A 330,434-nucleotide genomic window follows, 5' to 3' on the forward strand; every position below is an offset into this window, starting at 1 on the left:
TGAGGACCTGCTGCATCTAAGCTTTGGTGTCCGCATCGATCAACCGGGCATCTTGGTCAATGACATGCAAACAGAGCATGGTGTCAATGTCAAAGCCATGCCATTGACCACACGATACTACTTATCCGATGCGAAATTCCTGGTGGCTTTAGGTGCTGATTCTGCGCTTCTGGAAAGTCTGGACCAGGCTCTGCGTCATCCCCGGTGGCCCTTATATTTGGGTCGACGGGCTTGCCCGCCGGATTACCCGGTTTCGCTTGGGTTGGTTCAGGAGGACCGTGTAGATCAGGCTCTGCGCACTCATCCCTGGATGGCTGCTTCCTGGTACAAGAGACGCCATCAGGGCTGCCGACTGGAGGTGATCTGTGATGCGGACTGCGCCAAGGACGAAGACAACGGGATTGTCTCTTCTCAGGCAGATGTTCCGCTGAGTTTCGGTGCAGCTCGCAGATACGCGGTCAGAACGGTTAGCCGATACAGAATTCCCAATCCTGATGGTTCTGGTCCTGATAAGCAGTGGACTAAAGCCGTTCCGGATCATGATCCAATGTCGTTTTTTTAGGAGGCAGGCATGTATATATCCAGAATGCCGTTGAACACTGCGCGGTATGCAGCCAAGCAACTGATTGCCTCGCCTTATCGGCTTCATGCCGCTGTGGAGAAGTCCTTCCCGCCGGGTGCCGTACGCAGTGGCGATGGGGGACGTATCTTGTGGAGATTGGATTTCTCCCGTGCAGGAGACTCGACCTGGCTGTATGTGGTGAGTCCCGAGCGTCCTGACTTCACCCATATTGTCGAGCAGGCCGGTTGGCCAACCCATGCTGAGTGGGAGGTGAAGGATTACGAGCCTTTGATCACTCATATGGCCAAGGGACAAGAGTGGGCCTTCAGACTTCGGGCCAACCCCGCCAGACAGGTCTATGAGGATAAAGGGCGGCGGTCCAATCATGCAGTAGTCGGCAAGGTGATGGGGCATGTCACTGTGGATTATCAGCTATCTTGGCTGGAGACGCACAGTGAACGCAACGGGTTTGCCCTCCTGGGCAGCTCGGATGAGAGTCATGGGCCGTCCTGCCTTGTTTCCCAGCGCCGCAAGGAGCAGTTCGCTCACGGGAGCAGCAAGGTCACCTTGGTTACAGCCCAGTTTGATGGACAGCTCCGTGTAACCGATGCGCAAGCTTTTCAGCGTTGCCTACGGCAGGGCATCGGCAGAGCCAAGAGTTTCGGCTGCGGATTGCTGACGGTGGCTCCGATCCGATGACTGGGGATCATCAGTCTATGGGGTCTGCCGGGAGAACCGAAATTCCCGGCAGTCCCCCTCCTGAATTGAATGACCTGGTGCGGGCCGAGGATAGGCTCTCATTCGCTTATTTCGAGCACTGTGTTGTCACTCGCGAGGACAATGCCATCGCGGTCACCAGGGATACCGGGACTATACGGCTGCCCGCCGCCAATCTAGGTGTGCTCATGCTGGGTCCCGGCACTACCGTCAGTCATCAGGCCATGGTGGTTATCGGTGACAACGGTGCCAGCGTGGTATGGGTGGGGGAGCGCGGTGTGAGGATGTATGCCTTCGGCCGTCCTCTGACGCATTCGGCTGCCCTTTTGCAAAGGCAGGCGGCTCTGGTCTCCAACACCCGCAAGCGTTTGGCTGTGGCGAGGGCCATGTACCAGATGCGCTTCCTCAATGAAGATGTCAGTTCTTGTACTATGCAGCAGCTGCGTGGGCGTGAGGGTGCCCGAGTTCGACAGGTCTACCGTCACTGGTCTGAACTGACTGGTGTCTCGTGGGACAAGCGAACCTATGATCATGAGGATTTCGATGCAGGCAACGAGATCAACAAGGCCCTGTCGGCTGCTCATACCTGCTTGTACGGAATCGCTCACTCTGTGATCGTAGCCCTTGGGTGTTCACCAGGCTTGGGATTCGTCCATGTGGGCCATGAGCGCTCCTTTGTCTATGATGTGGCCGATCTGTATAAGGCCGAGATATCGATTCCTGTAGCTTTCAAGACTGCTGCAAAGCAGCCCGACGACATCGGGTCGGCTACCCGGCATGCCATGCGTGATGCTGTCTATGACCTCTCGCTCATGCGACGGATGGCTCGCGATATTCCCCGACTGCTTGGAGCACCTGTTTCTTCCTCTTCTGATGTAGAGGGTGGGATCTTGGCGCTCTGGGATGAGAAGGTCGGTGCGGTTCCTGCTGGGAGATCCTATGCAGATGAAGAGGAGGGGATGGGCTGATGGTAGTCGTCGTTTTGACAGCATGCCCAGTGGGCCTGCGCGGGGATTTGACTCGATGGCTTCTAGAGATAGCATCTGGGGTTTTCGTCGGCCACATCACCGCTAGGGTTCGGGACCGGCTCTGGGAACGCATCACAGGGCAGATCCGAACCGGCAAGGCCATTATGGTCTATTCCGCCCGCAATGAGCAGCATCTGAGTTTCAAAGTGCATCGCTCAGATTGGAACCCGGTAGACTGTGAAGGATTGACTCTTATGGAGAGGCCTACGGATGGCGGAGATGGCAGATCTGCGGGTGGTGGAAACCGATACCGCCGGACTGGTTGGAGCAATGCCAGCAAGTACAGACGTGCGGCGAGGTTCCGGCGCTCGCAATCCGGCTGAGCCCAAGCGGGTCTGCACTTTTCAGATGGGTTTTGCCGATGAGTGCCGAGTACTGATTATTAAGCCAGTGCATTGATAAGGAGTTTGGTGTATATGGTCTGAATTGTAATGGCTGAGACGGGGAATAGAGGGGGGGGCTGGAAATGCAAACTCATTAAAAATCAGAAATCTTGGTTATTGTATTGTTGGGATTGCAAGGATTTCTAAGTGTGTTCCCCGCATCCGCGGGGATGATCCCCCCTCCTACCCGGGACGCACCTCCGCCAGCTCGTGTTCCCCGCATCCGCGGGGATGATCCCCAGCAGGTGTGCTCGGGCACGTTCCCCTCGCGGTGTTCCCCGCATCCGCGGGGATGATCCTTCGAGTCGAAGGTGTCATACTTCATTGTTTCTGTGTTCCCCGCATCCGCGGGGATGATCCCTCTGTCAAAGACCATGACCTGGCGGGGCGGCAGTGTTCCCCGCATCCGCGGGGATGATCCGGATTACCATGCAGTTAATCACCAAAGACATAGGTGTTCCCCGCATCCGCGGGGATGATCCCTACAATAATAGCACTACCGCCGGAATGGCGATGTGTTCCCCGCATCCGCGGGGATGATCCGGGCACATGGTGTTTTCCAGATTTTCGGCTATGGTGTTCCCCGCATCCGCGGGGATGATCCCCGAAAACCCGGCCTCCGCTGCAAACTGCTTCTGTGTTCCCCGCATCCGCGGGGATGATCCCCTATATCAAAGCCTATGACCGGGTTCCGCGATGTGTTCCCCGCATCCGCGGGGATGATCCCCATTATGAGTGATTGGCTGTGGTCCCCGACCAGGTGTTCCCCGCATCCGCGGGGATGATCCAGGAGCAGGAGATGGCTGTAAAACATAGAGCTGGTGTTCCCCGCATCCGCGGGGATGATCCCTGGCGGCAGGCCGCCATGTGGCAGTACACGGCGTGTTCCCCGCATCCGCGGGGATGATCCGTCGGCAAGCGTTTATTGTGGGCGCGAGAAGCCGTGTTCCCCGCATCCGCGGGGATGATCCCCGTTCGCCTTTGACCATGCTTTTGACCTGCGGGTGTTCCCCGCATCCGCGGGGATGATCCTAATGTCATTTCAATGAACCGTTCATCGATCCCGTGTTCCCCGCATCCGCGGGGATGATCCCGACAGAATCGTCTTCTTGCGTTTCCAGTCATAGTGTTCCCCGCATCCGCGGGGATGATCCGCCATGGCGAATCAGTTCAACGCGCTGAACAGCGTGTTCCCCGCATCCGCGGGGATGATCCCCAAAAGCCATAGGCGTATCATCAGTGGTCGGTGTGTTCCCCGCATCCGCGGGGATGATCCTATCAAAATTATCGCCAAAGAACTTATCGTCACGTGTTCCCCGCATCCGCGGGGATGATCCCTGTGGTTGACTTGGCACTAGACCGGCCACCACGTGTTCCCCGCATCCGCGGGGATGATCCGGCGGGTTAAGAAACACGGTCTCGCCGCCCCAGGTGTTCCCCGCATCCGCGGGGATGATCCTCGAGGGTCATCCCGTCCCCAGGACCGGACCATGTGTTCCCCGCATCCGCGGGGATGATCCTAGTGCGCAACGCGACGATGCAAATAAACATCAGTGTTCCCCGCATCCGCGGGGATGATCCCATCATTTACGTCGGCGAAACGCTGGCGTGGTAGTGTTCCCCGCATCCGCGGGGATGATCCCCAGGATGATACCAGTGATCAGCCCGACCCGCAGTGTTCCCCGCATCCGCGGGGATGATCCTGATTACGACACGGCATGGTACGGTTCGCCAATGTGTTCCCCGCATCCGCGGGGATGATCCTCCACGAATAGTCACGGATGGCAAGTATGAATTGTGTTCCCCGCATCCGCGGGGATGATCCGGTCATACAGTTTCCCGTCAGCCATGACAAACGGTGTTCCCCGCATCCGCGGGGATGATCCTCCCCCGGCAAAGCCATGACATATCCGCCTATGGTGTTCCCCGCATCCGCGGGGATGATCCTTCGTAGGCACCGACCATCCATCATTTTTGAAGGTGTTCCCCGCATCCGCGGGGATGATCCCTGAAAATAATATTGAACCAAATACTGCAATTGGTGTTCCCCGCATCCGCGGGGATGATCCTGAGCTGGGACGAAATCCAAGCAATTACGGATGGTGTTCCCCGCATCCGCGGGGATGATCCTGCATCTCATCATCGTAGTCGTCCTCATCATCCGTGTTCCCCGCATCCGCGGGGATGATCCTCCATTCCAGCACATCATGCCTGTCAGGCCATGGTGTTCCCCGCATCCGCGGGGATGATCCTACCACTATGGATATAAGCGGGCCGTTTAGTACGTGTTCCCCGCATCCGCGGGGATGATCCTCATCTAAGTCCATCCAGAGCATGGCTGACCATGTGTTCCCCGCATCCGCGGGGATGATCCTCTGGAATGCAGGCTATTCGGGTGCAAGTTTGGGTGTTCCCCGCATCCGCGGGGATGATCCCGCCTTGGTGACCACTGATTGAGCCACGCCAGCGTGTTCCCCGCATCCGCGGGGATGATCCTGTTCCATCTCATTTTCCTTTCTGTCCACCATGGTGTTCCCCGCATCCGCGGGGATGATCCTGCCAGTGTCTGCCGCAGTAGTCTTTCCGGTTTGTGTTCCCCGCATCCGCGGGGATGATCCCGTATCAAAGACATGTTTGACCGGATAGGCGCGGTGTTCCCCACATCCGCGGGGATGATCCCTGTACGGCACCGTTGCAAACCACGAAGGCATGGTGTTCCCCGCATCCGCGGGGATGATCCTGTGGTGAGCGTGTCGCGATACGTGAAAGGCTGGTGTTCCCCGCATCCGCGGGGATGATCCTATGGGGATAGAGTACTATGACCGCGACGCGGCGTGTTCCCCGCATCCGCGGGGATGATCCCCGTGAGGCACCAGCAGGTGGGGGCCATCCTTGGTGTTCCCCGCATCCGCGGGGATGATCCTAATAGCACTTGTGCCGGTGTAGCACAAGTGCTGTGTTCCCCGCATCCGCGGGGATGATCCTGACTATCCGACGGTGCATAAACCACATCATCGGTGTTCCCCGCATCCGCGGGGATGATCCGGGGCGAGGGTGGATCCTCCCACCCCCATCGCGGTGTTCCCCGCATCCGCGGGGATGATCCTAACGCCTTTATCGGTCACCAGATAAGAATGCAGTGTTCCCCGCATCCGCGGGGATGATCCGCCACGAAACGCAACAAGGAAGGCAAGGACGAGGTGTTCCCCGCATCCGCGGGGATGATCCCTACGCTCCTATATTTACCGTCAAAACCATCATGTGTTCCCCGCATCCGCGGGGATGATCCTATGCTCAGGACGCATCAAGAGATTGCCGACTCGTGTTCCCCGCATCCGCGGGGATGATCCTCTTCCCCTCCGCCGCGATCTTCGTTCCACAGAGTGTTCCCCGCATCCGCGGGGATGATCCCAGGCCCAAAACGAACAATTCGGCAACAATCAGGTGTTCCCCGCATCCGCGGGGATGATCCCGGGTCAGCCAACAGAGCCGACGACATGGCCTAGTGTTCCCCGCATCCGCGGGGATGATCCCTTTCATACGTTGCCATAGACTCATTTTGCTCAGTGTTCCCCGCATCCGCGGGGATGATCCCCACGTATCACCTCAGATACAATCCCGGCGTAGGTGTTCCCCGCATCCGCGGGGATGATCCTGGCGCGCATACCCTCCTCCATGGCCTCGGCCTGTGTTCCCCGCATCCGCGGGGATGATCCCAACTACTATAATCCAACAAAATTCAAACCAGTGTGTTCCCCGCATCCGCGGGGATGATCCTTCGGACTGCCGATCGATCTGCCTATCGCGTTCGTGTTCCCCGCATCCGCGGGGATGATCCCTCCATCAACAATGGCGCACTGAACGAAAGCAAGTGTTCCCCGCATCCGCGGGGATGATCCAGGACAGAGGAGAAAAGGAAAACAACAACGAATGTGTTCCCCGCATCCGCGGGGATGATCCTGAGTTGGTGAGGTTTTGGTCTTGGGCGAGCTGGTGTTCCCCGCATCCGCGGGGATGATCCCCATTGGGCACCGTCAACGGAAAACTGCAAACAGTGTTCCCCGCATCCGCGGGGATGATCCGCCTGGTGGCTCACACACGCGCGAGAGGTCATCGTGTTCCCCGCATCCGCGGGGATGATCCTTCACCTGATCCAGTGTGGCGAATTTTGAATCAGTGTTCCCCGCATCCGCGGGGATGATCCTCGCTAGTACCCTCTAGATACGCTTTAGCAAGAGTGTTCCCCGCATCCGCGGGGATGATCCGCGTTTCACCGGTGAACAGATGAACGCCATCATGTGTTCCCCGCATCCGCGGGGATGATCCAGGAATCAAAAATGGAAGTGCATGAGATTGTCAGTGATCCCCGCATCCGCGGGGATGATCCCACCCGTGGATACATCGGCAAGGGCGTGATGCCGTGTTCCCCGCATCCGCGGGGATGATCCTGTCGCCCGCCAGATCCTCGCACCCTATGGTCAGTGTTCCCCGCATCCGCGGGGATGATCCTACACGATTCACGCCACAAAGGACGTTAAACGTGTGTTCCCCGCATCCGCGGGGATGATCCTCAAGGTACACCCCGCCTGATCCGATCCCATTAGTGTTCCCCGCATCCGCGGGGATGATCCCGACCCTGACCCTCGCAAGCATGACAGCGGGCGGTGTTCCCCGCATCCGCGGGGATGATCCGGAAGCGATCTCGCTTTCGCCTTTTGTCCCGGCGTGTTCCCCGCATCCGCGGGGATGATCCGTGGTCATCGGCGTCTTTGCCGGTCTGGGCAAGGTGTTCCCCGCATCCGCGGGGATGATCCGGCTGGGCTTTCCTCCAGGCAGGCCGCACGGAGGTGTTCCCCGCATCCGCGGGGATGATCCTTCAACACGTTCATGACCATGCTGGCAGACGAGGTGTTCCCCGCATCCGCGGGGATGATCCCTTCGCAACCATCGGGGCGCTCGTGGTCACCCCGTGTTCCCCGCATCCGCGGGGATGATCCCTAGGGTCATACATGCGCCCATAGGGGTTGACGAGTGTTCCCCGCATCCGCGGGGATGATCCTATCCAAGACCTCGGATATTGCCACTACGTCTGGTGTTCCCCGCATCCGCGGGGATGATCCTTGTTTGAACACATCCATGATCGCGTTGTTTCCGTGTTCCCCGCATCCGCGGGGATGATCCAGCAACCCCAAGCAGTATTTGTCGCCGGATTCCGTGTTCCCCGCATCCGCGGGGATGATCCCCACATCTCACTGGCTTTGTTGGGATACTGAGTGTGTTCCCCGCATCCGCGGGGATGATCCCTTGGCGGGTGCCATTATCTGTAATCCCGCACGGTGTTCCCCGCATCCGCGGGGATGATCCTCGCTTGGATGTCGCCCCAACTCATGCTTGTTCGTGTTCCCCGCATCCGCGGGGATGATCCGTAGGTGCCGGTGGAGGGGTCAATCTCGCCGGCGTGTTCCCCGCATCCGCGGGGATGATCCGCATCATGTGTCGGTAACATCTTTGGACAATGGTGTGTTCCCCGCATCCGCGGGGATGATCCGCCGGAGACAAACCCCGCCCCATTGGCCGAGTGGTGTTCCCCGCATCCGCGGGGATGATCCCATTTCGCGGATACGCTCTGTATATTCCGCCACGTGTTCCCCGCATCCGCGGGGATGATCCGTCGGTCGTCACCACCATCAATGATGAGCTCAAGTGTTCCCCGCATCCGCGGGGATGATCCTTCTACCGCGACGATCTCAATACTTTTTTCACGGTGTTCCCCGCATCCGCGGGGATGATCCCCAGAACCGATAGGCCCCGTGGTACACGGTCGGGTGTTCCCCGCATCCGCGGGGATGATCCACGCCACGTGTAGGCGGGCATCCGGTACAACTGGTGTTCCCCGCATCCGCGGGGATGATCCCTCCTCCCCAGTGGTCCAGGAGACAAGCCCAGGGTGTTCCCCGCATCCGCGGGGATGATCCGCGCACAGCTTTGTGCGGATATTGCAAAAAGATGTGTTCCCCGCATCCGCGGGGATGATCCTGCAGCAGATCCAGGTTTGCCGTGGCGCTGACCGTGTTCCCCGCATCCGCGGGGATGATTCTCTTGCGCAAAAGTCTACGCGCACGAGCCTGTGGTGTTCCCCGCATCCGCGGGGATGATCCCACGCTGATAATCAGCTGCTAAATCTCTGGTATGTGTTCCCCGCATCCGCGGGGATGATCCTACACCAGCACCCGGCAGACGCATACACCAACGGTGTTCCCCGCATCCGCGGGGATGATCCTAGGGTCTACTATCGGCCTGTGCCAATCGCTGTGTGTTCCCCGCATCCGCGGGGATGATCCGCGCCCGCTGCTGGTCGCCGGTCAGCACCAGCTGTGTTCCCCGCATCCGCGGGGATGATCCTTGAAAACTCTGCCACACGTCCAGCATGATATGGTGTTCCCCGCATCCGCGGGGATGATCCTGGACCGATGCCGGGGACATTGTGGGGCCACAGGTGTTCCCCGCATCCGCGGGGATGATCCTCACAAGATCGCCGCGCATTACGCCTTGCGAGAGTGTTCCCCGCATCCGCGGGGATGATCCTCCGTGGTCCGGCAGGCCAGCGAGTACACCCAGGTGTTCCCCGCATCCGCGGGGATGATCCTGCTTCCAGCACCTTGGCGGGGATGAGCATGATGTGTTCCCCGCATCCGCGGGGATGATCCTGAGCATAATGCCGCGAGCGCGGACATGGGCGGGTGTTCCCCGCATCCGCGGGGATGATCCTGTTGCTTGCTTTATAGATTGTCTTTGCGTAAAGTGTTCCCCGCATCCGCGGGGATGATCCCAACTGGGATTCGAACGCCAAAGCCGGCATCCCGTGTTCCCCGCATCCGCGGGGATGATCCCCGGATATTTGCCTACCAGTATCTCGCTCTCAGGTGTTCCCCGCATCCGCGGGGATGATCCCCACTCGGGCAGGGTGCCCAGGAGCGCCCCCTGGTGTTCCCCGCATCCGCGGGGATGATCCTTCCTGGAGACTCAAAAGTTCGACACTACTCAGGTGTTCCCCGCATCCGCGGGGATGATCCCCATGTTCGCCGGCGGCCCCTACCCGGCCGGACGTGTTCCCCGCATCCGCGGGGATGATCCCTTCACCACGAGTGCCATATCTCCAAGGTGACGGTGTTCCCCGCATCCGCGGGGATTATCCGGCTGTCGAGGGGATGCGGATCAGGATGTCGCCGTGTTCCCCGCATCCGCGGGGATGATCCAGATGGAAGAACAACCTCGAATACCCTCCCAAAGTGTTCCCCGCATCCGCGGGGATGATCCCCGATACGACAAAAATAGGATCTACATGCGGGCGTGTTCCCCGCATCCGCGGGGATGATCCGCACCACGGTGTCGTAAAAGTAGGTGCCGGTGGGTGTTCCCCGCATCCGCGGGGATGATCCCTCGGCCTCAAGGTCCGGCACGTCCACGAAAGGGTGTTCCCCGCATCCGCGGGGATGATCCCTCTGGCCGTATCCCAGCCATCAAGGTAGGCAGGTGTTCCCCCCGCATCCGCGGGGATGATGCATGTGTTCCACGCGGCCCCAGGGCATGATCAAGGTGTTCCCCGCATCCGCGGGGATGATCCTGACTTACGACAAGCAGTGGAATGAGCCAACAAGTGTTCCCCGCATCCGCGGGGATGATCCGATACGATGCCCTGTTTTGCTATATTGCGCTAGTGTTCCCCGCATCCGCGGGGATGATCCGCTATGAGGATAAGCTGATCCATCTAGCCAACTGTGTTCCCCGCATCCGCGGGGATGATCCCAGGGTGGACATGTGGCTGAAACGCGGGAAACTGTGTTCCCCGCATCCGCGGGGATGATCCTAATGTTTGCAACAGTTACGGATTCCCTCAAAAGTGTTCCCCGCATCCGCGGGGATGATCCCGACAGGACCCTGCGGTGGGTCAAGGACCGGCGGTGTTCCCCGCATCCGCAGGGATGATCCCCGATCACCGGATTGCGTGACAACTGGTAGGTAGTGTTCTCCGCATTCGCGGGGATGACCCTAAAGGACATCTAATGGATGCCTTCAGGTTCACCATTATGAGAGGAGACGACCAGAAAATGCATAAGGCTTTAATAAGCGAAATGGCATCCAGGGATTGTGCCTGCACCCGTCATGACAGCATTCCTGAGGATCTGATTGACGGCTATCCGCCGAGACACGCATAATCGAGAAAATGGGTGAAACTAAGCTCCTGGTCTGGAATTCGCTGGATGATGCGGACAAGAGAATGATCCAATCGGATTGCGTATACTACGGTACAGGCTGCGGCGGCGAAACAGAGGTGGGTTTCTACGACGTTATCGGCATAATGCGATTCGACTGGTTCATTCACGTGCTCCCACATGCTGTTTCAATCAGCAAAAGAATCGCTATAGGAGCGTCGGCGGAGAATCCATAACAACATTGTGGTTTGAACATGAGTATGATTTAAACTTGAGCGTTTGATTCTCTGAGGATGATCCGGCCGTCTATTCGATCAAGAACGAGAATACCGTGTGCTCCCCGCATTCGCGGGGATAATCCCATTGGCGGTGTGGCTGGCGTGGCAGTAGGAACGTGCTCTCAGCATCCGCGGGAATGATTCTGCAAGACATCGGATGGATGCCCTGTAGATTCACAAAGATGAGAGGAGATGAATGGCTACGGATGAGAATTTCATGAGAAAAATGGCATCCAAGGAAAAGGCCTGTACCACTTATGACCATATTCCCCAGAAGAGGATCGATGACTATGCATCAGAGCATCCTATTACTGACGACATGGATGATGTAGAGCGCAGGGTCTGGGATTCGCTGGATGATGAGGACAGGCGGATGATCCAGTCGGATCGTACATACTATGGGACAAACTATGGAGCTGGTTTCGGCGGCGATACCAAGGTGAGTTTCTACGATGTCCTCGGCATCAGGCAGTTCGATTGATGCATCCCCGGGTTCGCATATGCTGTTTCAATCAGTAAAGGGATTGCTGTAGGAGCGCCGGAGAGAAGTCATAACAACTTTATGGCTCGAACATGGGTATGGTTTGACGATGAGTGTTTGATTCTCTGGGGATGATTCGGCCGTTTGCTCGGCCAAGAACGAGAATGCTGTGTGCTCCCCGCATCCGCTGGGATTATTCTATAGGACATCCGATGGATGCCCTATAAGTTCGCAAAGATGGGAGAAGACGAATGGCTCTGGATGAAAAGTTCATGAGAAAAATGGCATCCAAGGATAAGGCCTGTACCACTCATGACAATATTCCCCAGGATCTGATCGACGGTTATGCATCAAGGCATCCCATCACCGAGAAAATGGACGAAATCGAGCGCCGGGTCTGGGATTCGCTGGATGATGAGGACAGGCGGATGATCCAGTCGGATCGCGTATACTACGGTACGAACTATGGTACAGGCTGCGGTCCCGGTGACGAGTATGTGACTTTCCGTGATGTCATTGGCATAAGGCAGTTCGATTGATGCATCCCCGGGCTCCCATAAGCTGTTTCAGTCAGTAAAGGAATCGCTGTAGGGGCGCCGGGGTGAATCCATGACCGCTTCATAGCTCAAACATGAGTGTTTGATTCTCCTCCGGCCGTGGTAATCGCATCAGTGTGCCCTATTGAAGGTTCTGTCTGCATTTCAAGGCATCCATTACCGCTTTGCAGATGACTGGCAGGGTGTTTGAACACGGATTGTCATGGTTTTAAGATGCGTATGATCGACTGGTCAGAAGACACAGCCCGGGTACTCCTCGGATACCTGCTGGATGATTCTGGGTCTGCAGCATTTTCGGTCGCAGAGATCAGGTGTCCCCCCCCCCCCCCCGTCTGCGGGGATGGACTATATCGCTTGCAGTATGGTTCTATTTATCCGCTACCACCTGGATGCCGAGTATTTTGCGAATTGTGCTTCTCGCTCCTGGGCGCGGGTGTGCCGCCCGGTATAAGCTTGTAGGCGATGTGTCCACGAGCAGCGGACTTGGAGGTGTGGTCGCCGATGGAGCAATTCGACGATGCGGATGGTGCGGAATCCGGCGGAAGCGATTCAGCTGGTTCCGCAGCCGTACCATCGCACGCGGATGAAGCGACTGCGGTGAACAAGGTTTCGGCCCATCCTGAGGCGACTATTCCGGATTCTGAATACTCGTTGGCTGAGATCGAGCAGCGACGTGCCCGCCCGGTCCGCTGGGTTGTCTTCGCGCTGGCGGTCCTCCTGGCCATCGTCATTCCTTATGGGTACGGGCGCTCGCTGGCCATCAACCATACCCAGGGCGTGCTCCACTATGCTTCGGTCCTGGATCCGCGAGGCATAGCCCTGATAGCCTGGACGGTGACCGTGCTGACCTTTATGGGCATAGGCATGTCCATCATCGAGTCGTCCTCCTGGTTCTGGCGGGTGGTCTTCGTGCTGGGCCTGGCCGCCGAGCAGCTGATCGCCGGCCTCTGCCTGCTCAAGATGAACTTCTGGTACAGCACCTTCGTCGTCTACCAGCATCAGGCCATCCTGGCCAACGCGGCCAACCTGGGCATCATCGCCGCCGGCCTGGGCGTGGCGGTCTTTGCGGTCGTCTTCGTGGCCATCCTGGTCTGTGTACGCAAGGATTCCCCCTGGAACACGCTGACCCACAGCTGGTCAGCCCTCTCCCTATTCTTCATCATCGAGCTGGCGGCCATCGCCATCGTCCTCTTCGGAGGCCTGATCACCGCGGCATGACCGCATCGACAAGCATGTCGGAGGATAGATCTGTTCCTCCTCCCATTCCCGCATCCGGTCCCATCGCTGTGTATAATGGACTTTTGGCGTGTTTCGCCCGCGGATCGAGAGCGCTTCAGCATAGGGCTGGTGCACCGCGTAACGGAAGAATGCAAGAGGAGGAGCCGTGGCTCTTACGAGTGAGCAGAAGCAGGCAATCGTCAAGGAATACGCGACCCACGAGGGCGACACTGGTTCCCCCGAGGTCCAGGTGGCTCTGCTGAGCAAGCGCATTACCGACCTGACCGAGCACCTCAAGCAGCACCAGCACGACCATCATTCGCGTCGCGGTCTGCTGCTCATGGTCGGCCATCGTCGCCGGTTGCTGGATTACCTCAAGAAGGTGGACATCAACCGCTACCGTTCCCTGGTGGAGCGTCTTGGACTGCGCCACTGATATGCATGCTTTCGCCCGGGCCTAGCGCTCGGGCGCTTTTGCATGACTGAACCAGGTACCGTCGACCCCGGGATGGGGTTGCAGAAGATGGTGCCGAATTCAAATGCAAGGCTGGTCCGCAAGGAATGAAGATAACCGGACATGGGGTTCGGCAGGACCAGACCGAAGTAGCAGGATCTCCGGCAGCCAATTGATGCCGAGCATCCTGACATCAGGTAGTAAACAAGCAGTAAACAAAAGGAGGAACCCTATGGAGGGTCCCGAAATCACGGCTGTAGAAGCCACGATCGATAACGGATCATATGGCAAGCGCACTGTGCGCTTCGAGACGGGTCGTCTCGCCCAGCAGGCGGATGGGGCAGTAGCCGCCTATCTTGATGACGATTCCATGGTGCTGTCCACCACCACCGCTGGATCCAGCCCCAAGGAGAACTACGACTTCTTCCCGCTGACCGTCGATGTGGAAGAGAAGATGTATGCCGCAGGTAAGATTCCTGGCTCCTTCTTCCGTCGCGAGGGTCGGCCCTCCAACGAGGCCATCCTGGCCTGCCGGTTGATTGACCGTCCCCTGCGTCCCCTCTTCCCGCACACCCTGCGCAACGAGGTCCAGGTTGTGGAGACCATCCTGGCAGTAAACCCCGAGGATGCCTACGACGTACTGGCCCTGAACGCGGCCTCCGCTTCCACCCTGATTTCAGGTCTGCCCTTCGAGGGCCCGGTCTCGGGTCTGCGTCTGGCCCTGATTGATGGCCAGTGGGTGGCCTTCCCCCGTTGGAGCGAGCGCGAGCGCGCCGTCTTCGAGCTGGTTGTGGCCGGTCGTGTGGTCGAGGGCGGGGACGTCGCCATCGCCATGATTGAGGCAGGTGCCGGAAAGAACGCCTGGAGCTTGATCTATGACGAGGGCCAGATCAAGCCCGATGAAGAGGTTGTCGCCCAGGGTCTTGAGGCCGCCAAGCCCTTCATCAAGGTTCTGTGCGAGGCCCAGAGCGAGCTCAAGGCCAAGGCCGCCAAGCCCACCAAGGACTTCCAGCTCTTCCCCGAGTACACCGACGAGCTCTATGAGCGCATCGACCAGGTGGCTCATGCCGACCTGGACCAGGCCCTGTCCATCGCGGAGAAGCTGCCCCGTCAGGATCGCATCCACGAGATCAAGGAGAAGGTCCGCGAGGCTCTGTCCGACGAGTTCACCGACATGGACGAGACCGAGAAGGACAAGGAGCTGGGCAACGCCTTCAAGGAGCTTCAGCGCCAGATCGTCCGCCGCCGCATCCTGACCCAGGACTACCGCATCGACGGTCGTGGCCTGCGCGACATCCGCACCCTGTCCGCCGAGGTGGACGTGGTGCCCCGCGTGCATGGCTCCGCTCTCTTCCAGCGCGGCGAGACCCAGGTGCTGGGCGTCACCACCCTGAACATGCTGAAGATGGAGCAGACCATCGACGCCCTGTCCGGCCCCACAACCAAGCGCTACATGCACAACTACGAGATGCCCCCCTATTCGACCGGCGAGACCGGCCGCGTGGGTTCGCCCAAGCGTCGCGAAGTGGGCCATGGCAACCTGGCCGAGCGCGCTCTGATCCCGGTGCTGCCCAGCCGCGAGGAGTTCCCCTACGCCATCCGTCAGGTCTCCGAGGCCATCGGCTCCAACGGGTCCACCTCCATGGGCTCCGTCTGCGCCTCCACCCTGTCCCTGCTGGCTGCCGGCGTGCCCCTGAAAGCCCCTGTAGCGGGCATCGCCATGGGCCTGGTCACGGGTGAGGTCGACGGTCGGCCCACCTACAAGACCCTGACTGATATTTTGGGTGCCGAGGATGCCTTCGGTGACATGGACTTCAAGGTCGCTGGCACATCCGAGTTCATCACTTCCCTGCAGCTGGACACCAAGCTGGACGGCATCCCCGCCGACATCCTGGCAGCCGCCCTGCAGCAGGCCAAGGAAGCACGGGCCACCATCCTGGACGTGATCAACGAGTGCATCGACGGGCCTGCCGAGATGAGCCCCTATGCGCCACGCATCATCACCACCCAGGTTCCGGTCGACAAGATCGGCGAGGTCATCGGCCCCAAGGGCAAGATGATCAACCAAATCCAGGAGGACACCGGTGCCGACGTCTCCATCGAGGACGACGGCACGGTCTACATCGCCTCCGAGGGCGGCGAGGCTGCAGCCAAGGCCAAGGAGGTCATCGACCAGATCGCCAACCCGCACGTGCCCGAGGCGGGGGAGACCTTCAACGGCAAGGTGGTCAAGATCACCAGCTTCGGCGCTTTCGTCAACCTGACACCGGGCACCGACGGACTGCTGCACATCTCGCAGATCCGCAACCTGGCCAACGGCGAGCGCATCGACTCCGTGGAGGACGTCCTCAAGGAGGGCGACACCGTCGAGGTCATCGTCCAGGGTGTGGACGACCGTGGCAAGATCTCCCTGGCCATTCCCGGCTTCGAGGACCAGGAGTCCGCAGGAGGCCGTGATCGCGGTGGCCGCACAGACCGTCGTGACCGTGGCGGTGATCGTCGTGAGCGCAGTGGTCGTGGCGACCGTGATCATCGTGATCGCCGCAGCCGTTCCTCCGACCGTGAGGATCGGTATGAGGCTCCGCGCCGCTCTCGTTCAGAGCATGAGGATCGCTACTACGACGATGAGGACCAGGAGAATCGTCCCCGGCACCGTCGTCAGAGCCGCGACCGTGACTATGAGGATGGCGGAGACTGGTTCGAGGACGAGGACCGTGGCTCCCGTCGTGACCGTCGTCGGGTCTCCCGCGATGATGACGAGGATCGTGGCGGCCGGGGCCGTGGCGAGCGTCGCGGCCGTGGCAGCCGTGCCGAGCGTGATGACCGCGGTGATCGTGGTGGCCGTCATGAGCGTCGCTCCTCCGGACGTGGCGGCTATCGTGGTCGCAGGGAGAACCCGCGCTATGCGGCCGACGAGCACTACGACGAGTACCGGGCCGACCGGGAGGAGCGTTCCGAGCGTCCCCGTCGTCGCGTGCGCAGGGACTTCGACCCCTTCGACAGTGAGGACTGATTCCCGCTGATGCCGGATGTTGATTGATTCGGTGTCTTCCGACAGGACCCCGTTCTAATGGGCGGGGTCCTGTTTTGTCTGCAGACCCTTCCGTGAGAGAATTGGGGACATGTCCGTATCACTGATCGTGCTTATTGTCATTGTCCTGCTGGTCGTGTTGCTGGTCATTTGGGGCATCGGGGCTTACAACGGTTTGGTCAATCTGCGCAACCGGGTGGCCAATGGCTGGGCCCAGATTGACGTCCAGCTCAAGCAGCGTGCCGACCTGGTGCCCAATCTGGTCCAGACGGTCAAGGGCTACGCTTCACACGAGTCCACCGTCCTGGAGGAGGTGACCAAGGCCCGCGCCGACGTGGCTCAGGCCCAGACGGCTGGCGGGGACCAGATGCAGGCCCGTGCCGATGCCGAGCAGCGGCTGGGTCGATCCCTGGTCACCCTGATGGCTCGGGCGGAGGCCTACCCTGAGCTCAAGGCCAACCAGAACTTCCTGGACTTGCAGCGCCAGCTCAAGGACCTGGAGGACAAGATCGCCTACGCCAGGCAGTTCTACAATGATGTGGTCCAGAAGTTCAACACCCGCATCGAGACGGTCCCCTCAAACATCATCGCATCCCTCTTCCACTTCCGTCAGGCCCAGTACTTCCAGGCCGACGAGGGCAGCCGCCAGGCGCCCGTTGTGGACTTCGGACAGTGAACGCCCCAGCGGCCTCCTCCGGGAAGGCGGGCTCGAAACATCCCTCCTCGGGTCATCCCTCCTGGAGCACCTCCCGTTTCTTCCGAGCCCTGGCGCTGGCCCTGGTGGCAGGCTTGGTGACGTGCTTAGTCACCGCCCTGCTGGTCTTCAATAGGAATCGGCCCGACCTGGTGTACGATTCAGTCGATTACGATGTCCAGGTCCTGGATAATGGCGATTTGCGTATCAGTCAGACCCTGACCGTCACCATGAATTCCCGCGAGGATGACAACGGCGACGAACGCCCTTGGCGGGAGCTCTACCAGCGCTATCAGATCAAGCCTGACCGCCTGACCGGCATAAGCGACGTAAGCGTGACTGACCTGACTAATGGCTCCACATATAGGCAGGCTGACCCGCCGAAGGATCCTGATAACCTCGATCAAGTTCCCGATTGGGACAAGACCATGGCTGGCACCTGGTATATGGGCACCGTCTCGGATGCGGGGCTGGAATCCTACAATCCGGGCGATGCGGGTCAGGGTTCTGCCTGCGGCGATCAAGGAAACCAGTGCCAGGTGGAGCTGGGCTGGAACATTCCACAGACTGCCAAGGATTCAGGTCGGCGCTTCCGCATCGACATGACCTTCCACGGGGTCACCACTGCCCATTCTGATGTGGCCGAATTCCAATGGGAGCCCGTGGGCGACACCAACCAGATTCCCGTTGAGCATGTGAGCGCCAATGTCAAGCTGCCCAAGCAGATAGGAACGGAGAAGGACAAGGACGCCAAGGCTTGGCTGCACTTCGCTGGCAGGGGTTCCTACGAGGTGGTGGATGACAGCCGTGTCCGATTCTCCGCAGACCGCATCGAGCCAGGCCAGCATCTGGATTTGGTGGTGCTCTTCGATGCGGGGAGGATTTCCTCGGTGGTCAGGACCGACTCCCAGCCGGCACGTGACCGCATCGTTCAGCAGGAGCGCCAGCAGTATGAGCGCTGGCATACCGAGCAGACCAGACGGGCGCGAATCGGACTCTTGACGGGCGTCTTGGCACTCTTGGCTGCTATCGCGCTGATTGCGGTCATGCTCTGGCAGGCTTTCCACAATTATAGAGACTCCCAGTACCGAGGCGATATCATTTACTACCGGCAGCCTCCGGATCTGTCGCCCGCAGTGGCCGCCGTTATTAACGATGTGATGCTGACCCGAGAAACCCCCACTGGCAGGCAATTGTCAGCAACCATCCTCTCCCTGGCCTCCAAACGGGCCATCGCTCTGATTCCCGTCAAGTATAAGGACCGGACGAATTCCGGCGAAGGACCCGTGACCAAGGTGATGCGCTCACTGCTCAAGGGCAAACAGCAGTCCATGGAGGTGGTCATCAATCCGGTCTGCAGTCAGGATCGAGCATCCCTGGCCCTGTCCTACAGTGAGGAAGCCTGCCTGACCATGCTGGAAGGTGCCTCCGATATCATGGGTGCCGAGGATAAACGCTTCGACCTGTATGAGATGGTTGCTCTCTTCTCCAGCACTGAAGCCGGTCCTGGCAAGGTCTACATGGAGGCTTTCGACAAGGCCATCAAGTATGAGACCAACGATGCCGACCTGCTCGCCTATCGTCATGGTCTGGGGGTCTTGGCCTTCCTGGCCGTACTCTTGGCTGCCTTCATTCTGTTGGCCGGATTCCTGCCGGGCACCGTACTGGTACGTGCGCCCTTGGCCGTGCTTCTGGTGGCTGTGGCAGCATTCTCCATGCGCTATGGCTGTTCGCAGGTGCTGAGCAGGAATGGGCAGCCCATGGCCGGCCAGGTGTCGGGGCTTCGTCGCTACCTGCTGGACTTCAGCGATTTTAGCCACCGGGGCGTGGAGGATCTGGTGCTCTGGGATCGTTACCTGGTTTACGCTGCGGCCTTCGGCATAAGCGACCGGGTTGTCACTCAGCTGGCACAGGCCAGCCCTGAACTGACCGACTCCGAGTGGCTGAATGACAATGCGCGCGGCAGCCTGCTCTACTGGACCTTCCTGCCCTACAGCCAGAATGTTACGGCGGCTTCCTCCCTGGGCGGCCCTGAAGCATTGGCTGCCAATTCAGCGCTCGGCCAGGGTGGCGTGATTGATCTGGGTACTCAATTGACCCAGGGACTCGACCAGATCGGCGGCCTGATTGGCATGGCCAGCGGCGACAGCTCTGGCAGTGCTGTTGGTGGGTTTGGCGACGGTGGTGGTTCTTTCGGCGGTTCCGGTGGTGGGTCCGGTGGTGGTTCCTTCGGCGGCCGCTGAGACCGGGCCGTCAGCTAAGCTCGATGGGAAGCCGGCGGCGTCGAAGCCGGCCTCAATCTACAAGACGGGAGTACATGCATGGCATTGTCGATGCGGGCCTTGGGGCCCTTTACTACGACAGCGGTCGGACTGGGTTGCATGGGATTGTCCATTGAGGGCAAGCCGGACCAGGCAACGGCCATCGACATCATCCATCAGGCCCTGGATGCCGGCTGCCGGCATCTGGATACCGCCTGGTCATACTACGAATCGGGCGGCCCTGAGCAGACCAATGAACGACTGGTTCGCCAGGCTTTGGAATCCTGGAAGGGACCCCGTCAGGATGTGCTGGTGGCCACCAAGGTGGGACACTACCGCAACTTCACCGATGGTCGGCCAACCTGGGCTGTGGACGGTCGACCGGAGAGCCTGATCCGGCACGCCAAGGAGTCTGCTCAGGCCTTGGGCGTGGACACCATCGACCTGCTCTACCTGCACCGGCCCGATCCCCAGGTGCCCTATCAGGAGTCCCTGGAGGCCATGGCCGAGCTGGTCAAGCAGGGCGTGGCCCGGACACTGGGCGTCTCCAACGTAGACATTGACCGGATGGACCTGGCTCGCAGGATTCTGGGCAATGACCTCGTAGCCGTGCAGAACCAGTTCTCGCCCACCTTCACCAGCTCCCGCCAGGAGTTGGACCATGCAGCCGAATTGGATCTGGCCTTTGTCTGCTGGAGCCCCCTGGGAGGCTTCCGAGCGCCCAAGGATGAAACTCGTTATGATGCCTTCCGGCATGTGGCCCAGGAGCACGGCGTCTCCCACCAGCGCGTGGTCCTGGCCTGGGAGCTGTCCCAGAACCGCAACGTCTTCGTGGTTCCCGGGGCTCACAGGGCGGCCACCATTCTGGACTCCCTGCAGGCGGCCGATATGGAGCTGAGCGAGGAGGAGTTGAAGCGTCTGAACCAGGCGGCGGCTGCATGAGTCTCGAGACTCAGTCAAGCGAGCAGGACTCGCAGAGCGTTCAGGGTGAAGCTTGGAATCGGGAACGGACCCTGTTGGACAGCAGCCCCCTATCGGCGCTGGATGATCAAGGTCGTCCAATCCCCGTCACCATTCCCATAGCCTTGGCGCCAGGGATCAAGGTGGTCTACACCACCAGACTGGGCGGGGTCTCCTCAGGCGATTACGCCCAGCTGAATCTAGGCGGCAAGGGTGGCGATGATCCGCAGGCGGTTGCCGCCAACCGTAAGGCCCTGGGCCACCAGCTGGACCGTCCCATAGCCCTGGTGGACCAGGTTCACTCAGCCCGGGTCTGGGATGCCGACCAGGGTCAGCCCCAGGGGCGTTGCGAGGCCGATGCCCAGGTGACCACCCGTCGTGACTTGGCTTTGGGCATCTTCGCCGCTGATTGCCTTCCTGTGCTTCTGGCCGACCCTCAGGCCGGCGTGATGGGGGCGGCCCACTGCGGCCGTCGTGGTCTGGTGGCCGGCGTCATTCCGTCAACAGTCCAGGCCATGGCCGACAAGGGTGCTGACCCATCCAGGATCGTGGCAACCCTGGGACCTCGGATCTGCGAGGATTGCTATCAGGTGGGCTCGGACCTGGCCGATGATTTCGAGAAGCGTTTCCCTGGCGCATCCGGACCATGCAGGTTCGGCGGAATCGCCATCGACATCGCCACTGCTGCCAGGATGGAACTGAAGGCGGCAGGAGTGACCAATATCGTAGACTCCGCCCCCCGGGTCGGTGCCGCCACCAGTTACCTGCGTCAGGACCCGGACCTGATAGAGCTGTGCAGCCAGGACAGTGAGGGTCCCTCCTTGTCGAAGTGTCTTGAGGATCTGCGCCGCCCCCTGTGCACACTGGAGAATCCGCTCTGGTACTCCCACCGCCGGGCCTCGCTGGCCAGCAAGGCGGGGGAGGGGCGCATGCTGGCGCTTATCCTGGCCGACGACTGATGTTGTGAGATTGATTGCAGCCTGCTCCTGGCAGCCGGAGCAGGTCTCGGGTGCAGATGTTCGGTGCAGATAGCGCCGGGTCCGCACCTTTCTCTGTTTCCGTATGAGTACCGTTGAGTCTATGAGTGAGAGCAGAGCATCAGCAGCCCCGTCCGGGGTCGGTCAGGTCAACGCAGAGCCGGAGGAGCAGATTCAGCCGGTGGTGGCAGTGATTCTGGCGGCCGGGCTGGGCGTTCGGTTCGACGAGAGCAACCCCAAGCAGCTGGTGCAGGTGGGCGGCAAACCGATCATCACCTGGTCAATTGACGCCTTCCAGTCCAATGCCCGGGTCACGGACATCCTGGTCGTGGTCAACGATCGGGTTCGGGAGTCTGTCGAGGCCATCGTGGGCGCTGACACCTACGACAAGGTCCGCATGGTCATCCAGGGCGGCGTCGAGCGGATGGACAGCACCGAGGCGGCCCTGCAGACCCTGGCTGATGCGGAGATTCCCCAGGATGCCAAGCTGCTCATCCACGATGCGGTGCGGCCCTTCGTCAGCCAGGAGTCAATCGACGGCTGCATCGATGCCTTGGATACATTCGACGCCGCAACCGTGGCCGTGGCCTCGACCGACACCATGCTGATGGCCGGGGACCTGGGCGAGCGCAAGGTTGTGCGCCAGGTGCCCGACCGTGACAACATGTTCAGGGCTCAGACCCCGCAGGCCTTCCGTTTCAGCACCCTCCGTAAGGCCTACGATCTGGCCGCTGCGGATCCGGACTTCCATCCCACGGATGACACACGTGTCGTGGTGGACCACATGCCTGAGGAGCCGGTGGCCATCGTGGCCGGCAGCGTGACCAACATGAAGATCACCCTGCCCTCGGACGTGCCCATGGCTGAATGGATAGCGGGCTCCCTGGCCGGGTGAAGCCCTGTGTACCATGGGGCACATGGAGCAGATCAAGGTCATCGTCGCCGGATACGACCATTACCAGGGTGTTGACGTCAACCCCTCCTATCAGGTCTCACAGGCTCTGGCCGAGCATGGTATGGAGGGTATGCGCCCTCTCGGCCCCACCGAGGAGGATCCCTTGGAGGGCGTGGACCTGGCTATTTCCGCCGTCACCATGCCTGTCAGCTTCGCCAAGGCCTGGCCCATACTGCATGAGGCCATAGAGCGGGTGCACCCCGATATCATCATCGCCACAGGGCTCAAGCGTCGGGCTCGTGGCATCGCCATGGAGCGCTGTGCCGTCAACCTCAAGGAGGACGACGCAGACGACCGTGACGACTTAGGGGAGCAGGAGTATCAGGACGCTGCCCGCGAGATCAATCGCCAGCCCATCGATCCCCAGGGTCCGGCCGCCTACTGGACCCGTCTGCCGCTGAGGGCCATCCTGCACGACTTCGGCACCTGCGGCATTCCCGCCACGCTGAGCTCGGACGCGGGTACCTATGTCTGCAACGCACTCTTCTACAATCTGCTGGCATGGGCTGCAGGACACAAGGATGTCCTGGCCGGGTTCGTCAGTCTCCCCCTGGTCAACGATAGCGGCGGACAGGAGCGTGGCCTGCCCCTGAATCAGCAGATACAGGCTGTGCGCGAGGTGGTCAATGAGACCATTCGCTACTACCGCAGGCCCTCCTCCAGCCCTATTCTTATTGCCTGAGCCCCGTATGTAAGGTCAATGTGTCGGCAGCTCGTCAGACGGCGAATTTCGGCCTGTCATGGGGTAGAGTCGAGGTAAATCCACCGGACCGAAGACATCCTTGTCACGGGCCGGCATGTCCTGGTGGCGAAGAGGAGTGTTTCCATGGCCGAAGATCAGTTTCCCGTTGTCCTGCGAGGCTATGACAAGGAGCGGGTCGACCAGGCTCTGGCGGCCTCGCGGAGCAATCTGGCCCGGTTGCGTCAGCAGATCAAGGCCGACGATGATCGCATTCTGAAGCTGGAGGCGGAACTCCAGGAGGCCAAGTCGCGCAAGGTCGAGCAGCCGCGCAACTCCTTCGCCTCCCTTGGAGCCAACGCCCAGCAGCTGCTTGCCTCGGCCGAGCAGACCAGTACCGAGCTGCTCAACCGCGCCAAGCAGGATGCGGCATCAACCAAGACCTCCGCCCAGGAGAAGGCAACAACCCTGGTCAACGAGGCCCGGCTTGAAGCCAAGCACATCGTGGATGAGGCCAACGCCAAGGCCAAGTCCATCGTCGAGGCCGCCAATGACGAAGCCAGGACCGTCACCACCACCGCCAAGCAGCAGAGCGAACAGAGCAAGTCCGCGGCCGACAAGGTCGTGGCGGAACGTCGTCAGGCCCTGGATCTGGAGCTGCAGAACTCCCGCGAGGAGCATGAGAAGCGACTGGCCACCAGCAAGGCCACTCAGGACAAGGAGCTGTCCGAGCAGAAGGCCAAGGCCGCCAAGGAGATTGCCGACAAGCGGCGCAAGAGCGACGAGGAGATCGCCAAGCTCAAGAAGGATGCCAACGATCAGATTCAGAAGGCCCTGGCCGAGGCCAACAAGAAGCTGGCCGACGTGCGTGAGCAGGTCTCCAAGAGCCTGAATGACGCCCGCAGGCAGGCTTCGGAGATCACTGACAAGGCCAAGTCTGAGGCCCAGCAGATTGTGGACGAGTCCAAGGTCACCAGTGCTGAGACCATGGCCAAGGTCAACGCCGAGGCAGAGCAGGTCCGCTCCGATATAGCAGCCCAGCAGGAGGATGCCACCAAGAAGGTGGGCGAACTGCTCAAGAGCCTGGAGGAGCGGCGGGTCAAGACCGAGAAGGAGACCCAGGAGCTCATTGAGCAGGCCAAGGCCACCCGCAAGGATGCCGATTCGTTCGCCTCATTCAAGCGTGAGGAGTCCGAGCGCAAGGCCAGCCAGCTGCTGGAAGAGGCCAAGCAGCGCGCACAGGCCGAGGTCGAGGCTCAACGCAAGGCCGCCCAAGCTGAGTTGGACGGGCTCAGGGATCACATCACCAAGCTGCAGCACCGGGAAGCCACCATTACCGCTCGGGTCGATGAGTTGCGGAACATCTTCTCAAAGTCCTTCGGCAACTTCGACGGCTTCCACGACGAGAGTGTGGTCAATGAGCAGGACGAGGGGCAGGCCCCCAGCGTGCCCGTGGTCAATGCTGTGCCTGCCGCTGATCCGCTGCCGACTCCAGCCCCGAAGACTGAAAGCGAGGATGAGAGCGTCGGCCATTCCCTTGCCGACCCCCAGGAAGAAGCCCCTAAGACATCGGACGATCCGGTCCTGGCGAGTCAACCAGCCGATGACCTGGCAACTGATGACGTGGCAGCTGATTCCGCCAGCAATTCCGAAGAGGAGGCCAGCGAAGCTGCGACTATCCGGTCCTCAGCCAATATGCCGACTCAAGTCCTGCCCTCCCCGGCGCCGAGCGTCCTGCCCGATGCATCCGGCCAGGCCGATGATGCGCCGGCCCAGGCCAAGGACGGACAGGAGGAGAAGGCGGTCACTGACCAGGAGACTACGGTCATTCCGCCCGTCAACGATGACATGACCCCGACCGGTCGGGACTGATCGGCGAACGTCGATTATTCGTCAGGGCCGGGTCGCAGACATGGTCTGCGACCCGGCCTCTGTTTTGTTCGGGAGTCGTCTGAACATATGCTGAAACAGGCATGGGCGTCAATCTCAATCCGGGCCCTTGCTGAGGCCTAGAGTCAATGGTGAAGGGGTGCAGGCCAGGGGTCGTAGGGTTGGGAGGGCATCATGCGGCAAGCACATCACGCATCATCAGATTCGAGCGCCACAGATCCAATCGAGGCGGATGCGGGCAGACAGGGAGGATTGAGCCCATCTCCAGGGCCCTTACGTTCATGGAGCGCCCAGGTGCGTCGTGGGGTGGACCTGCAATCCCTCTACGCTCTGGTGTACCTGGTGGTGGCCAACCTGATCGCAGGTGTCCTGAATCTACCCTCGGTGGCCGCGGCCCTGGGCATTGCCCGTCAGCCAGGGCTGGGCGATCTGCTGGGAGATCTGGTCATGCTGGTCTTTCTCTTTGGCACCCGCGGCCAGGATCTGCTCGGCCGCGGCTCCAACCCGGTACGGTACAAGGCTCAGACCAATCCCGGCCCGGCCGTGCTGATCGGGGCCATCCTACTGATCATGCTGGCCAGCAGCATTGAGACCGGCTTCACCTGGGTGGTCAACCAGGGATCCCAGACACTGGGGTTGGTCTACCATTCCACCACCTCCCAGATCGCAGCGGGCCAGCATGGGTTCCTGTCGCCCCTGGACACGGCAATCCTGGTCCCTGTCGTCGAGGAGTTCCTGCTGCGCGGCGTGGTCATGGGCAGGCTCAGACCCTTTGGACGGACCTTCGCCATCGTCACCTCCTCCTTCATCTTCGCCTGCCTGCACGGGGACATCACCCAGAGTCTGTTCACCTTCCTGCTGGGTCTGGTTCTGGGTTTCATCGCCATGGAATACTCCATCCTCTGGTCCATGGCTCTGCATGTCTTCAACAACCTGGTCCTGGCTGACGCCATGATGTGGTTGACCCAGACGGTGCCGGCCCGCACCGGTATGATGATCAATCGGGCAATGACCCTTCTGGGCCTGGTTGGGGGGCTGGTCGTCCTCTGGCTGATTCGGGGACAGCTGGCAGACCACCTGCGCGCCGATCGCTCACCCTCCGGCACCTATAAGGGCTGGATCTCCCTTGGGTTGGCCGTGCTGGTGGTCCTGGCTGTGGTCAATGCGGCCCAGCGCTTCTCTCTGGCTTGATGACAGGCACAGTTGTCCACATCCTCCGCCAGACGAACCCCCGATGACTGATTCCCGCTATGCTGGATGCAGGGATGCAGATACATCCGCATGAAAGGAAACAAGGACAGACCGTATGACATCAGCACTGACACCACTGGATCAGACCCGTTTGGAGGACTTGTGCACCGCCTTCGATGAGCGCGAGGCCAACCACGCCGCCATGAACGCCGTCACCCAGGTAGGCATTGACGAAGTGGCCCACAACTATGATCGCTCCCGCCTGCTCCAGCACCGATTTTCGGTCAGCATCGACAATGGCACGGTCACATCGCAGGCGCATTCCGGCCGCTGCTGGCTCTTCAGCTCATTGAACGTGGCACGCTTCGTGGCCCGCAAGGCTCTGAACATTGATGACGAAAGCACCGCCAACCCCATGGGTGACTTCGAGCTGTCCCAGAACTACGCCATGTACTACGACAAGCTTGAGCGCGTCAACTACTTCCTGCGCGACGTAGCGGCTCTGGTACGTGCCGGTGAGCCTGTCGACTCCCAGCTCATGCGCTTCCTGATGGGCGATGTCATGGGCGATGGTGGCCAGTGGATCATGGCCATGAACATCTATAAGAAGTACGGCGCCGTGCCCAAGCAGTTCTATCCTGAGACGGCCTCATCCCAGGACACCAGCCAGATGAACACTCAGCTGCGTCGTCTGCTCCATCAGGCCACGGCTCACATGGTGGCCGACCCGGACGGGATTGACGAGATCATCGATAGGACCCTGGATGCCGGCCACCGTATGCTGACCATTCATCTGGGTACCCCGCCCACCAGCTTCGACTGGGAGTGGACCGACAAGGATGGCGTCTTCCACCGGGATGGGCGGATCACCCCGCAGGAGTTCTGGAAGCGCTACGTGAATGCCGGACTTGAGGACTACGTCTGCCTGGTCGACGACCCGCGCCCCGAGCACCCCAAGGGCCGCAAGATCGGCATCGAGCACCTGGGCAACGTGGCTGGCGGCGATTCCACCGAGTACCTGAACGTTCCGGTGAAGGTCATGAAGGACTGCGCCCGTCGTCTGATGAGCGAACAGGGCCTGCCGGTATGGTTCGGCGCCGACTGCCATCCCATGATGGACCGCAAGGCCGGTCAGTGGGCCACTGACCTGTTTGAGTATGGCCGGGTCTACGGGGTGGACTTCGACATGGATAAGGAGCAGCGGGTGCGCTTCGGCGACTCGGCCCAGAACCACGCCATGGCATTCGTTGGCGTGGACGTGGCCGATGACGGCCGGACCACCAACCGCTGGCGGGTAGAGAACTCCTGGGGCGGGGACATCGCCAACAATGGCTACTTCACCATGAGCGACGAATGGTTCAGCCAGTATGTCTACGAGGTGGCTGTACCCAAGTCCATGCTGTCCGAGGAGTATCGCCGGGCCTTTGACCAGGAGGCCATCATGCTGCCCGCCTGGGATCCCATGGGTGCCTTGGCCTGAGCAACAGCACTAATTCATCCACTTTTACCCAACAAACTGTTCGTTCCCGTGGTCTATAAGGGTCGCGGGAAAGGACTGTCCACATTGGCCCGGATGTGGGCGGTTATAAGAAATGCGGGCATGATTGTCGAAGTACGACAGAGAGGAGAGCGACCGTGGCATTCGTCAAGGAACCGGATATCATCCCGGAAGAGGAGCGGCAGTATTTTGCCGATACGGCCGTCTTTCCCGAAACAGTGGATGTCAACATTCGTCAGCTGGATCCAATCCCGGCTCCCAGGGTCTTTCTGCGCTCGCGGCCCCTTGATCCGGAACGGGTGAATCTGGTCCGGGACTCTCGTCAGGCCATCCGGGATGTTTTGCATGGGCGGGACGACCGGCTCCTGGTCATCACCGGCCCCTGCTCCATCCACGATCCGGAGGCTGCTCTGGAATACGCCCGTCGCCTGTCGGCCGTCAATGAGCGGTTGAAGGATCGTCTGCTGATTGTCATGCGGGTCTATTTCGAAAAACCCCGGACCACGGTCGGTTGGAAGGGCCTGATCAACGACCCCGACCTGGATGGGACGTTCAACATTCGCAAGGGGATTCGCCTGGCCCGACAGGTGCTTTGGCAGGTCCTGGGTCAGGGGATTCCGGCGGCCACAGAATGGCTGGATCCCATCACCCCACAGTATCTTTCTGATGCGGTCAGCTGGGGGGCCATCGGTGCCCGGAACACGGAGAGCCAGGTCCACAGGGAGCTGGCCAGCGGCATGTCCATGCCCATGGGCTTCAAGAACTCGACCGATGGCAGCATAGAAGCTGCGGTCGATTCCTGCCTGGCTGCGGCATCCGAACATCACTTCCTATCCATCAACCTTGACGGTCATGTCATTGCTGCCGAGACCAGGGGCAACCCTGACTGCCACATAATTCTGCGCGGTTCCAGCCATGGTCCCAACTACGATCCGGAATCCGTCCGATCCGCCCTGGAGTCCATACATCAGGCGCCGTTGGGCCCTGGTGCCTGCCGAGGTCTGATCGTGGATGCAGCCCACGGCAACTGTGGCAAGGACCCCGTACGTGAGGCCCAGGTGGTCGAGGACCTGGCAGACCGTCTCGCCAAGGGCGAGCAGGGCCTGTCAGGCATCATGATGGAGAGCTTTCTTGAGGGCGGTCACCAGAAACCGGCTCCACTGGATCAGCTGGTGTTCGGCAAATCCGTCACTGATGCCTGCATCTCCTGGGACAGGACCGAGGATCTGTTGCAGATTCTGGCGGATGCCGTGCAATCCCGTCGGGAAAGGATGAGGGCATGAGTCGGATGAAGGATGAGCCGCAGGAGCCTCTGCCCCGACCCAGCAAGGCCTACGAGGTTGAACTGGTGCACAAGGCGCTTGCGGCCGGTGTCAACCCCCTGCAGACCGGGAATGTGCCCAGGTGGGAGGACGAGGTAGGCATAGGGCGGATCGTCAACAGGCGGGTCTTTGAGCTTGACCGCCTGCCTTCGCCCGCGCAGATGCTGACCCGGTACCCCTTGGATGGATCGGCCAAGGACCTGGTCATCCGCTCCCGGCAGGAGATAGTGGACTGTCTGCATGGGCGGGACGACCGGTTGCTGGTCATTGTGGGCCCCTGCTCCATCCACGACCCCGATGCCGCACTGGACTACGCTCGCCGTCTGTCGGCCGTCAATGAGCGGTTGAAGGATCGCCTGTTGATCGTCATGCGGGTCTATTTTGAGAAGCCCCGGACCACGGTAGGTTGGAAGGGTCTGATCAACGACCCCGACCTGGATGGCAGCCACAACATCCAGAAGGGCCTGGTCCTGGCACGGCGGATTCTTCTGGGTGTGCTGGAGACCGGGCTTCCGGCGGCCACGGAATTTCTGGAACCTACATCGCCCCAGTACATTTCTGATGCGGTCAGCTGGGGGGCCATCGGTGCCCGGAACACGGAGAGCCAGGTCCATCGCCAGCTGGCCAGCGGCATGTCCATGCCCATCGGCTTCAAGAACGCCACGGATGGCAGCGTGGATGTGGCCATCGACTCCTGCTATGCGGCCTCTCAGCGCCACACCTTCTTCGGAATAGACCACGAGGGTCAGGCCGCAGCCGTCGCGACCATGGGCAACCCCGACTGCCATCTGGTTCTTCGCGGCTCCAAGTCCGGCCCCAACTACGATCAGGATTCGGTGCGGGCGGCCCTTGCCGTGCTGCGCCAGCGCATGCCCAAGGACAGCGCGGCTGCCCACGGACTGATCATCGATGCCTCCCACGGCAATTCCGGCAAGGACGAGCGGCGCCAGATCCAGGTTGTCCATGAGTTGGCCCAGCGGATAGGCGACGGCGAGGAGGGCTTTACCGGGCTGATGATGGAGAGTTTCATACGTGGAGGCAATCAGAAGCCGGCCCCGCTGGACCAACTGGTTTACGGGTGTTCGATCACTGACCGCTGCATCTCCTGGCCTGATACTCAGGATCTGTTGGGGGAGCTGGCTGAGGCAGTGGACCGTCGCCGTCGCACGGCTCGTTGACTTACGAGCCGCAGTAGGCTGGTCGGGCCGCATCAGCTGGTGAAGTCATGGATAAGGAGTCAGGCATGAGTGAAACAGGCGATTCCCTGGAGGGCCAAGATCAAGGACCGGTTGCCGTCATAGGTGCCATGGATGAGGAGGTGGCCCTGATCGGCCAAGGCCTGAAGCAGGCGGATCAGGATTCCCATGCCGGCGATGCCGGATTAAAGGTCATATCCGGTACTCTTGATGGGCCGCACGGCCCGGTTGGGCTGGCTGCCACTGTTGGCGGCATGGGCACCGTCAACATCGCCGCCACCACACAGTATCTGATCGATGCCTTCCATCCCAGGGCCGTCATCTTCTCCGGCATCGCCGGCAACCTGAACAAGGACCTGCATATCAACGATGTGGTCCTTGGAGGTACCCTGCGCTATCTGGACACGGATATGCGATTGGTGGCTCAGTCGGCCCCCGGCACCGAGGAGTTTCATTCGGACCCTCACCTGCTGGATCTGGCGAGCCGGACTCTGGACTCCATGGGGATCAAGCACATCGTCGGCACCATTGCGACGGGTAATTACTTTGTGGACAGCCCGGAGAAGATTGCCCAAGTCAAGGAGCAGACCGGGGCCGATGCGGTCGAGATGGAAGGGGCGGCTGTCTGCCACGTGGCTGCCCGCAACAAGGTGCCGGCCCTGGTCATCCGCGCTCTGAGCGACAATGCCGACACCGACTATGAGGTCTTCCGGGAGTTCGACATCTCCGAATATGCCGATACGGCCGCCAGGCTGGTCCTGGATATCGTGCGTGAGCTTTAATTGCTAACCGGCAAGAGATCACCGCTCGAGCGTCTTTTGCCTGTTGAAGGCTGTTGACCCTGGGTTGACGGCCTTCTCTTGTTATTGCGGCCACTCTGGTCCTGACCGGTTCATGGACCAGCCGGAGGTCGGTTGTACCATGCAGGCCCTGAGCAGACGCTGCCTACTCGTCAGCCGTATCGGCCACCGATCCTCTGTCAATGAGCTCCGGCTCTATGTAGAGGTGCTCGATGCGCTGGTCCGGGTCTTGTATCCGCCGCACTTGGAGGCGTAGGGCGGCGGTCGCCAGGTCCTGGGCTGAGGATCGCAGGACCGTCAGGCGCTTGGTGTAGCCGTCGATGGTGATCATGGATAGATCGTTGGGAATGTGGCACCCCCTTCTTTCCAGAGCCTGGACCAGAGCGATGGACAGGTAGTCTGGATGAACCAGGACAGCCGTGGTGTGTGTCTCCAGAATCGTCTGGACGATCTGCTCGACATCCTCGGCCGCATATGGCTGCTTGTCCTTGAGCAGGAAGGTCTGTTCAAGCCCGCCTCCTTCTTTCATCATCAGCTGCCAGCCCAGCTCGATATCGCCTGCGGTGGGGGTGCTGCCCAGAGCCAGTCCCACCCGGTGGTGGCCATGCTGACGGAAATGCTGCAGTCCTCGGCGGACTCCGGCTGGATGGTCGGTATGAACCGAGTCGAAGAATCCGGGCAGCCACTGTGGCGGATGGCGTTCCAGAATGGTTACAGGCAGTTGGCACTCGGTCAGCCACTGCCAGGTTTCCGGTGCGACATCCGGTTCAATGCTGGGGGCCATGATCAGTCCAAGCATCTGTGGATCAGTAGCCAGATCATCCAGAATATCTATCTCGGGAAAGGTCTCATAGGAGGTTTCCTTGGCAACGATCTCCAGGCCGAATTTTTCGGCCGCCATACGTCTGATGGCATCGGTCACTGAGGGCCAGATGAAGCTGGGCTCGGGCAGAGCTACCCCGATCCGGCTTCTACGAACGACAGTTGCCCTATCCCGACTGGAAGCTTCATCCATGGCGAGGCTTGACACGCCGGCATTGGTTTTGCCGTTGGTGCCTCTGGCGCTGCTGGTTCGATCTGGATTGCCCTTTCTTCCGGCTTTCTTTTTCGAAGTGACATTCGTTCTCACTGATGGCTTTGGTATATCAGTCAAGGCAGGGTCAGAGGTGTAGGAGGAAGTGACTGTGAACGATTCGGCAGATTGGCCTTGGAAATCCAAGGATTTGACGGCCAGGGCACCCCCGCGCACACGTCTTACGAGACCAGCTCTGGCCAGATTGTTCAAATCCCTTCGGACGGTTATTTCTGTGGTGCCCATCATCCGTGCCAGGTAGGGCACTCTGACTACGCTCTCTCTGAGAAGTGCGTTGAGGATCAGCTCTCGTCTCTGAGCTGGGAGCCATCCTGCTGCCGGGGGATTGGGGAAGGACGCGTCAGCCGGATCCTGTCTTTTGCTTCCTGCCTCTGATTCTCTCTGATCCATGCTCTGGCCTCGATGCTTTACTCTGATGCTGATGAGGGCAGTCGCGACGGCCAACATCCCTAGCTTTTCTAACTTTCCTAGTGTATACCAGGGTTGTGGCCCAAGAGTGATGGAAACAGACTGCAACAAACTCTTCAGGTCATTTTCAGACCAGTTATTCTGGATTTATTCGCTCGGAGTTATCATGGGCAGGTAAGCCAGCAAGGGTTTACCTGGGGTCTGTGATAAGTCTGCAGTGAGAGAGGGGTCGGCCTTATCCGGCCTCTTCCGCGGCATTGTCGCCGAAGGAAAGGGATGACCATGAACGTGAAAACTGTAACCAAGGCTCTGGCGGTGACGGCTGCGGGCGTCATGCTGCTGGCTGGCTGTGGAGGTGGCGGCTCAAGCAAGCAGGCCTCCTCAGGAAGTGACGGATTCGACAGCAAGGCCAACACGACCATCACCTTCGCTGGATGGTCTTTGGACATGACCCCCGAGTTCAAGACTCTGGCTGACGGCTTCCATAAAGCCCACCCCAACGTGACCGTCAACGTCAAGCAATACTCAGCTGATGACTATGACAAGCAGTTGACGGCGGACATCTCCTCAGGCGCCCAGCCCGATGTCTTCCCCATCAAGAACATGATCAAGTATGTCACCTATGCAGACTCGCAGGGACTGGCGGATATCTCCGACATCGCCAAGAGCTACCAGGGCAACAAGCATATTGATCTGAACGGCTATAACCACGACGGCAAGTACTTCGCCCTGCCCTACCGCAGTGATACCTGGGTGCTCTTCTATAACAAGGACATGTTCAAGAAGGCCGGGGTAGAAGAGCCGAACGCCAAGTGGACCTGGGATGATTACACCAAGGCTGCCAAGGAACTCCAGGAGAAGCTGCCTGCAGCAGGTTACGATGCCAACAGCGTCTACCCCATGTATATGCATAACTGGCAGTCCGTGGTGCAGTCCTTCGCTCTGGCACAGTCCGGCAAGTCGGCCGCCAGCACTTTCCTTAAGGCCGACTTCTCCTACATGGAGCCCTATTACAAGAGGGCCTTGGAGTGGCAGAAGGACAAGTATACGATCGACTGGAACACTTCGTTCACCAACAAGGTTCAGTATCAGGCGCAGTTCGGCACCCAGAAGGCCGCTATGATGCCCATGGGCACCTGGTACGCCGCCACTCTTCTGAGCCAGCAGCAGTCCGGTGAAGCCCAGAAGTTCAGCTGGGGCATGGCTCCGGCTCCCCAGAACCCCAGCACGAAGCTGCCCAAGACACCGATCACTTTCGGCAGCCCCACCAGCCTGGCGGTATCTTCCAAGTCTTCCGGTCAGAAACTGGCTGCCGCCAAGGAGTTCGTCAAGTGGGCCACCGGGCAAGGCGGTGCTCTTGAGCTGGCCAAGCTCTCCACCACCCCCGCCTATATCGATGACAAGGTGACCGATACCTTCTTCTCTCCTGAGGGCATGGCCTCCGACCAGGCCTCCAAGGATGCATGGAGCAAGCACGACATGAAGATGGAAGCGCCCGTGGACAAGGCCACGGACACCGTCAACTCCATCCTCAAGGACACCCACTCTTCGATTATGACGGGCGCCAAGTCTCCATCCGATGGGCTCAAGGAAGCAACCCAAAACGTTAAGGATCAAGGCGTACTGGACGAATAGTCCCAGGTGACGCAAGGGAGGCTTCAGGATGCACATGTGTCCTGAAGCCTCCCACTGAGCCAGTTGGAGTAAAAGTGGCGAGGGGCTTCCCAAACCCATGACACGTGATGGCAGTAAGGAGAGGCACAGATGTCAGAAGAAATCGGTGTGATCGACGACCGGCAGGCGGCCGCTGATCACAAAACGGGTTCTCATGGGCCCGGCGGCGGGCGGCGAGCCCCGATGGTTAAGCAGGGCAAGTTCAATGCCAAGGCGATTTCACGAAGGAACCTGCGCAATGGTCTGATATTCATATCGCCGAATTTCATAGGTTTTATCTGCCTGACCCTCCTGCCTACCCTGACGCTCTTTTATATAGCTTTTACCAAGTGGTCGGCTTTCGGCAACCCCGTCTTGAACGGCGTGAAGAACTGGGTCAGGCTATCCCACGACAAGATCTTCATGACCTCGGTGTGGAACACCATCTACTATTCGATAGTCCACATCCCCCTGACTCTGGTTCTGGCCTTCGCTCTGGCCGTCCTGCTCAATTCCAAGCTGCGCGGACGTGCCTTCTTCAGAACGGTGGCCTTCTTCCCCTACATCACCTCCATAGTGGCTGCGGCCCAGGTTTGGGGCATGCTCTTCGACCCCAAGTCCGGTCCTATAAACTCCTTCCTGCGGCTTTTCATCAGCAATCCCCCCGGGTGGCTGGGCTCGACGGCCTGGGCCATGCCCGCTGTGATCGTCGTGGGTACCTGGCGTGAGGTCGGCTACTATATGATTCTGCTCCTGGCAGGTCTGCAGACCATCCCCTCCGAGCTCTATGAGGCCGCTGAGCTTGATGGCGCAAACGGATGGCAGCGTTTCTGGCATGTGACCGTCCCCATGATGCGCCCCACACTCTTCTTCGTCATGGTCACCCTGACCATCGGATCCTTCAAGATTCTTGATCTGACACTGGTCATGACCGATGGCGGCCCCGGCACCAGCACCCTGGTTCTGGCGCAGTACATCTACCGTGTGGCCTTCGAACGTGGCGACTTCGGCTATGCTTCGACCGTCTCCCTGGTTCTTCTGGCCATCTGCATGGTGGTCACGCTGTTCCAGTTCTGGTACAACAATCTGAAGGAGGACTGAGATCATGTCCACCAACACAGTCTCCGCAGCTGTTTCCTCACCCGCCGGTGAGGAGCTTCCCTGGAACAAGAAGCCAGTCTCTCCGGCCAAGATTGTAGGCACAGTCATCGGGTATCTGGCCATGATCGTCGTCTCCGCCTTCGTGCTCCTGCCCTTCTTCTGGATGTTCCTCTCCTCCCTCAAACCCAACAATGAGGTCTACGCCATCCCCATCAAGTGGTTCCCATCGGTCTGGCACTGGGAGAACTATATTGCCATCTGGACCAAGTCCGATATGACGACCTGGTTGCTCAACACCATCTTCTTCGCTGTGATCGTGACCCTCCTGCAGGTCTTTACCGGATCCTTCGCAGCCTATGGCTTCTCGAAGATCCCCTTCAGGGGGCGCACCACCCTCTTCCTGATTTATATCGCCACCATGGCCGTGCCCTGGCAGGCCTACATGATTCCGCAGTTCAAGCTGGTCTCCGCCGTCGGTCTCTCCGATACGCGATGGTCCATCATCCTTCTGCAAGCCTTTGGAGCCTTTGGCGTCTTTATGATGAAACAGTTCTATGACACCATACCTGAGGATTTGTCTGAGGCGGGCCGATTGGATGGGCTCAGTGAGTTCGGCATCTACTGGCGCATCATGCTTCCCCTGTCGGGACCGTCACTTGCAGCCTTGGCAATCATTACCTTCACTAATACGTGGAACGACTACATGGGTCCGTTGATCTACTTGCGTTCCCAGAAGCTCTACACGATCCAGTTGGGCCTCAAGCTCTTCATTTCCCAGTACAATGCTGATTTTGCCATGATCATGACCGGCTCGGTTCTTTCGGTCCTGCCCATCCTGATCGTCTTCCTCATCGGTCAGAAGCAATTCATCGCCGGCATTGCGACATCCGGTATGAAAGGCTGAGTTTTGGCTGGAAGTGATGGCGACCAGGGGCGTCCCACCAAGGGCTACGCCATGCGGGCCCTCTTGGGGATCACCAACTCCATTGCTGTGGTGCTGGGTGCTGGGTGTTGCTCCCTGCTGGGGATGCTGCCCTTGGCTGCTGTATTGATCTTTCTGAGAGATCCGCAGTACTTCCCGACCTATCTGCTGGCAGCCGTGCTGTCCGCACCTGGTCTGGCGGCACTCTTTGCCATATATCGCGATCATCCAGGCCTGTCGTCGGCCTCTGCCCGGGCCAGGCGGCAGGCCATGGATTCCATGACGGAGCGTGGGGGGTCCCTGCCGGGTTGGATAGCGAAACCCTATGTGGATTCAGGGACGGTCTATGGATTCTTCCGTGCATACTGGCGGGCCTACAAGGTTCTGGCCCTAAGGTCATGGGCGACCTGGCTGCCTCTGGGGCTCATTGCCTTCGCGCTGATTTATGATCTGCAGATCATGTCACAGCTCCCGTGGGGCCAGATTATGTTCTTCCCAATCCTGGTATGCCTGCTTCTCCTGGTGCAGACCGCCTTGGTCTCTCTGGTGCTATTGGTGGAATATCCTCGGGCGCGCATCCGCAAAGTCTTGGTCAATGGCCTCCTCCTGTCGGTGCGCCGCTGGTACATGTTGGTTCTGTCGCTGGCGGTCCTGGCCGGATATGTCTGGGGGCTGATGCGCTCGCCCATCCTGGTGGCCCTTCTGGCCACTGGTCTGATCTGGTATCTGGTCTGGGCAGCTGTGCGGTGGCAGGCTGATCCCTTCTTCCGCCAGATGGCCCGTGAGAGCGAGGATCCAGGCGTCCAGGTCATGTATGGACTGCCGGATGCTGGACCCAAGGGCTCTTCCTTCACTGCGATTCAGGACTACCGGCAATAGCGGTTCAAGAAGAAAAGTTGTATTTAAGGACAGGCTCAAGGAGGATTTGCTGGAATGGGCTGTGAGCCTTTGCAGGTGTTGATCGAGGATCGGGATTGTCCTGTGGACATCGAACCGGGAACCAGGCCCACGGTCAGGTGGAGGCTGGATCCCTTGCCGTCCTGGGCGGATAGGGTCCGTTTGGCCAGGGTGCGAGTCTTCGAACAGCCGAAGGGAAGGATACTTGTAGACACCGGCAACCAACCTGCGGACGAGCTCAATGGCAGCCGTCTGCCTGGACCTGATATGGATCCTTCGCGACGGTATTGGCTGACCGTTCTTCTGCTGGACGCACAGGGCCGTCGGTTGATAGGGTCTGAACCCATCACCTTTGGCACGGGTCCTGGCCTGGCCTGGCACGCTCAAGCCATTTGGTCCGCAGAGGATGAAAGGAACCCCTCAGGTTCTCAGGGCAATGCCAAAGGCTGGGCGCTGATGCGTGGTGTGGTCCGGCTGCCCCCTGGGCCGATACTCTGGGCGAGTCTGTATGCGACCGCTGACAGCACTGTGCCCGCGCGTCAATTTGTCTATCGGCTATGGCTCAACGGGCGATTTCTAGGCTGTGGTCCGGTGTTCCCCCTGGATGGAGAGGATCGCTACAGGGGCTATGAGGTCACCGGCCTCTTGCATCCGGGGGCGGAGAATATTCTGGGCGTGGTGGCCTATGCCATGGAAGGCCGACGCTTCCAGGCACAGTTGGATCTGGGTCGCCCTGATGGCAGGGTGGAGCACTATGGCACGGATGCCGAATGGAAGGCTATCAGCGGCGCTGAGGCCTTTCCTGACAGCGCCTCCATCGGTACAACCTACTATCAGGCTCCGGCCGAGGACATCGATCTGTCCAGATACCCCTGGGGTTTTTCCAACACGGGCTTTGACGACTCTGCCTGGCCCAAGGTACGGATTCGGCATCCATTCTCCAAGTGCCTGGCAGCTCCTGCAGACGGCACCAGACTAACCCGGGTGGAAGTTCATCGGGTTCTGGAGGCCACCCCTGGCCATCTTCTGCTGGACTTCGGCTCCGTGCGGTTGGGCGGCATCGGTCTGCGGGTGGATCTGTCGCAACATTTGGACTTGACCGTCCGCTACGGGGAGGTTCTGGACGGCCAGGGAGGCGTTCGTTACCGTCTTGCCACCTCCAACGTCTATCAGGATCACTGGCGGCTGCAGGTTGGCAGCAACCGGGCCCAGACCTGGGGGATTCGGGTCTTTCGATATCTGGAGCTGATATGGCCTGCGGGATCCGACCCTGATGGGCTGTTGGCGAGCCTGACTGAAGGAAGCCTGTGGGCGGAGTGCCTTGAGGCTCCCGTATATGACGAGCATGCCAGTTTTCATTGCGACAGGCCTCTGCTCGATGAGGTCTGGCAGCTGGGGCGTAACACCATCAGGGGACTCAACGCTGACATCTACGTCGATTCCTGGACCAGGGAGCGGGCTCCCTATGAGGCTGATGCCTGGATCCAGCAGCGGGCTCATATGGTGCTGGATGATGCGCCCGCCCTGGGCCGTTACAGCCTGGACTATCTGATCGCCAACAGAACCTGGCCCACCGAGTGGCCCCTCTACAGCATTTTGGCCGTGCATGATGCCTGGATGCACACAGGGGATCTGACACAGGCGGCGGCCCAGTACGAACGACTGATGGGACTGCTGCCGGACAAGTACCTGGACCAGGACAGCGGGCTGATCGTCAAGGACCCTGGCACTTCCAGCCGGATGGATGGAGACCTGGTCGACTGGCCGCCCGTTGAACGCGATGGATATGTCTTCGGTCGTGTCAACACGGTCATCAACGCACTGGCCAGTGCCGCCTATAAAGCCATGGCTCGTCTGTCGCGGGCTTTGGGCCATCGTAGCCGAGCCGCCCGTCTGGCAGAGGTGTCCCGAAAAATGCAGGAGGCGCTGGATGAGCGTCTCTACGATCCAGCGGTCGGCGCCTACCGGGATGGTCTGCTAGACGGTCCCGACGGCCCGGCCATCGATCACTGTGCCATGCATGCTTCGGCCTTTGTTTTGGCTTTTGCGCCCCCTTCGGATCCCGCTCGTCTGGAGACGGTCGGTGCCTATCTGCGTCGTAGGGGGATGGCCTGCAGCGCCTACGCAGCCGCCGTGCTTTTGGATGGACTTTATCGATCAGGCCTAGGGGCTGATGCTCTGGCCCTGCTCTCGGCAGGGGAGGGCATGCGCACCTGGAAGCATATGCTGGACCAGGGTGCCGGAGGCACCATGGAGGCCTGGGACCCATCGATCAAATCCAACACCACCTATTCGCACCCCTGGGGGGCCTCGCCTGTCTGGCTGATTTCCAGCGGGCTGATGGGGTTGCGGCCTTTGAAGCCCGGGTACCGTGAATTTGTAGCCGCTCCTCAGCCTGGAGGTTTGGGCCGGGCCGAGCTGACCATGCCCGTGCCCACGGGGGACATCCATATGTCATATAGGTTCAAGGGGAGTGCGGATGCCAGGCCCGGGTATGTTCTCCTGCCGGACATCGATCTGGAATTGACGGTGCCCCAAGGCTGCCGGGGTCGCTTGGTTCTTCCTCCCCTGCTCGGCCTCGGACCAGGGGGTCAGGTCGAGGCCTTACTGGACGGGTCGCCGATCATGCTGAAGGCCTTGGATGCCGAGAGCCGGGTGGCCGGCGTTCGTTGCAGAGCAGGATCCCTGGTTACGGATGCGCTGCCCTGTGGCAATCACCATCTGATGGTGCCGCATCTATAGACTTGACGGTCCTTGTTGATCTGTGTACTATTAGCGCTTGCATACCAAAGACCGTTGGTCGGGACCCTTGGGTCTCCTAAGTTCGGTTGATCGAGCCAGCACAGGTTGAGTTTCAAATCGGTCCTCGTGACCTGTTTTTGCTCTGCCTGTCGGCAGGGCTTTCTTTTTGCCTGTCATGCTCGGTGGTCCGGCTCCCTCCAGAGGTCTGTCTAGGAAGGAACGCCATGAAAAGGCCCGAAAAGGAAGAGGCTGTCGCCAGGCTGACGGACAAGTTCCGTGACGCCGATGCCATCATCCTCACCGAGTACCGCGGGCTCAGTGTTCCGCAGGTCGCCGATCTGCGAAACAAGCTAGGCCGCGATACTTCCTACAACGTGGCGAAGAACACGTTAGCCCGGATTGCGGCCAAAGAGGCTGGAATCGAGGGTCTCGATGAGATGCTTGCCGGCCCCTGCGCCATCACCTTCGTCAAGGGTGATTACGTCAATGCCGCCAAGACGCTACGTGATTTCGCCAAGGACAATCCGGCACTGATCGTCAAGGGCGGCTTCATTGATGGAGCTGTCGCTGACGCAGATGCCATGGAGAAAATCGCGGATCTGGAATCCCGCGATGTCCTGCTCTCCCGGATGGCCGGCGCGCTCAAGGGCACCATGTCCAAGGCCGCCAACCTGTTCGTCGCTGTGCCTACCAAGGCCGTGCGCACGTTCGACGCCCTGCGCGAGAAGCAGGAAAAGGCCGCCTGAGTCCACGGCCATTGGCCCGGATCCATACGGCAAATACAAGAAGATGTTCGGTGATCGGTCTACCAGTCAATGCCGGTCGCCACAAATGAAAGGAAGCCATTATGGCCAAGCTCTCCGCTGACGAGCTCATCGACGCGTTCAAGGAAATGACTCTGGTCGAGCTGTCCGACTTCGTCAAGAAGTTCGAGGACGAGTTCGACGTCGAGGCCTCCGCCCCTGTGGCCGTGGCCGCTGCCGCCCCCGGCGCCGCTGCTCCGGCTGAGGAGGAGAAGACCGAGTTCGATGTCGTGCTCTCCGCCATCGGCGACAAGAAGATCCAGGTCATCAAGGCCGTCAAGGCCATCACCAACCTGGGCCTGGCCGATGCCAAGGCTCTGGTTGACGGTGCCCCCAAGACCGTCCTGGAAGGCGCCAAGAAGGAAGATGCCGACAAGGCCAAGGCCCAGCTGGAAGAGGCCGGCGCCACCGTCGAGCTCAAGTAGTCATCGGCTCTTCTGAGCCTTTGCATCTTGAAAAGCCCCGCACTGCCACTGATGGTGCGGGGCTTTTCCTGTAACCCAGCCAACCTGCGCGCAGGGGTGACTATGCTTGCCTGAGCCGATCTGCATAGGTGTAATCGGTATATACAGACAGGTCTGCGCCTGCCGCTGTGATTGCAGCTTCGGCAACTTTGGAGCAGAGGGTTGACCGTTCAATCGTGATGATCGAAGTTGATCGAAACAGTTTGTTCATGATTGTAATCGCTGCTATGCTAAGGCCCTGTCCTATCGACCGTGACGCCGATGCCCAGATATGACAACGAGAGAGTAATCATGACCATCACCTTCACCAACCAGTTCTGGACAGTGACCTCCGGAGACCTGACCGATCGCCGCCGGCCCCTGCAAGCCCCTCCGATGGGGCAGAGGCCCAAGGATGCCAAGCCCATCGTCATCGACCCCTGCCAACGGCATCAGCCCTGGCTCGGGGCTGGAGCCGCCATCACCGATGCCGCGGCTTCGCTGATCTGGGGCAGCCAATCCGCCCAGCAAAGGCATGCCCTGCTGGATGACATGTTCAATCCTGATAAGGGCGGCTTTTCGGTCATCCGCATCCCGCTGGGCTCCTGCGAGCCGTCTTCCCAGCCCTACTACACCTACGACGACATTCCCTATGGTGAGCATGACAAGGATCTGACCAGGTTCTCCCTGGGCGAGGGCGAGCCGGGCGCTCCGGACGCCACCAAGGACTACAAGTACATCATCCCCGTTGTCCAGGAGATTCTGTCCATCAATCCTGCGGTAAAGATCATCGCCTCGCCTTGGAGCGCCCCGGCTTGGATGAAGAACACCGGCCACCTGTGCATGGGCGGCCACCTGCGTTTCGATGAGTGGACCGGCAACGGCTATGATCCGCTTGAGGATTCCATAGAGGGCGTCTATGCCCGGTACTTCGCCCGCTACATCGACGAGATGGAAGCCATAGGCATCCCTATCTGGGCGGTCACCGTGCAGAACGAACCCTCCAACGCCGCCCCTTGGCCGGCCATGACCTGGACCCTGGCCCAGCAGGCCGACTTCGCCCACCGATTCCTGCGTCCTGCGCTGGACCGTCGGCACCCCCAGGTGCGCATCTTCATCAACGACGACTCGGCACATTGCCTGACCGGACCGGTCGATAAGGATGTCACCGCCGAGCAGGCCCGTTCCATCAGCGGCTTGACCCTGCACACCTATGACAACGACTATCCGCAACTGGACTATGCCAACCGGGTCTATCCGCAGTGGATCTATGGCATGACCGAACGTCGCTGCATGTTGGACCAGACCCCCGAGGATGCCGCTCACATCATGTCCGGGGTCATCGGCAACTGGCTGGTCCGCCATGGCTCTTCCTTTATCACCCTGTGGAACATGGCCCTGGACGAGCGTGGGCTGCCCAACCAGATCGGTGCCGACGGCAGACGCGGTGTGGTCACCATCGATCATGGCAGCGGCAAGGTTCGCAGAAACCTGGAGTATTTCATGCTCCGCAGCTTCGGCCAGGACGTGGAACCCGGCTCGGTAGTGATTGACTCCAGCAACTACACTCCGGACGGCTGGAGCGGCTCTTTGGGCTCCGTGGCCTTCCTGGCACCGGACGGATCCATCGCCGCCCATATCTACAACCCCACGGGCGAGCCTATCAAGGCGGCTGTCACCATCAACGGCTGGGGGGACCGCTGGCAGAATGTGACCGTGCCAGCCTGGGGGACCGTGACCATGCACGCGACGACGGGCGAGCGGATCAATGATTCGGCCGTACCCGAGGATGAGGACTTTGCTTTGCAACTGCCTGCGTACACCGTGGATGACAAGGCTCCCGGACAGGACTAAGGACCGGAATGGCGATGCCGGGAAAGAGCCCGGCGGAAGGAGACATACGAACATGAAGGAGATTTGGACCGCAACGGCAGGGGACCTGTCCCAGCGGCGAGAACCTATAGCGACCCCGGAGACGACAACTGGGCCCGGCGCGGCCGTCCCCATCGTCATTGATCCAACCAGACGCTATCAGTACTGGGAGGGGGCCGGCGCTGCTCTGACGGACTCCAGTGCCTACCTGTTCATGACGGCCATGGATGCTGACCAACGTCATCGGATTCTGACTGAGCTCTTCGATCCGGCTCAGGCGGGCCTATCCACCTTGAGGATCTCCATCGGGTCATGCGATTTCTCCAGCCAGCGTTACTACTCCTATGATGAACTGCCCGAGGGCGTGATGTCGGATTCGGATATGACCTACTTCTCCATTGGGCAGGGGAAGCCGGGCTCGCCCGAGGCCACCAAGGACATGAAGTACGTGGTCCCCGTCCTTCAGGAGATCATGGCCATCAACCCGGGCGTACGGATTATGGCTTCGCCCTGGAGCGCGCCTGCCTGGATGAAGGACAGCGGTCAGCTGGAGGGTGCTGGGCGTCTACGGTTGGGGCAATACTGTGGCAACGGCTACCGCCCGCGGGATACGGTAGACGCTGCCTATGCCCGCTATTTCATCCGGTTTATCCAGGCCTACCAGGAGCTTGGCATTCCCATTGCGTCCGTCACCATGCAGAACGAGCCCTCCAACAATCCTTCCTGGCCTATGACGACCTGGACCCCCGAAGAGCTGGTGCGCTGGGGGGTGGACTACCTGCGTCCGGCACTCGATCGCAGCTTCCCTGAGGTGGAGATCTTCTTCGGCGATGACGGCCTGAGATTCTTCAGCCGTCCGGTCAGCGTCTATATGACCCCTGCCGAGGCCCAGAGCTTCGCCGGGACGGCCATGCATACATATTCCGGCCTGCCCAAATGGGTCGTGAACGCCACCAGGCAGTTCCCCGGATGGCGTTCGGTCATGAGTGAGCGGCGCTGCATGCTGGACGAGCAGGTGGACGAGGCCAGCCATGTCATGTTCGGGGAGATAGGCATCGGACTTGTCCGTCAGGGCGTGGGCATGATCGACCTGTGGAATCTGGCCCTGGATGAGCGGGGTCTGCCCAGCTGGGCGCGAACCATGGGTCGGCGCGGGGTCATCACCATCGATTCCCAAACTGGCGGAGTCAAGCGCAACCTGGAATATTTCATGCTCCGTAATTTCGGACAGGATGTGCCGGTCGGCGCTCGCAGGGTGGCCTCCACCAGCCATACCGGTGACGGTCGGACCGGCGGTCTGGGATCGGTCGCCTTCATCCGCGACGACGGCGAGCTCAGCGTTATCCTCTATAATCCGACCGAAGAACCCATCCGTGCGGCCCTGACCGTCAATGGCTGGGGCGCAAGCTGGCGACCGGTAAGCGTACCTGCTTTCGGGACGGTCTCCTGCCATATGTCAGGCTCCGATCGCCTCAACTGCAGCACGGTGCCCGAGGATGACCAATTCGTCGTCCATATGACTCCGCACCCAGCTGACGACCATTACGAGGGGGAGGACGACCAGGCCTGATCCGATGACGGCGGCCGCTGATTGACTCTGATGGTTTTCAGGAGCAAGGGCGGCCGCCGTTTTATGTCGTTCACTTCGATGCCAAAGCCCTGCCTGCAGGGAGGGCCCACTGCGCCGGCATGTCTGTGGGTCTTTCATGTGTCCTTTATCAGTTAATTCGGCACGCAATCAATCCTATCTCTGGGTTTCATGACAGAATAGGCGGTAGTACCGAGTGAAGGCGGCTGCAGATTTGGGAGGTCGAAAACGTGAGTGACGATCGGCGACCGGGGCAGGTGTGGATAATCAAGTTCAATGGGGCGGAAGAGACCCGGCTCAAGCCTGGCGAGACCGTAGAGATCGGTCGTAAGCCTCTGCGTCCGCTGCCCGATGACGGTCGGCGTCGTCTGGAGGTGCCCGATCAGACTAAATCCATGTCCAAAAGGCATGCCATTTTCGCCGTCGATCAGGACGGTCTGGCCACCCTGCGCGACATGGGTTCCACCAACGGGTCTTATCTGATCCAGTCCGACGGATCGCTGGTCAGGCTGCCTGTGGATGCCGACTTCCCGCTGTCCAGCAGCTCAGCTCGTTTCCAATTCGGTGATGTTCCCGTCGACTTCGTGCGCATCAGCAATCCCGAAGAGGATAAGACCGATCCTTCGACCCGGGTGCCTGACCTCTTCTCATACTCCACACAGCCCCGGGGCATGGTGGAGCCTGATGCAGCTGAAATGTCGGTCGACGACATTCTGGATATGCGTGCCGGCGAGCCTACTGGCATCTTCAAGGCCGATGGGGTCCGCAACCGGGTCACTGCCCTTCACGATATGGCCCTGGGTGCTGCCAAGACAGCCGATTCTTCCCAAGAGGCCGACAGTGCTTCACGGAATCGTCCCAGGTCTGCCCCAGGCGCTCGCGACTCGCAGGACAATTCGGTGCAGCCTTTCCCCGATGGAGCCGCGTCCTTGGATTCGCGAGGCTCGCAGGCCCGGTATCCTGAAGATTCCGATTCAGCCGAGCATGGCCGGGCTGATAGGGAGCCGACCGATGCCGGCTCAGCGGATGGTCAGGAATCGGACCGCCGCAGGATCTATGCCGACCAGTCGGATGACAAGGCATTCGAAGACCGCCGGGGTGACCGGCGTGGAGGTGCTGACTTCCAGGCCCAGGACGCTCGTGGCGAAGCCCGTCGGCCTCTGCCATGGCAGGAGCACGAATCCGAGCAGGGTCTGCCGCTGGTCGGCACCCAGGAGGAGGAGAGCCAGCCTGTCGACCGTGACCTTTTCGCAGATGCCCGCCGTTCCCGTTCCGCTGAATCCGCTTCTGGTCAGGACCGTTACGACCAGGATGCCCGTGATGCTCATGACGAACGTGGACATCGTGATGATCGTGCGGCTTCCGGCCACAGTGGCTATGCAAATGGCCAGACTCAGCAAGGTCGGAGGGACGAAGCGAATACGGCCCAGGAGTTCACCCCGCTGGGAGCTGTAGAGCTGGCCCGCCTGTCCAAGAAGGAATCGGATCAGGTCCGGCGTCCCAAGTCAGTGGATAATTCGGATGACGACCAGCGTTATCAGCCCGCCTTTGAGCCCGGATCCGTCTTCGAGCGGGTTTCCAAGGGTGACTATGACCGTGGCCAGGAGGCCATCGTGGTGGACGGGATGAGTTCCGATGATGCCAAACGCACCGGGGACTTCGCCCTTCAGTTCGCCATGGCCAAGCATCGGCAGCTGCTGCCTTTCCTGGCGATGAACCCGGCCCTCTATGATGATTTGTACGCCTGGTTGGAGGCTCAGGGCGACCAGGACATCGACGCGGCCCTGCGCAACAATGACGGGTATCACGAATATCTGAACGCCGTGCGGAAGTGAGTGGACGGATGAGCGAGACGGTAATGAGCACCGGGGGATCGGAAGAGGACAAACGGGCTGAAGATGCACAGGCATCAACGGCTGGCTCCTCCTCCGACCGTGCGGCTGAAGAGGTCAAGGCCCCGTTGACTCCCCTGGAGCGAATTCGGGGATGGCGCCAGGATTACCAGAACCAGGTGGGCTTGACCCCCTTGGAGAATGTGTCGCAACTGGCGGCTCAGATGGACCTGACGCATGCGCATCCTTCAGGCATTGCCCAGCTCTTCGCCAGCGGCCAGGTCCATCTGGATGCGCTCTTCCGGGACCGTGGCATGCTGCGCGCGGCCCACCGGCGCATGGAGCGGGTTCTGGACGATCAGGCCGCCAAGGAGCATGCCAGCGGTTTCGCCCAGCTCTCCATGGTGGTGGGGGTGGCTGCCTGGCAGGGGCGTGACATGCCTGTACTGCTCTATCCCGTGCGTATCGACGAGAGCACGCAGGGAGCATCCAGAGCCTCCATCAGGTTCACTGGCAAGGTGGATCTTAATCCTGCGTTGATTTCGACCATGCGCGAGCGGGGCATCACCCTGGATCCGGACCGCCTGTTTTCCGCCTCCCACTACCAGGGCGGCACCCCCGAAACTTCTTCGCTGTTCAAGGACATGACGGCCCTGATCACGCCGCATATCAGCGACTTCACTATCGAACGAAAAATCGTTCTGGGATGCTTCATCGAGCCATCGGCCCAGCTGCTGGGTGAAAGCCTTCGGATCCTGGATCGGATGACAGCCGGGTCCACCGGCAACGACCTGCTGGATGTCTTGACTGGCGACCAGGCAGCCTCCGAGCGGCTCAAGGGCGGGCCTGTGCCCGACTACAGCCCCTTCGATGCTGACCCTCACAGCGAGTTTGAGGCCGGGGATGTGGACAACCGGGTCCGTTATGCCGCCCAGCTGGTGGCGACCGGGCACAGCGTGCTTGTGGATGAGCAGACCGGCCGTCACAGCGCCGACGATGCCTTGGCCATTGCTTCGCGCTGCGTCACTGCTGGAAGAACCGTGCTCTATGTGCCCTGCGTAGTGGAGGAGAAGCGGCGCTTCCAGCATCGTCTGGATGCTGCCGGGATGGCTGACATGGCCCTTGACCTGACTGACGATCAGCTGGGTCGGGTCCTGGATCAGCGGCTGATTGATGCGGTGGGGTTCAAACCCGGCAAGGCCAGTGAGCACTTCGACCAGGTGGCAGACGAGCTTGTGGGTGTCCGTTCCCGGCTGACCCGCTACCTGGGCGATTTGCATGGGGTGGACTCCAGCTGGGGGGTTTCGGCCTATCAGACCATTCAGAATCTGGCCAACATTGCCAATATGCCCACGCATCCCGCCACCCGCGTCCGTCTGGGCGCGGCCACGGCCCACAACCTGCAGCCCGAGCTGGATGCCTGGGCGGACAAGCTGGAGAGGGCCGCCGAGCTGGGCGAATTCGTCATCGGCCCCAAGGACACCCCTTGGTACGGCGCAACCCTGGTCAGCGAGAACGAGGCTGTGGATGCATACTCCCGCGTGGTTCGTCTTCTGCAAAGGCTTCTGCCAGATACCCGAGAGCAGGTCAAATCCACTGTAGAGACCTGCGGATTTCCCGTGCCGGCCACCGTCAAGGATTGGGGGCGGCAGGTGGTGGTCCTTAAGAATCTGCGCCGGGTCCTGGATGTCTTCCAGCCTTCCATCTTCGAACGCGACATCCCCGCCATGATTGAGGCCACCAAGTCCAAGGCCGATCGCAAGGCCAATGGCACCAATCTGGGATTCTGGGAACGTCGACGTCTGGTCAAGGAGGCCAAGAGCCTGCTCAGACCCGGTGCCCAGGTCGAGGATTTGCATGAGTCGCTGGTGGTGGTCTCCAAGCAGGCCGAGCAATGGCGGACCTTCGTCCCCCATGGCGGCTGGCCGGTCCTTCCGCCCAAGCTGGACGTCATCATTGACACTCAGGAATCCCTGATTCGTGACATGACAGCTCTGGACACCGTGCTGGACTCGACTCCGGCTGGCGGTGATTTGGAGACCATGGACTTCAACAAGGTGGAGGAGCGGCTCAAGGCCCTCTTTGACGACCATACAGCCCTGGATACCCTGCCTGAGCGATGCGCCCTGGAGGGCGAATTCCGCAAGGCGGGGCTGCAGGACCTGGTTCAGGACCTGCGCAACCGCCAGGTTGAAGGCAAGGCTGTACGGGCCGAACTGCAGCTGGCCTGGTGGACCACGGTCTTCGACGACATCATGCGCTCCTCGCAGATCATCTCCAATCAGGACGGTTCCGCCCTGTCCAATGCAGCCGACCGCTTCAGCCAGGTGGATGCCCAGCATGTGGCCAGCGTAGGGCCCATGGTTGCCCAGGAGAGCGAAAAGCGCCTGTCCGAGCTGCTCTTCTCACGCACCCAGGAGGCCAATCAGCTGCATACCATGCTGGCCGGCAGCCCCGGCGCCTCCCTTACGGTCTTCCAACAGGCTCACCCTGGCATACTGTCAGCGGCCAAGCCCATCATTATCGCGACTCCGGCCACGCTGGCGACCAGGACCAATCCGACACAGCTGGCCGATACGGTCATCATTGATGCCGGGGCCCATATGCCTTCCATCCAGGTGCTTACCGTGCTGGCTCGGGCCCGGCAGGTGGCGGTCATAGCCCACCGGCCCACCATTACCTCGGATGGCCTCTTGCAGCTGGTTGACCATCTGGTACCGGTCACCGTCAAGGCTCGTCCCTCGCGTCGTTCCATTCGGCTGGACGCCTTCCTGAAAGACCATGGCTACGGGGATCTGTCGGCACCTGTGCCCGACTGCCGGCAGCCTGGAAGAGTGACCCTGACCAGGGTGGAGGGCGCTGGCGTCCCAGTCATGGCCACCGGCCTGGTCGAGTCCAGCCAACAGGAGGTTGCTGCCGTTGTCGACATGCTTAAACGCAAGGCTGGCTCCTTCTCCCTGGTGCCGAACAGCTATCTGCTGACTGTGGTCACCTTGTCGGCTACCCACCGCTCCCGGTTGGGCGCAGAACTCAAGTCGGCGGCAGCCAAGGACAGGGTCTTCGCCAAGTTCCTGCGGCATGTACGCATCGTCGGCATTGACGAGGTCTGCGGTGCTCGGGCCACGGACGTGATCCTGACTCTGGGCTTTGCCAAGACCACCCATGGCCGTCTCTTACAGCAATTCGGCGATTTGGAGGGCGAAGGGGGCAAGGGCATGCTGTTGGATGCTCTGGTCCTGCCTGATCGGAATCTGGACATCGTCGCGGCGTTCTCCGCTGATGATCTGGAGGACGACCGCATTCACCAGCCCGGACCGCGTCTGCTCAAGGAGCTGTTGACCTGGGTTGAGCATCCCGACGCGGAACCGGCCCGGCCTGGGCAGGCCGGGCAGTCCACTAATGTGCTCTTCCGGGATCTGGCCCAGCGGCTGCGGACCCGGGGGCTGGATGTAGCTCTGGATTACGGGTACGACCAGGCGCCCCGAATTCCGCTGGTGGTGGGGCTCAAGAACAAGCCCTATGCTTTGGCCGTGCTGACAGATGACGCCGAGTTCATGCACACTCAGTCCACTCGGGAACGTCACCGGTTCACCACCGAGGACCTGCAGTATCTTGGTTGGTCGGTCATGACCGTCTGGAGTGTTTCGGCCTTTGTCAACCCCGACAAGGAAGCCGACAGGATCGTCGCCATCCTTGCCGATATCTACCAACAGGCGCGTTGATGGCGGATAATCAGCTAGATCGGGGAAACCAGGCTGGTGAGTCTGCAGCTCCGCATCGGCGTCGCCATCGTCGGGTTGTTCGTCCAGGCACAGAACGGTTCGATGTTGATGGCACCGAGGAGGATCCCCAGGACCGTGTCTGTGCGCAGGATCGTCTTGATGGGGATGATCGGCGGATCCTGGGCGAGTTGCCGCCTCACTGGGGGCTCTTCCCCAATGAGCGCGGCGATTGACGGCCGGTCCTAGTCCTGGCTCTTGGGCAGTTCGGTTCCAGCCTTTTGACTGTCTGCGCTCGTTGACTGGTGAATGTCGTCGGCGATCTGACGGAGCAGCTGAAGGGTCTGGTCCTGGGGGCTGGGTGCGTTGGGCTGATCCTTGATCCCCGAGGCTGCCCGGCTCAGCTGCCGCAGTTTGTTGATGGGCATGATGATGCAGAAGTAGACGGCGATCGCGATCAAGAGGAAGTTGAGCAGGGCCGTCAGAATGGCGCCGAAGGAGATGGTGGCGTTCCGGTAGTTGATGGTCAGGAGCCCTGACAGGTCCGGTTTGCCGAAGATCATGGCGATCAGGGGGCTGATCAGATTGTTGACGATGGCGTTGACCACGCTGGTCACCGCCGAACCCATAACCACACCTACGGCCATATCCACCATGGAACCGCGGGAGATGAACTGCTTGAACTCGCCCAGGACGCCCTTGTTGCTGATTTGCGAGATTTTGTGGACTGCTTCGGCGGTATCCTTGGCCGCCACCTGATTGATTGAGGCCATTGTCCATCCTTCCGTAGCTGATGTGAGGCATAGAGAGCCCATGCCTGCTTCTTACTCCATTATCGCGGGCCCAGGATGGTTTCGGTTTTCCGACATGATTGGAGGGTGTCGGTACAGAGACTCTGTCTGGGCGGATCGCAATGACGGGTGTAGATGGATCCAGCGATAACAAAAGCAGAGCCTGACTGGCATCCAGGGCGAAGACGGCCTGGGACGATTGTCGGACTTGGTCACCCTCCCGACCTTCCAGGCCGGATCGATCTTTGGCGATGGTCTGTGCCGACTGTAGAGCCAGTGCCTGCTCGGCTATCATGCAGCGCCCGCCGCCTGAGGCCGGCCCAGAGGCCGGTGGCAGGGAACCCGTCTGGGCAGGATGCGGACCGGCACCAGCTGGGCAGTCTCCGGAAGCAAGCAGGCTCGCCTGGTCGCCGGCCTGCAGGTCTCCCGGGTCGTCGGCCAGGCGGACGGTCACCGGAGTGGTCCCGGGTGGTTGTGCCGGTCTGCTGCTGATCATGGCCGTTGTCAGCGGTTGCCCTGTATGGATGCTTATCATCAGTCGACGCCCATGTACTTGCCCAAATGAGGAGATCAGGCCAGGCAACCGTTCTCTGCCATGCAGAATCCGAGTTTCAACCATGCCAGGCTCGATGGCTGATCCGCGTGCAATAGGCCGCGCTGCGACCAGTACAGACAGGCGGCCCTGGGCCTGGAGCAGGATCTGTAGGGTGCAGAAGACCGCCAGCCCCAATGCCAGGGCGGCCCCTGTGCGCCGCAGCCTGAAGAGCCGACGTCGGCGGGTCAGGAATCCCGTGGTGGCTGAGGGCTTGTCCTTATTGCTGAAGATGGAAAAATCGACCATGCCCCCAGCCTGCCAGAATCCTGGCCGACGTATGGGTCCGCATGGTCGATGTGGTCGAATGTGCCTCTCGGTCTACTTGCTGCTTGTGGAGCTTGAAGAGGAGGAAGATGAGGCTCCGTCGGTCCGGTAGAAACCATGGCCCTTGAACTCGATGGGCACTGCGGAGAAGACCTTGCGGACCTGTTGCTGCCCGCACTTGGGGCAGATGGTGATGGGTTCGTCGCTGAAGGACTGCTCCTTGGTAAAGTCGTATCCACAGTTCTTGCAACGATAATGATAGGTGGGCACCGTTCTTTCCCTCCGCTGATGGTCGGTTCGCGCGACGATTGGTTCAACACCCAATATCCTAGTGGTGGCTTCGACCAGAAGAATCGGCACCGGGCCCCTCGTCAGTCTTGTTCATCACCATTATGGTCCGCTCCGGGCATTCGTGACAGACCTGTGGCTGTGGGCGTGAAACCTTCGGGTGTCAGGACCGCATCCACAGGAAGATCATGGTCCAGATGGGGCAGAGGGTCTTCCACGAATTCGCCGGGCCAGCAGATGCCCACCACTGGAGTCTGTTCTGCACGCAGGGCAAGGGCCCGGTCATACCAGCCGCCGCCCCTACCCAGACGAATGCCGTCATGGTCGATGGCCAGCGCCGGCACCATGATCAGATCAGCCTGATTCAAGGCCTGCGCCGGCAAGGCCGGCATATCGGGTTCGTCAGGCCGCCAGCCGGGAATCCGCCTCATGCCTTGCAGATCCTGCTCTGATCGTAGGCGCCCCCAACCGACCTGGGTGCCCGTACCCAGCATGGGAATGAGCACCTGGCAGCCCCGGCCCAGCAGGAGATCCAGGCTGGAATCCATGGCTATCTCCCCCCGAATGGAGGCAAAGGCAGCCACGGTCAGGGTCTGTTCGCTTCGGAAGCGTTCGACCTTGGCAAGTACCTGGTCGGCCAGCAGATCAGCCAGCTTGCGGCCCGCATCCTGGCATTGAGCCCGGTCGATACGCCGTCGGGCCTCAAGCAGTAGGCCGCGCCGATTCTGCTTATCCATATCGATGCGATCCTGCTCGTTCATGTCCTCAGTTCTACCAGCAGGGGCTCTCCTTGGTGGACGCATGTCTGCCTCGGCTGCCGTTCGGTGAGAATATGGAGTCATGTCGGTTCTGCATACCTTCCGCCAGGTCTGGCAGGGTTCCCGAGCCCGTTCGGACCATGCTCTGAATCTGCCTGATCGTCTGACTCCGCCCCCAGGCCATGGGGACTTTCTACTGAGGCCCATTCGTGAGGGTGACCAGGCAGCCTGGAACGCGGTCCGATGGAGGAATCGTGATTGGCTGGCTCCATGGGAATCAGGGGATCCCCGCCACGGGCCTGGCATGACATATGCCCAGTGGATGCAGGAGTTGGAGCGTTCCCGGCAGGACGGCACTTCAGCGGTCTTCCTGATGGAGTTTCATCAGAGCATCGTGGGGCAGATTTCCCTGGGCGCCATCCGCTACGGGTCCATGTGCACGGCGGTAGCGGGTTACTGGGTGGACCAGGATTGGATCGGCCACGGATTTGCGCCCCTGGCCCTGGCCATGTTGGCGAATTGGGCCTTCAGGGACAGGAGGGGGCCTCATCTGCACCGTCTGGAGGTGGCGATTCTGCCTGAAAACCAGCGTTCCCTGCGTGTCGTCCAAAAGCTGGGCATGGAGCCGGAAGGGCTGCGCCATAGCTACATGTACGTAAACGGACGGTGGCGGGACCATCTGACCTTTGCTTGGATCAGCGACCAATTCGATCCCAATCTGCTGGCTCGTCTATGAACCCCTGGGTGGATATGGTCGACACGCTGGGTTTGACTTGCCGCTTGGGGCATACCGTCAACTAACGTAGTACTTATGGCTTATGGATCACTCAGCAGCATCGTGGTTTTGGTGATTGCGGTGATTCTGGTGCTGGGTTGGCTGCCGTTTCGCACCATCAAGGGCATGAAGCGGGCCTCGGAGCATCGCCAGGACAGGCTTTCCACCTCCCTGCACATGGTGGGTCGGGAAGACGGGATGAGGTTCTGCGACAGGCAGTCGAGGACGGTGAAAGGGTTGGTCATGCAGCAAGGGCAGCAGGATGGCAACCGGCGGAGTCAGGCCCAGCGCATCAAGCAGATCAGACAGTTGCGTCGCGCGGCCATACGCCGTCGTCGCATTCTGGTCCTTGTCCTCTTGGTCGTCACCCTGCTGGTGGCTGGGCTCTCTTTCGCTTTGGATTATAGCCCATGGTTCACTCTGATTCCTCTGGCCCTGGTGATAGTGGTGCTTGCTGCCGGCGCACATGCTTCAGCCCAGGCTCGGGCCTGGGAGCGCAATTTGGCCCAGCGGCGTGCCCGGCAACGTCGTCAGCAGGCGGCCAGTCTGACCAGGAGCAAGACCTCCGGCAAGCCTGGGCAGGCCAAGAATGAGGGCCGCACGGAAACGGCCACGGATGTGCTTGACAAGAGTGAGATTCGTCGAACGCTGGCCCAGGCCAAGGCTGATCAGCAGGCAGCCCTCAAGGCCAGGCAGCACAATTCGACCAAGCCTGCAAAGTCGACAGCCAGCAGCAAGGCTAAGGGTCCGGCCGGGTCCGTCAAGCCGCCCGAAAAGACCGCTGCGCAGACCGGGCATACGTCCAGCGGTCCGTCCGACGCCAAGAAGACCTCTGAAAGGACCCCAGCCAAACAAGCAGCCTCTGGGCCGACGGCTTCCAAACCGGCAACCCCCCAATCTTCAAAGGCCCAGAAGACCGCCTCCAAGCCTGCAGCGCCCAAGTCTTCAGTGGACAAGTCCTCGGCTTCCGAGTCTGTAGCTCGGTCGACTTCGCCAGGATCGGTGTCTGTCCAATCCGCCGCCCATTCAGGCAAATCTGGATCGGTCTCTGCCTCTGCCGGCAAAGAGCACCCGTCTTCATCGTCCCCTTCTAAGGCCCAGGACGACGCAACCAATGAGCTCAAGCGCATCAACCCCTCTCCAGCCTTGGACGCCTTCGGCATGGCGGCGGGCCAGGATCTGATCTCCTTCTCCCTGGGATCGGCCCGTGGCGATGAAGCGGACAAGGACGGCAAGAATAACGAAGACGAGGGTCCCCACAGCCTGGAGATCAAATCCACGCGGCAGGTTTCCGTGGCCCGTCCCCCCGAAAAGAAGCAACCGGATCAGAAGCAGGCTCAGAAGAAGGCTGATGGCCGGCCCGACGACTTTCACAAGCGGGAGATGCAGGCTCAGGTCGAGGTGCCCGATCGCAGCGAGGACTCCCTGTCCATCGGCGTGGAGGCCATTTTGGCCCGGCGTCGTCCGGCGGCCAAGTCCTGAGGACAACTCGGCAATTCATCTTTCACCACCAGCGTTAGCACTCAAGTTGGCAGAGTGCTAATTTCGCGCTACTATGACTTGTAGCGCAAAGGAATGCGTGGTGAGTGTTCGTCAGCCTCTCATCGACGTTCCGGCGTGGGTTCATTGGCTGTTCTCACAAGATGTAGGAGGTCCACAGTGTCGATTTCACTCACACCGTTGGAAGACAAGATCGTCATCAAGCAGGCTGAGGCGGAGACCAAGACCGCTTCCGGGCTGGTCATCCCTGATACCGCCAAGGAGAAGCCCCAGCAGGGCGAGGTGCTGGCGGCAGGCCCCGGCCGTCGTGACGACAAGGGCGAGCGCATCCCCATGGATGTCAAGGTGGGCGACAAGGTTCTGTACTCCAAGTACGGCGGCACCGAGGTCAACTACGGCGGCGAGGACTATCTGATTGTGTCCGCGCGCGACGTTCTGGCCATCCTCAAGTAAAGAGGCGGTGATTAGTGGCCCCTGGTCCTGTGGAAGGACCGGGGGCCACTTTCGTCTTGTCAGGACCGTGCAGCGGAACAGATACCGCAGGGACACATGGCGGCCACTAGCATGGTGCCCATGTACTATCGTCATCGCGCCAGTATTGATTCCCTTCCCGGATACCGACAGGGCAGCCCGGCACCAGCCGTTCCCGGTTTGACCAGCTACAAGATCTCCAGCAACGAGAACCCATACCCGCCCCTGCCGGGCGTGCTTCAAACCGTTTCCGAACAGGCCCTGGGCCATCTGAACCGCTATCCGGACATGCGTGGCACCCGTCTGGTGGAGCGGCTGGCCAGGCTTCACGGCGTGGATCCAGCATGCATTCAGCTGGGATGCGGATCCACTGAGGTCATCACCCAGCTGGTTGACCTGGTGGCCGGTCACGGCGACCAGGTGGTCTACCCCTGGCGCAGTTTCGAGGCCTATCCCATCATCATCACCATGGCCGGCGCCACCGGGGTGCCCGTGCCCCTGGATAGGCGGGGGCGGCATGACATCGAGGCCATGATCGCAGCGGTCAACGAGCACACCAGATTGGTCATTGTCAACAACCCCAACAATCCGACCGCGACCAACGTCGACCGCGATCAGGCCGAACGTCTGCTTCAAGCCCTGCCTTCAGAGCTACCGGTGCTCTTTGACGAGGCCTATATACAGTTCAACGACGACCCTGATCGAGCCGACGGATTGTCGTTCATGCGCGAGCATCCCAATGTGATAGTGGCACGGACCTTCTCCAAGGCCTATGGACTTGCTGGTCTGCGAATCGGATACGCTGTGGCTGCCGAACCGATCATTGCCGGCATGAACAAGGTCGCCCTGCCCTTCGGAGTCACCGATGTGGCCCAGAGCGCGGCAATGGCAAGCCTGGACGCACAGGATCGTCTGGCCGAACGGGTCCAGGCACTCAAGCAGGAACGGACCAGAATCCTGGCTGGTTTGAAGGGGCAGGGGTGGAAGATTCCTGAACCTCGGGCCAACTACTACTGGCTTCCTTTGGGACCGGCCGCCGCGCGGGCTGATCGGCGTTTCCGCGACGCAGGCCTGTCGGTCAGAACCTTCCCAGGCGAGGGCATCCGCATCACTGTGGGGGAGCGGGAGGCCAACGACCGGGTCCTGGAAGTTTGCGCTGATCTGCGTCGACAGGGTTTACCGCAGGATTCCATTTCTGACTGAAGGTCGTGCACTGGCGCGAGCGTAAACCTAAATCATTGCCGTCTCCATCCTTGTATGGAATGTCACAGCAAAGGCAATTCTGCTCCTGCGAACTTGTGTCGTCTTGGATAAACCTATATATTGTGGTTGGCTGGCCAAATCAATCCAATATATAGTGTTTACCAAGGAGCAGCAGTCACTATGTCCTCAGCAGATGTGGATCGGCACGATCCCCCGGATGGCGCCTCCAAGCTGGTGTACTTCTCCAGCGTCTCCAACAACACCCACCGCTTTGTGCAGCGGCTGGGCGTGGAGGAGCCCATCCGCATTCCTCTGTACGAGCGGCGCCAGCCCATGCCCGTTATGGATGCGCCCTACCTTCTGCTGGTGCCCACCTATGGCGGTGGGTCAGCCAAGGGAGCCGTGCCCAAGCAGGTCATCCACTTCCTGAACAATCCGGTCAACCGCGGACTGATCCGCGGAGTCGTCACCTCGGGCAACCGGAACTTCGGCAGCGCATATTGCGCGGCCGGCCCGTTGATAGCCCGCCGATGCGGCGTCCCTGAGCTCTATCGCTTTGAGCTGCTAGGCACCTCGGAGGATGTTCAGGCGGTCAGGGCCATCCTGGCCGGAATGGGAGTGCAGCTCCAGCAGCAGTCGACTGATTCACGAAAGGCGGTTTTGTCATGAGCCAGCAGGAAAACACCGAAGAGAGCACCAATTCCGAGGCCGGCGTCTATGCCGACGACGAGATGATGCGCAAGTCCATCACCCCACCCCAGTACCGGGTCACCCCTGAGGCCAGGATTCGCCCGGTCAACTGGAACAACATCACCGACGAGAAGGATCTGGAGGTCTGGAACCGACTGGTCTCCAACTTCTGGCTGCCCGAGAAGGTGCCCCTGTCCAACGACATCCCATCCTGGAACACCCTGACCGATCATGAGCGCCAGACCACGGTCCGTGTCTTCACCGGACTGACCATGCTGGATACCACCCAGGCCACCATCGGTGAGCTGGTGCAGATCGATCACGCCCGCACCGAGCAGGAGCAGGCCATCTATACCAACATCGCTTTCATGCAGTCGGTTCATGCCCGCTCCTACTCCTCGGTCTTCTCCACCCTCTGCTCCAGCGAGGAGATCGACAAGGCCTACCGCTGGGCCGTGGCCAACGACGTCCTCCAGGAGCGCGTCCACACGGTCCTGCACGAGTATGTCAGTGAGGATCCCCTGAAGCGCAAGGTGGCCTCCACCATGCTCTCCTCGCTCATGCTCTATGCCGGTTTCTACCTGCCCCTCTACTTCTCCAGCCATGCCAAGCTGATGAACACGGCCGACATGATCCGGCTGATCCTACGCGACAAGGCCATCCATGGCTATTACTCGGGTTACAAGTATCAGCGTGGTCTGGAGGAGAGGACCAAGGCCGACCAGGCCATGCTGGAGAAGTTCACCAACGATCTGCTGGACAAGCTCTACGACCTTGAGATGGTCTACTCGGGGCAGATCTATCAGGGCTTCCCCTTCGTCGAGGACGTCTTCGCCTTCGTTCGTTACAATGCCAACAAGGCGCTGATGAACCTGGGCTATCCGGCCCGGTTCGCGGCCGACCAGACCGATGTCAGTTCGGAGATCCTGGCGGCCCTGTCACCATCGGCCAACGAGAACCATGATTTCTTCTCGGGTTCGGGCTCCTCCTACGTCATGGGGCACTCCGAGTCCACGGACGACGACGACTGGGACTTCTAGGGGGAGTTGGAACCGGTGTGATATTGGGCACATAAAACCCTATATATGCTCACCGTTTTCAATATCGATAGCACATATAGTAGTTCAGGCTCGCGCTGGGCGGGTTCTGATCGGTCCGTCTTCAGGACGGGCATCACCGTCAAGACAGGCTCTGGATGGCCTGATCAGGAGGAAGCATGGAGCAACAGCAGACCGCCGGAACTGATTCGGAGCTCAGCGCTCCCGAGTTCGCCGCCCAGGGTCAGCGCCTGGGGGCCGTGGTCTACTTCTCGTCGGCCTCGCGCAACACCGCCCGGTTCATCGCCAACTGCCATTTGGATGACGAGGGGATTGACGTCTTCCGCATCCCTCTGAGGCCCAAGGATCCGCCCCTCAACATTCGACAGCCCTACATCCTGATCGTCCCCACCTATGGGGGAGGATCGGCCAAGAAGGCTGTCATGCCGCAGATCAAGCGCTTCCTGAACGATCCGGCCAACCGGGCCGGCATCCGCGGGGTCATCGCCTCGGGCAACACCAACTTTGGGGAGGCCTTCTGCATGGCGGGGGACATCATCTCCCGCAAGTGCAATGTGCCCTTCCTCTATTATTTCGAGCTCATGGGCACCAAGGAGGACCAGGAGAAGGTCCGCCGCGGGGTTGTGGATTTCTTCCGCAACCACCCCGAGTCCTGAACCAATTTCATTACACACATCATCACCGCAATACTCATGAAAGGACACCCGATGGGAGCAAACGAGGACACGTCCCTGGCCCTGGACAGGACCGCATCCGAGGATGAGGAGACCTTCGATCCGGCTCACGACTACCATGCCCTGAATGCCATGCTGAACCTGTACGACAAGGACGGCAGGATTCAGTTCGACAAGGACCGCGAGGCCGAGCGCCAGTACATGGACCGGCACGTGGGGCCCAACACCATGGCCTTCCCCTCCACCGCCGAGAGGATCACCTACCTCCTGGATCACGAGTACTACGACCGGAAGGTCTTCGAGCGCTACACACCTGAGTTCCTGGACAGGATCTATCAGCATGCGGCCGAGAGCGGCTTCGAATTCGAGACCTTCCTGGGCGCCTTCAAGTTCTACACCTCCTATGCGCTGAAGACCTTCGACGGCAAGCGCTACCTGGAGGACTTCCCCCAGCGCTGTGTGGCCGTGGCCCTGGAGCTGGCCGACGGGGACGAGCAGGCCGCCATGAAGTACACGGACGAGATCATCTCCGGACGCTTCCAGCCGGCCACCCCCACCTTCCTGAACCTGGGCAAGGCTCAGCGCGGCGAACCGGTCTCCTGCTTCCTGGTGCGCATCGAAGACAACATGGAGTCCATCTCCCGCGGCGTCAACGCTGCCCTGCAGCTGTCCAAGAGGGGCGGCGGCGTGGCCCTGCTGCTGAGCAACCTGCGCGAGATGGGCGCGCCCATCAAGCACATCGAGAACCAGTCCAGTGGCGTGGTCCCGGTCATGAAGCTCCTGGAGGATTCCTTCTCCTACGCCAACCAGCTGGGTGCCCGCCAGGGTGCGGGCGCCGTCTACCTGTCGGCCCACCACCCTGACATCATGCGCTTCCTGGACACCAAGCGGGAGAACGCGGATGAGAAGATCCGCATCAAGTCCCTGGCCCTGGGCGTGGTCATCCCCGACATCACCTTCGAGCTGGCCAAGCGCAAGGAGCCCATGGCCCTCTTTTCGCCCTACGACGTGGAGCGGGTCTATGGCAAGCCCTTCGCCGACATCTCCATCACGGAGCACTATGAGGAGATGGTCAAGGACAAGCGGATCCACAAGAAGTACATCGACGCCCGCGACTTCTTCATGACCCTGGCCGAGATCCAGTTCGAGTCCGGCTACCCTTACATCCTCTTCGAGGACACGGTCAACAAGGCCAACCCCATCGACGGCCGGATCACCATGTCCAACCTCTGCTCGGAGATCCTGCAGGTCCAGGAGCCCAGCACCTATTCCGAGAACCTGAACTATGAGCATATCGGTCGGGACATCTCATGCAACCTGGGATCCCTCAACATCGCCAAGGCCATGGACGGCGGCCTGGCCGACACGGTCGAAACCTCGGTCCGTGCCCTGACCTCCGTCTCTGACCACACCAACATCGAGGCCGTCCCCTCCATCAAGCGGGGCAACGACGAGGGTCACGCCATCGGCCTGGGTCAGATGAACCTCCATGGATTCCTGGCCCGTGAGGGCATTCACTACGGATCCGAGGAGGGGCTGGACTTCACCGATATGTACTTCATGACCGTGGCCTACCACGCCTACAGGGCCTCCCATGCCCTGGCCGTGGAGCGGGGGAAGGCCTTCGCCTCCTTCGCCAAGTCCGACTATGCCAAGCCGGCAGGGCAGGGGAACTATTTCGACAAGTACACCGAGGGCAGCCGTTCCCTGGAGCCCAGGACCCAGCGAATCAAGGACCTCTTCGACCAGTACAAGGTCCACATTCCCACGGTGGAGGACTGGAAGGAACTCCAGGCGGCCATCCTCAAGGACGGCATCTACAACCAGAACCTCCAGGCCGTCCCGCCGACCGGGTCAATCTCCTACATCAACCACTCCACCAGCTCCATCCACCCGATTGCCTCCAAAATCGAGATCCGCAAGGAGGGCAAGATCGGGCGCGTCTACTACCCGGCTCCCTACATGACCAACGAGAACCTGGACTACTTCGAGGACGCCTACGAGATCGGCTGGAAGAAGATTGTGGACACCTATGCCGAGGCCACCCAGCATGTGGATCAGGGACTCTCTCTGACCCTCTTCTTCCCCGACACGGCCACCACCCGCGATCTGAACAAGGCTCAGATCTATGCCTGGCGCAAGGGAATCAAGACCCTCTACTACATCAGGATCCGCCAGCAGGCACTGGAGGGCACCGAGGTCGAGGGCTGCGTCAGCTGCATGCTCTGAGACACATGTCCTAAGGCATATGCAATCCCTGGTCGGTGCCGTCTTCGGGGGCGGCGCCGGCCCTTTGGTATCCACGTCCACAGGCCGGGTCCGCCCATGCGGTAGACTGGCGGTCCTGTCATGATCCGCTTCGCAGTGTCGAACACCTATCCAACAAGGAGCAATCAACCATGGTCCCACCCATTTCCATTCCCCGGCAGCCGCTGAAGCTGATCGACCGGGTCTCCGCCATCAACTGGAACCGTCTGGAGGACGAGAAGGACCTGGAGGTCTGGGACCGTCTGACCGGTAACTTCTGGCTGCCCGAGAAGGTTCCCGTCAGCAATGATCTGCCCTCCTGGCAGGCCATGAGCGAGGAGGAGCACACCCTGACCATGCGGGTCTTCACCGGTCTGACCCTTCTGGACACCATCCAGGGGACCGTGGGCGCCGTCAGCCTGATCCCGGATGCGCTGACCCCCCATGAGGAGGCGGTCTATACCAATATCGCCTTCATGGAGTCGGTCCACGCCAAGTCCTACTCCTCCATCTTCTCCACCCTGGCCTCCACGCCTCAGATCGACGCCGCCTTTGAGTGGAGCGAGCATAACGAGTTCCTCCAGCGCAAGGCCCAGATCGTCCTGGACTACTATGAGGGCGACAACCCCCTGAAGCGCAAGGTGGCCTCCACCCTGCTGGAGTCCTTCCTTTTCTACTCGGGCTTCTATCTGCCCATGTACTTCTCCAGCCATGCCAAGCTGACCAACACAGCCGATCTGATCCGCCTGATCATCCGGGACGAGGCCGTGCACGGCTACTACATCGGCTACAAGTACCAGAAGGGGTTGGCCAAGGTCTCCGACTCCGAGCGTCAGGCCATGAGCGACTACACCTACGAGCTCCTGGGAGACCTGTACGACAACGAGGTGGAATACACCGAGAGCCTGTACTCCGGGGTGGGCCTGGTTGAGGATGTCACCAAGTTCCTGCGCTACAACGGCAACAAGGCGCTGATGAACCTGGGTTATCCGGCCCTCTTCCCTTCGGACAGCACCGACGTGAATCCCGCCATCATCGCCTCGCTGAGCCCCAATGCCGACGAGAACCACGACTTCTTCTCCGGCTCAGGCTCCTCCTATGTCATGGGAAAGGCCGTGGAGACGGACGACGACGACTGGGATTTCTGAGCTGCCCGTCCCGTTCCGACGCGGAAGACACGACGTTGGAGAGGGACTTGCGGAAAATGGAAAAACATGTCATTATAGGCAAGTTGCCGTACGGAGCTCCGGTTCTAGTGCGGCATGGCGGATTTCCCAAGCGGTCAAAGGGAGCTGACTGTAAATCAGCCGCGTAATGCTTCAGAGGTTCGAATCCTCTATCCGCCACGCCTCGGTAGCTCAGTGGCAGAGCACTTCCTTGGTAAGGAAGAGGTCGTGAGTCCGATTCTCACCCGAGGCTCTCTGGCGGGGTAGCTCAGCTGGCTAGAGCGTACGACTCATAATCGTAAGGTCAAGAGTTCGAGTCTCTTCCTCGCTACTGTGGCCGACATACGTCGGTCGTGCAACGACTATAGAGGTGAACCATGGCAAAAGCCGCAGATATCCGTCCTGGCATTACGCTGGCGTGCACCGTGTGCAAGGAGCGTAATTACATTACGACCAAGAACCGTCGTAACACTCCTGACCGTCTGGAGCTCAAGAAGTTCTGCCCCCGTTGCGGCAAGCATACCCTGCACCGGGAGACCCGCTGAGTTCTTCCCGTCTTTTGGCTTCATCGGAACCCGACCGTTCGGCCGGGTTCTTTTTTATTCAAAGATTGCTCCGGTAGGCGATCGCGAATGCCTGATCCAGGTCGGCGATCAGATCGCCCGGGTTCTCCAGCCCTACGGAGATTCGAATCAGATCGTCGCCTACCCCTGCGCTGAGGCGGTAGTGGCCTGGAACCTCCCTGTGGGTGATTCTGGCCGGATCCACAATCAGGGTGCGGCAGTCGCCGATGTTGGGCATATAGCTCATGAGACGCACCGAGTCCACGATGCGCTTGACCTGCTCGTAGCCTCCCTGGACTTTGAAGGAGAGGATTGTGCCGACTCCCCTGGGCAGCAGGGTCGAGGCCAGGCGGTCCTGCTGGTCTGCATCGCCCTGGTGCCGACCCTCGGGAATGCCCGAATAGTTTACCTGTTCCACCTGGGGGATGGTCAGCAGGTGGCGGGCCAGGGTTGCTGCGGTCTTCACCTCGGTGTCGACCCGCTGGGCCAGGGTCTCAAGGCCGGTCAGCTGCAGGTAGGCTGTAAAGGGGCTCATGACCGCCCCGAAGGTATGCAGGTACTTGGTATGGACCCTGTGAAGGAAGGCCATCCTGCCGAAGGCATCCAGAAAGCTGATCATGGACCCGTGCCGCTCGTCGCTGATGATCAGTTCGGGCTGGCTCATTTGCGGGAAGCGGCCGTTGTCCCAGTCAAACCGTCCGGCATCCACGATGACCCCGCCCAGGGCGTTGCCGTGGCCGCTGATCCCCTTGGTGGTCGAATGGACGACGATGTCGGCGCCGAAGTCGATCGGGTTGAGCAGGTATGGCGTGGGCACCGTATTGTCGATGATCAGTGCCAGCCCATGCCGGTGGGCCAGATCGGCCAGACCGGGGATGTCTGCGATTGCTGTGGACGGGTTGGCCACGGATTCGGCGAAAATGGCCCTGGTGTTGTCCTGGATCAGGGACTCCACCGCGTCAAGGTCGTTGATGTCATCCACAAAATCCGTTTCAATGCCGAAGTTTGGAAAGAAGGTCTTCATGGCATCCACCGAGGTTCCATAAAGATCGACAGGAGAGATCAGCCGTCCGCCACCTTCGGCTGCACACATGAGGGCTGACGACACGGCTGCCATCCCTGAGGCCATGGCCACGGCCCCCTTGCCACCCTCCAGGCTTGCCAGGCGGTCCTCCAGGACCTTGACCGTGGGGTTGGCCAGGCGGGAGTATGAGAATCCTTGAATTTCGCCGGCGGCCAGGGCGTCTCCCCGGTCTGCGGTGACCATGTCAAAGGCTGCCGACTGGTAGATGGGGACGCTGGCCGCGCCTGGACCCAGGCCTTGACAGTCATAGCCCTCATGGACGGCTTTTGTTGCGAATCCTTCGCTCATGTGGTGTGTTCCTCTGATTGTGGTCTAGACGCTCGCGTGCTTCAGGGATCATCAAACCCGTTTTTAGATACTTCGACAACAGCGCCTCTATAGGCATTCCTTATAGGAGGTTATTCAGCCTCAGCCGTCCTTATGGGTAAGCATCGGTTGACAGGGGGTAAAACCAGAGAGCCGACCAATGTGTGTCCATATTTTGCTTTTGTCTGCCATGCGCAGGCCAAGGACATACGGCGTGTCTGCCTTAATTCACCTGATTGAGCCAATGGATTGAGAAAGCGAATCAGGGCAACAGATCCGATGACAGGCGGGGAAGCGGGGCTCCGGGCCAACCCAGTCACCTGCGATGATACAGTGAAAGACATGCCAGAAGCAGTCACTGTCAACACCTCAACCCCGACCTTTGCCGATATCACCACTGTGGGTGTGGGCGGGAGCATGGCCGCTTTCGTTCAGCCCCGGAGCCGTGTGGGCATGATCGAGGCTGTGGAGGGTGCGGATTCCAAGGGGCTGCCCCTCTGCTTGATCGGCGGGGGTTCCAACCTGCTTGCCTCAGACCAGGACTTTCCTGGCGTGGTTGTCCGTGATACCCGTCAGGACATCAGCGTTCCCGACGAGGTGGCCCCGCCTGAGGGCGGCCTTCCCGTCGTTCATATCAACGCCACGGCCGGGACCAACTGGGATGACCTGGTCTCCTACTGCGTGCGCATGCATCTGATCGGGGTGGAGGGTCTATCCGGCATCCCAGGTACTGTCGGGGCTTCGGTGGTCCAGAACATCGGCGCCTACGGCCAGGAGGTCGGACATCTGGTCGACTCGGTTGAGGTATGGGATCGCCAGGACAAAGTCACCGCTTATCTGCAGGCCTCGGATTTGGATTTCGGATACAGGACCTCCCTGCTCAAGCAGACCATGTACCAGGCGCCGGCTGTTCCCGACGCACGGTTCTTCCCCACACCGCGCTACGTGGTTCTTTCGGTCACCCTGATCCTGCGACACGGATCGGAAGCTCGGGTGGGTTCGGTCCAGCTGGCCAAGGCCCTGGGCGTGGAGCCCGGAGCAATCCTTCCGCTGGAGCGGATTCGGCAGGCGGTCCTGACCGTCAGAGCCGGCAAGGGGATGCTGGAGGATCCCTACAGGTACCTGACCAAGTGGATGGGATCATGCCGTCGAACCTCCGACCTGGAAGAGGCTCTGGGGGCGGTCCAGGATGACCTTCACGGCCCCAGGGGCGAACGGGCGCTGCTTGACCGCCACAGCTGCGGGAGTTTCTTCACCAATCCGATCATCAGTCGTGAGGCCGCGGATGCCCTCCCGGCGGATGCCCCTCGTTACCCTGTCGGAGACTCGGCCTTGGTCAAGACCTCGGCAGCCTGGCTGATCGATCGTTCAGGTTTCCACAAGGGATTCGCCTTGGAACAGGGGTCGGCTGCCGCCCTGTCCGACGTGCACACACTGGCCTTGACCAACCGGGGAGGTGCCGGCTCAGACGACATGGTGGCACTGGCCCGTGCCATCCAGAAAGGCGTGGATTCCACCTTCGGCATCCACCTGATTCCCGAACCTGTCACCCCGGGTATTGATTTGGCCTGGTAGCCCCTGCTTCACACTCCGTTTCTTCCGACCCTCAGATCGACGCAAAGATCTGAGGGTCTTTTTTAAAAAAACGAGCGTCCAACAAAAATGCCGGGACAAGCAACAGCTGGCAACATATTCCTCCGCCACCGCTCCATCACATAGCTTGAAAACATCAATGGACGAATCGGACCGTCACCTGCGTTGTCGCTGGTTGAGACAGACCTGTCGGATCCATCGGTCCTGGTCATGGAAGGAATGGTATGGCGGTTTCCCACGACATAACGGTCAGCGGCGTCCGTCCCGGCAAGGTCCTCCTGGTCGGCGAGGGTATGGGACTCTTCGCTGCAGGCGAGGAGGGGCCCTGTAGCGAGGTTGGATCTTTCAGCGCCTCGGTGGCAGGTGCGGAGCTCAACGTGGCCATTGGCCTGGAACGATTGGGCCAGCATCCGGTCTATATGACTCGCATAGGCCAGGATCCGATAGGCGAACGGATTCTGTACTTCATGCGGCAGAACGACCTGGACACCTCCTTGGTCGGCAAGGATGCCACTCGTTCCACTGGCTTTATGATGAAGTCCAAGGTAGAGCAGGGAGACCCCAAGACTTATTACTTTCGAAAGGGATCGGCGGCTTCGGCCCTGGGTCCGGCCGACGTCAAGGCCATCGACTGCAGCGGAATCTCGCTGATGCATATGACCGGAATCCTTCCGGCGCTTTCGGAAAGTGCCCTGGAAGCCAGCAAAGCGCTGGTTGAGCTGTCACGGGCCAATCAGATTTTCGTTTCCTTTGATCCCAACGAACGTCCGGCTCTCTGGAAGAGCGACAAGCAAATGAAGCAGACGCTCCTGTCCTTGAGCGCCAAGGCTGATCTGGTCCTTCCAGGCATTTCCGAGGGCAGACATCTGTTCGGGCTGGACAATGTCCACGATATCGGCCAGGCCTTCATTGACAATGGCGCCCGTTATGCGGTGGTCAAGGACGGGCCCGATGGAGCCTACGCGACGGACGGTCACGATGGTGTCTACGTTCCTGGTTTCAAGGTTGATGCGGTTGTGGACACAGTAGGTGCCGGCGACGGTTTCGCAGCCGGTGTCTTGTCGGCCCTGCTTGAAGGCCGACGCATGTCCGAAGCGTTGGAGCGCGGGTGTGCCGTTGGCGCCATGCAGACCCAGGTGGTATCCGACAACGAAGGCTTGCCCGACAAGGCCCGGTTAAATGACTTTATTGCCGGGCACCAGCGGGCGACGGTCAGGCAGGTTGGCTGAGCCGGTTTATCCGGGCGACGATCAGAAGCCCTCCATGGACAGGCGATGGATTCGATTCAACAAGTTCAATTCCACAAGAGAAGGAAGCAGGCATGAGCGAGTTTGACAAGAAGGACGTACCGGAGGACCGGATCGGATTGATCGATCTGATAAGAACAATCAAAGTGGTCCCCCTGGTGACCCTGCATTCACCCGAGGAAGCGGTTCCTCTGGCCAGGGCCCTGGCTTCCGGTGGAGTGCCCATTGCAGAGGTCACTTTCCGATCGGCTGCCGCCCTGGACGGGATGCGGGCTATTCACGATCAGGTGCCCGAGGTGACCCTGGTGGCAGGAACCGTGCACACGGTTGACCAGGCACGCCAGGCAGTGGAGGCAGGTTGCAAGGGTATCGTCTCCCCGGCTTTCAGCGATGCTGTGGTCGACTGGTGCCTGGGCTCCCGGATACCGGTCTTGCCCGGAACGGCGACTCCCAGCGACATTGAGAAAGCCTATGATCTTGGCCTGCGTTTCACTAAGTTCTTCCCAGCCGAGGCTTACGGCGGCATCAAGACCTTGAAGGCGCTCTCTGGTCCCTTTGCCGAGATGAACTTCTTGCCCACCGGGGGAGTCGGGTTCGGGAACGCCCGGGAATACATGGACCTGCCCAACGTCTTTGCTGTGGGCGGGAGTTTCCCCGTACCATCCCAGGCCCAGCGCCAAGGCGACTGGAAGGCCGTTGCTGATGCCTGTGCTCAGGCCAGGCAGGTGGTGCAAGGCTGAGTGTCTGGGTCCCGGGCTGGTCATCGGTCGCCAAGTTCGATGGTCTGACCGGATCTCCCGTATGGGCGGGATGCAAGCGGACGGAAAGGAAACATTGTGGAAAGACTACAGGAAGCAGTGGCCGTGCATCTGGGGCTGACTGGTACACAGGCAGCTCAACGACCCATCAAGATCATCCAGTTCGGTGAGGGAAATTTCCTCAGAGCATTCGTTGATTGGATAGTCCAGCAGCTCAACAACAAGGGCTTGTTCGGGGGGAACGTAGCAGTTGTCCAACCCCTTGAAAACGGCAGGGTTCATTTCTTGGAGGACCAGGAGCGGCTCTATACAGTCATTCTGGAAGGTCTCAAGGATGGTAAGCCCGTCCGCAGCCATGAGCTGATTGACTCTATCGGCAAGACGGTCGACCCCTACCGGGACTGGGATGGGTTTCTGGCTCTGGCCGATGATCCCGATACGAAGATCATCATCTCCAATACCACCGAAGCAGGCATTGCCGTCAACGATGGGGATAAGGTCACGGACCAGCCACCAGCGGGATATCCGGCGAAGTTGGCTCATCTGCTCAAGCGTCGGTTCGACAGGTCCATGCCAGGCTACCTGATTATGCCCTGCGAGCTCATCGCTGACAATGGTCCGGCCCTGCATCGTGCTCTGATAAATGTCGCTGAACGGTTCGGGTGGGGTAAGGACTTCATCGAATGGCTTGATCGGGAGAACACTTTCGTATCCACTCTCGTGGATCGGATAGTCCCCGGCTACCCGCGTGAAGATGCCCAGGAGCTTTGGGAGATGCTGGGCTACGAGGATCAGAACATGGTCAAGGCCGAACCCTTCCTGCTTTGGGTCGTAGCCGGTGACCAGACCGCCCAGCGCAAGGTTGATGAGCTGCTTCCCGCGCGGAAGGCAGGAATCGACCTGGTGACCTGCGATGCTGTACAGCCCTACCGTGAGCGCAAGGTTTATCTGCTCAACGGTCCTCATACCACCATGGCCCAGGTGGCTCGGCTGGCCGGATTCAAGACCGTAGGGCAGGTCATGGGCGATAAGACCATGCGCTCTTTCATTACCCGCGAGATGGAGGAGGAGATCATTCCCGTCCAGACCCTGCCCAAGGAGGAGCTGGAGAACTTCGCTGCTGCGGTTCGCGAGCGGTTCGACAACCCCTTTGTCCAGCATTCTTTGGACTCCATAGGGTTGAACTCGGTCTCCAAATTCGTCTCCCGCCTTCTCCCGCTGGTCACGGCCAACGTAGAGCAGGGGCGTCGGCTTCCCGAACGCATCATCCTGGCGCTGTCCTGCCTCTTGTGGACTTATGGCGGCAAGGCCGGTGATGCTGTGAAGATTCAGGATGATCAAAAGGTCATTGATGCCTTCCACGAGGCTGCCGGTCAGGAGGATTTTGTCAGTCGGATTCTTTCCGATGCTTCCATTTGGGGCCATGACCTGACCAGGATTGCTGGACTAGTGGAAGCTGTACAGAAGAACCTGGACGATTTGGCCGACCAGGGTGTCCAGCCCCTGATTGACCGATTGGCATGAGCCAACGGTGCAAACGAGGGGTCAGTTGCTTCGAGGCAATTTGATTCCCGCGTTTGCAGGTATGTCGGCTTTCCCAGGTTGAAGGAAACTTCCCACAGGGCGTGGTCCTGACGGGAACACTGAACAAGTGTCTGATGCCGGCTCGGGTTTGCGATTGACCCGGACTGGCATCAGACACTTCCTTATTGTTAAGGGTTTCTTCTGCTCCACATTCAGATCTGCTTCGCCGTCGGGCCAGACATGTCTTGACGGATGAGACCAAGCAATAAGTTACTGGAATGGTGGCAGTGAGAAAATAAGGGGCCCCTTGCCGAACAGCATGACAAGGGGGCCCTTGCTTGATTTTGCCCCATCAACGGTTGTAGCGGTAAGCGTCCCAGACTCCAAGCAGATACTGGATGCCCATGGCGCGGTCATAAAGGCCGTAGCCTGGCCGCGGTCTACCGGCCTCCGTGTTCTCGCTCCACAAATGCCGTCCGTGGTCGGGGCGGATGTAGCCCTGGTAATCGGCCTCGGCGTAAGCCTTCATGATGCCGACGGTGTCCACGTTCCCCTCGCTGGCCCGGTGACCCACCTCGTAGAAAGAGCCCTGCTCGTCGGTGAACCGGATGTTGCGCACGTGGCTGAAGTAGATCCTGTCCATGAAGGTCTTGACTGCATCCACGGCATCGTTACCCCGTCTGGATGAGAAGGATCCCAGGCACAGGCACAGTCCGTTGCAGGGGCTGGGATTCAGATCCAGCACTCGTTGGATCCCCTCCTTGCTGGAGACCACGCGCGGCCAGCCGAACAGGTCGAAGGCAGGGTCGTCGGGGTGGACGGCCAGCTTGACCCCGTAGCGCTCGCAGGTGGGGATCACAGCATCCAGGAAGTACTTGTAGTTGGCGTACATCTGCTCGTGGTCCATTCCCTGATAGGCCTCCATCAGTTCAGGCAGATGGGCGAGCCGTTCAGGTTCCCAGCCGGGAACAGTCAGGGATCCGGCCCCCTTCAGGGTTTCGTCGATGATGCCTTGTGGGCTGAGCTGATCCACCTGGTGCTGGTTGTAGTAGAGGGCGGTGGACCCGTCTGGGCAAGGGTGGAACATCTCCGTGCGCAGCCAGTCGAAGACCGGCATGAAGTTGTAGGTGACGACTTTGACCCCGGCCTTGCCCAGGTTGGCTACAGTCTCGATGTAGGCGTCGATGGCCTGGTCCCGGCTGATTCCGAGGACCGTCGAACCGGTCTTGATGGACTCATGAACGTTGACAGACTCAACCACGTCGGCGTTGAAGGTCTTGGTTATGCCTGCCGCCCGATCCCTGGCGGACAACTCGGTGATTGTGGCCATGGCATCTTCAATTTCGTCCGGCTGCCAAACCTCGCCCGCCTGTTTATGGTGCAGGGACCAGACGATGGTCTCCACCCCAGGAATCTGACGAATATCGTCCAGGCTGATGGTGTCGTTGCCCTGGCCATACCAGCGGAATCCCATGTGCATGATGTTTTTCTCCTTACATCCGGATCGGGCGGACCCGGTCATTGTGTGCCTTGTTCAGTCAGCGGACTGCCGATGTTACCAGGCGCTTGCAGCCTTGTGAAGGGTGCTCGCTACAGCGCCATTGCCCTGGCACATGGCGGTCAGGAAGGTCTCGATTTTGTCGGCCAGCGGGGTGGCGTTCAGATCGGTTCCGAAAATGGAGGTATCGGCCAGGATGGACTTGATGGTCGTCGCCAGAGTCTCCTTCCTGGCTGACCCATCGAGTGGGATGTCGACCAGAATACTTTGAAGCTCCTCCAGGCGCGGGTCCGGGCTCAGCTTGACCGGCCGTCCGGCATCGTCGGTTCCGTTGCCTTCCGAACCGATCAGCAGCCGCAGCCAGGCGGCGATGATCAGCGGGATGGCTTCCAGATCGGCTGTGTCAAGGTCCTTGGCTCGGATGTACTTGCTGATGGTGATTCCGTATCTGACCGGAATCTTCTGGGAGGTGTCGGCGCAGATGCGTGCCGGTGTATCGGGCAGGCCGGGATTGGGGACCCTGATCTCGATGACTTGGCGGAGGAATTCCTTGGGGGAGAAGATACCCGGGTCCTCGACCACAGGCAGTCCTTCCACATACCCCAGGCGGGTGACCAAGGCCTTGAGGTCCGGGTCGGCGATGGTCTTTGACATGGTCGGATACCCCAGAAGCATCCCGAAGACGGCCAGGGCCGTGTGCAGGGGGTTCAGGCAGGTGGTGACCTTCATTTGATCGGCGGCGTTGACCGTATCCTTGTCGGCCATGTAGACCCCTGCTTTCTCCAGAGGCGGGCGGCCTGCAGGGAAGTCGTCCTCAACTACCCAATACCAGGTTTCCTCGGTGTTGGTATAGGGGGCCATGGCGGTTCCGCCCCTGGTCCGGAAGGGTTCCGCGTCGGCGATGCCCAGAGCCTTGAGGCGACGACCCACCTCCTTGTCGGGGTTGGGAGTGATTCTGTCGATCATGGTCAGCGGGAAGGTGATCTTGTTCTTGTCTCTGAGGTAGTCGCCGAAGCCTTTTTCGGCCAGGCCCCTTCCTATCCACTCGTCAGCCATCTGTCTGACGGCTTGGCCGAACCGCTCCCCGTTTCGTGAGAAGTTGTCGGTGCTGACCAGGGCCAGTGGAAGGGCACCGGCCTGGTAGCGCTCCAGCAGGAGGGCCGTGATGACTGCGATGGCGCTCTTGGCTTTATCAGGTCCGCCCTCGAATTCAGGAGCGATCCACGGCAGCGGCCGACCTTGGGAGTCGACCAGGGCATAGCCTTTTTCGGTGATGGTCGTGGTGACCATCTGCAGGCTGGGGTTGCGGAAGACAAGCCTCAGATCATGCAAGGGCTTCGGATCCTCGCCCAGCGGGTAGGCGCCCGCAACGGAGGCGACCAGGGAGGTTTTCATGGAGCCGTCCGCTTTCAGGATGACCTGAAGATAGCGGTCGTCGAAGGGGGTGTAGGCCTGATCGACAATGGCGGGGTCGAAGGATTCGGCCACCAATATGCCTCGGTCGGTGGCGCCTGAATCCAGAAGTTTTTGGGTAATGGGGGCGTGAACCGCCCTGAAGAGATTGCCGGCCCCGAAGTGGACCCAGGTAGGCGAGCGCTTGGTGGCCTGGCGCATGGCTTCGATGTCGTAGGTTGGCAAAGTCACGCCGGCCTTCTGCCAGGCTGCGGACTCATTATGTATATCGTCACTAAGGTGAAGCATCAGTGCCTTCCTTTATCAAAAAAACATATCGCGGAGACCAGGCGTAAACGCTTGCCCATCCTGCTTCCGAACCTATCAAGTTGGTGCCTGTCTGCTTTCGTAGTTGCAGTTTGTTTCTCATCAGACTGCTGTCGGCTGCCATAGAACCGGGAAGTCACTTATACTTGGATGCCAGGAAGTGCTCGGCGCCGTTGGCGTGTATTTCATGCGATATGGGGCAGACGAAGGAAGGCTGATACGTATAAATGAAGACCGGAGCAGATTCGGGTAGCGATTCCTCCACGGACAACCGCCGTATCACCATATATGATGTGGCTCGCCAGGCCGGAGTGTCCCCTTCAACGGTCTCGCGTACCTTCTCGCGCCCGGATCGGGTCAGTATTTCGACGGCTCGAATGGTTCAGAAGGTCGCTGATGCACTGGGCTATCACAGCGATATCGTCGACAGCCGGTCAGGTTCGCAGGGCAGGGGGCTGGTTGCGGTCGTTGTGCCCGACTTGGGCAATCAGTTTTTCACCGGCGTCATTCGCAGCATTCAGGACGAGTGTGAGCGCTTCCGCTTTGAAACCCTGATTCTTGATACCCGCGAGTCCATCACCCGGGAGCGCAGGATCGTCGATACGGTCGCTCCCGTGGTCTCGGGAATCATCCTGGTCTCCCCAAGGATGCCCGATGCCATGATCCGAAAGTGCGCCCAGCTGCGTCCCTTGGTCAGCGTCAACCGTGACGTTCGCGGTGTATCCAGCATTAGCATCGACGTGGCCAAGGGGGCCTGCCAAGCGGTCGACTACCTGTACTCATTGGGTTACCGGAGTCTCACCTATTTGGATGGTCCCGCGGCCTCATGGTCAGGAGGTATCCGGTGGCGGCATATCTTCAATGAATGCGACACCAAGGGGATGAGCGTCAAGCGTTCGCTGCCTTGCGCCCCTACCTTTTACGGAGGCTATTCCTTCGCAGAGAAGTATATGGACGACCCTACAGGTGCGGTCATCGCCCATAATGATCTGATGGCAATCGGCCTGATTGTGGCCCTCAGAAGGCTTGGTTGCGAGTGCCCTCGTGATATCTCTGTCATCGGGTTCGACAACGACACCATGTCCATGGTGAGCAGTCCGCCTCTGACCACCATTCATATGTCCCTTTCAGTCCTTGGGCGGGGGGCTGCCGACCTCCTTATGCAGCGCCTTTCCGGAGCCAACCTGTCTGTAGCCCCGACGGTTCCGGCCCGTCTGGTCATCAGGCAGAGCACGGGTGCCAGGTCGAGCAAGCCTTTGGGCCGGAACGGGGCAGAGAAGGAATCCCGGTCATGAGCGGTCATAACCGTTCCAGGCGTGTCACGATCAGAGAGGTGGCTGACAAGGCAGGAGTCTCCCCCTCCACGGTATCAAGAGCATTCGCTCGGCCTGATAGGGTCAGTGCGGCCACAACCAAGCGGATATTCGCTGCAGCCGACGCACTGGGGTACTATACGGAGCCGGTCGATACGGTTCCGTCCAGGACGCTGCGGGGCATGATCGCCATCATCGTTCCTGACATCGCCAACCAGTTCTTCTCCGACATCATCCGTTCTGTACAACACGAGTTCAATCTGGCTGGATTTGCCCTTATCGTCGCTGAATCCGAGGAAAGTGCCAGCAGAGAGCGGCAGGCCTTCAACAGGATTGCCGCCTATGTGGACGGGGTAATTCTGACCTCATCGAGAATGCCTGATGCCATGATCCGCAAGTGCGCCCAGACCAGGCCCATCGTCGTGGTCAACCGGACTGTGCGTGGGGTGCCCAGTGTGGCCATAGATATCGGCACTGGTATCCGTCAGGCCGCGCAACTGCTGGTTTCCATGGGTTTTTCACGGGTGACCTATCTCGATGGACCTTCCGCATCATGGTCTGTGGGAGTCAGGTGGAATCACACTTACGAAGAATTCCACAAGCGTGGAGTGGCTGTTCGACGAATTTGGCCGGGTCTTCCCACCTTCGTCGGGGGTTATGCCTTGGCGAAGCAGTATCTGAATGATCCCACAGGTGCCGTCATTGCCCACAATGACCTGATGGCCTTGGGTTTCATGGCTGCCATGCGTCGTCAGGGTATTCGCTGTCCGGACGACTATGTGATCATCGGATTCGACAACGACACTATGGCACAGGTAAGTGATCCGCCATTGTCCAGCGTGGGTAACACCCCGCCGAAACTGGGAAAGACAGCAGCAGGCATCCTTCTGGATCGGCTGAATGGCCGAACTAATCCGGCGCAGAGCATCACGATTCCCTCACGCCTGATCGTCAGGGAGAGCACGGGTAAGGCTACGTCGGATTCCTGACCAGGAAAGGTTCCGGCAAATCATGGCAACATCAAGACCGTCCCTTTTCAGGCGTGCATAGGCTGACTAATAGCATATGTGAGTTCCGATCGTGTGACTGTTCCGCCTGTCCGTTGGTCTGTGCAGGAGGATTTTGAGCATCGCGGAAATTCGAATGCCGAACTTGCTGTTTTCGACTAAGGAGTTTGTGGTGGCTTTTCTGGATGACGATTTTCTTCTCGGGACGCAGTTGTCTCGGGAGTTGTTCCATGATGTGGCTGAGAATCTTCCTCTGGTGGATTATCATTGCCATCTGCACGCCAAGGAGATTTATGAGGATCCCAACTTCGATAATATTGTCGATGCCTGGCTGACGGATGGCCACAATTATGGAGACCATTATAAATGGCGGCTGGAGAGGGCCAATGGCGTTCCGGAGCGGCTGATCACAGGGGACGGTGACCCTTGGGACAAATTTATGGCTTATGCCCAGACCATGGAACAGGCTGTGGGTAGCCCGGTCTATCTGTGGACGCACATGGAGCTGCAGAGGTACTTCGGCATCTCCGAACCCCTGACCACCAAGACCGCAAAGTCCATCTTTGACCAGACGAATGAAGAGCTGGCCACCCCGGACTTCTCGAGAAGAGCGCTTCTGCGTCGCATGAACGTCAAGATCGTCTGCACCACGGATTCCCCTGAGGATAATCTGGAGTATCACGATCGATTCGCCAAGGAGGGGGAGCCCTTTAGGATGGTTCCCGCCTTCCGTCCGGATGCGGCCCTGAATCCGACCGCCAAAGGGTATGGCGATTGGATCGGCACAATGGAGTCGGTTTGCGGCAAGCCGATCAATGACTTCAGCGGACTGGTCGACGCTCTGCGTGATCGGGTGGATTACTTCCACCGGCATGGTTCCAGACTCTCCGACCATGCTGTCGATGTGGTGGAGTTCGCTCCGGCGACTGCTGAGGACCTGGATGCCATTTTCAGCAAGGCCAAGGCCGGACTAGGCCTGGACAGGCATGAACAGGCCCAATATCGTGCGGCCATCCTTCTTGAGCTGATGCGAATCTACAAGGATAAGGGCTGGACCATGCAGCTGCACCTTCAGGCCAGCCGCAACAACAACTCGACGGCTTTCCAGAAGCTTGGAGCCGACACGGGTTACGATTCCATGGCTGACAACTCGGTTGCCGCCCCCCTTGCCGCCCTTCTTGACCAGGCGCAGAGTTCGAACATCTTGCCCAGAACCATCGTCTATTCCCTCAATCCCAACGACTACATGGCCATAGCCACTGATTTGGGCTGCTTCGGAGGCGATGACAGGGGCCAGCTTCAGTTGGGCAACGCCTGGTGGTTCAACGACACCGTCACCGGGATGCGTCGGCAGCTCGAAGTTCTGGCTGAAACCTCGCTCCTGGGCAATGCGGTAGGGATGACCACGGACTCCCGCAGCTTCCTGTCCTTCCCCAGGCATGAGCTCTTCCGCAGGGTGCTCTGCGGGCTCTTGGGCGACTGGGCCGCCCAGGGCATCATACCTGATGACAAGGAGTATCTGGCTCCTCTGGTGCGTGCGGTCTCCTATGAGAACGCTCTGGCCCTTTTCGAGGGCTAAGGCCCGAGCAGCCGGCAGGGTAGTCTTGCGCTATACGATTCCTGTCCGTCCCTGGTTCATGCGATTTGGTGGCGGACAGGTCGATTCGCGGACAACCAGCGTGTTGGGCAGGATGGCTCTCGGATCTACGGCCTTGCCTGACCTGGTATCCAGGATCATCTTCGCCGCCCTGGCTGCCATCTCGGTCAAAGGCTGATGGATGGTGGTCAGAGCGGGGCCCATGAACGCCGCAGTCTGTATGTCGTCAAAGCCGACGACTGAGAGTTCATCGGGGATGCTGATTCCCAGGTGCTTGGCTGCCTTGTAGACTCCCATGGCCAGGAAGTCGCTTTGGGCGAAGATGGCGGTGGGACGATCGTCGAGGTTCAATAGCTCCATGGCGAATCGTTCACCGTCGGCCACGCTGAATTGGCCCTGGCGTATCAATCTTGGATCGGATTCCAAACCAGCCTCGTGCAGGGCGGTTCGGTAGCCGTCAAGGCGTGCTATGGAGCACATGACCCCATCTGGTCCTGTGATGGTGCCAATGCGTTGATGACCCAGCTCGATCAAATGGCGTGTGGCGAACAGACCGCCCGACCAGTTGTCTGATTGAACTGACATGGTCCCCAGGACGGGGTTTCCCCATGGGTCGACGAAGACCGCCGGTATGCGGCGGGATGCGAATCGTCTGGACAGGTCAGCTGATGGATTGGAAAAGATCAGGATGGCTCCCAGAGGCCTGCGGGCCAGGACCTCGTCCAGCCAGGTTGTGGACAGAAGGCGAGGATCGCCTATCTCGCTCAGAACCAGCCGAATTCCGCGGCTGGAGGTTACCTCGGCAGCCCCGTCCAGGAGGTTCAGGGTCCATGGATTGTCTAGATGCTGCAGGGCCAATTCAATTAGGTTGGAAGAGGTCCCGATTCTGTCAGACTTGAAGTACCCGAGCTGATCAATGGCTTCCTCAACCCGTTCGCGAGTCTTGTCGGCCACATCGCTCTTCCCGTTTATCACCTTGGACACAGTGGCGATAGAGACTCCGGCCAGACCTGCGACATCGGCTAAGGTTGGATTCTTGCCATTTTGGGACGACGATTTCGGGCTCACAGTTCCCCCTAGCATCATGGATTGAACAGAAACAGTATAACGAAAAGTTTCGGTCATTTTCGGACTAGAATGTGATGAAAATGTGAATTTATCGGTAATGATTTTTCCGTGCTTAACCTGGGAATAAAGACGATAAAGCGGTCATTGCAGGCATTGTCCTCAATAGTTAGACGATTTGACTGTGAGGGATGTCACAACTACTATCGAAAATAGCGAAAATGATATTCGCAAAATCAATGAAGATTATCGAAAGGCAGCTGGTATGAGCTGGAGAACAAAAGGGAAGCAAGCCTTGAGCGTTTGTGCCGGGCTGGCTATGATCATCGGTCTATCGGCTTGCGGAGGCAGCGGTAATTCCTCCTCGTCAAAAGTCGCCAAGGAAAACAGTGGCATGACGATGAGCGATGTGAACAAGGCGCTCAAGTCCGACAAGAAGGTGACACTGAACTTCTGGACATGGCGTTACGACATCGAGCAGGCCAATATCGACGCCTTTCAGGCTAAGTACCCTAATATCAAGATCAACGTGACGCAAACCGGTGCTTCGTCAGATCACTACACGAAGTTTCAGAACATATTGAAGTCAGGCAAGGATGTTCCTGACATCGTCCAGCTGGAGTATGACTACCTGCCCCAGTTCGCAGTGACGAATTCCCTTCTGAACTTCGCGGACAAGAGCATTGAGTCCGACATGGGCAAACTTTACAATGACGCAGCCTGGAAAAATGTCCATGTAGCCGACGGACTGTATGGCACCCCGTTGGATCAGGGGCCCGAGGTCATGTTTGTTCGTCATGACGTTCTGGATCAGTTCGGTCTGAAGGTGCCTACCACCTGGAAGGAATTCGAAGAAGAAGGCATCGCCCTGCATAAGGCCGATCCCAACAGGTACATGAGCTTCATAGACACCACCGATGTTCGCTACATGGCTTCCATCATCCGTCAGTCCGGCGCCAAGCCATGGACCGTCAAGGGCGTTCAGGATGTGACGCTTGACATGACCAATTCCAAGGTCAAGGAGGCCGTCGATTTCATTCAAAAGCTGATCGATGAGGATGTGCTTGAGCCGGTGGCCAATAAGAGCGACCAGTACAACCGCGGATTCGCCCAGGGCCGATGGGGCATCCAGTTCGATGGTTGCTGGAAGGGCACCTCCTTCGTCCAGCAGCAGCCCTCTCTCAAGGGGAAGTTTGAAGTGGCCCTCCCGCCGGCATGGGGTGATGGATCCACTGGTCTGAAGACCGGCGAAATAGGCGGATCGCTGCTTTCCGTGACCTCAAAGTGTGCCAAGGAGAAGCAGGCCGCAGCCGTCGCCTTCATCAACTGGATGGGTTCGGATAAGCAGTCCATCGATCTTTTCCAGAAGACGGGAAGCTTCTTCAACGCGGCCAAATCCTTCCAGACGGACAAGGATGCCGCCAATGTGCCCAACGACTACTTTGGCGGTCAGAAGGTCAATGCGGTCTACTTCAAGTCGGCTGATGCCCTCAATGCCGACTGGTCGGTTCTTCCCTTCAACTCACAGTACGCCACGGACTTCAAGGATATTGTCGTGCCGCAAATGAAGAAGGGCGGAGACCTGTTCGGCTCCTTCTCCAAGTGGCAGTCTTCCCTGAAGACCTATGCCGATGGGCAGGGCTTCAAGATCACCGCCAAGTAGCAGTGGATATAGCCCCGCAGGCCGGCTTGGCCTCGGGGCTTCCATTTTGAACTTTCAAGAAAGGAAAGCGCCATGAGCGCAGCGAGTGTATCCGCGGGACCCGGGTCTCGGGTGAAATCGCGCAAGGAACGGCTCCAGCACATTGGAATGTTGTGGTGCCTGCCTTACGTGATCGTCTTCCTCGGCGGAACGATAATCCCGATGGTCTATGCCTTTTATCTGGGTCTGTTCAAGCAGCAGATGATAGGCGGCGAGCAGTTCACAGGCTTCGCCAATTACATCAGGGCCCTGAAGGACCCCCTGCTTTGGGACGGTTTCAAGCGGGTTGCCGTATTTGCGATCATTGAAGTGCCGCTCATGACCTTCCTTGCCCTCCTGGCGGCCTTGATGCTGGATTCCCAGAGGATTCGGCATGTGGCCATCCCGCGCATCCTGCTCTTCCTGCCCTATGCGGTTCCCAATGTCATCGCCGCTCTGATGTGGAGCTACATCTACGGCACCGACTATGGCCTGATTGGACAGTTCTTCAGACTCTTCAACGGGCACGCGCCCAATATGATGTCCAAGGAGCTGATGATCTTCGCCATGATCAACATCAGCATCTGGGTATCCATGGGGTACAACACCTTGATTTATTATTCGTCCTTGAAGGCTCTGCCCGAGGAGCTCTACGAATCGGCCAGAGTGGACGGAGCGTCCGAGTTCAGAATCGCCTGGTCCGTCAAGATTCCGCAGATCCGTTCCTCGGTGGTCATGACCCTGCTCTTCAACATCATCTATGCGCTGCAGCTGTTCAACACCCCCAGCATGATGCAGACCATTGCGCCTGAGGTCGTGACCAGCTACTACACGCCCAACCTGTACACCTATTCCCTGGCTTTCAGCGGCAATGATCTGAATTACGCGGCTGCAGTCTCTCTGGTCGTCGGTCTGTTCACCATGATCATCATCACCGTTGTCAAGACCCTGGGCAACCGCTGGGAGGAGAGGTAAACCATGTCCAGTACACAAACCGAATCCCGACCCAGGCCCGCCCAAAGGCGGTCTGCATCACTGAGCAGGCGGGATGCTAAATTAGCGCGGAAGGATCATGCCATAAGGCTGCGGAAGGCCTCCGGTGGCAATGGCGTCCCGGTCCGTCTGACCCCAGCGCAAAAGGTCATGGATATCCTCCTGCACCTGATCATGCTGATCATGGTCATTTACTGTCTGATCCCCTTGATCTGGCTGGTCTTCTCCTCGACCAAGACCAATGAGGGACTCTACAGCTCCCCCGGGCTTTGGTTCTCTGACCAAAACGCCTTCTTCCAGAATATCCATGACGTGTTCGTTTTCCAGGATGGAACTTACGGCCGTTGGCTGATCAACACCCTGGTCTATGCAATCGTAGCCGGCTTGGGAGCCACGCTCTTCGCCACTTTCGCCGGGTATGCCATTGCCACCATGAAGTTCCACGGCCGTAAAGCCCTGCTTTGGGTCACGCTGATTTTCATGTCGATACCTTCTACGGTCATCACGGTTCCCCTCTTCCTCCTGTACTCGAAGATAGGCATGACCAATACACCGTGGGCCGTCATCATTCCTCAGCTGTCCAACCCCTTTGGTCTGTACTTGATGATCATCTATGCTCAGACTTCCATCCCCATATCCCTGGTGGAGGCCGCGAGGATCGATGGCGCCAACACCTGGACCATATTCTGGAAGATTGCCATGCCTCTGCTTGCCCCCGGTTTTGTTACCACACTCCTCTTCGCCCTGGTCAGTGTTTGGAACAACTATTTCCTGCCTCTGATCATGCTCTCCGATGTCAAGGACTACCCACTGACTGTGGGCCTGAACGTCTGGATGAAGATGGGGGGCGACGCCACCTACCATGTGGTGCCCAACAATATGATTCTGACAGGGTCACTGATAGCCATCGTGCCGTTGATCATCGCCTTCCTCTTCCTGCAGCGGTACTGGCAATCCGGTCTTTCGGCCGGCGCGGTCAAGCAGTGAGGAATGTTATGAGCAGTCTGACCAATCCCATCATCCCGGGATTCCATCCCGACCCATCCGCCCTTCAAGTGGGGAAGGACTATTACATAGCCAATTCCACCTTCGAATGGTGGCCTGGGGTCGACATATATCACTCGACAGACTTGGTGAACTGGCAGTGGGTGTGCTCGCCCCTGACCCGGACCAGCCAGGTCGACCTGATGGGGGATCCGAATGCGGGGGCTATCTGGGCGCCTCATCTCTCCTATGCCAAGGGATTGTACTGGCTGGTCTTCACCGATGTGAAGACCGGGACCATATATAAGGATACGCTGAACTACATTGTCACTGCCCCTTCCATTACCGGACCCTGGTCCGATCCGGTCTTTGTAACGGCTTCCGGCTTCGACCCCTCCCTCTTCCATGATGAGGATGGGCGTTCGTGGTTCGTCAATATGCTCTATGACTGGCGAATGGACCATGAGCGTTTCGCCGGCGTGGTCATTCAGGAGTTTGATACCGACGCCAAGCGTCTGGTCGGACCTCGCCGCCACATCTTTCGGGGCACGAGTCTGGGGGTCTGTGAGGGACCGCAGATCTATCGTCGACACGGCTACTACTATCTGGTATGCGCAGCTGGTGGAACCGAGTGGAATCATGCAGCCACGGTGGTGCGTTCACGCAAACTGACAGGACCTTGGGAGGAATCCCCCCATACGCCTCTGATCACTTCCAGGGACGATCCGGACGGGCCCATCCAGAAGGCAGGGCACTGCAGTCTTTTGGAATACAAGGGTCAATGGTACATAGCCTATCTCTGCTCGCGTCCTCTGGGCCGCAGGGGTGATTGCGTTCTGGGCAGGGAGACCAGCCTGGATCCCATCGTCTGGGATGAGGACGACTGGCCGCTCCTGGCGAATGGCGGTCATAATCCTTCTCTTCATGTGGAAGTCAAGGGGAGCACGGCCAAACAGGTTGTGGATTATTCCGAATCCGTCCGATTTACGCCGACCAGCGGCCTGCCTGCCTCCTTCAAGACCCTTCGTGGCCCTCTGCGCCCTGAGCTCGATTATTCCCTTAAGGAGCGTCCGGGTTGGCTGCGGCTCCATGGCGGTCAGAGCCTGTCCAGCCTGCACAGGCAGACCCTGCTGGCCCGTCGCTGGCAGACCTTCGACTTTGATGCCTTTACCTGGATGGAGTTCGAACCTGCCAACTTCCAGCAGACCGCCGGCCTGGTCCTCTTCTACGACACTGCCAACTGGATGTACGCTTACGTCACTGCACAGGAGGAGGAGCGTGACTGCCCGGTGGTCCGTGTCCTCATCAACGAAGGGAATCACTTTGGGTTCGGGAGCGACTTGCTGCCTCTTCAGCCTGGTGTGGGTGTGGGCCTTGCAGTGAAAGTCCGGGGATCGAGGGCCCGCTTCTATTTCGGTCAGGACCCGGACGACTTCCAGGGTGAACGCAAGAAGCTCCAGCCTTTGGGGGACACCCTGCCAGCCAACCATCTCAGTGATGACCACGTAGGAGCGCTCCGGGGGAAGACCGTCTTCTCCGGAGCCATGGTCGGCATCTGTGCCCAGGATATGGATGCCCATTGTTCATATGCCGACTTCAAAGGTTTTGGCTATAAGGAGGTGTCAAGGGATCGATAAGAGCTGCAGCATTCAATAGGCCCACCTGGGCGCAAGGGGATCCATGCCGCAAGACTTTTCGAGCTGAACGGCGGACCAGGTCTGCCGGAAATGCATGTTCACAACGTTTGTGGGCCTTTGTGCTTCTCGTGCAGTGACAGCGCCCCAGGGGCCAATAACGGTTTTCAAGGAGGAAAACTGATGATTCGAAGACGATATTCCGCCGTCTGGGCTGCTATAGCTGCAGTGACCATGTTGGCGGGTATGGGCTCCATGGGAGTCACCGGCGTTCAAACCGCTTGGGCGGACGAAACTGGTCCCATCGCGGTTGAGACGCCATCGGCTCTGGCCCAGGCTCCTGCATCGCTGACCGACCAATCGGTGGTGCTGACCTGGAGCAAGCCAGCTGGGTATGACAAGATCATCGGGTATCGGGTTTACCGTGACGGCAAGGAGGTGGGAACCACCCCCATGACCTACTTCAAGGTCCTGGGTCTGCAGCCAGAGCACGGCTACGACTTCACGGTCCGAGCGGTTGGCGCTGACGGTACGCTGTCGTACCAGTCAACCAAGCTTCACCTGACCACAACGGCTACTCCCAAGCGCTACAATGTGCGTGATTTCGGTGCCTCGGGCGACGGCAGCACGAAGGATACGGCAGCGATACAAAAGACCATTGACGCCTGCAAGGAGAAGAACTGCCAGGTGTATCTGCCTGCCGGCACCTACCTTTCCGGGGCGCTGAACCTGCACAGCGACATGAGCTTCTTTGTTGACGCCGGCGCCCAGCTCAAGCCCAGCAGGGAACTGGCTGACTATCCGTTCACCTCGGCACGACATGACATAGAGGACGTGATGGGCCGCAACCCCGCCTATTCCAGTCTCCTCAACGCCGGTGAGATGGACAGCAAGGCAGGAGTGACCACCAGGAACATCAAAATCATGGGTCCGGGAACCATCGGCGATGAGGCCAATGGCCTGCTCCTGCGCAAGGCCTACGACGACTTCACCCACAACGGCGACGGCGGGGATCTTGATATACCTTCAGACATCTACCAGCCAGGCCAGCATGTGGGCGGCGGCAGCCTGATCAGCATGAAGAACGTGGGTGGCGTCTATCTGGATGGCATTCATATCCGCAACGGGATGATGTGGACCGTGGTCCCCGTCTACAGCAAGGACATTACGGCGTATGGCCTCCAGTTGGTCACCTCGGTCCATAATGGCGACGGTTTCGATCCGAACTCCTCGTCAAACGTCTGGATCCTTGGCACATCGTTCTCTACCGGCGATGATTGCAGCGCCATCAAGTCCGGGAAGGATGCCGAAGGCATTGCCATAGCCCGCCCCTCTGAAAACATCTATTTCCGTGGTGACGTTTTCAACTCCGGTCATGGCGGTGTGACCATCGGCAGCGAGATGTCGGGAGGGGTCCGCAACGTCTTCGTGGAGGATTCGACCATCGTCCCGGTCGATCTTACTTCGGGCGCGGTCAATCCCGGCATCAGAGTAAAGGTCAGCCCCAAGCGGGGCGGGTACGTGCGCAACATCCAGGTGCGTGACAGTGTGATCAACAAGATCAGCGTCATCACCAACTATGACCGGACTTCGGTCGATGACCTGGATTCGCAGACCCCATTGCCGCAGACCGAGAATTTCAAGTTCTCCCATATCACGGCGCCTAACTGGGACAAGCCTGCAGGCAAGGACAACATCATCGATATCAGTGGCTCCAACTTCGGCCACGGCCTGGTCAAGTACCTCAAGGACATTCGCTTCGACGATTGCCGATTCCACGGCGCCTCCCTGGACACAACCCAGAATGTGTCCTTTGTCAAGACCAGCCTGACCGATGGTCTCTCGGCTTCCCGCTCCGTCAACGTCACCCGCGACGGTAAGGTCTACAAGGACGACGGGTTCCCGGTCCATGACGATTTCGAGGCCGAGGGCGCCTCCTTGCCCAAGGGCTGGAAGACCAAGGATTCCCAGACCGGTGGCGGTGCGTTTGTGCGCCACGATGGCGGAAGGGGATACCTCCTCCTGGACGACAAGGGTCCTGGCTATGAGACCATTGAGCGCACCTTCAGCCAGCAACAGGGGTTGGTCAAATCCTCCCTCTCATTCATGTTCCCAGGTGATCCCGCCACGGCCTCCAATGCCGTTTTCACCTACAAGGACAGCAATGGCAAGTCTGCGGCTTCTTTCGTCTTCCGGCAGTCCAAGTTGGTTCTGACTGGAAAATCAGGTGATCGGACCCTCACCAATGAGTTGGAGGCTGGTACCTGGTACACCCTTGAGGTTCGCATGGACACCGATGCCAAGAAGATCGACGCCTCTGTCGCCGGACAGGGTTCGGTCACCCAGGTGCCGCTGAGCGACACCAAGGCCGCCGGGGTGGCTGCGCTTGAAGTGCACATGGCCAATTCCAACACCCAAGAGGTCTCCATGGCCTTGGATGATCTGGTCGTCGAGTCCGATGCCGCCGCAGGTGCTGGTCTTCAAGGCATAGAGCTGACGGCTCCGGCCGGCGTCATCGATCGCAGGGGCGGATCCCTCCAGATTGCTGCACGACTGATCGGCCCCGGCCGTTCTAATGCCGTGACCTGGCAGGTTCTTCGTCCTGATCTGGGACAGACCAGTGCTGGCGTGATTGATCAGAACGGTCTCCTCCAAGCCAAGTCCAACGGCACTGTGCTCGTTACGGCTACAGCCACGGATGGCTCCGGCATTCAAGGCATCCTGCCGATACTGATGACCAATCAGCAGGTACAAACCGGATACGTCCCGATTGAAGTGATGACCACGGTGGGCGTGGCTCCGGTCATGCCGACGACCATCTATCGCACATTGGACGACGGAAGCGCCATACCCGCCAAGGCTACATGGGAGGCTATCAGCGCTGACTCCTACAACCGCGAGGGTGACTTCCAGGTTGCCGGGAATTCCGGGGGCGACAAGATCACGGCCTCGGTTCATGTTTCCAAGGTAGCGATAGCTTCGATCGACGACAGCATCGTCAAAACCACCCCTGGCAGGTTGGTGATGCCCATTGCGGTCAAGGTCGTCCTCAATGACGGAAGCAGAAGGATTCTGCCGGTCAACTGGGATAAGGTCGAGCCCTCTCGCTACGCCAGCCAGAATATCGATGGCTTCGATGTGCAGGGGACCGTCCCCGGCACAGAGGTCAAAGCCGTGGCCAGGGTCTTGGTCCTTCCGGACAACAAGGAGGGGGTCATCCCCATCGTGGTTTCGGCTGATGGGCATGGTGACTTCCGGACCGTTGGGCAGGCTCTGGCTTCGATTCCGGAGAGGAACGCCCAGCGGAGGGTGATTTTCATCAAGCATGGGACCTATCGGGAGAAGCTGCTTATTGACCGTCCCTATGTGACCATCCAAGGCCAGGATCCGGATGGCACCGTCCTGACTTATGATGACAAACCCACGGATCTGGGTCCTGACGGCAATCCTCTTGGCACTTATGGCGACTATGCCGTCAAGATCACCGGCGGGGATTTCGTGGCCAGGGACATCACCATACAGACGCTGGCTGGTTCTACTGTCGGCCAGGCAGTCGCCCTGGATGTGAACGCGGATCATGCCTCCTTCGACAATTGCCGGATCCTGGGTTACCAGGACACCCTGTACTTGCAGAACCGTACGGATGAGACCGCCAGCAGCAATCCTCCGGATCAGCCGACTGTGCAGACCAACAGAATGTACTTCAGGAATTCGACTATTGCGGGGTCGGTGGATTTCGTTTTCGGATCAGCCATCGCGGTTTTCGATCATTGCGATTTGCATTCCGTTCTGAACGGATACGTGACTGCCGCCAGCACGCCGAAGGAGCAGAAGTACGGCTTTGTCTTCCTGAATAGCAAGCTGACTGCCGAGAACCCCTACAGCGGTTCCCTCAAAACCTATCTGGGCCGTCCTTGGAGACCATATGCAAGCGTGGCCTTCATCGACACCAGTATGGCGCGGCACATCCTGTCCGAAGGGTGGAACGATTGGGGGAGTGCATCCAACCAGTCCACGGCGAGGTTCTCCGAGTATGGGTCCACCTATGAGAACGACGCCAAGCCAAGTCGCGTCCCATGGGCGAAAACCCTATCGGAGCAAGAGGCCTCCGACTATACGATCCAGCGGGTCTTCGCGCGTTCAGCAGGCATCAATGCAGCCGACGACTGGGATCCCACGAGGATAGTCTCGCCTACGCCATCACCGGCCACGCCGATCACTGTGGATGCTCAGGGTTCCACTGACCAAGGCGTTACGCTGAATGCGACCCTGGTGCCTTATGCACAGAGCGAGGATGGGACCAGGCTCTCCTTCAAGGCCAAGGATCAGCCTCGGCACGGTCTGCTTACCATGCGTGGGGACGGTACCTTCTCCTATACTCCTCAGCCAGGATTCAGCGGGGGCGATCAGTTTACCTTCCAGGCCTTCAACAGGGACGTTGCTTCCAACGTATCCACCTTTGCGATCACGGTCAGGCCGGGTTCGGATTCCGGTTCTGCGGGAATGAGTGGTGGAGACAATGCCGGCGGGACAGGGACGGTCAAGCCCGGGCCCGCCCATCCGGTCGGGAAGACGGACAAGGGAGGAAAGAACCGATTCTCAACAGGGCCGAAGGATCCAGGTTCGGCTCTTTCCCGGACCGGTACGGATGTGACCCGGCTCGTCCTGGCTTCTGTTGCAGGAATCCTCATGGGGCTGGCCGCCCTGATTGGGATTAACCGGCATCCAAGGTCGGAACGCTAGTCGAATATGGCCCCGGACCCCGCTTCGGAGGAGGGGGACCGGGGCCTTTTTCTGCGCAAAGGTTGGCAACAAAGTGACCGGTATCTTAGAAGGTTCGTTAGCTTGAGAGCATGAGTGAGGCAAAGAGGCAATGCATGATTCCAGAGGGCGGCTCCACAGGATTCGTCTCCACATGCGGCGACGGCAAAGCCACTGGTTTGAAGCATGACTATATCAAGGATATACCGGCGCGGACCGGTCAGGACACAATCCTGCTTAATCCTACGGATATGGTGGCTGTCGCTGCCAGGAATCTGAAGCCCGGCGAAAGGGTCCTGGTCGAGGGGCATGGCGAGGTGACGGTGCTTGACCAAATTCCCCGTGGACACAAACTTGCGCTTCAGGACATTGCCAAGGGTGAGGACGTCATCAAGTATGGCTATGCCATAGGCCATGCCAAGGAGGCTATCAGAACGGGGCAATGGGTCCATACACACAATCTGGCCACCAACCTGGGCGCCGACCTGACCTACCGTTATCAGCCGGTTACCGACACGGTCAAACCGGGCAGCCCGACCGGGACTTTCCAAGGATACCGGCGCGCGACGGGCAAGGTAGGCATCCGCAACGACCTCTATATCGTCCCAACCGTAGGTTGCATCAACAGTCTGTGCAACGCCATGGCACGGTCTTTCTCAGCCCGCCATCCCGGCAACGGATCCTTTGACTCGGTGATCGTGGCGCGTCATCCTTATGGATGCTCCCAACTCGGCGGCGATCTGGTCTACACCAGGCGTTGTCTTCAGGACATCGCCACACATCCCAACGCCGGGGGTGTGCTCCTCGTCGGTCTGGGGTGTGAGAACAATCAGATGGAGGACATGCTGAGCACCTTGGGGGAGTATGACGCGAACCGGGTTCGTTGGATCATATGCCAGGAGGTGGAGGACGAGCTGGATGAGGCCGATGCCCTCCTGGACAAGATTAACGAGGCGGCCAAAAGTGATCACCGTGAAGAGGTGCCCCTGTCCGAACTCAAGGTCAGCGTCAAGTGCGGCGGGTCCGATGGAATGTCAGGCATCACGGCCAACCCGTTGGTCGGTCGGTTCGCTGAATGGGTGGTTACCCAGGGCGGTTCCGTGGTCCTGGCCGAGGTTCCTGAAATGTTCGGGGCCGAGCAGGTCCTGATGAGCCAGGCACGCGACGAGCAGGTCTTCCATGATGTCGTCGACCTTATCAACAATTTCAAGGGATTCTTCCGCAAATACGGCGAAGTCATATCCGACAACCCCTCTCCAGGCAACAAGGAGGGCGGAATAACCACTCTGGAGGATAAATCCCTGGGATGCATCCGCAAAGGCGGTCGTTGCGAGGTCGAGGATGTGCTCAACTATGGCGACCATATCTCCAGGCCCGGGCTCTCACTGTTGCAGACGCCAGGCAACGACCTTGTCTCCAGTACGGGAATGGCCGCGGCCGGAGCGCAGGTGGTCCTCTTCACTACTGGACGGGGCACTCCCTTCGGAACCTTCGTGCCTACTGTGAAAGTAGCGACCAACACGCCTTTGGCCACCAAGAAGCATCGTTGGATTGACTTCGACGCCGGCCGTCTTCTGGATGAGCCAGGTGATCGGGTTTTCAATGATTTCCGTGAGAAGGTCCTTGCAGTGGTCAACGGTGAGCAGACCTGCAATGAGCGTAACGGCATGCAGGACATCGCCATATTCAAGGATGGCCCGACTGAATAAAGTACGGGTTGTATCCAGTGGACACCCCGGTCGGAACGGCTGGGGTGCCTTGTTGTCTACTTGTCTATTGGCGGATTGCTGCGCCTTGCTCGAGTCGCCGATTCCGGAAGGCCTGCCAGAGGGTAATATCCCGAAATGAGCAAAGTCCGGAGTTGTGCGCCCCCATCTCCTATAGTGATGGGCCGGAGGAGTTTGCGGCACAATAAGTCACGATTGGGAGCAGGATGGAATTATTCAGGAAGAAATCCGTTGAACAGACCCTGGCGGAGACCGGGGAGGAAGGCAGGTCGCTCAAGCGGACGCTGACCACCTGGGACCTGGCCATCATGGCCGTCGCAGTGGCCGTGGGCGCTGGCATCTTCTCGGTGGGGGCCCAGGCGGCGGCCTTCCATGCGGGTCCGGCCGTCATCATCTCCTTCGTCATCGCAGGCATCGTCTGCGCGGCAGCCGTCATGTGCTACGCGGAGTTCGCCTCCATGATCCCGGTTTCAGGCTCGGCCTACACCTTCACCTACAACACCATGGGCGAACTGGTGGCTTGGATCATCGGCTGGGACCTGATTCTGGAGATGCTCATGGCCGCTTCGGTCATCTCCAAGTACTGGGGCGTCTACCTGAACGACTTCATCCATCTAATGGGGGGCACCTCGTTCAGCTCCAGCTTCCATGTGGGCGGCATGGATGTGGACCTGGCCCCGCTGGTGGTCGTCACCCTCTTCACGGTCCTTCTGGTCCTGGGCACCAAGCTCTCGGCCCGGTTCGACGGCGCCTTGACCGTCCTCAAAATCGGCATCGTGGTCTTCGTCATTGTGGTGGGCTTCTTCTACGTCAAGGTGGACAACTATCGGCCCTTCATCCCGCCTTCTGAGCCGGCCTCGGCCGTTCCGGGGGCCAGTGTGCCAGGAATCATGGGTCAGCCCCTCTGGCAGTGGGTTTCCGGCATGCAGCCCACAATCTACGGTGTCCCCGGCATCCTCTCAGGCGCAGCCTTGGTCTTCTTCGCCTTCGTGGGCTTCGATATCGTCGCCACCACCTCCGAGGAGGCCAAGGAGCCCCATAAGACCATTCCCCGTGGAATCGGCCTGGGCATGCTCATCGTCATCACCCTGTACATCCTGGTCGCCATCGTCACCACCGGCATGGTCTCCTACAAGGATCTGGCCAAGGCCAAGAACCCTTCCCTGGCAACCGGCTTCGAGATGGTGGGCGCTCCCTGGGCTGCCAAGATCATCTCCTTCGGCATCGTGGTGGGGCTGACCACAGTGGTCATGGTGCTCCTGCTGGGGCTGACCCGCATCGTCTTCGCCATGAGCCGCGACGGGCTTCTTCCCCGTGCCCTTTCCCGCACTGGCCGCCATGGCACGCCTGCACGCATCCAGATCCTGGGCGGCATCGTGGTGGCCGTGGTGGCCTCCTGCTTCCCCATCGACGTCTTGTCCGACATGGTCAACATCGGCACGCTCTCGGCCTTCCTGTTGGTGGCCATCTCCCTGCCCATCATGCGCAAGCGCCGGCCTGACCTGCCCCGGTCATTCAAGATGCCCGGCAACCCCTGGGTGCCCATTCTGATCGCTCTGGCTTGCCTCTGGCTCATGCTCAACCTGACCGTGCTGACCTGGATCCGGTTCGTGGTCTGGTTGGCTGCGGGCCTGGCCATCTACTTCGGCTACTCCTATCGGCACTCCCTGCTCGGCCGCCATCAGCTCAGCGGGAAGATATCCAAGGCCACCCAGGCCGGTCTTCACTGACCTGGAGCGTCGGCGCTGGAGTGTAGAGTGAATATTCGCATACTCAGGAGGTAACCTATGACCTACGTCATCGCTCAGCCCTGCGTGGATGTCAAGGACAAGGCCTGCGTGGACGAATGCCCGGTGGACTGCATCTATGAGGGCGTCCGTTCGCTCTACATCAACCCCAACGAGTGCGTGGACTGCGGCGCCTGCGAGCCGGTCTGCCCGGTGGAGGCCATCTTCTACGAGGACGACCTGCCCGAGGAGTGGACCTGGTATAAGGATGCGGCGACTGATTTCTTCGCCCAGGTGGGGGATGCCGGCGGCGCTGCTGCGGTCGGTCCCTACGATCACGATCCGGAGGGTGTGGCAGCCCTGCCACCCAACAAGTAGTTGAAATGAGGCTGACGAGCCGCGGATGGGAGTCATCCCGCCGCGGCTTATTTATACGAGGAAGGCGGGCCATGGGTTTTCACTCTTTTGAATCCCCCTATGACTGGTCAAGGATTGACCCTTACCGTCGGCGTGCGGAGCAATGCACCGGTGGTCTGGTGGACCTGTCGGTGGGTTCGCCGGTGGATTCTGTGCCCAGGTCGGTCAAGGAGGCCTTGGCGGCGGCTGCGGATGACGGCCAGGCACGGGGATATCCAAAAACCGCCGGTGACGCCCCCCTGAGGCAGGCCGCGGCCGACTGGTTCCGACATCGCCGCAGAGTCGATCTGGATGCCCTGGGGGCGGATCTGGTGCCCACGGTGGGGTCCAAGGAGGCGGTGGCGCTCATGGCCTCACTCCTGCATCTGGGACCGGGGGACCGGGTGGTGCAGCCGACGGTATCCTATCCCACCTATGCCATCGGAACCCAGCTGGCCGGGGCCCAGGTGACGACCGTGGACGATCCTGTTGATACGGATTCATGGGTGAATCTGCCAGGCGTTCGAGCAATATGGATCAATTCGCCGGGCAACCCCAGCGGTCGAATCATCGGCCGGGCCGGATTGGCTAAGATTGTACGGGCGGCCCGTTCTATAGGGGTCACGGTCCTGAGTGACGAGTGCTATGCCCTGCTGGACTGGTCAGGGCCCGCCCAGACTGGGCGAGATGCGCAGATTCCCGCCTCGCCCTGCATACTGGAGTCTGAAGTCTGTGGCGGCGATGCCAGTGGGATACTCTGTCTGTACTCGATGAGCAAGCAGTCCAACATGGCCGGATACAGGGCAGCCCTGGTGGCCGGCGATGCTCGTCTGGTGGAGGCCATGACCGCCTACCGCAAGCAGATGGGACTGATTGTGCCAGGTCCGGTGCAGCGGGCCATGCGGGCCGCCTTGGAGGACGGTGAGGCTGTGATGGCCCAGCGTGGCGTCTACGCCAGTCGTCTGCATGCCCTGGCTGAAGCTCTCAGATCTTACGGATACGATGCCGTCATGCCTCAAGGAGGCCTTTATATCTGGGCGCAAGCCCGTTCGGGCGACTGTTGGGCCGATATGGCGGACCTGTCCCGTCTTGGTATTCTGGCCAGTCCAGGGGAGTTCTATGGGGACGGCCACTATCTGCGATTCTCGTCAACCATCACTGACGAGCAGCTGGAGCTGGCCTTAGGACGTCTGCGTAGCGCCGCTTAGAGGCCCATGCTGACTGAGCCCTTGCCATAGCGGCTCCTGATGGAGTCCATGGTGGCCTCTGCCTGATCCAGGCGCTGAGACTCGCTGCCGGTGTGACGTTTGCTCTCGTGGATGATGTCGTCCAGGGATGGCTGGATGGGAGTGTCCTCCACCCGGCTCAGACCGGATGCGCTGACACCGGCCAGACGAATCAGCCTGGGCAGGGGGGTATCCATGGGCACGCCATCGGGCAGCCCCAACATGGCCTTGAGCAGACCGACCGCTTGCGGATAGATCCGGTTGGCTGAGTTGACCGGGGTTTCCAGGGTGCGGGCCTTGGTCATATAGCGCAGATCATCGAAGCGCAGTTTGACGGTGATGGTCCGGGCGATCAGGTCGTGTGATCGCAGTCCGGTGGCCACCTCGTTGCTGCAGACGCGCAGGAGGTCGCAGACCTGTTTCATGCTGGTGGTGTCGTGCAGAAAGGTGCGTTCCGCGCCCAGGGACTTCTCTGGCGCTCGCGGCTGGACCGGATCGTCGTCCAATCCGTGGGAGGCCTGTGCCAGCTTCCGGGCTGTAACTGTTGAACCTGTGGCCCGGGTCAGATCCCGTTCGCTCATGGTGGCCAGGTCGGCTACATCCTTGATGGCCCAGGCGTTCAGCCGCTTCTCCAGGGCCGGTCCTATGCCGGGAATGCCGCGCAGGGGCATCAGCTGGACGAACTCGGCCTGGCGGGCCTTGGGAATCAGCAGCATGCCATCGGGTTTGGCGTTGGTGGAGGCCATCTTGGCCACAAGCTTGTTGGTGGCGATGCCCACCGAGCAGGTCACGTGGAATTGGCGGGCCACGCTGGCTCGGATCCACCGGGCGATGGCTGTGGGCATGCCCCAGCGCATGAGCGCCCCGGACACGTCCATGTAGCACTCGTCTACCGAGACCTGCTCGATCTGATTGGTGATTCGTGAGAAAACCGTATCAAATATCCGTCTTGAGATACTCCGGTAATAGGTCATGTCAACCGGAAGGAAGACCCCTTGGGGGCACAGTCGTCTGGCACGCGCCAGGGGCATGGCCGAGTTGATGCCGAAGGTTCTGGCCTCGTAGCTGGCTGCGGAGACCACCGAACGTCGTCCGGTGCCGATGATGACCGGACGGCCTTGCAATTGCGGGTGTCGAGCGACTTCGCAGGAGGCGTAGAAGGCATCCATGTCAATGTGCAGTACCGTGCAGCCGGTCTCGTCATGTCCCCAGTCCTTCTTGGCGGCTGCAAGCCTTGGTGCGGTACTCATAGCTCCATGATAGGAGGAGGTCCCGGAGGAACATGCGATAAATTATTCTCAAACGTAAATTCTTGGAAAAGATTCACTTTTATGGTTTTAATCCATGAAAATAAACCAATCCGTGCCCTGCTCGCCGCTTTCAGCCGCCCCGGCGAGTCAGGTCGGTCAATCATGGTATTCTATTGTTCTGTTCTCGAAACTCTGGGGCTAAGGTCCTGGCTCGGGAGCCTGCATGGAGACGTGCCTGAGTGGCCGAAAGGGGCACCCTGCTAAGGTGTTGACTGCGCAAGCGGTCCAGGAGTTCGAATCTCCTCGTCTCCGCCTGATGACCGGTGATCGCTTATTATGCACGATTGCCGGTCTTAGTCATTCTCAAAGGTCTTTCTTGTTCTGTGCTCTTTTCTGTAATTTCTATATCTTTGCCCAGGTCACGGTCTGGCAGGGTCATGGTCCGCACGGCGGAGGACCGGCGATACTTGGCATGAGTCTGTCTGGCAGGTAGACTGCAGCCGGGCAATGGCTGTATGGCTCGTCCTGGCCATCATGAAGCAGATGAAGCCCTGTCCTCAGACAGAGGAATCAGTCTGCGGCCTTCGCCGAGGGCACTGGGCTGGGCCCGGCCCTGCAGAAGGTCGGCCAGCCGTCCATCAAAGGACGGTACCGCTGCGGGTTCCAGGTCGTAGGTCAAGCGCACCCGGTCAGTGAAGTCTTCGGTCTCCACGTGGCCCCCGGAGTTGCGGATCAGACGGCAGAGGGAGTCGTACTCCGGGTAGTCCGCAGTGATCGTGAACCGTTGCGTCGGGAGCACGCGTGCCGATCTCGCCGCCTCGAGCGCCAGGGATGCTGCTGAGGAATAGGCTCGGATCAACCCCCCTGATCCTAGAAGGATCCCCCCGAAGTATCGGGTAACGGTCAGGACGCAGTCGGTCAGCCCCTGCCGACGCATGACCTCAAGTATGGGCTTGCCGGCCGTTCCGGAGGGCTCTCCGTCATCGCTCATGCGCTCGCTGGTGCGGCCCTCGGGCCCCCAGATTGCGCAGTGGCAGACGTGTCGGGCCTTGGGGTGCTGTAATCGGACCTCCTGGACGAATGCCATGGCCGCCTCCTGGTCCTCTATATGGCAGGCCTGGCCAATGAACTCGGACTTCCGCTCGGTCAGAGAGCCTGTGGCCGGTTTCTGCGGCCTATCCAGTATGGTGAGCAAATCGGCTTGCCTCCTATGCCTATCGTCTCCTCGGTTCCTGCGCTATCTCCATGCTAGAGGGGGTTCCGGGCCGAGTCTGTTATCAGGGAGACGACCTAAGCTGGCCGCATGACCAATCCCCAGGACCAACCGGAAACCGAATCCCCGTCAGCCGGCAAGCCCCACGAGGCCCTGACCGTTTTCTATGAAAGGCTCAGGCACTCCACCGATACGGACGAGCTGCACGAATTCGCCCGGAGCCCTCTGCCCGACAGGTCCGAGCAGGCCGCCTTCTCCCGCTTCACGGCACTGCTGGAGGCCGTGGCCGGCAACGAGCACACGCCGGTGGAGGACAGGATCTACCTGGCGCAGACCATGCCCTTCCCCAACATTCTGGTCAAGCTCTCCCAGGATTCCAGCCCGGAGGTCCGTCGGGCCGTTGCCGCCAACAAGGATGACAAGAACTGGCTGGCCGGTCTGCTCACCAAGGACGAGGATGCCGGAGTCAGGGCTGCTGCGTTGACCAATCCCATGACCTCCTGGAAGATGCGCCTGGAGGGTGCCCAGGACGAGCGCACTGATGCTGATACTTTGGACTTTCTGGGAGCCCTCGGCACTCGCGATGAGCAGAATGCCCCGCATGTGCTGGCCGCCATGGTCCGCCGGGCCGTGGCTCTGAATCCCAACACCAGGCAGGCCACCCTCGATGCCCTTCGCCAGGATCCGGACGGGCAGGTGGCACGGGCGGCAGCCACCCGCTGAGACCGGGACGACGCGAATTTTGACGAACGGCACTCAGGCGTTACAATAATGGATTGTTGTGTTTCCCTAAGGGGTCCTCAAAGCGCTTTTCCCACTCGCCGTCTAGGACTTTAAGGGAGCCCACGGAATACATGGCTTTCGGCCAGCATGGCAGCATGCGGCGCAGAGAGCCCGAAACACAATGCAAGGAAAAGGTTGAATCGTGAAGACTTTCACCCCGAAACCAGCCGATCTGACACATGACTGGTATATCGTCGACGCCTCCGGTGTGGTGCTGGGGCGTCTGGCAGCCCAGGTGGCCGATCTGCTGCGCGGCAAGAACAAGCCCACCTATGCGCCCTACGCCGACTCCGGCAACAACGTCATCGTCATCAACGCGTCCAAGATGGTGCTGACGGGCAACAAGAGCGACAAGGTGCTCTACACCCACTCCGGCCGTCCCGGCGGTCTGCGTCGCGACTCCTATGGGCAGTTGATGGAGCACAACCCCGAGCGCATCATCATGACGGCGGTCAAGGGCATGCTGCCCAAGAACAAGCTGGCCAAGGTCCAGCTGACCAGGCTGCGGGTCTTCGCAGGCGAGGAGCATCCTCACACCTCACAGCAGCCCATTGAGTACAAGATCCATCAGGTCGCCCAGCAGGCCAAGTAGGACCAGAGGAGATAATCACCATGGCTGACAACAACAACAGCTCCGCGGTTCTCGAGGCCGAGGAGACCAGCGCTTCTTACACTTCCGAGACCAACGCCGGCGCAGGCACCGGCACCTCCGCAATCGAGCCGGGCTACGGCACCGGCCGCCGCAAGGAGGCAGTCGCCCGCGTCCGTCTGATTCCGGGCTCCGGCAAGTGGAGCATCAACGGGCACACCCTGGAGGAGTACTTCCCCAGCAAGCTGCATCAGCGCGAGGTCAACTCGCCTATCGTGCTGCTCAAGCTCGAGAACAAGTTCGACGTGGTTGTGCGCGTAGAGGGCGGCGGCGTGACCGGCCAGGCCGGCGCAGTTCGTCTGGGCGTCGCACGCGCCCTGAACGCCATCGACCGGGACGCCAACCGCCCTGCCCTGAAGAAGGCCGGGTTCCTGACCCGCGACGCCCGCGTGGTGGAGCGCAAGAAGGCCGGTCTGCACAAGGCCCGTCGAGCTCCGCAGTTCTCCAAGCGCTGACGTTCGCAGTTTCTTCCATCCCCGAGGTTCTCACGGACCTTGGGGATTTTTCATGCCTGGATTCACGCCTGGACGGCCCAGTCTGAAGCGAACGCCAAAGCGCACGTTGCAGTGCGGAAAATGAGCAGAAAAACAACGGATTCCCACACGACACGCTTCAAGCGAACGTTCGCTCATCCTGGGGCTCAATGGTGCCCCCACCGGTCTATATTGTGACTTTCGTCACGTTATGACGGATGCCTTTCGTGGACCGGCATCCGCGGAACATGAGGAGGGCCAATACCTTGGCTGGAACGCAGAAGCAGAAGCATGAGCAACAAATGAAGGATCCGGCAGCAGGCAGGGAAGGTGGCCGGGTCGACAGCAGTGAGCTGGCCAGCAGGGAGGTGGATGCTCTGGTCGTCCGCGCGCAGTCGGCTTTACGCGCCTTTGAGGAGCTCAACCAGGAACAGGTGGATCGGATTGTGGCCAAGGCCTCGATCGCGGCCCTGAACAAGCATCTGTCCCTGGCACAGATGGCCGTGGAGGAGACCGGGCGTGGTCTGGTGGAGGACAAGGCCACCAAGAACATCTTCGCCTGCGAGCATGTGACCAACTACCTGGCCAGGCAACGCACCGTGGGCATCATCGGCGAAAACGACGTGGACGGCATCATCGAAGTGGCCGAGCCGGTGGGTGTAGTGGCTGGCGTGACTCCGGTTACCAACCCCACCTCGACTGCCATTTTCAAGTCGTTGCTGGCCCTGAAGACCCGCTGCCCCATCATCTTCGGATTCCACCCCTACGCCCAGTGCTGTTCGGTGGAGGCGGCCCGGATCGTCCGCGATGCCGCCCTCGAGGCAGGCGCTCCTCAGAATTGCATCCAGTGGATCGAGCATCCCTCAGTCGAGGCCACCGGCGCGCTCATGCGGCATCCCGGCGTGGCCACCATTCTGGCCACCGGAGGCACCGGCATGGTCAAGGCCGCCTACTCTTCGGGCAAGCCTGCCCTGGGCGTAGGAGCCGGCAATGCCCCTGCCTATGTGGACCGCAGGGTCAACGTCCCCAGGGCCGTCAACGACCTGATTCTGTCCAAGCATTTTGACTATGGCATGATCTGCGCCACAGAGCAGGCCATCATCACCCATCAGGATGTGTATGACCGGGTGATCCAGGAGATGAAGCGGCGCAAGGCCTACTTCGTCAACCCTGAGGAGAAGACCATGCTGGAGGAGTACATGTTCGGCGTGCGGGCCCATGCCGGTGCCGATGCGCCTGCTCCCAGGCTCAACTCCGAGGTTCCGGGCAAGTCCCCCCAGTTCATCGCCCGTCAGGCCGGCTTCGAGATACCCGAGGATGCGACCATCCTGGCTGCCCAATGCGACCAGGTCGGCCCCGTGGAGCCCCTGACCTTGGAGAAGCTGGCTCCGGTTCAGGCTGTACTCAAGGCCAGCAACAAGGAGGAGGGCTTCACTCTCTGCGAGCAGATGCTACGCTACGGCGCCGGGCACACGGCAGCCATTCACACCGATGACGAGAGGCTGGTGCGTGAGTACGGTCAGCGCATGCACGCCTGCCGGATCGTCTGGAACCAGCCCAGCTCCCTGGGTGGCATCGGCGACATCTACAATGCCATCGCCCCCTCCTTGACCCTGGGCTGCGGCTCCTATGGCGGCAACTCGGTCTCGGGCAACGTCCAGGCGGTCAATCTGATCAACATCAAGCGGATTGCGCGGAGGAACAACAACATGCAGTGGTTCAAGGTGCCCCCCAAGACCTACTTCGAGCCCAACTCCGTCCGCTATTTGCGCGACATGTTCGGCATCCGACGTGCCGTCATCGTCTGTGACAAGGTCATGGAGCAGCTGGGGATCGTGGACAAGATCATCGATCAGCTGCGGGCCCGGTCCGAGCCGGTCACCTTCCGGATCATTGACTACGTAGAGCCGGAGCCCAGCGTCGAGACGGTGGAGCGCGGTGCGGCCATGATGCGCGATGAGTTCCGTCCCGACACGATTATCGCCGTGGGCGGTGGCAGTCCCATGGACGCGGCCAAGATCATGTGGCTGCTCTATGAGCACCCGGAGATCTCCTTTGCCGATGTCCGGGAAAAGTTCTTCGACATCCGCAAGCGGGCCTTCAAAATTCCGCCCTTGGGCACCAAGGCCAGGTTGGTCTGCATTCCCACCTCCTCGGGCACGGGTTCGGAGGTCACCCCATTCGCGGTCATCACCGACCATAAGACCGGATACAAGTACCCCGTCACCGACTACGCCCTGACTCCCAGCGTGGCCATCGTGGATCCGGTTCTGGCCCGTACCCAGCCCAAGAGCCTGGCCTGCGACTCGGGCTTCGATGCCCTGACCCACTGCATGGAGGCCTTCGTCTCGGTCTATGCCAATGACTACACCGACGCCATGGCCCTGCATGCGGCCAAGCTGATCTGGGACAACCTGGAGCCTGCCGTAGATACCGCCGGCGGCGAGGCCAAGGTGCGCGCCCAGGAGAAGATGCATAATGCGGCGACCATGGCTGGCATGGCCTTCGGTTCGGCCTTCCTGGGCATGTGCCACGGCATGGCGCATACCATCGGAGCCCTCTGCCATGTGGCCCATGGGCGCGCCAACTCCATCCTCCTGCCCTATGTGATCCGTTACAACGGACGGATCCCGGACGAGCCGACCAGCTGGCCCAAGTACAGCGAGTATGTGGCCCCGGAGCGCTACAGGCAGATGGCACACGTACTGGGCATCGAATCCGCAACTCCCGAGGAAGGCGTGGAGCTCTTGGCCCGTGCTGTGGAATCCTACCGGGACGAGCGCCTGGGCATGGATGCCTCCTTCCAGGCTGCCGGAGTGGACGAGGACTTCTACTGGAAGTCCCTGGATCAGATCGGCATGCGCGCCTATGAGGATCAGTGCACGCCCGCCAACCCCCGTATTCCGTTGATTGAGGACATGAAGGACATCGCTGTGGCCGCCTACTATGGGGTCAGCCAGGAGGAGGGCCACCGGATGAGGGTCGCCCGCCAAGGTGAGGATATGGTCCAGGAGGCCTCCCAGCGGGCTTGACAGTCCATAATTGAGCCGGGGGTTCTCCTGGAAGAGGCGCGACACGCCCGGATTCTTCTAGGGGAACCCTCGTGCTTTAATAAGAAAGTTGCCTGTTTTGGGCTCGCATTTTGTCAATCACAATAGCGGGTGCAGCGAGGACTCCCATCCCCACGGGATTCTCCACGGCTGCGCATGGATCCGGCTGAGGCCTGTCGGGAGGAATGTCTCCTGTGGCCGTCGTTCCGTGCCCTTGAAACAGACTGGGTAATCAGTTCATAGATCGCTAGAAAGGGCGGACGGCAATGGCGGGACAGAAAATCCGCATCAGGCTAAAGTCCTATGACCATGAGGTCATCGACCAATCGGCGAAGAAGATCGTCGAGACGGTGACGAACGCGGGCGCAACTGTGGTTGGCCCCGTTCCGCTGCCGACTGAGAAGAACGTGTATGTCGTCATCCGTTCTCCTCATAAGTACAAGGACTCCCGCGAGCACTTCGAGATGCGCACCCACAAGCGCCTGATCGACATCGTGGATCCCACGCCCAAGGCTGTGGATTCGCTGATGCACATCGATCTGCCGGCGGACGTCAACATTGAAATCAAGCTGTAGGGGAGGAGGAAACCGCATGGCTGAAGAGCAGAGGAACCGCAAGGCTCTCCTGGGCCGCAAGCTGGGCATGTCCCAGGTCTGGGACGAGAACGGCTTCTTCGTCCCGGTGACCCTGGTGGACGTGTCCACCAACGTGGTGACCGCGGTCAAGAACCAGGAGAAGGACGGCTACCAGGCCATCCAGATCGGCTACGGGCAGATTGATCCCACCAAGGTGACCAAGCCGCTGGCCGGTCACTTCGCCAAGGCCGGAGTGACCCCGCGTCGTCACCTGGTTGAAGTCCGCACCGCCGATGCCGGCAGCTATCAGCCCGGCCAGGAACTGGGCCTGGATCTGTTGCCCGAGGGCAGCGAGGTCGATGTGACCGGCACCACCAAGGGCAAGGGCTTTGCCGGCACCATCAAGCGCTGGGGCTTCAAGTCCTACCGTCGCACCCACGGCTCGCACAAGAACGAGCGTCGTCCGGGTTCAGTGGGCGCCTGCGCCACTCCCAGCCGCATCCTCAAGGGCAAGCGTATGGCCGGCCGCATGGGTCATGACACTTCGACCGTCCAGAATCTGACCATCGTCTCCGCAGATGCCGAGAAGGGCGTCATCGCCATCAAGGGTGCCCTGCCCGGGCCCCGCGGTGCCATCGTCCTGGTTCGTTCGGCAGTGAAGGGAGCCTGAAACCATGGCTAAGTTGACTCTGAACATCACCGACGCCCAGGGCAAGAACACCGGGACCGTGGACGCACCCGAGCAGATCTTCGGCATTGCCGAGGAGGATGTCCGCTCGCACGTGCCGCTGATTCACCAGGTGGTCGTCGCCCAGCTGGCTGCAGCCCGCCAGGGCACGCATTCGGTCAAGACCCGGTCCACCGTCTCCGGCGGCGGCCGCAAGCCTTGGAAGCAGAAGGGCACTGGTCGTGCTCGTCAGGGCTCCATCCGCGCTCCCCAGTGGACCGGTGGCGCCATTGTCCACGGCCCGCAGCCGCGTGACTACTCCCAGCGCACCCCCAAGAAGATGAAGGCCGCAGCCCTGCGCTATGTCCTGTCCGACCGGGTCAACGCAGGACGTGTGCACGTGGTCGACTTCGGCATTGGTGAGACCCCGTCCACCAAGGCCGCCAAGGCAGCCTTGCTGCCCCTGGTCGACAACAGATTCACCACCGTCGTGCTGTCCCGTGAGAACATCAACGAGTGGCTCTCCGTCAGGAACCTGCCCACCGTCCATGTCCTCTTCGCCGATCAGCTCAACACCTACGATGTGGTCACGGCGGAGGATGTCGTCTTCAGCAAGGATGGCTTCGATGCCTTCCTGGCCGTCAAGGGCGGCGCCAAGTCCGAGACCGTCAAGGAGGCCTGATTTTCATGGCAGCTATTCACAAGCCAGCGCACGACATCATTCTGCGCCCGGTCGTCTCCGAGAAGAGCTACGCCAACTCGGACCGCGGCCAGTACACATTCGTGGTGGACCCTGATGCCAACAAGGTCGCCATCAAGCAGGCCATCGAGCAGATCTTCAACGTGAAGGTCACATCGGTCAACACCCTCAATCGGCAGGGCAAGCGGACCCGAACCCGTACGGGCTGGGGTCGTCGCGCCGCCGAGAAGCGCGCCATCGTCAAGGTGGCCGAGGGCCAGTCGATCGATGTCTTCGGTACCAACAACTGAAGGCTAGCCGAGAAAAGTTAAGGAAGAACTAGATTATGGCTATCCGTACATACAAGCCGACGACCGCGGGCCGTCGCAACGCCTCGGTTTCGGACTTTGCCGAAATCACGCGCTCCAAGCCCGAGAAGTCGCTGGTTCGCAAGCTGAGCAAGACAGGCGGACGCAACTCCTATGGTCGCGTCACCAGCCGCCACCGCGGCGGTGGGCACAAGCGCCAGTACCGCCTCATCGACTTCCGTCGCTGGGACAAGGACGGCGTACCCGCCAAGGTTGCAGAGATCGAATACGATCCCAACCGCTCGGCCCGCATTGCCCTTCTGCACTTTGCAGATGGAGAGAAGCGCTACATCATCGCACCGCAGGGAATCAAGCAGGGTGACGTCATCGAGACCGGTCCACAGGCCGACATCAAGCCCGGTAACAACCTGCCTCTGCGCAATATCCCGACCGGCACCATCGTTCATGCCATTGAGCTGCGGCCCCTGGGCGGCGCCAAGATCGCCCGCTCGGCCGGTGCTGCGGTCCAGCTGGTGGCCAAGGACGGAGCCTACGCCCAGCTGCGTATGCCCTCCGGCGAAATTCGTAACGTCGACTCCCGTTGCCGCGCAACGGTGGGCGAGGTCGGAAACAACGACCATGCCAACGTTCAGCTCGGCAAGGCAGGACGCGCCCGCTGGATGGGCCGCAGGCCCATCACCCGTGGTGAATCCATGAACCCGGTCGACCACCCGCATGGTGGACGCACTCGTGGCGGCAAGCCGCCGGTGTCTCCCTGGGGCAAGGGCGAGGTCCGCACCCGCAGGCCCAAGAAGGCCTCCAACAAGATGATCGTGCGTCGTCGTCCAAATGGTAAGAACCGCAAGTAAGGGAGTGTCGGAAAGATGACTCGTAGCATCAAGAAGGGCCCATTCGTCGACGCCCACTTGCAGAAGAAAGTCGACGAGCAGAACGAAAAGGGCACCAAGAACGTCATCAAGACCTGGTCCCGTCGTTCCATGATCACCCCGGACTTCATCGGGCACACTTTCGCTGTGCACGATGGTCGCAAGCATGTCCCGGTCTTCGTCACCGAGGCCATGGTCGGCCACAAGCTCGGCGAGTTCGCCCCCACCCGGACCTTCAGGGGTCACGTGAAGGACGACAAGAAAGCACGCCGCTGAGGCGAGGGAGAGTAGAGACACATGGAAGCTAAGGCAATTGCACGTCACGTTCGCGTGACGCCTCGCAAGGCTCGCCGCGTCGTCGACCTCATCCGAGGCAAGCAGGCGACCGAGGCCGTGACCATTCTGAAGTTCGCCCCCCAGGACGCGGCCGTTCCGGTCCGCAAGTGCCTGGAGAGCGCCATCGCCAACGCGCGTGTCAAGGCGGACAAGGCCAACCAGCCCTTCCGCGAGAACGAGTTGGTGGTTCGGGAGACCTACGTGGACGAGGGCACCACCCTGAAGCGGTTCCGCGCCCGCGCCCAGGGTCGTGCGGCCCGCATCAACAAGCGGACCAGCCACATCACCGTCGTGGTGGCCGACAAGGAAGGAGCCCGATAATGGGGCAAAAGATCAACCCGTTTGGGTACCGACTCGGCATCACCGAGGAGCACCGCAGCAAGTGGTACTCCGACTCCAACAAGGCGGGGGAGCGTTACAGCGACTTCGTTCTTGAGGATGACAAGATCCGCAAGGAGATGAACAAGGACCTGGAGCGCGCAGGCGTCTCCAAGATCGTCATCGAGCGGACCCGCGACCGTGTGCGCGTCGACATCCACACCGCCCGGCCGGGTATCGTCATCGGCCGTCGTGGGGCCGAGGCCGAGCGCGTGCGTGCCAAGCTGGAGAAAATCACCGGCAAGCAGGTCCAGCTGAACATCTTCGAGGTCAAGAACGCCTCCATCGATGCACAGCTGGTGGCTCAGGGCATCGCCGAGCAGCTGACCAACCGCGTCACCTTCCGCCGGGCCATGCGCAAGGCTCAGCAGGATGCCATGAGGGCCGGTGCCAAGGGCATCAGGATCAAGCTGTCCGGCCGTCTGGGCGGAGCCGAGATGAGCCGTTCGGAGTTCTATCGCGAGGGTCGTGTGCCCCTGCAGACTCTGCGCGCCCTGATCGATTACGGCTTCTTCGAGGCCAGGACCACCTACGGCCGCATCGGCGTCAAGGTCTGGATTTACAAGGGCGATATGACCGAGCGTCAGTTCGAGGAGCAGCAGGCTCAGCAGAACAACCGTCCCGGTCGGCGCGGCGATCGTCGTCCCCGTCGTGGCGTCCGTCCCTCCGAGGGGCGTACCCGTCGCGAGCAGGATGCAGCCAAGCAGAACAGCGGTGTGGCCGTGCCGCCGGCGGCGGCTCAGGAAGAGACCGCCTCGGCACCCGTCGCAACCGAAGCAAAGGAGTGAGCCGTGCTTATCCCAAAGAGGACTAAATACCGCAAGCAGCATCGTCCGGGTCGTTCGGGCATGTCCAAGGGCGGCAACGAGATCGCTTTTGGCGATTACGGCATCCAGGCCCTGGCTCCGGCTTACCTGACCAACAGGCAGATCGAGGCGGCCCGTATCGCCATGACCCGGTACATCAAGCGCGGCGGCCGCGTCTGGATCACGGTCTTCCCGGATCGCCCCCTGACCAAGCACGCCCTGGGATCCCGAATGGGTTCCGGCAAGGGTGCGCCCGAGTTCTGGGTGGCCAATGTCCGTCCAGGCCGGGTGCTCTTCGAGATTGGCGGCGTGAGCGAGGATGTGGCCCGTGAGGCCCTTCGCCGCGCCACTGACAAGCTTCCCATGAAGTGCCGGATTATTGCACGTGAAGGCGGTGACATCTGATGTCAGTCGGAACAGCCGAGTATTCCATCAAGAATCTGAATGAAAAGACCAATGCGGAGATCGAGGATTTCCTGAAGAAGTCCAAGGAAGAGCTGTTCAACCTGCGCTTCCAGTCGGCCACCGGTCAGCTGGAGAACACCTCCCGCCTCAAGGCCGTCAAGCACGACATCGCCAGGATGTACACAGTCCTGCGTGAGCGCGAGCTGGGCATCAGCCAGGAGCCCGCCGAAGCAAAGGCCGAAAGCAAAGCTGAGGAGAAGTAAGCATGGCTGACAAGCAGGAGCGCAACTTCCGCAAGGTTCGCAGCGGCTACGTCGTGTCCGACAAGATGGACAAGACCATCACCGTAGAGCTGGAGCAGCGTTCGACCCACCCCCTGTACGGCAAGGTCGTCCGTAGCAACCGCAAGGTCAAGGCCCATGATGAGAAGAACGAGGCCCATGTGGGCGACTTCGTGAGTATCATGGAGACCCGTCCTCTGAGCAAGACCAAGCGCTGGCGTCTCGACTCCATCGTCGAGCGCGCAAAGTAACAAGTTCGGCCAGGCTCCGCATTTCATCCCGCCCCTGTGCGGGGTATCTGCGGAGAACCAGCGCGGCTAAGGAGAATCAATGATTCAGCAGGAATCGCGGCTTCAGGTCGCCGACAACACGGGTGCCAAGGAGATCCTGGCCATCCGCGTGCTCGGCGGGTCGAAGCGACGCTATGCCGGCATTGGCGACGTGATTGTCGCCACCGTCAAGGATGCCATTCCCGGCGGGTCGGTCAAGAAGGGCGAGGTCGTCAAGGCGGTCGTCGTCCGTACGGTCAAGGAGCATCGTCGTCATGACGGCTCCTACATCAAGTTCGACGAGAACGCGGCGGTCATCCTCGGCACCGGTCGTGAGCCCCGTGGCACTCGTATCTTCGGACCGGTCGGTCGTGAGTTGCGCGACAAGCGCTTCATGAAGATCGTGTCCCTGGCACCGGAGGTGATCTGAAGTGGTAGCCAAGATCAAGACAGGCGACCAGGTCAAGGTCATCCGCGGCAAGGATCGCGGCAAGGAGGGCAAGGTTCTGCGGATTCTGCCCAATGACCGCCTGATCGTCGAGGGTATTCAGATCGTCAAGAAGCATGTGCGGGCCACCCAACAGGGTCAGGAGTCGGGCATCGTCCCGACCGAGGCGCCCATCCATCGCTCCAACGTGATGGTCATCGACCCGGAGACCAAGAAGCCGACCCGCATCGGCGTGAACATCAAGGAGGAGGCGCGTGACGGCAAGGTCAAGGTCGTGCGCACCCGCTTCGCCAAGAAGTCAGGCAAGGAGCTGTCATGAGCGATACCACCGTTGAAGCACCGGCAGTCCCTCGTTTGCTGCAGCAGTACCGTGACAGCATTGTGCCCGAGCTGGAGAAGGAGTTCAAGTTCTCCAACCCCATGCAGGTGCCCAGGATCGAGAAGGTCGTGGTCTCCATGGGCGTGGGTGCCGCGGCACGCGACTCCAAGCTGATCGAGGGCGCGGTCAAGGATCTGACGGCCATCACCGGCCAGAAGCCCAAGATCACCAAGGCCAAGAAGTCCGTGGCGCAGTTCCACCTGCGTGAGGGACAGGCCATCGGCGCCTTCGCCACCTTACGCGGCGTGCGCATGTGGGAGTTCCTGGATCGTCTCCTGACCCTGGCCCTGCCCCGCATCCGCGACTTCCGCGGCATCAGTGACCGCCAGTTCGACGGCCAGGGCAACTACAACTTCGGTCTCACGGAGCAGTCCATGTTCCACGAGATCGATCCTGATCAGATCGATCACCAGCGTGGTATGGATATCACCGTGGTGACCTCCACCAAGAACGATCAGGAGGCCCGGGCACTGCTCAAGCAGCTGGGCTTCCCCTTCAAGGAGAACTGAAATGGCAAAAACCGCTCTGAGAAATAAGGCGGCACGCAAGCCGAAGTTCAAGGTGCGTGGCTACACGCGCTGCCAGGTCTGCGGTCGTCCTCATTCCGTCTATCGCAAGTTCGGCCTGTGCCGCATCTGCCTTCGCGAGAAGGCCCATCGCGGCGAGCTGCCGGGTGTGACGAAGTCCAGTTGGTAAAGATCGACGCTGAAGGTCCGCGGCCCCGGCAGATTGCTGCCCGGTGGCGGAAACCACGGCGAGGAAGGGCATAAGCCCACATGACAATGACAGATCCCATCGCAGACATGCTGACACGTCTGCGTAATGCGAGTGCGGCCAAGCATGAAACAGTCGACATGCCGTACTCCAAGTTCAAGGCGAACATCGCGCAGATCCTCAAACGCGAAGGCTTCATCGCCGATTACCGAGCCAAGGAGGCCCGCGTCGGGCAGGATCTGGAGATCACGCTCAAGTACGGTCCCGATGGCCGTCAGTCCATTCAGGGAATCAAGCGCGTCTCCAAGCCCGGTCTGCGCCGGTACGCCAAGTCGGATTCCCTGCCTATGCCCCTGGGCGGGCTGGGAATCGCCATCATCTCGACCAGCTCGGGACTGATGACCCAGAAGGAATGCCTCGACAGGGGCATCGGCGGCGAGATCGTCGCCTACGTATGGTGAGAAAGGAGAGCTGAACATGGCATCGCATATTGGTAAGCTCCCCATCGCCGTTCCGGCAGGTGTGGAGGTGGCCTTCAAGGGCCAGGAATTCACCGCCAAGGGTCCCAAGGGCTCCGACGGATACACGCTGCCCGAGGGCATCACCGGCAAGGTCGAGGGCAATGAGATCATCATGACCCCCGCCGACGAGGACCGCACCACCAAGGCCAAGCACGGACTTAGCCGCTCCATCGTGGCTTCCATGGTCGAAGGCGTCTCCAAGGGCTACAGCAAGCACCTGCAGATCGTCGGCACCGGGTACCGCGTGGTCGCCAAGGGCAAGTCCCTGGAGTTCTCGCTGGGCTACTCGCACACCATCACCGTCGACCCCCCGGAGGGCATCACCTTCGAGACGCCGAACGCCAACGAAGTGGTCGTCTCCGGCATCGACAAGCAGGCTGTCGGCCAGGCTGCGGCCAACATCCGCGCCCTGCGTGCTCCCGAGCCTTACAAGGGCAAGGGCATCAAGTACGCCGACGAGCACATCCTGCGCAAGGCTGGAAAGGCTGGTAAGTGATATGACGGTCTCGATACTAGGCAAAGGCAAGAAGATCGCACGTCTGCGCCGCCATGCCCGTCTGCGCAAGCACGTCTCCGGCACGGCAGAGCGTCCTCGTCTGGTGGTCACTCGGACCAACCGCAACATGATCGCCCAGATCGTCGACGACACCAGGGGTGTCACCCTGGTCAGCGAGTCGACCATGGCTTCGGACTACGGCTCCTTCAAGGGCACCAAGACCGAGGCCGCCCGCAAGGTGGGCGAGCAGATTGCGGCCAAGGCCAAGAAGGCCGGCATCACCACTGTGGTCTTCGACCGTGGTGGCAACAAGTACCACGGAAGGGTCGCAGCGGTTGCGGAAGGCGCCCGTGAGGGAGGTTTGGCACTGTGAGCGACAACGAAACGACAAAGGAAACAACCCAGGTGACTGAAGATTCCACAAACGCTCAGTCCAGCCAGGGTGGCAGAAGAGACCGGAACGACCGGAACGATGATCGCCGCGGCGGTCGTCGGGGCGGTTCCCGTGATGGTCGCAGGGATGGCCGTCGGGGCCGTCGCGATCACGATGACCGTGACGACATGCTCGACAGGGTCGTGACCATCAACCGCGTCTCCAAGGTCCACAAGGGAGGCCGAACCTTCAGCTTCGCGGCACTGGTGGTCGTGGGCGACGGCAAGGGCACCGTGGGTGTTGGCTACGGCAAGTCCCGCGAGGTTCCCGCAGCCATCTCCAAGGGTCAGCTGGATGCCAAGAAGCACATGTTCACCGTCCCCCGCATTCGCGGCACCGTCACCCACCCGGTGATCGGCCACGATGCGGCCGGCACTGTTCTCCTGCGGCCTGCAGCCCCCGGAACCGGCGTTATCGCCGGTGGTCCGGTTCGCGCCGTCCTGGAGTGCGCCGGCATCACCGACATCCTGAGCAAGTCCATGGGATCGGCCACGGCCGTCAACATGGTGCGGGCCACTGTAGCTGCCCTGAAGCAGCTGGAGGAGCCCGAGGAGATCGCGGCACGCCGTGGTCTGCCCCTGGAGGAGGTCGCCCCCGACTCCCTCCTGCGCGCACGTGCCGCCGGTATCGCCGACGAGCGCAAGGAGCGCGAAGAGGCCAAGGCCAAGGCTGACGAGCAGTCGAAGGCAGGTGAGTGATGACCAAGCAGATCAAGATCACCCTGGTCAAGGGCGTGGCTCATGCCACCGACCGCCAGAAGGAGAACGTCAGGTCTCTGGGCCTTCACAAGATCGGCCAGTCCGTCCTGCGTGAGGACACCCCCGTCTACCGGGGGATGGCCGACAAGGTCCGTCACCTGGTGAACGTAGAGGAGGCAGACTGATTATGGCCAGCGACAAGCAAGAGCCCACGATCCTGCAGATGCATGACCTGCGTCCGGCTCCGGGCGCCAAGCGGGACCGCATCCGTGTGGGTCGCGGCGAGGGATCCAAGGGCAAGACCTCCGGTCGGGGCACCAAGGGCACCAAGGCCCGCTACCAGGTCCGTCCGGGCTTTGAAGGCGGCCAGCTGCCCCTGTACATGCGGCTGCCCAAGCTGCGCGGGTTCAGGAGCCCCTTCAAGAAGGAGTACCAGGTGGTCAACCTGGGTGCTCTGGAAGGACTCTTCCCCAAGGGCGGTGAGGTTACCGTCGAGGATCTGGTCAACAAGGGAGCGGTCCGCAAGGGCCACCCTGTCAAGGTCCTGGGTGATGGTGACGTCAAGGAAGCTTTCACCCTCAAGGGCGTCAAGGCCTCGGCCTCGGCCAGAAGCAAGATTGAAGCCGCAGGCGGGTCTGTCTCCGAGGACTGATACTCAATAGGGGGACAGACCGCAAGGCAGACGATTCCGGCCCTCCCCGCTCCAAGCGGGCGGGGGCCGGAACTCGTTTCCGGCCTGGATGCCGTCGGGTTTGACGGAGCCATCGGCTAAGCTGGTCGGAGCAAGAAGGTGCGATGCACCGGGACCAACGCGTGGGCGCGTAGGGAGGGAACTTAGGTGAGGACGTTAATCCAGGCCTTCAGGACCAAGGAGTTGAGGAAGAAAATCTTCTTCGTTCTTGGCATCATCATCATCTATCGCATCGGGTCGTTCATACCTACCCCAGGCGTGGATTATCCCGCCGTGCAGAAGTGCATAACCACGGCCGGCAATGAGGACTTCATCGGCCTGGTGAACCTGTTTTCGGGCGGGGCTCTGCTGCAGCTGTCCATCTTCGCACTGGGCATCATGCCCTACATCACTGCATCAATCGTGGTGCAGTTGCTGCGCGTGGTCATTCCTCGCTTCGAGGCTCTGCACAAGGAAGGCCAGTCAGGCGAGGCCAAACTGACCGAGTACACCAGGTATCTGACCATCGGCCTGGCGGTGCTGCAGTCCACGACCATTCTGGTTACGGCCAACAAGGGTGCGCTCTTCGGCGGTGCCTGTCAACAGCAGGTCATCCCTGACAGTTCCTGGTGGAATATGGGGGTCATGGTTCTGATTATGACCGGCGGCACTGGTCTGATCATGTGGATGGCCGAGCTGATTACCGACAAGGGGATTGGTAACGGCATGTCCGTCCTGATTTTCATCTCCATCTGCTCCGGCTTCCTGCCCCAGCTCTGGAACATCGGTTGGGGAACCAACGGCAAGGACGGCGACTGGGTTAAGTTTGGCATTGTCGTGACTGTCCTGCTGGTTATTCTGATTCTGGTCGACTACGTGGAACTGGCTCAACGTCGTATTCCCGTCCAGTACACCCGCAGGATGATTGGCCGCAAGATGTACGGCGGCTCTTCCACCTACCTGCCGCTCAAGATCAACATGTCAGGCGTGATTCCTCCCATCTTCGCCTCCTCTATTCTGGCCATTCCCACCCTTATCGCTCAGTTCGGCAATTCCGATCAGAACTGGGTGAAGTGGATTGATGCCAACATGGCCAACACGACCTCGGTCTGGTACATCGTGCTCTACTCGGTCATGATTGTCTTCTTCTGCTTCTTCTACACTTCCATCACCTTCAATCCCGATGAGACGGCCGACAACATGAAGGAGTATGGCGGCTTCATCCCGGGTATCAGGGCCGGACGGGCCACCAGCCGGTACCTGTCATACGTGATGAATCGACTGAACACAGTGGGTGCCATCTACCTGCTCTTTGTGGCTCTTATTCCTACGGTGCTGATCATGTTGCTGAAGATCAACTCCAAGCTGCCCTTCGGCGGCACCACCATTCTGATCATCGCCGGCGTCGGCCTGGACACCCTGCGCCAGGCCAGGGCTCAGACCGAGCAGTTCCAGTACACCGGCTTCCTGCTGGAGGGTGAACACAAGGAGGGCTGACCTTTCGGTCAGAAACCTGCAAGCGGTGTCAAACCATAACAGATGAAGGTCCGACCCCGGCCCTTGGTGGCATGGGGCCGGACCCTGTCATATTCGGAAGACCGTTTGCATGGGTTTGGTGGGTGGAACCTTTATTGGGTCAGGCAGCCGCTAGCATACGTAAATGAGGGTTCTGCCCGGCCAAGACAGTTACGGCCGTCCGTGGCCGGAGAGCTAGGAACAATGGAATATCGAACAAAGGATAGGGAATGGTACAGCGACTGTTGATCATGGGACCTCAAGGTGTTGGCAAGGGCACGCAGGCGGCTTTGCTCAGCAGGCATTACGGGATTCCTGCCATCTCCACCGGCGACATTTTCCGCTACAACCTGAAGAACGGAACCGAGTTGGGCAGGCAGGCCAAGGCTTACACCGACAAAGGTGAACTGGTTCCAGACGAGCTGACCAACAAGATCGTCAAGGACCGCCTTGGCATGGACGACGCCGCCCAGGGCTGGATTCTGGACGGCTACCCCCGTTCGGCCTCCCAGGTCGAGGCGCTGGACAAGATGCTCCAGGAGCTTGGCACTCCGCTGACGGCAGTGGTGGCCCTGGATGCCGACCATGACGTGCTCATGCAGCGCATCGCCAAGCGGGCCAGGGAGGAGGGGCGGGCCGACGATACCCCCGAGGCCATCGCAAAGCGTTTGGATATCTACGCCAAGGAGACTGCCCCCCTGCTGGACACCTATAAGTCCCGTGGCCTTCTGGTCGCAGTGGATGGCCAGGGCGAGGTCGACCAGATCTTCAAGGAGATCATCACCAAGTTGGACGAACGCTGATTCATAGCCTGTCAGGCGAGAGGCCTTCGCCGATTCAATCAACCGTAAGTATGCCTTGTTCAGAACCCGCAGGCAAGACTCGCTGGTAAGACTGACTGAAGCATGGAAGCTGCATGACCCCAAGGGATTCCAAGGGGCGTGACAGCTTCTTTTTGTGGAGGGCGGAAATCACCGCGCGTCCGCCCAACCCTGGCGCACAGGATGATAGCCTAGGTTGATTCAGCCCCTCTTACGAGGGTATTGCATGTCGGTGATTGGCCGTAAAAGATAGAGAAACCAGTACAGAAACAGAAGAGGTCCATTTGAAGGGGTCTACGGCATCCGTGGTCAGATCGGATAAACTGGAACCAGCGCGCCCGAAGCACACCATCCGTACCATTCTGCGCTCACTGCGCGAATACCGGAAGGCCAGCTTTCTGGCTCCGGCCTACGTCTTTCTTGAGAGTGTTCTTGAGATTGTGATCCCGACCATCATGGCCTCCCTGATCGACCAGGGGGTCTCGGGGAGATCCATGCCGGCCATCTTCAAGTTCGGTTTGATACTGTTGGCCTGCTCGGCCGTCTCCCTGTTCTCCGGGTTCATGTCCGGGCGGTATGCGGCCATCGCCTCTTCCGGCTTGGCCAGGAATGTCCGCAGCGATCTGTTCGCCAAGGTGCAATCCTTCAGCTTCACCAACATCGACCGCTTCTCCACAGGATCCATCATCACCAGGCTGACCACCGATGTGACCAATCTGCAGAACGCCTATCAGATGGTCATCAGGGTCGGGGTCAGGGCGCCGATCATGGTCATCGTGGCCTGGCTTTTTTCTTACAGGATCTCCAGGCCCATATCTCTGGTCTTCCTGATCGCCATCCCTATCCTGGGCTTCGGGCTGATCGGCCTGTCCCTGCTGGTTCACCCCATCTTCGAGCGGGTCTTCCACACCTACGACCACCTCAACAACGTGGTGGACGAGAACCTTCAGGGCATCAGAGTGGTCAAGTCATACAACCGTGAGGATTACGAGGAGCGCAAATTCAACGGTATTTCTTTGGCCATCTACCGGGCCTTCTGCAAGGCCGAGCGGATCATGAGTCTGAACCCGGCACTCTTGAACTTCTGCATCTATGCCTCTCTGTTGGTCATATCCTGGATGGGAGCCTCCCAGATCGTGGCCTCCGGGAACAATGCTGCCCTGGGGTTGACCACGGGCGATCTGACTGCACTGGTCACCTATGCCATCCAGATCATGATGGCCATGAACATGGTCTCCATGATCGTGGTCATGGTCGTCATCTCCCAGGCTTCGGCGGAGCGCATATGCCAGGTGTTGGACGAGGTCAGCACCGTGCATGATCCCGCCGAGCCGGTCACGAAGGTGGCCGACGGATCCATCAGCTTCCAGGATGTGACCTTCCGCTACTCGGACCGGTCCGAACGTCCTGTTCTGAGCCACATCAATCTGGACGTTCCCTCGGGCTCCACACTGGGCATCGTGGGCGGCACCGGTTCCTCCAAATCCAGCCTGGTCCAGCTCATTCCCCGCCTCTATGACGTGACCGAGGGGTCCCTTCAGGTGGGTGGGGTGGACGTGCGCCAGTACGACCTGACGGTCCTGCGCGACCAGGTGGCCATGGTGCTCCAGAAGAATGTCCTCTTCACCGGGACCATCGCCGAGAACCTACGCTGGGGCAATCCTGATGCTTCGGACGAAGAGCTGGTGCGCGCCTGCACCCTGGCCCAGGCTGACGGTTTCGTGCGGGAGTTTCCCGATGGCTATCAGACCTACTTGGACGAGGGTGGCACCAACCTCTCTGGTGGCCAGCGACAGCGTCTGTGCATCGCACGGGCCCTTCTGAAGAAGCCCGACATCCTGATACTGGATGACTCAACCAGCGCCGTGGACACCAAGACCGACCAGCTGATCCGTCACGCCTTCAGCCAGGAGATTCCCGACACCACCAAGATCATCATCTCCCAGCGCCTGGCCTCTGTGGAGGACGCTGACATGATCGTGGTCCTTGAGGAGGGCAAAATCCTGGACAAGGGCACCCACCGGGAGCTCCTGCGAACATGTCAGGAGTACCGCTCCATCTACGAATCACAGACCAGGAACCAGAGCGAGGGGGACAAGGACCATGAGTGACGGATCATTCAAGAATCGCAAGCCCCGCTTGGACAAGGCCGCGCCGGGAACGACCCGTCGCATTCTGAGCTACCTGTTGACCTACCGCTGGCAGCTGGCGGTGATCGTGGTATGCATCATCATCAGCGCCGGGGCCCAGGCGGCATCGGCCTTCTTCCTCCAGCCGCTGATCGACCACTACATCCTGCCGCTGGTCGGGGCCGCCGACCCTGATTGGGGACCGCTGATGAGGACCCTGATCCTGATGGGCTGCCTCTATGCGGTGGGAACCTTCTGCTCCTGGTTCTGGAATTGGCTGATCGTCAAGGTGGAACAGGGTACCTTGAAGACCATCCGCGACCAGATGTTCGCCCACCAGCAGGAGTTGCCCATCGGTTTCTTCGACACCCATGAGCACGGCGACACCATGAGCCGCTACACCAACGACACGGATACCCTTCGCCAGGCCATCTCCCAGTCCTTCCCGCAGATGGTCTCCTCGGTCCTGTCCGCCCTGGCAGCCCTGATCTCCATGCTCTGGCTCTCCATTCCCTTCACCGTCCTGACCCTGGTCTTCGCGGCGGTCCTGATTGTGGTGGTCCGGGTTCTGGTCACCCGAAGCGGCCGTTACTTCGTTCACCAGCAGCGCTATCTGGGCCAGGTGAACGCCTTCGTTGAAGAGGCCGTCAACGGGCAGAAGGTCATCAAGGTCTTCAACCACGAGGATGCCACCGCCAGGGTCTTCGAGGCCAGGAATGAGGAGCTCTTCCAGGCCTCGGCCAAGGCCAACACCTACGGCAACGTCACCATGCCGGTCGTAGGCAACATGGGCTACCTGCTCTATGTCATCCTGGCCATCGTCGGCGGGCTGGCCGGCATTGCGGGCATGGGCAACGTAGGACTGACCGGGGCAGGGCCGCTGACCCTGGGAACCATCGTCTCCCTCCTGACCCTTTCCCGCTCCTTCATCAACCCAATCGGGCAGGTCTCCATGCAATTCAACATGGTCATGATGGCCCTGGCAGGTGCCTCCCGGATCTTCGACCTGATGGACCAGCCCGTCGAGTCCGACCAGGGTACGGTCAGATTGGTCAGCGTCGAACTGGCCTCGGACGGCCGGACCATGACCCCTGTCGACCACGAAACCGGGCACTGGGCCTGGAAGCGCGAGGCCGATGACGACGGCAGGCGCTCGCTGGAGGCCGCCATGAAGCTTCCAGGCGACGCCCGGGACGTGGCCCTGAAGGCTAAGGATCAGGCAATCACCTCTCCCGACGGGCGATACACCCTCCTCCAGGGGGATGTGCGATTCACCGACGTCAGCTTCGGGTACGACCCGAGCAAGCCCGTCCTGCACGACATCACCTGGTTCGCCAAGCCCGGGCAGAAGGTGGCGCTGGTCGGTGCCACTGGTGCCGGCAAGACCACGATCACCAACCTGATCAACCGCTTCTACGACATCCAGCAGGGCCAGATCCTCTATGACGGAATCGACGTGAGGAACATCCGCAAGCCTGACCTCCGCCGCTCCCTGGGCATCGTCCTTCAGGACGTCAACCTCTTCACAGGCACCGTCCTGGACAACATCCGCTACGGGCGCCTGGATGCCACTGACGAGGAGTGCATCGAAGCAGCGAAGATGACCAACGCCGACAGCTTCATCCGCATGCTTCCCCAGGGCTACCAGACCGTTCTTGAGGGGGATGGAAGCGGACTGTCCCAGGGTCAGCGTCAGCTGATCTCCATTGCCAGGGCGGCGGTGGCGGATCCTCCGGCCATGATCCTGGATGAAGCCACTTCCTCAATCGATACCAGGACCGAGGAGGTGGTCCAGCAGGGCATGGACGCACTGATGCGCGGCCGGACGGTCTTCGTCATCGCCCACCGGCTCTCTACGGTTCGCAACTCCGATGTGATTATGGTCCTGGACCACGGGAGGATCATCGAGCGCGGCAATCACGATGAGCTGATAGCCAGGCATGGCGAGTACTACCAGCTCTACACCGGAGCCCTGGAACTGGAGTAGGGCTCTCCGGGATTGTCGAAGGTCGAAGGAAGGTACCGAAAGGTATGATCCGGGATTAAGTGAACGTCAGCCTAGGAGGTCGGTCCTTGATGGGCCGACCTCCTTTCATGTGTATGCATCCGCCCATTTCGGCATTCGCCCCGAGCCAGAGGTCACTGGTCAGTCATATCAATTTAGTAGCAATTTTTTAATACTTTCAAACAATTTATGCTGTTCCAAGGGCCGATTCCGATTCTAGACTGAGAGCAAATATATACAGTTTTGCTGAGCAGACAAGGGGCTGATGACCATGGGCGTCACAGTGAAGGTCACAGAGCTTGCGATTCCCACCTACGGGATTGGAAAACCGGACAAGAATCCGCAATTTATTGAAAACCGAGTCTACCAGGGCTCTTCCGGACGGGTCTATCCCTACCCGGTCATCGAGACCATCTCGGACGAATGCAAGGATCAGGACTACAAGGCGGTCATCCTGGAGAATGAATACCTCGAGGTGACCGTCCTGCCCGAACTGGGCGGACGCATCCAGTATGCCCGGGACAAGACCAACGACTATGACTTCGTCTACCGCAACCGGGTCATCAAACCTGCCCTGGTAGGCCTGACCGGTCCCTGGATCTCGGGGGGCATCGAGTTCAACTGGCCGCAGCACCACCGGCCCAGCACCTTCCTTCCGGTGGACTGTACGCTGAAGGACCTGCCGGACGGTGGCAAGGCGGTGGTCTGCCACGATACCGACCGCATTTACGGCACCCAGGTCATCACCACCATCGCCCTGCATCCCGGGGTCAGCGTCATCGAAATCTCCGCCCGGCTCTACAACGGCACGCCCCTGCCTCAATCCTTCCTCTGGTGGGCCAATCCGGCAGTGGCGGTCAACGAACATACCAGGACCGTCATGCCACCCGATGTCACTGCGGTCATGGACCACGGCAAGCGCGATGTCTCCCGCTATCCCATCGCCACGGGTACCTACTACAAACACGACTACTCCCAGGGAGTGGATATCAGCCGCTACAAGAACGTGCCGGTGCCGACCTCATATATGGCGGCTCATTCGGACTATGACTTCGTCGGCGGCTACGATTTCTCCCGGCAGGCGGGCATTCTGCATGTGGCTGACCATCACATCTCCCCGGGCAAGAAGCAGTGGACCTGGGGTTGCGGGGACTTCGGCCACGCCTGGGACCGCAATCTGACCGATGCCGACGGCCCCTACGTGGAGCTGATGACCGGGGTCTTCACCGACAACCAGCCTGACTTCACCTGGCTCAAACCCTACGAGGGCAAGACCTTCACCCAGTACTTCATGCCCTACAAGCAGGTGGGGCTGGTCAAGAATGCCAGTGTGGATGCGGCCCTCAACCTGGAAGTTGGCCCCGAGCAGACCTTCGGGGCTGCCGGCGAGCGTGAGGGGATCGAGGCTCAGGGGCTGAAGGCTGGGCAAGGGCGAATCACCGTCTACGCCACACGGCTTCAAAAGGAAGCGCGGATCCGGGTCTGTGCCGATGACGGGGCCATCCTTTACCAGTGGCAGGGCACCCTTGGCCCGGACAATCAGGTCAGGGCCGAATTCGAGACCGGTGATCGTCCGGCCACAGCACTGACAGCCCGAGTGGAGGATGCGCAAGGGCGGCTCCTGGTAAGCTATCGTCCGCAGCCACCCGCCGGAGGCAGGATTCCCGAGCCGGCACAGGCTGCCGATCGGCCTGAGCGTATAGGCACCAACGAGGAACTGTTGCTGACCGGTCTGCACCTGGAGCAGTACCGCCATGCCACCTACCGGCCTGATCCTTACTACCTGGAGGGGCTCAAGCGTGACCCGGGCGATGCGCGCATCAACAACGCCTACGGCCGACTTCTGCTTCGACGCGGCGACTTCGCCGGAGCCGAGCAGCACTTCCGCAGAGCCATCAAGCGGTTGACCTGGCGCAACAGCCAACCCTATGATTCCGAGGCTCATTACAATCTGGGTCTCGCCTTGAGCTATCAAGGACGAACGGATCAGGCCTATGACGCCTTCTACAAGGCCACCTGGGACGATGCCCAAAAGGAACGGGGCTTCTTCTGCCTGGCCTGCATCGCGACCTGTCGCGGCCAGCTGGAACAGGCATTGGACTTTGTCCAGCGCGCTTTGACCCGCAACACCGACAACATCCGGGCTCGCGGACTCAAGGCCTATCTGCTGCGCCGGCTGGGCAGGCAGGATCAGGCGGACCAAGTGGTCAGCGAGAACCTGGTTCTGGATCGGTTCGACTTCGTATCCGGCTACGAGCGGGTCTTGGCAGGCGGTGATCCGGACGAGCTGTCCGGACTGATGCGTGGGGATTACCTCAATCTGCTGCGGACTGCCCGTGACTACGCTGCCTTCGGCGCCTATGAGGAGGCGCTGCAACTACTGGGCCAAGCCGATCAGCACCAGCCCATGATCCGGTATTATCAAGGCTGGTATCTGTACCTGCTGGGTCGAGAAGATCAGGCCCTTCAGGCCTTCCAGGCCGCCGAGGCTGCGCCTTCGGACTACTGCTTCCCCAATTCCCTGGATGATATAGCCCCCCTGCGCATGGCCATGACTCTGGTCGATGGTCCCAAGGCAGCCTATTATCTGGGCTGCCTCTACTACGACAAGTCTCTGACGGACCGGGCCATCAAGCTTTGGGAGCATTCCAGGCGATTGGATCCCGACTTCGCCACTGTTCACCGCAACCTGGCCATCGCCTACGGCAACAAGCGACACGATTGGCAAGCCGCCGAGCGGGAGATCGAGACCGCCTGCCGGTTGGATCCCGAAGATGCCAGGGTCTTTCTGGAGCGGGATCAGCTTCATCGGCTGATGGGCTGGAGCTTTGCCCGTCGACTGACTGAATTTGAGAAGCATCCAGAGGTTGTGTCATGCAGGGACGATCTCTATATCGAATACCTGAGCCTGCTGAACCAGACCGGCAGCTACGAACAGGCCTATCGGCTGATGAGCAGCCGACGCTTCCACCCTTGGGAGGGCGGCGAAGGCAAGATCACCGCCCAATACCGAATCTCCCTGAAGCTGATGGCCAAGGATGCCATGGCGGCCCAGGACTGGGGCCGTGCCGCAGATCTGCTGGAGCGAGCCATGAGCTATCCGGAGAACCTGGGCGAAGGCAAGCTGGAAGGTCAGAAGGACAACGATCTTCACTACTACCTTGGGCTGGTCAGACGAGCGGCAGGTGACAAGGAGTCTGCGGATCAGGAGTTCCGTCAGGCCTGCCTGGGCTCCGGGCAGGTGGGAGAGTCGCTCTACTACAACGACCAACCCGCCGAGATGGTCCTCTTCCAAGGACTGGCCCATCAGGCCCTTGGCGAGCAGGGTCCGGCAAATGCCTGCTTCTACCGGCTGCTGGACTTCGGCGAGCAGCATTTGGATGACCATGCGGAAAAAGATTACTTCGCAGTCTCCCTGCCTGACTTCCTGACCTTCGATGCGGACTATACCCGCATGAACCGGGTTCACTGCCTCTACCTGATGGCTCTGGCACGCATCGGCACAGGGCAGATCGCCCAGGCTCGGGAGTACCTGAAGCAGGTGCTGGAACTGGACGCCGGCCATATTCAGGCCGGGTTGTTCACTGACGAGTTGGACCACAGAACACTTCTTACCGGGAGGAAAGCATGATTGAGGTTGCATTGACTGGAGCCTGGCGGGTTCAGTCCCCGTCCCAGCTGCAGGGAACCGTCCTGTTGCCAGGTACGCTGGACACCAACGGACTCGGACATGATGATCAGGAGCTGTCCGCTACCTATGGCAGCGGCAAGCCCGGCCCAATCGGCTCTCGGCTGACCAGGCGGCATACCTTTGAAGGAACGGTCAGACTATCCCGACGGATTAGATGGTCTCCGCAGCCTGGGCAGAGGGTCTTCCTCGAGGTGGAGCGCGCTCGCCGCCTGGAGGTCAGGGTCGGTGAACGTCTGGCTGAACCCTACCGTCCTCAGACCTTGAATACCCCGCATGTCTTCGAGCTGACTGGACTACTGACGGGCGATGACCTGTTGCAGGTGGATTCCGACAACGCCTACCGAGGCATGCCCCACGACGCAATCCTGGATTCCTCGACCGCCACTGATCACACCCAGACCAACTGGAACGGGCTTCTGGGAAACATCGGCCTGCGTGTGGAGGAGGACACCTTCCTGGATGGCATTCGTGCCTACCCCCATGGCGATGTGCTGATCGTAAAGGCTGACGTGGATTCGCGCCAAGGATTCCATGGTCGCTTGAGGGTTTCTTCAGACGCGCTGGCCCAACCTCTGGAGGTCGCTGCAGATCTGGAGCCTGGGCGGCGAACTCTGACCTGGCCAGATCTGCCGCTTGATGCCCATGCGGATCGCTGGGACGAATACCAGGGCTGTCTGCACGAAATAACAGTTGAACTCCTGACACCGGACGGATCCAGGGTGCTCTCTCGGGTCAGCACGGATTTCGGCATCCGCGACTTCGCAGCCGATGAGCAGGGGAGACTGACTCTGAACGGCAGGGCCTTCTTTCTGCGTGGCGAGGCCAATTGCGCTGAGTTTCCGCAGACCGGTTTCCCGCCCATGGACGTGGGCTCCTGGATTCGCATTCTGGAGGCCTACCGGTCATACGGAGTGAATGTGGTCCGCTTCCATTCGCACTGCCCGCCCGAGGCGGCCTTCATCGCAGCAGACCGGATGGGGATGATGATGCAGCCCGAGCTCTCCCACTGGGACTGCCATCATGCCTTCCAGGAGGATGTCAGTTATCGCTACTATCGCACCGAACTTGAGCAGACACTGCTCTTCCTGGCCAACCATCCCTCCTTCGTCATGCTTACCCTGGGCAACGAGCTGTGGGCTGATGCGACCGGCCACGAGCGCATGGCTCAGCTGATTGAGGATGCACGAGGCATTGACGACACCCGGCTCTATGCCAACTCCTCCAACCCGCACTATGGTCAGCTTGGCAGCGACGACTGCAACGAGATTTATACCTCCGAGTTCTACAAGGGCCACGACCTGCGCTGCTGCTTCGCCGACATGCGTGGGTCCACCAACGCAGTTCATCCGGGCACTGCCCACAATTTCGAGGATTCCATGCAGGCAGTGCGCAAAGAGTGCAAGGTGCCGGTCTACGGCTTCGAGGTCGGCCAGTATGAGGTGCTGCCGGACTTCCGAGAGATCGAGGAGTTCACCGGGGTCACCCGTCCTGACAATTACGCAATGATCCGTGACAGGGTCCGTGAATCTGGCCTGGATCAGAGCACCTGGCTGGACTGGGTGGCCGCCACAGGAGAACTGTCGCGGATCTGCTACCGGGAGGAGGTGGAGTCCGTCCTGCGGACACCCTCCATGTCGGGGCTTTCGTTGCTGGGTCTTCAGGATTTTCCCGGGCAGGGCACGGCTCTGGTGGGCATGATGGATGCCCATCTGCACCCCAAGCGTTTTCCTTTCGCCCGCCCTGAACGCTTCCGGTCCTTCTTCACGGACCAGTTGCCGTTGGCTGTCATGGGCCGCTATGCCTATACCAGCCGGGAGGAGCTCTCAGGGGCGGTCAAGGTGGCCAACTACGGCCGGCGCGCGCTGCAGGGTGATCTACGGCTGCGGTTGCAGGGCCAGGGGGTTGATCTGGAGCATGTCTTCCCCAAGGTCACCTGCCCGGTGGGCAAGCTGACTGATCTGGGAGCCTTCGAACTGCCCCTGAATGGCATTCGAGGCAGCCAACGCTGCCGTCTGAGTCTGGAGATTGACGGCGTGACCAACGTCTATCCGATCTGGGTCTACCAGGACAGCCGGCCTGGCCGACCGGACGGCTTGTACGAGACCAGGAGGTTCGACCAGCAGGCACGTCGGGTCCTTGATCAGGGGGGCACGGTCTATCTGAGTCCCGACTCCACGGCCCAGTCCCTGCCCAGATCCGTTCAGGCCCACTTCTCCACGGACTTCTGGTCAGTAGGGACGTTCAAGGACCAGAGCGGTACCATGGGGCAGTTCATCCAGGCTGATCACCCTATTTTCGCTGATTTCCCGACTGAATCGCACACTGACTGGCAGTGGTGGCCCATGGCCACCCAGCGGGCCATCATCCTGCCTGAGCGCTACCAGTCCATCATCACCGAGATGGACAGCTACGCCTACCTGCGACCCATGACACAGCTGCTGGAATGCCGTTGCGGGAAAGGCCGGCTTCTGCTCTCCTCCATGGGCTTGCAGAATCTGACCGAATATCCGGAGGCCCGGGCCCTTCAGGCCAGCATCTACCGGTATCTGGGCTCCGAGGATTTCAACCCGGGCCAGAGGATTGAGCCCGAGGTCATCGGGCAGCTGGTCGCCTGAGTCCTGTTTTCTGCTGAAGCGCAATAAGGGGTCCGACCTGCAGAGGATGCAGGTCGGACCCCTTATTTATCTATCTAGAGCCTATTTCAGAGGATGCCCTGGGCCACCATGGCATCGGCCACCTTGGTGAATCCGGCCACGTTGGCGCCCAGCATCAGGTCGCCCTCATGCCCGTATTCCTTGGAGGCCTGGTAGGACTTCTGGAAGATCCCGGTCATAATGTCCTTGAGTCGCTGGTCCACCTCGTCGAAGGTCCACTGCAGGCGCAGCGAGTTCTGGCTCATCTCCAGACCGGAGACCGCCACGCCGCCGGCATTGGCGGCTTTGGCGGGCCCGTAGAGCACCTTGTTGTCCTGGTAGACCTGGATGGCCTCGGGGGTGGAGGGCATGTTGGCGCCCTCGCAGACCACGGTGCATCCGTTGGCGACCAGGGTCTTTGCGGATTCCCCATCGATTTCGTTCTGCGTTGCGCAGGGCAGGGCGATGTCGCAGGGCACAGTCCAGACGCCCTTGCAGCCCTCGTGGTACTCAGCGGAATCCACACGGTCCGCATACTCGCGAATTCTGCCGCGGTGACCCAGCTTGATGTCCTTGACGACGTCCAGGTCAATTCCGTTGGGATCGTAGACGTATCCGTTGGAGTCGGATGCCGTCACCACCTTGGCACCCAGCTGTTGGGCCTTTTCGGTGGCGAAGATGGCCACATTGCCTGAACCGGAGATGACGACGGTCTTGCCCTGGAAGGAGTCCTTGCGCAGCGTCTGCAGGGCCTCCTGGGTGTAGTAGCACAGTCCGTAACCTGTGGCCTCGGTCCTGGCCAGGGAGCCGCCGAAGGTCAGGTCCTTGCCTGTCAGCACGCCCGAGTACTCGTCGCGAATTCTCTTGTACTGGCCGAACAGGTAGCCGATTTCGCGCGATCCAACATTGATGTCGCCGGCAGGCACGTCGGTGAACTGTCCGATGTGGCGCTGCAACTCAGTCATGAAGGCCTGGCAGAAGCGCATGACCTCGGCATCCGAGCGGCCCTTGGGGTCGAAGTCGGATCCTCCCTTGGCACCGCCCATGGGCAGTCCGGTCAGCGAATTCTTCAGGATCTGCTCGAAGCCCAGGAACTTGATGACCGACTCGGTCACGGTCGGGTGGAAGCGCAGGCCGCCCTTGTAGGGGCCGATGGCTGAATTGAATTGGATCCTGTAGCCGCGGTTGACCTGAACATGGCCTTGGTCGTCGGTCCAGGCCACTCGGAACTTGACTGCACGCTCGGGCTCGACCAGGCGCTCCAGCACGCCGTTGGCCTCATACTCGGGATGCCGCTCCACCACGGGTTCCAGGCTGGAGAAAACCTCGCGAACAGCCTGCAGAAATTCCGGCTGGTCGCCGTCGCGCTTCTCAACCTGCTGGTAGACGCGCTTGATGTATTCGTTGGTGAGCATCTGAGCTCCTTTGACTAGGAATGGCCGGTCCGTCCGGTCCACATGGGATTGGGTCCGCCCTCAAGAGCCTACGGGGGCTGGCGGAATCTTATCCTATGGTAAATGCCTCAAAGTCGCGTCACAAGAATTTTGGCCCGTAACGTCTGACATGTGGTCATTCAAGGCCCGAAGAGTGAGAGGACAAGGACGAAAAACAGGACTGTTTACAAAAGTTGAGTCACCAAGACTCAACTTTTATTCCTTGGGTGAACATCGGGCATGGAAACCGGGGTCCGCGGTTTGGACAAAGTGAAGGGCAGGGAGCCCGGGAGGACAGGTCAGGATGTCCACCTGGGGTTTCGGTCCGCAGAAACTATGACTTAGAGAATCAGGAGATGTGATTATGGCTATGTTTCCCGCATTGATGAACAATTCGATCTTCGGCGACTTCTTCGATGATCCCTTCTTCAACAACTGGCGTGACGGGCGTCGGCAGGGCCAGGGCCCCAAGAACGCGCTGAACAGCCCCTTGATGAATACGGATGTGCGTGAGAAGGACGGGCAGTACCAGCTCTCCATCGACATGCCGGGCTTCGACAAGCAGGACATCGGCCTGCGTCTGGAGGACGGCTACCTGATTGTCTCTGCCCAGAAGAACAGTGACCAGGGCGACAAGGACGATCAGGGACGGTGGATCCGGCGTGAGCGCTACACCGGATCCTGCTCCCGCAGCTTCTATGTGGGCGACAAGGTCCGCCAGGAGGACATACATGCCCACTATGCCAACGGCACCCTGGAGGTGACCCTGCCCAAGACCAGCATCGAACCGGCTGACAATACGCAGAACATCGCCATCGAGGACTGAGGGATTCGGATCCTTACCGGACTGCCTGAACGACTGCTATACTGATTGAGCGACAGCCGTTCAGACGGCCCTTTTGTCGTGTCAACACGCTATTGCCCAATTTTGGGTCCATCAATGCTATACTTGCCATTTGGCGTGTCTTTCGATGCGCTGTGTAACCGGCCGAGGATCGGATAGAAGGCTTATGGCAAAAGATGGTGTGATCGAGGTGGAAGGGCGTGTGGTCGAGGCCCTCCCGAATGCGATGTTCCGCGTCGAGCTCGAGAACAAGCACCTGGTGCTGGCCACCATTTCCGGCAAGATGCGTAAGAACTACATCCGCATTCTGCCCCAGGATCGGGTGGTGCTCGAAATGAGTCCCTATGATCTGAACCGCGGACGGATTACGTACCGGTACAAGTAACTAAGGTACACAAGCAAAGGAAAACCATGAAGGTCAGCCCTAGTGTGAAGAGAATCTGCGAGAACTGCCGCGTGATTCGTCGTCACGGCCGCGTCATGGTGATCTGCAAAAACCCACGCCACAAGCAGCGCCAGGGCTGAGCGGATTCCCAGCGGCAACGAACACCAAAGGCGCTGAGTCACAGCCGATAGGCTGAACCCCGGGTGCGCAGGCCCGGGCCGGGAGACCGGAAGACTCGGTGCACGACCTGCGTAGAGCAAAAAGGAATCGCAATGGCACGTCTTGCCGGAGTCGACATCCCCAACGAGAAGCGCATAGAGATAGCCCTCACCTACATCTTCGGTGTGGGGCGTACTCGCGCCAAGGAAACACTTGCCGCGACCGGAGTGAATCCGGACACCCGCGTCAAGGATCTCACGGACGAGCAGCTCATTACGCTGCGTGATTACCTCGAGGGAAACTACAAGATCGAGGGTGATCTGCGTCGTGAGATCGACGCTGATATTCGCCGTAAGATCCAAATCAATTGCTATCAGGGCCAGCGCCACCGCCGGGGCCTGCCTGTGCGCGGCCAGCGGACCAAGACCAACGCCCGCACCCGCAAGGGACCCAAGCGCACCGTCGCCGGAAAGAAGAAGGCGACCAAGTAAGGCCGAATGCGAAGCGGGGATGAGGGTCCCCGATGGTTCGCACTAGCAATCAGTTATTCGTTATTCGTGACAAGGAAACGAGGATCAATGGCAGCAGCAAAGCAGGCCGCGCGCAAGCCTCGTCGTCGGGATCGCAAGTCGGTTCCGGTCGGGCAGGCGCATATCAAGTCAACATTCAACAACACCATCATCTCCATCACCGATCCTTCCGGTGCTGTAGTGGCCTGGGCTTCGGGCGGCGACGTAGGCTTCAAGGGCTCCCGCAAGTCCACTCCCTACGCAGCGGGCATGGCCGCGGAATCAGCAGCCCGCAAGGCCATGGAGCATGGGGTCAAGAAGGTGGATGTCTTTGTCAAGGGTCCGGGTTCGGGCCGTGAGACCGCCATCCGCTCCCTGCAGTCCGCAGGCCTGGAGGTCGGTTCAATCTCCGATGTGACCCCACAGGCACACAATGGCGTTCGTCCTCCCAAGCGCCGTCGCGTCTGAGCACTAGAAAACCCATGAATCCACCCGCGAAGACCGGTGAGTGCACCACCGGTCGGAGCTGAAAGGATAGCAACAGTGCTTATTGCACAGCGTCCGACTCTTACTGAAGAAGTCGTCAATGCCCAGCGCTCCCGTTTCACCATCGAGCCCTTGGAACCCGGATTCGGGTACACCCTGGGCAACTCCCTGCGCCGTACCCTGCTGAGCTCCATACCCGGTGCGGCTGTGACCTCGGTCCGCATCTCAGGTGCCCTGCACGAGTTCACCACGCTGCCTGGTGTGGAGGAGGACGTCACTGAGATCCTGCTCAACATCAAAGGCATCGTGCTGACCAGTGAATACGACGAGCCTGTGGTCATGTATTTGCGCAAGAGCGGCAAGGGCGAGGCCACCGCCGGGGACATCACCCCGCCGGCCGGCGTCACCGTAGCCAATCCCGATCTGCATATCGCGACCCTGGCCGAGGATGGCGAGCTGGAGATCGAGTTTACGGTGGAGCGCGGTCGTGGATATGTCCAGGCCCAGCTCAACAAGCAGGACAACGATGAGATTGGCCGTATCCCGGTCGATTCCATCTATTCTCCTGTGCTCAAGGTCAGCTACAAGGTCGAGGCCACCCGTGTCGAGCAGCGCACGGATTTCGACAAGCTGATCCTGGATGTGGAGACCAAGCCGGCTATTTCGCCGCGTGACGCGGTGGCGTCCGCTGGGTCGACCCTGGTCGAGCTCTTCGGTCTCTGCCGCGAGCTCAACACTCAGGCTGAGGGCGTGGAGGTCGGGCCCGAGCCTGTGGTGGAAGAGGCCGATCCGCAGATGTCCGTGCCGATTGAGGACCTGAACCTGACGCAGCGTTCCTACAACTGCCTCAAGCGCGAGGGAATCCATACCATCGGTGAGCTGGTCTCGCATACCGAGCAGGATCTGCTGGACATCCGCAACTTCGGCATGAAGTCCATCGACGAGGTCAAGGAGAAGCTTGAGGGCATGGGGCTGTCGCTGAAGGCCTCCCCACTGGGCTTCGACACCAATAATCTCGAGGGAGGCACCTTCTTCTCGCCTGACGACGAGTGAAGGATTGCAGCCTTCGTATGAGCGGGCGAGGGGGAAGGGTTCCGTCGCCTGCTGACAGCAATTCCGGGAAGTCGGATGTTCGGGCGTATGCCCACCTGTCCTCCCGGGCCGTAAGGAGATAATCCAATGCCAAAACCTAGCAAGGGCCCACGTCTGGCCTCCAGCCCGGCGCACGAGCGGCTGATGCTGGCCAACATGGCCACCAGCCTCTTTGCAAACGGCCGTATTACGACCACCCTGCCCAAGGCCAAGCGCCTGCGTCCGCTGGCCGAGCGGCTGATCACCTTCGCCAAGCGCGGGGATCTGTCCGCCCGCCGTCGCGTCATGCGCGTCATCCGTGACAAGTCCGTGGTCCACATCCTGTTCACGCAGATCGCCGAACAGATGCAGCAGCGTGAGGGCGGCTACACCCGCATCACCAAGATTGCTCCCCGCCGAGGGGACAACTCCCCGCAGGCGGTGATCGAGCTGGTCACCGAGCCCCTGTCGGCCAGGAAGGCAGTCGTCAAGGAGGCCGAATCCGCAGCCAAGGTGGCCGCCAAGGATGACAACGCTGAGATGGCTGCAGCCACCGATGCCGCTGTCGCAGAAGGTGCTGCCAAGGATGCCGTCGATCAGGCCGTGGAGGCCAATGAGTCCGATCAGGACGTGGCCCAGGCTGACGAGGCCGCTGAGGATCTGGAGCAGACAGCTGACAAGGCGGATCAGGCGGAAGCCCAGGCAGAGGAAAATGCCGATGTGGCTGAAGATGCCGAGAAGGCCGCTGAGTAATCGGTCTTTGTTCTGGTGACGGGGTCGGGGAGCATGGCTCTCCGGCCCCGTTTGTCATTGGTGCCAGGGAGGTCTTGATGGAGGATCAGGAAGGGGAAATGCCCCTTGTCAGGCTGCGCATGGATCTGGCCTACGACGGTGGCGGCTTCCATGGCTGGGCCCGGCAGCCTGGGCTTCGTACAGTCCAGGGCTGCGTCGAACAGGCCCTGTCTGTGATCACTGGAGCCCGCAGACCGGATGGCCAGGTTTCCCACAGCTGCGTCGCCTGGGAGCCCAGGCTGGTCGTGGCTGGCAGGACCGACACTGGGGTCCACGCATCTCACCAGGTAGCACACTTGGACATTCCCGTTGCTGTACTCGAGTCCTGCAGGGGGCATATGGGTGTCGATGGTGTATCTGCCCTTGAACGCCGTCTTCGACACCTGCTGCCCGCTGACATCGTGTTGCTCGGGCTCAGATCCGCTCCGTCGGGTTTCGATGCCCGTTTCTCTGCCTTGGAACGCACCTACCTGTATCGGGTCAGCCAGGGGGATAAGCCAGGGGATCCGCGTATGCGGGGCTATGTGTTGGACCTGGAGGGAAGCCTGGATTTGGAAGCTATGAACGAGGCTGCAGCGGAATGCGTCGGTCTGCATGACTTCGGATCCTTTGCCAGGCCAAATCCTGGTGGCACGACCATCCGCAAGGTCCTGGCAGCACATTGGGACCTGGTTCCCAACGTGAATCTGTACGAGACTGCCCAGGGGCGGGCTGCCGTCGGATGCCTTCCGACCTTCATGGAGTCCGGGTTGACCGTCTTTCGGATTGTAGCCGATGCATTTGCCCATAACATGGTCCGCTCGTTGGTCGCGGCCTGCATTCAGGTGGGCCAGGGACGCCGGTCCGTCCAATGGTTTGCCGACAAGGTTGCCCACCCCCTGCGCGAAGGCTCCACCGGTCCCATAGATGCTCGGGGCCTGACCCTGGAGCATGTGGCCTACCCGCCTGATGACCAGCTTGCTGAACGGGCGCAGGCCATCCGAGCCCGCCGTACACTGTGACCGCCTGGTTGTTCACGGCGACCGCTGACTCCGCCACGCCGTTTGCCAGGTAGGGACTCTGTGGCATAATAGAAAAGTTGTTGTTCGGCAATGTCGGGCAACGACCATGGTTGAGTGTCCGAGCGGTCTAAGGAGCACGCCTCGAAAGCGTGTGAGGGCAACTCCCTCCGCGAGTTCGAATCTCGCCTCAACCGCCACTTATTGGCCCCGGCCCGACGGTTGGGGCCTTCTGTATTTAAGTACTATTGCCGGATTGTCAAGTTGCAGTGGCTCACTCGTGGAGTCGGGTTTCCTGATTGCTGCTGATATACAGTCCATAGGGAATCAGTTTTGCTGGATAACTGCGAGAATGGCACTCGATCAATTTGATGATTGTCAGGCAGGACCGGTCTTCCGTGTGCCTTCATTGGCTGTTCGTCTCAGTTCTCGATGCTGAGTAGATAAATACCGTCCAATGCAGAAGGCGATGCGATGACCAGCACCGGGTCGCCTCCTACATTGCACGGGTTCATACCCCCCTGCGTTCCTGTGGAATACACCTGTGGAACACGTTCTATATTAGCACCGCCTGAACCCCTGACGCCACCTGCCAGGTTTCGTGAAATCTGAAGTAAGTAATGACTAATTCGTTTGCTTGATAATCAGTTTTGACCCTTGGCCAGGTTTTCGAGCGTGCACGGGCAGGGATAGCCCACATATACGAATGGGAAAACTGACGAGTGCGATCAGTGTAACCTGCTGGCGGCTGGTCCGTATTGGAAGTCAACGTTTTGGTGCCTGCAGCAGGGCTGACGATGTGGCCGGGTAGCCGAGGTTCATGGCCATGGACAAGTGGGCCACAATCATGTCGACCAGGGCAGATGTCGCCTCCTGGCGACTTTTTCCGTTCTGACTGGCATCAGTTCGTATCGTGCCTGAGAACCCGTTCAGTTTTCTTCCGACGGACAAAAGGGTCCGCGCCGTATCGATCTCGATCAGGGCAGGGGTAGAGGTCTGTATTCCATTGGCGGGGTCCGTGCACTCATCCGGGTGCGCCAGCAGATCAGTGGTGGGATAGACCCCCTGCCGGGGATCATGTTTGGCGTGACCGACCAGAATCTGCGCGGCTGCAGTGTGCGCATCGGCTAGGGTCAGCATCCACGCGGCATCCGTTGTACGGGCTGCGAGGACCGAGAGTTCGAATCCGGAACGGTCTTCACCTATGATGGCTTGATCGGCCAATTCAACCGGCAGTGCCTTCGCCAGCGGGTCCAACCGCTGTGCTGTCTGGACCAGCCTTAGCGTGGCTGTTTGACGATTGGTCTGCCCGCCTTGGGAAGCCGTCAAAGCCTGGGCCGCGTGTACCGTGGCTTCATCCAGTCTGGCAGGGCATTCGCGGGCCGCTTGGATCCAGTCCTGAGCCCGGCTGTCTGCCTGATCCTTTCGAAGCCGTTCCGACTGCCGGGCTCGCGTCCATGCCTGTTCGCAGGCTGTAGGTCGAAGATCGTCAGGGTCGTGCTGACTGACGTGCACGGCCGAGGGCGCGCATCCCGAAATGGTTGCGGCCAGCAGAAGTACTGCGATACCGGCTCTCATCAGTCGGGCCGGAATCGTCGGCCGACGACTCGCCCACCCGTGGTATTCAGGAACCGGCTGTGTCTGCATGAAAGGCTAGAATAGTAGGCATTGCAGACTAAAAGAAGCGCAGTCTGAATAACTTCATAGGAGGTCTTGACATGGAACTGGACCTGGCTGAGATTCATCAGCTGGCACACGAACAAGGGATTGATGCCGAGACCTTGGATCAAGCACTGAGCGAGGCCCTTCTCCTGGCTTACCAGAAGTCGCCTCACGCAGCCAAGCACGCACGGGTGGAGCTGGACGAACGTGCTGGGACTTTTACCATCTGGGCACAGGACGAGATCGCTCGCGAGCCCACGCCTGAAGAGCCTGAACCAGGATATGATCTGGGCGAGGAATACGACGACACGCCAAAGGACTTCGATCGGCTGGCGGCTTCCACGGCACGCCAGGTGATTCGCCAGCTCTTCCGTCAGGCCGATGACGAGCGTGTCTTTGGGGCTTTCTCAGGTCAGAAGGGCCATCTGATCACTGGGGTCGTGCAGCAGGATGCCAGCGATCCTGGCAATGTGCATGTGGCAGTAGATAATGTCGAGGCCATTCTGCCCCGCCGCGAGCAGGTGCCTGGAGAGCATTACCGGCACGGCCAGCGGATCCGGGTCTACGTGGTCAATGTCTCCCGTGGACTCAAGGGGCCGGAAATTATTGTGTCGCGTTCCCATCCCGAGCTGGTTCGCCGCCTTTTTGAGCGTGAGGTACCGGAGCTGGTCTCCGGCGCGGTCTCCATCATGGCCATTGCTCGTGAGGCAGGTGCCAGAACTAAGATTGCGGTCCGTGCCAACACCAAGGGGGTCAATCCCAAGGGTGCGCTGATTGGGCCGGCAGGCGCTCGCGTGCGTGCTGTCATGGAGAATCTGGGGCCTGAGAAGATCGACATTGTGGATTGGTCCAAGGATCCTGCCGAATTCGTAGCTGCGGCCCTGTCCCCGGCTGTGGTTCGTCAGGTGCAAATCGTCAGCGAGCCCAACCGTACGGCCATTGCCTTCATCAAGGACGCACAGCTCTCCCTGGCCATTGGCAAAGAGGGTCAGAACGCCCGTCTGGCCGCCAAGCTGACTGGCTGGAAGATTGGCATTGAGTCAGAGGAGGCTCACCAGCAAAAATTGCGCGAGCTGCAGGCACAATCTGCTTCGGCTGCTGGTGAAGACGCCTGAGAGCAAACATCCGACGACGCGAGTATGCTGGACGCGGTATCCCGAGTCCGGTGGTTCACGCCGTCGGCCCCGGCACAGAGACGAGGTAACACGATCATGGTCGCACGATGAGACAGGATATGTTCGCCGTCATAAAAGAGTGATCGCGCCGGTCATACGCGCGGTCCGGTAAGGAGAAAGTAAGTGCCCAAAGCACGCGTGTATGAGCTGGCCAAGGAATTTGGCGTAGACAGCAAGACTGTTCTGGCGAAGTTGAAGGACATGGGCGAATTCGTCAAGTCCGCATCCTCCACTGTGGAGGCCCCTGTGGTTCGTCGACTCAAGAACGCTTTCCCTCAGAAGGGACAGGGCGACGCAGGCCAGGCCGCTGCGCGAAATGCCCGCCCCGGCAGCCCTAATCATGGAAGCGGCCAGGGTCAGCATGGCCGCTCGCAGTCCAGTGGCACCCAGCAGCAATCCACACCTGGGCCAAAGCCCGGACAGAACCGTCGGCCCTCGGCTGGTGGTGACGCCTCACGGAGCCAGCAGCGTCCCGGCGGACACTTCCCCAAGCCCGGTGCCCCCCAGGGCAACCGCAACGAGCATGAGCAGCGCAACCAGTCCCGTGGGCCCAAGCCTTCAGCCATGGGCAGGCCCGGCCCCCAGGGCTCGCGCAACAGCGGTCGTCCCGGTGGCTCCAACGCTGCAGCAGCACGTCATGGAGCGCGGCCGGGAGCATCCACGCCTCGTCCGGGTAACAATCCTTTCAGCCGCAAGCAGGGGATGAAGGCCCCTATGCCTTCAGACATTCCCAGGCCGCATCCCATGGCCAGACCTACCGTCAACGACTCACGCAGGGGCCGGGGCGGATTCCGCAATGGCCGTGGCGGACGCACCGGACAGGGCGCACGTCCAGGGCAGTGGGGCCATAGTCGTCCAGGTCAGCAGACACATCAGGGCGGTAGCGGTCGTTTCGGAGCCGCTTCGTCGGCACCTTCAGGCGGCTTCCGCGGCGGTTCAGGTCGCGGTGGTCGCGGTCGCGGCGGTGCAGCTGGAGCTTTCGGTCGCCAGGGAGGCAAGTCCTCCAAGGCCCGCAAGAATCGGATGGCCAAGAGGCATGAATTCCAGGAGATGAAGGCACCTGTCATCGGCGGTGTGCGCATCCCCGCGGGCAATGGACGTACCGTCAAGCTCCGTCAGGGCGCCACCCTGGCCGACCTGGCCGACAAGATCAACGTCAACCCCGCTGCCTTGGTCACGGTGCTCTTCCACCTGGGCGAGATGGCCACGGCCACTCAGTCCCTGGATGAGGCAACCTTCCAAATCCTGGGCGACGAGATTGGATGGAAGATCCGCATCGTCTCCGCTGAGGAGGAGGACAAGGAGCTCCTTCAGCAGTTCGACATCAACCTGGACGAAGAACGTGAGGACCAGGATGATGAGAACCTGCAGCCCAGGCCTCCGGTGGTCACCGTCATGGGCCACGTCGATCACGGCAAGACCCGTCTGTTGGACACCATCCGCAAGACCAACACGACCACCCAGGAGGCCGGCGGCATCACCCAGCGCATCGGGGCCTACCAGGCCACGGTCACCCTGGACGGGGAGGATCGCAAGATCACCTTCCTGGACACCCCTGGCCATGAGGCCTTTACGGCCATGCGTGCGCGTGGTGCCGAGCTGACTGATGTGGCCATCCTGGTGGTGGCCGCGGACGACGGCGTCATGCCGCAGACCGTGGAGGCCATCAACCACGCCCAGGCTGCCCATGTGCCCATCGTGGTGGCTGTCAACAAGATCGATGTCGAGGGAGCCAATCCCCAGAAGGTACGCGGTCAGTTGACCGAGTTCGGTCTGGTATCCGAAGAGTACGGCGGCGACACCATGTTCGTCGACATCTCCGCCAAGCTGGGCACCAACGTGGACAAGCTCCTGGAGGCCGTCCTGCTGACTGCCGATGCCGACCTTGACCTTCGGGCCAACCCCGACATGGACGCTCGTGGCGCGACGGTCGAGGCCCGTCTCGACAAGGGTCGCGGAGCCGTGGCCACTGTGCTGGTCCAGCAGGGGACACTGCATGTAGGCGATGCCATCGTGGCCGGATCGGCCTATGGCCGTGTGCGCGCCATGCTGGACGAGAACGGTCGGCAGATGGATGCTGCGGGTCCTTCCACACCCGTCCAGGTGCTTGGTCTTACCTCAGTGCCTACCGCCGGCGACCTCTTCCTGGTTGCGCCCGACGACCGCACCGCTCGTCAGATCGCCGAGAAGCGTGAGGCCTCGGCCCGCGCCGCACAGCTGGCCAAGCGCCGCAAGGTTGTCTCTCTGGAGAGCCTGAAGGAGCAGTTCGCCAAGTCCGAGGTGGACATGCTCAACATCGTCATCAAGGGCGACTCCTCCGGTTCGGTGGAGGCTCTGGAAGACTCCCTGATGAAGATCGAGGTCTCCGACGAGGTCGGGATCCAGGTCATCCACCGGGGCGTGGGCGCCATCACCCAGAACGACGTCAACCTGGCCACGGTCGACAAGGCCGTCATCATCGGCTTCAACGTCCGGCCCAACCGGCAGGTCCAGGATTTGGCGGACCGCGAGGGGGTGGAGATCAAGTACTACTCGGTCATCTACAACGCCATCGAGGACATCGAGGCGGCGCTCAAGGGCATGCTCAAGCCGGAGTACGAAGAGGTCACCACCTCCCACTCCGAGATTCGTGAGATCTTCCGCTCCTCCAAGTTCGGCAACATCGCGGGCGTCATGGTCCAGGACGGCACCGTCAAGCGGGGCACCAAGGCTCGCATCGCCCGCAACGGGGTGGTCACCATCAACGATCTGGAGATCTCCTCCCTGCGCCGGTTCAAGGACGACGTCAACGAGGTGTCCGAAGGCTACGAGGCTGGCATCAACCTGGGCTCCTTCAACGACATCGAGGTGGGCGACATCATCGAGACCTACGAGATGCAGGAAGTGGAACGCAAGTAGAGCCTGTCGACCTGCCGACCGTATGTCGGAAGGCCCGTGGCGATCCGCCCCGGTCTGGGTACTCCCTGGCCGGGGCGGATCGCCATGAATGCGAAGATTAGTCATAGACGGTTCGAGAAAGGAATCATGATGGGTGAAAATCCCCGCGCTGTACGCATAGCCGCCCTGATACAGCGGGTTGTGGCCTCTGCGCTGGAGTCCCAGATGCACGACAAGCGCTTGGCAGGGGTCACCGTCACTGAGGTTCGGGTCACCAACGACCTGCAGATAGCCAAGATCTACTGGACCCAGTTGGGGCGGTCCGGTCACGAGGCCGGGGAGCGCAAACGTGCCCAGCAAGCCCTGCGGCAGGCCTCTGGCAGGCTGCGCACGCTGGTCGGTGCTCGGGCTGGTCTGCGACTGACGCCTACCTTGCGCTTCATCTACGATGAGGTGCCTGCCGAGGCGACCGAGATTGAGGATGTGCTGACCGCGGCCCGTCATCGGGACGAGGCCATGGCCAAAGCCCGGGTCAATGCCAGCTACGCCGGCGACCCCGACCCGTACAGGCATGACGACGAAAAAGAGACCGATGGGTCGGACTCCGTCCCTGGCGAACCTGCGGCAGAGGATGCGGATGAAGCCGACCGCTGAAGGCATTGGTAGGGCAAGGGCTTCCGAGTCGCTGGATGGTATGGAGTTTGGCACCGGTGAACCAATCTCGGGCATCATCCTTGTCGACAAGCCGAGCGGTGTGACCAGCCATGACGTGGTGGCTGCCGTCCGCTCTGTCCTCGGCATGCGTCGCGTGGGCCATGCCGGGACCCTGGATCCCATGGCCACTGGCCTGCTGGTCGTAGGGTTCGGCCAGGCCACGCGGTTGTTGACGGTCATCGTCGGCCATGACAAGGCCTACCGGGCCACCATACGTCTGGGACTGGGTACCACCACGGACGATGCTGACGGGGATTTGCTGCCGGTGCGTCCTGGAGCCGCGCAGAATGTGGACAATCTGACAGCCCAGGGTCTGCAGGATTTGATTGATCGCTGCTTCACCGGCTGGATAGACCAGGTGCCTGATGCCTTCTCCGCCATCAAGGTCCAGGGCAGACGGGCCTATGACCTGGCTCGCGCAGGTCAGGAGGTCAAGCTGGAACCCAGACGTATTCGAATTGCATCCTTCCGTCTGCTCGATTTTCGTCGTGTGGAATTGCCCGACCAAGGCACCAGGGTGGTCGATGTGGATGTGGAAGTGATCTGCTCCAGCGGCACCTACATCCGGGCCCTGGCTCGCGACCTGGGCGAGCGGCTGGACCTGGGCGGCCACCTGACCGCCCTGAGAAGAATCCGGGTAGGTCCATTCGACCTGGAGGATTCCGCCCTCAAGTCCAAGGTTGTGGGCGGTCAGGTGATCCCCCACACCTACCGGGACCGACAAGGTCGGACGGTTATTCGCAGCCGTATGGTCCCGGACCATGACCGGCAGGGGATGTTGGATGGCTCTCTGAGTCTTGAGCAGGCGGCACGCATGAGCATGCCTGTCCTCAACCTGGATACCGACCAGGCCGCCAGAGTGGCCAATGGCGGATTCTTGCATCAGCCTGTCGCCGGGCCCACGGCAGCACTGGCCGGACCTGTGGGCAAGCAGCGTCTGGCTGCTATCCTGGTGCCCGGTTCACGAGGTGGGGCCAAGCCGGATGTGGTCTTCCACACCGAGACATGAAGGGCGCAGGTTCGTGTTCAGCCCCAGGGTCTTGCCAGGGTGCGACGGTGGGAATACAGTGCTTAAGGAATTTTCGGCGCCCGGGTCCGGGGGCCGCAATGACTAAATGATGGGAAGCGGATGAAGGTCAGCCAGGTCAGCCCGGATGAGTCGGGCATTGTCAGGTGGCCGGGAACCTTGGGGGCCCGGTCCAGCGTGGTCACCATCGGTGTCTTCGATGGCATGCATCGGGGTCATCAGGCCCTCCTGCGCCGGGTGGTCGATCTCGCGGCCAAGGCACAGGACCGGCCCATGGCTCTGGTCTTCGATCCCAGCCCCAAACTGGTCCATAGCTATGCCGACAGCCATGACATGACTGAACCGTCCCCGGACCTGATTCGCCACGACCCTGATCAGATCATGCCGCTGGAGGAGCGCCTGCGGATCATGGCCCAGCTGGGGCTGGATCAGGTTGTGGTGGTGCGATATACGCTGGCTTTTGCGGCCAAGTCCTATCGGTTCTTCCTCAAGCAGCTTACCGAACAGCTGGCCATGCGAACGCTGGTCCTGGGCCGTGATGCGCGGATGGGCGCAGGGCGAATCGGCGATATTAAAGCCATTGCTGATTTGGCGGACACAGGACTATTCAACTTGGAAGTCGTGGACGACCAGGGACCCGGCGACTGCACTCTGCCTGATGCCGACGGCCTGGAGCGACGCCGGGTACGTGCTTGGAGCAGCTCCCACCTTCGGCAGTTGATCCTGGATGGCGATGTGGATGCGGCAATGGATATTCTGGGTCGGCCTCACATGGTTCAAGGCACAGTGGTCCATGGGGAGCAGCGGGGTCGCCGCTTGGGATTTCCGACTGCCAATCTTGCTCCTGACAGCCAGGGGATGATGCCTGCGGATGGAGTCTATGCAGGCTGGCTGGTTGACCTGGGTCTGCCTACGGATCCTATGGCGACGCAGGAGGGCCGGGAGGGCCGGTTGGTCCAGGGGTCGCCCTGGCGGATGCCTGCCGCCATCTCCATCGGCACCAAGGAGACTTTCCTGATCCCGGGACAACAGACTCCAAGAATCCTGGAGGCCAATGCCGTCCGGCCGGATTGGGTGGATCTGTACGGCCACAGGGTCCGCGTGGAGTTTCTCAGCCGTCTGCGCGGTCAGAAGCGGTATGCGGGCGAGGAGCCCCTCAAACGACAGCTGTCCCTGGATGCCGATCGCACCCTGGAACTGACCAAGGCCGCAGGAAGAGTATTTTCCACCAACCGGAGACCGTAGGAACTTGGGAACTCACAGCCCTCGGAAGTGGCTGAAGAACTCCCTGGTGCGCGGATTCTCAGACTCGTCCATGACTTCTTGCGGGGTTCCGTTCTCGGCGATGACACCGTCCAGCAGCAGGACAACCCGGTTGGCCGCATGATGGGCGAAACCCATCTCGTGGGTGGCCATGAGAATGGTGGTGCCACCGGCGGTCAGCTCCGAGACCATGGCCAGGACCTCGCCCACCAGCATGGGGTCCAGGGCTGAGGTGATCTCATCCAGCAGGAGCAGTTCCGGGTCGGTCATCAGGGCTCGGACGATGGCCACCCGCTGCTGCTGGCCGCCGGAGAGCTGGTCCGGGTAGGCTCCGGCTTTCTTCCTCATGCCGATTCGATCCAGCAGTTCCAGGGCACGCTCCCTGGCCTGGTCCTTGGGCATGCCGTGGACCTTGATGGCTCCCAGTGTCACGTTTTTCAGGACGTTCATATGGGGGAAGAGGTTGAACTGCTGGAATACCACGCCGATTCTGGCCCGGCAGGCATCCTGGTTGATCCTGGGATCGGTGATGTCGGTGCCGCCCAGCCAGATCCTGCCGTCGTTGACGGTCTCCAGAAGGTTGATGCACTTCATCAGGGTGGACTTGCCCGATCCTGAGGGACCCAGCAGGGCCACGGTCTCATGAGGCATGATGGTCATGGAGATGCCACGTAGGACCTTGTTGCCCCCAGGGTAGGTCTTTCGCACATCCTCCAGACGGAGCACCGGCTGGTCCTTATCGGTGCCTGCCTGTTCGCTCATACCATGCCTCCGCTCTGTTCGCGCTTGCGCAGACGGTTGGAATACCAGTCGTTGAGAAGAATGAAGGGGACCGAGGTGGCGATGAAGAGCACCGAGGCCACCACGTACGGGGTGAAGTTGTAGGAGGTGGCCACGATGATCTGGGCCGCCCTGACCGCGTCGACGGCTCCCAGGACCGAGATCAGCCCCACGTCCTTCTGCATGGAGATGAAGTCATTCATCAATGCCGGAGCCACCTTGCGCAGGGCCTGGGGGATGACCACCAGACGCATGGTCTGCCCCGAGGTCAGGCCCAGTGAGCGAGCCGACGCCCTCTGGGAGGGACCGACGTCCTGAAAGCCGGCCCTCAGCACCTCGGCGATGTAGGCCGAATAGGAGAGGATGACCGCAACGGTGCCCAGCAGGGCTGCCGGAATCCGGTTGAAGATGGCCAGTCCGGGAATGCCGAAGCCGATCAGGTAGAGGACCACGATCATGGGGATGCCCCTCATGATCGTGGTGTAGACCTGGGCCAGCACCCGCAGGGGAAAGAGCAGCGGGTTTCGGCTGGTGCGGATCATAGCCAACAGGGTGCCCAGGATGGCCACGCCGATGACTGCAAAGAAGAGGACCTCCAGATTGAGCCAGAGCCCCTGGAGGACCTTGGGAAAGGCTTGGGCGAAGTAGGCGCCGGAGAAAAACGACTGCTTGACTCGGGGCCAGCCAGGTGAGGCGTGCAGCCCCAGGGCGATCAGCAGGGCCAGTACGAGCGTGCTGGCGATGCTGACCGCCACGGAGCGCAGATTCTGTCGACGGCCGTAGCGTTCCCGTTCCCGTTGGATATCGCTGACCGCGTCCTGTGCCGAGGTGGCCATGAACGACAAGGTTTCCTTTCTTCTCTCAGCCCAGGGTGGGCAGGGAGGTGTAGACGTGCAGCCACTGCTTCTGCAGCTTGTCCAAGGTCCCATCCTTCTTCAGGGCGGTGACAGCCTTGGAGGCGGCCGGTGTCAACTTGGAGCCCTTGGGCAGGACTATGCCCATGCCCTCCGGGTCCTGCGAGCCCTTGATCTGCCCGAGGATTTTGGCGTTCTTGACCTGCCCGGAATCGACCATGGTCACGGCCGAGGGGGTGTCCACGACAAGCGCGTCGATCTGATTGGCATCCAAGGCCTGGGATGAGGCCACGTCGTCGTTGAAGGTGTCGATGTCAGGCTTGACCAGCTTGTGGGCCATCTCGTATGAGGTGGAGCCGACCATGGCTCCTATCTTGGCATCCTTGATCTGAGCAAGGGAGGTGGCGGAGGCGTATGGAGAGTTGTTCCTGACCACCAGCGACTGGGTGGAGTTGTAGTAGCTGGGTGTGAAGTCCACAGCCTGACGGCGTTCCGGGGTGATGGAGAACTGCTGGATGTTCAGGTCGTAATCCTTGCTGCCCGGCGCGATGGCGGCGTCAAAGGTGGTCCGGGTCCAGGTGACGTGCGCCTTGTCGAATCCCATTTTCTCTGCTACTGCATAGGCCACGGCTGCCTCGTAGCCCTTGCCGGATTCGGGCTTGTTGTCCTGCACGTAGGGGGCGTAGGCCGGGTCTCCGGTGGCAATGGTCAGGGTGCCAGGTTTGATGGTCTGCTGGGTGATGTCCTGCTTGTCTACTGACTGCCCGCTGTTGCTCGATGAGGAGCCACAGGCTGCGCCGGCCATGAGCGTGACTGTCGTGAGTGCGGCGGCCGTCAGCCTGCGTATGGTTTTCCTGGTGAAGATGGTCATGCTGATCTGCTCCTCGCGATGATTAGGGGTGTCGGTCTTCCGGCGACTCCATCCTAGTCCGGCAGGTTAACGAGTCGGCAGGTGAACGCCATATTGTGCAATAGGTGACGGGCAGCCAATGGGCTTAAACCAGTCCCAGAGCCTCCAGGGCCTCGGCCAGATAGGCTACTTCAACCACTTCCAGGCCCGGAATGGGCTTTCGGCCTCCTGAATGTCGGTCGGGTGGGACCAGCGCCCGGGTGAATCCCAGGCGGGCGGCCTCCTGCAACCGGTGGTTGAGCTGAGGCACCGGCCTGACCTGCCCTGTCAGCGATATCTCGCCCATGGCACAGGTTGTGCGCAGGATGGGCCGGGACTTGGCTGCACTGGCCAGGGCGGCCACGATGGCCAGATCGCATCCGGGCTCCTTGGCCAACCCACCGGCGATAGTGGACACGTACAGGTCCCTTGTCAGCAAATTGACCCGGCCGTGGCGGTAGAGCACTGCAGCCAGCATGGCCAGGCGGTTGGCGTCGATCCCGTTGGTATTGCGTCTGGGCGTGGGCAGGACTGAGGAGGTGACCAATGCTTGGATCTCGATGGGCAGACTGCGGTGGCCGTCCAAGGTGAAGGTCACGCAGGTGCCCTCCACCTCCTGCCCGGCCGTGGACAGGAAGAGCCCTGTGGGATCGCTGACCTCTTCGATGCCCTGCTCGCCCATGTCGAAGCAGCCCACCTCGTCGGTGGGGCCGAACCGGTTCTTGACCGCTCTCAGCAGACGCAGGGCGGTCTGGGAGTCGCCTTCGAACTGGCAGACCACATCGACCAGATGCTCCAGGGTCCGCGGCCCGGCGATGGAGCCGTCCTTGGTTACATGGCCAACCAGGAGGATGGGGATGTCGTGTGACTTGGCCATGTCGATTAGGCTGATGGCCACCTCGCGCACCTGCGTTGAGCCCCCGGCGATGCCGTCGACCTGGCTGGAGACGATGGTCTGAGCCGAGTCCACAATGGCCAGTGTCGGCTTCTCGCGCTCAATCAGCCCCAGCACCGTAGCCAGATCGGTCGTGGAAGCCAGCAGCAGTGAATCCTTGAGCGCTCCCACCCGACTGGCCCGCATCCGCACCTGGGCCTGGGACTCCTCGCCGGATATGTAGAGCACTTTGCCCCTCTCATCGCCCCTGTCGGCCACACGGCCAGCGGTCTCCAGCAGGAGGGTGGACTTGCCGATGCCCGGCTCACCGGCCAAGAGAATGACCGACCCGGGTACGATACCCCCGCCCAGAACTCGGTCGAACTCCTCGAATCCCGTGGGAATCCGCTTTACCTGGTCCGTGTCTACCCGGGTAATGGGTCGGGCCAGGCCGGTCCTCGGAGGAGCCGGTGCTGTATGGCTGCCGCCGGAGGAGGACAGACCACCGCCTGCACCTACGACACTGGCTTCGTGAAATTCCTCGATGGTTCCCCACTGGCCGCATTCCGGGCAGCGTCCGAACCACTTGCCGCCGGTCCAGCCGCACTCCGTGCACACGTATTGCGTCGTCGTCTTGGCCATACCTGCACGCTATCGGGATTCAGGGACGAGAAGCTGGGCTTTTACGTCATCTTCGCAGTGCCGACACCCTGCCCATGAGAGAATGGAGGCATGGCTGACAATCCTACTGCACCACTGTCCTCTTCCCCTGGCCCCTCCGCGCGCGCCAAGCAGCGCAGTCGACGGATTGGTCTGGTCATCGCACTGGCGGCGGTGGTGGTCCTGGTGCTCCTATCGGCCTTCGTCTGGCCTCACTGGGCCGTGCGCAGCCAAGAGCCCGTCACTCAGGCTTCGGCCTCCGCCTCCTCACAGCCCTCGCAAGCCAGCAGCCCCAAGGCCACGGCGGTGCCCCTGCCTGGTTCGGCTTCCGAGCTGCTCAAGGCCATGCCCGATACGGTTGGCGAGTTCGCCCGTGTCAAAGCGGATTCTGACAGCGAGTGGAGCACCCGTACACCTATTGAGGAGTACAACCTGATCTACTCATCCGGCAAGTCCGGCGGCGATGTGTCACTCCACCTGGCTCAATGGTCCAGGAGCGAGGATGCCAAGGCGCTCTATGACAGCCAGTCCACGGGCATGTCCGGCAAGGAGCTGGCCTCTGGCAATGTTCGCAGCGGCGGCACGGTGACCGGATCCTACCTGGAGAAGAAGGATGGCGACGACGAGCACAAGGCTATTGTCATCTGGCAGAATGATACGGTGGTCTTCCGCGCCCAGGGCCAACGGACTGCGCTGGAGGCTTTTTACAAGGCCTTTCCGCTCTAGTCGTCCCGCAAGCGGTGTAAGATAAGCAAGTTGGACACTTCCAGGTAACTAAGGATCGGAGGCTCGGATGGGTTCTGTCATCAAGAAGCGCCGCAAGCGGATGAGCAAGAAGAAGCACCGCAAACTGCTGCGCAAGACTCGTCACCAGCGCAAGTAGCTTTATGACTTATGGCCCTTAAGGGTCAACGAAGCCCCCCGCGTCGAATGGACGCGGGGGGCTTCATGTATATCATCGCCGGTCATCGTGGCCAGCCGGATGCTTCCAACCAGCATGGGGGATGGTTGCTGACGCTCACTTGTTGGCGTTGGTCATGACCCGGGGTCCGTTGGGGTCGCCCACGATGACTGTGTCGACCATGTTGAGGAAGAGGCCGTGCTCCACGACACCCACGGTGGTGATCAGGTCCTGGGCCAGATCCCGCGGGTGCTCGATCCGATCCAGATGCAGATCGATGATGTGGTTGTGCTCGTCGGTCAGAACCGGCTGCCCCTGGCCATCCAGCCGCAGTACTGGGTTGTAGCCGCGCTCCTTGAAGCGATCCAGGACGTGGCGCTCGCCGAAGGGGATGACCTCCACTGGCAGGGGGAAGCGGCCGATGGTGTCGACCACCTTTGACTCGTCCACAATCCAGACGATCTTTCGAGAATTGACGGCCACGATCTTCTCCCAGAGCAGGGCTGCGCCGCCGCCCTTGATGCCGTTGAAGTCCTTGTCGACCTCGTCGGCCCCGTCGATGGTGACATCAATGTGATCCACCTGGTCGATGTCGACGATGTGGATTCCGTAGCCTTCAGCCTGCTCCTTGGTCCGCCGGGAGGTGGTCACGCCGGTGAACTCCAGGCCCTCCTCCTTGACGCGCCGTCCCAGTTCATCCACGAAGAACCGGACCGTGGATCCGGTGCCCAGTCCAGCGGTCATGCCGTTCTCGACCAGCTTGGCTGCTTCGATGCCGGCGGCCTTCTTCAGTCTGTCCTGCTCGGTCTTGTCCATACACGCTCCTTCATGCCCGCATGCACTCAATGACTGATGTCTGCGGGTCTTGTTGATTCAGGTTCACTCCAGTGTAGACGATGGCCCCTGACGGTCCATGAGGCGTTCAGTCTCTTACCTCGATGGCGTGCAGACGGAAAGGTGCTTCATGGATGGTCACGTAGCCGTCAGGGTCGATGTCAGCGTCCAGATCGATGCTGCCGACGATATGCAGGTCCTGTCCAGTGAACATGCTGCTGCCGGACGGAGGTGGCGTGATACGGATGCGGCCGCTGGCTCTCAGCCCACGAGCGCCGGAATCCTTGGTCTCGAGGTCAGGCGTATCGGCGTCCGTGGTGTCCTTGGAATCCGTTGAGGGTTCGTCTTCCTGGCCATCGGCTACGTCGGGATCGGGTATGCCATCGTCTGCGTCGGCTGTTGCTTCCACAGATTTGGCCTGCTCGGCATCCACCGCTTCGGACTCGACGGCGGTTTCGGCCAGCTCTTTCTGCTCTTCCTGATCCAGGCGTACCTTCTTGCGGCCCAGCTCGTCCAGGACTTGGGGTCCTCCGTCCAGCTCATCCTCGACTGTGGGCGGAACCTGGGTGCCCTTGGCATAGGTTGAGGCCAGCAGCGAGCGCCAGCCCTCGATGGGCAGACAGCCTTCCCGGTCGCCCTTGCCTGCAGCTGTGGCATAGCCGCGGGCCAGAGTGTCAACTTTCTCATTGAAGGTGTCGCCGGCATGGCCCTTGACCCATACAAACCTGACCGATCCCTGCCGCGCCTGGATCTCCTGGTCGATGGCTTCGATCAGGGGGCGGTTCTTGACCGGCTTGCCCTGGGAGTTCTTCCAACCTTTCTTCTTCCATCCGGGCACCCAGGTTGTGGAGCAGTTGATGGCGTATTGGGAGTCGGTTTCGATGACCAGCGGGCGCTCGCCTGGGTGGGCGCGCAGGGCCTGCAGCACAGCGCATAGTTCGCCGATTTGATTGGTGCCGTTGCTTGCGCCGCCTGCATCCGCGTCACCGCCCTGATGGTCGGCCCAGGCCCAGCCCATGGGACCGTTGGGATTGCTCAGTGCGCTGCCGTCGGTGGAGACGACCAGATTCTTGTCATTGGTCATGGTTCCAGTTTAAGCAAGAAAATTGAGAACCCCCGCGCCGGTTATGACTGGTGCAGGGGTGGGGATGCGACCCTGTCTGCAGTTCAGCCCAGGGCCTTGGCGACTACATGGTCGGCGTCGTCCAGAACCTGGTCCAGGGCTTCAGGGGAAACGAAGGATTCCGCATAGACCTTGTAAATGTTCTCAGTGCCGGAGGGGCGGGCGGCAAACCAGTTGTTCTTGGTGGTCACCTTGATGCCTCCGATTTTGGCCCCATTGCCCGGGGCCTCGGTCAGCTTGGCAGTGATGGGCTCGCCCGCCAGGGTGGAAGCCGTCACATCGTCGCCGTTCAGCCGGGTGAACTTCTGTTTCTGCTCCAACGTTGTGGGGGTGTCCACCCGCTTGTACCAGCTTTGGCCAAAGCGCTCCACCTGCTCCTGGTGGAGCTGGGCCGGATTCTTTCCGGTCCTGGCGGTGATTTCGGCAGCCAGGAGGTCGGGGATCAGCCCGTCCTTGTCAGTTGTCCAGACACGGCCGTCCCGGCGCAGGAAGCTCATCCCGGAGCTCTCCTCGCCACCGAAGGCCACCTCGCCCTTGAAGAGGGGGTCGACGAACCACTTGAAGCCCACAGGCACCTCGATCAGCCTGGCTCGGATGGAGGCAGCCACGCGGTCGATCAGGGAGGAGGAGACCAGGGTTTTGCCGATGCCGGCGCCTTCGGGCCATCCGGGGCGGTTGCCGGAGAAGAGGTATTCCACGCATACGGCGATGTAGTGGTTGGGGTTCATGACACCGGTCCCTGGGCAGACGATGCCATGCCTGTCAGCATCCGGATCGGTGCCGCCTACCAGGTCGTAGGAGTCCCAGGCTCCGGCGTTGAGGCGATCCACCAGACCCTTCATGGCATAGGGGGAGCTGGGGTCCATTCGGATCTTCCCATCGTGGTCGATGGTCATGAACCGCCAGGTCGGATCCACCTCCGGGTTGACGACACCAATGTTCAGGCCGTACTTTTCATTGATCAGCGGCCAGTAGTTGACCGAGGCCCCGCCCAGCGGGTCGATGCCCAGGCGGACCCCTGAGGATCTGATCAGATCAAAGTCGATGACATTGCCCAGGTCGGCCACGTAGTGTTCCCGGTAGTCGAAGCGCTCAACCAGGTCGGATTTGATGGCATCCTCGAAGGGAATCCGCTTGACCCGCCTGTAGTCGCCCAGAAGCTCGTTGGCCCGTTGTGCTATGGCGTTGGTGGTTTCGGCCGGAGCAGGACCGCCTGTGGGCGGGTCATACTTGAATCCACCGTCTGTGGGCGGATTGTGGGAGGGAGTGACCACGATTCCGTCGGCCAGGTCCTTGCCGGAGAAGCGCTGGGTGCCGTCGGCCGCCCGGTTGTGTGTCAGGATGGCCTGGGAGACGGTGGGGGTGGGGGTGTAGTCATCATTGGCATCGATGCGCACCCGGACCCCGTTTGCGGTCAGGACCTCGATGGCCGTCTTCCAGGCGGGCAGGGAGAGGGCGTGGGTGTCGCGGCCCAGGTAGAGCGGTCCGGTGACCCCGTCCTTGGCCCGCTGTTCGGCTATGGCCTGGCTGATGGCCACGATGTGGGCCTCGTTGAAGGATGTGGTCAGGGCGGAGCCGCGATGCCCGGAGGTGCCGAAGGACACCCGCTGGGAGGGAATGGAAGGGTCGGGGACGAGATCGTAGTACCTGCCGATCAGATCGTCGACGTTGATCAGATCTTCTGGGCTGGCAGGCTGGCCCGCATTCTGTGCTGTCATGGCTCCCATCATGCCACCCCGGCATGAGAAAGCGGACAGGCAGGGGGGACAGGCTCCTTCGGTCTCAGTCGGCGGACTGGGGCACCCGCACGTTCAGGGCCTGGTGTTCCACGCTGAGTGCGATGTGGCAGGTCTCGCCCAGAATGTCGCCGTCCACCTGGGCCAGGGCGGGCTTCTCCAGGCGGATCTCCGCCTTTGTCCCCTGCAGCTGGACGATGGTGGAGTTGGTCGACAGGGGGCTCTGGCTGGACTTGCGGGTGATGGTCTGATGCATGACATCCCCGAAGAGGTTGGCCCAGCCGATCAGGCCGGCGGAGGTGTCGATGATCTCGAAGTCCAGGAGGCCGTCATCGTAGGAGGCGTCGGGCATCAGGGAGAACCCCGGAATCTCCCCGCAGTTGCCGGCCATGAAAGTACGGAAGGTCACTGAGGTGTTGGTCTGCGTGACCTGGTCGGGCCGGGTGATGGCGATGTCGGCGGTGTACTTGGGTGCGAACAGATGCTTGGCGCCGCTGATGAAATAAGCCAGCCAGCTGACGGTCTTCTTCAGGTTGGGGTCGGTGTCGTCAATCATCAGAGCATCGAAGCCGATGCCGGCGATGATCAGGAAGGCGTGACCATGGCCTTGGTCCTGATCGTCTGCGTCAAGCAAGGCCATGCGGCCCACATCCACCTGGGTGGATCCGTGCGAGGTGGCCACGGCCAGGGCGGCATCCAGATCGCCTACGGGAATGCCCATGTTCCGCGCGAAGAGGTTTCCGGTCCCGATGGGGATGATGCCCATGACATGGTCGCTGGAAGCCATGGCGCTGGCTACGGTGCGCACTGTCCCATCCCCGCCCACGGCAACTACTACATTGGCCCCACGCTCCAGTGCCATGCGGGCACAGGCCCTCCCGTCCCGATCCAGCTGGGTTTCGATGAAGCTGAACTCGCGAATGCCCTTGTCCCGGCAGTATTGCTGGATGCGCTCGCGGGCGGCGGCTGCCTGGGGCTTGGAGGGGTTGATGACGAAAGCGTAGCTGAGCTGGTCCTCGTCGCGGGCCATGATCTGCATGGCGAACCTATGCCGTCTTTGGGCGCGGACGATCAGCACCACCGCAGCGACGACAATGGCCGCCGCTGCCAGGATGGCGAGGATGACGACCGCTGGAATTGGCATGACTCTATTTTGCGCGCCGTGCCGACCCGAATCCCCCAGGTGTGTCCGACGTGAACGAACCCTCTACAGCAATCACGCTGACAGTATGAGCGGATTGAGTAGTGAAAACCGTAAAGTTAAGATGGCACTCGGTCCATGTGGTCCCTTCGGTCTGGAGTTGCAACGGCTTCGTGCGCTGGAAGTCCGGGAAAACCCGGGGGTATGGGAAGAGGAGGCGGGCATGGATAAGTACAAGAGTGTGTTCGACATCATAGGCCCCATCATGATTGGCCCCTCCAGCTCGCACACGGCCGGGGCGGTGGCCATTGGACGGGTTGGCCACATCCTTGCAGGAGGTGTTCCGAGCCGTGCTGATATCCATTATTATGATTCTTTCGCTCGCACGCACAGCGGCCACGGCACCGACTATGCCATCATCAGCGGCCTGCTGGGTTTTGCGCCGGATGATCCCCGGGTGCCTGATGCCATCGGCATCGCCCGCAGACAGGGCATGGATTTGACCTTCCACGAGGAGGACGAACCAAGTCCCATCGACCACCCGAACACCGCCATCCTGGACCTGCAGGGCCCAGCCGGTCGGGTGATGTATGCGGCTTGTTCCATCGGGGGCGGGACCATTGAAGTGCGGCGTATCAACTTGGATGGCTGCCTGATCACTCCTCCGGGGCTTCTGCCCATCCTGTTGGTGGAACTGGACGAATCCGAAAACGACGCCGGTCGGCGATTGGAGCGCATACGCGATCTGCTTCGGGAAGAGGGCGTGACCAAGCAGACCAGGTATGAACCCGAGGGGCCGGCCGGCATGGCGGTGTACGAGTTCGATCTGGACAATCCGCTTTCCGCGCAGCGGCAGAAGCAGATTACGGGTCACTCGTCCCGGATGATTTATATCGACTAGGAGGCATGGCGCATGTTCACTTCGATCGCTGAACTCGTGAGTATGGCCGAAGAGCGCGGCTCGTCGATATCTGAAGTGGCCATTGACGAGGAGGTGCGACGTTCCCACCAGACCCGTGAGCAGATATGGGCAAGAATGGCCAAGAACCTGCAGGTCATGCAGGCTGCCGTGGCCCGGGGCTCCCAGGGTGACGGCGTGTTCTCCAAGACTGGGCTGAGCGGTGGTCAGGCGGCTCAGCTGGAGCATTACCGGAAGACACGAACCAGCCTGAGCGGCGATGCCATGCTGCAGGCTGTCGAGGCCGCCATGGCTACCAATGAGGTCAACGCGGCCATGGGCATCATCTGCGCTACTCCTACGGCCGGTTCCTCGGGCACCCTGCCCGGAGTGCTCACCGTGCTTAAGAACCGGTTAGGGCTGGATGACGATGGATTGATCCGCTGCCTGTTCACGGCAGGGGCTTTCGGACTGGTTACGGCCAACAAGGCGATGATCTCCGGAGCTACAGGCGGCTGCCAGGCCGAGGTGGGCAGCGCATCCGGCATGGCTGCCGCTGCAGCGGTTGAAGGCGCAGGAGGTGATCCTGATGCAAGTGCCCAGGCCTTCGCCATAGCCATGAGCAATCTGCTGGGTCTTGTCTGCGATCCCGTGGCCGGCCTGGTGGAGGTGCCTTGCGTAAACCGCAACGCCATCGGCACTGCCAATGCTTTGATTGCTGCTGATATCGCCTTATCGGGTGGCGTCAGCAGGATTCCGCCTGATGAGGTCATCGCAGCCATGAAGTCCATCGGCGAGAGCATGCCCTCATCATTGAGAGAGACCGGCATTGGCGGGCTTGCGGGCACTCCCACCGGCAAAAGGTTCCGCAAGACCGTTTTCGGCAAGTGACGCGGGGCAGGCGCATATAGGGAACGGATGGTTCCCGCCCCGCTGAAGTCGTGGCTGCTCTTCCTGGCTGGCCGGCGGCGGGCAGGCCGGCTGCGGCAGAGGCCATAAGGCTCGGGAAGAGTTGTGCGGGGCCGGTTTCCGTGTCCCCCGAAAGTCATAGAATTCAGATATGTTAGATATAAGGTTCATTCAGGAACATCCGGATGTTGTCCGTGAATCACAGCGCAAACGTGGCGAATCAGTCGAACTCGTCGACGAGGTGCTGAAGGCGGACAGCGAGCGCAGGGCTGCGCTCCAGGATTACGAAAGCCGCAGGGCCGAGCAGAAGACCCTCGGCAAGCGTATGGGTTCGGCCTCTCCTGATGAGAAGGCCGACCTTCTGGCCCGGACCAAGAGCCTGTCGGACAAGGTGAACGCCTGCAAGGCAGCCTCCGACGAGGCCAACGCCAGGTACACCGATCTTATGTGGAAGTTCAGCAACGTAGTGGAGCCCGAGGCGCCCGAGGGAGGCGAGGACGACTACGTGGTGGTCAAGAAGGTCGGCACCCCGCGCGACTTCGCCAAGGAGGGTTTCGAGCCTAAGAACCACCTGGACCTGGGCGTTGGCGTGGCTGGCATCGACATGCGTAGGGGCGTCAAGGTCTCCGGATCCCGCTTCTACTTCCTGCGCGGGGATGTGGCCCGGCTTGAGATCGCTATGCTGACCATGGCCGTGGACCAGGCCATGGAGCACGGTTTCATTCCCACCATTACGCCCACCTTGGTCCGCCCTGAGGTCATGGCTGGCACCGGCTTCCTGAATGCCCATGCCGACGAGATCTATCGCCTGCGTGAGCCCGACGACCAGTATCTGGTGGGCACCTCCGAGGTCTCCCTGGCAGGCATGCACGAGGACGAGATTCTGGATCTGAGCAAGGGTCCGCTGCGTTACTGCGGCTGGTCCAGCTGCTACCGGCGGGAGGCTGGCTCCGCCGGCAAGGACACCATGGGCATCATCCGTGTCCACCAGTTCGACAAGGTGGAGATGTTCGTCTACTGCAAGCAGGAGGACTCCCGCGACCAACACCAGCAGCTGCTGGCCATGGAACAGGAGATGCTGGCCAAGGTGGACGTGCCCTACCGGATCATCGACACCGCCGCAGGAGACCTGGGATCCTCGGCTGCGCGCAAGTTCGACTGCGAGGCCTGGGTACCCACCCAGGGTCGCTACCGCGAGCTGACGTCAACCTCCAATTGCACCGAGTACCAGGCCCGCCGCCTCAACGAGCGCGAGCGGCTGGAGGACGGCTCCACCCGTCCTGTCAGCACCCTGAACGGGACCCTGGCCACCACCCGTTGGCTGGTCGCCATCCTGGAGAACCACCAGAATGCCGACGGCTCCATCGTCATCCCTGAGGCCATGCGCTCCTATGTGGGCGGCAAGGAGGTCATCGAGCCCAAGACCTGGGAGGCCTGAGCCGCCTCTGCCGAGATTGGTCGACATTCCGCTGGTGGTTGGACCAACCTTGATGTCGTAAGATGAGTGGCGTGCCTGATCGGCACGTCTTATGGACAGGTGTCTGAGCGGCCGAAAGAGACGGTCTTGAAAACCGTTGTGGCGCAAGCCACCGCGGGTTCGAATCCCGCCCTGTCCGCCTGGTTGATGCCCCGGAACCCAATCCGGGGCATTCCTGTATTCACTGGAACTCACGTTTGCAGTCCTAAATTCCGGCCTGAAGTCAGCGGCTGCACAGCGGTTTGGGCCGGAAGTTGGTGTCTACAATGATGAATGGTAGCCATGCTTAATCATGCGAGCCGACCCTTGGGAGCCGACTCTGCAAGGGAAAGGTCGGGTCGTGGATCAATTCATCGCCATTGTCTCTCTGATCGGGGATTGGTTGCTTTTCACATTCCCACTCTTCCAGGGACTGATGGAGCTGCAGGAATATCAGGAACTTCTGGACGACTTTGATCAGCTGAGCAAGAACTGGGATGAGGTCTCGCCTTGGTGGTGGCTGGTGCCCATCGTCAAGATTCAGCTGGAGCGCAAACGCGGACATGAGATTCTCCGTCAGGCTACCAGGACCAGATCGGAACGTCGACGGGCGCTGAGCTTCCTCGACCAGGCGACCGCCTGGTACTTCGTGTCGGTTGCAGGCTGGCTGAAGATGGTTTCCTCCTCATATGAGCTGCTCGAGACATACGAAGCCAAAGAGAACATATGGCTGCTGGTTCTTCTGGTCGTCCTGCTGACCTCCGGCGGCCTCTTCAATGCCTACTACCGCATAGACAGGAAGCGGATAGGCCAGAAGGAGAAGGAGCTGAAGCCCGACTCGGAAGTGGCCAACGACTGACGAGACGCCCATGAATTCAGGAGACAGCGGCACTCAACCTGCGGCAAGAGCGGATCGTGGCGTTACAGGCGATATGGGCCAGAAGTCAATAGGCTCAGGGGACAGGATGGTGCCTGTGCCTGTGCAAGAGCTGCTGGACGGTTTGAGAAGCGATTGGCGCGTCGTTCAGCATCCGCCCTTGGATACCATCGATCAGGGTATGGAGCTGGGCATTGCTGATCTGCTGGGGCTCTCTGTGGAGAACTTGTCCAAATTCCTGCTTCTGGAGGATGCTGGAGGTCTGCTGATGCTCCCGGTAGTCAGGGGTATCACGCGGCCGGATCTGCGCCAGGTGCGGGAAGTGGTCGGATGCCGGAGGCTGCACATGGCCTCGGCCGCCACCCTGCGCCAGTGTCTGGATACGGTGCCGGGGCGGGTCTCGCTGCTGGATCTTGTGGATCGTCGGGGCCAGGTGGATACCGTCGTTCTGGACGGTAATCTGACCGCCACGGATGAACAGACCGCTTTGCCGCTGGGCTCCGACGAAGTGTCCGTCTGCCTGCCTGGCTCCTGCCTGCCGGATCTTGCTCGGAAGCTGGCATCCCAGGTCTTCATACTGCCAGAGAGTTGAAGCCGTAGGTTCAGCCATTGCTCCTGGTCCCTGCCCAGAGAGATGCTGGAAACCGTTGTGCGCAAAGGAGGGAAGGAGCAGGCCGGTGAGGCTGAATCTATCTTGGAGAGGACCGTCGGCAGATGAGATGGATCAGTCCCATCATTTCGATCCGCTGCAGGTGACCAGGCCGAGCCGTACCAGCCGGTGGCTGGTGGCGTTCAGGGCCGCCTGTTGTGGACTGCTGGTGGGAGTGCTGGTGGTGTTTTACAGGCAGGGCATCGGCTATGGCACCAGGTTCGCGCGATGGGCCTACGCACAGATGCGTGACCAGCCCCTGCTGATCCTTCCTTGGTTGCTGGCCGCCCTGCTGGTAGGCCTGGCCCTGGCCTGGATGATCGGCCGGGTTCCCATGGCCTCCGGCTCCGGTATTCCCCAGGTCGAAGGAGTGGTCATCCACGGCATGCGCATGCCTGCCCTTCCTGTGCTGGGCGTACGATTCCTGGGCGGTCTGGCCTGCGGCATGTTCGGCCTGTCCCTGGGGCGCGAGGGACCCTCGGTACAGATTGGCGCGGCTGGTTCCCAGCTGGTTTCCCGAGGATTGCGCCGGGGCCGTGTGGAGGAGACCTGCCTGGTGACCTCCGGTGCGGCTGCCGGTCTGTCTGCAGCATTCAATGCGCCGCTTTCAGGGATGGTCTTCGCCCTGGAGGAGATCCACCGGTCCTTCTCTCCCATGATTCTTCTTTCGGCGGCCATGGCCTGCCTGAGTGCTGATTTCATCGCCAAGAACCGCTTCGGCCTGCGTCCGGTCCTGGACTTCACCGCTATGCCACAGCTGACCATCGGCCAGTATCTGCTGATGATCCCCCTTGGGCTGGTGGCAGGTCTGGTGGGAGCTGCCATGAACCGCCTGCTGCTGGGTGCTCAGAGTCTTTACAGCCACCTGCCCTCGAAGCTGGGACCGGTGGTCTCCCTCATACTGGCCCTGCCCGTCGGATTGCTGCTGCCTGCCGTCCTGGGTGGCGGCGAGGACCTGATCGGCAAGGCGGAAGGCGTTCGCGAGCTGGCCTGGTCAGTGGCCGTCAACCTGCTGGTCCTGCTTCTGGTCAAGATGCTCTTTACGGCCAGTTCTTTTGGCAGCGGCGCCCCCGGTGGTATCTTCATGCCCATCCTGGCGGTTGGCACGCTGACCGGGTCCCTGTGCGGTATGGGTGCAGCCGCCTTTGGAATGCCGGTTCGTATTATTCCGGTCTGTGCGGTCTGCGCCATGGCAGGCACCCTGACAGCCTCGGTCAAGGCTCCCATAACCTCCATCCTGCTGACGGTGGAGATGTCCGGCTCCCTGGTTCATATGCTCCCCGTGGCCTTATGCGCCTTCACGGCCCTGATGGTGTCTGACCTGCTGGGTGTCGAACCTATATATGAGGCTTTGCTGGAGCGTTATCGACGTGGACGTGCTCCCGATGCCCAGGTTCCTGAAAGGGTCACTGTGGAGTTCCCTATAGAGCACGGCAGTCCGGCGGCCGGTCGTCTGCTGGGACAGGTTCCATGGCCCCACGGATGCGCCGTAATCGGTCTTCGCCGGGGCGAGCATAGGCTAATTCCCGCTGGTGATCTTCGGCTGCTTGCTGGGGATGGTGTCATCCTGCTCTGTCCTGGTGATCGTCTGGATCAGGCCCGCCAGGTCATGGAAGGCCTCTGTCGCTGACGGGTCTTCTTTAAAGGATGGTCAAGCACCGTCCGTGGACTGCCACGGCCTGGGTGTTGCTGATGGCCACCATGGGTCCATCGTCGCCGTAGCGGTCCAGAATTTTCCTGGTCACCTCGGCGAATGGTTCGGAATCGAGGTGGGGGAGGAGACGGAAGTCCACCAGGCCCAGCCCGACGGTGGAGTCCAGATCAGGGGCGGCAGAGCGTGGATCCATGGCATCCAGGAAGCCTATATCGGGACCGGTCACCACAGCGCCGGCCGATTCACCGATGTAAGGTTTGCCCTGATCCACCTGCTGTTTGATCAGATCAGCAGCGCCTGAGCGACGCAGTTCCTGTAGTAGGAAGAAAGTATTGCCGCCGGACAGATAGATCAGGTCGTCATCCTCCAGGCTCTGGCGTATGGTCTCCGCATCCGCGGTCGAGACTTCCAGGTTGTCAATCCGGCAACCCATGTCGGTGAAAGCCTGGCGAGCATCCTGGACATAACCATCCGAACGCTGTGGAAGATTGGCCGTTGGGATGAAAGCCACCGTATGATTCTTGGGCGAGTCTTCGAGGAAGGCGGGCAGCCTGTCAGCGGTAGCGGAGAATGATGATGTGAGCAGCAGCCGACGCATGACGGCTCCTTTCGTGCCGGGCGGGACTTCCGCCCTGGGCAGGTAGCAAAACGTAAAATCCTACCAATACTGGCCCCAATATATCCATGCAATGGCCTCCACCTAGTGATTGACCACATATCGACTGGAATCTGCCGCAGGCCCTGTAGGTCCAGATGTTTATTCTGGGGGCATGGCAAAGCAACATCAGGAGTTCCTGCAGGAATCGGGCCAAGACATCTTGAGTGACATGTCTGGTTATGATTTCTCCGGCAATGAGAGGTTCAGCGATGACCGTCCCGATCCCGCAGCTCCCGGCGGCAGCATTCTCTTCGCTCTGCCTGGGGCTCTGGTGGATTGGGACCCGCGTAGAGCCCTGGTCGGGCAGTACCCTGACGGGGTGGTCGATACGGTGCTGGACCCGGAGGACCCTTGGAGTTTCGCCTGTGTCAGCAGGCAGATCAATCTGGGCGTGGATCCGCAGCAGGCACTGGCCGACTATGAAACCACTCACGGGCCTGCGGTCGCCTGGGTAATTCGCGTTTGTTTGGAAAACTACACTCTGGCCGTGAAGGGCCTGCTTCCCGGAGCATCAGATCTGCTGGGGGATCTGCGGCGAGCTGGCCTGACCCTTTGGGGTCTGGCGGCAACGACCAGTCAGCTTGTTAAAGCGGTATCCGAGACCCTTTCGCCGCTCTCTGCACTGAAAGGTGTCCTGATTTCATCCCAGGAGCATCTGGACCTCTCCGACCCGCTCTTCTATCGTCTGGCCCTACGTCGCTTCGCCATCAGCCCAGGGCATACGATCTTCGTTGATGCGGATCCTGAGCATGTTGCCATGGCTGACCGACTAGGCATGGAGGGAATAGTTGCCCATGACATCAGCAGTCTGCGTCGGCTTCTTCGTCAGCGCGGTATCGCCTGCTGAGCGGACGTTCAGACGATACGGCGGTCTGCGGCCCAGCGGGTCAGTTCGGTTCGGTTGGATAACTGGAGTTTGCGCAGGACGTTGGAGACATGGCTCTCAACCGTCTTGATGGAGATGAAAAGCTCGGAGGCCACCTCGCGATAGGTGTAGCCGCGGGCAATCAGGCGCATGACTTCCTGCTCGCGCGCGGAGAGTCGATCCAGTTCGTCGTCTTCTGCCAGTCCGGCATCCGCTGCCTCGTCCTCCTGGAAGGCGGAGAGCACGAATCCAGCCAGCTTGGGGGAGAAGACAGCGTACCCTTCGTGAACCTGGCGGATTGAGGAGACCAGGTCCTTGGCGGAGATGGTCTTGGTCACGTAACCACGGGCTCCGGCGCGGATGACCGAGCCCACGTCCCTGGGCGAGTCGGATACGGAAAGGGCCAGAAAGACCGACTGCGGGGAGAGGGGATGGGAGCGGCTCAGGATTTCGGCGCCCCCGCCGCCCTGGCCACCGGGCACGTGCACATCCAGTAGAACCACATCGGGCCGTGTCTGCCTGACCATAAGGATGGAGGATTCCACGTCTGCCGCCTGGCCCACGACATGAAAATGCGGCTGCAGGGTGGTGATGACGCCGGTGCGGAACATCTCATGGTCGTCGACGACGGCTACACGGATGCTTGCGGGCCCATTTCCGGCTTGATGGGGCTCTGCTGCAGTCGTGGTCATGGACGTGGTTCAGCCTGCCTTTCCCGACGCGGGTCCTCAAGTGCAGGTGGGATTGGACCGGCATGCGTCTGTGAATGAATGGTTCACCATGCATCCTATCATTGTGGGCTATCAGTCCCTTTTTCGGCCTGACCAACCGTGCCCTCCTGATGCTGGCTGGCCTCGGACAGCGGCATATGCATTCTGACCTCGGTGCCCCAGCCGGGACGGGAGACGATTTCAACCCTGCCGCCACGCCGACGAATCCGTCCGATGATGGACTCTCGGATTCCCAGACGGTCAGCTGGTATCGCATCCATATCGAAGCCCGATCCGTGGTCGCGCACGTAGACCTCAACCTGATTCCTGCGGGCCTCGCAATAGACGGAGATGGGTTCTCCGCCGTGGGTGACGGCATTTACCAGGGCCTGCCGGGCCGCGTTGAGCAGGGCATCGGTCTGGGCGCAGGGCATGGCGTCGCCTACGGTGACCACCTCGATCGGCTTGCCGGATTCGTCCTCCACCTGTGCGGCTATCTGGCTCAGCCCTGTGCTGACTGACCGGTCTGAGGGGGTGCGTTCCTGATAGAGCCAGTTGCGCAGATCGCGCTCCTGAGATCGGGCCAGAGAGAAGACGGTATGCGGATCGTCGGCATGCAGCTGGATCAGAGCCAGGGTCTGCAGGACTCCATCATGCAGGTGAGCTGCCATATCGGCCCGCTCCTCCTCGCGTTCCTTCATGGCTCGTTCATCGCCCAGCTGGCTGAGGATCGAGCCGACCCAGGGCACGACCACCGCGGTCACGCCTACAAGAAGCAGGCCGGCCAGGACTATCAGGGTCAGGGCCCAAGGCAATTCCTGGGTGGACAGCAGGAAGATCACCGCAGCCGACAGGATCAGGGCCAGGCTTCCGATCAGGGCCGGCAGGTGGTAGCCGGTTCCTTGGTTCTCCGGCCTCAGCCAGGCCAGGACAAGTCCAGCGCAGAAAAGCAGGCAGGGGACGACAAAGGCGGGGCGCATACCGCTGCTGAGCAGAATGACCGCGGTCAGCAGGAGGATGATGCCCAGGCCTGCCAGCAGTCTGGTTACCCGCCCGGGAGTGATGCTGTGATCCTCCTTCTGACCTGGTTGCCCAGTAAGGATGCTGGGCGCCAGCGGGGCTGACCGCGGATCATGCGGTTGGACTCCCTGGGTGGGATCGCCCTGGGGAAGTGTCAACCAAAGAAAGCAGTAGACCACGCAGGTGATCATTTTGGGAGCCAGGAGAACCATGACCAGGCGTATCCAGAAGACGGGGATACCAAGGTGCAAACTGACGCCCTTGCAGACTCCGCACAGGATCCTGCCCTTGTGCGGCCTCATCAGGGGCATGCGCGCAGGGTGCAGAGGAGGCGGTTCCTTCAGCGTTTGTTCTTCCTGCATGGTTGCGTTCATGCTTCCATTATCGTTTTCGGACGGTGCCGATAAGGCAGTAAGGGGAAGAAATCAGGGTTGAATCAGGGTGTTCCCCCATAAGATTTGCGCTCGCTGGGTGTTGTAATGAAGACATGAGTAGCGACATGAACGGCAATGGCCCTGATAACGGCTGGCGGTGGAAGTCCGACAAGTTCTTCCGCGCCTGCAGGGAGTCCTATCTGATCCGCGACCAGGGATGGATCGGCGGCGTCTGCGTAGCCTTGGCCCGTCGGCTGGGCTGGAGCATAACCCTGGTCAGAGCGCTGATGATTTTGGCGGTCTTTCTCTTCGGCGCCGGTGCTGCCTTCTACGGTTTTGCCTGGTTCGTCTTGCCGGACCGGCGTGGGGTCATCATTGCCCAGGAGCTGATTCACGGGATTTGGCACGCTTCCATGGTGGGCATCATCATTTACTGGCTGCTGGCAATCCTGATTCCTGGAGTCGGAATCTTTTCCCTGGGAGTCGGAATCTTTTCCCTGGCTTTGGGTGCGTTGATCCTGTATCTGCTCATCCGGTGGAGCCGCAACAAGGCCCTGGAGTATCAAAGAGGGTACTGGGCTGGGCCGGATGCCGGCAGGCCGGTTTCGGGCGATCCGTGGGTGATGGGACCGCAGTATTCGGAACGGCCGAGTGGTGCAGGTTCGCAGCGGTATTCGAATCAGCCTGAGTACCCTAGCTTTTCGGGGTATGAGGGATACCAGGATTACACAGGGACGCGAAGCAATGCACAGACAGCAAGTGATGCGAGCTCGGAAGGATGCAAGGATCAGCCAGAGCATTCCGATTCGTATGGAACTTCGGAGCAACAAGGGGAGGTAACCTCTCCTGGACCCATCTCTGAGACAGAGGATTCGGCAAACGCCGGCAGCGATTCTAATAATACGCAAGATGGGGGCAATCCCAGCGCTGGTGCAGCTCCCGGAGGTTGGACGGGGGCAGAAGGCCCTGCAGAACCTGCTGGGAACATGAATCAGTCGTATGGATTCAGTGCCTGGCCGGGCTATGGCACAGCCGGGTCATTCCCGACGGGGCCGGGAATGGCCCGTCAGGGTCCGTCGGTTCCGCCCCGGCTGAGGCGTCGTCCCGCCGGACCTGTGCTGGTCAGTCTTCTGTCGGGACTGATCCTGGTCTCCGGAGCAGGGGTCTGGTGGATGGCCACGAACCCCTATCGCGGATTGAATGCGACCTTGGCCTACGCTCTAATCTGGGCTGGAGGCGTCACGCTGACACTTGGCGTGGTCATACTGATTCTGGGCTTGATGGGCCGCAGGTCAGGAGGATTGACTCCCATTGCCTTGATGGCCAGCCTGGTTGTTCTGATTCTGGCCACCGGTTCGGCCATACCAGGCATTGAGCAAACCCAGAACCGCAGGATCTTGGCCGACTACGCCACAGTTCAGGTTAACGGCAACAACTATGGGCGCTCGTTGGGGGCGAGCAGTGCGGACATGAGGCGTTATCGCCGCGGCACCGCGCTGGTCGGAGACCCGCAGGATCAGGGAAGTGCCGTCATTGACCTGACTGGTTATGAGCGGGAACACGGCACCCATCGTGTTCAGATTATGGATGATGCGGTGAGCACAGTCTCAGGCTGCCCGACGGGCACCGTCCGCCTGGCTGTGGCCTATGCTGACGTTCGCCTGCTCATTCCTAAGGGATGCAGTTTGTCCTACAGGGAGCACGCCGACCTCTACAGGGTCTTGGGATCAGGCGCGGCTGACTGGATAACCGAGACGGAACAGGGAAACCGGATGTGGTGGGGCAATACGTCGTCATCAGCTGCACGACGCAATTGGGAGGAAGCCCTGCGAGCATCCAAGGAGGATCAGTGGCATATGCCCGACGATCCCGAATTGATCGTCGAAGCCAATCTCATGGACGGTGCACGGGTCACCGTGCAAGCCCAGGGGAGCGCTACCCAGCCGAAGCGGGCGCAGCTCTACAGCGGCTCGATCAATGAATATTGGGATTATAGCTACAATCCATGGCAGTTTGGGGAGGATCAGGAAGATGACTGATATGCAGCAACCAGAAGGAGGCCAGCCGCTGGATCGTCAGGAGCGCGCCACCAAGGTCATGCCGGTTGAATCACAGGCACCCCCGATATACCAGGTTCGGATGCAGCCTCCGGAGCCGGTCCGTCCTAGCGGCCCCAGCCTGCCTACCATCATTTTTGGCGCCCTGGTTGGACTTTTGGCTCTGACCATGTTGGCTCTTGGATTGGTCTTTCTGCGTTACGGTACGGATCTGACCATAGTCATACCCTGGCAGCGGATTATTCCATTGATTTTTGCCGGCCTGGGCCTGGTGCTGATTGGCGCGTCTGTGTTAGCCTGGCTGGCATCGGCAAGGCGCACCCGATCTGTCTCAAAAGACCAAGGTATTCCAGAAGATCAGGCTGCCAAGGATGGCCAGGGACCCCAGCAGGGTCAGGGTCAGGGTCAGCCAGTGGCCAGCACCGGCAACAGCCGGCTTGCCGTCGGATTGGCTGAAGATACAGGTCAGGGTGCTCGCCAGGAGCAGGATGAGTACCAGACACAGGATGGACAACATGAACCAGCATGATGCCATCATCGAGGACAGATGCATAAGGCCAAACGCCCGGCGGACCACAGTAAAGGCATAGGCCAGCAGGGCAGTCATAAGTCCTGCGGCTAGCAGGCCTAGCGACCAGAGCCGTCCGGTCAGGCCTTTGCTGAAACCCGACTGTCGGTGGTTTTTGCCTCGAGCCCGCAGATGTGAGCTCAAGGCTCCAATCAGGGCAGATGCAAGGGCGGCAGCCAGCAGAATGGGGCCACTGGCCATCAAAGTAAGCAGGGCGGTCAGCGAAGGCATCAACCCTGTATTCGTGTGCTTGGGCACCTGATTGAGCTGATGGGGCTGGCTGCCGGCAATCATAGGAGTCGACCATTGATCGGCTTTGGTGCCCAGTGCCACGGCGTTGATCCAGTCTTCCAGATTATGGGTGTATCTGGGTTCCAGGGGCAACCCGGCCTTGGCCAGCCGACTGCCGGTGCGGATCTGATGGTTGGTGGGGTAGTAGCGCAGGGTCACGTTGTCGTTGCCGTTCGCGTGTGTTCTGCTGATGATCTCGCGCGCACCCTGCTCGACCGGCATGGAGACATCCATGGTGCCGAAGTTGATCATGACCGGCATCCGCAATTGGTCCAGATAGGGCAGGGAGGGGAAGTCGGCGTACTCCAGGCCCAGCAGGGAAAGATCCATGCCCATGAGCCGGGGTATCACGTTCCGGATTCCCTTGGGTGCACCAATCAGGTCCAAATAGCTGGTGGCCGCCATGGCCATCTGCCGTCGTCCCGGGTAGACGGGAGGTGAAGTCAGGATGGAGAAGGCGATGCTGGGGTCCTTGGCGGTCATGATGGACGATATCCAGGTGCCCTCGGACTCGGCGTACAAGCCCACCTTGGTTGGATCCACGCCCGGCCAGGCGCGGAGACGATCAAGGGATTGTCCATAGTCGGCGGCCATGGCCTGATAGTCGCGGTGGAAGGTGGTGTAGGTGTCCAAACGCTTGTCGGGCACCAGGGTGGTGATGCCGGCCGAGGCCATGGCTGAAGCCAGGTCTCCATACACTTCGGAGGATTTGCCTGTTCCGGCGCCATGGATGAATAGGCAGGCTGGTCCGGTGCCCTTGCGGTCGCTGGGCTCTCTTACGATGGCCTGAATACGGACTCCACCCTCCAGAGTGATGCTGATTTTTCGCTCCTTGACCGGGTGGGTGCCCTCAGGAGTGGTGGGGCCCAGGCTTGAAGCGACGGCAGTGGAGCGGGTCGAGACCTGCAGATGGTCGTGGTAGGGTTCCACCTGCCAGTCCGGCGTCATGGCTTGGTTCACAAGGAGCATGACCAGCAGGATGACCACAAAGGAGGCGGCGGTAAAACCCGCCCGTTTCAGCTTTTGCACCCGTCAACTCTACCCGACCGCGTGACTGGTTGGTCAGATGAACCTCATGATTGTGGTTCAGGTGGTCGGTTCTGGGCCTGCTCGGCTTCGTCCAGGGTCTCAAAGCCGTTAAGCTGCACCGTGGCCAGGATGGTTTCCTCGGTCAGGTTGCCACCCCGCGCCTCGATCTGGTCCACCATGGACTGGTAAAGATCCAGCGTCCGGGCCGAATAGGTGCCGAGTTCGCCACGCAGATAAGTCTCGAAGGAGGTTGCCTCCGGCGTGTCCTCGCTGGTTCGCAGGACCCGCATCTCCTGACCTAGACGGGGGTAGCGCTCGCGGAAGTCCTTGGCCCAGGCCACTTGCCGGTCGATGATGCGCTCCTGCTGCTCCTGGCGATCCAGGCCCAGCCTGGGCAGGTAGGGGGCGATGCTGCTGTGGTACTGGTCCGGGGCTGTGGACTCCATCATCCGCCCGTACTTCTCGGTCAGCAGGTTGCGTCCCACCTTGTCGGCCTGATCCAGGTCATCTGCATAACTGGTCAACAGGGGATGTGGCCAGGTCAGAAACTGGCTCAGGCGCATCTGGTGGAACATGGGCCAGTTGCCCTGACAGTTTGCCGGACCGCCTTCGTTGTTGACCTGCTGGAACTGCTCCCATTCGTGGCGGACGATCCGCTCGCGCAAGGATTCCTCATCCTGACATTGCTCGTCGTTTGCCATCTTTGGCTCCTTTCAGATGCTGTGCAGAACCGGCTCGTCGCTGGAGATGTGGGCCTCGACGTAGGGGCGCTGCCACTCCAGGAAGGTCTCAGGGCTGTTGGTCAAGCCCTCCGCTTGCAACTCTTCTACGATTCTGGCGCAGATTGACTCTACAAGTTTGGTGATGCGTTCAGCGGCTGGTCGGGCTCCCTTGCCGCCTTCGCCAAAGCCTTGCCCTCCATAGCAGGCAGCCGAGGCCAGGCGCAGGATGTCCTCCAGTTGTTCGGTCAGGTCAGCCAGCCTGGTAGCCATTCGTCCGCTCAGTCGCCGTAAGGCCGCGAATGTCCACTTGTAATAGGGCAGATAACCGACTGTCAGTGGATTGTTGATCAGGAAGATCAGTGAGGCACTGGCTTTGACGAATTCATTGATTGACAGCATGGCTGCAGCCCCGTCGCCCCGCTGCAGACTTCGCGGCAGGTTGTACTGGCCCGCCTGGGCGATCATGCCCAGCCGACGGGAGATCAGGCAGAAGCGCACATCATCGGGCATGGCCTTGAACCCCTGCCGGGTGGCCAGCATCCGTCCCAGAGGATCCGCGAAAATCCTGCCATTGGTGGCCGCAGCCAGCGTAGCCTCATCCAAAAGCAGCCACTCGTGGGGGTGGTCTTCCGGGGGCGCCTGCCGGTAGCCGGTCAGGGATTCGAAGAAGGCGCCGATCTCGAAGACGCCCACGCGGCGGTTGTCCCCCTTTGCTCTGACGCTGTCGGTTCGCGAGCCGAACCCCATGAATTCGGTGGGCAGGGCCTCGTAGTCCTTCTGCAGCTGGTCGCCGATGGCCTGGTAGTCTTCGCTGGTCAGCCACAGGCAGAAGCCCGGGCCGAAATCGTGATCCCGGGAGATGGCGTCGTCGAAGCCGTAGCAGTCCGAGCCATGGCCCATCAATCCCGCGGCGATTCGACCGCGATACTGGGGGTAGCGCTCCTCAAGCATGGGTCGGCCCACTTGCTCCCAATAGGCCTTGGCCAGGTCCAGCCCTTGAATATCCGGGCGGGGGTTTTGCTGATCGCTGTCATTGTTCTGGTTCCTGGCCGGAGGCTGGTTTGAACCGGTCTTCGACCGGCTCGATACTGCTTGCTTAGCCTGGTCGGATTGATCCTTGTCACCGTTTTTATCAGCAGCGGCCTGGGCCTGGTCCAGATTGGCCTTGGTGATCTGGTAGTAGTCGCTGCCCTTACCGTATCGATCCTCGATGATGGCCAAGGCCTTGCGATAGGTGTCTGCCGACTGACTGAAGCGACCGGTCATGTAGCAGACTTGAGCAAAGCCGGCCAGGGCTGAGGCATAGTGTGCACTGTTTTCCAGGTGGCCGGTTCGATAGATATCCAGGGCTGTGCGAGCCTGGTCCCAGGCCTCTTGCAGAGCCTGCGGACTGTCACTGCGCTGCATGAGCAGAAGGGCCAGATTGGTGTGGGTGGTGGCCAGATCCAGATCCTGGGAAGGATCAGTGCTGGAATTCTCCAGGATGTCCATGGCTTGGCGCAGCTCCTGCTCGGCCTGGCCGGGTCGGTCGGTTTCGCTGTAGAGCATCGACAGGTTGTTGTGCAGGGCCGCCAGGCGTCGATCCTTGGGCCCAAGGGTCTTGGCTGCGGAGGCAAGCGCCTGCCGGTAGAGGTCCTCAGCCTGGTCGTACTTCTTGGCCGCCCGCAGACCTGTGGCTGCATTGATCAGGGTGGTCGTCCAGGCCTCGGACCCCTCGATGCGCATGCGCGAGGCCAGTTCGATGGCGCGCTGGATCATCCACATATTCTCCTGGTGGCGGCCCTGGGACCGGTAGAAGCCCATGGTTTCGTTCAGCACGGTCAGCAGTCCGGCGTCGTCGCCCGCATTCTCCGCATCCACCAGCGCCTGCTGCAGGTAGGGTTCGGCCTGATCACGGGCCTTGCCGGCGTTGAAGATGGCATCCAGTCCGTCCAGAAAGGCTTGGGTACCGAAGCTGCCGTCCGGTTGCATGTAGGACTGTTGAGGCTCTTTCTGCTTGCTGTCCTGCCAACCGACCTCGTCCATGTGGCCTCCGCTCGTCATCAATGATGGAATCGTGATGCACGCGATCATACGATGCGTCGATTATTCATATACATTCTACGGCTTGAACTTCTGCGGGGAACTGCGGGTCCGGGTCGGTTTGCTCACAGTCAGTGACATCGGTTATCCGTGGACGAAGAGTAATCGGTTTCGTAATCTAGCGGGATAAGTAATGACGTCAAAGGAGGAAACGACGGTTTGTCCAAATGGTGTCGCGATTTTCTGAATATCCATAAAATGCTGCAATGACAATGAAAAATCAAGTGCTAAGTCTGTCGTGATTGGCATTTTTGCCAAGCGGCTGCTTGCGTGATCGTTGTAAATGGTATAAGACTTTGAGTAACCGGTTACGTAGTCGTTGTCGTACAAGGAGGTATTGCAGCACCATGAATCTCGATACAGTTGTGCAGGCACTGGACCACGGTTTCAATTGGTTCATAGGCCTGGGCGGCGCGGCCATGATGTTCTTCATCATCACCCTGTTGTCGCTGGCTTTCGGCGTCAAGCTGTCCAAGGCGTTTGAGGGCGGTTTGAGAATGGCCATGGCCCTGACCGGCATGAGTGCGGTCATTGGACTGTTGACCAACACCTTCAGCCCGGCTCTCAAGGCTTTTGTGCGTTATACCGGCCTTCAGCTGTCGGTCACGGATCTGGGCTGGGCGCCCATCGCCGTCATTACCTGGAGCTCCTTGTACACGCTCTATTTCGCTCTTATCTGCATCGTGACCAATCTGGTCATGCTGGCCTTGAAGCTCACCAACACCCTGAACGTCGATCTGTTCAACATTTGGAATGTATCCATACTCGGCCTTCTCATCAACTGGAGCGCTGGCGGAAACTTCTTCCTCATGTCCGTCTTCGTTGTTTTCATCTACGCCTTGATGCTCTTCAATGCTGATGCCATGAAGCCCACCATTGATGATCTGCTCGGTTACGATCAGGACAACATCACTACTACGGCTCACCCTGCGCTGCTTGTCACCCCAGTGGTTGTCCTACTCGATCGTCTGATCAGCAAAGTCCTGCCTTTCATCGATCGATTCGACTTCGATGCCGAGACTCTGAACAAGAAGATCGGATTCCTGGGAAGCAAGGGGGCCATAGGCGCATATTTGGGTGTATTCGTGGGTCTTCTGGGTCGCCAGGATGCCGCCCATATCTGCGCACTGGCATTCTCCTCCGGTGTCTGCTTGGAACTTTTCGGAGTCGTAGGGGACTGGTTTGCTCCCGCTATTGGTCCCCTATCTCAGGGGGTCACCTCTTTCATGGAGCGTCGCATGAAGGGGCGCAAGCTGTATATCGCCATTGATTGGCCCATCCTGGCCTCCCGGGCTGAGCTCTGGGCCGTGGCCAACATCCTGGCGCCCATTCTGTTGCTGATCGCCATGATTCTTCCTGGCAATTCAGTGCTCCCCCTTGGAGGGATCATCCTCACCGTACTGGCGCCGTCGCTCCTCATAGGAGCCAGGGGCAAAGTGGTGAGAATGACCCTGATAGGAACCATTATGATTCCCCTCTTCCTTTGGGCCGCAAGCCTGATATCGCCCTTCCTGACCCAGACTTCGAAGGCTATGGGCGTCTTTCCGGCCGGGCTGGGCAAGAACGAGATGTTTTCGGCCGTGGATTCAGACCCGCTCGAGAAGATGCTGGCCATGCTGATCGGCAATGCGGTTCGAACCCTCGACTTGAAAACCATCGGCTTGGCTCTGCTGGCCTTGTTGGCTTATATCGGGCTTTTCGCCTGGTATGTCAGAAGGCTTCGCAGGGAGTCGGTAGCAGGAATCAGCGTCGGTTCGGTTGCTGTTGACCAGCTCGATGCCGCCCCTGGGGCTGGTTCGGTTTCCGCACAAGGTGGAGTTGCCGCAGACCTTGAGTCTTCATCATCTTCTTCTCTACCCCCTGTCGGCAAGCGCACGGACGCGCCGGACAGAGCTGGAGTCGGGGGTGATGCCTCCGGTCTATAGAAGTTTGGAAACCTCGCTGAAATCATGTCTCCGGTTTAACCTGAAGTAACCGGTTAGGCCCAGGGAATCTATCCCATGCAGGGCCCTCCATCGCAAAGATATAAGGATCGACTGATGGTGACGATTAGGGATATTGCGGAGCTGAGCGGTGTTTCCACAGCAACCGTGTCGCGCATTCTCAACAAGAAAGGAGGGGCCAGCGATGCGACGGTAAGCAAGGTCAACGCCATAGTCAAAAAGCTTGGATATCAGCCGAACTTCGTGGCAAGGACCCTGTCCGAGCAGTCATCGGATTTGGTCGCTCTCTTGGTTCCCGACCTGGGCAATCCCTACTTTGCCGATTTATCAGGGAGGATAGAACAGGCCGCAGACCGGCGAGGACTCCATATATATCTATGCAACAGCAAGGACAAACGCGATAAGGTCGATTATTATCTGCGGTTTATGGAGGGCATCCGAGTCCGCGGGGCCATCATCAGCTCCTTGTTCGTTGATGAAGAAGACCTGACCAAGCTCAATAACCAGGGTATCTTCACTCTCACGATGGATCGGGCATGCTTCTCCCATCCGTATTCGGCCTTATATGTGGACCACCGAGCGGGAGGGTACAAGGCCACCAGGTATCTGATCCAACAGGGTTCCTGCAGTCGTCTCATGTTCATATCAGGACCTGAGCAGGAAAAAAGCTCTGAGGATCGGTATGCCGGGTACCTGAAGGCAATTACCGAGGCAGGGGCGAAGCCGGTTGTCAAACTGACAACTTCCTTCTCCCTGGTCGGGGGATACCAGGCAGCAAAGGGTTTCCTTGAAGATCACCCAGGGTCCGTGGATGGCATCTTTTGCTCTGATGACATTATGGCCATCGGAGCCATGAGAGCCTGTGCCGACTTGGGTATCCGGATACCTCAAGATATGCGGGTCTTTGGCTATGACGACATCGAACTGGCTGAATATTCCGTGCCGCGTCTTAGCACGGTCAATCAGCTTCCCGAGGACATAGGCGAGCAGATCGTGGATCTGTTCGAAAGCACCGTGTCCACTAAGGGGAAGCCGCAGAAACGTTCAATCGAACCGCACCTTGTCATTCGCGACAGCTCACAGACAAGGGGCGCGTAAATAGGAGATGTAATGTTGGAAATAGGACCATCGCTCATGTGCGCCGATTTGGGCAATCTGGAACGTGATGTCAGAGAGCTTGATGCGGCGGGCGTTGATTTCTACCATATCGATGTGATGGACGGATCATTCGTTCCGAACTTCACCCTTGGTCCCGACTTCGTGCACAAGGTGCGGGCCATTACCAAAAAGCCGCTGGATCTGCACATGATGGTGGAGCGTCCCGAACGATACGTTGACATGTTCGCTCTGGCCGGGGCTTCCAGGATCGCCATTCATGCAGAGTCCACCAGAAACCTGCAGGGGACTCTGACGGCAATTCATCAGGCAGGCCTCAAGGCCGGCGTGGCCATCAGCCCGGCTACGCCGCTGGACGTATTGGACTACGTATACGACGTCACGGATTATGTGATTCTGATGACGGTCAATCCCGGTTTCGCAGGGCAGCGATTCATTGAACCCATGTATGGCAAAATCAGTGATTTGGCCGATCGGATCCGTAGTCGCGGCATGAATATCCACATTGAGGTGGACGGGAATATTGGCCGCCAAACCATTCCTGAATGTGCGCGCAGAGGGGCCACTAGATTCATCGGAGGCACCAGCGCCATATTCCGTCAAGGTCACAGCCTGGTTGAGAATGTCCGTGCCACGCGCGAACTCTTCAAGGAGGCAGTGGGACCGCAAGAGGCCTGACATCCTTTTCTTGTTCTTGACTGGTTACTGATGAGCTGATTATTGCGCATCTGCAAGCTTGCCGGCTGAGTCCAAACTACTTGTAAAACACATCACACGCTAAGACCGAGAGCCGCTGCGTGAGGCGAAGCCTTGCCTGGTAGCGGCAAATTCATACCAATTTTGAGGAGATCATCATGCATTATGACGTCATAGTTCTGGGCAGCATCAACCTGGATGTCAAGGCCCTGGTGACTAGCTATCCAAGACATGGGGATACCGCCACTGCAAAGAGCATCACCATGCTTCCGGGAGGGAAAGGTTCGAATCAGGCCGTCGCTGCAGCCAAGTTGGGTGGCAAGGTGGCTATGCTGGGCGCCGTCGGTGAGGACGGCGCTGGCAAGCAGATGCTTGACAATTTAAGCGATTGGGGAGTCGATACCCAGTTCGTCATGCGCAATGGCAATGAGGGGACTGGAACATTCATCGTTCAGGTAGATCAGACTTCCGAAAACACCATGGTGGGGACGTTTGGCGCCAATGACACCATCACGGCCGCAGAAGTGGATACAGCCTTGGATCAGATGGAGGCTCCGGTTCTGCTTATGCAGCTGGAGACCAGTCGCGAGTCCGTTCTGGCTGCTTTGAAGGCCGGCAGACGCAAGGGCATGTACATCATCCTTGATCCAGCTCCGGCTGACGGTTTCTTCCCCGAGGCGCTCGCCTATGCTGATTGTGTCACGCCCAACCAGCAGGAGACAGAGCGGATCACCGGTATACATGTGACCGACAAGGTGGAGGCGGTTAAGGCTGCCAAAACCATAGCTGGCATGGGGCCGAAGACCGTCATCGTCAAGCTGGGGGCTGATGGAAGCGTGGTTTTGCACGAGGGGGAGATCTACGAAATCGACTCAGTCAAGGTCCACGCACTGGACTCCGTCTGTGCTGGTGATGTGTTTGCCGGTGCCCTTGCCGTCAATTATGCCCAGCACGGTGATTTCCTGAAGGCAGTGAATTTCGCCAACAAGGCGGCTGCCATCAAGGTCAGTCGTGTTGGTAACCATCAGGTTTTCCCCACCTTGGCCGATATGAGCTGACATAGGTCAAGCACTGCATGATGCAACTCGATGATTACATGAAGTAACAGGAGGATGAGAATAAGGAGGAGAGGCCGACAGATATTGCCGGCCTCTTATCGCATTTGTCGGGGTAGGGGGATTTGAACCCCCGGCCTCTTCGTCCCGAACGAAGCGCGCTACCAAGCTGCGCTATACCCCGTGACAACGTTCTATATAGTACACGTACCGTCGGCCAAACGCCATCGTCTGCGCGGCGCGAAGCCCCGATCGCTTGCTGGTCAGCGGTGCCTGGGGCCAAGTACCGGCTCATGCGTAAAATAGCGATTTATGAATGACTCATCGGAAGAAACCCCTCGTCTGACGACGGTCGAGCGTGCTCAGGCACTGCTTGATCAGGATATGGCCATCACGGAGAAGATCGATCAGGGCGCCCAGTTGGACGACGCCATTGATTCCGGCAACCTGACGGACGGCGCTGAAGGCCATCCCGAACAGGTGCGCATGCGTGTGGCCAAGAGGGCGCTCATGCTCAAGGAAGGCGTCGAGCCTTACCCGGTCCATCTGGATGTGACCGACCGCATCGAGGATGTGCGCCGTAAGTATCAGGACCGCCTTGAGCCTGGCCAGGAGACCGAGGATGTGGTTGGCATCGCCGGCAGGGTCCTCTTCCTGCGCAACGGCGGCGGCCTCTGCTTCGTCCAACTGGCGGCGGGCGATGGCACCCGCATCCAGGGCATGATCTCAAAGCGTGAGATTGGCGCTGATTCTCTGAAGCGGTTCAAGCAGCTGGTCGACTTGGGCGACCACCTCTACCTGCGCGGCCGCGTGGTCGCCTCCAAGACCGGTGAGCTCTCAATCTTCGCCACTGAGTGGAACATCGCGGCCAAGGCCCTGCAGCCGCTGCCGGCCCTTCACAAGGAGCTGACCGAGGAGCAGCGCACCCGCAAGCCCTACCTGGCAATGATTGCCGATGAGGATGTGCGGGCCATGGTCCGTCGTCGTTCCAAGGCCGTCTCCTCGCTGAGGCGTACCTTCGAAGACCACGACTTCATGGAGGTCGAGACCCCCATGCTCCAAACTGTGCATGGCGGCGCTGCGGCACGGCCATTCACCACGCATATGAACGCCTTCGACATCGACCTCTACCTGCGCATTGCGCCTGAGCTCTTCCTCAAGCGTTGCCTGGTCGGCGGCATTGAGCGTGTCTTCGAGATCAACCGCGACTTCCGCAATGAGGGCGTGGATGCCACCCATGCCCCGGAGTTCACCATGCTGGAGGCCTATCAGGCCTATGGCACCTACGACACCATCGGGGAGCTGACCAAGGAGCTGATTCAGAAAGCGGCACTGGCCACGTCGGGATCGCTGAAGGTGACCCTGCAGGATGGCAGCCAGTACGACTTCGGTGGTGATTGGCGTCAGATCAGCATGTATGAGTCCCTTTCCGAGTCCCTGGGTGAGGAGATCACCCCGCAGACCAGTGCGGACCATCTGCGGACCATCGCTGACAGGCTGGGCCTGGAGGAGGAGCCTGCCGAAAACCACGGCAAGCTGGTCGAACACCTCTGGGAGCACTTCTGGCAGGACAAGCTGTATGAGCCGACCTTCGTGCGTGATTTCCCGGTCGAGACCTCGCCCCTTGTCAAGGCCCACCGCACCAAGCCGGGCGTGGTCGAGAAGTGGGACCTCTACGTTCGCGGGTTCGAGTTGGCCACGGGCTACTCCGAGCTCAACGACCCGGTGGTCCAGCGGCAGCGGTTCGTCGAGCAGGCCAAGATGGCCAGCCGTGGCGATGTCGAGGCCATGGACATTGACGAGGACTTCCTGGAGGCCTTGGGCGTAGGAATGCCTCCCGCTGGCGGCATGGGCATGGGCATCGATCGCCTGCTGATCGCCCTCACCGGTGCGTCCATCCGTGAGACCATCACCTTCCCCCTGGTTAAGCCGCTGATCTGAGATGGTCTGAGATGATAACAAGGGAGGGACGGTCATGAATATCAGGCTTTGGATGGATGGCATGCGTCCCCGGACGCTGCCTGCCTCGGTGGCGCCTGTCTGCGTGGGCGCTTCAGCTGCACTCTTGAAGCGGTCACGGCTGCTGGAACAGTGCACTAGCTCCTGCTCGCCCACGCCTGTCGACCCTGACCTGAAGGCGACCACGCCGGGACGGCTGGCCCTGATCGTGGTCTTGCTGGTCTTGCTCGCCCTGTCTATGCAGATCGCAGCCAACTTCGCCAATGACTATGCCGATGGTGTTCGCGGAACTGACTCAGGCCGAGGCGGCGAGGAAGCCACCTCCGGCAGGCCCAGACGTCTGGTCGCCGCCGGTGTGCCGCCCAGGAAGGTGCTGTACGCCACCATGATTTCGGCGGCCTTCACCTGCCTGATGGGTCTGGTTGTCATGGCATTGACCGGTCACTGGTGGATGATCCTGGTCGGGATCTGCTGCCTGATCGCCGGCTGGTGTTACGTGGGCGGCCCGCATCCGTACGGCTACCACGGGCTGGGCGAGGTCAGCGTCTTCATCTTCTTCGGTCTGGTGGCCACCCTGGGAACCGAGTACTTTCTCATTAACAGGGTCGATGCTGCTGGCATCCTGGGTGCCTGCGTCTGCGGGCTCAACGCCGTGGGCCTGCTCATGCTCAACAATTATCGGGACCTGGACGACGACCGCCTTGCCGGCAAACACACATATGCGGTTCTGGTGGGGGCGCGGGCAGCAGCCATCTCCATCTACCTGGTCTACATCCTGAGCCTGGTTCTGAGTCTGATTCAGTTCGTTCCGGCTGTCATGCGACATGGCCTGCCGGGCTTTCCTCTTGTGCTGATCCTGCTGCCAGTGGCCGCTGTCTTCCTGCTGATCTGTCGAACCTTTGCCCGTGGCCAGGTGCCCAAGGCCTTTGGCATGGCAGGCAAGGGCACCCTGGTCTCTGCCCTGTGCTGGTCGGCTGGTCTGCTCCTGCAGCTGTGAAAATCTTGATACTCTCATAAGAGAGCAGACCGGCCTTCAAGCGATTTGGTGGATAATCAGGCAATCATGTTCATCACACTTCGGGAATACAAGGACGCACTGCGACCCTCGGCCTTGCTCTGCTCGCCCACGCCGGTTCTGATCGGCACGGCGGCGGCCCTCCGGCAGCTGCTCAGCCAAGGGTCGGGGCCGGATGCGCGCTTCTGGCTGATTGCTCTCTTATGCTGTCTGACGGCTGTATTCATCCACAGTACCTGCAATCTGGCCAATGACTACTTTGACGGGATCAGGGGTACCGATGAGGGACGGAGCAGCCTGTCGAGTGCGGGCTCTGACGGCTCGGTGCCTGACCTGCCCAGAAGAGGAGTGGCCGGAGGTGTGGAGCCTCGCAAGGTCCTGCTGTCCGCCTATCTCAACATCCTTATGGCCTGCCTGTCCGGTCTGATCCTGTGCGGGGTGACTGGCCACTGGTGGATGATCATGGTCGGTGTCTTCTGCCTGCTGGGAGCCTGGTTCTACACGGGAGGCAAACACCCTTACGGTTATAGGGCCATGGGCGAGCTGAGCATTATGATCTTCTTCGGCCTGGTGGGCGTGCTGGCCACCCAGTACCTGGAGACCGGCGGTGTCGACCGTCACGGGTTCATCGGCGCCCTGGTTGGCGGTCTTATCTGCATTCCCGTTCTGGAGATCAACAACTATCGCGACATTGATGCGGACCCGTTGGCCGGCAAGTACACGCTGTCTTCCTTTATCGGAGCCAGAGGCACCTTGATTCTGATGGGGTCCTGCTATGCCCTGGCCGTGATTCTGGGCGTCGTCGAGTCGTGGTCCCTTTCAAATGGTTCCCTTGCAGTCGCCTGGCCTCGTCTGCTCTGCCTGCTGCCTATTCTGGCGATGGCCGTTGCGACCACAGTGGCCAGTAGTCGAAACCGCTTCAGCAGGGCCTTTGCGCTGTCGGGTTATACCGATTTGCTGACAGGGTTCTGCTGGCTGGGTGTCTGTCTGCTTTAAGGGACTGCTTCAAGGCGCGGTAGGTCCGCCAAACAGTCCCTCTTAGGTCTTAGAATTTTCACTATGACCTACAAACTAGTATTGCTCAGGCACGGCCAGAGCGCATGGAACAACACCAATCAGTTCACCGGCTGGGTGGACGTCCCGCTGACCGAGCAGGGCGAGCAGGAGGCCCGCAAGGGCGGCAAGCTGCTCAAGGATAAGGGTGTTCTGCCCGACATCGTCTTCACATCCCTGCTGCGCCGCGCCATCAACACCGCCAACATCGCCTTGGACGAGGCCGACCGTCTCTGGATCCCCGTCAAGCGCGACTGGAGGCTGAACGAGCGTCACTACGGAGCCTTGCAGGGCAAGAACAAGACCGAGATCCGCGAGAAGTACGGCGACGAGAAGTTCATGCTCTGGCGTCGTTCCTATGCCACCCCGCCGCCCGAGATCGACCCTGACGACGAATACTCGCAGTCCCATGATCCTCGATATGCAGGAGCGCCCGTGCCCCGTGCCGAGGCACTGGCCAACGTGGTCAAGCGCGTGACCCCCTACTGGGAGAGCGACATTGTCCCGGAGCTCAAGACCGGCAAGACCGTCCTGATTGCCGCCCATGGCAACTCTCTGAGGGCCATCGTCAAGATGCTCGACAACCTGACTGAGGATGAGATCGCCAAGGTCAACATCCCCACGGCCATTCCCCTGGTCTATGAGCTTGACGAGAACTTCAAGCCCGTCAAGCCTCGCGGCGAGTACCTGGATCCGGAGGCAGCCGCAGCCGGTGCTGCTGCTGTGGCGGCCCAGGGCCAGAAGTGAGATTCTTCAGAGAGACCTATATGATGATGTGAATCGGACTTTGGATGTAGATTATCCAAGCTGATTGGGCGGTGTCTTTTCCCTATGTGGAAGGCACCGCCTTTCGTATTTATTCCTGGCGGTTGGGAAGTGAAAAACGGCCCGCCGCCCGACAGACTGTCAGGTGGCAGGCCGCCTCTTTTCTGTCCGCTCAGTCCAGATCGAGGTCGAGATCCTTTGGATCCTTGGAGGGGTCGAAGCCCGAGACGATGTAGACCACGCGCCGGGCCGCCGAAACGCCATGGTCTCCCAGACGCTCCATGAACCGTGCCACCAGGACCAGGTCGATCAGCTGCTGTCTGGTTCCTTTCCAGTCGTCTGATAGGGCGTAGTCGAATGTCTGCTGATGGAGCTTGTCCATCTGGTCGTCGCTGAAGATGATTTGCTCGGCTATGGTCGTGTCTCTGTCGGAGAGCATCTCGACCAGGCGGTCGGCCATGACATCCAGGAAGTTTTGCATCTGTTTGAATAGTGGGATGACCTCGGAGGGCAGGGTCGGCTCGGGATAGGAGCGCCTTGCCGTCTCGGCGATGTGCCTGGCCAGGTCTCCCATGCGTTCGAAGGTGGCTGACAGGCTCAGTGTGGAGACCACCACTCGTAGATCAGTGGCCACGGGGCTCTGTTTTGCCAGGAGTCTGATGCATTGATCGATGATGCTGGCCTGGAGGTCGTCTATGCCGGCATCCCCGTCGATGACCTCCTGGGCCGTCTCCACATCGCAGTCCATCAGGGATCGTCCGGCTTTTTTGATGGCATCGCGAACCTTGGCGGCCATCCGATCGAGATCGTCGGCCACCAGCCCCAGCTCCTCGTTGAAAATCACGCGCATTGTTCTTCCCTTTCGGCCTCGGTCAACGATATGACTCCAGTCTATGTGACCAAGGTGGCAAGAAAAAGCCAGCATCGAAGAATGTCGGCTCTTGGGGCGGCAATCACTGTCGGATATGCGAGAATGAAGCCGGAACTGCCGATGAGACTGGGCTGATGTCGCAGCGTCCGGGATCGGCGCCGGACTGGAGGGAAGTCTTTATGAGACGGTTCATGGATTGCCTACGCAGCCTTGTAGGCAACCGGAGCAAGGATGGTGAACAGGCCGACGGCGGGGCTTTGGAGGGCTCGACCCAGGCCTTGCTGGCGGTTATCCCCGCCGCCACGGTTGTGGTCGATGGCGATGACGAAGTTGTTCGTTCCAGCCCGGATGCCTACAGGCTGGGAATCGTCAGCAACGACGAGATTGTGGATCCGAAGATCATGGAAGCCATCACGCAGGTACGGCATTCGGGCGGTCGGCGCAGCTTTAATCTGATTACGCGAACGCCCACCGAATTCGCTCTGGATACCGCAGCCGAGAGCACGGAATCCGATGATTGGGATATTGACGAGACCAAAGATCCTGGGGACGCTACCCATGTTCAGGCCCAGGCGGTATCCAGACGGAACTGGCTCAAGATCACTCTTGGGCGTATCGACGAGTCCCTGGTCGTCGTGCTTATCGATGATGTGAGCGATTCGGTCAGGTTCGTTCGGACCAGGGACGCTTTCATGACCAATGTATCCGAGCAGATGCTCAAGCCGGTTCAGGCCCTGGAGGAGCTGGCGGCGCAGCTGAAAACCACTTCCCTCCTGGAGGGGGATGACCCAGAACTGCTTCGCAACCACCTGCGCAGCGTCTCCAAGGATGCCTCTTCGGTACAGCGTTACAGTGCCTATCTGGGGCATGTGCTCAAGGATCTTCTTCTGCTGATCCGGGCTCAGGAGCGGATCAAGCCTAGCAGGGAGAACGTGCTTGACGTGGCTGAGCAGATACGGGCAGTGGTGCAGGATGAGCAGGGTAGAGCTGATCGGGCCCATGTGGCCCTGCGATGGCGATGCGACCAGCCACTGACGATTCACGGCGACGGGCAACAGATCGAAGTGGCTCTGGCCAAGCTGGTGGAGAACGCTATCTCATACTCATCTTCCGGATCCACTGTCTCCCTTGTGGCACAGTCCTCCAATGACGGGCACTACGCAAAAATCAGGGTGGTCGACCACGGCCGAGGCATATCCAAGGTTGACCAGGACAGGATCTTCGAGCGCTTCTACCGCGCCGACAATCAGAATGAAGAGACTGCTGTAGGCATCGGTCTGGGGCTGGCCATCGTCAAGCATGTAGCCCTGACCCACCATGGCTCGGTCACGGTCTGGAGTGCGCCGGGGGAGGGGAGCACCTTTACGCTGATGCTTCCTCTGGCTCGGGATCCGGTTGTTGGGCAAGACGGCGATAATCCCAACGATTGAAATGCTCCCATATCATTAGCAGGATGCCCACGCCAACCCCGGACAGGCAGACAATAAGGGGCTTGGTGACCGTCATTCCGGTCAGGGCCAGGATGCCCACCACGGCAAGGGCCAGAATCCATGCCCCAGTGCCTAGCAGGAAGATTCGTCGCAGATCCACCTGCACGGGCCGAGGAGATGGTCTGCGGGCGGCCGGGTCGAAAATGGGAGCCAGCTTCATACCCCCACTGTACCGTTTGCAATGACATGCGGCGACCCCCACGCCTTGCCCATGCTTCGGCCCTTGTCTTATTATGACGGGGATTGGTGGGTTCGTATGCACCGGCCCATGGAGGGATTTCCCGTGGAAAGGGGAGTGTGTGTATCCGATCCAAGCTGTGGAGAAGCACTACGCCTGGGGCTCACATGACCGACTGCAGCGCATGTTCCATCTACACGAGCCAGACGAGCGCCAAGGGGATACCTTGGCGGAGATGTGGTTCAGCGGGCACACCGAATCCCCTTCACCGCTGACGCTGCCCGACGGCTCGCTCATGCCGCTGACCGAGGCCATTCGCCGCAATCCCATGGCCATGTTGGGGGAGCGCGACTCACGCCTCTTCGGTCCCACCCTGCCCTACCTGTTCAAGATCATCTCGGCCCGCATCCCTCTGTCTCTGCAGGTGCATCCCCTTGATTTCGAGGCTCGTGCCGGCTTCAACCGTGAGAATGCCCTGGGAGTGCCCGACGACGATCCCAGCCGATCCTTTCATGACAGTCTGGCCAAGAACGAGATGGTGGTGGCCCTGGAGCCCTTCCAGGCCTGTGTAGGCTTCGCAACCATCTCAACACAGCTGACCCTCCTGCGCGCCGTGGATCATCCTCTGGCCGAGCTGATGACCCAGGCGCTGACCGCTCGTACCTTCCACCTGGGGGTCCCGCCGGTGCGCTTCGCTTCTGCCGATGCCATGATGCCGGTCTCCTCCTTGATCTGGCCGGACTCCCGCCGACGTATCTTCCGGGCCTTCCATGCTGCCGTGACTGCCGAGCCGGGGGCGGCCCGAGGTCTGGAGGAAGCCTTGGAGGCTGCTGCCGGACGGTTACGGTCCAGGCGGGCGGGAGCCGTGCTTGACCATGCCCTATGTGCCGCACGGGCCTTTCCGGATGACCCGGCCGTTCTTTGTCTGCTCATGCTCAACCCTGTGGATCTGGAGGAGGGCGATTCGGTCTATATCCCCGCCGGGACCCCTCACGCTTACATCCACGGCACTGCGGCGGAGATCATGACCAACTCAGACAATGTGCTCAGGGCCGGCATGACCCCCAAACATCGGGATATTCCCAACCTCCTGCACAGCCTGGACTGCCAGCCTTCGGCCCCCATTGACCCCTCCAGCTCCATGATCGCCACCCTGATCATGCACAACATGGTGACCTACCGGCCCAAGATCAATGAGTACATGCTGGTATACGGGCATGTGGAGGAGGGTGGAGCCACTTGGCCCCTGCTCAACAGGCTTCAACAGCGCTACGGGGATCTGATAGAGCGTCTGGGGCCCCGCCACCTGATGATTCCGCGCCGTGGACCACGTATCATCGTCTGCACTGATGGTCGGATCCGTTGCGCAGCCGCCGACCAGTCCTGTGTACTGGACCAGGGGAGGGCCCTCTTCATTCCCTCCGAGGATGGTCGTGTCGACATCACCATGCCGGAGGATTCCGACGGTGCCGGCGGGTCTTTCCTCCTGGCCTCGACCCCGGTCTGACCCCGTATGGGCCCGGTTCGCTCAGGGTGGACCGGGCAGGGTTCAAAACCGTGGGACACGCCGTGGCGAACGGAACGCATACGGGTTTGCCTATGTCCGCCTCATGTCCGTATAATCCTAGCGTATTCCGTGGTTGTCGAAGATGAGCGACCACCGAAGCCATGCTTGAGTACACCCGTATGGACAATTCAGGTCATTTGGTCTGGGTTCTCGCTTGCGGTATGGTGTTGCCTTGTGATGGTTCGTGATACGGCACGAAAGTCGCGTCGGAACATAAACGGGAGTGATTCTAGATGAAGCATGCTGCGCACAGGGCTTCGGCCAGGCGAGGCGCAGGTGTCGGCAGTTGGTCGACCGGCCGCGCGTCAGGCGTAACCCAGGCAGTGGGCATTGATGACCTTGATGATGCCCTGGCGGCCAAGCTCAACGAGGTGGCCCCCCGAACCCGTCGTTCCATTCGTCTGGCCGCCAAGGCATCAGCCCGTCGCTCTCATTTCATGACAGGTTCAGCCCTGACCGTCCTGGTCGGTGCCGCCGCTTCCTCCATGGCTGTCACTCAGGCTCGGGGCGACTGGTCCCTGCCATTGGCCGACAGTGTCGCAATTAATTTGGTCACCCCCTCATCCTCTGCCGGTTCCTCCAGCGCAAATGATAGTGGTGCAAGGGTCTCTCGTTCTGATTACCGCCAGCCCCTGGCGACGGCTTCACAACGCAATGAAGGCAGTTGGGAGCTGGGCGAATCCGAACTCGATGCCGGACAGATGTCCAAATCTCTGGCCAACAATCCGAATGTGGCAGTGCTGATGGATGCCAACCGATCGGTTCTGCCGTCAGGGTTCAATCCCGATCATGCCACTGGAGATGCGGGCAACGCCTACGAGTTCAGCCAGTGCACCTGGTGGGCCTATGTCCGGCGTCACCAGCTGGGTCTGCCGGTGGGCTCGCATCTGGGCAATGCCAAGGATTGGTCCGGCTCTGCCCGCTCCCTGGGCTATTGGGTGGACAACACGCCGCGCAATGTCGGCGACATCGTGGTCTTCCAAGCCGGTCAGGAGGGCTCGGATTCCACCTACGGCCATGTGGCCATCGTCGAGAAGATCAACCCTGACGGGTCCATCGTCACCTCCGAGTGCAGTGCCAGCATGAACGGAAAGACCTACTCTCGTACCTTGTCCAATGTGCACGCTTTGAGCTACATCCATTACTGATTCTTGGCTGCGCGGATTGCAGTCTTTCCAGTTGGTTCTTTTAGATGGTTCTTGTTTGTAATACGTGATAGAATCGTGCCCGATGAAAAAAACACGCAAGTATGTGAGCATGATGGCAGCAGCCACGATCTGTGGCATGCTTTCCATCGGTATACCCGCCGTGGCCCAGGCCAGTGACGGCAGTGAAGCCGTAGTTACTTCGTCGCGTTCATTCACCCCCGGCAGCAAGGTGCGTGCAGACCTGTTGACCGAGTCGACGGCTACCACCGTCGAAAAGGACAGCAGCTGGGGTGGCATTGAGTCTTTGAACGTTCCTGCCACCAAGTCTCAGGCCGAGAAGGATGCTGAAGCCAAGGCCCAGCAGGCTCAGGAACAGGCACAGGCTGCAGCCAGTCGGAACCAGTCCTCGCAGCAGGTCAGTCGTTCGGCTGCCCGTAGCAGTACCGTCAGCGCAATCACTGATGTGCCGGCCACTGGCAGGGGTGCAGATGTGGTCAACTACGCCCTTCAGTTCCAGGGGATTCCTTATGTGTTTGGTGGGACCAGTCCGGCCGCGGGCTTTGACTGCTCCGGATTCACCCAGTATGTTTTCGCTCACTTCGGTATTGGCCTGCCCCGCACAGCCGATGCGCAACGTTCAGTGGGTGTGCCGGTCACGGATCCTGCTCCTGGCGACCTGATTGTGACTCCTGAGGGCAGCCATGTAGGCATTTATGTCGGTGGTGGCCGCATGATTCATGCCCCGGATGTCGGTCGGACAGTAACGGTTGAGAAGCTTTATCGGGCTTTCGAGTATCGTCGTCTGGTCTGAGAGAAAGTTACGAATGAAGTCTCAGCGCCCCCTTGTGGGGCGTTTTGCATATTCAGAGTCGAAGTTCCTCGCGTGTTGGCCCTGGCCAACTTATTGATCAGGTCTGCATGCGATATTCTGACAGAAAGAGCGATGTCGGTTTGTCATCGCCAAGTTTTATAAGGAGGTCGTCGGATGAGCAACGACAAGGCTGTTCTGGTAGGCGTCGATGGCTCGGACGCCAGCTACAAGGCGGCATGGTGGGCCGCCAACTACGCTAAGCATGCAGGGCTGACCCTGCAAATCGTCTGCGCATATTCCCTTCCCTCATATGCGGCCGTTTCTTTCGACGCGACCTACACCACCATGGGAGACGATGTAGCGGCTCACAACGACGCCCAGGAGATTCTCTCCAAGGCCAAGGCAATTGCCGATGAGCAGGGGGTTAGTGCAGCCACGCTGATCGTGACGGGGGATCCCTCATCGGTCTTCGTGGAGCTGAGCCGTAACTACCGACTGATTGTCATTGGGAACCGGGGCAAGGGCGGCCTGGCCGAGCGTCTGCTGGGCACCACCAGCTCCAGCCTGCCCGCCTACGCCTACTGCCCTATCGTGGTGGTTCCTTACACCGACGACGACGGCAACCTGATGCACCTGAGCAACGACATCAAGCGGGTTGCTGTGGGTTCCGACGAGTCCAAGTGGGGCCTTAAGGCCCTGCAGATCGCCGCAGCATTCGCCGACAGCTGGAATGCCGAACTTGATGTCATGTCGGCAGTGCCCAATATCTCCGGGCTGACTGGTACGGGTTCGGCCGAGGAGCGCAGCGTCATGGACTCCTACCTGGATGACCTCAATACCCGAATCGAACCGCTCATGAAGACCTACCCGAATCTGCGCATCAACAAGACCGTGGTGCCTGGCTCGGCTGTGGAGGCTCTGACCCAGGCCAGCAAGACCCATGACGTGGTTGTGGTCGGCTCACGTGGTCGAGGCGGCTTCACCGGGCTCCTGCTGGGATCGACCAGCCAGGGGCTCCTGCAGCATGCCGTCAGCCCCGTCTACGTGGTGCCGCGCAAGTATGTGGAGGCAGAGGAGTCCGGGCTCAAGGCCGCGGCGGATGCTGCCGAAACTACCAATGTGGCTGATATTACCGGCGTGGAGCAGGTCTCTGTGGATTCGGCCAAGCCTGAACAGCTGGCTGACCTGGAGTCGACCATAGACCCCGAACACGAGGAGTAGGGGCAGGACAATCCGGAAAAAGCAATGACAAGGAGCGGGGACCCCCCGAAGTTCCATGAACCTGGAGGTCCCCGCTCCTCTACTGTTGCCGGATCAGTGGCGAACCTTGACGGAGATCCGGACCGGGGTCTCCCGCTGATAGGTGTGTGCCACGGTGCAGGATTTGGCGATATGGCGGCGGATCCGCTCCTCCAGCTTGTCTGCATCCTCCTGGGCCAGCCTGGCCGAAGTGGCATCGACGTCCACCTGCTCATCGAAGCTCAGGTAGGCGTCATCGTCGGCGTCATAGGTGCCGTCCACCACGATTTTCGCCCCCTTGCCCTTACCTAGGGCGCTCTCCACGGCGAATTGGCTGGAAAGGGCTCCGCAGGCGGCCAGGGCAATCTTCATCAGGTCGCCGGGGTTGAACTGATCCTCGCCCTTGCCGAAGGTGATGTGGGCGCCGTTGTCGCCATAGGCATTCCAGGTGCCGTCCTTGTCGCGTTCAACCCAAAGTCTCTTGCCCATCTGTTCCTCCTTGTTCAGCACCCGGACGGGTGCGTCATCCGGATCCGACCCTGTGGCCGGACCTGCTCCTCCAATCTAACCCGGACCGTGCGATTCGTCACCGGGGCGCGCTCAGCTGACCGAGGACTTGATAGTATGGCCGCATGGCCTTGACATCGGAAGAACTGCAGCGCATCCGTACACGTATCCCTGAGCGTCCCGACTCGGACATTTCCACCCCTTATGAGGATCTGGTGCGCACCATCCTGCGCGAAGGCACTCTGAAGTCCGACAGGACGGGCACTGGGACCATATCCCTGTTCGGGCGGCAGATGCGCTTCGACTTATCGCATTCCTTCCCCCTGATCACGACCAAGAAGGTCTACTTCCGAGGCATCGCCTACGAGCTGCTCTGGTTCCTGAAGGGGTCACAGAACGTGCGTTGGCTGCAGGAGAACCGTGTGCATATCTGGGACGAGTGGGCCGACCCGGAAACCGGGAATCTGGGACCGGTCTATGGGGTCCAGTGGCGCAGCTGGCCAGCCCCGACGCCGGAGGACCCCAATCACACCATCGACCAGATCGCCAAGGTGCTGGATCTGATACGCACCCACCCGGACTCCCGTCGAATGATCGTCACTGCTTGGAACCCAGCCCAGGTTGACAGCATGGCTCTGCCTCCCTGCCATGCGCTCTTCCAGTTCTATGTGGCCGATGGCAGGCTGAGCTGCCAGCTCTATCAGCGCTCCTGCGACATGTTCCTGGGGGTGCCCTTCAACATCGCCTCTTACGCCCTGCTGACCCTGATGATGGCCCAGCAGGCAGGTCTTGAGCCGGGGGAGTTCGTCTGGACCGGAGGCGACTGCCATATCTACGACAACCATGTGGAGCAGGTTCTGGAGCAGTTGTCGCGCAAGCCCTATCCCTATCCGACCATGCGCATCCACAAGGCCGACTCCATCTTTTCCTATCAGTACGAAGACTTCGAGGTGGTGGACTATCAATGTCATCCCGCCATCAAGGCACCAGTGGCGGTCTGATGGTGCGCTGAGCCGAATACGGGCACCGTCGAATCCGAAGATTAGAATGTATTCGTATATCTACTCACTATGAGGAGTGAACGCAACAGATGGAGCATGACAATAGTCGAAGCGGCTATCACGAACCCGAGCCCGGTCAGGCCGGGCTTCTAGGTGATGAGGAATGGCGGCATCAGGAAGAAGAGATAGGCCGCCGCTCATCGGTCAATATGATCTGGGCGCAGGCGCATGCCACTGACGGTCGGCGTGGCGCCATCGGTTATCACAATGCGATGCCCTGGCATCTGAGCGAGGACATGCGGCACTTCAAGGAGCTGACCGTATCCCATCCTGTCATCATGGGGCGGCGGACCTGGGTCTCCATGGGGGAGCGGCCACTGCCCAAGAGGGATAACATCATTCTGTCCAGTGACCCAGGGTTCCGGGCACCGGGCGCCACCGTGGTATCTGCTGCCGACGATGCCCTGGAGCTGGCCCGGCAGGAAGCCATTCCCGACGATGGGATGGATCGCAGTGAAATCTGGATCATCGGCGGCGCAGGGGTCTTCAGCACCTTCTTTCCACTGTCTGACGCGGCCTATGTGACCGACCTTGATTTGCAGACTCCAGCTGATGTCTTTGTGCCCGATATGGAGGAGTTGGTCAGCAAGCGGTTCTGGCAGGTGCGCGACAAGAGTCAATGGATGACCCCTGCCAAACCGGACCAGGCGGCTGCCATCCCACGGTTCCGGTACATCACCTATGGGAAGGTGCATTGATGGGCCAGAATTCCGAAGGAAAGGCTTCACAGGGCCCCTATAACGTCATGACCGTCTGCACCGGCAACATCTGCCGATCGCCCATGGCTGAGATCATCCTGCGCAAGTTCTTTCAGGATCGCGGACTGGATGAGGACCAGGTCAGGGTGGAATCCAGCGGGGTCAGCGATGAGGAGTTTGGCAACCCTATAGATCGGCGTGCTCAGAGGGTTCTGCGCGAGCGTGGCTATGAGGTTCCGGCCGATCACTTCGCCCACCGGATCACCCGGGAGGAGGCAGAAGACGCGGACCTGCTCCTGCCCATGACTGCCGACCATATGCGCGCACTGCTCCGTCTGCTGCCTTCAGGCAAGCGTTCCGCCGTGCACCTGTACCGCAGCTTTGACCCGAATCTGCCCACACCGGCGCCGGGTCGGGAGAGCCGAATCGATCTGGTGGACCCCTGGTATGGCGGCCCACATGAGTTCGAGGTGGCCATCGATCAGATTGAGCACACCGCGCCCTACATCGTCGACTGGGTGGTGCGTCAGCTGTCCTGAATGCACGAGCGGTTGATGACTGTAAATAACAATTAGGCCCCTTGTTTCCTTATGAATCTTAGAGGCTTACTGGCTGGTGACCCCGAGCTGAATCGAACCGTCTAGATGACGAGACTTGTCGAGGATTGTTTGCAAATGTGGTGGGTAAATGCTGGGAATTCGTAAATAGTCAGTCTCGCATTTTCTGATGCGGTGGGATTGAGGCATGCCATTTTGAATTTGGAAAGGCCGGGAAGCGCTCCTCCGCTTGCTGCGATTACTCCACCACTTATTGCATCTGTGGCATTGCTGTGGGAGTGGCCTGGGGACAATCCCCTGGTTTCCATAGGTTATTTCACTACCCCGGAGGGTCTCCAGGCCTTGGGGCTAGGTTATCACGTGCTCTTGGTCTGGTGGGTGCGAGGCGTTACGGGTGTGACGTGCATGGGCAGGCTGTAGAGCTTGCGTTCGGCTTGTTCAGCGGGGTTCGCCGGTGGCGGTACCGGGCGTTTGCACAGATCGGGCCTGTTCGATCCCTGTCGTCGTAGGCTGTCTGCCCTCGGTGAAGGCCTCGAAGTCTTCGTGGTAGCCATGCATCGGCCTGCGATTCGGACTAGCAGAATGGACCTGCAGGCCTGCTTGAGTTGAGTGTTGGCCTTTTCCAGCTGCCCGGTCGGCCCGGCTCCGAGCCCATACCGGTCGAGCGCGAGGAGGTGCTGGTGAAATGCGGTTTCGTGGATCGGTTTATGTCTCTGGTCGGGGTGGGTTGGCGCATGGGGGAGGTCTGCTGACTGAAGTGGTCAGTCGTAGGCTTCGACACCGGCAACGATAGAGATGTGCAGGATAGCCAAGTATGTGGGGGGCGTGGAGCAGTTCTTCAGGGATTCGACAAGATGTACAGCAACCCGAGCATGACACGGGATTTGTGCATGCAGCGCAACCTGTACAGCAGCAGGGCCGCTGAGGAGCTCCAATGCCTTGTTTGCGGATGCCCTGGGATGATGGTGAATATGCTGGGTAAGCGCTGGGGTCGGTTCTGAAAATCGAAAAGGCCAAGAAAACAGAAACCCCTCAGGCCCGCCGTTTCAGCGAGTTGAGGATTTTATGGTGGCTCCGAGCGGGATCGAACCGTTGACCTAGCGATTTTCAGTCGCTCGCTCTACCAACTGAGCTACAGAGCCATGAACAGTCGAAAAGACCCGGGCAAACCGGGCCAGACCATTCCCAGCGACTCCGGCCGGACTTGAACCGGTGACCTCCGCCGTGACAGGGCGGCGCTCTAACCAACTGAGCTACGGAGCCGAGGCTGCTCGAACAGCCAAGAGGAAAGTTTACATGAGCGCCGGAGGAATGCAAGCCCCGGCGCGTCGCTGCCTAGTCCTGCTGTTGCCAGCTATCGGTGTCGATGTGATGAGCAGGGTTGGCCTGCCAAGCTTTCCAGGCTGATTCGACGATCTCCTCGACGCCGTACTTGGCATGCCAGCCCATTTCAGTGTTGATTCGGGTGGGGTCGCCGATCAGGTGCGGCGGGTCGCCGGCGCGGCGGGGCTTGATGGCCTCAGTGAAAGGCAGACCGGTTACCTTCTTGACCTCGTCTACGATTTGGCGAACTGAAGTGCCTTGGCCGGTGCCCACATTGAAGGCATCGTAGCGGCGCTGGTCGCGGTCCAGGTAGTCCAGGGCGGCGATGTGGGCGTCGGCCAGGTCGGAGACGTGGATGTAGTCTCGCACGCAGGTGCCATCGGGGGTGGGATAGTCGTCACCGAAGATGGCGGGCGCCTTGCCCTGCCGCAGCCTGTCGAAGAGCATGGGGATTAGGTTGAGGACGGCCGGGTCCTCCAGGCTGACTGGTCCGCAACCGGCAACGTTGAAGTAGCGCAGGGCGCAGAAGCGGATGCCGTAAGGTTGCTCGCAGGCCCGGGCCATCCACTCGCCGACCAGCTTTGTCTGGCCGTAGGGGTTGATGGGGACCATGGGCTGCACGTCTTCGGGGACCACGTCGACCGGCGGCTCGCCGTAGGTTGCGGCTGAGCTGGAGAAGACCAGCTTCTTGGCATCGGTCTTTGCCATTGCGGATAGGACGTTGATCATGCCGTTCAGGTTCTGCCGGTAGTACCAGATGGGCTTCTCCACCGACTCGCCCACCTGTTTGCGGGCGGCGAAGTGGATGACCGAGTCGACCTTGTTCTCCTCGATGATCTCAGCCAGACGTTCGTCGGCACCAGGAGCGGCCACGTCAGCGCCGTAGAGACGGGCATTGCCGATCCGATTGGGTTTGCCATAGCTGAGGTCATCGACCACGACGACCTCCTTGCCGGCCTCCTGCAGGGCGTGAACCACATGGGCGCCGATGTATCCGCAGCCGCCTGTAACCAAAACTGACATCTGCATGCCTTTCCTGTCGAGAACCGGACGTAAGGGACTGTTCGGTTTTGCAATCTTTTGTTATTTTTTGTTCTAGATTGAGTATATCACGGGAACATGTTGGGGCTATGCCCGCTTGTATCCGCTTTCTAGGATATATATGAGCTGTGATGAGTGCAGAAAGACAGAGCAAAGCCCCCATGCGGTCCATTGTCTCCTATGTGAGGCGGTCCGAGAAGCTCAGCGACCGGCTGGCGAGGGCTTGGGCTCGGTATTCCTCCAGATACCTGCTCGATTTTGGTCAGGCTGAGGGCTCGTTGACAGTTGCCGAGGACCTCCGTTGTGATGCAGCAATGATCGGGTCGGTCTGGGGACGGGATGCGCCGCTGATCGTCGAGATCGGATCCGGCCAGGGGGAGAACGTCGTCGCCAGCGCCCGGGAGCACCCAGATAGGAACTACCTGGCCCTGGAGGTCTATCAGCCAGGGTTGGCCCATACCATGCTGATGGCCGGTAAATCCGACCTGGATAATTTGCGGCTTGCCCAGGTCAACGCCCCGGACCTTCTGGCCCGGATGGATCCTGGGCTGATCAAGGAAGTCTGGACCTTCTTCCCCGACCCCTGGCCCAAGATGAAGCACCACAAGCGTCGTCTGGTCCAGCCGGCTCTGGCTGAAGATCTGGCGAGGTGCTTGGTGCCTGGCGGCATCTGGCGAATTGCAACCGACATCGAGGATTACGCCCTGCATGTGCATGAGGTGATGGATAAGAATCCGAGATTCAAAAACCTGGGCAATCTACGAGTCAGTCTGCCCACCCAACATGTCGGCAAGGGGACGGCTGATCAGGCCAAATCCCTGCCTCATGCCGTGTTCATGGAGTCGGAGCGGTTCGACGGCAGAATCGTGACCAATTTCGAGCGTAAGGGGATCAAGGCCGGACGGGTCATCCACGACCTGACCTATCAGGTTTCGGCAGACTGACCATAGAGTGCGCATAAACATGAAGAGCGAGGGAGGCCCCCGATGGTCAAGAGGATAGTGGTGGGAATGCTGGCCCATGTCGATGCCGGCAAGACCACGCTCTCGGAAGCCATGCTTTACCGGGGCGGAGGAATTCGTCGTCTGGGCAGGGTGGACCATGGCGATGCCCACCTCGACACCAACGAACTGGAGCGTCAACGTGGCATCACCATCTTCTCCAAGCCAGCCCGGCTGACCTATCGCGATGTCGATCTGACCCTCATTGACACACCCGGCCATGTGGATTTCTCAGCCGAGATGGAGCGGGTTCTCTCAGTCTTGGATTATGCTCTTCTGGTCGTCGATGCCGCAGCCGGATTAGAGGGGTATGTCGATACGCTTTGGCGACTTCTGGCACGCTACGGGGTACCCACCTTCATCTTCATCAACAAGTTGGATGCCCCTGGTGCTGATGCCGCTCGCATTCTTGAAAGCTGCAAGCAACGCTGGTCTCCGGACTGCTTCGATTTGAGCCGTGGACTTGGGCATGGCGATATGGAGGATGTGGCCCTGCTCGACGAGAATGTGATGGAGGAGTATCTCAAGACCGAGGGCATATCGGATGAAAGTCTGGCGAGACTGGTTGCCGACCGCCGCCTCTTCCCCTGTTTCCTTGGGTCTGCCCTGCGCTTGGACGGAATCGACGCGCTCCTGGAGGGGCTGGAGCGGTACACCCTTTCGCCTGCCTACGGCAAACAGTTCGGTGCAAGGGTGTTTAAGGTATCGCATGATGACAAGGGTGCCAGATTGACCTGGCTCAAGGTGACCGGTGGCGGGCTGCCGGTCAAATCCTCTTTGGCCACCGAACTCCGTCATGGAGATGAAGCCAGCAAAGAATCGGGTTCTGTTGCGGAGGCGTACAGGACAGCTGGAGATATAGGGAAGAACGGACGCGTTGAGACCAGGGAGACGGTTGATCAGCTTCGTGTCTATTCGGGAGACTCCTATAGGTTGACGGATTGCGCCCAGGCCGGAAGCATTGTGGCGGCAACCGGCCTTGACCTGACACGTCCGGGGCAGGGGCTTGGGTGCGAGCGGAAGGATCTGACTCCTGTGCTGGAGCCGGTGCTGTCCTATGCAGTGGAGGCCGAAGGGGTGGACCCGCACCACTTGTTGAGCGCCTTGCGCATCTTGGAGGATGAGGATCCCCTCCTGCATGTGGCCTGGCAGGAACAGCTCCAGGAGATTCACCTGCGTATCATGGGCCAGGTTCAGTTGGAGGTGATTCAGGAGGAGTTGGAGCGACGGTTCGACATGCAGGTCTCCTTCAGCCAGGGCGGAATCCTCTATAGGGAGACTATCGCGGCCCCCGTCGAAGGCGTTGGACATTTCGAGCCCCTCCGCCATTACGCCGAAGTTCATCTGCTCCTGGAACCTACAGAGCCGGGCAGCGGTCTCAGTTTTGCGTCGACCTGCAGTCTCGATCGCCTGGACGGGAACTGGCAGCGGCTCATCATGACCCACCTTGCGGAGAAGGAGCATCTAGGAGTTCTGACGGGTTCGCCCATCACCGATATGCGCATCACCTTATTGGATGGCCGCGGCCATATCAAGCACACCGAGGGCGGGGACTTCCGCCAGGCCACCTACCGGGCCGTCCGGCAGGGGCTGATGAAAGCGCACAATATACTTCTGGAGCCCTGGTACCATTTCAGACTCACTGTTCCTCAAAAGAATTTGGGCAGGGCCATGTCGGACATCTACCGGATGAAGGGCGGCTTCTCGGAACCGCAGGCAGACGGGGATACTGTCGAATTGGAAGGGGATGCGCCAGTATCTCAGATGCGTGATTATGCCATCCAGGTCAGCACCTACACCCATGGCCGCGGACATTTGACCTGTTTCTTCAATGGGTATCGTCCCTGCCAGGACCAGGATGCTCTTGTGGATTCCATCGGGTACGATCCCGAGTCCGACCTGGAGAACACCCCTGACTCGGTCTTCTGTGCCCACGGAGCTGGATACGCGGTCAAATGGAACAAGGTGGAGGACTTCATGCACCTACCCGGCGGCCAGTACATCTGAACCATAGCCTTGAGGATTGTGTTCGGTGATCATCGGCATCGAGTGGCACGGGGAAAAGATCATTCTGGGCGGTCTGCCCTTATTGGTTGATGATTCACCTAGAATTACGAACATGATTGATCATCTGACGCTGAAGGTTCGGGATATCCGGGCTTCCATCGATTTCTATAGCAAAGCCCTGGCACCTTTGGGGTATGTGGCCAAGGCCCACCATGAGCCCACCATTGGGTTCGGTGCTGAGGATGATGGGGCCCACTCGGACTTCTATCTGACACCAGGCGAGGACGGGACCGGTTCACCGGTGACGCACATAGCCTTCAGGGCCGCTGATGCCGCAACGGTAGATGCCTTTTACAGGGAGGCGCTCGCTGCCGGGGGCCGTGACAATGGTGCCCCCGGGCTGCGTGATTATCATCCCAGGTACTATTCTGCTTTCGTCTTGGATCCGGATGGAAACAATGTCGAAGCAGTGGTGGACTGGTCGGGATCCCAAAGGTAACCGCGTCAGTCCACATACGGGATCATGTCGTCATCTGGGCGGCTGGGAAGGCCTAGGATGACCGGTATGACCTATACAGCCGCATTCGATGTGGGCACCACGCAGGTCAAGGCCGTTCTTGTGGATGACCAAGGCACTGCCAGGGTGTGTGCGTCCAGCGGTCTTCTGCCCATTGACACAACTGACGGACGTGTCGAGCAGAATCCCGAGGATTGGCTGCAGGCCTTCATTGAGGTGTCCCGTGACCTTTTGGCTAAAGCTGGGAAGATTCTTGAGCATTTCAAGAGCGACCAGGTCACCGGCATCATCATGAGCGGACAGATGCAGGACCTGATCGCCTTGGATGCGCAGGGGCAGCCTGTCGGGCCGGCGATCCTGTACGCGGACGGCAGGGCCGAAGAAGAGTCTGCTGAGCTGACGGAAATGTATGGGGCTGATTCCTTCCGCGCCCGAATGGGGAATCCGTGCGATGGGTCCCTGCCTATAGCCAAGCTGATGTGGATGTCCAGGTATCAGCCCGACCGGTATGCGCAGGTTCGCCACGTGCTCATCGATGCCAAGGATTATCTGATTTGGTGGCTGACCGGTGCCTACTGCGGCGATATGACGGCCTGCTCGACGGCAGGCGCCATCTTGCCCGGCTGGAAGTCGGGCGGATCGTTCCATACCTTGTTGCTTGGTGTGACCGAGTTGTTCAAGGTCAACGCCCACTGGTTGTCAACCACGGTGTCGGCCGGGGCATCCTCGGCCACGACGCCCTCGAATCTGATGATGATTCTGGGATTCGTGCCCGCCAGCCAGTTCCCCCGCACATAGTCGTCGGCGAACACGAGACGCACGGCATGGTTCGCGTCGTTCCACTCGCTGCGGTACTGGCTCTTGGGGATGAACTTGCCGGTGGTCAGGTCGGTGACCTCCAGGGTCTGCTTGTCCGGCTGGAAGTGCTCGTCATACGTGTCGGTGACCGCCACCTCGACGATAGTGTAGGCGAGACTGTCGGGCAGGTGCGGCTGGGTTTCCAGACGGTATTCGAGACGCTGGCCGGGGAAGACGATCTTGCCGTCCACGCTGTCCTGGGCGCCGCCTTGGGAGGATTCCCCGACCACATCCTTGACCACGGACGGCACGTAACCGCAGACCTTCGGCTCGTTGGTTTCGACCGTGTGGGTGTTGATGGTCTGCGAGCCGGCGTTGGTCAACTCCGCGCCGTTCTTGCCGGCGGTGCAGAACGTGATCTCGTCGTCCGCTTCGATGCCGAAGTCATCGCGCACCTGGCCCGCTCCGGCCCCGTTGGCGTAGTTCGCGCGGCCGGGCACGAGCATCGTGATCTGCCTGGCCTTCTCCAAGTCCTTCAGTCCGGTCAGGTAGGAGGCCTTGGCTGTGGCGGTGACCACGGTGCCATCGGTTGTGATGTCCCACTGGTCGGTGATGTCACGGCCACGGTTGGCGATGTCGCTTACGCTGCTTTCGCGATCGGTGCCCGCGTCCGCCTCGTACACTCGGACGTTCGCCGCTTCATCGGCGTCGAACAGGTAGTCGGCGGCTGTCCAATCATCGACCAAGGTGAGCGTCCGCGGGGCCTGGATCAGGTTCGCCGGCACGGTGCCGTTGACCACGGAGGCCACGCGGTCTCCGTCGAGGAACACCTTGCCGTCGCCGCCGGTCTGGTTGGTGCGGTCGGGGTCGATCACGGCCTGCCACTTGCCATTAGTGTCGAGCATGATCCAGCTTTTGTCGGGATTGGGACGCCAGGTGTCGAACTCGCGTTCTCCCGCGTCGGCCTCGGGCAGCTGGTTCCACTTGCCCCACGCATGGTCGCTGATGTTCTGGTAATCGGATGGCAGGCTGACGGTCACATCGAAGCCGAACACATACTCGTGGTCGAACGGCATCATGCCCTTGTTGGCCGAACGGACCGCGCTGACCGTGTTCGATGCGCGGTCCCAACCGATCTCGAACTCGTTGGAGACATCGCGATTGTTGTCGGTGGCGTCCACGAGCGTGAAGCCGTCCACCGTGTAATCGACGCCGTTGGGTTCGATCACGTCCCTGAAACTCAGCTCGTAACCGCCCCGGCCGGTCCCATACGTGATGGTGGTGCGGTTGGTCATCTGGTCGGCGCTGACGCCTTCCTCGATGCTTTTGACCGGATCGGCCGGCGGCACGGCGCTGACCTTCCAGGTCTCCGCCGGATCCCGGTCCGTGGTGTCCACGGCCGCCTGCATGCTTCCCTGCCTGGGCACTTGGATGTCGATCCAATATGTGCCCTCGGCCCAGGAATCCATGCCGAAATCACCCGGCGAGGCCAGGTTGTCGATCACGGTGTCGCCGCTGTTGGCGAAGCTGATCGGCTTGCTCACGCTGCCCGTCGGCGTGTAGGGGCCGCCATCGTAGTGCACGATCGCGGTGCCGTGCAGGGTCTCCTTGATCGACGAGCCGCCGTTGTTCGCGTGGATGGTGTCGCCGACCGGCGTGGTCGAGCCGACCTGCATGTCGGTCTGCTGGCGGTGCGAGGTGGTGACGGTCAACGGATAATCGACGGGCGGCTGGTTCTTGGCCAGCACGACCACACGGAACGAGGCATCGGGATTGGCGTTGATGGAATCCTGCACCAGGCTATCCACCGAACGCACGCCAAGTCGATCGGTCCACGTGGTGCCGGTCGTGTACGACTGGCCTTGGTACTGGTAGGTGCCGCGCCCTTCGGCGGCCCATTGGGACTCCCAACGCTGACGCGCGTTCGAACTGACATAGGAACCGCTGAACACGCCGTTGCCGAGGCGCGCGTAGCCGACAGCGACCATCCGGCATTCCGCGTCACCCTCCCCGGTGTATGAGGCCTTGCACTCCGAGATCGCGTCGGCAAGGATGGCATTCATATCCACGAACTGATTCGACCCATCCTCCAAATCGGAAGACAGGGTGGTGCCCGAATCACGTATCGCCTGCTTCATGCCCTCCAGAGTGGCGGGCCAGGAATCCTTGTAGATCCAATGCACGTCGGCGGTCTGCGATGGAACCTGCCCGCCGGAACCGCCACCGCCCTCGCCGGAACCGCCACCACCGCCCTCGGCGAACGCGGCTGGCGCCAGATATCCCAAGGCCAACGCCCCTGCGGTCAGGGCAGCCACCAGCATCGTGCGCCAGCTCTTCTTCCCACCTGACATACGTATCCGTCCTTTCAGTCGGAAGCGCCCCATGATGCGCTCCCTCCCGTTTCACACGGATACGGAAAATGCGGGCGACCATTCACGGACGCCCGCATCCTTCCTTGTCCCTGGAAGAAGAACGCACCGGCGGGCCTTCCGCCGGGACGCCTTCCCCCAGCTTCCCCCCGTTAACTGCAATCAGCAGCGGACAACCATTCAAACAGTCTGCCATTACATGCACGAATATTTATTCAACCATCTATTAAATTAAAATGGCTTGATTCCATTTCTATTGAGATGGGAACCAAGCCATATCTCATGCAACAGTAAAATGCATCAGAATACATCGTTATCTAATGCGATACATTGAGAATATAATTCTTAGTTATCCTAAGGTCTTAGGATGCCGGACAGTTTGCGGTGACGTCTTGTTGGATGCCGGAGGGGTCGCCGAGTTTGGCTTTGTCGATGTTGTCTTTGAAGAATCGTCGGGTCGCGTCATCGGCTCGGTCAGGGCTCATGAATCCCATCTCGGGGACTTTCTCCAGTTCCTTGAGCGCTTCTTCGCTGCGCTCCGGTTGAGAGGAATAGGTGTTGAGCCATTCCTTCTCCCACGCGCACTGGAAGAGATTGGACGCCTGGGTGTCTCCCCATCCTTGTTGGAAGGACGTGCCGGAATCCGACGGCATGGATTCAGGCGGGGTGTAGTCCTGGGGCCAGGAGAGTTTGCCGATGGATTCCCGGTATTCCTTGTTGATCTCGTCGTAGCCGACGATTTTCCTGGAGTCGCCCGCGCTCGAGACGTCGCCGTTGGTGCAGCTGGCGAGGCTCAGGGCGAGGATGCCGGCGCATGCCGTCGCCAGCGCTTTCTTGCCTGCGTTTGTGAGGGTGGATTTCATCTTGGTTGCATCTCCTTGTTGGTGATGTGTGTGGTGTTTGGGCTACCGCAGTGCCAGTGCCGGTTGGAGCCTGGCCGCGCGTATGGCGGGGACGAGGCTCCCGATGATCGAGGTCGCCAGCGCCGCCGAGACGGCTGCGATGGCGGCGGCGAGGGGGAACGCAGGGGGTTGCAGAGGCGAGTATGACGGCAGGAACGCCGGGAGCGCGCCTACCGCGCATGCCGATATGGCGACGGCCAATAGCGACACCGAAAGACCGATGATGAGCTGGCTTCCGATCACCAGGCCTATGAGGGATGCCCGCGTGGCGCCGAGCGCGCGTCTGACGAGGAGCTCGTGTGTTCTGGATTCCAATGACGCCAGGCCGATGTTGACGATGCCGATGGCCGAGACGAAGAGCAGCAGGATGGCGCAGACGCCGAACGCGATTTGCATGACCGTGATCACCGATTCGTAGCTTTGCGCGTTGTCGATTGTCTGAACGCCGGACACGGAGCCTCCTATGGAGTCGAACAGGATGTCCTCGACAACGGTCCTGACCCGTTGCTTGCCGAGTTGCGGGAAATCCAGCCAGAGGATGGTAGCGCTTCGCGAAACGATCCTCATGTATTGGGTCAGCGCTTGGGCGTTGACATAGATGGTCGGGTCCGTGCGTCCGTCGTTGACGACGCCGGTCACGGTGAACGGGGTCGCGATCGTGGTTTGGTTTGTCTTCGCGTATGCGGTGGAGTCCTTGGGAAGGTTCTGTTCCGCGGCGAGATTGACGACGATCGATGCGGTCGATCGTTCGCCGCCGGCGTACCAGCGTCCGGATTTCATCGGAAGGTTGTAGATGCTCGAATATCCGGGAGTGGTCGCCACGACGTCTCCCTTGATTCCTCCGCTTGACTGCGTTCCGGGAGAGAACGTGATGTCGGTATCAAGGTTGAGGATGATTGCCGTCTCATGGTTCTTGGCCGCGATTGCGTCGGCGAGGCGCGAGAAATCATCCGCGTCGCTCAGCCTCGGGCTGTTCATGGAAACGGTGACCAGCGGGGTGCGCCCGTAGAGTTGTTCGTTGATCGCCACCAGGTAGTCCTTGCCGATGGTTCCCGCGAGGACGGCGAGTATGACCGCCACGATCCCTATGAGCATCGACAGACCGGTGAGTGCGGATCGCAATGGGGCGAGCCGTAGATCCTTAATCAATTGACGGAGCATGGAGCTCGCCTCCGGACATGGTGTACGTGATGTCGCAGGTGGCGGCGAGATCATCGTCATGGGTGACGAGCAGCAAGGTCGTGGCATGCTCGCGCACTGCGTCCCGCAGCACCGAAAGCACCTCGCCGCTGGTCTTGGTGTCGAGTGCTCCGGTCGGCTCGTCGCAGATGAGAAGCTCGGGCTGGTTGACCAGGGCCCGGGCGATCGCCACCCGTTGCTGTTCGCCGCCCGAGAGTCTTTTCGGCAGTTCCCCCGCCTTGTCCCTGAGACCGACCGAAGCGAGCGCGGCAAGGCACCTGCGCCTGCGGGCCGAGGCGGAAGCGCCCGTGGCGCGGGGACGGCGGGCATGCTGGCCGTACCACAATGCCAGCTCGACGTTTTCGAGCGCCGATAGATGACCGATCAACGAATAGTTCTGGAACACGAAGCCGATGTGCCCGGCCCTCATGAACGAAAGCCGCCTGTCGGACAACGCGCCGACGTCTTGGCCTTTGTACAGGTAACGGCCGCTGAACTGCGTGTTCAGCATCCCGATGATGCTTATCAGGCTGGTCTTGCCGGCTCCCGACTTGCCCACTATCGAGTATGTCATGCCGGCGAACAGCTCCAGGGAGACGTCGTTCACCGTCGTGAGCCTGTCCTTGTTGCCCAGGGTCACGACGGCCGACACTCCCTGCAGGGCCACGAGCGGCTTCGTCGATTCAGACATGCGGTGCCGCCCTACTTGGATTGCGAATCCAGATCGGGAGGAGTGGCCGACACGGCGTCTCCCGCCTTCAGTCCCGAGGTGATTTCGATGCGGGCGCCGTCCGTGGCGCCCAGGCCGACGTCGAGAACCGTGCCGTCGGGACGGCGGACCTGTCCCTTCTGCAGTCTGCCGGCCACGGCGGTGACCGGCAGCAACGCGACGTCGTTGCGTGCCTGTGCCGTCACGACCAGTATCGCCGACTGTCCCGCCCTCACCAAGGAATCGGTGGGAATGAGGCAGGCGTAGGAATCGGAGATCGAAATCGTGGAGGACTGTCCCTCCGCTCCGGAGGATGCGTCCGAGGCCAATGGCACGACGCCCGAGCAGTCCGTCGGGCCGACGCCATCCGTGACCTGGAATTTCCCGGCGAAAGGAGCGTTGCCGACGGTCGCCACGAGATTGGATAGATCCCCGGTCAGGCCGAAGCCGTCGAAACGCAGGGTCACGACCGGATAGTTGGCGGGGACGGTCGTTCGCGCAGCGATCACGCTCACGACGGTCGCGCCCACGGGAGAAACCAATTGCCGGTCTTCGACACTTCCCAACACAGTCCCTTGCTCGACCCGCTGGCCGGATTCCACCGACGGGACGAAGACGCCGACCTTGGTCGCCAGCACGGCGAAATCAACGCCAGCGCCGACCTGCGCTTTCAAAGAACGCGTGGGAACGATGTCACCGGTCTCGACCCGCACCGTTTGCGCGGTCCGATTACTTAACGCACTTGCAGGTTGCTCTCCATACTGCTTGTTTTCAGTCGAAGAGCAACCTACAAGTGCAAGAGGTATCAGCAAGATGACAATCGCCCGCTGCATACGTCGAATATTCATCTTGACCTCCATTAGTATGTGAGGTTACCACCCCAATTAGTGTCGCAGAACCAAGTGCAAGCTCCCATTCTGCCTTGGAAGGCGAAACGAGTGCCAACGAGAATATTATCCCAAGACTTAGCTCCAACGGTATTCCACTGAAGTGAGTCCGTGAATTGCGGTCCTCCTGATGCCTTCATGTTACGAAGCCCGAGGCGCAGATAGTTTGACGGCATGTTATTCACTGATAGGCTGATAGGGCCGGTGAATGTATGCGTGCGTGTGTAGTCGTACTGCACAAGGCTGCCGGACTTATTGAGTTCTCCCGACACATAGGCATTATCGGCCCATGCTGTCCCCTCGCAACCGATAGCGAGGGCAACGGCAGCCGCACTTGCCGTAAGAAGTTTGATATGACGTTTCATGATATGCTCTCTTTCTCTGGGAAGCATGTCAATATGGAGGCCAAGTCAACCGCGTCTTAGCTCTCCCGATATCAGCGGATACCCTGTTTTCTGCACAGATGTCAAGTCATAAGCCTTGACGTTTGTCAACCGTGTTTCCCTTCGTTGTTTTGGCTTCAGACAACAGCCTAGCGCTAAAAGTATCGGTCTTGCCAGTGCGAATTGTTTTCCTCATTCATGGTTGCTGTCTAAGTGGTCGAGTTCGTGTTCGATGGCGTGGCGCAGGATCTGTTGCATGGGCGTGCCGTGTTCGGCGGCGGCGATCTTGAGGCGGTTCTTCAGACGGACGGGCAGGCGCAGGGAGAACATGACCAGTGGCTCGCCGGCGTTGTTCTGCCCGGCGGATTGCTTGTCTTCGGCCTGTTGGTCGAGGACTTTGTCGAAGGGCACGGGTCTGGGCAGTGGTTGGTAGTTGCCTTTCATGCCAGTTCCTCCTTGGCGATGCGCGTTAGTTCGTCGGCTAGGTCCCGGTATTCGTACAGTTGCTTGGGGTTTATGCCGAGCGAGGTCTTGATCGGTTGTCGTTTGGCGATGAAAGTGTCGAAGCGTGCGGTGTCGGTTTGTTCCAACGCGGCCAGGGTCTGGGCCCAGGCGTTGGTGTTCGCTTCGACGCGCACCGGCAGTAGGGCCGCCCTGGTGGCGCGTCGGGCGCGGTCGAGCGTGTCCCATGCCTGCTGGAGGTCCATCGGCGAGTCCGAGGTGGGCACGATGACGAAATCGGCCACGGCCAACGTCTTGTCGAGCAGCGGGCCTTGCGGAGGGGCGTCGATGATCGACCATTCCCTTGCGGCCGGGTCGCCGCCCAGATGGGCGAGGGTGGCCATGTTGGCCGGCAGCACGTCGAAGGGCAGCGGGTCTCCCGCTTGTTCGGCGGCGGCCGCCCATAGGCTGGCGCTGGACTGCGGGTCCGCGTCGTAGACCGCCACCTCGATTCCGCGCCGGGCCAGCACGGCGGCCAGATAGATGCAGCTGGTGGTCTTGGCCACCCCGCCCTTCGCGTTCGCCAACGCTACTCGCATGATGCTTCCTCCTTGGATTCGGGACCATTCGCCGGATCGCCGGCATGGTCGGTTGTTTGATTGCTTGATTGTCGGATTGCTTGATTGTCTGTTTGCATGATGGTTTGACGGTCATGCGGCTCATTCTTGGGTTGGGCGCGGCCTGCGGCGCGCCATCGGCGTTGCCCGCGTTCCATGCTGGCCTTGCCCCGGGCCGTGTCGAAGACTTCGGGATGGGCTTGGAGCCAGTCGACGAACAGGCCCCAGCGCCGGGCCCAGGGCACCGTGCGGTCGCGGCAGGGCACGCCGTCGGCTTCCGCTAGACGGGCGATCTGGCGCCGGTCGGTGCACGAGCGGCCGCCGTACAAGCCCCATTCCAGGCCGGCGGCACCGGCGTAGGCCAGGCATTCGGCCCTCACCGGGCAGTCGTGCTCGCATACCGACGCGCCCGCCTGTCGGAACACGCGGGCCAGGGGATGCTTGTCCTCGAACTCCAGGCCCCACATCAGGTCGGCCCACGGCTGCGGGAAATCCGCGCAGCATCCCATGTTCTTCCACGCCTCCGGCGAACGGGGCGCGGCATCCGCTATGCCGGTCATGCCTTGGCCTCCTCGTGGGATTCCTTGTCTTCGGCGCGGTCGGTTTTCTCTAGGCCGATGGCGTGGCTGGCTTGGTTGCGCCGGTCGTAGGCGCACACCGGACACTCTGCCTGCTTGGTTTCGCCGTCGAGGTGCGCCTGGCACAATGCGATCGACAGGATGCCGCCGCCGTAGACCGGCACCCGCCAGGCCAAGCCCGAACTAACCGCCACCGGCCGGTCTGGATCATGGACCGGCGTGAGCTCGGCAGCAGCGGCATGGCTGCCGGAATGCTGCGGACCTCGTGCCCGCTTGGTGTGCATGTCGAGGCTGACCTGCGCGAAGTAGCGTTCGACCATCGTGCCGTCCACCAGCCATGAGATCCAGCGCGGATTGCCATACGCCCAATCAAGGATCGTCTCGACCTCCGTCAGAGAGCGTTCCATCAGCAGCTCGTGGACCTTGCGTCGGTCTCGCATCGACGCCGGCCTGGCTGCCTTCGGGTCGATGGCCGCCACACGGTCATGGATCAGCGTCAGCACGCGAACCTCCTGCAGGGCCCGGGAACGCACCCGCTCGTCCGCATCCTCCGCCCCTGGCGTCCACAGCGGATCGCGTACGCCCTTGGGAGGCAGCGCCAGACGCCAATCCGGTGCATCACGCTCGCTTCGCTCCTCCTCGGGTTGTTCCCCGGCGAGGGGAATGTCCCCGTAGGGGACAAGGGGAGCATTGGTTATCACTTGTCTATTGGGTGACATGACATCACCTCTCTTCGGACAAGATGTCACCTCACCGGCGGGATCGCCCTGGGGTGACATTGTGTCAGGTGACACTGCGTCAGGTGACGCCATGTCACCCCGCGCGCACTCCTTGCTCCGCGATGGTTCGGCTGTACTGGGTTTCGCTGGAACGTCCTTGCCTGCGTCGGTCTCGCCGGGATCGGTGATATCCTCCGGCTCGGTCTGCGCGCCCTTCATCACCACGTCCCACACCTTGGAACGATGCCCCCTGGGGATGGGCTCGTGGCTGCGGGGATTGCGCGCGGCCAGCTCCTGGTCACCCTCGCGCAAGTAGCCCAGCTCCTGCAAACGTTTCAACGCGCGCAGCACGGAACGGCGCGTGCAATGGCAATGTGCCGCGATGGTGTTGACCGACGGCCACGCGCCGCACCCGTCGTCGTAATACGCCCTTCGCGCCAGATACACCAACACGAACTTCTCCGACAGGCTCAGCCGCTCGTCCTGCAACTGCCACGCCCACTGCTCCGCCGGCCCGCTCATCGCGCATCCTCCTCGCGACCCCTGGCATCATGGAGCCGTTCGCCGATGCGGTCGCCCAACGCGGCCGCGCGGCACAACGCCCACACCGCCAGCAGACACACGACGATTGCGACGACGGCCACCGCCGCCACAGCCCGGCCCATCTCAGGCGCTCCGGCGACGACGGCGCGACGAGCGCGCGGGATGAAGCAACACCGCCAGCAGGTGCGCGCGGGCGATCCGCACACGCAGCGACGGGATGGTTTTCATGGCTCCCGCCGCACGCGGGGCGGAAGCGATGGTAGGATTGGTCATTGCGATAACTCTCTTTCAATGGAGGGCGAATCCCGGGACTCATGTCACTTGAATCGCTCGGAATCCCGCCCAAGGTTGTCGATCAGCCCCGCACCAAGCGCCAACACGGTGCGGAGCGCTTTCGTTTTCCATGTTTTTCCCGGCCCGGTTCGACCAGACCGAACCGGGGAGGCGGTCGTATTGCGCAACCAAGCGCGCCGCCCATAGCATGGTGCGCACAAGCCCCCAAGGGCACGCGAGCGAAAGGAACGGACATGACCGGCAACACCACGGCAAGGACACAGGCCGTCGAACTGGGAGAGCACCTGCGGGAAGTCGCCGCATGGAACGTGCGACTGCACCTGGCCAAGGAAGAACTCGAACAGCAGGCCCTGTGCGAGGCGGCCGGCGTGACCAAGACCACCATATCGGCCAGAATGAACCTCGACGCCGCATGGGACCTCAACGCCATCGCGGCCGCGGCCGTCACCCTCGGCATGCCTCCGGCCGAACTGCTCGACGACACGCTGTACGACATCGTCAACAACGACGACACGAACACAAACGAAGGCAAAGGTGCATCGTTGGTGGCAGCACTGACCTCGACGCTCCTGGCACGCCACATCGCCGGCAGGTGCGACCCGTTGAAAACAAAAGGCTCCTGCCGAATCACAATGATGGCGACAGGAGCAAACCGGTACCCCCGGAGAGAGTCGAACTCTCGCTGTCAGATTGAAAGTCTGGTGTCCTAACCGTTAGACGACGGGGGCGAACGAAGCCATGGTACTCGATACCCCTGGACCATGGCAAATGCCGACCTGTCGCAGGTCGGCAAGAGTGAGGTTCCGGGCAGTGTGTTGCCTGGCCGCCTGGTCTACTTCTTGATAAAGGCCTGGTACCGTTCCTGATCGAGAACCTTGTCGATTTCGCCTATATACTCGACCCACTCGTTGTTATGGGTGAACCCTCTCTTGAACTTGTAGAGGCCGTCACTGTCGTCAAAGCCGAATATGCCGCCGAAGTCATAGCGCTTCTTGCCGCTGGCGATCGCGTGTTCGATCTGCGCCCACTGAACCAGGTAGGGTGCCATGTAGTTGCGCATGATGTTAAGGCTGCCTCCATACATGTACCACGACTTGTCGCCGAACTCGAAGTTGAGGGCACCGGCGATCGCCTGGGAATCAACGCGGGCCAGGTAAATGCCCAGAATTCCCTTGCCGGCGCAGTTCTGGACCATTCTGTCGAAGTAGGCCTTGGGGCGGTAGGCGATGCCATGGCGTTGGCTCATCACCTCATAGGTGTGGTAGAACTCGTCCATGGCCTCCTGGGTCTCGTCGCGCTCCACCTTCACCCCCTTGCGTCCAGCCAAACGGATGTTGTAGCGGGTCTTGGAATGGAAGGTCATGATCAGGTCATCCGGATCTACGCCGTCGATGTCGAGGACCACATTGAAGCGGGGCTGGGTGGTGGCATGGGCCTCCTCCTTGGGGAGGTTTCTGTTGCGCATCACGTAACCGTCAGCCTTGAGCCTGGCGTTGAGATCGTCGTCGAAGGGAACTTCGGGATCCAGACGGAGGAGGAAGCAGCTCCGGGCCTCCAGCTCCGGCATGGCCTCCTCGACCAGGGCATTGAGGGTATCTACGTCGAAGCGGTCGCCTACCGGACCCTTGGTGGCGTATGCGAAGCCGTCGATGGTCAGAACCGACATGGCTGCTCTCGGGTGCTCAAGGGGGCCCAGATAAACGTAAAAACTGCCCCAGTTGTTCTTGATCCTGCCCCATTCAACGGACTGTGTTATGGAGGTGAAAGGTGCCTTCCTTACATAATCCTCATATGCGTCTATCCGTGAATCGTCAGCGGTCAGAATCGGCATTATCTAAACTCCTCAGTAATTCCTCTTTATTTTTACTACAGGGGGAAGTATCGGCCCAAAGAGGATGTAATCATTGCACATCCTAGTCTGCTCAAAGTATATAGGGGCCGGCTTCACCGGTCATCGTCCGAACCCAGCTCCTGGTCACGACGGTGGAAGAGTTCCATCTGTTCGCGGATCCAGACACGTTCCGCAGGGTTGATGTCGGCGGATTCCAGGTACTTCTGGTAAACGGGGTAGAAGGCTCGCAGGATGGGGTAGATGGCGTAGAGGGTGTGCTCGGGTTTCTGCTCCCTGGTGTGCTGGGGGTGGGCGTCAAAGGTGTTCTTGAAGCGCTGCATGTAGTGGCGGAAGGATGTGAAGGAGGTGTCCATCCGGCGGGCGCTGATGCCCACGTTCATGTCCTTGCAGTAGACCGTCTTGAATCCCTGGTCAATCAGGTGCAGGGAGATATCGACATCCTCGTGCATGATGTCCTCCTTGTCCCTGCAGACCTGGTTGCGTATGGCCCGCCAGGCCGTGGCGCGCAGGGCCATGTTGGAACCGTAAAGCAGGTATTGCCCGTCGTCGGCCCGGTAGATGGCCCGGCGGATGGTGTTGTCGCCCTTGAGCCCGATCTTCTTGCCTGGCATGTCATAATAGGCCACTGGTCCAGTGGCGCCCATGGCTTTTGGATCACGGGTGAAGACGCCGGAGACCACCTCGACCCAGTTCGGTCGCAGCATGCAGTCCGCATCGATTCGGCCCAGTACGTCGCCGGTTGCCCGGTCAAGTCCGTAATTGCGGGTGGGAATCAACCCTTGCTCGCTGTCCTGATGGAGAAGCTTGACATGCTGGTCAGGGTGCTGGTCGATGAATTGCTGCACGATGGAGGCCGTTGCGTCCGTGGAGTGGTTGTCGACTACCAGCACCTCCTTGGGTGCCTGGCTCTGCCTGGTGGCGTTCAGGAGGCAGTCTTCAATGCGTTCTTCCTCATTCCAGGCGGGTATGACTATGGAAACGGTCAACATACCCCTCAGGATACGTGTGCCCGGATACACCGTCGGCTCAACCTGCGCTCAATAGCCCGCCATGTCAGCCATCTTGGGATAATGGAACATATGGCCAACGAGCAAAAGCAGCGCTTCGATTTCGCGACGGTCTTCCCGCCCAAGGGGGATTCACGCCGACCTCCGGAATGGTTCGGCCGCGCCCTACTCTACGTGGTCATAGCCGTCTTCCTGGCCTGGTTCGCCTACTCCTCCTGGTGGAAGATCGAATTCCTGGTCTTGGACGTGGTGATCGCCATCTTCGTCTCCCTGGCCATGGAGCCCCTGGTGCTCAGGCTGGTCAAGCATGGCTGGCGGCGAGGAGCGGCCTCGGCGGTCACCCTGATAGGTCTGATTATTATTGTGATCGTCCTCTTGGGCATGTTCGGCAATCTGCTGGTCCAGCAGGTCATCGGCATGGCCAACGGGCTGCCGGCCCTCTATGAGCAGGTGGCGGAATTCATCGCCAGCCGCACCCCTTGGCACCTGCCGGCCATGCAGGATTTGGGCGGGGAGATCGTCAAGAATATCCAGACATCCTGGGTGACGGACTTCGCGGGGCAGGCTTTGACCACCACCGTGGGGCTGGCAGGGTCCTTCATCAATATCATGACCGTCCTGCTGGTCATCTACTACATCTCCGCAGCAGGCCCCAAGCTGCGCCGCAGCCTCTGTCAGTGGCTGGCACCCAGGAGCCAGCGTCGTTTCCTCTTCGTCTGGACCATCGCCCAGGACCAGATCTCCAGCTTCCTGTTCAGCAGGACCATTCTGGCGCTCATCTCCGCAGCCTGCATGTCGGTCTTCCTGGTCATCCTCAAGGTGCCCTACTGGTTGCCGCTGGCCCTCTTCTGCGGGCTGGTATCCCAGTTCGTGCCTACCATCGGCACCTACATAGGCGGGGCCGTCCCCATAGTGGTGGCCTGGGGGAGCCGTGGACTACTGGTGGCTGTGATTGTGCTGGTTTACATCATCATCTACCAGCAGATCGAAAACATGATTCTGGCCCCCAAGATCTCCCAGCGGACCATGGACCTCAACCCCGCCATCGCCTTCCTGTCCGTACTGGCACTGGGCGCGGTCTTCGGTGCCCTGGGCGCCTTCCTGGCCCTGCCTCTGGCGGCCAGCTTCCAGGCCATCTTCTCGGCTTCGGTCAAGCATTACGAGCTGATTGATTCTCCGCTCATGCAGGATCCCAAGCCGGTCGGCAAGTCCAAGGTGGTCGAGGGCGTCGAGGCCTTCAACGAGCACGTGGTCCAGCCGATGGCCAGCCACGTGGGCAGCCGGTCCGCCAAAGGGTCCAGCGCCAGGGTCCGAGTGGAAGACCCTGTCATGACCATTGCCAGCCAGCTCTACCCGGCAGCATCTCCGACTGCCAAGGACCTGGATGAGTCGGCCACGGTGCCCATACCAAAGTCCGCCTCGGCCCCGGTAAAGCACAGGCCGCTCAGGGGTGCCGAGACCGGGGACGAGGCCTCCGAAGGGGAGGATAATCCCCGCAAGGAGTGGCGCTGATGGCCCTGCTCAAAGTGCTGGACGTTCTGATGCTGCTGCTGGGTGGAGTGGGCATCGTCTACCAGGCCATCTGCATTGTCATCTCCTTTGTCTCCAAGCCTGTGGTCTTTCCCGATGCCCCCTTCGACAAGCGGTTCGCCGTCCTTATTTCCGCCCGCAACGAGGAGCAAGTTGTCGGTCACCTGATTAACTCCATCAAGGAGCAGACCTATCCATTCTCCATGGTCGACATATGGCTGGTGGCCGACAACTGCACCGACAACACCGCAGATCTGGCCAGATCCCTTGGCTGCCACGTGGTCGAGCGGCAGGACCCGGGCCGGGTGGGCAAGGGCTACGCCCTGACCTTCCTGCTGGAGCAGATACTGGATCGGGGTCTTGATTCCCGCTACGATGCCTACTTCGTCTTTGACGCGGACAACATCCTGGACCGCCACTATATCGAGGAGATGAACAAGGCCTTCCAGTCCGGCTTCCGCATACTGACCAGCTACCGGAACTCGGTCAACTTCTCGGACAACTGGGTCTCCTCAGGCTCGGCCCTATGGTTCATCCGCGAATCCCGGTTCCTCAATACCTCAAGGATGGTCATTGGCTCCAGCTGCCACGTGGGCGGCACCGGGTTCATGTTCTCCAGGGAGGTTATGGAGCGCAACAATGGCTGGAAGTTCCACCTGCTGACCGAGGACCTGGAGTTCACCATGGACTCGGTTCTGCACGGCGAGCGCATCGGCTATTGCGGCACCGCCATCCTCTATGACGAGCAGCCGGTCACTTTCAAGCAGAGCTGGCGGCAGCGGCTGCGCTGGAGCAAGGGCTTCCTTCAGGTCTTTCGCTACTATGGGCCTGCTCTGATCTCCCGGGCTTTCCGTGAACGCGACTTCTCGGCAGTTGACCTGACCATCCTGATCTGCCCTCTGACGGTTCTGGGTCTGGTCCGCTGCTTCTTCGGTCTGCTCTTCCCGGCTCTGGGTTTCGTGACGTGGACCAGTCAGATAACCACCCTGATCGATGGCATTGCAGCTGGGATTCTGGGCCTCCTGGCCATGATGGGCCTGGCTGCCCTTACCGTGCTGGCCGAGCGCGACAAGATTGGCGCATCCAACAAGGAGCTTTTCGCCTACTGCCTGAGCTTCCCCATCTTCATGCTCAGCTACGTGCCCATCTCCTTCCAGGCCATTTTCGCCAATCCTGGATGGAAGCCCATCGAGCACTCGGGGCATTAAGGTCGGTCATCGCTCGATTCGCAGCGATATGGGGATACGATAGACTTGAGGCCATGTCCGATGAAGCGCAACCAACCAGTATGACCGTCCGGACGGCAATGGTCCCTCCGCCGGATACGAAGGCAGCTGTCTCTATCCGTGCCTTGGTCAAGTGCTATCAGGGCCGGCCTGCTGTCAACGCCCTCTCTTTGGACATTCCCAGGGGATCCTTCTACGGGATAGTCGGCCCCAATGGCGCAGGGAAGACCACCACGCTGAACATGATGACCGGTCTCCTGGTGCCCGACTCCGGCAATGTCATGATCCTGGGCAGGGACGTGTGGTCGGATGTGGATACGGCCAAGCGGATCATCGGTGTCATGCCCCAAGCCGATCAGATTTTCGACAGGCTGACTGGTCTGCAACTGTTGGTCTACTCGGGCATGCTTCGACGGATGCCGCGCAGTGAGGCGCTGGACCGGGCCAGGGACCTGCTTGATGCCTTCGACCTGACTGATGCTGGTGGCAAGAGGGTCTGTGATTATTCATCGGGCATGACCAAGAAGATCTGCCTGGCTACAGCCATGATTCATTCCCCCAGACTTCTGGTGCTGGATGAGCCCTTCGAGTCGGTTGACCCAGTCTCCAGCGCCAATCTCAAAGACATTCTGGCCGAATATGTCGATACCGGAGGAACGGTGGTCATCTCCTCGCATGTCATGGCCCTGGTAGAGCGGATGTGCACCCATGTGGCCATCATCGACCGTGGTCTGGTTCGGGCTGATGGCACGGTGGCCCAGGTCGCTGCAGGCGAGGATCTGGAGGATCGCTTCCTGGAGCTTGTCGGCGGCCGTCACCAGGCTAAGCGAATCGCTTGGCTGAACGGCTCCGGATCTAAGGAAGACCGGGAGGCGGAATGAGCACGGCATCCACCATCATCGCCTTGCGTTGGTCCATTACCTGGAGCACGATCAAGCACTCCTCCTGGCAGATGGTCGGAGCCATCATCAGTCTGCTCATGGTCATAGGCATCTGCCTGGCTTCATGGCAGGCTTCACTGACACTGGGAGGCTGGCTGCCCAGTGCCGATTCGGGCAACCGGCAGCGTATGGGAACCATATTGGTCCTGTTCCTTGTCGGGCTGACTCTGGGAGTGGTCCTGATTCAACTGGCCTTCCTGGGCCAGGGGTCGATCCTGGGCCCCTCGCGATTCGTCCTTTACGGGATTCCTGACAGCCAGTTGCAGGTGGGGCTCTACCTGGCTGGGCTGACCGGACCTACGGGATTGACGGGTCTTGTCTGCTTCCTGGCCCTGACGGCCGTCTATGCCCGCATGGGTGTCGGAGCCGCGATCGTGGCTTTGGTCGCGGCCCTCCTGGCTGTCATGGTGATGCTGGCCCTATCCCGGGCTGTTTTGGACCTGGTCGGTACCTTGATGGTTTCTCAGCGCTCCCGATCCGGGCTCTATCTGCTGGTCACCGTGGTGATCATGCTTTTGTGTCTGCTGCCCTCTCTGCTGGACAGCGGGATTATGGATGGCATGGCATTCGACACTGACTCCCTCAAGTCCGCGGCCGACATACTGGCCTGGACGCCATTGGGTGCCGCTGTCCGCCTGCCTGAGGATTTCCTTTCGGGATCATGGTGGGTTCTGTTCGGACGTCTGTGTATGGAGCTGGCCACCCTGGCTCTCTGTTTCATGATCGGCATGCTGTGTCTGCGTCATGACCGTTTATACGCGGGGGCCAGTGCTGAACGTTCGGCTGCCCCCAAGGGGCTGGGGATGCTGGGCCGGTCCCGGGACACTGTGGATGCCATGGCCGCGCGATTGCTGATCTATCTTCGTCAGGACCCCCGCAAGCTTGTCAGCTATCCGCTTCTGCTTGTTGTGGTGATTCTGTACGCGATAATCTTCCGCCAGATGCCCATGATGCTATGGCTGGGACCGATTGTGGGCGCCTGGGTGCTGGAGGTTCCCGAGGGCAACGCCCTGGCCTACGATGGGCTTGCCTTGCGCATGGAGATAGCGTCGGGAGTGAAAGGTCGTGAGGACCGGCTCTCCCGTGTCCGCAGCCATCTGAGTGTGGCTCTGCCCTGCATACTCCTGCTTGGGCTGGTGACTTTGGTATTCTCCGGGGCAATGAAGGGCGGACCAGATCTGGTCATCTCCTTGGATATGTTGGCCGCGACCATAGGATTGCTCCTGTCTGGGCTGGGAGTTGCCCAGGTCTTCTCGGCCCTGCTGATTTACCCGGTACCCTCCATGGACCAGCCCTTCACCTCGCCGCAGGGGCGTGCCGTGGCCCAAGGCTTCCTGCCGATGCTGCAGTTGCTGGCTAGCCTGGTGATCATGCTGCCCACCCTTTTGGTGGCATTGCCGACCATGATCACAGGCGGGATTCTTCCCCTCTGGCTGCCTGTACCGGTCGCACTGGCGAACGGGCTGATTGTGCTTGCCGTAGGTGTCGCTCTGGGGTCCCGGATCTTCGATCGTCGACAATCGGCCATTCTGCTGACTCTGGATCGCTATGCCTCTCTGCAGTCCTGAGACAGTGGCAGGACCAGTACTAGGCTGGTTGGATGATGCCGACCGAGCCGAACTCGGTTGGCGAATGCAAGTCCGGGAGAGAGCAATTGGGTGACAGACATCAGCTGCGCACGACACGCCGTCGTCAGATCAAGCGACGCTGGCGTGTGGCTCTGGCAGCGCTTGTGGCTGCCGCGCTGGTCGTCGGCTGTGCATGCATGGATCTGGCGGACCTGGTGCCCGGACCGCTAACTTTGGCCAAGACCAGTCATTCATCGGTCCCCCCTGTGGTCATAATGGGCGAGCCACCGACTCTCGCCGCCGACAAGCCTGGGTCCGCGGTGGATGCCGGCCGGGTCCAACAGCTGGTCAGTGATTTCGCCGGCACACCGGGCTTGGGCAACGCTTACTCGCTGGTCGTGCGACAGGCTGATGGGCGGGTGCTGGCTCAAAAGAACGCAGACCAGGCACGCCAGCCGGCCTCCACCATGAAGACATTGACCGCAGCCGCAGCCGCCTCAGTCCTGGACATGTCCTCCCAGCTGGACACTGAGGCGGTTCTGAATTCCTCCTCCCCCTCGCAGGCGACACTGATTCTGCGCGGTCACGGCGATATGCTTCTAGGGGTCGGAAAGGACGATCCCCTGCACGTCAATGGCCGGGCCGGACTGGGGACCCTGGCCGAAGAGACGGCACAGGCCCTGCACCAGCAGGGGATCGGCCGAGTGGCCCTGGCCTACCAGGACACGCTCTTCGGCGACGATCGGGCGCCGAATGGAATCGAAGCAAACAATGCCGATGGAATCTACTTCCAGGAGCCTGTAGCCATGGCTGTAGATGAGGCCAGGCAGGGACGGGCTGAGCCAGTCGCCTATCCGGACGCAGGCGAGGTCTACCTGACCAGGGTCCAAAACCCGGCAGGGGCTGCTGCAGCAGTCTTTGCCAGCCGCCTGATGGAGTCCGGAATCCAGGTGGACAATGCCCTGGAGCCAGAACAGACCGACCATGCCCAGGGCAGGGTTCTGGCACGTATCCACTCGGCACGGCTCAGCGAGATCATGTCGTTGATGCTGCGCAATTCCGACAACAGCCTGGCCGAGCTTTTCGGCCGCCTGACCGCCTTGGCCCTGGGCATGCCCAACAGCCCAGCCGGGGCTGTGAAAGCCGTGACCAGTACGCTGAACAAGCTGGGTGTAGACACTGCCGGCCTCAAGATGGCCGACTGCTCGGGGCTGACCCCTGGCTCCTCTCTAAAGGTGGGAACCTTGGCTGACGTTCAGCAGCTGGCCCTGTCCGAGAAAGGGCTGACCCCCTTGGTCAAGGGTCTGTCGGTGGTGGGGCTGACCGGCACAGCAGCCGGACGGAAAATAGACAATCAGGCCGATGGGCTGATCCGGGTCAAGACCGGCACCTTGGATAACGTGACTTCACTGGCAGGCAATGTGATTCGAAGCTCAGGCGGTGTTCTGGTCTTTGCTGTGGTCGTCAACGATCCCGAGGATGTGGCTGTTGCAAGGCAGGCTGTGGACACTCTGGTCGGATCCCTGGATCGTATTTGAACGGGAAGAAGCCTGGACCATGGTCTATTCAGCGGCAATGAAAAAGGCGGTTGGGCTCCTGCGTTCGACCCTGGACCGGGAGGATCTGGGACTGCAGGATCAGCGGTTCGCTCATCATGGGATGCATCGGCCCGATCCGGATGCCCCATTGATTCTGGTGGCCTGCTCGGGAGGCCGGGATTCCCTGGCCCTGGCCTGTGTGGCCCACCTGGTGGCCGATATGACCGGGCTGCGGTGTGGGGCCTTGCTGATTGATCATGGTCTGGCGCCTGGTTCGGATCGTATCAGCGAACGCGCAGCTGGAACCTGCCGGAGGCTGGGATTGAATCCGGTCCGCGTCACCAGAGTGGATGTACCCGTCACTTCGGCTGGTCCTGAGGCCGATGCCCGTGCAGCCCGTTATCAGGCCCTCTCCCAGCAGGCCCTAGAGTTGGGCGCCAGGGCCGTTCTTCTGGCGCACACCCGTGATGATCAGGCCGAGACGGTGCTGATTGGCCTGATTCGCTCTCAGGGGCTGGAGGCCATAACCGGCATGGCCCGGTGTGTGGAGCGCGGAGGAATGCGTTACCTGCGGCCATTCCTTGACCTGGATCGGAAGGACACCACGGCCATTTGCCGCCAGCAGGGGATCGTCTGGTGGGACGACCCCACCAACGGCGATGATCGGCCGACTGATACCGCGCTTCCCGAGACGCTGCCGCTGCGCTCGCGGATCCGCCATGACCTGTTGCCCGCCTTGAATCGCTTCGCTGGCCGGGACATGGTTCGTCGTCTGGCGCTAGGTGCGGATATGGCCCGTATGGATCAGGATTATCTGGACACCCAGGTGGATGGGTTGTTCCAGCGGCTGGTCGCCCGCCCTGACTCGGACCAGAGGGCCAAGGGGGTGCTGGCCTGCTTGGACGCCCACGGATTGGCCGACTGTCACCCGGCTCTGCGCACCCGCCTGCTGGCCCAGGTGCTGTCCAAGCTGGGCATTCGGTTCACGGCCGTGCAGGTCCGTGCCTTGGATGATTTGGTCTGCCGATGGCACGGCCAGAAGGGTCCCCGCTTTCCCAGCTCCTATACAGCAATCCGTAAGGGTCAAGTCATTCTCATATGCAATGATGGAGATCATGCGCATCGCTGATATTCAATCCCATATCGACCATGAACTGGTGTCCAAGGAACGGATAGAGGAGCTGATCAATCGGACGGCTGAGCGGATCAGTCGGGATTACAGGGACAAGAACCCGATCATGCTGGCCGTGCTCAAGGGGGCTTTCAACACACTTGCCGCCCTCTCACAGGCCGTCACCATTCCGGTTCAGATAGAGTTCATGAGCATTTCCAGCTATCCGGCAGGCAAGACCAGCGTTTCCAAGGGGGACCTGGACATCAGGATGGATTTGGACTGCGATGTGCGCGGACGGCATATTCTGATTGTTGAGGATATTATCGATTCCGGTTACACCTTGCACTGGTTGGTAGAGCATCTCAAGGAGCGAGGGGCCGCATCGGTGGAGATCTTCACTCTGCTGGACAAGACCTCCCGACACGAGGTCGAGGTGGATGTCAAGTATCCAGGGTTCGCCATACCCGACGAATTTGTTGTGGGCTTCGGGCTGGATTACGACGAGCAGTACCGTAATCTTGACTCGATAGCCGTACTCAGGTCCGAAGAATACATGGACCCGACCCAGGAACAGGATCATCAGGATCAGGGGGAGCAGTCATGAGCTACTCGCAGGGACCGCAGCAGGGTCCGCCCAATGGAGGCAGGGACAACGGGGACAAGGGCAACAACCCCTTCAACTTCAACCTGGGCAACAACGGTTCTGGGCCCAACGGGGGCAACCGCTCCTTCTGGCGTTCCCCCTGGCTCTGGGGGATTCTGGCCGTGGTCATCATCCTGGCCATCTTCGGCTTCTTCAGCAGCCAGAACGGCGCGCAGACCATCGACACGCAGGATGGCCTGGAGCTGCTGAACGACCGCAGCAGCATGGTCAAGAAGGCAGAGATCACCGAGAAGATGCAGGTGGTCGAGCTCAAGCTCAATAGCGACTTCGTCAAGGATGTACCTGGCTTCCGTGGCAACCGCACCTCCAAGAACTTCGGCAAGGACGTGCAGTTCTACTACGTGGAGGCCCAGGGGGAGCAGGTTGTCAAGGCCGTCGAGAAGGCCAAGCCCTCCGAGGGGTACAACTCGGTGGTGCCGCAGACCAGCATGATGAGCTACCTGATCTCCTCCATCCTGCCCATGCTGATCATTCTGGGGGTCTTCTGGTTCCTGCTCTCGCGCATGTCCTCGGCTGCCGGGGGCGGCATGTTCGGGATGGGCGGCAAAAAGAACTCCGCCAGGCTCAACGACGGGCAGACCCCCAAGACCAAGTTCTCGGACGTGGCCGGCGAGGAGGCCGCTGTCCAGGAGGTGGAGGAGATCAAGGAGTTCCTCAAGGATCCTTCCAAGTACAAGGCTCTGGGTGCCCGCATACCACGTGGCGTCCTGCTCTATGGTCCCCCTGGAACCGGCAAGACCCTGCTGGCAAGGGCCATCGCCGGCGAGGCCAGTGTGCCCTTCTATTCCATGGCAGGCTCCGACTTCGTCGAGATGTTTGTCGGTCTGGGTGCCTCCCGTGTGCGTGACCTGTTCGACGAGGCCAAGAAGAATGCGCCGGCCATCATCTTCATCGACGAGATCGACGCAGTGGGCGGTAAGCGCGGCTCCGGTATGAGCGGCGGCCACGACGAGCGCGAGCAGACCCTGAACCAGCTCCTGGTCGAGATGGACGGCTTCGACAACGATACCAACCTGATCATCATTGCAGCCACCAACCGTCCCGACATCCTGGATCCGGCCCTGCTCAGGCCTGGCCGGTTCGACCGTCAGGTGGCTGTGGAAGCCCCCGACCTTGAGGGCCGTGAAGCCATCCTCAAGGTCCACGCCAAGGGCAAGCCTTTCGTGCCTGACGTGGATCTGCACACTGTGGCCGTGCGGACGCCCGGCTTCACCGGTGCCGACTTGGCCAACGTGCTCAACGAGGCTGCCCTGCTGACAGCACGTTCAGATGCCCAGCTGATCGACAACCGGGCCATCGACGAGGCCATCGACCGTGTGCTGAGCGGACCTCGGCGGCGGACCAAGGGCATGGCTCTGGCCGAGATGCGCAATACCGCCTACCATGAGGGCGGCCACGCCATGGTGGCTGCGGCCCTGCGCCACACCGACCCGGTCACCAAGGTGACCATTCTGCCTCGCGGGCGGGCCCTGGGCTACACCGCGGTCATGCCCACCACAGACCGTTACTCGCAGTCCCGCAACGAACTGCTGGACCAGATGGCCTATGCCATGGGCGGCCGCGTGGCGGAGGAGGTGGTCTTCCATGACCCGACCACTGGCGCCTCCAATGACATCGAGAAGGCCACCAGCATAGCCCGGCAGATGGTCCTGCAATACGGATTCTCCTCCAAGTTGGGTGCCATCAAGTGGGCTGATGAGAATGACCAGGATGCCGGACTCGATGCCCTGAAGCCGCACAACTACTCCGAGAAGACGGCCGAGGCCATCGATGAGGAAGTCCACAATCTTATCGAGACGGCTCACGAAGAGGCTTGGCGGATCATCACTGAGAACCGTGACGTGCTGGACGAGCTTGTCCGGCAGCTCTTGGTCAAGGAGACCCTGAACAAGGACGAGCTGGCTGCGGTCTTCGCTGGCTTGCGCAAGGCTCCCGAGCGCCAGCTCTGGCTGTCTGCGCCGGATCGGCCGGACTCCGAGCAGCCCCCTGTGGAGATCCCTGAGGAGCTCAGGCGCAGCGTGAACGGGTCGTCCACAGAGGACCAGCACTGAATTCCGAATCGGCCCGGTGAAGTATATGATTCCGGGCTGTGCGGCATCGAATGTTCCAAGGCGAGGGAGGAGCGTACATCATGGATTCCATCCATTTGAGCTCCATCAAGGTCGCACCCCTGCACGACCAGCAGAAGCCTGGGTTCAGCTACCAGGTCGATGCCGTTCTCTATCTGGATTTGAGTGAGGCAGGCAGGCTCAACGACGGTACTCAGACCGTGGACTATGTGCAGATCGTCCGTCGGGTTGTCAACCTGATTCAAAACGAACCGGCTTATGAGATTCTGGAATCTCTGACCGCCAAGGTGGCTGATGCCATCCTGCTCTCCCACCAGATCCGCCGCACCCGGGTCACGGTCACACGTCTGGGTGCCGACCAGGGAACAGGGGTCGATTTTCAGGTGGGCGTCACCCTTGAGCGTGCGGCCGACGATCAGGTGGAAGGCAACCCGGCCAGCATGGAATCTGGACGAGTCATCGGCAGCGGGAATGCTGCTTTAGGGCATCCCTCCTTCCTCCTGTCTGGTCAGGCTGATGCCGGCCATGCGGCACGGGCCCGGCTGCGTCACCCTGTGACCTTCTCCACGCAGAACGGCTTGCCCTCGGATCCGGAGAACGATAGCGAAGCGCCCAGTCAGTCGCCTGTTGAGGGTGCCAAGCCACAGGGTCTTCTGATGCGTGATGTTATTGCGCTGGAGGGAGCATCGGGAACCGACCGGTTGACTATGCTCCGTGCTCTGGCGGCTCTGGACGGGATACCCGGCAGTCAGCTGGTCGGCATCTCGCCCCTGTACGCCTACCGGGATGATCAGGGGGATCAGCGTCTATCGGCCGTGGTTATTCTGCAAACGCCGCTGAATCTGGAGGAGCTGCGGTCGGCTCTAGACATGGTGGCAGCTCCTATCAGACAGATGGGCGGGCTGGATGCCGATGTGGTGGAGGTGGAAACCTCGGACGGCTCGCTGCTGTCTTCCCAGGACCGTCCGCCTCTGCTGACCGCCGATGCTCCCTCGCGCATTGTGACTCCTTGGGCGTATTTGGAGCCTGAACACTGCCTGCCTGGTGCTGGCGGATCCTGCCTGGCCAGCCTGGCCAACCGTGCTCCTGACCGTGACCGCATCAGCCTGGTTTCGGAAGACTGGATTCTGGACGGGCTGTCATGAGGGCCCGCCGCACGCCGCTTGTGCACTATCTGGTCGCCCTTGTCCTTGGGCTGATGGGAGGCGCCGGCATCTCGGAACTGGGCATGTCCACCAGGACGGACCTCATGGGAGTTCCCTGGCTAGTCAGCGTGTTGCTCTTCCTGCTGGGGGTAGCCATTCTGATCATGGCCTTCCAGGTGCACCGCTACGCCAAGGGAGACCGCAAGCAGATGGATTTGCGCTTCGCGGTCAACGTGCTGATCATGAGCAAGGCTATGGGCATTGCCTGCGCCGCCCTCTTGGGTTGGTACGGCAGTCAGGCCCTGATCAGCATGGGCCATGCAGCCGCGCCCTATTACACGCGGGTCATGCAGGAGTGCCTGGTCGCCTCCCTGGTCTGTCTGCTCGATGTGGTGGCGGGAGCTGTTGGGGAGTGGCTCTGTCAACTGCCCCCAGATGACGGTCCTGAGAACCCGGATCGACGCAAGTCCTCACGCAGACCCATGGCCGATGCGGCCGATACCGCTGAAAGAGCGGAGGTAAAGGCCGATTCCAGTGAAAAGCGTCACTGACCAGCCTTCAAGGCCATTGCTGAGAAATTTCTGAAGCAAGTCGGCCCGCTGTCGACCTCACTGGTGATCCCCTGCTTGGGTACAATACACGATGACCTAGTGAGCGCTCAGTCTTTGGGTACTCTGATCATTGCTTCCTGAACCATGTAGGCAGCTAGGTCACCCTGGCGGTTGTAGACCTTAGCCATGCACAGGCTGCGTCCGTGGTCGGCCACGGGGGACTCCTGAATAAAGCAGTGCCAGTCGCAGGGGTCCAGATCCTGATACCACCACATGGCATGGTCGATGGAGGCGAAGGAGATCCCCGGGGTGGTCATGCTCAGCCCGGCACAGCGCAGGGCAGGCTCCATCATGATCTGATCGCATTCCATGGCAAGCAGGGCTCGGCGCATCAGTGGGTCCAGGTCGGCTCTTCCCTGGGTGCGGCTCCAAACGGCCTGGCGACTCCTGCTGTCATCATCGGAATCCCTGTTCCCTGCCTCCTCTGCATCATCCAGCAGGACCGTGCCGCCGACGTGACGCATATCGAAGGGGCTCTGATGGGCATAGTAGTCCGCAAAAGAGGACTGATCAGCATAGGGCTCCATCAGTTCCCGGGAGCCAGGCAGGTCCTCCGGGTCAGGCAGCCCCGTCGGCATGGGGTCGGCATAGCGGATGCCCTCCTGGCCGACCTGTTGGTAGGAGAGCATGGCATTCAGGATGATCCGTTCCCCCTGATGCAGATCAACTCGTCGGGAGGAGAAAGAACGTCCATCACGGATGGTCTCGACTTCTGCTTGAACGTCCTGCTCCAGGAGCCCGGTACGCAGGTAATAGGCGTGCATCGAGTGGGGCAGACGACCCTCGGGCACGGTTCGACCGCCGGCCATGATGGCCTGGCCCAGCAGCTGGCCTCCATAGAGGCGGCCAGTGGGGAAGTCCAGCGATTTGCCCAGAAAACGGGAACGGCCATCGTCGGGCTGCTGCTCCTGCAGGTTCAGCCCAGCGATGGCCTGGGCCAGTGCTCCATCCTCGGTGCTCATGCTTCTCCTCGGCCCTCAATCCCTTGTGGTGTATTCGTTCAGCGGGTCAGTTTGCGGTGGATGCGGTGGGGCCTGGAGGCCTCCTCGCCCAGACGCTTGACCTTGTTTTCCTGGTAGGCCTGGAAGTTGCCCTCGAACCAATACCAGGAGGCCGGGTTCTCATCCGTGCCCTCCCAGGCCAGGATATGGGTGGCGATCCGGTCCAGGAACCAGCGGTCGTGGGAGATGACCACAGCGCATCCGGGGAAGGCCAACAGGGCGTTCTCCAGGCTCTCCAAGGTTTCCACATCCAGATCGTTGGTGGGCTCGTCCAGCAAGAGTAGGTTGCCGCCCTGCTTGAGGGTGAGTGCCAGGTTCAGTCTGTTGCGCTCGCCGCCCGACAGGACACCGGCCGGTTTCTGCTGATCTGAGCCCTTGAAGCCGAAGGAGGCCACATAGGCGCGGGTGGGCACTTCGACGCCGCCTACCTCGATGAAGTCCAGCCCTCCGGAGACCACCTCCCAGAGGTTCTTGTTGGGGTCGATGCCCTCGCGGTTCTGATCCACGTAGGAGATCTTGACCGTGTCGCCGACTTCCAAGGAGCCCGATGTCAGTGGCTCCAGGCCCACGATGGTCTTGAAGAGCGTGGATTTGCCCACGCCATTGGGGCCGATGACGCCCACAATGCCGTTTCGAGGCAGGGTGAAGCTCAGATCGTCGATCAGGACGCGGTCGCCAAAGGCCTTGTGGATGTGCTCGGCCTCCAGCACCTTGGAGCCCAGGCGGGGCCCCGGCGGAATCTGAATCTCGGAGAAATCCAGCTTTTTGTTGTTCCGGGCCTCGTTCTCCATTTGCTCATAGCGCTCCAGGCGGGCCTTGTTCTTGGCCTGACGGGCCTTGGGGGAGGAGCGGACCCATTCCAGTTCGGTGTTGAGCCGCTTGGCCAGCTTGGCATCCTTCTGCCCCTGGACCTCCAGACGCTTGGCCTTGGTCTCCAGATAAGTGGAGTAGTTGCCCTGGTAGGGGTAGAGGTGGCCACGGTCCACCTCGCAGATCCACTCGGCCACGTTGTCAAGGAAGTACCGGTCGTGGGTCACGGCCAGGACGGCGCCCTTGTAGGTGTGCAGGTACTGCTCCAACCAGAGGATGGACTCGGCGTCCAAGTGGTTGGTGGGCTCGTCCAGCAGGAGCAGGTCGGGTGCCTCAAGCAAAAGCCGGCATAGAGCCACCCGGCGGCGCTCGCCTCCAGAGATGACCGAGACCGGAGTGTCCGGGTCGGGGCACTGCAGGGCATCCATGGCCTGGTCCAGCTGGGAGTCAAGATCCCAGCCATTGGCGGCGTCGATCTGCTCCTGAAGCTGGCCCATCTCGGTCATCAGGGCATCGTAATCGGCATTGGGGTCGGCCATCTGCTCGCCGATCTGGTTGAAGCGATCCACCTTGCTCATGATGTCGCCGAAGGCCATGCGAATGTTCTCGCCAACGGTCTTGTCCTCGTCCAGCGGCGGCTCCTGTTGAAGGATGCCTACCGTGTAGCCGGGGGTGAGCTGTGCCTCGCCATTGCTGACCGTGTCCAGGCCGGCCATGATCCGCAGCAGGGTGGACTTGCCCATGCCGTTGGGGCCCACCACGCCAATTTTGGCGCCGGGCAGGAAACTCAGGGTCACATCGTCCAGGATGACGCGGTCGCCGAAGGACTTGCGCGCCTTGATCATCTGATAAATGAATTCGGCCAAGAAGCTACCTCACAGAACCTTAGAAAGACAGTGCAAACTGCATTCATGGTAGTGGCAACTTCTGACTTATGCGCCGGGCTGATTAGCAGGGTCAGGCAGGCGGATGGCCGCCTATAAAGAACACCTATGACCAGACCCTGGTTCTGCCGCCTTGGTCGGGGTAGCCTTGAGTCGACGTTCCCGCCCGGCATGCGCAGGTCAAGGAACGCCGGACGGGCCTTTGCCGGTATGGGCAGGCTCCGGACTATCGCTGTGCGCATGAGGAACGGGCCGTCCGTTCTATGACGGTCGTAAGGGAGTATCAATCACGGTGAAACAGCAGCAGGGTCAGATTTCCACAGCTCATCGGTTGCGCTGGAGGCCGCTTGACATTGCGGTCGGAGCCGGTCTGGGTGCGGTGTCAGGGTTGATCTACTGGTTGGCCAGCCTGCTCGCCTCGTGGATATTCCCGCTCATGACCGCCCTACTTCCCGGGGCGGCGGCCCTTTTGCATGGGGTCTTCTACTTTCCCTGTACCCTGTCCCTGTTGATACTGCGCAAGCCAGGCGCAGCCGTCTACGTGGGCGTCATCAGCGTCCTGGTCGAAATTCTGCCTGGCAATGCCTATAACGTGCCGATGATTTTGGTGGAGGCCATCGTAGAGGCTCTCTGCGCGGAACTGGCCTTCGGAATATTCCGCTACCGTCGGTGGACCTTGGGAACGACCGTCCTAGGGGGGATCCTGATAGCCCTGGTCTATAACGCTTTTCTCCTGGCCTTTTACTATCAGGGGGTCTCATTCCTCAGCCCGAGGGGGATCATCGGCACCATCTGCGAACTGATCAGCGGAGTGGTCCTGGCTGGACTGACCAGTTGGTTCCTCTTCCGGGCCATCGGCAGCACCGGTGCGCTGGATCGGCTTGCGTCCGGGGGGGATGTCAGGCAGGTCTGAATATCGGCATCCTCGCCAAACCGACTGTATTGAACATATGTTAATTGACCAAGTGTTTGCTGTGCAGCTGTGACAAGGCCCGTACCGGGCAGGAAGGGTCCTACCATGACCAAGCTTCGTTCCTACATTGCGGCAGCGGTGCTGCCGCTCATCCTGGCAGCGGGCGCCTGCAGCTCCTCCCAGGCTTCCCAAGAAGACCGGATCGACCCTCATGCCGCAATCAGCGTCAACAATGTCGAACCTACGGCTCCCCTGATTCCCTCCAGCACCAACGACACTGCAGGCTGGAAGGTGGTCACCCAGCTCTTTGACGGGTTGGTCACCTTCGATGCCAAAGGCGGAGAGACGCTGGTGGAGGCCAAATCGATTACTCCCAATGAGGATGCCAGCCGGTACACGATTGTCCTCAAACCAGGACTCACCTTCAGTGATGGGGAGAAGATCACCGCCAAGACCTATGCGGATTCCTGGTCCTTCGCGGCGAATGCGGCCAATGGACAGCTGGGGGCCTCGGCTTTTTCGACCATCGCCGGGTATGATCAGGTACAGGATGAGCATGGCGACCCCAAAGCCCCTCTATCCGGTCTTCGGGTGGTTGACGACCTGACCCTGGAGGTGGCCATGAGCAAGCCTGATTCCTCCTTCCCCTACAAGGTGGGAGATGTGGCTTTCCTTCCCCTGCCGGCATCCGCCTACAAGGACATCAAGGCCTTCGGCAGGAAACCGATCGGGAACGGGCCCTACCGCTTCAAATCATGGGTGCCCAATCAGGGAATCAAGCTGGAGAGGAATCCCGCATACAAGGGGCCTCGTAAGGCTCGGAACGGAAGCCTGGAATTCAGGGACTACCAAAGTCTTGATGCCGCCTATGCCGATGTCCAAGCCGGCCACCTGGATGTGCTCGATACGGTTCCTGTCTCCCGTCTGAAAACCTTCCGTACCGATACGGGCTTGCAGCCCTTGATCAAGCCGGGGCCGGCCTTCCGTTCCCTGACCATCCCGCAAGGTCTGAAGCATTTCCAGGGTCAGGAAGGCGCCCTTCGCCGGAAGGCTCTGTCATATGCCCTGGATCGCGCGAAAATAGCCGACAAGGTCTTTGCCGGTTCAGTTACGCCGGCCACTGATTTCCTTGCCCCAACCATCAAGGGGAATGCCTCCGACATCAAAGGCAAAGAAGTACTCAACCACGACCTTGATCAGGCCCGCAGACTTTGGAAGGCGGCTGACGCCATCTCTCCCTGGGAGGGCACGCTTCGCATCGCATACAGTGCTGACGGGACCGACAAGGACTGGGTTGATGCTGTTCTGCATGAGTACGCCCAGGTTTTGGGCATCAAGACGGAACCGAATATCTTCCCGACGGGCAAGGAATTCAATACGGCAGTTCATAACCGTCAGGTCAACAGTATTTTCAATTCGGGCATCACCTCGGACTATCCCCACCCCGAAGGCTACTTGGTTCAGGGATATGCCTCCAGCCAGGCCGATGGCAAGGGTCTGAACAATGGGGACTACAAGAGCGCGGAATACGATGCCATCCTTTCCCGTGCCGCCTCCAAGACCGACCAGGACGAAGCCATGCAGGATTACCGCCAGGCCGAGGCCGTTCTCTTCAAGGATCTTCCGGTGCTGCCGCTCTGGTACAGGAAGGTCTCGGCGGTGGCGGGCAAGCAGGTTCGCCAGGCTCCTTTCGGATACATGGGTCTGCCTGTCTACAACCAGATCACCAAGTAGGCCCGACAGCCCGGACCTGGCTGATGACGAGCCGTTTTGATACCATGACTCTGGCCGGTACGATCGGCGCGGGGCCTTAGCTCAGTCGGTTAGAGCAAACGACTCATAATCGTTCGGTCCAGGGTTCAAGCCCCTGAGGCCCCACACAAGCAAGCCCCCGGAACCTGCTAGGTTCCGGGGGCTTTATTAATGGAACGAATTAAGAGTTCGAGGTTTTTGTCTCAAAACTGACCTGTGTCTTCAACGACTGCAGTGGGCTGGTCATGGTTTTGTGCCCCGAACTTTCTTGATAGTCTTATTAGAAGGACAGCCCCGACTATTGTCGAGGCCATCCTCTCGCCGCCTAGCTCTAGCATCCATGATTCACCGATGCAATATGTATGGCTTCACATGTAAGCCGGGGGAAAAGAGCTAGGCGCGTTTTTTATGTCGGATCATAGAACACCCTCGGTGTATATCCACTTCTCGGTGCCCCAAGCGTGCATCCGTAGACAGCCATAAGATCTACGCATGTCACGATAATCCGGAAGCGTTTCCGAAGAACCGCTAAGTATGAGAATTTATCAGGGAAAAGAATACGGGACGGGCTCGAGTCGGAGCCGTCGGCATATGCCGGGAAACTATACGCATGTACATCTCCTCTGGAACTGAAAATAATTCAGCCCCTATAGGTCCATCGTGTATACGTCCCCCGTATATCTGTTGTCAATGATACACCCTGGAGGGGGTGTGTCAAAGCTCAGCAGGGCGAGCCGAGGTGCTCCGATCAGGGCCTCAAGCCGCATTGCGAATCGTATGCAAATAGCGGTAGACGCTGGGGGAGGAGATCCCTAGAGCACGGGCAACCGTGTCCACTGAGCCCTTGACCAGGAAGACCCCTGACTCATCCAGGCGCGTGATTAGCCGCAGCCGCTCCTGCCGGTTCATCCTTGCCGGAGGAATACCAAGCTCTGCGGCAAACTCGGCGATATTATGTGTAACCACTTCGTCTGTGTTGACTGAGAGCACTTCACGGGTCGATTGTTCGCTCTCGGTTTCGGCCGCCGGTTCTTCTGGCGGGGTCCCATCGTCTTTCAGTTCCGCACCTGGTCCGGTCAGTCCTAGAGCGTCAAGATAAGAGCTAGCCCGCCTGAGCTCTTGGCTGGCCTGTCGGAAGGTGGAATTGTCGAAATTGATGCAGAGAAAGCCTATCACCCGCCCCCTGGAATTCCGCACGAAAAGAGTAGAGGAGACCACAGGATGCCCTTGGATGGTGTAGCCAGCGTAATGGGTCAAATAGTCGTGCCGGTCGTATTCGCGGTTCTGCCAGATGTGCAGGACAAGGTCGGTGGCGGGGCTGCCTATAGCGCGTCCGCTCAAATTGCCATTGGCGATGGCGACCACTGAATGCGAGAAATCCTTGACGTTCTCAAGTACTACTTCCGTCTTGGGGCCAAGAATTTTACCCAGAAAATCCACCAGCGGGACGAAAAGCTGTAGAGAAGATGAAACAGGTTTTGATGCACTCATTCTGGTCACCCCATCCACTGACTAAAGCCAGATAGTACCATCGCTGCTCTGGTATTGGACGCAGACACTCGGATGGAGCCCACGGCTGTAGACTGGCGGAAGGTCGCTGCGAGCGCATCTGCACGGGATGAGAGGTTGACTATGACATACGATTTCACCAGCATCATGAATAGGCATGGCAAGGATGCCATTGCGGTTGACGGTCTGGGTGCCGAGCCCGGATTCGCCCCCGATCCTCCCAAGGAGGGCTTCGATGTCATCCCCATGTGGGTGGCCGATATGAATTTCCCCACGGTGCCGACCATACCCGAAGCCATCATCGAGCGTGCCAAGCATCCAGCCTTCGGCTATTTCAATCCTACTGACGAGTACTACGATGCCATCATCAACTGGCAGCGCACCCGCAATGGTGTGGAGGGACTGACGGCCGAGGATATCGGCTATGAGAACGGGGTCCTGGGTGGTGTCGTCTCGACTTTGACCGCCTTTGCCGCGCCGGGTGATGCAGTATTGCTCCACAGTCCGACCTATGTCGGCTTCACGTCCTGTATCGAGAACAACGGCTACCACATCGTGCACAGTCCTTTGAAGAGGGACGAGCAGGGTGTCTGGCGCATGGACTTCGAGGACATGGACCGCAAGCTCAAGGAGAACAATATCCATGTGGCGGTCTTCTGCAGCCCGCACAACCCCTGCGGCCGTGTCTGGGAGAAGTGGGAGATCGAGAAGGCCATGGAGGTATATAAGGAGAACGACTGCGTGGTCATCTCCGACGAGATCTGGTCAGACCTGATCCTGGCAGGCAACAAGCACATCCCCACCCAGTCGGTCAGCGAGGATGCCCGCAACAGGACGGCTGCCTTCTACGCGCCCAGCAAGACCTTCAACCTGGCCGGGCTGGTCGGCTCCTACCACATCATCTACAACAAGTATCTGCGCGACAGGATAGTGGACAAGGGGTCCAAGGCCCACTACAACGACATGAACGTGCTGTCCATGCATGCCCTGATAGGGGCATACAAGCCTCAGGGCCAGGAGTGGGTGGACGAACTCCGGAAGGTTTTGACCGGGAACGTGGACTACGCCTACGATTACATCCGGCGGCATTTTCAGGGAGTCGTGCTTTCCAAGCCCCAGGGCACCTACATGCTCTTCCTTGATTGCACGCAATGGTGCAAGGACCACGATTTGAGCCTGGATCAGCTGCTGAAGCGTGCCTGGGATGTGGGTGTGGCCGTCCAGGACGGGCGGCAGTTCAAGGCTCCCTGCGCCATCCGCATGAACCTGGCCCTGCCTTTGAGCCGTGTCAAGGAAGCCATGGATCGTCTGGACAAGTATGTCTTCAACGCCTGAATGATCTCTAAATGATCATGGGCCCGCGCTGTCGGACAGAGCCGACCGGCGAGGGCCCATTATATGTGAGCCAAGTCTGGCGGGAGACTCACTGGAATTGCATGCCGCCGTCCACGATCAAGGTCTGGCCGGTGATGTAGTCAGAGTCATGCCCGGCCAGGAAGGCTACGGCATTGGCTACGTCCTCCGGCTCGGAAAGCCGCCCCAGGGCGATGCCGTCCGAGAAGGTGGACATGCCCCACTCGTCATCCTTGCCGGCGTTGACCCCCACCTGATGAGCGATGTCCATCATCATGGGCGTCTTGACAATGCCGGGGGCGTAGGCGTTGGCGGTGATCCCCTCCTTGGCCAGATCGCGCGCAGCCACCTGGGTCAGGCCTCGGATGGCGAACTTGGTGGAGGAATAGAGCATCAGGTTGGGGTTGCCCACCACGCCTGCCTGGCTGGTGGCGTTGATGATCTTGCCCCCGTGGCCCCGGTCGCGGAAGGCCTGAACGGCGGCCTGCATGCCCCAGATGGTTCCTGCCACGTTGACGTGGTAGACCTTGTCGAACAGCTCGGGGGTGATGGACTCGATGGGGGTGGTCGGCCCCAGGCCGGCGTTGTTGACGATCACGTTGAAGTCGCCCAACGTGGTAGCGGTCTTCTCGACGGCCGAGCGCACCTGGACACGGTCGGTCACGTCCAGGGTGACGGCAATGGCCCGTCCCTCTGATTGATTGATGGAGTCGGCCACTGCCTGGGCCCTGTCTGTATTCATGTCAGCCACGGCCACGGCGAACCCATCCTTGGCCAGACGGCGGGCAATGGCCTCGCCGATTCCCTGGGCTGCCCCTGTAACGAACGCTACTTCCTGCTGCATTGCTGCCCTCCTTTGTTGCCATGCCGGGCCGATCAGTCCGACTGTTTGATTCTAAAGGGAGCTCGGCTCGCCACACCGGTTGGTGGATTCGGCGTGTGGCGCAAGGGGTCGTATTCTCCTCGGGTTGCGCTAGACTATTACGCGGTTGCCGGTTCACGTCCGCCACAGGGGCGGTCGACCCGGGGCCCTTGGATCTAGGAGTAACCATGAAGCAGGGAATTCATCCCGATTATCATCCCGTTGAGGTCACGTGCTCGTGCGGCAATACCTTCATCACCCGTTCGACCGCTCCCGGCGATCATATGACGGTTGATGTCTGCTCGCACTGCCACCCCTTCTACACCGGCAAGCAGAAGATTCTGGATACCGGTGGTCGCGTGGCTCGGTTCGAAGCCCGTTACGGCAAGAGGACCAAGTAGCACTTCCAACGCCAGTCCCTTCCGGGTCGCTCTGCTATGCCCGGTGGGGACTGGCGTTTTTTATGACTTGAACCATGCGGATGAGCGGACGGGAAGGGTGTAGATGAGTGAGGAGCAGTTTCCGGCGGCGGTGGCTGCCGTCGAGGAGTACGGTCGCCTGGAAAAGCAGATGAGTCAGCCCGAAACGGCTTCAGATCCGGCGCAGATTCGCAAGTTGGGCCGCAGACATGCTGAGCTCGCTCCCATTGTCGAAGCCTATCAGGCCTATCAAAGCGCCCTGGAAGACAGCCAGGCGGCCGAACAGATGGCACGGGAGGATCCTGACTTCGCGCAAGAGGCCAAGGCCATGGCTGACCGTATACCTGATCTGGAACAGAATCTGCGTACCGCTCTTATTCCGCGTGATCCCGATGACGGCCGTGACACGATCATGGAGATCAAGGCCGGCAGCGGCGGCGAGGAGGCGGCCCTCTTCGCTGGCGATCTGATGCGTATGTATGTGCGTTATGCCGAAAAACGAGGCTGGACCACCGAGATCATGAGCGAGAACCGCACTCAGCTGGGAGGGGTCAAGGATGCCCAGCTGGCCATTCGCGCTCGCGGCCAGGTGGCTCCGGCCGACGGTGTCTGGGCCTCGCTCAAGTATGAGGGTGGTGTCCATCGGGTTCAGCGCATTCCCGTCACCGAGTCCCAGGGCCGCATTCAGACTTCAGCCGCTGGTGTCATCGTCTTCCCGGAGGCCGACGAGGACGACGACGAGATCGAGATCGACACCAAGGACCTCAAGGTTGACATCTTCATGAGCTCCGGCCCGGGAGGACAGTCAGTCAACACCACCTACTCCGCTGTGCGTATGACCCACATTCCCACGGGCATTGTGGTCTCCATGCAGGATGAGAAATCCCAGATACAGAATCGTCAGGCTGCCCTGCGGGTGCTCAAGTCCCGTCTGCTGGCCATGAAGCACGAGGAGGAGGCTGCCCAGGCCGCCGACATGCGCCATTCCCAGGTCCGTTCCCTGGATCGGTCCGAGCGTATCAGGACCTACAACTTCCCCGAGAGCCGGATTGTGGACCACCGAACCGGCTACAAGGCCTACAACCTGGAACAGGTACTGGATGGCGACCTGCAGGCCGTCATCGATTCCGATATTCAGGCCGACGAGGCCCGCAGAATGGCTTCACAGGGGTGAGCCGACAGGAGCGTGGGACCAGTCTGGCTGGACTGGTCGATGGGGGCCATCGCCTGCTGGCCCAGGCCGGTGTGTCCACTCCCCTCAATGATGCAAGGCTGCTCCTGGCCGATGCTTTGGGGTGCGACCTGCACCAGCTGGATCAGGCTCTGCTTTTGGACCGGACTGCTCAGGAACTGCTTACGAATGAAGGTGGTTGCAGACAGGCTGATGGTTTTCAGTCGACTGTCCTGGAACGTTATCGGTCCTATCTGCAAAGGCGAGCCGGACGCGAACCCCTGCAGTACATCCTTGGCCACGCTTACTTCCGTTATTTGGATCTACGCCTGGGACCGGGGGTCTTTATTCCACGTCCTGAGACTGAAACGGTGGTCCAGGCGGGAGTAGATGCCTTGGCCGGAGTGGATCATCCACTGGCAGTGGACCTGTGTTCCGGTAGCGGAGCCATCGGTCTGTCCTTGGCCACCGAGGTTCCAGGAGCGCGGGTCCGGGCCGTGGAGGTTGACGAGCAGGCATATCGGTGGGGCGTGCTGAACGCCGTCGCTCAGGAGTCTGCCATCCGAGAGGCTGGATCCGACTATCAGCTGCTGTTGGCCGATGCCACGGATCCCGTCACCCTGTCTGATCTGGATGCCCAGGTGGATCTGGTCATCAGCAACCCGCCCTACGTCCCAAAGGATGTGGTTCCCAGCCAGCCCGAGGTGCGTGATTGGGATCCAGATCTGGCCCTCTATGGCGGTTCGCCCGACGGCTGCCTGTTGCCCTGCCGCATTCTGGACAGGGCCATGATTTTGCTTGCTCCCGGCGGTCTGCTGGTCATGGAGCATGACGCCTCCCAGGGACCGGCCATGGTCGCTGCCGCATTGGAGCGGGGGTATCTTGAGGCACGCACCTATCAGGATCTGGCTGGTCGAGACCGCTATCTGACAGCCCGGCGGCCAGTCTTTGCTTCCTAGCGGCCTGCCGTGGTCCTGGGATAGATTAGTAGCTGGTCTTATGAACATGTCGAGCCGAAAGGTCGTGATGCAGGGTATGAGCCAGGTGATGACCTATGACAGTCGGTCGCCGCAGTTGCTGGCCCAGGTGGTGGCCGCAGGTGGACTGGCGGTCATTCCTACCGACACTGTCTATGGCATCGTCTGCGATCCATGCAACGATGCGGCCATTGATCGGCTCTTCCAGGCCAAGCACCGTTCCAGGACCAAGTCCATCCAGGTGCTGTTGGATGGGGTTGAGATCATGAAGCGACTGGATCTTAGCCTGTCTGCTCCTCTTGATCGCCTGGCCGACGCCCTGTTGCCGGGCCCTTTTTCACCTATTGCCCTTGTAGGGCAGTCCTGCCCTCTGCGCACCCCTCGGATGGAGCCCGATGGTCCTACCCAGGCCGTCAGAGTGCCTGACTCGCCCATCTGTCGGGCACTTTTGCAGGTGACCGGACCTTTGGCCGCTTCCAGTGCCAATAGATCGGGCAATCCCAGCGTGGAGACCGTCCAGCAGGCCAGAGCCGAGCTGGGTGATAGCGTCGACCTTTACCTGGACGGGGGGCCGACCCCTGGATCAGTGGCCAGCACGGTGGTGGCAGCGGACAAGGCTGATCCTGACGGGATACATGTGCTGCGGCAGGGCGTAATCGGTGAGGCCCGGGTCCGGGCCCTTCTGTCGGGCCGCTCCAGCGGAGGGGAGGGCCAGTGAGGGTATATCTGTTCATTGCTGCCATCGCTGGCGGGGCCACCTGGCTGGTCATGCCCATGGTTCGCCATCTCGCCATCCGGGTCGGCGCCGTAGGTGTGGTCCGCGCTCGCGACGTACATAAGGTGCCCACCCCTCGGATGGGCGGTTTGGGCATGTTGATCGGCTTTGCCGTGGCCATGTGTTTCGCCTCCCGTATCCCCTTCATAACGGGCCTCTTCCAGTCCGGACATCAGGCCTGGGTCATCCTTGCAGGGGCCGTAGCCATCTGCCTGCTGGGTATAGCCGACGACCTCTGGGACCTGGACTGGATGCTCAAGCTGGCCGGCCAGCTGCTGATTTCGGTCTTCGTCTCCTGGGGCGGAATCCAGATCATCTCCCTGCCGCTGGGATCCCTGGTGGCGGCATCGCCCAGCCTGTCCATGGCCATAACGGCATTCCTGATCGTGGCCTCCATCAATGCGGTCAACTTCGTGGACGGACTGGATGGCCTGGCTGCAGGCATCGTGGCCATCGGAGGCATTGCCTTCGCCATCTACTCCTATATCATTGCCCGCATCTCGCCCGATTATGCCTCTCTGGCCACCCTGATCGACGTGGCCATGGTGGGCATTTGCGTAGGATTCCTACTGCACAACTGGCATCCGGCAAAGCTTTTCATGGGCGATTCAGGATCCATGCTGCTGGGCTACCTGATCACCTGCGCATCTATCGTGGTCACCGGCCGACTGGATCCAGCCACCATTCATGCCAGCATCTATCTGCCGGCCTTCATGCCTATTCTTCTGCCCATCCTGGTGCTTTTCCTGCCTGTTCTGGACATGTGCCTGGCCATCGTCCGGCGGCTCAGCCATGGGCAATCACCCATGCACCCCGACCGCATGCACCTGCACCATCGTATGCTGCGCATCGGTCACACGGTTCGTTCCGCTGTCCTTATTCTCTGGGGCTGGGCCGCCCTGATCGCCTTCGGCTCGCTCTTTATTCTTTTCTTCCGTCTGCGATATGTCCTGATTGGTCTGGCTCTGGCCGCCATACTGCTGACCTTTGCCACCCTCTACCCCTACTACCGCCAGCGTCTTCCCGAAATCAGGCGCGAGAACGCCCTTCTTGCCGCCCAAGGCTCTCAGCACGCAGCCAGACCGCCCTGGAATCGCAAGAGCCGCCACGATAAAGATGAGGACGACTGACTCACTGGATGAAATAGTACGGACGCGGTACCGTTAACGGTCAAGAAGCACTTGTAGCATGGTGCTATGGCTATGGAAAACCCACAAAGCGAACCCTCCTCCTACACTCAACTCCCCGACGCCTTCCAGAAAATCGGTCTGGCCTATGACGACGTCCTCCTGCTGCCCAATGAATCCGATGTCATCCCCTCCGAGGTAGATACCACCACCCGGCTGACTCGGAACATCACCATGAAGTCCCCGGTCCTTTCGGCTGCCATGGACACCGTCACCGAGGCCACCATGGCTGTGGCCATGGCCCGTAACGGCGGCATCGGCGTCCTCCACCGCAATCTCAGCATCGAAGATCAGGCCAATCAGGTCGATATAGTCAAGCGGTCTGAGTCCGGCATGATCTCCGACCCCCTGACCGTCACCCCGGATGCCACGCTGACCGACCTGGACAAGCTCTGCTCCACCTACAAGGTCTCCGGTCTGCCCGTGGTGGACCGTCGGCAGCGGCTGGTGGGCATCATCACCAACCGCGACATGCGCTTCGTCAATCCCGCTGACTTCGACCGGCTCAAGGTCAGCGACATCATGACCAAGGACCATCTGATCACCGGTCCGTCCAACATCACCAAGGAGGACGCCCATCAGCTTCTGGCCAAGTACAAGGTGGAGAAGCTCCCCCTGGTCGATAGCGAGGGCAAGCTGACCGGGCTGATTACCGTCAAGGATTTCGTCAAGACCGAGCAGTACCCCGAGGCCACCAAGGATGAGCGCGGCCGTCTGCGCGTGGCCGCGGCTGTCGGATTCTTCGGCGATGCCTGGCAGCGCATCACCGCCCTGGCCGATGCCGGGGTCGACATTCTGGTCGTGGACACCGCCCATGGCCATGCCAAGCTCATGCTGGACATGATTCGCAGGATCAAGGCTGATCATGCCTTCGACCATGTGGATGTGATCGGCGGCAATGTGGCCACCCGCGAGGGTGCCCAGGCGCTGATCGATGCCGGCGTTGACGCGGTCAAGGTCGGTGTGGGCCCTGGCTCCATCTGCACCACCCGCGTGGTGGCTGGCGTGGGCGTGCCCCAGCTGACCGCCGTCTACGATGCCGCATTGGCCTGCCGGCCTGCAGGAATCCCGCTGGTGGCCGACGGCGGAATCCATTACTCGGGGGACATTGCCAAGGCCATCGTGGCCGGGGCCGATTCGGTCATGCTGGGCGGTCTGCTGGCAGGTACTGAGGAGGCCCCTGGCGAGAAGGTCCTCCTGCATGGCAAGCAGTACAAGGTCTATCGGGGCATGGGCTCCCTGGGCGCCATGGCCCCGCGTGGCAAGAAGAGCTACTCCAAGGACCGCTACTTCCAAGCCGATGTCACCAGCTCCGACAAGGTGGTGCCCGAGGGCGTCGAGGGAGAGGTGCCCTACCGCGGTCCGCTCAACTACGTGCTCTACGAGCTGGTCGGCGGCCTGCACCAGACCATGTTCTACACCGGTGCCCGCACCATTCCCGAACTGCAGCGCAAGGGCCGGTTCATTCGGATCACCGATGCCGGTCTGCGTGAATCGCATCCCCATGACATCGTCATGACCAAGGAGGCTCCGAACTACTCAGGATTCCACAACTGAGCCTACATAGGCGGGTGATCGGCGCAGGATCCTGTCAGGGCCTGCGCCGATTGCATATTTCATGTCAGTCATGGTCCGGTCGTCTGGGCTGGCTAATCCTTCGCCGGTCACGTGCTGGCGGTATCTTGTAATGTTCCGTCCAAGGCGGCGGAAGGAGCGACCCGGGAGGCAACCCGGATCTGAAAGGCGTACAGATGAGCGATAAGAATGATCTGACTTTCTCGGCGGAGGAATCCCGCATGATCTGGATAGACTGCGAGATGACCGGTCTGGATATCTTCCATGACGAGCTGTGCGAGGTCTCCGTGGTTCCCACCGACTTCAACATGAAGGTCCTGGACAAGGGCATCGATCTGGTCATCAAGCCCTCCCAGGCTGCCCTGGACCATATGGGGGATTTCGTCAGGAAGATGCATACTTCCTCCGGCCTGATCGAGGAGATGAAGACCGGCCTGGACCTGGAACAGGCCCAGCGTCAGGTGATCGAGTATGTCAAGCCCTTCCTGCCCAAGAACGGCAAGGCCCATCTGGCTGGCAACTCGGTGGGTTCCGACAAGAAGTTCCTCGACAGGTACATGCCCGACCTTATGGCTCTTCTGCATTACCGGGTCATCGACGTGAGCACCCTCAAGGAGCTGTCCCGCCGCTGGTACCCGGACGTCTACAAGAACAAGCCAGCCAAGCATGGCGGCCACAGGGCCCTGGCCGACATCATCGAGTCCATGGACGAACTGCGCTACTACCGGTCCATGTTCTTCCTTCCGACTCCCGGACCCGACCAGGCCCAGTCCAAGGCCGGTGCGGAACAGATTGAGCAGACCAGCCTGCTGCGCCATTACGAAGAGTCCGGCAATCCGGTCGAGGATGCCAACAAGCCTGAGAAGACCGACTACTGAAGGGCGTGGCCATGTACCTCTGACGTGGCACCATGGAGGCATGCAGCAATCCGAAGCCTTGACCATATTGAATGCGGGGGCCAATGCCTTCATCACAGGTGCCCCCGGGTCGGGCAAGACCTTTGTGCTCAACGAGTTCGTCGCCCAGGCTCGTCAGGCCGGGGCGGTTGTGGCGGTGACCGCCTCAACCGGCATCGCCGCCACGCACATCAACGGCCAGACCATCCACTCTTGGAGCGGTGTCGGAATCGCCACCTGCATGACCGAATCGCTCTTGAAGCGGATCAAGACCCGCCGTCGCAGACAAATCGAGGGCACCGACATCCTGGTCATAGACGAGGTCTCCATGATGCACGCCTGGCTCTTCGACATGGTGGACCAGGCCTGTAGGGCCGTCCGCCACAGCCCCGAACCATTTGGAGGGATTCAGGTGGTTCTTTCCGGGGACTTCTTTCAGCTGCCTCCCGTGACTCGGTCCAACCGGGCTGCAGGAATACTGCCCAGCCCTGAATTCCAGGCTGCCCGGGAACGTTACGCCCAGGCCGGCAAGGACCCGGATGGGTTCGTCACTGAATCACTGGTCTGGCAGGACCTGGATCCGGTCATTTGTTATCTAACCGAGCAGCACCGTCAGGACGATGGCCAGCTGTTGACCGTCCTGACTGACATCAGGGAGGGTGGCGTGACCCAGGAGGACCATGATGTCCTGGCCACCCGTGTGGGCGCAGTGCCCGCTCCCGGCCAGGTGGCGGTCCACCTCTTCCCGGTCAACAAGCAGGCCGACACGCTCAACGATCAGCGCCTGGCATCCATCGAGGAAGAGGCCCACCATTACCAGGCCACATCCCGGGGCGAGGCAAGGCTGGTGGAGCGGCTGAAGAAGAACATGCTGGCCCCCGAGGATCTGGCCCTGAAGACCGGAGCCGCAGTCATGGCCCTGCGCAACGATCAGGATCATCAATATGTCAACGGTTCTATAGGTACAGTCAGCGGATTCACCAGCTCGGCCAAGGGGGGATGGCCGATTGTCTCCTTCCAGAACGGCAACGTGGTCACCATGAAGCCTGCCGCCTGGGAGACCATGGATGGGGACACGGTCTTGGCCGCCGTCAACCAGGTGCCTCTTCGCTGTGCCTGGGGAATCACCATTCATAAGTCCCAGGGGATGACCCTGGACAGGGCGGTCATGGATCTGAGACGGACCTTCGCGCCGGGGATGGGCTATGTGGCCCTCTCCCGTGTGGAAAGTCTGGATGGGCTCTACCTGACGGGCATCAATGAGCACGCTTTCCTGGTCTCTCCCGATGCCGTCGTTCTGGATGCGGGATTGAGGGCCGAGTCCAAGGCGGCCTGCGCCCGTCTGAAGGATGAGGGTCCTGGGTCCTTCACCAAGCGCGCCGTCGGTCAGGAGCCAGAAGACGAATTCAGCCAGGACGAACTTTTCTGAAGGGTCGTCTTTATCGGTCTTGGCCCGGTGCGCTCATTCGGGCTGCCAGAGGCACCATGACAGACGGACCATGTCTTTAAGGGTGATTCCGTTCTCGACAATGGGTCTCTGGTAGCGGTTTACAAAATAGTTCCGCTCTATGCGGTCCATGCGAAACCCACATGTCTGGTAGAAGCAAAGGGACCCAAAACTGGTGGATCCGGTGCCGACTTCCAGTCTGCTCAGACCCAACCTGACGGTCTCCATCTTGGCTCGGTCTATTAATCTACTTCCGAATCCTTGTCTGCGGTAAGCGCGGTCCACGCTGATGTTGGCGATTTCCAAGGCGTCCGCATCCGGTCTGATAAGCAGCATGGCGCCGGCCAGAGATTGTCCGACTCGTATTTCGTAGGCGCAGGAATGGGCGAAAACGTCATTGATCATCCCTTCTGAAGGATCGGCCTCCAGGAGGAGCCTCATGTGCTCTGTGTCGAGGTTGGTAAAGGTCTGGATGGTCACACCCGGCTCTGATGACATAGGTGCCCGCCTTGTCCTTGTAAATCAGAAAACCTGTTCGATATGTAACCATCATATCTTGGCTGTCTTCATGGGGGAGGGTAGCGCTGGTCAGATGCTGGTTGTCAGGTTGCGGTTTTACCGACTTTTTCCTCAATGCGCGTTTTGATTACGGGTTCGTTTGACGGCCAGGCTCACTCGGACAAACTCATGCGCTGTTAAGGCCGACAGCGTCTCACACCTCCCACAGGCAGCTGTGCCGGCTCTTTATTTCCTGTCCATGATCATTCCCCGGCCTCCTGTGACCGTCCAGAGCAGGACGGCGAAGACTGTCAGGACCGCGGCAATCGTCGGCCAGGCCCCCTGTCCAGGAACGGGTGGTCTGATGTCCTTGGGGTATAGACGGAGCGTCATGCCCATGCCTACCTGCGCACCTTGGCTGGCGATATTGATCACTGCCAGCCCCACGCCCAGCCCAAGCCCATAGAAACGGCCCAGTAATGCGATGCCGAGCATGATTAAGGATGCGTCGACCAGGCCGTTGCAGGCAGCCAGCCTGAGCAGCGACTGTGCGCCGTGGGAGCTCGGTATGGTAAGGAGGAGGCCGAGAAGAAACGGCAGCATCAGCATGCCTGTCCCGGCGGCCAGGGCTCGCCAACGGACGCGCGCCAGGTTCAGGCGCTCCCAGGTGGGCATAAGCGGGGCAAGCATGACCAAGGCGCACGCACTGAACGCTGCGTAGGCCAGTTCGGCCATGGGCACGATACTGGGCACGGCGCTTTTGCCTTGTGGGCATTGGGTGTGCACGGCGCCGTTGAATACCGCTGCATGTGGATCGGGAACGCAGACATACCCGTAATAGGCCGGCCGGGCATAGATCTCCCCGCCGGTAGCGCCAGCGGAGGCGGAGGCGAGCAGGAAGGGCACGGTCGCAGTCAGCAAGACGAATGCCAAGGCCGCCCATGGGCGGCGCCCAGCCAACCATCCGACCGAGATTCCGCCTTTCATGGAACCACGTCGATGCCGGCCGCCCATCAGTGGTTCTTCCCCAGATCATTGATGACATCGGACGGTGTGACGGCGCAGCGTTCAATCCCAGAGAGGTTGCGACGCACGTAGGTATGGAACTCTTCATTGGTAGCGTCGTTAAGCAGATCGGCGGCAGGGCCTCGGGCGCTTCCCATCCCGGAGGATCCGCTCCCTCCGCCCAGCGACTCGTAGACGGTCTCCCTCATGCGCTGGGGCAACTGCTCCAGCACAAAAGCGGTCACGCTGGCGCCGTCATCCAGTGTCCGTTGTTTATACACATTTTTTAGTGCTGTAGCCGCGCAGTCGGCATGAACGAATTCCTTCACGATGGCCTCTGTGACATCAGCTAGGTCGCTGTATCGTCCAGTGCGTTCGGTGACTGTGTCGGTCATTACCTGTATCTTCTTGCCGCCCAGGTGTTCCAGTTCGGCCAGGCCTTGGCCGGTGAGATTCCATGCCTGGTCGTGGGATGTAGGCGTAAAGGCATTGCCCAGCAAAAGCACAAGACCCGATCTGCCCTCTACACTGTCATTGGGGAACCATGATGCGACCGACTGCATATACCGCATGTAGCGTCTCAGCTGGGCATCATCATCCGGGTGGGAGCACACTGACAGGGGCACGCCGTCTATGCTTTTGCAGACAGGGGTGAACGGAGCGGACCGGTGCCATTCTGCTGGGCCGAACATGGTAACCAGGCCCCCGGCAGCAGTCGGAACGAGCAGAAGCACCGCCAATGGGGCGACTATCCATGACAGACCAGGCCGCCACCAGTGCGCGGTCAGCATGCATGCCGCTGTTGACGCGGCCAGCACTACTGCGGCCAAGGCCCAGCGTACTGTCACCGCTGAAGGATTGATACTGAGTCCCGGCTCGGCACCGATGCCCGTGTCCATCACCGGCATCGCCACGGCCAGCGGCGAACCCCAGGCTCGGGGAAACACATCCCCCTTGGGTATGCGCGGCATCAGCAGCACTAGGCTGCCCCAACACAGGGCGGCAGGCAAAAGCGTGGCCGGCACCAGGGACCAGCGGCTGCCCATGATGGCCCCGAGCGCATAACCCAGGGCGAACATGGCCGCCGGCACTGCCATACCCATGAGCAAGGCTCCCACGGGAACCGACCCGCCTGTGAACCGCAGTGTCTGGACGATGGCGGGAAGACAACCTGCCGCATAGGCCAGGGAACTCAATGCGGCACCCTTGAGGACAGGCACGCCATATCTGCGGACAGACGGGCCCCCGATCCAGGGCGGCGCGACCATGGATCGCGGGGAACACGCTTTCCAGGCGCTCCATGCGCCGAACATGCAGGCGATTACATCCGTCACCAGATGCATCCAGGTCAGGTCGAACTGCAAGGCCGCATCTGTCAGTGCCCACGGGGACGCATCTGATTGGCCGACTCCGTAGTTGCGCACCGATAATGCGGCCGGATATGCCATCATCGACAGAAAGAACAACAGCGAGCTCACCGGTGACAGGGGATTGAGAAGCCAGGCCATCATGAGACCTCATCCTGGGCGAATGGCAGGTTTTCGGTCCCTGTCAGCAGCCGTCGATAACCGGATTCCCAAGGCGATGCCATTGAGTCCTCAGGATCGGCCAAGGCGGCGAGATCATCCATGCGTCCGTCCAGGAGCAGATGCCCGTGGTCGAGTACCAGCACGCGGTCGGCGATTGTGGCCAGATCCTCGACCAGATGCGTACTCACCAGCACTGTGTGGCTGTCCGCATATGCATCGAGGAATTTACGTACCTCAATGCGTTGCACCGGATCAAGGCCGACGGTTGGTTCGTCCAAGACAAGCACGTCGGGACGGGCGACAATTGCACACGCGATGCCCGCCCGTTGACGCATGCCACCGGACAGGCTGCGCACCGGGCGGCGAGCTTCCACGGACAATCCCACCTGTTCCAATGCCCACACCGCTGAATCACAGGACGCCTTCCATGGCAGACCGCGCGCCCATGCGGCGTACCGAACATTGCGCATCAGGCTGGAGGCATTCATCAGCTCGAACGATTGCGGCAAATATCCGATTCGGCTCCTGGCCCGACGTCGTCCAGCGCTTGTCAGCACATTCGCTCCGGCAATCCTTACACTGCCCGAGGAAGGACGTGACAAGGTGGTCACAATATTCATCAGCGTCGTCTTGCCGGCGCCATTGGGACCCAAGAGCCCGAATACGCCGTTGCCGAAGCTCAAGGACACATCCGACAGCGCCTGTTTGCGGCCGTAGGAGAAAGACACGTGCGAGAGGGAAACGTCTACTTTATAATTCACCATTGAACCAACTAATAAAAACTTGAACTAATTTTATTTCAAAATATATTTAATTCTATACCAGATAACTGCTTGAGTCAAATCGGCCTGCTTGGCAGGGCAAATGAACGGTATCCGGGAAGATGCGGTCTCCGTATTCCGCGGCATCATGGCTGGCCTCCGGTGCTTCTCCAAGGCGTGACCACCAGGACAATGTAAATGTATGATCAGCGCGATCAATGTTTCCCAGATTTCTGGCTCCCCTTCGGCAAATTGTCACAGGTCACCTTCTATGGCTGCTTGTCCCTTTGCGCGCATATCTTTGGGAGGTATGAGAACCAAAGCCATGCGCATGTCAACCCTCTTTCTGCGGACCCTCAGGGAGGATCCGGCCGACGCCGATGTGGACTCGGCCAAACTCCTGCAGCGGGCCGGTTACGTTCGCAAGGTGGCCCCTGGCATCTTCACCTGGCTACCGCTGGGTCTGAAAGTCCTTGATAAGGTCCAGGCCGTGGTCCGGGAGGAAATTAACGGCATTGGCGCCCAGGAGGTTCACTTCCCGGCCCTGCTGCCTCGCGAGCCCTACGAGGCCACCCACCGTTGGGAGGAGTACGGTGAGAATCTCTTCCGCCTCCAGGACAGGCACGGCGCTGATTACCTGTTGGCTCCCACCCATGAGGAGATGTTCACCCTTTTGGTCAAGGATATGTACTCCTCCTACAAGGACCTGCCGGTGGTTCTTTACCAGATCCAGACTAAGTACCGCGACGAGTTCCGTCCCCGCGCCGGGCTGATCAGGGGTCGCGAGTTCATTATGAAGGACGCCTACTCCTTCACCGTGGACGAGGAGGGGCTGAGGAAGGCCTACCAGGATGAGCGCGGCGCCTATGAGCGAATCTTCAAGCGACTGGGTGTCAATTATGTAATAGTCCACGCGGTCTCCGGGCCCATGGGGGGATCCGAGTCCGAGGAATTCCTGGCTCCACTGCCCATAGGCGAGGACACTTTTGCACTGGCTCCCTCGGGGAAGGCGTGGAACGTGGAGGCGCTGACCACCCCGAGCCCTGAGCCCGTCGACTATGCCGAGACGCCGGCCATGCAGGAGCTGGACACCCCCGACTCGACCACCATCGACACTCTTGTGGAGCGGTTCAACCAGCTGCATCCTCGCGAGGACGGCCGGGACTGGACCGCTGCCGATACTTTGAAGAACCTGATTGTGGCCGTCAAGCACCCTGCGGATGATGACCATCCCGAGGGCTGGCGGGAACTGGTGGCCGTCGGCCTGCCGGGTGACCGCCAGGTGGACATGAAGCGGTTGGAGGCCCAGTTCGCCCCGGCCGAGATTGAGGAGGCCGGTGAGGCTGACCTTGCCGCCCACCCCGAGCTGGTCAAGGGATACATCGGTCCTCGCGTGCTGGGCCCTCAGCGTTCGGACACCGAGTCTGCCGCCCATATCCGCTACTACCTTGACGCCCATGTGGCCCCTGGCTCGGCCTGGGTGACCGGGGCTGATGCTCAAGGCGTGCACTTGGCCAATGCGGTCTACGGGCGTGACTTCCAAGCCGACGGAGTGGTGGAGGCCGCCGAGGTCCGTCACGGGGACATGAGTCCTGACGGATCAGGGCCGCTCAGCTTCGAGCGTGGCGTGGAGATTGGCCAGGTCTTCCAGCTTGGCCTGAAATACTCTGACGCACTGGGTCTGAAGGTCCTGGACAATAACGGCAAGGCGGTACCGGTCTGGATGGGCTGCTACGGCATCGGCATCTCCCGTGTGCTGGCCTGCATTGCCGAGATGCATCACGATGACAAGGGTCTGGCCTGGCCCAAGGCTGTCGCTCCTGCCGCGGTCCATGTGATAGCCACCGGCAAAAAGCAGGAGGCCTTCGATGCCGCAGAGAAGCTGGTCGCCGACCTGGAGGACCGTGGTGTGGAGGTCATCTATGACGACCGTCCCAAGGTATCCCCCGGGGTCAAGTTCAAGGATGCAGAGCTGATCGGGGTCCCCCTGGTCGCTATTGCCGGTCGCGACACCATCGCCAAGGGCACCATCGAGATTCGCAACCGCGACGGTTCTGATGTGCAAGCGGTGCCTGCTGTTCAGGCCGCTCAGGTGATCGTGGATCGGATCGCAGCTCTACAGTAGAGTACACCGCGCTCATAGTTGTTTATCGCAAGCAATATAGAGAGGTGAGGTCGTGGTCACGTCATGATGTACGCGACCACGGCCCCACCCTTTTGGTTGTATTGGTTTGGGTTCAGGGATCTATTTGGTCAGATGCGCAGCAGAATGGGCAGATGATCCTGGCGCTCGCCGGTGTCCACGGGTTCGCTGGTGCTGACCTGGTCAGCGATTCTGTTGGAGGTCAGCCAGTAGTCGATGCGCCAGCCGGAGTTGTTGATCTTGCTCTTTGGGGCACGCTGGGCGAACCAGGTGTAGATGCTGCGGTGGTCATCGTAGAAGCCGGCGGCATCGCCATGGATCTTCCGGAAGGTGTCGGTGAAGCCTGCATCCAGCAGAAGGCCGAACTTCTCGCGCTCCTGATCGGTAAAGCCAGCGGAGTGGTGATTTGAGGCAGGGTTGGCGATGTCGATCTCTTCGTGGGCCACGTTGAAGTCGCCACATGCCAGGACCGGCTTGCGGGTATCCAGTTCCTGCAGGTAGCGACGGTAGCAATCGTCCCAGACGCCGCGTGGCTTGAGCCTGACCAGTCCCGATCCTGAATTGGGGGTGTAGACCGTGGTCACGAAGCAGTCCGGGAACTCCAGGGTGAGCATGCGGCCCTCGTCATCCATCGTATCCGGGGCGCCGATGCGGGGGCGGGTCACGGTAGGCTCCGGCAGGCTCTTGCGGTAGAGCATGAGCGTGCCTGCGTAACCTGTGCGGGCCGGGGCCTCGGAGCGGCGGTCCACCTCCTGGTAATCGGGGAAATAGCGCATGAGCGCCTTAAGGATGCCTGCGGATTTCTTCTGATCGCAGTTGAGTTTGGTTTCCTGGATGGCTACGACATCAGGGTCCAGATCCCGTATGGTCTCCACCACCCTCAGGGAGAGGGCGCTACGGCTGCTTTTGCCCAGCAAGGCGGCGTTGAGCGAATCGATATTCCAACTGACCAGCGTGTGAACCATGACTGCGGGTCCTTCCAAACCGTGCCGATGTATCTGCTCTCACAGTTTAGCCCAGGACCAATGCCCGATGGTCTTGGGCAGTGAAAGCATCGGTAATCATTCCTTCACTGAGATAAGCCGAGTGAATGCCGTCTTCGAACGCTGCTCCCTTGGTTTCTAGCGTCGAACTTGCGGCTTGTTTCCACATCTGCACATCAGCCTTGAACAGAATGATTTGCGCCTGGTGACTGTTCGCGGAGGTTGCGACCTTCTCTGGTTCGGAATGGAGTTGCCTGAGTCTCTCATTCTTTTTGTACAGCCATGTGTTTCCCGACGGATAGTGACTGGTTACGACTGCCCATCTGGAGTGTTCATGAGGTAATCGGACCAGCATCGCTGAAAGCGGCCGGGAACAAGATAATGGGTGGCGGTTTGTTTTATAGCGCAGGCCGCCACCCATTATCGGTGATGGAGTCATAGGAATTAAAAGCCAGCGCCGCCCATAGGCTATTGTCTGGATTTATGTATGCTGTGTTCTGTTCTTCCTGAAGTACCGAATCAACAATGTAACGAGTATGGCAGCTGCCGCCATCCCTGGTATGCATCCCACTATCGCTATACGCCCGCAATTGCTTCTGCAATCATATTGTGTCCACCTCTCTCCTTGAATAATCAACAATTATGAGTCGTCAAGGCATTATCACCATTGACGTTTACCTGCATCCGAGCCGTCCATTTTTCGTTAGCAAGTTTTCCCTTGTTCTCAAGTTTTCATAATTAATGGGGTATATCCACATTGCTTTACCTGACGAAATAGATCTTCCTAGCAATAGACTTATTTCGGATTTTATGGAAGAAAAGTTGGTCTGTCCACAATGTGAGTTTGGCCGTGTTAGTTCGACCACAATGGTCTGCAGGTCGGGTATGGGGACGTGGGCGGAGGCAGGATGGATTCACCGTTCGACGGAGGGTCCCTGGCCGGGGCCTGTCCCTTCCCCCGCTCCGATTATCCGCGCTCTGGTCGGGGATCCTCCGTCGGATGGCCTCACCGCTGCAAGATCAGGAATCGACTGGCAGATTTACAGCGTCGGATTCATAACATCAACAGAGAGGTTCCGGTATGTCCATCAACGAAATAAAAACGACTGTCTTCGGTTTTATGGGGACCCAACCAACTCGTCTGGGACAGCCGGGGTCTACACCTGTCTGCTCCTTCAGGTTGGGCTCTACGCCGGCCTATTACGATGCTGCGGCTGGGGTGTGGAAACGAAAATCCACCACCTGGCTGACGGTCAAAGCCTTCAGGACCCTGGCGGTCAATGCCCTGGCCTGTCTGCACAAGGGCGATCCGGTCATGGTGACGGGATCTTTAGTGACGGAGGAGTGGATCAGCGATGGCCAGCAGCACAGCAGTCTGGTCTTGGTGGCGGATGGCATCGGTCACGACCTGGCCCGGGGGCAGGATACCTTCACCAGGATCCGATCGGGTACTGCGCCTATTGATGAGGGAGCTGACGGTCCGGACCCTTGGACCACGCCGCTTACATCTTCGCCGTCCGAAACTGCCTCCGCGCCGTCTGCGGCCGAGCGGACATCGGTGGAGGTTTCCGATGCCGGATGAGCAAGGTTGTTTCGGTCGAGCAAGACGAAGGCGGGAGGCCGACCGATTCCCGTCGGCCTCCCGCCATGATCAGCAGGCTTATTGAAACCGTCAACCAACCAACGAATGCAATCGAACCGATCTACCAGATCTTGACCCGTGCTTCGGGTTCCAGCCACATACCGTCCTCGGGTGTGACCCCAAAGGCCTGATAGAAGCGGTCCACGTTTCTGACGATGCCGTTGGTGCGGAATTCAGCAGGGGAGTGGGGATCGATCTGCAGATACTGTTCGGCCAGCTGATCCCTGTTCTTGGTCCTCCAGATGGAGGCATAGGACAGGAAGAACCGTTGCAGGCCGGTATAACCGTCCATGACCGGAGCCGAGGCCAGCGCCTGGTCCATAGTCGCATCGTCTGACCCTGCTGTGCCGCCCTCCTTCTTCTGCAAGGAGAGGGCATAGGCCTTGATGGCGATATTGACGCCTCCCAGGTCCCCGATGTTCTCGCCAATGGTCAGGGCTCCATTGACATGAGGTGCTTGCTCGGGCTTGTCGGCGTACTTCTCGGCAAGCTGTTGAGGCACGAACCCGTTGTACTGTTCGATGAGTGCCTTGGTCCGCTGTTCGAAGTTTTGGCGGTCCTGCGGGGTCCACCAGTCCTGCAGACGTCCGTCACCGTCGTACTTGGAGCCCTGGTCGTCGAATCCGTGGCCGATTTCGTGGCCGATGACCGACCCGATGCCTCCGTAGTTGACGGCGTCGTCGGCTTCTGGGTCGAAGAAGGGCGGCTGCAGGATGGCTGCGGGGAAGACGATGACGTTCAGAGTGGGCTCGTAGTAGGCGTTGACCGTCTGAGGGTTCATCAGCCACTCTTCCTTGTCCACGGGCTGACCGGCCTTGCCGAACTGGTAGCCGGACTCGTAGAGGTTGGCCCGTCGCACGTTGTCGACCAGGCCCAGCTTTTCGTCCACAGCCAGCGCCGTATAGTCGCGCCAGTGCTCGGTGTAGCCGATCTTGGGCGAGAATTTGTCCAGCTTGGCCAGGGCCTTGACCTTGGTCTGTTCGCCCAGCCAGTCGCTGGAGGTAATGGAGACCCGATAGGCATCGATCAGGTCTGAGACCAGGGCCTCCATGCGGGCCTTGCTGGAGGCAGGGAAGTGCCGACGCACATATTCGCGTCCGACCTCCTCGCCGCAAATGCCGTTGACCAGGGAGACGGCTCGCTTCCAGCGGTCCCGCATCTTGGTCGTACCTGAAAGGATCTTGCCATAGAAGTCGAACCTGGTCTGATCGAAGTCGCTGCTGAGCAGGCCTGCCCACTCGATCAGGGTGTGTACGCGGGCCCAGAGTTTGAGATCCTCCAGGTCGCTGGTCTTCCAGAGTTCGTTCAAACCCTGCAGGAAGGAAGGTTCGTGCACAATGGTCCTGGACAGGGCTGAGCTCAGATCAACCGGTTGCAGATTGGCGACAGGGCTGACTGCATATGCATTCTGCCAGGACTCGATCCAGGTGTGCAGATCGAAATCGGCGAGCGTTGACTTCAGGTCGGCCAAGGTCGTGGGATTGTAGGTACGATCCTCATCTCGGGTGGATACGTTGTCCCAGTGGCGTGCCGCTATACGAGTCTCGACCTCAAGGAAGGACTCCGCCTGCCTTTGTGCATCCTCCTGGTCGTTGGCGTAGCCGGAGAGCCTGAGCAGGGAGGCCACCATGTCGGTGTAGGCCTGGCGGACCGGGGCGTAGCTCTTCTTCCGGTAGTAGGCCTCGTCGGGAAGTCCAATCCCGGCCTGTTCCATATGAGCCACATTGACGCCGGCGTTGCCTGGATCGCCATAAATGGCGATGCCAAACAGATCGGGTCCGCCCGTAGGGTTGAGCCGACCGAGCAGACTGGTCAGCGCCTTCTTGTCGGACACGGCATCAATGGCCTGCAGGTCGGGGCGGATCGGTGCCATTCCTGCAGCTTCGATGGCATCGGTGTCCAGGAAGCTGCGATAGAGCAGGGCTGACTTGACTGCCGGGGATTCCGGGTCCTCGAGGATTTCATGGATTTGTGCTTCGGCATCTTCGGCAAGCTTGTCGAAGGAGCCGAACCGGGAGCGGTCCTCGGGCAGACTGTAGGTGTCGATCCAAGGGCCGTTGACGAAGCGAAAAAGGTCGTCCTGGGGCCGGATCACCGAAGAGAAGGAGGCCGGATCAAGTCCGGAGGAGGTCGTGGATGCTGTAGATTGTGCCATGGTACAAGCCTAGCCATCTTTGGTGACATGCCATACCCTGTGGTCACCGGCAATCGACTGGCTGGCGAATCATCCGCCGAAGGGAAAAGCCGCGATTGCCTCCGTTGGTGATTTACACTTGGAAGACGGTAACGGGGCGGCCCATTGGCCGCCCTGAGCGAGTGAAAGAGGACGGTATGACGGATCCCATGCAGGGCGGTCAGCCCAATCAGTACGGTGGTCAGGATTCTGGGCGGAATGGCGGCCAATACCAGGATAATTATGGTCAGTTTGGGCAATACCCCGGCTATCAGGGGCGCCCGCCACGCATGGATCCATTCTCCATGATCGCTGAGGATCTGGGATTCAGAACCCTGCGGGCCATCCGCATCATTATGGGCGTCATGGGTGTGATTGGAGTCATTCTGGGCCTGGCCCTTCTGCTCAGGCCGGACAAGACCCTGATCGCCGTGACCGTGGTGCTGGGTATCTACTTCATCATCTCCGGCGTGGTCCGTCTGGCCACCGCCATCGTAACCAAGGGACTTCCAGGCGGATGGCGGGTGTTGGGTGTCCTCTTTGGCGCTCTGATCGCCGTCGGAGGCATTGTCATCGTCAGGAACACGGCCCTGTCCGCTTCTGCGCTGACCCTGCTGGTCACCATCATCGTGGGCATCAGCTGGATCATGGAGGGCGTGATGAGTCTGGCCGCCTCCTGGGGGCTTCCACATTCAGGCTGGGCCATCTTCTCAGGCATTGTCTCCATCATCGCCGGAATCATCGTCATGATCTATCCGCTGAGCTCCGTCATCTTCCTGGTCATCTTCAGCGGGTGCGCTCTTCTGGTGCTGGGTGTCGTCTCCATCATCAGGGCCTTCACCTTCGGCCGGAACTGAGAGCCGGACTCGTCCGACTGACCCGATAATACTGGGAGGTAGTACCTGGGCAGGACCCTGACGGGTGGCACCCGTGGGCACCAATCATGAAAGGACGCAGAGGATGATCGAGCTCAAAACCAAGCAGGAGATCGAACAGATGAAGCCGGCGGGCAGGTTTGTCGGCAGCATCCTCAAGGAGCTCAAGGCCATGAGCAAACCCGGGGTCAACCTGCTGGAGCTGGACAACTACGTCAAGGACAGGATCAACTCCCGTAAGGGGGCAACCTCCTGCTACGTGGACTACGCGCCTGATTTCGGCACAGGCCCCTTCGCCCACTACATCTGCCTGTCTGTCAACGATGCCGTTCTGCACGGGGTTCCGTATGACTACAACCTCAAGGACGGCGACCTGCTCTCCCTGGATCTGGCCATCAATGTGGACGGTTGGGTGGGCGACTCGGCTATCAGCTTCGTGGTGGGCGAGCATGCCGATTCAGAGGATCTGCGACTGATTCGGACTACAGAAGAGGCCCTGAAGGCGGGTATTGCCCAGGCTCAGCCCGGCAACCGTCTGGGTGACATCTCCGCTGCGGTCGGTGAGGTTGCCCATGAAAACGGGTATAGCGTCAACCTGGAGTTCGGCGGACACGGTGTAGGGCGGATTATGCATGGTGATCCCCATGTGCCCAACGACGGCACTCCTCATCACGGCTACAAGCTGCGCCCGGGTCTGGTCATCGCCATTGAGCCTTGGTTCCTGGCGACGACCGATCAGATTTACCAGGATCCCAAGGACGGTTGGACCCTGCGTTCTGCAGACGGGTCGCGCGGCGCCCATAGCGAGCACACCATCGCCATCACCGAGCAAGGGCCTGTCATCCTGACGACCAGGGAATGAGTAGAGGCTGTCCTAGGGCGAAATAGGACTATAGGGGACCCAGGAATGTCCACAATGTGGATGCTCATGGGTCCCTGTTTGATGCCGTCCCTTTCTTTCCTGGCGTTGTTACCCGCAGGCTGGCGTGGGAAGGAAGACAGCCCCGCCCTGGATCAGCGCGTCGTTGCTGGGGGCGACGGATTCCTGCTGACGGTTACAAGCCGGTAATCGAAGTCGTGGTTGTTTCTGCTAGCATGTCGGCAATTCCACGCCGGTACAGGTGCCGGTAGCCTGATTCGGCATGGCCATCGACTCCCACTGGCACCTCACTGGTTGATTAACAGGAGGTGCGTGGTGTCTACAGCACGGTTGTCCATCGATTCCGAACAGGTTGATCTTCCCCTGGTTCGTGCCACCGAAGGGCCCGACGGCATTCTGGTCTCCTCCCTGCGCAACGACGGCTGGGTTACGCTGGATCCCGGCTTCCAGACCACGGCCCAGTGCGTATCGGGAATCACCTTTATTGACGGCAAGCGGTCCATACTGCGCTACAGGGGCTATGCCATAGAGGATCTGTGCGCCCAGTCCAATTTTCTCGAAGTAGCCTGGCTGCTGTCCCATGGCGAGCTGCCTGATGCTGAGCAGTACCAGCGGTTCCGCAGCCATGTCCTGGGTCACACGCTCGTAGGGGAGGACTTCCGTCATCTGCTCTCGTCCTTCCCCCGCCAGGCTCATCCCATGAGTGTGCTGGCTGCGGCGGTCAATGCTCTGGCCGGTTTCCACCCGGACACCTGTGATGTCGACGATCCTGACCAGCTGGATGAGGCCAGCGCCATCATCATGGCCAAGGTGCGCACCATTGTCTCCCTGATCCACCGTCGTCGCCGCGACCAACCCCTGCTTTATCCGGACAGGACCTGGGGCTATGTGGAGGACTTCCTGCGGATGAGTTTCGCCATGCCCTATCAGCCCTATCAGGCCGACCCTCTCAAGGTGCAGGCCCTGGACAAGCTCCTGATCATCCATGCCGACCATGAGCAGAACTGCTCCACCTCGGTGGTTCGAATTGCTGGATCAGCCCGGGCCAACCTGTATTCGGCAGTGGCTGCCGGCATCAATACCCTGTCAGGACCCCTGCACGGCGGCGCCAACGAGGCCGTGCTGCGCCAGCTGAAGAGCATACGGGATTCAGGTCTGGGCGTGCGGGGCTATGTGGATCAGGCAAAGCGTGAGGGGCGGAAAATCGCGGGTCTGGGCCATCGGGTCTATAAGTCATATGACCCGCGTGCGGCCATAGCCAAGCAGTGGCTCTACAAACTCATGGACGAACCCGACCATGATAAAAATGCCGAGGATGCGGAGCTCTTCGACGTGGCCTTGGAGCTGGAGAACCTGGCCTTGCATGACGACTACTTCGTCGAACGCCACCTCTATCCCAATGTGGACTTCTACACCGGGCTCATCTACCGCGACATCGGCTTCGACCCGGAGATGTTCACCACGCTCTTCGCGTTGGGGCGCATCCCCGGATGGATCGCCCAGTACAGGGAGATGCTGGACGATCCTGATACGAAAATCGGTCGTCCCAGGCAGGTCTATACCGGTCAAGGTCCACGCGACTACCTGCCCATGGAGAAGCGCTGAGCCCCACGAACGCCTGGGCTCAGTTGGCGTGCAACCGCTCGTTCAGCTCTACCCCTTTCTTGCGGGGCAGGGCTTTGACCTGGCCGGTGCGGGAGTCGCGGATAAAGAGCAGATGATCCCGTCCGCTGAGTTCCGCGCCCTTGACCACCTGGTCGCCCAGACCGATCTTGGTGCCGGCGGTGACATAGAGGCCGGCTTCGACCACGCAGTCATCGCCCAGGGAGATGCCAATGCCGGCGTTGGCTCCCAGCAAGGAGTGCTGACCGATGGAGACCCGATGGCGACCTCCTCCGGACAGGGTGCCCATGATTGAGGCTCCGCCGCCGATGTCCGAACCGTCGCCGACCACGACCCCCTGGGAGATTCTGCCTTCGACCATGGAGTGGCCCAGAGTTCCGGCGTTGAAGTTGACGAAGCCCTCGTGCATGACGGTCGTTCCTGGAGCCAGATGGGCGCCGAGCCGAATCCGGTCGGCGTTGCCGATGCGTACCCCCTCGGGAACCACGTAATCCACCATACGGGGAAACTTGTCCACACTCAGCACTGTTACCTGCGTCACCGGGATGCCCGGCATGGAGCGGCTGGCTGCTGCCATGACCTCTGACCTGCGCAGGGCGAAGTCCTCCACGGCAAAGGGTCCGTAATTGGTCCAGACCACAGTGGTCAGCTGTTCGAAAATCCCGTCCAGGTTCATGCTGTTGGGCGGGGTCAGGCGCATGCTGAGCAGATGAAGCCGCAGATAGGCGTCGGCGGCATCGGCTATCGGGCCATCCAAATCGGCCACGGTGAAGACCGGCAGCCTTCGGATGCCTCGTGCGTCGGGCTGGGTGTGAACCTGGTCTCCAAAGTCGTGGTTGGGACGGTTGGCTGGGGTCGGCGGTGCGGAGATTTCGGCCTTGGAATACCAGACGTCCAGGGTTCGGCCCTGCTCGTCCTGGCTGGACAGACCCCAGCCCCATGCGGTGCGTGCTGTGCTCATCGTTCCTCCTTCAGGCGGTGCACTTATGTTGACATCAGGTTGTCTTACAGGATAAACCGGTCGACGCTCAAACACAGGCGGTCCGTCCGACAGTCGGGTCTGGGCTGTCGCCGGCCAGGTCCCAGCCGATAGGTAAAATCAACAATTATGAGTGCCTACAGTCATGAGCGGGAGCGCCGGGAGCGTAGGCGCCGCAATACGGCCAGGGCGGTCTGCCTGGTCATCGCTGTGGCGTTGCTGGCCAGTCTTGTCATCCCTGCAATCTTCAGCGGCCTTTGACCTGGCCCGTCCGGTCGGCGGGAATCCGGCCGTCACAGGCCAAGCGGATAGGAACGAAGACGGTGGCCGGCTCATATGCAGCCGGTCTGGAAAGCGGTGAGACGGTATGGCAGAGATGGATTTCGCCCAAGCGTTGGAGCAGGCCAAGGCCAAGTACGAGATGATTTCCAAGGCGCTGGATCCGGAGGGTCTGCGCTCGCGGATTGCGGATTTGGAGCGTCAGGCGAGCGCGCCCGGACTTTGGGATGATCAGGAGAACGCCCAGAAGGTGACCAGCAGGCTCTCGGCCCTGCAATCCCAGCTCAAGCACCTGGAGTCCGCTTCCTCACGGCTGGATGATGTGCAGGCCTTGGAGGAGCTGGGCCGGGAGGAGCATGATCAGGACACACTGGTGGAGGCACGCAAGGAGATCGACTCTTTGAGGTCCGACCTGGCCGACATGGAGATTCAGACCCTGCTGGATGGGGAGTACGACGAGCGCGCCGCCGTCGTCACCATCCGCTCGGGTGCCGGCGGCGTGGATGCAGCCGACTGGGCCCAGATGCTCCTGCGTATGTATATGCGCTGGGCTGAGCGGCACGGCTTCTCCACCAAGGTCATGGACACCTCCTACGCGGAGGAGGCCGGCATCAAGTCGGCCACCTTCCAGGTGGACGCCCCTTACGCATACGGTCGGCTGTCGGTGGAGGGCGGCACCCATCGTCTGGTGCGGATCTCGCCCTTTGACAATCAGGGACGGCGGCAGACCTCTTTCGCTGCTGTCGAGGTCATCCCCCTGGTGGAGCCTACAGACCACATCGACATCCCCGACTCGGACATTCGAGTGGATACCTATTGCTCCTCCGGTCCCGGCGGCCAGGGTGTCAACACCACCTATTCAGCCGTGCGCATCACTCACCTGCCGACAAACATCGTGGTCACCATGCAGGATGAGCGCAGCCAGATCCAGAACCGTGCGGCTGCCATGGCTGTTCTGCAGTCCCGGCTGTTGGTTCTGCGGCACGAGGAGGAAGCCAAGAAGAAGAAGGAGCTGGCTGGCGACATCAAGGCCAGCTGGGGGGATCAGATGCGCTCCTACGTGCTGCATCCCTACCAGATGGTCAAGGATCTTCGCACCGGTTACGAGACCTCGGATACCCAGGGGGTCTTCGACGGTGACATTGACGCCTTCATCGAGGCTGGCATTCGCTGGCGGCATCAGCAGCGGGTCCAGGCTCGCGAGGAGGAAGCCGGCAGGTAGAGCTTCGTCCGGCTCAAGTCTGGTCGGTGTTTCATGAGTGAGTAGTGTCGGTCTTCTTGATAGCCTCTGTATGGGAATACCGAGGAACGGAGTGTAAATGGCGTTGATTTCGCTCAAGGGCGTGACCAAGATTTACCCCAGGGGGTCCCGTCCAGCCTTGGATAACATCAGCCTGGATGTCAATCGCGGGGATTTCGTTTTTCTGGTGGGCGCCAGCGGGTCGGGCAAGACCACTCTGCTGCGTCTGCTCCTGCGCGAGGAGGAGGCCACCGAGGGGGAGATCCGCGTGGCCGGCAACGACCTGCGACGTCTGCGCAACCGCGAGATTCCCGGGTATCGGCGTTCCATCGGCTTCGTATTCCAGGATTACAAGTTGCTGAACAACAAGACCGTATGGCAGAACGTGGCTTTCACACTGGAGGTCATCGGCGCCCGTCGGTCCACCATTAAGACCCTGGTGCCTCAGGTGCTCAAGACTGTGGGGCTGACCGGCAAGGAGCACAACTACCCCCACGAGCTTTCCGGCGGCGAGGCCCAGCGTGTGGCACTGGCCCGGGCCTACGTCAACAACCCGGAGATTCTGCTGGCGGATGAGCCCACCGGCAACCTTGATCCCACTACCTCCCTGGGCATTATGGAGGTCCTGGATGCCATCAACAGGACCGGCACCACTGTGGTCATGGCCACCCACAACGAGGAGATCGTAAACTCCATGCGCAAGCGGGTGGTGGAGTTGCATACCGGTCGGATTGTGCGTGACGAAGTCCATGGCTCCTATGATTCTTCGCGATTCTTCCCAGACGCCGAGGTTGCTGCGCGCTCTCATCACGCCATTGGGGATCCCGACGACGGCGATGCCCTGGACCGTGTACGTGAGGCTGGAGTTGGAGGGCGCCGCCCGGTTCAAGTCGTCGTGCAGGAGGGGAATAGATCGGCCACCGAGCCCATTGCGGATGGAGCCAAGGGGGCCAGGCAGGTGGTCCAAGCGGCGGCAGAGGCCGTCAACCAGGGTCAATACGGTGACGAGGGAATCGCGCGGTTGGCCAAGTCCATGCATTCGGGGAGAACCGGACGTTATGGGAAGGTCTTCACCTCTGTGGAGGACACTCTGACCTGGGGTAAGGGTCTGGGCAGTCTTGAGTCTGCGCAGGAAGATTCCAGCCAGTGCGAAGACGCGGCTGCAGGGCAGTCCGGTCGTAGGGCCGATTCTGACTCGGACGAGCGATTCCGCAGGCCAGCAACCCAGGTCGCACAGGATCGATCAGGTCAATCGAGTGACGGTTCCGGTGATGGAGGCCACGACGAGGCGGAAACCGATCATGATGAGTCAGCCAATCGTGCTCGGGCAGAGCGCACAGCCCCCGGAAAATCTTCCAAGCCCGCCAGTGGTTCGGACGCTGCTCAGCCCAAGGCGACAACTGAAAGCAGGTCCCAGGATCGGCAGACCGAAGAATCGAGCAGTCGGGATCAGAACAGGAAAAGAGACGATGACCGCAATCGTGATTGTGGTGAAAGAGCGCCCAAGAAGGATGTCAATGCCAAAGATCGCCAACCGATGAAGGGCTCTTCCGCCAGGACTTCCGATCCTGAACAAGGATTCAAGAGGCCCGATCAACCTTCGCGTTATGATGACTCCAGCCCAGCCGAACCGACCGGCAAATCCGGTCAGGACAGTGGACAAATGAAGCATGACGTGGCGGATTCCTCAAAACGGACCTCCAATAAGAGCAGGGCTAATAAAAAGGTCTCAACGAGCGAAAATCGTCATGACGTCGAGTCCATGGGGGCCCCGCCGGCACCTCCTGCTCCGCCCGAGGTCCTTAAGGGATCAAGGAAGTCCCAAGAAGAGAATGATGCATCGGCTCGGGATGAGCGTGATGACGAGAAGAAGGCGGCACGATGAGACTGCGGTTCATCCTTTCCAGCACCTGGGACAACCTGCGTCGCAACGGATCCATGATTCTCTCGGTCATGCTGGTCACTTTCATCTCCTTCCTGTTCATCGGCGCCTCAGGCCTCATGCAGGCTCAGATCAGCAAGGCAAAGGGAGACTGGTACGACCAGGTGGAGGTGGTGGTCTGGCTCTGCCCGGATGGCGCCAGCCAGGCAGCTTCTTGCGCTACGGGCAAGGCACCCACCAACGACGAGATTGTCAAGCTGGAGAACACCATCAATACCGAGTTGCGCGACTCCGTAGCTAAGATCACCTACCAGAGCCGTGAGGACTTCTTCAAGAACACCTTCCTCAAGCAGTATCCTGAAGGCACTTATGAGGGAAGGACCATGACCGCGGCAGATATGCAGGCCTCCCTGCGTCTAAAGCTGAAGGACCCGACCAAGTACCAGGTGGTCTCCGAGGTGCTGTCCGGACGAGATGGGGTGGAGGAGGTCTCTGATCAGCGTCAGATATTCGACCCGGTCTTCAAAATCCTCAATAGAGCCACAGCGGTCACTTTGGTCCTTGCCGTGGTCATGGTGATTGTGGCTATTCTGCTGACCGGCACCACCATCAGGATGAGTGCGGCCTCCCGTCGAAACGAGACGGAGATCATGAGACTGGTGGGAGCGTCCAACTGGACCATCAGGTTGCCCTTCATTCTGGAGGGGGTTGTGGCATCCTTGCTGGGTTCGCTTCTGGCTGTGGGTGCTTTGAGCGCCATCGTCAAACTTTTCATCACGGATTGGCTGGCCCAGACGGTCCAGTGGATGCCCTACGTGGACCAGTCCACGGTCCTGCTCATGGCCCCGGCGCTGATCCTGGGGGCCATGCTCTTGTCCGCATTGGCCTCTTCCATCTCCTTACGGAGGTACCTGAGAACCTGATTCGGGCGACGGGCCGATCGACCTTATGGGTACGAGCTCTGCCATAATGATGACTAGCATGGATGAGTGATTGTGAGGACTTGACCATGAATCGTACGAAACATTTGGAAGCCATCTGCGGCCTGGTGGGGTCGTTGGCCTTGATGTTTGGGGGAGGAATACTGGGATTGACGGTGGCCCCCGCGCCGGCGCGGGCTGATTGGAGCAGCTATCAGCAGAAGGTACAGAGCCATGAGGCCCTGAAGAGCAAGTTGGCGGGCGTCAGCAATGAACTGGCCAACCAGATTTTGAGCCTCAATGATCTGACTGCCAACCAGATTCCGGCGGCGCAGCAGAGGGCCGTTGAAGCCCAGCAGCAGGCCGAGCAAGCTGACAGTCTGGTTCAGGCCACCAACGACCGTCTGCAGGCGGCCCGGAAGGATCGCGCCGACTTGGAGGACAAGATCCGTCAGACCGGCATCGACTATGACGACGCCAAGGCTGGTGTGGCACAGATGGCAAGAAAGAGCTTCCGTGGCTCTGAGGCCTCCCAGGTCATGGACGTGGTGACCAAGTCCTCCAGCACCAAGGACTTTGTGAACAAGATGCAGGCCGATGCAGCCGTGACCCGGTCCGAGGCCAACACAGCCAATGACGCCGCCAATACACTCAATTCGTCTATGAACCGCAAGCAGCGTTTGGAAGCCATTGAGGAGCAGATCAGCAGCTTGAAGGCCAAGGCCGACCAACAGCAGGCTGCGGCTCAGCAGGCGGCAGCCGAGGCGCAGGCCAAGCAGGACAGTCTGCAGGCCTTGCGCGAGCAAGGAACTGCAGCACGCAAGCAACTGGAGGATCAGAAGGCCGCCCTGACCACGCAGTCGGCCCGTGAGGCCGCTGATATTGTGGCCACCGAGTCTATGATCGATTCCTTGAACACAGGCAATGTCGGAGGCGGTGCTGATCCTCATGCCGGTGGTGCCCAGCAGATCGGCGGTGGCGGCTCGGCATCATCGCCGGCTCCGCGGCCTTCTCCGCCGAGCAACGGGGGTGGTACAGGTGCCTCCGGTATGAATTATGGAGTACCTGGCAACTGCCCTGAGGGCTCAGGGTTCTGCTACGGCCATCCCACCGGCAACTCGGTGGGCGGCAGCGCCTATCCCGCTCGTCAGTGCACGCTTTGGGCCTACATCCGTCGCTCGCAGCTGTCCCTGCCTGTGGGATCCTATATGGGCAACGGGGCTGATTGGGCCAATACGGCACGTAGTCTGGGCTACCTGGTCAACAACACTCCGCATGTGGGCGCCGCCATGGTCTTCGCCCGTGGCCAGCGGGTCGGTTCCTGGAATGCAGACTGGACCTATGGCCATGTGGCTGTGGTCGAGCGCGTCAATGCAGATGGATCGGTGCTCATCTCCCAAGGGGGCACCGGCTTCGCATCCTTCCCCGCTTATGAGACGGTCTATGGGGTCGGCAACTACCAATACATTCATTACTGATGCCGTTGCGGGCCAGGTCCACCGCTTGGAACGTCACTATCGCTGTCCGGAGTGCCACGTAGCCTCCTTGGCGCGATCCAGAGGAGGATATTATGGCTAAGGAAACCGGCACATCCATGATCGCCCAGAATCGCAGGGCCCGTCATGACTACCAGATAGAGGATCGGTACGAGGCCGGCATCGCGTTGACCGGGACCGAGGTCAAGTCCCTGCGTGAGGGGCGGGCCTCCCTGGCCGAGTCATTCGTCAGCATCGACCGGCGGCACGAGGTCTGGCTGGAAAACGCCAATATCCCTGAATATCTCAATGGCACCTGGAACAACCATGCCCCCAAGCGCAAGCGCAAGCTGCTCCTCCACGCCAAGCAGATCGTCCGTTTGGAGCGGCAGATTCAGGCCAAAGGCTATACCATCATTCCCCTGAGCCTGTATTTCAAGGACGGCAGGGTCAAGGTGGAGATCGCGGTGGCTCGAGGCAAGCGCGAATATGACAAGCGCCAGTCCCTGCGGGAGGAGCAGGATCGTCGCGAGGCGCAAAGGGCCATGCGCTACCGGAACCGGCGGGGCTGAGCCCCCCTGATATGTTCCCTTGAATCTCCTGAAAACCGCAGTTGCCCGTTGACGGCTTCCTGTTCTATACAGATTCGACACGCCCGGCGCTGATGTCAATAGACGGTGATGAATAGCGTCTTTGGCCCGTTATAGAGCCAAAAATGTCAGTATAAGCAGTCCGCGAGATAGAGTTAATCTTCATCCGTATGCATAAAAATACAAATGTGTGCATAATAGTGCATGTCAATCAAGAGCAATGAGGGGTCGCTTCGGGGCGGTCCGGAAGAGGAGAAGACATGGGCAAGATCAAGGCGGTGTTGGCGGCGGCTCTGAGTGTCACCCTGCTGGCCTCCATCGGAGCCTGCGGAACCACCGACGAGGCGGACACCAGCAGTGCGTCGGGCAAGGCCACCACCAGCTCCCATCCAGCGGCTTTTGACGTCAGCGGCATCAAGAAGGATCCGGCCATTGCGGCCAAGGTGCCCGAGTCGGTTGCCAAGGACGGGAAGCTGACCGTGGGCATGGAGACCTCATATGCGCCTGGTGAGTTCATGAATGAGGACGGAAAGACCCCCATCGGCTATGACGTGGACCTGTCGAACGCCATTGCCAAGGTTATGGGGCTCGAGGGGGAGATGGTCAGCGCTTCCTTCGATACCATCATCCCAGCCATCGGCAGCAAATATGACGCGGGTATCTCCAGCTTCACCATCACCAAGGAGCGGATGCAATCGGTCGACTTCGTAACCACTTTCAATGCGGGCACCGCTTTTGCCGTGAAGAAGGGCAACCCCTCCAAGATCAATCCTGACGACATCTGCGGCGTCAAGGTCGGCGTGCAGACCGGAACCATAGAGGAGCAGCAGGCCGCCGACAAGATTTCGGCCGAGTGCAAGGCCAAGGGCAAGAAGCCGGTGGACGTCCAGTCCTACAAGCAGCAGACCGATGCTGCCACTGCAGTGGTCAACGGCAAGATCGACGTTTTCTATGCTGACTCCCAGGTGACCGGTTACGCCATCAAGCAGACCGATGGACAGCTGGAGAAGCTGGGCAAGGATACCGACATCGTCCTGCAAGGTGCCGCTCTGAAGAAGGGCAGCGGCATGGCCGAGGCCACTCAGGCGGCTCTGCAGAAGCTGATCGACGACGGCGTCTACGCCAAGATCCTCAAGAATTGGGGCGTTCAGAGCGGCGCGGTCGAGAAGGCTGAGATCAACCCTGCGGTCTCTGACTGAGGCAGGGCCAGGCGCGGGTCGTCGCATCGGGTGACCCGCGCCTTAAACAGATGGTTCGGCCAATAGGCCAGGCCTGAATAAGTACAGCGGTGCGGAAGGAAGCAGGAGATGCAAACCAAGAAGGGGACGGACCAGATTCAGATCCCCGGCAGAATACATGCCAGGCCTGTGCGCAAACCGGGGCCGTTCGTAGCTGCGATCATCGTGGCCATATTCGTGGCCATGCTGATCCACGGCATGGTGACCAACCCCAATTTTGATTGGCCCACGGTCTGGAAGTACCTCTTCAATGAGCATGTCCTGGACGGCATCAAGTGGACCCTTCTGCTGACCGTCTACGCCATGGTCCTGGCCACGATTCTGGCCATCATCCTGGCGGTCATGCGCAAGTCGTCCAATCCGGTTCTACGGTGGGTCAGCTGGTTCTTCATCTGGTTCTTCCGAGGCACTCCTGTGTATACCCAGCTGGTCTTCTGGGGCCTCCTCTCCGTACTGATTCCCAAGCTGGCCATCGGCATCCCCTTCGGGCCCGAGTTCTGGAGCATCGACACCAAGACCGTGCTGAACGCCACCGTGGCCACGGTTCTGGGCCTGGGACTGAACGAGGCCGCCTATCTTTCCGAAATCGTCCGTGCCGGCATCGAGGCTGTGGATCCCGGCCAGGAGGAGGCAGCCAAGGCCCTGGGCATGCCCCCGTCCATGATCATGCGGCGGATCGTCCTGCCTCAGGCCATGCGCATCATCGTGCCGCCTACCGGCAATGAGACCATCGGCATGCTCAAGACCACATCCCTGGCTCTTGCCGTGCCCTTCACACTGGAGCTCCAGTTCGCCACCAACGCCATCGCCAACCGCATCTACAAGACCATCCCGCTGCTGATTGTGGCCTGCATCTGGTACCTGGTCATCACCTCCATTCTGATGGTCCTCCAGGCCCAGCTGGAGAAGCACTACGGCAAGGGCTTCGACTCGCGGCCCCTGGCCGGGTCGGGAGCCAAGGACGGCAAGGATGGCGAGGATCCACAGACCCGTCAGGACACTGACAAGGTCAACAAGGTCATGATGGCCGGGCTGAACGCCTGAGCGCAGGAGGAGAATCATGGACGAGCACAGGCAGACCAGGAAAGATGGTCAAGGCGGTAAGGATCCGGCCATCGTCATCAGGAATGTGCACAAGGTATTCGGTGATCAGCATGTGCTGCGGGGAATCAACTTGGAGGTCATGCCAGGCACGGTGACGGCCGTCCTAGGGCCTTCCGGCTCAGGCAAGTCAACGCTGCTGCGGCTGATCAACCAACTGGAGACCCGTACAGCAGGCGAAATCTACGTGGACGGCGAGCTGACCGGATACCAGAGGATCAATACCGGCAAGGGCCCTGTGCTGCAGACCCTGGACGACAGGGCCATTGCCAGGCAGCGATCCAAAATCGGCATGGTCTTTCAACGTTTCAACCTCTTCCCCCACATGACCGCCTTGGAGAACGTCATGGAGGCACCGGTCCATGTGGGCCGGGTTCCCAAGACCGATGCCCGCAAGGAGGCTCAGGCCCAGCTGGAGCGTGTAGGGCTCGAGGACAGGATGGACTACTATCCCGCCCAGCTCTCCGGCGGTCAGCAGCAACGTGTGGCCATCGCGCGAGCCCTGGCCATGCACCCTGACATCATGCTCTTCGACGAGCCCACCTCGGCCCTGGATCCGGAGCTGGTGGGCGAGGTCCTGGGGGTCATGCGACAGGTGGCTCAGCAGGGCATGACCATGGTGGTGGTCACCCACGAAATGGGCTTCGCCCGCGAGGTGGCCGAGCAGATCGTCTTCATGGACCAGGGTGTCGTGGTGGAGCAGGGAGGACCTGACATCATCGACCATCCTCGCACCGAGCGGTTCGCCGAGTTCCTGCATACCGTGCTCTAGGCTCAGGCTCTGCCTGGTTGTAGAAATTCCGGCAAGAAGCCTTCGGGACGGGCGGCGGCGGAACTGCCGTGGCTAGACTGGGGCCCATGTGCGGAATCGTCGGTTATGCGGGATCAGTAAGGACGGCCTGCGGCAGGCCCTTGGAGGTCTGCCTCAAGGGTCTGGAACGTTTGGAGTACCGGGGCTATGACTCGGCCGGAGTGGCCCTGGCTGCCCCTGGGATGGCGCGGGTGGCCGTGCGTAAGAAGGCCGGGCGTCTGGGCAATTTGGTTGTTGATCTGAAGGCCAAGCCCATGCCCGAGGCCACTGTGGGCATCGGCCACACTCGTTGGGCCACCAATGGCGAACCCACTGATGTCAACGCCCATCCCCACATCAGCCGTGACGGCAAGGTCGCGCTGATTCACAACGGGATCATCGAGAACGCATCCAGGCTGCGGCTGGATCTGGAGACCGAGGGGTACACCTTCGTCTCCTCCACGGACACCGAGGTGGCTGCCAAGCTTCTGGGCAAGATTGCCCAGGAGATTATCGATGCCACCGGCCAGCCGGACATCTTCGAGGCCGTCAGGCGTCTGGCCCGTATGCTCAAAGGAGCTTTCACCATCTTGGCCGTGGACTCAAGGCAGCCCGATCTGGTGGTGGGTATCCGACACGATTCGCCGCTGGTGGTTGGCCTGGGGGACGGAGAGAACTACCTGGGTTCTGATGTAGCGGCCTTCGTGGCTTATACCCGTCAGGCCATGGAGCTGGGGCAGGACCAGGCCGTCTGCATCAGCGCGGACCGGGTCCTGGTCACCGATTTCCAGGGACATCCGGTGGAGCATCCGCGTCGCTACACCATCGACTGGGATGCCTCAGCCGCAGAAAAGGGCGGATGGGATTCCTTCATGGACAAGGAGATCCACGAGGATCCTGCGGCCGTCTCCAACACCCTGCTGGGTAGGTACGACGAGTCGGGCGACCTGGATCTGGACGAGGTCCACATCGATGAGGATGTCTTCCGTCAGATTGACAAGATCATCGTCGTGGCATGCGGGACGGCCTCCTACGCGGGCCTGGTGGCCAAGTACGCCATAGAGCACTGGGTTCGCATTCCGGTGGAGGTGGAGCTGGCCCATGAGTTCCGCTACCGTGATCCCATTCTGACCCCGCGCACCCTGGTCGTGGCCATTTCGCAGTCCGGGGAGACCATGGACACGCTGATGGCGCTCCGGCATGCGCGGGAGCAGGGTTCACGGGTTCTGGCCATCTGCAACACCCAGGGGTCAACCATCCCCAGGGAGTCCGATGCCGTGCTCTACACGCACGCTGGTCCCGAGGTGGCTGTGGCATCCACCAAGGCTTTCCTGGCCCAGATCGTGGCGGCCTATCTGCTGGGGCTCTACCTGGCACAGGTCAAGGGAACCATGTATCGAGACGAGATCCACCAGACCATCGACAACCTCAAGGCCATGCCTGCCAAGATCCAGAAAGTGCTGGACAGTCAGGCCGAGGTCATCAAGCAGACGGCGCAGCGCATGTCCAAGGCCCGCTCCTTCCTCTTCCTGGGGCGGCATGTGGGCTATCCGGTAGCCCTGGAGGGGGCGCTCAAGCTCAAGGAGATCGCCTACATCTTCACCGAAGGGTTCGCTGCCGGCGAGCTCAAGCACGGACCCATCGCCCTGGTGGAGCCGGGTGAGCCCGTGGTGGTCATCGTCCCCAGCGCCCGGGGCCGCAATGTGCTGCATGACAAGGTCATTTCGGCCATCGAGGAGGTCAAGGCCCGCGGCGCCTTCACCATTGTTGTGGCCGAGGAAGGCGACCCGGATGCCGACCGCTATGCTGATGTGGTCTTTTGGCGGCCGCCCTGCCCGACCCTGCTCAGCCCCCTGGTTGATGTGGTCCCCCTGCAGCTGTTCGCCCTGGACATGGCCGGGCTCAAGGGTCTGGACGTGGACAAGCCCCGCAACCTGGCCAAGTCGGTTACGGTGGAATAGGGGTGGCCGATGGTTGTCGGGTCCGGGCAGCGGGGGCGCCGGATCGTTCTGGAGGAGCCGCAGATTCCTTTTGAGCCCAGAGTCATCCATGAAGACCGCCGGATCATCGTGGTCGACAAGCCCCACTTTCTGGCCACTACGCCCAGGGGGATGTGGTACGCAGAGACCGTGTTGATCAAAATACGACGACTCTACGGGGAGCCGGACATCATCCCCGCCCACAGGCTTGACAGGGCCACTGCGGGCGTGCTGGTCCTGGTACGTGATCCGGCTGCCAGGCGGGCCTACCAGATGCTCTTCCAGGAGCATCGCGTGCGCAAGGTCTATCAGTGCCTGGCGCCGGTACGACCCATAGTTCGTCCGCAAACCGGCACTGTGCGACATCTGGATCCACCCCGGGTCTTCCCGCTGGAGCGCCGCTCCAGGGTGATCAAGCACCGAGGGATCCTTCAGGCCTGGGAGGAGCGCGGGCCTGTCAATGCCATTACCAGGGTCGATCTGACTGCCGGCCAGGGATCTCTGGCCGGCTATACGCTCTACCCTCGGACGGGCAAGACCCACCAGCTCCGCGTGCACATGAACGCTCTGGGTCTGCCCATAGTAGGCGACGATCTTTACCCCCGGATTCAGACCCAGGCCTATGACGACTTCTCCCGGCCGCTGCAATTGGTGGCCCGTCGCCTGGAATTTACCGACCCTTTCACCGGGGTTAAACGTATCTTCACCTCCGCTGTTCCCTTGGATCTTCAAGAAGAGGCCTGAGCAGTCAGCCTGGTGGGACATAATGGTCAGGGGATTCCGGAGCCGTGGGACGACGTGGACGCGGCAGGCATCCCCGTCCGAGGAGCGAGATGGACCAGGAGGTTCTATCCCATGAGCAAACCGACACGGCGGGCCTATCGATGGCCCAAGCATCTCAAGGGTCAGCAGTCCCTCTGGTACGGATGCGACTACAACCCCGATCAGTGGCCCGAGGATGTATGGGATGAGGACATCAGGCTGATGACCAAGGCAGGGGTCAACGTGGTGGCCCTGGCGGTCTTCTCCTGGTCGCGCATCGAGCCCAGCCAGGGTGTTTTCGACTTCGACTGGCTGGACCGGATCATTGACAAGCTTGGTCGGGCCGGCATCGGGGTCAATCTGGCTTCGGCCACAGCCTCGCCGCCGCTGTGGCTGACCCAGGCCCATCCTGAGGTTCTGCTCAGGGACGAGCGTGGCGACACGGTCTGGCCCGGGGCTCGTCAGCACTGGCGACCCACCTCGCCGGTCTTCCGCTCCTACGCCTTGAAGCTTTGCCGGGCCATGGCCGAGCACTACCGGGACAACCCCTATCTGGTGGCCTGGCATGTGGGCAACGAGTATGGCTGTCACAATCGTTTCGACTATTCCGACGATGCGATGAGGGCCTTCCAGCGCTGGTGCCGCCACCGCTATAAGGACATCGAGGCCGTCAACCGCGCCTGGGGCACGAATTTCTGGTCGCAGAGGCTGAGCGACTTCTCGCAGATTCTGCCGCCGCGTTTTATCGGCCTGGGGAATTTCCAGAATCCGGGACGCATGCTGGACTTCGAACGGTTCAGCTCCGATGCCCTCAAGGATTTCTATATGGCCGAGCGTGACACCTTGGCTGAGATCACCCCGGATATACCTTTGACCACCAACTTCATGGTCAGCGCCGGCGGATTCGCCCTGGACTACGACGACTGGGGCGACCAGGTGGACTTTGTGGCCAATGACCACTATGCGACGCCGGGCAGGAATCATCTGGAGGAGCTGGCCTATTCCTCCAGCCTGGTGGATGCCATCGCCCGTAGGCGCCCCTGGTGGCTCATGGAGCAGTCCACGTCGGCGGTCAACTGGCGGCCGGTCAACCCCCGCAAGGAGCCCGGACAGCTGGAGCGCGATTCCCTGGCTCATCTGGCCCTGGGTGCTGATGCCATCTGCTACTTCCAGTGGAGGCAGTCCCGGGCTGGCGCGGAAAAGTTCCACTCGGCCATGCTCCCTCATGCCGGCGAGGACACGGCCGTCTTCCGTGACGTCTGCCAGCTGGGAGTGGACTTGCAGGGGCTCTCGCAGGCCGGTCTGGCGGGTAGTACGCTGGCCAAGGCCCCGCTGGCCCTGGTCTTCGACTACGCAAGCCAGTGGGCCAGCTCCCACGCTTCCTCGCCCAGCGACCGGGTCGAACATGGCCAGGAGCCGCCGGTCTGGTACCGGGCCTTTCTGGACAACGCCATCCGGCCTGATGTCCTGCCGGTCAGGGCTACCTGGGAGGAGTACCCCCTGGTGGTTCTGCCGGCCCTATACCTGATTGACGCCGATCTTTCCAAGCGACTGCACAAGTATGTACATAGTGGAGGGCGGCTGATCGTCACCTGGGGCAGCGGTATCGCCGACGAGCAGGACCGGGTCTGGACCGGCGGGTATCCGGGGCCGCTTCGGGACCTGTTGGGGCTGTCGGTCGAGGAGTTCGCACCCATGGCTCCAGGCACGCCCGGTCTGCTGGATCATCTGGACCTGACCAACGGGGTCACGGCCCACGACTGGGCCGATGTCATCGGCCACCTGGACAAGGGCACCAAGGTCCTGGCAAGCTACCGGGCGGATCCTTGGACAGGGATGGATGGCATGCCGGCCATGACCGTCCATGACTGGGGTCATGGCAAGGCCGCCTACCTGGGCTGCCGTCTGGATGCCCAGAATCTGTCCAAGGTCCTTCCTGCCCTGCTGGAGGCCCTGGATGTCGCCGATATGAGGTCGGCCCAGGGCGATTCCGATCTGTTGAGAGTTGAGCGAGTCGGCCAGAATGATCGGACGCGCTTTGTCTTTCTGTTCAACCGGACCAAGCATCCGGTGCAGGTTCAGCTGGAGGGGCAGGTCCTGGTGGGCTCGCTGGCAAGCGTTGACGGGGATGGCAAGCAGGCCAGTCTGCAGGTCAATGGTGCGTTGGTGCAGCGTGTGGTCGGCCATCGGCATTGAGCTGGTGAATCCTGTACATGCCGGTGAAGATCAGCTCGGGGTCGTAGACCTCGATCAGGTCGGTGTCCTGCGAGAAGGTACGGCCCATGCCGCCCGTCGCCACGACGTGGAAGTCTCTGCCTATCTCGCTGCGGTACTGACGGATGATCCGTTCCAGGCCGCCGAGGAAGTTGTAGTAGAGTCCGGCCTGCATGGCGGTCCTGGTGCCCGTGGCCATGATGGTCTGTGGACGGGTGATCTCCACCTGGGGCAACTGGGCGGTCTGACCGGCAAGGGCCTGGGCCCCCGAGCGGATGCCCGGCACTATCAGGCCGGAGCGGATGGCGCCCTTGTCGTCCACATAGTTGAAGGTGGTGGCCGTGCCGAAGTCAATGACCAAGACCGGTCCTCCGTAGCGATTGAATGCGCCTACGCAGTCGGCCAAGCAGTCGGCTCCTAGGGAACGCGGGTCGTCCAAACGGATGTTCATGCCTGTCTTCACGCCGGGGCCCACCACCATGGGGTCGATGGAAAAGAAACGGACAAGGCAGGACCTGACGGCGTGCATGACCGCGGGAGCCACTGAAGAGATGATGGCGTCCTGCACGTCCACAGTCTTGTAGCCGGCCAGGGCCATGAGCTGCCCCAGCAGAATTCCGAACTCGTCGGCCGTGTGGTCGATTCTTGTGGTCAGTCTGTAGGAGGCGGCAAGCTGGTCGCCCTCCATGAATCCGACCTCGATGTTGGTGTTGCCGATGTCGATGGCCAGCAGCATGTCTCTTCCTCCCTGCCGTCGTCCGGGTGCGTGGCGCTTTCCGAATCCATCCTAAGCGCATAAGCCTTGGTGATGGCTTCGGGGAGTATGCTGGTGGGCGGTGATCGACCAGAATGGCGGTCAACCGCAGCATAAGGATTCGTCAATGAATGCAGATCGACACGGCACGCATGCCCATGGCAGCGTGACCGCAACAGATACAGACGCGGCCCAGGAGTCAGGACCCAGCACTGACCCCGAACTCAACGCCAGGATCAGGCCCATGAGGTCGGGTGGCAACACCTTGCCCTGGAAACTGCTCAGTCTCCTGCTGGCCCTGGCCTTGGCCCTCTCCTTGTGGACCGGCCATCGTGGAGTCGCTGGTCAGGCCGAGAGCGGAACCGTGGCGGACACGGTCACGGTGGGGCTCAAGCTGGCTCCCACCAATCTGGACATCCGCAACCAGTCAGGCACGGCGCTGGATCAGCTTCTGATCGGCAACGTCTATCAGGGCCTGGTATCGCGGGATTCCCGGAACCGGGTGCGCCCAGGCCTGGCAAAAACCTGGAATGTTTCAGAGGACGGCCTGGTCTACACATTCCACCTGTATGAGGGCATCCGCTTCTCCAACGGTCATGCTCTTCGGGCCCAGGACGTGGTCGACTCCATTCGCGGGCTTATGGCTGGCCACTATCAGGGCAGCGAGATGCTGGAGGGTTTCCAGGGCGTTCAGGCTTCGGATCCGCTGACGGTGCGCCTGACGCTGTCCAGACCCTACCAGGATCTGCTCTGGCAGTTGAGCGGCCGGGCTGGCCTGGTATTTGACCGGCGGGCTCATTACGACATGAAGACCCAGGCTGTGGGATCCGGCCCATACCTGCTGGAAAGCTTTCGTCCAAACGACTCGGTCACACTCAAGGCCGATCCGCACTACTGGGGCAGCGACAAGCCTAAGACGCCAACCATCGTCATCCGCTACCTCAATGACGACAACGCCGCCGTCAACGCCCTGCGCAGCGGGGATGTGCAGGTGCTGGCACCTGTCACCGAGAACCTGGCCAGCCCCTTCCGCAACAGTCCCGACTTCCAGATCAAGGCGGGCGACGACACCGACAAGTACGTCCTGGCCATGAACGGCAAGGGAGCCGTCACATCCGACCCCCGAGTGCGGCAGGCCATCCGCCATGCCATCGATCATCGGCAGCTGATCGCTTCCCGAGGCGGATCGGACAGGGCCCTGGGCGGACCCATACCCTCTCTGGATCCCGGCTATCAGGATTTGACCGGGCTCTACCCACACGATCCGGAGCAGGCGCGGAGGCTCCTGGCCCAGGCCGGGTATGGTCCCGACCACCGGCTGAAGCTGCGGTTGACCTACGCCAACACCTACGGCAGCGAGTTGGGCGATCAGCTGCGCTCGCAGCTGCGTCAGGTGGGCATCGACCTGGACGTGAGGGTGGTGGAGTTCTCGGTCTGGCTGCAGGACGTGCATGCCAACAAGGACTACGACCTGTCTCTGGTGGATCATGGCGAGAGCCACGACTTCCATCAGTGGGCCAACCCCGGCTACTACTACAACTATGACAATCGTCAGGTCCAGGAGCTCTATCAGAAGGCCATGGCCACGACCTCCGCCGATGATTCCGACAGGCTCCTGGCCCGGGCCGCACGGATTGTCAGCAGCGATGCGGCGGCGGATTGGCTCTTCAACTATCGGGTGACCACGGCCTGGCGGACGGGGTTGGCGGGCTTCCCGGTCGATCTGAACCAGTCCCTCATGCCCCTGTCCGACGTGATTTATAGGCAGGGATGACCATGGCCAGATTCCTGATGCGGCGCCTGGTGCTCTTCATCTTGGCGCTGATGGGCATCTCCCTGCTGATTTTCCTGGCCTTGCGTATCCTGCCCGGTGACGTGGCAGCCGTCATGGCCGGACTGAATGCCCCGCCCGAGCGTGTCGACAGGCTCCGTCGGCAGATGGGCCTGGACCGCTCCTACCCAAGGCAGTATCTGGATTGGATCAGCGACTTTCTGAAGGGGGACCTGGGCAGGTCCATTCTGACTAACCGTTCCATTGCCTCCCAGGTGGGCATCCGGGCCCAGATCACCTTCCCGCTGATTCTTTTGGGACTGGGCGTGGCTCTGCTGCTGGGCATCCCCCTGGGTTGCGCCGCCGCTCTGGCGCGCTCGCCGCGGATGCAGTCCTTCAGCCACATGGCAGCCATCGTGGGCGGATCCGTACCGGCTCTCTGGTCAGGACTGCTGCTGATCATGCTCTTTGCCAAAGGCAGCGGCCTGATCGGTCTCCTGCCCTCCCAGGGCTTTCCTGCTCCCGGCTGGGCCCAGCCGGGGCAGGCTCTGGCGGCTTTGATTTTGCCTGCTCTGTCCACCGGCATCATCGTGGGCGCCGGCATCATGCGATATACCCGCTCGTTGTTGGGCGACATGCTCTCTTCGGGGTATGTGGACATGGGCATGGCCTGTGGAATGACTCGGGCCCAGGCTGCTCTACGCATCGGTCTGCGGCTGGCCTCTCCTCAGCTGGTTTCGGTGGTCGGGCTGACCATGGCTGAGATGATTACAGGTGTCATGGTCAGCGAGAACCTGTTCGCCCTTCCGGGACTGGGCTCCATGCTGATCACCGATGTGGGCAACCGGGATCTTCCGGCTGTTCAGTCCGAGCTGCTTCTTCTGGCGGCCTTCTTCCTCTTTCTGGGACTGCTGGTCGACGTTATCCATAGACTGATCGATCCGCGTTTTCGAGGTGCAGTCAGGCAGGAGGTGGCTGACTGATGAGTTGGGAGCATGCAGGCAGACCGCGCTTGGGATCGCGGGTTGCATTCCCCGGGCAACTAGGATTCTTCGTGCGGATGCGGGTGGTACTGGCCAGCATGTGGCGCAAGGCCTCGGGGCGATACTCCCTGACCGTTCTGGCCATTTGGATTCTGGTCTCCCTGGTCTCCAGGTTCTGGACCCCGGTCCCTATCTGGAACACCGATGGTTATCGGATCTGGCAGGCCCCCAGCCGCGCCCACCTTCTGGGAACGGACGGTACCGGAGCGGACATCCTTTCCTGGCTGATGGCGGGGTCGGCCACCAACCTGGCCATCAGCCTTCTGGCTGTCGTCCTGTCAGGCGTATTGGGACTCCTCCTGGTCATGGCCATGGTCTCGCGCCGTTCAGGAGTATCGCAGACGGTCGTAGTCATGGTCGATGCCTTGATTTCCCTGCCCACAGTGCTATTGGCCCTGATCCTGGCTGTCCCTCTGGGACCCAGCATCGCCGTGGTTGTCGTTGCCTGCGGATTCGGCTATGGACTCAACCTGGCCCGGATTGTACGGCCCCAGGCGCTCCTGGCGGCGGAGTCGGACTATGTGCGATTCGCCCGGCACAGTGGGGTCGGGTCCTTCAGAATCTTCTGCACCCACTTGGTGCCCAATGTCATTCCGGTTCTGTCCGTGCAGCTCTCCATGTCGGCGGGGACTTCCGTCCTGGCTGAAGCTGGGTTGACTTACTTGGGGGTGGGCGTTCCCTCCGGTCTACCCTCCTGGGGGCACTCGCTGACCACCTCGGTCAAGTTCATCAACGTCTTTCCGCTGACCGTGCTCTGGCCCGGTCTGGTGGTCACCATGGTGGTGGTGGCTTTGAACCTGTTCGGTGATGCCCTGCGTGATGCCATCGATCCGGTTACCAATCCAAGGCTCAGGGCCGCCGTGGCTGTCGCCGGGCGGTCCGCTCTTCACTTCGTGCACCGGGAGACTTCTGCACAATTGGATGACTCCGGTCGTCATGTCGAAAATACGATCCATGCAGGCGAGGGAGACAATGATGTCGCTGAGTATTGACGGCCTGAACCTGTCTATCAATGGCCGCACCATTCTTGACCAGGTGGACCTCAGAGTTGCAGACGGCCAACGGGTCGGCCTGATCGGCTCCTCCGGCTCCGGAAAGTCGATGATCGCCCGCAGCGTTTTGGGCACCGCACCGCTGACGGCCTCTCTATCGGGATCCATTTTGGTGGACGGGCTTCAGATTCTCGGTTCCGATGACCGGTCCCTGGCGGATTTGCGCGGCTCCTGGATGGGCATGATCTTTCAGAATCCCTCCACTGCCCTGAACCCGGTAAAGAAGATATACAACCAGGTCGAGCTTCCTCTTCGTCGCCACTATCGGCTGAGCGTCCAGGAACGGCACAGACGGGTCATGGAAATATTGGACCAGGTCGGGTTGGATGCGAATCTGGCCGGCTCTTATCCGCATGAGCTGTCCGGGGGCCAGCAGCAGCGGGCGGCCATAGCCACGGCCTTGGTCACCAAGCCCAGACTGATACTGGCGGACGAGACGACCACGGCCCTGGATGCCATCACCCAGCGGCAGATTGTAGATCTGCTGGTTTCCCTGGTCGATCAGAGCGGGGCCTCCCTCCTGTTCATCACCCACGACTTCTCCGTACTGGCTCGGGTTGCTGATTACTGCTACATCCTTGACGCTGGGCGAGTGGTGGAAAGCGGGCAGACTCAGAGCATTCTGCACAGTCCCTGCAGTCCACAGGGCAGGACCTTGGTGAGGGCGGCAAGAGAGTTGACGCTGAGTGCAGATGGAGGCAAGCATGAGGCCGACTGACGGTGCACATACCGATCCGATCCTGACAGGGAAGGGCCTGACCAAGGTCTATGCCTCCACAGGAAGTGGAACGGCTCGAAAAGCTGCGGTTGATGGAATCGATATTTCCCTCCGACCAGGGGAGTGTCTGGCGATCATAGGGCAGTCTGGTTCAGGAAAAACCACGCTTTCACGTCTGCTCCTGGGCCAGTTGAGGCCTGATGCCGGGCAGGTGGCATATGAGGGCGGATCCGTTCTGCATGGTTCCCAGGCCGCCAAGGCACTTGTGCGGGACTCTGCTCTGGTTTTTCAGAACCCCTTTGCCTCGCTTGATCCGCGATGGACAATCGGCCGATCGGTCGCCGAACCTCTTCTGGCTGCCAGGCTCAAGGCGAGCAGATACGGCTGGCATCGATATCAGAGGGAGCGAGACCTCGCTGATCGGGTGGCCAAGGTCTTGTCAGAGGTTCAGCTTGACCCAGGCAGAATCATGACGGCTTATCCTTCAGATCTGTCTGGCGGCCAGGCCCAGCGGGCGGCCATAGCCCGGGCCCTGATCGTCAAGCCCCGGATACTCTTGGCCGATGAGCCAATGAGCGCCATCGACGTCTCGGCACGCGTCGGAATTCTCCATACCCTTCAATCCATCATGGCCCAGTCCAGGCAGCAGAGCGATCCGTCCAAGGGCATGTCCTTGATCATCATTTCCCATGATTTGGGGGTGGTCCAGCACATCGCGGACAGGGTCATGGTGCTTAGCCAGGGGAAGGTGGTGGAGGAGGGGCCTGTGAGGACCATCCTCAATCACCCCAGTCAGTCATATACTCGTCAGCTACTGGCAGCTGCAACCCTATAGGTACCGGGACTTGTCCGGCATCCGGGCAAGCAGAATTACATGAGGGCATGCCCGTCCCTGCCGGATAAGAGAGGGCGGCGGGGGCATATGTGCGGAGCAAGCGGGCAGATTAAAGCTGCACCTGAATTGACGGTTGGGAAAGTAAAATGTAGACTGTTGGTTAGTTACTCAAGTAACTAAGTAATAAACAGTAGTAAGGGTCCTGACTCGACGCCCTGAATCAAGGCAGACAAGGCGGTCAAACGATGGCGATCGAAATACCGGATGGTCGGCCAGTTTTCGTGAAGGTGGCGGACAGGTTGGCCGAAGCCATAGCCGAGGGTTTGGTCGCCGATGGTGAAAGGATTCCCAGCACCACGGAAATCTCGACCGCTTACCAGATCAACCCGGCAACCGTCCTCAAGGGGATGAACCTGCTGGTCGACCGGGGTCTTCTGGAGAAACGGCGGGGGCTGGGCATGTTTGTCACTGCCGGTGCGGGCCGAAGCGTTCGTGAGCGTCGCAGGAGTGAACTCCTGAACGGGAGGTTCCAGGATCTGGTCGAAGAAGCCAAGTCTCTGGACGTATCCCGTGAGGACCTGGACGCCATCATAGAAAGGGTCTACCAATGAGTCTGACAGTTTCCAAGGTGGACAAATCGTACGGAAAGCTGAAGGCCCTGGATGAGATCTCGCTCTGCTTTGAGCCCGGTAATATATACGGACTCTTCGGGCGGAACGGGGCCGGCAAGTCCACCCTGTGCAATCTGATGACGGGCAGGATACTTCCTGACCATGGGCTGGTCCACTTGGACGGAAGCGGGCTGGTCAACGATTCGAGAATCATTCGCCGCGTGGCCTTGGTCAACGAAACCTGGCCCTATCCATCCCGACGGCACATTAGGCAGGCATTTGCCATGGCCGAGGGGTTTTACGGTGATTTCGACTGGCACTTGGCCGAGAGCATTCTTAAGAGCTTCGCATTGAGGCTGACTGACACTTTTGCCTCCCTTTCCATGGGGCAGCGTCAGGTGGTCAAGGACACCATCGGACTCTGTCTGCCTGTGGAATACCTCATTCTGGATGAACCGACGACAGGATTGGATGCAGCGGCCAGGGAGAGAATCTACGCCTTCGTTCTGGAGTCCTATCAGCGACGCGGACCGACCATGATCATCGCTACCCATATCATCAACGAGGTCAGCCAGCTCATCTCCCGCGCTACGATCATCGACCAGGGGCGGGTCCTGCGATCTTTCAGCGTGGATGATCTGTCAGTCCTGGGGACCACTGTCACTGGACGTCCGCGTGATGTAGAGGGCTACCTTGCCCAGGGCGACCCGCAGCTGCTGAGCAGGCAGCGCATCGGCGACCTGCTGCGCGTCAGCTTCGAGGGGCCGGTGCCTGACGAGCAGCCCAAGGGTCTTATTGTCGCCCCCATGGATCTGCAGACCTACTTCGTCCAGATTACGGAAGGTGCGACACAATGAATAACATGCAAGTTGCAGAGGCAGTGCGGACGAAGACCAAGCCAGGGCCAGACAGGCCCGACATCGGTGCGGGACCGGCTGAAGGATGGGCCCGAATCAAGCGCTTCCTGTCGCCTGCGGTGCAGACCCGGATGGCCCTGCGTGTACAGGTGATGCCGAGGCTGATCGTCTTTTTGATTTGGGCTCTCGTCCTCGCTCTGGGAGTTGTGGGGTTTATTCCCCTAAGCTCTGGCTTCACTGGTCTGTTCACCGAGATGGTGTTCATGGCCACCGCCCTTGCCTGCTCACTGGCGACTTTCCGGCCCCTGATCTCCAACGCCGTGACCCGGTCCACGATCGCATGGACCCAGATCATCTCCAATGTGGTCATGGCCCTAGCGACAGCTACTTTCATGATTGGGATCGCCATTATCAGCAACCTGGGCCAAATCGGATGGATGCCCTTTACGGAAAGTTACCAAAGGTTTCTCGTGCAGGGCTGCTCACCTTGGAGGCTCACTCTTGATCCCTGGAGTGTTTCATGCTTTAACCGGTCGTATGACCAGCAGCCGTCCCGTTGGCTGGCTCTGGCCTTGCATGTCTTCATGGTGCAGGTGGCCGTCGTTCTGCTTGGTCAGGTGCTGGGTGACCTAGCTGCCCGTCTTGATCGAAAAGGCGGATGCCTGTTGCTGGCAGGGCTGTTGATCTGTGTTGGTCTCTGGTATTCGATTTCCGGCTGGAATTTCTGGGGTTGGCCGCAAACGGCGGTTCGGATGCTCAATCTGACGCGCGGCCATTGGATGTACAAGACCTTGAGCCCCTTCATGAATTCTGACCTATGGGGATACTTCACTGTGTATTTGCTTTGGCCCCAGGTGGTCTTCACCCTTGTCTTCTCGGCCATATGCATCATGTTCAGCTACTGGCTCACCAGCCGTCGGCAGCTGCCAGCCATCCAAGGGTTGGGCATTCTGGGTTAGTGGCAAATAGCTATGCATCTCGGCGACGATTGACCACATGGTCGTTCGCCCACTGCTTGACTCCTGCAGGGGCAATAGACTGGGGAATCATGGTGGACATCCAGGATGCAGGGCAGGCGCTGAAGCGGTATTTCGGATATGAGTCTTTTCGCCCGGGTCAGGAGGATCTGGTCAAGGCCATCCTGAATGGGCGAGACTGCTTGGGTGTTATGCCGACCGGTGCCGGCAAGTCCATCTGCTATCAGATTCCTGCCACCCTTCTGGACGGTTTGACCATCGTCATCTCTCCCTTGGTTTCCCTGATGAAGGACCAGGTGGACGGGCTGGAGGATGCGGGCATCCCGGCTTCGTTCGTCAATTCCACCCAGGATATGGATGAGCAGTCCCTGGCCCTGGCTCAGGCTGCACAAGGGCACAGCAAGATCCTCTACGTGGCTCCCGAGCGGCTGGATGCCCCCAGATTCAGGGAATTCGCCCAGCATACGAGGATCTCCCTGCTGGCTGTGGACGAAGCCCATTGCGTATCGCAGTGGGGTCAGGACTTCCGCCCTGCCTACCTGGGCATCGGCGATTTCATCGGATCCCTGCCCAGTCGGCCCACGGTGGCAGCCTTCACCGCTACGGCGACCGAGAAGGTTCGGCGCGACATCGTATACATGTTGGGCTTGGACGACCCCTATGTGGCGGTGACTGGATTCGACAGACCCAACCTCTTCTTTGACGTAATCAAACTGGAGAGCAAATACAAGAATCGCTGGGTGGTCCAGTACGCCCTGAAGCATGGAAATGACTCAGGTATTGTCTACTGCGCCACCCGTAAGGAGACCGAAGCCCTGGCAGATGATCTGAGCAAGGCAGGTGTCAGCGCTGTCAGCTACCACGCCGGCATGGATGCCCAGGACAGGGAACAGGCGCAGCGGGACTTCGTCAACGACAAGGTGCAGGTGGTCGTGGCCACCAATGCTTTCGGCATGGGCATCGATAAGTCCAACGTGCGATATGTCATCCATCACAACATGCCTGAGAGCATCGAGGCCTACTACCAGGAGGCCGGCAGGGCGGGACGTGACGGTGAGCCCGCCCGATGTTCGCTGCTGTGGAACGAGAGCGACATCGTCACCCGCAGACGTTTGCTGGACATGGACAACGGCAACGACAGACTGAGCGGTGAGCAGGCTGAAGCGGTCAGGGCCGAACACCGGCGTCTGCTCAACGTCATGATTGGCTACTGTCGGACCACCGGTTGCCTTCACCAGTACATGCTTCGGTACTTCGGCGAGGAGGTGGATCAGGCTGCCGCAGGTCTTTCGCCCGCCGAGGCCGACAACGGCAAATTCGCCCCGGTAGAACATACCGACACGGACAGCGGCGGCTGCCGGAACTGTTCCAACTGTCTGAGCACCTTCAAGACCATCGATGTCAGCGATGTGGCCCGTGCCATCAGCAGATGCGTGCATGATGTGAACCAGGGGTTCGGTTCAGGGAAAATCGCCCAGATCCTCCGGGGTTCGCGCTCGCAGGATCTTCTTCGGCGAGGGCTGGACCGGTGTCCCAGCTATGGCGCTCTGGCCCAGGTTCCAGAGGCGCGAATTCGCGACGTGCTCAACCAGATGGCCTCGGACGGGTATCTGTATATCACCGAAGGGCGGCTGCCCATGGTCCATTTCGGTTCCAAGGCCGCGCAGACGGTCAGTCCGGACTTTCACTACGAAATCAAGCGGACGGAACGCCCGAGTGCTTCAGGCAAGGTCTTCGGCGGTGGATCTTCTTCGACGCTCGACGATGGCGGTCTCGACCCGGCCGGTGCAAGTGATGTCAGTCCAGAGGATGAGAAGCTTTTCCAGAAGCTGCGCGATCTGCGGACCAGCATAGCCCACAAAATCGGCAAGCCTCCCTATATCGTCTTCTCCGACAAGGCCCTGCGCGATATGTGCCGCCTTCGGCCCATCGATGATGCAACCTTCCTGGCCGTCAACGGGGTGGGACAGCACAAGCTGGAGCAATATGGGCCCCAGTTCATGGGGGTCATCTCCGAGTTCTCGGCCGGGAGATAGGTGAATATGGTCAGGGGCTCGTCAGAATCTGATAGGCGGGTCGGCCTACCATGAGATATACATGACTTCATCGCGGCTGCCTTTCATATTGGGCATCCGACAGGAAAGGAAAGAGCAATGGCTGACAAACCTATCGTGGAGAGCTTCCAGCTGGATCACACCAAGGTCAAGGCGCCCTACGTTCGTCTGATCGACGAGGAGAAGGGCCCTCAGGGAGACATCATCTCCAACTATGATCTGCGCCTGGTCCAGCCCAATCAGAACGCCATTCCAACTGCCGGGCTGCACACCATCGAGCACACCATCGCCGTGCTCCTGCGCGAGCGCATCCCTGGCTATATCGACTGCTCGCCTTTTGGCTGCCGGACGGGCTTCCACCTGCTTGCCTGGGGCCGTCATTCGACCGAAGATGTGGCCAAGGCCCTGAAGGAGTCGCTGGAGTTCATCGCCGAAAAGGCCACCTGGGACGACGTACCGGGCACCGAGATCACATCCTGTGGCAACTACCGCGATCATTCGCTTTTCTCGGCCAAGCAGTGGAGCCGCGACATCGTGGCGGCTGGCATCAGCTCCGATCCTTACGAGCGCAAGCTGGTCTGAGTTTCACAAACGTGGAAACTGGGCAAGGGCAGAACCCTGCCCAGTTTTTCTTTTTGAAGTGTCCCCGCCTAAAACATTTGGTACGAATTGGCCACTCGTGCCTGATCCTTGGTATTCCTTTGGGCCAGGAGTTCCTGCGGCATGTGGTCATGCCAAACCGTCTGGTCAGCTGACCAAGCGTGTTCAACCTGACCTGTGCTCGTCATTTGTACTCGGAAGACCTGGTTCAGGAGGCTGCAGAATAGCCCACACTATTCCCTGATTCGCTCAATGCGTACTCACCTCGTGACTGCCTGCTGATGGATACACTCGTACTTCGGCAATCGCAGGGGCGGGTTTCGTCCCTGCCGCACCGGTCGAGAAAGAGGTAGCCACAGTGAGCAGGTACGCGATGGAAACAGCACGTTGGATCCGTCATGCCACCATGGACGACTTTGAGGCGATCATGCCTGTCTACGCCTACGCCAGAAAGCGGATGGCGCAGACCGGCAACCCACGTCAGTGGGGGGACAAGTACCCCCTGCCCGAACGCATCCGCGAGGACATCGCCGGTGGCCACACCATGCTATTGGTTGACGATGCGGCCGGTATGGATCAAATTCCTGAGGATCCCGTCTACCCTGAACCGGAGTTGGACGAGCACAAGGGCAGCCATGAGCGCATCATCGGCGTTTTCGCCCTCTTCCATGACCCGGAACCGGATTATAGGGTCATTGATGGCAGCTGGCTGGACGATCAGCCCTATACCACCATCCATCGGGTGGCCGCCTCGGGACTGGGGCGTCACGCGGCCGGGGACCTGCTCGATTGGAGCATACGCCGGTACGAGAACATCCGCGCCGATACGGGATTGAAGAACTACGCCATGCAGCACATCCTGGAGACCCATGGCTTCACCCGCTGCGGCAACATCATCATGCCTGAAAACAAAGAGATTGAGAACGTGCGGGTGGCCTACCAGCTGCACAATCGTCCCCTTGACCTGGCTGAGCGGGAAAGGGAGGCCAAGCGCTTGGTCGCCGTCTGAGGGCGGGGGCCGACCGTCGCAGCGCCGTCGCACAATGGAGCCATGACATTGAGCGCAGCACCGGCATGGCGGTTCTCCGGGCCCGAGGGCCAGCGGCATTACGAGCAGGCTCTTCGGGCCTATCCTGGGCAGATTATCGTGGACTTGCGGACCTTGAAGGCCAATATGGCCACCCTGGTGAATCTGGTTCATTCCACGAATCCTGGTGCTGCGGTCATGGGTGTGGTCAAGGCCGATGCTTACGGACATGGGCTCATTCCTGCCTCTCTGGCGGCGCTGGCGGGCGGAGCAACTTGGCTGGGCACGGCCCAGTCCAGCGAAGCCCTGCGTCTGCGCCGGGCAGGCATCGGCCCCGACCGTTGCCGGATCCTGTCCTGGATGTTCAATGGGGACCGCGCCCCCTTTGACCAGCTGATTCAGGCTGACATCGACCTGGGCGTCGGTTCTCTGAAGGCCATGAACATGGCGGCCCAGGCGGCAGATCGGGTCGGCAGGCCTGCCCGCGTCCACATCAAGGTGGACACCGGCTTTGGACGCAACGGCTTCACCCCTGGAACCTTCGGGGATGCCCTGCGTGAGCTCTCCAGCCTGGCCGCCCGCGGCCTGTTGGAGCCTGTGGGGCTCTTCAGCCACCTGGCGGTAGCCGACATGCCCGGTGTAGACGAGTTCGTGTCGTCCACTGACGAGCAAATCGCCCTCTTCGAGGAGTTCTCTGACAGGATGACGGCCGCCGGCATGAAGCCCGCAATCCGGCATCTGGCAAACACAGCCGCCACGCTCAGCCGTCCTGGGATACGTTATGATCTGACCCGTCCCGGCATCGGCCTGTACGGATACGAGCCTGATCCTTCAATGGGGGTTTCGGCCGATTATGGTCTGCGCCCGGCCATGACCCTTCAGGCCCAGCTGGGCACGGTCAAGGATATGCCGGCCGGTCACGGCATTTCCTATGGCCGAACCTATCTGACGGAGAAGCCGACGAGCACAGCCATCTTGCCCCTGGGCTACGCCGATGGAATCCATCGGTCGGCCTCGGGCTTCGACCGCCAGGGCGCTATGGGTCGGGAGCACCTGGGAGGTCCCGTCCGTCTGATGACTCGCCAAGGGCCCAAGTTGGTTCGCGTCGCTGGAAGGGTCTGCATGGACCAGTGCGTACTGGATCTAGAGGGCATGGCATCTGACTTAGGGGTGAGCGAGGGCGATACCGTTGTGCTCTTCGGGCCGGGCAGGGGGGAGGCTCAGGCTGAGCCAACCGCTGATGACTGGGCCCGGGCCGCCGACACCATCAGCTATGAGATCTTCACCTGCCTGCGTGGCAGGATTCCACGGCTCTACCTGGGCGTGCATGAGGTGGTCGACCCCTCCGACCTGCACCTGATTGCCCCTGGATCCATTCTTTGAGACCACTATCACAGGTAGAACCTGGGCTTGGGGCCTTGTCAAGGGGCAATATAAGTGGTGAGATGAGGTTATGACTACATATACAGGAAATGAACCAAGCAATATCTCATACACAGCCGTGGCTGACATCACCGGAGGCCGCGAGGGCCATGCGGACAGCCATGAGCCCGATCTCTCCCTGGACCTGGATACACCCAAGGCCATGGGGGGCAAGGGTCAGGGAACCAACCCCGAGCAACTCTTCGCCATCGGCTGGGGCGCCTGCTTCCAGGGAGCCATGGGACTGGCCGGCAAGGAGCTGCGCGTGCCGGCCACCAAGCTGGCCCAGAGCAAGGTGCGCACTCATATCTCCCTTGGTGACCAGGGCGAGTCCTTCGGCATCAAGGCTCTGATTGAAGTCTGTCTGCCCGGTGTCGATCGTGATTTGGCCACCCGCCTGGTGGAGCGCACCCAGGAGCTTTGCCCCTATTCCAAGGCTACGGCGGGCAACGTCCCCACTGAAGTGGTGGTCGTAGACAGTCTGGACTGAACGGAGCGCGCGCCTGATGGGCACTGACGAGGAAGGCGAATCTCGCCTGCTGGCTGAGGGCTACTCCGCCCAGGATCAGGAACGGTGGGCACCGGAGCCCCCGAAGACCAGCAGCAGGACCGCCTTTGAGCGTGATCGGGCGCGCCTGGTCCATTCTTCGGCGCTGCGTCGGTTGGGGGCCAAGACGCAGATTCTGGTCGCCGGCACCGACGACTTCGCGCGTACGCGGCTGACCCACACTCTGGAAGTGGCCCAGATCGGACGGCAGATCGGCACCATGCTGGGTTGCGACCCAGACGTGGTGGACTGTGCCTGTCTGGCCCACGACCTGGGCCATCCGCCCTTTGGCCACAACGGTGAACGTGCCTTGTCCTCGCTGGCCTCCGACATAGGGGGATTCGAGGGCAATGCACAAACCCTTCGACTGCTGACCAGGCTTGAGCCCAAGGTCTTCCACCCGGACGGACGCTCGGCAGGGGTCAACCTGACCAGGGCCGCCTTGGACGCTGCGGTCAAATATCCCTGGACCCTGGCCGAGGCCTCGGCTCATCCCAAGGGGGAGAGGACCGCCAAGTTCTGCGTCTATCCCGATGACCAGGAGGTCTTCCACTGGCTTAAGCAGGGAGCGCCGCAGGCCGGCACGCCTATGGAGTGCCAGGTCATGGACCTGGCTGATGACATCGCCTACAGCGTCCACGACGTGGAGGACGCCATCGTGGTCGGTTCTTTCGTGCCTGAGCGACTGGCCGAGCCCCGGATCATCGATGGCGTGGTCCGGGCCGCCCGATCCTGGTATGGGGACCGCTGGGATGCTGACCAGCTGATCCGAGCCTTGGAGACCGTCCGTGGCATGTTGCCGACGGGCTTCGATGGTTCACGCCGGGCCTTGGCTACTTTGAAGAACACCACCAGTTACCTGATCGGCCGCTTTGCCGACTCCGTGGAGGCGGCCACCCGAAGCCGCCACGGCCAAGGTCCGCTGACCAGGTACTCGGCTGGGTTGGTCATTCCTCCTCGGACCTCCTATGAGATTGTGGCCTTGAAGGGGATTGCGGTCTACTTCGTCATGGCTCCCCGTGAGAAGGAGCCCTTCCATGCAGAGCAGCTGCAAATCGTGACCGACCTGGTTGAGGTCATGATGGCCGACTCGCCAGCCCCCTCTGATGCCTTGGAGGACGTCTTCCTGGAGGATTGGCACCAGGCGGGTTCGGATGGGGAGCGCCTACGGGTGGCTATCGACCAGGTGGCCTCCCTGACCGACGGTTCGGCGCTGGCCCTGCATTCCTTGGTCTGCCCATAGGCCTGCCGTATTTATGCCGGGCGCAACACATCCCCCTGGGCCGGTAGGCTGGGTGTCATGTCCGGAATGATCAAGAAGGAAGACATCGAGAAGGTCAGAGCCAAGGCCGATCTGTATGAGATCGTATCTGAAAGCGTGACCCTGAAGCCTTCAGGTTCCGGCACTTACATGGGTCTGTGCCCCTTCCACGACGAGAAGTCTCCTTCTTTTTCAGTGCGTCCCTCCATGGGGGTCTGGCACTGCTTCGGCTGCGGACTGGGTGGCGACGTCTTCACCTACGTGGAGCAGGAGGAGAACGTCGAGTTCGGCGATGCCGTCGAGATTCTGGCAGACAAGTACCAGATCGAGCTGCATTACGAGAACTCCCGCCAGGACAAGCGTCGCGGGTCCAAACGTTCCCGCTTGCTGGAGGCCAACGAGGAGGCCCAGCGTTTCTTCGTTTCGCAGATCATGAGCAAGGAGGCGCTGGCGGCGCGCAAGCTCTTGGCAGGCAGGACCTTCTCACAGGCTGACAGCGCGCATTTCGGCTGCGGATACGCCCCACGAGGATGGGACAACCTGGTTCGTCACCTGTCCACCAAGGGTTTCACCCAGCAGGAGATGCTGGATGCCGGACTGGCCAGGCAGGGGCAGAGGGGAGTATACGACTACTTCCGGGGCAGGGTCACCTGGCCTATCAGGGATTCCACGGGTCGCACCCTGGGCTTCGGCGCTCGCAAGCTCTACGAGGACGACGGCATCAACGCCAAGTACATCAACACGCCGGACACCCAGCTCTACCGCAAGAACCAGGTGCTCTACGGCATCGACCTGGCCAAGGATGCCATCGTCAAAAAGCGGCAGGTGGTCATCGTGGAGGGCTATACCGATGTCATGGCCTGCCACCTTGCCGGCGTCGATACGGCTGTAGCCACCTGTGGCACTGCGTTCGGCGAGGACCATGCCAAGATCGTTCGCCGGCTCATCTCCGACGACGCATTAGGGGCCATCCAGCTGGTGGGGCCGGTCCAGGGCTCCCGGGTGGTCTTCACCTTCGACGGTGATGCTGCCGGGCAGAAGGCCGCCCTGCACGCTTTTGGCCTTGATGGGAGCTTTTTGACGCAGACCTTCGTGGCGGTGGCCCGGGAGAATCTGGATCCATGCGATCTGCGCATCCGCTATGGCGATGAGGCCGTTCGATCCCTGGTGGAGCATGCCCGGCCGCTGTACGACTTCGTCATCGACACCGCCGTGGCCATGTTCGACACCCAGTACACCACCGGACAGATGGGGGCTGTCAAGGCTGTGGCGCCCATCCTGGCCCAGATCAGGGATCGCTCCCTGGTCGGGGCCTATACCCGCAAGACCGCCAGAAAAATCGGTGTGGATCTGGATCTGCTGCGCCAGGAGGTCAACAGGGCCCGCCGCAAGCTGCATGTGAAGGACCAGGATGCCTATGCGGTCCGCACTCCTCACCGCGGTGCGGGTGAATCGGAGGGTCGCGCGGGCCATGGCAGTGACGATGCCATGCAACGCCGCAGGATACAGCGTGAGGATGCCCTCCGACAGGGCTATCATCACATCGATGATTCCGTCTTCATCTGCGAGCAGCAGTTCATGGGTGTACTGATTCAGATTCCCAGAGCGGTCGGTTCGGATGCCTTCGGCCAGCTGAGTCCGGACAGTTTCGAAGTTCCGATTTTCCGCTCGCTCTATCGGGCTGTGCAGGCTGCCGGAGGGCTGCCTGACAGGAAGACGCCCCAGGGACTGTGGATGCATAATTTGACCAAGGCGGGCGGGCCCATGCTGGAGTCGGCCATCAACGAGCTGGCTGTTATGCCCTTGCCGCTGAATTTGGATAAGCAGGAGGATAGGCAGAGGGGCTCAGGACCGGGCTCCAAGAAAGGCAATGAGGAGGGCGATCAGGGCGCAGGCTCCGATGAAGCGGATGTTCAGCTGAAACAGCCTAGCCCGGAGGAGCGTCAGTACGCCTCCGAACTGCTGGCAAGGCTGCTGGATGCCACTTACATGCGACTGATCGCCTCGGCCAAACACCGGATGAACCAGTTGCCAGACGGGCAGGAGAAGTTCGGTCTTCTTGGCCGGATCACCCAATACGAGACCCAACGCAATGAGTTGCGCAACCAGGTCTTCGGCAACGCCGAATGAACTGGTGGCCAGATAAGTTGGCTATTCCTGTCCTTCTCGACGCTTGCTTCCAGACAAGGAGGGGGTGGACTGGGGCTTGTGCTGGGTCTGGTTTCCCGCTAGGCGGGGAAGGAGATCCGGGAGTTGATGCAGGTCATCACAGTGACAATGACCGCGGTAATGATGCCACCCAGATAGGGATTTCTGGTGTGAGTGTAGATTGCACGAATCACGAGAGGCCTGATGGCCAGCGGGTTAAGGGTGTCAGCTTCCAGTCGGGTATCTGCGTGTTGCTCTCAAAAAGACCGTTGACTCCAGTGACGAAGGAATATCCATATCCAGCCAGTGCTGTAGTCGGTGCTGTAGCTTGAACTGCGTCAAATCCATTGTTGATGCAAGGCAGAGCTAGGGAATCGTTCCTCGCTTGTGAACTTGTAATGCCTTACGGATATAGTATTACTGGTAAGGCATGACAACTTGTTTCTTGTATTTACCTTGGCACTGTGGCACATTCTCAAGTACCGAACGGATGGGCGGAGTACGCCCTGGTATTAGGCATGAACATACAACGCCGAAGGACGGCTTTGCATTACAGCCAAGAGTTCGTCGCCTATAATGCGAATCTTTCCCGATTCGCATATCAACAGTTGGAGCATGGGCAGTCACGACCCGGGAGTCCGGCCAACCCCAGTTTAATCAACGTAATGGCAGTTGCTCAAGTGCTCGATGTGGGCCTGGATGAGTTGCTGCCTGCGCCCTGGCCGGACCTTCACGCAAAGTAGTGTGGGTGACGCCATTTTCAAGACAAGCCCTGCCGATAGGGTGAATGCATGAACATGGAGCATCAAAAGAAAGAAAGTCGTGCCGGGTCGACTGACAAAGTCCGGTCTGCTGTGGGTCGCCAACCGCTTGCAGTCTTCTGGGACATGGACGGAACCCTGATCGACTCAGAGCCCTACTGGCATCAGGCGGAGGTCGATTTAGCACGCGAGCATGGAGGAGACTGGAATGCCGACATGGGTTGGCAGGTCTCCGGCAAACCTTTGACCAGAGTGGCAAAGGTGATGCGTGAGCGGGGTCTTAACGTTCCTGAGAATCAGATTCCTGACCTGTTGATCGATGGAGTGATTGCCATGGAGGAGCGTCACATGCCCTGGATTGAAGGGGTCCGTGACATCCTGGCAGACCTTGTTGAAGCTGGCATTCCCTCGATTCTGGTCACTACTTCGCCACGCCGTATGGCTCAGGCAGTGGTCGCCAAGGCACCCGAGGGGGCTTTTGCCGACTATGTTTGCGGGGACGATGGGCTGGCGCAGAAACCCGATCCCGCCCCATATCTGCATGCGGCCAGTCTGGTGGGCATCAACAGCCCTGATTTGATGGCATCCTGTTTGGCTTTCGAGGATACTTTGACCGGCATCACTTCGGCTGTAGCCTCGGGAGCCACCACAGTTGCCTATACCGGCACCAACCCGGTCGACACCTCATCAGGCCCTCAGTTCGCTTCCATAAATAGCTATGTTGGAGTCAACTTGGATGATTTTTCTGCACTGGTTGCCAGGCGACTTGGACGATTGGGGTCGCCGGCTGCGCAGACTTGCTGAATCGTTAGGACTACTGTAGCGGCCGGTATTTTCGGCTGGAGCCGCGCGAAGTAGCCACCGGGTACCTGTCGGCCGTCCTTTGCAGTTTGTCCATGATGATTCGGTCCATGTCCAGATCCAGCCGATCCGCCAGCTGGATGCAATAGGTGAGCACGTCAGCCAGTTCGTCGGTCACGTGGCCTTTGTCTCCGTCCCTGGGATCGTCTCCCCACTGATAGCATTCCAGGAGTTCGGCCGCTTCGATGCAGATTGATTTGGCCAGGTTGGCGGGCGTGTGGAATTGGTCCCAGTCGCGCTCGTGCACAAAATCCATCACCGCTGTTTCCGTTTCCTTGCTGATCATGATTTCGAGCCTATCAGCCGGCCCTCCTTGCATCAGATTGGTATGGGTTTGTGGCATAGTGAAAATCATGGATTCATCAAGCGCACCGCAGCCTGTGGTGATGACTCTGCCCTATGGCAGCTTCAGAGATGAGGATTTCTCCAAGGCAATTGCCGAGTACAAGCAGGAGGAAGCTGTTGGCAGCCCGGACAGCAATTTCGAGGAGAGACTGCTGGAGGAGCTGTTCCTGCGCTATCCCACTGTATATATTGTTTCTGCCGACGTAGGGGACAGCGGCAAAGAACACGGCGGTGGGCCCCCTTATGTGGTTTATGTCGGGGAAACCAACGACATTCGTTCTCGGACCAGGCAGCATATCGAGCTGGATCCACGGAACCGGACGGATTGGGAACGCCTGGTGCGATTCATGCGCAGTCATCAGGACAGGGTTTGTCAATACATCATCGGTGATCGCCACTTCAATAAGTCCTTGACCTTGGATATGGAAAATCGGTTAATGGGGTATATGCAGAGCGTCGACGCGGTCAAGCTGGTCATGAACCGTCGAACCAATGCTCAGGACATGTATTACACCAGTGATGAATTCGACGGCATCTTTTCCATGGCTTGGCAGACCCTGCACGAAATGGAGCCCGATCTGTTCCCGGAAGAGAAGGCCATCCTGGACTCCGCCCTGTTCAAGGCCTCGCCCTTCCGCAAGCTCACCGACGAACAACGGCGAGCCGAAGAAACTGTTCTGCATGTGCTGGAGTCGGTCATTATTCAAAACCCAGGCGAGGGTTTCCACTCGATGACGGAATCGATAGGCCCGGTTCGGATCAAGGATAAAGCGCATACCCAGGTCATTGTCGTTCAGGGCATGTCGGGGACTGGCAAGACCGTTTTGCTCAGCCATCTCTTCTATCAGATATGTGCCAGGTACGGCATCTATGGAAACTTGAACGGCAAGGACGATAACCGTTCGGCGAAGGCCAGGCAGCGTTCCTACATCATTGTCAACCAGACCGAGCAGGCTAATGTATACAACCAGATGGCTCTGAAGCTGGGATTGCAAAAGAAACGCGGACAGTGCGTGGTTGGCGCTGTCCAGTTCATCAATCGTTTCAGCAAGCAGACCAATCGAAATGGCCGGTCCACAGGCAGGGCAGCGGATCCCATGAATAGCGTCGACGCTCAGGCGGATGTTGTGCTGATTGACGAGGCGCATCTGCTTCTGACACAAGGGTCGCAGAGCTACTCCGGAAGCAATCAGCTCTATGACATATTGCGGCGGGCAAAAGTGGCGATCGTGGTTTTCGACCCGGAACAGGTCCTGCGTGGATCCCAGTTCGTGGATGCCCAGGAAAGTCGGCTCCTGGGATTGACGGGTTCTGAACATGACAAGACTTTCTTGCAATCCATGCTCATCCGCGAAAAGTCGCGGGACGGTCAGCATGTACGCGAGGATACTTTCCAGGTCAGTCATGTTCGTTTGGATCAACAGATGCGCATTCAGGCTGATCCTGCGACATGCGCCTGGCTGGATCGGATGACAGCCAAGGATGGCGTCATCGGCCCACTGCATCCGGATCCTTGGGAGCATCCATATGAGATAAGAGTTTTTGACTCACCTAAGTATTTAAGGAAGTTCATTCGGCAAAAGGATCGGGAGCAAAAAAGCAAGGGGTCCTTGGGCCTTTGCCGACTCCTGGCCACCTATGACTGGCCTTACAGCAGCAAGAATCATCCGGATTCACATGATCCCTCCCGACATTGGCAGGTTGTACTGCACCAAGAGGATTCAGGCCAGTGGGTGTGGGCCGAAGAGGGTCAGGACGGCGAAGGTGAATTTGCCATGCCCTGGAATTACGAACTATATGAAGCCCAGGGAAACTCTGCTGCAAATCACCGGATCGCCTGGGCCGAGCTGCCTTTCACCATTGATGAAGTGGGCTCCATCTTCACCATCCAAGGTTTTGACCTCAACTACGCGGGAGTCATCATCGGGCCCTCGGTCACCTACAGGAATGGGAAGATCGAATTCGAACCGAAGCTCAGTTGCAACACATTGGCGACCAACCAGCGGTCTGAGCCGGAGATGGATCCCGTAGACAATCTTCGGCACGAGTTTAATGTGCTGCTCAAACGAGGGGTACACGGATTGGGGCTATTTGCGGTGGACCCTGAGCTTCGGAGTCGACTGGCCTGGGCTGTGGGTGGGTTCGCCCAAGTTCGGGACTGACCGGCCTAACGCGCCTACATCGATTGAATGCCAATCGGCGGTATCATGTCCTGGGCCATGGTCCATGGCCCAGGACATGTTCATGAGAAAGGTGTAGGCGAGTATATGACGACGCGCAAGATCATCCTGGACTGCGATCCAGGTCATGACGATGCGGTGGCTATCCTTCTGGCAGTAGGCGATCCGCGGATCGACCTGATCGGAGTGACTACGGTTGGCGGCAACCAGAGTCTGGACAAGGTTACCTATAATGCGAGGGCTGTGCTGGAAAAGGCACATGCGCGCCAGGTGCCGGTCCATGCCGGATGCGATAGGCCGTTGGTGCGTCCTCAGGAGGTAGCTGCTTCAATTCATGGCCAGACCGGCCTGGACGGTGTCGAGCTGCCTGAACCTACCCGGCCCCTGGATCCCGGCCACGCCGTCGATTGGATCATCGAGACCATCATGCGCGAGGAGCCGGGCACAGTGACCCTGGTCCCCACCGGACCCCTGACCAACATCGCCATGGCCGTTCGTAAGGAACCCCGCATTGTCGACCGCGTCCGTGAGGTTGTGCTCATGGGTGGTGGCTACCATGTAGGCAATTGGAGTGCTGTCGCTGAATTCAACATCAAGGTGGATCCCGAGGCTGCTCATATCGTCTTCAATGAGTCTTGGCCGGTCACCATGGTGGGGCTGGACCTGACTCATCAGGCCCTGTGCACACCAGAGGTTCAGCAGCGCATCGAGGGCATCGGCACCGATCTGGCCCACTTCGTCAGCGGGCTGATGGACTTCTTCCGCAAGTCCTACCAGGACAACCAGGACTTCGTGGACCCGCCCGTGCATGATCCCTGCACTGTGGCCTATCTGATTGACCCCTCCATTGTGAGCACCCGTCGTTGCCCGGTGGATGTGGAACTGCGCGGGGATCTGACCTGCGGGATGACCGTGGCCGATCTGCGCGGCCCTGAGCCCTCTGCCGAGGACTGCCACACCCAGGTGGCCGTCAAACTGGACTTCCAGGGATTCTGGGACCTGGTGGTCAAGGCCATCACCGCGATTGGATGAGATCAATGAAGACTTCGAACACGGCATCGTCCGAGACTGATAAGCCCGCTGCCGCGACCGCTGGCGGCTCAGGCTCTTCAATCGTGGCTCTGATGACAGCCCTTATGGCCGCCGTCTTCGCCTTCCAGCTCAACGCATCTATGCTCTCGCCGGCTCTGACGACCATGGGGACCGAGCTCAATGCCAGCAGCTCCAGCATCGGTCTGACACAAACGGTGTTCTTCACCTCCTGTGCGGTCTTCTCCCTATTCCTGCCTCGGCTGGGCGACCTGGCCGGCCGCAAGAAGGTGCTGTTGGGCATGTTGAGCCTGACGGCCCTGGGATGTGTGGTTTCCGCCCTGGCTCCCAATGTGACGGTGCTCATGATTGGTCGCGTCATTCAGGGGGTGGCTGGTCCGGTCGTGCCCATGACCCTGATCATGCTGCATGCCGAGGTGACCGATGAGGCCCGATACGCCAGGCTCATGGCCGTTTTGACGGCGGTCAACGGCGGCATCGGCGGCGTGGATGCCATCCTAGGCGGGTGGCTGGCCGGCACCTTCGGCTTCCGCTCGGTCTTCTGGTTCATGGTGGCCATTGCTGTGATCGCCGTACTCCTGGTGGCCCTCTTCGCCCGCGAGAGCTATGCAGACGATCGCCCCCGCATGGACTGGGCCGGTGTGGTCTTCCTCTGCATCGCCTTCCTGGCCGCATACCTGGCTATCAATGAGGTCGAGAAGCTTGCCCAGGCGCGCTGGCTACTGGTGGTTGTCGAGATCCTGGTGGCTGCGGTCTTCTTCATGATTTTCTGGAAAGTCGAGAGCACCACGTCGGCACCCATGGTCACCACCACCTATCTCAGACAGCGGCGCACCTGGGGACTTCTGCTGACGACTCTCACCACCATGGTGGGTGTCTTCGCCATCATGAACGGTGTCGTTCCGGCCCTTGCCCAGGATGGCGAGGTAGGTGTCGGCTTGAAGGCCAGCATCGTCTCCTTTGCGACGCTGACCCCCTATGCCTTGGTCGGTCTGGTCTTTGGTCCGGTTGCCGGGATGCTGGCCTCGCGCTTTGGCTACATCAAGGTCCTGAGAGTCGGTCAGCTGGTCAGCGTGCTGGGACTGGTCTTCGGCATCTACGTCTGTCTGGTTCCCAGCATCTGGAGTCTGGTGCTCCTCTCCCTGATCCTGGGTGTCTCCTACGCGGGGACGGCCAACATCATGCTCAACGGGCTGGGCGTGGTCCTGTCTCCTGCGGACAACACCGGGTATCTGCCGGGACTCAACGCCGGAGCTTTTAACCTAGGCTCAGGCCTGAGCTATGCGGTCCTCTACGCATTCATGAGCGGCCTGGCGGCGTCCGGGGGAGCCCGCGCTGGATATGTTGCCGCCATGATCGGAGGCGGAGTGCTGGTGCTGATTGCCCTGGTCCTGTCCTGCCTGATTCCCGATCCGGAACGAATGGATGACAAGTAATATTGCCATCTGACGGGGGTCCTGCGAATGCAACCTATCCGCAGGACCCCTATTCATGTTTAATGGGCATCCGACTCTGTGACTGTCCGACAAGGGTCAAAAGTCGGGGCCAGACAGACTAGCCGTCAGTAGCGCCGAGTGTTCCGACCCCGGGTTCAGGAGCGGAAAATAGCGTCAACAGAGGCCCTGTAAGCCATGGGCGGGCGCGTAAACTAAGTGAGGAATTCGTTCGCCGGAGGTGACCATGCAACATCGGGTGATCGGACTGCTGAAAAACGAGACCGTCCTGGTCGTCGCGGCAGTCATCGCTCTCGTATCCTGCATTCTCATTCCTCCCGACCGACAGTATCTGGGCTACATCCACGTCAATACCCTCACCCAGCTGGGTTCCCTGATGATGGTGGTCTGCGGATTTCAGCGGATCGGGGTCTTCCATGCCATTGGTGCCGGCCTGCTGAGTCGCGTCCGCTCGGTGCGGGGCCTGGCCTTGGTCCTGGTTTCCCTGCCTTTCTTCTCCAGTATGTTCATCACGAACGATGTAGCCCTGGTTACTTTCGTGCCCTTCGCCGTTGCTGTGCTCATCATGGCCGGTCTGGAAAGCCATGCCCTGCTGATCGTCACCCTGATGACCCTGGGCGCCAATGTGGGCAGCATGCTGACCCCGATTGGCAATGCTCACAACTTATACCTCAAGGCCCGCTCCGAGATGCCTACTGGGGAGTTTCTCCTCCTTATGGCGCCCTACGCTCTGGTGGCGGCCCTGATGCTCTTCGTGTGCTGCTGGTTCGCTTTCAGGAATCAGCATTTGGACAAGTTCGAGGGCATGGATGCACAAGAGATTCGTCACAGCATACTAGCGCCCAGGGAGGAGGGGATACAGCCTCAGGTCAAGGAGATGCAACGGTCCAGCGGATGGCGCATCGCCATCTACCTTCTTCTTTTTCTTGTCTGCCTGCTTGGTGTGGCCAAGCTGATTCCCCAGTGGACCATGGTCCTGGTGGTGGTTGTGACCTTTCTGATCTGCGACAGGCGGGTCTTTCTGCATGTGGACTGGGGTCTGCTGCTGACCTTCGTGGCCTTCTTCATTTTCATAGGCAATGCCAGGAGGATTCCCCAGTTTTATAACCTGGTCAGCGGCCTGGTCAACATCCACCCTTTGATTACCTCGGTCCTGTGTAGCCAGGTCATCAGCAATGTGCCCACAGCCCTTCTGGTCTCAGGTTTTTCGACAGCCTGGCGCCCGATCATTCTGGGCACCAACCTGGGTGGGCTCGGCACCCTGGTGGCTTCAATGGCCTCGCTGATCTCCTACAAGGCTGTGGTCAAGCAGTATCCGAGCAAGAAAGGTGAGTACCTGAAAATCTATACTGCTTTTAATCTGCTCTTCCTCGTCGTGTTGGTTGGCATGGCCCTGCTGCTGGAGTAGACTACCCACCATCAACCAGGAATGGTGCCGCTGACATTGAGAGGGAGGCAGCAACGGTGGAACCGGACCCGTGCGCGTCTAAGCCCAAGGACACAGGGATATTGACCAGACAGAACCTTGGGGTTCTGGTCGGAATCATGGCCTTGGCCATCATGTCGCGGTTTGACTCCATCATCTCTCCCTCCGTTGCCGCCATCCAGGCATCCTTTCCTCATGCTGATCCCTCCACCGTTGAATCGGTGGTTTCCATCGGTTCTTCGGCAGCTATAGTTTCAGCTCTTTTATTTGGTCAACTCCTGACCAGGATGAGGTTCAAAACAGCTGCCTGCATCAGCTGTCTGTGTGTCGCACTGGGCGGCTTGATGCCCCTTTTGGTGCATAGCAGTGTAAGACAGCTGCTCTTGTTTGCCTTGGTTGTCGGATTCGGCGTGGGCATCGCCACCACAGTTCTCCCCAGCCTGTCGGCAAGGTTCTTCCGCGGGAAGCAGTTGGCGGCGCTGATGGGGCTGGTCCTGGCTGTTCAGGATGGCTCTTCCATGCTGGTCCTTGCCCTGGGCGGTGTCCTGGCCAAGGGAGGGTGGCTGCACAACTATTGGCTCTATTTCCTGGCCTTGCCTGCCCTGGTCTTGGTCATCTTCATGGTCCCCGGAGTCGGTGCCGTCGAGGAGGAGTCGGAAAAGGCCACAGAGTCTCAAGTCTCCCCCTCGCAGAAGGGCAGACAATGCTGGTGGGCTACCATTTCTTGCATTCTCATCGGTTTTCTGAGCATTTTCCTGGTCGCGGTTCTGTACAACAAGCTCGCAGTCTACATAGCCAAGTACGGTTTGGGCGGCACCAGTGCAGCCGGGGTGGCCTTGATGTTCAACACGGGTTCCTCGGTCGTGATCGGGCTTAGTATTAACGGCATCAAGCGGGTCTGCCGGCAATGGACGATTCCGGTCGCCTTCCTTTTGATGGCCTTGGGCGCCCTGCTCTTCCTGACCACCCGCTCCTTCCTGCTGGTCTGCTTATCGGCCTTCCTGGTTGGTTCGGGCAGTGCCATCAATATGGCCACCTGCCCCTTCCTCCTGTCCAACCTGACTCCGCACAGACGCTATCCCTTGGTCATGGGGGTTTTCTCGGCCACCACCAGCCTTGGTTTTACGGCATCCACCTGGGCTTTCAAGGCTTTCTCAACAGCGTTTGGACTGAATCCGGTAACCGGCAGTTTCATAGGCATGCTGATCATTGCTCTGCTGGCCGCTGTCATTCTCTCGCTTGTTCGCTTCCAGAGCTGTGTCGAATCCCGCTTCATTGAGCAATAAGTCACCCCTTAAGCTGTACAAGCCAGAAGTGCAGATTCTTCGCCTAATCATCGCGACAGGTAGGGGTTGCCGGTGATGATGAACCTCCGTAGGGTCTCCTTGGCGTGGGATATGCCAATTCGGGGGGTTGCCGTGATGGTCTCTTCCTGGTCCAGACTGGCGGCTGCCAGGCGGATGGGCGGTTTCCTGAGGTCATGGCCGTAGTTGCGCTTGTCGATGTCCAAGGCCTGACAGAGCTTGGCGGGACCGTTGGTCAGTTCACGGTCCGGGTGGCGGCCGTGCCTGTGACTGCGCAGAAGATCCACACCCTGCACCGGCTGGCAGGCTCGAATCAGCACACCTGCCCCGAATCCGTCCTCCTGGCAGGAGATATTCATGCAGTAGTGCATTCCATAAGTGAAGTAGACATACATGTGTCCGCTGGGGCCGAAGAGGGCAGCGTTGCGCGCCGATCGTCCATGGTAGGCATGGCTGGCCGGATCATTCTGATCGTAGGCCTCGGTTTCCACGATCCGAACCCAGGCCTGTTCCCCCTCCGACTGGTAGTCCCGGATAATCAGGCAGCCCAGAAGCATCCGAGCTGCCTGATCCACAGGGCGATCCAGAAAGTCAGGGAAGACCAGGTGATTGTCCTGGCTTGAAACGGTCTTCATTCCGTCTGGTCCTTGCGGACCCAGACCGCGCGCTGGCCGCGTGATTCCGGCTGAATGCAGACGAAATTATCCTGGTGGGGCAGGGCGGCGACCTGTGGATGGTCGTGATCGTAGAGTCCCTGGGCCTGGGCGCCGCCGGCATCACCGACCTGGGCGAAGAAGTCCTCGGAGGCATCCTTGAACCAGGTCCACTCCTCTGGCAGGTCCTCCTCGTAGAAGATTGCCTCCACAGGGCAGACAGGCTCGCAGGCACCGCAGTCGATGCATTCGTTGGGGTTGATGTACAGATTTCTGGGGCCCTCGTAGATGCAATCCACCGGGCATTCATCCACGCAGGCCTTGTCTTTGACGTCCACGCAGGGCTGGGCAATCACGTAGGTCATTGCTTTACTCTCCCTTTTGATCGACTATCCGCTTTCACTACTTTCAGAAAGCAGCCTTTTGGTGAGGACAAGGGTTTCAAGGATACGCTGGCTTGTTTGTCGCCGGCCTTCTTGTTTCCGCCATCCACGAGCCCTTGGATCATGCCCAGATGGATTGTGCAGATAATGGGATGGCTGCTGACGCTGTCCAGGAAGGGGCATGAGGTCAGATACAGGCTTGCTGTATTCGGCTGCGATCTCACCGGTGCAAAACCCAGGGTGGTCAGAGCATTCAACAATGTCTGAGTGACGCTCGATGGAAGGTCCTTCTCTGTATTTTCCCTGCTCTGCCTGGCCAGGGTTCGGCCCCAGGCCATACCCGCTTTCAGCGCGGCTCTGTTTCTGCTTCGGGTATCGGGGCAGGCGGTTTCCAGAGCCATGCAGAGCGAGGAGATCATATCCTCCCTGGCTCGGTTCATGTATGTGGGGGAGTAGATGACAGCCGGTCTGCCTCGACCGGCTGATTGACCATCACTGTCCTTTCTCTGGCGGACTGCCTCACCTTGTTCGACCAGACGTTCAAGATGGAAACGGGCGGTCGTCGGATGGATGCCGAAGGTTGCCCCGATTTGCTGTGTGGTAAGACCTGTGCCGGTCTGTTCGACTGCCGTATGCAGGTAATCCAAGATTGCGGAGCGGATCTCTTCTCCGCTTCTGCGCCTGGCGGGGGCTTGAATTTCCTGACTCATCGATTAAATTGTATAACTATCAAATCAATTATCAACCCAGGACAAGGCGGACAGACCCATGCAGAACGACCAGAAGATGCGCAAGTCCGGCGGCAGAACCGCTTTGCCCAGATCCAGGATGGCCCTTCTCATAGGCGCAGGTCTGGCTGCACTGCTTGGCCTTGTAGCGGCGCTGATTCGTTCGGACCTGATCCATCCTTCAGACAGGGTTCCCCTGGCTGATCTGCACGGCGGGCTCATGGTCTATGGGTTTTTGGGCGCCGCCATTGGTCTGGAGAGGGCGCTGGCTTATCGCAGCGGCGGATCCAAGAAGCCCTCCTGGGGGTTTCTCGCTCCTGCCTTGGGCTTGCTAGGGTCCCTGCTTTGCCTGATCTCGCTCATAGTTTCGAGCCGCGCTGCCGCCCCATCATGGGTCAGGGTGGAGCTTTTTGGTGGCATTCCGTGGACTTTGTCCATGTTAGTCCTGACGGCCATGTATCTGGCCATCTGGCATCGTCAGCCTTCTGCAGAGGTGCTCATACAGGTTCTCGGATCCCTGGTGGGTCTGGTCGGAGCTTTTGGATGGGTTGCAGGATTGGATGCCTCGGTTCTGGCTCCAACCTGGCTCTTCTTTCTGATTCTGACCATCGTAGGGGAGCGGGTGGAGCTGGCCAGGGCGGTCTTCTCGGATATCCGTCTTGAATCCGGAATTCTCGGTCTGAGCCTCCTGACCGTCCTGATGCTGCCTGTTCAAGCCATGGCACCTTCGGTCGGTTATCCGCTTCTGGGATTGGCTTTGGGCCTGCTTCTCCTGGTCATGGCCAGTCACGATGTGGCCAAGGGTACCTTCCGGCATGGCGGTCTGCCAGGATTCATGGGCACCTGCATGCTGTCGGCCTACGCCTGGGGGCTTCTGGCTGCCCTCATCTGGATGGCGACACCTCTGGATTCCAGCACCTACTGGGGCGATATGGCGTTGCATGCCTTGGCCGTGGGATTCATCATGACCATGGTCATCGCCCATGTCTGCATGATCGTCCCCTCGGTCATTCGCAGGCCCCTGCCTTTTCATCCCCTCCTCTGGGGCGCCTGGGCGCTTATGCAGGTTGGCTTGCTGATCAGGCTTCTTGGAGCCATCCGGCTCTACACGCCCTTATGGAAGGCGGGAAACCTGCTGAACGTCCTGGGAATCCTCTCCATGATGATGACCGTGGTTTACCTGGCTGCTCGCGGCAAGCAGGTTCTGGCATCCAAACGCTACCGTCGGCGCCAGCCCGAGGACTCGCAAGCCGAACATGTCGGGACCCTGGCCCTGAGGACGGATCTGGTTGCCACATCGGTTACCGTGCTGGTCCTGGTGGCCGCCGTGGTCTTGATGGCCTTCCGGCCGACTCTGGCTGTCTCGGTCGGGGCTGCGCCCAATACTGGAGGCGTCCAGGAGGCATCGTCAAAGAGCGTCCAGCCGACTGGTCACACCAGCAGAGCATCAATCAGGGTAAAGGGGATGGCCTTTGTGCCGGATACCATCACCATCAATGCAGGCGACCGGTTGGTTGTAGAATTTGAGAACACCGGAGATCAGCGGCACGACTTGGTTTTCGCCAATGGCAAGAGCACGGGGTCCGTTCCTGTAGGCCAGAGCGTCTCGGTCGACTTGGGCGTCCTGAGCGGCGACACATTGGGATGGTGCTCGCTGGCAGGACACCGTCAGATGGGCATGGAGCTCAAGGTCAAGGCCAGGGGTGGAACAACTACCGAGCAAGTCCAGTCCTCCGCTCGGAAGATGACCATGAGCCAGGTCCCTTCGGCATCCAACCTCAAGTCGCAGGCCGAGAAGAGCGACCCTGCCAAGGCCACTCTTCCGCCCCTGGATGACCAGGGGAAGGCTGGTACCAGAAAGTACACCCTGGATGTCAAGGAACGTAAGGAGCAGGTGGCAGCAGGGCTTACGCGCACGGTATGGAGCTTCGATGATGCGGACGATCCGCGGGATGAGGGGTCGAGGCCCTTGGCCCAGGGTCCGGTGCTCAGAGGCCGGGTGGGAGACACCTTTGAAGTCACCATCAGAAACAGGGGAAGCATGAGCCATTCCATTGACTTTCATGCAGGTCCCGCTGTTCCGCAGACCATGATGCGCAATATAGAACCCGGCAAGGAGCTCTTATACACCTTCACCGCTGATCGGGCTGGCATTTGGATGTACCACTGCAGCAGCGACCCCATGTCAAACCATATAGCCAACGGAATGTATGGGGCTGTGGTCGTGGATGGCGGCGCCCTTCCGCCAGTGGCTGCTGAATATGTTCTGATCCAGTCCGAGATCTATCTGGGGTCAAATGGAGGGGCTGCCGATGCTGGAAGGGTGGCGGCCATGAGCCCGGATATCATGACCTTCAACGGACGGGCCTTTCAATACGACGCCCATCCCCTCAAGCTGGGGAAGGGGCAAAGGGTCCGCATCTGGGTTCTGGACGCCGGACCCAACCAGCCGCTGTCCTTCCATATCGTGGGAACCCAGTTCGATACGGTCTGGACCGAGGGCCGTTATCTGATAGGTGGAGGTTCAGGAGGGAATTCCTCTGTCTCATCGGCCGGAGCGCAGGTACTGCCCTTGTTGCCGGCCCAAGGCGGCTTTGTCGAGCTCAGGGTCGATCAGCCGGGCGACTATTCCATAGTAAACCACGTCATGAGCCTGGCCGAGAAGGGCGCCCACGGCATCCTGCAGGTTTCATGAACGTGTGCAGGCCGGTAGCCGTCCATGTAGAAAAATGTTCTCTTCGCCTTTTATGGATATGTGTGTGGTTGTGAGGATATTTCTGGGGGCCCGGATGCAAGTCCTATTGGCTTCCGTTGTTGCCGCGTGGCAAACAACCGTATCGGGTTCGGTATTTTTTGTAAAAATAGGTTTTATTGCTCCAGCCGACCATGGCAATGATCTTGTCCATCGGCAGCTGTGTATTCTCAGCCAGGAAATGCGCTCGGTTGAGACGTTCGTCAGTCTGAATTTCCTTAAACGTTCTTCCTGTGCGCTTCTTGATCAGGCTTCCCAGGTAATTGCGGTTATAACCTAGCTCCCGTGCGGTTTCTTCCAGAGTCAGATCGGCGGCATTCTCCCGAAGCATCTGCAGGACTTTCAGTACCGGATCATGAATGACCTGCTGCTGATCCTCTCGATATGTCTCTACGGGTACGTTTTCGATCAGTTCCATGAATAGGATTGTGACCTCCAGTCGGATAATCTCGCCGGTCAGATAGCTGTCCGAATAGTATTTTTCCATGATTTGCCTCAGCAGCTGTTGTATCGTCGGGTATTTTGAGCTCCTGAATATCATGTATGTGCTCTCGTCCTGGCTGGTCATATTGTGCATGAGGAAGTCAAAAACATATGCATTGTAGTGCATGATGCTTCCCAGACTGCTGGCATCAAAGTTCTCGACCGGAAACATGAGATTGATTATGATGTCCTCCCGGCTGGGCGCAGCAATTGCGTGAACGGTGTTTTTTGACATGAGGAGCAGATCGCCCATATTGAGGTGTTGCTGCTGACCGTTCACTGTCTGACTGGAGCTTCCGGAGTAAACGTAGTTCATCTCCAGAAAGCTGTGACCGTGTTCCGGATAGTCGGCGAATCTGGAGCACTTGCTGATATAGACCTTTCTGTCATTCAGAAAATATGAATCTCTGATAATGACCCGGCCGTTCTTCAGGGTGAATGAACTGTTTTTGATTTCTGTCATCTTCCTGTGCTCTCGGACGTTTTTCAGCTCGTCCTGGCTCATTGAGAATAGTATCTTGTCGATATCCATCTTCTTTGACCACCATCCTCTATGGAACGCTAACAGACCTGTGGTTTTGTTACACGAGTTCTGGAACGGGGACATCGTCGCCCTACATATCATTTTGTTAAACGAGGAAACAAAGGAGTCCTTGACTATATGAATAAAGATACCACGACGGTGAGTGCCGGTGATTTCTCCAGCATTCAAGAGGCTATAGATCACTTGGCGAAATGCGATGGGGCGAGGGTACTGACCATACCCAAGGGGACCACGGAAACAGGGCCGCTCGAGCTCATTTCCGATCTCACCATCATTCTCGAAAAAGGTGCGGTTCTGAAATTCAAGGATGATCCGCACCTGTATAAGCCCATTTGGACACGATGGGAGGGGATTGAATGCCATGCCATGCATCCTCTTCTCTATGCGGCTGACTGCCACAATATAACCATCGACGGAGAGGGGATTATCGATGGTAATGGAGCATGGTGGTGGCGCACCTTTGCGCAGATTGAACGCACCGACAGAACGCAGCCGCAGGAAGACTACGAGCTGGAACTTGCCAGGCTCAACCCTGATTACAAGGAACGCGCAGGTGGCGGGGCGCGTCCTTCGACGCAATTCCTGAGACCTCCGCTTATACAGTTCTGGAAGTGCACGGCGGTCAAACTAAAGGGGATCACTGTTCAAAATTCGCCATTCTGGACTATTCATTTTGTCTATTGCACGCAGGTGACCATTGATGGCGTGACTGTCAGGAACCCGGCGAACGCCATTAATACGGATGCTTTGGATATTGATTCTTCAACGAACGTTGCTGTGTCGAACTCTTTGTTCGATGTGGGTGATGATGCCATCACCCTCAAATCGGGCAGTGGCCCCGACGGACTGCGCGTCAACAAGCCGACGGCACATGTCAACGTAAAAGACTGCACGATCCTGGCCAGTCACGGCGGTATAGCCATTGGCAGCGAAACCGCTGGAGGCATCAATGACGTGAATGTGGAAAAATGTACCTTCTCAGGCACTCAACGTGGCATACGCCTGAAAAGCAGGCGGGGGCGCGGCGGCACCATAGAGGGGATCACCTTGCGTCATCTTGAAATGGATCACTGCTGGTGCCCGATCGTCCTGGGCATGTATTTTGCACCTGGGGTTCTCCCCCAGGAGGAGGATTACGTCCTCAGCAAGTCGGCGCAACCGGTAGAAGCGACCACCCCTCATATTCGCAATATCAGGATTGAAGACGTACGGGCCGACAACGTCCGTTCAACCGCCGCCTTCATCGTTGGGCTCCCCGAGAGTCCCATCGAAAACGTCAGCATCGATCAGTTCGAATGGCATCTGGCCCCTGAGGAGGAGCTGATGGAGACCTGGCATACAGAACCGACCAAAGGCCTGTTCCATGATGCAGATCGAGGGCTGAAAACCATAAATGTTCGCAACCTTTACATCAATGGAGAGCAAAGGTAACAGATGACAAACAAGACAAAATCAGCTTCGAAGTCTTCGAAGCGCTGGGTATACACGCCGAAGAAGATCACCTTCCTGCGCAGCCTGGGTTATGGCTTAAATGATCTCAATGGCTCTGCCTGGGGGACGCTTGTCGGATCCTATCTGATGGTGTTTCTGACCACCTACGCGAACCTGAATGCCGGGTTGGTGGGCACCATGTTGCTTGTCCTCAAGCTCTTGGATATGGCTATTTGCGGCATCCTGGGCGGCATCAGTGACCACCTGTTCTCTACATGGGTGGGCAGGAAGCTGGGAAGGCGACACACGCTGTTCCTGTTCGGCGCAATCCTGACGGCCATATGCTTCCCCCTGCTTTTCACGATTCATCCGGGCTCCTACATCTGGTATTTCGTCGTTCTTCTCCTTCTTGAAACAGCGCAGGATTTCGATAACATCGCCTATGAAACCCTGGCTACGGAAATGACCGACAATGCTGATGAGCGAGTCAAGCTTTCCTCCGTCCGTATGTTCATCTCGGCCTTCGGCACCTTTGCCGTGACCGGTCTGCCTGCCGTCCTGCTCAAGGCGCTGGGCGAGAACAGCGGCAGCGCCTATACGATTTCCGGTATTATCTTTGGCATAGCCTTGGCAGCCGGGACCTTGGTCACCTATTTCTCCACCTGGGAGTTCTCCCCTGAACATGTGCAGGAGTTTGAAGCAAACCATAAGCAGGACAAGCACAAGGGCCTGGGCGAAGTCGCCAACGATTACCTGCAGGTACTCAAAACCAAGGCTTGTCGCAGGACTGTGGTTATTTACTTTGTCTCCTACTTCGGCAAGGATTGCTTCAATACCGCCTTCTTCTACTATGCCATCTTCCTGATCGGTATGAGCCAGGCCAATGCACAGGCAGCATCCAGTCTGTCCATTCTTGGCATGCTGGTCGTCCCCGTGGCCACCTTCTTCATGCAGAGGAAGGGCCCCAAGCCACTGTGGACGACGGCCTTTGGCCTGCAGCTATTCGTCCTGGCGACGTATGCGATCGTCTACTTCTCGGGAATAAGGCTCAACCCAACATTCATGTTCGTCCTTGTCTTCCTGCTTTCCGCAATCTGGCAGATAGGCAGGCAGACGGCTGAGTACACCGTTTGGAACGTTATTCCTTTGGTGCCGGACGTGGACACCATGGTGTCCGGGAAGCTGCGGGCTGGAGCCTTCGCTGCTGTTCAGACCTTTACCCGCAAGGTCACAGGCGCTTTGGGCTCCGCCTTGATTGGTTGGATTCTCACTTTGAGTGGATTCAACCAGCATGCCTCGGTGCAGAGCGGTTCGGCCAAAATGGGCATCATGGTGGCTTTCGCCCTGGTGCCAATCGTTTGCTTCATCTATTCTCTCTACCTGGCCCGTACCTTCAACCTTGATCAGCATTCGCACAAGATAATCAAAGACGAGATCAACCGTCTGCAGGCTGGTGGCTCCAAGGCCGATGTCGACCCAGACACCAAGCGTGTCGTTGAGGACCTGACAGGTTACCGGTATGAGGATGTTTGGAAGACCGGACAGTAGAAGTACTCAATGATGACGTGGTCATGGCAAGGCATTGCTTGAGGCAGGCCTTGCCATGACCACGTATTGGGTTTGATAAAGAATAAACAGGCAGGGGAATGCCGATGCCTGCGGGGGAGACGATCGACAAGCAGCAGTCGGCAAATTTCACCTATCGGCGTTTCTTGATTTCGGCCCTGCGGCACTGCTGTTGATCTGAGCCTGCTCTTACTGGGTCATATGGCCCCCCTCGAATAAGCAGATGGCTCAATGCTCCATGGATATGACTACTGGTTTCGTGCCAGGTGCGGCCGGGTCCTGTTTTTGTCTCGTGTCGCACCATATGCCGTGTAGATAAATAAAAGCGGTTCCAGTGAATCATTGTGCTTATGGATTGCTCACATGGCGGCAGCGGCGCGAATCACAGCCGTCGCATGGATACCTTATGCGGTAATTTTTATCGCCGGTCAATTTCCTTCGTCAGCACCTGGTGAACCCAGGCTCATATCTCACTCGTGCAGGGCTATGCAAGCTTCGTGAGGGATGACTCTGCAATGTCGGAATAAATGCTCCCGGGCCGCTGCCGCCGAGCCATGAAGAGCGGAACTGCCGTTGATGCTGTCCGGAGGCGCCGCCGTCAGGGAGTTAAGCGCACAAATCTTCCGGGGCCCAATGGAGGGGCCGCCGATGCTGAAAAGGTGGCGGCCATGAGCCCGGATATGTGACCTTCAATGGACGGGCCTTTCAATATGACGCCCATCCCCTCAAGCTGGGGAAGGGGCAAAGGGTGCGCATCTGGGTTCTTGATGCTGGCCCGAAAAGGTGCCCACGGCATCCTGCGGTGTCTTGAGATGGTCAATCGGCATTCGTTGCTCGAACCAGATGCTCGCCAAGTTTCGGGCAGATCCGATCCCTGACCTCGTGGAAGGGTGTGCCTGCGTGGTCTGTTGTGACGTGCCTTTTGATTGTCTCTCGTCCTTGGCTGGAGGAGGTTAAACGATGCAAAAGCATCCAAGGGAAGCTCAGGCAGGCGAGGCCACTGTGGGCAGGATCCGTGCGATTTTAATCCTGCAGCTGGAGTCCCTTGCCGTCCATGTGGTAAGGCGACCCCGGATGTGAGCCAAGAATCTGCGCGCCTTCTACGATGGCCCAGATCGAAGAGATGAGAGGGCCTATGAAGAGAACGAAGATGGTGATCAGCAGCTGGGCGACCCCGCGCCCGGTCTTGCCCAGATAAAAGTTGTGTATGCCAAAGCCGCCCAGGAAGAAAGCCAGGATGGCCGCCGTGACCTTCGACTTGTTCGACATACCCGGTCCGCTGACATATTGGGCCTGAAGTTGCCACGGTTGAATTTGGGCCGGTCCGGGGTTGCTGTTGGACTGAGAACCATATGCGGTTTGGCCGTACGGATTCTGTGGTCCTCCCGGTGCGTTTGAAGCCTGCCAGGACTGATCCGCATTGGGGTATCCAGTGGCGGCTGACGAGGGATTCCCCTGTTGGGAAGCAATCCCGTAGCTGTGGTTGGAAGGCTCTTGGTCGTATCCCTCGTCGCCGGAGTAATTCCGATTTGCCGGGGCCGGGTCTTGGTCCTCGCTTGTTTGCTTATCTATAGGTTGATACCAATCGTTCATGGTTGCCCCTCCTGTGGATACCTGCGTGGGAATATATCATTATATCCCCGAAAGGGCTTGGTTACAGGGCTGATTTGGTCTGAAAACTGTTCAGGCATCGGCCATGGATATTCGAGTTCCTGTCAATATGCAGGCAACTTCAAGGGAAAGAAGCAACCACTGCGTAAGGCACTCCGGTTGTCAATGATTAGCGATTGGTACTTCCGGAATTTTCCTTCATGCCTGGGTTTCTTGAATCAGTTTTAAAGAGGTCGTACTCAACGGGCTGGCAAGCACGAGGTCTAGCATATAGACATGAGTCAGAGTTTACGTCAGGATGCCATCATGCTGACCAATTTCGATTCAGAGGAACAGCTGAACGATTGGAATCGGGTCAGGCGGCAATGCGAGTGCGATCAAGAGGTGAATTGGCGGTTCTGGTCAGATGGTCCTGACGGGTTGAGCATCTGCGAGAGAACCATTCAGCAGCACCCGGAGTTTCTTGAACGATTTGCCGGCATTCTCAGAACGGCATTCCTTTATAGTCCCCAGGTTCTTGTCACTGATGCAGAGCTCTTTGATGGCATCTATTTTCTGGCATTTGGTCCTGATGTCGTTCTTGACCTTATTGGGCAGAACGGTTATGAAAAGCCTTTCCTCACCATATCCGGCAGACAACGGACCCTGGAGGAGTGCCTGCTGCGGTTCACCACAGTGCCGCCTGACAATCAGCAACTTTCGGCTGAAGGAGGGGCGGTCACCCTGCCGGATATAGGTACGCTACGTCCGCTTGAATATCAGGTTTTACAGGAGACCATCACCTCTGAAGAAAGTCAACGGTTCGTTCCCCAGACCAGAGCCGTCTTGAATGAGCATGCAGAGGATCATTGGTCGATAGCTCAGAGGATCGCCTGCTTGTACTCCGCATACTGCCAGCAAGGTCCGTCTGATGGTACCTGCCAATTGCTGGCCCAGCGCTGGCAGGAATGGATAGATGCAGAGCGAAAGGGCCTCATCAGGTATAAGCCGCAGAATTCCCAAACCGAGTCGAATGCCGGTATCTCCCGCAGCTTCAACGATGCCTTTCTTCCTGTTGTCACTGAAAACGCCGATTGTCTGCGTTCATGGTGTTCTGCATCCCAGGCGAACGAGGCAGAAAAGACCGTATTTCGGGTTGTTTTGGACAGGATAAGTCATGAACCGAGACGGTCCAAGGCGTTTGCTCTTATCAGGCAGTCGGCATTGCCTGTAGGTAGGGCCGATTGCAATAGGACCATGGAATGTGACCAGCAGACACTGATTGATTGGTACCAGTTCGTCTACCGCTTATCAATGGCGGATTACCTGGACTGCTGTCTCATGGCCGTACAAAGTGAGCCGAATTCGTATGAGCGCTATGCAGGCCGAACAGGTGGGCGCTCCTTGATGCTATCGGGACAGGTCACGGAATTATTGGGGCAGATGCCATCCGCCTGCTTTGTGCAGTTCTGTTATCAGTCAAGAGATGCGATACAGCAGTGGCGTAAGTGTCGACCGGATGCTCCGGACTCTGCCCAGCAGCGGCATATTCGCAACATCGCCTACTGTGTGCAAAAGTCAGCATCGCAGCTTGACCGAAAGCAGGACAACTCAAAAATCATCAAGCAGTTCATTGCGACCCTGATTATCGCATCCATATCCGTTTTTTGTGACAAGATTATTTTCTCCGGATCAATGTCCATTATCCTGATATTGATTGCGGCCTGGTTCATTGAAGTATTTCCCGAGTTACTGACAATGATGGAGTGGATGCACGACCAGCATTCGGCAACACAAACCATGGTATTCGCTCAACGGTAATCATCGACCAAGAAGGTGGCTGTGAACAACGCTGATGAGCTCGGTTCTACGAGTCCTTTGCAGGAGATAAGGCGTAGAAAAGTCTTCGAGGAAGCAGGGGGAGCCGACTTTACCGTGACTGCTGTGGACGTCAAGGTAAGGGACACGGGTGCTGACATGACCTTGCACGTTGCGTCTGTCAAACAGGGTCAACCAGGCGTGATTTGTGTGGCGGTCGTAGAACAGGGGGGAGAGGACTTCTATCTGATAGCGCGCCACTGGCGGGTTGCTGTAGAAGACTGGTTGTGGGAATTTCCGCGAGGCATGGGAGAGCAAGGTGAAAATCCCCAGACCACAGCCATTCGTGAATTGCATGAAGAAACCGGATTGTGGGCTCAGCCGGACGCCGTCCACCAGTTGCATAGGCTTCATGCCGATGCCGGGGTGCTCCAAGACGACGTGCGGGTGATGGAAATACGGCTTGATGACGTTTCATCTATCCCTGTAGTCGACAGCGTCAACCAGGGCGGTGATTGGGAATTAGAGGATCTGCATTGGCTGCGATCGGCTGATATAACCAATATGATTCGTGATGGGCGACTGATTGATGGGCCTACCATAGCTGCATTCTCAATACGGGAGATTGATAGGCGAAGGCAGTGAGGTCCTTGTGCGATTTGCGTATCTGCGCTCTGCTGCACAAAGTTCGGACTGTCGCGTGCCTGATATTGCCAACGATGAACAGACCAGAGCCCATGGAAAGTAGTCGTTAACTAACGCAAATCGTCTACTCTTTATCGCTTCTTACTTTTTGCCTTAGGAGAGGTGAGCACGAGCTGACACCCTGCTTTAAGTATTGAGAGCAAGGAGCGCAACTGGTGACCCCGGAGAGATTCGAACTCTCGACCTACAGATTAGAAGTCAGTTGCTCTATCCAGCTGAGCTACGGGGCCAAACCCTTTCATTGTACCCGCCTGGAGTCCATCGGCGGGTCAGATCCATGAAGCCTGGTCGGCAAGGGCATCCGATATGGCTCGAGTCATTGCCGGAACGGTCATGCCATACCTTTCCAGCAGGGTGGTCTTGGGGACCCGGTCGTTGAACTCCTTGTCCGCTCCGAAGGCCAGGGTGTGAACCTGACTAGGCCCGTAGTATGCAGCCACGGCTTGGCCCCAGCCGCCGTCCAACTGGCCGTCCTCGATGGTGACCACCAGGGAGTGAGAAACGGTCAGGGTGTCCAGGGTCTGCTCATCCAGGCGGTCATAGCGATGCGGGTCCACCAGTGTGGGCTTCAGCCCCGTGGACCTCTCCAAGGAATCAGCAAGATCGCGGCCAAGTGGAAGGGCATCGCCGAGAGCCAGCAGGGCTACGGTCTTACCTTCTTGCAGGATTCGATAGTGATTCCAGGGAGCAGCGTCCGATCCGCATTCAGCATTGGTCTTCGAGGAATTTGCAGCCAGCTCCATTGGCTTGCCTGCGCGTTCTGTCGCCAGAGTGCGCTCGCCGGGTACCCTGATGACCACCGGCTGCCGGGCCGGACCCGTTGCCCAGGCCAGCATGTCCAGGAACTCGAACCCGCTGGTCGGAGCCAGGCAGGTCAATCCAGGGATGCCTCGCATCATGACCATGTCGGCCGTACCTGAATGCGTGGCATCGGTTTTGGCAACGCCAGTTGAAAAAACGAGCAGAGTCACCGCACTGCCGTTCAAAGCCATCTCCTGCTCGATCTGGTCGTAGGCCCTCTGGAAGAAGGTGGCCGAAGTGGCGACCACGGGAGTGCCTCCAGCCTTGGCGATTCCCGCGGCATAGGCTATCGCGTGGGATTCGGCGATGCCCACGTCCCGGTAGTGGTTACCAGCCCGCTGGCGGAAGTCGGGATCGATGCCGTTTGACAGCGGCGTGGCTGGGGAGATGACTATCAGGCCCGGCTCTTGTGGGAACCTGGCTTCCAGGGCCTGCATGGCCATTCTTCCGTAGGTTTTTCGTGAATTTGGCAGGCGATCCAGAGAGTCCAAGCCGTCCTGCCAGTGGTTGGCCTCCACCGGACCTTCGGCGGGCAAATCCGGCAGGGAAGTCATACGTGCTGTTTCCCCATTGTTTCGGGCCATGGAAGCCGGCCCAATCTGTCCCCGACTGCCCTGGCCAAGCCCCAGGCCCTTGCGGGTGTGGATATGGACCACCACCGGATGGTCGGTGTCCTTGACCTGACGGAAGGCCTCGATCAGGTCCTCGATCCGGTTGCCCTCTTCCACGTAACGGTAGTCCAGTCCAAGGGCGCGGAAGGGATTGTCCGGGCTGCGTCCCCCGCTGGCACGCAGGGCCGCCAGACTCCTGTAGAGTCCCCCATGGTTCTCTGCAATGGACATTTCGTTGTCATTGACCACGATGATCAGGTTGCCGCCCTGTTCGGCAGCCCAATCCAGCCCCTCGAAGGCCGGCCCGCTGCTCAGGGAGCCGTCGCCAATGAAGGCGATGATGTTGGCCTTGCCGCCGGTCGCATCCCGCTGGGCGGCCATCCCGCAGGCCAGGCCGATGGAGGTGCCGGTATGCCCCAGCATGAAGTCGTCGTAGCGGCTCTCCTTAGGCGAGGTGAATCCGGACAAATCCTCCTGATGCTCCGGGTCTGTGTAAGCCCGGCGCCGACCGGTCAGGATCTTGTGGGTGTAGGCCTGATGGGAGACGTCGAAGATTAGATGATCGTCAGGCATGTCAAAGACGTAGTGCAGGGCGATGATGGGCTCGATGGTGGCCAAGTTGGAGCCCAGGTGGCCGCCGTGACGTCGACAGAAGCGTATCAAGAGCTGGCGGATCTCGTCGGCCAGTCGATTCAGCTCTTCCAAGGAGAGAACCTTCAGATCCTTTGGGGAGTCAATGCTGTCCAGAAGCTTGCCCATAACCCTCCTGTCTGTTTCCGTAATTCAATCCAATGATTCTAGGTCTGGAGCGGCTGTTCGGACCCGCTGAAAGCCCGATGTTCACCAGGCCCGGCCCTTACATCCATAGGACCATCACGATTGGCCGGCTTCTCCCCGGTCTTGCGTAGTATCGGATGTGCATGAACATTGGAGGGCCGATGGCTGACAATACACATGAAGGGGCACGAGTCGCAGTGATCATGGGATCATCAAGTGACTGGGAGACGATGAAGGAAGCCTGTCGGATGCTGGACCGGTTTGCTATCGTCTACACCAAGGAGGTCATCTCCGCTCATCGCACACCCGGGCGCATGGCGGAGTTTGCGCATCAGGCCCGGAGCCAGGGCATAGGGGTCATCATCGCCGGGGCCGGCGGAGCAGCCCATCTGCCTGGAATGGTAGCAGCACAGACCACGCTGCCGGTCATCGGGGTGCCAGTGAAATCCCACGCCCTGAACGGGGTCGATTCTCTCCTGTCCATCGTGCAGATGCCCGCCGGTATTCCTGTGGCGACCACGGCCATAGGGGCATCCGGTGCCACCAACGCCGGCCTGCTTGCGGCTTCGATTCTCTCCATCAACGATTCCGAACTGGCGCAGGCCCTGGATGACTACCGTACCGAGCTGGCCCGATCCGTGGAGGCATCCAATGCCCAGCTTGTCTGAGGAGACCAAGGGGAGAATTGATCACCTGGAGCCTGGATCCGTCATCGGGATCGTGGGCGGCGGTCAGTTGGGACGGATGATGGCCCTGAGCGCCCGCTACCATGGATTCCGCATCGGGGTGCTGGATCCCACGCCTGACGCTCCTGCGGCCCAGGTGGCCGACTTCCAGGAGACAGCTGACTATGGTGACCTCGATGCCCTCAAACGGCTTGCTGAACGCAGTGACGTGCTCACCTACGAGTTCGAGAACGTGGATGCCGACGCTCTGGATCAGGTGAGGGACCGTGCGGCCATCCCCCAGGGGACCGACCTGCTCAGGGTCACCCAGGACCGGGTCCACGAGAAGACCTTCATCAACCGCCATGGCATCGATACCGCCCCTTGGAAACAGGTTGACAGTCTTGATCAGCTTGACGCAGCCCTGAAAGAGCTGGGAATGCCTGCTGTGCTCAAGACACGAACCGGCGGCTATGACGGCCACGGCCAGGCTGTCCTACGCACGAAGAAGGATCTGCAGGCCCTGCAGGCGCGGATGAAGGGCCGGGACTTCCCGCCCTCCGTGTTGGAGGGGTTCGTGGATTTTGCTTTCGAGGCCTCCATATTGGTCTCAGGCAACGGGAAGGATTATGTCACTTTTCCCATGGTGCGCAACGAGCATCGTCACAACATCCTGCACATGACCTTGGCGCCGGCAAAGGTCGAGCCTGGGATGGCAGACCGGGCGCGTGACATGGCGCTGACGCTGGCCGACGGCTTCAAGCTGGCGGGGACTTTGGCCCTTGAGCTTTTTGTCATGCCCGATGGCGGTCTGGTTGTCAACGAGTTGGCCCCGCGCCCCCATAACTCCGGTCATTACACCATTGAGGCCTGCTCGATGGACCAGTTCGATGCACACGTTCGGGGCATCGCCGGGTGGCCCCTGCCCAATCCCCGCCTGCTCAGCCCGGCGGTCATGGTCAATGTTCTTGGCCAGCATGTGGCTCCGGTCAGAGGATTGCTTGGTGAGCACCCCGAATGGTTCCTGCATGATTACGGTAAGGCCGAGGTGCGCACCGACCGCAAGATGGGGCATCTGACGGTGCTGACCGACGATCCGGAGCGGACAGCCGAGGATCTGGAGGCCACAGGCTGCTGGTCCGACCTGGACTGAACTGAATCCTCACATCTGTCCCGGCAATCCGGATGTAGGCTTGGTGAAGCCCAAGGAGTGTATCCAATCATGAACGCTGGCTCATCAGTCGGCCGCCGGACGCGGCAGAAAAACGCCATCTGGAGGGTTCTTCAGACCCAGAACGACTTCGTCTCAGCCAAGGAGCTGCACAGACTTCTTCGCGACTCGGGCCAGCGAATCGGCTTGGCCACGGTTTATCGACAGCTGGGCTCCCTGCATATGTCCGGCAGCTTGGACTGCATCGAACATGGTGGCATTCGCCTTTACCGGGTCTGCCTGGCCCAACGAAAACACCATCACCATCTGGTTTGTGAACGCTGCGGCAGGACCGTGGAGATCAGCCCTCCGGACGATGGCTGGCTGAAGGCCGTGGCGGCTGAGCATGGCTTTACGGTCTCCTCGCACACCTTGGAGGTCTATGGCCTGTGCAGCAGCTGTCAGGGCCACTCTGGTCAGGCTGACGTCAGTGCTCCTCCCGGCCCTTGGGCATGATGGTCTTGATGGCATCCCAGGCCTGCGAAGCCTTGAGATTGGGCAGGTAGGCCTGGACTACAGCCAGTCCGATCTGGGCTAGCTGAGCCGGGTCGGGGTAGCAGATATAGACCGGGTGCTCGCTGGGCTGGAACTTCTTCTTGAAGAAGAAGAGCGAACGGAAGCCATAGGCCGGCTCCATCAGGTCGGCCACCAGACGCAGGGCATGTTGCAGGAAGGCGGTCCGATCTTCGCTTTGATCCTCTTCGTCATCTTCGCTGCTGTCCATGCCGGCCAGGGGAGCGGCCGACAGGCTCATGAATTCCGCCGTGCCCTGGTCGCGCAGCCGTTCGGCCATCCGGGCGATCAGGAACTCCATGATTCCATTGGGGCTGTCGGTCCTGTGCCTCATGAAGTCCAGGGTCCAGCCGATCACCTGGCCCTGGCGGTAGGTGGGCATCCAGCTGGTCACGGCCAGCACCTTGCCCTGGTCGTCCACGGCGTAGAGGATGGCCATGCGCGGGTCCCTCAGCTCATCCAGGCCACCCAGGGTGAACTTCATCTCAGGAAGCGCCTTGAGCTCGGCCCACTGCTCGGAGATGTCCACAATCTGCGACTGGACGTCCCAGGAGGCGTCGTTGAATGTGGTCAGCACGTCGGTGATCCTGTCGCGCTTGGCCTTGTTGATGGCTGTGCGAATGTCCTGCCATTTCTTGCCCTTGGTCTGCCAAAGGCTGGGAGTGACCACCATCTCCGAGCCGACTGTCAGGGTGGACCAGCCCTTGGCTGCCAGCAGGTCACGTTGGGGCTTGTGGACGCTGTAGAAGACCGGTGACCAGGAATGGGCGTTGCAGAAACGGGTGAATTCGTCCAGATCATCCGCATATTCGTCAGGGTCGCCGAAGGGGCCAGTGGTGGTCAGGGCTATGCTGTGCAGGAGCCGGTAGGCGATGGCTGAACGGCCGCTCTGGGAGAACCAGTAGCTGTTACCCTCCCAAGTGGTCATGAAGGACATACTCTCGCCTCCATACTCGACCAGTCGATCGGCCTCCTGGCGCTCGCTGCCGTTCTGGATGACCGAGCTGCGCATCCAGGAGAGCAGGACTACCAGTACCACCAGCCAGAAGATCAGCCCCACTCCGTGGTTGACGATTATCCCCGTCGGGGTGCGTGGTGCCAGGGCCGGACGGAAGCGCGAGGCCACCCCATTGGGCAGGTAAAGCTCGGGCAGTTGGGAGAGGGCTCTGCCGGTTGTGGGCCAGGGGTGGAAGGAGCCGGGGCTGACCGCGGTGAAGACCAGATAGCCCACGGCTGTGGCCAGGAAGGCCAGACCGATGGCTGCCCAGCCTACCTGCAGGCGTGAGGCCTTGGTCCGTACCAGGAAGATGCGCAGGTTACGCGCCAGGAAATAGTTGAGAATCAGCGGCGGCAGAGTGATGATCAGCAAGGAGGGGATGGCGCCGTGACGGATGGCCCGGGGCAGGCCGTCGCCGATCGTCAACGGGAAAACCAGGTAGTAGAGCACGGCCAGGACGATGGTAAGGCTGTTCAGGACCAGACCGGTGACAGCGGCAATCCGGCGGCCATGGTAGATGCCCCAGGCCACCACCAGCAGGACCAGGGTGGGCATGATCAAGGACGAGACATCGGTGGGCGCTCGACCGGCGACCAGACCATACTGGGCATAGCAGCTGGCCTGGTTGTCCTTGGCCAGGCAACGGGACAGGGCGGCGCTGCCGCCAGGGTCCGAACCCAGGAACATGCCTAGCGGGGTGAAGAATCCTGCACGGATTCTGGAGGAAACGGTGACCAGGGGACCAAGGGCCAGAACCGTGGAGACGGCCCCCAGCAGGTGGCGGGTCTCGTATGAGCCGCTATGGCCGTGCGGATTGGCGTCCTGGACCGGTCCGTGCCAGAGGTGGCCGGTCAGGTGGCCGATCAGTGCTGCCGCCAGGGCGCAATAGTAGCCGGGGTTGCCGGTATACAAAACTATCAAGATCAAGGCCGTGTAGCCTATGGTGGCGATTCTGCGCCGCCAGAGAAAGTCGCTGAAGGGGATTGATGCCATCAGGGATCCGACCACCAGGATGATGGGACTGAGTGTCATGGGCACTCGGATGAACCAGGCCCAATGGTCCTGGATGGCATTGATCAGGGTGCAGATGACCAGCCCGACAGCCGCGCCGCCTACCGCGCTGATGACTGCGGCGAGCAAGGTGCGTCTGCGACCCAGTCGGGTCTCGGCGATGCACAGCATGACCAGGACCAGGGCCACATCTATGGCCAGTTGCAGGGGGCCGGGGGTGATGACCAGGGATACCATCAGCCGTGCGAACTGGACCAGGAGCGAGGGGCGCCCCTGTCCATGAACGGAATGTGGCGCCTGGTGAATGATCAGGTCGGACAAGGGCATTCCCAACCGTGTCCTGCCGGGGATGCGCAGCAGCCAGATCAGCAGCCAGCTGATCAGGTTGAGCAGAATCAGTCCGAGGCTGAAAGCCAGTGCAAAGGCGTGACGTCTGATCCAGCGGGTCAGGTCCCGCAAAAGCACGGTTTTGGCCGAAGGCTCCATCAGTCCGGATCCCTTATTCGTTGTTTCCATGATTGCGAGGCTCTTTCTGCTTATCAGCTTGGACGCTCTGACCTGTAGGCGTTTCAGCCGATTGTTGTTTCGACAATGTTCGGAAAATCTTCAATAGGTCGGGACATGGGCCCTAGTCCCATGGCTTCGCCCAGCCACTCCAGCCCGGGTTCCCAGGCGGTCTTGACTGTGTGCCAGTCATGGCCCGAGCCCTGGGTGATGACCGCCCGCACCTCCATGCCAGCCTGGTCGGCGGCTTTGGCGATGACCATCATGTTGTGCTGGGACTCCTTGTCATTGGATCCGGCTGCGGTAAACAGGCGCTGGCGGGAGGGCGTCCGTTCCAGCATGGCCCTGGCCGGGACCTGGGCCAGGAAGCGCCTTTTATCGCCTCCGAAGTAGTCACGGATCATTTGCTCTTGCCGACCCTGGGTCGGTTCCAGCTCTCCGTCTGCGGGGAGCATGTTCCCGTAGACGTCGGGATGCCTTGCTCCAAGCTGGGTAGAGCAGGTCCCGCCCTGGGAGAAACCGCCTATAGCCCATTGTTGGGGCTGGTCGGCGACGGGTAGCTCGGTGCGGATCCAGGCGGGCACGTCCTCGCTTAGGTAGGTTTCGGCCTTCCCGTAGACCGGGGAGTCCACGCACAGACTGTTGTGGGAGGAGGACCCGTTCTGGTCGGGGGAAACCACCACTGGCGCCAGGCCTTCGTGCCGGGCGGCGTAGGCATCCATCATGGCCGGAATGGCTCCGGCGGTGAAGAGCCGGTCGGGGCTGCCGGGCTGGCCGGCCAGAAGAACGAATACGGGCAGGGCAGGCGGCCTGTCACTCAAGGCGGCGGGCGGCAGGTAGACATCAGCTGGCCGGGCCGTGAATCGGGAGCGGCCGTTGGGGATGCGCATGCTGTAGGAGCGGCCGGCACTCGGATGCGAGGGCAGCTCGCCCCTTGATGCCAGGGATCGCCACTGGGCCACGCTCATGGCCGGTCTGGCCGCCTTGTGGTCTCTGTAATCAGGGTAGAGGGAGATGCTGAACAGGGACCCCAAGGTGGTGAATTCGCCGTAGATGATATCCACGCGAAGCCCGGTGGAAAGCAGACAGAGCAGGGCGGTCAGGGCGGCCAGAATCCGGCGCCGCCCCCGGGCAGCGATCAGGATGCAGACGGCGAACCCCACGGTAAGAAAGCCCAAGGCCACGCTGATGATAACCATCCAGCCCAGGGAGACGCCAAAGAGCATGAAGACATCGGAGACCAGCCAGGTGGCCAAGAGTCCCAAGGCTCCTATGCCCAGGGCAATGGCCGCCTGCCGCAGCAGGGTCCGCCAGCGTCCGTGTGTCAGTCCGGTCAGCGTCAGCACGATCAGGGCCAGGGCTGTCAATGAAAACAGTGACGCGGGCAGCCACCCCTGGGTCAGATGGACCTTTGCCAGCCATGCACCCATGCCATTCCTTCCGAGCAAAATACATCCGCAGTTCAGTATAAGGAGTGTTCGGGTTTTCGGAGGCAATTCGAGCAGGCATTCATTCCTGACTGGCCCGAATCCCCGGATTCCGGTCACAGGTTCGTCTATGGTAGATTTATTGATAATCAATCTCAGTAACGTTCGGCAGGTCTGGCAACAAGCCCATATCTCGCCGTCGCCAGGAAGGAATCCGCATCCATGCACTCCAGCAGTCCACGCTTCCGTCGGACCCGAACCTTGGCCGCAGCCCTGCTGGTCGGACTGACCCTGCTGACCTGTCTGACTGGTTGCGGGAAGAGCGAATCATCCCCGTCCACCGCAAAGTCCAGCACTCTGCAAGTGGTTACCAGCATCAATCAGTGGCAGTCCCTTGCCGTGGACCTGGGCGGCGACCAGGCCCGGGTGGATACCATTTTGAGTAACACCTCGACTGACGCCCATGACTATGAGCCGACAACGGCCGACATCGCCCGGATCAGCCGTGCCGATTTGGTCATTGTCAACGGGGCCGGTATCGACGACTGGGCGGCCAAGGCTGCTGAAACCGGGCAGGCCAGCCTGGTGGACATATCCAAGGCATCGGGGCGCAAGGCCGGCGACAACCCCCATCTCTGGTTCTCCTCCCAGAGCAGGAGGGCAGCGGCCAAGGCCGTGCATGAGGCCTACCGGCAGCTGCGCCCAGGTCGCGAGGCCGACTTTGATAAGGCCTACCAGGACTGGCAGGGTCGACAGGCCCGGCTCGACGATCTGATTGCTGATGCACGCAAGCAGACTCAGGGCCGGCACTATGCTGCAACGGAATCAGCTGCCTACTATCTCTGTCATGATCTGGGCATGGAGGATCTGACCCCCGAGGGTTACCTGCGGGCGGCAGCCAACGAGAGCGAGCCCTCGCCCGAGGACCTGGTGGCCTTCCGCCATCTGCTGACCTCCGGGCGGTTGGACATGCTGGTGCTCAACGTTCAGGAAGTCAATCGAACCTCCAAGGATCTGGCCATTGAGGCGCGCAAGGCCCATCTGCCGGTCTTCGAGGTCAGCGAGCAGCGCCCCGAAAGGTACCGGAACCTGGAGGATTGGATCAGCGCCCTGGTCCATCAGGTGCCGGGTGCCAAGGCCTGATGGGCCAGCTCGCTCTCCGTGTTCGCTGAGGGGTGTTTTCACGGGGGGCTTGTCGTCCTTGATGGGAACAATGGCACAGGTATCGGTAAAAGGCCCATTGGGCCCAGTCGCCAAAGTCAGGAGTAAGCGGTGAAGGATCGTAAGCGTCAGCCCGGCCGGTGGACATCCTGGATGCAGAACATGACCGGACGTCTTCGGGTGCGTGGGTGGGTCTACCTGCTCGCCTTCATCCTGATCGACTTCCTGTCGGTGGGTATTCTGCAGTGGGGTGTCTCCCTGAACAGCTCCCGCGTAGAGCTGTCCAATCCCTTGATCGGCTTCTGGGGGTTCATCTCGGCTATGTGGACCCAGCGTCGGTTCGTCCTGGTGCTCAACATGCTGGCCGTGGGCCTGGTCTACCTGGCTCTGGCCTACCTGACCAATCGCTTCTGGGTGGCGTCAGGGCTGATCCTGGCCATCTGCGCGGTGATTGCGATCATTGAACGCTTCAAGGTGCGCGCCCGCTACGAGGCCGTTCTGCCCTCCGATCTGGATTTCCTCCATGCGGATGCGGCCAACCTGGTCTCCTTCCTGCCGGCCCGGTCCCTGCTCATGATCGGGCTGGGGGTCGTGGCCCTGGTCGTTCTCGGAGTGCTCTGCTGGATGGTGACACGGATGGATGCCCGTCGCGGACGTCCGGTGGACACTGGCAACAAGCCCCTGGGCGCCGGGCTGCGTACGGTAGGGGTCCTTGTCCCCGTCCTGGTGGTGGCGCTCTTCATGTCCACTGTGGGCACCTACGGCAGCCCCGCCTACCGCTTCTCACAGTTCATGGGCGACATACCCTCCATGTGGGATTCGGTCTATGATGCCCAGCGCAACGGGGTCTTCGTGTCCTTCTCCCGGCAGCTGCGCCCCAAGGTCATGGATCAGCCCGCAGGATACAGCCGTGCCACCATGCGGTCTCTGGCCCGCCGCTACCAGCTTTCGGCGGACCGCATAAACAAAGACCGCAAGTCCTATATGAATGAGTCGAGCCTGGTCTACATTCTTTCCGAGTCTTTCTCGGATCCCACTCGGGTACCGGGCGTCACACTGAACCAGGACCCCATGCCTCATATCAGATCCATCAAGGAGGGCACCACCAGCGGGCTCATGCTCTCCTCCGGCTACGGCGGGGGCACGGCCAATCTGGAGTTCCAGGCCATGACCGGCCTGTCCATGGCCAACTTCGATCCCTCGCTGACCTCCCCCTATCAGCAGGTCATCCCTCACCTGAACTGGATACCCACGGTCAACCAGGCCTGGGGGTCGCCATCCAGGTCCCTGGCCTTCCATCCTTACGAGTCCTCCATGTATTCCAGGGCCGAGAACTACAAGAAGTTCGGCTTCTCCCACTTCTACTCGCTGACTGGCCCTGACCAGATAGCCCACCAGGACCGCATCGACCGCAGCCAGTATGTGGGGGATCGTTCCGCTTACGATTCCGCCCTGGAGCAGATGGGTGACGACAAGGGCAACCAGTTCGTTGAGGTCATCACCATGCAGAACCACATGCCCTACAACGACTGGTATGACGACAACAACTTCTCGGTCGACTCCTCCGACCCCGACAGGCCTCTAGGCGACGATGAGATGCAATCCATCCGCACCTACGCCAAGGGGGTCAGTCTGACCGATCAGGCCACTGGCGATTTCCTGAACAGTCTGGACTCCCAGAGCAAGCCGGTCACAGTGGTCTTCTACGGGGATCATCTGCCAGGCATCTATGGCACGGCCAGCTGGGACGAGCGCAACTCCCTGGCCCTGCATCTGACCGACTACTTCATCTGGTCCAACAAGGCCTCGGATTCCTCGGGAGCACAGGTCAGCAACAGCGCCTACTCCTCGCCCAACTTCTTCCAGGCCCAGGCGGCCGAGCACATGGGTGCCAAGGTTTCGCCTTTCACAGCCTTCCTGACCGAGCTGCACGAAAAGATCAGCGCCATCGAGCCTCCGGTGGCCAACCAGATCCAGGACTGGAACAGGATTCCTGCAGGGCAGACCAACTATCTGGATGCCCAGGGCCAGCCCATGAACGCCCGTGACTTCGACCGGGCCACCCGACAGCTCCTGAATGACTACAAGCTGATCCAGTACGACATCATGGCAGGCAAGCACTACCTGCAGGGAACCGGCTTCACCGCCACGCCCACCCGCCGTTCGGATGCCGCCCGGCAGAAAGCCGAAATGGAGCGTCAGGCCAAGGAGCAGGCAAAAGAGCAAGCTCGCCAGGAGGAGCAGAACCAGGATAAGGACAGCGAGGGCTCAACCAGCTCGGCCAACTAGGCTTCCAGGCCGCGGTGGCCGATGTCGTGCCGATAGAAGAGGCCGGGCATCGACAATCCATCCAGCCGGTCATAGACTCGGCGGGCTGCCTGGGCCAGGTCGTCACCTTGGGCCACAACCAGGGCGGTCCTTCCCGAGGAGGACATCAGGCCAGTTGAAGCCGAGCCGGACACTCCGGCGTAGTAGGCTCTCAGGTCCTTCTCCGGAGCGATCAAGGGCACGGGCACCCCGGTCTTGGGATTGCCGGGGTATCCCTGGGCTGCCAGGACCACACCCAGGCGGCTGTGGGAGTCGTCCCAGGTGAATTGCGGCTCTCCGCCCTCCATAAGCGTGCGGATGGCCGTGCCCAGGTCGCTGGTCAGGGCGGGCAGGACCACCTCGGTTTCCGGGTCGCCCAACCGCGCGTTGAATTCGATGACTTCAGGGCCCTTGTCGGTGACCATCAATCCCGTGTAAAGAACCCCGGTGAAGGGACTGCCTTCCTGGGCCAGGGCACGGACGGTGGGGGCGACGATGGTATCCAGGGCCTTTTGGGTCAGTTCCGGTCCGAACTGCGGCAGAGGGGAGTAGGCCCCCATGCCGCCGGTGTTGGGACCCCGATCCTCGTCATAGGCGGGTTTGTGGTCCTGGGACAGGGGCATGGGCCAGAACCGCTCACCCCGCACGAAGCACATGAGCGAGCACTCCTGACCCACCAGTTGATCCTCGATGACCACCTGGGCTCCGGCCTGCCCGAACTTATGATCGATGAAGATGGCATCCAGGGCCTGCATGGCCTGGTCAAGGTCGGCGGCCACCGTCACCCCCTTGCCTGCTGCCAGCCCGTCAGCCTTGATGACCACCGGCGCGCCGTGCGAGCGCACATAGGCCTTGGCTGTCTCCAGGTCATGGAAGACCGCATAGTCGGCGGTTGGGATCCCATGCCTGCGCATCAGATCCTTGGCAAAGCCCTTGGATCCCTCGATGCGGGCCGCAGCCTTGGTGGGTCCAAAAGCCGGGATGCCGGCAGCCTGCAGGGCGTCGACCAATCCAGCCGTCAAGGGAGCCTCGGGTCCGACGAAGACCCAGTCAATCCCCAGCTCGCGTATTGCAGCAATCAGTCTTTCAGGCTGTGAGGTATCCCCTTGCAGCAGGCCGATGCCGTCAGGCTCCATGCCTGGGTTGCCCGGGGCGCACCAGACCCGATCCACTCCTGGCCCTGCCAGCAGGGTGGTGGCGATAACGTGCTCCCTGGCTCCCGACCCGATGACCAGTACCTTGTCCGCCATGATGGGCTCCTCTCGCTATTACTGACGACCGTTTTCATTAAGGATGACCTGCTGGCCGTTTTGAGCACGCGCCACCTGTCCGATCAGGGCGTAGGGCTCCTGCTCCTCATCCAGGACTGCGCGTGCCTGGTCCAGCTGATCAGGGCAAACGACCAGAACCATCCCAATGCCCATGTTGAAGATGTTGTACATCTCCAGATGGTCGACCCTGCCCATCTCCTCGATCATCGTGAAGATGGGCGGCACCTTCCAGGCATCCAGGTTGAAGCTGGCGGCCAGCCCTTCGGGCAGGATCCGGGGTACCTTCTCCACAAAGCCGCCTCCGGTGATGTGTGCCGCGCCCCTGAGCAGGCCGGAGGCGAAGAGCGGGCGGAGGGCCTTGACGTAGATTCGGGTGGGTGTCAGTAGTTCCTCACCCAGGGTCCGTCCTCCAAGCTGGTAGGGCCGATCCTCCAGCTTCATGCCCCCCTGGTCCAGCAGAGCTTGGCGAATCAGGGAGAATCCGTTGGAGTGGACTCCCGAGGATGGCAGGCCGATCAACTGGTCGCCCTCTCTGATGGCCGAACTATCCACCAGAGACTCCCGTTCGACCACACCCACGGTGAATCCGGCCAGGTCGTACTCGTCGGGTTGGTACATGTCGGGCATCTCAGCGGTCTCCCCGCCTACCAGGGCGGCCCCGGCCTGGACACAGCCGTCCGCCACGCCCTTGACCACCTGCTCCAGCAGAGCCGGGTCGTTGTGCCCGCAGGCTATGTAGTCCAGGAAGATCAGCGGCTCGGCCCCCTGGGCGATGATGTCATTGACGCACATGGCCACGCAGTCCTGACCGATGGTGTCATGGCGACCGGCTTCCCGGGCCACCATCAGCTTGGTGCCCACGCCGTCAGTGCCCGAGACCAGGACCGGATGGCGGTAATTGAGCGCAGACAGGTCGAAGTCGCCGCCGAAGCCGCCGATGTCTCCGGCGCCCGGCCTATGGGTTCTGGCCGTATGGGAACGGATCCTGTCGATCAGTTCGTATCCGGCCTCCACCGATACCCCGGCCTGCTCATATGCCTTCGGCATGGGTGCCCCTTTCTCTGCGCTGTCTGTTCTGCTTTTCGCTAATGCTCATTGGTCTGTTTTCTGCCCCGACCCTGCAGGCATGTCAAGCCCGTAGGATCCCTTGGAGGCTTCCAGCCGGGCCCGGTCCTCTGGGGTCAGCGAAGCCAGGAAGCCCTGCTCGTAGTCGTCAAGCCGCGTTGGGTAGTCTCCATTGAAGTAGGCCACGCAGAGTCCCTGGTAGGGTGCATCACGGCCCAGGCCGATTGAATCCACCAGACCGTCCAGACTCAAGTAGGCCAGGGAATCGGCCTCGATGGCTTCTCTGATTTGCTCCACGGACTTCTTGGCGGCGATCAGTTCGGAGGTCCTTTGGATGTCGATGCCGTAGTAGCAGGGATACCGCAGGGGCGGTGAGGCGATGCGCATGTGCACCTCGCTGGCCCCGGCTTCCCGGAGCAGACGGACGATTCTGCGTGAGGTGGTGCCTCGGACAATGGAATCGTCGATGACCACCACTCGTTTGCCGGCTACGACTCCGCGTACAGCGGCCAGTTTCATCCTGACGCCCTGTTCGCGCATGGCCTGGCTGGGTTGGATGAAGGTGCGTGCCACGTACTGGTTCTTGATCAGCCCCATCTCGTTGGGTAGCCCGGCCGCTTCGGCATAGCCGGAGGCTGCGGACAAGGAGGAGTTGGGCACCCCGATGACCATGTCGGCGTCCACCGGGGCTTCGCAGGCCAGCCTGGCCCCCATCCGCTTGCGGGCCGAGTGGACGTTGACCCCATAAATGTTGGAGTCGGGCCTGGCGAAGTAGATGAACTCCATGGAGCAGATGGACAGGCAGGTCTGATCGGTATAGCGCTCGATGCTGTAGCCCGAGTCGTCCACCCGGACGATTTCGCCGGGGCCGATGTCCCGCACCAGCGTGGCGCCGACCAGGTCCAGTGCGCAGGTTTCCGAGGCCAGGACGTAGGCCCCTCCTGGCAGCTGGCCCAGGGAGAGGGGACGGAAGCCGTTGGGATCCATGGCTCCGATCATGGCATCCTCTGTCATGAGCAGGTAGGCGAAGCCGCCATGGACCTGGCGCAGGGCCTGTTTGAGTGCCGCCATGAAGTCCTTTTCAGGGCTGCGTCGGATCAGGTGCATAAGCACCTCGGTGTCGGAGTTGGAGTGGAAAATCGCTCCCTGATCCTCCAGCTGCGCCTTGAGACTGTTGCAGTTGGTCAGGTTGCCGTTGTGCGCCAGGGCTATGTCCCCGTCATGGAAGCGGAAGACAAAGGGCTGGATGTTCTCGATGGACCCCGATCCGGTCGTAGCGTAGCGCACATGGCCAATGGCCCGGTCCCCGGTCAGCGGTGTCAGGCTGGACTCGTCCGGGAAGACCTGGGTCAATAGGCCCAGACCCCGTCTTCCAATCAGGTGTCCCTGATCGTTGGAAACGATGCCGGCGCCTTCCTGGCCGCGATGCTGCAGGGCGTGCAGGCCGAAATAGGTCAGCCGTGCGGCGTCGGGGTGGCCCCAGACCCCGAAGATCCCGCACTCCTCGTGGATGCCTTCAAGCTCCAACGACATGGTCTATGTCCTTTCCCCTAGGCGGCAAAGTAGTCCACCCCCGACTGGAAGAGCGGCTGCGTATGCTTTCCGGGCACGTTGAGATACAGGTCAGGGCCGCTGCGTTCCGTGTGGCCCATCTTGCCCAGCACCCGGCCGTCCGGGCTGGTGATGGCCTCGACGGCCATGTCGGATCCATTGGGGTTGATCAGCGGATTCATGGAGGGACGGCCCTGCTCATCTACATACTGGGCAGCGACCTGTCCTCGGTCGATCAGGGTACGCAGCAGGCCGGGCTCGGCCACGAACCGCCCTTCGCCGTGGCTGATGGGCATGGTGTGGATATCTCCCACCCGGCAGGCGCTCAGCCAGGGGGAGCGTGTGGAGCTGATCCGAGTATGGACCAGACGGCTCTGATGCCGACCGATGGTGTTGACGGCCAGGGTGGGATCCTCGGGCGAACCGGTGACGATTTTGCCATAAGGGACCAGGCCCAGCTTGATCAGCGCCTGGAAGCCGTTGCAGACGCCCAGAACCAGCCCGTCCCTGTCATGCAAAAGCTCCTGCAGGGCATCTGCAACCTGGTGCGAACGCAGGAAAGATGCAACCAGCTTGGCCGAACCGTCGGGTTCATCGCCGCCGGAGAAACCTCCTGGCAGCATCAGTATCTGGCTGCTGCGGATGGCCTGGGCCAGGCGGCGGGAGCTCTCGGCCACGTCCTGGGCATTCAGATTGCGGATCACCACGGTATCCACCTGGGCTCCAGCGTCCCGGAAGGCCCGAGCTGAGTCGAACTCGCAATTGGTGCCGGGGAAGACTGGCATGACCACCCTGGGTCGGGCTGTCTTGGCAGGTCCCTTGGTTTTGCGTGCTGCTGGCCTGCCGGGCTCGCGATCGGTGCGGCCGATGGTCGGCACAGGGTCGCCCTGGCCCCGGTATGGAAAGATCGATTCCAGACCCTCGGCGCGGATTTCCTCGAGTTCGGCCAGGTCCAGACTCTCGCTGCCGCAGCGTAGGCGGTAATCCTCGCGGGTGTGCCCCAGGAGGCGCAGATGCAGGCCGGAATTATGAATGTAGAGGGGCTCTGGGCCTGAGGTCTCCAGAATGAAGCTCCCATAGGCGGGGCGGAATAGCGCAGGTATGGCAGTGTCTGATGCCAGGTCCAGTCCGATTCTGTTGCCCAGGCACATCTCCAGCAGGTTCTGGGCGATGCATCCGTAGCCCGGAGTGGCTGCAGCATCCACCAGGCCCTGGCTGATCAGCGCCTCAGCCTGGTCCATGACGGTCCGCAGGCTCTCCGGGTCGGGCAGCAATCCTTCCTCCTGGTATTCGGGTGTCAAAAGGTAGATCTGGCGGTCCGCTGCCTTGAATTCGGGGGAGACTGCATTTTTGGCTCGTCCCAGGGCCACAGCAAAGCTAATCAGGGTGGGCGGCACATCCAGGTCTTCGAAGCTGCCGGACATGGAGTCCTTGCCGCCTATGGCACCCACGGACAGATCCAGCTGAGCCTGGAGAGCTCCCAGGACACCTGCCACCGGCAGGCCCCAGCGTCGGGGGTCGTCACCGGGCTTGGGGTAGTACTCCTGCAGGCTCAGGTGGGCCTGGGACCGGCTGAAGCCGCTGGCCACCAGCTTGGCCAGGCTTTCGACCACAGCCAGGTAGGCGCCGGTGTATGGGTCCTGGCTGCTGATCCAGGGGTTGAATCCCCAGGCCATGGCCGAGGCGGTGGTGGTGTGCCCATCCACCGGCAGCTTGGCCACCATGGCCTGGGCCGGTGTCAGCTGCCGTGCTCCGCCGAAGGGCATGAGGACGGTGCCTGCGCCGATGGTGGAGTCGAACTGCTCAGCCAGACCCTGCTGGGAGCAGACATTGATGTCTGTAAGCAGGGCCTTCATGCGTGCGTCCAGGTTGCCTTGGACCTCAAAGGGGGCATGGTAGGGAGCAGGGACCGCCACCTGGGCATCGGCCTTATGAGGGGCGCCGTTGGATGCCAGGAAGGATCGGGGGATGTCCACGATGGTCTCAGATCGCCAGGTCATTCGCAGCTGGGGTTCCTCGGTGACTTCGGCGATGACGGTGGCTTCGAGGTCCTCCTGTCGGGCATAGTCGATGAAGGCTGGTGCGTCTTCGGCAGCCAAGGCCACAGCCATGCGTTCCTGGCTCTCGGAAATGGCGATTTCGGTCCCGTCCAGCCCCTGGTACTTGAGCGGCACCCGGTCCAGATCCACGTTCAGCCCGTCCGCCAGCTCGCCCACGGCTACGGCAACGCCGCCGGCTCCGAAGTCGTTGCAGCGTTCAATCAGCCTGGCTGCCTCCGGGCGGCGGAAGAGGCGCTGGAGCTTGCGCTCCTCAGGGGCATCGCCCTTCTGCACCTCGGCCCCGCAACGTTCCAGACTCTGCTCGTCCTGGGACTTGGAGGCCCCGGTGGCGCCGCCGATTCCATCGCGGCCGGTCCTTCCGCCCACCAGGATGATAAGATCGCCGGGGGCGGGTCGACGACGGATCACATGGTCGGCCGGGGTGGCGGCCACCACTGCGCCAACCTCCATCCGCTTGGCCGCATAGCCGGGGTGGTAGATCTCCCGAACCTGACCGGTGGCCAGTCCGATCTGGTTGCCATAGGAGGAGTAGCCATCGGCCGCCTGACGGACGATCCGGCTCTGGGGCAGTTTGCCCGGCAGGGTCTGGTCCAGGGGCTGACGAGGGTCCGCTGCTCCACTGACCCTCATGGCCTGGTAGACATAGCCCCTTCCGGACAGGGGATCGCGGATGGCTCCGCCGATGCAGGTGGCGGCGCCTCCGAATGGCTCGATCTCGGTGGGATGGTTGTGTGTTTCGTTTTTGAAGAGGAAGAGCCAGTCCTGATCCTGGCCGTCTACATCGACCTTGGTCCGGATCGTACAGGCATTGACCTCCTCGGACTGGTCCATGTCGTTGAGGATGCCCTGCTTCTGCAGGTACCTGGCTCCGATGGTGGCCATGTCCATCAGGCATTCCGGCCGGTCCTGGCGGCCCAGCTCTTCGCGGATTGCCCGATACTGTTCCAGCGTGCTACGGGCTTGGGGGTTATCCGCCTCGATCCGCTCCAGCCTGGTGTTGAAGGTGGTGTGTCGGCAGTGGTCGGACCAGTAGGTGTCTATCACCTTGAGCTCGGTCAGCGTGGGGTCTCGCTTTTCCTGACGGTAGTGGTCCTGGCAGAAGCGGATATCCGGCAGATCCATGGCCAGGTCCAGCTTGTCAATCAGCGCTTTAAGCTCAGAATCACCCAGATCGCGGAACCCTTCCAACACGGGCACTGGATCAGGATCCTCGTCAGGCATGGCCAGGGTCTTGGGCTGCTCCAGCCCCACCACCCGTGAGTCGACCGGATTGACCAGATAATTGCGGATGGCTTTAATCTGCCCGGCATCCAGCTCGCCCTGGAGCAGGTAGACAGTGGCCGTGGCCACCAGGGGGCGGGCGCCCTGGCCGACTAGCTGGACACACTGGGCTGCGGAGTCGGCTCGTTGGTCGAACTGACCGGGCAGGGGGGCCACGGCAAAGAGCATGGGGGAGTCCAGCGGCGGCAGGTTTTCGGAGCCCTTCATGCGCAGGGCTTCCTCCAATCGGGTGGCCACCAGGTCGGTCTGGGGTTGGGCGAAGACCGTGGGCAGGCAACGTTTGAAGAGGTCTTCGTCGATTCCCTCCAGATCGTAACGGTTGATCATGCGCAGGCCGGTCAGCCCTTGCACGCCCGGAAGGGTGCGCAGCTGTTCGGCAAGCCTGTCGGCGGCCTGGTCAAAGCCCCGCTTTTTCTCGGTATAGACACGGAAGAGCACAATGGATCCTTTCGCGATGGACTGGTTGGGGACCAATGAAAAACCCGGAGGCGATATGCTCGCTTCCGGGTCGACCGATTCAGCTGTTCGATTGGCTTTCGCGCTCCTCCAATTCGGTAAGCCCGTCCAGAATGGTTTGATAGGCCGGAATGATGCTGCCCAGATCCCTGCGGAAGATATCCTTGTCCAGGTGGGTGACATGGCCGTCATTATTGTTGCCAATCGCCCAGAGCCGGCAGGTGTCGGGGGTGATCTCGTCACCAAGCAGGATGATGCCCGATCCGGTCTTGCCCATTTCGATCTTGAAATCCACCAGCTCCACGTTGATGGCGCGGAAGATGCCGGTCAGTGCCCCGTTGATCTCCCGGGTCTTAGCGGCGATGATGTCCAGATCCTGCTCAGTGGCCAGTCCCAGGGCCAGAATGTCGTCCCGGTTGATACACGGATCATCCAGAGGATCGGACTTGTAGAAGAACTCCAGCACCGGCTGCCTCAGGGTGGTGCCTTCCGCAACCCCGTATCGCGTGGCGAAAGAGCCTGCGGCCCGGTTGCGCATGACGATCTCCAGGGGGAACATGTCCAGCCGGCGGTTGAGCTGTTCGGTGTCCGAGATGCTGCGTACGAAGTGGCTGGGGATGCCCCGGCGGGCCAGCAGGGAGAATATCACCGTGGTGATCCTGTTGTTCAGTCTGGCCTTGCCTTCGATATTGGCCTTCTTGGCCCCGTTCCCCGCGGTGGCCTGGTCAGTGTACTCAACCCAGAGTATGTCCGGGTCATCCGTCTCGTACAGTTTCTTGGCTTTGCCTTGATAGCGCATTCCCAACTTTTCCACTGTTCGCCTTCCTCGAGTTTGTTGCGAATTGGAAACTTCTGCACTGCTTGGGACACGACCACCATAGCAAGCCGGGGTTACATCCCCGCGCCCACCCGGGGTTTCAGATCGCTGGCCACGGCTTCGGCACGCCCGGTGGCGGTCTGCAGGTCAGGACCCAGGGCCAGGACTACGCCCATGCGACGCTGACCATGCACTTCGGGCTTGGAGAAGATACGCAGATCAGTGCCTGGGTGGTCCAGGGCCTGCGGCAAACCCTGGAAACTGACCGGTCCTTGGCCCTTGACCAGGATGGGACGGCTGACCGCGCATGTGCCCTCCGGCAGGCTCAGGGCCAGATCCTCTTGATGGACGGGAATGCCCAGGATGGCTCGGGCGTGAAGGTCGAACTCAGTCAGCCGTTGGGAGATCATGGTCACCATGCCGGTGTCATGGGGGCGCGGGGCCACTTCGTTGAAGAGCAGTGAGCCGTCGCGCAGGACGAAGATCTCCACTCCGTAAATACCCCAACCGGTCTCGCCACTCTGGTGGGCCAGGGAGGTCATGGCCTGGACCAGCCGGGTGGCCATGTTCCGGGCCTGCTGCAGGATGTCGGGATTGAGCTCCGCCGGTTGCCAGGAGAGCCGGTAGTCCCCGTCCTCCTGCCGCTGGCCGATGGGCGTGCAGGTGGCCACGCCCGCAGAGGAAGCCACGGTCAGTACGGTCAGCTCATGGGACAGGGGGGCCAGGGCCTCCACAATGACCTCGGCCTTACCTTGGTGCTTGGTGGCTGCACGGCCCTCGGTCATTGCCGAATTCCAGGCTTGTAACAAGCCCTCTTTACTGCGTACCAAGGTCTGTCCGTGGCCGGAGGAGCTCATCAGTGGTTTGACCATGCATGGGTAGCCCACCTGATTCGCCGCGCTGGCCAGCTCTTCGGGAGAGTCGGCGAATCGGTAGGGGGTGGTGGGCAGGCCCACCTGCTCGTGGGCGAAGACTCGTAGGGCCCTGCGGTCCATGCACATGGCCGCCAGGGGGGCGGCAGGCACCACCTGGATGCCCCGGGTCGCGGCACCGACCAGGCGGTCGGTGGCAATGGCCTCCACCTCGGGCACGATCAAATCGGGATGGACCTTGTCGATCAGCTCCTCAAGAGCCTGTGGGTCACTCATCTTCACCTGGTAGCCGGCATGGGCTACCTGGGTGGCCGGCGCGCCGGAATATGAGTCCGCCGCACCCACCCAGGCACCCAGCCGCATCAGGCTGATGGTGATCTCGCGTCCAAGTTCGCCGGCGCCTAGGAGAAGGACTCGTGTGGGTCTTGGCCCCAGGGGAGAGCCGAACGGTCGCTCCCCTGGATTGATGATGTTGATAATCCGTTGCTGACCGGATGCGCTCATACCCATATTCTGCCACCGACCCGTCGACCAAGAAGATGGGTCATCGATACATGCCTATAACCGACACCTATAGGGGCTTGCTTGTCCGCTGGCCGCCGGGACGATTACCATGTCATCCAGTCGACCAGGGAAGGCGGGAACGTGAGCGAGCGGACACCGGCGGTGCGGATGGAGCACCTGACCAAGACCTATCACAGCGACGACGACGAAGATAAGACGGCCCTGGCCGACATTGATCTGACCGTCGAGACTGGGGATATTTTTGGCATTATTGGCCTGAGCGGAGCGGGCAAGTCCACCTTGGTCCGCTGCATCAACGGGCTGGAGGATTATGACTCGGGCAGCGTCAAGGTCCGCGGCCGCGAGGTCAAGGATCTGGCTCCGGCCGAGTTGAGGGACTTGAGGCGTCGTACGGGCATGATCTTCCAGCACTTCAACCTGATGCCCTCCAGGACGGTGGCTGACAATGTTGGCCTCCCTCTGCGGGGGAGTGGCCGTGACCGTGCGTCTCGACGGGCCCGGGTGTCCGAGCTTCTGGAATTGGTGGGACTGACCGAGCTGGCCGATCATTATCCCGCTGAGCTCTCCGGCGGCCAACAGCAGCGGGTGGCCATCGCCCGAGCCCTGGCCAACGAGCCGGATATCCTGCTCAGCGACGAGGCCACCAGCGCACTGGATCCGACCACCACGCGCTCCATTCTTCAACTGCTGCGTGATCTGCATGACCAGCTGGGCATCACCGTGGTCATGATCACCCACGAGATGTCGGTCATCAGGCAGATCTGCAACCGCGTGGCGGTCATCGATAAGGGCGTCATCGTGGAGCAGGGCAGGGTCTTCGACGTCTTTGCGGACCCCAAGGCCCGGCTGACCAAATCCTTCGTGGCCACCACCTCCAACCTGGACAAGGTCAGGGATCTGATGGCCGCCGATTCGCCTCTGGTGGCCCTTGAACCCGGGCAGATTCTCATGCGCATGTCCTATGTATCCAAGGAGGTCTCCGAGGCCCTGGTCTCCACCATCAGCCGTCGCTACAATCTGGATGTCAACATCATCTTCGGTGACATCGATGTTGTGGAGGGGGCACCCCTGGGCGGACTTGTGGTCAGGATGGGCGGCGACCCCGAAAACATCCGTCAGGCCATGGAATACCTGCGCTCGCGCAACATCGGAATCGAGGTTCTCAAGTCATGACGTCCCTGCTTACCACCTGGTTCCCCAACGTCATGAGCCGACTGCCGGAGTTCTTCAGCAGCATGGTTCAGACCCTGGTCATGGTCGGTGTCTCCGGGGTGATCTCCTTCCTGTTCGCTCTGATCATCGGGGTGGGGCTGATCATCAGCCGACGTGACGGCATCCGTCACAACGGCCTGGTCTTCACCATCCTGGACAAACTGATCGACCTCTTCCGCTCCATCCCCTTCATCATTCTGGCGGCGGCCCTGGTGCCGGTGACCAGGATGCTCATGGGTACGGCCATCGGGCCCAAGGGGGCGATTTTCCCGCTGGTTGTAGGCATCACCCCCTTCTTCTCCCGGCAGATCGAGTCGGCCCTTGCCGGTCTGGACCCCGGGTATGTCGAGGCGGCGGAGTCCATGGGCATGACCACCTGGCAGATCATCTGGCACGTCTACCTGCGTGAGGGCATCCCCTCAATCATCCGGGTGACCACCATCACCATCGTCAGCCTGGTGGGCGAGACCGCCACAGTGGGCATCGTTGGCGGCGGTGGCCTGGGTGATTTCGCCATCCGTCTGGGCTACCAGCGATCCATGAACGACGTGACCATCGCCACCATCATTGTGCTGGTTATCTTCATCGCCCTGATCGAACTGTTCGGCCGGCTTCTGGCCGAGGTCGTCGAACACTGAGCAATCCGGGAAAGGTCAGATTATCGTGGTCGGTCGTAGTCGCGTTGGCAAAAAGAACAGAGCCAAGGTCCAGCTGGCGGCGCTCAGCCTGGTCATCGTCCTCCTGCTGACGCTGGTGGTAGGTACCGATGTCCGTTTGAACCAGGTAGGTGCCGATGTCAAGGTCGTCAGGGTCGGCGTCATCGGCAGTTCGGACGATCAGATCTGGAAGGCTGTCCAGGCGGAGCTGGATAGGCGGGGCGAAAACATCAGGATTGAGCTCAAACCATTCCAGGACGCAATCTACGTCAATCAGGCCACGGCCAACCGCGAGGTGGACTTCAATGCCGCCCAGCACTACGCCTACCTGGAGGACGATGTAAAGACTCACTACTACCAGCTGGCCGTGCTTGGCAATACATACATCTCGCCCATGAACCTCTATTCACAGCGCTATGCCAAGCCCTCGCAGTTCCAGGACGGCGACCGGGTGGCCATCCCCAACAACGCCACCAATATGGGCCGGGCCTTGAAGGTCCTGGCCGATGCCAATCTGATCGGGCTGCGCGACCCCAAGGCCACCAATCCGCTGCCCGAGGATGTGGTGGATAACCCCAGGCATCTGCATATCGAGCAGGTGGATCCGGCCGGCATCCTCAACCTGCTGCCCGACTATGCGGGAGGGGTCACCAATGCCAACTTCGTGGTTGACGCAGGTCGCAGCGTGCACGATGCCATCCATGAGGTTCCCTACGATCTGCAGAACCCGGCCAACAAGCCTTACATCAACATCATCGTCACCACCAAGGATCAGCGGGACAACCCCACCTATGCCGCGGTGGTGCGCGCCTATCATTCCAAGCCTGTGGCCGACACCATCGTCCGTGTCTACAAGGGCGCCTGCCTGCCGGCTTTCAAGGTTTCCTGATGCGATAGGTTCCATCGATGAAGGAGGACGGATATGAGCACCAGAAGAACCAGAGCCAAGCGAGAGCTGGCGGCGGTTTCGGTCGTCATCCTGGTGGTCGCCGTCCTGATGGGCGTGGCCTATGTCAAGGTCAACCAGCCCGAGCGCGGCCAGCGGGAGGTCAGCATCGGTCTGGTGGGCGACGCCGATGAGGAGATCTGGAAGGCCGTGCAGCACGAGCTGGACCAGCGCCGGGCTGGCATAACAATCAAGCTTCGCTCCTTCCAATACGGGCGTTACGCCAATCAGGCACTGTCCAACGGTGAGATCGACCTGAACGCCTTCCAGCATTATGCCTTTCTGGAGCAGGAGACCAAGCAGCACGGATACCGGTTCGCCGCCATCGGCGACACCTACATTTCACCGCTCAACCTTTACTCAAAGAAGTACCGGAGCGTCGACCAGATAGGGCATGGCGAGCGGCTGGCCATTCCCAGCGATCCCATCGACCTGGGCCGGTCCCTGAAAGTGCTTGCCAGCGCCGGACTGATCGGGTTGCGAGACCCCAAGGCCACCACGCCGGTTCCCGAAGACATCGTCGACAACCCGCGTGGGCTGGTCCTGGACCAGGTCGACCCACCGGGAATCGTCAAGGTTCTGCCTGACTATGCGGCCGGCATCACCAACACCAATTTCATCCTGGATGCCGGCATGAAGATCCAGGATGCTATTTACCAGGTGCCCGGCGATCTCAAATCGCCAGCCAATCACCCCTATGTCAACATCATCGTGGCCAGGCAGGCCGACAAAAACGACCCCGCATACAAGGCTCTGGTCTCCGCCTATCACAGCCGATATGTGGCGGATGCCATCAACCGCTACTATCGTGGGGCGGCCGTCCCGGCCTTCTCCTACTAATAGTGGGTGCAATCGGGTCGTTGCTCTATTTTGGTTCGGCCCAAGTCTGCTAATGATGAACAGCGGAGGGAACGCTGATGAGGGATCCTGATCGCCTGACGCTGGCCCTGGTTCTGGACTCCTTTGGCAACAGGGGCAACGGGACCTCCAACTCCGCCATCCAATACGCCCAGGGTCTGGAGGCTCTTGGGCATCGGGTTCGTCTGGTGGGGGTGGGATCGACCGAGTATCCGGCACGGGTGCATCGAATTCCTCTGGTTTCCCGTGTGGCGGCCAGGCAGCAGATGAGCTTTGCTCGTACTGATCCAGAACTCTTCCGAAGGGCCTTTACCGGTGTTGACCTGGTTCATATTTATGAGCCCTTCGCCTTCGGCCGGGCCGCCCTGGCACAGGCCAGGTCCATGGGAATACCGGTGACCGCAGGGTTTCACATTCAGCCTGAGAACATCACTTATTCCGCAGGCCCATTGCGCTGGCTGCCCGGGGTGGATGCGGCCATCTACCGGCTCTTTCGGTTCTGGCTCTACGACCATGTCGGGCACATCCACGTTCCCACTCAGCTGACGGCCGACCTGCTGCGCTCGCATGGGTACAAGGCCCGTCTGCACGTCATATCCAACGGGTACCAGCCTAGGTTCAACCCTGGTGACCGATACGAGCGGCAGCGATCCGGTCGGTTGATCCAGGTCGTGGCCTCTGGCAGGCTGGCTCGGGAAAAGGATCATCTGACCCTGATCCATGCTCTGGCCTTGTGCAGGAACAAATACAGGATCCGCTTGACCATAGCAGGTACAGGTCCCATGGAGCGCCGGCTGAGAGCGGAAGCCGCCCGGCAGCTGGCCGGCATGCAGGTTTCGATTGGATTCCATCAGAACGCGACCATGCCTGATCTGCTCAGGCAGGCCGACCTGCTGGTCCACCCATCCATCGCGGATCTGGAATCCGTCAGCGTCCTGGAGGGGATGGCCTGCGGCGCAGTCCCGATCATCGCCCGATCCAGCCTGAGTGCCGCAGGACACTTCGCCCTGACGCAGCACTCGCTCTTCCCAGTCGGCAAGGCTCAGGCACTAGCTGCGCAAATTGACTGGTGGATAGACCATCCTGATGTCTTTGCAGTCTGGTCCAGACGCTACGCCGAACATACCAAGGAACATTACTCACTGGATGCCTCTGTCAGGGCCTTTGCCCATATGGCCGTGCAGGCCGTCAGCGGTCAGGAGCCGGGCCGGGTATAGGCCTGACCTGGCTTAGATCTCCTGCTTGGATATGATCAGAGCCGATCCGAAGATGGCCACCAGGACCACGCCTGCGGATACTCCGGCAT

274 protein-coding genes, 12 tRNA genes, 6 pseudogenes and 1 CRISPR repeat array (1 of these 293 cut by a window edge) are annotated in these 330,434 nt (G+C 60.3%); of the genes and pseudogenes, 215 read left to right on the forward strand and 77 right to left on the reverse strand.

Annotation, left to right across the window (positions count from 1 at the left end):
- From cas5e to mtnN, 22 genes and pseudogenes are all read left to right on the forward strand, one after another.
- Positions 1–562, forward strand: partial view of a type I-E CRISPR-associated protein Cas5/CasD gene (cas5e, locus tag H3T88_RS01150; RefSeq protein ID WP_198203265.1) — the 3' portion only. It extends 152 nt beyond the left edge of the window; the window shows 562 of its 714 coding nt (coding positions 153–714); its start codon lies beyond the left edge, outside the window; its stop codon occupies positions 560–562.
- A 9-nt stretch (positions 563–571) separates the two neighbouring features.
- Entirely contained in the window at positions 572–1,261 is a 690-nt protein-coding gene (gene cas6e / locus H3T88_RS01155; protein ID WP_198203266.1) for a type I-E CRISPR-associated protein Cas6/Cse3/CasE, read from the forward strand.
- Between the two features lie 17 nt (positions 1,262–1,278).
- Positions 1,279–2,247, forward strand: coding sequence for a type I-E CRISPR-associated endonuclease Cas1e (cas1e, locus tag H3T88_RS01160; RefSeq protein ID WP_198203267.1), 969 nt, complete (start codon positions 1,279–1,281; stop codon positions 2,245–2,247).
- Positions 2,247–2,489: pseudogene (cas2e, locus tag H3T88_RS08610) on the forward strand (type I-E CRISPR-associated endoribonuclease Cas2e); the annotation flags it as partial. The gene cas1e and the pseudogene cas2e, both read left to right, overlap by 1 nt.
- Before the next feature lie 28 nt (positions 2,490–2,517).
- Complete coding sequence (locus H3T88_RS08615; protein ID WP_232347115.1) at positions 2,518–2,706, forward strand: hypothetical protein; 189 nt, start codon at positions 2,518–2,520, stop codon at positions 2,704–2,706.
- A 133-nt stretch (positions 2,707–2,839) separates the two neighbouring features.
- Positions 2,840–10,740: a CRISPR direct-repeat array (repeat unit 28 nt; unit sequence GTGTTCCCCGCATCCGCGGGGATGATCC).
- 637 nt (positions 10,741–11,377) lie between these two features.
- Positions 11,378–11,662 (forward strand): hypothetical protein, encoded by a 285-nt coding sequence (locus H3T88_RS01170; protein WP_198203269.1) that lies wholly within the window; start codon positions 11,378–11,380, stop codon positions 11,660–11,662.
- A gap of 281 nt (positions 11,663–11,943) precedes the next feature.
- Positions 11,944–12,201: a hypothetical protein gene (locus tag H3T88_RS01175; protein WP_232347054.1), complete on the forward strand. Its 258-nt coding sequence runs from the start codon at positions 11,944–11,946 to the stop codon at positions 12,199–12,201.
- A 519-nt stretch (positions 12,202–12,720) separates the two neighbouring features.
- A complete protein-coding gene (locus H3T88_RS01180; protein ID WP_198203270.1) occupies positions 12,721–13,437 on the forward strand; it encodes a hypothetical protein in 717 nt (238 codons plus the stop codon).
- Positions 13,438–13,603: 166 nt separating this feature from the next.
- On the forward strand, positions 13,604–13,873 hold the full coding sequence (gene rpsO, locus H3T88_RS01185; RefSeq protein ID WP_015022424.1) for a 30S ribosomal protein S15: 270 nt from the start codon (positions 13,604–13,606) through the stop codon (positions 13,871–13,873).
- Positions 13,874–14,123: 250 nt separating this feature from the next.
- Positions 14,124–16,904 (forward strand): polyribonucleotide nucleotidyltransferase, encoded by a 2,781-nt coding sequence (locus H3T88_RS01190; RefSeq protein WP_198203271.1) that lies wholly within the window; start codon positions 14,124–14,126, stop codon positions 16,902–16,904.
- A gap of 109 nt (positions 16,905–17,013) precedes the next feature.
- Positions 17,014–17,598, forward strand: coding sequence for a LemA family protein (locus H3T88_RS01195; RefSeq protein ID WP_110417652.1), 585 nt, complete (start codon positions 17,014–17,016; stop codon positions 17,596–17,598).
- The gene (locus H3T88_RS01200; RefSeq protein ID WP_198203272.1) at positions 17,595–19,859 is read left to right on the forward strand and encodes a DUF2207 family protein; all 2,265 of its coding nucleotides are present in this window, start codon (positions 17,595–17,597) and stop codon (positions 19,857–19,859) included. Before H3T88_RS01195 ends, H3T88_RS01200 begins: the two co-directional genes overlap by 4 nt.
- A 78-nt stretch (positions 19,860–19,937) precedes the next feature.
- On the forward strand, positions 19,938–20,819 hold the full coding sequence (locus tag H3T88_RS01205; RefSeq protein ID WP_198203273.1) for an aldo/keto reductase: 882 nt from the start codon (positions 19,938–19,940) through the stop codon (positions 20,817–20,819).
- Entirely contained in the window at positions 20,816–21,796 is a 981-nt protein-coding gene (locus tag H3T88_RS01210) for a polyphenol oxidase family protein (RefSeq protein WP_232347055.1), read from the forward strand. Before H3T88_RS01205 ends, H3T88_RS01210 begins: the two co-directional genes overlap by 4 nt.
- A 121-nt stretch (positions 21,797–21,917) precedes the next feature.
- Entirely contained in the window at positions 21,918–22,709 is a 792-nt protein-coding gene (locus H3T88_RS01215; RefSeq protein WP_198203274.1) for an IspD/TarI family cytidylyltransferase, read from the forward strand.
- 22 nt (positions 22,710–22,731) lie between these two features.
- Positions 22,732–23,451 carry a pyroglutamyl-peptidase I gene (locus H3T88_RS01220; protein ID WP_198203275.1) on the forward strand — a complete coding sequence of 240 codons (720 nt, stop codon included), beginning with the start codon at positions 22,732–22,734 and terminating at the stop codon, positions 23,449–23,451.
- 144 nt (positions 23,452–23,595) lie between these two features.
- The gene (locus tag H3T88_RS01225) at positions 23,596–25,320 is read left to right on the forward strand and encodes a cell division protein (protein WP_198203276.1); all 1,725 of its coding nucleotides are present in this window, start codon (positions 23,596–23,598) and stop codon (positions 25,318–25,320) included.
- A 192-nt stretch (positions 25,321–25,512) separates the two neighbouring features.
- Entirely contained in the window at positions 25,513–26,529 is a 1,017-nt protein-coding gene (locus H3T88_RS01230; RefSeq protein WP_198203277.1) for a CPBP family intramembrane glutamic endopeptidase, read from the forward strand.
- Positions 26,530–26,644: 115 nt separating this feature from the next.
- The gene (locus H3T88_RS01235; RefSeq protein WP_198203278.1) at positions 26,645–28,009 is read left to right on the forward strand and encodes a C1 family peptidase; all 1,365 of its coding nucleotides are present in this window, start codon (positions 26,645–26,647) and stop codon (positions 28,007–28,009) included.
- Positions 28,010–28,164: 155 nt separating this feature from the next.
- Positions 28,165–29,310, forward strand: a complete 1,146-nt coding sequence (locus H3T88_RS01240) for a 3-deoxy-7-phosphoheptulonate synthase (protein WP_198203279.1) — start codon at positions 28,165–28,167, stop codon at positions 29,308–29,310.
- Positions 29,311–29,315: 5 nt separating this feature from the next.
- On the forward strand, positions 29,316–30,527 hold the full coding sequence (locus H3T88_RS01245; RefSeq protein ID WP_415873578.1) for a 3-deoxy-7-phosphoheptulonate synthase: 1,212 nt from the start codon (positions 29,316–29,318) through the stop codon (positions 30,525–30,527).
- Between the two features lie 65 nt (positions 30,528–30,592).
- Positions 30,593–31,327: a 5'-methylthioadenosine/S-adenosylhomocysteine nucleosidase gene (mtnN, locus tag H3T88_RS01250; RefSeq protein ID WP_198203281.1), complete on the forward strand. Its 735-nt coding sequence runs from the start codon at positions 30,593–30,595 to the stop codon at positions 31,325–31,327.
- A gap of 163 nt (positions 31,328–31,490) precedes the next feature.
- On the opposite strand, the gene H3T88_RS01255 is transcribed toward mtnN, so the two are convergent.
- The gene (locus tag H3T88_RS01255) at positions 31,491–32,360 is read right to left on the reverse strand and encodes a substrate-binding domain-containing protein (protein WP_232347056.1); all 870 of its coding nucleotides are present in this window, start codon (positions 32,358–32,360) and stop codon (positions 31,491–31,493) included.
- Positions 32,361–32,576: 216 nt separating this feature from the next.
- Positions 32,577–32,885 (reverse strand): annotated as a pseudogene (locus tag H3T88_RS08880) (DeoR family transcriptional regulator); the annotation flags it as partial.
- Between the two features lie 243 nt (positions 32,886–33,128).
- Here H3T88_RS08880 and H3T88_RS01260 point away from each other — a divergent pair.
- From H3T88_RS01260 to H3T88_RS01315, 12 genes are all read left to right on the forward strand, one after another.
- Complete coding sequence (locus H3T88_RS01260; RefSeq protein WP_198203283.1) at positions 33,129–34,481, forward strand: ABC transporter substrate-binding protein; 1,353 nt, start codon at positions 33,129–33,131, stop codon at positions 34,479–34,481.
- Between the two features lie 129 nt (positions 34,482–34,610).
- A complete protein-coding gene (locus tag H3T88_RS01265) occupies positions 34,611–35,600 on the forward strand; it encodes a carbohydrate ABC transporter permease (RefSeq protein WP_198203284.1) in 990 nt (329 codons plus the stop codon).
- Positions 35,601–35,604: 4 nt separating this feature from the next.
- Positions 35,605–36,504 carry a carbohydrate ABC transporter permease gene (locus H3T88_RS01270; RefSeq protein WP_198203285.1) on the forward strand — a complete coding sequence of 300 codons (900 nt, stop codon included), beginning with the start codon at positions 35,605–35,607 and terminating at the stop codon, positions 36,502–36,504.
- A gap of 3 nt (positions 36,505–36,507) precedes the next feature.
- On the forward strand, positions 36,508–37,401 hold the full coding sequence (locus tag H3T88_RS01275; RefSeq protein ID WP_198203286.1) for a hypothetical protein: 894 nt from the start codon (positions 36,508–36,510) through the stop codon (positions 37,399–37,401).
- A 54-nt stretch (positions 37,402–37,455) separates the two neighbouring features.
- Positions 37,456–40,161 carry an alpha-L-rhamnosidase-related protein gene (locus H3T88_RS01280; RefSeq protein ID WP_198203287.1) on the forward strand — a complete coding sequence of 902 codons (2,706 nt, stop codon included), beginning with the start codon at positions 37,456–37,458 and terminating at the stop codon, positions 40,159–40,161.
- Positions 40,162–40,385: 224 nt separating this feature from the next.
- The gene (gene rplJ / locus H3T88_RS01285; RefSeq protein ID WP_015022404.1) at positions 40,386–40,907 is read left to right on the forward strand and encodes a 50S ribosomal protein L10; all 522 of its coding nucleotides are present in this window, start codon (positions 40,386–40,388) and stop codon (positions 40,905–40,907) included.
- A gap of 101 nt (positions 40,908–41,008) precedes the next feature.
- Positions 41,009–41,389, forward strand: a complete 381-nt coding sequence (gene rplL, locus H3T88_RS01290; protein WP_015022403.1) for a 50S ribosomal protein L7/L12 — start codon at positions 41,009–41,011, stop codon at positions 41,387–41,389.
- 330 nt (positions 41,390–41,719) lie between these two features.
- Positions 41,720–43,261: a glycoside hydrolase family 30 protein gene (locus H3T88_RS01295; RefSeq protein ID WP_198203288.1), complete on the forward strand. Its 1,542-nt coding sequence runs from the start codon at positions 41,720–41,722 to the stop codon at positions 43,259–43,261.
- Between the two features lie 52 nt (positions 43,262–43,313).
- Positions 43,314–44,849, forward strand: coding sequence for a glycoside hydrolase family 30 protein (locus H3T88_RS01300; protein WP_198203289.1), 1,536 nt, complete (start codon positions 43,314–43,316; stop codon positions 44,847–44,849).
- Between the two features lie 248 nt (positions 44,850–45,097).
- Entirely contained in the window at positions 45,098–46,702 is a 1,605-nt protein-coding gene (locus H3T88_RS01305) for a variant leucine-rich repeat-containing protein (RefSeq protein ID WP_198203290.1), read from the forward strand.
- Between the two features lie 8 nt (positions 46,703–46,710).
- Positions 46,711–50,421: a helicase gene (locus tag H3T88_RS01310; RefSeq protein WP_232347057.1), complete on the forward strand. Its 3,711-nt coding sequence runs from the start codon at positions 46,711–46,713 to the stop codon at positions 50,419–50,421.
- Positions 50,421–50,654, forward strand: coding sequence for a hypothetical protein (locus tag H3T88_RS01315; protein ID WP_081580986.1), 234 nt, complete (start codon positions 50,421–50,423; stop codon positions 50,652–50,654). The genes H3T88_RS01310 and H3T88_RS01315 overlap by 1 nt, the downstream gene beginning before the upstream one ends.
- 9 nt (positions 50,655–50,663) lie before the next feature.
- On the opposite strand, the gene mscL is transcribed toward H3T88_RS01315, so the two are convergent.
- From mscL to H3T88_RS01335, 4 genes and pseudogenes are all read right to left on the reverse strand, one after another.
- The gene (gene mscL, locus H3T88_RS01320) at positions 50,664–51,191 is read right to left on the reverse strand and encodes a large conductance mechanosensitive channel protein MscL (RefSeq protein WP_198203291.1); all 528 of its coding nucleotides are present in this window, start codon (positions 51,189–51,191) and stop codon (positions 50,664–50,666) included.
- A gap of 520 nt (positions 51,192–51,711) precedes the next feature.
- Positions 51,712–52,050, reverse strand: a pseudogene (locus tag H3T88_RS08885) (SAF domain-containing protein); the annotation flags it as partial.
- 72 nt (positions 52,051–52,122) lie between these two features.
- Positions 52,123–52,338: an FmdB family zinc ribbon protein gene (locus H3T88_RS01330; RefSeq protein ID WP_015022397.1), complete on the reverse strand. Its 216-nt coding sequence runs from the start codon at positions 52,336–52,338 to the stop codon at positions 52,123–52,125.
- 101 nt (positions 52,339–52,439) lie between these two features.
- The gene (locus H3T88_RS01335) at positions 52,440–53,117 is read right to left on the reverse strand and encodes a 5-formyltetrahydrofolate cyclo-ligase (RefSeq protein WP_198203292.1); all 678 of its coding nucleotides are present in this window, start codon (positions 53,115–53,117) and stop codon (positions 52,440–52,442) included.
- Between the two features lie 79 nt (positions 53,118–53,196).
- On the opposite strand from H3T88_RS01335, the gene H3T88_RS01340 reads away from it, so the two are divergent.
- From H3T88_RS01340 to rpmG, 13 genes are all read left to right on the forward strand, one after another.
- On the forward strand, positions 53,197–53,850 hold the full coding sequence (locus tag H3T88_RS01340; RefSeq protein ID WP_198203293.1) for a GNAT family N-acetyltransferase: 654 nt from the start codon (positions 53,197–53,199) through the stop codon (positions 53,848–53,850).
- Positions 53,851–53,925: 75 nt separating this feature from the next.
- Positions 53,926–55,371, forward strand: coding sequence for a hypothetical protein (locus H3T88_RS01345; protein ID WP_198203294.1), 1,446 nt, complete (start codon positions 53,926–53,928; stop codon positions 55,369–55,371).
- Positions 55,372–55,548: 177 nt separating this feature from the next.
- Entirely contained in the window at positions 55,549–55,842 is a 294-nt protein-coding gene (gene groES / locus H3T88_RS01350) for a co-chaperone GroES (protein ID WP_015022393.1), read from the forward strand.
- 120 nt (positions 55,843–55,962) lie between these two features.
- A complete protein-coding gene (locus H3T88_RS01355) occupies positions 55,963–57,063 on the forward strand; it encodes a histidinol-phosphate transaminase (protein ID WP_198203525.1) in 1,101 nt (366 codons plus the stop codon).
- Between the two features lie 180 nt (positions 57,064–57,243).
- Positions 57,244–57,732 (forward strand): class Ib ribonucleoside-diphosphate reductase assembly flavoprotein NrdI, encoded by a 489-nt coding sequence (nrdI, locus tag H3T88_RS01360; RefSeq protein ID WP_015022391.1) that lies wholly within the window; start codon positions 57,244–57,246, stop codon positions 57,730–57,732.
- 65 nt (positions 57,733–57,797) lie between these two features.
- Entirely contained in the window at positions 57,798–58,793 is a 996-nt protein-coding gene (gene nrdF, locus H3T88_RS01365) for a class 1b ribonucleoside-diphosphate reductase subunit beta (RefSeq protein WP_232347085.1), read from the forward strand.
- A gap of 176 nt (positions 58,794–58,969) precedes the next feature.
- The gene (nrdI, locus tag H3T88_RS01370; protein WP_015022389.1) at positions 58,970–59,467 is read left to right on the forward strand and encodes a class Ib ribonucleoside-diphosphate reductase assembly flavoprotein NrdI; all 498 of its coding nucleotides are present in this window, start codon (positions 58,970–58,972) and stop codon (positions 59,465–59,467) included.
- Between the two features lie 51 nt (positions 59,468–59,518).
- Positions 59,519–61,714, forward strand: coding sequence for a class 1b ribonucleoside-diphosphate reductase subunit alpha (gene nrdE, locus H3T88_RS01375; protein WP_015022388.1), 2,196 nt, complete (start codon positions 59,519–59,521; stop codon positions 61,712–61,714).
- 170 nt (positions 61,715–61,884) lie between these two features.
- Positions 61,885–62,880 carry a class 1b ribonucleoside-diphosphate reductase subunit beta gene (nrdF, locus tag H3T88_RS01380; RefSeq protein WP_015022387.1) on the forward strand — a complete coding sequence of 332 codons (996 nt, stop codon included), beginning with the start codon at positions 61,885–61,887 and terminating at the stop codon, positions 62,878–62,880.
- A gap of 116 nt (positions 62,881–62,996) precedes the next feature.
- Positions 62,997–63,078 (forward strand) — tRNA-Tyr (locus H3T88_RS01385).
- A 1-nt stretch (position 63,079) separates the two neighbouring features.
- A tRNA-Thr gene (locus tag H3T88_RS01390) sits at positions 63,080–63,151 on the forward strand.
- Between the two features lie 4 nt (positions 63,152–63,155).
- Positions 63,156–63,229: transfer RNA gene (locus H3T88_RS01395), tRNA-Met, on the forward strand.
- A gap of 46 nt (positions 63,230–63,275) precedes the next feature.
- The gene (rpmG, locus tag H3T88_RS01400; protein WP_015022386.1) at positions 63,276–63,443 is read left to right on the forward strand and encodes a 50S ribosomal protein L33; all 168 of its coding nucleotides are present in this window, start codon (positions 63,276–63,278) and stop codon (positions 63,441–63,443) included.
- A gap of 58 nt (positions 63,444–63,501) precedes the next feature.
- On the opposite strand, the gene H3T88_RS01405 is transcribed toward rpmG, so the two are convergent.
- The gene (locus tag H3T88_RS01405; RefSeq protein ID WP_198203295.1) at positions 63,502–64,833 is read right to left on the reverse strand and encodes an O-acetylhomoserine aminocarboxypropyltransferase/cysteine synthase family protein; all 1,332 of its coding nucleotides are present in this window, start codon (positions 64,831–64,833) and stop codon (positions 63,502–63,504) included.
- A 360-nt stretch (positions 64,834–65,193) separates the two neighbouring features.
- Between H3T88_RS01405 and H3T88_RS01410 the strand changes: the two genes are divergently transcribed.
- The 4 genes from H3T88_RS01410 to H3T88_RS01425 all read left to right on the forward strand — a co-directional run bounded on the left by H3T88_RS01410 (position 65,194) and on the right by H3T88_RS01425 (position 69,973).
- The gene (locus tag H3T88_RS01410) at positions 65,194–66,426 is read left to right on the forward strand and encodes an FAD-binding protein (RefSeq protein ID WP_198203296.1); all 1,233 of its coding nucleotides are present in this window, start codon (positions 65,194–65,196) and stop codon (positions 66,424–66,426) included.
- Positions 66,427–66,668: 242 nt separating this feature from the next.
- A complete protein-coding gene (locus H3T88_RS01415) occupies positions 66,669–67,673 on the forward strand; it encodes a sugar kinase (RefSeq protein WP_015022383.1) in 1,005 nt (334 codons plus the stop codon).
- A 92-nt stretch (positions 67,674–67,765) separates the two neighbouring features.
- Positions 67,766–68,431: a bifunctional 4-hydroxy-2-oxoglutarate aldolase/2-dehydro-3-deoxy-phosphogluconate aldolase gene (gene eda, locus H3T88_RS01420; RefSeq protein WP_198203297.1), complete on the forward strand. Its 666-nt coding sequence runs from the start codon at positions 67,766–67,768 to the stop codon at positions 68,429–68,431.
- 96 nt (positions 68,432–68,527) lie between these two features.
- Positions 68,528–69,973, forward strand: a complete 1,446-nt coding sequence (locus H3T88_RS01425) for a tagaturonate reductase (protein WP_198203298.1) — start codon at positions 68,528–68,530, stop codon at positions 69,971–69,973.
- Between the two features lie 352 nt (positions 69,974–70,325).
- Here H3T88_RS01425 and H3T88_RS01430 read toward each other — a convergent pair whose 3' ends face one another.
- Together H3T88_RS01430 and H3T88_RS01435 are read right to left on the reverse strand one after the other, a co-directional pair.
- Complete coding sequence (locus H3T88_RS01430; protein ID WP_198203299.1) at positions 70,326–71,453, reverse strand: mannonate dehydratase; 1,128 nt, start codon at positions 71,451–71,453, stop codon at positions 70,326–70,328.
- Positions 71,454–71,528: 75 nt separating this feature from the next.
- Positions 71,529–73,172: a mannitol dehydrogenase family protein gene (locus tag H3T88_RS01435; protein WP_198203300.1), complete on the reverse strand. Its 1,644-nt coding sequence runs from the start codon at positions 73,170–73,172 to the stop codon at positions 71,529–71,531.
- A 245-nt stretch (positions 73,173–73,417) separates the two neighbouring features.
- Here H3T88_RS01435 and H3T88_RS01440 point away from each other — a divergent pair, with 245 nt between their 5' ends.
- The 3 genes from H3T88_RS01440 (at position 73,418) to uxaC (ending at position 77,089) form a co-directional block, all read left to right on the forward strand.
- A complete protein-coding gene (locus tag H3T88_RS01440; protein WP_198203301.1) occupies positions 73,418–74,485 on the forward strand; it encodes a LacI family DNA-binding transcriptional regulator in 1,068 nt (355 codons plus the stop codon).
- Positions 74,482–75,492, forward strand: coding sequence for a LacI family DNA-binding transcriptional regulator (locus H3T88_RS01445; protein ID WP_015022377.1), 1,011 nt, complete (start codon positions 74,482–74,484; stop codon positions 75,490–75,492). Before H3T88_RS01440 ends, H3T88_RS01445 begins: the two co-directional genes overlap by 4 nt.
- A gap of 190 nt (positions 75,493–75,682) precedes the next feature.
- Positions 75,683–77,089, forward strand: coding sequence for a glucuronate isomerase (gene uxaC, locus H3T88_RS01450; protein ID WP_110417856.1), 1,407 nt, complete (start codon positions 75,683–75,685; stop codon positions 77,087–77,089).
- A gap of 30 nt (positions 77,090–77,119) precedes the next feature.
- Here the strand turns inward: uxaC and H3T88_RS01455 are convergent, their stop codons facing one another.
- Positions 77,120–78,175 (reverse strand): LacI family DNA-binding transcriptional regulator, encoded by a 1,056-nt coding sequence (locus tag H3T88_RS01455; RefSeq protein ID WP_015022375.1) that lies wholly within the window; start codon positions 78,173–78,175, stop codon positions 77,120–77,122.
- 391 nt (positions 78,176–78,566) lie between these two features.
- On the opposite strand from H3T88_RS01455, the gene H3T88_RS01460 reads away from it, so the two are divergent.
- From H3T88_RS01460 to dapC, 9 genes are all read left to right on the forward strand, one after another.
- Positions 78,567–79,835 carry an ABC transporter substrate-binding protein gene (locus H3T88_RS01460; RefSeq protein WP_157930023.1) on the forward strand — a complete coding sequence of 423 codons (1,269 nt, stop codon included), beginning with the start codon at positions 78,567–78,569 and terminating at the stop codon, positions 79,833–79,835.
- Between the two features lie 72 nt (positions 79,836–79,907).
- Entirely contained in the window at positions 79,908–80,828 is a 921-nt protein-coding gene (locus H3T88_RS01465; protein ID WP_110417617.1) for a carbohydrate ABC transporter permease, read from the forward strand.
- A 3-nt stretch (positions 80,829–80,831) separates the two neighbouring features.
- The gene (locus H3T88_RS01470; protein ID WP_015022372.1) at positions 80,832–81,833 is read left to right on the forward strand and encodes a carbohydrate ABC transporter permease; all 1,002 of its coding nucleotides are present in this window, start codon (positions 80,832–80,834) and stop codon (positions 81,831–81,833) included.
- A gap of 8 nt (positions 81,834–81,841) precedes the next feature.
- Entirely contained in the window at positions 81,842–83,467 is a 1,626-nt protein-coding gene (locus tag H3T88_RS01475) for a glycoside hydrolase family 43 protein (RefSeq protein WP_110417616.1), read from the forward strand.
- Between the two features lie 180 nt (positions 83,468–83,647).
- Positions 83,648–88,207, forward strand: a complete 4,560-nt coding sequence (locus H3T88_RS01480) for a pectinesterase family protein (protein ID WP_198203302.1) — start codon at positions 83,648–83,650, stop codon at positions 88,205–88,207.
- 110 nt (positions 88,208–88,317) lie between these two features.
- On the forward strand, positions 88,318–89,934 hold the full coding sequence (locus H3T88_RS01485) for a UxaA family hydrolase (RefSeq protein ID WP_232347058.1): 1,617 nt from the start codon (positions 88,318–88,320) through the stop codon (positions 89,932–89,934).
- Between the two features lie 224 nt (positions 89,935–90,158).
- Positions 90,159–91,682 carry an amino acid permease gene (locus H3T88_RS01490; protein ID WP_110417613.1) on the forward strand — a complete coding sequence of 508 codons (1,524 nt, stop codon included), beginning with the start codon at positions 90,159–90,161 and terminating at the stop codon, positions 91,680–91,682.
- Positions 91,683–91,739: 57 nt separating this feature from the next.
- Entirely contained in the window at positions 91,740–92,057 is a 318-nt protein-coding gene (gene fdxA / locus H3T88_RS01495) for a ferredoxin (protein WP_015022367.1), read from the forward strand.
- A 71-nt stretch (positions 92,058–92,128) separates the two neighbouring features.
- Positions 92,129–93,283 carry a succinyldiaminopimelate transaminase gene (dapC, locus tag H3T88_RS01500; protein ID WP_198203303.1) on the forward strand — a complete coding sequence of 385 codons (1,155 nt, stop codon included), beginning with the start codon at positions 92,129–92,131 and terminating at the stop codon, positions 93,281–93,283.
- Here dapC and dinB read toward each other — a convergent pair.
- Entirely contained in the window at positions 93,280–94,551 is a 1,272-nt protein-coding gene (gene dinB, locus H3T88_RS01505; protein WP_198203304.1) for a DNA polymerase IV, read from the reverse strand. The two genes, dapC and dinB, sit on opposite strands and share 4 nt — an antisense overlap.
- Before the next feature lie 225 nt (positions 94,552–94,776).
- On the opposite strand from dinB, the gene H3T88_RS01510 reads away from it, so the two are divergent.
- Positions 94,777–94,863, forward strand: a tRNA-Ser gene (locus H3T88_RS01510).
- Positions 94,864–95,083: 220 nt separating this feature from the next.
- Here the strand turns inward: H3T88_RS01510 and H3T88_RS01515 are convergent.
- Positions 95,084–95,746 carry an IMPACT family protein gene (locus tag H3T88_RS01515; protein WP_198203305.1) on the reverse strand — a complete coding sequence of 221 codons (663 nt, stop codon included), beginning with the start codon at positions 95,744–95,746 and terminating at the stop codon, positions 95,084–95,086.
- A 108-nt stretch (positions 95,747–95,854) separates the two neighbouring features.
- Between H3T88_RS01515 and H3T88_RS01520 the strand changes: the two genes are divergently transcribed.
- The 31 genes from H3T88_RS01520 (at position 95,855) to H3T88_RS01670 (ending at position 123,445) form a co-directional block, all read left to right on the forward strand.
- A complete protein-coding gene (locus tag H3T88_RS01520; protein ID WP_198203306.1) occupies positions 95,855–96,487 on the forward strand; it encodes an AbrB family transcriptional regulator in 633 nt (210 codons plus the stop codon).
- Positions 96,488–96,689: 202 nt separating this feature from the next.
- Positions 96,690–97,139, forward strand: coding sequence for a 50S ribosomal protein L13 (gene rplM / locus H3T88_RS01525; RefSeq protein WP_045935716.1), 450 nt, complete (start codon positions 96,690–96,692; stop codon positions 97,137–97,139).
- Between the two features lie 20 nt (positions 97,140–97,159).
- On the forward strand, positions 97,160–97,651 hold the full coding sequence (gene rpsI / locus H3T88_RS01530; protein WP_015022361.1) for a 30S ribosomal protein S9: 492 nt from the start codon (positions 97,160–97,162) through the stop codon (positions 97,649–97,651).
- Positions 97,652–97,917: 266 nt separating this feature from the next.
- A complete protein-coding gene (adhE, locus tag H3T88_RS01535; RefSeq protein ID WP_415873720.1) occupies positions 97,918–100,701 on the forward strand; it encodes a bifunctional acetaldehyde-CoA/alcohol dehydrogenase in 2,784 nt (927 codons plus the stop codon).
- A 284-nt stretch (positions 100,702–100,985) separates the two neighbouring features.
- Positions 100,986–101,294, forward strand: coding sequence for a 30S ribosomal protein S10 (gene rpsJ / locus H3T88_RS01540; protein ID WP_006295278.1), 309 nt, complete (start codon positions 100,986–100,988; stop codon positions 101,292–101,294).
- Positions 101,295–101,310: 16 nt separating this feature from the next.
- Positions 101,311–101,964 (forward strand): 50S ribosomal protein L3, encoded by a 654-nt coding sequence (gene rplC, locus H3T88_RS01545; RefSeq protein ID WP_110417607.1) that lies wholly within the window; start codon positions 101,311–101,313, stop codon positions 101,962–101,964.
- A 4-nt stretch (positions 101,965–101,968) separates the two neighbouring features.
- Positions 101,969–102,643, forward strand: coding sequence for a 50S ribosomal protein L4 (rplD, locus tag H3T88_RS01550; protein ID WP_015022358.1), 675 nt, complete (start codon positions 101,969–101,971; stop codon positions 102,641–102,643).
- 5 nt (positions 102,644–102,648) lie between these two features.
- Complete coding sequence (gene rplW, locus H3T88_RS01555; RefSeq protein ID WP_015022357.1) at positions 102,649–102,951, forward strand: 50S ribosomal protein L23; 303 nt, start codon at positions 102,649–102,651, stop codon at positions 102,949–102,951.
- 35 nt (positions 102,952–102,986) lie between these two features.
- Positions 102,987–103,817, forward strand: a complete 831-nt coding sequence (gene rplB / locus H3T88_RS01560; protein WP_015022356.1) for a 50S ribosomal protein L2 — start codon at positions 102,987–102,989, stop codon at positions 103,815–103,817.
- 15 nt (positions 103,818–103,832) lie between these two features.
- Positions 103,833–104,111, forward strand: coding sequence for a 30S ribosomal protein S19 (gene rpsS, locus H3T88_RS01565; RefSeq protein ID WP_015022355.1), 279 nt, complete (start codon positions 103,833–103,835; stop codon positions 104,109–104,111).
- A 21-nt stretch (positions 104,112–104,132) separates the two neighbouring features.
- Entirely contained in the window at positions 104,133–104,492 is a 360-nt protein-coding gene (gene rplV, locus H3T88_RS01570) for a 50S ribosomal protein L22 (RefSeq protein WP_015022354.1), read from the forward strand.
- Positions 104,492–105,337 carry a 30S ribosomal protein S3 gene (rpsC, locus tag H3T88_RS01575; protein ID WP_110417605.1) on the forward strand — a complete coding sequence of 282 codons (846 nt, stop codon included), beginning with the start codon at positions 104,492–104,494 and terminating at the stop codon, positions 105,335–105,337. The genes rplV and rpsC overlap by 1 nt, the downstream gene beginning before the upstream one ends.
- 3 nt (positions 105,338–105,340) lie before the next feature.
- Positions 105,341–105,760, forward strand: coding sequence for a 50S ribosomal protein L16 (gene rplP, locus H3T88_RS01580; RefSeq protein ID WP_015022352.1), 420 nt, complete (start codon positions 105,341–105,343; stop codon positions 105,758–105,760).
- Positions 105,760–106,023, forward strand: a complete 264-nt coding sequence (rpmC, locus tag H3T88_RS01585; RefSeq protein ID WP_015022351.1) for a 50S ribosomal protein L29 — start codon at positions 105,760–105,762, stop codon at positions 106,021–106,023. Before rplP ends, rpmC begins: the two co-directional genes overlap by 1 nt.
- Positions 106,024–106,025: 2 nt before the next feature.
- Positions 106,026–106,292, forward strand: a complete 267-nt coding sequence (gene rpsQ / locus H3T88_RS01590) for a 30S ribosomal protein S17 (protein ID WP_015022350.1) — start codon at positions 106,026–106,028, stop codon at positions 106,290–106,292.
- A 79-nt stretch (positions 106,293–106,371) separates the two neighbouring features.
- Complete coding sequence (gene rplN / locus H3T88_RS01595; protein WP_015022349.1) at positions 106,372–106,740, forward strand: 50S ribosomal protein L14; 369 nt, start codon at positions 106,372–106,374, stop codon at positions 106,738–106,740.
- Position 106,741: 1 nt separating this feature from the next.
- A complete protein-coding gene (rplX, locus tag H3T88_RS01600) occupies positions 106,742–107,077 on the forward strand; it encodes a 50S ribosomal protein L24 (RefSeq protein ID WP_015022348.1) in 336 nt (111 codons plus the stop codon).
- A complete protein-coding gene (rplE, locus tag H3T88_RS01605) occupies positions 107,074–107,646 on the forward strand; it encodes a 50S ribosomal protein L5 (RefSeq protein WP_015022347.1) in 573 nt (190 codons plus the stop codon). The genes rplX and rplE overlap by 4 nt, the downstream gene beginning before the upstream one ends.
- Position 107,647: 1 nt before the next feature.
- On the forward strand, positions 107,648–107,833 hold the full coding sequence (locus H3T88_RS01610) for a type Z 30S ribosomal protein S14 (RefSeq protein ID WP_015022346.1): 186 nt from the start codon (positions 107,648–107,650) through the stop codon (positions 107,831–107,833).
- Between the two features lie 80 nt (positions 107,834–107,913).
- The gene (rpsH, locus tag H3T88_RS01615) at positions 107,914–108,312 is read left to right on the forward strand and encodes a 30S ribosomal protein S8 (protein WP_024626787.1); all 399 of its coding nucleotides are present in this window, start codon (positions 107,914–107,916) and stop codon (positions 108,310–108,312) included.
- A 16-nt stretch (positions 108,313–108,328) separates the two neighbouring features.
- Positions 108,329–108,868 carry a 50S ribosomal protein L6 gene (gene rplF / locus H3T88_RS01620; RefSeq protein ID WP_015022344.1) on the forward strand — a complete coding sequence of 180 codons (540 nt, stop codon included), beginning with the start codon at positions 108,329–108,331 and terminating at the stop codon, positions 108,866–108,868.
- Between the two features lies 1 nt (position 108,869).
- Positions 108,870–109,241, forward strand: coding sequence for a 50S ribosomal protein L18 (rplR, locus tag H3T88_RS01625; RefSeq protein ID WP_015022343.1), 372 nt, complete (start codon positions 108,870–108,872; stop codon positions 109,239–109,241).
- Positions 109,238–109,999, forward strand: a complete 762-nt coding sequence (gene rpsE, locus H3T88_RS01630) for a 30S ribosomal protein S5 (RefSeq protein ID WP_015022342.1) — start codon at positions 109,238–109,240, stop codon at positions 109,997–109,999. Before rplR ends, rpsE begins: the two co-directional genes overlap by 4 nt.
- A complete protein-coding gene (gene rpmD, locus H3T88_RS01635) occupies positions 109,999–110,184 on the forward strand; it encodes a 50S ribosomal protein L30 (protein ID WP_015022341.1) in 186 nt (61 codons plus the stop codon). Before rpsE ends, rpmD begins: the two co-directional genes overlap by 1 nt.
- Positions 110,185–110,186: 2 nt before the next feature.
- Positions 110,187–110,651, forward strand: coding sequence for a 50S ribosomal protein L15 (gene rplO, locus H3T88_RS01640; protein WP_015022340.1), 465 nt, complete (start codon positions 110,187–110,189; stop codon positions 110,649–110,651).
- A gap of 186 nt (positions 110,652–110,837) precedes the next feature.
- Complete coding sequence (secY, locus tag H3T88_RS01645; RefSeq protein ID WP_015022339.1) at positions 110,838–112,166, forward strand: preprotein translocase subunit SecY; 1,329 nt, start codon at positions 110,838–110,840, stop codon at positions 112,164–112,166.
- Positions 112,167–112,414: 248 nt separating this feature from the next.
- Positions 112,415–112,987 carry an adenylate kinase gene (locus H3T88_RS01650; RefSeq protein WP_198203307.1) on the forward strand — a complete coding sequence of 191 codons (573 nt, stop codon included), beginning with the start codon at positions 112,415–112,417 and terminating at the stop codon, positions 112,985–112,987.
- Between the two features lie 323 nt (positions 112,988–113,310).
- Entirely contained in the window at positions 113,311–115,116 is a 1,806-nt protein-coding gene (locus H3T88_RS01655; protein WP_415873716.1) for an ABC transporter ATP-binding protein, read from the forward strand.
- The gene (locus H3T88_RS01660; RefSeq protein ID WP_198203309.1) at positions 115,109–117,121 is read left to right on the forward strand and encodes an ABC transporter ATP-binding protein; all 2,013 of its coding nucleotides are present in this window, start codon (positions 115,109–115,111) and stop codon (positions 117,119–117,121) included. Before H3T88_RS01655 ends, H3T88_RS01660 begins: the two co-directional genes overlap by 8 nt.
- Positions 117,122–117,404: 283 nt before the next feature.
- Positions 117,405–120,770 carry a DUF5107 domain-containing protein gene (locus H3T88_RS01665; RefSeq protein WP_198203310.1) on the forward strand — a complete coding sequence of 1,122 codons (3,366 nt, stop codon included), beginning with the start codon at positions 117,405–117,407 and terminating at the stop codon, positions 120,768–120,770.
- Positions 120,767–123,445 carry a hypothetical protein gene (locus H3T88_RS01670; protein WP_198203311.1) on the forward strand — a complete coding sequence of 893 codons (2,679 nt, stop codon included), beginning with the start codon at positions 120,767–120,769 and terminating at the stop codon, positions 123,443–123,445. Before H3T88_RS01665 ends, H3T88_RS01670 begins: the two co-directional genes overlap by 4 nt.
- 86 nt (positions 123,446–123,531) lie before the next feature.
- On the opposite strand, the gene gdhA is transcribed toward H3T88_RS01670, so the two are convergent.
- Positions 123,532–124,878, reverse strand: a complete 1,347-nt coding sequence (gdhA, locus tag H3T88_RS01675; protein WP_015022333.1) for an NADP-specific glutamate dehydrogenase — start codon at positions 124,876–124,878, stop codon at positions 123,532–123,534.
- A gap of 382 nt (positions 124,879–125,260) precedes the next feature.
- On the opposite strand from gdhA, the gene H3T88_RS01680 reads away from it, so the two are divergent.
- The 9 genes from H3T88_RS01680 to H3T88_RS01720 all read left to right on the forward strand — a co-directional run bounded on the left by H3T88_RS01680 (position 125,261) and on the right by H3T88_RS01720 (position 130,340).
- Positions 125,261–125,722 (forward strand): Hsp20/alpha crystallin family protein, encoded by a 462-nt coding sequence (locus H3T88_RS01680; RefSeq protein ID WP_015022332.1) that lies wholly within the window; start codon positions 125,261–125,263, stop codon positions 125,720–125,722.
- A gap of 184 nt (positions 125,723–125,906) precedes the next feature.
- Positions 125,907–126,125, forward strand: a complete 219-nt coding sequence (gene infA / locus H3T88_RS01685) for a translation initiation factor IF-1 (RefSeq protein ID WP_015022331.1) — start codon at positions 125,907–125,909, stop codon at positions 126,123–126,125.
- 26 nt (positions 126,126–126,151) lie between these two features.
- Positions 126,152–126,265 (forward strand): 50S ribosomal protein L36, encoded by a 114-nt coding sequence (rpmJ, locus tag H3T88_RS01690; RefSeq protein WP_015022330.1) that lies wholly within the window; start codon positions 126,152–126,154, stop codon positions 126,263–126,265.
- Between the two features lie 132 nt (positions 126,266–126,397).
- Entirely contained in the window at positions 126,398–126,775 is a 378-nt protein-coding gene (gene rpsM, locus H3T88_RS01695) for a 30S ribosomal protein S13 (RefSeq protein WP_015022329.1), read from the forward strand.
- 87 nt (positions 126,776–126,862) lie between these two features.
- Positions 126,863–127,261 carry a 30S ribosomal protein S11 gene (gene rpsK, locus H3T88_RS01700; RefSeq protein ID WP_015022328.1) on the forward strand — a complete coding sequence of 133 codons (399 nt, stop codon included), beginning with the start codon at positions 126,863–126,865 and terminating at the stop codon, positions 127,259–127,261.
- 75 nt (positions 127,262–127,336) lie between these two features.
- Positions 127,337–128,332: a DNA-directed RNA polymerase subunit alpha gene (locus tag H3T88_RS01705; RefSeq protein WP_015022327.1), complete on the forward strand. Its 996-nt coding sequence runs from the start codon at positions 127,337–127,339 to the stop codon at positions 128,330–128,332.
- Between the two features lie 126 nt (positions 128,333–128,458).
- Positions 128,459–129,103 carry a 50S ribosomal protein L17 gene (gene rplQ / locus H3T88_RS01710; protein ID WP_198203312.1) on the forward strand — a complete coding sequence of 215 codons (645 nt, stop codon included), beginning with the start codon at positions 128,459–128,461 and terminating at the stop codon, positions 129,101–129,103.
- Positions 129,104–129,180: 77 nt separating this feature from the next.
- A complete protein-coding gene (locus H3T88_RS01715; RefSeq protein ID WP_232347059.1) occupies positions 129,181–130,143 on the forward strand; it encodes a tRNA pseudouridine synthase A in 963 nt (320 codons plus the stop codon).
- Between the two features lie 108 nt (positions 130,144–130,251).
- A tRNA-Ser gene (locus H3T88_RS01720) sits at positions 130,252–130,340 on the forward strand.
- A gap of 565 nt (positions 130,341–130,905) precedes the next feature.
- Here H3T88_RS01720 and H3T88_RS01725 read toward each other — a convergent pair.
- On the reverse strand, positions 130,906–131,718 hold the full coding sequence (locus H3T88_RS01725) for a hypothetical protein (protein ID WP_198203313.1): 813 nt from the start codon (positions 131,716–131,718) through the stop codon (positions 130,906–130,908).
- A gap of 140 nt (positions 131,719–131,858) precedes the next feature.
- On the opposite strand from H3T88_RS01725, the gene nusA reads away from it, so the two are divergent.
- The 5 genes from nusA to ribF all read left to right on the forward strand — a co-directional run bounded on the left by nusA (position 131,859) and on the right by ribF (position 138,840).
- Complete coding sequence (gene nusA / locus H3T88_RS01730) at positions 131,859–132,917, forward strand: transcription termination factor NusA (protein WP_198203314.1); 1,059 nt, start codon at positions 131,859–131,861, stop codon at positions 132,915–132,917.
- Between the two features lie 183 nt (positions 132,918–133,100).
- A complete protein-coding gene (infB, locus tag H3T88_RS01735; RefSeq protein ID WP_198203315.1) occupies positions 133,101–135,875 on the forward strand; it encodes a translation initiation factor IF-2 in 2,775 nt (924 codons plus the stop codon).
- 126 nt (positions 135,876–136,001) lie between these two features.
- Positions 136,002–136,508, forward strand: coding sequence for a 30S ribosome-binding factor RbfA (gene rbfA, locus H3T88_RS01740; protein ID WP_033510894.1), 507 nt, complete (start codon positions 136,002–136,004; stop codon positions 136,506–136,508).
- A 40-nt stretch (positions 136,509–136,548) separates the two neighbouring features.
- Positions 136,549–137,577: a tRNA pseudouridine(55) synthase TruB gene (gene truB / locus H3T88_RS01745; protein ID WP_198203531.1), complete on the forward strand. Its 1,029-nt coding sequence runs from the start codon at positions 136,549–136,551 to the stop codon at positions 137,575–137,577.
- Between the two features lie 120 nt (positions 137,578–137,697).
- Entirely contained in the window at positions 137,698–138,840 is a 1,143-nt protein-coding gene (ribF, locus tag H3T88_RS01750; protein WP_198203316.1) for a bifunctional riboflavin kinase/FMN adenylyltransferase, read from the forward strand.
- A 12-nt stretch (positions 138,841–138,852) separates the two neighbouring features.
- On the opposite strand, the gene H3T88_RS01755 is transcribed toward ribF, so the two are convergent.
- The 4 genes from H3T88_RS01755 to radA form a co-directional block, all read right to left on the reverse strand.
- Positions 138,853–139,620 (reverse strand): amino acid ABC transporter ATP-binding protein, encoded by a 768-nt coding sequence (locus H3T88_RS01755; protein WP_015022318.1) that lies wholly within the window; start codon positions 139,618–139,620, stop codon positions 138,853–138,855.
- A complete protein-coding gene (locus H3T88_RS01760) occupies positions 139,617–140,474 on the reverse strand; it encodes an amino acid ABC transporter permease (RefSeq protein WP_110417588.1) in 858 nt (285 codons plus the stop codon). The genes H3T88_RS01755 and H3T88_RS01760 overlap by 4 nt, the downstream gene beginning before the upstream one ends.
- 25 nt (positions 140,475–140,499) lie before the next feature.
- A complete protein-coding gene (locus H3T88_RS01765) occupies positions 140,500–141,363 on the reverse strand; it encodes an ABC transporter substrate-binding protein (RefSeq protein ID WP_198203317.1) in 864 nt (287 codons plus the stop codon).
- Between the two features lie 124 nt (positions 141,364–141,487).
- Positions 141,488–142,897, reverse strand: a complete 1,410-nt coding sequence (gene radA, locus H3T88_RS01770) for a DNA repair protein RadA (RefSeq protein WP_198203318.1) — start codon at positions 142,895–142,897, stop codon at positions 141,488–141,490.
- Positions 142,898–142,987: 90 nt separating this feature from the next.
- Between radA and H3T88_RS01775 the strand changes: the two genes are divergently transcribed.
- Both H3T88_RS01775 and H3T88_RS01780 read left to right on the forward strand, forming a co-directional pair.
- Positions 142,988–143,641, forward strand: a complete 654-nt coding sequence (locus H3T88_RS01775; RefSeq protein WP_198203319.1) for a hypothetical protein — start codon at positions 142,988–142,990, stop codon at positions 143,639–143,641.
- A 67-nt stretch (positions 143,642–143,708) separates the two neighbouring features.
- Positions 143,709–143,798, forward strand: a complete 90-nt coding sequence (locus H3T88_RS01780; protein WP_004268639.1) for a 30S ribosomal protein bS22 — start codon at positions 143,709–143,711, stop codon at positions 143,796–143,798.
- Positions 143,799–143,933: 135 nt separating this feature from the next.
- On the opposite strand, the gene rpiA is transcribed toward H3T88_RS01780, so the two are convergent.
- The 4 genes from rpiA to H3T88_RS01800 all read right to left on the reverse strand — a co-directional run bounded on the left by rpiA (position 143,934) and on the right by H3T88_RS01800 (position 148,653).
- Complete coding sequence (rpiA, locus tag H3T88_RS01785; RefSeq protein ID WP_198203320.1) at positions 143,934–144,632, reverse strand: ribose-5-phosphate isomerase RpiA; 699 nt, start codon at positions 144,630–144,632, stop codon at positions 143,934–143,936.
- A gap of 106 nt (positions 144,633–144,738) precedes the next feature.
- On the reverse strand, positions 144,739–145,734 hold the full coding sequence (locus H3T88_RS01790; protein ID WP_198203321.1) for a ribonuclease H family protein: 996 nt from the start codon (positions 145,732–145,734) through the stop codon (positions 144,739–144,741).
- 83 nt (positions 145,735–145,817) lie between these two features.
- Positions 145,818–147,491: a phosphoglucomutase (alpha-D-glucose-1,6-bisphosphate-dependent) gene (gene pgm, locus H3T88_RS01795; RefSeq protein ID WP_198203322.1), complete on the reverse strand. Its 1,674-nt coding sequence runs from the start codon at positions 147,489–147,491 to the stop codon at positions 145,818–145,820.
- A 64-nt stretch (positions 147,492–147,555) separates the two neighbouring features.
- Positions 147,556–148,653: a diacylglycerol/lipid kinase family protein gene (locus H3T88_RS01800; RefSeq protein WP_198203323.1), complete on the reverse strand. Its 1,098-nt coding sequence runs from the start codon at positions 148,651–148,653 to the stop codon at positions 147,556–147,558.
- A gap of 220 nt (positions 148,654–148,873) precedes the next feature.
- Between H3T88_RS01800 and H3T88_RS01805 the strand changes: the two genes are divergently transcribed.
- From H3T88_RS01805 to H3T88_RS01835, 7 genes are all read left to right on the forward strand, one after another.
- Entirely contained in the window at positions 148,874–149,551 is a 678-nt protein-coding gene (locus H3T88_RS01805; RefSeq protein ID WP_198203324.1) for a serine dehydratase beta chain, read from the forward strand.
- Positions 149,552–149,563: 12 nt separating this feature from the next.
- The gene (sdaAA, locus tag H3T88_RS01810; protein WP_198203325.1) at positions 149,564–150,439 is read left to right on the forward strand and encodes an L-serine ammonia-lyase, iron-sulfur-dependent, subunit alpha; all 876 of its coding nucleotides are present in this window, start codon (positions 149,564–149,566) and stop codon (positions 150,437–150,439) included.
- A gap of 169 nt (positions 150,440–150,608) precedes the next feature.
- The gene (gene serS / locus H3T88_RS01815; RefSeq protein ID WP_198203326.1) at positions 150,609–151,895 is read left to right on the forward strand and encodes a serine--tRNA ligase; all 1,287 of its coding nucleotides are present in this window, start codon (positions 150,609–150,611) and stop codon (positions 151,893–151,895) included.
- Positions 151,896–151,988: 93 nt separating this feature from the next.
- Positions 151,989–152,073: transfer RNA gene (locus H3T88_RS01820), tRNA-Ser, on the forward strand.
- A gap of 201 nt (positions 152,074–152,274) precedes the next feature.
- Positions 152,275–152,772: a hypothetical protein gene (locus tag H3T88_RS01825; RefSeq protein WP_015022306.1), complete on the forward strand. Its 498-nt coding sequence runs from the start codon at positions 152,275–152,277 to the stop codon at positions 152,770–152,772.
- A gap of 73 nt (positions 152,773–152,845) precedes the next feature.
- Positions 152,846–153,382 carry a YbaK/EbsC family protein gene (locus H3T88_RS01830; protein WP_198203327.1) on the forward strand — a complete coding sequence of 179 codons (537 nt, stop codon included), beginning with the start codon at positions 152,846–152,848 and terminating at the stop codon, positions 153,380–153,382.
- A gap of 127 nt (positions 153,383–153,509) precedes the next feature.
- Complete coding sequence (locus H3T88_RS01835) at positions 153,510–155,069, forward strand: ClC family H(+)/Cl(-) exchange transporter (RefSeq protein WP_232347090.1); 1,560 nt, start codon at positions 153,510–153,512, stop codon at positions 155,067–155,069.
- Between the two features lie 10 nt (positions 155,070–155,079).
- On the opposite strand, the gene H3T88_RS01840 is transcribed toward H3T88_RS01835, so the two are convergent.
- Entirely contained in the window at positions 155,080–155,691 is a 612-nt protein-coding gene (locus H3T88_RS01840; protein ID WP_198203329.1) for a Type 1 glutamine amidotransferase-like domain-containing protein, read from the reverse strand.
- Positions 155,692–155,863: 172 nt separating this feature from the next.
- Here H3T88_RS01840 and H3T88_RS01845 point away from each other — a divergent pair, with 172 nt between their 5' ends.
- Positions 155,864–156,598, forward strand: coding sequence for a hypothetical protein (locus H3T88_RS01845; protein WP_198203330.1), 735 nt, complete (start codon positions 155,864–155,866; stop codon positions 156,596–156,598).
- A gap of 8 nt (positions 156,599–156,606) precedes the next feature.
- Here the strand turns inward: H3T88_RS01845 and H3T88_RS01850 are convergent, their stop codons facing one another.
- Positions 156,607–157,308, reverse strand: coding sequence for a LuxR C-terminal-related transcriptional regulator (locus tag H3T88_RS01850; protein ID WP_015022301.1), 702 nt, complete (start codon positions 157,306–157,308; stop codon positions 156,607–156,609).
- A 98-nt stretch (positions 157,309–157,406) separates the two neighbouring features.
- Positions 157,407–158,720, reverse strand: coding sequence for an ATP-binding protein (locus tag H3T88_RS01855; protein ID WP_232347061.1), 1,314 nt, complete (start codon positions 158,718–158,720; stop codon positions 157,407–157,409).
- A 113-nt stretch (positions 158,721–158,833) separates the two neighbouring features.
- On the opposite strand from H3T88_RS01855, the gene H3T88_RS01860 reads away from it, so the two are divergent.
- Entirely contained in the window at positions 158,834–160,759 is a 1,926-nt protein-coding gene (locus H3T88_RS01860) for a PspC domain-containing protein (RefSeq protein ID WP_198203331.1), read from the forward strand.
- A 349-nt stretch (positions 160,760–161,108) separates the two neighbouring features.
- Here H3T88_RS01860 and H3T88_RS01865 read toward each other — a convergent pair whose 3' ends face one another.
- Genes H3T88_RS01865 through H3T88_RS01875 form a run of 3 tightly spaced genes read right to left on the reverse strand, consistent with a single transcriptional unit; the run spans position 161,109 to position 165,412 of the window.
- A complete protein-coding gene (locus tag H3T88_RS01865) occupies positions 161,109–162,665 on the reverse strand; it encodes an alpha/beta hydrolase family protein (RefSeq protein WP_198203332.1) in 1,557 nt (518 codons plus the stop codon).
- Between the two features lie 44 nt (positions 162,666–162,709).
- On the reverse strand, positions 162,710–163,366 hold the full coding sequence (locus H3T88_RS01870) for a DUF4125 family protein (protein WP_015022296.1): 657 nt from the start codon (positions 163,364–163,366) through the stop codon (positions 162,710–162,712).
- Between the two features lie 12 nt (positions 163,367–163,378).
- Positions 163,379–165,412, reverse strand: a complete 2,034-nt coding sequence (locus H3T88_RS01875; protein ID WP_198203333.1) for a DUF4037 domain-containing protein — start codon at positions 165,410–165,412, stop codon at positions 163,379–163,381.
- A 404-nt stretch (positions 165,413–165,816) separates the two neighbouring features.
- Here H3T88_RS01875 and H3T88_RS01880 point away from each other — a divergent pair, with 404 nt between their 5' ends.
- The 4 genes from H3T88_RS01880 to H3T88_RS01895 all read left to right on the forward strand — a co-directional run bounded on the left by H3T88_RS01880 (position 165,817) and on the right by H3T88_RS01895 (position 170,282).
- A complete protein-coding gene (locus H3T88_RS01880; RefSeq protein ID WP_198203334.1) occupies positions 165,817–167,394 on the forward strand; it encodes a PTS transporter subunit IIC in 1,578 nt (525 codons plus the stop codon).
- 114 nt (positions 167,395–167,508) lie between these two features.
- On the forward strand, positions 167,509–168,510 hold the full coding sequence (locus H3T88_RS01885) for a LacI family DNA-binding transcriptional regulator (protein WP_198203335.1): 1,002 nt from the start codon (positions 167,509–167,511) through the stop codon (positions 168,508–168,510).
- Positions 168,511–168,522: 12 nt separating this feature from the next.
- On the forward strand, positions 168,523–169,206 hold the full coding sequence (gene rpe, locus H3T88_RS01890; RefSeq protein ID WP_198203336.1) for a ribulose-phosphate 3-epimerase: 684 nt from the start codon (positions 168,523–168,525) through the stop codon (positions 169,204–169,206).
- Between the two features lie 176 nt (positions 169,207–169,382).
- Complete coding sequence (locus H3T88_RS01895) at positions 169,383–170,282, forward strand: ribokinase (protein WP_198203337.1); 900 nt, start codon at positions 169,383–169,385, stop codon at positions 170,280–170,282.
- A 107-nt stretch (positions 170,283–170,389) separates the two neighbouring features.
- On the opposite strand, the gene H3T88_RS01900 is transcribed toward H3T88_RS01895, so the two are convergent.
- Positions 170,390–170,463, reverse strand: a tRNA-Pro gene (locus H3T88_RS01900).
- 128 nt (positions 170,464–170,591) lie between these two features.
- Between H3T88_RS01900 and lysS the strand changes: the two genes are divergently transcribed.
- The 4 genes from lysS (at position 170,592) to H3T88_RS01920 (ending at position 175,053) form a co-directional block, all read left to right on the forward strand.
- On the forward strand, positions 170,592–172,220 hold the full coding sequence (gene lysS / locus H3T88_RS01905; protein ID WP_198203338.1) for a lysine--tRNA ligase: 1,629 nt from the start codon (positions 170,592–170,594) through the stop codon (positions 172,218–172,220).
- Positions 172,221–172,254: 34 nt separating this feature from the next.
- On the forward strand, positions 172,255–173,235 hold the full coding sequence (menA, locus tag H3T88_RS01910) for a 1,4-dihydroxy-2-naphthoate octaprenyltransferase (RefSeq protein WP_198203339.1): 981 nt from the start codon (positions 172,255–172,257) through the stop codon (positions 173,233–173,235).
- Positions 173,236–173,301: 66 nt separating this feature from the next.
- Positions 173,302–174,249, forward strand: coding sequence for a 1,4-dihydroxy-2-naphthoate octaprenyltransferase (menA, locus tag H3T88_RS01915; RefSeq protein WP_198203340.1), 948 nt, complete (start codon positions 173,302–173,304; stop codon positions 174,247–174,249).
- A 63-nt stretch (positions 174,250–174,312) separates the two neighbouring features.
- A complete protein-coding gene (locus tag H3T88_RS01920) occupies positions 174,313–175,053 on the forward strand; it encodes a phosphoglyceromutase (RefSeq protein WP_015022285.1) in 741 nt (246 codons plus the stop codon).
- Between the two features lie 190 nt (positions 175,054–175,243).
- Here H3T88_RS01920 and phoU read toward each other — a convergent pair whose 3' ends face one another.
- Positions 175,244–175,921 carry a phosphate signaling complex protein PhoU gene (gene phoU, locus H3T88_RS01925; protein WP_198203341.1) on the reverse strand — a complete coding sequence of 226 codons (678 nt, stop codon included), beginning with the start codon at positions 175,919–175,921 and terminating at the stop codon, positions 175,244–175,246.
- 200 nt (positions 175,922–176,121) lie between these two features.
- Here phoU and H3T88_RS01930 point away from each other — a divergent pair, with 200 nt between their 5' ends.
- The gene (locus H3T88_RS01930) at positions 176,122–177,372 is read left to right on the forward strand and encodes a sensor histidine kinase (protein WP_232347062.1); all 1,251 of its coding nucleotides are present in this window, start codon (positions 176,122–176,124) and stop codon (positions 177,370–177,372) included.
- Here H3T88_RS01930 and H3T88_RS01935 read toward each other — a convergent pair.
- The gene (locus H3T88_RS01935) at positions 177,305–177,592 is read right to left on the reverse strand and encodes a hypothetical protein (protein WP_015022282.1); all 288 of its coding nucleotides are present in this window, start codon (positions 177,590–177,592) and stop codon (positions 177,305–177,307) included. The two genes, H3T88_RS01930 and H3T88_RS01935, sit on opposite strands and share 68 nt — an antisense overlap.
- A 139-nt stretch (positions 177,593–177,731) precedes the next feature.
- Here H3T88_RS01935 and manA point away from each other — a divergent pair, with 139 nt between their 5' ends.
- The 4 genes from manA (at position 177,732) to H3T88_RS01955 (ending at position 182,357) form a co-directional block, all read left to right on the forward strand.
- Positions 177,732–179,117: a mannose-6-phosphate isomerase, class I gene (gene manA / locus H3T88_RS01940; RefSeq protein WP_015022281.1), complete on the forward strand. Its 1,386-nt coding sequence runs from the start codon at positions 177,732–177,734 to the stop codon at positions 179,115–179,117.
- A gap of 293 nt (positions 179,118–179,410) precedes the next feature.
- Positions 179,411–180,325, forward strand: a complete 915-nt coding sequence (locus tag H3T88_RS01945) for a CHAP domain-containing protein (RefSeq protein WP_015022280.1) — start codon at positions 179,411–179,413, stop codon at positions 180,323–180,325.
- An 82-nt stretch (positions 180,326–180,407) separates the two neighbouring features.
- Positions 180,408–181,136: a C40 family peptidase gene (locus tag H3T88_RS01950; RefSeq protein ID WP_198203342.1), complete on the forward strand. Its 729-nt coding sequence runs from the start codon at positions 180,408–180,410 to the stop codon at positions 181,134–181,136.
- Between the two features lie 174 nt (positions 181,137–181,310).
- Positions 181,311–182,357: a universal stress protein gene (locus tag H3T88_RS01955; protein ID WP_015022278.1), complete on the forward strand. Its 1,047-nt coding sequence runs from the start codon at positions 181,311–181,313 to the stop codon at positions 182,355–182,357.
- Between the two features lie 93 nt (positions 182,358–182,450).
- On the opposite strand, the gene H3T88_RS01960 is transcribed toward H3T88_RS01955, so the two are convergent.
- A complete protein-coding gene (locus tag H3T88_RS01960) occupies positions 182,451–182,864 on the reverse strand; it encodes an OsmC family protein (protein ID WP_110417558.1) in 414 nt (137 codons plus the stop codon).
- 143 nt (positions 182,865–183,007) lie between these two features.
- Here H3T88_RS01960 and H3T88_RS01965 point away from each other — a divergent pair, with 143 nt between their 5' ends.
- From H3T88_RS01965 to H3T88_RS01975, 3 genes are all read left to right on the forward strand, one after another.
- Positions 183,008–183,883: a thymidylate synthase gene (locus H3T88_RS01965; protein WP_198203343.1), complete on the forward strand. Its 876-nt coding sequence runs from the start codon at positions 183,008–183,010 to the stop codon at positions 183,881–183,883.
- Positions 183,884–183,972: 89 nt separating this feature from the next.
- Positions 183,973–184,641 (forward strand): dihydrofolate reductase, encoded by a 669-nt coding sequence (locus tag H3T88_RS01970; protein ID WP_198203344.1) that lies wholly within the window; start codon positions 183,973–183,975, stop codon positions 184,639–184,641.
- A complete protein-coding gene (locus H3T88_RS01975; protein WP_198203345.1) occupies positions 184,641–185,180 on the forward strand; it encodes a low molecular weight protein-tyrosine-phosphatase in 540 nt (179 codons plus the stop codon). Before H3T88_RS01970 ends, H3T88_RS01975 begins: the two co-directional genes overlap by 1 nt.
- A 1,084-nt stretch (positions 185,181–186,264) precedes the next feature.
- On the opposite strand, the gene H3T88_RS01980 is transcribed toward H3T88_RS01975, so the two are convergent.
- The 3 genes from H3T88_RS01980 to galE all read right to left on the reverse strand — a co-directional run bounded on the left by H3T88_RS01980 (position 186,265) and on the right by galE (position 187,544).
- Positions 186,265–186,340: transfer RNA gene (locus tag H3T88_RS01980), tRNA-Phe, on the reverse strand.
- A 47-nt stretch (positions 186,341–186,387) separates the two neighbouring features.
- Positions 186,388–186,461: transfer RNA gene (locus H3T88_RS01985), tRNA-Asp, on the reverse strand.
- Between the two features lie 72 nt (positions 186,462–186,533).
- Positions 186,534–187,544, reverse strand: a complete 1,011-nt coding sequence (galE, locus tag H3T88_RS01990) for a UDP-glucose 4-epimerase GalE (RefSeq protein ID WP_198203534.1) — start codon at positions 187,542–187,544, stop codon at positions 186,534–186,536.
- A gap of 149 nt (positions 187,545–187,693) precedes the next feature.
- Between galE and trmB the strand changes: the two genes are divergently transcribed.
- The 4 genes and pseudogenes from trmB to H3T88_RS08620 all read left to right on the forward strand — a co-directional run.
- Complete coding sequence (trmB, locus tag H3T88_RS01995) at positions 187,694–188,506, forward strand: tRNA (guanosine(46)-N7)-methyltransferase TrmB (RefSeq protein WP_198203346.1); 813 nt, start codon at positions 187,694–187,696, stop codon at positions 188,504–188,506.
- Positions 188,507–188,548: 42 nt separating this feature from the next.
- Positions 188,549–190,570: an elongation factor G gene (locus tag H3T88_RS02000; protein WP_198203347.1), complete on the forward strand. Its 2,022-nt coding sequence runs from the start codon at positions 188,549–188,551 to the stop codon at positions 190,568–190,570.
- Between the two features lie 112 nt (positions 190,571–190,682).
- Positions 190,683–191,069: a VOC family protein gene (locus tag H3T88_RS02005; protein ID WP_198203535.1), complete on the forward strand. Its 387-nt coding sequence runs from the start codon at positions 190,683–190,685 to the stop codon at positions 191,067–191,069.
- Between the two features lie 66 nt (positions 191,070–191,135).
- Positions 191,136–191,633: pseudogene (locus H3T88_RS08620) on the forward strand (FGGY family carbohydrate kinase); the annotation flags it as partial.
- A 68-nt stretch (positions 191,634–191,701) separates the two neighbouring features.
- Here H3T88_RS08620 and H3T88_RS02010 read toward each other — a convergent pair.
- The 14 genes and pseudogenes from H3T88_RS02010 to H3T88_RS02075 form a co-directional block, all read right to left on the reverse strand.
- A pseudogene (locus H3T88_RS02010) lies at positions 191,702–194,236 on the reverse strand (LPXTG cell wall anchor domain-containing protein); the annotation flags it as partial.
- 380 nt (positions 194,237–194,616) lie between these two features.
- Entirely contained in the window at positions 194,617–195,117 is a 501-nt protein-coding gene (locus H3T88_RS02015) for a hypothetical protein (protein ID WP_015021892.1), read from the reverse strand.
- Between the two features lie 42 nt (positions 195,118–195,159).
- Positions 195,160–196,317, reverse strand: a complete 1,158-nt coding sequence (locus tag H3T88_RS02020) for an ABC transporter permease (protein WP_046323242.1) — start codon at positions 196,315–196,317, stop codon at positions 195,160–195,162.
- Positions 196,298–197,026, reverse strand: coding sequence for an ABC transporter ATP-binding protein (locus tag H3T88_RS02025; protein ID WP_015021890.1), 729 nt, complete (start codon positions 197,024–197,026; stop codon positions 196,298–196,300). The genes H3T88_RS02020 and H3T88_RS02025 overlap by 20 nt, the downstream gene beginning before the upstream one ends.
- Positions 197,027–197,037: 11 nt before the next feature.
- Positions 197,038–197,892: a hypothetical protein gene (locus H3T88_RS02030; RefSeq protein ID WP_141650097.1), complete on the reverse strand. Its 855-nt coding sequence runs from the start codon at positions 197,890–197,892 to the stop codon at positions 197,038–197,040.
- Between the two features lie 11 nt (positions 197,893–197,903).
- Positions 197,904–198,296 (reverse strand): hypothetical protein, encoded by a 393-nt coding sequence (locus H3T88_RS02035; RefSeq protein ID WP_046323241.1) that lies wholly within the window; start codon positions 198,294–198,296, stop codon positions 197,904–197,906.
- Positions 198,297–198,506: 210 nt separating this feature from the next.
- Positions 198,507–198,758 carry a hypothetical protein gene (locus H3T88_RS02040; RefSeq protein WP_015021887.1) on the reverse strand — a complete coding sequence of 84 codons (252 nt, stop codon included), beginning with the start codon at positions 198,756–198,758 and terminating at the stop codon, positions 198,507–198,509.
- Complete coding sequence (locus H3T88_RS02045) at positions 198,755–199,354, reverse strand: ParA family protein (protein WP_015021886.1); 600 nt, start codon at positions 199,352–199,354, stop codon at positions 198,755–198,757. Before H3T88_RS02045 ends, H3T88_RS02040 begins: the two co-directional genes overlap by 4 nt.
- Positions 199,345–199,932, reverse strand: coding sequence for a WhiB family transcriptional regulator (locus H3T88_RS02050; RefSeq protein WP_015021885.1), 588 nt, complete (start codon positions 199,930–199,932; stop codon positions 199,345–199,347). Before H3T88_RS02050 ends, H3T88_RS02045 begins: the two co-directional genes overlap by 10 nt.
- Positions 199,929–201,191, reverse strand: a complete 1,263-nt coding sequence (locus H3T88_RS02055; protein ID WP_110417553.1) for a helix-turn-helix domain-containing protein — start codon at positions 201,189–201,191, stop codon at positions 199,929–199,931. Before H3T88_RS02055 ends, H3T88_RS02050 begins: the two co-directional genes overlap by 4 nt.
- Before the next feature lie 144 nt (positions 201,192–201,335).
- Positions 201,336–201,485 carry a hypothetical protein gene (locus H3T88_RS02060; protein ID WP_014484172.1) on the reverse strand — a complete coding sequence of 50 codons (150 nt, stop codon included), beginning with the start codon at positions 201,483–201,485 and terminating at the stop codon, positions 201,336–201,338.
- A 677-nt stretch (positions 201,486–202,162) separates the two neighbouring features.
- Positions 202,163–202,234 (reverse strand) — tRNA-Glu (locus tag H3T88_RS02065).
- A gap of 104 nt (positions 202,235–202,338) precedes the next feature.
- The gene (locus H3T88_RS02070; RefSeq protein WP_198203348.1) at positions 202,339–203,337 is read right to left on the reverse strand and encodes a lipid II:glycine glycyltransferase FemX; all 999 of its coding nucleotides are present in this window, start codon (positions 203,335–203,337) and stop codon (positions 202,339–202,341) included.
- Between the two features lie 113 nt (positions 203,338–203,450).
- A complete protein-coding gene (locus H3T88_RS02075; RefSeq protein WP_110425678.1) occupies positions 203,451–204,347 on the reverse strand; it encodes a glycosyltransferase in 897 nt (298 codons plus the stop codon).
- A 90-nt stretch (positions 204,348–204,437) separates the two neighbouring features.
- Here H3T88_RS02075 and H3T88_RS02080 point away from each other — a divergent pair, with 90 nt between their 5' ends.
- The 10 genes from H3T88_RS02080 to H3T88_RS02125 all read left to right on the forward strand — a co-directional run bounded on the left by H3T88_RS02080 (position 204,438) and on the right by H3T88_RS02125 (position 216,711).
- Positions 204,438–205,877 carry an AI-2E family transporter gene (locus H3T88_RS02080; protein WP_198203349.1) on the forward strand — a complete coding sequence of 480 codons (1,440 nt, stop codon included), beginning with the start codon at positions 204,438–204,440 and terminating at the stop codon, positions 205,875–205,877.
- Positions 205,877–207,103: a glycosyltransferase family 2 protein gene (locus H3T88_RS02085; protein WP_198203350.1), complete on the forward strand. Its 1,227-nt coding sequence runs from the start codon at positions 205,877–205,879 to the stop codon at positions 207,101–207,103. Before H3T88_RS02080 ends, H3T88_RS02085 begins: the two co-directional genes overlap by 1 nt.
- A gap of 53 nt (positions 207,104–207,156) precedes the next feature.
- Complete coding sequence (locus H3T88_RS02090) at positions 207,157–208,002, forward strand: ABC transporter ATP-binding protein (protein ID WP_198203351.1); 846 nt, start codon at positions 207,157–207,159, stop codon at positions 208,000–208,002.
- Positions 207,999–209,630 carry a hypothetical protein gene (locus H3T88_RS02095; RefSeq protein WP_198203352.1) on the forward strand — a complete coding sequence of 544 codons (1,632 nt, stop codon included), beginning with the start codon at positions 207,999–208,001 and terminating at the stop codon, positions 209,628–209,630. The genes H3T88_RS02090 and H3T88_RS02095 overlap by 4 nt, the downstream gene beginning before the upstream one ends.
- Before the next feature lie 86 nt (positions 209,631–209,716).
- Complete coding sequence (gene dacB, locus H3T88_RS02100) at positions 209,717–211,168, forward strand: D-alanyl-D-alanine carboxypeptidase/D-alanyl-D-alanine endopeptidase (protein ID WP_198203353.1); 1,452 nt, start codon at positions 209,717–209,719, stop codon at positions 211,166–211,168.
- A 19-nt stretch (positions 211,169–211,187) separates the two neighbouring features.
- Complete coding sequence (gene tilS, locus H3T88_RS02105; protein ID WP_198203354.1) at positions 211,188–212,297, forward strand: tRNA lysidine(34) synthetase TilS; 1,110 nt, start codon at positions 211,188–211,190, stop codon at positions 212,295–212,297.
- Positions 212,284–212,886 carry a hypoxanthine phosphoribosyltransferase gene (gene hpt / locus H3T88_RS02110; protein WP_198203355.1) on the forward strand — a complete coding sequence of 201 codons (603 nt, stop codon included), beginning with the start codon at positions 212,284–212,286 and terminating at the stop codon, positions 212,884–212,886. Before tilS ends, hpt begins: the two co-directional genes overlap by 14 nt.
- A complete protein-coding gene (gene ftsH, locus H3T88_RS02115; protein WP_198203356.1) occupies positions 212,883–214,997 on the forward strand; it encodes an ATP-dependent zinc metalloprotease FtsH in 2,115 nt (704 codons plus the stop codon). The genes hpt and ftsH overlap by 4 nt, the downstream gene beginning before the upstream one ends.
- Positions 214,998–215,077: 80 nt before the next feature.
- Positions 215,078–216,160, forward strand: a complete 1,083-nt coding sequence (locus H3T88_RS02120) for a dihydroneopterin aldolase (RefSeq protein WP_198203357.1) — start codon at positions 215,078–215,080, stop codon at positions 216,158–216,160.
- The gene (locus H3T88_RS02125) at positions 216,157–216,711 is read left to right on the forward strand and encodes a DUF3180 domain-containing protein (protein WP_101432712.1); all 555 of its coding nucleotides are present in this window, start codon (positions 216,157–216,159) and stop codon (positions 216,709–216,711) included. The genes H3T88_RS02120 and H3T88_RS02125 overlap by 4 nt, the downstream gene beginning before the upstream one ends.
- A 107-nt stretch (positions 216,712–216,818) precedes the next feature.
- Here the strand turns inward: H3T88_RS02125 and H3T88_RS02130 are convergent, their stop codons facing one another.
- Both H3T88_RS02130 and ettA read right to left on the reverse strand, forming a co-directional pair.
- The gene (locus H3T88_RS02130) at positions 216,819–217,733 is read right to left on the reverse strand and encodes an acyl-CoA thioesterase (RefSeq protein WP_198203358.1); all 915 of its coding nucleotides are present in this window, start codon (positions 217,731–217,733) and stop codon (positions 216,819–216,821) included.
- Positions 217,734–217,771: 38 nt separating this feature from the next.
- The gene (gene ettA / locus H3T88_RS02135; RefSeq protein WP_101432710.1) at positions 217,772–219,448 is read right to left on the reverse strand and encodes an energy-dependent translational throttle protein EttA; all 1,677 of its coding nucleotides are present in this window, start codon (positions 219,446–219,448) and stop codon (positions 217,772–217,774) included.
- A gap of 310 nt (positions 219,449–219,758) precedes the next feature.
- Here ettA and H3T88_RS02140 point away from each other — a divergent pair, with 310 nt between their 5' ends.
- From H3T88_RS02140 to H3T88_RS02150, 3 genes are all read left to right on the forward strand, one after another.
- Positions 219,759–220,379 carry an ECF transporter S component gene (locus H3T88_RS02140; RefSeq protein WP_332461006.1) on the forward strand — a complete coding sequence of 207 codons (621 nt, stop codon included), beginning with the start codon at positions 219,759–219,761 and terminating at the stop codon, positions 220,377–220,379.
- 105 nt (positions 220,380–220,484) lie between these two features.
- A complete protein-coding gene (locus H3T88_RS02145) occupies positions 220,485–222,113 on the forward strand; it encodes a peptide ABC transporter substrate-binding protein (protein ID WP_198203359.1) in 1,629 nt (542 codons plus the stop codon).
- 70 nt (positions 222,114–222,183) lie between these two features.
- A tRNA-Ile gene (locus H3T88_RS02150) sits at positions 222,184–222,257 on the forward strand.
- Between the two features lie 630 nt (positions 222,258–222,887).
- Here H3T88_RS02150 and H3T88_RS02155 read toward each other — a convergent pair.
- Complete coding sequence (locus H3T88_RS02155) at positions 222,888–223,622, reverse strand: helix-turn-helix transcriptional regulator (RefSeq protein ID WP_198203360.1); 735 nt, start codon at positions 223,620–223,622, stop codon at positions 222,888–222,890.
- 141 nt (positions 223,623–223,763) lie between these two features.
- Between H3T88_RS02155 and H3T88_RS02160 the strand changes: the two genes are divergently transcribed.
- Positions 223,764–224,975, forward strand: coding sequence for a MalY/PatB family protein (locus H3T88_RS02160; protein ID WP_198203361.1), 1,212 nt, complete (start codon positions 223,764–223,766; stop codon positions 224,973–224,975).
- An 88-nt stretch (positions 224,976–225,063) separates the two neighbouring features.
- Here the strand turns inward: H3T88_RS02160 and H3T88_RS02165 are convergent, their stop codons facing one another.
- Positions 225,064–225,837 carry a (S)-acetoin forming diacetyl reductase gene (locus H3T88_RS02165; RefSeq protein ID WP_198203362.1) on the reverse strand — a complete coding sequence of 258 codons (774 nt, stop codon included), beginning with the start codon at positions 225,835–225,837 and terminating at the stop codon, positions 225,064–225,066.
- Positions 225,838–226,043: 206 nt separating this feature from the next.
- Between H3T88_RS02165 and rpmE the strand changes: the two genes are divergently transcribed.
- The 8 genes from rpmE to H3T88_RS02205 all read left to right on the forward strand — a co-directional run bounded on the left by rpmE (position 226,044) and on the right by H3T88_RS02205 (position 234,284).
- Positions 226,044–226,256, forward strand: coding sequence for a 50S ribosomal protein L31 (gene rpmE, locus H3T88_RS02170; RefSeq protein ID WP_015022244.1), 213 nt, complete (start codon positions 226,044–226,046; stop codon positions 226,254–226,256).
- Between the two features lie 103 nt (positions 226,257–226,359).
- Positions 226,360–227,448: a peptide chain release factor 1 gene (gene prfA, locus H3T88_RS02175; protein ID WP_198203363.1), complete on the forward strand. Its 1,089-nt coding sequence runs from the start codon at positions 226,360–226,362 to the stop codon at positions 227,446–227,448.
- Complete coding sequence (gene prmC / locus H3T88_RS02180; protein ID WP_198203364.1) at positions 227,445–228,404, forward strand: peptide chain release factor N(5)-glutamine methyltransferase; 960 nt, start codon at positions 227,445–227,447, stop codon at positions 228,402–228,404. The genes prfA and prmC overlap by 4 nt, the downstream gene beginning before the upstream one ends.
- 76 nt (positions 228,405–228,480) lie before the next feature.
- Positions 228,481–229,140 (forward strand): L-threonylcarbamoyladenylate synthase, encoded by a 660-nt coding sequence (locus tag H3T88_RS02185; RefSeq protein ID WP_232347063.1) that lies wholly within the window; start codon positions 228,481–228,483, stop codon positions 229,138–229,140.
- Positions 229,137–230,327 (forward strand): MraY family glycosyltransferase, encoded by a 1,191-nt coding sequence (locus H3T88_RS02190; protein WP_198203366.1) that lies wholly within the window; start codon positions 229,137–229,139, stop codon positions 230,325–230,327. Before H3T88_RS02185 ends, H3T88_RS02190 begins: the two co-directional genes overlap by 4 nt.
- A gap of 66 nt (positions 230,328–230,393) precedes the next feature.
- Entirely contained in the window at positions 230,394–231,941 is a 1,548-nt protein-coding gene (gene guaB, locus H3T88_RS02195; RefSeq protein ID WP_024626690.1) for an IMP dehydrogenase, read from the forward strand.
- A gap of 194 nt (positions 231,942–232,135) precedes the next feature.
- On the forward strand, positions 232,136–232,837 hold the full coding sequence (orn, locus tag H3T88_RS02200) for an oligoribonuclease (protein ID WP_198203367.1): 702 nt from the start codon (positions 232,136–232,138) through the stop codon (positions 232,835–232,837).
- Between the two features lie 40 nt (positions 232,838–232,877).
- The gene (locus H3T88_RS02205; protein WP_198203368.1) at positions 232,878–234,284 is read left to right on the forward strand and encodes a PIF1 family DEAD/DEAH box helicase; all 1,407 of its coding nucleotides are present in this window, start codon (positions 232,878–232,880) and stop codon (positions 234,282–234,284) included.
- 33 nt (positions 234,285–234,317) lie between these two features.
- On the opposite strand, the gene H3T88_RS02210 is transcribed toward H3T88_RS02205, so the two are convergent.
- From H3T88_RS02210 to H3T88_RS02225, 4 genes are all read right to left on the reverse strand, one after another.
- Positions 234,318–234,800 (reverse strand): GNAT family N-acetyltransferase, encoded by a 483-nt coding sequence (locus H3T88_RS02210; protein WP_198203369.1) that lies wholly within the window; start codon positions 234,798–234,800, stop codon positions 234,318–234,320.
- Between the two features lie 246 nt (positions 234,801–235,046).
- Positions 235,047–235,787 (reverse strand): hypothetical protein, encoded by a 741-nt coding sequence (locus H3T88_RS02215; RefSeq protein ID WP_198203370.1) that lies wholly within the window; start codon positions 235,785–235,787, stop codon positions 235,047–235,049.
- 26 nt (positions 235,788–235,813) lie between these two features.
- Complete coding sequence (locus tag H3T88_RS02220; protein WP_198203371.1) at positions 235,814–237,139, reverse strand: hypothetical protein; 1,326 nt, start codon at positions 237,137–237,139, stop codon at positions 235,814–235,816.
- A gap of 173 nt (positions 237,140–237,312) precedes the next feature.
- Positions 237,313–238,098, reverse strand: coding sequence for an ABC transporter ATP-binding protein (locus tag H3T88_RS02225; RefSeq protein WP_198203372.1), 786 nt, complete (start codon positions 238,096–238,098; stop codon positions 237,313–237,315).
- A gap of 307 nt (positions 238,099–238,405) precedes the next feature.
- Between H3T88_RS02225 and H3T88_RS02230 the strand changes: the two genes are divergently transcribed.
- A complete protein-coding gene (locus H3T88_RS02230) occupies positions 238,406–240,220 on the forward strand; it encodes a proline--tRNA ligase (RefSeq protein ID WP_198203373.1) in 1,815 nt (604 codons plus the stop codon).
- 128 nt (positions 240,221–240,348) lie between these two features.
- On the opposite strand, the gene H3T88_RS02235 is transcribed toward H3T88_RS02230, so the two are convergent.
- A complete protein-coding gene (locus H3T88_RS02235) occupies positions 240,349–241,203 on the reverse strand; it encodes an exodeoxyribonuclease III (RefSeq protein ID WP_198203374.1) in 855 nt (284 codons plus the stop codon).
- A gap of 1,099 nt (positions 241,204–242,302) precedes the next feature.
- On the opposite strand from H3T88_RS02235, the gene H3T88_RS02240 reads away from it, so the two are divergent.
- The gene (locus H3T88_RS02240; RefSeq protein WP_198203375.1) at positions 242,303–242,803 is read left to right on the forward strand and encodes a single-stranded DNA-binding protein; all 501 of its coding nucleotides are present in this window, start codon (positions 242,303–242,305) and stop codon (positions 242,801–242,803) included.
- 121 nt (positions 242,804–242,924) lie between these two features.
- Here H3T88_RS02240 and H3T88_RS02245 read toward each other — a convergent pair whose 3' ends face one another.
- Positions 242,925–245,018: a M13 family metallopeptidase gene (locus tag H3T88_RS02245; RefSeq protein WP_198203376.1), complete on the reverse strand. Its 2,094-nt coding sequence runs from the start codon at positions 245,016–245,018 to the stop codon at positions 242,925–242,927.
- 176 nt (positions 245,019–245,194) lie between these two features.
- On the opposite strand from H3T88_RS02245, the gene H3T88_RS02250 reads away from it, so the two are divergent.
- From H3T88_RS02250 to H3T88_RS02260, 3 genes are all read left to right on the forward strand, one after another.
- Entirely contained in the window at positions 245,195–245,893 is a 699-nt protein-coding gene (locus H3T88_RS02250; RefSeq protein WP_015022228.1) for an HdeD family acid-resistance protein, read from the forward strand.
- Positions 245,894–245,996: 103 nt separating this feature from the next.
- The gene (map, locus tag H3T88_RS02255; RefSeq protein WP_198203377.1) at positions 245,997–246,773 is read left to right on the forward strand and encodes a type I methionyl aminopeptidase; all 777 of its coding nucleotides are present in this window, start codon (positions 245,997–245,999) and stop codon (positions 246,771–246,773) included.
- A 333-nt stretch (positions 246,774–247,106) separates the two neighbouring features.
- Entirely contained in the window at positions 247,107–248,396 is a 1,290-nt protein-coding gene (locus tag H3T88_RS02260; RefSeq protein WP_198203536.1) for a citrate synthase, read from the forward strand.
- A gap of 19 nt (positions 248,397–248,415) precedes the next feature.
- Here the strand turns inward: H3T88_RS02260 and dapD are convergent, their stop codons facing one another.
- Positions 248,416–249,375, reverse strand: coding sequence for a 2,3,4,5-tetrahydropyridine-2,6-dicarboxylate N-succinyltransferase (gene dapD, locus H3T88_RS02265; protein ID WP_198203378.1), 960 nt, complete (start codon positions 249,373–249,375; stop codon positions 248,416–248,418).
- A 147-nt stretch (positions 249,376–249,522) separates the two neighbouring features.
- Between dapD and H3T88_RS08790 the strand changes: the two genes are divergently transcribed.
- From H3T88_RS08790 to H3T88_RS02320, 12 genes and pseudogenes are all read left to right on the forward strand, one after another.
- Positions 249,523–249,654, forward strand: coding sequence for a hypothetical protein (locus H3T88_RS08790; RefSeq protein ID WP_255297770.1), 132 nt, complete (start codon positions 249,523–249,525; stop codon positions 249,652–249,654).
- A gap of 106 nt (positions 249,655–249,760) precedes the next feature.
- Positions 249,761–250,894 (forward strand): peptide chain release factor 2, encoded by a 1,134-nt coding sequence (prfB, locus tag H3T88_RS02270; protein ID WP_015022223.1) that lies wholly within the window; start codon positions 249,761–249,763, stop codon positions 250,892–250,894.
- A 97-nt stretch (positions 250,895–250,991) separates the two neighbouring features.
- A pseudogene (ftsE, locus tag H3T88_RS08625) lies at positions 250,992–252,023 on the forward strand (cell division ATP-binding protein FtsE); the annotation flags it as partial.
- A gap of 770 nt (positions 252,024–252,793) precedes the next feature.
- Positions 252,794–253,717: a permease-like cell division protein FtsX gene (ftsX, locus tag H3T88_RS02280; RefSeq protein ID WP_015022221.1), complete on the forward strand. Its 924-nt coding sequence runs from the start codon at positions 252,794–252,796 to the stop codon at positions 253,715–253,717.
- Positions 253,718–253,803: 86 nt separating this feature from the next.
- Positions 253,804–255,192 carry a CHAP domain-containing protein gene (locus H3T88_RS02285; protein WP_198203380.1) on the forward strand — a complete coding sequence of 463 codons (1,389 nt, stop codon included), beginning with the start codon at positions 253,804–253,806 and terminating at the stop codon, positions 255,190–255,192.
- A 92-nt stretch (positions 255,193–255,284) separates the two neighbouring features.
- Positions 255,285–255,761, forward strand: coding sequence for an SsrA-binding protein SmpB (gene smpB, locus H3T88_RS02290; protein WP_015022219.1), 477 nt, complete (start codon positions 255,285–255,287; stop codon positions 255,759–255,761).
- 278 nt (positions 255,762–256,039) lie between these two features.
- Positions 256,040–256,978, forward strand: coding sequence for an ABC transporter substrate-binding protein (locus tag H3T88_RS02295; RefSeq protein ID WP_198203381.1), 939 nt, complete (start codon positions 256,040–256,042; stop codon positions 256,976–256,978).
- A 108-nt stretch (positions 256,979–257,086) separates the two neighbouring features.
- On the forward strand, positions 257,087–258,061 hold the full coding sequence (locus tag H3T88_RS02300) for an amino acid ABC transporter permease (RefSeq protein WP_015022217.1): 975 nt from the start codon (positions 257,087–257,089) through the stop codon (positions 258,059–258,061).
- Between the two features lie 16 nt (positions 258,062–258,077).
- Entirely contained in the window at positions 258,078–258,890 is an 813-nt protein-coding gene (locus H3T88_RS02305; protein ID WP_198203382.1) for an amino acid ABC transporter ATP-binding protein, read from the forward strand.
- A gap of 86 nt (positions 258,891–258,976) precedes the next feature.
- Complete coding sequence (gene glmS / locus H3T88_RS02310; RefSeq protein WP_198203537.1) at positions 258,977–260,869, forward strand: glutamine--fructose-6-phosphate transaminase (isomerizing); 1,893 nt, start codon at positions 258,977–258,979, stop codon at positions 260,867–260,869.
- Between the two features lie 9 nt (positions 260,870–260,878).
- The gene (locus tag H3T88_RS02315; RefSeq protein WP_198203383.1) at positions 260,879–261,631 is read left to right on the forward strand and encodes a pseudouridine synthase; all 753 of its coding nucleotides are present in this window, start codon (positions 260,879–260,881) and stop codon (positions 261,629–261,631) included.
- A 111-nt stretch (positions 261,632–261,742) separates the two neighbouring features.
- Positions 261,743–263,845 carry a beta-galactosidase gene (locus H3T88_RS02320; RefSeq protein ID WP_198203384.1) on the forward strand — a complete coding sequence of 701 codons (2,103 nt, stop codon included), beginning with the start codon at positions 261,743–261,745 and terminating at the stop codon, positions 263,843–263,845.
- Here the strand turns inward: H3T88_RS02320 and H3T88_RS02325 are convergent.
- Positions 263,802–264,599: a type III pantothenate kinase gene (locus H3T88_RS02325; protein ID WP_198203385.1), complete on the reverse strand. Its 798-nt coding sequence runs from the start codon at positions 264,597–264,599 to the stop codon at positions 263,802–263,804. The genes H3T88_RS02320 and H3T88_RS02325 overlap by 44 nt on opposite strands.
- A 145-nt stretch (positions 264,600–264,744) precedes the next feature.
- Here H3T88_RS02325 and H3T88_RS02330 point away from each other — a divergent pair, with 145 nt between their 5' ends.
- The 16 genes from H3T88_RS02330 (at position 264,745) to H3T88_RS02405 (ending at position 283,105) form a co-directional block, all read left to right on the forward strand.
- On the forward strand, positions 264,745–266,391 hold the full coding sequence (locus H3T88_RS02330) for an ABC transporter substrate-binding protein (protein ID WP_198203386.1): 1,647 nt from the start codon (positions 264,745–264,747) through the stop codon (positions 266,389–266,391).
- 2 nt (positions 266,392–266,393) lie between these two features.
- Positions 266,394–267,371: an ABC transporter permease gene (locus H3T88_RS02335; protein WP_198203387.1), complete on the forward strand. Its 978-nt coding sequence runs from the start codon at positions 266,394–266,396 to the stop codon at positions 267,369–267,371.
- Between the two features lie 77 nt (positions 267,372–267,448).
- Complete coding sequence (locus H3T88_RS02340) at positions 267,449–268,423, forward strand: ABC transporter permease (RefSeq protein ID WP_232347064.1); 975 nt, start codon at positions 267,449–267,451, stop codon at positions 268,421–268,423.
- On the forward strand, positions 268,407–269,201 hold the full coding sequence (locus tag H3T88_RS02345; protein ID WP_198203538.1) for an ABC transporter ATP-binding protein: 795 nt from the start codon (positions 268,407–268,409) through the stop codon (positions 269,199–269,201). Before H3T88_RS02340 ends, H3T88_RS02345 begins: the two co-directional genes overlap by 17 nt.
- Positions 269,188–270,036 carry an ABC transporter ATP-binding protein gene (locus H3T88_RS02350; RefSeq protein ID WP_198203389.1) on the forward strand — a complete coding sequence of 283 codons (849 nt, stop codon included), beginning with the start codon at positions 269,188–269,190 and terminating at the stop codon, positions 270,034–270,036. The genes H3T88_RS02345 and H3T88_RS02350 overlap by 14 nt, the downstream gene beginning before the upstream one ends.
- 245 nt (positions 270,037–270,281) lie before the next feature.
- A complete protein-coding gene (locus H3T88_RS02355) occupies positions 270,282–270,647 on the forward strand; it encodes a GntR family transcriptional regulator (protein ID WP_015022206.1) in 366 nt (121 codons plus the stop codon).
- Entirely contained in the window at positions 270,644–271,504 is an 861-nt protein-coding gene (locus tag H3T88_RS02360; protein ID WP_198203390.1) for an ATP-binding cassette domain-containing protein, read from the forward strand. The genes H3T88_RS02355 and H3T88_RS02360 overlap by 4 nt, the downstream gene beginning before the upstream one ends.
- Positions 271,501–272,463 (forward strand): hypothetical protein, encoded by a 963-nt coding sequence (locus H3T88_RS02365; RefSeq protein WP_198203391.1) that lies wholly within the window; start codon positions 271,501–271,503, stop codon positions 272,461–272,463. The genes H3T88_RS02360 and H3T88_RS02365 overlap by 4 nt, the downstream gene beginning before the upstream one ends.
- A gap of 89 nt (positions 272,464–272,552) precedes the next feature.
- Entirely contained in the window at positions 272,553–274,517 is a 1,965-nt protein-coding gene (locus tag H3T88_RS02370; RefSeq protein ID WP_198203539.1) for a RecQ family ATP-dependent DNA helicase, read from the forward strand.
- Positions 274,518–274,634: 117 nt separating this feature from the next.
- Positions 274,635–275,117, forward strand: a complete 483-nt coding sequence (locus tag H3T88_RS02375) for an S-ribosylhomocysteine lyase (RefSeq protein ID WP_029678668.1) — start codon at positions 274,635–274,637, stop codon at positions 275,115–275,117.
- A 391-nt stretch (positions 275,118–275,508) separates the two neighbouring features.
- On the forward strand, positions 275,509–276,144 hold the full coding sequence (locus tag H3T88_RS02380) for an N-acetyltransferase (protein ID WP_198203392.1): 636 nt from the start codon (positions 275,509–275,511) through the stop codon (positions 276,142–276,144).
- A gap of 42 nt (positions 276,145–276,186) precedes the next feature.
- Entirely contained in the window at positions 276,187–277,545 is a 1,359-nt protein-coding gene (gene alr, locus H3T88_RS02385) for an alanine racemase (RefSeq protein WP_198203393.1), read from the forward strand.
- Positions 277,546–277,615: 70 nt separating this feature from the next.
- The gene (locus H3T88_RS02390) at positions 277,616–278,074 is read left to right on the forward strand and encodes an Ohr family peroxiredoxin (RefSeq protein ID WP_015022199.1); all 459 of its coding nucleotides are present in this window, start codon (positions 277,616–277,618) and stop codon (positions 278,072–278,074) included.
- A 16-nt stretch (positions 278,075–278,090) separates the two neighbouring features.
- Positions 278,091–279,374 (forward strand): deoxyguanosinetriphosphate triphosphohydrolase, encoded by a 1,284-nt coding sequence (locus H3T88_RS02395; protein ID WP_198203394.1) that lies wholly within the window; start codon positions 278,091–278,093, stop codon positions 279,372–279,374.
- 57 nt (positions 279,375–279,431) lie between these two features.
- Positions 279,432–281,522 (forward strand): DNA primase, encoded by a 2,091-nt coding sequence (gene dnaG / locus H3T88_RS02400; protein WP_198203395.1) that lies wholly within the window; start codon positions 279,432–279,434, stop codon positions 281,520–281,522.
- A gap of 809 nt (positions 281,523–282,331) precedes the next feature.
- On the forward strand, positions 282,332–283,105 hold the full coding sequence (locus H3T88_RS02405) for an HAD family hydrolase (RefSeq protein ID WP_198203396.1): 774 nt from the start codon (positions 282,332–282,334) through the stop codon (positions 283,103–283,105).
- Positions 283,106–283,115: 10 nt separating this feature from the next.
- On the opposite strand, the gene H3T88_RS02410 is transcribed toward H3T88_RS02405, so the two are convergent.
- The gene (locus H3T88_RS02410; RefSeq protein WP_198203397.1) at positions 283,116–283,448 is read right to left on the reverse strand and encodes a nucleotide pyrophosphohydrolase; all 333 of its coding nucleotides are present in this window, start codon (positions 283,446–283,448) and stop codon (positions 283,116–283,118) included.
- Between the two features lie 67 nt (positions 283,449–283,515).
- On the opposite strand from H3T88_RS02410, the gene H3T88_RS02415 reads away from it, so the two are divergent.
- The 5 genes from H3T88_RS02415 (at position 283,516) to H3T88_RS02435 (ending at position 290,903) form a co-directional block, all read left to right on the forward strand.
- Positions 283,516–285,669: a DUF2075 domain-containing protein gene (locus H3T88_RS02415; RefSeq protein WP_198203398.1), complete on the forward strand. Its 2,154-nt coding sequence runs from the start codon at positions 283,516–283,518 to the stop codon at positions 285,667–285,669.
- 105 nt (positions 285,670–285,774) lie between these two features.
- A complete protein-coding gene (uriH, locus tag H3T88_RS02420) occupies positions 285,775–286,719 on the forward strand; it encodes a uridine-preferring nucleoside hydrolase UriH (RefSeq protein WP_015022193.1) in 945 nt (314 codons plus the stop codon).
- 5 nt (positions 286,720–286,724) lie between these two features.
- Positions 286,725–288,173, forward strand: coding sequence for a uridine transporter UriT (gene uriT / locus H3T88_RS02425; RefSeq protein ID WP_415873714.1), 1,449 nt, complete (start codon positions 286,725–286,727; stop codon positions 288,171–288,173).
- 244 nt (positions 288,174–288,417) lie between these two features.
- The gene (locus tag H3T88_RS02430) at positions 288,418–289,599 is read left to right on the forward strand and encodes an SLC13 family permease (protein WP_198203540.1); all 1,182 of its coding nucleotides are present in this window, start codon (positions 288,418–288,420) and stop codon (positions 289,597–289,599) included.
- 101 nt (positions 289,600–289,700) lie between these two features.
- Entirely contained in the window at positions 289,701–290,903 is a 1,203-nt protein-coding gene (locus H3T88_RS02435) for an MFS transporter (RefSeq protein WP_198203399.1), read from the forward strand.
- A gap of 47 nt (positions 290,904–290,950) precedes the next feature.
- Here H3T88_RS02435 and H3T88_RS02440 read toward each other — a convergent pair whose 3' ends face one another.
- From H3T88_RS02440 to H3T88_RS02450, 3 genes are read right to left on the reverse strand one after another with little or no spacing between them, the layout of a single operon-like run.
- Positions 290,951–291,556 carry a DNA-3-methyladenine glycosylase gene (locus tag H3T88_RS02440; RefSeq protein WP_198203400.1) on the reverse strand — a complete coding sequence of 202 codons (606 nt, stop codon included), beginning with the start codon at positions 291,554–291,556 and terminating at the stop codon, positions 290,951–290,953.
- The gene (gene fdxA / locus H3T88_RS02445; protein ID WP_198203401.1) at positions 291,553–291,939 is read right to left on the reverse strand and encodes a ferredoxin; all 387 of its coding nucleotides are present in this window, start codon (positions 291,937–291,939) and stop codon (positions 291,553–291,555) included. Before fdxA (H3T88_RS02445) ends, H3T88_RS02440 begins: the two co-directional genes overlap by 4 nt.
- On the reverse strand, positions 291,936–292,667 hold the full coding sequence (locus tag H3T88_RS02450) for a helix-turn-helix transcriptional regulator (RefSeq protein ID WP_198203402.1): 732 nt from the start codon (positions 292,665–292,667) through the stop codon (positions 291,936–291,938). The genes fdxA (H3T88_RS02445) and H3T88_RS02450 overlap by 4 nt, the downstream gene beginning before the upstream one ends.
- A 58-nt stretch (positions 292,668–292,725) precedes the next feature.
- Between H3T88_RS02450 and H3T88_RS02455 the strand changes: the two genes are divergently transcribed.
- Positions 292,726–295,380, forward strand: a complete 2,655-nt coding sequence (locus H3T88_RS02455) for a multicopper oxidase domain-containing protein (protein WP_198203403.1) — start codon at positions 292,726–292,728, stop codon at positions 295,378–295,380.
- A 103-nt stretch (positions 295,381–295,483) separates the two neighbouring features.
- Here the strand turns inward: H3T88_RS02455 and H3T88_RS02460 are convergent, their stop codons facing one another.
- Positions 295,484–296,452: an AraC family transcriptional regulator gene (locus H3T88_RS02460; RefSeq protein ID WP_181415629.1), complete on the reverse strand. Its 969-nt coding sequence runs from the start codon at positions 296,450–296,452 to the stop codon at positions 295,484–295,486.
- A 129-nt stretch (positions 296,453–296,581) separates the two neighbouring features.
- Here H3T88_RS02460 and H3T88_RS02465 point away from each other — a divergent pair, with 129 nt between their 5' ends.
- Both H3T88_RS02465 and H3T88_RS02470 read left to right on the forward strand, forming a co-directional pair.
- Positions 296,582–297,895, forward strand: coding sequence for a glycoside hydrolase family 28 protein (locus tag H3T88_RS02465; protein WP_198203404.1), 1,314 nt, complete (start codon positions 296,582–296,584; stop codon positions 297,893–297,895).
- A 3-nt stretch (positions 297,896–297,898) separates the two neighbouring features.
- On the forward strand, positions 297,899–299,443 hold the full coding sequence (locus tag H3T88_RS02470; RefSeq protein WP_198203405.1) for an MFS transporter: 1,545 nt from the start codon (positions 297,899–297,901) through the stop codon (positions 299,441–299,443).
- A gap of 1,041 nt (positions 299,444–300,484) precedes the next feature.
- Here the strand turns inward: H3T88_RS02470 and H3T88_RS02475 are convergent.
- Positions 300,485–300,730: a TM2 domain-containing protein gene (locus H3T88_RS02475; protein WP_052108376.1), complete on the reverse strand. Its 246-nt coding sequence runs from the start codon at positions 300,728–300,730 to the stop codon at positions 300,485–300,487.
- Positions 300,731–301,378: 648 nt separating this feature from the next.
- On the opposite strand from H3T88_RS02475, the gene H3T88_RS02480 reads away from it, so the two are divergent.
- Together H3T88_RS02480 and H3T88_RS02485 are read left to right on the forward strand one after the other, a co-directional pair.
- Complete coding sequence (locus H3T88_RS02480) at positions 301,379–302,872, forward strand: hypothetical protein (RefSeq protein WP_198203406.1); 1,494 nt, start codon at positions 301,379–301,381, stop codon at positions 302,870–302,872.
- Between the two features lie 21 nt (positions 302,873–302,893).
- Positions 302,894–303,514, forward strand: coding sequence for an NUDIX hydrolase (locus H3T88_RS02485; protein WP_198203407.1), 621 nt, complete (start codon positions 302,894–302,896; stop codon positions 303,512–303,514).
- Between the two features lie 213 nt (positions 303,515–303,727).
- Here the strand turns inward: H3T88_RS02485 and H3T88_RS02490 are convergent.
- Both H3T88_RS02490 and H3T88_RS02495 read right to left on the reverse strand, forming a co-directional pair.
- Positions 303,728–303,804: transfer RNA gene (locus tag H3T88_RS02490), tRNA-Arg, on the reverse strand.
- A gap of 39 nt (positions 303,805–303,843) precedes the next feature.
- Positions 303,844–305,745 carry a 1-deoxy-D-xylulose-5-phosphate synthase gene (locus H3T88_RS02495; RefSeq protein ID WP_198203408.1) on the reverse strand — a complete coding sequence of 634 codons (1,902 nt, stop codon included), beginning with the start codon at positions 305,743–305,745 and terminating at the stop codon, positions 303,844–303,846.
- A gap of 179 nt (positions 305,746–305,924) precedes the next feature.
- Here H3T88_RS02495 and purE point away from each other — a divergent pair, with 179 nt between their 5' ends.
- The 3 genes from purE to H3T88_RS02510 all read left to right on the forward strand — a co-directional run bounded on the left by purE (position 305,925) and on the right by H3T88_RS02510 (position 308,094).
- Complete coding sequence (gene purE / locus H3T88_RS02500; protein ID WP_015022178.1) at positions 305,925–306,431, forward strand: 5-(carboxyamino)imidazole ribonucleotide mutase; 507 nt, start codon at positions 305,925–305,927, stop codon at positions 306,429–306,431.
- On the forward strand, positions 306,415–307,581 hold the full coding sequence (purK, locus tag H3T88_RS02505; RefSeq protein ID WP_198203409.1) for a 5-(carboxyamino)imidazole ribonucleotide synthase: 1,167 nt from the start codon (positions 306,415–306,417) through the stop codon (positions 307,579–307,581). The genes purE and purK overlap by 17 nt, the downstream gene beginning before the upstream one ends.
- 69 nt (positions 307,582–307,650) lie before the next feature.
- A complete protein-coding gene (locus tag H3T88_RS02510) occupies positions 307,651–308,094 on the forward strand; it encodes a Fur family transcriptional regulator (protein ID WP_198203410.1) in 444 nt (147 codons plus the stop codon).
- On the opposite strand, the gene H3T88_RS02515 is transcribed toward H3T88_RS02510, so the two are convergent.
- Positions 308,066–310,675, reverse strand: a complete 2,610-nt coding sequence (locus tag H3T88_RS02515; RefSeq protein ID WP_198203411.1) for a bifunctional lysylphosphatidylglycerol flippase/synthetase MprF — start codon at positions 310,673–310,675, stop codon at positions 308,066–308,068. The genes H3T88_RS02510 and H3T88_RS02515 overlap by 29 nt on opposite strands.
- Before the next feature lie 53 nt (positions 310,676–310,728).
- Positions 310,729–312,093 carry an alpha/beta hydrolase gene (locus H3T88_RS02520; protein ID WP_198203412.1) on the reverse strand — a complete coding sequence of 455 codons (1,365 nt, stop codon included), beginning with the start codon at positions 312,091–312,093 and terminating at the stop codon, positions 310,729–310,731.
- A 219-nt stretch (positions 312,094–312,312) separates the two neighbouring features.
- Here H3T88_RS02520 and H3T88_RS02525 point away from each other — a divergent pair, with 219 nt between their 5' ends.
- Positions 312,313–313,233 carry a metal ABC transporter solute-binding protein, Zn/Mn family gene (locus H3T88_RS02525; protein WP_015022173.1) on the forward strand — a complete coding sequence of 307 codons (921 nt, stop codon included), beginning with the start codon at positions 312,313–312,315 and terminating at the stop codon, positions 313,231–313,233.
- A 129-nt stretch (positions 313,234–313,362) separates the two neighbouring features.
- On the forward strand, positions 313,363–315,540 hold the full coding sequence (locus H3T88_RS02530; protein WP_015022172.1) for an LTA synthase family protein: 2,178 nt from the start codon (positions 313,363–313,365) through the stop codon (positions 315,538–315,540).
- Here the strand turns inward: H3T88_RS02530 and purD are convergent.
- The 6 genes from purD to purT all read right to left on the reverse strand — a co-directional run bounded on the left by purD (position 315,537) and on the right by purT (position 325,441).
- The gene (gene purD, locus H3T88_RS02535; RefSeq protein ID WP_198203413.1) at positions 315,537–316,808 is read right to left on the reverse strand and encodes a phosphoribosylamine--glycine ligase; all 1,272 of its coding nucleotides are present in this window, start codon (positions 316,806–316,808) and stop codon (positions 315,537–315,539) included. The two genes, H3T88_RS02530 and purD, sit on opposite strands and share 4 nt — an antisense overlap.
- 18 nt (positions 316,809–316,826) lie before the next feature.
- Positions 316,827–317,876 (reverse strand): phosphoribosylformylglycinamidine cyclo-ligase, encoded by a 1,050-nt coding sequence (purM, locus tag H3T88_RS02540; RefSeq protein ID WP_198203414.1) that lies wholly within the window; start codon positions 317,874–317,876, stop codon positions 316,827–316,829.
- 45 nt (positions 317,877–317,921) lie between these two features.
- Positions 317,922–319,427: an amidophosphoribosyltransferase gene (purF, locus tag H3T88_RS02545; RefSeq protein WP_198203415.1), complete on the reverse strand. Its 1,506-nt coding sequence runs from the start codon at positions 319,425–319,427 to the stop codon at positions 317,922–317,924.
- Between the two features lie 17 nt (positions 319,428–319,444).
- Positions 319,445–323,224 carry a phosphoribosylformylglycinamidine synthase gene (locus H3T88_RS02550; protein WP_198203416.1) on the reverse strand — a complete coding sequence of 1,260 codons (3,780 nt, stop codon included), beginning with the start codon at positions 323,222–323,224 and terminating at the stop codon, positions 319,445–319,447.
- Positions 323,225–323,303: 79 nt separating this feature from the next.
- Complete coding sequence (gene purC, locus H3T88_RS02555) at positions 323,304–324,056, reverse strand: phosphoribosylaminoimidazolesuccinocarboxamide synthase (protein WP_198203417.1); 753 nt, start codon at positions 324,054–324,056, stop codon at positions 323,304–323,306.
- Between the two features lie 77 nt (positions 324,057–324,133).
- Positions 324,134–325,441: a formate-dependent phosphoribosylglycinamide formyltransferase gene (gene purT / locus H3T88_RS02560; protein WP_415873713.1), complete on the reverse strand. Its 1,308-nt coding sequence runs from the start codon at positions 325,439–325,441 to the stop codon at positions 324,134–324,136.
- 135 nt (positions 325,442–325,576) lie between these two features.
- Between purT and H3T88_RS02565 the strand changes: the two genes are divergently transcribed.
- The 5 genes from H3T88_RS02565 (at position 325,577) to H3T88_RS02585 (ending at position 330,345) form a co-directional block, all read left to right on the forward strand.
- Positions 325,577–326,629 (forward strand): methionine ABC transporter ATP-binding protein, encoded by a 1,053-nt coding sequence (locus H3T88_RS02565; protein WP_198203419.1) that lies wholly within the window; start codon positions 325,577–325,579, stop codon positions 326,627–326,629.
- Positions 326,626–327,306, forward strand: coding sequence for a methionine ABC transporter permease (locus H3T88_RS02570; protein WP_015022164.1), 681 nt, complete (start codon positions 326,626–326,628; stop codon positions 327,304–327,306). The genes H3T88_RS02565 and H3T88_RS02570 overlap by 4 nt, the downstream gene beginning before the upstream one ends.
- 25 nt (positions 327,307–327,331) lie before the next feature.
- Positions 327,332–328,213, forward strand: a complete 882-nt coding sequence (locus H3T88_RS02575; protein ID WP_198203420.1) for a MetQ/NlpA family ABC transporter substrate-binding protein — start codon at positions 327,332–327,334, stop codon at positions 328,211–328,213.
- 33 nt (positions 328,214–328,246) lie between these two features.
- Positions 328,247–329,110, forward strand: a complete 864-nt coding sequence (locus H3T88_RS02580) for a MetQ/NlpA family ABC transporter substrate-binding protein (protein ID WP_198203421.1) — start codon at positions 328,247–328,249, stop codon at positions 329,108–329,110.
- A 77-nt stretch (positions 329,111–329,187) separates the two neighbouring features.
- Positions 329,188–330,345: a glycosyltransferase gene (locus tag H3T88_RS02585; RefSeq protein ID WP_198203422.1), complete on the forward strand. Its 1,158-nt coding sequence runs from the start codon at positions 329,188–329,190 to the stop codon at positions 330,343–330,345.
- Positions 330,346–330,434: the final 89 nt, after the last annotated feature.

The sequence above is a fragment of the Bifidobacterium sp. W8110 genome (assembly GCF_016101375.1).
GTDB lineage: Bacteria > Actinomycetota > Actinomycetes > Actinomycetales > Bifidobacteriaceae > Bombiscardovia > Bombiscardovia asteroides.

Excerpts from the sequence above, each read along its gene's own strand:
- H3T88_RS02040 (WP_015021887.1), bottom strand. The coding sequence starts at position 198,758 with ATGAAAGGCAACTACCAACCACTGCCCAGACCCGTGCCCTTCGACAAA.
- adhE (WP_415873720.1), top strand. The coding sequence starts at position 97,918 with ATGAGGAGGGCCAATACCTTGGCTGGAACGCAGAAGCAGAAGCATGAG.
- H3T88_RS01265 (WP_198203284.1), top strand. The coding sequence starts at position 34,611 with ATGTCAGAAGAAATCGGTGTGATCGACGACCGGCAGGCGGCCGCTGAT.
- H3T88_RS01975 (WP_198203345.1), top strand. The coding sequence starts at position 184,641 with ATGGGCCAGAATTCCGAAGGAAAGGCTTCACAGGGCCCCTATAACGTC.
- H3T88_RS02380 (WP_198203392.1), top strand. The coding sequence starts at position 275,509 with ATGGAAACAGCACGTTGGATCCGTCATGCCACCATGGACGACTTTGAG.
- rplE (WP_015022347.1), top strand. The coding sequence starts at position 107,074 with ATGAGCGATACCACCGTTGAAGCACCGGCAGTCCCTCGTTTGCTGCAG.
- rpmD (WP_015022341.1), top strand. The coding sequence starts at position 109,999 with ATGACCAAGCAGATCAAGATCACCCTGGTCAAGGGCGTGGCTCATGCC.
- H3T88_RS01755 (WP_015022318.1), bottom strand. The coding sequence starts at position 139,620 with ATGAGCGAACAGGCAGGCACCGATAAGGACCAGCCGGTGCTCCGTCTG.
- H3T88_RS02215 (WP_198203370.1), bottom strand. The coding sequence starts at position 235,787 with ATGAAAGGCGGAATCTCGGTCGGATGGTTGGCTGGGCGCCGCCCATGG.
- H3T88_RS02470 (WP_198203405.1), top strand. The coding sequence starts at position 297,899 with ATGACAAACAAGACAAAATCAGCTTCGAAGTCTTCGAAGCGCTGGGTA.
- cas1e (WP_198203267.1), top strand. The coding sequence starts at position 1,279 with ATGGGGTCTGCCGGGAGAACCGAAATTCCCGGCAGTCCCCCTCCTGAA.
- purE (WP_015022178.1), top strand. The coding sequence starts at position 305,925 with ATGGCTGACAATACACATGAAGGGGCACGAGTCGCAGTGATCATGGGA.
- rplN (WP_015022349.1), top strand. The coding sequence starts at position 106,372 with ATGATTCAGCAGGAATCGCGGCTTCAGGTCGCCGACAACACGGGTGCC.
- H3T88_RS02080 (WP_198203349.1), top strand. The coding sequence starts at position 204,438 with ATGGCCAACGAGCAAAAGCAGCGCTTCGATTTCGCGACGGTCTTCCCG.
- H3T88_RS02585 (WP_198203422.1), top strand. The coding sequence starts at position 329,188 with ATGAGGGATCCTGATCGCCTGACGCTGGCCCTGGTTCTGGACTCCTTT.
- H3T88_RS02285 (WP_198203380.1), top strand. The coding sequence starts at position 253,804 with ATGAATCGTACGAAACATTTGGAAGCCATCTGCGGCCTGGTGGGGTCG.
- H3T88_RS01465 (WP_110417617.1), top strand. The coding sequence starts at position 79,908 with ATGAGCGCAGCGAGTGTATCCGCGGGACCCGGGTCTCGGGTGAAATCG.
- H3T88_RS01895 (WP_198203337.1), top strand. The coding sequence starts at position 169,383 with ATGCATTATGACGTCATAGTTCTGGGCAGCATCAACCTGGATGTCAAG.
- H3T88_RS01840 (WP_198203329.1), bottom strand. The coding sequence starts at position 155,691 with ATGCGTCGGCTGCTGCTCACATCATCATTCTCCGCTACCGCTGACAGG.
- H3T88_RS01410 (WP_198203296.1), top strand. The coding sequence starts at position 65,194 with ATGCCAGAAGCAGTCACTGTCAACACCTCAACCCCGACCTTTGCCGAT.
- rplC (WP_110417607.1), top strand. The coding sequence starts at position 101,311 with ATGGCTGAAGAGCAGAGGAACCGCAAGGCTCTCCTGGGCCGCAAGCTG.
- H3T88_RS02305 (WP_198203382.1), top strand. The coding sequence starts at position 258,078 with ATGGACGAGCACAGGCAGACCAGGAAAGATGGTCAAGGCGGTAAGGAT.
- H3T88_RS02580 (WP_198203421.1), top strand. The coding sequence starts at position 328,247 with ATGAGCACCAGAAGAACCAGAGCCAAGCGAGAGCTGGCGGCGGTTTCG.
- H3T88_RS02225 (WP_198203372.1), bottom strand. The coding sequence starts at position 238,098 with ATGGTGAATTATAAAGTAGACGTTTCCCTCTCGCACGTGTCTTTCTCC.
- H3T88_RS01445 (WP_015022377.1), top strand. The coding sequence starts at position 74,482 with ATGAGCGGTCATAACCGTTCCAGGCGTGTCACGATCAGAGAGGTGGCT.
- H3T88_RS02370 (WP_198203539.1), top strand. The coding sequence starts at position 272,553 with ATGGTGGACATCCAGGATGCAGGGCAGGCGCTGAAGCGGTATTTCGGA.
- H3T88_RS08615 (WP_232347115.1), top strand. The coding sequence starts at position 2,518 with ATGGCGGAGATGGCAGATCTGCGGGTGGTGGAAACCGATACCGCCGGA.
- H3T88_RS01470 (WP_015022372.1), top strand. The coding sequence starts at position 80,832 with ATGTCCAGTACACAAACCGAATCCCGACCCAGGCCCGCCCAAAGGCGG.
- nrdF (WP_232347085.1), top strand. The coding sequence starts at position 57,798 with ATGCGCAAGTCCATCACCCCACCCCAGTACCGGGTCACCCCTGAGGCC.
- H3T88_RS01230 (WP_198203277.1), top strand. The coding sequence starts at position 25,513 with ATGCGGCAAGCACATCACGCATCATCAGATTCGAGCGCCACAGATCCA.
- cas6e (WP_198203266.1), top strand. The coding sequence starts at position 572 with ATGTATATATCCAGAATGCCGTTGAACACTGCGCGGTATGCAGCCAAG.
- H3T88_RS02570 (WP_015022164.1), top strand. The coding sequence starts at position 326,626 with ATGACGTCCCTGCTTACCACCTGGTTCCCCAACGTCATGAGCCGACTG.
- H3T88_RS02450 (WP_198203402.1), bottom strand. The coding sequence starts at position 292,667 with ATGAGTCAGGAAATTCAAGCCCCCGCCAGGCGCAGAAGCGGAGAAGAG.
- H3T88_RS01670 (WP_198203311.1), top strand. The coding sequence starts at position 120,767 with ATGATTGAGGTTGCATTGACTGGAGCCTGGCGGGTTCAGTCCCCGTCC.
- H3T88_RS01195 (WP_110417652.1), top strand. The coding sequence starts at position 17,014 with ATGTCCGTATCACTGATCGTGCTTATTGTCATTGTCCTGCTGGTCGTG.
- H3T88_RS01970 (WP_198203344.1), top strand. The coding sequence starts at position 183,973 with ATGGAGCATGACAATAGTCGAAGCGGCTATCACGAACCCGAGCCCGGT.
- orn (WP_198203367.1), top strand. The coding sequence starts at position 232,136 with ATGAGCGATAAGAATGATCTGACTTTCTCGGCGGAGGAATCCCGCATG.
- H3T88_RS02055 (WP_110417553.1), bottom strand. The coding sequence starts at position 201,191 with ATGAGCGGGCCGGCGGAGCAGTGGGCGTGGCAGTTGCAGGACGAGCGG.
- menA (WP_198203340.1), top strand. The coding sequence starts at position 173,302 with ATGTTCATCACACTTCGGGAATACAAGGACGCACTGCGACCCTCGGCC.
- H3T88_RS02515 (WP_198203411.1), bottom strand. The coding sequence starts at position 310,675 with ATGGAAACAACGAATAAGGGATCCGGACTGATGGAGCCTTCGGCCAAA.
- truB (WP_198203531.1), top strand. The coding sequence starts at position 136,549 with ATGGAGTTTGGCACCGGTGAACCAATCTCGGGCATCATCCTTGTCGAC.
- menA (WP_198203339.1), top strand. The coding sequence starts at position 172,255 with ATGAATATCAGGCTTTGGATGGATGGCATGCGTCCCCGGACGCTGCCT.
- purD (WP_198203413.1), bottom strand. The coding sequence starts at position 316,808 with ATGGCGGACAAGGTACTGGTCATCGGGTCGGGAGCCAGGGAGCACGTT.
- H3T88_RS02440 (WP_198203400.1), bottom strand. The coding sequence starts at position 291,556 with ATGAAGACCGTTTCAAGCCAGGACAATCACCTGGTCTTCCCTGACTTT.
- rplR (WP_015022343.1), top strand. The coding sequence starts at position 108,870 with ATGACGGTCTCGATACTAGGCAAAGGCAAGAAGATCGCACGTCTGCGC.
- smpB (WP_015022219.1), top strand. The coding sequence starts at position 255,285 with ATGGCTAAGGAAACCGGCACATCCATGATCGCCCAGAATCGCAGGGCC.
- mtnN (WP_198203281.1), top strand. The coding sequence starts at position 30,593 with ATGAGTGAAACAGGCGATTCCCTGGAGGGCCAAGATCAAGGACCGGTT.
- H3T88_RS01935 (WP_015022282.1), bottom strand. The coding sequence starts at position 177,592 with ATGAAGCTGGCTCCCATTTTCGACCCGGCCGCCCGCAGACCATCTCCT.
- H3T88_RS02005 (WP_198203535.1), top strand. The coding sequence starts at position 190,683 with ATGATTGATCATCTGACGCTGAAGGTTCGGGATATCCGGGCTTCCATC.
- H3T88_RS02465 (WP_198203404.1), top strand. The coding sequence starts at position 296,582 with ATGAATAAAGATACCACGACGGTGAGTGCCGGTGATTTCTCCAGCATT.
- rpiA (WP_198203320.1), bottom strand. The coding sequence starts at position 144,632 with ATGGACAAGACCGAGCAGGACAGACTGAAGAAGGCCGCCGGCATCGAA.
- H3T88_RS02360 (WP_198203390.1), top strand. The coding sequence starts at position 270,644 with ATGAGTCTGACAGTTTCCAAGGTGGACAAATCGTACGGAAAGCTGAAG.
- rpmE (WP_015022244.1), top strand. The coding sequence starts at position 226,044 with ATGAAGCAGGGAATTCATCCCGATTATCATCCCGTTGAGGTCACGTGC.
- H3T88_RS01205 (WP_198203273.1), top strand. The coding sequence starts at position 19,938 with ATGGCATTGTCGATGCGGGCCTTGGGGCCCTTTACTACGACAGCGGTC.
- rplF (WP_015022344.1), top strand. The coding sequence starts at position 108,329 with ATGGCATCGCATATTGGTAAGCTCCCCATCGCCGTTCCGGCAGGTGTG.
- rpsI (WP_015022361.1), top strand. The coding sequence starts at position 97,160 with ATGGCTGACAACAACAACAGCTCCGCGGTTCTCGAGGCCGAGGAGACC.
- H3T88_RS02060 (WP_014484172.1), bottom strand. The coding sequence starts at position 201,485 with ATGACCAATCCTACCATCGCTTCCGCCCCGCGTGCGGCGGGAGCCATG.
- nrdF (WP_015022387.1), top strand. The coding sequence starts at position 61,885 with ATGGTCCCACCCATTTCCATTCCCCGGCAGCCGCTGAAGCTGATCGAC.
- H3T88_RS02245 (WP_198203376.1), bottom strand. The coding sequence starts at position 245,018 with ATGGCACAATCTACAGCATCCACGACCTCCTCCGGACTTGATCCGGCC.
- prfA (WP_198203363.1), top strand. The coding sequence starts at position 226,360 with ATGAGTGAGGAGCAGTTTCCGGCGGCGGTGGCTGCCGTCGAGGAGTAC.
- H3T88_RS02235 (WP_198203374.1), bottom strand. The coding sequence starts at position 241,203 with ATGGTTCACACGCTGGTCAGTTGGAATATCGATTCGCTCAACGCCGCC.
- H3T88_RS01870 (WP_015022296.1), bottom strand. The coding sequence starts at position 163,366 with ATGGCAAACGACGAGCAATGTCAGGATGAGGAATCCTTGCGCGAGCGG.
- H3T88_RS02130 (WP_198203358.1), bottom strand. The coding sequence starts at position 217,733 with ATGAGCACCGAGGATGGAGCACTGGCCCAGGCCATCGCTGGGCTGAAC.
- rplD (WP_015022358.1), top strand. The coding sequence starts at position 101,969 with ATGGCTAAGTTGACTCTGAACATCACCGACGCCCAGGGCAAGAACACC.
- H3T88_RS02415 (WP_198203398.1), top strand. The coding sequence starts at position 283,516 with ATGGATTCATCAAGCGCACCGCAGCCTGTGGTGATGACTCTGCCCTAT.
- infA (WP_015022331.1), top strand. The coding sequence starts at position 125,907 with ATGGCAAAAGATGGTGTGATCGAGGTGGAAGGGCGTGTGGTCGAGGCC.
- H3T88_RS01345 (WP_198203294.1), top strand. The coding sequence starts at position 53,926 with ATGGCTTATGGATCACTCAGCAGCATCGTGGTTTTGGTGATTGCGGTG.
- H3T88_RS02015 (WP_015021892.1), bottom strand. The coding sequence starts at position 195,117 with ATGAAATCCACCCTCACAAACGCAGGCAAGAAAGCGCTGGCGACGGCA.
- H3T88_RS01295 (WP_198203288.1), top strand. The coding sequence starts at position 41,720 with ATGACCATCACCTTCACCAACCAGTTCTGGACAGTGACCTCCGGAGAC.
- H3T88_RS01270 (WP_198203285.1), top strand. The coding sequence starts at position 35,605 with ATGTCCACCAACACAGTCTCCGCAGCTGTTTCCTCACCCGCCGGTGAG.
- H3T88_RS02250 (WP_015022228.1), top strand. The coding sequence starts at position 245,195 with ATGACGGATCCCATGCAGGGCGGTCAGCCCAATCAGTACGGTGGTCAG.
- H3T88_RS02495 (WP_198203408.1), bottom strand. The coding sequence starts at position 305,745 with ATGGGCAAGCTTCTGGACAGCATTGACTCCCCAAAGGATCTGAAGGTT.
- purF (WP_198203415.1), bottom strand. The coding sequence starts at position 319,427 with ATGTCGTTGGAGCTTGAAGGCATCCACGAGGAGTGCGGGATCTTCGGG.
- serS (WP_198203326.1), top strand. The coding sequence starts at position 150,609 with ATGTTAGATATAAGGTTCATTCAGGAACATCCGGATGTTGTCCGTGAA.
- pgm (WP_198203322.1), bottom strand. The coding sequence starts at position 147,491 with ATGACAGCACAGAATGCGGGCCAGCCTGCCAGCCCAGAAGATCTGATC.
- fdxA (WP_198203401.1), bottom strand. The coding sequence starts at position 291,939 with ATGACCTACGTGATTGCCCAGCCCTGCGTGGACGTCAAAGACAAGGCC.
- H3T88_RS01860 (WP_198203331.1), top strand. The coding sequence starts at position 158,834 with ATGAGTAGCGACATGAACGGCAATGGCCCTGATAACGGCTGGCGGTGG.
- purK (WP_198203409.1), top strand. The coding sequence starts at position 306,415 with ATGCCCAGCTTGTCTGAGGAGACCAAGGGGAGAATTGATCACCTGGAG.
- H3T88_RS02145 (WP_198203359.1), top strand. The coding sequence starts at position 220,485 with ATGACCAAGCTTCGTTCCTACATTGCGGCAGCGGTGCTGCCGCTCATC.
- H3T88_RS01780 (WP_004268639.1), top strand. The coding sequence starts at position 143,709 with ATGGGTTCTGTCATCAAGAAGCGCCGCAAGCGGATGAGCAAGAAGAAG.
- nrdI (WP_015022389.1), top strand. The coding sequence starts at position 58,970 with ATGGAGCAACAGCAGACCGCCGGAACTGATTCGGAGCTCAGCGCTCCC.
- H3T88_RS02330 (WP_198203386.1), top strand. The coding sequence starts at position 264,745 with ATGAATGCAGATCGACACGGCACGCATGCCCATGGCAGCGTGACCGCA.
- H3T88_RS01960 (WP_110417558.1), bottom strand. The coding sequence starts at position 182,864 with ATGGGCAAGAGACTTTGGGTTGAACGCGACAAGGACGGCACCTGGAAT.
- H3T88_RS01435 (WP_198203300.1), bottom strand. The coding sequence starts at position 73,172 with ATGCTTCACCTTAGTGACGATATACATAATGAGTCCGCAGCCTGGCAG.
- rplJ (WP_015022404.1), top strand. The coding sequence starts at position 40,386 with ATGAAAAGGCCCGAAAAGGAAGAGGCTGTCGCCAGGCTGACGGACAAG.
- H3T88_RS01830 (WP_198203327.1), top strand. The coding sequence starts at position 152,846 with ATGGGCCAGAAGTCAATAGGCTCAGGGGACAGGATGGTGCCTGTGCCT.
- H3T88_RS01180 (WP_198203270.1), top strand. The coding sequence starts at position 12,721 with ATGGAGCAATTCGACGATGCGGATGGTGCGGAATCCGGCGGAAGCGAT.
- rpmG (WP_015022386.1), top strand. The coding sequence starts at position 63,276 with ATGGCAAAAGCCGCAGATATCCGTCCTGGCATTACGCTGGCGTGCACC.
- H3T88_RS02295 (WP_198203381.1), top strand. The coding sequence starts at position 256,040 with ATGGGCAAGATCAAGGCGGTGTTGGCGGCGGCTCTGAGTGTCACCCTG.
- H3T88_RS02345 (WP_198203538.1), top strand. The coding sequence starts at position 268,407 with ATGTCGCTGAGTATTGACGGCCTGAACCTGTCTATCAATGGCCGCACC.
- H3T88_RS02125 (WP_101432712.1), top strand. The coding sequence starts at position 216,157 with ATGAGGGCCCGCCGCACGCCGCTTGTGCACTATCTGGTCGCCCTTGTC.
- H3T88_RS02025 (WP_015021890.1), bottom strand. The coding sequence starts at position 197,026 with ATGTCTGAATCGACGAAGCCGCTCGTGGCCCTGCAGGGAGTGTCGGCC.
- tilS (WP_198203354.1), top strand. The coding sequence starts at position 211,188 with ATGGTCTATTCAGCGGCAATGAAAAAGGCGGTTGGGCTCCTGCGTTCG.
- H3T88_RS01680 (WP_015022332.1), top strand. The coding sequence starts at position 125,261 with ATGGCTATGTTTCCCGCATTGATGAACAATTCGATCTTCGGCGACTTC.
- H3T88_RS01175 (WP_232347054.1), top strand. The coding sequence starts at position 11,944 with ATGGCATCCAAGGATAAGGCCTGTACCACTCATGACAATATTCCCCAG.
- nrdE (WP_015022388.1), top strand. The coding sequence starts at position 59,519 with ATGGGAGCAAACGAGGACACGTCCCTGGCCCTGGACAGGACCGCATCC.
- H3T88_RS01715 (WP_232347059.1), top strand. The coding sequence starts at position 129,181 with ATGGAGGATCAGGAAGGGGAAATGCCCCTTGTCAGGCTGCGCATGGAT.
- hpt (WP_198203355.1), top strand. The coding sequence starts at position 212,284 with ATGCGCATCGCTGATATTCAATCCCATATCGACCATGAACTGGTGTCC.
- rpmJ (WP_015022330.1), top strand. The coding sequence starts at position 126,152 with ATGAAGGTCAGCCCTAGTGTGAAGAGAATCTGCGAGAACTGCCGCGTG.
- H3T88_RS02035 (WP_046323241.1), bottom strand. The coding sequence starts at position 198,296 with ATGAAACGTCATATCAAACTTCTTACGGCAAGTGCGGCTGCCGTTGCC.
- H3T88_RS01440 (WP_198203301.1), top strand. The coding sequence starts at position 73,418 with ATGAAGACCGGAGCAGATTCGGGTAGCGATTCCTCCACGGACAACCGC.
- map (WP_198203377.1), top strand. The coding sequence starts at position 245,997 with ATGATCGAGCTCAAAACCAAGCAGGAGATCGAACAGATGAAGCCGGCG.
- H3T88_RS01610 (WP_015022346.1), top strand. The coding sequence starts at position 107,648 with ATGGCAAAAACCGCTCTGAGAAATAAGGCGGCACGCAAGCCGAAGTTC.
- fdxA (WP_015022367.1), top strand. The coding sequence starts at position 91,740 with ATGACCTACGTCATCGCTCAGCCCTGCGTGGATGTCAAGGACAAGGCC.
- H3T88_RS02165 (WP_198203362.1), bottom strand. The coding sequence starts at position 225,837 with ATGCAGCAGGAAGTAGCGTTCGTTACAGGGGCAGCCCAGGGAATCGGC.
- H3T88_RS01430 (WP_198203299.1), bottom strand. The coding sequence starts at position 71,453 with ATGCACATGGGATTCCGCTGGTATGGCCAGGGCAACGACACCATCAGC.
- H3T88_RS01405 (WP_198203295.1), bottom strand. The coding sequence starts at position 64,833 with ATGAGCGAAGGATTCGCAACAAAAGCCGTCCATGAGGGCTATGACTGT.
- H3T88_RS02335 (WP_198203387.1), top strand. The coding sequence starts at position 266,394 with ATGGCCAGATTCCTGATGCGGCGCCTGGTGCTCTTCATCTTGGCGCTG.
- H3T88_RS01255 (WP_232347056.1), bottom strand. The coding sequence starts at position 32,360 with ATGGATGAAGCTTCCAGTCGGGATAGGGCAACTGTCGTTCGTAGAAGC.
- dapD (WP_198203378.1), bottom strand. The coding sequence starts at position 249,375 with ATGAGCACAGCACGCACCGCATGGGGCTGGGGTCTGTCCAGCCAGGAC.
- H3T88_RS01335 (WP_198203292.1), bottom strand. The coding sequence starts at position 53,117 with ATGAACGAGCAGGATCGCATCGATATGGATAAGCAGAATCGGCGCGGC.
- H3T88_RS01835 (WP_232347090.1), top strand. The coding sequence starts at position 153,510 with ATGGATCAGTCCCATCATTTCGATCCGCTGCAGGTGACCAGGCCGAGC.
- H3T88_RS01280 (WP_198203287.1), top strand. The coding sequence starts at position 37,456 with ATGGGCTGTGAGCCTTTGCAGGTGTTGATCGAGGATCGGGATTGTCCT.
- ribF (WP_198203316.1), top strand. The coding sequence starts at position 137,698 with ATGAAGGTCAGCCAGGTCAGCCCGGATGAGTCGGGCATTGTCAGGTGG.
- glmS (WP_198203537.1), top strand. The coding sequence starts at position 258,977 with ATGTGCGGAATCGTCGGTTATGCGGGATCAGTAAGGACGGCCTGCGGC.
- H3T88_RS01215 (WP_198203274.1), top strand. The coding sequence starts at position 21,918 with ATGAGTGAGAGCAGAGCATCAGCAGCCCCGTCCGGGGTCGGTCAGGTC.
- purM (WP_198203414.1), bottom strand. The coding sequence starts at position 317,876 with ATGCCGAAGGCATATGAGCAGGCCGGGGTATCGGTGGAGGCCGGATAC.
- H3T88_RS01775 (WP_198203319.1), top strand. The coding sequence starts at position 142,988 with ATGGCTGACAATCCTACTGCACCACTGTCCTCTTCCCCTGGCCCCTCC.
- H3T88_RS02070 (WP_198203348.1), bottom strand. The coding sequence starts at position 203,337 with ATGCCGATTCTGACCGCTGACGATTCACGGATAGACGCATATGAGGAT.
- H3T88_RS02325 (WP_198203385.1), bottom strand. The coding sequence starts at position 264,599 with ATGCTGCTGGCCATCGACATCGGCAACACCAACATCGAGGTCGGATTC.
- H3T88_RS02030 (WP_141650097.1), bottom strand. The coding sequence starts at position 197,892 with ATGAATATTCGACGTATGCAGCGGGCGATTGTCATCTTGCTGATACCT.
- rpmC (WP_015022351.1), top strand. The coding sequence starts at position 105,760 with ATGTCAGTCGGAACAGCCGAGTATTCCATCAAGAATCTGAATGAAAAG.
- H3T88_RS01520 (WP_198203306.1), top strand. The coding sequence starts at position 95,855 with ATGACCAATCCCCAGGACCAACCGGAAACCGAATCCCCGTCAGCCGGC.
- H3T88_RS01315 (WP_081580986.1), top strand. The coding sequence starts at position 50,421 with ATGGCGGATAATCAGCTAGATCGGGGAAACCAGGCTGGTGAGTCTGCA.
- H3T88_RS01955 (WP_015022278.1), top strand. The coding sequence starts at position 181,311 with ATGAGCAACGACAAGGCTGTTCTGGTAGGCGTCGATGGCTCGGACGCC.
- H3T88_RS01355 (WP_198203525.1), top strand. The coding sequence starts at position 55,963 with ATGTACTATCGTCATCGCGCCAGTATTGATTCCCTTCCCGGATACCGA.
- H3T88_RS01490 (WP_110417613.1), top strand. The coding sequence starts at position 90,159 with ATGGAATTATTCAGGAAGAAATCCGTTGAACAGACCCTGGCGGAGACC.
- H3T88_RS01245 (WP_415873578.1), top strand. The coding sequence starts at position 29,316 with ATGAAGGATGAGCCGCAGGAGCCTCTGCCCCGACCCAGCAAGGCCTAC.
- prfB (WP_015022223.1), top strand. The coding sequence starts at position 249,761 with ATGGCAGAGATGGATTTCGCCCAAGCGTTGGAGCAGGCCAAGGCCAAG.
- H3T88_RS01920 (WP_015022285.1), top strand. The coding sequence starts at position 174,313 with ATGACCTACAAACTAGTATTGCTCAGGCACGGCCAGAGCGCATGGAAC.
- H3T88_RS01340 (WP_198203293.1), top strand. The coding sequence starts at position 53,197 with ATGTCGGTTCTGCATACCTTCCGCCAGGTCTGGCAGGGTTCCCGAGCC.
- H3T88_RS02395 (WP_198203394.1), top strand. The coding sequence starts at position 278,091 with ATGGGCACTGACGAGGAAGGCGAATCTCGCCTGCTGGCTGAGGGCTAC.
- dnaG (WP_198203395.1), top strand. The coding sequence starts at position 279,432 with ATGTCCGGAATGATCAAGAAGGAAGACATCGAGAAGGTCAGAGCCAAG.
- rplB (WP_015022356.1), top strand. The coding sequence starts at position 102,987 with ATGGCTATCCGTACATACAAGCCGACGACCGCGGGCCGTCGCAACGCC.
- uriH (WP_015022193.1), top strand. The coding sequence starts at position 285,775 with ATGACGACGCGCAAGATCATCCTGGACTGCGATCCAGGTCATGACGAT.
- H3T88_RS01475 (WP_110417616.1), top strand. The coding sequence starts at position 81,842 with ATGAGCAGTCTGACCAATCCCATCATCCCGGGATTCCATCCCGACCCA.
- H3T88_RS02475 (WP_052108376.1), bottom strand. The coding sequence starts at position 300,730 with ATGTCGAACAAGTCGAAGGTCACGGCGGCCATCCTGGCTTTCTTCCTG.
- dinB (WP_198203304.1), bottom strand. The coding sequence starts at position 94,551 with ATGAGTACCGCACCAAGGCTTGCAGCCGCCAAGAAGGACTGGGGACAT.
- H3T88_RS02355 (WP_015022206.1), top strand. The coding sequence starts at position 270,282 with ATGGCGATCGAAATACCGGATGGTCGGCCAGTTTTCGTGAAGGTGGCG.
- H3T88_RS02095 (WP_198203352.1), top strand. The coding sequence starts at position 207,999 with ATGAGCACGGCATCCACCATCATCGCCTTGCGTTGGTCCATTACCTGG.
- H3T88_RS02085 (WP_198203350.1), top strand. The coding sequence starts at position 205,877 with ATGGCCCTGCTCAAAGTGCTGGACGTTCTGATGCTGCTGCTGGGTGGA.
- H3T88_RS02240 (WP_198203375.1), top strand. The coding sequence starts at position 242,303 with ATGTCCATCAACGAAATAAAAACGACTGTCTTCGGTTTTATGGGGACC.
- H3T88_RS01235 (WP_198203278.1), top strand. The coding sequence starts at position 26,645 with ATGACATCAGCACTGACACCACTGGATCAGACCCGTTTGGAGGACTTG.
- rpsH (WP_024626787.1), top strand. The coding sequence starts at position 107,914 with ATGACAATGACAGATCCCATCGCAGACATGCTGACACGTCTGCGTAAT.
- H3T88_RS02120 (WP_198203357.1), top strand. The coding sequence starts at position 215,078 with ATGGATTCCATCCATTTGAGCTCCATCAAGGTCGCACCCCTGCACGAC.
- H3T88_RS01760 (WP_110417588.1), bottom strand. The coding sequence starts at position 140,474 with ATGGCCACCTCGGCACAGGACGCGGTCAGCGATATCCAACGGGAACGG.
- H3T88_RS02365 (WP_198203391.1), top strand. The coding sequence starts at position 271,501 with ATGAATAACATGCAAGTTGCAGAGGCAGTGCGGACGAAGACCAAGCCA.
- H3T88_RS01300 (WP_198203289.1), top strand. The coding sequence starts at position 43,314 with ATGAAGGAGATTTGGACCGCAACGGCAGGGGACCTGTCCCAGCGGCGA.
- H3T88_RS02045 (WP_015021886.1), bottom strand. The coding sequence starts at position 199,354 with ATGCGAGTAGCGTTGGCGAACGCGAAGGGCGGGGTGGCCAAGACCACC.
- H3T88_RS01460 (WP_157930023.1), top strand. The coding sequence starts at position 78,567 with ATGACGATGAGCGATGTGAACAAGGCGCTCAAGTCCGACAAGAAGGTG.
- purT (WP_415873713.1), bottom strand. The coding sequence starts at position 325,441 with ATGGGTATGAGCGCATCCGGTCAGCAACGGATTATCAACATCATCAAT.
- H3T88_RS02315 (WP_198203383.1), top strand. The coding sequence starts at position 260,879 with ATGGTTGTCGGGTCCGGGCAGCGGGGGCGCCGGATCGTTCTGGAGGAG.
- rplQ (WP_198203312.1), top strand. The coding sequence starts at position 128,459 with ATGCCAAAACCTAGCAAGGGCCCACGTCTGGCCTCCAGCCCGGCGCAC.
- eda (WP_198203297.1), top strand. The coding sequence starts at position 67,766 with ATGAGCGAGTTTGACAAGAAGGACGTACCGGAGGACCGGATCGGATTG.
- H3T88_RS02210 (WP_198203369.1), bottom strand. The coding sequence starts at position 234,800 with ATGTCATCAGAGCCGGGTGTGACCATCCAGACCTTTACCAACCTCGAC.
- H3T88_RS01310 (WP_232347057.1), top strand. The coding sequence starts at position 46,711 with ATGAGCGAGACGGTAATGAGCACCGGGGGATCGGAAGAGGACAAACGG.
- dapC (WP_198203303.1), top strand. The coding sequence starts at position 92,129 with ATGGGTTTTCACTCTTTTGAATCCCCCTATGACTGGTCAAGGATTGAC.
- H3T88_RS01805 (WP_198203324.1), top strand. The coding sequence starts at position 148,874 with ATGGATAAGTACAAGAGTGTGTTCGACATCATAGGCCCCATCATGATT.
- H3T88_RS01415 (WP_015022383.1), top strand. The coding sequence starts at position 66,669 with ATGGCGGTTTCCCACGACATAACGGTCAGCGGCGTCCGTCCCGGCAAG.
- H3T88_RS02460 (WP_181415629.1), bottom strand. The coding sequence starts at position 296,452 with ATGGATATCGACAAGATACTATTCTCAATGAGCCAGGACGAGCTGAAA.
- H3T88_RS02300 (WP_015022217.1), top strand. The coding sequence starts at position 257,087 with ATGCAAACCAAGAAGGGGACGGACCAGATTCAGATCCCCGGCAGAATA.
- H3T88_RS01650 (WP_198203307.1), top strand. The coding sequence starts at position 112,415 with ATGGTACAGCGACTGTTGATCATGGGACCTCAAGGTGTTGGCAAGGGC.
- alr (WP_198203393.1), top strand. The coding sequence starts at position 276,187 with ATGACATTGAGCGCAGCACCGGCATGGCGGTTCTCCGGGCCCGAGGGC.
- H3T88_RS02455 (WP_198203403.1), top strand. The coding sequence starts at position 292,726 with ATGCAGAACGACCAGAAGATGCGCAAGTCCGGCGGCAGAACCGCTTTG.
- H3T88_RS01170 (WP_198203269.1), top strand. The coding sequence starts at position 11,378 with ATGGCTACGGATGAGAATTTCATGAGAAAAATGGCATCCAAGGAAAAG.
- H3T88_RS02390 (WP_015022199.1), top strand. The coding sequence starts at position 277,616 with ATGACTACATATACAGGAAATGAACCAAGCAATATCTCATACACAGCC.
- trmB (WP_198203346.1), top strand. The coding sequence starts at position 187,694 with ATGAGTGCAGAAAGACAGAGCAAAGCCCCCATGCGGTCCATTGTCTCC.
- H3T88_RS02075 (WP_110425678.1), bottom strand. The coding sequence starts at position 204,347 with ATGTTGACCGTTTCCATAGTCATACCCGCCTGGAATGAGGAAGAACGC.
- rbfA (WP_033510894.1), top strand. The coding sequence starts at position 136,002 with ATGATGGGTGAAAATCCCCGCGCTGTACGCATAGCCGCCCTGATACAG.
- nrdI (WP_015022391.1), top strand. The coding sequence starts at position 57,244 with ATGTCCTCAGCAGATGTGGATCGGCACGATCCCCCGGATGGCGCCTCC.
- H3T88_RS01950 (WP_198203342.1), top strand. The coding sequence starts at position 180,408 with ATGAAAAAAACACGCAAGTATGTGAGCATGATGGCAGCAGCCACGATC.
- rplL (WP_015022403.1), top strand. The coding sequence starts at position 41,009 with ATGGCCAAGCTCTCCGCTGACGAGCTCATCGACGCGTTCAAGGAAATG.
- H3T88_RS01930 (WP_232347062.1), top strand. The coding sequence starts at position 176,122 with ATGAGACGGTTCATGGATTGCCTACGCAGCCTTGTAGGCAACCGGAGC.
- H3T88_RS02160 (WP_198203361.1), top strand. The coding sequence starts at position 223,764 with ATGACATACGATTTCACCAGCATCATGAATAGGCATGGCAAGGATGCC.
- H3T88_RS02405 (WP_198203396.1), top strand. The coding sequence starts at position 282,332 with ATGAACATGGAGCATCAAAAGAAAGAAAGTCGTGCCGGGTCGACTGAC.
- guaB (WP_024626690.1), top strand. The coding sequence starts at position 230,394 with ATGGCTATGGAAAACCCACAAAGCGAACCCTCCTCCTACACTCAACTC.
- H3T88_RS02320 (WP_198203384.1), top strand. The coding sequence starts at position 261,743 with ATGAGCAAACCGACACGGCGGGCCTATCGATGGCCCAAGCATCTCAAG.
- H3T88_RS01220 (WP_198203275.1), top strand. The coding sequence starts at position 22,732 with ATGGAGCAGATCAAGGTCATCGTCGCCGGATACGACCATTACCAGGGT.
- H3T88_RS01485 (WP_232347058.1), top strand. The coding sequence starts at position 88,318 with ATGAGTGAGGCAAAGAGGCAATGCATGATTCCAGAGGGCGGCTCCACA.
- H3T88_RS01210 (WP_232347055.1), top strand. The coding sequence starts at position 20,816 with ATGAGTCTCGAGACTCAGTCAAGCGAGCAGGACTCGCAGAGCGTTCAG.
- H3T88_RS02000 (WP_198203347.1), top strand. The coding sequence starts at position 188,549 with ATGGTCAAGAGGATAGTGGTGGGAATGCTGGCCCATGTCGATGCCGGC.
- ftsX (WP_015022221.1), top strand. The coding sequence starts at position 252,794 with ATGAGACTGCGGTTCATCCTTTCCAGCACCTGGGACAACCTGCGTCGC.
- ftsH (WP_198203356.1), top strand. The coding sequence starts at position 212,883 with ATGAGCTACTCGCAGGGACCGCAGCAGGGTCCGCCCAATGGAGGCAGG.
- rpsC (WP_110417605.1), top strand. The coding sequence starts at position 104,492 with ATGGGGCAAAAGATCAACCCGTTTGGGTACCGACTCGGCATCACCGAG.
- radA (WP_198203318.1), bottom strand. The coding sequence starts at position 142,897 with ATGGCCAAGACGACGACGCAATACGTGTGCACGGAGTGCGGCTGGACC.
- gdhA (WP_015022333.1), bottom strand. The coding sequence starts at position 124,878 with ATGCTCACCAACGAATACATCAAGCGCGTCTACCAGCAGGTTGAGAAG.
- H3T88_RS02480 (WP_198203406.1), top strand. The coding sequence starts at position 301,379 with ATGCTGACCAATTTCGATTCAGAGGAACAGCTGAACGATTGGAATCGG.
- lysS (WP_198203338.1), top strand. The coding sequence starts at position 170,592 with ATGAATGACTCATCGGAAGAAACCCCTCGTCTGACGACGGTCGAGCGT.
- H3T88_RS01225 (WP_198203276.1), top strand. The coding sequence starts at position 23,596 with ATGGCCGAAGATCAGTTTCCCGTTGTCCTGCGAGGCTATGACAAGGAG.
- H3T88_RS08790 (WP_255297770.1), top strand. The coding sequence starts at position 249,523 with ATGAGTGCCTACAGTCATGAGCGGGAGCGCCGGGAGCGTAGGCGCCGC.
- H3T88_RS02410 (WP_198203397.1), bottom strand. The coding sequence starts at position 283,448 with ATGATCAGCAAGGAAACGGAAACAGCGGTGATGGATTTTGTGCACGAG.
- sdaAA (WP_198203325.1), top strand. The coding sequence starts at position 149,564 with ATGTTCACTTCGATCGCTGAACTCGTGAGTATGGCCGAAGAGCGCGGC.
- H3T88_RS02230 (WP_198203373.1), top strand. The coding sequence starts at position 238,406 with ATGAGAACCAAAGCCATGCGCATGTCAACCCTCTTTCTGCGGACCCTC.
- rplO (WP_015022340.1), top strand. The coding sequence starts at position 110,187 with ATGGCCAGCGACAAGCAAGAGCCCACGATCCTGCAGATGCATGACCTG.
- galE (WP_198203534.1), bottom strand. The coding sequence starts at position 187,544 with ATGTCAGTTTTGGTTACAGGCGGCTGCGGATACATCGGCGCCCATGTG.
- H3T88_RS02525 (WP_015022173.1), top strand. The coding sequence starts at position 312,313 with ATGCACTCCAGCAGTCCACGCTTCCGTCGGACCCGAACCTTGGCCGCA.
- H3T88_RS01965 (WP_198203343.1), top strand. The coding sequence starts at position 183,008 with ATGGCCTTGACATCGGAAGAACTGCAGCGCATCCGTACACGTATCCCT.
- H3T88_RS01875 (WP_198203333.1), bottom strand. The coding sequence starts at position 165,412 with ATGGACGAGGTCGGTTGGCAGGACAGCAAGCAGAAAGAGCCTCAACAG.
- H3T88_RS02430 (WP_198203540.1), top strand. The coding sequence starts at position 288,418 with ATGCAACATCGGGTGATCGGACTGCTGAAAAACGAGACCGTCCTGGTC.
- H3T88_RS02520 (WP_198203412.1), bottom strand. The coding sequence starts at position 312,093 with ATGGGTGCATGGCTGGCAAAGGTCCATCTGACCCAGGGGTGGCTGCCC.
- rplW (WP_015022357.1), top strand. The coding sequence starts at position 102,649 with ATGGCAGCTATTCACAAGCCAGCGCACGACATCATTCTGCGCCCGGTC.
- H3T88_RS01845 (WP_198203330.1), top strand. The coding sequence starts at position 155,864 with ATGGCAAAGCAACATCAGGAGTTCCTGCAGGAATCGGGCCAAGACATC.
- H3T88_RS01725 (WP_198203313.1), bottom strand. The coding sequence starts at position 131,718 with ATGAGAGCCGGTATCGCAGTACTTCTGCTGGCCGCAACCATTTCGGGA.
- H3T88_RS02185 (WP_232347063.1), top strand. The coding sequence starts at position 228,481 with ATGAGCCAGGTGATGACCTATGACAGTCGGTCGCCGCAGTTGCTGGCC.
- rpsK (WP_015022328.1), top strand. The coding sequence starts at position 126,863 with ATGGCAGCAGCAAAGCAGGCCGCGCGCAAGCCTCGTCGTCGGGATCGC.
- rpsS (WP_015022355.1), top strand. The coding sequence starts at position 103,833 with ATGACTCGTAGCATCAAGAAGGGCCCATTCGTCGACGCCCACTTGCAG.
- rpe (WP_198203336.1), top strand. The coding sequence starts at position 168,523 with ATGTTGGAAATAGGACCATCGCTCATGTGCGCCGATTTGGGCAATCTG.
- H3T88_RS01850 (WP_015022301.1), bottom strand. The coding sequence starts at position 157,308 with ATGACCACGACTGCAGCAGAGCCCCATCAAGCCGGAAATGGGCCCGCA.
- H3T88_RS02350 (WP_198203389.1), top strand. The coding sequence starts at position 269,188 with ATGAGGCCGACTGACGGTGCACATACCGATCCGATCCTGACAGGGAAG.
- H3T88_RS02375 (WP_029678668.1), top strand. The coding sequence starts at position 274,635 with ATGGCTGACAAACCTATCGTGGAGAGCTTCCAGCTGGATCACACCAAG.
- phoU (WP_198203341.1), bottom strand. The coding sequence starts at position 175,921 with ATGCGCGTGATTTTCAACGAGGAGCTGGGGCTGGTGGCCGACGATCTC.
- H3T88_RS02050 (WP_015021885.1), bottom strand. The coding sequence starts at position 199,932 with ATGACCGGCATAGCGGATGCCGCGCCCCGTTCGCCGGAGGCGTGGAAG.
- H3T88_RS01260 (WP_198203283.1), top strand. The coding sequence starts at position 33,129 with ATGAACGTGAAAACTGTAACCAAGGCTCTGGCGGTGACGGCTGCGGGC.
- H3T88_RS02205 (WP_198203368.1), top strand. The coding sequence starts at position 232,878 with ATGCAGCAATCCGAAGCCTTGACCATATTGAATGCGGGGGCCAATGCC.
- mscL (WP_198203291.1), bottom strand. The coding sequence starts at position 51,191 with ATGGCCTCAATCAATCAGGTGGCGGCCAAGGATACCGCCGAAGCAGTC.
- H3T88_RS02155 (WP_198203360.1), bottom strand. The coding sequence starts at position 223,622 with ATGAGTGCATCAAAACCTGTTTCATCTTCTCTACAGCTTTTCGTCCCG.
- rpsJ (WP_006295278.1), top strand. The coding sequence starts at position 100,986 with ATGGCGGGACAGAAAATCCGCATCAGGCTAAAGTCCTATGACCATGAG.
- uriT (WP_415873714.1), top strand. The coding sequence starts at position 286,725 with ATGAAGACTTCGAACACGGCATCGTCCGAGACTGATAAGCCCGCTGCC.
- H3T88_RS01665 (WP_198203310.1), top strand. The coding sequence starts at position 117,405 with ATGACCATGGGCGTCACAGTGAAGGTCACAGAGCTTGCGATTCCCACC.
- H3T88_RS02090 (WP_198203351.1), top strand. The coding sequence starts at position 207,157 with ATGTCCGATGAAGCGCAACCAACCAGTATGACCGTCCGGACGGCAATG.
- H3T88_RS01885 (WP_198203335.1), top strand. The coding sequence starts at position 167,509 with ATGGTGACGATTAGGGATATTGCGGAGCTGAGCGGTGTTTCCACAGCA.
- H3T88_RS01765 (WP_198203317.1), bottom strand. The coding sequence starts at position 141,363 with ATGACCATCTTCACCAGGAAAACCATACGCAGGCTGACGGCCGCCGCA.
- rpsM (WP_015022329.1), top strand. The coding sequence starts at position 126,398 with ATGGCACGTCTTGCCGGAGTCGACATCCCCAACGAGAAGCGCATAGAG.
- H3T88_RS01880 (WP_198203334.1), top strand. The coding sequence starts at position 165,817 with ATGAATCTCGATACAGTTGTGCAGGCACTGGACCACGGTTTCAATTGG.
- nusA (WP_198203314.1), top strand. The coding sequence starts at position 131,859 with ATGGAACTGGACCTGGCTGAGATTCATCAGCTGGCACACGAACAAGGG.
- H3T88_RS01790 (WP_198203321.1), bottom strand. The coding sequence starts at position 145,734 with ATGACCAATGACAAGAATCTGGTCGTCTCCACCGACGGCAGCGCACTG.
- H3T88_RS01660 (WP_198203309.1), top strand. The coding sequence starts at position 115,109 with ATGAGTGACGGATCATTCAAGAATCGCAAGCCCCGCTTGGACAAGGCC.
- H3T88_RS01480 (WP_198203302.1), top strand. The coding sequence starts at position 83,648 with ATGATTCGAAGACGATATTCCGCCGTCTGGGCTGCTATAGCTGCAGTG.
- H3T88_RS02020 (WP_046323242.1), bottom strand. The coding sequence starts at position 196,317 with ATGCTCCGTCAATTGATTAAGGATCTACGGCTCGCCCCATTGCGATCC.
- rpsQ (WP_015022350.1), top strand. The coding sequence starts at position 106,026 with ATGGCTGACAAGCAGGAGCGCAACTTCCGCAAGGTTCGCAGCGGCTAC.
- H3T88_RS02510 (WP_198203410.1), top strand. The coding sequence starts at position 307,651 with ATGAACGCTGGCTCATCAGTCGGCCGCCGGACGCGGCAGAAAAACGCC.
- H3T88_RS01800 (WP_198203323.1), bottom strand. The coding sequence starts at position 148,653 with ATGCCAATTCCAGCGGTCGTCATCCTCGCCATCCTGGCAGCGGCGGCC.
- rplV (WP_015022354.1), top strand. The coding sequence starts at position 104,133 with ATGGAAGCTAAGGCAATTGCACGTCACGTTCGCGTGACGCCTCGCAAG.
- H3T88_RS01855 (WP_232347061.1), bottom strand. The coding sequence starts at position 158,720 with ATGAACGCAACCATGCAGGAAGAACAAACGCTGAAGGAACCGCCTCCT.
- H3T88_RS01945 (WP_015022280.1), top strand. The coding sequence starts at position 179,411 with ATGAAGCATGCTGCGCACAGGGCTTCGGCCAGGCGAGGCGCAGGTGTC.
- H3T88_RS02340 (WP_232347064.1), top strand. The coding sequence starts at position 267,449 with ATGCGGGTGGTACTGGCCAGCATGTGGCGCAAGGCCTCGGGGCGATAC.
- H3T88_RS01190 (WP_198203271.1), top strand. The coding sequence starts at position 14,124 with ATGGAGGGTCCCGAAATCACGGCTGTAGAAGCCACGATCGATAACGGA.